General features: G+C 60.3%; 387 protein-coding genes, 2 tRNA genes, 40 pseudogenes and 2 riboswitches (1 of these 431 cut by a window edge). Of the genes and pseudogenes, 267 read left to right on the top strand and 162 right to left on the bottom strand.

The window, feature by feature from the left end:
* Window positions 1-43: 43 nt before the first annotated feature.
* Window positions 44-880, top strand: coding sequence for an enoyl-CoA hydratase-related protein (locus tag ACSKB9_RS18350; RefSeq protein WP_057017942.1), 837 nt, complete (start codon window positions 44-46; stop codon window positions 878-880).
* Between the two features lie 187 nt (window positions 881-1,067).
* On the opposite strand, the gene ACSKB9_RS18345 is transcribed toward ACSKB9_RS18350, so the two are convergent.
* From ACSKB9_RS18345 to hemP, 5 genes are all read right to left on the bottom strand, one after another.
* Entirely contained in the window at window positions 1,068-2,420 is a 1,353-nt protein-coding gene (locus tag ACSKB9_RS18345; protein ID WP_438074714.1) for an esterase-like activity of phytase family protein, read from the bottom strand.
* A gap of 239 nt (window positions 2,421-2,659) precedes the next feature.
* On the bottom strand, window positions 2,660-3,451 hold the full coding sequence (locus tag ACSKB9_RS18340; protein ID WP_438074712.1) for a heme ABC transporter ATP-binding protein: 792 nt from the start codon (window positions 3,449-3,451) through the stop codon (window positions 2,660-2,662).
* The gene (locus tag ACSKB9_RS18335) at window positions 3,448-4,548 is read right to left on the bottom strand and encodes a FecCD family ABC transporter permease (RefSeq protein WP_438074710.1); all 1,101 of its coding nucleotides are present in this window, start codon (window positions 4,546-4,548) and stop codon (window positions 3,448-3,450) included. The genes ACSKB9_RS18340 and ACSKB9_RS18335 overlap by 4 nt, the downstream gene beginning before the upstream one ends.
* Window positions 4,545-5,495, bottom strand: coding sequence for a heme/hemin ABC transporter substrate-binding protein (locus tag ACSKB9_RS18330; protein ID WP_438074708.1), 951 nt, complete (start codon window positions 5,493-5,495; stop codon window positions 4,545-4,547). The genes ACSKB9_RS18335 and ACSKB9_RS18330 overlap by 4 nt, the downstream gene beginning before the upstream one ends.
* A gap of 8 nt (window positions 5,496-5,503) precedes the next feature.
* Window positions 5,504-5,710, bottom strand: coding sequence for a hemin uptake protein HemP (gene hemP, locus ACSKB9_RS18325; RefSeq protein WP_438074706.1), 207 nt, complete (start codon window positions 5,708-5,710; stop codon window positions 5,504-5,506).
* Between hemP and ACSKB9_RS18320 the strand changes: the two genes are divergently transcribed.
* The 7 genes from ACSKB9_RS18320 (at window position 5,628) to ACSKB9_RS18290 (ending at window position 11,544) form a co-directional block, all read left to right on the top strand.
* The gene (locus ACSKB9_RS18320) at window positions 5,628-5,849 is read left to right on the top strand and encodes a hypothetical protein (RefSeq protein WP_438080654.1); all 222 of its coding nucleotides are present in this window, start codon (window positions 5,628-5,630) and stop codon (window positions 5,847-5,849) included. The two genes, hemP and ACSKB9_RS18320, sit on opposite strands and share 83 nt — an antisense overlap.
* A gap of 112 nt (window positions 5,850-5,961) precedes the next feature.
* Window positions 5,962-8,307: a TonB-dependent hemoglobin/transferrin/lactoferrin family receptor gene (locus tag ACSKB9_RS18315; protein WP_438074704.1), complete on the top strand. Its 2,346-nt coding sequence runs from the start codon at window positions 5,962-5,964 to the stop codon at window positions 8,305-8,307.
* Window positions 8,308-8,454: 147 nt separating this feature from the next.
* Window positions 8,455-8,787: an antibiotic biosynthesis monooxygenase family protein gene (locus tag ACSKB9_RS18310; protein WP_021080657.1), complete on the top strand. Its 333-nt coding sequence runs from the start codon at window positions 8,455-8,457 to the stop codon at window positions 8,785-8,787.
* Complete coding sequence (hutX, locus tag ACSKB9_RS18305) at window positions 8,784-9,308, top strand: heme utilization cystosolic carrier protein HutX (RefSeq protein WP_253606893.1); 525 nt, start codon at window positions 8,784-8,786, stop codon at window positions 9,306-9,308. Before ACSKB9_RS18310 ends, hutX begins: the two co-directional genes overlap by 4 nt.
* Before the next feature lie 223 nt (window positions 9,309-9,531).
* Entirely contained in the window at window positions 9,532-10,269 is a 738-nt protein-coding gene (gene exbB / locus ACSKB9_RS18300; RefSeq protein WP_438074701.1) for a tonB-system energizer ExbB, read from the top strand.
* Between the two features lie 3 nt (window positions 10,270-10,272).
* On the top strand, window positions 10,273-10,719 hold the full coding sequence (exbD, locus tag ACSKB9_RS18295; RefSeq protein WP_438074699.1) for a TonB system transport protein ExbD: 447 nt from the start codon (window positions 10,273-10,275) through the stop codon (window positions 10,717-10,719).
* Between the two features lie 3 nt (window positions 10,720-10,722).
* Window positions 10,723-11,544 carry a TonB family protein gene (locus ACSKB9_RS18290; RefSeq protein WP_438074697.1) on the top strand — a complete coding sequence of 274 codons (822 nt, stop codon included), beginning with the start codon at window positions 10,723-10,725 and terminating at the stop codon, window positions 11,542-11,544.
* Between the two features lie 178 nt (window positions 11,545-11,722).
* On the opposite strand, the gene ACSKB9_RS18285 is transcribed toward ACSKB9_RS18290, so the two are convergent.
* The 4 genes from ACSKB9_RS18285 to ACSKB9_RS18270 form a co-directional block, all read right to left on the bottom strand.
* Window positions 11,723-12,565, bottom strand: a complete 843-nt coding sequence (locus ACSKB9_RS18285) for a carbohydrate ABC transporter permease (protein ID WP_016840579.1) — start codon at window positions 12,563-12,565, stop codon at window positions 11,723-11,725.
* Window positions 12,566-12,611: 46 nt separating this feature from the next.
* Window positions 12,612-13,568, bottom strand: a complete 957-nt coding sequence (locus ACSKB9_RS18280; RefSeq protein ID WP_026193343.1) for a carbohydrate ABC transporter permease — start codon at window positions 13,566-13,568, stop codon at window positions 12,612-12,614.
* Between the two features lie 127 nt (window positions 13,569-13,695).
* Window positions 13,696-15,042: an ABC transporter substrate-binding protein gene (locus ACSKB9_RS18275; protein WP_057015596.1), complete on the bottom strand. Its 1,347-nt coding sequence runs from the start codon at window positions 15,040-15,042 to the stop codon at window positions 13,696-13,698.
* Window positions 15,043-15,185: 143 nt separating this feature from the next.
* Window positions 15,186-16,229 carry a C-terminal binding protein gene (locus ACSKB9_RS18270; protein WP_229192585.1) on the bottom strand — a complete coding sequence of 348 codons (1,044 nt, stop codon included), beginning with the start codon at window positions 16,227-16,229 and terminating at the stop codon, window positions 15,186-15,188.
* A 277-nt stretch (window positions 16,230-16,506) separates the two neighbouring features.
* Here ACSKB9_RS18270 and ACSKB9_RS18265 point away from each other — a divergent pair, with 277 nt between their 5' ends.
* Window positions 16,507-18,192: a methyl-accepting chemotaxis protein gene (locus ACSKB9_RS18265; RefSeq protein ID WP_438074694.1), complete on the top strand. Its 1,686-nt coding sequence runs from the start codon at window positions 16,507-16,509 to the stop codon at window positions 18,190-18,192.
* A gap of 112 nt (window positions 18,193-18,304) precedes the next feature.
* On the opposite strand, the gene ACSKB9_RS18260 is transcribed toward ACSKB9_RS18265, so the two are convergent.
* Together ACSKB9_RS18260 and ACSKB9_RS18255 are read right to left on the bottom strand one after the other, a co-directional pair.
* Window positions 18,305-19,282 carry a Bug family tripartite tricarboxylate transporter substrate binding protein gene (locus ACSKB9_RS18260; RefSeq protein WP_438074692.1) on the bottom strand — a complete coding sequence of 326 codons (978 nt, stop codon included), beginning with the start codon at window positions 19,280-19,282 and terminating at the stop codon, window positions 18,305-18,307.
* 260 nt (window positions 19,283-19,542) lie between these two features.
* Entirely contained in the window at window positions 19,543-19,926 is a 384-nt protein-coding gene (locus ACSKB9_RS18255; protein WP_438074690.1) for a nuclear transport factor 2 family protein, read from the bottom strand.
* A 135-nt stretch (window positions 19,927-20,061) separates the two neighbouring features.
* Here ACSKB9_RS18255 and ACSKB9_RS18250 point away from each other — a divergent pair, with 135 nt between their 5' ends.
* Window positions 20,062-21,018, top strand: coding sequence for a LysR family transcriptional regulator (locus ACSKB9_RS18250; protein WP_438074688.1), 957 nt, complete (start codon window positions 20,062-20,064; stop codon window positions 21,016-21,018).
* A gap of 1 nt (window position 21,019) precedes the next feature.
* Here the strand turns inward: ACSKB9_RS18250 and ACSKB9_RS18245 are convergent, their stop codons facing one another.
* Both ACSKB9_RS18245 and ACSKB9_RS18240 read right to left on the bottom strand, forming a co-directional pair.
* Entirely contained in the window at window positions 21,020-21,973 is a 954-nt protein-coding gene (locus ACSKB9_RS18245; RefSeq protein WP_438074686.1) for a DMT family transporter, read from the bottom strand.
* Between the two features lie 319 nt (window positions 21,974-22,292).
* Complete coding sequence (locus ACSKB9_RS18240; RefSeq protein WP_092085207.1) at window positions 22,293-23,138, bottom strand: metal-dependent phosphohydrolase; 846 nt, start codon at window positions 23,136-23,138, stop codon at window positions 22,293-22,295.
* 129 nt (window positions 23,139-23,267) lie between these two features.
* Between ACSKB9_RS18240 and ACSKB9_RS18235 the strand changes: the two genes are divergently transcribed.
* Window positions 23,268-23,669 (top strand): DUF1330 domain-containing protein, encoded by a 402-nt coding sequence (locus tag ACSKB9_RS18235; RefSeq protein ID WP_253625433.1) that lies wholly within the window; start codon window positions 23,268-23,270, stop codon window positions 23,667-23,669.
* Window positions 23,670-23,794: 125 nt separating this feature from the next.
* Here ACSKB9_RS18235 and ACSKB9_RS18230 read toward each other — a convergent pair whose 3' ends face one another.
* Window positions 23,795-24,409 (bottom strand): TetR/AcrR family transcriptional regulator, encoded by a 615-nt coding sequence (locus ACSKB9_RS18230; protein ID WP_076829962.1) that lies wholly within the window; start codon window positions 24,407-24,409, stop codon window positions 23,795-23,797.
* 75 nt (window positions 24,410-24,484) lie between these two features.
* On the opposite strand from ACSKB9_RS18230, the gene ACSKB9_RS18225 reads away from it, so the two are divergent.
* Window positions 24,485-24,781, top strand: a complete 297-nt coding sequence (locus ACSKB9_RS18225) for a hypothetical protein (protein ID WP_438074684.1) — start codon at window positions 24,485-24,487, stop codon at window positions 24,779-24,781.
* Window positions 24,735-24,890 (top strand): hypothetical protein, encoded by a 156-nt coding sequence (locus ACSKB9_RS18220; protein WP_438074682.1) that lies wholly within the window; start codon window positions 24,735-24,737, stop codon window positions 24,888-24,890. The genes ACSKB9_RS18225 and ACSKB9_RS18220 overlap by 47 nt, the downstream gene beginning before the upstream one ends.
* Window positions 24,891-24,994: 104 nt before the next feature.
* Here ACSKB9_RS18220 and ACSKB9_RS18215 read toward each other — a convergent pair.
* From ACSKB9_RS18215 to ACSKB9_RS18195, 5 genes and pseudogenes are all read right to left on the bottom strand, one after another.
* A pseudogene (locus ACSKB9_RS18215) lies at window positions 24,995-26,136 on the bottom strand (alpha-hydroxy acid oxidase).
* A gap of 119 nt (window positions 26,137-26,255) precedes the next feature.
* Window positions 26,256-27,065, bottom strand: coding sequence for an MlaD family protein (locus ACSKB9_RS18210; RefSeq protein ID WP_438074680.1), 810 nt, complete (start codon window positions 27,063-27,065; stop codon window positions 26,256-26,258).
* A 244-nt stretch (window positions 27,066-27,309) separates the two neighbouring features.
* Window positions 27,310-28,242, bottom strand: coding sequence for a DMT family transporter (locus ACSKB9_RS18205; protein ID WP_438074678.1), 933 nt, complete (start codon window positions 28,240-28,242; stop codon window positions 27,310-27,312).
* Between the two features lie 212 nt (window positions 28,243-28,454).
* Window positions 28,455-28,841, bottom strand: coding sequence for a hypothetical protein (locus ACSKB9_RS18200; RefSeq protein WP_253625436.1), 387 nt, complete (start codon window positions 28,839-28,841; stop codon window positions 28,455-28,457).
* A gap of 413 nt (window positions 28,842-29,254) precedes the next feature.
* The gene (locus tag ACSKB9_RS18195; RefSeq protein WP_016842683.1) at window positions 29,255-30,028 is read right to left on the bottom strand and encodes a helix-turn-helix transcriptional regulator; all 774 of its coding nucleotides are present in this window, start codon (window positions 30,026-30,028) and stop codon (window positions 29,255-29,257) included.
* Window positions 30,029-30,110: 82 nt separating this feature from the next.
* Between ACSKB9_RS18195 and ACSKB9_RS18190 the strand changes: the two genes are divergently transcribed.
* Complete coding sequence (locus ACSKB9_RS18190; protein WP_168857556.1) at window positions 30,111-30,767, top strand: acyl-homoserine-lactone synthase; 657 nt, start codon at window positions 30,111-30,113, stop codon at window positions 30,765-30,767.
* The gene (locus ACSKB9_RS18185; RefSeq protein ID WP_438074675.1) at window positions 30,727-32,091 is read left to right on the top strand and encodes a cytochrome P450; all 1,365 of its coding nucleotides are present in this window, start codon (window positions 30,727-30,729) and stop codon (window positions 32,089-32,091) included. Before ACSKB9_RS18190 ends, ACSKB9_RS18185 begins: the two co-directional genes overlap by 41 nt.
* 309 nt (window positions 32,092-32,400) lie before the next feature.
* Here the strand turns inward: ACSKB9_RS18185 and ybaK are convergent, their stop codons facing one another.
* Window positions 32,401-32,883 (bottom strand): Cys-tRNA(Pro) deacylase, encoded by a 483-nt coding sequence (gene ybaK / locus ACSKB9_RS18180; RefSeq protein ID WP_028333475.1) that lies wholly within the window; start codon window positions 32,881-32,883, stop codon window positions 32,401-32,403.
* Between the two features lie 347 nt (window positions 32,884-33,230).
* Here ybaK and ACSKB9_RS18175 point away from each other — a divergent pair, with 347 nt between their 5' ends.
* Together ACSKB9_RS18175 and ACSKB9_RS18170 are read left to right on the top strand one after the other, a co-directional pair.
* Complete coding sequence (locus ACSKB9_RS18175; protein WP_016842678.1) at window positions 33,231-34,523, top strand: adenylosuccinate synthase; 1,293 nt, start codon at window positions 33,231-33,233, stop codon at window positions 34,521-34,523.
* A 35-nt stretch (window positions 34,524-34,558) separates the two neighbouring features.
* On the top strand, window positions 34,559-36,130 hold the full coding sequence (locus ACSKB9_RS18170) for a hypothetical protein (RefSeq protein WP_438074672.1): 1,572 nt from the start codon (window positions 34,559-34,561) through the stop codon (window positions 36,128-36,130).
* On the opposite strand, the gene ACSKB9_RS18165 is transcribed toward ACSKB9_RS18170, so the two are convergent.
* Both ACSKB9_RS18165 and ACSKB9_RS18160 read right to left on the bottom strand, forming a co-directional pair.
* On the bottom strand, window positions 36,099-36,911 hold the full coding sequence (locus tag ACSKB9_RS18165; protein ID WP_438074670.1) for a DUF2290 domain-containing protein: 813 nt from the start codon (window positions 36,909-36,911) through the stop codon (window positions 36,099-36,101). The two genes, ACSKB9_RS18170 and ACSKB9_RS18165, sit on opposite strands and share 32 nt — an antisense overlap.
* Entirely contained in the window at window positions 36,886-38,322 is a 1,437-nt protein-coding gene (locus ACSKB9_RS18160) for a DEAD/DEAH box helicase (protein WP_438080286.1), read from the bottom strand. The genes ACSKB9_RS18165 and ACSKB9_RS18160 overlap by 26 nt, the downstream gene beginning before the upstream one ends.
* A gap of 860 nt (window positions 38,323-39,182) precedes the next feature.
* On the opposite strand from ACSKB9_RS18160, the gene ACSKB9_RS18155 reads away from it, so the two are divergent.
* The 3 genes from ACSKB9_RS18155 (at window position 39,183) to ACSKB9_RS18145 (ending at window position 41,016) form a co-directional block, all read left to right on the top strand.
* Window positions 39,183-39,617 (top strand): DUF5413 family protein, encoded by a 435-nt coding sequence (locus ACSKB9_RS18155; RefSeq protein ID WP_038382276.1) that lies wholly within the window; start codon window positions 39,183-39,185, stop codon window positions 39,615-39,617.
* A gap of 483 nt (window positions 39,618-40,100) precedes the next feature.
* A complete protein-coding gene (locus tag ACSKB9_RS18150; RefSeq protein ID WP_438074668.1) occupies window positions 40,101-40,361 on the top strand; it encodes a Crp/Fnr family transcriptional regulator in 261 nt (86 codons plus the stop codon).
* A 94-nt stretch (window positions 40,362-40,455) separates the two neighbouring features.
* On the top strand, window positions 40,456-41,016 hold the full coding sequence (locus ACSKB9_RS18145) for a DUF4112 domain-containing protein (RefSeq protein WP_438074666.1): 561 nt from the start codon (window positions 40,456-40,458) through the stop codon (window positions 41,014-41,016).
* A gap of 62 nt (window positions 41,017-41,078) precedes the next feature.
* Here ACSKB9_RS18145 and ACSKB9_RS18140 read toward each other — a convergent pair whose 3' ends face one another.
* The 5 genes from ACSKB9_RS18140 to ACSKB9_RS18120 all read right to left on the bottom strand — a co-directional run bounded on the left by ACSKB9_RS18140 (window position 41,079) and on the right by ACSKB9_RS18120 (window position 44,480).
* Window positions 41,079-41,369 carry a hypothetical protein gene (locus ACSKB9_RS18140; RefSeq protein WP_016844322.1) on the bottom strand — a complete coding sequence of 97 codons (291 nt, stop codon included), beginning with the start codon at window positions 41,367-41,369 and terminating at the stop codon, window positions 41,079-41,081.
* Window positions 41,370-41,592: 223 nt separating this feature from the next.
* A complete protein-coding gene (locus ACSKB9_RS18135) occupies window positions 41,593-41,757 on the bottom strand; it encodes a DUF3309 family protein (protein WP_016844323.1) in 165 nt (54 codons plus the stop codon).
* Between the two features lie 196 nt (window positions 41,758-41,953).
* A complete protein-coding gene (gene msrB / locus ACSKB9_RS18130; protein ID WP_028343489.1) occupies window positions 41,954-42,367 on the bottom strand; it encodes a peptide-methionine (R)-S-oxide reductase MsrB in 414 nt (137 codons plus the stop codon).
* A 21-nt stretch (window positions 42,368-42,388) separates the two neighbouring features.
* Entirely contained in the window at window positions 42,389-43,105 is a 717-nt protein-coding gene (msrA, locus tag ACSKB9_RS18125) for a peptide-methionine (S)-S-oxide reductase MsrA (RefSeq protein WP_438074663.1), read from the bottom strand.
* Between the two features lie 265 nt (window positions 43,106-43,370).
* The gene (locus ACSKB9_RS18120) at window positions 43,371-44,480 is read right to left on the bottom strand and encodes an ATP-dependent DNA helicase (RefSeq protein WP_438074661.1); all 1,110 of its coding nucleotides are present in this window, start codon (window positions 44,478-44,480) and stop codon (window positions 43,371-43,373) included.
* Between the two features lie 219 nt (window positions 44,481-44,699).
* Between ACSKB9_RS18120 and ACSKB9_RS18115 the strand changes: the two genes are divergently transcribed.
* The 7 genes and pseudogenes from ACSKB9_RS18115 to ACSKB9_RS18085 all read left to right on the top strand — a co-directional run bounded on the left by ACSKB9_RS18115 (window position 44,700) and on the right by ACSKB9_RS18085 (window position 51,480).
* Window positions 44,700-45,905 (top strand): LLM class flavin-dependent oxidoreductase, encoded by a 1,206-nt coding sequence (locus ACSKB9_RS18115; RefSeq protein WP_438074659.1) that lies wholly within the window; start codon window positions 44,700-44,702, stop codon window positions 45,903-45,905.
* Between the two features lie 217 nt (window positions 45,906-46,122).
* Window positions 46,123-47,073 (top strand): sulfonate ABC transporter substrate-binding protein, encoded by a 951-nt coding sequence (locus ACSKB9_RS18110; protein ID WP_438074657.1) that lies wholly within the window; start codon window positions 46,123-46,125, stop codon window positions 47,071-47,073.
* Between the two features lie 40 nt (window positions 47,074-47,113).
* Window positions 47,114-48,067, top strand: a complete 954-nt coding sequence (locus ACSKB9_RS18105) for a sulfonate ABC transporter substrate-binding protein (protein WP_438074655.1) — start codon at window positions 47,114-47,116, stop codon at window positions 48,065-48,067.
* The gene (gene ssuD / locus ACSKB9_RS18100; RefSeq protein WP_438074653.1) at window positions 48,049-49,230 is read left to right on the top strand and encodes an FMNH2-dependent alkanesulfonate monooxygenase; all 1,182 of its coding nucleotides are present in this window, start codon (window positions 48,049-48,051) and stop codon (window positions 49,228-49,230) included. Before ACSKB9_RS18105 ends, ssuD begins: the two co-directional genes overlap by 19 nt.
* Window positions 49,227-50,034 (top strand): annotated as a pseudogene (locus ACSKB9_RS18095) (ABC transporter permease subunit). Before ssuD ends, ACSKB9_RS18095 begins: the two are co-directional and overlap by 4 nt.
* A gap of 8 nt (window positions 50,035-50,042) precedes the next feature.
* Window positions 50,043-50,882, top strand: a complete 840-nt coding sequence (locus tag ACSKB9_RS18090) for an ATP-binding cassette domain-containing protein (RefSeq protein WP_438080284.1) — start codon at window positions 50,043-50,045, stop codon at window positions 50,880-50,882.
* A 7-nt stretch (window positions 50,883-50,889) separates the two neighbouring features.
* Window positions 50,890-51,480 (top strand): flavin reductase family protein, encoded by a 591-nt coding sequence (locus ACSKB9_RS18085; RefSeq protein ID WP_438074651.1) that lies wholly within the window; start codon window positions 50,890-50,892, stop codon window positions 51,478-51,480.
* A 26-nt stretch (window positions 51,481-51,506) separates the two neighbouring features.
* Here ACSKB9_RS18085 and ACSKB9_RS18080 read toward each other — a convergent pair whose 3' ends face one another.
* Complete coding sequence (locus tag ACSKB9_RS18080) at window positions 51,507-51,884, bottom strand: hypothetical protein (protein WP_253606920.1); 378 nt, start codon at window positions 51,882-51,884, stop codon at window positions 51,507-51,509.
* A 169-nt stretch (window positions 51,885-52,053) separates the two neighbouring features.
* Between ACSKB9_RS18080 and ACSKB9_RS18075 the strand changes: the two genes are divergently transcribed.
* Entirely contained in the window at window positions 52,054-52,209 is a 156-nt protein-coding gene (locus tag ACSKB9_RS18075; RefSeq protein ID WP_016844338.1) for a hypothetical protein, read from the top strand.
* A 41-nt stretch (window positions 52,210-52,250) separates the two neighbouring features.
* On the opposite strand, the gene flbD is transcribed toward ACSKB9_RS18075, so the two are convergent.
* The 7 genes from flbD to ACSKB9_RS18040 all read right to left on the bottom strand — a co-directional run bounded on the left by flbD (window position 52,251) and on the right by ACSKB9_RS18040 (window position 58,881).
* Complete coding sequence (gene flbD, locus ACSKB9_RS18070) at window positions 52,251-53,636, bottom strand: sigma-54-dependent transcriptional regulator FlbD (RefSeq protein ID WP_438074649.1); 1,386 nt, start codon at window positions 53,634-53,636, stop codon at window positions 52,251-52,253.
* A 54-nt stretch (window positions 53,637-53,690) separates the two neighbouring features.
* Window positions 53,691-54,041: a flagellar motor switch protein FliN gene (gene fliN, locus ACSKB9_RS18065; RefSeq protein WP_028333458.1), complete on the bottom strand. Its 351-nt coding sequence runs from the start codon at window positions 54,039-54,041 to the stop codon at window positions 53,691-53,693.
* A gap of 20 nt (window positions 54,042-54,061) precedes the next feature.
* A complete protein-coding gene (locus ACSKB9_RS18060) occupies window positions 54,062-54,685 on the bottom strand; it encodes a FliH/SctL family protein (protein ID WP_438074646.1) in 624 nt (207 codons plus the stop codon).
* The gene (fliG, locus tag ACSKB9_RS18055; protein ID WP_018273552.1) at window positions 54,685-55,770 is read right to left on the bottom strand and encodes a flagellar motor switch protein FliG; all 1,086 of its coding nucleotides are present in this window, start codon (window positions 55,768-55,770) and stop codon (window positions 54,685-54,687) included. Before fliG ends, ACSKB9_RS18060 begins: the two co-directional genes overlap by 1 nt.
* Window position 55,771: 1 nt before the next feature.
* Window positions 55,772-57,400, bottom strand: coding sequence for a flagellar basal-body MS-ring/collar protein FliF (gene fliF / locus ACSKB9_RS18050; RefSeq protein ID WP_438080283.1), 1,629 nt, complete (start codon window positions 57,398-57,400; stop codon window positions 55,772-55,774).
* A 169-nt stretch (window positions 57,401-57,569) separates the two neighbouring features.
* The gene (sciP, locus tag ACSKB9_RS18045; protein WP_002714638.1) at window positions 57,570-57,845 is read right to left on the bottom strand and encodes a CtrA inhibitor SciP; all 276 of its coding nucleotides are present in this window, start codon (window positions 57,843-57,845) and stop codon (window positions 57,570-57,572) included.
* 175 nt (window positions 57,846-58,020) lie between these two features.
* Window positions 58,021-58,881 (bottom strand): LysR substrate-binding domain-containing protein, encoded by an 861-nt coding sequence (locus ACSKB9_RS18040; protein ID WP_057017327.1) that lies wholly within the window; start codon window positions 58,879-58,881, stop codon window positions 58,021-58,023.
* A 78-nt stretch (window positions 58,882-58,959) separates the two neighbouring features.
* On the opposite strand from ACSKB9_RS18040, the gene mdcA reads away from it, so the two are divergent.
* Genes mdcA through ACSKB9_RS18025 form a run of 3 tightly spaced genes read left to right on the top strand, consistent with a single transcriptional unit; the run spans window position 58,960 to window position 62,701 of the window.
* Window positions 58,960-60,615 carry a malonate decarboxylase subunit alpha gene (gene mdcA, locus ACSKB9_RS18035; RefSeq protein WP_438074630.1) on the top strand — a complete coding sequence of 552 codons (1,656 nt, stop codon included), beginning with the start codon at window positions 58,960-58,962 and terminating at the stop codon, window positions 60,613-60,615.
* A gap of 12 nt (window positions 60,616-60,627) precedes the next feature.
* Entirely contained in the window at window positions 60,628-61,887 is a 1,260-nt protein-coding gene (locus tag ACSKB9_RS18030) for a malonyl-CoA decarboxylase (protein ID WP_438074628.1), read from the top strand.
* 34 nt (window positions 61,888-61,921) lie between these two features.
* On the top strand, window positions 61,922-62,701 hold the full coding sequence (locus tag ACSKB9_RS18025) for an alpha/beta fold hydrolase (protein WP_038382286.1): 780 nt from the start codon (window positions 61,922-61,924) through the stop codon (window positions 62,699-62,701).
* 59 nt (window positions 62,702-62,760) lie between these two features.
* Here ACSKB9_RS18025 and ACSKB9_RS18020 read toward each other — a convergent pair whose 3' ends face one another.
* Together ACSKB9_RS18020 and ACSKB9_RS18015 are read right to left on the bottom strand one after the other, a co-directional pair.
* Window positions 62,761-63,981, bottom strand: coding sequence for an OpgC family protein (locus ACSKB9_RS18020; protein ID WP_438074626.1), 1,221 nt, complete (start codon window positions 63,979-63,981; stop codon window positions 62,761-62,763).
* 124 nt (window positions 63,982-64,105) lie between these two features.
* Complete coding sequence (locus tag ACSKB9_RS18015) at window positions 64,106-64,288, bottom strand: hypothetical protein (RefSeq protein WP_438074624.1); 183 nt, start codon at window positions 64,286-64,288, stop codon at window positions 64,106-64,108.
* Between the two features lie 518 nt (window positions 64,289-64,806).
* Between ACSKB9_RS18015 and ACSKB9_RS18010 the strand changes: the two genes are divergently transcribed.
* Window positions 64,807-65,778 carry an AraC family transcriptional regulator gene (locus tag ACSKB9_RS18010; protein WP_438074622.1) on the top strand — a complete coding sequence of 324 codons (972 nt, stop codon included), beginning with the start codon at window positions 64,807-64,809 and terminating at the stop codon, window positions 65,776-65,778.
* A gap of 200 nt (window positions 65,779-65,978) precedes the next feature.
* On the opposite strand, the gene ACSKB9_RS18005 is transcribed toward ACSKB9_RS18010, so the two are convergent.
* The 3 genes from ACSKB9_RS18005 to ACSKB9_RS17995 all read right to left on the bottom strand — a co-directional run bounded on the left by ACSKB9_RS18005 (window position 65,979) and on the right by ACSKB9_RS17995 (window position 66,756).
* The gene (locus ACSKB9_RS18005) at window positions 65,979-66,179 is read right to left on the bottom strand and encodes a hypothetical protein (RefSeq protein ID WP_028333449.1); all 201 of its coding nucleotides are present in this window, start codon (window positions 66,177-66,179) and stop codon (window positions 65,979-65,981) included.
* 196 nt (window positions 66,180-66,375) lie between these two features.
* Window positions 66,376-66,597, bottom strand: coding sequence for a DUF6894 family protein (locus ACSKB9_RS18000; protein ID WP_438074620.1), 222 nt, complete (start codon window positions 66,595-66,597; stop codon window positions 66,376-66,378).
* A complete protein-coding gene (locus ACSKB9_RS17995; protein WP_438074618.1) occupies window positions 66,598-66,756 on the bottom strand; it encodes a hypothetical protein in 159 nt (52 codons plus the stop codon).
* A gap of 180 nt (window positions 66,757-66,936) precedes the next feature.
* Between ACSKB9_RS17995 and ACSKB9_RS17990 the strand changes: the two genes are divergently transcribed.
* From ACSKB9_RS17990 to ACSKB9_RS17980, 3 genes are all read left to right on the top strand, one after another.
* On the top strand, window positions 66,937-67,122 hold the full coding sequence (locus tag ACSKB9_RS17990; RefSeq protein WP_028333447.1) for a DUF3606 domain-containing protein: 186 nt from the start codon (window positions 66,937-66,939) through the stop codon (window positions 67,120-67,122).
* Between the two features lies 1 nt (window position 67,123).
* Entirely contained in the window at window positions 67,124-67,300 is a 177-nt protein-coding gene (locus tag ACSKB9_RS17985; protein WP_152977920.1) for a DUF2934 domain-containing protein, read from the top strand.
* A 115-nt stretch (window positions 67,301-67,415) separates the two neighbouring features.
* On the top strand, window positions 67,416-67,760 hold the full coding sequence (locus ACSKB9_RS17980; RefSeq protein WP_438074615.1) for a DUF1236 domain-containing protein: 345 nt from the start codon (window positions 67,416-67,418) through the stop codon (window positions 67,758-67,760).
* A 101-nt stretch (window positions 67,761-67,861) separates the two neighbouring features.
* On the opposite strand, the gene ACSKB9_RS17975 is transcribed toward ACSKB9_RS17980, so the two are convergent.
* From ACSKB9_RS17975 to ACSKB9_RS17965, 3 genes are all read right to left on the bottom strand, one after another.
* Window positions 67,862-68,080, bottom strand: a complete 219-nt coding sequence (locus tag ACSKB9_RS17975) for a hypothetical protein (RefSeq protein ID WP_438074613.1) — start codon at window positions 68,078-68,080, stop codon at window positions 67,862-67,864.
* A gap of 461 nt (window positions 68,081-68,541) precedes the next feature.
* On the bottom strand, window positions 68,542-69,255 hold the full coding sequence (locus tag ACSKB9_RS17970; RefSeq protein WP_069276532.1) for a flagellar hook assembly protein FlgD: 714 nt from the start codon (window positions 69,253-69,255) through the stop codon (window positions 68,542-68,544).
* A 10-nt stretch (window positions 69,256-69,265) separates the two neighbouring features.
* Window positions 69,266-70,858, bottom strand: a complete 1,593-nt coding sequence (locus ACSKB9_RS17965) for a flagellar hook-length control protein FliK (RefSeq protein ID WP_438074611.1) — start codon at window positions 70,856-70,858, stop codon at window positions 69,266-69,268.
* Window positions 70,859-71,216: 358 nt separating this feature from the next.
* On the opposite strand from ACSKB9_RS17965, the gene mnmA reads away from it, so the two are divergent.
* The 4 genes from mnmA to ACSKB9_RS17945 all read left to right on the top strand — a co-directional run bounded on the left by mnmA (window position 71,217) and on the right by ACSKB9_RS17945 (window position 73,743).
* The gene (gene mnmA, locus ACSKB9_RS17960; protein WP_438074609.1) at window positions 71,217-72,413 is read left to right on the top strand and encodes a tRNA 2-thiouridine(34) synthase MnmA; all 1,197 of its coding nucleotides are present in this window, start codon (window positions 71,217-71,219) and stop codon (window positions 72,411-72,413) included.
* Between the two features lie 75 nt (window positions 72,414-72,488).
* Window positions 72,489-73,127, top strand: coding sequence for a class I SAM-dependent methyltransferase (locus ACSKB9_RS17955; protein ID WP_028333443.1), 639 nt, complete (start codon window positions 72,489-72,491; stop codon window positions 73,125-73,127).
* A gap of 53 nt (window positions 73,128-73,180) precedes the next feature.
* Window positions 73,181-73,549 carry a hypothetical protein gene (locus ACSKB9_RS17950; protein WP_438074607.1) on the top strand — a complete coding sequence of 123 codons (369 nt, stop codon included), beginning with the start codon at window positions 73,181-73,183 and terminating at the stop codon, window positions 73,547-73,549.
* Window positions 73,550-73,665: 116 nt separating this feature from the next.
* A tRNA-Met gene (locus tag ACSKB9_RS17945) sits at window positions 73,666-73,743 on the top strand.
* A gap of 464 nt (window positions 73,744-74,207) precedes the next feature.
* Here the strand turns inward: ACSKB9_RS17945 and ACSKB9_RS17940 are convergent.
* The gene (locus ACSKB9_RS17940; RefSeq protein WP_438080282.1) at window positions 74,208-74,765 is read right to left on the bottom strand and encodes a recombinase family protein; all 558 of its coding nucleotides are present in this window, start codon (window positions 74,763-74,765) and stop codon (window positions 74,208-74,210) included.
* Between the two features lie 191 nt (window positions 74,766-74,956).
* Window positions 74,957-75,331 (bottom strand): annotated as a pseudogene (locus tag ACSKB9_RS17935) (recombinase family protein); the annotation flags it as partial.
* 1 nt (window position 75,332) lies between these two features.
* Here ACSKB9_RS17935 and ACSKB9_RS17930 point away from each other — a divergent pair.
* Together ACSKB9_RS17930 and ACSKB9_RS17925 are read left to right on the top strand one after the other, a co-directional pair.
* Window positions 75,333-75,479: a hypothetical protein gene (locus tag ACSKB9_RS17930; RefSeq protein WP_438074606.1), complete on the top strand. Its 147-nt coding sequence runs from the start codon at window positions 75,333-75,335 to the stop codon at window positions 75,477-75,479.
* Between the two features lie 1,914 nt (window positions 75,480-77,393).
* Window positions 77,394-79,641: pseudogene (locus ACSKB9_RS17925) on the top strand (hypothetical protein).
* A gap of 587 nt (window positions 79,642-80,228) precedes the next feature.
* Here the strand turns inward: ACSKB9_RS17925 and ACSKB9_RS17920 are convergent.
* From ACSKB9_RS17920 to ACSKB9_RS17885, 8 genes and pseudogenes are all read right to left on the bottom strand, one after another.
* Window positions 80,229-80,414: a hypothetical protein gene (locus ACSKB9_RS17920; RefSeq protein WP_438074605.1), complete on the bottom strand. Its 186-nt coding sequence runs from the start codon at window positions 80,412-80,414 to the stop codon at window positions 80,229-80,231.
* Window positions 80,415-80,462: 48 nt separating this feature from the next.
* A complete protein-coding gene (locus ACSKB9_RS17915) occupies window positions 80,463-81,125 on the bottom strand; it encodes a CpaD family pilus assembly lipoprotein (RefSeq protein WP_438074603.1) in 663 nt (220 codons plus the stop codon).
* A gap of 9 nt (window positions 81,126-81,134) precedes the next feature.
* A pseudogene (locus ACSKB9_RS17910) lies at window positions 81,135-82,554 on the bottom strand (type II and III secretion system protein family protein).
* A gap of 73 nt (window positions 82,555-82,627) precedes the next feature.
* Complete coding sequence (locus tag ACSKB9_RS17905; protein WP_438074601.1) at window positions 82,628-83,317, bottom strand: response regulator transcription factor; 690 nt, start codon at window positions 83,315-83,317, stop codon at window positions 82,628-82,630.
* Between the two features lie 939 nt (window positions 83,318-84,256).
* On the bottom strand, window positions 84,257-86,878 hold the full coding sequence (locus tag ACSKB9_RS17900) for a DEAD/DEAH box helicase (protein ID WP_438074599.1): 2,622 nt from the start codon (window positions 86,876-86,878) through the stop codon (window positions 84,257-84,259).
* A 5-nt stretch (window positions 86,879-86,883) separates the two neighbouring features.
* Complete coding sequence (locus ACSKB9_RS17895; protein WP_438074597.1) at window positions 86,884-89,022, bottom strand: hypothetical protein; 2,139 nt, start codon at window positions 89,020-89,022, stop codon at window positions 86,884-86,886.
* Between the two features lie 777 nt (window positions 89,023-89,799).
* Complete coding sequence (locus ACSKB9_RS17890; protein WP_438074595.1) at window positions 89,800-91,074, bottom strand: hypothetical protein; 1,275 nt, start codon at window positions 91,072-91,074, stop codon at window positions 89,800-89,802.
* 155 nt (window positions 91,075-91,229) lie between these two features.
* On the bottom strand, window positions 91,230-94,346 hold the full coding sequence (locus ACSKB9_RS17885; RefSeq protein ID WP_438074594.1) for a sacsin N-terminal ATP-binding-like domain-containing protein: 3,117 nt from the start codon (window positions 94,344-94,346) through the stop codon (window positions 91,230-91,232).
* An 826-nt stretch (window positions 94,347-95,172) separates the two neighbouring features.
* Between ACSKB9_RS17885 and ACSKB9_RS17880 the strand changes: the two genes are divergently transcribed.
* The 9 genes from ACSKB9_RS17880 (at window position 95,173) to ACSKB9_RS17840 (ending at window position 109,827) form a co-directional block, all read left to right on the top strand.
* On the top strand, window positions 95,173-97,281 hold the full coding sequence (locus tag ACSKB9_RS17880; RefSeq protein ID WP_438074593.1) for an HsdM family class I SAM-dependent methyltransferase: 2,109 nt from the start codon (window positions 95,173-95,175) through the stop codon (window positions 97,279-97,281).
* A gap of 71 nt (window positions 97,282-97,352) precedes the next feature.
* Window positions 97,353-98,201 carry a hypothetical protein gene (locus ACSKB9_RS17875; RefSeq protein WP_438074591.1) on the top strand — a complete coding sequence of 283 codons (849 nt, stop codon included), beginning with the start codon at window positions 97,353-97,355 and terminating at the stop codon, window positions 98,199-98,201.
* A 436-nt stretch (window positions 98,202-98,637) separates the two neighbouring features.
* The gene (locus ACSKB9_RS17870) at window positions 98,638-100,044 is read left to right on the top strand and encodes an NERD domain-containing protein kinase family protein (protein WP_438074589.1); all 1,407 of its coding nucleotides are present in this window, start codon (window positions 98,638-98,640) and stop codon (window positions 100,042-100,044) included.
* Window positions 100,028-101,560 (top strand): serine/threonine protein kinase, encoded by a 1,533-nt coding sequence (locus tag ACSKB9_RS17865; RefSeq protein WP_438074587.1) that lies wholly within the window; start codon window positions 100,028-100,030, stop codon window positions 101,558-101,560. The genes ACSKB9_RS17870 and ACSKB9_RS17865 overlap by 17 nt, the downstream gene beginning before the upstream one ends.
* A gap of 247 nt (window positions 101,561-101,807) precedes the next feature.
* Window positions 101,808-102,731 (top strand): hypothetical protein, encoded by a 924-nt coding sequence (locus tag ACSKB9_RS17860; protein ID WP_438074585.1) that lies wholly within the window; start codon window positions 101,808-101,810, stop codon window positions 102,729-102,731.
* A gap of 60 nt (window positions 102,732-102,791) precedes the next feature.
* The gene (gene mads7, locus ACSKB9_RS17855) at window positions 102,792-104,399 is read left to right on the top strand and encodes a methylation-associated defense system protein MAD7 (RefSeq protein WP_438074583.1); all 1,608 of its coding nucleotides are present in this window, start codon (window positions 102,792-102,794) and stop codon (window positions 104,397-104,399) included.
* Window positions 104,396-106,480: a hypothetical protein gene (locus ACSKB9_RS17850; protein WP_438074581.1), complete on the top strand. Its 2,085-nt coding sequence runs from the start codon at window positions 104,396-104,398 to the stop codon at window positions 106,478-106,480. The genes mads7 and ACSKB9_RS17850 overlap by 4 nt, the downstream gene beginning before the upstream one ends.
* A gap of 22 nt (window positions 106,481-106,502) precedes the next feature.
* A complete protein-coding gene (locus ACSKB9_RS17845; RefSeq protein ID WP_438074579.1) occupies window positions 106,503-107,408 on the top strand; it encodes a hypothetical protein in 906 nt (301 codons plus the stop codon).
* Between the two features lie 163 nt (window positions 107,409-107,571).
* Entirely contained in the window at window positions 107,572-109,827 is a 2,256-nt protein-coding gene (locus ACSKB9_RS17840) for an ATP-binding protein (protein ID WP_438074577.1), read from the top strand.
* Window positions 109,828-109,904: 77 nt separating this feature from the next.
* On the opposite strand, the gene ACSKB9_RS17835 is transcribed toward ACSKB9_RS17840, so the two are convergent.
* Window positions 109,905-110,453, bottom strand: coding sequence for a hypothetical protein (locus ACSKB9_RS17835; RefSeq protein WP_438074575.1), 549 nt, complete (start codon window positions 110,451-110,453; stop codon window positions 109,905-109,907).
* Entirely contained in the window at window positions 110,446-110,712 is a 267-nt protein-coding gene (locus ACSKB9_RS17830) for an HGGxSTG domain-containing protein (RefSeq protein WP_438074573.1), read from the bottom strand. The genes ACSKB9_RS17835 and ACSKB9_RS17830 overlap by 8 nt, the downstream gene beginning before the upstream one ends.
* Window positions 110,713-111,432: 720 nt before the next feature.
* Between ACSKB9_RS17830 and ACSKB9_RS17825 the strand changes: the two genes are divergently transcribed.
* Window positions 111,433-111,894, top strand: a complete 462-nt coding sequence (locus ACSKB9_RS17825) for a hypothetical protein (protein WP_438074572.1) — start codon at window positions 111,433-111,435, stop codon at window positions 111,892-111,894.
* Here the strand turns inward: ACSKB9_RS17825 and ACSKB9_RS17820 are convergent.
* Window positions 111,859-112,509, bottom strand: a complete 651-nt coding sequence (locus tag ACSKB9_RS17820) for a phage tail protein (RefSeq protein WP_438074570.1) — start codon at window positions 112,507-112,509, stop codon at window positions 111,859-111,861. The two genes, ACSKB9_RS17825 and ACSKB9_RS17820, sit on opposite strands and share 36 nt — an antisense overlap.
* An 850-nt stretch (window positions 112,510-113,359) precedes the next feature.
* On the opposite strand from ACSKB9_RS17820, the gene ACSKB9_RS17815 reads away from it, so the two are divergent.
* Both ACSKB9_RS17815 and ACSKB9_RS17810 read left to right on the top strand, forming a co-directional pair.
* The gene (locus ACSKB9_RS17815; RefSeq protein ID WP_438074568.1) at window positions 113,360-114,268 is read left to right on the top strand and encodes a hypothetical protein; all 909 of its coding nucleotides are present in this window, start codon (window positions 113,360-113,362) and stop codon (window positions 114,266-114,268) included.
* Between the two features lie 333 nt (window positions 114,269-114,601).
* Window positions 114,602-114,976, top strand: a complete 375-nt coding sequence (locus tag ACSKB9_RS17810) for a hypothetical protein (protein ID WP_438074566.1) — start codon at window positions 114,602-114,604, stop codon at window positions 114,974-114,976.
* A gap of 246 nt (window positions 114,977-115,222) precedes the next feature.
* On the opposite strand, the gene istB (ACSKB9_RS17805) is transcribed toward ACSKB9_RS17810, so the two are convergent.
* Both istB (ACSKB9_RS17805) and istA (ACSKB9_RS17800) read right to left on the bottom strand, forming a co-directional pair.
* A complete protein-coding gene (gene istB / locus ACSKB9_RS17805; protein WP_076828398.1) occupies window positions 115,223-115,966 on the bottom strand; it encodes an IS21-like element helper ATPase IstB in 744 nt (247 codons plus the stop codon).
* A gap of 11 nt (window positions 115,967-115,977) precedes the next feature.
* A complete protein-coding gene (gene istA / locus ACSKB9_RS17800; protein WP_438080202.1) occupies window positions 115,978-117,516 on the bottom strand; it encodes an IS21 family transposase in 1,539 nt (512 codons plus the stop codon).
* A gap of 227 nt (window positions 117,517-117,743) precedes the next feature.
* Here istA (ACSKB9_RS17800) and ACSKB9_RS17795 point away from each other — a divergent pair, with 227 nt between their 5' ends.
* The gene (locus tag ACSKB9_RS17795) at window positions 117,744-118,178 is read left to right on the top strand and encodes a TIR domain-containing protein (RefSeq protein WP_438074564.1); all 435 of its coding nucleotides are present in this window, start codon (window positions 117,744-117,746) and stop codon (window positions 118,176-118,178) included.
* A gap of 1 nt (window position 118,179) precedes the next feature.
* Here the strand turns inward: ACSKB9_RS17795 and ACSKB9_RS17790 are convergent, their stop codons facing one another.
* Window positions 118,180-118,593, bottom strand: coding sequence for a hypothetical protein (locus tag ACSKB9_RS17790; protein ID WP_438074562.1), 414 nt, complete (start codon window positions 118,591-118,593; stop codon window positions 118,180-118,182).
* 352 nt (window positions 118,594-118,945) lie between these two features.
* Window positions 118,946-119,653: a recombinase family protein gene (locus tag ACSKB9_RS17785; RefSeq protein WP_438074560.1), complete on the bottom strand. Its 708-nt coding sequence runs from the start codon at window positions 119,651-119,653 to the stop codon at window positions 118,946-118,948.
* A 119-nt stretch (window positions 119,654-119,772) separates the two neighbouring features.
* Between ACSKB9_RS17785 and ACSKB9_RS17780 the strand changes: the two genes are divergently transcribed.
* From ACSKB9_RS17780 to tnpC (ACSKB9_RS17740), 9 genes are all read left to right on the top strand, one after another.
* Window positions 119,773-121,764 (top strand): ATP-dependent nuclease, encoded by a 1,992-nt coding sequence (locus tag ACSKB9_RS17780; protein ID WP_438074558.1) that lies wholly within the window; start codon window positions 119,773-119,775, stop codon window positions 121,762-121,764.
* A 647-nt stretch (window positions 121,765-122,411) separates the two neighbouring features.
* Window positions 122,412-123,284, top strand: a complete 873-nt coding sequence (locus ACSKB9_RS17775) for an AAA family ATPase (RefSeq protein WP_438074556.1) — start codon at window positions 122,412-122,414, stop codon at window positions 123,282-123,284.
* Entirely contained in the window at window positions 123,268-123,444 is a 177-nt protein-coding gene (locus ACSKB9_RS17770; protein WP_438074554.1) for a hypothetical protein, read from the top strand. The genes ACSKB9_RS17775 and ACSKB9_RS17770 overlap by 17 nt, the downstream gene beginning before the upstream one ends.
* A gap of 31 nt (window positions 123,445-123,475) precedes the next feature.
* The gene (locus ACSKB9_RS17765) at window positions 123,476-123,799 is read left to right on the top strand and encodes a hypothetical protein (protein WP_438074552.1); all 324 of its coding nucleotides are present in this window, start codon (window positions 123,476-123,478) and stop codon (window positions 123,797-123,799) included.
* A 34-nt stretch (window positions 123,800-123,833) separates the two neighbouring features.
* A complete protein-coding gene (locus ACSKB9_RS17760) occupies window positions 123,834-124,190 on the top strand; it encodes a hypothetical protein (RefSeq protein WP_438074550.1) in 357 nt (118 codons plus the stop codon).
* A complete protein-coding gene (locus ACSKB9_RS17755) occupies window positions 124,151-124,702 on the top strand; it encodes a TIR domain-containing protein (protein WP_438080280.1) in 552 nt (183 codons plus the stop codon). The genes ACSKB9_RS17760 and ACSKB9_RS17755 overlap by 40 nt, the downstream gene beginning before the upstream one ends.
* A 129-nt stretch (window positions 124,703-124,831) precedes the next feature.
* Window positions 124,832-125,251 carry an IS66-like element accessory protein TnpA gene (gene tnpA, locus ACSKB9_RS17750; RefSeq protein WP_411780319.1) on the top strand — a complete coding sequence of 140 codons (420 nt, stop codon included), beginning with the start codon at window positions 124,832-124,834 and terminating at the stop codon, window positions 125,249-125,251.
* Window positions 125,248-125,601: an IS66 family insertion sequence element accessory protein TnpB gene (tnpB, locus tag ACSKB9_RS17745; protein ID WP_247383196.1), complete on the top strand. Its 354-nt coding sequence runs from the start codon at window positions 125,248-125,250 to the stop codon at window positions 125,599-125,601. The genes tnpA (ACSKB9_RS17750) and tnpB (ACSKB9_RS17745) overlap by 4 nt, the downstream gene beginning before the upstream one ends.
* A 69-nt stretch (window positions 125,602-125,670) precedes the next feature.
* On the top strand, window positions 125,671-127,272 hold the full coding sequence (gene tnpC, locus ACSKB9_RS17740) for an IS66 family transposase (protein WP_438074547.1): 1,602 nt from the start codon (window positions 125,671-125,673) through the stop codon (window positions 127,270-127,272).
* Between the two features lie 4 nt (window positions 127,273-127,276).
* Here the strand turns inward: tnpC (ACSKB9_RS17740) and ACSKB9_RS17735 are convergent, their stop codons facing one another.
* Entirely contained in the window at window positions 127,277-127,639 is a 363-nt protein-coding gene (locus ACSKB9_RS17735) for a tyrosine-type recombinase/integrase (RefSeq protein ID WP_438074545.1), read from the bottom strand.
* A gap of 102 nt (window positions 127,640-127,741) precedes the next feature.
* Window positions 127,742-127,948: a hypothetical protein gene (locus tag ACSKB9_RS17730; protein ID WP_438074543.1), complete on the bottom strand. Its 207-nt coding sequence runs from the start codon at window positions 127,946-127,948 to the stop codon at window positions 127,742-127,744.
* Between ACSKB9_RS17730 and ACSKB9_RS17725 the strand changes: the two genes are divergently transcribed.
* The 5 genes from ACSKB9_RS17725 to ACSKB9_RS17705 all read left to right on the top strand — a co-directional run bounded on the left by ACSKB9_RS17725 (window position 127,932) and on the right by ACSKB9_RS17705 (window position 129,761).
* Complete coding sequence (locus tag ACSKB9_RS17725; RefSeq protein ID WP_438074541.1) at window positions 127,932-128,132, top strand: hypothetical protein; 201 nt, start codon at window positions 127,932-127,934, stop codon at window positions 128,130-128,132. The genes ACSKB9_RS17730 and ACSKB9_RS17725 overlap by 17 nt on opposite strands.
* A 130-nt stretch (window positions 128,133-128,262) precedes the next feature.
* Window positions 128,263-128,733 carry a hypothetical protein gene (locus tag ACSKB9_RS17720; RefSeq protein ID WP_438074539.1) on the top strand — a complete coding sequence of 157 codons (471 nt, stop codon included), beginning with the start codon at window positions 128,263-128,265 and terminating at the stop codon, window positions 128,731-128,733.
* Between the two features lie 15 nt (window positions 128,734-128,748).
* A complete protein-coding gene (locus ACSKB9_RS17715) occupies window positions 128,749-128,919 on the top strand; it encodes a hypothetical protein (RefSeq protein ID WP_438074537.1) in 171 nt (56 codons plus the stop codon).
* 3 nt (window positions 128,920-128,922) lie between these two features.
* The gene (locus ACSKB9_RS17710; protein ID WP_438074535.1) at window positions 128,923-129,513 is read left to right on the top strand and encodes a hypothetical protein; all 591 of its coding nucleotides are present in this window, start codon (window positions 128,923-128,925) and stop codon (window positions 129,511-129,513) included.
* Between the two features lie 2 nt (window positions 129,514-129,515).
* On the top strand, window positions 129,516-129,761 hold the full coding sequence (locus ACSKB9_RS17705) for a hypothetical protein (RefSeq protein ID WP_438074533.1): 246 nt from the start codon (window positions 129,516-129,518) through the stop codon (window positions 129,759-129,761).
* A gap of 25 nt (window positions 129,762-129,786) precedes the next feature.
* Here ACSKB9_RS17705 and ACSKB9_RS17700 read toward each other — a convergent pair whose 3' ends face one another.
* Together ACSKB9_RS17700 and ACSKB9_RS17695 are read right to left on the bottom strand one after the other, a co-directional pair.
* Window positions 129,787-130,113, bottom strand: a complete 327-nt coding sequence (locus tag ACSKB9_RS17700; RefSeq protein WP_438074531.1) for a terminase gpA endonuclease subunit — start codon at window positions 130,111-130,113, stop codon at window positions 129,787-129,789.
* 204 nt (window positions 130,114-130,317) lie between these two features.
* Window positions 130,318-131,193, bottom strand: coding sequence for a hypothetical protein (locus ACSKB9_RS17695; protein WP_438074529.1), 876 nt, complete (start codon window positions 131,191-131,193; stop codon window positions 130,318-130,320).
* A 325-nt stretch (window positions 131,194-131,518) separates the two neighbouring features.
* Between ACSKB9_RS17695 and ACSKB9_RS17690 the strand changes: the two genes are divergently transcribed.
* From ACSKB9_RS17690 to ACSKB9_RS17680, 3 genes are all read left to right on the top strand, one after another.
* Window positions 131,519-132,406: a hypothetical protein gene (locus ACSKB9_RS17690; protein WP_438074527.1), complete on the top strand. Its 888-nt coding sequence runs from the start codon at window positions 131,519-131,521 to the stop codon at window positions 132,404-132,406.
* A 525-nt stretch (window positions 132,407-132,931) separates the two neighbouring features.
* The gene (locus ACSKB9_RS17685) at window positions 132,932-135,352 is read left to right on the top strand and encodes a hypothetical protein (protein WP_438074525.1); all 2,421 of its coding nucleotides are present in this window, start codon (window positions 132,932-132,934) and stop codon (window positions 135,350-135,352) included.
* 22 nt (window positions 135,353-135,374) lie between these two features.
* Entirely contained in the window at window positions 135,375-136,745 is a 1,371-nt protein-coding gene (locus ACSKB9_RS17680; RefSeq protein ID WP_438074523.1) for a CHAT domain-containing protein, read from the top strand.
* A 291-nt stretch (window positions 136,746-137,036) separates the two neighbouring features.
* On the opposite strand, the pseudogene ACSKB9_RS17675 reads toward ACSKB9_RS17680, so the two are convergent.
* Together ACSKB9_RS17675 and ACSKB9_RS17670 are read right to left on the bottom strand one after the other, a co-directional pair.
* Window positions 137,037-137,324, bottom strand: a pseudogene (locus ACSKB9_RS17675) (hypothetical protein); the annotation flags it as partial.
* 46 nt (window positions 137,325-137,370) lie between these two features.
* Window positions 137,371-137,766, bottom strand: a complete 396-nt coding sequence (locus ACSKB9_RS17670; RefSeq protein ID WP_438074521.1) for a hypothetical protein — start codon at window positions 137,764-137,766, stop codon at window positions 137,371-137,373.
* A 114-nt stretch (window positions 137,767-137,880) separates the two neighbouring features.
* Between ACSKB9_RS17670 and ACSKB9_RS17665 the strand changes: the two genes are divergently transcribed.
* The 3 genes and pseudogenes from ACSKB9_RS17665 to ACSKB9_RS17655 all read left to right on the top strand — a co-directional run bounded on the left by ACSKB9_RS17665 (window position 137,881) and on the right by ACSKB9_RS17655 (window position 140,031).
* Complete coding sequence (locus tag ACSKB9_RS17665; RefSeq protein ID WP_438080279.1) at window positions 137,881-138,843, top strand: Ku protein; 963 nt, start codon at window positions 137,881-137,883, stop codon at window positions 138,841-138,843.
* Window positions 138,844-139,067: 224 nt separating this feature from the next.
* Window positions 139,068-139,570 (top strand): annotated as a pseudogene (locus tag ACSKB9_RS17660) (NUDIX domain-containing protein).
* Window positions 139,567-140,031, top strand: a complete 465-nt coding sequence (locus tag ACSKB9_RS17655) for a metallophosphoesterase family protein (protein WP_438074520.1) — start codon at window positions 139,567-139,569, stop codon at window positions 140,029-140,031. The pseudogene ACSKB9_RS17660 and the gene ACSKB9_RS17655 overlap by 4 nt, the downstream one beginning before the upstream one ends.
* An 82-nt stretch (window positions 140,032-140,113) precedes the next feature.
* Here the strand turns inward: ACSKB9_RS17655 and ligD (ACSKB9_RS17650) are convergent, their stop codons facing one another.
* Window positions 140,114-141,061 carry a non-homologous end-joining DNA ligase gene (gene ligD / locus ACSKB9_RS17650; RefSeq protein ID WP_438074518.1) on the bottom strand — a complete coding sequence of 316 codons (948 nt, stop codon included), beginning with the start codon at window positions 141,059-141,061 and terminating at the stop codon, window positions 140,114-140,116.
* 151 nt (window positions 141,062-141,212) lie between these two features.
* On the opposite strand from ligD (ACSKB9_RS17650), the gene ACSKB9_RS17645 reads away from it, so the two are divergent.
* On the top strand, window positions 141,213-141,824 hold the full coding sequence (locus ACSKB9_RS17645; RefSeq protein ID WP_438074516.1) for a cell envelope biogenesis protein TolA: 612 nt from the start codon (window positions 141,213-141,215) through the stop codon (window positions 141,822-141,824).
* 225 nt (window positions 141,825-142,049) lie between these two features.
* Here ACSKB9_RS17645 and ACSKB9_RS17640 read toward each other — a convergent pair whose 3' ends face one another.
* Together ACSKB9_RS17640 and ligD (ACSKB9_RS17635) are read right to left on the bottom strand one after the other, a co-directional pair.
* The gene (locus ACSKB9_RS17640; protein WP_438074514.1) at window positions 142,050-143,447 is read right to left on the bottom strand and encodes an FAD-binding oxidoreductase; all 1,398 of its coding nucleotides are present in this window, start codon (window positions 143,445-143,447) and stop codon (window positions 142,050-142,052) included.
* A 487-nt stretch (window positions 143,448-143,934) separates the two neighbouring features.
* Window positions 143,935-144,861, bottom strand: coding sequence for a non-homologous end-joining DNA ligase (ligD, locus tag ACSKB9_RS17635; RefSeq protein ID WP_438074512.1), 927 nt, complete (start codon window positions 144,859-144,861; stop codon window positions 143,935-143,937).
* 103 nt (window positions 144,862-144,964) lie between these two features.
* On the opposite strand from ligD (ACSKB9_RS17635), the gene ACSKB9_RS17630 reads away from it, so the two are divergent.
* Window positions 144,965-145,153 (top strand): DUF3606 domain-containing protein, encoded by a 189-nt coding sequence (locus tag ACSKB9_RS17630; RefSeq protein WP_438074510.1) that lies wholly within the window; start codon window positions 144,965-144,967, stop codon window positions 145,151-145,153.
* 43 nt (window positions 145,154-145,196) lie between these two features.
* Here the strand turns inward: ACSKB9_RS17630 and ACSKB9_RS17625 are convergent.
* From ACSKB9_RS17625 to ACSKB9_RS17615, 3 genes and pseudogenes are all read right to left on the bottom strand, one after another.
* Window positions 145,197-145,459 (bottom strand): annotated as a pseudogene (locus tag ACSKB9_RS17625) (hypothetical protein).
* Between the two features lie 718 nt (window positions 145,460-146,177).
* On the bottom strand, window positions 146,178-147,014 hold the full coding sequence (locus tag ACSKB9_RS17620) for an IS5 family transposase (RefSeq protein WP_438074508.1): 837 nt from the start codon (window positions 147,012-147,014) through the stop codon (window positions 146,178-146,180).
* Between the two features lie 691 nt (window positions 147,015-147,705).
* Window positions 147,706-147,897, bottom strand: coding sequence for a hypothetical protein (locus ACSKB9_RS17615; RefSeq protein ID WP_438074506.1), 192 nt, complete (start codon window positions 147,895-147,897; stop codon window positions 147,706-147,708).
* Between the two features lie 162 nt (window positions 147,898-148,059).
* Here ACSKB9_RS17615 and ACSKB9_RS17610 point away from each other — a divergent pair, with 162 nt between their 5' ends.
* The 9 genes from ACSKB9_RS17610 to ACSKB9_RS17570 all read left to right on the top strand — a co-directional run bounded on the left by ACSKB9_RS17610 (window position 148,060) and on the right by ACSKB9_RS17570 (window position 160,325).
* Window positions 148,060-148,248 (top strand): hypothetical protein, encoded by a 189-nt coding sequence (locus ACSKB9_RS17610; protein WP_438074504.1) that lies wholly within the window; start codon window positions 148,060-148,062, stop codon window positions 148,246-148,248.
* Window positions 148,249-148,331: 83 nt separating this feature from the next.
* On the top strand, window positions 148,332-148,853 hold the full coding sequence (locus ACSKB9_RS17605; protein WP_438074502.1) for a thermonuclease family protein: 522 nt from the start codon (window positions 148,332-148,334) through the stop codon (window positions 148,851-148,853).
* Window positions 148,854-148,957: 104 nt separating this feature from the next.
* A complete protein-coding gene (locus tag ACSKB9_RS17600; RefSeq protein ID WP_411781266.1) occupies window positions 148,958-149,149 on the top strand; it encodes a hypothetical protein in 192 nt (63 codons plus the stop codon).
* Window positions 149,150-149,712: 563 nt separating this feature from the next.
* The gene (locus tag ACSKB9_RS17595; RefSeq protein WP_438074500.1) at window positions 149,713-150,771 is read left to right on the top strand and encodes an ArdC family protein; all 1,059 of its coding nucleotides are present in this window, start codon (window positions 149,713-149,715) and stop codon (window positions 150,769-150,771) included.
* The gene (locus tag ACSKB9_RS17590) at window positions 150,768-152,885 is read left to right on the top strand and encodes a ParB/RepB/Spo0J family partition protein (RefSeq protein ID WP_438074498.1); all 2,118 of its coding nucleotides are present in this window, start codon (window positions 150,768-150,770) and stop codon (window positions 152,883-152,885) included. The genes ACSKB9_RS17595 and ACSKB9_RS17590 overlap by 4 nt, the downstream gene beginning before the upstream one ends.
* 226 nt (window positions 152,886-153,111) lie before the next feature.
* The gene (locus ACSKB9_RS17585) at window positions 153,112-157,317 is read left to right on the top strand and encodes a strawberry notch-like NTP hydrolase domain-containing protein (protein WP_438080278.1); all 4,206 of its coding nucleotides are present in this window, start codon (window positions 153,112-153,114) and stop codon (window positions 157,315-157,317) included.
* Window positions 157,318-157,389: 72 nt separating this feature from the next.
* The gene (locus ACSKB9_RS17580) at window positions 157,390-158,451 is read left to right on the top strand and encodes a DUF7146 domain-containing protein (protein WP_438074496.1); all 1,062 of its coding nucleotides are present in this window, start codon (window positions 157,390-157,392) and stop codon (window positions 158,449-158,451) included.
* Window positions 158,452-158,782: 331 nt separating this feature from the next.
* The gene (locus ACSKB9_RS17575) at window positions 158,783-159,706 is read left to right on the top strand and encodes a DUF2493 domain-containing protein (protein WP_438074494.1); all 924 of its coding nucleotides are present in this window, start codon (window positions 158,783-158,785) and stop codon (window positions 159,704-159,706) included.
* 136 nt (window positions 159,707-159,842) lie between these two features.
* The gene (locus ACSKB9_RS17570; RefSeq protein WP_438074492.1) at window positions 159,843-160,325 is read left to right on the top strand and encodes a hypothetical protein; all 483 of its coding nucleotides are present in this window, start codon (window positions 159,843-159,845) and stop codon (window positions 160,323-160,325) included.
* On the opposite strand, the pseudogene ACSKB9_RS17565 reads toward ACSKB9_RS17570, so the two are convergent.
* Window positions 160,317-160,481, bottom strand: a pseudogene (locus ACSKB9_RS17565) (DUF736 domain-containing protein); the annotation flags it as partial. The gene ACSKB9_RS17570 and the pseudogene ACSKB9_RS17565 overlap by 9 nt on opposite strands.
* Window positions 160,482-160,883: 402 nt before the next feature.
* On the opposite strand from ACSKB9_RS17565, the gene ACSKB9_RS17560 reads away from it, so the two are divergent.
* Window positions 160,884-161,204, top strand: a complete 321-nt coding sequence (locus ACSKB9_RS17560; protein WP_018454792.1) for a DUF736 domain-containing protein — start codon at window positions 160,884-160,886, stop codon at window positions 161,202-161,204.
* 174 nt (window positions 161,205-161,378) lie between these two features.
* Here ACSKB9_RS17560 and ACSKB9_RS17555 read toward each other — a convergent pair whose 3' ends face one another.
* Window positions 161,379-162,707, bottom strand: coding sequence for an MFS transporter (locus tag ACSKB9_RS17555; protein ID WP_438074490.1), 1,329 nt, complete (start codon window positions 162,705-162,707; stop codon window positions 161,379-161,381).
* A gap of 70 nt (window positions 162,708-162,777) precedes the next feature.
* On the opposite strand from ACSKB9_RS17555, the gene ACSKB9_RS17550 reads away from it, so the two are divergent.
* Both ACSKB9_RS17550 and ACSKB9_RS17545 read left to right on the top strand, forming a co-directional pair.
* Window positions 162,778-162,990, top strand: coding sequence for a hypothetical protein (locus ACSKB9_RS17550; protein WP_438074488.1), 213 nt, complete (start codon window positions 162,778-162,780; stop codon window positions 162,988-162,990).
* A gap of 412 nt (window positions 162,991-163,402) precedes the next feature.
* A complete protein-coding gene (locus tag ACSKB9_RS17545; RefSeq protein ID WP_438074486.1) occupies window positions 163,403-164,017 on the top strand; it encodes a hypothetical protein in 615 nt (204 codons plus the stop codon).
* Between the two features lie 139 nt (window positions 164,018-164,156).
* Here ACSKB9_RS17545 and ACSKB9_RS17540 read toward each other — a convergent pair whose 3' ends face one another.
* A complete protein-coding gene (locus ACSKB9_RS17540) occupies window positions 164,157-164,384 on the bottom strand; it encodes a hypothetical protein (protein WP_438074484.1) in 228 nt (75 codons plus the stop codon).
* Window positions 164,385-164,841: 457 nt separating this feature from the next.
* On the opposite strand from ACSKB9_RS17540, the gene ACSKB9_RS17535 reads away from it, so the two are divergent.
* The 22 genes and pseudogenes from ACSKB9_RS17535 to ACSKB9_RS17430 all read left to right on the top strand — a co-directional run.
* The gene (locus tag ACSKB9_RS17535) at window positions 164,842-165,216 is read left to right on the top strand and encodes a DNA -binding domain-containing protein (protein ID WP_438074482.1); all 375 of its coding nucleotides are present in this window, start codon (window positions 164,842-164,844) and stop codon (window positions 165,214-165,216) included.
* 78 nt (window positions 165,217-165,294) lie between these two features.
* The gene (locus ACSKB9_RS17530; RefSeq protein WP_074124979.1) at window positions 165,295-165,573 is read left to right on the top strand and encodes a helix-turn-helix transcriptional regulator; all 279 of its coding nucleotides are present in this window, start codon (window positions 165,295-165,297) and stop codon (window positions 165,571-165,573) included.
* Between the two features lie 17 nt (window positions 165,574-165,590).
* Window positions 165,591-166,181: pseudogene (locus ACSKB9_RS17525) on the top strand (replication initiator protein A); the annotation flags it as partial.
* 285 nt (window positions 166,182-166,466) lie between these two features.
* Window positions 166,467-166,931 (top strand): DUF2840 domain-containing protein, encoded by a 465-nt coding sequence (locus ACSKB9_RS17520; protein ID WP_438074480.1) that lies wholly within the window; start codon window positions 166,467-166,469, stop codon window positions 166,929-166,931.
* Entirely contained in the window at window positions 166,928-167,440 is a 513-nt protein-coding gene (locus tag ACSKB9_RS17515) for a S26 family signal peptidase (protein WP_438074478.1), read from the top strand. Before ACSKB9_RS17520 ends, ACSKB9_RS17515 begins: the two co-directional genes overlap by 4 nt.
* Entirely contained in the window at window positions 167,437-168,330 is an 894-nt protein-coding gene (locus ACSKB9_RS17510; RefSeq protein ID WP_438074476.1) for a lytic transglycosylase domain-containing protein, read from the top strand. Before ACSKB9_RS17515 ends, ACSKB9_RS17510 begins: the two co-directional genes overlap by 4 nt.
* A 771-nt stretch (window positions 168,331-169,101) precedes the next feature.
* Window positions 169,102-170,866 (top strand): annotated as a pseudogene (locus tag ACSKB9_RS17505) (relaxase/mobilization nuclease domain-containing protein).
* A 36-nt stretch (window positions 170,867-170,902) separates the two neighbouring features.
* A pseudogene (locus ACSKB9_RS17500) lies at window positions 170,903-172,890 on the top strand (conjugal transfer protein TraG).
* 6 nt (window positions 172,891-172,896) lie between these two features.
* Window positions 172,897-173,324 (top strand): annotated as a pseudogene (locus tag ACSKB9_RS17495) (CopG family transcriptional regulator).
* A 131-nt stretch (window positions 173,325-173,455) separates the two neighbouring features.
* Window positions 173,456-174,775 carry an MFS transporter gene (locus tag ACSKB9_RS17490; protein WP_438074474.1) on the top strand — a complete coding sequence of 440 codons (1,320 nt, stop codon included), beginning with the start codon at window positions 173,456-173,458 and terminating at the stop codon, window positions 174,773-174,775.
* Window positions 174,776-175,023: 248 nt separating this feature from the next.
* Window positions 175,024-175,941 (top strand): annotated as a pseudogene (gene trbB, locus ACSKB9_RS17485) (P-type conjugative transfer ATPase TrbB).
* Window position 175,942: 1 nt separating this feature from the next.
* A complete protein-coding gene (locus ACSKB9_RS17480; protein WP_438074472.1) occupies window positions 175,943-176,269 on the top strand; it encodes a TrbC/VirB2 family protein in 327 nt (108 codons plus the stop codon).
* Complete coding sequence (locus ACSKB9_RS17475) at window positions 176,269-176,532, top strand: VirB3 family type IV secretion system protein (RefSeq protein ID WP_074124995.1); 264 nt, start codon at window positions 176,269-176,271, stop codon at window positions 176,530-176,532. The genes ACSKB9_RS17480 and ACSKB9_RS17475 overlap by 1 nt, the downstream gene beginning before the upstream one ends.
* Window positions 176,533-176,542: 10 nt before the next feature.
* Window positions 176,543-178,985: pseudogene (gene trbE, locus ACSKB9_RS17470) on the top strand (conjugal transfer protein TrbE).
* Window positions 178,982-179,713, top strand: a complete 732-nt coding sequence (gene trbJ / locus ACSKB9_RS17465; protein WP_438074470.1) for a P-type conjugative transfer protein TrbJ — start codon at window positions 178,982-178,984, stop codon at window positions 179,711-179,713. Before trbE ends, trbJ begins: the two are co-directional and overlap by 4 nt.
* Window positions 179,710-180,081, top strand: a complete 372-nt coding sequence (gene trbK-alt, locus ACSKB9_RS17460) for a putative entry exclusion protein TrbK-alt (protein WP_438074468.1) — start codon at window positions 179,710-179,712, stop codon at window positions 180,079-180,081. Before trbJ ends, trbK-alt begins: the two co-directional genes overlap by 4 nt.
* Window positions 180,078-181,314 (top strand): annotated as a pseudogene (trbL, locus tag ACSKB9_RS17455) (P-type conjugative transfer protein TrbL). Before trbK-alt ends, trbL begins: the two are co-directional and overlap by 4 nt.
* Before the next feature lie 98 nt (window positions 181,315-181,412).
* On the top strand, window positions 181,413-182,096 hold the full coding sequence (gene trbF / locus ACSKB9_RS17450; RefSeq protein ID WP_438074466.1) for a conjugal transfer protein TrbF: 684 nt from the start codon (window positions 181,413-181,415) through the stop codon (window positions 182,094-182,096).
* Window positions 182,093-183,127 (top strand): P-type conjugative transfer protein TrbG, encoded by a 1,035-nt coding sequence (trbG, locus tag ACSKB9_RS17445; RefSeq protein WP_438074465.1) that lies wholly within the window; start codon window positions 182,093-182,095, stop codon window positions 183,125-183,127. Before trbF ends, trbG begins: the two co-directional genes overlap by 4 nt.
* Entirely contained in the window at window positions 183,124-184,335 is a 1,212-nt protein-coding gene (locus ACSKB9_RS17440; RefSeq protein ID WP_438074463.1) for a TrbI/VirB10 family protein, read from the top strand. The genes trbG and ACSKB9_RS17440 overlap by 4 nt, the downstream gene beginning before the upstream one ends.
* Before the next feature lie 4 nt (window positions 184,336-184,339).
* On the top strand, window positions 184,340-184,579 hold the full coding sequence (locus tag ACSKB9_RS17435) for a DUF2274 domain-containing protein (protein ID WP_438074461.1): 240 nt from the start codon (window positions 184,340-184,342) through the stop codon (window positions 184,577-184,579).
* A 1,810-nt stretch (window positions 184,580-186,389) separates the two neighbouring features.
* Window positions 186,390-186,623: pseudogene (locus tag ACSKB9_RS17430) on the top strand (transposase); the annotation flags it as partial.
* A 341-nt stretch (window positions 186,624-186,964) separates the two neighbouring features.
* Here ACSKB9_RS17430 and ACSKB9_RS17425 read toward each other — a convergent pair.
* A complete protein-coding gene (locus ACSKB9_RS17425; protein ID WP_438074459.1) occupies window positions 186,965-188,512 on the bottom strand; it encodes an acyl-CoA dehydrogenase family protein in 1,548 nt (515 codons plus the stop codon).
* 793 nt (window positions 188,513-189,305) lie between these two features.
* Between ACSKB9_RS17425 and ACSKB9_RS17420 the strand changes: the two genes are divergently transcribed.
* The gene (locus ACSKB9_RS17420; RefSeq protein ID WP_411784427.1) at window positions 189,306-189,971 is read left to right on the top strand and encodes an FkbM family methyltransferase; all 666 of its coding nucleotides are present in this window, start codon (window positions 189,306-189,308) and stop codon (window positions 189,969-189,971) included.
* A gap of 111 nt (window positions 189,972-190,082) precedes the next feature.
* The gene (locus ACSKB9_RS17415) at window positions 190,083-193,175 is read left to right on the top strand and encodes a multidrug efflux RND transporter permease subunit (RefSeq protein ID WP_411784426.1); all 3,093 of its coding nucleotides are present in this window, start codon (window positions 190,083-190,085) and stop codon (window positions 193,173-193,175) included.
* A gap of 184 nt (window positions 193,176-193,359) precedes the next feature.
* On the opposite strand, the pseudogene ACSKB9_RS17410 reads toward ACSKB9_RS17415, so the two are convergent.
* The 3 genes and pseudogenes from ACSKB9_RS17410 to ACSKB9_RS17400 all read right to left on the bottom strand — a co-directional run bounded on the left by ACSKB9_RS17410 (window position 193,360) and on the right by ACSKB9_RS17400 (window position 195,867).
* Window positions 193,360-194,017 (bottom strand): annotated as a pseudogene (locus tag ACSKB9_RS17410) (anthranilate synthase component II).
* Window positions 194,014-195,408 (bottom strand): aminodeoxychorismate synthase component I, encoded by a 1,395-nt coding sequence (gene pabB, locus ACSKB9_RS17405; RefSeq protein WP_438074457.1) that lies wholly within the window; start codon window positions 195,406-195,408, stop codon window positions 194,014-194,016. The pseudogene ACSKB9_RS17410 and the gene pabB overlap by 4 nt, the downstream one beginning before the upstream one ends.
* A gap of 99 nt (window positions 195,409-195,507) precedes the next feature.
* The gene (locus ACSKB9_RS17400) at window positions 195,508-195,867 is read right to left on the bottom strand and encodes a Dabb family protein (RefSeq protein ID WP_411784423.1); all 360 of its coding nucleotides are present in this window, start codon (window positions 195,865-195,867) and stop codon (window positions 195,508-195,510) included.
* A gap of 959 nt (window positions 195,868-196,826) precedes the next feature.
* Here ACSKB9_RS17400 and bioD point away from each other — a divergent pair.
* Window positions 196,827-197,468: a dethiobiotin synthase gene (gene bioD, locus ACSKB9_RS17395; protein ID WP_438074455.1), complete on the top strand. Its 642-nt coding sequence runs from the start codon at window positions 196,827-196,829 to the stop codon at window positions 197,466-197,468.
* The gene (locus ACSKB9_RS17390) at window positions 197,459-198,724 is read left to right on the top strand and encodes an adenosylmethionine--8-amino-7-oxononanoate transaminase (protein WP_411784421.1); all 1,266 of its coding nucleotides are present in this window, start codon (window positions 197,459-197,461) and stop codon (window positions 198,722-198,724) included. Before bioD ends, ACSKB9_RS17390 begins: the two co-directional genes overlap by 10 nt.
* 280 nt (window positions 198,725-199,004) lie before the next feature.
* On the opposite strand, the gene fcl is transcribed toward ACSKB9_RS17390, so the two are convergent.
* Window positions 199,005-199,946, bottom strand: coding sequence for a GDP-L-fucose synthase (gene fcl, locus ACSKB9_RS17385; RefSeq protein WP_438074453.1), 942 nt, complete (start codon window positions 199,944-199,946; stop codon window positions 199,005-199,007).
* The gene (gene gmd / locus ACSKB9_RS17380) at window positions 199,927-201,012 is read right to left on the bottom strand and encodes a GDP-mannose 4,6-dehydratase (protein WP_438074451.1); all 1,086 of its coding nucleotides are present in this window, start codon (window positions 201,010-201,012) and stop codon (window positions 199,927-199,929) included. The genes fcl and gmd overlap by 20 nt, the downstream gene beginning before the upstream one ends.
* A gap of 1,133 nt (window positions 201,013-202,145) precedes the next feature.
* Between gmd and ACSKB9_RS17375 the strand changes: the two genes are divergently transcribed.
* From ACSKB9_RS17375 to glmS, 3 genes and pseudogenes are all read left to right on the top strand, one after another.
* The gene (locus ACSKB9_RS17375) at window positions 202,146-203,411 is read left to right on the top strand and encodes an MFS transporter (protein ID WP_438074449.1); all 1,266 of its coding nucleotides are present in this window, start codon (window positions 202,146-202,148) and stop codon (window positions 203,409-203,411) included.
* A gap of 192 nt (window positions 203,412-203,603) precedes the next feature.
* Entirely contained in the window at window positions 203,604-203,714 is a 111-nt protein-coding gene (locus tag ACSKB9_RS17370) for an alpha/beta fold hydrolase (RefSeq protein ID WP_411781584.1), read from the top strand.
* A gap of 1,507 nt (window positions 203,715-205,221) precedes the next feature.
* Window positions 205,222-207,050, top strand: a pseudogene (gene glmS, locus ACSKB9_RS17365) (glutamine--fructose-6-phosphate transaminase (isomerizing)).
* Between the two features lie 108 nt (window positions 207,051-207,158).
* Here the strand turns inward: glmS and ACSKB9_RS17360 are convergent.
* The 9 genes and pseudogenes from ACSKB9_RS17360 to ACSKB9_RS17320 all read right to left on the bottom strand — a co-directional run bounded on the left by ACSKB9_RS17360 (window position 207,159) and on the right by ACSKB9_RS17320 (window position 218,930).
* A complete protein-coding gene (locus ACSKB9_RS17360) occupies window positions 207,159-207,545 on the bottom strand; it encodes a response regulator transcription factor (protein ID WP_438074446.1) in 387 nt (128 codons plus the stop codon).
* Between the two features lie 93 nt (window positions 207,546-207,638).
* The gene (locus tag ACSKB9_RS17355) at window positions 207,639-208,316 is read right to left on the bottom strand and encodes a response regulator transcription factor (RefSeq protein ID WP_411781586.1); all 678 of its coding nucleotides are present in this window, start codon (window positions 208,314-208,316) and stop codon (window positions 207,639-207,641) included.
* Window positions 208,313-210,982 carry a PAS domain S-box protein gene (locus ACSKB9_RS17350; protein WP_438074444.1) on the bottom strand — a complete coding sequence of 890 codons (2,670 nt, stop codon included), beginning with the start codon at window positions 210,980-210,982 and terminating at the stop codon, window positions 208,313-208,315. Before ACSKB9_RS17350 ends, ACSKB9_RS17355 begins: the two co-directional genes overlap by 4 nt.
* Before the next feature lie 361 nt (window positions 210,983-211,343).
* On the bottom strand, window positions 211,344-212,456 hold the full coding sequence (gene nolL, locus ACSKB9_RS17345) for a nodulation factor fucose acetyltransferase NolL (RefSeq protein WP_438074442.1): 1,113 nt from the start codon (window positions 212,454-212,456) through the stop codon (window positions 211,344-211,346).
* A 771-nt stretch (window positions 212,457-213,227) separates the two neighbouring features.
* Window positions 213,228-215,109 (bottom strand): annotated as a pseudogene (locus tag ACSKB9_RS17340) (TRAP transporter large permease).
* 5 nt (window positions 215,110-215,114) lie between these two features.
* Window positions 215,115-216,140 (bottom strand): TRAP transporter substrate-binding protein, encoded by a 1,026-nt coding sequence (locus ACSKB9_RS17335; protein ID WP_411781590.1) that lies wholly within the window; start codon window positions 216,138-216,140, stop codon window positions 215,115-215,117.
* Between the two features lie 167 nt (window positions 216,141-216,307).
* A complete protein-coding gene (locus ACSKB9_RS17330) occupies window positions 216,308-217,318 on the bottom strand; it encodes a transketolase family protein (RefSeq protein ID WP_438074439.1) in 1,011 nt (336 codons plus the stop codon).
* Window positions 217,315-218,160 carry a transketolase gene (locus ACSKB9_RS17325; protein ID WP_411781592.1) on the bottom strand — a complete coding sequence of 282 codons (846 nt, stop codon included), beginning with the start codon at window positions 218,158-218,160 and terminating at the stop codon, window positions 217,315-217,317. The genes ACSKB9_RS17330 and ACSKB9_RS17325 overlap by 4 nt, the downstream gene beginning before the upstream one ends.
* A 20-nt stretch (window positions 218,161-218,180) precedes the next feature.
* Window positions 218,181-218,930 (bottom strand): SDR family NAD(P)-dependent oxidoreductase, encoded by a 750-nt coding sequence (locus ACSKB9_RS17320; protein WP_411781593.1) that lies wholly within the window; start codon window positions 218,928-218,930, stop codon window positions 218,181-218,183.
* A gap of 138 nt (window positions 218,931-219,068) precedes the next feature.
* Here ACSKB9_RS17320 and ACSKB9_RS17315 point away from each other — a divergent pair, with 138 nt between their 5' ends.
* From ACSKB9_RS17315 to ACSKB9_RS17305, 3 genes are all read left to right on the top strand, one after another.
* Complete coding sequence (locus tag ACSKB9_RS17315; protein WP_438080277.1) at window positions 219,069-219,959, top strand: LysR substrate-binding domain-containing protein; 891 nt, start codon at window positions 219,069-219,071, stop codon at window positions 219,957-219,959.
* A 606-nt stretch (window positions 219,960-220,565) separates the two neighbouring features.
* Window positions 220,566-220,874: a helix-turn-helix domain-containing protein gene (locus ACSKB9_RS17310; protein ID WP_438074436.1), complete on the top strand. Its 309-nt coding sequence runs from the start codon at window positions 220,566-220,568 to the stop codon at window positions 220,872-220,874.
* Window positions 220,864-222,141: a type II toxin-antitoxin system HipA family toxin gene (locus tag ACSKB9_RS17305; RefSeq protein ID WP_438080275.1), complete on the top strand. Its 1,278-nt coding sequence runs from the start codon at window positions 220,864-220,866 to the stop codon at window positions 222,139-222,141. Before ACSKB9_RS17310 ends, ACSKB9_RS17305 begins: the two co-directional genes overlap by 11 nt.
* A 543-nt stretch (window positions 222,142-222,684) precedes the next feature.
* Here the strand turns inward: ACSKB9_RS17305 and ACSKB9_RS17300 are convergent.
* From ACSKB9_RS17300 to rpoH, 4 genes and pseudogenes are all read right to left on the bottom strand, one after another.
* Window positions 222,685-223,257 carry a hypothetical protein gene (locus ACSKB9_RS17300; protein ID WP_317248413.1) on the bottom strand — a complete coding sequence of 191 codons (573 nt, stop codon included), beginning with the start codon at window positions 223,255-223,257 and terminating at the stop codon, window positions 222,685-222,687.
* Between the two features lie 394 nt (window positions 223,258-223,651).
* Window positions 223,652-223,858, bottom strand: a pseudogene (groEL, locus tag ACSKB9_RS17295) (chaperonin GroEL); the annotation flags it as partial.
* A 177-nt stretch (window positions 223,859-224,035) separates the two neighbouring features.
* Window positions 224,036-225,154: pseudogene (locus ACSKB9_RS17290) on the bottom strand (glycosyltransferase family 4 protein).
* Window positions 225,151-226,069: pseudogene (gene rpoH / locus ACSKB9_RS17285) on the bottom strand (RNA polymerase sigma factor RpoH). Before rpoH ends, ACSKB9_RS17290 begins: the two co-directional pseudogenes overlap by 4 nt.
* Before the next feature lie 671 nt (window positions 226,070-226,740).
* On the opposite strand from rpoH, the pseudogene ACSKB9_RS17280 reads away from it, so the two are divergent.
* From ACSKB9_RS17280 to ACSKB9_RS17260, 5 genes and pseudogenes are all read left to right on the top strand, one after another.
* Window positions 226,741-227,192: pseudogene (locus tag ACSKB9_RS17280) on the top strand (Hsp20 family protein).
* 99 nt (window positions 227,193-227,291) lie between these two features.
* Window positions 227,292-227,777 (top strand): Hsp20/alpha crystallin family protein, encoded by a 486-nt coding sequence (locus tag ACSKB9_RS17275; RefSeq protein ID WP_317248411.1) that lies wholly within the window; start codon window positions 227,292-227,294, stop codon window positions 227,775-227,777.
* 116 nt (window positions 227,778-227,893) lie between these two features.
* Window positions 227,894-228,256: an SPW repeat protein gene (locus tag ACSKB9_RS17270; RefSeq protein WP_411781597.1), complete on the top strand. Its 363-nt coding sequence runs from the start codon at window positions 227,894-227,896 to the stop codon at window positions 228,254-228,256.
* A gap of 774 nt (window positions 228,257-229,030) precedes the next feature.
* The gene (locus ACSKB9_RS17265) at window positions 229,031-229,669 is read left to right on the top strand and encodes a MarC family protein (protein ID WP_411781598.1); all 639 of its coding nucleotides are present in this window, start codon (window positions 229,031-229,033) and stop codon (window positions 229,667-229,669) included.
* A gap of 257 nt (window positions 229,670-229,926) precedes the next feature.
* Window positions 229,927-230,058: a hypothetical protein gene (locus ACSKB9_RS17260; protein ID WP_411781599.1), complete on the top strand. Its 132-nt coding sequence runs from the start codon at window positions 229,927-229,929 to the stop codon at window positions 230,056-230,058.
* A 232-nt stretch (window positions 230,059-230,290) separates the two neighbouring features.
* On the opposite strand, the pseudogene ACSKB9_RS17255 reads toward ACSKB9_RS17260, so the two are convergent.
* Window positions 230,291-230,539 (bottom strand): annotated as a pseudogene (locus ACSKB9_RS17255) (hypothetical protein).
* A 380-nt stretch (window positions 230,540-230,919) separates the two neighbouring features.
* On the opposite strand from ACSKB9_RS17255, the gene ACSKB9_RS17250 reads away from it, so the two are divergent.
* Window positions 230,920-231,849, top strand: a complete 930-nt coding sequence (locus ACSKB9_RS17250) for a Ku protein (RefSeq protein ID WP_438074433.1) — start codon at window positions 230,920-230,922, stop codon at window positions 231,847-231,849.
* Between the two features lie 20 nt (window positions 231,850-231,869).
* On the top strand, window positions 231,870-232,124 hold the full coding sequence (locus tag ACSKB9_RS17245) for a hypothetical protein (protein ID WP_438074431.1): 255 nt from the start codon (window positions 231,870-231,872) through the stop codon (window positions 232,122-232,124).
* Here the strand turns inward: ACSKB9_RS17245 and ACSKB9_RS17240 are convergent.
* Window positions 232,095-232,700: a hypothetical protein gene (locus ACSKB9_RS17240; RefSeq protein WP_438080652.1), complete on the bottom strand. Its 606-nt coding sequence runs from the start codon at window positions 232,698-232,700 to the stop codon at window positions 232,095-232,097. The genes ACSKB9_RS17245 and ACSKB9_RS17240 overlap by 30 nt on opposite strands.
* Between ACSKB9_RS17240 and ACSKB9_RS17235 the strand changes: the two genes are divergently transcribed.
* The gene (locus tag ACSKB9_RS17235) at window positions 232,699-233,133 is read left to right on the top strand and encodes a hypothetical protein (protein ID WP_438074429.1); all 435 of its coding nucleotides are present in this window, start codon (window positions 232,699-232,701) and stop codon (window positions 233,131-233,133) included. The genes ACSKB9_RS17240 and ACSKB9_RS17235 overlap by 2 nt on opposite strands.
* 178 nt (window positions 233,134-233,311) lie before the next feature.
* On the top strand, window positions 233,312-233,674 hold the full coding sequence (locus tag ACSKB9_RS17230; protein ID WP_438074427.1) for a hypothetical protein: 363 nt from the start codon (window positions 233,312-233,314) through the stop codon (window positions 233,672-233,674).
* A 2,852-nt stretch (window positions 233,675-236,526) separates the two neighbouring features.
* Here the strand turns inward: ACSKB9_RS17230 and ACSKB9_RS17225 are convergent.
* The 6 genes from ACSKB9_RS17225 to ACSKB9_RS17200 form a co-directional block, all read right to left on the bottom strand.
* Window positions 236,527-236,769, bottom strand: coding sequence for a hypothetical protein (locus ACSKB9_RS17225; protein ID WP_438074425.1), 243 nt, complete (start codon window positions 236,767-236,769; stop codon window positions 236,527-236,529).
* 585 nt (window positions 236,770-237,354) lie between these two features.
* Window positions 237,355-237,492 (bottom strand): hypothetical protein, encoded by a 138-nt coding sequence (locus ACSKB9_RS17220; protein ID WP_438074423.1) that lies wholly within the window; start codon window positions 237,490-237,492, stop codon window positions 237,355-237,357.
* A 762-nt stretch (window positions 237,493-238,254) separates the two neighbouring features.
* A complete protein-coding gene (locus tag ACSKB9_RS17215) occupies window positions 238,255-238,557 on the bottom strand; it encodes a hypothetical protein (protein WP_438074421.1) in 303 nt (100 codons plus the stop codon).
* Window positions 238,558-239,077: 520 nt separating this feature from the next.
* Window positions 239,078-239,215 carry a hypothetical protein gene (locus ACSKB9_RS17210; RefSeq protein ID WP_438074419.1) on the bottom strand — a complete coding sequence of 46 codons (138 nt, stop codon included), beginning with the start codon at window positions 239,213-239,215 and terminating at the stop codon, window positions 239,078-239,080.
* Between the two features lie 43 nt (window positions 239,216-239,258).
* Window positions 239,259-240,008 (bottom strand): hypothetical protein, encoded by a 750-nt coding sequence (locus tag ACSKB9_RS17205; RefSeq protein ID WP_438074417.1) that lies wholly within the window; start codon window positions 240,006-240,008, stop codon window positions 239,259-239,261.
* Window positions 240,009-240,524: 516 nt separating this feature from the next.
* The gene (locus tag ACSKB9_RS17200) at window positions 240,525-240,860 is read right to left on the bottom strand and encodes a hypothetical protein (protein ID WP_438080273.1); all 336 of its coding nucleotides are present in this window, start codon (window positions 240,858-240,860) and stop codon (window positions 240,525-240,527) included.
* Between the two features lie 133 nt (window positions 240,861-240,993).
* Here ACSKB9_RS17200 and ACSKB9_RS17195 point away from each other — a divergent pair, with 133 nt between their 5' ends.
* The 3 genes from ACSKB9_RS17195 to ACSKB9_RS17185 all read left to right on the top strand — a co-directional run bounded on the left by ACSKB9_RS17195 (window position 240,994) and on the right by ACSKB9_RS17185 (window position 242,714).
* Window positions 240,994-241,686, top strand: a complete 693-nt coding sequence (locus ACSKB9_RS17195) for a hypothetical protein (protein ID WP_438074415.1) — start codon at window positions 240,994-240,996, stop codon at window positions 241,684-241,686.
* On the top strand, window positions 241,646-242,002 hold the full coding sequence (locus ACSKB9_RS17190; protein WP_438074413.1) for a hypothetical protein: 357 nt from the start codon (window positions 241,646-241,648) through the stop codon (window positions 242,000-242,002). Before ACSKB9_RS17195 ends, ACSKB9_RS17190 begins: the two co-directional genes overlap by 41 nt.
* Before the next feature lie 508 nt (window positions 242,003-242,510).
* Window positions 242,511-242,714 (top strand): cold-shock protein, encoded by a 204-nt coding sequence (locus ACSKB9_RS17185; protein ID WP_438074411.1) that lies wholly within the window; start codon window positions 242,511-242,513, stop codon window positions 242,712-242,714.
* Between the two features lie 557 nt (window positions 242,715-243,271).
* On the opposite strand, the gene ACSKB9_RS17180 is transcribed toward ACSKB9_RS17185, so the two are convergent.
* Window positions 243,272-243,856: a hypothetical protein gene (locus ACSKB9_RS17180; protein WP_438074409.1), complete on the bottom strand. Its 585-nt coding sequence runs from the start codon at window positions 243,854-243,856 to the stop codon at window positions 243,272-243,274.
* Window positions 243,857-244,542: 686 nt separating this feature from the next.
* On the opposite strand from ACSKB9_RS17180, the gene ACSKB9_RS17175 reads away from it, so the two are divergent.
* The 5 genes and pseudogenes from ACSKB9_RS17175 to ACSKB9_RS17155 all read left to right on the top strand — a co-directional run.
* Window positions 244,543-245,385, top strand: coding sequence for a GSU2403 family nucleotidyltransferase fold protein (locus ACSKB9_RS17175; protein ID WP_438074407.1), 843 nt, complete (start codon window positions 244,543-244,545; stop codon window positions 245,383-245,385).
* On the top strand, window positions 245,270-245,587 hold the full coding sequence (locus tag ACSKB9_RS17170) for a GSU2403 family nucleotidyltransferase fold protein (protein ID WP_438080271.1): 318 nt from the start codon (window positions 245,270-245,272) through the stop codon (window positions 245,585-245,587). The genes ACSKB9_RS17175 and ACSKB9_RS17170 overlap by 116 nt, the downstream gene beginning before the upstream one ends.
* Entirely contained in the window at window positions 245,568-245,969 is a 402-nt protein-coding gene (locus ACSKB9_RS17165) for a hypothetical protein (protein ID WP_438074405.1), read from the top strand. Before ACSKB9_RS17170 ends, ACSKB9_RS17165 begins: the two co-directional genes overlap by 20 nt.
* A gap of 797 nt (window positions 245,970-246,766) precedes the next feature.
* Window positions 246,767-248,089: a DUF2235 domain-containing protein gene (locus ACSKB9_RS17160; RefSeq protein ID WP_411781605.1), complete on the top strand. Its 1,323-nt coding sequence runs from the start codon at window positions 246,767-246,769 to the stop codon at window positions 248,087-248,089.
* Window positions 248,090-248,324: 235 nt separating this feature from the next.
* Window positions 248,325-248,851, top strand: a pseudogene (locus tag ACSKB9_RS17155) (TenA family protein); the annotation flags it as partial.
* Between the two features lie 225 nt (window positions 248,852-249,076).
* Here ACSKB9_RS17155 and ACSKB9_RS17150 read toward each other — a convergent pair.
* Window positions 249,077-249,152: transfer RNA gene (locus tag ACSKB9_RS17150), tRNA-Ile, on the bottom strand.
* 378 nt (window positions 249,153-249,530) lie between these two features.
* Here ACSKB9_RS17150 and ACSKB9_RS17145 point away from each other — a divergent pair.
* The 18 genes and pseudogenes from ACSKB9_RS17145 to ACSKB9_RS17060 all read left to right on the top strand — a co-directional run bounded on the left by ACSKB9_RS17145 (window position 249,531) and on the right by ACSKB9_RS17060 (window position 268,696).
* Window positions 249,531-249,812 (top strand): helix-turn-helix transcriptional regulator, encoded by a 282-nt coding sequence (locus tag ACSKB9_RS17145; RefSeq protein ID WP_283088427.1) that lies wholly within the window; start codon window positions 249,531-249,533, stop codon window positions 249,810-249,812.
* 584 nt (window positions 249,813-250,396) lie between these two features.
* Complete coding sequence (locus ACSKB9_RS17140) at window positions 250,397-251,446, top strand: aromatic ring-hydroxylating dioxygenase subunit alpha (protein WP_411779411.1); 1,050 nt, start codon at window positions 250,397-250,399, stop codon at window positions 251,444-251,446.
* A gap of 3 nt (window positions 251,447-251,449) precedes the next feature.
* Window positions 251,450-252,202: a GntR family transcriptional regulator gene (locus ACSKB9_RS17135; RefSeq protein WP_411779410.1), complete on the top strand. Its 753-nt coding sequence runs from the start codon at window positions 251,450-251,452 to the stop codon at window positions 252,200-252,202.
* An 11-nt stretch (window positions 252,203-252,213) separates the two neighbouring features.
* Window positions 252,214-253,194, top strand: a complete 981-nt coding sequence (locus ACSKB9_RS17130) for a PDR/VanB family oxidoreductase (protein WP_438074402.1) — start codon at window positions 252,214-252,216, stop codon at window positions 253,192-253,194.
* Between the two features lie 898 nt (window positions 253,195-254,092).
* Window positions 254,093-255,193, top strand: a complete 1,101-nt coding sequence (locus ACSKB9_RS17125; RefSeq protein ID WP_438074400.1) for a hydrogenase small subunit — start codon at window positions 254,093-254,095, stop codon at window positions 255,191-255,193.
* A gap of 8 nt (window positions 255,194-255,201) precedes the next feature.
* Window positions 255,202-256,991: pseudogene (locus ACSKB9_RS17120) on the top strand (nickel-dependent hydrogenase large subunit).
* A 10-nt stretch (window positions 256,992-257,001) separates the two neighbouring features.
* Window positions 257,002-257,733 (top strand): Ni/Fe-hydrogenase, b-type cytochrome subunit, encoded by a 732-nt coding sequence (gene cybH / locus ACSKB9_RS17115; protein WP_438074398.1) that lies wholly within the window; start codon window positions 257,002-257,004, stop codon window positions 257,731-257,733.
* A gap of 12 nt (window positions 257,734-257,745) precedes the next feature.
* Window positions 257,746-258,330, top strand: coding sequence for a HyaD/HybD family hydrogenase maturation endopeptidase (locus ACSKB9_RS17110; RefSeq protein ID WP_438080270.1), 585 nt, complete (start codon window positions 257,746-257,748; stop codon window positions 258,328-258,330).
* Between the two features lie 30 nt (window positions 258,331-258,360).
* Window positions 258,361-258,651: a HypC/HybG/HupF family hydrogenase formation chaperone gene (locus tag ACSKB9_RS17105; RefSeq protein ID WP_438080268.1), complete on the top strand. Its 291-nt coding sequence runs from the start codon at window positions 258,361-258,363 to the stop codon at window positions 258,649-258,651.
* Window positions 258,652-259,057: 406 nt separating this feature from the next.
* Entirely contained in the window at window positions 259,058-259,918 is an 861-nt protein-coding gene (locus tag ACSKB9_RS17100) for a hydrogenase expression/formation C-terminal domain-containing protein (RefSeq protein ID WP_438080266.1), read from the top strand.
* A gap of 106 nt (window positions 259,919-260,024) precedes the next feature.
* Window positions 260,025-261,122, top strand: coding sequence for a nickel-dependent hydrogenase large subunit (locus tag ACSKB9_RS17095; RefSeq protein ID WP_438074396.1), 1,098 nt, complete (start codon window positions 260,025-260,027; stop codon window positions 261,120-261,122).
* Window positions 261,115-261,456: a hydrogenase maturation nickel metallochaperone HypA gene (hypA, locus tag ACSKB9_RS17090; protein WP_411779403.1), complete on the top strand. Its 342-nt coding sequence runs from the start codon at window positions 261,115-261,117 to the stop codon at window positions 261,454-261,456. The genes ACSKB9_RS17095 and hypA overlap by 8 nt, the downstream gene beginning before the upstream one ends.
* Window positions 261,456-262,400 (top strand): hydrogenase nickel incorporation protein HypB, encoded by a 945-nt coding sequence (hypB, locus tag ACSKB9_RS17085; protein WP_438074394.1) that lies wholly within the window; start codon window positions 261,456-261,458, stop codon window positions 262,398-262,400. Before hypA ends, hypB begins: the two co-directional genes overlap by 1 nt.
* A complete protein-coding gene (gene hypF, locus ACSKB9_RS17080; protein ID WP_438074392.1) occupies window positions 262,397-264,676 on the top strand; it encodes a carbamoyltransferase HypF in 2,280 nt (759 codons plus the stop codon). Before hypB ends, hypF begins: the two co-directional genes overlap by 4 nt.
* Before the next feature lies 1 nt (window position 264,677).
* The gene (locus tag ACSKB9_RS17075; RefSeq protein ID WP_411779400.1) at window positions 264,678-264,914 is read left to right on the top strand and encodes a HypC/HybG/HupF family hydrogenase formation chaperone; all 237 of its coding nucleotides are present in this window, start codon (window positions 264,678-264,680) and stop codon (window positions 264,912-264,914) included.
* Window positions 264,911-266,050 carry a hydrogenase formation protein HypD gene (gene hypD / locus ACSKB9_RS17070; RefSeq protein WP_438074390.1) on the top strand — a complete coding sequence of 380 codons (1,140 nt, stop codon included), beginning with the start codon at window positions 264,911-264,913 and terminating at the stop codon, window positions 266,048-266,050. Before ACSKB9_RS17075 ends, hypD begins: the two co-directional genes overlap by 4 nt.
* On the top strand, window positions 266,050-267,096 hold the full coding sequence (hypE, locus tag ACSKB9_RS17065; protein WP_438074388.1) for a hydrogenase expression/formation protein HypE: 1,047 nt from the start codon (window positions 266,050-266,052) through the stop codon (window positions 267,094-267,096). The genes hypD and hypE overlap by 1 nt, the downstream gene beginning before the upstream one ends.
* Window positions 267,097-267,553: 457 nt before the next feature.
* Complete coding sequence (locus tag ACSKB9_RS17060; RefSeq protein WP_438074387.1) at window positions 267,554-268,696, top strand: MFS transporter; 1,143 nt, start codon at window positions 267,554-267,556, stop codon at window positions 268,694-268,696.
* Between the two features lie 180 nt (window positions 268,697-268,876).
* Here the strand turns inward: ACSKB9_RS17060 and ACSKB9_RS17055 are convergent, their stop codons facing one another.
* Complete coding sequence (locus ACSKB9_RS17055; RefSeq protein WP_438074385.1) at window positions 268,877-270,190, bottom strand: DUF2130 domain-containing protein; 1,314 nt, start codon at window positions 270,188-270,190, stop codon at window positions 268,877-268,879.
* 180 nt (window positions 270,191-270,370) lie between these two features.
* On the bottom strand, window positions 270,371-270,553 hold the full coding sequence (locus ACSKB9_RS17050; protein WP_438074383.1) for a hypothetical protein: 183 nt from the start codon (window positions 270,551-270,553) through the stop codon (window positions 270,371-270,373).
* Window positions 270,554-270,767: 214 nt separating this feature from the next.
* Here ACSKB9_RS17050 and ald point away from each other — a divergent pair, with 214 nt between their 5' ends.
* The 18 genes and pseudogenes from ald (at window position 270,768) to ACSKB9_RS16960 (ending at window position 288,719) form a co-directional block, all read left to right on the top strand.
* Complete coding sequence (gene ald / locus ACSKB9_RS17045) at window positions 270,768-271,880, top strand: alanine dehydrogenase (protein WP_438074381.1); 1,113 nt, start codon at window positions 270,768-270,770, stop codon at window positions 271,878-271,880.
* A gap of 344 nt (window positions 271,881-272,224) precedes the next feature.
* On the top strand, window positions 272,225-272,419 hold the full coding sequence (locus tag ACSKB9_RS17040) for a 4Fe-4S dicluster domain-containing protein (RefSeq protein ID WP_438074379.1): 195 nt from the start codon (window positions 272,225-272,227) through the stop codon (window positions 272,417-272,419).
* A 202-nt stretch (window positions 272,420-272,621) separates the two neighbouring features.
* Complete coding sequence (gene sufB, locus ACSKB9_RS17035; RefSeq protein ID WP_438074378.1) at window positions 272,622-274,118, top strand: Fe-S cluster assembly protein SufB; 1,497 nt, start codon at window positions 272,622-272,624, stop codon at window positions 274,116-274,118.
* A 66-nt stretch (window positions 274,119-274,184) separates the two neighbouring features.
* Window positions 274,185-274,937: a Fe-S cluster assembly ATPase SufC gene (gene sufC / locus ACSKB9_RS17030; RefSeq protein ID WP_438074376.1), complete on the top strand. Its 753-nt coding sequence runs from the start codon at window positions 274,185-274,187 to the stop codon at window positions 274,935-274,937.
* A gap of 18 nt (window positions 274,938-274,955) precedes the next feature.
* Entirely contained in the window at window positions 274,956-276,296 is a 1,341-nt protein-coding gene (gene sufD / locus ACSKB9_RS17025) for a Fe-S cluster assembly protein SufD (protein WP_438074374.1), read from the top strand.
* Window positions 276,293-277,540, top strand: coding sequence for a cysteine desulfurase (locus ACSKB9_RS17020; protein WP_438074372.1), 1,248 nt, complete (start codon window positions 276,293-276,295; stop codon window positions 277,538-277,540). The genes sufD and ACSKB9_RS17020 overlap by 4 nt, the downstream gene beginning before the upstream one ends.
* 536 nt (window positions 277,541-278,076) lie before the next feature.
* The gene (gene nifD / locus ACSKB9_RS17015; protein WP_438080264.1) at window positions 278,077-279,522 is read left to right on the top strand and encodes a nitrogenase molybdenum-iron protein alpha chain; all 1,446 of its coding nucleotides are present in this window, start codon (window positions 278,077-278,079) and stop codon (window positions 279,520-279,522) included.
* Between the two features lie 68 nt (window positions 279,523-279,590).
* Window positions 279,591-281,147, top strand: a complete 1,557-nt coding sequence (nifK, locus tag ACSKB9_RS17010) for a nitrogenase molybdenum-iron protein subunit beta (protein ID WP_438074370.1) — start codon at window positions 279,591-279,593, stop codon at window positions 281,145-281,147.
* A gap of 97 nt (window positions 281,148-281,244) precedes the next feature.
* The gene (nifE, locus tag ACSKB9_RS17005) at window positions 281,245-282,918 is read left to right on the top strand and encodes a nitrogenase iron-molybdenum cofactor biosynthesis protein NifE (protein WP_438074368.1); all 1,674 of its coding nucleotides are present in this window, start codon (window positions 281,245-281,247) and stop codon (window positions 282,916-282,918) included.
* Between the two features lie 9 nt (window positions 282,919-282,927).
* Window positions 282,928-284,334 (top strand): nitrogenase iron-molybdenum cofactor biosynthesis protein NifN, encoded by a 1,407-nt coding sequence (gene nifN, locus ACSKB9_RS17000; protein WP_438074366.1) that lies wholly within the window; start codon window positions 282,928-282,930, stop codon window positions 284,332-284,334.
* Window positions 284,331-284,726: a nitrogen fixation protein NifX gene (gene nifX, locus ACSKB9_RS16995; protein WP_438074364.1), complete on the top strand. Its 396-nt coding sequence runs from the start codon at window positions 284,331-284,333 to the stop codon at window positions 284,724-284,726. Before nifN ends, nifX begins: the two co-directional genes overlap by 4 nt.
* Window positions 284,727-284,733: 7 nt before the next feature.
* A complete protein-coding gene (locus ACSKB9_RS16990) occupies window positions 284,734-285,204 on the top strand; it encodes a NifX-associated nitrogen fixation protein (protein WP_438074362.1) in 471 nt (156 codons plus the stop codon).
* A gap of 9 nt (window positions 285,205-285,213) precedes the next feature.
* On the top strand, window positions 285,214-285,414 hold the full coding sequence (locus ACSKB9_RS16985; protein ID WP_317248359.1) for a CCE_0567 family metalloprotein: 201 nt from the start codon (window positions 285,214-285,216) through the stop codon (window positions 285,412-285,414).
* A 15-nt stretch (window positions 285,415-285,429) separates the two neighbouring features.
* On the top strand, window positions 285,430-285,756 hold the full coding sequence (fdxB, locus tag ACSKB9_RS16980; protein WP_438074360.1) for a ferredoxin III, nif-specific: 327 nt from the start codon (window positions 285,430-285,432) through the stop codon (window positions 285,754-285,756).
* Between the two features lie 377 nt (window positions 285,757-286,133).
* A pseudogene (locus ACSKB9_RS16975) lies at window positions 286,134-286,823 on the top strand (carbon-nitrogen hydrolase family protein); the annotation flags it as partial.
* 142 nt (window positions 286,824-286,965) lie between these two features.
* Window positions 286,966-287,457 (top strand): nitrilase-related carbon-nitrogen hydrolase, encoded by a 492-nt coding sequence (locus tag ACSKB9_RS16970; RefSeq protein ID WP_438080262.1) that lies wholly within the window; start codon window positions 286,966-286,968, stop codon window positions 287,455-287,457.
* Window positions 287,444-287,851, top strand: coding sequence for a hypothetical protein (locus ACSKB9_RS16965; RefSeq protein WP_438074358.1), 408 nt, complete (start codon window positions 287,444-287,446; stop codon window positions 287,849-287,851). The genes ACSKB9_RS16970 and ACSKB9_RS16965 overlap by 14 nt, the downstream gene beginning before the upstream one ends.
* Before the next feature lie 451 nt (window positions 287,852-288,302).
* Window positions 288,303-288,719 carry a Rieske (2Fe-2S) protein gene (locus ACSKB9_RS16960; protein ID WP_438074356.1) on the top strand — a complete coding sequence of 139 codons (417 nt, stop codon included), beginning with the start codon at window positions 288,303-288,305 and terminating at the stop codon, window positions 288,717-288,719.
* A gap of 10 nt (window positions 288,720-288,729) precedes the next feature.
* Here ACSKB9_RS16960 and ACSKB9_RS16955 read toward each other — a convergent pair whose 3' ends face one another.
* Window positions 288,730-289,320, bottom strand: coding sequence for a hypothetical protein (locus ACSKB9_RS16955; protein ID WP_438074354.1), 591 nt, complete (start codon window positions 289,318-289,320; stop codon window positions 288,730-288,732).
* 395 nt (window positions 289,321-289,715) lie between these two features.
* Complete coding sequence (locus ACSKB9_RS16950; protein WP_438074352.1) at window positions 289,716-291,446, bottom strand: ATP-dependent Clp protease adaptor ClpS; 1,731 nt, start codon at window positions 291,444-291,446, stop codon at window positions 289,716-289,718.
* A gap of 273 nt (window positions 291,447-291,719) precedes the next feature.
* On the opposite strand from ACSKB9_RS16950, the gene ACSKB9_RS16945 reads away from it, so the two are divergent.
* From ACSKB9_RS16945 to ACSKB9_RS16895, 11 genes and pseudogenes are all read left to right on the top strand, one after another.
* Window positions 291,720-292,040 (top strand): HesB/IscA family protein, encoded by a 321-nt coding sequence (locus ACSKB9_RS16945; RefSeq protein ID WP_438074350.1) that lies wholly within the window; start codon window positions 291,720-291,722, stop codon window positions 292,038-292,040.
* Between the two features lie 315 nt (window positions 292,041-292,355).
* A pseudogene (gene nifS, locus ACSKB9_RS16940) lies at window positions 292,356-293,548 on the top strand (cysteine desulfurase NifS).
* Window positions 293,545-293,769: a putative nitrogen fixation protein NifT gene (gene nifT / locus ACSKB9_RS16935; RefSeq protein WP_411779361.1), complete on the top strand. Its 225-nt coding sequence runs from the start codon at window positions 293,545-293,547 to the stop codon at window positions 293,767-293,769. Before nifS ends, nifT begins: the two are co-directional and overlap by 4 nt.
* On the top strand, window positions 293,766-294,629 hold the full coding sequence (locus ACSKB9_RS16930; protein WP_438074348.1) for an SIR2 family NAD-dependent protein deacylase: 864 nt from the start codon (window positions 293,766-293,768) through the stop codon (window positions 294,627-294,629). The genes nifT and ACSKB9_RS16930 overlap by 4 nt, the downstream gene beginning before the upstream one ends.
* Before the next feature lie 341 nt (window positions 294,630-294,970).
* Window positions 294,971-296,518, top strand: coding sequence for a nitrogenase cofactor biosynthesis protein NifB (nifB, locus tag ACSKB9_RS16925; RefSeq protein ID WP_438074346.1), 1,548 nt, complete (start codon window positions 294,971-294,973; stop codon window positions 296,516-296,518).
* Window positions 296,519-296,529: 11 nt separating this feature from the next.
* Window positions 296,530-296,754 carry a 4Fe-4S binding protein gene (locus ACSKB9_RS16920; RefSeq protein ID WP_074124723.1) on the top strand — a complete coding sequence of 75 codons (225 nt, stop codon included), beginning with the start codon at window positions 296,530-296,532 and terminating at the stop codon, window positions 296,752-296,754.
* 428 nt (window positions 296,755-297,182) lie between these two features.
* The gene (locus ACSKB9_RS16915) at window positions 297,183-297,506 is read left to right on the top strand and encodes a nitrogen fixation protein NifZ (protein ID WP_438074344.1); all 324 of its coding nucleotides are present in this window, start codon (window positions 297,183-297,185) and stop codon (window positions 297,504-297,506) included.
* Complete coding sequence (locus ACSKB9_RS16910; protein ID WP_438074342.1) at window positions 297,503-297,742, top strand: nitrogen fixation protein NifZ; 240 nt, start codon at window positions 297,503-297,505, stop codon at window positions 297,740-297,742. The genes ACSKB9_RS16915 and ACSKB9_RS16910 overlap by 4 nt, the downstream gene beginning before the upstream one ends.
* A 14-nt stretch (window positions 297,743-297,756) precedes the next feature.
* Window positions 297,757-298,116, top strand: a complete 360-nt coding sequence (locus ACSKB9_RS16905; protein WP_438074340.1) for a DUF3024 domain-containing protein — start codon at window positions 297,757-297,759, stop codon at window positions 298,114-298,116.
* A gap of 31 nt (window positions 298,117-298,147) precedes the next feature.
* Window positions 298,148-298,417 carry a DUF6129 family protein gene (locus ACSKB9_RS16900; RefSeq protein WP_438074338.1) on the top strand — a complete coding sequence of 90 codons (270 nt, stop codon included), beginning with the start codon at window positions 298,148-298,150 and terminating at the stop codon, window positions 298,415-298,417.
* Window positions 298,418-298,458: 41 nt separating this feature from the next.
* The gene (locus tag ACSKB9_RS16895; protein WP_438080260.1) at window positions 298,459-299,616 is read left to right on the top strand and encodes a DegT/DnrJ/EryC1/StrS family aminotransferase; all 1,158 of its coding nucleotides are present in this window, start codon (window positions 298,459-298,461) and stop codon (window positions 299,614-299,616) included.
* A gap of 669 nt (window positions 299,617-300,285) precedes the next feature.
* On the opposite strand, the gene ACSKB9_RS16890 is transcribed toward ACSKB9_RS16895, so the two are convergent.
* The 3 genes from ACSKB9_RS16890 to ACSKB9_RS16880 form a co-directional block, all read right to left on the bottom strand.
* Complete coding sequence (locus ACSKB9_RS16890; protein WP_438080258.1) at window positions 300,286-301,038, bottom strand: OmpW/AlkL family protein; 753 nt, start codon at window positions 301,036-301,038, stop codon at window positions 300,286-300,288.
* A 364-nt stretch (window positions 301,039-301,402) separates the two neighbouring features.
* Window positions 301,403-301,816: an ArsC/Spx/MgsR family protein gene (locus tag ACSKB9_RS16885; RefSeq protein WP_438074336.1), complete on the bottom strand. Its 414-nt coding sequence runs from the start codon at window positions 301,814-301,816 to the stop codon at window positions 301,403-301,405.
* Window positions 301,817-301,823: 7 nt separating this feature from the next.
* A complete protein-coding gene (locus tag ACSKB9_RS16880; protein ID WP_438074334.1) occupies window positions 301,824-302,198 on the bottom strand; it encodes a hypothetical protein in 375 nt (124 codons plus the stop codon).
* Window positions 302,199-302,679: 481 nt separating this feature from the next.
* Here ACSKB9_RS16880 and nifH point away from each other — a divergent pair, with 481 nt between their 5' ends.
* From nifH to ACSKB9_RS16845, 7 genes are all read left to right on the top strand, one after another.
* Window positions 302,680-303,564, top strand: a complete 885-nt coding sequence (gene nifH, locus ACSKB9_RS16875; protein ID WP_283088357.1) for a nitrogenase iron protein — start codon at window positions 302,680-302,682, stop codon at window positions 303,562-303,564.
* Window positions 303,565-303,715: 151 nt separating this feature from the next.
* Entirely contained in the window at window positions 303,716-304,432 is a 717-nt protein-coding gene (locus ACSKB9_RS16870) for a nitrogen fixation protein NifQ (RefSeq protein WP_438074332.1), read from the top strand.
* Between the two features lie 382 nt (window positions 304,433-304,814).
* The gene (nifV, locus tag ACSKB9_RS16865; RefSeq protein ID WP_438080256.1) at window positions 304,815-305,987 is read left to right on the top strand and encodes a homocitrate synthase; all 1,173 of its coding nucleotides are present in this window, start codon (window positions 304,815-304,817) and stop codon (window positions 305,985-305,987) included.
* Between the two features lie 239 nt (window positions 305,988-306,226).
* Window positions 306,227-306,583 (top strand): nitrogenase stabilizing/protective protein NifW, encoded by a 357-nt coding sequence (gene nifW / locus ACSKB9_RS16860; protein WP_438074331.1) that lies wholly within the window; start codon window positions 306,227-306,229, stop codon window positions 306,581-306,583.
* 1,044 nt (window positions 306,584-307,627) lie between these two features.
* Window positions 307,628-308,737: an electron transfer flavoprotein subunit alpha/FixB family protein gene (locus tag ACSKB9_RS16855; protein ID WP_438074329.1), complete on the top strand. Its 1,110-nt coding sequence runs from the start codon at window positions 307,628-307,630 to the stop codon at window positions 308,735-308,737.
* Window positions 308,738-308,746: 9 nt separating this feature from the next.
* On the top strand, window positions 308,747-310,054 hold the full coding sequence (locus ACSKB9_RS16850; RefSeq protein WP_438074327.1) for an FAD-dependent oxidoreductase: 1,308 nt from the start codon (window positions 308,747-308,749) through the stop codon (window positions 310,052-310,054).
* A 50-nt stretch (window positions 310,055-310,104) separates the two neighbouring features.
* On the top strand, window positions 310,105-310,404 hold the full coding sequence (locus ACSKB9_RS16845; protein WP_438074325.1) for a ferredoxin family protein: 300 nt from the start codon (window positions 310,105-310,107) through the stop codon (window positions 310,402-310,404).
* Window positions 310,405-311,481: 1,077 nt separating this feature from the next.
* Here the strand turns inward: ACSKB9_RS16845 and ACSKB9_RS16840 are convergent.
* The 13 genes and pseudogenes from ACSKB9_RS16840 to ACSKB9_RS16780 form a co-directional block, all read right to left on the bottom strand.
* A complete protein-coding gene (locus ACSKB9_RS16840; RefSeq protein ID WP_438074323.1) occupies window positions 311,482-312,030 on the bottom strand; it encodes a carboxymuconolactone decarboxylase family protein in 549 nt (182 codons plus the stop codon).
* Window positions 312,031-312,036: 6 nt separating this feature from the next.
* Window positions 312,037-312,591: a peroxiredoxin gene (locus ACSKB9_RS16835; protein ID WP_438080254.1), complete on the bottom strand. Its 555-nt coding sequence runs from the start codon at window positions 312,589-312,591 to the stop codon at window positions 312,037-312,039.
* A 1,202-nt stretch (window positions 312,592-313,793) separates the two neighbouring features.
* On the bottom strand, window positions 313,794-314,696 hold the full coding sequence (locus tag ACSKB9_RS16830) for a terpene synthase family protein (protein WP_411784408.1): 903 nt from the start codon (window positions 314,694-314,696) through the stop codon (window positions 313,794-313,796).
* Window positions 314,693-316,237, bottom strand: coding sequence for a hypothetical protein (locus ACSKB9_RS16825; RefSeq protein WP_438080253.1), 1,545 nt, complete (start codon window positions 316,235-316,237; stop codon window positions 314,693-314,695). Before ACSKB9_RS16825 ends, ACSKB9_RS16830 begins: the two co-directional genes overlap by 4 nt.
* Before the next feature lie 149 nt (window positions 316,238-316,386).
* Window positions 316,387-317,394, bottom strand: coding sequence for a polyprenyl synthetase family protein (locus ACSKB9_RS16820; RefSeq protein WP_438074321.1), 1,008 nt, complete (start codon window positions 317,392-317,394; stop codon window positions 316,387-316,389).
* 88 nt (window positions 317,395-317,482) lie between these two features.
* Window positions 317,483-318,823: pseudogene (locus ACSKB9_RS16815) on the bottom strand (cytochrome P450); the annotation flags it as partial.
* Window positions 318,823-319,668 carry an SDR family oxidoreductase gene (locus tag ACSKB9_RS16810; protein WP_438074319.1) on the bottom strand — a complete coding sequence of 282 codons (846 nt, stop codon included), beginning with the start codon at window positions 319,666-319,668 and terminating at the stop codon, window positions 318,823-318,825. The pseudogene ACSKB9_RS16815 and the gene ACSKB9_RS16810, both read right to left, overlap by 1 nt.
* Window positions 319,655-319,963, bottom strand: a complete 309-nt coding sequence (locus tag ACSKB9_RS16805) for a ferredoxin (RefSeq protein ID WP_411784405.1) — start codon at window positions 319,961-319,963, stop codon at window positions 319,655-319,657. Before ACSKB9_RS16805 ends, ACSKB9_RS16810 begins: the two co-directional genes overlap by 14 nt.
* Before the next feature lies 1 nt (window position 319,964).
* Complete coding sequence (locus tag ACSKB9_RS16800; RefSeq protein ID WP_438074316.1) at window positions 319,965-321,254, bottom strand: cytochrome P450; 1,290 nt, start codon at window positions 321,252-321,254, stop codon at window positions 319,965-319,967.
* Between the two features lie 86 nt (window positions 321,255-321,340).
* The gene (locus tag ACSKB9_RS16795; protein WP_438074315.1) at window positions 321,341-322,543 is read right to left on the bottom strand and encodes a cytochrome P450; all 1,203 of its coding nucleotides are present in this window, start codon (window positions 322,541-322,543) and stop codon (window positions 321,341-321,343) included.
* 568 nt (window positions 322,544-323,111) lie between these two features.
* On the bottom strand, window positions 323,112-323,309 hold the full coding sequence (locus tag ACSKB9_RS16790; protein ID WP_438074314.1) for a hypothetical protein: 198 nt from the start codon (window positions 323,307-323,309) through the stop codon (window positions 323,112-323,114).
* Between the two features lie 17 nt (window positions 323,310-323,326).
* Complete coding sequence (gene metE / locus ACSKB9_RS16785; RefSeq protein ID WP_438074313.1) at window positions 323,327-325,672, bottom strand: 5-methyltetrahydropteroyltriglutamate--homocysteine S-methyltransferase; 2,346 nt, start codon at window positions 325,670-325,672, stop codon at window positions 323,327-323,329.
* 111 nt (window positions 325,673-325,783) lie between these two features.
* Window positions 325,784-326,003: riboswitch (cobalamin riboswitch) on the bottom strand.
* A 532-nt stretch (window positions 326,004-326,535) separates the two neighbouring features.
* Window positions 326,536-327,333 (bottom strand): glycosyl hydrolase, encoded by a 798-nt coding sequence (locus ACSKB9_RS16780; RefSeq protein ID WP_438074312.1) that lies wholly within the window; start codon window positions 327,331-327,333, stop codon window positions 326,536-326,538.
* Between the two features lie 188 nt (window positions 327,334-327,521).
* Between ACSKB9_RS16780 and ACSKB9_RS16775 the strand changes: the two genes are divergently transcribed.
* From ACSKB9_RS16775 to ACSKB9_RS16745, 7 genes and pseudogenes are all read left to right on the top strand, one after another.
* Window positions 327,522-327,791 (top strand): hypothetical protein, encoded by a 270-nt coding sequence (locus ACSKB9_RS16775; RefSeq protein WP_438074311.1) that lies wholly within the window; start codon window positions 327,522-327,524, stop codon window positions 327,789-327,791.
* Window positions 327,792-328,247: 456 nt separating this feature from the next.
* Window positions 328,248-328,469, top strand: a riboswitch (cobalamin riboswitch).
* Between the two features lie 116 nt (window positions 328,470-328,585).
* A pseudogene (locus ACSKB9_RS16770) lies at window positions 328,586-331,463 on the top strand (ribonucleoside-diphosphate reductase subunit alpha).
* A 22-nt stretch (window positions 331,464-331,485) separates the two neighbouring features.
* Window positions 331,486-332,631 carry a ribonucleotide-diphosphate reductase subunit beta gene (locus ACSKB9_RS16765; RefSeq protein WP_438074310.1) on the top strand — a complete coding sequence of 382 codons (1,146 nt, stop codon included), beginning with the start codon at window positions 331,486-331,488 and terminating at the stop codon, window positions 332,629-332,631.
* A 995-nt stretch (window positions 332,632-333,626) separates the two neighbouring features.
* Window positions 333,627-334,160, top strand: coding sequence for a hypothetical protein (locus ACSKB9_RS16760; RefSeq protein ID WP_438074309.1), 534 nt, complete (start codon window positions 333,627-333,629; stop codon window positions 334,158-334,160).
* 67 nt (window positions 334,161-334,227) lie between these two features.
* Entirely contained in the window at window positions 334,228-335,706 is a 1,479-nt protein-coding gene (locus ACSKB9_RS16755; RefSeq protein ID WP_438074308.1) for a hypothetical protein, read from the top strand.
* A 1,349-nt stretch (window positions 335,707-337,055) separates the two neighbouring features.
* On the top strand, window positions 337,056-337,445 hold the full coding sequence (locus ACSKB9_RS16750) for a c-type cytochrome (RefSeq protein ID WP_438074307.1): 390 nt from the start codon (window positions 337,056-337,058) through the stop codon (window positions 337,443-337,445).
* Window positions 337,446-337,843: 398 nt separating this feature from the next.
* A pseudogene (locus ACSKB9_RS16745) lies at window positions 337,844-338,435 on the top strand (inner membrane-spanning protein YciB); the annotation flags it as partial.
* Here the strand turns inward: ACSKB9_RS16745 and ACSKB9_RS16740 are convergent.
* A complete protein-coding gene (locus ACSKB9_RS16740) occupies window positions 338,426-338,740 on the bottom strand; it encodes a hypothetical protein (RefSeq protein ID WP_438080651.1) in 315 nt (104 codons plus the stop codon). The pseudogene ACSKB9_RS16745 and the gene ACSKB9_RS16740 sit on opposite strands and share 10 nt — an antisense overlap.
* A gap of 1,654 nt (window positions 338,741-340,394) precedes the next feature.
* Here ACSKB9_RS16740 and ACSKB9_RS16735 point away from each other — a divergent pair.
* Window positions 340,395-341,408 carry a hypothetical protein gene (locus ACSKB9_RS16735; RefSeq protein WP_438074306.1) on the top strand — a complete coding sequence of 338 codons (1,014 nt, stop codon included), beginning with the start codon at window positions 340,395-340,397 and terminating at the stop codon, window positions 341,406-341,408.
* A 12-nt stretch (window positions 341,409-341,420) separates the two neighbouring features.
* A complete protein-coding gene (locus tag ACSKB9_RS16730) occupies window positions 341,421-341,771 on the top strand; it encodes a hypothetical protein (protein ID WP_438074305.1) in 351 nt (116 codons plus the stop codon).
* A gap of 173 nt (window positions 341,772-341,944) precedes the next feature.
* Here the strand turns inward: ACSKB9_RS16730 and modC are convergent, their stop codons facing one another.
* Complete coding sequence (gene modC / locus ACSKB9_RS16725; RefSeq protein WP_438074304.1) at window positions 341,945-343,111, bottom strand: molybdenum ABC transporter ATP-binding protein; 1,167 nt, start codon at window positions 343,109-343,111, stop codon at window positions 341,945-341,947.
* A gap of 28 nt (window positions 343,112-343,139) precedes the next feature.
* On the bottom strand, window positions 343,140-343,400 hold the full coding sequence (locus ACSKB9_RS16720) for a hypothetical protein (protein ID WP_438074303.1): 261 nt from the start codon (window positions 343,398-343,400) through the stop codon (window positions 343,140-343,142).
* A 2,937-nt stretch (window positions 343,401-346,337) separates the two neighbouring features.
* Here ACSKB9_RS16720 and ACSKB9_RS16715 point away from each other — a divergent pair.
* Both ACSKB9_RS16715 and ACSKB9_RS16710 read left to right on the top strand, forming a co-directional pair.
* The gene (locus ACSKB9_RS16715; protein ID WP_438080251.1) at window positions 346,338-347,489 is read left to right on the top strand and encodes a TlpA disulfide reductase family protein; all 1,152 of its coding nucleotides are present in this window, start codon (window positions 346,338-346,340) and stop codon (window positions 347,487-347,489) included.
* A gap of 53 nt (window positions 347,490-347,542) precedes the next feature.
* A pseudogene (locus ACSKB9_RS16710) lies at window positions 347,543-347,677 on the top strand (IS5/IS1182 family transposase); the annotation flags it as partial.
* Window positions 347,678-347,683: 6 nt separating this feature from the next.
* Here ACSKB9_RS16710 and ACSKB9_RS16705 read toward each other — a convergent pair.
* A pseudogene (locus ACSKB9_RS16705) lies at window positions 347,684-347,827 on the bottom strand (transposase domain-containing protein); the annotation flags it as partial.
* Between the two features lie 114 nt (window positions 347,828-347,941).
* On the bottom strand, window positions 347,942-348,136 hold the full coding sequence (locus tag ACSKB9_RS16700) for a hypothetical protein (RefSeq protein ID WP_438074302.1): 195 nt from the start codon (window positions 348,134-348,136) through the stop codon (window positions 347,942-347,944).
* Window positions 348,137-351,155: 3,019 nt separating this feature from the next.
* Between ACSKB9_RS16700 and ACSKB9_RS16695 the strand changes: the two are divergent.
* Window positions 351,156-352,019, top strand: a pseudogene (locus tag ACSKB9_RS16695) (outer membrane protein); the annotation flags it as partial.
* Complete coding sequence (locus tag ACSKB9_RS16690) at window positions 352,016-352,699, top strand: omptin family outer membrane protease (RefSeq protein ID WP_438074301.1); 684 nt, start codon at window positions 352,016-352,018, stop codon at window positions 352,697-352,699. The pseudogene ACSKB9_RS16695 and the gene ACSKB9_RS16690, both read left to right, overlap by 4 nt.
* Window positions 352,700-354,503: 1,804 nt before the next feature.
* Here ACSKB9_RS16690 and dctA read toward each other — a convergent pair.
* The 4 genes and pseudogenes from dctA to ACSKB9_RS16670 form a co-directional block, all read right to left on the bottom strand.
* Window positions 354,504-355,816, bottom strand: a pseudogene (gene dctA, locus ACSKB9_RS16685) (C4-dicarboxylate transporter DctA).
* Window positions 355,817-357,174: 1,358 nt separating this feature from the next.
* Window positions 357,175-357,615 (bottom strand): VirK family protein, encoded by a 441-nt coding sequence (locus tag ACSKB9_RS16680; RefSeq protein ID WP_438074300.1) that lies wholly within the window; start codon window positions 357,613-357,615, stop codon window positions 357,175-357,177.
* 634 nt (window positions 357,616-358,249) lie between these two features.
* Window positions 358,250-358,921: pseudogene (locus ACSKB9_RS16675) on the bottom strand (hypothetical protein).
* Between the two features lie 56 nt (window positions 358,922-358,977).
* Complete coding sequence (locus ACSKB9_RS16670; RefSeq protein WP_438074299.1) at window positions 358,978-359,727, bottom strand: hypothetical protein; 750 nt, start codon at window positions 359,725-359,727, stop codon at window positions 358,978-358,980.
* 807 nt (window positions 359,728-360,534) lie between these two features.
* Here ACSKB9_RS16670 and istA (ACSKB9_RS16665) point away from each other — a divergent pair.
* The 4 genes from istA (ACSKB9_RS16665) to istB (ACSKB9_RS16650) all read left to right on the top strand — a co-directional run bounded on the left by istA (ACSKB9_RS16665) (window position 360,535) and on the right by istB (ACSKB9_RS16650) (window position 365,331).
* On the top strand, window positions 360,535-361,842 hold the full coding sequence (gene istA, locus ACSKB9_RS16665) for an IS21 family transposase (RefSeq protein ID WP_438074298.1): 1,308 nt from the start codon (window positions 360,535-360,537) through the stop codon (window positions 361,840-361,842).
* Window positions 361,842-362,702, top strand: a complete 861-nt coding sequence (istB, locus tag ACSKB9_RS16660; RefSeq protein ID WP_050382252.1) for an IS21-like element helper ATPase IstB — start codon at window positions 361,842-361,844, stop codon at window positions 362,700-362,702. The genes istA (ACSKB9_RS16665) and istB (ACSKB9_RS16660) overlap by 1 nt, the downstream gene beginning before the upstream one ends.
* Window positions 362,703-363,037: 335 nt before the next feature.
* Window positions 363,038-364,576 (top strand): IS21 family transposase, encoded by a 1,539-nt coding sequence (istA, locus tag ACSKB9_RS16655; RefSeq protein ID WP_438080202.1) that lies wholly within the window; start codon window positions 363,038-363,040, stop codon window positions 364,574-364,576.
* 11 nt (window positions 364,577-364,587) lie between these two features.
* Window positions 364,588-365,331: an IS21-like element helper ATPase IstB gene (gene istB, locus ACSKB9_RS16650; RefSeq protein ID WP_076828398.1), complete on the top strand. Its 744-nt coding sequence runs from the start codon at window positions 364,588-364,590 to the stop codon at window positions 365,329-365,331.
* A 1,287-nt stretch (window positions 365,332-366,618) separates the two neighbouring features.
* Here the strand turns inward: istB (ACSKB9_RS16650) and ACSKB9_RS16645 are convergent.
* The 3 genes from ACSKB9_RS16645 to ACSKB9_RS16635 form a co-directional block, all read right to left on the bottom strand.
* The gene (locus tag ACSKB9_RS16645) at window positions 366,619-368,802 is read right to left on the bottom strand and encodes a hypothetical protein (RefSeq protein ID WP_438074297.1); all 2,184 of its coding nucleotides are present in this window, start codon (window positions 368,800-368,802) and stop codon (window positions 366,619-366,621) included.
* Window positions 368,803-369,114: 312 nt separating this feature from the next.
* Complete coding sequence (locus ACSKB9_RS16640) at window positions 369,115-370,164, bottom strand: hypothetical protein (protein ID WP_438074296.1); 1,050 nt, start codon at window positions 370,162-370,164, stop codon at window positions 369,115-369,117.
* 28 nt (window positions 370,165-370,192) lie between these two features.
* Window positions 370,193-370,630: a hypothetical protein gene (locus ACSKB9_RS16635; RefSeq protein ID WP_438074295.1), complete on the bottom strand. Its 438-nt coding sequence runs from the start codon at window positions 370,628-370,630 to the stop codon at window positions 370,193-370,195.
* 490 nt (window positions 370,631-371,120) lie between these two features.
* On the opposite strand from ACSKB9_RS16635, the gene ACSKB9_RS16630 reads away from it, so the two are divergent.
* Complete coding sequence (locus tag ACSKB9_RS16630; protein WP_438074294.1) at window positions 371,121-371,582, top strand: hypothetical protein; 462 nt, start codon at window positions 371,121-371,123, stop codon at window positions 371,580-371,582.
* Between the two features lie 175 nt (window positions 371,583-371,757).
* Here ACSKB9_RS16630 and ACSKB9_RS16625 read toward each other — a convergent pair whose 3' ends face one another.
* From ACSKB9_RS16625 to ACSKB9_RS16605, 5 genes are all read right to left on the bottom strand, one after another.
* The gene (locus ACSKB9_RS16625) at window positions 371,758-372,750 is read right to left on the bottom strand and encodes a DUF4268 domain-containing protein (protein WP_438074293.1); all 993 of its coding nucleotides are present in this window, start codon (window positions 372,748-372,750) and stop codon (window positions 371,758-371,760) included.
* Window positions 372,751-373,180: 430 nt separating this feature from the next.
* A complete protein-coding gene (locus ACSKB9_RS16620) occupies window positions 373,181-373,762 on the bottom strand; it encodes a hypothetical protein (protein WP_438074292.1) in 582 nt (193 codons plus the stop codon).
* A 62-nt stretch (window positions 373,763-373,824) separates the two neighbouring features.
* Window positions 373,825-374,295, bottom strand: coding sequence for a hypothetical protein (locus tag ACSKB9_RS16615; RefSeq protein ID WP_438074291.1), 471 nt, complete (start codon window positions 374,293-374,295; stop codon window positions 373,825-373,827).
* A gap of 16 nt (window positions 374,296-374,311) precedes the next feature.
* Window positions 374,312-374,974, bottom strand: coding sequence for a hypothetical protein (locus ACSKB9_RS16610; RefSeq protein ID WP_438074290.1), 663 nt, complete (start codon window positions 374,972-374,974; stop codon window positions 374,312-374,314).
* Between the two features lie 1,913 nt (window positions 374,975-376,887).
* A complete protein-coding gene (locus ACSKB9_RS16605) occupies window positions 376,888-377,322 on the bottom strand; it encodes a hypothetical protein (protein ID WP_438074289.1) in 435 nt (144 codons plus the stop codon).
* A gap of 489 nt (window positions 377,323-377,811) precedes the next feature.
* On the opposite strand from ACSKB9_RS16605, the gene ACSKB9_RS16600 reads away from it, so the two are divergent.
* Together ACSKB9_RS16600 and ACSKB9_RS16595 are read left to right on the top strand one after the other, a co-directional pair.
* Window positions 377,812-378,897 carry a hypothetical protein gene (locus ACSKB9_RS16600; RefSeq protein WP_438074288.1) on the top strand — a complete coding sequence of 362 codons (1,086 nt, stop codon included), beginning with the start codon at window positions 377,812-377,814 and terminating at the stop codon, window positions 378,895-378,897.
* A 382-nt stretch (window positions 378,898-379,279) separates the two neighbouring features.
* Window positions 379,280-380,407, top strand: a complete 1,128-nt coding sequence (locus tag ACSKB9_RS16595; RefSeq protein WP_438074287.1) for a hypothetical protein — start codon at window positions 379,280-379,282, stop codon at window positions 380,405-380,407.
* An 11-nt stretch (window positions 380,408-380,418) separates the two neighbouring features.
* On the opposite strand, the gene ACSKB9_RS16590 is transcribed toward ACSKB9_RS16595, so the two are convergent.
* Entirely contained in the window at window positions 380,419-381,000 is a 582-nt protein-coding gene (locus tag ACSKB9_RS16590; protein WP_438074286.1) for an SLATT domain-containing protein, read from the bottom strand.
* A complete protein-coding gene (locus ACSKB9_RS16585) occupies window positions 380,978-381,856 on the bottom strand; it encodes an SMODS domain-containing nucleotidyltransferase (RefSeq protein WP_438074285.1) in 879 nt (292 codons plus the stop codon). Before ACSKB9_RS16585 ends, ACSKB9_RS16590 begins: the two co-directional genes overlap by 23 nt.
* 461 nt (window positions 381,857-382,317) lie before the next feature.
* Between ACSKB9_RS16585 and tnpA (ACSKB9_RS16580) the strand changes: the two genes are divergently transcribed.
* The 9 genes from tnpA (ACSKB9_RS16580) to ACSKB9_RS16540 all read left to right on the top strand — a co-directional run bounded on the left by tnpA (ACSKB9_RS16580) (window position 382,318) and on the right by ACSKB9_RS16540 (window position 390,346).
* Entirely contained in the window at window positions 382,318-382,791 is a 474-nt protein-coding gene (tnpA, locus tag ACSKB9_RS16580; RefSeq protein WP_438073869.1) for an IS66-like element accessory protein TnpA, read from the top strand.
* On the top strand, window positions 382,772-383,125 hold the full coding sequence (tnpB, locus tag ACSKB9_RS16575; protein ID WP_438074153.1) for an IS66 family insertion sequence element accessory protein TnpB: 354 nt from the start codon (window positions 382,772-382,774) through the stop codon (window positions 383,123-383,125). Before tnpA (ACSKB9_RS16580) ends, tnpB (ACSKB9_RS16575) begins: the two co-directional genes overlap by 20 nt.
* A 52-nt stretch (window positions 383,126-383,177) precedes the next feature.
* Window positions 383,178-384,749: an IS66 family transposase gene (tnpC, locus tag ACSKB9_RS16570; RefSeq protein WP_438074284.1), complete on the top strand. Its 1,572-nt coding sequence runs from the start codon at window positions 383,178-383,180 to the stop codon at window positions 384,747-384,749.
* Window positions 384,750-386,233: 1,484 nt separating this feature from the next.
* Window positions 386,234-386,980: a CapA family protein gene (locus tag ACSKB9_RS16565; protein ID WP_438080249.1), complete on the top strand. Its 747-nt coding sequence runs from the start codon at window positions 386,234-386,236 to the stop codon at window positions 386,978-386,980.
* A gap of 84 nt (window positions 386,981-387,064) precedes the next feature.
* Window positions 387,065-387,487, top strand: a complete 423-nt coding sequence (gene tnpA / locus ACSKB9_RS16560) for an IS66-like element accessory protein TnpA (RefSeq protein ID WP_011931030.1) — start codon at window positions 387,065-387,067, stop codon at window positions 387,485-387,487.
* Window positions 387,481-387,834, top strand: a complete 354-nt coding sequence (gene tnpB / locus ACSKB9_RS16555) for an IS66 family insertion sequence element accessory protein TnpB (protein WP_027557044.1) — start codon at window positions 387,481-387,483, stop codon at window positions 387,832-387,834. Before tnpA (ACSKB9_RS16560) ends, tnpB (ACSKB9_RS16555) begins: the two co-directional genes overlap by 7 nt.
* A 51-nt stretch (window positions 387,835-387,885) precedes the next feature.
* Window positions 387,886-389,451 (top strand): IS66 family transposase, encoded by a 1,566-nt coding sequence (tnpC, locus tag ACSKB9_RS16550; RefSeq protein ID WP_438074103.1) that lies wholly within the window; start codon window positions 387,886-387,888, stop codon window positions 389,449-389,451.
* Window positions 389,448-390,050 (top strand): plasmid pRiA4b ORF-3 family protein, encoded by a 603-nt coding sequence (locus ACSKB9_RS16545; protein WP_438074283.1) that lies wholly within the window; start codon window positions 389,448-389,450, stop codon window positions 390,048-390,050. Before tnpC (ACSKB9_RS16550) ends, ACSKB9_RS16545 begins: the two co-directional genes overlap by 4 nt.
* Window positions 390,014-390,346: a hypothetical protein gene (locus ACSKB9_RS16540; RefSeq protein ID WP_438080649.1), complete on the top strand. Its 333-nt coding sequence runs from the start codon at window positions 390,014-390,016 to the stop codon at window positions 390,344-390,346. Before ACSKB9_RS16545 ends, ACSKB9_RS16540 begins: the two co-directional genes overlap by 37 nt.
* A gap of 192 nt (window positions 390,347-390,538) precedes the next feature.
* Here the strand turns inward: ACSKB9_RS16540 and ACSKB9_RS16535 are convergent.
* Window positions 390,539-392,240, bottom strand: a pseudogene (locus ACSKB9_RS16535) (AMP-binding protein).
* A gap of 819 nt (window positions 392,241-393,059) precedes the next feature.
* Here ACSKB9_RS16535 and ACSKB9_RS16530 point away from each other — a divergent pair.
* The 21 genes from ACSKB9_RS16530 (at window position 393,060) to ACSKB9_RS16430 (ending at window position 418,155) form a co-directional block, all read left to right on the top strand.
* Window positions 393,060-393,758 carry an N-formylglutamate amidohydrolase gene (locus ACSKB9_RS16530; protein WP_438074282.1) on the top strand — a complete coding sequence of 233 codons (699 nt, stop codon included), beginning with the start codon at window positions 393,060-393,062 and terminating at the stop codon, window positions 393,756-393,758.
* On the top strand, window positions 393,745-394,422 hold the full coding sequence (locus tag ACSKB9_RS16525; protein WP_438074281.1) for an isochorismatase family cysteine hydrolase: 678 nt from the start codon (window positions 393,745-393,747) through the stop codon (window positions 394,420-394,422). Before ACSKB9_RS16530 ends, ACSKB9_RS16525 begins: the two co-directional genes overlap by 14 nt.
* A gap of 119 nt (window positions 394,423-394,541) precedes the next feature.
* A complete protein-coding gene (locus ACSKB9_RS16520) occupies window positions 394,542-395,408 on the top strand; it encodes an ABC transporter substrate-binding protein (RefSeq protein ID WP_438074280.1) in 867 nt (288 codons plus the stop codon).
* Window positions 395,409-395,424: 16 nt separating this feature from the next.
* Window positions 395,425-395,778, top strand: a complete 354-nt coding sequence (locus ACSKB9_RS16515) for a hypothetical protein (RefSeq protein WP_438074279.1) — start codon at window positions 395,425-395,427, stop codon at window positions 395,776-395,778.
* Between the two features lie 125 nt (window positions 395,779-395,903).
* A complete protein-coding gene (locus ACSKB9_RS16510; protein ID WP_438074278.1) occupies window positions 395,904-397,220 on the top strand; it encodes a M20 family metallopeptidase in 1,317 nt (438 codons plus the stop codon).
* A gap of 47 nt (window positions 397,221-397,267) precedes the next feature.
* Entirely contained in the window at window positions 397,268-398,503 is a 1,236-nt protein-coding gene (locus tag ACSKB9_RS16505; RefSeq protein WP_438074277.1) for an ABC transporter substrate-binding protein, read from the top strand.
* Window positions 398,504-398,528: 25 nt separating this feature from the next.
* Window positions 398,529-399,329, top strand: coding sequence for an ABC transporter ATP-binding protein (locus ACSKB9_RS16500; RefSeq protein ID WP_438074276.1), 801 nt, complete (start codon window positions 398,529-398,531; stop codon window positions 399,327-399,329).
* A complete protein-coding gene (locus ACSKB9_RS16495) occupies window positions 399,326-400,057 on the top strand; it encodes an ABC transporter ATP-binding protein (RefSeq protein ID WP_438074275.1) in 732 nt (243 codons plus the stop codon). The genes ACSKB9_RS16500 and ACSKB9_RS16495 overlap by 4 nt, the downstream gene beginning before the upstream one ends.
* Window positions 400,054-400,938 (top strand): branched-chain amino acid ABC transporter permease, encoded by an 885-nt coding sequence (locus ACSKB9_RS16490; RefSeq protein ID WP_438074274.1) that lies wholly within the window; start codon window positions 400,054-400,056, stop codon window positions 400,936-400,938. The genes ACSKB9_RS16495 and ACSKB9_RS16490 overlap by 4 nt, the downstream gene beginning before the upstream one ends.
* Window positions 400,938-402,020, top strand: coding sequence for a branched-chain amino acid ABC transporter permease (locus ACSKB9_RS16485; protein ID WP_438074273.1), 1,083 nt, complete (start codon window positions 400,938-400,940; stop codon window positions 402,018-402,020). Before ACSKB9_RS16490 ends, ACSKB9_RS16485 begins: the two co-directional genes overlap by 1 nt.
* A gap of 275 nt (window positions 402,021-402,295) precedes the next feature.
* Window positions 402,296-403,603 (top strand): aspartate aminotransferase family protein, encoded by a 1,308-nt coding sequence (locus tag ACSKB9_RS16480; RefSeq protein WP_438074272.1) that lies wholly within the window; start codon window positions 402,296-402,298, stop codon window positions 403,601-403,603.
* 829 nt (window positions 403,604-404,432) lie between these two features.
* A complete protein-coding gene (locus ACSKB9_RS16475; RefSeq protein ID WP_438074271.1) occupies window positions 404,433-405,716 on the top strand; it encodes a hypothetical protein in 1,284 nt (427 codons plus the stop codon).
* Between the two features lie 81 nt (window positions 405,717-405,797).
* On the top strand, window positions 405,798-406,514 hold the full coding sequence (locus ACSKB9_RS16470) for a hypothetical protein (protein WP_438074270.1): 717 nt from the start codon (window positions 405,798-405,800) through the stop codon (window positions 406,512-406,514).
* Between the two features lie 220 nt (window positions 406,515-406,734).
* Window positions 406,735-407,028 carry a hypothetical protein gene (locus ACSKB9_RS16465; protein ID WP_438074269.1) on the top strand — a complete coding sequence of 98 codons (294 nt, stop codon included), beginning with the start codon at window positions 406,735-406,737 and terminating at the stop codon, window positions 407,026-407,028.
* 178 nt (window positions 407,029-407,206) lie between these two features.
* Window positions 407,207-410,044, top strand: coding sequence for an NACHT domain-containing protein (locus ACSKB9_RS16460; RefSeq protein WP_438074268.1), 2,838 nt, complete (start codon window positions 407,207-407,209; stop codon window positions 410,042-410,044).
* Window positions 409,968-410,963, top strand: coding sequence for a hypothetical protein (locus tag ACSKB9_RS16455; protein ID WP_438074267.1), 996 nt, complete (start codon window positions 409,968-409,970; stop codon window positions 410,961-410,963). The genes ACSKB9_RS16460 and ACSKB9_RS16455 overlap by 77 nt, the downstream gene beginning before the upstream one ends.
* 1,326 nt (window positions 410,964-412,289) lie before the next feature.
* Complete coding sequence (locus ACSKB9_RS16450) at window positions 412,290-413,615, top strand: patatin-like phospholipase family protein (RefSeq protein WP_438080247.1); 1,326 nt, start codon at window positions 412,290-412,292, stop codon at window positions 413,613-413,615.
* Window positions 413,616-413,790: 175 nt separating this feature from the next.
* The gene (locus ACSKB9_RS16445) at window positions 413,791-415,293 is read left to right on the top strand and encodes an ankyrin repeat domain-containing protein (RefSeq protein ID WP_438074266.1); all 1,503 of its coding nucleotides are present in this window, start codon (window positions 413,791-413,793) and stop codon (window positions 415,291-415,293) included.
* 632 nt (window positions 415,294-415,925) lie between these two features.
* Complete coding sequence (locus tag ACSKB9_RS16440; protein ID WP_438074265.1) at window positions 415,926-416,552, top strand: acyl-homoserine-lactone synthase; 627 nt, start codon at window positions 415,926-415,928, stop codon at window positions 416,550-416,552.
* Between the two features lie 44 nt (window positions 416,553-416,596).
* Window positions 416,597-416,743 (top strand): hypothetical protein, encoded by a 147-nt coding sequence (locus ACSKB9_RS16435; RefSeq protein ID WP_438074264.1) that lies wholly within the window; start codon window positions 416,597-416,599, stop codon window positions 416,741-416,743.
* A complete protein-coding gene (locus tag ACSKB9_RS16430) occupies window positions 416,740-418,155 on the top strand; it encodes a diaminobutyrate--2-oxoglutarate transaminase (RefSeq protein ID WP_438074263.1) in 1,416 nt (471 codons plus the stop codon). The genes ACSKB9_RS16435 and ACSKB9_RS16430 overlap by 4 nt, the downstream gene beginning before the upstream one ends.
* Here the strand turns inward: ACSKB9_RS16430 and ACSKB9_RS16425 are convergent.
* Both ACSKB9_RS16425 and ACSKB9_RS16420 read right to left on the bottom strand, forming a co-directional pair.
* Window positions 418,036-418,743: a helix-turn-helix transcriptional regulator gene (locus ACSKB9_RS16425; protein WP_438074262.1), complete on the bottom strand. Its 708-nt coding sequence runs from the start codon at window positions 418,741-418,743 to the stop codon at window positions 418,036-418,038. The genes ACSKB9_RS16430 and ACSKB9_RS16425 overlap by 120 nt on opposite strands.
* A 25-nt stretch (window positions 418,744-418,768) precedes the next feature.
* Window positions 418,769-419,581: an alpha/beta fold hydrolase gene (locus tag ACSKB9_RS16420; protein WP_438074261.1), complete on the bottom strand. Its 813-nt coding sequence runs from the start codon at window positions 419,579-419,581 to the stop codon at window positions 418,769-418,771.
* A gap of 425 nt (window positions 419,582-420,006) precedes the next feature.
* Between ACSKB9_RS16420 and ACSKB9_RS16415 the strand changes: the two genes are divergently transcribed.
* The 3 genes from ACSKB9_RS16415 to ACSKB9_RS16405 are packed head-to-tail and all read left to right on the top strand — an operon-like array spanning window position 420,007 to window position 422,678.
* On the top strand, window positions 420,007-421,254 hold the full coding sequence (locus ACSKB9_RS16415; protein WP_438074260.1) for a hypothetical protein: 1,248 nt from the start codon (window positions 420,007-420,009) through the stop codon (window positions 421,252-421,254).
* A gap of 24 nt (window positions 421,255-421,278) precedes the next feature.
* On the top strand, window positions 421,279-422,298 hold the full coding sequence (locus ACSKB9_RS16410; protein WP_438074259.1) for a glycoside hydrolase family 19 protein: 1,020 nt from the start codon (window positions 421,279-421,281) through the stop codon (window positions 422,296-422,298).
* Window positions 422,295-422,678: a DUF2272 domain-containing protein gene (locus tag ACSKB9_RS16405; protein ID WP_438074258.1), complete on the top strand. Its 384-nt coding sequence runs from the start codon at window positions 422,295-422,297 to the stop codon at window positions 422,676-422,678. The genes ACSKB9_RS16410 and ACSKB9_RS16405 overlap by 4 nt, the downstream gene beginning before the upstream one ends.
* A 254-nt stretch (window positions 422,679-422,932) precedes the next feature.
* On the opposite strand, the gene ACSKB9_RS16400 is transcribed toward ACSKB9_RS16405, so the two are convergent.
* The 3 genes from ACSKB9_RS16400 to ACSKB9_RS16390 form a co-directional block, all read right to left on the bottom strand.
* Entirely contained in the window at window positions 422,933-424,048 is a 1,116-nt protein-coding gene (locus tag ACSKB9_RS16400) for a hypothetical protein (RefSeq protein ID WP_438074257.1), read from the bottom strand.
* A complete protein-coding gene (locus tag ACSKB9_RS16395; protein WP_438074256.1) occupies window positions 424,045-424,401 on the bottom strand; it encodes a hypothetical protein in 357 nt (118 codons plus the stop codon). Before ACSKB9_RS16395 ends, ACSKB9_RS16400 begins: the two co-directional genes overlap by 4 nt.
* 316 nt (window positions 424,402-424,717) lie before the next feature.
* The gene (locus tag ACSKB9_RS16390) at window positions 424,718-425,293 is read right to left on the bottom strand and encodes a hypothetical protein (protein WP_438080647.1); all 576 of its coding nucleotides are present in this window, start codon (window positions 425,291-425,293) and stop codon (window positions 424,718-424,720) included.
* Here ACSKB9_RS16390 and ACSKB9_RS16385 point away from each other — a divergent pair.
* Complete coding sequence (locus ACSKB9_RS16385) at window positions 425,239-426,015, top strand: nucleotidyl transferase AbiEii/AbiGii toxin family protein (protein WP_438074255.1); 777 nt, start codon at window positions 425,239-425,241, stop codon at window positions 426,013-426,015. The two genes, ACSKB9_RS16390 and ACSKB9_RS16385, sit on opposite strands and share 55 nt — an antisense overlap.
* Window positions 426,016-426,042: 27 nt before the next feature.
* Here ACSKB9_RS16385 and ACSKB9_RS16380 read toward each other — a convergent pair whose 3' ends face one another.
* Both ACSKB9_RS16380 and ACSKB9_RS16375 read right to left on the bottom strand, forming a co-directional pair.
* A complete protein-coding gene (locus tag ACSKB9_RS16380; protein ID WP_438074254.1) occupies window positions 426,043-426,732 on the bottom strand; it encodes a hypothetical protein in 690 nt (229 codons plus the stop codon).
* Window positions 426,710-427,915, bottom strand: a complete 1,206-nt coding sequence (locus ACSKB9_RS16375) for a hypothetical protein (RefSeq protein ID WP_438074253.1) — start codon at window positions 427,913-427,915, stop codon at window positions 426,710-426,712. Before ACSKB9_RS16375 ends, ACSKB9_RS16380 begins: the two co-directional genes overlap by 23 nt.
* Before the next feature lie 229 nt (window positions 427,916-428,144).
* On the opposite strand from ACSKB9_RS16375, the gene ACSKB9_RS16370 reads away from it, so the two are divergent.
* From ACSKB9_RS16370 to ACSKB9_RS16345, 6 genes and pseudogenes are all read left to right on the top strand, one after another.
* A complete protein-coding gene (locus tag ACSKB9_RS16370; RefSeq protein WP_438074252.1) occupies window positions 428,145-428,642 on the top strand; it encodes a hypothetical protein in 498 nt (165 codons plus the stop codon).
* Between the two features lie 91 nt (window positions 428,643-428,733).
* A complete protein-coding gene (locus ACSKB9_RS16365; protein WP_438074251.1) occupies window positions 428,734-429,255 on the top strand; it encodes a hypothetical protein in 522 nt (173 codons plus the stop codon).
* Window positions 429,256-429,807: 552 nt separating this feature from the next.
* Complete coding sequence (locus ACSKB9_RS16360) at window positions 429,808-430,080, top strand: hypothetical protein (RefSeq protein ID WP_438074250.1); 273 nt, start codon at window positions 429,808-429,810, stop codon at window positions 430,078-430,080.
* Between the two features lie 420 nt (window positions 430,081-430,500).
* On the top strand, window positions 430,501-431,553 hold the full coding sequence (locus ACSKB9_RS16355) for a hypothetical protein (RefSeq protein ID WP_438074249.1): 1,053 nt from the start codon (window positions 430,501-430,503) through the stop codon (window positions 431,551-431,553).
* Window positions 431,448-432,584, top strand: a complete 1,137-nt coding sequence (locus tag ACSKB9_RS16350; RefSeq protein WP_438074248.1) for a Z1 domain-containing protein — start codon at window positions 431,448-431,450, stop codon at window positions 432,582-432,584. Before ACSKB9_RS16355 ends, ACSKB9_RS16350 begins: the two co-directional genes overlap by 106 nt.
* Window positions 432,581-432,730: pseudogene (locus tag ACSKB9_RS16345) on the top strand (hypothetical protein); the annotation flags it as partial. The gene ACSKB9_RS16350 and the pseudogene ACSKB9_RS16345, both read left to right, overlap by 4 nt.
* A 293-nt stretch (window positions 432,731-433,023) precedes the next feature.
* Here ACSKB9_RS16345 and ACSKB9_RS16340 read toward each other — a convergent pair.
* Both ACSKB9_RS16340 and ACSKB9_RS16335 read right to left on the bottom strand, forming a co-directional pair.
* Window positions 433,024-434,067, bottom strand: a complete 1,044-nt coding sequence (locus tag ACSKB9_RS16340) for a DNA cytosine methyltransferase (protein WP_438074247.1) — start codon at window positions 434,065-434,067, stop codon at window positions 433,024-433,026.
* A 20-nt stretch (window positions 434,068-434,087) separates the two neighbouring features.
* Window positions 434,088-434,369, bottom strand: a complete 282-nt coding sequence (locus ACSKB9_RS16335) for a hypothetical protein (RefSeq protein ID WP_438074246.1) — start codon at window positions 434,367-434,369, stop codon at window positions 434,088-434,090.
* A gap of 379 nt (window positions 434,370-434,748) precedes the next feature.
* Between ACSKB9_RS16335 and ACSKB9_RS16330 the strand changes: the two genes are divergently transcribed.
* Together ACSKB9_RS16330 and ACSKB9_RS16325 are read left to right on the top strand one after the other, a co-directional pair.
* Window positions 434,749-435,882 (top strand): hypothetical protein, encoded by a 1,134-nt coding sequence (locus ACSKB9_RS16330; RefSeq protein WP_438074245.1) that lies wholly within the window; start codon window positions 434,749-434,751, stop codon window positions 435,880-435,882.
* Window positions 435,879-436,157 carry a hypothetical protein gene (locus tag ACSKB9_RS16325; RefSeq protein ID WP_438074244.1) on the top strand — a complete coding sequence of 93 codons (279 nt, stop codon included), beginning with the start codon at window positions 435,879-435,881 and terminating at the stop codon, window positions 436,155-436,157. The genes ACSKB9_RS16330 and ACSKB9_RS16325 overlap by 4 nt, the downstream gene beginning before the upstream one ends.
* 690 nt (window positions 436,158-436,847) lie before the next feature.
* On the opposite strand, the gene ACSKB9_RS16320 is transcribed toward ACSKB9_RS16325, so the two are convergent.
* A complete protein-coding gene (locus ACSKB9_RS16320; protein WP_438074243.1) occupies window positions 436,848-437,927 on the bottom strand; it encodes a DUF3616 domain-containing protein in 1,080 nt (359 codons plus the stop codon).
* Window positions 437,928-438,158: 231 nt separating this feature from the next.
* On the opposite strand from ACSKB9_RS16320, the gene ACSKB9_RS16315 reads away from it, so the two are divergent.
* From ACSKB9_RS16315 to ACSKB9_RS16300, 4 genes are all read left to right on the top strand, one after another.
* A complete protein-coding gene (locus ACSKB9_RS16315; RefSeq protein ID WP_438074242.1) occupies window positions 438,159-439,529 on the top strand; it encodes a peptidoglycan recognition protein family protein in 1,371 nt (456 codons plus the stop codon).
* A gap of 969 nt (window positions 439,530-440,498) precedes the next feature.
* Entirely contained in the window at window positions 440,499-440,897 is a 399-nt protein-coding gene (locus ACSKB9_RS16310) for a hypothetical protein (protein WP_438074241.1), read from the top strand.
* Entirely contained in the window at window positions 440,894-442,357 is a 1,464-nt protein-coding gene (locus tag ACSKB9_RS16305; protein ID WP_438074240.1) for an NACHT domain-containing protein, read from the top strand. The genes ACSKB9_RS16310 and ACSKB9_RS16305 overlap by 4 nt, the downstream gene beginning before the upstream one ends.
* Window positions 442,261-443,331 (top strand): hypothetical protein, encoded by a 1,071-nt coding sequence (locus ACSKB9_RS16300; RefSeq protein WP_438074239.1) that lies wholly within the window; start codon window positions 442,261-442,263, stop codon window positions 443,329-443,331. The genes ACSKB9_RS16305 and ACSKB9_RS16300 overlap by 97 nt, the downstream gene beginning before the upstream one ends.
* A gap of 475 nt (window positions 443,332-443,806) precedes the next feature.
* Here ACSKB9_RS16300 and ACSKB9_RS16295 read toward each other — a convergent pair whose 3' ends face one another.
* The 4 genes and pseudogenes from ACSKB9_RS16295 to ACSKB9_RS16280 all read right to left on the bottom strand — a co-directional run bounded on the left by ACSKB9_RS16295 (window position 443,807) and on the right by ACSKB9_RS16280 (window position 446,330).
* On the bottom strand, window positions 443,807-444,112 hold the full coding sequence (locus tag ACSKB9_RS16295) for a hypothetical protein (RefSeq protein ID WP_438074238.1): 306 nt from the start codon (window positions 444,110-444,112) through the stop codon (window positions 443,807-443,809).
* A 314-nt stretch (window positions 444,113-444,426) separates the two neighbouring features.
* Window positions 444,427-444,606: pseudogene (locus ACSKB9_RS16290) on the bottom strand (IS1595 family transposase); the annotation flags it as partial.
* A gap of 225 nt (window positions 444,607-444,831) precedes the next feature.
* Window positions 444,832-446,145, bottom strand: coding sequence for a DUF2130 domain-containing protein (locus ACSKB9_RS16285; protein ID WP_438074237.1), 1,314 nt, complete (start codon window positions 446,143-446,145; stop codon window positions 444,832-444,834).
* On the bottom strand, window positions 446,142-446,330 hold the full coding sequence (locus ACSKB9_RS16280; RefSeq protein ID WP_438074236.1) for an XRE family transcriptional regulator: 189 nt from the start codon (window positions 446,328-446,330) through the stop codon (window positions 446,142-446,144). The genes ACSKB9_RS16285 and ACSKB9_RS16280 overlap by 4 nt, the downstream gene beginning before the upstream one ends.
* Before the next feature lie 541 nt (window positions 446,331-446,871).
* Between ACSKB9_RS16280 and ACSKB9_RS16275 the strand changes: the two genes are divergently transcribed.
* The 10 genes from ACSKB9_RS16275 to ACSKB9_RS16230 all read left to right on the top strand — a co-directional run bounded on the left by ACSKB9_RS16275 (window position 446,872) and on the right by ACSKB9_RS16230 (window position 456,275).
* Window positions 446,872-449,559 (top strand): AAA family ATPase, encoded by a 2,688-nt coding sequence (locus ACSKB9_RS16275; RefSeq protein WP_438074235.1) that lies wholly within the window; start codon window positions 446,872-446,874, stop codon window positions 449,557-449,559.
* A gap of 834 nt (window positions 449,560-450,393) precedes the next feature.
* Window positions 450,394-450,780: a hypothetical protein gene (locus ACSKB9_RS16270; protein WP_438074234.1), complete on the top strand. Its 387-nt coding sequence runs from the start codon at window positions 450,394-450,396 to the stop codon at window positions 450,778-450,780.
* Window positions 450,759-451,322: a hypothetical protein gene (locus ACSKB9_RS16265; protein WP_438074233.1), complete on the top strand. Its 564-nt coding sequence runs from the start codon at window positions 450,759-450,761 to the stop codon at window positions 451,320-451,322. Before ACSKB9_RS16270 ends, ACSKB9_RS16265 begins: the two co-directional genes overlap by 22 nt.
* On the top strand, window positions 451,250-451,600 hold the full coding sequence (locus ACSKB9_RS16260) for an ABC-three component system protein (RefSeq protein WP_438080245.1): 351 nt from the start codon (window positions 451,250-451,252) through the stop codon (window positions 451,598-451,600). Before ACSKB9_RS16265 ends, ACSKB9_RS16260 begins: the two co-directional genes overlap by 73 nt.
* Window position 451,601: 1 nt before the next feature.
* Window positions 451,602-452,117 carry a three component ABC system middle component gene (locus ACSKB9_RS16255; RefSeq protein ID WP_438074232.1) on the top strand — a complete coding sequence of 172 codons (516 nt, stop codon included), beginning with the start codon at window positions 451,602-451,604 and terminating at the stop codon, window positions 452,115-452,117.
* A complete protein-coding gene (locus ACSKB9_RS16250) occupies window positions 452,114-452,944 on the top strand; it encodes a hypothetical protein (RefSeq protein ID WP_438074231.1) in 831 nt (276 codons plus the stop codon). Before ACSKB9_RS16255 ends, ACSKB9_RS16250 begins: the two co-directional genes overlap by 4 nt.
* 52 nt (window positions 452,945-452,996) lie before the next feature.
* Complete coding sequence (locus tag ACSKB9_RS16245) at window positions 452,997-454,031, top strand: DUF3732 domain-containing protein (protein ID WP_438074230.1); 1,035 nt, start codon at window positions 452,997-452,999, stop codon at window positions 454,029-454,031.
* 533 nt (window positions 454,032-454,564) lie between these two features.
* Entirely contained in the window at window positions 454,565-454,867 is a 303-nt protein-coding gene (locus ACSKB9_RS16240; protein WP_438074229.1) for a hypothetical protein, read from the top strand.
* A gap of 140 nt (window positions 454,868-455,007) precedes the next feature.
* Complete coding sequence (locus ACSKB9_RS16235; protein ID WP_438074228.1) at window positions 455,008-455,274, top strand: hypothetical protein; 267 nt, start codon at window positions 455,008-455,010, stop codon at window positions 455,272-455,274.
* Between the two features lie 302 nt (window positions 455,275-455,576).
* Entirely contained in the window at window positions 455,577-456,275 is a 699-nt protein-coding gene (locus ACSKB9_RS16230) for an isochorismatase family cysteine hydrolase (protein WP_438074227.1), read from the top strand.
* A 134-nt stretch (window positions 456,276-456,409) separates the two neighbouring features.
* Here the strand turns inward: ACSKB9_RS16230 and ACSKB9_RS16225 are convergent, their stop codons facing one another.
* The 4 genes from ACSKB9_RS16225 to ACSKB9_RS16210 all read right to left on the bottom strand — a co-directional run.
* On the bottom strand, window positions 456,410-457,405 hold the full coding sequence (locus ACSKB9_RS16225; protein WP_438074226.1) for a hypothetical protein: 996 nt from the start codon (window positions 457,403-457,405) through the stop codon (window positions 456,410-456,412).
* 666 nt (window positions 457,406-458,071) lie between these two features.
* Window positions 458,072-459,100, bottom strand: a complete 1,029-nt coding sequence (locus tag ACSKB9_RS16220; protein ID WP_438074225.1) for a phosphotriesterase family protein — start codon at window positions 459,098-459,100, stop codon at window positions 458,072-458,074.
* A gap of 757 nt (window positions 459,101-459,857) precedes the next feature.
* Entirely contained in the window at window positions 459,858-461,168 is a 1,311-nt protein-coding gene (locus ACSKB9_RS16215; RefSeq protein WP_438074224.1) for a glutamine synthetase, read from the bottom strand.
* Window positions 461,158-461,373: the end of a MurR/RpiR family transcriptional regulator gene (locus ACSKB9_RS16210; RefSeq protein WP_438074223.1), read on the bottom strand. The gene runs 654 nt beyond the window's last position; 216 of the gene's 870 nt are visible here — the last part of the coding sequence; its start codon lies off the right edge, out of view; its stop codon occupies window positions 461,158-461,160. Before ACSKB9_RS16210 ends, ACSKB9_RS16215 begins: the two co-directional genes overlap by 11 nt.

Here is a 461,373-nt window from a genome sequence, read left to right as displayed (position 1 = left end):
ATCACTTTGCCAAAGGCAACAAAGCCTGAGATCGGGAGGATCCATGAGCTACCAGCACATCATCGTCGATGATCCGCGTCCGCGCGTCCGCCGCATCACGCTGAACCGCCCCGAAAAGCGCAACGCGCTGAACAATCGCCTGCGCGGTGAGATCTTCGAGGTGCTGGAGCAGGCCGACCGCGATCCGGAAATTTCGATCTCGATCCTGCGCGGCGCCGGACCCTGCTTCTCGGCGGGCTACGATCTCTCCGCCGACAATCGCGTCGACCAGCCCTATCACTCGGCATCCGGGCCCGGCCAATGGTCGCGCCATGTCGTCGAGGGCTGGTTCTCGATCTGGGATCTCGCAAAGCCCGTGATCGCGCAGGTGCACGGCTATTGCCTCGCCGGCGGCACCGAGCTCGCGACCGCTTGCGACGTGGTCTACGTCGCCGACGACGCCCAGATCGGCTATCCGCCGGTGCGGCTGATGAGCCCGCCCGACATGCAGTATCACCCGTGGCTGGTCGGCATGCGCCGTGCCATGGAATTGATGCTGACGGGCGACGCGATGTCCGGCCGCGAGGCCGCCGAATGGGGCTATGCGACCCGGTCGTTTCCGCTCGCCGAGCTGGAGACGAAGACGCTGGATTTCGCCGAGCGCGCGGCCAAGGTGCCGATCGAGCTGCAGCAGCTCAACAAGCGTAGCGTCCACCGCGCGATGGAAATCATGGGCGCCCGCGCCGCGATGCGCGCCGGCACCGAGATCCAGGCACTGGCCTTCACCACCGAGGCCAGCAAGGCCTACATGGCGGGCTTCCGCCGCGACGGCGGCAGCGTGAAGGCGCAGCTCGACCAGCGCGACACGACGTTCGGAGATTACCGGACGAAGAAGGAGTGACGTGGTTTGCCGCGCGCGCTGACCGGTGCGGCGATAATGGCCGGTTTAAATTCGCTGTCATGCCCCGCCTTGAGCGGGGCATCCAGTACGCCGCGGCCCATCCACTAAGTTCGGACGTCTCTGCAATACTGGGGTCGCCCGGCCGAGCCGGGCGACGACACTGGTGTGATCGGCGAGAGCAGCCCCGTCACTTCGCCTTCAGGAACTCGCCGACTTCGAGCAGCACGAACTCGTCGTCATCGGTCTTGTTCGGGTCGCGGCTCGAGGAGAATGGCAGGTTGTTGTCGTTGCCGACGATGATGTGGGTGTCGTCGACCCGGTCGACGTTCTCGATGGTGAAGAACGGGAAGGTGTAGACGCCGTCGTTGAGCGGCTTGCGCGCCTTCTTGTTCGGATCGCGGATCTTCATCAGGTCGATATAGGCGATCTTGCGCACCGGCTTGCCGACATTGGCATCGGACAGCTCGATCTTGTAGACGCGCTTGAACTTGGCGAGGTCAGGGAAGCAGTTCTCGCCGCGCTGGCCTTGCGGGCAGGCCTTGTCGGCGGTGCCTTCGCCATTGTCGCGCTCGATCACGAGGCCCTGGGCCGAATCGATCATGTTGAAGTCGCCGATCGCATTGCCGTTCTGCTCGAACACATACTGCCAGTAGCGTCCGGTGAACTTCTCCGCCGCGACGTCGAATTCCAGGATGCGCGAGGCTTCCTTGCCGTCGACCTTCTCCCAATCCTTCTTGTCCGCATCCCACAGCGGCCCCTCGAGCAGGCCGTAGAGGAACTTGCCGTCCTTGGAGGACGCAAAACCTTCATAGCCCTTGGAGCGGCGCAGGTTGACGTTGGTGTAGCTGGCGCCGGGCGCGCCGGGCGACTGCACCGCCCAGTGATCCGGCGAGCGCACCGGCTTGCCGTCGGCGACGGTCTCGAACACGGCGAGGATCTTGCCGGTCTTGTCGGCCTTGAGGATGTAGGGCCCGAATTCATCGCCGATCCAGAAAATGTCGTTGATGATCTGGAAGCCTTCGGTGTCGAAATCGGCACCGGTCAAATAGCGCTTGGCGGTGTCCTCGTGGACGATGCGGAACGGCACCTTCCTGTCGGGATCGTGCAGGAACACGGTCTCCTGACGCTCGATCTTGCCGCTCGCCCAATCGATCTTGTGCCGGTTCAGGTACAGCATCGAGTCCGCCGAGTTGTAGCGCGAGCCCATGCCGTTGTCGGTGATCACCCAGAACGAGCTGTCGGACATCACCTTGATGCCGGAATGGCCTTGCAGCGGCTGGCCCTTGAACGGCAGCGACACGCCGGTCGGCCGCTCGTACGATTTGCCCATCACGGTGCCGATGGCGTCGACGCGCTTGCCGGTGGTGTATTTGCCCGAGGTCTTCAGATCATCAGGGGCGTCGGCGGGCGCGTCGATGAAGCTCTCCGCCGGCATCGCGGCGTGTCCCGCCAGCGTCGCCGGGAATTCGCCCTCACCCTGCGCGAACGCCGATGTGGCGAGCAGGATCGAGGCGACGGAGCAGAGCAGGGACAGGCGCATGGTTGATCTCCCAAAGGATAAACGATGCGGTGTTCTCCGAGCCGCCTGTTACAGCCGCCTGACAGTTTTGTGAACCGCGGATGTTGCGGCGGGATAAGGCTTGCGGCGTTACGTCGCCTCTCTCCGTCATGCCCCGGCCTTGTGCCGGGCATCCACGTCTTTGTTGCAGTTAGAGAGGAAAGACGTGGATGGCCGGGACGAGCCCGGCCATGACGAATAACGGGACCATCGTGAGGCGGTTAGATCGGCCGCATCGTTTGCGGCAGCAGGAACGGTACGCCGTCTCCGGTGTAGGCGATCGCAGCGTCGATCTCGAAGATCTCGCGCAGCGTCTCGGTCTTCATCGCCGCCGTACGGTCGCCGTCGACGGCAAGCCGGCCGCGGTGCAGCAGCAGGATGCGGTCGGCGAACCGCATCGCGAGGTTGAGGTCGTGCAGGATCGCGATCACCGCGGTGCCGCGGGCGGCGCGCCGCCGGGCCGTTTCGACCAGGTCGATCTGGTGCCGCAGATCGAGGCTCGAGGTCGGCTCGTCCAGCAGCAACAGTCCCGGTCCATGCAGCGCTTCGCCGCAGGCGAGCTGCACCAGCACGCGGGCGAAATGCGCCCGCTGCTGCTCGCCGCCGGACAGTGTCGGCAATTGCCTGAAACGGAAACGCGCGAGCCCGACCTCGTCGAGTGCCGCCTCGACCAGCGCCCGCGCCACGGCACGCGGGCTTTCGCCTGCGCCCATGCTGACGATTTCCTCGACGGTGAACGGGAAGGTGACGTTGACGTGCTGCGACAGCATCGCGCGGTGCTGCGCCAGCGCGCGCGGGCCGTAAGCTTGCAGGTCGCGCTGCCTCAGCCTGATCGCTCCGCGCGACGGGCGCAGGTCGCCCGACAGCATCCGCAGCAGGGTCGATTTGCCGGCGCCGTTGGGACCGACGATCGCGACCATCTCGCCGGCGCCGATCTGCAGCGACACCGCATCGACCAGATCGGTGCCGCCGACCGTCATCGATACCGACTGTGCTTCGAGCAGGGCCGTCATAGCGACACCAGCCCGCGCTGCCGCAGCAGCATGGCGAGGAAGAACGGCGCGCCGATCGCTGCCGTCAGGATGCCGATCGGCATTTCCGCGGGTGCCACGATGGTGCGCGCCACGGTGTCGGCGCCGACCAGGAGGATGGCACCGAGCAGTGCGGACGCCGGCAGCAGCAGCCGATGCGCGGGCCCGATGACGAGCCGCAGCAGATGCGGCACCACGATGCCGACGAAACCGACCACGCCGCAGACCGAGACCGCGACCCCGGTCATCGCCGACACCAGCACGATCGAGATCCGCTTCAGCCGTTCGACGTCGACGCCGCTGTGGAACGCCTCGGCCTCGCCGAGCACCAGCACGTCGAGCCCGCGCGCGATCGAGAGGCAGGCGACCAGCGCGACCGCCAGCACCGGCGCCAGCGCTGTGAGCTTGCTCCAGGTCGCGCCGCTGAGCGAGCCGAGCAGCCAGAAGGTGATGTCGCGCAGCTGGCGGTCGTCGGCGACGAACACCAGAAGGCCGATGCCGGCATTGGCGATCGCGGCGATCGCAAGCCCGGCCAGCAGGAAGATCGCAATCGATGTCCGGCCGCCGCGGCTGGCGATGCCGTAAAGCACGATGGTCGTGATCAGCGAGCCGGCAAAGGCCGCGATCGGCAGCAGCTGGTGTTGCAGGAAGCGCAGGCTTTCGCCGAGCTGGCTGTCGGTGAACACGATCGCGGCCGCCGCGGCAAACGCGCCGCCGGAGGAGACGCCGACCAGCGCGGGGTCGGCGAGGGGATTGCGGAACAGGCCCTGCATGATCGAGCCTGATACGGCAAGGAGGCCGCCGACCATCGCCGCCGCCGCGATCCGCGGGATGCGGATCGACCACACCACGAGCTGGTCGCGTGCGAGCAGCGGGTTGGCGACACGATCAGCCCATAGCCCAAGCGCTGCCGGAAGCCGCGCCATTGGAATGCCGGCGGCCCCGACCGTCAGAGCGACCAGGACGGTGCCTGCGAGCGCCGCAAGCAGGCAGAGCAGGGTGAGTGTCGCGGCCGGCCGCAGCGACATGCCGGCGCGCCGTTGTTTCGCACGCCCGCGGCGTTCGGCCAGCACGCTCATTGCCGGCAATTCGCGGTCAGCGCGGCCGGCCTGAAGTTGTCGGCCTCCGGCGCCAGCGCCGGATAGAGCTTGACCGAGAGGTCGCGTGCCGCGGCCGCGGTGCGCGGCCCGAAGCCGAGCAGATAAAGGCCTTCCATCGAGATGAAGGCCTTGTTGGCCGCGACCGGCGTCAGCGCGAAGGCCGGATGCGCGAACACGGCATCCGACGTCAGCGAGTCCTTGCCGCGATCGATCGACAGCACGACATCCGGTTTCGCTGCCACGATGGCCTCGTCATTGACCGGCTTGTAGCCGTCGTAACCGTCGATGGCGTTGACGCCGCCGGCTAGCCGGATGATCTCGTCTGCGGCGGTCTTGTGGCCAGCGGCCATCGCCCGGCCATTCAACAGCGACATCACGAACATCACGCGCACCGGCTTGGTCACCTTGGCGCGCAACGTGCGCAATTGCGCGAGATCGCTTTCCACGGCCGCGGTCAGGCAGGCCGCACGCGGATCGGCGCCCATGGCGTGGCCCACCAGTCTGATCTTCTCGACCAGCCCGGCCTCCGAAAACGTCTCGGGCACCAGCACCAGCGGCACCTTGGCCGCCTCGAGCACGTCCATGGTCTCCTTCGGCCCGGAGCCCTGCACCGCGAGCAGCAGCGACGGGTGCAGGCCGAGCACGCCCTCCGGCGACAGCTGGCGCATATAGCCGACGTCGGGCTTCTCGCGCAGCGCAGCCGGCGGATAGAGGCTGGTCGCATCGACGCCGACGATGCGGTCCTCGAAGCCGAGCGCATAGAGGATCTCGGTGATCGCGCCGCCGATCGAGACGATCCGCGTGGGATCGTCGATCACGACGTCACGGTCGCGTGCATCATGCACGGTGATGCCCTCGGCAGTCGCTGCACTGATCGGCAGCAGACAGGAGAGCGCGAGCAAAGCGAGCGTGCGACAAATTGTCATTGGGGCCGTCACTTGGTCAGGATCAGCTTGTTCTGCGAGGTCAGCCGCAGCCGGTAATGCTCCTCGCCGTGCGCGATGATGATCTCGCGCTCGGTCGAGAACAGGTCACGGCTGTCGAGGCGATTCCCGCGCATGACGAGCGTTTTGGTCGCGTCAGACGCTGATACGGCCTGCTTCCCGGCCGCACCGATATTGTCTCCGGAAGTTGCCGACATTCTCGTGGTGCTGCGCCTTCGCAATCTTCAAATGGTGCTTGCTTGTATAAGCGGGCGAAGGCGCATTCCAACGGCCGCACTTTACAATCGATATAAACAGCGCCGCCGCATTCTTGACCGTTTTGTTGCCGGCTCGTAACCAATCCTCACGCGATGCAAGCGGTGGCTTGATCGCGATGTAGCCAGCAAGCCGCTCGTCGGAGAGCGCACGCCAGCCAAACCAGAAAAGCGATGATCAGGCTGGGGCTAGAATGGCTGACGGGGCTAGGGTTTCGCGCGCCTTGATTTTGAGCGCGTCGGTGTTCTCATTTGCGGCAGCACTGCCGGAACGCGGCTTCGCGCAGACCGCCGATCCGTCGGCTGCGCGTCCTTCGACCGAGCGGCCGAAGCAGGCCAAGCGGAAGCCGAAGCCGGCGGCCGAAGCTCAGGCGGCGCCGGCGGCGATGAACGCGCGGGCGCAGATCGGCGCGGTGCCGGTGCAATCGCTCGACACCATCACGGCGGTGGCCTCCAAGACCGAGGAGCGCGCGATCGATGCGCTGGCGCCGGTCAGCTCCGTCACGCTGGAGAAGATCCAGGGCCTGCAGCCGAACCGGCTCTCCGATATTTTCTATAACGTGCCCGGCGTCTCGGTTCAGGAGCGCGGCGACGATCCGGCAACCGTCATCAACATCCGCGGCTTGCAGGATTTCGGCCGTGTCGCTGTTGTCGTTGACGGCGCGCGGCAGAACTATCAGCGCACCGGCCACAACGCCAACGGCTCGTTCTTCCTCGATCCCGAATTGATCGGCGGCGTCGACGTGGTCCGCGGCCCGACCGCGAACATCTACGGCTCCGGCGCGATCGGCGGCGTAGTCTCATTCCGCACCAAGGACATCGACGACGTAGTGCGTCCCGGTGAGCGCTGGGGTGTCGACATGTCGGGCTCCTACGGCACCAACAAGGACCGCGGCATGGGCTCCGTGTTCGGCGGCGTACGCGTCGATCCGAATGTCGATGTGTTCGGCGGCGCGGTCTATCGCACCCAGGGCAATTACAAGGACGGCGCGGGCACCGAGATCGGTAACACCGGCAACGATATCGCGGCCGGCCTGATGAAGGTGACGTTCCGCCCGGCCGAAGGCCACGAGTTCAAGATCGGCGGCATCTTCCAGGACTACCAATACAATATCGGTCAGCCGAACCGCGGCCCGACCACGGCGGCGGCGCCGCTCGCCGCGATCGCGGGCTCCTCGGTCTATGCCTCCGACGCCAAGAACTACACGGGCACCTTGAGCTGGCGATATTCCAAGCCCGACGACATGCTGTTCGACTGGAATATCTCGGTCTACGGCAACCGCACCGACAACGACCAGGTCAAGACCTACAACAACCGCATCACCACCGGCGGCGGGGTCTGCACGCTCGCCAATCCCGGCAACAACATCTCCGGCTGCGTCGGCGACAAGCGCGGCTATTTGCTGGATACGGTTGGTGTCGACGTCAACAACACCTCGCGCTTCAATTTCGGCGACTGGCGCAACGCCGTGACCTACGGTTTCGATGCCTTCCGTGACGATGTCGAGACCTTCGATTCGCGCGGCAATTCCAACATCACGACGCCGGGCGGACAGCGCACGGTGTCCGGCGGCTTCGTGCAGCTGAAGCAGAACTATTCGACCTGGCTCGAGCTGATCAGCGCTGTCCGCTACGACCACTACGAGCTCAATTCGATCAACACCACGACCAGCGGCGACCGGCTGTCGCCGAAGATCACGCTCGGCGTCACGCCGGTCGCCGGCTTCACGCCCTATGTCAGCTATGCCGAAGGCTATCGCGCGCCGTCCATCACCGAGACGCTGATCGCGGGCGGTCACGCCACCGGCGGCGGGCCGGCGCTGTTCAACTGCCCCGACGGCACCAGCGGCCTGTTCTGCTTCCTGCCCAATCCAGCGCTGCGGCCGGAGGTCGGCAAGAACAAGGAAGCCGGCATCAACCTGAAATATGACGGCATCTTCACCGCGAGCAACTCGTTCCGCGGCAAGGTCAACGTGTTCCGCAACGACGTCGACGGCTATATCGATCTCGTCGCCTCGGCGCCGACCCTGACGCCGTTCGGGCGGTTCAGCCAGTTCTACCAGTACCAGAACATCGCGCACGCCCGCATCGAGGGCTTCGAGCTCGAGACGATGTATGACGCGGGCGACTGGTTCGTCGGCGTCGCCGGCCATCTGATGCGCGGCCGGAACACCCAGACCAATGTCGGGCTCGCCACCATCACGCCGCGCAAGGTGACGACCACGGGCGGCGTCCGCCTGCTCGACCGCTCGCTGATCGTTGCCGCGCAATGGTCCTCGTTCGGCGCCAACAACGACCTGCCGGCGGGCTATCTGCCCTCGACCGGCTACGAGCTCGTCAACCTCTATCTGACCTGGAACGCCACCAAGGACATCACCTTCACGGCGTCGGTCGACAACCTCTTGAACCAGTACTACCGGCCTTATGCGATCCCGGGCTCCTCGACCGACGGCACGACGCAGAACGACGTGCTGTTCTCGAGCCCCGGTCCGGGCACCGTTTACAAGGCCGGACTCAGGATTCACCTAGGTGGAGCGTAACGCGAGACGCCGATCATTCCATCCAGGTTGCTCCGGCCGCGCTGGTGCCCCCAGCGCGGCCTTGGCGTATTCCTTGGCGCGTTCATGTTATTAACGAGATCAACCGGCAGGATCCGGGCATCCGCCGTCAAACAGGAGAGAGTTTTCATGTTCATCGCAATGAACCGGTTCCAGGTGATCAAGGGCAAGGAGCAGGCGTTCGAGACGGTCTGGAAGACGCGCGAATCCTATCTCGGCGATCTGCCGGGCTTCATCGAATTTCATCTGGTGAAGGGCCCCGAGGCCGAGGACCACACGCTCTATGCGACCCATACCGTCTGGGCCAGCAAGGCGGCGTTCGAGGACTGGACCAAATCCGATGCGTTCCGCCGCGCCCATTCGCGCGCCGGCAACGAGACCGGCGGCAGCCTCTATCTCGGGCATCCCAAATTCGAGGGTTTTGAGGTGCTGATCACCGAGCGCGCGAAGAGCCCGGCATGACGGAGACGGCCGTGCAGAACGCGGAGCTTGCCGGATTGAAGGCCTATATGGCCGACAATCCCGGCACGGTCATCGAGGACGTCGCGCGCGAGCGCAAGGTGACGCCGCGCGCGGTGCTCGAGGCGCTCCCCGAGAGCATGGTGCGGATCGGTCCCGGCGAGTTTGCCGCCGCGATGCAGGACATCGCGGAGTGGGGCGAGGTGACGCTGATCGTGCATACCGATGACGCGATCTTCGAGTTCACCGGCGCCATTCCGAACGGCGAGGTCGGTCGCGGCTATTTCAACCTGATGCAGCCGAAGGGCCTGCACGGCCATCTGAGGCACGATCGCTGCGCGGCGATCGCGTTCGTCGAGCGGCCCTTCATGGGCAAGGTGTCGGCGTTCATCGCCTTCATCAATCGCGACGGCGGCATCATGTTCAAGGTGTTCGTCGGCCGCGACGAGACGCGCGCGCTGCGTAGCGATCAGCTGGTGCGCTTTCATGCGCTGGCGGACCGCCTCGCACCGAACGCGGGCTGAAGATTTCTTCTCCCTCTCCCCGCTTGCGGGGAGAGGGTCGGGTGAGGGGACCCTCCGGGCACCGTGCTCGTGGAGAGTCCCCTCACCCGGCTCGCATCTTGCGATGCGATCCGACCTCTCCCCGCAGGCGGGGCGAGGTGAGATGCGGTTGGAGGTGAGTATGCTAATTCGCACGTTTGGCAGAAGTAGCCAGCTATCAATCGTCGTCCAGTTGATTGCGGTCGTGACTGCATCTCTCCCAAGCAGTAGCCTTGCCGCATCCGACGCCGCACTGCTGCCGCGCAACCTCTCGCCCTGGGGCATGTTCGAAAGCGCCGACATCGTCGTGAAGGCGGTGATGGTTGGGCTCGCCTTCGCCTCGCTCGTCACCTGGACGATCTGCCTCGCCAAGACCGTCGAGATCCGCCGCAAGACCGCGCTCGCCCGGCAGCGGATCGGCCTCCTTGAGCGCGACACCCAGCTTGCCGAGGTCGAGCAGGCGAGCCGCGACGGCAGCGATGCGGTAGCGCAGATCGTGCAATCGGCCTCGCGCGAGGCTGCGCTGTCCGGCGGGATGTTCGACGACGGCTTCAAGGAGCGCATCGCGCTGCGGCTGGAGCGGGTCGAGGCGGCGATGTCGCGGCAGATCGCGCGCGGCACCGGCGTATTGGCGACGATCGGCGCCACCGCGCCGTTCGTCGGCCTGTTCGGCACGGTGTGGGGCATCATGAATGCCTTTATCGGCATCTCCGAGGCCCACACCACCAATCTCGCGGTGGTCGCGCCCGGCATTGCCGAGGCGCTGCTTGCAACCGCGCTCGGCCTGGTCGCCGCTATTCCGGCGGTCGTGATCTACAATCACCTCACCCGTTCGATCGCGTCCTACCGCGCATTGCTTGGCGACGCCTCCGTCATGGTGATGCTGCTGGTCAGCCGCGAGGGCGATCGCAGCCTGTTCCGGCTGGCGCGCGCTGCGGAGTAGCCGATGGGCGCGAAGCTTGGCACTGGCGGCGCGTTCGGCGGCCGGCGTCGCGGCGATGACGATCTGGTCGAGGCACATGAGATCAACGTCACGCCGTTCATCGATGTGATGCTGGTGCTGCTCATCATCTTCATGGTGGCGGCGCCGCTCGCCACCGTCGATCTCGGCGTCGATCTGCCGACCTCGACCGCCGAGCCGCAGCCGCGGCCGGACAAGCCGGTGTTCGTCACCGTGAAGCCCGATCTCTCCGTCGCGGTCGGCGAGGACGTGATCGCGCGCGAGACGCTGACGTCGACGCTCGATGGCGCCACGCAAGGCAGGAAGGACGAGCGCATCTTCCTGCGCGCCGACAAGGCGGTCAGCTATGGCGATCTGATGGAGGTGATGAACCTGCTGCGCAACGCCGGCTATCTCAAGATTGCGCTGGTTGGCCTCGACGGGCGTAGCTGATCCATGAATGCGTACGCGCTTCATGATGCGGGCGACGAGATCTGGCTGCGGCGCTGGGGCCTGTCGGTGGCTGCGATCCTGGCGGCGCATGCGGCAGTGCTCGCGGTTGGCATGAGCTGGGTCCCGGCGCCGCCGCCCGGCGTTGCGGTGTCGGCGGTGCTGGTCGATCTGACGCCGATCACCTCGGCGCCGGAGATTTCGGAGACCGAGCTGCCGCCGGGGCCGGCGATGCAGGAGGCCGACGCGTCGCCGCCGGAGCCTGCCGCCGCGCAGCCAGTGCCGCAGGAGATCGCGCCGACGCCGATGCAGGAGAAGCCCGACGTCGTCGCGCCGCCGGAACAGAAGCAGCAGATCACGCCGCCGCAACCCGAGCCCGCGAAAGTCGTTCCGGAGACGAAGGTCGAACCGGTCAAGCCGAAAGTGGTTCGTCGGGAAGCAAAGCAGCCGTCCGAGGCAACCCCGGCACCGCGCACCAGCGCGCCGAGCCGCGCCGAACGGCAGGCGCCGGCTGCGTCCGCGATCAGCGCCGGCGCGGCCGCGTCAGCGATCGCCGCTTATAACGCCCGCGTCCGCGCGCATCTGTTGCGCTTCCATTCCTATCCCGCAGGCGGCAACGGCCAGCGCGGCGTCGTCCGCCTGGTGTTCACGCTCGGCCGCGGCGGGCAGGTGCTGTCGAGCCATCTCGGCGGCTCCTCCGGCAATCCGACCTTCGACGCGCGCGCGCTGGCGATGGTGCGCCAGGCCCAGCCGTTTCCGGCGTTTCCGTCCGAGATCACGCAAGGCTCGATGGGTTTTTCCGTGCCGGTCGCGTTTGTGCCGCGGTAGTGTCAGATTCTTGTTGATCCAGGCCGCGCTTCCTTCCCCGTCATCCTGAGGTGCGAGCAGAGCGAGCCTCGAAGGATGAATCGGCCACCGGCGGGGCCGTGCATCCTTCGAGGCTCGCCGAAGAGGCTCGCACCTCAGGATGACGGAGATAGAGCGAATTGCGCGTACCTGTGCCCAGTTACTCCTTCACCGCGCCGGTCAGCGACGACACGTAGTAGTCGACGAACAGCGAGTAGAACAGCGCGACCGGCAGCGAGCCGAGCAGCGAGCCGGCCATCAGCGCGCCCCACTGGTAGACGTCGCCGGTGACGAGCTCGGTCAGGATCGCGACCGGCACCGTCTTGTTGGCGCCGCTCTGGATGAAGGCGAGCGCGTAGATGAACTCGTTCCAGGACAGCGTGAAGGAGAAGATACCGGCCGAGATCAGGCCGGGCACTGCGAGCGGCAGCGTGATTCGCCACAGGATCTGCAACCGCGTCGCACCGTCGACCAGCGCGCATTCCTCGAGCTCGTAGGGGATCGACTTGAAATAGCCGATCAACAGCCAGGTGCAGAACGGCACCAGGAAGGTCGGATAGACCAGGATCAGCGCCAGCGGCGAATCGAACAGGCCGAACTGCACGATCACGGTGGCGAGCGGAATGAACAGGATCGACGGCGGCACCAGATAGGCGAGGTAGATGCCGAGGCCGACATAGGGACTGCCGCGGAAGCGCAGCCGCTCGATCGCGTAAGCGGCGAGCGTCGAGGCGAACAGCGACAGGAAGGTCGAACCGATCGCGACCAGCATAGTGGTCTTCAGCCAGCGCGGATACGCCGTGTCGAACAGCAGATGCTTGATATGCGCCAGCGTCGGCGAGGTGATCCAGAACGGATTGTGCTCCTTGTAGTTCAGCAGCTCCGCGTTCGGTTTGAACGAGGTGACCGCCATCCAGTAGAACGGAAACAGCAGGATCAGGATGAAGCAGGCGAGCGGCAGATAGATCATCACCACGCGCCGGGCGCGGGAGTCCCACGCCATCGTATCGGGCGTGGCGCTGGCGACGTTGGAGGATTGGGCTGCAACGTCAGTCATTGGCTTCTCCCTGCTGCCATTTGCGGCGCGCGAGGCCGAAGTAGCTGAACAATGTTGCGAACACCAGGAACGGGATCATCGAGACGGCGATCGCGGCACCCTCGCCGAGTTCGCCGCCGGCGATGCCGCGCTGGAACGCCAGTGTCGCGAGCAGATGGGTCGAGTTGACCGGGCCGCCGCGGGTGATGGCGTAGACCAGCTGGAAGTCGGTGAAGGTGAAGATGATCGAGAACGTCATCACGATCGCCAGGATCGGCATCATCATCGGGAAGGTGATGTAGCGGAAGCGCTGCCAGGAGGTGGCGCCGTCGAGCATCGCCGCCTCGTAGAGCGAGGGCGAGATGGTCTGCAGCCCCGCCAGCAGCGAGATCGCGACGAACGGGATGCCGCGCCAGATATTGGCGGCGATCAGCGAGAACCGCGCCGGCCAGGGCGAGCCGAGGAAGTCGACATTGCTGTCGCGCCAGTGCAGCACGTCGACCAGGAGATAGGAGATGATCGAGAACTGCGGATCGTAGATCCACCAGAATGCAAGCGCGGAGAGCACCGTCGGCACGATCCACGGCAGCAGCACGATGGCGCGGATCAGGCTCTTGAACGGAAAATGGTTGTTGAGCAGCAGCGCCAACCAGAAGCCGAGCGCGAACTTTCCGAAAGTTGCGATCGCGGTGTAGAAGATCGAATAGAACACCGCGTTCCACCACAACGGATCCTTGAGCAGATACTGGAAGTTCTCAAGTCCGATGTAGATGCCGCGCTGGCCGATCGTGGTGTCGGTGAAGGCGAGCCAGATGCCGAGGCCCAGCGGATAGGTGAGGAACACCAGCAGCAGGCCGATCGCGGGCGCAAGGCACATCACGATCAGGAACGGCTTGTAGTCGAACAGGCGCGCGAGCCAGCCCGGCTGGTGCAGCGCCGCGCCGCGTGAGGGGAGAGTGGTGACAGACATCAGGTTCTTGTCTCGGTCCGACTTCCAGGGTCATTCCGGGATGGTGCGTTAGCACCAGACCCGGAATCTCGAGATTCCGGGTTCGACGCTACGCATCGCCCCGGAATGACAGCGGCTTGAGTCGATCTTACCGGCCCTGCCGCCGGAAGTACCGCTTGGCGCGCTGTTCGGCTTCCGCGGCGGCGGCTTCGGGCGTTGCGGCGTCGGTCGCGACCGAGGCGCACATCTGCACCAGCACATAGTCGGCGTTGACGGCGCCGGTCGCGGTCGAGATCGGCCCCTTGTAGCCGTTGTAGTAGGGGCTCCGCATCGTGTCCTTGAAGATCGCGACCTTGGGGTCGCTCGACCACACCGCGGCGTCGGCATAGGCCGCCAGCGGCTGCGACCAGTAGCCGGAGTTGGCGTTGAGCCACGGCTCGTACTGTTCGTGCTCCAGCATGAACTGCAGGAACGCCTTCGCCGCGTTCGGATACTTGCTGTGCTTGAACACCATTGCGTTCAAGGTCAGGCCGGACATCGGAGAGGTCGGGGCCAGTCCCTTGATCAGGAACTGATGCGCGGTGTCGTCGGCGATCGCCTTGGTCGCGGGATCGTTCTTCAGCGAGAAATACAGCGAGACGCCGTTTGCGGTCAGGCCGATCTCCTGCGACGAGTAGGCGCGGTTGTTGGAAACGTCGTTCCAGGACGGGGTGCCGGCGATGAAGGTCGGATAGAGTTCCTTCAGATATTTCAGCGCCGCGATCGTCTCCTTGCTGTTGATGATGATGTTGCCTTCCTCATCGAGCAGCGCGGCGTTGTGCGACCACAACAGCCAGTTGGCGAAGCCGTTGCCGTCGCCGACCGCGTTGCCGAGTGCGAAGCCCGCGGGCTTGCCGGCCGCCTTCAGCTTCTTGCAGAGGTCGAGGAAGCCGGCGTGGTCCTCCGGCACCTTGTCGAAGCCGGCGGCGTTGACCAGCGACTTGCGGTAGACCAGCGGGCCGCCCGAGGCGCCGAACGGCAGGCCGACCCAGCTCTTCGACTTCGAGCGCATGCCGTACCGGCGCGCCAGCGTGAGCCATCCGCCATAGCGCTTGTCGAGATAGTCGGCGACATCGGTCAGCTCGATCAGCTTGTCGATATAGATGTGCGGCGCGTCGCCGAAGCCGATGATGATGTCGGGCCCGGCGCCGGAGTTCGAGGTCACGGCGGTCTGCTGGTTGATGTCCTCCCAGCCGACGAAGTCGACTTTGATCTCGACGCCGGTCTTGTCGGTGAATTTCTTGGCATTGGCGCGGAACACGTCCTCGTCGGCCTGAACGAAGCGCACCGGCCGCAGCATGCGCAAGGTGGCGTCCTTTTCGATCGGCAGCGACGGCGCCGCGACGTCGGCTGCCTTCACCTTCGACGCCTCCTGCGCCGAAGCGCCGGTGACCGCCAGCGCCGCCGCGGAAGCCCCTAGCACCAGCGCGTCGCGACGCGTGATCTCGTACTTCATGTCGTTCTCACTCCCGTTCTTATTGTTTCGTTGTTGTTTTTCCTTCCCGGCGTTTGGCCGCCGGTGAAGGTGTCTTGGTCTCGGCGCCAGCCGCGCAAAGGGCCCGCAAGAGACGGGCCCCGCACGAGAAGCGCACTCCCGCCCTAGCTGTTCGGACCGCGATCCATGCTGACAGGCTGCCAGCGGCGCAACGCGGTGTTTTGCAGCACCGACGGGTTGACGCAGCTTACCGGCCACATGCCTTGCAGCACTAGTGACAATTCGTAGCCCACCCGGCGCTTGCGCGCCTCGTCAAAACGTGCCGACGCCGAGGCGACATGGGCGGTCAAGGTAACATTGTCCATCCCGAGCATCGGATTGTTGTGCGACGGCGGCTCCTTTTCCAGCACGTCGAGCGCGGCGTGGGCGATCCAGCCCTCTTGCAGCGCCTTGATCAGCGATTCCTCGTCGACCGTGGCGCCGCGGCCGGTGTTGATGAAGATCGCCGACTTTTTCATCTGGCGAAAATGCTTCTCGGTCAGCATGTGGTGCACTTCGGGCCGCGCCGGGGCGTGCATCGAGACGAAATCCGACTGCGACAGCACCTCCGACAGCGTCGAGGGGATCACGCCGTGGTCGTACATCAGGGTTTCCTGGATGAAGGGATCGTAGGCCACCATCCTGAGGCCGAACGGCGCGGCGCGCTTGGCCACCGCACGGGCGACCCGGCCGAACGAGATGAAGCCGAGCGTCTGGCCCATCAGCCGCGGAATCTTCAGAAGCGCCGGACGGCCCTCGGCCCAGCGGCCGGTGCGCACCATCTTGTCCTGCTCGATCAGGCGGCGGAAGCCGGCGAGCAGCAGCATCATGGCGTGGTCGGCGACCTCCTCGATGAAGGTGTCGGGAATGTTGGTGACGGGGATGCCGCGGGCGGTCGCGGCCTTGACGTCGACCGAGTCGACGCCGACGCTGCCGAGCGTGATCACCTTGCAATTCTCGAGCGCGTCGATGACCGCCTTGGTGATCGGCATGCCCTTGGCGTAGATCGCGTCCGCGGTGCGTGCCGCGGCGATGAATTCGGCCTCATTGGCCGGCGCCTCGATGATCTCGGCGCCGATCGGATCGAGCGCCTCGCGCTCATAATCGTAGCCGCCGCCGGCGACCGTGAAGCTCGCGCCCTTCGGCGTGACCACCCTGAATTTCGACATTATCTGCTCCCGATGTGAGTCTGCTGTTCTTGCTTCTTGCTGGTTTGCTTCTTGATCTTGCTTCTTCTTGCTTCTTGGAGCGCGGCTGGGGTCGCCGCCTTCCCATGCTTGTACGCGAGCCGCGCTGTTCTCTCCACAATTGCCGGTTGGTCAGCGGCTTGATTCTCCGGGCTTCTACGGGGAACCTCCGTAACCATCAGGTAAAGGGTCTCACATTACGGTGCGCGGAATCAATCCGCCAATCGCGTCGCGTTCCCCGCCTCTTCTGGAGACCCCCGTGAAGCTGTCAAATCTGAAGATCACCCCCAAGCTCGGCATTCTGGTGGGGGTGACCCTCCTTGGCCTGTGCACGGCCGGCATCCTCGCCGGTCACCTGATGCAGCGGGAGATGCTGAATGCGCGCATCGACCAGGCCAAGGCCATCGTCGAGATGGCGAAGAACATGGCGGCGGGCCTGAAGAAGGATGTCGATGCCGGCAAGCTGACCAAGGAAGCGGCACTCGCCGAGTTCGGCAAGCGTGCCAACACCCTGACCTACGACAACGGCGCCGGCTATCTGTTCGGCACCGACTACAGCGGCATCACGGTGCTGGCGCCCGATCCGAAGCAGGTCGGAACCAATCGCATGGACGTCGTGACCAATGGTCGCAAGCTCTCGCAGGAACTGATGGACGGCGTGAAGGCCAAGGGCGAGATCCTGCTGTTCTATGATTATGTCAAGCCCGGCCAGGAGACGCCGATCCGCAAGCTCGGCTATGCCGTCGCGGTCCCCGGCTTCGATATGTATCTCGGCACCGGCGCCTATCTCGACGATATCGATGCCAAGATGCGGCCGATTGCCTGGCTGCTCGGCCTCGCGATCCTCGGCATCGGCATCGTTTCCGGCTCGGTCGCCTGGTTGATCGGCCGCAGCATCTCCCGTCCGCTCAATTTGCTCGGCGCCCGCATGCGCGACATCGCCGACGGCAAGCTCGACGGTGACATCCCCGGCGTCGGCCGCGGTGACGAGGTCGGCGGAATGGCGGCCACGGTTCAGGTCTTCAAGGACAACGCGGTTCGCATCCGCGGCCTGGAACAGGCCGAGGCCGAGACCAAAGCACGCGCGGAGGCCGAGCGCCGTGGCGCGATGGAGAATATCGCCAACGATTTCGAGCGCAGCGTGAACGGCATCGTCCGCACGGTGGCCTCCGCCGCCGCCGGCATGCAGACCACGGCGCAGTCGATGACCGCGACCGCAAGCGACGCCAGCGCGCGGGCCGCGACCGTCGGCGCCGCGTCCGACAGCGCCTCCAACAATGTCGGCACCGTCGCTGCTGCCGCCGAGGAGCTCTCCAGCTCGGTTGCTGAGATCTCCCGCCAGGTGGCGCGCTCCAGCGAGGTCGCGAGCCAGGCGGTGGCCGACGCCGAGCGCACCAACGCGACCGTGCAGGCGCTCTCCACCGGCGCCGAGAAGATCGGCGAGGTGGTCAAGCTGATCCACTCGATCGCCGCCCAGACCAACCTGCTCGCGCTCAACGCCACCATCGAGGCGGCGCGCGCCGGCGAATCCGGCCGCGGTTTCGCAGTCGTCGCCTCCGAAGTGAAGGCGCTGGCCAACCAGACCGCGAAGGCGACCGAGGAGATCTCGGCGCAGGTCGCGGCGATGCAGGCTTCCACCGGCGAGGCGGTGACCTCGATCGGCGGCATCACAGCGACCATCGCGCAGATGAGCGAGATCACCGCCTCGATCTCGACCGCGATCGACCAGCAGGGCGATGCGACGCGCGAGATCGCGCGCAACATCCAGCAGGTCGCGGCCGGCTCGAGCGAGATTTCCGCCCATATCGGCGGCGTCACGTCGGCGGCCGCCGCCACCGGCACCGCGGCCGGCGACGTGCTGTCGAATGCCCGCGAGCTCGACACGCAATCGGGCATGCTGCGCAACGCGGTCGACGAGTTCCTTCAGAAGGTGCGCGCGGCGTAAGGTTTGTAGGCCTGCCCCATACGTCATTGCGAGGAGCGTAGCGACGAAGCAATCCATCTTTCCGTGCACGCGGATCGATGGATTGCTTCGCTTCGCTCGCAATGACCGGGGCCTACTGCTTCTCGATCCCGGCGTCGGCGATCAGCTTTTCCCACAGCACGAGCTGCTCCTTGAGGAATGCCTCGAACTCCTCGGGCGTGCCGGAGAATGCCTCCATGCCGCGCTCGGCGAGCTGGCTCTTGATATCCGGCCGCTCGATGATCTTGCGGATCTCCGCGTTCAGCCTGACCACGACGTCCCTCGGCATGTTGGCGGGGCCGAGATAGCCCTGCCAGGAGGTGATATCGAAGCCCTTGACGGTGTCGTCCATCGTCGGCAGGTCCGGCAGCAGCGCCGACTTCCGCTTGGTGGTGACGGCGAGCGGCTTCAGCACCTTGGCGTTGACGTGCGGCAGCCCGGTCGGCACGTCGATGAGCATCATCGAGATGCGGCCGGCGATGACGTCGGTCAGTGCCGGCGGTGAGCTCTTGTAGGGCACATGCAGAAGGTCGATGCCGGCGAGCCGCGCGAAGGTCGCGCCGGAGACGCTCGCCGACGACGAGCCGCTGGCGTAGCTGTACTTGCCCGGCTCCTTCCTGGCGAGCGCGATCAGCTCGGCGACCGAGTTCGCCGGGATGTCCGGATGGATCACCAGCATGAAGGGCAGGTCGCCGGTGCGCGCGATCGGCGTGAAATCCTTGATCGGATCGTAGTTCATGGTCTTGAGCAGATACGGATTGGCCGAGTGCGTCGTGTTCGTGGTGACGAACAGCGTGTAGCCGTCGGGCGCGGAGCGGGCGACATAGTTCGCCGCGATCGAGCCGTTGGCGCCGGCCCGGTTGTCGATCACCATGCCGACGCCGAGCGCAACGCCGAGCTCCTTGGAGATCAGCCGCGTCGTGGTGTCGGTGCCGCTGCCGGCGGCAAACGGCAGCACCAGCGTGATGTTGCGGGTGGGATAGGTCTGGGCAAGTGCCGCCCCCGATATCGCCGCAAGCGCGGCGGCGGCTGCGGCCGCCAGGCAGCAGTATCGTCTCAATCCCATGACCATGTCGTCGTCCCCCCGCGCAGGCCCTGAACAGGCCCATTGCGGCCGAAGCTAGCCCGGCCGCCATGGCTGCGGAAGCCGTGTCGGGAGCAGCCTTTCGCCGCATGGCCACGCCCGGGCCGTCGCCGGGGCGCGCTGCCAAAAATATCGAAAACAACCCCATGCAAAGGAGCCGGTGGCGGCCGGCGCTCGACCAGGCAGCTTGACACGTCGGGCAAATCAGGGCCATTATTCCGATAGTCAGAAATCTGACAGTGAGGACGCTACGATCCCGCCGGGAAGACCTGCGCGACGTGAAACGCCTTGGTGGTGATGAGCCACCGGCCGTCGATCCGATGAAACACCAGATGGTCGATGAAGCCGGTCTGGCCGGCCCTGACGCGCACCTTGGCGATGGCCAGGTCGGACGCGGTCTGGTCGATGCTGATGATGGCCTCCTCGCGCGGTGATTTCATCGACGACGGCGAGGGACGGCTGCGGATGAAGTCGCGGAATTCCGCGGCCGACCGCACCGTGTGCTTGCCGTCCCGGATGCCGTGCACGATGCAGGCGTCGGAGAAGACGTCGCGGAATCGGCTATCGTCGACGTCATACATCAGGTTGAAATATCCATCGATCGCGGATGCGATGGCCTGGATGTCGCTCATTGCAATATCTCCTTGGCGGATGATGTGGCGGTGGCCTCACCGGATCGAACCGGTGATCTGCGCCGACAGTGACCGATATGGTGGCGGAGTGCTACGACTGGGCGGTCATCTCTTGGATGACTGAGAGGCATCGGCATGGACGAAGTTGATGGTCGGCTGGTTGGCGGCCTGGTGGTCCTCGCGGCGCTGGCGGATGCGCGCAGTTTTGGCCGGGCCGCCGAACGGCTCGGCATGACGCAATCCGGGGTCAGCAAGGCGATCGCGAAGCTCGAGGCGCGCCTCGATGCCAGGCTGGTTCACCGCACGAGCCGCGCCGTCGAGCTCACCGAGGAAGGACGCGCGCTGTGCGAGCGGGTTGCCGCGCATCTGGCCGGGATCGGCGAGGCGGCGGCGGAGACCTCGAAATCGCGCGATGCGGTTCGCGGCAGGCTGCGGGTCAATGTCGACCCGTTGTTCTCCCGCATGGTGCTGTCGCCGAAGCTGAGCGAGTTCCTGCTGCAGAATCCGGGCATGGAGCTGCGTATCGAGACCCGCGACCGGATCGCGGATCTGGTCAGCGACGGTTTTGATCTGGCGGTGCGTTTCGGCGAGCCGACGCCGTCGGCGCTGATTGCGCGCCGCGTGCTCGATACGCGCGTGCTCACCGTGGCCTCGCCGATCTATCTCGAACGACACGGCCGGCCGCTTGATCCGCGGGAGCTGGCAAGCCGCGACCATCAGTGCATCCATGCAATCGACGCGTCGACCGGGCGTCCCTTCGATTGGGAGTTTCGGCGCGGCAACGAGGTCGTGCCGGTCGCGGTCAACGGGCGGCTCACCGTGACCGATTCAGGAACCAAGCTCGGCGCTTGCCTGGCCGGCTTCGGCATCGCGCAGGTGATCGATCTCGGCCTCGACGATCACCTGAGGAGCGGCGCGCTGATCGAGCTGTTTCCGGACTGGCCCGACGAACGTTTTCCGCTCTACGTCTATTACGCCTCGCGTAACCACGTGCCGGCCAAGGTGAGGCGGTTTATCGACTTCATCACGGAAACCCTGGCGGCAAAGTCGCATTCGCCACGCAAATCCGCCGGCTTGCGCAAGGTAGGCTAGTCTAGTGCTTCGCCGATGCCTTGGCCGATCCTTGCCGCGAGGCGATGATGACGCCGGCGAGCACCAGCGCGTAGCCGATCAGATGGAACGGCGCGAGCGTCTCGCCGAGCAGCAGGATTGCCATCGCCGAGCCGAACACCGGCACCAGATGGAAGAACGGCGCGGCGCGGTTCGGGCCGATCAGCGCGACGCCGCGGTTGAAGAACAGATAGGCGAGCGTGGACGGGAAGATCAGCACATAGGCGAGCGTTGCGCCGGTCAGCAAGTCGAACTTCAGCGTCACGCCGTTGGCGAACTCCCAGGCCGCCACCGGCAGCAGCATCAGCGCACCGCAGCAAGTGGTGAACGAGATCAGCGAGAGCTGATGGATTTTCGGCCGTCGCGGGATCAGCGCCGAATAGAGCCCGAACGACACCAGCGAGGCGCCGAACATGATGTCGCCCCGGTTGAAGCTGATGCTGGCGAGCGCCGAGAAGTCGCCGCGAAGGATGATGGTCAGCACACCGGCCAGCGAGATCGCGATGCCGGCCAGCTGCGCCGGCGTCAGCCGCACGCCGAACAGGATCAGCGACCACAGCGCCACGAACAGCGGCCCCGCCGACTGGATCAGCAGCGCGTTCAGCGCCTCGGTGTACTGCATCGCCCAGTAGGAGATCGCGTTGTTGAAGGCGAAGCCGACCGCGGACAGCAGCAGCAGCAGCGGCAGGGCGCCGCGCAGCTTCGGCCAGTCCTGTTTCAGATGCGGCCAGGCGAACGGCAACAGGATCAGGAAGACGCCGAACCAGCGGATCGTGGTTAGCGTGACCGGCGGCACATGGCTGCCGACATGGCGCGCCAGCACGATGTTGGCGGCCCAGAACAGCGACGTCAGGCTGAGCAGCAGATAGGGCTGGTTATTGAGCCAGTTGAGCGGCGAGCGGCGTGGCGTTGTGGCAGGTGCGGGCAAGGCGGTCATTATTGGGCGGATGTTGTGCCCGAATCCGCCGCCGCGACAAGACGAAAGAGCGGATTGGAGCCATGCGCGGGGGCTCAATCTGACACGGAAGCCACACTGCCGCGGAATAACAGAACCCGTCATCCTGAGAGACCGTGAATGAATGCCTCTCGATGACGCAACATACTCGATGTCGTCCCGGCGAAAGCCGGGACCCATAACCACCGAAGGTCATTGTTGCACGACGCTGGGGCCACAGCCTTCTAACAACTCAAACCTGTGGTTATGGGTCCCGGCTTTCGCCGGGACGACGAGCGGAGAGATTGCGCTGCATCCCTGCCTATTTCTGCGGCCCCGACAGCGAGATGTCGCGCTCGGCGCGAAACACGTTGCTGTAGAGATTGGCGATCCATTGCCGTCCGCTGGAGGTGATGTTGAGGTAGCGGATCGCCTTCTGCACATGCGGCGCGACGCTGTCCCAGTAGAAGCGCGGATAGCGGTCGACGAGATCGGCCGGCGAATCGTAGCCGAGCTGGCGGTTCAGTCCGGCCTCCTCGAATTCGATGTACAGCGCGTTGGCCTTGCGGATGTAGTGGGGATCTCCGAGCTGGCCGATCAAATCGGCGGCCCGCAGCAGGGTGGCCTCTTCGCCGAAATCCTCATCGTCATCAGGGGCGCTCAGCGGAAAGCGGGTGCCTTCGATGGCACGCACAATGCGCTCCTTGTCGAGCAGGGTGACGCCCTTGAGCCGCTCCATCACGAAGATCTTGGAGCGGTCGACGTGGTAGGACATCAGCGCCGCATCCGACGAGCCGCGCGGCAGGATGATCTTGCGGCCGTCGGCATCGACCAGATAGCCGTCCTGGCCGTCGGCCTCGAACAGTCCGCGCACATAGCCGATGTCATGGGTGAGGCAGGCGATGATGACGTGGGCATAGTCCTCGGCGCTCATGTGCGAGTGCAGCGCGCGGCCGCGCAGGATGTCGTGGCCGGCCAGCGTCACCAGCATGGTGTGCTCGACATTGTGATAGAGCGCGTCGCTGTTGCCGATGCATTCGAGCGCGATCCGGGCGATCGAGGGCACCATTTCCACCAGCTGGGTCTGCGAAGAGCCGAACCGGCGCTGCATGTACTCGCCGAGGAATTTGCCGAGCGCGTCGGCCGCTAGTTCTGGAAGGGTCATCACGGCCTTGACCTCCGAGAGCTGGCCTGAGCTTACGGCCCGGCGGTATTTCAGGCTAGTCCCGCGATGTGACATAATCGTTGCGGCCGGACCGATGTGGCGGGAGTGACGGGCTTTGGGCGGGAGCGGGTGATGGGTGTCGATCTCTTGAACGTCAAAGGCCTGAACGAGCTGGACCGCGAGGCGCCGGTCGTGATGGTCAATCTGATGCGGTTTCGCGCGCGGTCGCTCGACGGCGACGGCTCGGGCTGGGATGCCTATTTGCGCTACAGCGCGCTCACCGTCCCGATGATCAAGGCGCGCGGCGGCACGCTGCTGTGGACCGGCAGCGCCGAGACGGTTGCGCTGGGCGAGCCGGCCGGGCAGCGCTGGGACTATCTCGCGCTGGTCTACTACCCGAGCGTCGCCGCCTTCATCGACATGATGACCTCGGCCGACTACGAAGACCGCTGCGACCCGCATCGCCGCAACGGCTGCGAGGAGCACGTCATCATCGCGACGCGCGAGGCCTACAGCAAGTTCAAGATGGGGTAGCCGACGAGCCGGCTCCCATCCCGTCATTGCGAGCGTAGCGAAGCAATCCATTTCACCGCGTAGTGGAACGATGGATTGCTTCGTCGCTAACGCTCCTCGCAATGACGGTTGATGGACAGCGACCCTCAGGATGACGGGTTTGCGAGCGGCTGCAGCGCCGCGTGGCAGGCGCTCTGCACGACACGGCAGACATCATCGCTCGACCGCCCCGCGCTCAGCGAGGCGAAGGTCGGATAGCTCGTCAGCGCGAAGATCAGGTCGACCGCGTCGCTGCGGGCCTGCTGTGACGCGCTCTTGCCCGCGATGCGGTCGATCAATGCGGTGACGCCGCGGCGGCGGCGCTCGTTGCGCTCGCGCACGGCCTCGGCGAATTCGGGATCGGTCGCCATCGCGTCGTGCAGCCGGCCGACCGCGGAATCCCGGCTCCAGAATCCGCAGAAGATCTCGACCATCCGGTCGAGCGCGGCGCGCGGATCGGCCATCGTCATGGCGTCGGCGAGCTGGTGCAGCCCGCCATGGCGCGCGATCTCGTCGAACACCGCCTCGAGCAGCCCGCGCCGCGAGCCGAACTGGTTGTAGACGGTCAGCCGGGTCACGCCGGCCGCCTTGGCCACCGTATCCAGCGAGAAGCGCGCGATGCTCTCGTCGCGCAATGTGCGCGAGGCGGCCTCGATCACGCGCTCGCGGGTCTCGGCGGCGGCGGCGCTGCGCGCCGGGCTCACATAGCTGCGCGGCGGCATCGGTTTGCCTTGCTTTCGTCAGATTGACTATACATTATGTATATCTAATTTTCAATGCCCATCCGGAGCGACATCATGCAGACCGTCCTCATCATAGCGCTGTCCCTTCATGTCCTGTCATCGGTGTTTTGGGCCGGCTCGAGCTTCACCCTGGCGCGCACCGGCGGCCTCGGCGGCGAAAAGCTGCTGTTTCCGCAAATCGGCGCCGCGACGGTCGCGATCGTGACCGGCGCCACGCTGTGGCGCCTGGTCCATGAAGGCTCGTTCGGGCTGTCGGAGCAGATTCTCAGCGGGTGGCGCGATCGCGGCGCTGGCCGCGATTGCCGTGCAGGTCATCGTCGGCGGCGGCGCAGTCCGGCAGCTGCGCAATGATGCCGGCGATAACTCAGCCGCTCGCTCGCGGCTGGCGGTCGCCCAGCGCATCGCCGCCGCCCTGCTCGCGATCACCGCGCTGTGCATGGGCGCGGCGCGCTATGCGTGAGCCTGGAGCCTTTCCCGTTCCGATAGAATCGCAACGGGGCTCCAAACTCTTGTTGTGAGGCGTTTTCTTCACGCGAACCGGTATCCACTTCGCTCGAAAACGCTCTAGAACTTCCGCACCAGGTCCGGAGTGATCTCTTTCAGGCTGCGGATGCCGAGCAGCGCGAGATCGCGGTCGATCTCGGCATGCAACAGCGAGATCGCGCGCGCCACGCCGGCCTCGCCGGCGACGACGGCGGCATAGAGGAACGGCCGGCCGATCCAGACGAAGTCCGCACCGAGCGCCAGCGCCTTGATCACGTCGGTGCCGCGGCGGATGCCGCCATCGACCATCACGGTCATGTCGCCCTTCTGCGCCGCGATCTCCGGCAGCGTGCGCAAGCCGGAGACGGTGTAGTCGAGCTGGCGGCCGCCATGGTTGGAGACCATGACGCCGTCGCAGCCATGCTCGCGCGCCAGCCGGGCGTCTTCCGGCGCGATCAGCCCCTTGACCACGAGCTTGCCGCGCCAGCGCTTGCGGATCAGCTCGACATGCTTCCAGGCCAGCTGGTCGCGGCTGCCGATGTTGCGCATCAGGTTCTTGGACAGCACCGGCGGGCCCTGCTTGGCGTCCATGTTCTCGAAATGCGGCATGCCGTGATTGAACACGGTGCGCGCCCAGGTGTTGGCCACCAGTCGGGATGGGTGATGGTGTCCCAGAACACCCGGGGCGTGATCTCAAGCGGCACCTGGAAGCCGTTGCGGATATTGTTCTCGCGGTTGGGCGGCACCGGCACGTCGGCGGTGACGACGAAGGTGTCGTAGCCGGCGGCGGCGACGCGATCGACCAGCGGCTCGATCCGCTCGGGAAGGCCGGCGAGATAGGCCTGGTACCAGGCCGAAGGATTGGCGGCGCGAACGTCCTCCAGCGTGATCAGCGAAGAGGCCGACAGGATCATCGGGATGTTGGCGGCAGAAGCGGCGCGCGTCAGCACGATGTCGCCGCGATAGGCGCACAGCGCGGACGAGCCCATCGGCGGAATGCCGAACGGCGAGGCGTAGCTCTTGCCGAACAGCGTCGTGGTCTGGTCGCGGCCGGAGACGTCCTGCAGCACCCGCGGCACGAAGCCGTATTCCTCGAACGCCCGGCGATTGTCGGTGCGGGCCATATCGGTCTCGGCGCCGCCGGAGATGTAGCCGTAGAGGAATTTCGGCAGCAGCCGGCGCGCCTGCGGCTCGAAATCGTCGAGCGTGAGATAGCGCCGCAGATGCCGCGGTACGGCGGGTGCTGCGCGATTGACGGTTACGGGAGGCGGAGAGGGGGCTGCGGTCCGGTCGTGCACGTTGAGCGTTTCCGTTGTTCTTGGTTCTTGGTCGGAAGGCCAGACTAGCGCCTGCCGGCGGGCCCGACAAATTTCTCGTTGAACTTGTTGACGGACTGGCTGACGTCGCTGAGCGTCCTGCGGGTCTCGGCGATCATGGCGGTGGATTTCTTGTCGAAGCTCTGGATCAGCTCGCGCAGCGAGATCACGGTCGGCAGCAATTCGCCGCCATATTTGTCGCTGCCGAAGCTTTTCAGGAACTTGTCGGCCGAGTTCATCTTGGCGTCGACCGCGCTGATGCCGTCGTCGGCGGCGTCGATGAAGCCGGCGATCAACTCGCCATTGCCGGACAGCGAATTGGTGAAGTTCTCGAGCCCGAGCAGCGAGTCCTTGATGTCGGCCTCGTTCTCGCTGATGACGCGGTCGACATTGCGCAGCGCGACCCGCAGCTTCTCCTGGATCCCCATCGTGCCTTCGGCGTCGGCCGTCAGTTCGGGAATGCCGTCGGCGCCGAGCGCAGGCGGCGGCGCATCGTCGGTGCCGCCCGTGAAGGAGATCGAGGCGATCCCGGTCAGGCCCTGGAATTCGAGGCCGGCCTGGGTGTCCTTCTTGATCGGGGCGTTGCCTTCGATCCGCGTCATCGCCACGACGCGGTGCCGGTCGAGCCGGATCGAGACCACCTCGCCGATCCGCACGCCGGCGAAATTGACGCTGCCGCCGCGGCGCAGGCCGGAGGCCGAGCCCTCGAAGATGACGCGGAACGGCACCATCCGCTTGATGCCGGCATAGCGCTGATAGCCCAGCCAGCCGCCGAGCGAGCCGGCGATCAGGGCCAGCGTCAGGGTGCCGATCAAGAGATTGCTGGCGCGCGCCATGCGTAAAACCCGTCTGCGAAGCAGACCCTAGGAGATAGCGGATTTGCCGCCGATAGTCACCGCGGGCTTTCCTTACCTCGCCCCGCTTGCGGGGAGAGGTCGGATCGCATCGAAGATGCGATCCGGGTGAGGGGGTGTCTCCGCGAATTCATCTCGCTCCGTCTTTGCTGAGCGAGCCCCTCACCCTGACCCTCTCCCCGTAAGAACGGGGAGAGGGAAGGATGGAGACGTGCTCTTCCGACAGTCACGTCGTCGACTGCTTCCGCGACGCGGCAAAGACGCCGGCCAGCACCAGCGCGAAGCCGATGAAGTGGAAGGCCTGCGGATGCTCGCCGATGAACACGATCGACATGATGGTGCCGAACACCGGAACCATGTGGAAGAACGGTGCCGCGCGGTTGGCGCCGATCAGCTGCACACCGCGGTTGAAGCACAGATAGGCCAGAGTCGAGGGGAACACCGCGACATAGAACAGCGACAGCAGGTTGTTGATCGTGAGCTGCATCACCGGACGCGCGCCGAGTTCCCAGATGTAGAGCGGGATCAGGACCAGCGCGCCGCAGCCGAAGGTGAAGGCGGCGACCGACAGGCCGTGGATTTTCGGCCGCTTCAGGGTCAGCACCGAATACAGCGCGAAGATCACCAATGCGACGATGAAGATCAGATCGCCCTTGTTGAACTCGATCTTCGACAGCGTCGTGAGATCGCCGTGCAGCAGGATCACCAGCACGCCGGCGAGCGACAGCAGCACGCCGAACAATTGCGCCAGCGTCAGCCGTGCGCCGAGCAGGATCAGCGACCACAGCGCGACCACCAGCGGTGCCGCGGATTGCAGCAGCAGCGTGTTGAGCGCCTGGGTGTGCTCGAGCGCCCAGTATTGCAGCGTATTGAAGGCGCTGATGCCGGTGATCGACATCAGCACCATGATGCCGAGATTGTTGCGGATCACGGGCCAGTCGCGGACGAGGTGCTTCCAGGCAAACGGCAGGATGATCAGGAATGCCGCCGACCAGCGCAGGAACGACAGCGTCACAGGCGGAATGTGGCCGGCGGCGAGGCGGCCGACGATCGCATTGCCGGCCCAGCATGTCGCGGTGATGCAGAGCAGCAGATAAGGCTGGTTGGCGATCCAGGAGCCGGCCGCAGGCGTTGATGTGGTGGAATCGGAGGCAGACATAAAGAGGGCCCGGGTTCACGACGCCGCGGCCTGCCCGGCTGGCACCGCCGGGCCGGTATGGATCTCCCCGGCTCGGATCACAGACACGGATTTCGTCATTCCATCAATGGGGATAGACGCATCGCGACCATGCGCGAAGACCCCTTCACCAAGCAGCATGACGGCGCCTGGCCGGGCCAGCCCCGGTCGCGCAGGGGATCGAACGCCTGGTCCTAGCCGGTCTCCGGCGGCGTGGTCTGGCGCTTGACGATCTGCTCGGCGAGCTCGATCAGGATACGCTTGGTGTCGGGGTCCTGCACGTCGCGAAACACCCGCAGCATGCGCAGTTCGAGCAGGGACTGCAGCGATTCCGCCGTCTGGCCGGCTTGCGCCGGTGCTGCCGTGACCGGCCGGCGATTGAGGATGTCGGCGGCGATTCCGAGCATCTCGGCGACCGTCGCCAGGCGACCGGTATCGATCTTCACCGTGCCGTCGACGCCGTTCTTTTGCAGGGAGGCGCCGGCGCACAGGATCTCGGCGAGATCCGCCTGCGACAGCCCGATGGCGCGCCAGCGCGCCTGCACCAATTGGTCGATCTGGTCGTCCTGTGACGTGCTCATGATGCGTTCAGACCATCTCCAGCTAGGTCCGTGGACAGCATTTCCGCTACGAAAGTTGGTAGCAAATGAACCGGCGGTTCGTCGCGATGGGACTTCTACGGATCATGCGGCTGGACAACGGGTCCTGCCGTACCGGGCAACGTGCAGGATGATCCGCGCCTCTACGCCAGCCGGGCAGTCGCGCCGGACGGGCACCGGAGTGCGCACCCTGGTCTGGGATGCTCGCATCAGCGTCATCCGGCCACGGCCCTTATTATCAAGACCGTGCGCGAATGCAATCAGGGGGCGACGGGGGAGATGAACCCAACCCGGATGTGTGACCGCGCCACAGGTCGCGGTGTCTGGTCCTCGCAGGGCGATGCGGTCGGCATGGCGGCAGCCCCGGGAGCACCGCCATGGCTGCGCGGCGCCGCTCACAAATCGATAATTCCGAGCGCGATGCTCTTGGCCACCCCATGGGTCTTGTTGGATGCCTCGAGCTTGCGCAGCGCCTGCTTGATGAAGCCTTCCACGGTCTCCGGTGAAATGCCGAGGATCTGCGCGGTGTCGGCCACGGTCTTGCCGCGCGCCGCCCAGGCGATCACTTCCTTCTCCCGCCCGGTGAGCTTGATGGTCTCGGCGGCGTCCGCGGGCTTGAGGATGGTCGGCGCGTTGCGCTGGTCGCGGTTGACGATGTCCATCGCCCGCTGCACCCAGTAGATCATCAACAGATGCAGTTCATGGCGATGGCAGACGAACAGCTTGTCGAAGTCGCGCGGCTCGTCTTCCCAGAAGAACACCGTCGAGCTCGAATGCACCGCGCCGAGCCGGTCCCGATAGTGGAAGGGAACGACGAAGCCGTCCTTGAACCCGAACTCCCGGGCGGCATCCATCGTCTTGACCTCGGGCGGTCGCTTCCGTCCGCTTCGCTCCGGCAGCTTCAGGCTGCTCCAGCTGAACGGCGTGTTGGTACGTCGTGACCGCGCCAGCGCCGGATCGGCATGAACGAACTCGTTCTGCACATACGCCCGCTTCCAGGCGTCGGGAAATGTGCCGATATGATAGGGCAGATCAAGGTCGGGCCGGCCGGCATCGACAAAGGCAAAGCCCGAGAAGCCGTAATTCTGGACAACGCGATGCAATGACGAGCTGAGCTCGTCGATGGTATCCGACGCCTCGATGGTCGAAATCGCGTCTACCAGGCCCATTGACGAAAACCCCCGGTTTTCAGGGGGTACCACAGTTAACCCCTTTTGTTCCAGATGTTCCCGCATTTGGAGGAAGGGACAAATGCTTCATTCATTGGACGGCTACCACGCCCTCATTACCAGGGAAGAGCTTGATCCGGCGCATGTCGGGGCGATGTTGCGGCTGCGCAAGCGCCTGTTCGTCGACCATTGCGGCTGGCTTCTGACCACGGTCGGGGATGTCGAACGCGATCAGTTCGACTGCTGGTATACCGAGCACTGCCTGTTGTTCTCCGGCGTCGAGCTCGTCGGCGGTTTCCGGGCTATCCGCACCGATTATCCCTACCTCACCAAGTCGGTCTTCCCGCAGCTTGCGCTGCGTCGCTTTCCGACCAGCCGCGACGCCTGGGAGATCAGCCGTTTCGGCGTGCTGCCGAACGTTGCGAGGTCGCAGGCCGCACGCGTGAACTACGCGCTGATGTTCCGCTTCGCCGAGCTGCGCGGAGCGAAGGCGCTCGTCGCGCTGGCTGACCTCTCCTATGAGCGTTTTCTCACCCGCATGGACATCCGCACCCGCCGCTACGGCCCGCCGCAGGTGATCGGCAATGATCGCATGGGCCGCCCGCTGACGGCGCTCGCCGGAGAAATCCCGCTCGGTCTCGCCGCCAATCCCGGCCTGACCAAATTCCTCGACCTTGGACGGCAATTGGAGATCCACGATGCTTCACATGTTCTCGGACGTTCGAGCATTCCAGCGTGATCCGCTGCGTCTGCTGCTGACGCGCGGCAACGAGTCCGCGCTGGGGCTGGTGCCGCTGCAGCTCGGTCCCGCGCCGGTCTTCCTGGTGAACGATCCGGATCTGCTGCGCCCGATTCTCAAGGCGCCGGAGACCGACATCGGAAAGGGCAAGCTGATCAAGAAGCTGACGCCGGTGCTCGGCCGCAGCTCGCTGATGCTGAGCGGCGAGGAGCACAAGCGGCGGCGAGCGGTGCTGCAGAAGCACATGGCCAAGGGCAGCGTCGAGAAATTCCTGCCGCATATGTGCGCCGAGATCCGCGCGGTCGGCGCCAGCCTGGCGCGGCTCGGATCGTTCGATCCGCACCATGTCACCGCGATGCTGGCGCTGCGGACGATCTGCGTCGCGATCTTCGGCTCCCAGGTGATGTCGTCCGGCGACGAGGAAGCCCTGGTTCAGGCCGTGGGCGCGATCGAGGACGATCTGGCGGAAGAGATGTTCCGCGCGTTGCCGTTCGGCCCGGTGGCCTGGTATCGGCGGCGCAAGAACCGGGTCTGTGCCAAGCTCGCGATGTCGACGGTGGTGCAACGCCTGCGCCGCAAGGCCGGCTCGAGCAGCGCGCTGCGCGATCTCGAGGCGCTCGGCCTGACCGATCGCGATCTCGAGGACGAGATCCTGACATTGCTGCTGGCCGGCCATCACACCACGGGTTCGACTGCGGCGTGGATGTTCTACCAGATGGCCGCCGATCCCGCCCTGATGGACGAGATTGCCGACGAGGCGGCGGAGTGCCTCGGCGACGACGGCGAGCTGCGGCTCGAGGCGGTGAAGCGCGCCAATCTGAGCGCGACGCTGGTCAAGGAGGTCTGCCGGCTCTACCCCAGCGCCTGGTGGTTCTCGCGCGAGGTGATGCAGCCGGTGACGATCGGCGGGCGCGATCTCAAGGTCGGCACCTCGCTGTTGATCTGCCCCTGGCAGCTGCAGCGCGATGGCAGGCATTTCGAGGATCCGGACCGCTTCCTGATGACGCGGCGCTACAACACCGATGCCTACATCCCGTTCGGCGCCGGTCCGCGCGCCTGCGCCGGGATGGGGGTTGCGATGCTCGAGCTGCAACTGCTCGCGCTCGAGATCGCCGCGGCCTATCGCTTCACCGGCGTCGCTCCGAATCCGGCGCCATGGCCGAAAGCCTCGGTGACGCTGATTCCCCCGCCGATGACCATCGACATCGAAATCCGCGAGACGCGCTCGCGCATCCCGCTTCTCGGCGACGAAGCCGAGCATCTGCCGTACATCCCACCCGTGGGTGCGGCGTCCATCAGCACACTACAATCGGTATCCCAATGACAACTCAGCTAACAACGGCCAGCGCCGGGCAAAGGGCCATGGATCAAGTGCAAGTGCGCAGTTTGCGCGACGTCATCGCTGTCTTGATCGAGCAGCGCAGCATCGTGAGGGCGGCCGGCGCAAGCTTCGCCGCGCATCTGCTCGACCTCGCGATCATGCAGCTGCGGCTCAACGTCAACGATATTACGGCGGAGGAATTATCCGGTCTGTCCGACTTCGTCGGAGCGGAGTTTATGAGGACAAATCCTCGCATTGATCGCGGCGACCGGTCTTCGGATCGGTCTTGCGTAGGATCGGTCTTGCGCAGGCTCAGTCCTGCGTCGCCACCAGCGCCTTCATCGTGGCGCCGGCGGCAAGCGCGGCATCGTTCGGATCGATCTCGATCTGCAGGCCGCGCTGGCCGCCATTGACGAAGACCGTGACGTGGGTGAGGGCGGTCTCGTCGATCGCGGTCGGCACCTTCTTCTTCTGGCCGAACGGGCTGATGCCGCCGACATGATAGCCGGTCAGCCGCTCGGCATCGGCCGGGCGCATCATCCTGGCCGACTTGCCGCCGAGGGCGGCGGCAAGCTTCTTCATGCTGACCTCGCAGTCGGACGGCACCACGGCGCAGACCGGCTTGCCGTCGACCTCCGCCATCAGCGTCTTGAGCATGCGATTCGGGTCGACGCCGAGCGCCTCGGCCGCCTGCAGCCCGATGCTCTCGGCACTGGAATCGTAGACATAGGTGTGAAGCTTGAAGGCAATGCCGAGCTTGCGCAGCGCCATCGTCGCTTGTGTCGAATTGGGCATGAACCCTGCCGGTTAATCTAGGTGAATGATCGCCGTAATAGGAGCTGCGATCAATCCACAGCAGGTCCGGCGTCACCTTGCCGTAACATTAAATTCCCGCCAGCTCGGCGCGGCCGGGCGCAGCATGGAATTTAATGGGGATATCAAAGGGTTGTAGCTCGTCTAAAAGGCATAAACGAGCCCCTTCTTGCTTGCGCAGCCGAGCCGCTTCCTTTATCCGGTAGGCGCCTTGCGTGCGCGCGGCCGGGCGCCGCGATTTAGGCTGGGCATATCAATGCAGGTCGCTGTGGGCGGACGCGTTTTCGCCGCGATCATGGTCTGAAACACCTGAAGGGAACATCTTCGCAATGGCCAATGTTGTCGTCGTCGGCGCCCAATGGGGTGACGAAGGGAAGGGCAAGATCGTCGACTGGCTGTCGGAACAGGCCGACATCGTCGTGCGCTTCCAGGGCGGCCACAATGCCGGCCATACGCTCGTGATCAATGGCGAGACCTACAAGCTGGCGCTGCTGCCCTCCGGCGTGCTGCGCCCGAACAAGCTCGCGGTGATCGGCAATGGCGTGGTGTTCGATCCGCAGGCCTTCCTCGACGAAGTCGCCAAGCTGAAGGGGCAGGGCGTTGCGGTCGGACCGGACAATCTGCGGATCGCCGAGAACGTCACGCTGATCCTGCCGCTGCATCGCGAGCTCGACGCCTTGCGCGAATCGTCCAACGCCATCACCTCGATCGGCACCACCCGCCGCGGCATCGGCCCGGCCTATGAGGACAAGGTCGGCCGCCGCGCCATCCGCCTGATGGACCTCGCCGACCTCGACACCCTGCCGCACAAGATCGAACGCCTGCTGGCGCATCACAATGCACTGCGCCGCGGCCTCAACCTCGCGGAGATCGACGGCAAGAGCATCCTGAGCGAACTGTCGGCGATGGCGCCGAAGCTGCTGCCCTATGCCGAGACGGTATGGCGGCTGCTGGACCTCAAGCGCCGCGAGGGCAAGCGCATCCTGTTCGAGGGCGCGCAGGGCGCGCTGCTCGACGTCGACCACGGCACCTATCCCTATGTGACGTCGTCCAACACGGTGGCGGCGCAGGCCGCGACCGGCACCGGCCTCGGCCCGGGCGCGGTCGGCTATGTGCTGGGCATCTGCAAGGCCTACACCACCCGGGTCGGCCAGGGTCCGTTCCCGACCGAGCTGAACGACGAGATCGGCGAGGAAATCGGCCGCCGCGGCAAGGAATTCGGCGTCAATACCGGGCGCAAGCGCCGGGTCGGCTGGTTCGATGCCATGCTGGTGCGACAGACTGTCCGCACCTGCGGAATTGCCGGGCTGGCGCTGACCAAGCTCGATATTCTCGACGGGTTCGACAGCATCAAGGTCTGCATCGGCTACAAGCTCGACGGCAAGGAAATTGACCATCTGCCGGCGGGTGAGGGCGCGCAGGCCCGGGTCGAGCCGATCTATGAGATCATCGAGGGCTGGAAACAGCCGACGGCCAATGCGCGGTCCTGGGCGGATCTGCCGGCCCAGGCCATCAAGTACGTTCGCCGGGTCGAGGAATTGGTGGGGTGTCCGATCGCCCTGCTGTCCACCAGCCCGGAGCGTGAAGATACTATTCTGGTACAGAATCCGTTCGAGGCTTAACGGGATATTACCTATATCCCTCCAATTGTGTGGAAATGGCTGACTACTACCCGCTGATCGCCCGCGCCATCGCCGGATTCGACCCCAACGCCCCCGGCGAAGCCCGCCGTGCGCTGTATGCGCGGGCGCGAACGGCGTTGATCCAGCAGCTCCGCGGCGTGCAGCCGCCGCTCTCCGAGTCCGAGATCACCCGCGAACGGCTGTCGCTGGAAGAGGCGGTTCGCAAGGTCGAGTCCGAGGCCGCGCAGCGCGCCCGCGAGGCGTCGCGTCCCGGCGGCGCTGCCACTGCCCGCGGTAGCCGCGCCAATGCAAGACCGCCGGAGGCAAATGCAAGGCCGCCCGAGCCCGGTCCCGCCGACACTGCCGCGCGGCCGCGGCCCCCGGCCGACCCCCGTCCGCCGCGCAATTTGCGCCCCGACACGCCGCCGCCGGCCCCGCCGCGGTCGCAGAACCCGCCGGTCCCGCCCGAGACCCAGGCGCCGCCGGCCCGGCCGGGCCCGCCCCGCCGCGGTCCGGAAGGCGCGCCGCCGCCGGTGCCGCCGGCCGCGCCGGGCGTGCGCGGCTTCCGCGACATCACCGCCGACGCCGACGATCTCGGCCGCGCCGCGGCGCAAGCCAGCCGCAACGCGCGCAAGACCTACGCCAACGTGCCGTCGCCCTCGCCGGAATTCGACCGGCTCGAGCCGAGCCTGGAGAATCGCGGCGGCGATCCCGAGGCGCCGTATTCCTACGACGAGTCGATCGAGGAGGCCGAGCGCTACACCCCGCAGCCGCCGCAGGGTCCGCCGCCGCAGCGGTCGCGGGCCGGCAACGGCGAGCGCGAGCCGAAGAGGCCGCCGCGCGTCGGGTCGATGTTCCCGTTCAAGACCGCGATCGTGATCGGCATCCTGCTGATCCTGGTCGGCACCGGCATCCTGTTCCGGCAGCAGGCCATGACCCTTGTCAGCAGCCTGTTCGAATCCTCGGCCCCGGTCGAGGCGCCGAAGGATGCCGCGTCGACGCCTGCGAGCAAGAAGATCACCGACCGCGTCGGCCAGCCCTCGTCGTCGGGCGAGACGGTCGCCCCGGTGGCGCAGCGCGTGGTGCTGTATGACGAGGACCCGTCGGATCCGAAGGGCAAGCAGTATGTCGGTTCGGTGGTCTGGCGCACCGAGCAGGTCAAGGGATCGGGCAACCAGAAGCCCGACATCGCCGTGCGCGCCGACATCGACATCCCCGATCGCAAGTTCAAGATGACGATGTCGTTCCGCCGCAACACCAATTCATCGCTGCCGGCGAGCCATACCGCGGAATTGACCTTCATCCTGCCGCAGGACTTCGCCAATGGCGGCGTCGGCAACGTGCCGGGCATCCTGATGAAGTCGAACGAGCAGGCGCGCGGAACGCCGCTGGCCGGGCTCGCGGTCAAGGTCACCGACGGCTTTTTCCTGGTCGGCCTCTCCAATGTCGACGCCGACCGCTCGCGCAATCTGCAGCTCTTGAAGGAGCGCTCCTGGTTCGACGTGCCGCTGGTCTACACCAACCAGCGCCGCGCCATCATCGCGATCGAGAAGGGCGCCCCCGGCGAGCGAGCCTTCAACGAGGCGTTCGCCGCGTGGGGTGAGTAGCGGCCGGTCCACCCTTTCTCGAGTTGATTTTGCGCGACGATTGATGCCTTCCTTGAGCGGGAGGCGTCTCTTGCACAGAATATTTACCGAAGTGAAAGCTCAGATTCTCTTTTTCGGAGAATTCGTGGACTGCTCGGACATCTTGCAAGATGAAGAGAAGCTGTTCCTCGAGGCAGTCGGAAACTCCGGCGCCTTCGAAGTTGCTGCACTTTGACCACGCCTCGGGGTAATACAGCTTCGCAATAATTAGCGAGAAAGCCTTCGGCCCGATCGAAATAGAGCTTGGCCACCGGTTTTCGGTGTGTCTTCCAATATGGAAATGGGCCGCTGGATGAGAGAACTCCTTGTATTGCGCGCGCGCGTACTCAAATCTGATGAGGGGAACTGCTCCTTGATATGGCATTTCCGCTATGTAATCGCTCGTTTCCTCGTAGGTTAGATCGCCTAGCGTTTCGAGTTCCTCCCATCGCGCTACCAAATTCTTGGCCGAAGCTACGCCGCTTAGCCAAGGATTGGGGTAGTAGCCAAGGCGCCACGCGTGGTCGTTTTCCCATCTGAATTGGAGATACGCATAGTCAGACAACAAAACGTTGTAGTTGGAACGATGTAAGCCTGTCTTGAAGATTTCCTCGTAAGTCAATTCAGCATCGAGGGCCACATCGCGAAACTGTTCATCCATTTCGAGAGAGCGCGCAGAGATGATGGTTCTTCCAATCTTCAGTGTGTCCCTTAGTAGGGACCAAGCTCCGTTTATCTCACGATCGAAGTCGCGGTCGTCCATTGCGCCCTCGCTCTGCTAAGACCTCCTTCAATTCGTCATCGGTTAGCCCGAGGCTTTCCTTGAGCCTCTCCATTTCTGCACGAGCCCGCTGTATTCTGGCATCCTTCTCCGACAGATCGCGCTGAATCGTCTCGATGGCGGCAGGGTCCGGCATGATGAATTTCATTAAAGGCGCTATTTTCAGCGCGTGCTGGATTTCCTGTTGCAAAGGCTGGAAATTGGCCCCCATGCCGGTGATCCGAAGCCAGCCCTTCGTCCTCGTAAACGCTGTGAAAAGTCGGTTCCGACCCGTGCGCAATTTGAGTGGCACCGCATCGCAGCCAAGCACGGCAACAACAGCCGCTTCGTTACCTTTAGCGCGGTGAACCGTCGTCAGCGTGCACTTACCTTCGATCAGGAAGGCAGGCTCGCTATAACGGTCTGCAATGATATTGTTTGAAAGAATTCCCTTTTCCGCGAGAGCTTCAGCGAGTCTGGAAAGATAGGCCTTCGCCGCCCTATCATCGATGGCAATCGCCATAAGATCCTCAGGCTGAAGTCCCTCTTCTATGAATTTTGAGAACTGTTCGGCGCAGTAGCGAACCTCTGCGAGCATATTGTCAAATAACCTAACCTCAACAAGTGAGACTTGGTTAGGTGTGTCGAGCTTTGTAGGGCTGTTTTGATCGGGACGTCGAATAACAGTATTTTCGCCCGGCATCATGTTGCCGGCTTCTACTTCGTATCCAACGTCTTCCCAATGTCTACGGTTTTGCAGCATTTGGACGGGCTGTCCATAAATTCCGAACCCTATTGCATGCGCTAAGACAAGGACGTCTCGTTGATTCCGATAGCATTTGGGAAGTACAAAGTCGTTCGTCTCTGCATTGAGAGGCAGCGACCGCTGTAGGTCAATTCGAGGTTGACCGTCGTCGTCTGTTCCAAATAGTTCGGTCGGTGTCCTTACCTTCACGTCAAAGATATTCTGCAACTCGTCGTAAGCCCACACGATTTGCTTCTGATCGCGGTCGCCCTTGGCCAGGTGAAAGCACATCTCGTAAAAGCTGCTCGGAAAGTCTTGGCCTTCGTCGATAAGGATGAGATCGTAATGGGGCTTGATCTTCCCGCTATCAACGAGAGTTCTGCACGCGTAATCAAAGGGCTCTTGTCCCGGCGCGGCGGCGCTCTCCGCTAGCCCAAATGTAATTGGCGAAAGCCCGCTTCTAAGGCTGGTTTCGCGATGAACACCCGGCAAATCACGGCGTCCCCAACCGTGTTGGATGTGTATTTTTTTCCAATCAGGATCGCCTTCTCCGAAGTGACGATGGAATTTCGTAATCAAACGTCGCAAATGATCTCTCAAGCTACGAGTATAGTACGTAACTAGGATCAACTCGTTCGGATTGTCCAAATGGGCGAGAGCAGCTTTCATTGCCAAGATTACGGTTTTTCCCGATCCCGCGAGTCCACGGATTCTCTCTGGGCAACCGAGTGTTGTTAGTGCGACGTGACGCTGTCTCTGGTCGAAGCTCGCTATCTCATCTTCCAACTTCGCTAGAGCGACACCTAGTTGTTGGTGTTTGGGATCCTCGAAGCTGCGGCGGACCGGACGTACGAGAGCCTTTGCACCTTCTAGTATGGATCGTGTTTCCAGCAGCTCGGGTTCACTAAGCGGCGGTCCAGCGGCCTCTTGTACGAATCGGAAGAGGGCGGGCTCAGAGTTGATCACATCCAAATGGTCGGGAGATGCTCCCTGGTAGCCCGGAGCGAATAGGACCGGAGTAACCTCAACGGATAGTTGCCGGTTCTTCTTGCGAAGTAGGGGGCTTCGAACCAGCTGGGATACCGCGGTAGCCGCGGCTTGAGAGAGGCTCTCAGCCGTTTCGCTGACCTGTTTGGGCGTAGCGGCAGGTAGTACTCGAATGAGTATGACACCCACTGAGGAGCTAATAATCGCCAAATCAACGTAATGTCTGGTTGCCTCATAGTCTGTAAACTTGGGCCACCCATAGTACATAACGCCGTCATGAAGACCAAACGTGTCGGCCCGCTGTCGTATTTGCAGGATCAACTGATCAAGTACGGGAGGGCGATCGCGCCCTACTCGAGCAGGAATGAACTCGATTGGCATTGTGGTGTCCGTGCGTAGAGCGCTATGTAAGTAGTTTGAAGTATATCAACTACATCTTGTGTGGATTGTATAGACAAAGGGAAGCCGTTGCCACTTTTGTCGGGACTTGCTCCACTTGGACGGCTGTTGCGCCGCCGCGCTGACTAGGCTTAGGGTGGCTCATGAAACGCTATCTGATCTTCGCAGCCATCGGGCCGTTCATCGGCGGCTTCCTGCTGCTGCTCATGACCACCTATCAGTCCGGCTACTGGACCGAGACCAGTGGCGGCGAGGTGACCAAGCTGCTCGTCGTGTTCGTGAAGTCGCTGCAATACAATTATCTGTTCGGCATCGTGCCGTCCCTGATGTTCGGCGCGATCGACGACATCTTGATGCATGTGAAGCGGATCGCGCCGGTGGTGCGGATGCTGCTCGTCGGCGCGGTGGCGTTCGTCGGCGCGGCGCTGACCTACGCCTCGCACGGCTCCGAGAGCGGCGCGGTGCAGTTCATCCTGTACGGGATGGTCGGCTTCATCCCGGGCGTGATCACGTCCTGGCTGGCGCACAAATATGCCGAAGAGCTGCACGCGCCGGCGCAGCCGGCTTCGCAGCACTAGGGCAGGCGCTCATTACCAAGGGAAAAGCAGAAATCGCGATCGGCGACTTCGACCCAACGCCGAAATGAGTACGTCGGCGATCGGACACGGCCGCGCTCAACGCACGGCGCGGAATAGATCACCCATTGCGGCAGTCTTATCAGCGCATGAGGCGCTGGAGGTCCGGCCGCCTTCACACAACTGTCATATCTACGTCATGCAAACGTCAGTCCCAATGTCACATCCGCGCCCGTCCTCGCGACCCGCGGCCGTCCGGGGCAGCGGCGATGCCGATCTCGGGCCTGCTCTATTCTGTGTTCGCATTTATTTCAGCCGTCGCTGCAGACGACCGGGACGTACGGGATCTGCGTTTCGGATTCGGGGAAAGGAATTTCGAGTGCCAGATGCAAGCTTCAGCCTTCTGACGGGCAACAGTATCGAAACGCGCCTGGTCCGAGCCGGCGGCATTATTTTCGCGAGGGCGAACAGGCCAACGAGCTCTTCGTGATCAAGAGCGGCTATGTGCGCATTCAGGTCGGCAACAAGACCATGGCGGATCTGGCGCCCGACACGATCTTTGGCGAGATGGCGTTGATCGACAACGAACCAAGGAGTGCGACCGCCACGGCGCTCACGGATGTCGAGCTCGTCCCGGTCTCGGAAAAGCAGTTTCTCTTCCTCGTGAGCCAGACGCCGCATTTTGCCCTGAAGGTCATGAGGACGCTGGCACAGCGGCTCAGAACCATGAACAAGGGCGTCTACTGAACGCGAGCACGGCGGAGCCTCGATGTATCAGGGCCTTAAGGTGACACAGTGGTAATGTGACGCAACTTGAACCGCCTGCCTGCGTTACCATGTGATGGCCATGACCGAGGACGACATCTTCACGCCCCACGCCGCGCGATCGCGGCCACCCTTTGGCGGCGCGCAGGCGCGCGGCAAGGTCATCGACCAGGACGGGCGCGAACTCGCCGATGGCCCGCTGCATCCGCAGTTCCAAGGTTTTCAGGGAGCCTTTCAGGAAGGCTTCCAGTTCGACTTCCGCAACTCCACCGCCAATCCGTTCGGCAATCTGACGCGCGAGGAGCGGCTCGCGCGGCTGGAGATGATCGCAAGGCTGCTCGACGTCGCCTTCATCGTGCCGGGCACCAAAGTGCGCTACGGCATCGACGGGCTGATCGGCCTGATCCCCGTGGTCGGCGATATCATCACCACCGCGATCTCGCTGTGGCTGGTGCGTGAGGCCCGCTTGCTGGGCGCGCCCTGGCACATCACCGCGCGGATGCTCGCCAACGTCGCCGTCGACGGCGTGATCGGCATGGTGCCGGTGGCGGGCGATGCCTTCGACGTCATGTTCCGCGCCAATATCCGCAATGTGCGGATGCTGCGGCGCTGGCTCGACAAGCAGCCGAGATTTTAACTCTCAAAACAAAAGCCCCCGGATCGATCCGAGGGCTTTTCGTTGAGCGAAGAGCAGAAAGCTTATGCGGCGTCAGCGTCGGTCTGGCTGGCGGCCGGGCGCGGACGACGCGGCAGCGGGAAGGCCTCGCTCTCATAGAGCGAGCGGATGCCGTTCTGGTCGAAACGGGCTTCCTCGACCTGGAGATAGGCGCCGTTCAGCGAGTCCGCCGGCAGCTGCTCCATCGCGAACTGCACGGCCTCGGCAGCGGTGCCGAAACGGCGGTAGGCGAAACCCGCCCGCTTCTTCTTGCGGATCGCGGCGGGGAACAGTTCGGCGGATGTGTTATAGTTGAACGGACGCAGGGGACGCATGGTCGACGACCTCTTGTGTTCTTTTCAGTTGGCGTTGCGAAAGGGATTTTGGGGACGGCGGCCTATTATCGGCGGCGCGCCGTACATGTCATTTCCACCCCTAATATAGGCCTCTTTGACAAAAATGCGACCCCAGAAGAGCCCCTGACAGGGCACATGCTGAATCCGCGCATAGCACGGGGGTCGGTCAGATAAATCATTTTATTTCAATGGCTTATGGTGCTCAAATCTTGTCGAGCCAGGCCAGGATCGCGACCACGATCAAAATCACCCCGAAAAGGCCCATTCCGGAGTGGCCGAGGCCATAGCCATAGCCGCGAATTCGGCCGCTATAGCCGCCCAGCAGGATAATCAGCAAAAGGATGATGAGGATTAGTCCAAGCGACATGGCGCCCTCCTCAGAACAGGCGGCAGCCGCACGGCGAGACGCCTACGGCCCCGCGAAGACCGAGCAAAGCACATTCCGGCCTGCGAGTCGTTAAGGCCGTCAGCCGATCACGAGGATGTTGCCGGGGGCCGGAGCCAAAACAAAGCCCCACGCGAGCGGCCTGTTGGTCGCGTGGGGCGCGGCGTGGTGGGCGCCGTTACTTCTTCTCGTCGAGCTTCAGCGCCGCCGAGTTGATGCAGTAGCGCAGGCCGGTCGGGCCGGGACCGTCGTTGAAGACGTGGCCGAGATGGCCGTCGCATTTCGAGCACAGCACCTCGGTGCGGATCATGCCGTGGCTCATGTCGCGCTCCTCGTCGACATGGCTCTCGACGGAGGGCTTGGAGAAGCTCGGCCAGCCGCAGCCGGAATCGAACTTCTGGTCGGATTCGAACAGCGTCTGCCCGCAGCCGGCGCAGACATAGGTGCCCTTGCGGGGATCATGCTCGTATTCGCCGGTGAAGGGCCGCTCGGTCGCCTTCTCGCGCAGTACGGCGTACTGCATCGGCGTCAATTCCTTGCGCCACTCGGCCTCGCTCTTGCGGACCTTGCCGTCGGTCTTGGTATCGGACATTCAACCTCCTTTGCGAGATGCTCAGTTGGTGACCTTGGTGCTGCCCACCAGCGTCGGCTTCTCGATGTAGTTCTCCGCGAAGATCTTCTTCAGGTTCTCGACCTTCGGGATGTCGTTATAGGCAATATAGGGTTGGTTCGGGTGCAGCGTCAGATAGTCCTGGTGGTAGCCCTCCGCCGGATAGAAAGCCTCGAGCGCGCCGACCTTGGTGACGATCGGCTTCCTGTAGACCTTGGCGGCGTTGAGCTGGGCGATATAGGCGTCCGCCACCTTCTTCTGCTCGTCGCTGGTGGTGAAGATCGCCGAGCGATATTGCGTGCCGGAATCCGGGCCCTGCCGGTTCAGCTGGGTCGGGTCGTGCACGACGGAGAAGAAGATTTGCAGGATCTTGCCGTAGGAGATCTTCTGCGGGTCGTATTTGATCTCGACGGATTCCGCATGGCCGGTCGTGCCGGTCGAGACCTTCTCGTAATCGGCGTTTGCTTTGCTGCCACCGGAGTAGCCGGACACCGCGCTGACGATGCCGGCGGTGTGCTGGAATACGCCCTGCACACCCCAGAAGCAGCCGCCGGCCAGCACCGCGGTCTTGATGCCGGATTCCGGCGCGCTTGCGGCGGGTGCCGGGATGATCACGGCGTCCTCGGCGGCAAGCGAGGGCGCAACGGCAAAAGCTGTGACGGCCAGCGCGCCGATCGCGGCGGCGCAAAGGGAGAGGCGGCTGAGGGAGCTTTTGGGCATGGGTTCCTCGTGGGATCGCAAGTGGGGCCAGTGTAAAGCGGGAGCCGGCATTGGCCAATCAGGCCGGGCGGCTCCGACGCTTCAAAATACGGGCGAGGGGGCGTTTTGTTACGGCGCCGGCCACACGGTTTCGTGAGGGAAATGCGCGTTTGCGAGCGTCATTCCGGGGCGATGCGAAAGCATCGAACCCTCAGGTGCGCAATTGCGCACCGAGAATCTCGAGATTCCGGGTCTGGTGCTTACGCACCATCCCGGAATGACGGTGTCACACCACCACGCTCAGCCGCTTCGCGGCCCGCGTGATCCCCGTGTACAGCCACCGCGCGCGCGAGTCCTGGAACGCAAAGCTCTCGTCGAACAGCACGACGTCGTCCCATTGCGAGCCCTGCGACTTGTGCACGGTCAGCACGTAGCCGTAGTCGAACTCGTCGTAGGGCTTGCGCTGCTCCCACGGCACGCCCTCGACGCCGCCGTCGAAGCATTCGCCGCGCACCGAGACCTTGGTGACCTTGTAGCCGAAATCCTCGTCCGGCATCACGCGCATGGTGATGATCCTGGATTTCGACTGCGCGCGCGCCTTGACCCGCCACAGGCCGCCGTTGAACAGGCCCTTCTTGCGGTTGTTGCGCAGGCAGACCAGCTTGTCGCCGGCAACCGGCAGCGGATCCTCGATGTTCTGCCGTTGCCGCACCCGCATGTTGTAGGCGCGGCGGGTGTTGTTGCGGCCGACCAGCACCTGGTCGGCGCGCATCACGCGGTCCGGATCGAGCTCCTTGCGCGACACCACCTCGCTCTCGCCATGGCGGCCGATCTCGAGCTCGCGGCCCTCGCGGATATCCATCGACATCCGCACGATCGGATCGTCCTGCGCCTGGCGGTGCACCTCGGTCAGCATCGCGTCGGGCTCGGCATCGGTGAAGAAGCCGCCGCCCTGGATCGGCGGCAATTGCGCGGGATCGCCGAGCACCAGCAGTGGGCAGTCGAATGACATCAAATCGCGGCCGAGCTCGGCATCGACCATCGAGCACTCGTCGATCACGATCAGCTTCGCCTTCGATGCCGGCGCATCGTCCCAGAGCTCGAAGCTCGGCTGCTCGACGCCGGACTCGCGTGCGCGGTAGATCAGCGAATGGATCGTGGAGGCGCTGTCGCAGCCCTTGTTGCGCATGACGAGCGCCGCCTTGCCGGTGAAGGCCGCGAACTTCACCTCGCCGTCGACGCCTTCGGCGATGTGGCGGGCGAGCGTGGTCTTGCCGGTTCCGGCATAGCCGAACAGGCGGAACACCGGCGGCGTGCCGTTCTGGCCGGGCTTGGCCTTCAGCCAGTCGGCGACGGCTTTCAGCGCAGTGTCCTGATGCGGCGTGAAGGTGGTCATGGGCTTTCGGAAGCGTGAGCGCGCGACCGATAGCGCCGCGAACTCAGGCCAGCACAAGCTAAACATTCATGCGTTCCGATCAAGCCGTCTCCCGCTGCGCGGAATTGCGGTTTCGCCCCCGAGGCTAGACTTGATCCGGAGCGCCACTAGACTGCCCCAAAACAACAAGCGGTCGAGACCACGATAAGTGGTCGAGCAAGCGACCTTGGGAGTGACTCCATGAAATTCGGCATCTTTTACGAGCTGCAACTGCCGCGCCCCTGGAACGACGGCGACGAGCTCAGGCTCTACCAGAACGCGCTGACGCAATTGGAAACCGCCGACCGGCTGGCTTACGACTACGCCTGGGTCGTGGAGCACCACTTCCTGGAGGAATATTCGCACTCGCCGGCGCCGGAATCCTTCCTTGCCGCCGCGAGCCAGCGCACCAAGAACATCCGGCTCGGCCACGGCATCTTCCAGCTCACCACCAATCATCCCGCCCGCGTCGCCGAGCGGGTCGCGGTGCTCGATCTCTTGAGCAACGGCCGCTGCGAGTTCGGCATGGGCGAGAGCGCCTCGATCACCGAGCTGACGCCGTTCGGCCGCGACATGGAGACCAAGCGCGAGGTGTTCGAGGAAGCCGTGCAAGCGATCTTCCCGATGTTCAGCAAGGTCGGCACCGAGCATCACGGACAATATTTCGATATCCCGCTGCGCAATGTCGTGCCGAAGCCGGTGCAGAAGCCGCATCCGCCGCTCTGGATGGCATGCTCGCAATTGCCGACCATCGAACGCGCCGGGCAGAACGGGTTCGGCGCGCTCGGCTTTCAGTTCGTCAGCGCCGAGGCGGCGCATGCCTGGGTGCACGCCTATTACAACGCGATCACCAAGCGATTGAAGAAGCTCGCCGACTACGAGATCAATCCGAACATGGCGCTGGTCTCGTTCTTCATGTGCGCGAAGACGGACGAGGAAGCGCGCCGGCGTGCCGACGGCGCGACCTTCTTCCAGTTCGCGCTGCGCTACTACGGCCAGGCGCAGAACCGGCAGCGGCCGGCGCCCGGCACCGTCAACATGTGGGACGAGTACAACAAGTGGAAGCGCGACAATCCGGAGGCGCAGGAGGCTGCGCTGCGCGGCGGCCTGATCGGCTCGCCCGAGACCTTGCGCAAGAAGCTGCGGCGCTTCTGCTCATCGCATATCGATCAGGTGATCCTGCTCAACCAGGCCGGCAAGAACACGCATGAGCACATCTGCGAGTCGCTCGAACTGTTCGGCAAGGAGGTGATGCCGGAGTTCCAGCACGATCCCGAGCACGATGCCTGGAAGAAGGGCGTGCTCGACGGCTCGATCCAGCTCGAGGAGATCGACACCCAGGCGTTCACCGACCGCTATGGCAAACTCGCAGTCAGTGTCGGCTCGAAAGCCGCCGCCGCCGGCTGATCGATTGTTGTGCAGCGACCTCGCGTTTCCGTGAGGAAAATAATTCGCTACACCCGATCCGCGCTTTAAAAGAAACGGCACGCGCGATGCCTGCACCGAAGTGCTGGCATCGCTATTTTTGTGCGGTGCTCGACAGCTTCATTCGCGCGCCCCATCATCCTGACATCGCATGATCGTGCAGCGCGATAGCGCGCTTGATCGTCAGGAGAGTCTTGGAATGAAGCGTCGTGAGTTCCTCCAGCTGTCGCTCGTCACAGCCGCCGCCGCTGCGCTGTCACGCGGTGCGCAGGCGCAGGCGGACGCGAAGGAAATTCGTATCGGCTACCAGAAGAACGGCGTGCTCGTTATCACGCGCCAGCGCGAGGCCTTGGAAAATCATTTCAAGCCGCAGGGCATCAGCGTGAAGTGGGTCGAGTTCTCCTCGGGGCCGCCGATGATGGAAGCCATGAATGTCGGCAGCGTCGATTACGGCGCGGTCGGCGATTCCCCGCCGATTTTCGCGCAGGCCGCGGGCGCGGCCATCGTCTATACGGCGGCTCAGCCCATCATCAACGGGTCCGGCATCCTGGTGCCGCAAAATTCGGCAATCACGTCAATCGCCGATCTCAAGGGCAAGCGCGTCGGCTTCACCAAGGGATCGAGCGCGCACAACGTCGTGATCCAGACCCTGGAGAAGGCCGGGCTCACCTATGACGACATCACGCCGGTCTATCTGACGCCACCCGACGCCGGGCCGGCCTTTGCCAATGGCGGCATCGATGCCTGGGCGATCTGGGATCCGTATTTCGCGATCGCCGAGACCAAGCAGAACGGCCGCATTCTGGTCAAGACGCGCGACATCACCAAGACCAACTCGTTCTACATCGCCAACCGCGACTTCGCCCGCAATCGCGGCGCGATCCTGCAGCAGATCGTCGATGTCACGACATCGAGCGCGGCATGGGCGCAGGCGCATCCCGACGAGGTCGCCAAATCGCTGGCCGCCGTCACTGGCGTGCCGCTCGATATCCAGACCATCGCGGCGAAGCGGGCGGGCTTCTCGGTCGGACCTGTGACCGACGACATCATCGCGACCCAGCAGGGCGTCGCCGACCGCTTCTTCAAGCTCGGCCTGATCCCGAAGCAGATCGCGATCCGCGACATCGTCTGGCGCAATCCCCAGACCTGATCGGCGCACGTTTGGTCATTTCAATGCAGAGGATAGTCCCATGACGCGTTTATTTCGACGCTGGATCGCCCGCGCGGTGCTGTCGCTCAGCATCGTCGCCGCAACCGTCAGCGCTTCCTACGGCCAGGAGAAGGTGGTCCGCATCGGTTACCAGAAATACGGCAAGCTGGTGCTGCTCAAGAGCAAGGGCTCGCTCGAGGAAAAGCTGAAGGCGGTCGGCACCAAGGTGGTGTGGACCGAGTTTCCGTCCGGGCCGCCGCTGCTCGAGGCGCTCAACGTCGGCGCGATCGATTTCGGCAACACCGGCGAGGCGCCGCCGATCTTCGCGCAGGCCGCCGGCGCGCCGATCCAGTATGTCGCCTACGAGCCGCCGGCGCCGAAGGGCGAGGCGATCCTGGTGCCGAAGGACAGCGCGATCAAGTCGGTCGCTGACCTGAAGGGCAAGAAGGTCGCGCTGAACAAGGGCTCCAACGTCCACTACCTCTTGGTGAAGGCGCTGGAGAAGGCCGGCGTCAAATATTCCGAGATCGAGCCGGTGTTCCTGGCGCCGGCCGATGCGCGCGCGGCGTTCGAGCGCGGCGCGGTCGATGCCTGGGTGATCTGGGATCCGTTCCAGGCCGCGGCGGAGGCTGCGACCGGCGCCCGCACCGTCGCCGACGGCACCGGCATCGTCGCGAACTATCAGTTCTACTTCGCCTCGAAGAAATTCCTGCAGGCCGATCCGAAGATCGTCGAGCTCGTGCTGGCGCAGCTGAGCGAGGTCGATGACTGGGCCAAGGGTGACATCCATGCCGTTGCCGAGCAGCTGGCGCCGAGCATCGGCCTGTCGGTGCCGGTGGTCGAGGTCGCGCTGAAGCGGCAGGCCTACGGCATCAAGCCGGTCACCGATGCGGTGGTCGCGGACCAGCAGCAGGTCGCCGACACGTTCTTCGCGCTCGGCCTGATCCCGAAACAAATCAAGATTTCCGACGTCGCATGGAGACCGGGCACGTGAGCACCCCAACCAACGCCAACATCCTCTGGTTCCTGCCGACCCACGGCGACAGCCGCTATCTCGGCACGTCGATCGGCGGCCGCGAGGTGAACTTCAATTATCTGCGCCAGATCGCGCAGGCCGCGGATCAGCTCGGCTATTACGGCGTGCTGCTGCCGACCGGGCGGAGCTGCGAGGATTCCTGGGTGGTGGCGTCGGCCGTTGCGCCCTGGACCGAACGCCTGCGCTATCTCGTGGCGGTGAGGCCCGGCCTGCAGTCGCCGAGCGTCGCCGCACGCATGACCGCGACGCTGGACCGGCTGTCGAACGGCCGCCTGCTGATCAACGTCGTCACCGGCGGCGATCCGATCGAGAACAAGGGCGACGGCATCTTCTTGGATCATGACGAGCGCTACGCGGTGACCCGCGAGTTCCTCAACGTCTACAGCGATCTCCTGGCGGGCAAGACCGTCAATGTCGAAGGCAAGCACATAAGGATCGAGGACGGCCGCCTGCTGTTCAATCCGGTGCAGTCGCCGCGGCCGCCGCTGTATTTCGGCGGCTCCTCGGATGCCGGCATCGACGTCGCGGTCGACACCGTCGACAAATATCTGACCTGGGGCGAGCCGCCGGCGCAGGTTGCCGAGAAGATCGCCAAGGTGAAGGCGGTGGCGGCGCAGCGCGGCCGCAAGCTCTCGTTCGGCATCCGCCTGCACGTGATCGTGCGCGAGACCAATGCGGAGGCGTGGCGCGCCGCCGACGAGCTGATCCAGTACGTCACCGACGACACGGTGGCCGCCGCGCAAAAGATCTTCGCGCGGATGGATTCGGTCGGCCAGCAACGCATGGCGCAGCTGCATGGCGGTCGCCGCGACAAGCTCGAGATCAGCCCGAACCTGTGGGCCGGCGTCGGCCTGGTGCGCGGCGGGGCCGGCACCGCGCTGGTCGGCGATCCCGAGACCGTCGCCGCGCGGATCAAGGAGTACCAGGACATCGGCGTCGATACCTTCATCATGTCGGGCTATCCGCATCTCGAGGAAGCCTATCGCTTCGCCGAATTGGTGTTCCCGCTGTTGTCGCTGGCGCAGGGCGGCAACGTGACGCCGATCCGCGTCAACACCGGGCCGTTCGGCGAGACCATCGGCAACGACTACCGTCCGCAGAAGCAGGCATCGCAATCATGAGCTTGATCGACAGTTTACCCCGTGTCGGCGCACCGAAACTTCCGAAGGTCGACGGACTGATCCCCTGGATCGTGCCGCTGGCGATCGTGCTGGTGTGGCAACTCGCCTGCGTCACCGGCTACGTGCCCTCGCGGGTGTTGCCGGCGCCGACTGACGTCGCGTTGGCGGGATGGAAACTGCTGCTGTCCGGCGAACTGGTCCGCAATATCTGGGTCAGCTTCTGGCGCGCCTCGATCGGCTTCTTGATCGGCGGCGGCATCGGCTTTGCCTTCGGCCTCGCCAACGGCCTGTCGCAGCTGTCGGCAAAGCTCACCGACACCACCTTGCAGATGGTGCGTAACATCCCGCACCTGGCGCTGATCCCGCTCGTCATCCTGTGGTTCGGCATCGACGAGTTCGGCAAAGCTGTTCCTGGTCGCGCTCGGCGTGTTCTTCCCGATCTATCTCAACACGCTGCACGGCATCCGCACCGTCGACCCGCAGTTGATCGAGATGGGCCGCATCTACGGCATGACCGACGGCGAGCTGTTCCGCCGGGTGATCTTCCCCGGCGCGCTGCCCTCGATCTTCGTCGGGCTGCGCTTCGCGCTCGGCATCATGTGGCTGACCTTGATCGTCGCCGAGACCATCGCGGCCTCGTCGGGCCTCGGCTACATGGCGATGCAGGCGCGCGAGTTCATGCTGATCGACGTCGTCGTGCTCTCGATCCTGATCTACGCCTTGCTCGGCAAGCTCGCCGACAGCGCCTCGCGGGCGCTGGAGCGGTTGACCCTGTCGTGGCATCCCGCCTTCCAGAAGAAGTGAGAATGAGAATGCAAGAAGCGCTTCGTTTCGAAACCGCTGAAGCCGAGCCGGTCGACCGCACCGAGATCGTCGTGAAGGCGCGGCAGTTGCGGCGCGTGCCGGAAGGCGCGGCCCGCGGCCTGTCGCTGACCATCCGCGGCCTGCGCAAGGCGTTCGGCGACAATGAGGTGCTGCGTGGCATCGACCTGCACATCCCGGCCGGCCAGTTCGTCGCGATCGTCGGTCGCAGCGGCTGCGGCAAGAGCACGTTGCTGCGTCTGATCGCCGGCCTCGACGCGCCGACGGCGGGAACCATCGCCTTCGGCGAACAGCCGCGGGCGCAGGACGTCCGCGTCATGTTCCAGGAGCCGCGGCTGCTGCCCTGGGCGCGGGTGCTGTCCAATGTCGAGGTCGGGCTGGGGCGCGAGCGTGCCTCCGCCGACGCACAGGCGCGCGCCGAACGCGCGCTGGTCGAGGTCGGACTCGGCGACAAGCGCACCCAGTGGCCGTCGGTGCTGTCGGGCGGGCAGAAGCAGCGCGTGGCGCTGGCGCGGGCGCTGGTCAGTCAGCCGCGCGTGCTGGCGTTCGACGAACCGCTCGGCGCACTCGATGCGCTGACGCGGATCTCGATGCAGCAATTGCTGGAACGGGTCTGGCGCGATCAAGGCTTCACCGCGATCCTGGTGACGCACGACGTCGCCGAGGCGGTCGCGCTCGCCGACCGCGTGCTGGTCATCGAGGACGGCCGCATCGCCGAGGACGTCGCGATCGACCTGCCGCGGCCGCGCCGGCGCGGGTCGGCCGAACTCGCTGCGCTGGAGGGCGAGATCCTGAAGCATCTGCTCGAAGGCAGCGAAGACAGTCTGTGAGGTCGCCATGAATTCCGTCGTCCGCAATGTTTCGATCGTATCAGCGGTTGCGGCCGCCGAATTTCGCGGCGCGATGCGTCACCTCACCGGCGGCGTCAGCGTGATCACGGCCGGTCGGGGCAAGGATATCTCGGGAATGACGGTGACCTCGGTGTCGTCGCTCTCGGTCGAGCCGCCGTCCTTGATCGTCAGCATCAACCGCGCGGCCTCGTCATGGCCGCTGATCGCGCGCCATGGCGTGTTCGGCGTCAACATCCTGGCCGCGGATCAGCGCGACATCGCCGAGCGCTTCACCGGCAAGGGCGGCCTGAAGGGCGCGGACCGCTTCACCGGAGCCGAGTGGACGACGCGCGCGTCAGGCGTCCCGCTGCTGGTCGGCGCGCTTGCCGCGGTTGATTGCGAGGTCGAGGAGACCATCGAACGGCATTCGCACGTGATCGTCATCGGCCGCGTGCTCGACGTGATTGCGTCGGAGCGTACCGCCGCGCTGGCATATTGGCACGGCGAGTATGTCGCGATCGACCATGAGGAAGACGCCGCACGGCTGGCTGACGTCAGCCTGCCGTCGCGTCATGTTCATGTGCGAGGGCCGCGTTAGCGCGCCGTGCTTATCCGGATCGGACTTTAGAAAACTGCGCTCAGCGATGCCGGGCTGTCGATGATCACATTGCTGCCGCGGACGCCAGCCCATACAGCCTGGATGGTCTGAGCTGCATTGGCCAGCGGAATGCCAACGACGAGTGTGGTCGGGATACGGCCAAAGCTCGACGGGGTCTCGTTATAGGTGAAGCTTGCGACGACCGGCGAGACCGTGCCATTGACGGTGACGCCGAACACGCCGCCCGGAATATCGTTGCCCGTGGCGTAGGGATTCGGAACGTTAAGAGTGATGATCGCGGTGGTGCCGACGCCCTCCGGAATCGTCAGGCTGAGGCCTTGCATCGGCGTTAGAGTCGCGGAGGTTGTGGACAGGGTGCCGCTGGTCTGCGCATAAAGGGCCATATCACTCTCCAGTTGTCTAAGAATGTAAACGCAATAGGAGATTGAATAAGGCAACCTGCCGCAAGATTCAAGGGATGAACGGCACCGAGGCCGGCGCGGCTTGTCGGCCGTGGCGCTTTCCCAATCGGCGCATTAAATGGCGCGGATGTTTCGGAGAGGTGACGGTTCGATGAAGCGCGTGGGAACCTGGCTGTTCTATCTCGTCGGTGCGATCGCCGTCGCCTATCTCGCGCTCTATGCCTATGTGACGTTCACCGGTCGCGACATCACGCCCGGCGATCCGATCCGGATCTTCCGCAAGCCCGACGCGCCCAGTTATTCGTGAGGCGAGGCAAACGGCGGGACTTATCCCGCCGCTTCCCGTGTTCAGCCGGCGTTCGCCATGCGCTGATAGTCGGGCGCGCCGTTGCCGGCCGGGGTGATCGGAATGCCGCCGTCGGCATATTCGTTCAGCTTGTTGCGCAGCGTGCGGATCGAAATGCCGAGGATGTTGGCGGCATGGGTGCGATTGCCGAGGCAGTGCTTCAGCGTTTCCAGGATCAGGTCGCGCTCGACATCGGCGACGGTGCGGCCGACCAGCGCGCGGGTGACCTGCTCGGCGGCCAGCGTGGCGTGCGCGACCGCGGGCGCGGTCCTGGCAAGGTCGAGGCGGTCGCCGTCGGGGGTCAGGATCGCCTCAGCGCCGATCTCGTCGCCCTGCGCCATCAGGACCGCGCGGTGGATGGTGTTCTCGAGCTCGCGGACGTTGCCCTGCCAGCGGTTCGCGGTCAGGACGCGGCGGGCATCAGTCGAGATCGGACGCACCGGCATGCCGTTGGCCTCGGCATATTTCCTGGCGAAATGCTGCGCCAGCTCGAGGATGTCGGCCGGGCGGTCGCGCAGCGGCGGAATCTTCAGGTTGACGACGTTGAGGCGGAACAGCAGGTCCTCGCGGAAGGTGCCTTCGCGCACCGCCTCCGAGAGGTTGCGGTTCGAGGTCGCGATGATGCGGATGTCGACCGGGACCGGCTTGGTGCCGCCGACGCGGTCGATCACGCGCTCCTGGATCGCGCGCAGCAGCTTGGACTGCAGCCGCACGTCCATCTCGGAGATTTCGTCGAGCAACAGCGTGCCGCCGGTCGCTTCCTCGAACTTGCCGATGCGGCGCGCGACCGCGCCGGTGAAGGCACCCTTCTCATGGCCGAACAGCTCGGATTCCAAGAGGTGCTCGGGGATCGCGGCGCAGTTGATCGAGATGAACGGCCGCTTGGCGCGGGCCGAGCGGGAATGGACGTAGCGCGCCAGCACTTCCTTGCCGGTGCCGGACTCGCCGGTGATCATGACGGAGGCGTCCGAGCCCGCGATCTGCTGCGCCAGCTTGATCACCCGGCCCATCGCCTCGTCGCGGTAGATCAAATCGCGCGCGTCATTGGCGACCGCGGCCAGCACCGCTGCGATCAACTCGGGGTCCGGCGGCAGCGGGATGTATTCCTTGGCGCCGGCATGGATCGCGGCGACCGCAGCGCGGGCGTCGTTGGAGATGCCGCAGGCGACGATCGGCACGTGGATGTGCTCGGCGTCGAGCCGCATCACGAGGTCGCGGATGTCGAGGCCGACATCGACCAGCAGGAGGTCGGCGCCCTTGCCGCCGCGCAGCACGTTCATCGCCTGTTCGGCGGCCTCGGCGTGGGTCACCGAGGCGCCGTTGTCCATCGCGATCTTGGTCGCGGTCGTGAGCTGGCCCTTCAGGGTGCCAACGATGAGAAGCCGCATGATGATCTCCTATTCGTCTGGTCGCGCAGGTCCCGCGCGTGACCGCCTGAGTTGTTAAGAGCGTTCTGCCTTGATGATTTCGGTCATGGTCACGCCGAGCTTGTCTTCCACCAGCACCACTTCGCCACGCGCCACCAGGCGGTTGTTGACGTAGATGTCGATCGCCTCGCCGACGCGGCGGTCGAGTTCGAGCACGGTGCCCGGTCCGAGTTTCAAGAGGTCGCCGACGTCCATCTTGGAGCGGCCGAGCACCGCCGAGACCTGCACCGGCACGTCGAACACGGCCTCGAGATCGGCCGCGATGCGCGCGGCATGCTCATCCTCGTTGTAGCCGATGTCGTCGATGGTGGGCGCGTCGGCGGAATTGAGATCGGGAAGCGGGACTTGGGTGTCGGTGTCGGTCATGGTTCAGCCCTCAATCGCCTTCAGCCGGCCTGGCCGCGGGACGCCAGATAGCGCCCGACGAGTTCGTTGATCTTGCCTTCGATCGCGGCGCGTTCCAGCACGACGCCGCCATCGGCCCATTCGATCCGGCAGTCGCCGGTCGCAATCGTCGGCTCGGCCAGGATCACCAGCCGGCCCTGGAAGCCGGAATGCGCCGCCATCCGCTCGATGTTGTCATGCGCCGCCTCGTAGAGCGCGTCGTTGATGCGGACCACGAGATGCGGCGTCGCCACCAGATGCGAGAAGCAGTCGGAGACCAGCGCCGTGATCTCGCCGAGCGGCTCGCGCGCGATCAGCTCGGTGCAGAGCTTGCGGGCGACCGCCACCGCGACGTCCACCGCCTCGGTCTCCATCCGCGTCTCGATGCCGGCGAAGCGCGCCGCGATGCCCTTGATCGCGGTGCCGATCTCCTCCAGCGCCTGCGCGGCGCGGCGGTCGCTCTCGACCTTGGCCTCGCGCAGCGCGGCCTCGTAGCCGGCGCGATAGGCCCGCGCCTCGGCGTCGGCGACCTTCTGTGCGACCTCGGCCGGCGTCGGCGCGCGTTCGCGCGCGCGGTCCGGCGCCGAGAAATCCGTGTCGAACAGGAATTTTGCGGGCGCGGCCATCAATACACCAGCTCGTCGTCGGCGCGGTTCTTGGTCAGCGTGATCTCGCCGCGGGCGGCGAGGTCCTTGGCGAGGTTGACCAAGAGCGCCTGCGCCTCGTCGACATCGCGCAGCCGCACCGGGCCCATCGCGGCCATGTCGTCCATCAGCATCTTGCCGGCACGCGAGGACATGTTGCCGAGGAAGAAGCTGCGCACCTCCTCGTTGGCGCTCTTCAGCGCGACGCCGAGCTTGTCCTTGTCGATGTTGCGCATCAGCGTCTGGGCCGAGGCGGTATCGAGCTTGATCAGATCGTCGAAGGTGAACATCAGCGCCTTGATGCGCTCGGCGGATTCGCGGTTTTCCTCTTCCAGCGAGGTGATGAAGCGGGTCTCGGTCTGGCGGTCGAAATTGTTGAAGATCTCGGCCATCACCTCATGGGCGTCGCGGCGGCGGGTCTGCGACAGGTTCGACATGAACTCGGTGCGCAGCGTCTGCTCGACGCGCTCGATGACTTCCTTCTGCACCGCCTCCATCCGCAGCATGCGGCCGACCACGTCGAGCGCGATGTCCTCGGGCAGGATCGCGAGCACGCGCGCGGCGTGCTCCGGCTTGAGCTTCGACAGCACCACGGCGATGGTCTGCGGGTATTCGTTCTTGAGGTAGTTGGCGAGCACCTCTTCCTGCACGTTGGAGAGCTTCTCCCACATGTTGCGGCCGGCCGGGCCGCGGATCTCGTCCATGATGCCGGAGACGCGCTCGGCCGGCAGGTATTGCTGCAGCAGCCGTTCGGTGGCGTCGAAATTGCCCATCAGCGCGCCGGAGGCCGACATCCGCGAGACGAATTCCAGCATCAGGTCCTCGACCACGTCGGCCTCGACGGTGCCGAGCGTCGACATGTGGACCGACAGCTCGCGGACTTCCTCGTCGTCGAGCATCGACCAGATCTTGCCGCCATACTGCTCGCCGAGCGCGAGCATCAGGATCGCCGCGCGCTTCGGGCCGGGCAGCGGCTTGCCCTTGGGCCGGGCGCTTTGCCGGTTTGCCAGCGTCGAGAGGACGGTGGCGATGTCGTTGGCGTTGGTGGTCTGGGGTACGGCGGCCATGTCAGTTCTCTACCGGCTCGCTCAGCCATTGACGGACGATGGAGACGGTTTCGTTCGGATTGCGTTCGGCGAGCTCGCCGACCCGGTGCACGGCCTGGGCGTGGACCTGGCCCTGGATCTGGGCGACGTCGATCAATTGCGCCGCGCCGCTGCCGCTCGGGATCAGCGCCTGACCCGGTGTTGCGGCGCTCTCGGCATGGGCTTCCGCCAGCGCGGGCATGCCCGCGCCGGCCAGCGCCGGAATGACGTCGGCCGCCACGATGCGCTTGACCAGCGGGCGGACCACCATGAACAGCACGACGAGGCCGAGCATCATCATGACGCCGAGCTCGATGACGTACATCACGTCATCCTTGGTGAACTGCAGCATGCCGAGCAGGCCGGTCGGCTCGGCGATCGGCTGCGCGGCGGGCGGCTCGGCGAAGCGCAGGTTGACGACCTCGACCTGGTCGCCGCGCTTCTGGTCGAAGCCGATCGCGGAGCGGACCAGAGCGGCGATGCGGTCGAGCTGCTCCTTGGTGCGGTCCTGGTAGACCAGCTCGCCTTTTTCGTTCTTGGAGTAGCTGCCGTCGACCAGCACCGCGACCGAAATTCGGTTGACGCGGCCGGCCTCGGTCACCTCGGTCTTGGTGGTGCGGGAAATCTCGTAATTGTTGGTCTCTTCGCTCTTCTTGCTCTGGTCGCGGGCGCGGGCGGCGTTGTCCTGGTTCTGGCTGCCCGGCAGCTCGTTGGCGACGGTGACCTGGCCGGAATTGTCGGCGGTGAGGCTACTTTCCTCGCGGGTCTGGGTCGAGCGCAGCACGCGACCCTCGGGGTCGAACTTGTCCGAGGTCTGGGTGATCTTGTTGTAGTCGAAGTCGGCGGAGAGCTGGACGCGGGCGCGGCCGGCGCCGACCACCGACGAGACGATGTCCTCGACCTGCTTGCGCATCCGCTTCTCGAAGGCGGCGCGGCGCTCGTCGCCGACCGCGGCATCGGCGTCGGACTGGGCGCCGTCGGCGAGCAGTTGCCCGGCCTCGTCGACGATCGAGACCCGCTGCGGCTTCAGCCCGTTGACCGCGGAGGCGACGACGTGGCGGATCGCCCGGATCTGCTGCGGCTCCAGCGCGCCGCGCACCCTGAGCACGATCGAGGCTGATGGCTCGGGCGTCTCGCGTGAGAACAGCGGCTTCTCCGGCAGCACGAGGTGGACGCGCGCGGCCTGGACGCGGTCGATGGCACGGATGGTGCGGGCGAGCTCGCCCTCCAGCGCCCGCAGATGATTGATGTTCTGGACGAAGCTCGTGGTGCCCAGGGCATCCGACTTGTCGAAGATCTCGTAGCCGACGCCGCCGCCCTTGGGCATGCCGCCCTCGGCGAGCTTCATCCTGAGCCGCGTCACCTTGTCCTTCGGCACCATGATCGCGGCGCCGTCATTGCGCAGCTCGAACGGGATCGCCTGGCGCTCGAGCTCCTTGATGATTCCAGAGGAATCCTCGGTCGACAGGTCGGTGAAGAGGGTGGTCATCTGCGGCGTGGTGACGCGCATGATGACGAAGGCGAAGAAGCCGATCAGGGCCGCGGTGACTGCAATCATGGCCGCGAGGCGGGCCGCACCAAGACCTCTCAGGAAAGCAACCAGACTTTGCACCAACGGCCCAGATCGGCCCGCGCGGGTCCGACTGGGCAAATATTGCCTAGGGTATGGTTTCCATATGGTTAACGACGGTTAAGGACCGCGGCAAAATCGCGGACATGAAAAAAACCGGCTTCGCAAGGCGAGGCCGGTTTTCGTCAAATGCCACTGGATCGGCGTCGAATTACTGCCGATATTGCTGGATGCGGGTGGTGCGCAGCCCGGCCAGACCGTGCTGGTCGATCGAGAACTGCCAGGAAAGGAATTCATCGACGGTCAGCGTGTAGCGGCTGCAGGCCTCCTCGAGGGAGAGCAGGCCGCCGCGGACCGCAGCGACGACTTCGGCCTTGCGGCGGATGACCCACCGTTTGGTACCGGGGGCCGGCAAATCCGCAATCGTTAACGGGCTGCCGTCAGGCCCGATGACGTATTTCACCCTCGGGCGATGGGGTTCTGTCATGGCGTACTCACAAACTCTCAACCACTGAACTCGCAAGGGGTAAGCTACGCCTCCCGGTTTAAAATTTGCCTAAGCCCAAGCGTTCAATACGAATCTCGTTGGAACGGCCGGGAACAGGCGGGTCTGCCCGCCGGCAGGCACACCGGCGCGCGGCGCAATTCGCGGTTCGGCGCGCTCAGATCGTGGGACGCAGGGGACCGCGCGCCAGCGTCAGCAAGGCGTCGGCGAGCGCCTCCGAGGCCTTGTCCGGCCGTCTTTTCTCGTAGATGGCGAATTCCAGATCGGGAAGCGGCGGCAGGCCGTCGCCAATTCCGAGAACGCGCAGGCCGGTGGTGACCGCGCTGAGCGGCAGCGGGGTGACGGCAAGTCCCGCGACGGCGGCGGCACGGACGCCGGTCAGGCTCGGGCTGGTATAGACGATCTCCCAGCCGAGCTCGCCGTCGCGCAGCGCGGAGAGTGCGGCGTCGCGCGACACCGATCGTTCGCGGTACAGCGCCAGCGGCAGCGGCGCGCCGGGAACGAGATCGAACGTTTCCGCCGCGGTCCACACCAGCGGTTCGCGCCACACCAGACGGCCTTTCGACGTTCCGAGCGGCCGCTTGGCGAACACCAGATCGAGCCGGCCCGCATCGAGCTGCTCGATCAGTTCGGCGCTGACACCGATCTGCACCTCGAGCTTGACCCCGCGATGCAGCGCGGCGAAGCGGCCCAGCGCCGACGGCAATGAGCCGCCGGCGACTTCCTCGACCACGCCGAGACGGACCGAGCCGGACAGCCGCGGCGCCACCAGCCGCTGCCGCGCCGCTTCCTCGAGCTGCAGCAAACGCCGCGCATCGCCGAGCAGCATCTCGCCTTCGTCGGTCAGCGCGACGCTGCGCGTCGTGCGCCGGAACAGCGGCCGCCGGGTCTCGAGTTCGAGCCGCTTGATCTGCTGGCTGATGGTCGACTGGGTCAGATGCAATTGCTCGGCGGCGCGGTGGAAGCCGCCGCAATCGGCGACCGCGACGAAGGCCCGCAAAAGTTCGAGGTCGAGCATCGATTAATCCATTTTCGTAATCAATCATATTATAGAATATCGTTTCTATTATCAATGCCGGCCGACTACCTTCGCTTCATGACCAAGCAAGGAGAGGCCATCATGTCGGAGACAACACCACGAACCGATCGCACGGCGCGTCTGGCGCGCGCGCGAGCTGTCTGCGGCACAAACGGAAAGGTCTGCCCGACCGACCGCGCGGTCGAGCTGCTCGAGGCGGTCATCGCATCCGGCGACCGGGTGGCGCTCGAGGGCGACAACCAGAAGCAGGCGGACTTCCTGGCCGCGTGCCTCGCCGGAGTGAACCCGGCGCGGGTGCATGATCTGCACATGGTGCAGTCGGTGCTGGCGCTTCCCGATCATCTCGCGGTGTTCGAGCGCGGCATCGCCAACCGCCTGGACTTCGCCTTTGCCGGCCCGCAGAGCCGCCGCCTTGCCGAGCTCGTCGCCGCCAAGGCGCTGCGGATCGGCGCGATCCATACCTATCTCGAGCTTTACGCGCGGATGCTGGTGGACCTGACGCCGCAGGTTGCGCTCATCGTTGCCGACAAGGCCGATCGCGACGGCAATCTGTACACCGGTCCGAACACCGAGGACACGCCGACCATCGCCGAGGCCGCGGCGTTCCGCGGCGGCGTCGTCGTGGCGCAGGTCAACGAGATCGTCGATCGTCTGCCGCGCGTCGACATCCCCGGCGACTGGGTCGATGTCGTGGTGCCCGGTCCGAAGCCGTATGCGATCGATCCGCTGTTCACGCGCGATCCCGCCAAGGTCAGGGACGAGAATGTCCTGATGGCGATGATGGCGATATCGGCCGTGTATGAGCCTTATCAAGTGACACGGCTCAATCACGGCATCGGCTATGCGACCGCGGCGATCGAGCTGATCCTGCCGACCTTCGCCGCCAGGCGCGGGCTGAAGGGCAAGGTCGCGCGGAATTTCGTGCTCAACCCGCATCCGACGCTGATCCCCGCGATCGAAGCCGGCTTCGTCGACAACGTCTATTGCTTCGGCTCGGAGCTCGGCATGGAACGCTATGTCGCCAGCCGTCCCGACGTGTTTCCGGTCGGCGCCGATGGCAATCTGCGCTCCAACCGCGCGCTGGCGCAGGTCGCCGGACAATATGCCTGCGACCTGTTCGTCGGCGGCACCTTGCAGATCGATCCCGAGGGCAACAGCTCGACCGCCACCAAGGACCGCATCACGGGCTTCGGCGGCGCGCCGAACATGGGTGCCGATCCGCGCGGCCGACGCCACGACAGCGTTGCCTGGCTGCGTGCCGGCGAGGAAGCAGGCGAGCGCCTGCGCGGCCGCAAGCTGGTGGTGCAGATGGTCCAGACCCGGCAGCCGAACGGCGCGCCGAGCTTCGTCGAGCGCCTCGACGCGTTCGACCTCGCGGCCTCGGCCGGCTTCGCGCTGCCGCCGGTCATGATCCATGGCGACGACGTCACCCACGTGATCACCGAGCGCGGCGTCTGCAACCTGTTGCGTTGCCGCTCGCCGCAGGAGCGCGAAGCCGCCCTGCGCGCGGTCGCCGGCGACACCGAGTTCGGCCGGCGGCAGGACGCCGGGACGACCGACGGCCTGCGCCGCCGCGGCATCGTGATGCTGCCGTCCGATCTCGGCCTCGACGTCGAGACGGCGACGCGCGACTGGCTCGCCGCGAAATCGATCGACGACCTCGTCACCGCATCGGGCGGCCTCTACGCGCCGCCCGCCAAATTCCGCCGCTAGAAGGAGGCTCCCATGACCCACGCCGAGCACATCCCAGGCAGTCCACCGGCCTCACTCGACAAAGCGAGACAGCTCGCCGCGGCATTGTTGTCCGAGCGCGGCGAGGCGTCGGGCGCCCTGATCGCGCGCCAATTGCAGCAGACCATGCGCGCGCTCGATGCCGACGGCCGGCACGGCTTTCAACGCTATCTGGCGAGCGCGTTTCAGCCCGACGCGGCGGCGCTGCAGGATGCGGCGAAGCGTTATCTTGCCGACGGCACCGCGGCGGCCGCGGCCGATTTGGCCGACGCCGCGGATCCGCCGCGCCAGGAGGTGTTGCGGCGGATGAACATGGCGCCCGGCGGCACGGCGAGCCTGATCGCGATGCGCAGCGAGATCGCCGGCCGTCTCGGCCCCGAACCGGAGCTGAAGCTGCTCGATGCCGATCTCAAGCATCTGTTCGTCTCATGGTTCAATCGCGGCTTCCTCGAGCTTCGCCGCATCGACTGGCAGTCGCCGGCCGCCGTGCTCGAGAAGCTGATTGCCTATGAGGCGGTGCACGAGATCAAGGGCTGGGACGATCTGCGCCGCCGCCTTGCGCCCGACCGCCGCTGCTTTGCCTTCTTCCATCCCGCGCTGCCCGGCGAGCCGCTGATCTTCGTCGAGGTCGCGCTGGTGCAGGGATTGGCCACCGCCGTGCCACCGCTGCTGGTGCAGGATGCGGATCAAGACAGTGCAGGCCTCAGGGCCGCGCATGCCGACACCGCGATCTTCTATTCGATCTCCAACTGCCAGGATGGACTGCGCGGCGTGTCGTTCGGCAATTTCCTGATCAAGCAGGTGGTCGAGGAGCTGCAAGCGGAATTCCCGCAGCTGAAGCGCTTCTCCACGCTGTCGCCGATCCCGGGCTTCCGGCGCTGGCTCAGCCAGCGGCCACAATCCGGCGGCAACGAGGTCGCGACGCTGCGCGAGCTGGACCGCGAAGGCTGGTGGCACGACGCGGCGACCTGCGAGACCTGGCGTCCGGTCCTGATGAAGCTATGCGTGCAATATCTCACGCGCTCGCCGGCGTCAGGAAATCGCATCGATCCGGTGGCGCGCTTCCATCTCGGCAACGGTGCCCGGCTGGAGCGGATCAATTGGCTCGGCAACACGGCCGACCGCGCGATGGCGGAATCCTTCGGCATCATGGTCAACTATCTTTACGATCACGACAGCATCGAGCGTAACCACGAGGCCTTTGCACGCGTAGGAGAGATTGTCCGTTCACCGCAGGTGGACGCGCTTTTCTGATTTTCAACTCAGCATACGACAACGGAGCAGTAACATGATGATGAACAGACGCGCCTTTTCGACCGCCTTGCTCGCTGGAGCCGCGGCTTCACTGGTGTCCACGCGCGGCATGGCCGCCACCACGCCTCCGGTCAAGGCGCGCAACGTCGTGCTGGTGCACGGCCTGTTCGCCGACGGCTCCTGCTGGTCCGAGGTCATTCCGCGCCTGCAGGCCGCCGGGCTCAACGTGACGTCGGTGCAAAATCCGCTGACCACGCTGCCTGAAGCGGTCGCCTCCGCGCAGCGGGTGCTCGATCGCCAGGATGGTCCGACCGTGCTGGTCGGCCATTCCTTTTCCGGCATGATCGTCACCGAGGCCGGCGTGCATCCGAATGTCTCGGCGCTGGTCTATGTCGCGGCGCGCGCACCCGATGCGGACGAGGATTACACCGCGCTGGCCAAGACCTATCCGACGCCGCCCGCGAGCGCCGGCATCGTGTTCGACGGCGACGAGGGCCGGCTCAGCGAACAAGCGTTCCTGCGCGATTTCGCCGGCGACCTGCCGGAGGCGAAGGCGAAGGTGCTTTATGCCGTGCAGCAGCCGTTCCACAAGCAACTGCTGGCCGGCAAGACCAGCCATGCGGCCTGGCGCAGCAAGCCGAGCTACTACGCCGTCTCGACCGAAGACCGCACCATCAATCCGGATCTCGAGCGCTTCATGGCCAAGCGGATGGGCGCCACCACGATCGAGGTGAAGGCCAGCCATCTCGCGCTGATCTCGCAGCCCGACGCGATCGCCCGGCTGATCCTCGACGCCGCGCGGCAGTCGAGCTGAGCGTCGGCGCCCGCCGTGCGTGGGAGAGCATCCGCTTCTCCCGCGCACGATGGCGCGCTCTAGAGGATATGCGCGCCATGACCGTCAAGAATGCCGCGATCGCCGGCGCGCGGCACAAGGTCATGTCCGGCGGCATTGACATCCCGCGGCCGGGCGCGCTTGGTGCCGAGCGTGTTCAGCAGCGTCGCGACCACGACCATCACAAGGACACCGGCAAGACTGAGTCCGATCTGCATTGAGAGCCGGTTCGAGATGTCGAACAGGTCGCATTGGCTGGCGAGCGCCAGCAGGACGCCGAGACAATAGATCGGCAGCGAGTTCTCGCCACAACGCCTCGCGCTGCGCAGCATCGGCGTCGACAGTCCCTGCCAGCCCGGTGGAACGAGCCATGACACCACGATGGCAAGTGCCAGAAAATGCAGCAGCCGCAACGGGCTCAGATTCGACTTGTCCATCGGAAACAGCAGATCCGTCAGCGCCTGCGGCAGCAGCGGCGGCTTGATGCCGTGGCCCAGCGCAACGACGAGGCCGAACACAAGATAGAGCGCAGACAGAACCAGCGCAGGGCGCGACGTCACCCATCCCTGGATGGTCTTTCCCTCGATGACGTACCAGGCGCCCAGCACGACCGGAAGCTGCCAGGCCAGCGGGTTGAAGAACCAGACGCCGTCGGGCCAGGCAGGAATGCTCCAGCCGAAGACGTGCACCAGCGCATAAAGCGACAGCGAAAGACCGAGCGCCAGGTTCGGCGCCCGCAGCAGCAGCCACAGCAGCGGTGCGAACAACACGTGACAGATCACAAAGACTGGCAGCACGTCGGTATTGACAGGGTGGAATTGCAGGACCGCGGCGTGCGCAAGCGCTGCGCCCGGACGTTCGAACAGAACCCGCGTATTGCTGTCGTCGGCGAGGCGATCGCTGCCCGCGAGGTAGACGACGATCGCGCAGGCGAGCGTCAGCAGCAGAAAGGCGGCATAAATATCCCATCCTCGCCGCAGCGAACGGCCGATCATGCCGCGCCAGCCATCGCGCTGACGCGCCCTGCCGTAGGCCAGTGCGCAGGTGACGCCCGAGATGAACATGAAGATTTCGGCGGCATCGCAGAAGCCGTAGTTGCGCAGGGTCAGCCAGCTTCCGACGTTGTCTGGAATGTGATCGAGAAAGATCCACCACAACGCGATCCCGCGACAGACATCGATGCGCGGGTCGCGGCCGGTCGATCTGAACTCCGGCGGAGTCTCGCCGAGCAATCGCTTCGAGCTGCGGGTTCGATCGTGCATCTGTCGATCTGTCTGGCGGGCGCGCGCGGCCTCATCGGACTCAGGTCCATGAGACGCTCGGGTGCTCCGAGGCGTGCGCGTGCCGGACTAGCCTCCGGCCAACCTGTATGATTGTGCGCTCCAGCTACCCAAGGGTTGGCGGCGCTTCCGCCGGCCAGCCGCAATCACGGGGGCCGGGTGGATCGCTATCCTCCGACGGCGCCGCCTGCGCGACGTCGCCGATGGCCGGCAACAAATGCTGCTTTCGCATTTCGGCGAGGCGGGCGCGACAGTATTCACGATAAAGCATCTCGAAAATGATGGACATGATCGAACGCCTTCTTGATCACTAGGTTGACTTTCCCACGTGACAGATTTCGACCATTTCAACCGGCGGCGATAACCGACAGTGCCGCAGGCAGTCCGACGCAACCAAAATCGATATCAGTCGTTCTACTGAATGACCTGTGCGTGGCGACTTAGCCAGGAGACCGCGTACAGGGGTATGACACTGATTTGCGCTGTACTCTGCCAGGAATGTTTGAAACGGATCCGATGGCAGCAATTATAAATAGAGCGATCGCGACTGCTTCTTCTTAAAAGGGAAATTTGCCGCGATTTTCATGATGTCATTATATACGAAATATTCTGACCACCAAGTGAACCAGTTCACATCAGCATCAATCACAGGCGAACAAGACTAGCAGACCGGTAACGTGGCTTCTTGGACTCATGCGCACGGATCGGGCGAAGGCCGGTGCGTGAATCGCAAAATGCGGATACTGACTGTGGAGTGCCGCAGCATTTCATTCTGATGTTTTGTGAAGGCTGGAGGTCCCCATGCCGATGGACGCAGCCAATTTCGCATCGTATCGATTTTCGACGTGCGAGCTTCCGGAACGCATTCGTATCCCGCTCTGGCGCGAGCACTTTGGCCGATGCATCGTGCACGCCGATATCGAGCCTCTATCGAACGTTTCATTCCAAGCCGATGCGTCGCTGCGAGCGGTTCAGGGTTTGCGCATGCTGGCGCTGAAAGGCACGTCGATGCGGTTCAAGCGTTTGCAGGCGAACCTTGCCGATGGCGATGACTCCATCGGGATCATCTTCTGCTCTCCGGGCAGAGGTCAGCTATCGCAGCGCGGCCGGGACTTCGATTTTCACCTCGGCGATGCAATTGCAATTCTGCATTCCGAGCCCGCCAGCGTCACCTATATGGACGGGTTGCAATTCGGCTTGGCCGTGCCGCGCGAGGCACTTGCGCAGCGCGTGATCGACGTCGAAGGCCTGGTCATGCGGCCGATTTGGCACCGGACAGAAGCATTTCGGCTGTTCATCTCATATCTGAAGTCGGTGCTTAAGACGAAAGCGCTGAGCGCGCCGAAGCTTCGCGATACAGTCGTGACCCATATCCACGATCTCATCGCGCTCGCGATCGGCGAGTGTGCTGCGCTGGGCGAGAGCAGCGCGAGCGCCGTCGTCGCTGCGCGGCATCGTGCCATGCTCGACTACATCGCCGCACACTTTGAGGAGCCCGGGCTCAACGTTCAAACGGTTGCGCGTGGCCAGGGCATCTCGCCGCGCTATCTGCAGCGCCTGATGGCGTCATCAGGACCGTCGTTCACCGAGCGCTTGAATGAATTGCGGCTCCAGCGGGCGCTCAAATTGCTTACCGAGCCTGATGCCGGCCGTCGGCGGATTTCCGATATCGCGCTCGAGGTCGGCTTCTCCGATGTTTCATATTTCAATCGTCTGTTCCGAACCCGCTTCGGCGATTCGCCGCGCGGTGTGCGGCTCGCGCGAAAGGACTCTCACTGAGCCACGCCCCCTGATCGGCATGTGCGCGAGATGCCGCCTTTGGGGGGACCGCTCCGATGCGAAGGGCGAGGCGGGTTGAGGCCGGCTGCAAGTCTGGTTAGGTCAAAACCTGACGTTGGGGCAGGCCCGAGCCGCGAACGTCTCTCGCGGCTGTGCGCATTAGCTTATGTGAATCGAAACAACTTATGTGAATCGAAGCGCTACGGCGGCGGCTCTGCTCCGGGAGTGGCGAGCCATTGTTCGATCTGAACGGCGCGCTCGGCCTCGCGGGCCTTCTTGAGAAGTCGTTCCCGCTCGGTGCCGGGAGGCAGATGCGAAGCCCTCGCGCGGGCTGCTTCCTCAAGCTGAATGAGGCGGTATGCGAGCGTCGTGGTTTGCTTGAAGCGATTGCGGCGTTTCATGTGTGCAATTGGTGTTTCAACCCTGATGTAGGTCCGAACCGCGCTCGTCGTCGTTTGTTCCTATGAACGGCGGGCGTGGCCTGTCCTCGCCGCGTCCTTGAGAGCACCATGCGGCGGGCCGGCCAGGGAAAGCCGGACATCGGCCGTCAGCATCGGTCTGCGGGAAGCGAGCCGGGCTGAGAACGACCGTTCCTCGTCAGACGCTCGTCGAAGCCAGCGGGATGCGGAAGAGCTCGCTATCGCCCTCATCGCGAACCGAAATGAAATTGCCGTCGCGAACCATCTCCGGCTTTTCGGTCCCGATCCGGTGAGCAATGAAGCTGCCGTGATCCTGGGCGTCCTTGTCGTCGGCACAGTCGTGACCGACGACGTCGTGTGCGGGGATGTCGCCCGCGAGATGGAAGAAGTATCTGGGCATCTAGGTCAGCTTGTCCAAATTGCCGAACGGTTTCGCGCGCGGCGCGTTCTCGGCCTTCTTGATCTGCTGCGCGCCTTCCTCGGCTAGCCTGCCATCGTTGATGATCTCGGCGATGAGCTGCTTGACCCGTCCGCCGATCCTGTCTGCAATGCCTGTCATGGCTTACCTTTGTTCGTGCTGCCGCCCGCTCTGCCTCTCACGACTGAAGTATCGCTCGCGGATAATGTTCCTCCGAGGGGTGACGACCGATCCATCCAAGAAAGGAACAAATGGCCGTCCTGAAGATTGGATCGCCAGCAACGGCCGAGGCTCAGGCCGAGCGCTGACGCGAGAAGTTCAGTGACGAAGCGCCTGACCAGGAAAGAGCAGTTCGATCGATCGAAGATCAACATGCACGATCTGCTTCAGGTGAGATGCTGGACACATGCCCTCGGTGTGTCGCGCGAACAGCTGCGTAAAGCCGTCGAGAAGGTCGGTGACTCGGCCGTGACGGTTCGCAAGGAGCTCGGAATTCCCGAGGAATGACATGGCCACCGAACAGCAGATCCGGGACTACGCGCGGCAGCTCTGGGAGAAGGCCGGAAAGCCCGACGGCAGGGACAAGGAATTCCGGCACGCGGCCGAGGTCGAGCTGAATGCGGAGAGCGAAAGTCCGGACGCGCCAACGCTGGACCAGCCGAACAAGACGACCATTCCCGGATGAACGCCTTGGCGCGAGGAGCGCGCCGGCGGCGCGATTGATCGGGATCCCTCCGTTAGGAACATTGCCATTCTGTCGCGGTTCTCGAAACGCCGCATGGAGCGGTGAGGAGGACGTTATGAAAAAGCTGGTTCTGATTTCTGTTGCCGCCGTATTGGCGTCGACGGGCGCTTTTGCCCAGAGCACGATTGTCGGCACGACCGGTGCCGGACATGCCGCCACCGTGCAGATCGAGCCGCAATACCGTACGCGAATCCACAGCTATGTGACCGAACACAGGATCCGTCCCGTCGAGACGCGGGAGAGGATCGTCGTCGGCTCGCCTGTGCCGCGCGAGGTCGAGCTTGAAGCGGTGCCTGCCGATTGGGGCCCGTCGCTCACCAGATATCGCTATGTCTATACCGGCCAACGCGTGATGCTGGTCGATCCCGACACCCGTACGGTCGTGCAGGAAGTCGAGTGAGCCCGCTCTGATGGCGGGCCGCCAGCAACGGCGGCGGCCCGCGCTCAGCCGGAACGTCCGATCCGCGGGGCAAGCGCCGTTCCGTCAGCGGCCGTCGCCCGTCAGAGACCAATGCTGGCCACAGCCGCTTCCGCGACGCCCTTCGCGTCGAGGCCGCCGGTCTTGCCGATCTCGATGACCTTGCGGGCCACGATCTCGCAAAGCGGATCGTTGCGATCGACCAGGCCCATCGAATGCAGCGCCAGGCTGAACGCCCTGTTGAAGAGCTCGATTTGCTCCGGCGTGTATTCGCCCGTCTTCAGCAAGCGATTGATCGGCATTGTCGAGCCCCACAGCAAGCAGCCAAGTGACGTGGCTATAGCATGGAACCGTCGTGATCGGCAGCCGGCTTTCCCTGCTCCCTCTACAACAGAGGCGAGACGAGAAGCAAAGGCTCGGGCAAATCATGTCGCGAGAATGCGATCGTGTGACCCACAAAAACCGTGCCACACACTCAGTGTCGTCCTGGCGAAAGCCAGGACCCATTACCCCAACTCTCAATTGTTGCGCGACGCTGGGGCCACGATCCCGTTCATCACCAAATGCGGTGGTTATGGGCTTTCGCCAGGACGACGATAGAGTGTGGTACCCGCGCTGGGCGATCCAGTACGCCGCGACCTCTCGGTTCAAGCATGGAGACCTCTGGAATACTGGATCATCCGCTTTCGGAGGGATGACATTGGTGATTGTGGTGGTGCGCGGTCGCCCGCTCAACGCGCAGCTACGGATCGTGGCAGTGTGCTCAGCTCGAGCCAGTCGCCCCGCGCACCACGCGCTTGATCTTGTCGGTGGTGTAGGTCTGCCCGCCGATCGAGAGCAGCGGCGGGGAGGCGGTCAGGTCGACGGAGTCGACGACGCCCTGCACCTCGGTCGAGATGGCGATCGGGTTGCCCTTGGAATCCTTGCCGGTGGCGGTCAGCGTGTAGGTGCCGGCCGGCCATTGCGTGCCGTCGTTGCCCTTGCCATCCCAGACGAAGCTGGCGTTGCCCTGCTTCAGGCTGAAATTGCCGGAATAGGCGGTCTGGCCGGTCGAACTGGTGATCGTGATGGTGGCGCTGGTGGCTTGCGGGGACACCAGATTCCAGGTCGCGGATTTGTCGAACTGCGTCTTGCTGCCGTCGACCGCGACCGTGTTGCCGACATAGACCAGCGCCTGGGTCGACTGCGCGCTCTTCTCGATCTCGATCAGCGACTTCAGCTGATCGTTGGATTTCAGCTGCTGCTCGACGCCCGCGAACTGCACCAGCTGCTGGGTGAACTGGTTGGTGTCGAGCGGGTCGAGCGGGTTCTGGTTCTGCAACTGCGTGGTCAGCAGCGTCAGGAAGGTCTGGAAATTGTCGGCGATGCCCTGCGAGGAGGTCGTCAGGCCGCTGCCGCTGCTGCTTCCAGAGTTCGTTCCGTTGCTGGTGCCCGGTGCTGAGACGACGGGCGTCGGCATGGTTGCATCGACTGCCATGGTGAACTCCTTACACTCTGATATCGACGCCGCCGAGGGCGCCGGTTGCACGGCCGTAGGAGCGGCCCGCCGCTGCGGCGGGAACGCTGTCCTCCTCGGTGACGATCAAACGATGGGCGTTCGGATTGGACTGGCCATTGTTGTTCTGGCCCGACTGCGACTGGTCGCGCAGGCTGAACTGCAATCCGCCATTGCCGGTCGAGAGGCCGGCATTGTCGAGCGCGCGCTGCAGCTGGTTGGCGTCCTGGCGCAGCATCGACAGCGTTTCCGGACGTTCGACGGTGAGATGCGAGGTGACCTGGCCGTTGCGATCGACATCGATGCGGACATCGATGCGGCCGAGCTCGGCGGGGTCGAGCCGGATCTCGAAGCGACTCTTGCCGCTCTTGGCGGAGGCGGCGATCTGCATCGCAAGCCCGCTGAGCGGCACGGCGGCGCTTTGCGCGGCGTTGGTCACGGTCAATTGTGCGGTCGCAGACGTCGTCGTCTGGGTGGTCGCGGGTTGCGGCTGCAGTGCATTCGCTGCCTGCGCGCTGGGATCGGGTGTCGTGAGCTGGGTCTGCGCGGCCGCGTGGCCGCCGACCGCCGGCGTCGGCGCGGCATTGCCGTCGCCGTTCGCGTCAGCCTTGATGGCATCGGCGGCACCGTCTGCGGCGGCCTTTGCCTTGCCGGCAACGGCGGCCGGCTGCGCGGCGGCGGGAACGATATTGGTTGGGGCAGCCTGCGCGGTGTTGGCGCTGCCCGCGGCAGCGCCGTCCTGGTCGGCCGGCATCGTTGCTGTCGCGTCCTTCGCGGTGAGCTGTGTCTTGGCCTGCGCCGTCGTCTTGGTGGCGGGCGTTCCGGCGGCAACTGCGGCGGCGAATGTCGCATCGCCGGTCGCTGTCGCGGCGCCCGATGTCGTTGCCGCGTCGCTGGTGGTGATGATCTGCGCGTCGGTTTTGACGCCGGCCGCCTTGGCGACCTTGTCGGTGTTCGCAGTGGTGGCCGCCGCCGTCGCTGTGTCGGCGCCGGCAGGCGCGCCGCTGCCGGTAGCGGCACCAGTGCCGGCGATGACCGAGCTTGCCGCGATGGCCGCCGCCGCGATCGCGAGCGGTGCGGCCGGTTGGTCCGACGGCGCGGTGGCCGCCGGTGTCGGGGCAGTCGCCGGTGTCGCGGCAACGGGAGCAATCACGGCATTCACGGTTGCCGCACCGGGATCCTGCTGCGCAGCGGCCTGCGTCGCGTCCGGCTTGTCACTGGTCGATTTCGCATCGGAGCTCGATTTCGAGTCGTCCGATTTCGATTTCGACTTGGTCTTGGACGGCGCGTCGCTGTCGACCTTGTTGTCGTCGCGCGAACTGCCGGAATCCCGCGACGTCCTGTCGGGGCCCGTGCTGGTGTCGCGGGGGCGTGCGTCGGTCGTCGAGGGCGGATCGTCGGACCGCCGCGAGGGCGCCGGCTGGGAGTTGTAGCGGCTGCTGTCGTTTGCGGACGCAGTGTTGCTGTCGACCAGCGCGGCAAAGCCGTCGTTCCCCGCCTGCGAAGCGGGATCGGGCCGCGACGACCGCTGCGTCGCGCCCTGAAAAGACCGGCCTGCCAATGCTTCCGACGTGACGCTCACCACTGCCAACCCTCGCAAATGAGACTTCCGGCGTTTTGTCAGCAAGGAGTGGGCCAACCATCGGGTGTAGAAAATAATGAGTTATTTCAGTTGGTTATGAATGGCACTCGCAGGCTGGAACGGGTTCCCGACGAGTCTCCTTTTTGCCCGGCGGCAAGATTTGCCGTCCAGGCGCGGCACGGCACGGCTTCCGCGGATTGCCTCACCGGAATACGGCCTATATTAAAGGTGGCCTCCAACGCGTCCGAACCGACCGAACCGGCCTTGGATGTGTTCTAAGGCTCTCTGGACAAAAGGCTTTTTCCAATATCGTCGCGGAGCGTCTAAGCTCGCCGCGACAGTGACCAATGACCGCTTAAAGATGCTCAACAGTCTGGATCTCGAAGGCCGCCCTGAAGACACACGGATCGTCGTTGCCATGTCCGGCGGCGTCGACTCGTCGGCGACGGCTGCGCTGTTGAAGTCGCAGGGTTACGACGTGGTCGGGATCACGCTGCAGCTCTACGACCATGGCGCCGCGACCCATCGCAAGGGCGCCTGCTGCGCCGGCCGCGACATCCACGATGCGCGCAATGTCGCCGAGCGAATCGGCATCCCGCATTACGTGCTCGACTACGAAAGCCGCTTCAAGCAATCGGTGATCGACAATTTCGCCGACAGCTACGCGCTCGGCGAGACGCCGGTGCCGTGCATCGAGTGCAACCGTTCGGTCAAGTTTCGCGATCTGCTCGCGACTGCGCGCGAGCTCGGCGCGCAGGCGCTCGCCACCGGCCACTATGTCGCCTCGCGGCGGCTTGCCGACGGATCGCGCTCGCTGGTCTGTGCCGCGGATGCCGATCGCGACCAGAGCTATTTCCTGTTCGCGACCACGCGCGAGCAGCTCGACTTCCTGCGCTTCCCGCTCGGCGACATGACCAAGCCGCAGACCCGCGAGCTGGCGCGCCGCTTCGATCTCGAGGTCGCCGACAAGCAGGACAGCCAGGACATCTGCTTCGTGCCGACCGGCCGCTACACCGATATCATCGGACGGCTGAAGCCGAATGCGATCGCGCCGGGCGACATCGTCGATCTCGACGGTCATGTGATCGGTCAGCACCAGGGCATCGTTCATTTCACCGTCGGCCAGCGCAAGGGTCTCGGCATTGCCTCCGGCAGCCCGCTCTATGTGGTCAAGCTCGATGCGGCGACGCGGCGTGTCGTGGTCGGGCCGCGCGAGGCACTGCGGATGGATCGTATCGCGCTGCGCGACGTCAACTGGATCGGCGACGGCGCGCTGGATCGCGTGATCGGCGAGGGCATCGAGATCTATGTCCGCGTGCGTTCGACGCGCGCGCCGCAGCCGGCGTGGTTGCGCGCCGTCGATGGCGGCTATGAGGTCGAGCTCGTCGCCGGCGAGGAGGGCGTGTCGCCCGGCCAGGCCTGCGTGTTCTACGACGCGGCCTCCGGGCAGGCGCGTGTGCTCGGCGGCGGCTTCATCAGAAGTGCAAGCGCCAGCCGCGCAATGCGGGCCGCGACGCAGGACGTGTTGGCGCCGCTTGCGGAAGCGGTTCGCGGATAGCGCATGATCCGGAAAAGTGGGAACCGGTTTTTCGAAGCGATCATGCGCAAACAAAGCTGAATTCGGGGCAGGGGAATGGCTGGGGACATCGACCGCGAAGGGGTCGAAAAGGCGTATGGCCGCTGGGCACCGATCTACGATCTGGTGTTCGGCAAGGTGTTCGATCAGGGCCGTCAGTCGACGATCGCGGAAGCCGACCGGATCGGCGGCCGCGTGCTCGACGTCGGCGTCGGCACCGGGCTCTCGCTGTCGGAATACAAGCGCACCACAAAACTATGCGGCGTCGATATTTCCGAGCCGATGCTGCGGCGGGCGCTGAAGCGCGTGCGCACGCAGGGCCTCAGCAATGTCGAGGCGCTGGCGGTGATGGACGCCAAGAATCTCGCATTTCCGGATGCGTTCTTCGACGCGGTGGTCGCGCAATATGTCATCACCGCGGTGCCGGATCCCGAGGCGACGCTCGACGATTTCATCCGCGTGCTGAAGCCCGGCGGCGAGCTGATCCTGGTCAATCACATCGGCGCCGAGAGCGGCCCCCGCCGCGTCTTCGAGCTTGCCTTCGCGCCGCTGGCACGGCGGCTCGGCTGGCGTCCGGAGTTTCCGTGGGAGCGGCTGACCAATTGGGCGGCGAAGCATGGCGGGGTCAGCCTTGCGGAGCGCCGGCCGATGCCGCCGATGGGGCATTTCTCGCTGATCCGCTTCCGCAAATCGTGAAATTACGGCGATTTTGACCGGGAACATCGGTGCACCGTCACGGTTTTCTCGTCATGAGGATCAATCGAACACTCGCTTTTTCCTGTGTGCTGATGCTGGCACCCGCTGTTGCCGCGGCGCAGGCGCCGCCGACATCAGCCACGCCGCCGGCACAGACCGCGCCGCCGGCGCCGCAGCGCGCCGCAGCGAATTGCGCGCCGCAGCAGCAGCCGTCGCATCCCGGCGCGCCGGCTCCCGAGGGAACCACCACCGGGCAGAGCAGCCAGCCGCTGGGCGACAAGCTCGCCAAATCCGACGGGGTGTTGTGCCCGCCGGCCGGGGTCGATCCCGAAATGCGTGCGCCGACCCCACCAGGCGGCAACACGCCGGTGATTCCACCGCCCGGCAGCCCCGGCGGCGACCCATCGGTGAGGCCGAAATAGCCTCTGCCTGCAATAAGTTGCTGCCCCGTCCGGGTTTGCTTGACAGGCGCGCATGCCACTCTTTATATGCCGCGCGTTCGCACCCGCGGCTCACCAGCCGCCGATGGCGAGCCCATGGCGGGGTAGCTCAGCTGGTTAGAGCACGGGAATCATAATCCTGGGGTCGGGGGTTCGAGTTCCCTCCCCCGCTACCATGTATGACCCACTATTGCGGTGAGCCTGCGGAAAGGCGTCCCCGCCGATTAGCGCGGCGAGCTTACCTTTCACCTCGACCTCGAACCCTTCCCGTGGTCCCTTCGGGTGGACCGTGACGCTGTGCACAAGCGCCCGAAAGTCGTCGACCAGGGAACCTCGGTCGTCCTTCGCCTCGGTGTGGCCGGCCATTGTCTCCGCAAGTGCGTTCACCGTGATTATGTAGCGGTCCAGAGTCGCTGGATGGAGCGCGACGGGGACTGGAGCTTCTTCGAGTGCGGCTAGTTCGGCCTCGACGCGCAATCGCTCTTCCTTCAGCTCCCCAATTCTTTGCTTGGCGTCCTCCTCCGAAATTACGTAATTGATCACGAGATCAATGTTGCGCTGGCGCTCCCCTTCGATCCGATCACGTTTTGCTTCCAGTCGCGCGCGCACTGCGACTGCGTCCCCGGCAAGCCGTTCCCGTTCACTGTTGTAGTTGCGGACATAAGTCTCGATCAGCTGCGGGTCTTTCAGTTCTTCCGCCATGCCGCTGAGCACAAGTCTTTCGATGTCGCGCAGGTAGATGATCCTTCGATTCGAACAACTCCCGCTCTCGCGAACCGCCGAACAGCGAATCCTGCGTCTTTCCAGTCTTGTCACGGTCATGAACCGACATCCCCGATCCGCAACAACCGCAGCGAAGGAGACCGGAGAGGAGGTGCGGTGCCCGTCGCTTCACGTGGCTGGCCAAGTGGCTCTTCTCGGTTTTCAGAGCGTGAGCCTGCTCCCAAACGGACTGTTCGACGATGCGCAGCTGAGGCGCCTCAATGCTCTGCCACTCATCACGAGGGTTCGGACGAGACAGCCGCTTGCCGGTGTCAGGATCCTTGACCATCCGGACTTTGTTCCAAACGATCCGCCCGGCATAGAGTTCGTTGAAGATGAGCCCAGCACCACGTTCGGCGTTCCCATTGATCGTCGACGCGTTCCATAGCCGGCCTCGCGGCGGAAGAACGTTTTCTCGGTTGAGATCGTGTGCGATGTCCCGCGGCGTTCGTCCCCGGCATAGGCCGTGAAAATACGCCGGACGATCGCAGCTTCGTCTTCGACGATTTCGAGTTCGCCGGCTTTGCCGGGAATGGCTCGATATCCGTAGGCGCGTCCCCCGGCGTGTCGACCGTCGCGTATCACACCGGCCATGCCGCGACGGACCTTCTTCGCTCCGTCTTCGCGCTGCATCTGTCCAACGAGGCCGCGAATTCCAATCAAGATCGAGTCCGCCGTGCCGTCATGAACGGCTTGGATTTCGATGCCTTGGAACGATAACCTTTTGTGGATGCCGGCTAGGTCTTCCATGTCACGAGAAAGCCGATCCAACGCTTCCACAATGACAACGGTGAAACGTTGTTGGCGCGCCGCATCCATAAGCTGCATCAAGCCATCGCGGCCGAATACAGAGGCTCCAGAACGAGCCTTGTCCTCGAAGGTCGCAACGACGTTGAGTTGATGACGGGCCGCATAGGCCCTACACAGAGCAACCTGATCTTCAGTCGACTTTTCGTTTTGAAGCTCGGTCGAGAACCGAGCATAAACTGCTGCGGACTTCATTTTGAACACCACCACTGATGCGCTTCTCGCTGGCGGCGTCAATATGAGTTTTCATCAGCCGCTCATTCTCGAAGAGATGATCGCGCCTCGCATCGGCGATTGCAAGGGCTTCAACGAATTTGACCAAGGCACGATCTATTCCAGGTGAGTTTACACACCGTGGTGCATGATGAAGAACTTCCTTCGCTTTCGCACGCTTCATAACGCCAGGATGCTGCAAGCGGTTCAAGAAGGGTAGGTTTCTTAGACATCGATCGCAGAATTGGATATGATCGAAAGAAAAATCGATAGATTATCGGGAGCGTAGAGATCTGAGCAGGCGTTATTGCTTTCGCAGATAACAGGTTCAGCAATCCCCGCAACCACACCGTCATGAGCAACGGGTAACGAGCAGCTTCGTTGATTTTGCTGCTTTGTCCTTTGAGTCCGATCGCATTCGTTGCATTTTGGCCGGGTCGTTTCTGGTGCGGTCCGTGGTCATTTGTTGAAACGGTAGGCGTTGCACGCGCGCACCAGCCGAGTGGCCGGGTCTCCTTGAGCCTGACGCGATGTGCTCCGCCGGGCTCACGACCTGGCTATCGGTCTCCGAAGCTGTGTAGCCTTAATGCGCGATGAACCGGTTGAACCGGCCAGGGTCAGGCGCACGTACCAGCGCGGCCTTTTCGCCAGCCATAGCGTTCGCGCGGCACGGCGGCCTAGTTTCGCCCAGGATAGGGAACTAAGCGGCTCGGTGCCGTCCATAACACTTGCCGATGGCCCGCCCGGAGGTGCCGTGCCTTCTGTAGTCATGGCTCTTCGGGCCGACCGGGCCGCATCAGGAGGACCGCGATCAGCGCCAGAGGTGGACTTCTCATCCATACACAGCACGATGCCGTGTCCCCTCGAACGGCCTGCACTCCAAGACTGACTTCAGGCTGATACCAACTAGTAGCTCTGCACAGTGATTATGACTCTTTGGAAGTGTCGAGATTGGCGAGGCCTAAATCGGTGCAGGACTAGTCTGTCATGAACATGCATTGGATGCGGGAGCTTGCTGCATTCGCTCTGGCTTCCAAAGCGGCGATTTCGTGGCGCGGCTGCTTTGGGATTGTCGATCCTGCGATCGAGCCCCTGTCCCCGCAAGACTCGGCCGAGATCGGTTGACGTGCCTCGCCCATGTGTTGCACCGGGTATCTTCGAAGCACACCATCGGACCTTGCGATCAGACCTTGCGATCGGACCTCGTCGTAAAGGCCGAGCAAGTCTTACATGAGGGCGACGTACTCACCATCCACCGGCGGGACCGATGCCTCGACCCGATGGTGGCTAGTTGGTTCAGACACAGGATCTCTTCGCCCACTGATCCCTGTACTCAGCGACATCAACCGCATTGTTATTGCCTACCCGCTACGCGCACCCACTGGCGCCAACTAACTGGCGCCAACTGCTTGAAGCGCGCGCACACATTTTCGCCGATAACTGGTCTCAAAGGTTGAGCCAACGATGGGAGGCAATCAGCATTGGTTCAGACAGAAAGAAGCGTAGTCGAGCACATGCTCGCATCATTGACAATCAGCGCGCTGCGGAATCGGGTCGCCCCCACTCAGGAAGAGGTGATGCATCATTTGAAACTCGCTTACGAAAGAGCGGGCCTCGTCCCCACGCAGGCATCTACGATCCGAATATTGCAGCGTGCCTTACTTCAGATCAATGAGGCTGAGACGATGCTGGAGTTCATAGACCGGGGCGAAGAGCTGCCGCACTGAGTTGACGAATGATGTTCCTTGACGCTCATCGCAATCACTCGATCTGAGGTGACGGAAGGTGTCAACTGGTGGTGTGAGCTCGCGCGGTCTGACGAGCCGATCGCCATGCCAAGGAAACGGTGAGTCTTTACGCCTCGCACCGACCGCTGCGCTATCACTGGTGGTCGGAAGTCTACGGGGACCATTTATCCATGCGGAGTTTCACTTCACCGGGATGTAGATTTTTTGTGCATCCGGTAGTTACTTTTCGTCAGCTAGTTGTCAGCCAGGCAGCCTATCTCGAAAGGCCTCGCACTATCGCCTGTACGGAGGTGGAAATGACTGGCACTGGCCGACTTGGCAAATCGCAGGTTGGCGCTGCTAGAGCCGACAGCACATGGGGATCGAGCAGTTCGCGCTCGGATGCTGGTCTTGCCGCGGGGGAGGGCAGCCAATTATTCGATTCCGTCGTGGAGCGGATGCGCGCTCGGAGTCACGATGGAGCCGTGCCGGTCACTAGCCAGCCGACAACTTCGAGTATGGCAGTCCTCACTGCCTCGACAGGCGACGAGATCGAAGCAGCAAAACGACAAATGGACGGCCTACTTGAGGAACTTGCCACTTGCCGGAATGCGGCCACGCTGCCGAACTCGTCGGAGGCGCAAGAGCTGATCGACCGGCTCGTCGAGGCAGGCTCAAAAGTACTGAACTACTATGCAAGCCTGTCCAAGCATGTGGCGCGTCGCGTTCTGTCCGACGATCGGGCTCGCCGAATCCGCGACGAAGCACTCCATGCGGCGGAGCAATGCAACATATTGGCTACCCCGGCCATCTACGCCTTGGAGCAGAGCAGGAAGAGTGCGGTCACCGTGCTCGACCGGATGCGCCGATCCAACGCTACTTCCGATCAGCTGAGCCGAGCGAGTTCCAGTGTGGCGGACCGCTATGAGGCCTGCATGAAGTGGTGGGAAAAGAAGGCATTGCGCTCGGAACGAATGCAGTCCGTCTGCGCGGCTACTGCGAACCTACCAAGTACAACGGCCGAGATGCGGCAGACTGAGGAGGCCGCACTGCGGCTGCACACAGGCTGGGCACTCTATACGAAATGCATGCATCTGGGATCACGGATCGCTCTCGCCCAGGTCATGATCGAGCCGCAGGCGAGCACGGTCGAACCAGCCATGAGGGAAATCCTCATGGCTGAGGACGGTCACGTGCGGCTGCTGGGAACCTTCAAAGCGGACGTTATTCCGGCATTCCACTCGACGGCCGACGCTGTTCTAAACGGCAAAGGACGCGCACTCGATGCAGAGCACTGCGGCGTTCTCGAAGGAGTCATGGAGCGGCTTTCGGAATTTGCGTCGGCGTTACACGACATCGGTGCCAAGCTAAGTGATGGCGGAACAGGTGCCTGCCTCCCATTGGAAATGTTGGGCCAGATCGTAGAAAGCGCGTGGGTTACCGCGCACGAGGTCATGCGCTTCCTTGCCTTGCAGCCGAAGACGGCGGTCATCAGTGCACCGCCGGCCGACGCTGGGGCTGCGACACCGGCCGACACCAGCGGCGAGGCTGCGCCTGAAAGCGCGACAGTGCGCAGGAAGGGGAAAGGCAAACGCACGCCGGCCGCTAGCGCCGGGATTTCGTCGGCCGAGCGGCCGCAGCCGCAAGTCGCTACGCCTCCGGCAGCCAAGGTTCTCGTGCTTTCGGATCTAGGTACGAAGAAGCTTGTAAGCGCAGAGGAGGCGCATGCGGCAGCCTCATCGTCGGCGACGGCACGCTTGGCGATCTGGCAAGCCCCGCCCTCGATAGAGGGACTAACGCGAACTCCTCAAGCGATTGGACGAACTTTTGCAATTCGATCTGCCCGGTCAGCAAAGGACCGCCGCCCAAGTACGCCAGATGAAACCCGAGGACGCCGACCACGTCGTGGAAACCGTGGTCGCGCGCTTGCGGACGCAGGCTACGGAGATGGAGGCATGTGTGGGCGCGTTGGAGGCGCCTCGTCGGCGCGGCCTGCTCACGCCTGCCCAAGTGCGCGAAGTGCACGACAAGATAGTCCGGCTCAATGTGATGTGCTCCGAAGCGCAGGGGCTGGCCAAGTCTTTGAATGAGCGAAAGGCGACAACTCGGATTGATTGCATGAAGACCTACGCCTTCCCCTCACAGAAGTACCTTGAACACTTGCGGGCGATCGAGGAATTGGCGGTTGCCGATTTACCGCGCCCCTTAAAGGGTGAACCAGGGGCGCTGTTCGAGATCAAGCTGCAGCCCAGCGCGTTCCACAATGGTGCAATGCCGAGTCCGATGTGGGTGCACATTCATACGAAACGGCCGGTACATGCGTGGCAGTTGGCGGTGCTGGATGACGCAGACTTCGCCGCTTGCCACGTCAAGTCCAATGAACAGCGCGGCTACAATCGGCAGTGGCAGAGCGCCCGCGCAGCGACAGGTCACGAGAATGTCGTGATCCACCGGGGCCAGCTAACACCTGCGTTCTGTAAGTCTTTGTTGACCACAGTGCTCCCACGCTATCCCCTTGGTGAGGCGGAGCATCTGGTGGACCAAGCAGCCCGACACTTAACGTAGCTGGGCTTCTCACGTGAGTCGCGATCGCGCTGATATCATCATTCAGACGTTCGAATCTGGAGCCGGCGGTTCGTAATAGGTCGACTTGGCGACCCAAACCGTCGCTACCATAGCCGCGCTCCGATCACCTCGGGCCTATATCCGCGGCCAGGTTCCTGGCACGCGGGTGAAAGCGCGCCAGGAAGGCTCCGCCGCCATCATCCAGACGCATCGCCCGCCAGCGCCTCCTAGGCGACGGCATGGAGATCGAATCCAACACCAAGCGGGCGACTCGGCCGAAACCATCGCCAGCCAAAGCGGCGGTCCGACTTGGGCGACCATTGCCACGCTTCTGCAGACGGCAATAACGAGGGTCGGTTCGCAGGCCCGCGCAATTCCGACGGCGGTACTGGCCAATGGTGGACCGGTCTTCTCCTCTGAGTCGATGACATCGAATTCGAGAACATCGATCGCAAAGGCCTGAAGTGTATCGCTTCTTTGCGTTCTCTCGTCGAACTCGGCAAGACTTTGGTCAAGGTCCTCCGTCTTGTTCGTTGTTGATCGACGGTAAAGGCAGGCTCATCCGCAGGTTTGCGGAATGGCCTGCTTCATTTCCTCTTCATTGAAGTAGAACTGTTGATCGGCCAGTGGTGATTTTCATCGGCCGATTGACCGACATCCCCCGTCCAGTTCTGGTAGTTTTTGCGCGGCATGCCATCACTGAAGCTGAGATCAAAATTCAAAACGCGCTCGGCATTCGAATCTGTGGCAAAACACTTCTTGCCGAGGGCCAAGTCTAATTCCTTGTGGGGGCCTCGCACTGCGGGTGACGGATGTTGGCGCTATCGAGAGGGTTGCACGGCCTGGGTGCCGGCTGACGTGGGATCTGACGACACCTTGTTGTTAGCCGTGTTCAAGTTGCTGTTGTTACCCGTCGAAAAGGTTTTGTATGTGGCAACCGGAATGGCCGCACGATTGCCATCACCGGCGACAACGGCTTGGTTGTCAAGCAAGTCGTGCGGATCGTTGACCATGACGGCCAGGTTGTTGCGGATCGAACAGCCGAGCGTCGGATCGAAAGAATTGTCGTTCACTGAAGGGCCGATGATCGAAATCGACGGACAGACGGGAGGGCGCGCCTCATACGTAATCGCCTCGATTCGCGCGGCAAAACCATCGCGCCTGTCAACGACTGGGCCGTTTAGGCGGATATTGTAAGCGTCGATGCCCATTGCGCGGGCCTCATGGGCTATCTGCGCTCCGAGCCGGGGCGAGGCGGCGATGTCGAGGTGGAGCGCGTCGCGCCGACCGCGACTGGTACGCGCGATGAAATCCCACAGGCGCCGCCGTTCGGTCCCTCGAAGGCTCTGTAGCAGTAAAACATTCCTCTCCTGTTGAATCAGGACCGCCTGCGCGTCCGGCTCGACATAGGTCGGCGCCGTGCTTGTGCAGCCACCTAGACTGGCCGTCAGAGCGATTAGGCTGCCCACAATTCGTGGTATCATTGTCGATCCTCATTCGATGATGTGGCCGGCACCCCGTGCGCGCTTGGTACGCTGGTCGAGGGAGCGCCGTGGCCACGCGGGCGAGTTGCCAACGTGTTCGTCAGACTGCGTCCCAAGTCTGAGGGCGGCGCGATGCGGTCGGTAGGGGCACTCATCTGTCTCGTGTTCGATCCGGGCCGCACGACGTAGGGGGTGACGATAATTACGAGTTCCGTCTCCTCCTTTTGAAAAGAGGATGAGCGAAACAGCGCACCAAGAATCGGCACGTCACCCAGCCAAGGGAAAGTCGTGATATCCGTGTTGAAGTTACGGCGGATTAGCCCGCCGATTGCAAAGCTTTGGCCGCTAGCGAGCTCGACGACCGTGTTGGCACGCCGAGTGGAGAGTGCCGGCACGGAGATGCCGTTGATGGTAACAGCGCCTTGCGCCGATAGTTCGCTGACTTCAGGCTTTACGCGGATGTTAATCTGATTGTTGCTAAGAACGGTCGGCACAAACTCCAGGCTGACGCCGAAGTGGCGGAATTCGACGGAGACCTGGCGATTGTCCTGCAAGACCGGGATAGGAAATTCGCCGCCGGCCAGGAAGCTGGCGGATTCACCGGACATTGCGGTGAGGTTCGGTTCAGCGAGAACTGAGGCAAGGCGCTCGTGGGCCAGCGCATCGAGTACAGCGCTGACGTTGACGCCCCCGGAGTTGATCCGATCTTTGCCGTACCGCCGCCCTGGGCCGCGCCGTTGCCACCACCACTGCCACTGATCAAGCCGAGCGTGAAAGGGCCAGCTTGACCGGAAGCGGAGAGGTTGACGCCGAGCTCTTTCATGGCGCTGCGGGAGACCTCCGCCACGCGCACGCTCAGATTAACCTGCAATGACCCAGCTACCTGGATCTTGTTGACGACGAGGGCGCCTGTACCGAGAAATTGCTCAGTGACTTTCATCGCGCTATCGACGATCTCCGCATTGGGCGCCGTACCGCTCAGGATGGCGCCGCGCGGGCTGTAACTGACCTGGATCGGATAGTCGCCGACCTGGGCTTTTAGCGTGGCACGCAGGTCCTCGATCGGCTGCGTGACAACGACACGCAATTCAGCTAGCGCTTCCCCGCTTTCGTTCAGTGCGAACAAGCTGGTTCGCCCGGATTTTTTGCCAAAAACAAAGATGGTCTTGTTCGAAGGCGCCTGATAGTCCGCGATCGCAGGATCAGCGACAAAGATGCTCGCAGCTGGCGCGGTCAGATGAATTGTCTTACCGAGCGACGAGGAAAGGGTCAGCGTACCGCTGATGCTCTCAGGAGCCGCACGCGGCGGTGCCCCTCCATCATCCCGTTTGATCTGAGCTACGGCAGCAGACGGGTATAGCAGAACGACCACGCACAGGAGCTGCGAAAGACAAGCAAGCAAGCCGGACGAAACGGCTTTGGTGGCGATCGGTCCCCGATTGACGCCAGCATGCTTATCAAGCCCGAGTTTCAAGATGGTCGTTTCTCTCAAGTTCAATCGACTACGCGGCCGACGCCGCACATTTCAATTCAAGGACGTAGCCGATCCCGCGCGTAGTTTTGATCCATAATGTCGCGCCGGACCGACTTAAATGACCGCGTAAACGATAGATTCCGACCTCAAGCGCATTGGTTGAGACTTCGTTGTCAAATGCATAGAGGCTGTCCTCCAACGACGAGCGCGCCACGGTGCGCCCTGCGCGGCTGAGCAGATGTTCAAGAATGCACACCTCGCGGCGCGCGATCCTCAGCGGCCGACCATTAACGTAGGCCTGCCGACCGATCGGATCGAATCTTAGATTGCCAAAAGCAACGACGGGCGCCGTCATTTGCGTTGATCGGCGCAATGTGGCTCGCATCCGCGCGATGAGTTCATCGGGAGACACGGGTTTGGGCAGGAAGTCGTCCGCACCGCCATTGAAGATCGCAATACGCCTGCCGAGCTCGTTACAGCTGCTCATTATCAGGGCAGGCATCGAATGTCCGTCGCGTCTCAACTGTTTCAGCCAATCCAATCCGTTTCCATCCGGAAGAACCAACTCGAGCAGGAGAATGTCATAGCTGGCGCAACCAAAAGCGGCGGCTGCCTCATCGAGAGTGCACGCTACGTCAACGGCAAAACCGCAATCCGAGAGCGCTTCGTGTACAATGCGCACTGGGTCCGTTTCATGATCAACCAGTAGCGTTCGCATTCATCACCTCTTCTCAAGTCGTGCCAATAACACTCAGAAAAAGTCACCCTAGAACATGACCCGAGTGAAATTGAGCGGTCCCCGCTTGCACGTAAATGTTGGCAGCCGGAATGGACTAAGCAGAGCCGTACTGGCCAATCGACACCTGATCCGGCACATTGCGCGCTCAACTCCTATTCCCGATGCCTGTGGCTCGCGTGCAGCGTGATGACGTCCAATCTGGATTGGCTGCAGGGGCATAGGCCGCGATCAATCAAATGTATCGACAAGCTTGGCGGCACCTCGTCCATCGCCACGACAATTTTGGAAGTTGTTATCGACATTGTGAGTTATGTTTGCGAGAAACACATGGGTTGGTGAAATCGATTGTTTGGATGAAATGCATTCACATGGCGGATCGATAACAAGGCGATTCTGTGGTCTGGACTAGATCGACCGATCGCTGATCCCCGACCGTTGTTGCACAGCCTCGGATTTAATGGCTAACGAGCCGATAGGCATTTGCATCACCGCGTTCCCACCGTGAGAGGTTGCGCTGCAGACCGTTCGAACAGGAGGTCGGTGGCGGCGAGCCTTCCGCCTGCTCATGCAGACGAGTCGGGATCGCCCGAGTATAGGCTTCTATCTCCGAAATATTTTCAGGATGATCATCGCGCGGATCGATTTTGGCCCCCTCTCAAGGCTGAAACAGGGGTTCGATTCCCCTAGGGAGCGCCAGCGATTTCAATTGGTTAGATTATCCTTCACGGGATTCTATTCGCGTTTCTCCAACTTTTCTCCAACAACGGCATTTTTAGTGCTCGCCCGATAGAGCAATTGGGTCGAGCTAAGGACGAGCTGCTAACCTGTTTCTCCTATCCCATGAACGATCGAGCATCTAGCTCAATCACCGATTTCAAATTGGCGGCAGATTTTTAGCCAACATCGATCGCGTCGAGACTACGGTTCAAGACCCGGAAGCATTGCTATCATCGGCGTGAATCTGGGACGTCGGAAGGGAAGTGCGAGCTGAGAAGTGGTCTGGAGAAGATTGTCGATGAGGTAACGAATGACGTTAGCCTCTTCGACCGATGGTCTAGATGTCACGTCAGAGGCGGGTTGAAATTCGTTAAGCCGTGATAATAGCTCCCAATCTCGAAGGAAGGAAACGCCAGTTTCGGCTGATCCGTCGATGCTGAAAATCACGCGGTGAACTGTCGCGCCTGTACCTGTAATCTCATCTTCAGCCAAAGCAATGAGGAGTGGCCGTGAAAGGCCTTTGACCCGCGCGAAGAGAGTTTCGCGCTCACTGCTCTCGGCAAGCGCCCGGTCCATGAGCGGGTGCCCGACCCCCAGCAACTTGACCATTGCCTGGTCAGACGACAGAGCGCGCTCGAAGACGAGTCCGTCGTATCTGGCTTGTAGATCGGGGCTTCCGCGCCAGCCTTCCGGTGTGGCGACCGACAATCCCGTCTCAGTCCGCATGACGCGCCGGTTAGCCAGCTGCATCGCATGACGAAAAAAGGGTTCGAGCGCCGGCAGGTCGAGCTTCGGAATATCGGCGCTCGCTGATTGAAAGTCGTAACGTGCGACATTGCCAACGAGGGTACGCACGGCCTCAACGGCATCCGTTCCACCAAACTGGGCCGTTTGGGCATTGAACCAATCGGACAGGCGGTCGGATGGACGCCTTAGCCCTTCGGCGAAAAGCTCCTCAAAGAACCCGCTGCTTGTCATACCGATCACCAATTGGGAAATGTCTTCCGCCTCTTCCATAGACGCAGAGAGGGCGGCCTGGATGCGAATGAGCTTTTCTTGCAGCAGCGCCCAAATCCTCGCTTCAACAGTCTCCGGGTTGCGCAGGAGATACACCTGTACCGGGCGCTTTTGGCCATAACGGTTCAATCGTCCGACGCGTTGGTGCAGGCGCATCGGGTTCCATGGAAGATCGACATGCACGAGCGTTGCGCAGCGCTCCTGCAGGTCGATCCCTTCGCCGCCGGCTTCGGTGGAGATGAGGAACCGGGTCTGGCCAGCGTTGAATTCTGCGGCTGCCCTGTCACGAGGGCACTGCAACACGCGATCCCGGTTCGCGCCGCCGGCCACGACCAGCTTTTCAACGCCGTTGATAAAGCCCGCGCAGCCGGGCCCGAAGCGCTTTTCGAAGGCCGAGAACACGAGGGCCTGCGTCGCCTTGTACTCGGTGAACAGCAGCACGGGCTCGGCTGGGGGAAGACGGGTTTCGATCAGGTCGACCAAGCGCGCGACCTTGGTTTCCTGTTTGACCTTCCGAGCAAGCGCGAGGATTTCGTCGAGGCGCTCGATCTCGTTCTGCATGAGGAGCAGCGTGACCTGATCGGGGCGGCTCTCCTCGTCCTCTGCAGCTTCGTCCAAAGTCTCAGGCTCGCTTTCCTCGGGGACCGCGCCATCCGACAACCGCCGGGCAAGCATCGCCCGGCGGCGTTCGAGGGCAGCGCCGATTGCCGCGATTGAACTAGCGGCCAGCTTTTGAACAGCGATCAGAAGCAGCATCCTTGCCGTTTGCTGCCGCCCGGTGAGGCTCAGTGCATATGCTCGGCCGTCAATGATGAAATCGCTCATCGTCCCATAGAATGCGGCCTCCGCGTCCGAGTATCTGTAATCGACGGTCTCGGTGGCGACGGGACGAAACAGCTTGTTGCCTTGGAGATCTGTCACCAAGGCCTTGTTGTTGCGTATCATGGCCTTGTGAATATCTGGGAGCTGGCCTTCGATGTCGCGCTCCGGATCAAAAAGGTCCGGCCTTACGAGTCGCATAAGGGCCATGAAGCCGTAATCCTTACCGCGATGCGGTGTGCCCGTGAACAGTACGAGAGATTTGAACTTGCCCGCGTCCTCGAGCGCTTGGAGCAAGGAAAAGGCGAGCGTTGTGGTTCTCTCCTGGGCCTGAAAATGGTGCGCTTCATCAACGATGATCAGATCCCACGGTTCGGCCGTGAGGAGCCTCTCCCTTGCCCCCTTCATGCGAAGCGTGTGGAACGAGGCCACCACCTGCTGGGACGTCTCCCAGAAATTAACGCGACCTCGGTCCAGTTCCGCGGCGTATTCCTGTAGCCGGATGTCGAACATGGTCTTAAGCCGCCCGCGCCATTGCCCGACCAGACGCGCCGGCGCCAGGACGAGCAGGCGCCGCACTCGGCCCGACGACAGGAGCGGTTCCACGATCAAACCGGCTTCTATAGTCTTGCCGAGGCCCACATCGTCGGCCACCAGCCACCGCGTGGGCCACGTGCGCGTGACCTGCCGGCAGACCCAAAGCTGATGTGGAAGAAGGTGTACGCGGGAGCGCGAGAATACGCCCCATTGGTCATTTATCGAGTGAATGGCAAGAGCCTGTGCGCGGGTCAGCGTGGCGAGGGCGTCGTCGAACCGTCTGTCTGCAAGTGCGTCCGTTAATGAGCGCATGCGCGACAGTTCGGCGGCTTCCACCTGCTCGATGGCCACGCCGAACCGGACGATCACGGTGGCGCCGAGATCGGTAACGACACGACCTTCGCCATGCTGCGGATGGCGGACGCGCTGATCAGCCGTGAAGATTGGCAAGAGATTCAATCCTCGTAACCGTCGACCGGTGTATTGGTGTCAAGATCGAATGACGTCGGCCCCTCCAGAAGAGATTGAAGTACATCGTCGCGGCGCCCGTGCGCAACGATCTGCAAGGGCAAATCGAGGTCGCCAAGGAAACAGGCGCGGTCACCAATGTGGGCCTCAACACGAGCATGAATGTCCCTGCTGAGGTCCATCTTCGCCTCCGGGCCCAGATCAATACCGAGGTGTCTCGAGAAAAGCGCTCGCAAGCGTGCCGTGCTGGCCCAGCCGTAAGGATGCATCGCGGCGATGTCCTCTCCTGTCCATATGCCGTGGCGCACCGCCTCGCGCACCAACCAGTTTGCCCCAAGTCCGAGGCTTTGGGTCAGAGGCGCGCCTTCGAGTCCACGGCGTTGCCACAATGGCGAGGTGCTCAGCCTCCATGCATCCGAGAGCGCGATAGGACCTTGCTTTCGTACTATGGCTGGGAGGGTCAATACGGCATCGACGTAATCAGGCAACCAGCGCGCGACGACATAGAGATCGACAAGCGCTCGCCGCCATTGGGGGAAGTCTATATGCCATGCATCGGCCCGCGCGAAGTTTTCGAGTTGTCGGATCCAAGGCTCCGGACCGTCAGGCAGCCGTGCCGATGCCATATCACTCCACCAGCCGGCGCGATCGGCGACCGCAATGAAGTTGCGGTGCTGCGTGTCGTCGGATCGACCGATCGTACGGAAGATACCCAAAGCAAAAAATGTGAACCAGCCATCACGGTCGCTATTGCCAGACTGTCCGGTGAGCCGCCCGGGATCGAAGCCTTCCGGGTATGCATTTCGATCCGACCGGACGCGCTCCGCGGAAGCCTCCCTTTCCCACCAATCGTGCAGCCGCTCGAGGAATGTCGTCGGGTCTACTCGTCTGTCCGACGACCGGAGTTCCTCCTGATCGCCGTTCTCATCTACGAAATCGACCGCCCACCGCTGCCGCTGCTCCTCGGGGTAAAGCCGCCCAAGCAGGGCAGGGAGATCGTCGGGTGCAATTCCTGCCACCAGCGGACTAGTGCGCAGCTCGTCCGAGCGCGCCGGCAGCCAGGCCGGACGCGCGTCTGCCAGGGCATCGCCCAGGACCTGCCCTTGGGTGCCCTCAAGAACGTAGCGCAGCACGGCCGCTTGCTTTTCCGGTTCGCCCACGGACAACGCCCATGCAGCATAGGTCGCGGCTGTCTGCTGAAAGCCGCTACGTTCCCGCGCAAGCCGATAGAGGGCCAAAGCCGGGCCGGCATATTCCGGATCTGCAATGGCCCCGCCCGGTGCAAAGGCCAGGATCAGCCTTTCCTCGTCGGATGCATCCGCTGCCGCGCGGGCTGGCAACCGCGCTTCCCGCCAGGATTGGTCCGCCATAAGGAATCGCCCCTTGCTGATGGCGTCCAGTACCTCCTGCTGTTCGCCCCATGGCAGCCGGTTCACCCGCTCGCGTTTCAGGACGCGACCAATCCGCCCAGCCCGCTCGGGTGTGATCCTATTGTCGACGCTCAGCTCGCGCTTCACCAGCGCCGCGAGCGTCAAGGCGGATGGCGCCGCGAAACCAAGGGCTGACAACCGCAAAGCCGCTCCCCGCGAAACCATGTTGTCCGCGATGTCATCGAATGCCGGCCAGTCGTGGAGGTCGGCCAAGATCGCTCCATCCTCCAGCGCACCCGTCGCGACGTGCTTGGCGTCCCTTGCGCGGAGGAAGAGTTGGAAAGGCCGTGGCAGGCCGGTCGGCAGAACTGGACACTCCCCAACCAACCGTCCGAAGCCTCGCTCCGGACCATGGAGATGGCTCGCGATCGGATCGCCGAAATCCACCGCAAACAGGTCGGCCAACCGTCGCCAGAAGGTCGCGGGCCCGGTTTCCGGCGAGGTGTCGGCCAGTCCCGCTGATCGAACGAAGCCCGCCCAGTTACGATCGACCAGATCGTAAAGCTCGCACAGGCGCGCGCCCAGGGCCGCGCCAATTCGTTCGAACGTGGCCTGGGGTTCATTTCCGCTGCGCGCCAGTGAACCGCGGCCCGGATCCACGCGGAAGCGACGACCATTCATCAGCCAACCCGAGGCGAGGCTTTCTGCAAGTGGCGCCAGCAACCAGAGCCTCGGCAGCACGGCGTCGGCCGGCATCGGGCCGTCGGCCGAGAGCGGTACGAAAAGCATTGTCTCGTCGGAGAGGTCGAGCGCCAATCCCCGCCCTGGCTCTGCGCCGCCCAGCACCACGATGCTGATCCCCGGTGCATCTGTCTCCACGAAGCCGGCTGTCCAGACGCGCTGTTCCGCCCCTGCCAGTTCGATCTTCCGAACGTGGCGACGTCATCGCTGGCAGCCAACGCGCGGCCTGCCGGAACGCCGTCATCGCTGTCTCTGCACGCGTTTCGCAGCCCGGCTCGACCGGAATGTCAAAAACCGTCGCCCGTCTGCCCTCTTGAATGAGGTCGAGCGAGACCTGCCGCCCGGCATCCCAGACATCCGGCAGCATCCCGCCTCGTACCCGACAGGCAACAAAGCCGCTTGCGATCCCGACATCGGCCGAGAGCAGGTGCACGCTCTTGAAGCCTAAGCCAAATTGTCCCGTTACCCCTTCGCGCTTATCCGAGAGGTTCATAAGCAGCATGTTGAAGAGATCGTGATGCCAGCCCTCGCGCTGGCCCAGATCGGCGTCGACGCCGAGGTGATTGACCTGCCGGCCCCAATGCAGGACGCGCAGGCCCCCGTCGGACGCCTCCAACCGGAACCGTGCCTTATCCGGCGGCGGATGCTGCACGGCCGCGTCGTCGGCATTCTGGAAGAGTTCGAAGAGGGTCCGGTCGGGGGTGTAGCCGAACTGCTCGATCTTGCCGCGGATGGCGGAAAGAAGCTGACCGACCGCCTCCGGCGATTGGACCGCCCTCCAGAGCTCCCGCTTCAAGTCGGGAAGACGCTTCGTCCGCTCATTTCCGGGAGCGAACTCCCCTCGCTGCGGTCGTATTCGTCCAGCGTCCGGCGCAGCGCAGTGCCGCGTGTCGGCTTCAATTCGGCGAGGATCTGCGGCAGGCGGTCCTCAAGCCGCGCGCGGGCATCCTCCACGGTGGTCTGTTCGACGCGCGTGCATTCCCAGGCCAGTTCATCCAGGATCGCTATGCACTTTGGCTGATATCCGAGACATTCCAGGGCAAGCGTCCGGATCACCCGCCGGATTTGCTCAGCTTCGACGGGTTGGGTAGCGTCGGCGAGCGTCACGGTTCTCAGCCAGTGGTCCTGACCATCCAGATCGATCGGTTTGCGGGGCCGATGCCCGTCGCCGATAATGAGCAGAGGCTCAAGCGCCCCGACCGGCAGTTGAACGCGTTCACCCGCTAGTGAACGCACATCAACATGGTGGGGGCGAGCGAGCTTGAACGTGAATAGCGTTTTTCGGCGTATGTTAGAGAGGCTCTGGCCCGGGAGTTGAGGGATAAACGCCCCCTCGATTTCTTTCCGAATGCGACTCCAAATTCGATCCGTCGCCGCCTCGGGCAACGCGAGCCCCTTGGACACGAGTGATCGGAAGCCTTCCGTCTGTCGGACGATGCCGACGAGCAGAGCCAGCAGCTCAGCCGGGATGTCCGACTGCGCGCGCGACAAGACCGCCTCTAAAGAGGCCGCACAGCTACGCTCTACCTGCGCCAGCGTTCGCGGCTGAACCATCGGATCCGACGCCATTCGCTTGTCCAGCGTCACGTCCAAGTCCCGGTCATCCGAGGAATTGGTCGGCCAGAACGCCTCTAGTTCACGCGCCAGTCGATGCGAGTCAGCGATCCCGCTGACGCGGGCTGCAACTTCACGCGCTGACCGCCAGTTTCCGTTCGACGTAGGCACCCGCACACCGGTCATCACTTGTCGCAGCGCTGTGGACGGCCACGAACAGATCGTGCGAAATGCGCATGTAAAGACGTCGTGAGCGGCGTCGGTGCCTGCTTCGATCAAGTCAGAGAGCGCGTGCAAATGTTGGATCGCCTGCTCGACATCACCGTGGGCCACCGATCCGAAGGCGGTGAGAATTTCTACCAGTGCGGGCGCGGGGGCATCCTTTCCATTTGCCTCACGGCGCAGCAAAGCCGCCAAGAGCGGCCAGCCGGGCAAACCCAGATCGCTCCCCAGTCGCGCCAGGGCTACAAGTGCCTTGGCCGGCGCATCCGCGGGACGCGACATGATGGCCACCGGAGAGGCTTCTCTGACTTGTAGCAGGAGCATCTTGATCGAGGCCGATGCATCGGACAGAATTCCGGCCGAACGCAGGATCTCGAACGCGGCGTTGGCGCGCAGCTCAGACTCTAGTTCGGTGAGAGGCAGAAATGGTAAATCAACTCCTTGTGCTAGGACCTGCCTTGCCGCGTCGAGTATGTCGTTCGGCAGATCGACAATGTCCTCAGGCGCCCACGCGTGCGCTTGGCGGTCCTGTAGCCAACGCTGTTTGCGCAGGCGATCCCGCAGAGGAACCTCCGGTATGCCTTGAGCGCAATCCAACGCTTGAAATATCTCGGCGCAGAGGCGATGCGGTTCCGGCCGATCGAGCGCTGCACGGATCTGCGCGGCGGGCGACCATGGGGCGATGAGTTCTCGGTCCGTGCGACGGCCTTCTGCCCCGATGGCAGCTTCAGGATGGGGACTACGGCAACGAGCGCCGGGGGCACTTTCCAGTTTGACGTTTCTCGATGAACCGCAGCCGCTGGGTAACGGCGGCCGTCGGTCGCGAGGAAAATCGGCAGAGCCTGGAGGTCCTGGTCCGGGATGTCCGAGGTTAGCAGCGCGCTGACTTCTGCATCATGCAGGTTCATGAACCCCAGCGCTGCGGCATGAGCGGCGAGCAGACGGCCAAGCCCATCGCCGTCCATGGCGCTCACAACGAGATGGTTCTGAATTGCTGGCTTCAGTTCCTGCGCGACCACAGTCGGGACTAGGAAGTCGTCGGCAGACCCCTCGATTAACCGCAACGCGAGATCGTCGAGCAGGCCGCCCGTCTGTGGCAACGTGAAGAGCCGCGCCTGTAGATCGCCCGCACGGGCATCGCCGGCGGCCAGCGCTCGAAAGGCAGACCGGGCGTCAGAACTGTCGGTGTAGACGCGATCGAGCAGCTTGGCCCGCGCTTCCGCCGGCCCGAATTCTTGCGCGCCACCGATTAGCCGGGCGAAAACTTCGTTCCGGCCCTCAGCGAAAGTGAAGGGCGCGCCGATATCGGCCAGGAGCTCCGCCGTGGCCCCGGTCACGATCACGGTGCCGAGATTCGGCGTGGCCCGTGCCATCAACCCCACGATGTCGCGCACGCGGGGATTGTCGCGGAACAGCCGTCCGTCCCGCGACGCGCTGACAAGGTCGGGCAAGGTCGAGAGCCGCGCTACGCCGCGTCCGTCGCCGGCGCGAAGCACTGGTAGCTGCGCGTATGCGGGATCGTGGGCCGCCTCATCGAGACCGCGGCCGAGGAGCTTGACCAACGCCACGGCGGCCGCGCCAGCGGCATCGGCGGTCCGTTCGTCACGCAGCAAGGGTTGTAGCGCCGCGAGCAGGGGCGCTGCCTCGGCGGGTGAAAGTGACCGGCGAGCTGCCCCTTCGGCAAGCCATTCCGCCCGGAGGCACAGGGGGGCCCCGGTCGCCGACGCGAGGGCGCCCAAGACTGCGCGCTCTCCAGCGGATGGCGGAAGGGCGATCGCGGCATCGACCGGTAAATGCGCTAGAACCGCAGCGATAGATTCCCCCGGGGCGAGTGCCCGCGTCGAGGCAAGCGCCTGCCGAAGGGCGGCAAGCAATGGTTCTGCAGCCGCCGCTTGCCGGGCTCCATCGCCGGCCACCGCGACATCCACGAACGCGGCCAACACGGCGGTTCGCCCCCCTTGCAGAAATACTTCCGGCGCGAGCCTGGTCAGGAGATCGGCAAGCTCCAAAGGCTCCCAGAGCACTGTGGCCTTCGTCAGTGCCGACTCTGGCTCGGCGATAAGGGTCAAGCCGCGCCGCTCGGCCCAGTCGCAAAGCTCCGGTAAGAGTTCGGCAGCCGCTACGTGGCCACGCGCATCCGGCGCGGGCAACGGCCGGAGCCGGGACTCGGAAGACAGAAGCTCCCATGTCGCCATGCCTCGTGCGTCGGACCGTACCCGGCGCGCAAGCACGTCACACGCCGCGATGGCTGCGCGATGCTCGCGCCCGAAAGGGCTGCGCCGGAGGATCGCCGTCACCTCGGCGAGTTGTGCCGATGTCAACATCTGCTGTTGAAGCGCGTAGTGTAGCACGCCCGGCAGGAGCGGCAGCACCAGATCATCGCGCAGGGTCTCGTTCCACTGCTGGTAGATCGTGCCGGTTCCGGGCGCTCCGAGATAGGAAGCGAACCCCTCGATATACCGTCGGCCGGAATCGACGAAGAAGTAGCCATGCAGCATGATGCGGAGAGCGGGCACGTCTGCCGCAAGGTGCGCGGCTTCGGCGATCGGCAGGAAGACACCCCAGTCGAGCGAAACGCCGCGTGCACCGGCGTCACGGCTTTCCACGACAACGACCGCGCCATGTTCAGCCGCCTTTTCCGGCTGCATCACTTCGCCTTCGGTGGTGAAGACGGGCACTTGCGGCCAGTCGCTGGCTTGCTTCAACTGCTTCAGCCGATCGCTGACGCCGTAGGATTCAAGGCCCGCGTATTGGGTCGACCGGGCGGCATGGCCGTCAATCATGCCGGCCACGGCCCTGCTGCCATGAAAGAGCGGTTCGCGATCTTCCGCGGGTGGTCCGAGCAGGCGCTGCGAATCCTGGTTACGCCGAAGCGCAAGGCAGAGCGTTGAGTCCTCGAAAGCCTCGATGCGGTCGAGGTAGCGCATACTAGCGAGGATCAGGCGAAGATCAGCCTCGTGCCGCGTGAGATCGTCGAGCAGCGCCGCTCCGGTCGGGCGATAGTCTGTGAAAAAAAGCCTCGGCGCAGGCTGAACTGCCTCGCAGCGCAGGGGCAGCCAAAGGGCGAGCCCGCGCTTGATGTCGCCAGTGGCCGTTTCCAGCAGACCAAGGTCATCGGAGTCAATTTCGTCCCACGATCCCGCTCGGGTGCTCTCGATCACGCCGAGGCAAGGATTAACTACCTCCGAAAAGCGAACTGCATGACCCAAGGAATGCACGATGAATGCGTCGCACAGGTGAAACACTGCCTTCTGGCCAAAGCCGAAACGGCCGATGGCCGCAACCTCATCGCCTTTGGCCGTGTCCGCGAACGACAGGATTCCTCGCGCGTCCTTCGCTTCGAAGCGTCCGTCATTGGCCACCGCGAACCCCGGCACGCGCAGAAGTGGGTTCTTGGCAATTGGCCAGCCTGGATGGGCAACGAAGCGGATGACTTTGGCCCCAGCATCTTCGGCGTTCTGGATAAGCTCCTTTAGGACGGGAAAGCCGGAGCTATAACGATCGCTTAGGTTGGCCTGGATTTGGCGGAAGATCGCGCGTGGGGGCGTGGTCAGAGACGACATCGTCTATTCGATCCCCCGTCGAACAATATTCCTTTGCGTCTTTTCAAGCTCAGAATGACGCTCCTACGCTTGATTTCCAGCTCATTGCGTGGGCCAGGCTCACACCCGCACAGCGCGCAATCCACCTCCCTGCCGTCATCGAGTGAATGCCGGAAGCGCATGTTGCGGTGATTGGCAAAACCGCAGCGAAATGAAGTCTTCGCCCCAAGAGACAACAACTTACCACCTGGTCGCGCAACTGCAAGTCGAGTTGGTTGGTCGTCCTGCTATTCACAGCTAGGTAGTTCGTATGACGAAAGATCAGCTGGTGCGGCGCTCCGCATCAGGCTAACCATCCAACACTGGCAGATCGAGACTCTGGACTTCCCGAATTGCCTTGCCGGCAATCGCTTGTAGATCACCCACCATACCGTCCGTGGACTGGATTGCTGAAACGAGCTGGGCTTCGCGCTTTGCCTACTGCCTCCACCCGCTGTGGGACTTGATGCCGGTCAGATCTCGATAAACCTGCTCATCTTGGACTGTTGTCCCTGTTAGGATCAGCGCGATCCACCGGCCTCGATCAGCGCCTAGCGGCGGAACCTGCCGACGGGATAGCTCGTGCGCTGGCTGCCGCCGTGGCCGGCCGCGCGATCGCCGCCACGACAAAGCACGGGGGCTACGTCCATGTGGGCTTCTGGTTGCTTCGCTGCGGTTCATCGCTTACTTCTAGCTATGAATTCGGAGATCCGTCTCCGCGTCTACTCCGCGGATTTGCCTGAAAGCGGGATGGTTTAAGGTCTCGCGACAGAACGAGCGGACCTTGATGATTTGTGTGGGGGGATAGATGGCGCGTCCGCGCAAGCTAAACGATGACGACCTAATCGATACGGCAGCTGATGCAGGTGAAGAAGATCTGAACGTGCTTGACGGCGAAGGTGGCAGTGATGAGCTGATACCTCAAGATACGTTGATTTGTGCTCTAACGGGTCAGCTGAAGATCGACAAGCCCGAAGAGCGCGTGCTGCAGAGCCTAATCGAGCAGTTGCACCGCGAGTACCGTGTCGAACTTTCCGACATGGAACGTGATGTCAGGGTGGCATGCCGAGACGGTGCTGAAAAGAAGAAGACCGTTTCGATTGGGGTCGCTGTTTACGAGGGTGGCAAGTCGCATACGCTAGACAATCTAATTCGCGTCGTGCTCGTTGCGAAGAGCAGTGCCAAAGCCTCGGATGCCGCGATAGGTCAGCTTGAGTTGGTCCTTTCGAATCTGAACGAGGCGCGCAGCGAGGTCTACGGAGTTTGGACCAACGGGAAGGAAATGGCGTTTCGTATGCGAACATACGATATCGCCAATGGCTTCCCATTGATTACTGAGCTCACAGACTTTCCAGCGCCTGATGAAACACTTGCTGACTTAGATGACGCGGACCGCCGCGCGCTTCGCGTGGCCGCAGGCGACTTATTGCTACGCGCTTTCAATCACTGCCATGATTACCTATCCACTCATGGCTTGCGTGATGAAAAGGCGTTCTGGCAGCTTCTCTACTTGATTTTTGCGAAGATCGTTGATGAGCAGCAAAGTAAGCGCCTGTTCTTCGTGGGCGCTACGGAGCGTAACACGCCCGAAGGCCAAGCTCGAATTGCCAAACGCATCCACGCCCTGTTCGACACGGTGAAGGGCCAGGTCAAGGATGTGTTTGATGGCTACGAGCGCTTAGAACCAAATGACCGAAGTCTGGCTTATGTAGCCGCGCAGCTGGCGCGATTTGATCTTCTTTCTGCTGATACTGATGCAAAGGGTATGGCATTCGAGGCCATCACGTCTCATACGCTGAAGCAGAAGAAGGGGCAATTTTTTACTCCGCGCAACGTCATTCAGATGATGGTGGAGATGATCGATCCTCAGCCAGGCAAGCGCGTGCTCGACCCAGCGTGTGGTAGCGGCGGCTTCCTAATTGTGGCGTTGAACCACGCTCGGCGCCGCATTCTCACTGAGATCGGTTGCCCTGCACCAGACGACCCTGTTCCGAGCGAACGCAAGCGAGCTGACCCTCTCGCTAAACGATATGCTCGGGAAAATCTGTATGGCTTTGACGTTGATGGCGATCTCCGCAAAGCCGCTCGTATGAATATGGTAATGAACGGAGATGGTCACGGTCATATATTCAACTTCAATAGTCTCGAATACGGCGTCTATGGCGAGAAGGAAAGCGTAGCCAATACGCGCTACCGCACGCCGGAGATGGCAGTGGTTGAGCGAACTCTCGGCGTCGGTGCGGGCGAAGCGCATGGACAGTTTGACTATGTCTTCACCAATCCGCCTTTTGGAGCAAAGATTCCTGTCGAAGATCCGGAAGTGCTTCGACACTATGAGTTGGGCTACACGTGGCGACGCGACGGTGAGAGATGGGTGCGACACGCATTGCAAAAGAAGGTCGCACCTGAGGTTCTTTTCATAGAGGCGTGCTGGAAATTCCTCAAACCCGGGACCGGGGTAATGGCTCTCATCTTGCCGAATGGAATTCTAGGTAATCCCGGTGAGCAAATGGAGTTTGTTAGACATTGGTTGCTGCAGAATGGTGAACTCCTCGCTAGCGTGGATTTGCCTGCCGAAACCTTCTTGCCCCAGGTATCAGTGCAAGCGAGTTGCTTGTTCGTCCGCCGGCGTGCACTGGATGAAATTCGTATGGTAGGTCGGCGGGGACCTAAACAAAGACCCGTATTCATGGCGATTGCTGAGAATTGTGGTCATGGGCGACGAGGTGAACCCAGATACGTGCGGGAGCCTGATGGATCCGAGAGCTTGTTTGAATTGGAGGTGCCTGATCGGTGGGAGCGCGATGGGCGCATCCATGAACGCATGCGTCTTCGGAAAGGAAAACGCCTCGCTGATGATTTGCCGCTGATTGCGGCGGAGTATCGCCGCATCGTCTCTCGAGGGCGGCTCGCATGAGAGCGTTTCTTGTCGATAGGCCACGCTCCGAATCGGTGCGCGCACTAAATTATGTGCCCGCGATAGAGCGTATGCGGAACGTCGGATCCGACTCAGCATGTTCTCTGAAGAGCATCACAAAAGATTTTGGTTTAGCGTACGGCACCGTGTTTACGCGTCTCGATTGTGACAATGATCGCGGCGTACGTTTGCTATCGCAGACCGACACTTTCGCCGCCGAACCCCTTGGAAGAGTTGTTCGTAAAGACTCGATGCCACATCCCGAACGTCACAAAATCGATCGCTGGCAGATTTTGATTTCGGGTGCGGGACAAATGGGCGAAGGCAATCTCTTCGGACGCTCAATAATTGCTGACTCTCGTCTTGAGGGTGCCTTCGTTGGTCCCGACACCTTTGTAATTTCCTTTGAAGAACCGGGTTCCGACCTAAACCTTTGGACATATGCGGTTCTTAATTCGTCAATCGGTATGCAGGGCATAAAAGCGTCGGCTTACGGTACGTCTATCCCGCACCTCCGTAGTGATCTTCTCGGCTCGCTGCCGATCCCCGTCGCGCCCGTCGGTCTGATGCGCCGTGTCGCGCGATTGATAAAGGATGCGGTTGTTCATCGCGAGGAATACCTCCGGCACCTCCTACATGCTCGAACGATTATTGAGTCACTAGAGGGAATGAAAGCCGCGCAGGAGCTGTGCAGTGTTCGGCGGATGCGAACGACACTTTGGGACAGCCCATTACCCTCCTTAACTGCATGGACGTTCGTTTCCACGGGAGGTGCGTTGAAGCTCCTCAGGGACAAATGGAGCGGCCGTGTTGCCGACGTGGTCAGTCCCGACGGAATTTTTCGCGGAGGAAGGGGGCTCGCATCCCGTGTGAGTATCCATACGGCGTGGACTTTATGTCCCAGCGAGACGCCTTCTTGATCCGCCCTGTTCCGCAACGCGTGCTTCCGCCATCCGCTGGGCTGACCGCTAAAGAGGGCACGATCATGATCGGGGGCCAAGGGACGCTGGGTGAAGGGGAGATTTTCGGGCGAGCCGCTCTAGTATCGAAGGAAGGCTCCGAGTGCGCATGGACAGAACATCTCCTTCGGATCATTCCGCGACCGGGCATGGAGCACCAATTGTATGCCTTTCTCACCACCCTTGTGGGCTTCCGGTTGCTGCGAAGCGCCGCCGTGGGCACAAAGTTACTCTCCCTAAGACCTGATCTAATCCTGGACCTCCCAATCCCCGAATTCACTGAAAAAGAGTCTGATCGACTAGACTGTTCGGTCAGCGCCGCGATGGCTGCCAAATCACTGGCAAACTCTTCCGAGTCAGAAGCAATCCGCATCATCGAGGAGGAGGTCCTTCCCCAATGGCTCGCGTGATTCACACGCCGTCAGGCAGCGATGGCCCAGTGGGGCCTTTCGAGCGGGACGTCCTGGAAGTATTACGGAAGGCCCTGCCTCGGACCTGGGGATTAGCTCCGAATTTTCAAATCAAGCAACGGGGACACGACGCACTTGAGTACGACATAGTACTCTTGGCTGCTCATTCCATTTTTGTGATCGAGGCCAAAGAATGGTATGGCCGCCTCACGGGTGACGATCAGGAGTGGCTACTCAACCAGACGCTAAAGCGCTGCCCAATGTGGACCGTCAACCACAAATGCAAGGTCCTAAAGACAGAGCTCGGCGCGCTTGCGAACAACGCGCAGGTAGCGCCAGTGTTAGTAGTGCCGGATGGTACAGCAATTGTTGTGAGCGGCGCGTGGAAAGCTTCGGTCGTGAACATCAGCGATCTTCCGAAGTGGCTGCAAAATCCAAATAACGTGCCTTCCCATCGGCAGGGCATCGATCTCACGTCATTGTTTCCAGCTATCGAATTTGCGCTTCAAGGGAAATGGGCTTCTCGTCAGAGACAAAAGCGACGCCGGATCGGCAGTTATGAAATAACCGAGACTCTACAGCTGGAAGCAAGCGAGGCAGCATACGTCGCGCGCCGAGCCTACGTTGAGGGTGATCAATCGCGCTATCGAGTTCGAACGTGGAAGATAAATACCTACGGCAGCCATGAGGAAGTTGAACAACGGAAGGCAGTGGTGCGTAGGCCCACCGAGGCGGTAGCTCGCATCGGTCGTCATCCATACTTGCTTCCCGTACTCCAGTTCGACTACCTGGACGAGGATCACGAGTTCTTCGAGGTTACCGAGTGGTCCGAATATGGAACGCTTCATGGCTTTTTTACCAATGCAGAGCGAGATCGTCTCACTATCCGCGAACGTCTCGAGATTGCGGAAGGTGTTTCGGCGGCGCTCGAAGCCGTGCATGGCGCGGGTATCGTCCATCGAAACGTCTGTCCCTCCACCGTGCTAATAGGCTTCGATCGTAAGCCGCGGTTGACTGATTTCGATCGTGCCTGGATGGATGCTAAACGCACGGTATTTCCTGATACAGAACGCTTGGCCAATAGAGCCTATCTCTCGCCTGAGCTGTCGAATGTGTCGGACTACGACTTTGATGCCGCCTCCGATATGTATTCGTTCGGAGTTTTGCTCTACCAACTTCTGACCGATGAGCTGCCGTTCGATGGCCCTGAGGCGGCATTGGCATCCGGTGGTTGCCCGGCGAAACTGCCCTCTGAGGTTCGGGCGGGGATCGACACAAGTATCGACGAGCTTGTACTCGATCTGCTTCGAACCGATGATTCCAAGAGTTCGACCTACTGCGGCAGATGCGTTAGCGAGCTTGCAAAGTGTGCTCGGAATGACCACCGGTCATGATCGAAAGGGAGCATCTCAACCATCTGCGATAGCGCCTGCGAAACTCGAAGTAGGAGCTGTCCTCGATGGGGTTTGGCGTCTCGACGAGGAAATAGGCAACGGCACCTTCGCCAGGGTGTATCGGGTGTTTAACCTTGATCATCAACGAACCTACGCAATGAAGGTCTTGGTGGATGTTGAAAATGCCGATTTGGCGGTGCACGAATTCACTAAGATTCAGCCGCACTTGCCAACGCACCCAAACATCGTTCGTATCGTGTGGATGGCTCGTCTCGGTGTGCCACTCGAGTATCCCTACATTGTTTCGGAGTTCGTGCAGGGGGAAACCCTTGAGCCTTACTGCGCCGATCAACGCCGGCTAGCTTGGTCAGACATAAAATCCATCGGAATGTCGGTGCTGGATGCTCTGGAAGCATTGCATAGTAACGGTGTCTATCATCGCGATATCAAGCCACCCAACGTGATGTTGGAGCTTCCATCGTACGAACCAAAGCTCATCGACTTCAACATCGCCGCACCGGCAAATGAAGCTAAAGGCAAGGCTGGGACGCGTCGTTATTGGGCGCCGGACGTTGCGAGTGCAGGATGGGGCGCGCATGCTGATCTTTTCTCTTTTGGAGTGGTTCTCTACGAGTTGATCGTTCACAGACACCCTTTTCTTCAGGATCGACCAGAAAATGGGCTACCTTACGATCCACGTCAGATCTCAGTTGGCGTTCATGTCTCTGATGAGCTCGCCGAGTTCTTGATGAAGGCCGTACAGCCTCGGGCCATCGACCGCTTTCAGTCCGCGTCCGAAATGCGGGCGGCGCTTGGCGCTGTGCCATCGATGCTGGCTCCGGCTAAGCAAGTCGCCTCGGCGGATCCGTTCGATGGCTTACAGCTTGAACCCGATGAAATTAGGCGGGCTGACTATAATCCCTACGTCACGCGTATGCTAACGCTGTACAGCCAGGCGCGGAGAACGAACACCGGGACGCGTGGGCTCGACGAGATTGCGCGGCTTACGTACGTCCGCACCGGACTTGATGAGAAGTTGGCTCCAGCCATCACTACTGGCTGCTATCGGTTGGTCATCGTTACCGGTAATGCTGGAGATGGAAAGACGGCCTTTCTTCAGCAAGTAGAGCATCTGTTTGATCAGAACGGCGCAAATGTGGTGCGACTGCCGAGTAAAAATGGCTCAACATGGACGTGGGAGGGAAAGGCTTACGAGACAAACTATGATGGCTCTCAAGACGAGGAAGATCGCTCGAACGACGCAGTGTTGGATTCATTTCTAAAGCCCTTCGAGGGTGAGGAAGTCGCTGGTCTCGCTGGTTCGCACGTGCGCCTAATTGCGATCAATGAAGGTAGGTTGCTGGATTTTCTAGCCCATGGTCCGCGCGCTAGCGCCTACACGGGTCTGCGGCGCTTTGTGAACGATGCGTTGGCGGGTGGCGCTCCTCCAGAGGGGGGCTCTCGTCAACCTCAATATGCGCGCGGTGACGGCCGGTGGCTCAAAGTCCCTGGTTGAACGACAACTGATGCAACTCTTGAAGCGAGAGCTGTGGGCGCCCTGCGATGGATGCTCCATTCGGGAGTCATGTCCGTTGCTCCACAACGCGAGTACGTTGCGCGATCTAAATTCCGGTCCTGCGGTGCGGGAGCGCGTTCTTAGGCTGTTTGAGGTCGTTCATCTGCGCCGCCGCGCACATATCACGATGCGAGATCTTCGGTCGGCGCTTTCCTGGTTGTTACTCCGGGACCATGGGTGCGCTGATGTGAAAGGCTTGCTCGCACAGTTGGATCAACTTGGACCGGAGCGTTTGGTCGCGCTCTACTATACCGAAGCATTTGCCGATCAAGATTTCGCTCTGCCGATCAGTGCATCTGGACCCGATCGTGCGGTTGATCGTCTCGTGCGTCAATTGCGTGAAACTGATGTGGGGCGGGTGAATCACCCTGTGTTGGATAGACAGCTTGACTATGACGTCGATAGTGCTGTCCCATGGATGACTTTCGATGGCCGATCGAAGGTTGCTGCGGCCCAGCTGCGACGTTACGCGGCTGGCGTACCGCGGCCGAGCGACAGCATTCCTCCTGATGCAGTGGCCGAAGCGAGGCGAAAACTCACGGCGGTACTCCGTCGGTGGGCATTCTACGAGCGACGTGACAACAGTTGGCGCGACATGCTGCCTTACACGTCCGTTGGGCTTCTCGAGTCGGTAATCAGCGCAAAAACGTCCCAGGATCGCGCCAGCGCGCGGACCACTCTACGAGACCGAGTGGTCGAAGCCGTCAGCGTGGCCGAAGGTGTTCGAAACCCGCTTCTTCGTCAGAATTACCTGGCGCTTCGGGTCTCGAGGGTAGCACAAGCTGCGATCCGCTCTTATCGCCTGTTCCCCAAGGATGATTTCATCATTGAGGTTTCAGTACCGTCATACGGCGATTTTCTCGAGTTTGCTCCCGATGCAGTCGAACTAATTTCGGTCCGTGGACCCGCGCGATTGCGAATCTCACTCGACCTACTGGAAATGATGGAATTAATTCGGAATGGCTACAGACCCACTGCAGCTGATCTGCAGGGCCTATTTGTAAATCTACTCATCTTCCGTAATGAGCTCGCCTCTACGACCTTTGACCGTGTGCTGTTGTCGTCAGATGATGAGCAGTTTTACGATGTATCCGCAGAGAGTTCGACCTGAAGGCATCAGACTGGTGTTGGCTCGTCAAAGCATTGCAGCAATAGCGCGTCAGAAGGGTGCATGAAGCTCCGCAAGCAGGATCAGGAGTTCCGTAACCCTCGGATATTCTACCCCGATCCAAAGAACGCCGATCTAGATCGCGTGCTAGTCGTGCTCTTCCTTTGGTTAAAGACGGGCGGCATGCGACCGGCCACGACCGGCCGACAAAAGACTGAGTTCGAAAAGGTGGACGTTCACTTCAAGCGGTTAGCTGGACTGCCCGGCGTCACAGGGTTTGCTGAAAACGGGGAGATTGCGCGGCAATGGCTGGAGACCGACGTATTCGATTTAGTGAACCGCGGGCGTCCCACTGAGGCGATTGCATCGCTGCGGCCCCTCCACTTGGATGCCCACAAAATCCGAGTGGCGAAATACTGCCGCGACTATAATTTTGCGGATGCCCTCTACGCCATGCTCGAGTACGGCGAAGGGAATGCGCATAAGGAATTGAAGGCATATCTTGAGCGCGGTCGGCATTTCCAGACCGGCGCAAAGCTTGATCTGGAAACGTTGGCGGTCCTCAAATTAGTTGAGGGTGTCGCCGACATGCATCCGTCGGGCGAGAAGATTACTCCGTATCCGCCCCTATGCATCGGCCAATCTCGTGTCCTCTGCGACGACATCGAACGCATCCTATCTTATCAAGACGTTCCACGACCGGTAATGATCGAGTATCTCCGGACAATCCTCGGCTTGCACCTGGGCATCTATACGCTCCGGCTTGGTCGTCAGCTTTCCGGTTGGATTCGAGACTGTGGTTCCCACGAGAAATGTCGTTCCTGCCCTGTATACGGCAATAGTGAAGCTCCTTTCTCGGACTGCCCTTATCCTGTGACTTTCACTACGGACATGGGCGGTGATTATCGTAGTCGTATGGCTCAGCTGTCTCAGGAGAGTGCTGCCTCCGCGTATTCGACGCTCGGCGACTTTATAAAGTCAGTATTCGCGATGAATCAGCTTCTCAGGTACGCGCACGAAGAAAAGATTTCGGACGACCCACTCGAGGTGCCGGCATTGTTGGCCAATCCGACTCCGGAGTTTGAATCGGATTTCAAGGCGGTACTGAAGCAAATTCGTAGCTTAAATGATGATGACGAAAGTTTAGCTCCAGAGATCAATGCCATTCTCGATGCGGGGCTGTCGTCTTTCGATACCCTCATCGAGCTTGTCACGCACGTTCGCCAAGCGCATCACATTAAGTATCTTGTGCAGATGCTTGATAAATTGTTTCAGAAGAATTCGCCATTTGGGACCCTGGTACAGGGAAAGTCAAAGGCCAATCCTCGTCGCTGGCACTTGGGCGGCCGAGCGCTTGAAGTCCTCGTTCAGCTTGCTGTTTTGAAAGTGAGGGATACCGCCACCGGTCGGCGTTTCGAAACGGAGCCTATTCTTGTCGAGGATTTTCTAACATGGGTAGAGAAGCGTTACGGCTTCGTTATAGCACCGGCGGTAACTGATACGGGGCGTAAGCCCATTTCGTTGGACGAGCACAGGGCGTTTCGTGAAAACGTGCGTGCTCTGAAGGATCAACTCCGAGAGATCGGATTTTATGATGACCTCTCGGATGCGTACAACGCGCAGACAATTCGTCCTCGCTATCGCCTCCGAGCTGAGGAATCCGCGCCGTGATAGACTTGCCTCTAATCATTCCGGCGTCTCCTGACGACCACTTTGACGCGCTCTCCGACGAGCTCGCGCCCAAGCTTCGTAAGGTGTTGGAGTCGGCCGGTCTTGGTCACCGACTACGGGTAACCACGTTGCCTGAAGCAGTCATGGGACGACTTGCGGTTGTGCTCGATGACACGCGATGGATCGTTCGCGTGCTGAACGAACGACCTGAGAAGCCCTACGAAGCTACTGCGGCTTCAATAATTCGACTTCGGGATCACGCCGACGCTCCGCTTCTGGTCTTCTTTCCTCCGGGCCCCCGTACTGCGTCGGAAGATTCCCTTGATATTGCGACTTTTACTGAGCTGTCGCTGGAGTCCATGGCGCAAAATCTCTCAGACGCTTTAGTCGAGCGCCTGGAGAGCTCGTTTAGACCGGATGTGCGAGAAGTCCTAAAGCATCTCGGCGAGGTTCGCCAAATCCGGAACGTAGATGAGCAGGTTAATTACCTGCTCACAGTAATTAAGAACGGCGGCACGCGTGAAGCTGCGGGTGGATCAGTTTATCTTTTCGGCCTGGTTCCAGACTTCGATTTGTTTAATCGAGGCTCGACCAACATACTAAACTGGATCAGTCGCAATCGCCAGAAGTGCGACAAGCTCTCGGATGTAAACCAGCCACTTCAGAAGCGCCTTAGAGCGGTGGGTTTGCAGAGCGAGGACTTTCAGAAGTCCCTGTTCAATTTTCTTCGGTTGCGCCATACGGAAGGACCACGCACCTGGGCACAAGTCATCGCATGTGAATCAGTGGGCCGTCAGCTCTCTTTCGATCGCTGGCAGTTTGCCGAGTCCGAGGATGAAAATGAACTGCGGATCATCCTGGATCCGCTCAGTCTGCCCCGCCAGATCGCGGACCAGGTAGCTGGTGCTGATAGGATGCAAGTCCTGAACGTCACCGGCCGCGAACCACTCAAGCTTGTGTTTCGCTCCGTTCCAAATCCATCGCAAGCTAGCTCGTGGAAGCATTGGCGGGTTCAGCTGCTCTCCATGAGTGAGGATGGCGCTACGGTTGCTTGGGAAAGCAATAGTTACCCCAAGCCAGCGGCTGGCCGGCTGGCGAAGATCCGTCGGTCTATTAAAGTCACTGATTTGGCGAGTCTCGACGAGGGGACATACTTTCTTCGAGTCGATGCCTACGATGCGGAGGGGACGCTTCTTACGACGCCTCGTCGCATAGACCCGAAAGACGAGTCTTCCCGTGCTGAGAACGAATCCGAACCGTTTCTAGTCATTCGTGACGAAGTTATCATTGACGAGCCGGATGTACGGGCGACCTTCGTGCCCTCTCTAATGGGCGCGTGGCTGCGGGGCGCGCTCAAAGCACTCGACGGTAAGGTGCGTGAAGAGGTTCCGGTCCGTGCCGGCCTCACCGGGTCGTGGAACCACCCGGTGGGCGCGTCAGTCAAAGGCGACCTGCGCTTCAATATCGAGACGGACGGATTTCACGGCTTTGCGGTCGTAGTTCCAGCTCTACTGCGAAAGATCGAGGTGACGTTTCTGGATAACCCTCGCGACCTTGGTGTTTATTCCATGGCTCTCGGTGGTGCGCGGACGCCCGGGGACGTCGAGTTGGTACGGAAAGAGACGGCAGATCTAAGCAATATTCCCGCGGTAAAGCCGTTCCTGTCCGCTCGAGAGGACGTATTTCGTCGGATCCGGGAGCAGCATTTCCCGCCTGGCGCGATGCCCGAGGAGCGTGTCGCACGGCTAGGCATCATCGAAGTTGTGGATCTTAGCATCCATGCCGAAGCTATTTGCGCGTACGCACAGTCTTTCTCCAATCTGGTCCGAGAGGCGATGCATCTTGAGGCGGCGGACCGAGCGGCTCTTGTGAGGAGCATCGCTTGGCTCGACGCAGTCGAATTGCGTTGGCCTAATCAGTCAGGGGATCCGGGGCGTGGTATTCTCCTTCGCCTCTCATCCGCTACGACTGATGTGGCATCTCAAACACACGCTAGAGTGTGCTCATGCGGTGAATGCGTGGGAGCAACGTACGCATCAGGTTCCAAACTGGCGTCAATATGTCGAACAGCTCAGAGATGAGCTGCTTCCGCTGAACCTCCCGATGGCCCTATTCGATAGGCGCGGGCGCGCGTATGTCGAGACACTGCCAATCACGCCTTTCTGGGGGCTGTACCTGCCCGATAGGGATCAAGGCCAGCACGTCGATTCTACCGTTGCAAGGGATCGTATATTAACGAGCTTAGGTGTGCAGGCGCGGTCAGTTTCGGTCACAACTGCAAATCCAGACGAGATTGCGTCGCGGCTGTTCGAGTTCGTATTGCAACATCCCTATATCGACCAATTGCATCTGAACGTGTTTAATCCCGGGAACGGTGAGCTTATCTCAGATGTGCTGCGGAGAATTGAGGTGTTGCGTCGAGCGCAACCGCTGCCACTGCCTTTACGATATGTTGTGCATTTATTTGCGAGTTCAAATCAACTCGAGACGGTGGGAGAAGCAGTAGAGAGCTTGCTTGATCCTGAACGTCAGGTGAGCGAAGACGACGAGTTCACTCTATATAGTGGAAATCATCTGCATCCGAAGCTTCTCGTCGCTCGGAACGACGTGGCAGAGTTCGTGTCTAACCACACGCGTTTTCCGGCCCACTTATCAATTCTTATCGAGCAATTCACTGCATCGGGACGCTTGGGGCCGTTGAATCAGTATCGGCGAGGTTCTTTCGTCGGTGGACTCGTTCTAGATCCGGAGACCATCGCTGCGGAGCGATTGGACCCACAGGCGAAAATGACCACGGGGTGGTCAAGGGGAGTGCGTCCGATATCCCGCCGGGGGCCGACCAAACAGAGAACCTCATTGTCGACACGCTTGGCGCAATGCATGTGCTGCAGGCAGCAGTCGCGCTCGGTCAGCCGCCAGATCCGCAAGTGGGACCAATTCTTGCCCTGCAGCTTGATACCGAAGCGCAGGCTTTATTGCGGCAGGTTCATGATGTCAGCGATCGCGTAATCACAATCGATCGTCACCTTGGCATCGAATTTTTTGATGCGCCGGCTGTTGGTGAGGAAGTGGGGTACTTACTAGACTTTGCCCAGAGTTCCTACAGGAGGACCGACAACGGATCGTCGTCACGACTAGGAATGTCAAGGAAATTGAGGGCGTCCTCTCGCCGATGCTCACGCAATACGGCATTCAGTTGCGGTCGGGCGATGAACTGATGGTGCTCGATGGCCTACGGTCTCTCTCTGGTCGGCTCGCGCTCCGACTCGAAGGTTCGACTACGCGGGCGAAGGAAGTTGTTGGTTTGCTCTTCGCTCGCTGGCTGATGGAGGAGCTCGACGTTCTCGAGAATCGAATAGTAATTCCGCTTGATGCCCATCGTTCGTGGTTCACGGCGGACGCTCCGCAACGTAGAGCGGACCTGCTGCTTGTCGGTTTCCCCGGAAATGGTGTCCTTCGCATGGACATAATAGAGGTCAAGTTGCGCGATGATTTACCAGCGTCGGCGCGACCGCCTTTGTACCGGTCAATGCGAGAGCAAACTGAAAATACTGAGGAGCGGTTGCGCGACCTGTTTGATCCAAATCGCTACGCTCAACCTCGAGCCGACCTCCCGCTGCGCGCAAAGGAACTTGCGGGCGTGCTATCATTCTATATCCGTCGCGCTGTTCGATACGGCCTGCTCACGCCGCGGGACGGAGATGCCGCACTTGCCATCGCGGAACGACTCGACGACGGCTATCGTCTTGAAGTCCAGAGCCTCGGGATGGTGTTTGAGCGTCTAGGCGCGGGTCATCATATTGACGAAGATGAGCCAGGCTTTCCCGTCCACCGCTTCGGTGCGAACAAGGCACGAAAGCTGTTTCAAGCCGCAATGGGCCGTTATAGTGAGCGAAGTTCTGTGCGATGGGAACGAGAATCGATAACGCGGTCGACTGCTGAAAGAGGAATCTCTGCATTGATCGATGGGGCGGCTGAGGAGCGCCTATTAAACGAGCTTCGCCACTCTTTGTCGGTACGTTCCGAAGGCAGTGGTATCGGCCTTGGAAGAACCGAACTGTACGCCTCAGAAGAGGCGGTCGTCACACCGACAAGCGGACTTCACGAGGCGCCCTTGCAGAGCCCAACTGGGTCGATCGCTTCGACTGTGTCCGATGCCTCTCTCGACAGACCAATCGACGCTTCTACACCCCAACAGCTCCCCCAAGCCAAAGAAAGCACCGCTGTACCCGTCCCGGATGTCGTCCTGGGCGCAACGGCTCTACCACCGCAGTACGGCCTGTTGGGGCGGTCAGGATCTCAGACTGTTGCGATAGACTTAAACGGTTGCAATACAATCTCGTTGTTTGGCGTACAAGGCTTTGGCAAGAGCTATACTCTGGGGGCTATTGCTGAGATGGCCTCCAAACAGAACCCTGGCGTTAACGTACTCCAATCGCCGCTTGCGACGGTGATCTTCCATTTTCATAAGAGTGACGCGTACGAACCAGAGTACGTAGCTGCTATCGAGCCGAACAAGAGAAAATCAGAGGTTGATAGGCTTCTCGCGGATTACGGCGCAAGCGCATTGGGACTCGATGATGTGATTTTGCTGGCTCCCGAAGCGAAGGTCGAACAGCGACGGCGCGAAATCCCCGGCGTTACTGTTGAGCCGATCAAATTCAGCGCAGCGGAGCTCGGAGCGGAGAGCTGGAAGTTTCTGCTCGGAGCTTATGGTAACGATTCGCTGTACATTCGGCAGCTTGTTTCAATCATGAGGAGGCACCGGGATGGGCTCTCAATTGAGACGTTCCGTCACGAGATCGAGAACGCGGATCTGCCGCCAGCTTCGCGGCGCCTCGCCGAGGATCGTCTGAGGATTGCGGAGCCTTACATCGACGATGAGCGGCGCCTGAGGGACCTTCTGCGTCCAGGTCGGACAGTAATTGTCGACCTTCGTGACGAATGGGTCGAAAAGGATGAGGCGCTCGGACTCTTTGTCGTGATGCTTCGTATCTTTGCGGCGAGTCGGCATCATGGGCGTGAGTTCAACAAATTGGTGGTCTTCGATGAAGCGCACAAATATATCTCAGAATCTTCGCTGATCGGGCAGGTGGTAGAAACGATCAGGGAGATGCGGCATCAGGCGACAAACGTCATTATCGCGAGCCAAGATCCTCTTTCTGTTCCACGAGCGATCATAGAGCTGAGTTCGATACTAATCTTGCATCGAATAACGTCTCCCCAATGGTTAAAGCATCTACGTACGGCGATCGTTGCTCTCGAAGATATGCAAGATGCTGCAGTCACATCTCTCCAGCCAGGAGAGGCCCTGGTTTGGGCGCAGCGCAGCACTGATCGACGCTTCAGTCTTCGTCCACAAAAGATAGAAATCAGACCTCGATTTTCACAGCACGGTGGCGGAACGAAGACGGCAGTCGACGTGTAGCTGTGATCAGCAATATGAGATAGTCGTTGTCGGGCAGCCCGGAGATCCTTGACCGAGATTGAAGGCACTTTCTAAGATTATCTCGCTGGACCGAAATTTCCAATTACTGCGTGGGCGTTAGACTCAACGTGTACATGCTCGATCCGCATGTATTGCGATCCTCCCGCCCTCATGCGACGGAATGCCTCCACTTGAACTGCAAAGGACTTGAGCATTTTGCTTGCGGCTCCTGCCATCATAGCCACGTGGCGATCACCCCCATGGGCGCCGCCAAGCCGGGACAAAATGGCCATTGCCGCTGTATGTGTACAGGCCATCTGGATGACCAAAGCTGCCTCTAGCTCATCCTTGGGCTTCGCCGATTCTATCATGCCCTGTGCGGCATTTACGGCGATTTCCGATATACCGCTACTGGGCAATCGTGCTGCCGTCTGAAGTTGGAAAAGCGTTTGGTTGACGAATTCGCTCGAGGCCGTTCCTAACGCCGCTTTGAGCCTAGACCACCACACTTTGGCATCTTCAGCTGGGGGATACGCCTTTTCAATATCTGCGTTGATGCGTCGAAGCTTGACTCTCACGGGCTTCGAACGGGGAACGACAGATGTGGTAATCGTGACCTCAGACATCAGAGTTTCCTAACCCCAAGCTAACGAGCACGGACTTTACCCACCGGCGTTCGTCGACCACCTCGGCGGTGAAATACCCATCCTTGTACTTGCCGTTGGCTCGCCCCTTCGGGGCTCCGGGGCTGAGCCCGCCGTGTAGTCGGCATCGCATGCGACCACGCACAGCTGGACACCGGCAAGGCTGACCTGCGCGGTTTTGCGCCCCGCATTTCTTCGCAGATCTCAGCTTCACAAGCCGGTTCACGACCTTCTGGTTCATGGGGTTGTCCTCGCGGTTGCCGCACCCCCCACATACTTGAGCAGAGCTTTTTCTCCCACCCCACCTAAAGCTCCTAAAGTACCTGAAGTTTTCCCTCTTTAGGTACTTTAGCTACTTTCAGGCGGGGTCGTTCCGCGCTAAGCATCTCGCACGATGCGCCAGACTTCTCGCCTGCGTTCGCCGGCGACTACAGCGCCGTCTGGGACCTTCTGCAGCCAACCATGCGCTTCAAGAATACTCACGAGCTCGAGTGACGCCCGACGGCTCTGCACAGCGTAACGCGGGTGAGCCCATAGAGACGCCTGCGCTCACAATTGGACCCGTAGGAGCGCTTGCCATTGGCGGAACCCTCGGCAGCGCCGTGGAGGGCTGGGAGAAAGAGCGGGCAAGGCCTTCCGGCACGGTGCACGAATATAAGCGCGCTGTAGAGATGTTCGTACAGCTACACGGAGATTTGCAGGTAGCGGATATCAAGAAGAGCCACGCGCGGGCGTTCCGCGAGGCGCTTCAAGCGGTACCGAGCGTCCGACGTGGTGCAATGCGGACAGCCACGCTCCCAGAGCTAAGTGAGTGGGGACGAAAGCATCCCGAGGCTCCCAAGGTCTCCGCAGGGACCGTGAACAAGCAATTAGGAGCCGTGCAGGCAATCGCAGGATGGGCGCACCACAATGGCGTGATCCCTGATGATGTCCTTGGTCCGATCCTTTCCACAAGATGCGCGTGGAGGAAGATCAGTCCGGGCGTGGTCCGTTCGCCGTTCGAGAGCTGCAAGCGGTATTCGATGCACCGCTGTTCACGGATCATGAGAGGCCTACGGGAGCGAAGGGGGCCGCTGGTGTCTGGCTTCCCTTGCTGGCGTTGTTCAATGGAGCAAGGCAGGGCGAGCTAGCCGGCCTGAAGGCGTCGAACATCCGGCAGGAAGCGAATACACCGCTTCTCTTCATTGTCGCCGAGCGGAGGGCAGGCAAACGGGTCAAGACGAAGGTCTCCGAGCGCGTCATTCCCGTGCATCCTCAACTCGTGCAGCTCGGGTTTCTCAAATACGTCGACGAGCGCAGAAGAGAGGGTGAACACGCTTGGCTATTCCCCGCTATGCCCTACAGGCAGCAACTAATTTCAACAGCAATTGTAGGACGCGGCGACCGATCAGAAAACGCGAATGCACGTCAGCACGGTCGCTGACATAGGCCGCGTCTCAGAGCCGCCATAGGAGCCTGAAGCGAAGCTGACGAAGTGCGCGTGGTTGGCGCTCTCGGTCGCAGTCGTGCCACTGAAGGCGTGCTGGCGATCGGTGTTGGTCGACGAAGTTCTGAACAAGCCGTCGTCGCCGTTCTGGACCTGAATGCCAATGATGGCACCACCTGAGGTGATGCTCTGAAAGTTGCCATAGATGCGTGCTGGCACCGTAAAGCCGTGCGAGTGCGAAGCGTTCTGGTTCATCGAGCCCGTGGTGCCCGAGAAGCTGTGCGAGTGGTTCGCGTTCTCGTTCGACGTGGTGCCCGCAACTAAGTGCGTGTGCGGGGCCGTGTCGGCCGCCTGCAGCGTACCAACGGAGCCTGAGATGCTGCCGTTGTCACGATGACGACGAAAGCGGCCCATGAGGCTCGGCAGGTTGAACGTGGTGGTGCCGTCACCGGCTCCCCAGGTCGTACCGACGCGAGAGAACAGCACGGGATAGTTGGCACGCAGGATCGCTTGGCCGTCGCAGGTTGCGCAGCCGGGCGGCGGGGTCGCACCCGCGTAGTCGAAGATTTCACCGACTTCCTTGCCACCGATCAGAGAGCCGCCATAGGCCATGACGCCAGCGGAGGATCGGTAGAAGCCGAGGGTACTCCGAAGGCCACGGCAGTCCGCGCTTTACGGATTCTCGATTTCTCCAGAGGCGGCCCATCTCCTCAATGTCGGCGCGTAGCTCTGGCGTGTGCTCGGGGTTTTCCGGAGCGTCCCATTCGTATTGCTTCGGCACCGGCCGGCTGAACGGCGGCATGATGAAGCCGTGTGCACGCAGAGAGGCCAACGTCTCCCCGGCGTACGGGTGGTCGGCGCCTTTCTCTACGGCCTCCTGATAGGAGATGGCGGTAGGATAGGTCCTTCCTGGGGTGAGATAGACATCCCGGGCAAACTCGGCGAGTTCGCTTGGCGACCACCCGGCCTTGATGAAGCCGCCGAGAGCTTCCCGTTGCTGGATGGTGCGGAGGTACGAGCGGACCTTCCTGAAGTCCGGGGCCTGCGACGGCCCTGCGTGCGTTGATGATGGTTCAGTCATTCGTGGTGTTGAGATTGATGATGGTGACGAGCGGAGAGCGGCCTGATGGTCCATCGGTGGGACCTGCGTACTCGGCGTGATGGCTGCGGAGGCGAAGCGCCGCCCGATTGGCCGAGCGAAGGGCTCCCAGTGCGGACAGGGTGCCCTTTTGGTCTACAAGTGGGTGTGATCGCGCGCTAACTTATTGATGTCTTCTAGAATCACTAAGGATTTCAAGGGGTGGAATCGGCGTTTGGGCCACCTCCAAGCGCACCAAAACTGCGCGTAAAAGTCTATATGGGTGCTTCGGTGCGCCCGTAGTCTCACGGGAATGACAAGGCTTTCCGTCTTGAGCCAATCGTCTGCAAAATCCAATCTTCGTCACGATGAGAGTATCAGCTAATGCGCTACGTCATACGCAGGATGGTTCTTGCGCGCGTGCCTACGGTTGAGATCACCAAGGCCGAATACGACGCGGTGAAGCCTGCTCGGGGTGTTATAAACGAGTTGATCGCGGTCGAAGAAAAGTACGACGCGGTGATGGAAAATTACGTCGAGCTTGAAGAGACGGTCCATAATCTCGGGATCAGAGTACTCGCGTTCGTGCACCGACAATACGAGGAGATGGCAGCCCCGCTAAACCTGGTGAGCCGCCGAGTGTCCAATCTTCTCTCGTCCACACGGCTCTATCGTGATGCACTGCCACAACACGCTGTGCGACTGCTCGGACGAAAGCATCCAGCGATACAGCCGCTCCTAGATTTGAAACGCGACAATCCACTTCATCCGTTGCCATATCGTCAAATGGAGGCGGTACGAAACTACGCGCAACATGTGGGGCCGCCGCTTAATGGCATTACATTCGACCGCCACAGGGACGTCAACGAGAGAGACGAGACTACGGGTTTCTCGTTTTCCATCGTTCCCCATATGGACGCTGAAGCTATTTCGCAGCTTCGCGACATGGCCCCGGACCTTCGCACTTCCTTCCGTGACCTTGGCAATCAACCCAACCCGGTGCCGCTCATTCGCAAGTACGTCGAGCACATTGGCGCCATCCACGCGGGCTTTCGCGACACCGTTAGACGGCTTGAGACAGAAAACGAGGCCGTGCTGCGGAGTTTGCTAGACCGCTACGCGAAGGTCGCACCGATGCGAGAGCAGTTTGCTGTTGCTGTGGGTGTCGAAAATGCCGATGGAGCGATCCTAAATCCTGAATACCTTGTCGAGCATCGCCTCGAATATTTTAAGTATTTGCGCTTGAAGCACGTGAGCATCAAAAATCTCGCAAAGAGCTACGTTCCATGGTGACGCTTCAGGCGGCACATCGGAGGTGCCTTCTGGTCTATAAGTGGTCCCGGTCCACCTGTAACCCATTGGAATCCTCCCACATGAGGCTCGCTTGAGGGTCCCAGCGGTACCTGGGGATTCCTAGGTCGAGCGCGGCGAGAGATGGGACCCGCCAATGGGACCCGAGATTTCCTCGTGTTCGCCTGCTGCTGCCGTAAGTCTGGCGGCGGCCGCCCCTTTAAGCTCGCCGAGTGAAGTCGGGGCTGGGCAGGGCGGGGAAATAGGGTCCGGTGTCGACTATGGGACCCGTGCCTTGGCCTCCCGCCATTGCGCCGTGTATGTTGGAGCGATGATTTGGAACAGGTGGACGAACGTATGACGGCGGATGAATTGTTATCTGTGCTTCGTGCTTACTCGGAGGAGTTGGACGGGATCGTCAGAAGGTTCGTCCGCAAGCCAAACAGTGTTCACATTCACAGGGACGATGAGGCGCGTTTCAGAAAGCTGGCGGGTGAGGTGATTGACCTCTTCAATGATTTTCTGCCCCGACTGAGATACGCGCCGCAGCTAGCTCATGATCTTCAAGAGGGTACCGTCTATGGATCGCCTTCGTTACACTGCGTGTCGCAGTTCAGCACTGTAGTTAGCAATGCGGTTGTGCGGCTTCAGCGTTCGCCCGATGAGCTCATGGAAAAAGGGAGACGGCAGGTATCATGCGGATTCCGATGATCTCGCCCGGGTGTACCGATTTGATCTCGCCCAGGATTCCGAGATGATCTCGCCCACCATTCCGATTTGATGTCGCCCGGGGCGCGAGGCGTTCTGGCTGTTTGGTTTCTGGCATCGGTGAAGCCGCGGGGTCAACTTGAATCGCGGCTTGAGGCCCTTCTTCGTCTGCTGTTGGTCTGCTGTGGGCATGTGGGCAACGCTCTTTGCGTTGTCCAAGCGCAGCGGCATGTCCACAGCGCCACTGGCTCAGGCCTTTCGATCGGGTTTGCGGGTTCGCCGCAGGCTCTCGCCGTTGAGATCGATCCGGTGAGCGTTGTGGACCAGGCGGTCGAGGACGGCATCGGCGTAGGTGGGATCGCCGATCAGCGCGTGCCATTGATCGACGGGCAGCTGGCTGGTGACGGTGGTGGAGCGGCGGCCGTAGCGGTCCTCGAGGATCTCGAGGAGGTCGTGGCGGGCTGCGGCGTCGAGCGGCTCGAGGCCCCAGTCGTCGAGGATGAGCAGATCGATGCGGCCGAGCGCCCGCAGGAGCCGCGGGTGGCGGCCGTCGCCGCGCGCCAAAGCGAGATCGGTGAACAGCCGCGGGACACGCTGATAGAGCACGGAGCGATTGTCGCGGCAGGCCTTGTTGCCGAGCGCCGAGGCGAGCCAGCTCTTGCCGACGCCGGAAGGTCCGCAGATCAGCAGGTTGGCGTGGTCGTCGATCCATTGGCCTTCGACCAGCATCGTCAGGAGACTGCGGTCGAGGCCGCGCGGGGTGCGATAGTCGATGTCCTCGACGCAAGCCTGCTGGCGCAGCTTGGCGTATTGCAGCCGCTTCGATAGCCGCTTGTCGCGTCGCAGCGAGGCTTCGCGTTCGAGCAGCAGCGCGAGCCATTCGGCATGGCCGAGGCTTGCGGCATCGCCGCCGGCTTCGATGTCGGCAAAGGCCTTGGCCATGCCATGAAGGCCGAGCGCGTGGAGTTGATCGAGGGTCGGATGCGTGAGCAAGGCGTGATCTCCTAATTGTAGTAGCGCGGCCCGCGGATGTTGGGATGAAGGACCGGCGCGTTGTCCGCGGGGCGCTTGGGTGAAGGACGCCGGTCGAGATTGTTGGCAAGGATCGATTTGACCGAACTGTAGGTGCGGGCGCCGATGTCGATCGCCCGCATGGCGGCAGCATCGAGCCGCTCTTGCCCGTAGGATTGGCCGAGCCGGATGATGCCGAGGCAAGCGCGGAAGCCCTGCTCGGGGTGCGCCCGCTCATCGAGGATCAGGTCGCACAGCGCCGCGGTGGCCGGCCCGATCGTGGCGGCCTCCTTGCGAATGCGCTCGATGGTCCAGCCGGCGTAGCGCCGATGACTGGACGCCATGTGTTCCGGCACGGTGGTGTGCTTGTGGTTGCCGCTCATGCGCTGATGCGCGGCGATCCGCTCGCCCTTGTGGAAAATCTCGACGGTGCGGGCGGTGAAGCGCACCTCGACTTCGGCGCGGACGAAGCGATGCGGGACGCTGTAGTAATGCGCCTCGACCTCGACGTGATAGTCGATGCTGACCCGGCAGATCCGCCACTCGGCGAACACGTAGGGGCTCTCCGGCAAGTCCTTGAGCGCCGGCCGGTCGATCTCCTCCAATAGCTTGCGGCGGGTCACGCCGAGCCGCCGGATCGGCCGCTCCTCGTTGAGCCGGGTCATTAGCTCGGTGATCGCCGCGTTGACCTCGGCGAGGCTGTGGAAGGTGCGGTGGCGCAGCCGCCCGAGCAGCCAGCGCTCGACCATGAGGACCGCCTGTTCGACCTTCGCCTTGTCCCGTGGCCGTCGCGGCCTCGCCGGCAGAATGGCGGTGCCGTAATGCGCCGCCATGTCGGCGTAGCTGCGGTTGATCTGCGGATCGTAGCGGCAGGCCTTGATCACTGCGACCTTGGTATTGTCCGGCACCAGCAGCGCCGGCACGCCGCCGATCGCCTCGAAGGCGCCGACGTGGCCGCTGATCCAGTCGGCGAGCCCCTGCGTCCAGGTCGCCTGCGCGTAGGTGAAGCTCGATGCGCCGAGCACCGCGACGAAGATCTGCGCGGCGCGTCGCTCGCCGGTGAACCGGTCGATTACCACCGGCACGCCGTCGCCGGCATAGTCGACGAACAGCTTGTCGCCGGCCGTATGCGACTGGCGCATCGTCACCGACAGGCGGCCTTCCCAGGCGCGATAGAGCTCGCAGAACCGCGAATAACGATACCCGCCGGGTTCGCCCGCGATGTACTCGTCCCACAGGATCGACAGCGTCACATGCTTGCGCCGGAGTTCGCGGTGTACCGCCGCCCAGTCCGGCTCGGCCTGCCGGCGATGGCCCCGCCGGGCGCCGGGACCGGCTCCCGCGCTGGCGAACAGCCGGGCTTCCAGCGCAGCGTCGGTGATGTCGTCGGGCAATGGCCAGGTCAGCCCCGCCGCCTCGAACCGGTGGATCGTCAACCGCACCGTCGAAGGGGCTGTCCCCACCCGCCGCGCAATCTCGCGGGTCGGCATCCCGGCCGACTTCAATCTGATCACATCGCGCACATGGCGCATCGCAAACCTCTCCGTCGGCATCCAGGTCCCCCTTCGCAAAGCCGAAAGGCGGGACCGTATCGGAGCCAGAAGAGGCCTCGTCACCCCGGGCGACATCATCCCGGAATGGTGGGCGAGATCATCTCGGAATGGCGGGCGACATCAAATCGGAACGGTGGGCGAGATCATTCCGGAATCGTGGGCGACATCGAGCGGAATCAGCAGTATCACCCAGTTCTACGCGGGGCGTGGATGCTAAGAAGGTTTTCATCATACATGGCCACGACGAGGCAAAGCGGAGGGAATTGGAAAGCCTCCTCTCGAATGAGTTCAATCTGACACCGATTGTGTTGGCGCTTCAGCCCAATACAGGTGCAAACACCATAATCGAAAAATTTGAGGAGCACGCTTCTCAATGTTCATTTGCTTTCGCTCTCTTTACTCCAGATGATCAAGTGACAGTCGCGGGTGAAACCCTCGTCCAAGCGAGACCAAATGTGATTTGGGAGTTGGGGTGGTTTTGTGGTCGCCTAGGCAGGCGTAGCGTCATGCTCATTCTCAAGGAAGGCACCAATGTCTTTTCAGACTTCAGTGGCATCCTCCAACACCGCTTCCGCAACGACGTCGCTGAACGATTTGTAGACATTCAACGGGACCTAAGGGCCGCTGGAGTAATCGCCTAGGTCATTTTGATTGGGGTGTTATGTCGACCGGCGGACTAGAATATTTGCGCGGTGCAGGTGGTGGCCTGTCGGCAGGCTTAGCAAATGTCTTCAAGTAGGCTTCAATAGCACCTTCGCGGAGCTTCTGCGGGGATGCGATCATATGCACGGTAATGATTGCTGCAAGCTCAGCAGTGAGCGTCTGTCCAACATGAGCGACAATGAAGTCCGCGAATTGCTCGGTCTCTTGTTCCTCTAGTTTGCCGCATTTCTGCTGAATCACCTCCCTTATCATTTGAGGTGGGTCGTATTTGAAGCGCATCTGCGTTCCTATGCAGGCACCGTAGGCTTTTCCTGTGAGAAGATATGGCTCTTCGGCCTCAGCCGTCGCGGCGGCGGCAAAGCACAAAAGGGTTGCGGTCAAAATGCTGCGCATGGCTCCTCCCTGTGTCACCAAGGTAGGGCATTGCCGACAAGGCGTACAGGAGGTTGAGCGGAACGCGACGGGCCGCTTGGGGTATGGCGCTAAGCGCTGCAGTTCTGACCTTGGCGGCGGCCGCCCCTTTAAGGCGAGCTGAGTGAAGCCGAGCCGGGCAGGGTGGGTAAAATAGGGTCCGGTAGCGAATAAGGGACCCGTAGCTTTGTTACTGCCGCGCTTACACGCCGTGCCCGACGAGGTACAGCGCCGCCGCCCCGAGAACCGTAGCGGTCACCCACGTTTCGAAAGCTACCGCGACGCATGCGGCGAGGGCGAACAGAGATACGAGGGTCATGGTTTTGGTCTCCGTTCACTTGGTTGCAACGTTGAGCCGGGTCAGCAGTCTCGACACGGCAGTCGGGTGCCATGTGTCTCCACGAGGAGCCCTGATGTCTCTCGCGTTTAGCTCCTCAGCAATCCCGCGCACCGTGGTGTTCCCTGCGCTCTGAATGTCGTTCACAATACCCTTGAGGTCCGCTGCGCGCTGAGCAGCGTTTTGTTTGATCCTCGCCACTGCCTCAGCGTTGCCAGTCTGCTTACCTCGGAGCGCACGGGCACCATTGGGATTGCCGAGCTTCACCCCTCGGGCCTTGGCGGCTGCTAAGGCCTTCTTCGTGCGCTCTCCAATCAGGCCCGCTTCCAGCTCCGCCACTGAGGCCATCTGTGTCAGCAAGAATTTGCCCATGGGGCCTGGAGGAACGTTCGGCAAATCGCAGAAGACGAGATCAACATCGCTGGCCACGAGAGAGCGCAGGAGGTCCACATTGCGCGTCAGCCGGTCGAGCTTGGCAAACACGAGCTTGGCGCCGATGGCCTTGGCGTGGGAGAGCGCAGCGGCGAGCTTGGGCCTGTCCGACTTCCTGCCGCTCTCCGTCTCTACGTACTCGGCCACCAGGGTCCACCGACCACCATTGAGGTAGCTCGTGACGGCTTCACGTTGGGCTTCGATGCCCAAGCCACTGCGGCCCTGCTTATCTGTCGAGACCCGCAGGTATGAGACGAATTTTCCCTGAGCCATTGCCATGCCCTATGAACACAAACTGATGTAACGAGCGTTAGATCAATTTGTAACAGGGTAGACGAACTGTTGTAAGCGGCGTTTTGGAATCCCTGGGATTCCGTTTTGCATACCAAGGGTTGAAGAAGCTAGAATTCTCGCGAGCGGATTTCCCGAATCAGCATCCGATTGATTTCGCCAAGGCAATCATTGGCGGAAGCGATGTCGGTTCGGCGCCGTTGGGCGAACACGGGAACACTAGCCACATGCTTGATCTGGTCGCTTTTCGCATCACGAATTTTAGATCGATTGTGGACACGGGGTGGTGCGCCTTCTCCAAAGATGGCGCGACGGTAATCGTGGGACAAAATGAGAGCGGTAAATCATCGATCCTTGAAGCATTGTCGAAGACGCTTGGGCCGAGCAACATAACGGATGATGATTGTCGTATCGACGCTGAGCTTCCGGCTGTCCTCCTGAAGGTCAGGGTGGCACCGAAGGAACTACTGGACAAGTTGGCGGACTACCCAGAAGAACAAGTGTTGGTGTTAGTAAAGTATCTGGCACACACCAAGAACATCCTGACGTTAAGCTATCGCTGGGTGCAAGTCCCAACGGCCGAGAAATACGAATGCATATTGGGTTGCGAAGACCAGGATTTGGCAAACGTTCTCGAAAGCATGCAGCCTCAGCCCGCGCCTGAACCTCCGGCGCCGGAGGCGAAACAGGAGAGCGAGGAGGAGGAACAGGAAGATGAGGACGAAGAAGAGGAGGAGGAGGATGAAGCAGAGGAAGACGATGGGATAAATCTGACCGTCGGTAACCTGGCACAAGAAATCTATACTGAGGGCCCAACCATGGTCCTCTTTGATCAAGCGTCGGGCTTGTTGCCAGACCGTGTCGATATTCAGAAGAAGGACGGGCATTGGTCTCTGGCGGGAGCCGGCGCAATAGCTGCGCACAACTTCCTCAAGATAGCGAACGTGGGTTTGGCGGCGCTCGTCGAAGGTAGTCCCAGGAGCCGCCAAACGATGCTGGCGCGCGCCAACGCGATTGTAACAGAGGATTTCAGCCGCTTTTGGAGCCAAACAATCGGAAAGAGAGAGAAGCTCCAACTAAAGTGCGAATACGCCAACCATGGCCCTACTTCTCCGACACCGGGCGCCCCGCACTTGGAGTTCTGGATCGTTGATGGACTAAATCAGCTCTTTCCAAAACAACGCAGTCTCGGTGTCCGTTGGTTTGTGTCATTTTACCTTCAGCTAAAGGCTTCGGAGAAGGATGCTGACGGTGCAGTGTTTTTGTTGGACGAGCCGGGTGCAAATCTGCACTCGAAGGCTCAGGCTGACGTTCTGAAACTGATCAATCAGCTCGGATCATCGAGCAAGCGCCAGATTGTGTACACAACGCACAGTCCACATATGATTGAGTACGACAAACTCTACCGCGTCCTGGCCGCGCAGAGGGATGGCGACGCAGATAACACGCCAACGCGTGTCATCCACGCGCATGAACTTGGTGCGGCTTCAAGAGACACGTTATCGCCCGTGCTGACGTCAATGGGGGTTGATCTTTCACACCAGCAGGTAGTGCAGAAGAGAAACAATGTCATTTTGGAAGAAATTAGTGGGTTCTACTATCTTACGGCGTTCTGGAAGTTGGTAGGCGAAAAGCAGGAGGCCTATTTCATTGCGGCCACGGGAGTAAGCAACGTTGAAGCGTTAGCAAACATGTTTCTGGGCTGGGGCTTGGAGTTCGTCGTCGCGGTCGATGACGATACTGCGGGACGACAGGCGTACAATGGCCTCAAGCGGCACATGTTCGGCGATGATGATAGTACGGCAAGCGCGCGCATGTTCAAAATACCCGGCGACGGAATCGAGGACACTTTTGAAAGGAATGATTTCAAGAGCCACGTTCTTGGTGAACCCGACGCACCTGTCGAAGGCAAGAACTCACAGTACGTCAAGGCCGGAGCCAGAGCGAAAGCAATTCTAGCATATCAATTCTTGAACAAGGTCACGGCGGGGGAGATCAAATTTGCGGACCTTAGTACAGATACCAAAACGAGTATGAAAAATGTTGTTCGTGGAATAGTTTCGCGACTGCAACAGAAACCTGCCTCCTCCTAGAAGGGGGCCATGTCAGGTACAGAGGCGCCTGTTCTGCGGAGCGTGCTTGCCTAGTATCGCACGTGAGTATTAGACGCAGCTGTAACATTTGAACCGTCCAGAGCTGAGACCATGAACCGCATTTCACTTCTCGTGCTGCTGCTTGTGAGTTGGTGTTCGTCATCGGCGCACGCTCAAGCGCGGAGAAACTGCATTCAAGGTTCAATCGGTCCCGGTGGGTGTGATTCGATTGGTCGCTGGTGGTGGCAGGTCCATTGGTCCCGGAGGTGGCCTGTCAATTGGTCCGGGTGGTGGACTATCGATTGGTCTGGAAGGCGGACAATCAATTGGCCCCGACGGTGGCTTGTCCATCGCCCCCGGCGGAGGACTAGGACCGGACCGAGATTGGAGCCGTGGATTAGACCCAAGGACAATCGGTCGCGACAACGACGACGACGACAATTAGACACTCAGCCTTTGTGCCGTGCTGTTTACCCCACACGTTGCCGCGCGCTGGGCTCCTTGTCTCAGGCCCGTCCAAAGATGTTTGCGACGCTCAGGGCATACTACTGCCCACCACGTGCGGTAGGGATACCTCGCGAATCCCTGCAATTCGGAATTGCATGGCTAAGGCGGTACACTTAGTGGGTGATTCGAAAGGCTGCCCGATGTCCGTTCTGAAAGAAGCCTTTGCTCTCCCGCTAGAAGAATTTGGTGAGCGGCTCAATGCCGTCCTATCGCCAGCACACGCCATTAAGTCTCCGGAGTTCCTTCTAGGGCGTGACGCGCAGCTTACTGAGGTTAGGCAATCGCTAGCCATGAAGGGCAGGCACGTGTTCATTCACGGCTTTCGGGGTGTTGGTAAAACATCCTTGGCATACACTGCTGCCAACCTCATCCAATCACCGGACAAGCCGCCAATCTACGTGCAGTGCAGCCCTGACGGGACGCTTGCGAGCCTTGTCTACGACATCCTCAAGCAAGCGCTGCCATCTGACCCCTTGCAGGGGAAGACGGTGACTGAGACAAGCAAAAGCGGAGGGGTTGGGCTTTGGAAGTTCAATCTTTCGGCTGGTATGCGAAGCACGGTTGAGCAGGGGAAGCTGCCCAAACCTAAATCCATTAATGATGCTGTCGAACTGCTGTGCTTTGCGATGGAGCGCCACAGCAAACGCCCGGTGATCATCATTGATGAATTCGATCATATGCCCAAGAGCGAGCATATTCACGTAGACCTCCTGATTAAGAAGCTCGCGGAGGTGGATAACCTTCCTTTGAAGATCATTATGTGTGGGATAGGCGAAACTCTTGAGAGCCTGTTTGCTGCGCACATGTCCACCTACCGCTATTTCCATACAATAAAGCTAGATAGGCTCGACCTTGGCTCCTGTGGCCTGATTGTACTGAAGGCACTCGACGCACTTGACGTCAAAATCGATCCCCACCTCGGGCTGGCGCATTACACGGATCAGCGACGGCTTTCCTCACTTCGTGCACTTGCTCTGCGAAAAGATACTTTGGGCCATGTACAACGATCCTAACAAGGATTGGCTGGAGGACGGCTTCGTGAAGCTGGAGCACTATCGCACAGGAACTGGCGTGGCGGTGCAATCCGCGAGCGAAGAGCTCCGGAAGGGTTACGATGATGCGGTCCGAAAGTATTCGAAGAATGCCGAAGTGATCCTTTCGGGCCGCCGCTGATGGGCACGAGCTACGACGGAAGTCGGGAGACATGTACGATTCCTATCGCCGCATCATGCAAGCTAATAGTCGCGAGCCGGGCGCGGCCAATCTGTCCGCAAGTGATTGGCGCTGCCGCACTCTGACCGAAGCTCAATTTAGGGCTCGCGTTTACAATCTCTGCAAAGACAAGTACGGCCAGATTCTCTCGGGCAATGGTCGGGGCTGGTACGAGTACACAGAAAAGATGATGCGTGGTTATGCACGCCTCAAAGCAGAAGCGGAGGGTATCGAGTTGTATCCTGATCATCCTTTGATGCCAAAGCGTGTGAACGCGCTTGTCGAGTACATGCAGAGAGAGCGCTTCGCCGGCTAGAGGCGGCGCTAGTTCGAAGAAGGTTTGAAATCAAATGCCAAAACGGCCCACGCCCGAACCGTATCGTCAGTCCGCCGAGCTAAGCCTTGAGCAAATCGAGCGTGCCATTCCGCGCCTACAAAAGCGAATCGAGGACCTCAAGAACTTGGACACCTCTGGAATGCACGAGCGGGGAGGGCCTGCAATCCAAGCGATCAAGGCGTCGATTGAGCAGACCTTGGAGGATGTCTTTGGCGCTTCCTCATCAGAGTTCAAAAGGTATCATCCGGCAGCAACATTGTCTGGTGGCCCAATTCTGGTCGGTCGGGCAACGTCCGTTGACCACCGTCCGTACTACGACAGGGGCCGTCTATCTTCGATTGCTCTGCTGGAGCAGGCGGTGCAAAGCTAATTGAACGTGGAGAGGACCTTAAGCGTAGTTCTGGGACTGCATCGGGCGACGACTATGCAGAAGAGGCCGCTGAGCTTTCTAACAGGATATTCGTTGTCCACGGTCGCGATGGTGAGCACCGAGAAACGGTGGCTCGTTTTCTCGGGTTATTGGGGCTGGAGGCCGTCATTCTCCACGAGCAGCCGAACAAGGGCCGAGCGCTCATAACTAAATTCCGAGAGGTTGCGTCTGATATCGGTTTTGCAATCGTACTCATGACCCCAGACGATGTCGGAGGCATCCGTGATGGCGAGCAGCATCTCCGCGCCAGGCAGAATGTCATATTTGAACTTGGTTTCTTTATCGGTGCCCTAGGACCAGACCGCGTAGCGGCATTGGTAAGCCAAGATGTCGAAAGGCCGTCTGACTTCGACGGTGTTGTTTACATCCCGCTGGAGGGTGAATGGCGGCTACCATTGTGCAGAGAGTTGAGGGCGGCCGGTTACGATGTTGATCTCAATAAGGTGCTCTAAAGTGGCGCCCAGAAGCTTTACGAAATACGAGCCCCGGACCGCCCTAAAGGTAAGCGCTTAGCCGTAACCCTTGCTTCGGGATCTGGATAGCTATGCGAAGAAGCCTCCGGCTTTGGACGGAGGTTTTGGATGGGATTGGACAGCAAAAAGGACGTCCATTTGGACGGCCCATCGGGGTCGGTTAGCCGGCTGGAAGTTCTTGAAGGACCGTCGGGGCGCCGCGTGCGTTCGGAAGCTGAGAGAGCTCGGATTGTCGCCGAGAGTCTGTTGCCCGGTGCCCAGGTGTCCGAGGTCGCGCGCAAGCACGGAGCGACGCGCTGGCAGATCTACGATTGGCGACGGCGGTTTCGCCAGCGAGGCATGTTGCCGCCGTGCGAGGCATCCCCGCCGACATTCGCTCCGCTGGTCGTGGAACGTGCTTTGGAGGAGCTTCCTGCTCCGGCGATCAAGCTTGAGATCGCGATCGGTGATGTCGTGCTGCGGACGGATACGGCCATTGATGGTGAGCAGCTGTCCCGGGTGATCCGTGCGGTGCGAGCGTCACGATGATCGCGGCCGGTGCTGATCTGAAGATTTACATCGCGACGCGGCCGATCGACTTCCGCTGTGGCCACGATGGGCTTGCGGCGAAGGTGCAGGAGATGCTTCGTCTCGACCCGTTCAGCGGCGCAGCCTTCGTGTTCCGATCGAAACGAGCGGACCGGATCAAGATTTTGGTCTGGGATCGAACGGGCCTGGTGTTGGTGCACAAGCGCCTCGAAGGTTGCAAGTTTGTTTGGCCAACGATCGCGGACGGCGTGATGCGCATGTCGCCGGCGATGTTTGCGGCCTTGTTCGAAGGGCTGGATTGGAGATTGGTCCGCCCGGAAGAAGCACGGCGCCCGCAGGCGGCGGGATAACTGCGGCAGAATGACTCGGCAGCTATTTTGAACGTGGTACACGCGGCGGCGATGTGCTCGAAATAGCGCATGAGCATCGCGGCGCTGCGCGACGAAAACGAACACCTTAAGGCGCCATTGGCGCAAACGCAGGCGGCCTTGAGCGAGCATCAGGGGGCACTGGCGGCGTCGGAGGAAGCGCGACGTCGGCTGGAGATCATTCTCGGCGAATTGCGACGCGAGAAGTTCGGCGCGAAGTCCGAGAAGCTGCGGCCAGATCAGTATCACTTACCGCTGGAAGACGTGGAGATCGCGCAAGGCATCCTGGACGCGGCGCAAGAGAGAGCCGAGGCTGTGATCAATGGCCGATCGCGGAACGTGCCGGATCAAGGTCCTCATCGCAATCGCGGCTGCTTGCCTGCCCATTTGCCGCGGATGGAGCGGATCATCGAGCCTGCGAGCACGCTTTGCCCGTGCGGTTGCGGCGCCATGACGAAGATCGGCGAGGACGTCAGCCAGCGCCTCGACGTGATCCCGGCGCAATGGCGCGTGCTGGTCACACGCCGCCCAAAATACATCTGTCGCCGCTGCGCGGGCCCCGTCGTGCAGGCGCACGCACCGGAGCACGTCGTGCCCGGCGGGCTGCCGACCGAAGCGGCCATCGCGCACGTGATCGTCTCCAAATTTGGCGACCATACGCCTTTTTACCGTCAGGCCGAGATCTATGCGCGCCAGGGCATCCGGCTTGATCGGGCGACACTGGGCAACTGGTCGGGCCGCGCCTGCTTCCATCTTCAGCCCATCGCGGACCACATGCGCCACCACTTGGCCATGGCGGATCGGCTGTTCATGGACGAGACCAAGGCGCCAGTACTCGATCCGGGGCGCGGCCAAACGAAGAAAGGCTACTTCTGGGCGATCGCCTCAGATGACCGCGGCCACAGCGGTCCAAGTCCGCCGATCGTGCTGTTCCGATATGCCCCCGGTCGCAGCGGTGCCTTTGCTGAGCAGTTCCTGAACGGCTTTGGCGGACACCACCTGCAATGCGACGCCTATGACGGGTATGACCGGTTGAACGAAGTCGTTCGACCGCAAGGGCCGTGGACGCTCGTGCATTGCTGGAGCCATTTGCGCCGGCGCTTCGTCAAATTGGCCCGTAACAGCAAATCGCCGATCGCCGAGGCCGCCGTTCGGCACATCGCCCAGCTTTACGCCATCGAAGCCATGGTACGCGGCTCATCGCCGGACATCCGGCTGGCCGCGCGCAAGGAGCACTCGCTGCCCATGGTAGCCGCGGTGAAGTCGTGGTTCGAGAAACAGTTGTCGATGATCTCCAGCGGATCGACGCTCGCCGAGGATATCCGCTATGCGCTCAATCATTGGGAGGGGCTGACGCGCTTCCTCGAAGACGGATGTCTCGAGCTCGACACCAACCCGGTCGAGAACGCCATCCGGCCAATCTGCTTGACCAGGAAAAACGCTCTCTTCGCCGGACATGAAATCGGGGCCGAAAACTGGGCCTTGCTGGCATCGATCGTCGCCACCTGCAAACTCAACGACGTCAATCCGGCCAGCTACATCGCCGAAACACTCGAGGCGATCATCGAAGGCCATCCCCATAGCAGAATCGAAGACCTCATGCCGTGGCGATTCCGCAAGGCGTCAAGCCAGCCTCAACAGGGCCCCGGCTGAGCGCTTACGGCAGTTTCCCCAAACTGCCCGAAGAGGTTTGGGGAGTTCTGTTCGCCTTGTGATCTTCAAGCGCGATGATCGCGCGGCGCCCGCCGCGCCGACGATCGGCTTCGCGCGTGTAGCGTTCCGCTTCGGCAAGCGTGAGGTGGCCCATCGCGGCCATGATGTCGTGTGCGCTCGCGCCGTCATCGGCAAGAAGGCGTCCAAACGTCTTGCGCAGGCCATGCGGTCTGCAATCGAGCGGAAGCCCTTCGGTCATGGCGTCGCGCATCCATCCGCTGTAGCCATCGACCGTGAAGGGCTTCCCGTATTCGGTGGTGATGATGCAGACGTGCTTGCGTGGCAATGCTTCTGCACGGGCATCCATCGCACCGGCGCAGCACGTTTTCCCATTCGCCGGGCGAGTACGATCGACGGGTGAACCCGTCGATCGTCCATGATGCAATCAGGACCTTTTCGCCTTCAAATTTTACGACCAACGTTCCAGGCCGGTCGTCGAGTCGATGCGACGACGGAACGACAGCAACAGACCGTTGTGACGGAACTTCCAGTCGCGAATTCGGCTTCCGTCGGCGAGGGTCAGGTTGCAGCGATCGGTCCGGCGAAGGATGCTCAGAGCAACCTTCACCAGTGCTTTGATCCGCTCGGACCGATCTTCCTTGGTCATCGTCGGCATTGGGACCAGCCATCCCGAAGTAAAAGCGCGGCGGCCGAAGCCGCCGCTTCTTGGATCAAGCCTTCAGGCGGACGATTTCAGCGGACGGGTGAATGATGGCGCATCGAGTGACCAACCTTCCATCGGCCCGGCGATCTTCGCCGACGACCCGAAGAACAGTCATGAGCGGCTCTATCGGTCTTGATCTGCGACTGGGGTCAAAAACGGTGATATTATCGGCAACGGCTTTCGGCATGGGTCAACTCCATGTTGGAAGTTAGGGCTGCGCGGGAGGGCCAACTCCCGCGCAGTCCGTCCTGACCTAGCGAAAATCTGTGCAAAATCAACCGGGAATAGAGCCGGGGATTGCATCTGATACCGGGCGAATTCCCGGCTTTGTGGTAGAACCGCGCGGCTTCCTCAACTCGGTGCGGTGGGTGGATTACCTCGATATCGTAGCGCGCTACGTCGTGCCTCCTATCTTGGGAGGCATCGCTGGCCTTTTCAGCCCTTGGGCAAATTGGGGCATTGAAAAACGTCGTCAGAAACTTGCCCGGCGGCGCGAACTTGTCACTGGCTGGCGCTTGGAACTGATCCCGATGCTTTCCGACCGCAACAAGGATTGGTCGGACGTGAAGCCGTTGATAATGGCGTCGCCGTACTTCGCCAGTCTGAAGCCGCACTTGTCGCCGAAGGCACTTGGAATGATCCAAGCGGAGCGGACGGTCTACGTCGGCGAAGATGTTTTTTTGAAGCTGCTGACCAACGAAATCGGGCGCATCGAGCGTCAATGGAAGCTGGTTTGAAGAGGAATGAAGATAATGCCCGAGCAGGTCCTGACCGTTGGCGATCTCAAGCGTGAACTGGCGAAGTGGAGCGACGAGACCGAAATTGACTTCGGCGCAACGGAGGCTAGAACGCCGTTGGTCTTCTATCGCTTCAAGAAGAGAGGCGACAAGCTACTTCAGATCGAACTGAACGAAGAACATTAGAAGGTGGCGGTCATGAAATGCAATCAATGCGATCGGCCGGCGATCTACCGGGTCGGTGACGCCGACGTGCCTCTTTGCCTTGACTGCTGGAACAAGTTTCAAAGCGCTAACTACATGCAGTTTCTGATCAATGCCGCGAGCGCAAACCAAGCGCTCGACGACATGGATTTCATCAGCGGGTTTCATACCAGCGGCGGCCGAATTCCGGTTGCCGAATTAGCGAGGGCGATCGTGAAGGGGCCTGTCCACAACAGCTTCAACATCAACAATTCGAGCGTCGGGGTCATCAACACCGGCGACCTTGCGCGAATTCAAGCGGTCGTCGACTTCACCAAGACCACCGATATCGAGACCCTCGGTGAGGGTATTCGAAACCTCACACAGGCGGTGGTCGATGCGAAGGATATTGCTGCGCAGGATAAGCGCGCGATCATCGAACTAATCGAAGCCTTCGGCGAGCAGGCCGTGCGAACCAAAAAGCCGTCGGCGATGGCCCTTTTGAAGGCGATCGAAGCGCGTGCGAAGGGGATCGCCTCCATCTATGGGGCCGCGGAAACCCTGATCAAGATCGCGCATTCGATTTTTGGTGTTTAGCAATGGCAGTTTCCGACGACGAACGACGCAATATCGAGCGTTCGGCTATTGCCGGCGTTTCGGTTGCCTTCATCGAGCTACTGAATGTTCTGGTTGAACGCGGCGCGATCCAGATATCCGATTGGGATCGAATTGTAGAAACCCTCACGGACCTTAGCGGCGCTTACGAAATGAACGCTTGGCAGCGATCATCTGTTGAGCACTATGCAGAGACGCTACGCAGGTTTCGACCGAAGCCGAAAACATGATCCGCTACCGCGATCTGCCGCCGTCCTAGCGGTTCATCCATTTCGACCGAATGACCCGCGGCGTCGCCGGTGTCGGCCGGTCTGCGATGACGGCTTGCCGGTCAGCTTCCCGGGTTAAATCGAGGCCATACGATCGCAGTCCGTGGAACGCTGCAAGTGCATAGACGCGGCAATCCAACGCTTCGTTGCGGTCGAACGCCGCCTTCTTCCACTCGCGGATCGCGACGCCCTTGACGAACCGGCGGATTGGCCGTTCGGCGGTCAGCATTTTGAAGTAATCAAGGTCGCGATCGGCAGGGAAATGGCTGAAACCCGGTCCGGCTTCTTCAAGACGTGCGACGTAAGGGACCAACCACATTTTCGTCCGCCCACCACTTCATCATCCGTACGGCGCTCCTGCCAGAATTCGACGGCATGGGTAAAGGCGCCACGGATTTCATTCGCCTCCTGATGCGTAAGTTGACGTTCAATCGCATCCGCTTGTCACCTGCCGCTTTCGTTCGAGAGCGCTGACGGGGTGGATCGCAGGCCATGAATGGTCAATTTGATCGCTTTCTCAGTTGCACATGAACGGCGTCACGCCAAACACGCCGAGTCTAGCGCCCCGTGCGTCCTGGGCATCGTCTTCCTGTTGCTGAACCCAGCCCCAGAAGGTCTCATGAGCGTCGTCCACCGCCTCGGTCAGATATGACATCTCGCCACGCAAATCTGTGAACTTGCGGACGGCCGAGAGCGCATCAGCGCAGCTTGCGACGGCGTTGGCCCTGGTCCGCCATTTGGCAAAAGGCCGTGAACGATAGCGAGGCTTCCAGTCCGGCATGAGCTTTTCCGCAAGCTCCCTCAACGCGGGATGGCCGAATGGGACAAAATCATCCTCCCTGCCAGCCTGGCGCATCCGCTCCCGCACGATGATCTGGAAGTCCATATCGTGTTGAAGCTGCCGGAACGTATCATCCGGATCGTTCTTTCGATCGAGACCGAGCTTGATGCTTTCAAACATGGCTTCCAATCGATCGACAGCGGCCATGCTGTGTTGGCTGAGCGCCGCCGGAAGCGCCGGTGCATCCGTCGGGACACGGCCGACAAGCTCTTTCGCAACATGCCCCGTGTCGAAGCCAGGGAAGCGGAGCCCCTTGGCCGCCTCGGGGAAATACTGATGAAGGCAAGCGGCGATGACCAAATTTTTGGGCCAACCGAGGGTCCTGTTGTCAAGCCGGACCAGCAAGTCGCAGGTTAACCGGAAATAGGCGGTAGCCAAGGCGCGGATGATATCATCATTCTCCAGGCCGACATGATACAGCGTGTTGCGATGGTTGTGCAGTTCGCCAATGAAATGCCGCTCCTTAGCCGACAGGGCCGAAGCTTTTTCGAGAAACTTGATCTTCTCCGCAAAATAATGCCCAAGGATGGATCGGCGCTTTGCGGCGGTCAATGTTGGAGTGCCACGTCTCTGATCCTCCCGCACGAGGTACTCGCATCGCCGATGGATGATTAGCTCGGCTGCGTCTCCGTCGCTGCGCGATCAAGCTGTTCGACGATCAGTGTTGCAAAGCGCATCGTCTCAACCAATCCCTCGTCCGTTCCCAGGCACTCACTATAAGGCAGCCATACTTCGCTGCGCTGACCGATACACTCCAGCCCAAGCGGGCAATGTCAGAGACTTGCCCAGAAGAGCAGCGTCCTGACCGCATTTCGCTCGCTATTGTAATCACCTATGCTTGCACCTTGCTACTCCATCAACTCGGGCAATTGAGCTCATGCACAAGCTGCGCTTCACCGATCCTCTTGGTTCAACCCTTCCAGTCCTTGAGCAAAACATCCTGAAATATCGGGCCATGCAGATGCTGCTTGTCATGTTCTATGCCGAGGAATTGAAGCGAGAAATCCTAGACCGCATCCAGGCCACCGACGGATGGCTGGTGCGTGTGAAGGGACAGGTCGAGCGTGTCCCGAAAGGTATCAAGAACCCGGTCGACAAGGCGCTGAACGCCCTTATTGCCGATGGCGCAATCAAGCCTAGCGAGAAGAAAGAAATCGTTGAACTCATCGACTACCGCAACATGGTCGCGCATCAAATGCACAACATGCTGGGCGATCTCAGCCCGACACGATATGCGCGCGACCTCGCCATGTTCGGGTCAAACGTTCCGAAATATAACTATGAGGCCGTCAAGCGGCTGCAGCATTATCACAAGCACTTCGATGAGATGTACCGGACGCACCACTACATCACGACCGTGAATTTCAACTCCATGCTGTTCCGTGCGGCCGAAAAGACTTTTCTCTCGGAGATCGAGCAGCTCGACGGCAAGATCACGCGGCAGCTCAAGGAGCGGAACGCCGCCATAAAAAAGATCAATGCGGAGATGTCTCTAACGGGGACCGGCCTTGAACACGAATATGCTCCCGGTCATCCCCGGAACCATCACAAGGATAGACGCCTCACCAAGCGCGGCGCTGAAATCTGCTACCGACTCTTCGATCTTGGAAAATCCGAGATGGCCATTGCGCATCTGATGCGCATTTCCCTGCTGGCCGTGAAGAAGCGGAAGAAAACGTGGGTGACGCTCGGTGGGAAAAGACGCGGGAAGGCGGATATCGATACGCTTCCCGGCCGAAAATACGCACGGCGGCAGGGCGGGTGAAACGAGATCGCCCCCTCATGCCAAACATCATTTTCCGCGCTGCTAGGCCAAAAGATGAGCTCGGCGCTTGACCCGCTCCATCGCATTATTGGCACCAAAAGAAACGGCTCCGTCAGGACCGCGGCTTGAGAGACAGGAACGACGGCGAGACAACGTTGATCGCATGAGTCTGCGTTGCCGCCTTCGCCTTGGAAATGCGAATAATAAGGTGTCGCTTGCCGGAGGCACTCGCACGAAGGGCTGCCGCTTTGCGGCACCGCTATCACTCCCGTCGCGCGGGTGCCTTGTTAACCGCTCTCGCGACGGCACTCGGTCCCGGGTCCCGCCGTTCCGGCGGCGCTATGCTGACCCTCCTGCGGGTGCCTTCTTCTTTTTTAACCCGGCCAAGAGGCCAGCATTCTCGCCGGTCTCGATGGACATCGCTGCTATTCTACTACATATCGGCAGCGCGTTGCCTGAGCCAGGTTCCAATACCGCCTGGCAGCTGACAAGAGTGATCTTCAGGACGCGGGAAGGGTGAACGGCTTGAGTGAGAAGAAATCGTCGATCGATGGATCTTCAGGTGTCGATTTCCATGCATGGTATGAAAAAAATGGGCTCGCCTGGGGAGCCGGAGACATGTTCGTGGTGGCCGGCGGGAATCCGTCCACTCGCATCGCCGAGATTTTAGCCATCCTAGCATCTTCGTTCACTGAGGACGGCAAGCCTGTATTTTCCGAGATCATCGTCGTTCAGCCGCCCGGAAGCGCCGGTCCCGACGAGCGAAAGAGTGCCTTGTTTCGCCACCTTGTTGAGGCCGTGGTTCGATCCCGGGGCAGGGCGCTGGAGACCGCGGAACTCGACGTCCTGTCGCGGCGCATTAGCATCGCCGTCTCGCCGGACCTTCAGGCAGCGTCGGTTTGTTCGATTGTTGGAGCTGCCAAGCAGCATGCCGCTGTGGTTGTAGAACAGGGAGCTCTTTATCGCGGCGTGGAGCCTAGCCCGTATGGAGCCCGGCCTGCTCTTGGAATGGTCGAAGATTCATGGGTCCCGCATTTTGCGACGTTGTGCGAGGGGGCAATCCTGGCCGCGAGAGCCTCGACGAGCTACGTTGCCATTGACGCGAATAAGGACTGGCCGCTCAAGGAGGTGAACCAGGAGCGGCTTCTTGCGATTGACGGAATGGCCGTGCTCGCTGGTGGCGATCCGGACGCCCCGGATGCAATCCTCGCGCAGCATCTGGCAAAATGGTCCACAGCGATCGCGCGCGGTGTCATCGGACCGATCCTCACTGAGATCGATACGCTTCCAAGCTCTCTGGACGGAATAAAACCGCTTCTCAAAGTGCAGATGATGCACAAGGCGGGCCTCCAGCCCATGGTGGAGCAAGCGCTTCGAGCCGAACCGGGGTCGACCGAAAATCTTGCGCCTGTGCCTGCCCTGCAGGTAGCGGAAATGGCCGCGGAAGCCGGCGCGACGGACATTGCGCGCGCCTTGATGCAGGAGATCGACTTTGATCGATTGCCACTGGAGTCCATCGAAGCTGCCTTGGCACTCTCTAAACGCATTGGCGAGCCGGGGGCGATCCAAAAATGCGAGGATATTCTGCAGGAAAGACACCCGACGTCACTGGCGCTCATGCACCATCGTGGCGATGCGATGCTCGAGGCCGGCGAATTCATTCAGATTGCCCGGCTCCTGGCAACTTCGCCAGTCGAGGATGACCGTCGGATGGTCGGCTTCTACGAAACGTTGGCCGCGGGCCTCTCCTCTTCCGAGTTGGACTATCAGGTCCTGACAAGAGCGGTGATTGCTGCTCATCCGCAACAGACGGTCCGTGCCAGGGTATTCATCGCGAGGGAGGCCATTCGCGCGCAGCGCTATGCCGATGCGCTGTCGGTCGTAACGGAGGATACGGAGACCGATGTGACGGTGAGCATGGTCACTGCCATGCTCACGGCACTGGAGGGAGCTGTTCTTGGAGGTGACAAGGCTGCCGACCTCGAGCCTGAGCTTTTGCAAGCCGCTGTCTTGCTTGGCCTTCGATACCTCACAAGCCATCCTGCCGACGCCCGGGTGCGTGTGCGTCTGGTCGATGCGCTATCGGCCCAGTCGATGGGATTGTTCGGGATAGCTCTCCTGGTCGATACGGCCTTGAAGCTATCCAGCGCGCCCCTTGCCCTGCGCGAGATCGAAGCGCTCGATGCATGGACGACCGCGCCGCCTGCGGACGATATCGCTGCCTTCTTGCGGGTGGCCTTGCCTTGGCTTCAGTCCGCGAGCCCCATGTTTGTCGGCCGGATCGACATCCCCAAGGAGCTTTTGACGCAAGATCCGGACAAGCTCGTCGCTGGCATACAAAGGTTGTTGGAGCATTACGAACCGCTCGACACGCCCATCGATATCGAGAGTGTCAGAAACATCCTTGCGATAGGCATGGCGGTCGCTCGACATGGTTCGGTGCCGGATGCGGATTTGTCGCTGGTGCGCGTGCTGGCGGTACGTTTAGCCTTGGCTAGCCGTTTCCAGGCGGCCCGGGATTACGCGGAACATGCGCTTCAGGTCGCAGGCGAGTCCAAAGCGCGTTCGCGCCTCGCGTGGCTCTGTTATGGCGACGTCTACCAACGTACCGGCAATACAATCGACGGCATGGTCGGCGCCCTTTGCTGCCTCGCAGCGGACGACAGCGCTTCGCCGGATCAGGTCTTCTACGAAAGCATCTTGCTCTATCGGCTCATGCGCGAACTTCGCATGATTGATGCCGGACTGTCATTCCTTGATGCGGCGCGGAAGGCCCTGCAAAGCTTCGGTGCACATGATCAATACGTTCACCGGATTCAGACACTTGAATTGCAGGCCCGGTCTATCCAGGCACGTCAGGATCCCGCGCACGCGCGCGCGCGACTGGAAGCGCTGCTTCCCGACTCTGATCCACAACGCCCGCACGGTACTGGCGCAGGGAGATGAGCCTGCTCCTGCAGCCGCGAGCATGGCCGAAGCTCTCCGGGCAGCCGAACTTGCGGGCGTCACGCCGCCCCCCGATGCGATCGAAGCCTTCGAACTTCTTCTCGACGAAGCACATGCGCCTCTGCGAGAGATCATCGCGGCCAGCCGGCTGCCACACCCAACCGCGGCACAGGTCCTCGAAGTCCTGAAGCAGATAGAACAAGCGAGAGATGCGGACGACGTCGGTTACGATGTCCGGCAGATCTCCGTGCTGGCGCAGCGGTTGCTCGGTAGCGCGGAAGCGCAAGCGAATTCGAGTGTTGCCGCTTTCGCCATCGACATCCTGGCGGACCACGCAATCGCATCGCCCGGCGCGGCGCCCGATCAGGGCTGGATACCTCCGACCATCGAGTTCTCCGGCAAACGCGCCGTCGAATTGTCGCAGTCGATGCAACTGCCTGTCGTGTTGATGGGGGTCGATGCCGAAGGACACCTCGTTCGCTGTGTCGCCGAAAATGGAAAGCTCGGTCCAGCTTTGAAAGAAAGCGCCGAGGTGTTCTCGGAGGAGAACCTCACGCGCTGGTCGAAGGAGTTTCCTTTTCGGTATGGCGTTGACGAAGATACGCTCAACCTGTTTCACACCAGCACCGAAGGCCTTGGTGTCGAAGCGGTGCCCCCGCGAGCGATCCTGGTAGCGGCCGCGAATATTCAGCATTGGCCGCCCAACCTCATACGGCTTGGGGATGGGTTTGCGGGTCAAACGTGCAAGCTAGCCGCAGCTCCATCGCTCGCCTGGTTGAGTGAGGCGAGACATCGTAAATCGACCGATCGACGGGCCACTGCCTGGATTCCGAAGGAGGCTTCTGAGGAAGGTGAACAAACACTTCAGACCGTCGTGGATCGAGTGTCCGAGCCGCTCGCCGCTCATAACATCAGCCTCGACACGGCGTCAGTCGTGCCGTCCAATCTTGACGGAGCCGAATTAGTCATTGCCACCGCCCACGGCGGCTTGGTGCCCGGCAACCGGTATTTTCAAATGGTCCGAGACGATGCCGAGCTAAGGATGGCGGGCGCAGACCTTGGCTCCGCGTTGAAAAACGTCGGTGTCGCCGTTCTATTCATTTGCAGTGGTGGCCGGCTCGATCCGCATCCCATGGCCAACACGACGCTCGGTCTCGCACGGCAGGCTCTCGGCAATGGGTGCACGACCGTCATCGCCTCACCTTGGCCCATCGATTCCCGAATCCCGTCCTACTGGCTCCCAACCTTCCTCAAGGCCTGGGATGCGGGCATGCCAGTGATCGATGCTACGTTCGATGCCAACGCTCGCGTCCGAGACGCGTTCAGCTCGGAGCTTCGTGATTGCATGGCCATGTGCGTCTATGGTGATCCTCTGCGCACAAAGGAACGGTGACAGTCCGGCGATCGAAGCTTTTGGTGCCAAACCCAAGCAAGGAGAACCAGAGCTGCAGCGCCTAAAATGTGTATCGTGAGCTCGCGAACCAAAGCGACATCACGCTCGGCTTAGGCCCGCCCTCATCTCCGCCGTCTTCCACCCAAACAATCCACGGACGGAGGGCTCCGCGTATGCTCGTTCGCGGCTTTCAATTCGGATTGAGCTTGGCCGCTATACGCTTCGAAGTTGGCGCATTGTTCGCGATGTCCATGGCGACTTCCATCACTTCCTTGGCCACAATGGGAGTATCGGCGTCTTGCAGCGCCTGCACCTGATCTCGAGCCAAGGGAAGCCTCCATTCACAGCCTGATCGATGGTGGGCGAAGGATCGATTGGTTCGCCGTCGCTCCACATGCGCTCGTTCCAGCTTTCGCAAAGCAATCTGTCAGCTTGCTGGATCATGGCCTCACCCTTGGCCCGCATCTCCAACGATTGAGCGGCGAGGATGTTGGCCATTGCGCGTGCCTTGCCGAGCTCCTTTGCCAGAGCCTTGCGATCGCCGCCCGACAGGGGCGTGGGGTGATACTTCGGGGCCATCCGGACATCCAGGTGCTAACAGATCGGATCGGCAATCCGGAGTGGCTTACGGTATCTCGAACGCCGGCCAGCACCCGTCTTCTTCATGCCTGCCCGTGCGCTGCTGGCAGGTGTTATCGAGCAACCGCTGCGCCACGTCCTTCCAAAGCGCGTTGCGGCCATACAATCGGACGGCATCTGCGGTCTGGATTTCCACGGTCCGTTCGCACCGGCGGCATGAGATGCGCAGCACGTGGCGCTGAATCTCGCAAAGACGTCGCTGCCGCCTCTCAGCTCCGGTCTCGTCGGCGCGAGGGTCTTTCAGGACCGATTCCCAATATTCCGCCGGGAGCGGCGCATCCGGAGCCGCGGCGGAGGGGCCCCGTCTACGGGCAGCTTCAGCGGCCAGCTTTTCCATCTGCTTTGGGGTCGGCATGCGCCAGCTCGCGGGTCGATCGGTCATTCCGAATTAGAACATAACAAGAACAAATGTCGAGTTCGCGCCGAGCCTCATCCTGAAAAAATCATCCTGTTGGGAGGGCGCGGTGTCGGAACCAAGCCGGGTCGTTCGTCTTGAATCCGGCACCAGTACTGGAGTTCCCCGCGATGGCCCCCCCGCGCTAACTGGAAAGGCTTCCTGCGTCTTTCCCTCGTCACCTGTCCGGTAGCGCTCTATCCGGCCACGTCGGAATTCGAAAAGGTCTCGTTCAACCAGCTCAACCGGAAGACCGGCCACCGCATCAAGTACGCCAAGGTGGACGCTGATACCGGTGAGGAGGTCGACAACGAAGACATCGTCAAGGGCTACAAGGTCGACACCGACACATTCATAGAGGTGACGAAGGAGGAACTCGAGAACGTCGCGCTGGAATCGACGCGAACGATCGAAATCGACGAGTTCGTCGACCGCAGCGAGATTGATCCCCGCTACCTGATCCGCCCTTACTACCTGACTCCGGATGGCAAAGTCGGGCACGACGCCTTCGCCGTCATCCGCGAAACCATCCGCGAAATGAACAAGGTCGCGATCGGTCGCGTGGTGCTGACAAATCGCGAGCACATCATCGCGCTGGAGCCGCTCGACAAAGGGCTAATGGGAACGCTGCTGCGCTATCCTTACGAAGTCCGCTCCTCGGAGGAATATTTCGACGATATCCAGGATGTCAAAGTCACCAAGGACATGCTTGACCTCGCCAAGCACATCGTCAATCAGAAGGCGGGCCACTTCGAGCCGGACAAGTTCGAAGACCAGTACGAAACCGCGCTCATCGATCTCATCAACCAGAAGCGCGCCGGCAAACCCATCACTGCGAAAGCGCGCCCTCGAGGCGAGAACGTCGTCGACCTGATGGACGCGCTGCGCAAGAGCATTGGAAGAGACGCGGCGGTCTCGACAGAGGCTCCCAAGAAGCCAGGCAAAAAGCCGCGCAAGGCGGCGGCCGGGCAGAAGGAAATGCTGATGCCGATCGCGGGCAAGAAGCCGGCGAAAGAGGCCGCGGCGAAGAAGCCGGCGGCCAAACCCCAGCGGAAGTCGGCTTAGATTGTGTGGCGGTGACGCCGGACGGCTTCTGCTTCGTTGTCCGCGGGCGGGTTTGGCGGATGGCAAGACCCGATCTCGTCGAGGTTTTACGAAGGGCGGTACAACGGGGGCCCGCTGTGCTACTGGCCTGTTTCGAACGATCTTTGCTGTGCAATTAGCCGGTCATCGCGCCTCAGTGCTCCTCGCCCGCTCTGCTTTGGATTGCTCTGCAAAATAGGAGCGATATGGCCGCGGTGAAAAAGGCTTCCAGGAGATCGACCTTGAGCGCGGGCATTCTCGCATACCGCAAGGGCGCCAGTGGGCTCCAGGTTCTGCTCGTTCATCCCGGCGGACCGTTCTGGCGTAAGAAGGATGATGGCGCTTGGTCCATTCCAAAGGGCGAAATCGATGCCAATGATGCTCCGGAGAGCGTCGCACGACGCGAGTTTGCCGAAGAACTCGGCCCGAGCGCTTCGATTGGTCCGCTCCAGGTGCTGGGGAAGTCCGACAGCGAGGAGGCAAGCGCGTCATCGCATTCGCGGGCGAGGGCCACTTTGAGCCGGTGGCGCTGACCAGCAATACTTTCGATATCGAATGGCCGCCTCGAAGCGGTCGACGGCAGAGCTTTCCCGAAGTCGACCGCGCCGAATGGTTTGATATCGAGCTTGCGCGGACCAAGATGTTGTCCGCTCAAGTTGAGTTTCTTGATCGTCTTTTGGCGATCGCGGTTGAGAGCGCTGGCAAATGATGTTCAGGATCGGAGTCATTTCGGACACGCACGGTCTGTTGAGGCCCGAGGCGGAACGGGGCCTGACGGGCGTCGATCACATCATCCATGCCGGCGACATCGGGCGTCCGGAGATCGTCGACGCGCTTCGCCGCATCGCGCCCGTCACCGCCATTCGCGGAAACGTGGACAGTGGCGAGTGGGTCCGCGACCACCCCGACACGAAGCTTGTGCGCCTGGCGGGAAAGTCGATCTACGTTCTGCACGACTTGAAGACGCTGAAGGCCGATCTAGGCGCTGGCATCGACGTCATCGTCTCCGGGCATTCTCACGTGTCGAAGATCGACACGGTCGGTGGCGTTCTCTATCTGAATCCCGGCAGCGCGGGGCCCCGGCGTTTCAAGCTGCCGATCACGCTTGCGACGCTCGAAGTCACGCCTGACGGCATGCGACCGGAAATCCACGACCTTGGAGGCGACTGAGTGCACCACTGCGCAGGAATTCGCAGCGAAGAAGGCAAGTGCGTTAATTCGTTCCGTTTGCCGGTTGCGCTTGAAGGGAAGCTTATTTGCGCGGACGTTCTCGCTCGCGCACGACATCCTTCGCCCGCTTGTCGGACCTGAGTCCGAGATAGACGGGCTGGCGCAGTTCGCCCTTACTCGTCCACTCCGCGAATTTGACCTCGGCAACCAGCGAGGGCTTCACCCAGGTCGTGGCGGCCTCGTCCTTCACTTTGGCCGGGAAGGATGATTTAGGCGTTTTCAGCTTCACGAGCTTGGCATGGAGGTCTTCCAGGACCTTGTGGCTGAAGCCAGTGCCAACATGTCCGATGTAGCGCCATGTGTTGTCTTCCCGCACAGCGAGGACCAGGGCGCCGAAGAACGGCCTCGTGCGCCTCGGCGCCGTGAAGCCCGCGATCACCACCTCCTGCCGCTTTGCCGTCTTGATCTTCAGCCAATCCGCCGTCCGGCTTCCGGACGCATACGCGCTGTCGGCGCGCTTCGCCATGATGCCTTCCAGGCCCTTCCGCTCGGCCTCGGCGAAGAATTTCGTGCCGTTCGCTTTGCGGTGAGGGCTGAAGGCGATCAGGTGGTGGCTCGGCAGGATCGCTTTCAGCCGCTTCTTACGTTCGAGAAGAGGCTGTTTGCGCAAGTCAACTCCGTCCTCAAACATGAGATCGAAGGCGCAATACAGGAGCTTCGCTTCATGGCGCAGCGCGTTTTGCAGTAGCTGGAAATGCGAGACGCCGTCCTTTCCGATCGCGACGAGCTCGCCGTCGATCACGGCGTCGCCCTTCACGCCCTCCAGCGCTTTGGCGACCTCGATATAGCTGCGGCTGATGATCTTGCCGTTACGGCTGTAGAGCGCAACCTTGCCCCGCCGGATTTCCGCGATCATCCTGAAGCCATCGTACTTGTCCTCGAAAACCCAGCCGGGGTCGTCGAACGGCGCGTTGGTGAGCGTAGCGAGCATCGGCTGCAAGCGCTTGGGCAGGGTCGACGCCCGGCTCATTTAAGGGCCAATCCTTCAGAGTGTGTTGCGTAATGCACGGACGTCCATAAAGAATGAGGAACGCTTAGAGCCATGGCATGTTCCGTCAGACGCCGCGGCAAGTCCCAGGGTACGCTACGTTGACTATCGACCAGAAGGTCTGCTCGGAACCATGGCTAGAAAGCTGAAAACCTACCGGACTTCGCTGGGCTTCTTCGATCTGGCGATAGCAGCTCCTTCCATGAAAGCGGCTCTGGAAGCGTGGGGCGCAGACAGCAACTTTCATCAGGGCGCGGCGAAGGAAAGCGATGATCCGGACGTCATCGCTGCGACCATGGCAAAGCCTGGCGTCGTGCTCAGGCGTCCGGTCGGATCCGACGGATCTTTCAAAGAGCATGCCGAGCTGCCCACCGATCTTGGCAACGCCCGACCAACGAAAGCCGCCCGCAAGTCGAAAGGCTCCAAGGCAAAGAAGCCTTCCTCTCGCCCCGTCGACAAGGCCGCGGAGCGAAAGGCCGCTGTTGACTACGCCCGGGAAGAGAGGCGTCGCGAGCTTGAACGAGCGAGAGAGGAGGCCGCCAGGCAGAAGGAACGCGAACGCCGTCAGCAGGCGGTCGACAAGGCACAGGCTGCGTTTGATAAGGCCGAACAGGAGCACGCGAAACGGGCCGCGGCCATCCAGGCCGAGGTCGAGGCTCTCGAGAAGAGGTCGCAAGCCGAAGAAACCCGCTGGGATAAAGAGAAGGCGCGATTGGAAGCTGCGCTGCGGCGCGCGCGGGGCTAGTTAGCGGTTCTTGGTCGGCGGCACGAGCGATCAGCGCCATGAACTCGCAGTGGCTTATGACGGGGTGGCTTATACTATCCGCTTTCGGCGGTATAGCTGACGCGGCCGGACTTACCACTCCGTCGCTCATGTAGCGATTGACCCCAAGCCGACATCCGCGCAATTAAGTCCGGCTGACTCGACCACCTAAGCGGGATGGTTGCCCTCCACCGCGTCTACGTGTGCCTATCGTGGCGGGATGTTCTGTGCGCCGTGGAATAGATTTCCTGGATCGAATTTGGCCTTGATCTCGGCGAGCTGCTCGTAGAGCCGATTGCCATAGGCGTCGCGCACGCGGGCGTCGCCCTCGTCTTCGGTCATGAAATTGATGTAAGCGGCGCCGGTCGAAAACGGATGGATAGCCGCCCAGTATTCGCGCGCCCATTCGATATGACGGCGATCCTCCTGCGGATTTTCCCAAGCCGCCTGCACGTTCAGCACGTATTGGGCCGTCCTGAAGCCTACGGCGTTGAGCCCGCGATCGAGTCGGGCGGGAGCGCCGCCCATGTGCATGAAGAGAGCGGCGGAATGCGGAGAGGTAATACGTTCGGCATGCTCGACCATCGCATCGATCAAGCGCTCGCTCATATCGGCGAAAAAATCCGACTTCCAGTAATAGCGGCGGCCGAACGGCTGGCCGGAATCGAGCATGGTCTGATGCGCAACGAACGGCTTCACGGTGATCGTATCGGCAGCCGGCTTGCCAAAGCTCTTGAGCGCACGCATCGCATCCTGTCCGGCGATGGGATCGCCGGTCCAGCACGCTGCAATCGCCGCGATTGGCGTGCCGTGCAGCGCCTCGGGCAGGAACGGCGCAGGGGGAGCGATGCGCAAGATGAGCAAGCAGCACAGTTCGTCCGGCGCCGTGGCGGCGATCCGACAAAATTGGTGCGCAACGTCGCGCGCTTGTGTCATCGGGTACACCACCATCCCGCACAGAGCCTGCGGTCCGTGTGGATGTGCCCGGAACTCAAAGGACGTGACCGCGCAAAAATTGCCGCTGCCACCCGCCAACGCCCAGAACAGATCGGCGTTCTCGGTCTTGCTGGCGTGCCGACGCTCGCCGTCCGCAGTGACGATGTCAACCGAGACAAGATTGTCGGCGGCGTAGCAGCACTTGCGCGACGTCCAACCGAAGCCGCCGCCCAGAGTGAACCCCGCAACCCCTGTATTCGACACGATGCCGCCCGGGACAACCAGCCCGAGGGGTTGCGCTTCGTGGTCGACATCGCCCCAGGTGGTGCCAGGCTCGGCCCGAATTATCCGACGGTCAGGGTCGACGCGCACGCCGCGCCGCAAGCTCATGTCGATCATCAGCCCGCGGTCGCAGAGCGCGGCGCCAGCTATGTTGTGCCCGCCGCCGCGAATCGACAGCGGCAGTCCGTTCTCGCGGGCGAAACTCACGCAGGTGACAATGTCCGACGCGCCGCTTACCCGGGCGATGAGCGCAGGCTCTTTGATGATCATGCCGTTCCAGATCGAGCGCGCTTCGCGATATCCGGCATCAGCGGGCTGCAGGAGGGCGCCACGAAGCGCTTTACGAAGGTCCGCAACTGCCGCTTGACTCGCGGGAGCATTTGCCATGGCAACTCTCCATTTCCACGCGATTGCGGAGGGAGCACCTTGAGTTGTAGTTTCCATGCTCCTCGTCGTCTTATCCAGTCCAAAATCTATGCTCATCGGACCGGCTGGCAGTGACGAACCCTGTTGTCGCCGTTCGGCAGAACGAACGGCAAATTTCCGCCTAGACGTTAGTTCGATCGGCGACAAAATGGTTCAGTCACCGAAGTCTCATTTTCAACAATTTGCCCGCTTGGAACCTTCAGCTTTTGGCCCTTAGCTTCAGATTTTTGCGAAGAGAATTTGGTCGTCTATGGGGCCACAGCGGACTTTAGGAACGAGCCGCCCGCTTGATAGACTAGGGGTTCACGCCTAGTACGCGCTCCGGCTTGGTTCACCGCGGCCCGGTCCCGCCGGTTCGCAGGAGCGAGCTCCATAACGATGTAGTTCGGCCGGAATCGTCAGCGAACTTTCCAACGGCTTGTTCGTCCATTGCCAGAAGCGATCGAAGTCATCCATCACAGGTCCTCCGCAGGCCCCGGAAGAACGGGTGCCTGACCTTTCCCTCGGCCGACTTCGCGCGATACTCGATCTCGGCCAGAAGCCTGGGTTCAACCCAGATGCCCTTGTGGTTGATGCGCTTGGCATAGGGCTGGGTTCTTCGGATGAGGGGTTTAAGTCGCTTCTGCAGATCGGCGGCCGAGACCTTGTCGAAGCCGTGGTCGACTTTGCCGGCGTAGATGAGATCGTCGCCCTTGCGCCGGCCGACATAGAGGCCATCCCATTTCGTGCCATCGAGCGCGAAGCCGGCAATGGTCAGCGTCTCCCGCTGCACGCAGGTCTTCTTGACCCAATCGTTCGTGCGTCCCCTCGGATAGGCACTGTCCCGTACCTTCGAGACGACGCCTTCGAGGCCGAGCTTGCAGGCGTGCGCGAACATCTCGCGGCCGTCGATCTCGAAGCTCTCGCTGAACTGGATGTCGGTGCCGTTCACGATCTTCTTGAGTTCGGCCTTGCGCTGAAAGAGCGGTAACTTCCGGATATCGCGGCCGTTCAGATAGAGCAGATCGAACGCGACCAGCACGATGCTCGTCGACTTGCCCTTGAGCTCGTTCTGCAGGACCGAGAAATCGGTCGTGCCGTCGGCGGCCGGTACCACGATCTCGCCATCCACCACGGCCGAGTTCGCCTTGATCCGCCAGGCGTCATGGGCGACCTTCTTGAAGCGATGGGTCCAATCGTGACCGCGGCGGGTGAAGATCGTCGCCGTCTCGTTGGCCAGATGGACCTGAACACGGTAGCCGTCGAATTTGATTTCGTGAATCCAGCGGGCCCCTGACGGCACCTTGTCGATCGAAGACGCCAGGGCCGGCTCGACGAAGTCGGGCAGGGGCGCCTTGAGGCCGATCGCCTCGGGTTTTCGACGCTGAAACGCCACTGAGTACTCCACGCTACAGCCGATTCAAATTGGCACAGTTCGAATTGTTCCGGAACCTGCGAATCCCTGTCGCGTTGCTTCGATGTCACAACAGGAGGCACCGATGGCAGCAGCGAAGAAAACGAAGACGGCGCGTGGCCGAAAACAGGACCGGGCGCGGGTAGCCGGCGGGCAGGACTACGAAGTGCAGTACGAGGCGAAGCAGACTGGAAAGTCGGCGCCGGCGGTGAAAAAGGCCGTCAAAAAGGTCGGCAATGCGCGCAAGCGCGTGGAGAAGAAGCTGGGCCGTTGAAATGGGAAGGCCGGGCTGGCGTCGAGGCTCGGCACCAGCCCTTCTAGTCTGGGGCGCATTCCGGGCAGGTATCGCCGATCGAGTTCAGCACCTCGCGAACCTTGGCCGCAGCCTCGTCAGGGGGACGCCTGCCGGCGGGTCTTCACGGGCGATATCAAGGGCCCGTTCCCTTGCATGCGGATCGGCGCGATCTTGCATCCAGCCGTGGTACTCACACTCGTGGATGGCACCCGCCTCCTGCAGCACCGCTAGCGCCCATCCGCGCAGCGTCCGTATCGCGGGCCGCTTCTCCCTGGTCATCAGCATCGAAATCGCTCCTCGACGAGGGGCGAATCCTTGCAGCCCTCGAGTCGTTCCGGCTGCTAACACAGGTCAGGGATTCCAAATCGTCGGGGCGGGTTGTTTTTCCACTTGTTCCGCCGTCCTGTGCAAAAGCCGCCTACGCAGCGTCCATGCCACTTCCAACCACGTAGCCGAAATATGTACTCAAGAGTTCGTCTGGGAATCGCTTGGCCCAAGCAGCGAGTTCATGCCGCAGACGCGATCAAGCATTTCTTGAAGTGCTTCACGGTCGCGAGAAGCCTTGGAACCGGTATCCCGAGGAGCCGTGCTCCACACCATTCATGTGACGAACTCATAGATGCTGCGAGTTTGCGGCGAGGTAACCATTTCCCGCACTAGGCATGGCAGAGTGTCATGAGAAACGGCCCCAGCACCCTTGGAGGGTAATGCTGAGGCCGTTCTCATTCCCATGCTTGCCGAACCGCCGATGCCGATAATAGGGCGGCCCTCTGGGCCTTGAAAAATTGTCCTTAATGAAACAGCCCTGCCCAGTCCCAGATCATCGAATTAAAGTCTGAGCCAGTCAACTAATGTATGTGAATCAAAGGTAAACATGTTGCCACTTTTTCCCACATGCTTAACGGGTGTCCTGATTCCCCGGATCGGGTGTCCTAGCTAGGACAGCACCGGGGTTTTGCGGGTCACAAGCTCCTTGCAACCGCCTCAGAGTTTGACTCATAAATCACCCAACCTTAGCTGCAGCCGCGAGTCTGCGGGTCAGGAGCCTGATGTGTGCAATCAGCAGCCAGGCAGCTTCGGTTGCCACCGTCGCCTCGAAGTCCTTGGCGAGGCGGCGGCATCTTCCGAACCAAGCGAATGTGCGTTCAACCACCCACCGCCTCGGCAGAAGCTGGAAGCCTTTGACGCCTTGAGGCCGCTCGACGATCTCGACAGTCCATGGACCGCAGTCTGAGAGCGCGTCGAGGAGTTGATTTCCGCGGTAGATCCGGTCGGCAAAGACGTGGCGCAGCCGGGGGAAGTTCATCCGCACGTTCTTCAGCAGCGGTACGGCGCCATGGCAGTCCTGAACGTTGGCCGGATGAACATGAACCCCAAGGAGGAGGCCATTGGTATCCGTCACGATATGCCGCTTGCGGCCGTAGATGCGCTTGCCTGCATCGTAGCCGCGCGGTCCGCCAGCTTGCGTGGTTGGCGCACTTTGACTGTCGATCACGGCTGCCGTCGGCTTCGGTGTCCGTCCAAGCTTTTTTCGCGCCCGTCGGACAAGCACGCTGACAATCCTCTGCCACCGGCCTGTATCCCGCCATCTATAAAAATAGCCCTGCACCGTCGAATAGGGCGGGAACTCCTGCGGCAACGCCCGCCACTGGCAGCCGGTCGAAACGATATAGAGGATCGCTTCGATCACACGACGCAGCTCCGTCTTACGCGGCCGGCCGCGCCGGTTCGCTCGCGGCAACAGGCGTCTGATCACCGCCCACTCCGCATTGGTCATATCGCTTGCATAACGCAGATCGTCCCGCCGATATTGCTCCCGAGTGATCTTGGTCCAGGGCATCGTGTTCTCCCTCGAATCTTTGCAAATCCGATGGAATCACACCCCACTGAGATCACTCACCCATTTTTCAGTCAGGCTCTCAGGACGGGATCATCGTTCCAACATCACCGGCCAAGGGTTGCCTGTAGGCGTCGGTGGCTGAGAGACCGATAGTGCTCCCGCCTGCATAACAGGGAGGGGAGCGCATGACCGGGCTCCATCTTTCCAAGCAAGTTGACCTTCTCGACAAGACCGCCTGTGTGGAAGCGGAACGCTTGCGCAAAGAGGCCCGTGGCACCCCACCAGGAATTGAGCGCGACCGGCTTATTCGCCGCGCACGGCAGGCTGAGGCAGCCTGCCGGATGACCCAGTGGATGGCCTCACGGGAACTAGGACCGCCAAGATAACGGGTGTTCTAATCGGGCCTCGGTTTGAAATTTGAAAAGAATCGAGGCGTATGCTCGTGGGATGCCTCACTTAGACGCTTGCTTAGGAATTCTTCGTCGGTTGATCGCCAAGGGTGACGCGAACGGCATTCCACTGGCTGAGCGAGCTATAACCGAATATCTGGAAGCAACGCCGGTAGCCGCCCGCAGGAGCGGGCTTCGCCTACTTCAGGACGACGTTCTGAAACAGCGCATGCCGTGATTGGAGATCGGCGCGACTTCGCCGAAACCGTCAACGCGTACATTGAGAAGATGCTAGCTCCGCCCTAGTCCGCGTCTCGCGGGTTTTGCATCACCAGCAACCCGGCCACCGCTGCAATTGATGCGAGAAGTGAACCGACCTGTATAGCGAACAGCAGATCTTCATCTTGACCGAAGCGGACACCCAACCCCGTGTCAGCCAAAAGCGTCGCGATCGCGAAGATGATGAGAGTGCCAATCAGCACCCAGAAGAACATTTCCTTCACGTTTGTGCCCGCGCTGGACTAATATCCGACTCATTGGGAACTGAGGGGAAGCAGCATGCGCCCGCAATCCGTTCTCGCAATAGCCGTCTTGGTTGCCATGATCGGACTCGGGCCGCTTGTCGTCTACGAGTACGTGCCTCATTAGGACCGGCCATGGCCAAGATGATTAAGTCCCTCCGCAAGCAGGCCGACGAGGCAGAGCGCGCCGCGCTCTCGGTTCTCGACCGCGACTTAGCGGAGGGATTGCAGGCACTGGCACGGGCCTACCGGGCGCAAGCTGATGTCATCAAATCCAAAAAGAAGAAGACACGGAAGGGCCAAGCAACGCGACCTTCAACCTAATGTACCCACGCGAATTGGCGTCTTGGAATTGCTCTTGTGCAGAATGGCTCAATGATGCCGCAGTAGTTGCAAGGTCACTAGTCATGCGTCGAATCCCCCTGGCACTGCTGCTCGCCCTTCTGTCGAGCATGGCATTGGCCGATCAGTTTGTCGGGCAGGCCAGCGTTATTGACGGCGACACCTTGGAAATCCATGGAACGCGCATCCGGCTTTGGGGCATCGATGCCCCGGAGAGCAGTCAGGTGTGTCGCGGTGAAGACAGTTTGCAATATCGTTGCGGTGCGCAGGCCGCAAACGACCTCGACGCCTTCATTGCTCGCCGGACTGTCAATTGTGTTCCGGTCAGCCTCGATCAATATGGCCGCACGGTCGCGACCTGCTCGGTCGGTGGCGCTGATCTCGGTGAATGGCTTGTGCTTCACGGACTTGCGCTGGATTGGCCCCAATACTCGAAAGGAAGATATGGCGTGGCTCAACACAATGCCGAGCGCGCTGGTCGAGGGATCTGGAAGGGCAGTTATGTCGAACCGTGGCTCTACCGCGCCTGTGGCCGTGCGAACGGCAAGCCGGCCGCCTGCTCAGATGATGCAAGCTCCCATCCGTGATCAGTTGAGGACGGCGAGCCGGGCTTGCAGGTGAGGCTGGCCTGGTCTGGGCGACTCACGCTAACCAATCGTCGTCGATTGGCTCACTGCATGATAGGGACGACATGGTTGCAGCCACCCGTGAACTGCCATCTTCTGGTTACGCGCTCGAAGTGGATGGCCGACTGAAGACCGAATTTGCCACCCGGGACGGCGCCAGGGCAGGTGGAGAAGAGCTGAAGAAGCGTTTCCCAAGGCTTCAGATCAAGATCTATGACGCAGAAACAAAAGTGCGGGAGGAGATTCAGCTTCGCTGAATTTCTGTCTTCGCGCTGAATTTTTGATTGGGCGCGCGCGGCTGGCGCCGCACCGGGCTCGCGTGAACCGAGCCGCGTAGCCGCTCGGCCTTCCGGCTTTGATCCCTCGCGCAGAGACTGCGGAGCGCCTCGCCGGGGGCACTCGGGAAAGGGTCCCGCCGTCATGAAGTATGCCGGCGTCGCTATCACTGCCCCGTTCCCGGGTGCCCTCTTAACCGGTCTCGTCGCTGCACTCGGCCCCGCGTGCCGCCTTCGGCGTCGCTATGCTCACGCTCTCCGGGTGCCATTTCAGTGGGGCGATGCGCAATTGGCGCACGCCTGATCAGGACCTGCGGCCCTAAGCAGTCAATGCGAAGTCCCATGAAGAAATGAGACGGACGGCGGGGCCCCTCGCAGATTCCTCGTCCTCACCGTTGTGCGTGCGGCGAGGGCAACGGATTCGTTAGTCACGCGGCGACGTTTCCTCGCGGACAGAGCCGGAGAGTAAGAGTGCCGGCCGGGTTTTGCCGTGACGGGTCACAGGCTGCGAGAGAGGCTCGCGGCGCCCGTCGCGGAGACCCGCGATGTCCAGCCACTATCCTCGGGCGCGTGCCGGTGAGGACCGAGCAAGCCTTTATGACGAAATCACCAACAAGATCATCGGCGAACTTGAGGCCGGCCGAGTGCCATGGGTGCAGCCTTGGGGCACCGAGGCGAAGGCGTCTTTGGCCATGCCGAAAAGCGCCGCGACCGGCCGTCAATACAGCGGCATCAATATTCTGATCCTCTGGGGGGCCGCTACCGAGCGAGCATTCACAGGTCAGAGCTGGCTTACCTTCCGCCAGGCTCTGTCGCTCGGTGGTCACGTCCGCAAGGGCGAGCGCGGGACGACCGTAGTCTATGCCGATCGGTTTGTACCGGTCGACGAAAAGCGGCGCGCGAGCGAAACGGGCGACGAAGCGCAGGCCATCCCGTTCCTCAAGCGCTTCACGGTCTTCAATACTGATCAATGCGAAGACCTGCCTTCAGAGATCGCGACGACGGCGCCGCCTCCGCCGCCAGGCTTGATCGAGCCGCGGGTCGAAAAGCTCATCAAGGCGACCGGCATCAACTTCCGCATCGGCGGTAACCGCGCATTCTATGCGCCGGCAGAAGACTATGTGCAGGTGCCTCCGCCGCAGGCCTATTTTGAGCCGATCAACTGGCATCGAACCGCCTTGCATGAGCTGGCGCATGCCAGCGGCCATCCGTCACGGCTCAACCGCGACTTGTCAGGCGGTTACGGTACCAAGAAGTATGCTTTTGAAGAGTTGATCGCGGAGATATCGGCTGCGTTCAGTTGCGCGTCGCTCGGTATCGTGCCGACGGTGCGACATGCCGACTATATCGGCTCCTGGCTCGAGGTGCTGCGCGAGGACAATCGCGCGATCGTGCGAGCTGCCTCACAAGCCAGCAAGGTTGCGGATTATCTGCTTGGCTTTCTGCCGGAGTCCGTTGTTGATGTGACGACCGAGAGAGCGAGGCAGCGTGAAGATCTCGCCAGTCGCTTCAGCCACGAGAGTGAGAGGGGAGATGCGGTTTTCGCGACGGGTTGGAAGCCGAGAGAGAGGCTCCCGGCCGCCCGTCGTGGAGATCAGACATGACGAAGGCTATCCAAAAGATCACGCTGTCGCCGTCACGCGACATTCCGTTCAACAAACTGGTGCTCAGCCAGTCGAACGTGCGGCGCGTGAAAGCGGGCATTTCGATCGAGCAGCTCGCGGAAAGCATCGCCCACCGGACGCTCCTGCAAAGTCTCAACGTGCGGGCGGTTGTAGATGCGGAAGGCAATGAGACCGGTATGTTCGAGGTGCCGGCGGGCGGCCGGCGCTATCGCGCACTGGAACTACTCGTCAAGCAAAAGCGCATGGCGAAGACGCAGGCCGTTCCATGCGTGGTGCGCGAGGGGGGCGTTGCCGAAGACGATTCGCTTGCCGAGAACGACGAGCGCGTAGGCCTTCATCCGCTTGATCAGTTCCGGGCTTTCCAAACCTTGAGCGGCGCCGGCATGTCCGAAGAGGAGATCGCGGCCCGGCACTTCGTGACACCGGCTGTCGTGAAGCAACGCCTCAGGTTGGCGTCCGTATCGCCAAAGCTGCACGAGGTCTATGCCGAAGACGGCATGACGCTCGAGCAGCTCATGGCCTTTTCGGTCACCGCGGATCAGACGCGGCAGGAACAGGTCTGGGAGAACGTCAGCCGATCCGGGTATGATGAGCCATATCAGATCCGCCGATTGCTGACGGAAAATACCGTGGGGGCGTCCGATCGCCGCGTGCAGTACGTTGGGCTCGATGCTTACGAGCACGCAGGTGGCGGCGTTTTGCGTGACCTGTTCGAGCACGATGATGGCGGCTGGCTTCAAGACGTGGTTTTGCTCGACCGCCTCGTGACGGAAAAACTCAAGGTCGAAGCCGAGACGATCGCGGCCGAGGGATGGAAATGGATCTCAGTGGCGGTCGATTTCCCCTATGGCCACACCAACGGCTTGCGCGAACTCGACGGCAAGCCGGCCGACCTTACCGTCGACGAGCAGGCCGCCATCGACGCTCTCAACGCCGAGCAGGCGAAGCTCGAAACCGAATATCAGGAAGCGGATGAACTGCCCGAAGAGGTCGACCAGTGTCTCGGCGCGATCGAGGCGGCGCTGCTGGCGCTCGAAGACCGACCGCAAACTTACGATCCGGCCGAGATTGCCCGGGCCGGTGTCTTCGTCAGCATCGATTCCGAAGGACGGCTTTCCGTCGATCGGGGCTATGTTAGACCTGAGGATGAGGTGCCTGCGGCCGATTTTGACGTCGATCCGGGCACCGATGCGCCGTCGGCTGAAGGGCAGGAGACTGGCGCTTCCGCAACGCGCACGACGATCTCGGTCGCCGGAGCATCGACTGAACCGGAGGAGGATGATGAAGACCCGGCAAGGCCATTGCCGGATCGGCTCATCATCGAGCTGACGGCGCACCGTACGCTGGCATTGCGGGATGCGCTGGCGGAAAATCCTGCGATCGCCTTCCAGGCGGTGCTGCACAACTTCGTGCTGACGGCCTTTTACCAGTTCGCGTCGTCTGGGAGCTGCCTTGAGATCGGGCTGCGCACGCCAACCTTTCCCGCTCAAGCTCCGGGGCTGAGGGAAAGCGTCTCGGCTAAGGCGGTGGAGGTGCGGCACGAGGCCTGGAAGGCGCGGTTGCCGAAGAGCGAGAACGATCTCTGGGATGCGCTGACAGCTCTCGCTGGTGGTGCACAGGCATCGCTGTTCGCTCACTGTGCGTCCTTTGCGGTCAACGCCGTCCATGAGCCGGCCAATCGTTACAATCAGGGTCGCGTCTCAGCCCACGGCGTCCGCACGCGTCTTGACCAGGCCGACGTGCTGGCGCGCGCCGCCGGACTCGACATGGTGCAGGCCGGCTGGAGACCGACCGTCGACAACTATCTCGGCCGAGTCACCAAGCCTCGCATTCTGGAGGCGGTGCGGGAAGCCAAGGGCGATTCGTCGGCGCAACTGATCGATCATCTGAAGAAGGCCGACATGGCCAAGGAGGCCGAGCGCCTCCTGGATGGCTCGGGCTGGTTGCCGGAGCCGCTGCGTCTCGTCGATTCCAGCCCGTCTTCGGCGGAGCCGGAAGGTGAAGCGGGCCCGCTGCCAGAATTCCTCGCCAGCGAGGAGGATCCGGAGAACGCCGGCGAAGATGATCCGCAGCAGCTCGACGCGGCTGAGTAGCATCGTGGAGCGGGTGGCTCCTCCCATCCCGCAGTTTGCTTGGGGGCCGGTGCGCAGCATCGGTCCCCATTTTATTAGAAGCGCTGAGAGGGAGAGTGGGGCCGGGAAGGGTTTGTATCGCCGTGGTCTTGAGGAGAGCGCCGGGCGGTTCAACCCGTTCCTGCTCTCCGAAAGAAATCCCATGACCGAATCTCTCGCCGGCGGCGCTGCCGCTGTGCCGCTCTCGATGCGTGCCGCTGCAACTCTCACCTCCGCTGCGGTCAGGGCCGCGCGACAGCTCCTGACCGATCTCGAACGCGGTCGGCGCATCGATGCCGCTGCCTTGCGTGGCGCCATGGAGGCTGCCTTCGGCGCCTCGGACAGTGCCGGTGCCTGGAATTGGAAAACCGCCTATGACACCTGCGAGGCGGCCACCGTTCTATTCCTTCGCAAGTTCGGTCCGGCCATCCGGACCAAGGCTGGCTCCTCGGCCGCGATGCTGCCGATGCTCGCGAGAGTCGCCAGTCTCCTGCCGACCCATACGCGGCGTTCCGAGGACAGCCAGGCGCTTCAACAATTCTCGACGCCGATCCCGCTGGGGCTGGCCGCATGTACCGCAGCCGCGATTACACCCGCCGATCGGGTTCTGGAGCCCTCCGCGGGGACAGGCTTGCTCGCGATCTTTGCCGAACTCTCGGGCGGCAGCCTGATGTTGAACGAGTTGGCCGAACCCCGTGCGGAGTTGCTCGATCACCTGTTCGACGGCGTTGAGGTCACCCGGTTCGACGCCGCCCAGATCGATGATCACCTCGAAGCCAATTTCGTACCTAGCGTCGTCTTGATAAATCCGCCGTTCTCGGCGCTGGCGAATGTCGATCGACGAATGGCGGACGCGGCGCTCCGGCACATCGCTTCGGCCTTAGCGCGCCTTTGCGACGGTGGGCGTCTGGTCGCCATCACCGGTGCAAGCTTCGGGCCGGACAATCCGGTATGGCGAGATGCCTTCGTTCGCCTTCAGGAATGCGGGCGTGTTGTTTTCTCTGCCGCGGTCGACGGTGCCGTTTACGCGAAACACGGAACTCAGATCGACACAAGGCTGCTTGTGATCGACAAGCAGCCCGCGGCGGACCGGAATGTCCTGCCGGCCTCGCTCGGTATGGCGGGCGATGTCGCTACCTTGCTCGGCTGGGTGACCCAGCATGTGCCTCCGAGGTTGCCTGTTGCCGCCCCCGTCGTGATCGACGTCGCCAGGCGCCGTGCGATGTCAGGATCCTTTGGCGCCTCTGCACCATGCCCGAAATCTACTTCGGGCGGCGTCGCGCCAGAAGGAGGCGAACTTTCATACGAGACGGTCGAGTGGTCGCCGCAGGAAGGCGCCCGGCTCACCGATGCGCTCTATGAGGAATATGGATTGCAGTCGATCCGTATTGCCGGCGCGCACGCGCATCCGACCAAACTCGTGCAGTCGGCTGCAATGGCATCTGTCGCGCCGCCAAGGCCTTCCTATCGGCCGCACCTGCCGGCCAGTCTCGTGGCGAATGGCATCCTGTCGGACGCCCAGCTTGAGAGCGTCATCTATGCTGGCGAAGCGCATTCCGAGTTTCTCGCGGGCTCCTGGACGGTCGATGCGACCTTTGATGTCGTGGCGGCCGCGCGCGAGGACGCAGAGAACGCCATCCGCTTTCGCCGCGGCTGGTTTTTGGGCGATGGCACTGGCGCGGGCAAGGGGCGGCAGGTCGCCGGGATCCTGATCGACAACTGGCTCAAGGGCCGCCGGCGCGCGGTCTGGATCAGCAAATCCGACAAGCTGATCGAGGACGCGCAGCGCGATTGGTCGTCGCTGGGCATGGAGCGGCTGCTTGTGACGCCGCTTTCTCGTTTCCGGCAGGGCACGCCGATCAGGTTGGCGGAAGGCATCCTATTTACCACCTACGCTACGCTGCGCACCGATGAGCGCGGTGAAAAGCTTTCGCGCGTGCGGCAGATCGTCGAATGGTTGGGCTCGGACTTCGACGGAGTGATCGTCTTCGACGAGAGCCACGCGATGCAGAATGCGGTCGGGGGCAAGGGCGAGCGCGGCGAACAGGCGGCCTCTCAGCAGGGGCGCGCGGGCCTGCGGCTCCAGCACGCCCTACCGAATGCACGCGTGGTCTATGTGTCTGCAACCGGCGCCACCACGGTGCACAATCTTGCTTATGCTCAGCGGCTGGGATTGTGGGGCGGTGATGATTTCCCGTTCGCCACCAGGGCGGAATTCGTCGAGGCGATCGAGGAGGGCGGCGTCGCGGCGATGGAAGTGCTGGCACGCGACCTGAAGGCGCTCGGTCTCTACGCGGCCCGCTCGCTCTCCTACGAAGGCGTCGCGTATGAGCTCGTCGAGCACCAGCTCACGCCGGAGCAGGTTCGCATCTACGACGCCTACGCCGATGCGTTCAGCATCATCCACAACAACCTCGACGCCGCGATGCGGGCCGCCAACATCACCGACGAGACCGGAACGCTGAACGGGCAGGCCAAGTCTGCAGCACGATCCGCCTTTGAAAGCGCCAAGCAGCGGTTCTTCGGGCACTTGCTGACCTCGATGAAGACACCATCGCTGGTCCGCTCGATCGAGCGCGACCTTGAGGCTGGCCACGCCGCTGTCATCCAGATCGTCTCGACGGGAGAGGCGCTGATGGAGCGCCGGCTTGCGGAGATCCCGACCGGGGAGTGGGGCGACGTCCGGGTCGATATTACGCCCCGCGAATATGTACTCGACTATCTAGCTCATTCCTTCCCGGTCCAGCTCTATGAGCCCTTCACCGATTCGGAAGGCAATCTCTGCTCCCGGCCTGTCTATCGTGACGGACAACCGGTCGAGAGCCGGGAAGCCGTCGCCCGCCGCGACCGCTTGATCGAGAAGCTCGCGTCGCTCCCTCCGGTACCCGGCGCGCTGGATCAGGTCGTCCAGCGCTTCGGTACCGACATGGTCGCGGAAGTGACCGGCCGCTCGCGCCGCATCGTTCGCAAGGGCGACCGGCTGGTGGTCGAAAATCGCGCCGGCTCGGCCAACCTCGCAGAGACCTCGGCCTTCATGGACGACCTCAAGCGGATCCTCGTGTTCTCCGACGCCGGCGGCACGGGGAGGAGCTACCATGCCGAACTGTCCGCCCGAAATCGTCGACTGCGGGTCCACTATCTGCTCGAGCCCGGCTGGAAGGCCGATGCCGCGATCCAGGGCCTCGGTCGGACCAACCGGACCAATCAGGCGCAGCCGCCGCTGTTTCGTCCCATCGCGACCAACGTGAAGGCTGAAAAGCGCTTCTTGAGTACGATCGCCCGTCGGCTCGATACGTTGGGAGCCATCACGCGCGGTCAGCGCCAGACCGGAGGGCAGGGCCTGTTCCGCCCCGAGGACAACCTCGAAAGCCAGTATGGCCGTGATTCGTTGCGTCAACTCTACACGCTGCTCGCGCGAGGCAAGGTCGACGGATGCTCGCTCGCGAGGTTCGAGGATTCGACCGGCCTGAAGCTGACCGATACCAACGGTCTCAGGGATGACCTGCCGCCGATCACGACCTTCCTGAACAGGCTATTGGCGCTCACCATCGAGCTACAGAATGTCCTCTTCACGGCCTTCGAGCAGCTCTTGACCGCTCGGATCGAGGGCGCCGTCGCGTCGGGTATCTATGACGTCGGACTGGAAACGCTCCGTGCCGAGAGCTTTGTCGTCACCGACCGGCGGACGATTTATTCGCATCCCGGTACTGGCGCCGAGACCCGGCTTCTCACGATTGCCCAGCGCCTGCGCAACCATCCTGTGGGTCTGGACGACGCCCTCGCTCGTCTTTCCGATCGTCATGCCGTCCTGCTGATCAATGAGCGATCGGGACGAGCCGCCGTGCAGGTGGCAGCCCCGAGCTTCATGCTCGACGATGGCGAGATCGAGCGGCGCGTTCGCATGATCCGGCCGATGGAGCAGCACAGCGTCTCGCTGAACATGATGTCGGAAACCCATTGGATCGAAGCTGATCGTGAACGCTTTGCCGCCGCCTGGCTGGCGGAGCTCGCGGAGGTGCCCGAGTTCACGGAAAGCACGATCCATGTCGTGGCGGGCTTGCTGCTGCCAATCTGGAAGCGGCTGCCGAACGAGTTCGACTCGGGTCTATCGGCTTCAGACCGACACAAGCGAGCGGATCATCGGCCGAAAGGTCTCGGCGACCTGGGTCGCGAACGTCCTTGCGGCGGACGCGCCGGCGCTGACGCCGGACGCTGCCTTTGTCGCGCTGATGGAAGGACGGACCGTCCTCGATCTTACCGAGGAGCTCCAGCTTCGTCGTGTCCGCGCGATGGGCGCATACCGCATCGAACTATCGGGATTCAACGACACGATGCGCGATCGCCTGCGAGCTTACGGCCTTTTTGGGGAGATCATCTCCTGGAAATTGCGCATGTTCGTACCCACGGACGCTAGCGGAATCGAGATACTCTCAAAGGTGCTCGACCAATATCCGGTGATGCGCATCAGCGGGCGGGAGGCCGCCTGATGCCCCGCGATGCGTCCGAGCTGGCACGCCGCCTCGCGCGCGAGGCCGAGGCGGTGTGCCGACACTATCTCTCCAATGGCAAGCGGGAGGGCCGATACTGGCTGGTCGGCGACGTCCACAATACCCCGGGCCGCTCGATGTTCGTGCGGCTCCAGGAATCGCGGAAGGGTCCCGCCGGCAAGTGGACCGATGCTGCAACTGGCGAGCATGGCGATCTCCTGGACGTCATTCGCGAAAGCCTTGGTTTGCACGACTTTCGCAAGGTGTCCAAGGAGGCGAGGCGTTTTCTGGGACTGCCTCGTACTGACCCGGAATTCGTCCCGAAACCCGATCGTCTGGCGGCGCCAGCCGGATCGCAGGAAGCCGCCCGGCGGCTCTTTGCGATATCCGGCCCGATCGAGGGGACCGTGGTCGAGACCTATCTGCGGCGTCGCGGAATCGCGCATATCCGCCATTGTGACAGCCTGCGCTTTCACCCACGCTGCTACTATCGACCGGACGAGAACTTGCCGACTGAGACCTGGCCCGCAATGATAGCTTGCGTCACGAATCTCGATGGCAGGATCACTGGCGTACACCGCACCTGGCTCGATCCAGAAGGCTTTGATCGGATTCGTCTCGGCAAGGCTCCGATCGAAACGCCACGACGCGCGATGGGTGATCTCCTCGGCAACGCGGTTCACTTCGGCGTGGCGGACGACGTGCTCGCGGCTGGCGAAGGTATCGAGACCATGCTGTCGCTACGCTGCGCGCTACCGACCATGCCGATGGCTGCGGCGCTTTCGGCCAATCACCTCTCAGCCATGTTGCTCCCGTCTGGCCTCCGCCGGCTCTACATCGCCCGCGATGCCGATGCCGCCGGGGATGCGGTGCACGCGGTTCTGACCCAACGCGCAGCAGACGCCGGCATTGAAGCGATCGCGCTGTCGCCCAGGCTGGGCGACTTCAACGAAGATCTGCACGTATTCGGTCTCGAGGTCCTCCGGGCAGCCTTAGGCATTCAGCTCGTACCGGAGGATGTCGCCCGTTTCTTGCATACGTCAACGGTCGCCGCGGAATAAGCCGTCGCCGTTCGATCGATCGTGAAAGCTCGGTCATTCACGAGGCCAATGCCGGAAAAGGACGCGACCACGGCCTTCTAGAGGGCGATCGGACGGCAAGCGGCCCGGGCCGGCAATGGCTGCGGCCGGCTATTTTCCGCCGCGCGCCAGCGATGCGAATACACATCACATCTGGACGGCGCGCTTTGCATCGCGAGGCAAAATAGCCGGCCTCCGCCATCCTCCGCTGTCACTTCGGCCCTTTCGGGTTCTGGCCCGTTCCGCCCGCCGTCTGAGTGATCGCCACGAAGGCCGCGATGGACGCGGCCGATCCGGCAAAGGACCTTCTCCCATGACCGATCATGACGACATCGAACTGCCGCACGCTTCATCTCCAACCGATCACGTCCTCACCGAATTGCAGCTCTTCGGCTACCGTCCGTTCGACGATCAGCCAGATCCAAGACCGCTTCCCGAGGGCAAGATGATCACCGGTGCGGTTGCCGATGTCTTCGACGCCCTGGTTGCGACCTTGAGCGACACGCGGCTTGAGCCGGATCTCAACGAGCTCCTTTGGTCGACCGTCAACCTGTTTCACCGTGCCGTCGATCGCATCGAACGCCAGCTCGACGACAACGAACAGATGCAGAAGAAGAGCCAGCGCGAGCAGAATGGCTCCGAGGTGCGATCGGTCGAACTCGAGCGTCTGACGGCCGAAGGCATCACGTTCATGGAGCGCCGCAATTGCCTGGAACTCTTCCGCGACCAGGCGGTCGAACGTTTTGAGGCCCACACCGGTTCGTCCTGGCGTCCTCGGTCAGGATCTCTGGTCAACCATCGCACGCTCACGGCAGCGATGATCGACTCCCGCGACTTCATCGCGGCCAAGCGTCGTTCAGAGACCGAGGTCATGTTGCCGCCAGGGCCGAAGATCGCACTGACCGGTGGGCTCGACTTCAATGATCACCACCTCATCTGGGATCGTCTCGACAAGGTTCATGCCAAGCATCCCGACATGGTCCTGTTCCATGGCGGCTCGCCCAAGGGCGCCGAACTGATCGCGTCCAAATGGGCGACCGCTCGGAAGGTGCCACAGATTGCCTTCAAGCCGGACTGGACCAAGCACGCCAAGGCGGCGCCATTCAAGCGCAACGACGTCATGCTCGAATTCCTGCCGATCGGTGTGATGCACTTCCCGGGCACGGGAATCCAGGACAACCTCGCCGACAAGGCGAAGCGCCTCGGTATTCCCGTTTGGAAGTTCGGCGGCGCGTGAGCGCCGTCTTGCTCGCGCAACCGAGGCGGAGTTGCAGGCGCCGCAACTCCGCCTCGTTTCGCCAATATATCAACGGTTGCGCCGTGGTGGTGGTGGAAGGCGCGACCATTACACCTTTGTACATGGAGCCACCACCATGCTTGCCCTTGGGCTTCTCCTCAACACCGTTGGCATCGGCTTGTTCTGCTGGCTGGTCTTTGCGCTGGCCGTATATGCCTTGCCGTTTTTCGTCGCACTGAATATCGGAATGATGGCGTTTCATGGCGGCGCCGGCGTCGTCGGCGCGCTGCTCATCGGAATTGCCGGTGGCGCACTGACACTTGCCTTTGGTCAAACCGCCCTCGCTGTTGCTCGATCAGTGGCCTTGCGCGTTGCGATCGCAGCCGCATTTGCTGTTCCAGCTGCCGTCGCCGGCTACAATGTGGTGCTTGCGCTTTCGCAGTTCGGCGAGCCTTCGTCCGCTTGGCGAGAGGTCTTGGCTTGCGTGGGCGCGATTTGCGTCGGCGGCACGGCGTGGACGCGCCTGACCGTGTTTGCGGAGACCCGCTCGTTCGAGCCGGCCAGGCTGATGAAGCAACCGTCTCACCCCATTCTCACGACCGCCACGCGCGAGGGATGATCCTTCGTCGCCTTCGTCGTCAAACAGGTTCGCGTAGATCGGCATGTTGAACGAGGGGTCGTCGAGCTTGAGCGAGAGGTAATCGCGGCCCATTTCGGTCTGCTTTGGCCAAGCCGCGCCCATTCCCGTCCGGCCCACATAGCCGCGGTGGCGCGGTGAGCTTCGCTCTCGTTCGTTCCTTTGCCGACGATACCGCCCTTTGCGGTAGATTGTTTCCCTTTCTACGCCTGATCGTTTCGACCTCTTGTGCAGCTCGACCGAGATTCGCCAAGTCTTCTCCCGAGATTGCGGTTCAGCTCGCGGACGCACGTGGCCTCTTTGATGGCTCGATCTGGCCGAAGACCGGCTTCGCCTCGATCGTCTGAGCCGCAACGCCGTTGATGGGACTTTCTTCCCCTGGGCTTGCGCCCATTCCTCGCGAGGCAAGAAAGTCGCAACAACGGCGTCCTCCGCTGCGCTCCGGCCCTTGGAGCGGGTGCGTCGCCGATCGTCCTCGGCCTTTAGATCGCCATCGAGGCCGCGGTGGTCGCGGGCTCGAAACACAACAGGAGAAGTGACATGGCTAACATCGGTTCGTTCAAGAAGGTGGGCAACGATTTCCAGGGCGAGATCGTCACCCTGAGCCTGCAAGCCAAGGGCGTACGCATCGTCGCCGAGACCAACCGCTCCAACGACAACGCTCCCAGCCACCGCATCTACGTGGGCCGGGCCGAGATCGGCGCAGCCTGGTCGAAGCGCTCCGAAGAGGGCCGCGATTACCTCTCGCTCAAGCTCGACGACCCCTCGTTCAACGCACCGATCTACGCGAACCTGTTCGACGACGAAGGCGGCGAGGGCTACACGCTCCTCTGGTCGCGCCCGCGCAAGAACGGCGAATAAGATCGCTGCACTACACCCCGCCCGGTCCGCCGGGCGGGACCAGGTTCGGCAGGTATCCTCCGCATCGTCGATTGGCCCTCGTCTGGCAGGCTCCGCAAAAGCGGAATCCGATGCACGCATCGTGAGGTTGGCAACCTGGCTGGGCCGTACCCCTTATCGCATTGTCCAAAGCTGCTACGGGCCCCGCGTCTTCGCGGCGGCCCGAGCTTTGGGCGGTGCCGTCTCGGGCATCATCAGCATAGCGCAGAGCCCGGCCGCGGTAGCGAAAAGCATGTACCAAGCGGGCGCCAATGCGTTCCCAGTAACGTGGGTCAGCCAAGCGACGACGAGTTGAGCTGTGCCCCCGAAGATCGCTATCGCAATAGCGTAGATCGTCGCGAAGCCGCCGCCGCGCATGCTCTTGGGCAACCCTTCGGCCATACCGACATAGAAGGCGCTATACGGAATCGTTCCGACGAGGGTGAGCGCACCGAGACCTGCGAGAAGCGCCATGGGACTGCGACTCTCTACGATCCACAAGAACACCGGATAGGTCATCAGCAGCGCGGCGATCTGCGGCCATATCATGATGGGCCGCCGTCCTGCCCGATCTGCGAGCCAGCCGCCCAGGAGTGCCGCAGCAATGCCTACCGCATTACTGACGACAGTGGTCGCAAAGGCGAGAGGCGCAGCAACTTGCAGGGTGTTCAGCGCATAAGTCGTCATATATTCCGTGATATAGGTGAAAATCGTGCAGCTGGCCAAAATGACCAATCCCAAGCTCATCATGCGGCGGCTGGCACGCAATTTCCTTGCGGGCTCGACGGCGAGAGCCGGCGCATCAGGTCGGTGCAGCGTTTCGGGCAGGGCCCTGCGCAACCAAAGTCCGAACGGCAGCGTACAGGCACCGAGCAGAAACGCGATCCGCCATCCGTACGCATCCAGCGACTCGCTTGTCATGGTGAGGGAGAGTACTTCTCCGACCAGCGCGCCGGCCGTTGCAGCTATTTGTTGGCTGGCAGGCTGAAACGAGACGGCAAGGCCCCGGCGTCCGGCCGGGGCCGCTTCCATCAGGTAAGCGGTCGTCGGACCGACTTCGCCTCCCAGGGCGAAGCCCTGCACCAAACGCGCGAAAATAACCAATATCGGAGCAGCGATCCCTATCGTGTCATACGAGGGCGTCACAGCCAACACGAGTATCGCGGCGCTCATCATGACAAAGCTGGCGGTCATTGCGGGCCGGCGTCCGACTCGATCCGAGTACGAGCCGATCACAATGGCCCCGATGGGTCTGGTCACGAAACCCGCTCCGAAGGTCGCGAGCGACAGCATAAGGCTGGCGAACTGATCCTTCGCCGGGAAGAACGTGTGACCGATCTGGATGGCGAAAAAGCTATACGTCCCGAAATCGTAAAATTCGAGCATATTACCGATCGTCGCGCCCAATACTGCATGGCTGGTCAAGCCTTCATCTGCCGCAATGAGCGTCGGCTTCGAGTTTCGCCGAGTGAATTGTTTAGCCATGCGCTTGGATCCGTCTCGAATTCGATCCTAAAACATTTCAACAGACTATGTGGAGCACCTTGCGCTCTGCATGAACCAGGAACGGGTTCGCGCGACTCGCAATCTCGAAAAGCTGAATCACTACGGCGCAGCCGTGAGCCTGTACGTGGCCCATTACAATCTTTGCCGCGTCCATGAAAGCCTGCGGACAACGCCAGCGATCGCGCTCGGCGTCGCGGGATCCGGTCTGGGCGACGGTAATCTGTGTGGGCGCAGCGCGACCAGATGGCTGCGCTTGGGATAGCCTTGTAGCTCAGAGAATTCCGGCAACACTGTACCGATCCAGCTCGTAAATCGTAGTTCGAATATGCATTAGTGTTGAAATGGCTTGAACCGCACGTGGCGTAAGGTTGTAGAGTTGAAAAAAGCGGCCGCAGGAGAATGGCGCGTTGGCGCAAATGACCAACAGGCAAGTCAGGAGAGGTCCTGCTGATAGCGATTGAGTTGGGACAATCACCTTGACGATGAGAATCGTCTCGGTGCAAGGGCCCGCCGTATTCTCTTGATGTGAGATGTGATGATGTGAAATGGCGGGATGAATGGTGACGGAGTTGGAATAGCGTTTGCTCTGTCGAAGCCGCACTGGAGCCAGGTAACAAGAGGCTGGCAAACACCAGAAACCTCCAACCACTGCTCTCGCGCTGTGGAGGCAACTAATGTCTAGCTTGGTGCCGGATGGCGATGACGACCCTGCGGAGCCGCGCAACGCGCCGGCGGCGCACCTCAGAACGGATCGTACGTTGCTTAATGCCGCCCTAAACGAGATTGAGCGCACGAGCCACATCAGCGACTTCTCGACCACAGTGGTCAAGCACGGCAAGAAGTTGCAGATAGTAGCGGATCGCGCAATGTTCCTGCAGAGGGCTGCCGCGGATTTCCAGCTTAGATTTGTGGCAAGCTTCGAGGATAACATCCGGGCGGGCAAATCGTGGGGGTACGCCACGACATGCAACGTGGTGAGCCGGGAGGCTGCGGGTCAACCTGGCATCGAAGTCTGTAAAGCAATAGCGGACCGGGTATCGAGGCTTGATGATGATCTGATCGGAAAGGTCCAATGCAACACCCTTTCGCTGTTGGCGTCATCGTTCGGACGCTACTCCGCGATGGCCGACTGTCGCAATGGAACGATCAGAATCGCCGCGTTTTGTCTGGGCAAGAGCGGAGTAGTTCAGCGGTTGAACAGTCAACATGTGTCATTGCTGGTAAACGCTTTCGGCAAGTGGCCAGAAGAGCCGAACGTTCGCCAGTGCCGCGGCCGCAATCGCGGATGAAGTCGTTCGCCGCGGGGATCGCCGCGCGCGGCTCTCTGAGTTTCTCCGCAAGGACTATCGACGCTGGTGAATTGTTTTAGCAAATGGCTCGAAGAGGAGAGCGCTTGCAAGGCATAACCGCGATTGCCGGTGAAGTTCGTCAGCGCGCCGGCGCGCCGACATCGGGCTCTCTGAATTTGTTCCGCAAGGACTGGCGATCCTCGTGAACGAGTTCAGCATCCTGGAAATGAGAGACTGTCGTCAAGCCGCAGTCGCGATTGCCGGTGGGGTCTTGAGCCGCGGCGGCCAACTCTCTCGTTTTGTGCCGATAGAACTCGCGAATTTGCTGAATGGTTTCAGCAAATGGCCAGAAGAGGCGCTTTGCCATAAAGTGACGATCGCAATCCTCCTTCGCACATCAGTTCGGCATCAGCGATGTGGAGCTCGTTGCTTCTGCAAAAGCGTTTTCCAGCTATTCCGGTGAGCATTACCCGCTTGTAGCGTGATAGCCGATAAAACCAGTTCGGATCGGACGCAGCTATTTCGGATACCCACCGCATGGACGCTTCGCTCGAGTGCACTGCTATGGGCGCGGTCAATCTCGCTCGGTGAGCCGATTCTTTCTGCGATAATTGCGGGTCTGCCGCGGCGCAGAGTTTCTGGCGGCGGTCGTTCCGGTCGCGGCAGTCGCCTCAGCTGCTTCTCGCAAGGCAGCGTGTCAGCCACTGTCAGGTGTGTTGCTCGCCCGGGCTGGCATGCCGCTCCGCATCGGTTCGGTGGAGCACGATCTGGTCCAAGAGTCGCCGAGATAGCACGCGCATCATACGCAGCCGAATTGCTGTTTGATGGCGGTTTCGACGCTCGCCCATATGCATCACGTTGGCTGCGGCGCGATGATCGGACGCGCCGCCTGGTCCCGCCTTTCACATTTATCCAAACAGCGGCGCGTATGCCTGAGCGCCGCTATGCGGGTGCTCGACGCGCATATCGCCAGTAGCAGCTATTGCATCATCGCCGAAGCGCTGTTCGCCCAGAGGCGCATCCCCGATCGCGCCTGGAAGATGCACGATCTGCGCAATCGAACGATCCGACTGGTGCAGAGCGACCTCGCGCTGATGCGGACGCTAGCGCAAGCCGCCGCAGCCCAAGCGCAAGGGCTAACTCAGCTCCTCCGTAGGGGGTATCGGAAAATCGTCCCGGCATCTTCGGCATCCCCATAAGCAGTTCTACTACGCGATCGTGACCGTCGACGCGCGGCGACGCACGCCTGTACTCAAGACGATCACGGAGCTTTTCAAATGTCCGACCGGAGCGCGGATCAGCCGCAGCGATACCTGCGCACACCCGAAGCAGCGCGCTTTCTGAGCTTGTCCGGCCGCACGCTGGAGAAACACCGAACGTACGGAACCGGTCCGGAATATCACAAGATCGGCGGGCGCGTAGTCTATTCAGTAGCTGACCTGACAGCATGGGCCAAACTAGGCAAGAAGAAATCGACCTCGGACCCGGGAGCCGGCACCGTACTGCCCGCAAAGCGGCATGCGCCTATTCCCTATGCGGGAAAAGAGCGGCGTTAAGCCATGTCCGCAAACAAATTCTAGCGCACCACCGCCTCTCCGAACGCGAGCAGCTTGATCTGTTTCGTGCAGTTCCTGGTGATTTCGCGCCGCGCAATGCTCAGAATCTCATTGCCTATCCGCTCGCGAAAACGAAGCGGATTGTGCCGATCGATTTCCGTGCCGTTGCAATCTCAATTCATGCCGAAGCCGTGCCGAAACACGGCATGGCGACCATTTGGGATGCGGACGTTCTGATCTGGGCGCCGTGCCAGATCGTCGAATCCGGTGGCGCCGTATCGAATACGTCGCGCCTGATGGCTGCGAGGGTTGACGAGAGTCTAATCTATGTCGGGCGTGGTACCAGGACGCGGGACTATGATCAGCTGAAGGCGGGTCTCGACAGGCTGCAGTCAATGACAGTGCAGACCTCGATCATCCTCTCGCCGCTCAAGCATTTTGCATGCGACGTACGACAAGTCGTCCAGTGCCTGACATTGCCCAGCTATCAGCTCGAGCTAATGCGCGATCCGAACGATACCGAGCGCCAGAACTTCGCACCAACGTCTCTTGTTCCCTTAGCGGCACGCCTGCGTGGGCGCGGTCTCATTCCACATTCGGAGGGAAATTCTGTGAATTCAGCTCGTGCTATCGGGGACCGCAACGCTCGTGCTGTCGGGAACTCGAGTTTCGCGCTATCGGGGACCGAAATCGGACCTAAGCGATTGTTCCTTGGCGTTTGCCGGCCACCACAATTTTATTGATCAGAAGTCCTTCGGGCACCAGATCACAAGCCGCATTGGAGGTGACTGCCAAAGGCAGGCCGCCTGTCCTGCTTGCCCTCAGAAGCCACACACGCTCTTCACCGAACTCCGAGCTTACGGGTCCCAGCCCCAGCCTCAGGGAACGGCAGCATGAGCGACCTTACCGAAGTAGAAGTGTTGTGGCTCGAGAAGCGTATCGAAAACCGCATTCGGTTTGGTCGCATCGTCGAGAAACGGAAGATCGATCGTCATCGGCGCGTCCTATCATTTGCACCCGGCAGCATTTTTGCTTTCGTTCGCTGGACATCTAATGACTTTGGAACTGTCATTTCGCGGATTGACATCTTGCGCGCAGTTGCACCGGGGCAGCGCTGCTCGACCGTGCCGTATGTGAAGCCCGGCGGAGAGATTTTGCTGCGACTCTCTGGCTGGCCGAAGGTCGAACGAGTGTTGCAGATGACCGATGCCATTGAGGCGATCGGCATCAATCCCGCCGATGTCGCGCCTGATCATTGGCGTCACGTTCATAACCGCCTGTCCGTCAACGAAAACCCGCGTTCCTACACGAAAGCGCGCCATCAGGCTTGGCTCCATCGTCAGAGAGTGATGCGATGAAAGGACGCCTGAAGACGCTGACTACAACGTTTGGGGCCGTTGCTGCGTTGCTCACGACAATCGCAATGGAGCCGCTTCCGCTCTACATCTGGAATGCATCGACGAGCGTGCCAATCGGTCTCTATCGCTTACGACCATCGAAAGGCTTCCATGTCACCGAGCTGGTCGCTGTTCGGCCGCCGGAGCCGCTCGCAACCTTCCTTGACCTCAACGGATATCTGCCCATTGGGGTCCCCATGCTCAAGCGCGTGCTGGCCCTCCCAGGGCAGAGCGTTTGCAGAAGTGGAATCACGATTTCGGTCGATGAAATTGCGGTCGGCGAGGCGAGGGATCGCGACGCACGCGGCCGGCCGCTGCCGAAATGGCAGGGCTGCAGCGTCGTCGGCGACGGCGAGCTCTTTCTCATGAACTGGCAGTCGGACGATTCCCTTGACGGGCGGTACTTTGGATTTCTTCCGGCATCGGCCGTGATCGGACGTGCGTTCCCAGTGTGGACATGGGAGGAATGATCGTGCGTGTTCCACGTGTCTATCCCGCAATTCCTCTGTTTAATCGATTGCGGGACCATTCCTCCGTCCCGGCCAATGTTTGCAAGGCTGACGCGCGCAGCGGCAATCCAGGGCGGCCGAATGGCCGGCGCGAAGCAGCTTTACCCTGGACGGTCGTGAGCACGACAGCGTGCTCAGCTCGGTCGGGCGTGCGTGTTTGGGCTGTCGTGCCACTTCTGCTTATTTTAACCGCGTCGCATAGTGGTGCTTTGGCTGAGAACGGGCCGGCGGCTCAAGCGATCCATCAAGTAGAGAGCCCGTTCGTCGCTTTTATGGAAGAAGCGTCACGACGCTTTGCAATCCCGGTGGCCTGGATCAGATTTGTGCTGGACAGCGAAAGTTCTGGGCAAGTGCACGCCAGATCGCCGAAAGGTGCGATGGGCCTTATGCAAGTCATGCCCGCGACTTGGGCAGAACTGCGCCTGCGCTATGACCTAGGCAACGATCCGTTCGATCCGCGCGACAACATTCTGGCCGGCACTGCATATCTGCGTGAATTGCTCAGCCGCTATGGCTCGCCTGGCGTATTTGCCGCGTACAACGCGGGACCAACTCGCTACGAGGAGTTTCTCACAGGCCATTCCCTACCTGGTGAAACGCGAGCCTACGTGATCAAGCTTGCAAGCCGCCTGGGCATCAAACTGCCTCCGACGTGGATCGCCGACCGACGGTCGCCGGCAGCGGCAATGTCGTTCATTGCACGATCCGATCTCATGCATAGGGACGATCCGCCAGCGTTCGTACCTTCGAGCGACACAACGACTGCGTTTTCGTCGCGAGATATTTTGCAGATGGGCCGCACGTCCATCGGGGTGTTTGTCGCCCGATCAGGTTCGGGAGCATCGCGGTGATCAGTCGCAGGTTGGCAAGCGGTGGCGAGCTTCAACGAACGATTGGCGAAACGGCAAGACCAGTGCGCAAACGCGACGTATGTGTCCGAGGCCTGCATATGAGGTCGGATATCGACGATCCTGATGCTCTCGCGCTGGGTATCTGCTGGCAATGCGCTACCGCACGAGCTCCTATTTCGTATGGGGAACAGCTTTGGAAGCTTTCGCGATCACTGCTTCGGCACATTCGATCACGGCACTGAACTCTGCGCTCTTCCACGTATCGACCGAATGGCCGTCATCGAACGCACTCGTCGGTAGCTTCCCGCGCTCGTGCGACCAACTCACGGAGCGCGGCAAGGGTTTCCGAGAGCAGTTTGGCATCCGCACCGTTTTGGGAAGATTGCGTCACCTCTCTATCTCCATCACATCGCGATTACGGACCGTCAGGCAGTTTCGCTACACTAGATCATCGTCACTATTGCGCCGGGTCTGATCTTGTGTGCTTCGCAAACCTCTGCTCAGGCGGCGGTAGCGCCAGGTTCTGCGCATATTCAGTTCCACGGCAGCAGTTGCTCAATTCGGCTTACGGGATGCCGGAAAGGCGGAGAGCGATCACGAACGGTCGTCGGCGAGATAAAAGGGGCTCGCCGGTCGAACCGCAAGCCATTGACATGACTTGGGTTCCGCCGTGCCGGCCGGTCGGGCGCGTGCCGCGCCTTGCATTTTGACGAATGCAATCAAAGGGTTTTTCGGCACGGCATGCGCTCTTAATTGCTGGGAGGTCCGGTCATGACCGCAGGCGACAGCGATCTGCGTGTTCGGCCCGGGCGCATCCGCAGTACGCGCGCGCCGAAGCAAAAGAGCTTCATCAACCAGGTGTTGCGCGCAGCAAAGAAAGCCGGACACACCTCGGGACAGGCCGCGGCTGGTAGGCGTTCTGTGGCCTATGGGCGCTCGACGTTTGGCCGCGGCCGGCTCGCCTTTAGTCGCTGCCGGTTGTTCAGCCCGACACGGCGCGTCGTGGTGAAAGCGCGCGTTGTTCGCCACAAGGGGCGAGCCTTCCGCTCAGCGCCACTGACCGCCCATCTCTCATATCTGAAACGCGATGGCGTGACTCGAAGCGGCGGGAGGGCCGAGATGTTCGATGCCCGCAGCGACCGTGCTGACGGCGCGGCGTTCGCGGAACGCTGCAAGGACGACCGCCATCATTTCCGTTTCATTGTCTCGCCCGAAGACGCCGGTGATATGACCGATCTCAAGGCCTTCACCCGCGATCTTGCCAAGCAGATGGAGACCGATCTCGGCACGCGGCTCGATTGGGTGGCTATCGATCATTGGAATACGGACAACCCTCATGTCCATCTTCTTGTTCGGGGCGTAGATGAGGAGGGAGCCGATCTCGTGATCTCCCGCGACTACATCAGCCGGGGTCTGCGCTCACGCGCCGAGGAACTTGCCGCCATTGAACTAGGTCCGAAACCGGAACATGAAATCCGCATTTCGCTGGAGAGGGAAGTTACGGCAGAGCGATGGACGCGGCTCGATCAGGAGATTTCGGCTGGCGGCCGACGAAACCGGCTATATCGATCTGCGTCCTGAGAATCCCGGCAGCTCCGATCCCGAGATCCGCCGCCTGATGGTCGGCCGCCTTCAGCATCTGGAGAAGACCGGCCTCGCTGCACCCGCGGCACCAGGGGAATGGATGGTCGGGCTTGAGGCTGAGCGCAGTCTGCGCGACCTCGGCATGCGCGGCGACATCATCAAGACCATGCACCGCGCCTTTACCGAGCGTGGGGAACCGCGCGGTATTGCCGACTTCGTCATCGAAAGTGGACAGCCGACGTCCCAGATCGTCGGACGGCTGGTCGATCGGGGATTGCATGACGAACTGACTGGCGAGGCCTTCGCCCTGATCGACGGAACGGATGGACGTGCACACTACGTGCGCTTCCGTGGAATTGACTCCTTCGAATATGCACCACCGACCGGTGGTATCGTCGAAGTCCGGCGCTTCGGTCCTGCTGGCGATCCGCGCCCCACCTTGGTCCTCGCGAGCCGTTCCGATCTCGATCTTGCTGAGCAGGTCGTCGCGAAAGGCGCGACCTGGCTCGACCACCGCTTGGTCGAACGCGAGCCCATGCCGCTCGCCATGGGTGGTTTTGGCCGCGAGACCCGCGACGCCATGGAAGCCCGTACCGAGCATCTGATTCAGGATGGGCTGGCACGGCGACAGGGTCAGGGCATCATCTTGCAGCGCGACCTGCTGAATACGCTCCGTCGACGCGAACTGGACGAGCTGGCAGCAAACCTCTCGGCCGACACCGGCCTGCCTCATATAAAGGCTACCTCCGGAGAGCATGTGGCGGGCGTCTATCGCCAACGCATCACGCTCGCCTCGGGTCGCTTCGCCATGGTCGATAACGGACTTGGCTTTCAGCTCGTGCCCTGGTCTCGCGAACTTGAAAAGAGGCTGGGCAAGGACGTCGCCGGCGTCGTGAAGGACGGTGGCGGTATCGAATGGAGTTTTGGTCGGAAGCGCGACCTCGGCCTCTAGCTATCTCAGCATTTTAGTTGCGGAAAGGCGTTCGGGATGTCCGGAACCAAAATCCTTTGGGGACAGGTGATCGTTGTTGGCCTGATCGTTTTGCTCGCCATCTGGGGAGCAACCGAGTGGGCGGCTTGGCGGCTCGCCTACCAACCCGAACTTGGGCGGCCCTGGTTCGAGCTATCAGGCTTCAAAGTTTATTACCCGCCCATCTTTTTCTGGTGGTGGTTCGTCTGACGATGCCTGATGCACCACAGGTCTTTGTCGAGGGTGCCTTCATCGCAGCCTCGGGAACCTTCATTTCGATCGCGGTGGCGATCGGCATGTCGGTTTGGCGAGCGCGCGAAGCCAAGAACGTCGAGACCTACGGTTCGGCGCGCTGGGCCGAACTGCGGGAGATGAGAGCGGCCGGACTTCTCGGTCCGGATGGCGTGGTGCTGGGCAAGCTCGACCGCGACTACCTCCGCCATGACGGACCAGAACACGTGTTGTGTTTTGCACCCACACGGTCGGGTAAAGGTGTCGGCCTCGTCGTTCCATCGTTGCTGGCTTGGCCTGGCTCGGCCATCGTCCACGACATCAAGGGCGAGAACTGGCAGCTGACCGCGGGCTTTCGTTCGCGGCATGGCCGCGTCCTCCTATTCGATCCCACCAACCCAAAATCTTCGGCCTATAACCCGCTGCTCGAGGTCCGGCGCGGCGAGTGGGAGGTTCGTGACGTGCAGAACGTCGCTGACGTCCTGGTCGACCCCGAAGGCTCCCTCGATAAGCGGAACCATTGGGAGAAGACCAGCCATTCGCTGACTGGTCGGCGCCATCCTCCACGTCCTCTATGCCGAGGCGGACAAGACTTTGGCAGGTGTGGCCGCCTTTCTGTCCGACCCGAAGCGGCCGATCGAGGCGACGTTGAAGGCGATGATGACCACGCTGCACCTCGGTGAGCAGGGGTCTCACCCTGTGGTCGCCTCGACTGCGCGCGAACTCCTCAATAAATCCGAGAACGAACGCTCAGGGGTCCTGTCCACGGCGATGTCGTTCCTCGGGCTCTACCGCGATCCCATTGTGGCTCGGGTGACCCGTGCTTGCGATTGGCGAATCGCGGATTTGATTGCCGACGCCAGTCCCACGACGCTTTACCTCGTAGTGCCGCCCTCCGATATCTCACGGACCAAACCATTGATCCGTCTGGTGCTGAACCAGATTGGCCGGCGCCTGACCGAGGACCTGCATGCCCGCGACCGGCGGCATCGCATCCTGATGATGCTCGACGAGTTCCCGGCGCTGGGGCGGCTTGATTTCTTCGAGTCCGCACTCGCCTTCATGGCGGGGTATGGCATCAAGAGCTTCTTGATCGCGCAATCGCTCAATCAGATCGAAAAGGCCTACGGGCCCAATAATGCGATCCTCGACAACTGCCACGTGCGCGTCAGCTTCGCGACCAATGACGAGCGGACCGCCAAGCGGGTATCCGACGCGCTGGGCACGGCGACGGAGATGCGTGCGATGAAAAACTATGCCGGTCACAGGTTGAACCCCTGGCTGGGGCACCTCATGGTCTCGCGGCAGGAGACGGCGCGGCCGCTCTGACGCCTGGCGAGGTCATGCAGCTTCCGCCGATGGACGAGATCGTCATGGTGGCGGGCACGCCACCGATGCGGGCAAAGAAGGTCCGCTACTATGAGGACCGGCGGTTCACCGAGCGTGTCTTGCCGCCGCCCGATCCGGCGGCATCCGGGCGATCATCGCGAACGGACGGATGGTCAACGCTTGGAACGCTGAAGCCGGCGCCGCTTCCAGGGGACAGGGGGCAGGGAGAGGAAGACACGGCGAACAGCGGTCTCCGTCGTGAGCCCGAACTCCCCGATCACGTCGCGATCGTCAAGGAGAAAACCGAACCGACGCCGGCAGAAGAATTTGCCGTCGTTCTTGACGATGATGAGGATGCGATTCGTCAGTCCCGGCTCATACGCCAACAGATGCGCGGTGTTGCGCGTCAGGTCGCCATGGACCCGAATGACGGTATGGAGCTCTGAGGCAGTATGCGCGACCGGATGAACGTATATTTCCCGCCAGAGCTTCTGAAACAGATCTCGGATCTGGCCGACCGCAAGAACCTTTCCAGGTCTTCGATCGTGGAAGCGGCAGTCGCTTGCTTTCTGTCGCCGGACGGCGCGGACAGGCGGGAGGCAGCCTTCACTCGGCGTCTGGACCGGCTGTCACGTCAGATGCAGAGGCTGGAGCGTGACGTCGGTCTGACGGCCGAGACTTTGGCCCTCTTCATTCGCTTCTGGTTGACGATCACGCCACCGTTACCCAATGACGCGCAGGCGGCCGCGCAGCTTAAGGGCAGGGAACGTTTTGAAGGATTTGTTGAGGCGCTCGGCCGCCGTTTGCAAAAGGGCAGAGCTTCCTGCGTGAGATTCCAGAAGAGATCGTCCGTCAGGAACCGGTCGGTGAAGCTGACTGAGGTCCTCGGCACGTTATCGCACCCGCCCCTCCCTTTCTTACGCCAGCCTACGACCGCAGCAATTTAGCCGAGCTGACGAAAAGCCGGACGCGCTATCGGCTCGCACGAGCTGAGAGCAAAAAGGGGCCAGCATGCAAATCTCAATAGCATGGCGTCGAACTGCGCGCGTTTTTCTCCCTTTTGCTGCTGGATACTATCTTTCGTACCTGTTTCGAACGATCAACGCTTTGATCGTCGGCCATCTCAGCTCGGACACCGGGCTTGGGACTGCTGACCTCGGGTTGCTGACGTCAGTCCATTTCCTCATTTTCGCGGCGGCTCAGATCCCCATCGGCATATTGTTAGACCGCTTTGGTCCGCGTCGCGTCCAGAGTGCTCTTCTTTTGCTGGCCGCGGTGGGAACCGGACTTTTTGCGGTATCGACCGGTTTCCTGTCACTTTTGATCGCGCGTGCAATGATCGGGCTTGGCGTGGCGGCATCGCTCGCAGCAGGGCTGAAGTCCATCGTTCTTTGGTTTCCCAGGGAGCGAATTGCCTTGCTTAACGGCTACATGATCATGCTGGGATCGCTAGGAGCGGTGACCGCTACGGCTCCAGTCGAACACCTACTCGCTTGGATGGGTTGGCGGCAGCTCTTTGAGATCCTGGCGGCCGCGACCGGCGCGACCGCCATCCTCATCTATGTCGTGGTTCCTGAACGAGCCATTGTCCCATCGACAGCGTCAATTCCCATCACCCTTAGCTCCGTTTTCGCCGATGGGCGTTTCTGGCGTATTGCACCGTTGTCGGCGACTTGCATTGGATCGGCTTGGTCTCTCCAGGGATTGTGGGCATCGCCGTGGCTGACAGACGTAGAGGGGCTCGATCGCGCAAATCTCGTCAGAGAGCTCTTCATAATGTCGATCGGACTTTGCGGCGGTGCCTGGCTGTTCGGCACGACGGTCCATCACATCAAACGGAGAGAAATCGGGGCGGAGACGATATTAGCGATGGTTGGAGTGCCGCTTATCGCAGCCGAGTTGGCCTTGATCCTGCGAGCGCCTCTGCCGTCCGTCCTGCCCTGGTCCGTTGTCGCAATTGTCGGAACAGCAACCGTGGTCAGCTTCGCGGTGATAGCGGATTACTTTCCGCTAGAGTTTGCCGGCCGTGCCAACGGCGCCTTGAACGTTCTGCATTTCGGTTGGGCATTTCTTGCACAATACGCAACGGGCCTTATCCTGGAGCAATGGTTCATGATCGACGGACATAGGCCCATCATCGCCTATCAAGTCGCGTTCGGTCTCAACGTGGCAGTGCAGGTCGCGGCATTGCTCTGGTTCGCGCTTCCTTGGCTCCGATGCTCCGCTTCGTGGATGAGTTCGTTTTCCTTCTTCGTGCCGGCTAACATTTCCGACGCCGTCGAGTCAGTCGGTTCGTGTGACGACTTTCGTCGTACTAATTCCTGCGGATGACGATGGGGAGTGGTGAGCCGCGACTTACGGCGAGCTATCCGATCGAGTAGGTCTCAAGTTTCAGCTCGCAAATTTTCTTTTTCTACGCCGGTCTACTGATCGCCGAAAGCGCTCGTTGCGCCAAGTCCACTGGCGCCCTTTGGAATCGTCCCCATCTGAAGGCGCTCAATCTATGGGGCCCTCGTTCGGTGGGGACAGCGGTGGCAGTTCATTCCTTTCAATCGGAAGCGAATTCGCGCGGTGCGAGAATGCTGCGTAGCGCACTTGGCGCGGCGATTGCCGGCTACCTCGAAGATGAGACGATTATCGAGGTCATGCTCAATCCAGATGGGCGGTTGTGGATTGACCGGTTGTCAAATGGCCTGATCGACACCGGCGAAACTCTGTCCGCAGCGGATGGCGAGCGCATTGTTCGCCTGGTGGCGCATCATGTCGGGGCCGAGGTGCATGCCGGCGCGCCACGGGTTTCGGCCGAATTGCCTGGCACCGGGGAGCGCTTTGAAGGTCTCTTGCCTCCGGTCGTTGCTGCACCGGCTTTTGCTATCCGCAAGCCCGCTGTCGCCGTGTTTACGCTCGACGATTATGTCGCCAAGGAGATCATGACTTCGGAGCAGGCCAAGATCCTCAAGAGCGCGGTCGCCGCACGCAAGAACATCCTCGTCGCCGGGGGGACATCGACGGGCAAGACAACGTTGACGAAACGCGCTCTCGGCCGAGGTCGCGAAGACTTCCGATCGGGTCGTGCTGATCGAAGATACTCGAGAACTCCAGTGCAAAGCGCTAAATCTCGTAGCTTTGCGAACAAAAGATGGTGTCGCCACACTATCAGGATCTCGTTCGGTCCTCGCTGCGACTACGTCCGGATCGTATCCCGATCGGCGAGGTCCGCGGCGCCGAAGCACTCGATCTGCTCAAGGCCTGGGGCACTCGGTCATCCCGGCGGCATCGGTACCATCCATGCCGGCACCGCCATCGGCGCACTGCGGCGGCTCGAGCAACTCATCCAGGAAGCCGTCATCACGGTTCCGCGTGCCCTTATCGCCGAGACCATCAACCTCGTTGCTGTGCTTGCGGGGCGCGGTGCTGACCGTCGCCTCGCTGAACTCGCCCTCGTCAAGGGACTTAGTGCTGCCGGCGACTACAGCCTTTCATCAGCAGGAGACTGACATGCGTCAGCAATTTCGAGTTCTTCAAGATACGGCTTCAGTTGCCGCGTTCGGCACGATTCTCTTGGCCGCGGCACCGGCATGGGCGGCTGGCTCGAACATGCCGTGGGAGCAGCCGCTCAATCAGATCCTGCAATCGGTAGAAGGCCCTGTCGCCAAGATCATCGCCGTCATCATCATCGTCGTGACCGGACTGACGCTCGCGTTCGGAGATTCGTCGGGTGGTTTCCGCAGACTGATCCAGATCGTGTTCGGTCTGTCGATTGCGTTCGCTGCCTCGAGCTTCTTCCTATCGTTCTTCTCCTTCGGTGGCGGCGTGGTGATTTGATGGATGAACCTGTGGTCGGCTTCGTTGTGCCCGTTCACCGTGCTCTGACCGAACCAATCCTGATGGGTGGAGCACCCCGGGCGGTCGCGATCGTCAACGGTACGCTTGCCGCGGCCCTTGGTCTTGGATTGCGGCTTTGGATCGCGGGCCTCGTCCTCTGGTTCCTCGGCCATATGGCCGCCGTCTGGGCCGCCAAGCGCGATTCAGCCTTTGTCGATGTGGTGCGCCGACATCTGCGCATTCCCGGTCATCTCAACGCCTGAGCCCTTGGTCATGATGAATCTCGCCGAATATCGCCATTCCAATGCCCGGCTCGCCGACTTCCTACCTTGGGCAGCCCTCGTCGACGAGGGAATTATCTTGAACAAGGATGGCTCGTTCCAGCGGACAGCAAAGTTCCGTGGGCCTGACCTCGACAGCGCCGTGCCGGCTGAACTCGTCGCCGTCGCCGGCCGTTTGAACAATGCTTTGCGGCGGCTAGGCTCAGGCTGGGCGGTGTTCGTTGAGGCGCAGCGCCACTTTGCGGGTGCGTACCCGCCGAACACCTTTCCGGATGTCGCCTCAGCGCTGGTCGATGCCGAACGCAAAGCTCAGTTCGAAGAGGCGGGCGCCCACCATGAGTCCAGCTATTTCCTGACCTTCCTCTATCGACCGCCTGAGGAGGGGGCCGCGAGAGCAGAAAGATTGCTTTATGAGGGCGGCGATCGCGCCGTTGGAGCCGACGCGCGCGAGCTGCTTCGTGGATTTGTCGATCAGACCGAATCGTGTGCTGCAGCTCGTTGAAGGGTTCATGCCCGAATGCGCATGGCTTGATGACCAGGACACGTCGACCTACCTGCACTCAACGATTTCGACCAAGCGTCATCGCGTTCGAGTGCCGGAAATCCCCATGTACATCGATGCGGTGTTGGCCGATCAGCCGCTGACCGGCGGGCTCGAGCCGATGCTGGGGTCAGCCAACGTCCGGGTTCTGACGATCGTTGGCTTTCCGGGCGCGACGACGCCGGGGATTCTGGACGACCTGAATCGCCTCGCATTCTCGTATCGCTGGTCGACCCGCGCGATCATGCTCGACAAGACTGATGCCACGAAGCTGCTGACCAAGATTCGCCGCCAATGGTTCGCCAAGAGAAAGTCGATCGGTGCCATTCTCAAGGAGGTCATGACCAACGAGGCGTCGACGCTGCTTGATACCGACGCTCACAACAAGGCGCTGGACGCCGATGCGGCGTTGCAGGAACTCGGTTCGGATCAGATTGGGCAAGCCTTCGTCACAGCGACCATCACCGTGTGGGACGGCAATCCCCATGCTGCCGATGAAAAGCTCCGCCTGGTCGAGAAGGTCATTCAGGGCCGCGATTTTACCTGCATGATCGAGACGGTGAACGCCGTGGAAGCCTGGCTCGGCAGTCTACCCGGCCATGTCTACGCCAATGTGCGGCAGCCGCCGATTTCGACCCTCAACCTCGCCCATATGATTCCGATGTCGGCCGTATGGGCGGGCGAGACGAGGGATTTGCACTTCAAGGGGCCGCCCCTCCTGTTCGGCAAGACCGAGGGATCGACCCCGTTCCGATTCTCCCTCCACGTCGGCGATGTCGGCCATACCCTCGTGGTGGGACCGACGGGCGCTGGTAAATCCGTGTTGCTGGCGCTGATGGCGCTCCAGTTCCGCCGCTACCCGGATGCTCAGGTCTTTGCGTTCGATTTTGGCGGCTCGATCCGGGCGGCCGCGCTCGCCATGGGCGGCGACTGGCATGATCTCGGCGGTGCATTGTCCGATGGCGGCGACCAACCCGTTGCGTTGCAGCCGCTGGCCTGGATCGACGACCCTTCCGAGCGGGGATGGGCCACGGAATGGATCGGCGCGATCCTTGCACGCGAAAAGATCGAGATCACCCCGGAGGTCAAGGATCATCTGTGGTCGGCTCTGACGTCGCTCGCCTCGGCGCCCATGCAGGAGCGCACCCTGACGGGCCTGTCGGTCCTGCTGCAATCGAACTCCCTGAAACGTGCGCTGCAACCCTATTGCCTGGGCGGTCCGTCCGGACACCTGCTTGATGCCGAACACGAGCGCCTCGGCGAGGCCTCGGTCCAGGCGTTTGAAACTGAAGGGTTGATCGGAACGAGCGCGGCCCCGGCCGTGCTGGCTTACTTGTTCCATCGTATTGGGGACCGCCTCGACGGCCGGCCGACCCTCTTGATTGTCGATGAAGGCTGGCTTGCGCTCGACGACGAGGATTTTGCGGGCCAACTCCGCGAATGGTTGAAGACCCTTCGGAAGAAGAACGCATCCGTCATTTTCGCCACCCAGTCGCTTTCGGACATTGACGGCTCGGCGATCGCGCCGGCGATCATCGAAAGCTGTCCGACGCGCCTGTTGCTGCCGAACGAACGGGCGATCGAGCCGCAGATTACCGCCATCTATCGCCGCTTTCGGCCTCAACGACCGGCAGATCGAGCTTCTGAGCCGGGCAACCCCGAAGCGCGACTACTACTGTCAATCGCGCCGCGGCAACCGCCTGTTCGAACTTGGCCTTGGTGATGTCGCGCTCGCATTCACGGCCGCCTCTTCCAAGACAGACCAGGCTGCAATCGCGCAGCTTCTCGCCGAACATGGACCTGACGGGTTCGTGCCGGCCTGGCTCCAGCACCGGGCGTCGCCTGGGCCGTAGACTTGATCCCCAATCTTGCAAATCTGGAGAAATCGCTATGAGACGTCTTGGCCTATTGGCAGCCGCTGGCACCATTGCGCTGGTGCTTGGCGTCTCGGTGCCCGCACAGGCGCTCATCGTCTTTGATCCCAACAACTTCGTTCAGAATGTCCTGACCGCCGCGCGGGAGCTCCAGCAGATCAACAACCAGGTCACCTCGTTGCAGAACGAGACGCAGATGTTGATCAACCAGGCAAGGAATCTGGCAAACCTACCGTATTCATCGCTGCAGCAACTGCAATCGTCGATCCAGCGGACCCAGCAATTGCTGAGTCAAGCCCAGCGGATCGCCTACGACGTTCAGCAGATCGATCGCGCGTTCTCGACAAGCTACGCGCCGGTTACCGGAAGCCAGTCCAGCCAATTGCTGATCACAAACGCTCAATCGCGGTGGCAAAATACTTACGCAGCAACGCAAGACGCGCTCCGGGTCCAGGCTGGCATCGTTGGCAACCTCGATACCAATCGCATCCAAACCTCCGCGCTCGTCAGCTCAAGCCAAGGCGCCAGCGGTGCCTTGCAGGCAACGCAGGCCGGCAATCAAATTCTCGCGCTGAGCGCGCAGCAGCTCGCCGACCTCACCGCAGTCATAACCGCACAAAGTCGGGCGCAGAGCTCTGAAGCGGCGCAACGCGCCGCGGCCCAAGACCAGGGCCGAGAGCAGCTCCGACGGTTCTTGATGCCGGGCCAGGGCTATCAATCGCAAGACGTGCGGATGTTCCATCAATGACCGACGTAAACGCATTCAAGGCCTTGTCGCTGCTTACGACAATCGGCGTATTGGTCGTCGCTGCCTGCACGATTCAGCTTCGCGGTGGCGACGATTCTCCGCCACTGCCGGAGATAGCGCAGACGACAGGTGCAACCAGTTCCGACCTGGTACGCTGCCGCGGTGTCACCTCCGAGGAAACGTCGGGTTACCGGCATTGTAAGCAGGTTTGGGACGAAAACCGGCGTCGTTTCTTTGGCAGGAGGGATGGCGCCGCAGTTGCTGGCCAGGATGATTCCGCCGCGAATTTAGCGCCCGCCCCAAAGGATCAGAGCCGCTTCGTGCATGGATATCCGCCCCTGGCAACACCTGAGGCGAGCAAGCCATGACTGGTACCGGGATTATCGACCAGTTCCTGGAAACGTTTACGCGCTATATCGATAACGGCTTCGGGCTGCTGGGTAGCGATGTCGGATATCTCGCGACGACCCTTGCCGCAATCGACATTACGCTCGCCGCATTGTTCTGGAGTTGGGGAACGGACGAAGACATTATCGCGCGCCTCGTCAAGAAGACGCTCTTCGTCGGCGTCTTTGCCTACCTCATCGGCAATTGGAATAGCCTAGCACGCATCGTCTTCGAAAGCTTTGCCGGTCTTGGGCTGAAAGCGTCCGGCTCGAGCTTATCTGCGTCGGATTTTCTGCGACCAGGGAAGATCGCTCAAGTCGGCCTCGACGCCGGCCGACCGTTGCTCGATTTCGATCTCGAACCTGATGGGTTACATCAGTTTCTTCGAGAATTTCGTCCAGATCGTCGTTCTCCTGTTCGCCTGGGTCGTGGTGCTGCTCGCCTTCTTCATTCTGGCGGTCCAGCTCTTCGTGACCCTGATAGAGTTCAAACTGACGACGCTGGCGGGCTTCGTGCTCATTCCTTTCGGCTTGTTTGGCAAGACCGCGTTCGCGGCGGAGCGGGTGCTGGGCAATGTCATGTCATCTGGAATCAAGGTCCTGGTTCTGGCCGTCATCCTCGGCATTGGTTCTACCCTGTTCTCTCAGTTCACCTCTGGCTTTGCTGGCGGCCAGCCGACGATCGAAGACGCGATGACGCTGGTCCTTGCGGCGCTCTCATTGCTCGGCCTCGGTATCTTCGGTCCGGGAATCGCAAACGGCCTGGTCTCTGGCGGACCGCAACTCGGCGCCGGTGCCGCGGCCGGTACGGGACTTGCCGCTGGCGGTGTCGTTGCTGCGGGTGGAGGCCTCGCCGCGGGCGGTGCTAGTCTCGCTGGCGGCGCGATTGCAGGCGCCGCGCGCGGTGGCGGTGCCGTCTTGAGTGGAGCATCCGCGGCCTATCGAAGTGGCGGCCTTGCTGGCGTCGCGGAGGCGGGCGCTTCGGCGGCCATGGGCCCGTTGCGTCGTGCAGCGGCAACGCTCGGCGGCGGTGGCCAAGCGGGCGAGCAAGCAGCAAGCACTTCGGCAGAAGGGAAAGCGCAGCCCGATTGGGCGCGGCGCATGAAAAGTGCCCATACCATTCGGCATAGTGCGTCGACAGCCGGCCGCGCGGTCCGCTCTGGCGACCACGCTGGCAGCGGCTCCTCCGTGGACTTGTCCGAAGGAGAGCGCTGACACGCGGTATGCGCCTTACCACACACCGCGGGCCGATGCCTCAATCCGGACACCGCACGACCCGTAACCGATCACTTGATCTCAAGGGGCAGTTATCGATGTTCAAACGACCATCCGTTCACTACGGGCGCATGCCCACGCCGATCACGCCTTACCAAAAGGCTGCGCAGGTTTGGGACGAACGCATTGGGTCTGCCCGCGTGCAGGCCAAAAACTGGCGCTTGATGGCGTTCGGCTGTTTGATGCTGTCCGCCGGCCTTGCCGGAGGCCTAGTCTGGCATTCCAGCCGAGGATCGATCACGCCTTGGGTGGTTGAAGTCGATCATCTTGGTCAGGCCCAGAGGGTTGCGCCCGCCAACATTGACTATCAGCCCACCGACGCGCAGATCGCCTATCACCTCGCGCGGTTTATCGAGGATGTCAGAGGCCTGCCCTCGGACGGTATTGTTCTGCGCCAGAACTGGCTTCGGGCCTACGATTTTACGACCGATCGTGGGGCGGCAGCGCTCAATGACTATGCGCGCAACAATGACCCCTTTGCCAAGTTGGGCAAGGTGCAGATCTCCGTGGACGTCTCAAGCGTCATTCGCGCGTCGTCTGAAAGCTTTCGGATCGCATGGATCCAACGCATCTACGACAACGGCTCGTTGAGTTCGACCGAGCGCTGGACTGCAATTCTCACGATCGTGATCGAGACGCCGCGCGACGCCGAGCGCCTGCGCAAGAATCCGCTCGGCATCTACGTCCACGCCATTAACTGGTCAAAGGAGTTGAGTCAGTGACCAAGACGCCGTCCACCGCTCATTCGAAGCGTCCTATCCTGCTCAGCAGGCCCAATTCGCCTTGGTCCGAATTCGTGACCTCGAATCGCGCAATTCTGTCCACGCTCCTGCTTTGTTCATCAGCGCTCGGCGGGTGTGCAACCTACATTCCGCCGCAGATCGGTTATGACGCGGAAGTCCCTCCGTTGCCTGCGTCTCCAGCGCCTCTCGATGAGACATCGCGACCGCTTCACGTTCCACCGCTCTGGAAGCCGGCGCTCGGCGGCAAGTCGGGAGAAAAAGAAGAGCCCGAAGCTGTGAGCCGGGTTGAGACGGCAAACAGCGCGGCCCGCGTCGAACCGCGCAGGCGGGGGTATTTCAATGCAGCGCAAATCTACGCTTACAGTCCCGGGGCACTTTATCAGATTTACGCCGCACCGGGGCAGATCACGGATATTGCGCTCGAGGAAGGAGAGCAGTTGACCGGATCCGGACCGATCGCGGCTGGCGACACCGTCCGCTGGGTCGTGGGCGATACTGAGAGCGGGAATGGCGATACACGGCGGGTCCATATCCTGGTCAAGCCGACCCGCGCATCGATCGAAACCAATCTTGTCATCAATACCGACCGGCGCACCTACCTGATAGAGCTTCGCTCCCGTGAGCGACCATACATGCCATCCGTCGCCTGGTACTATCCGGAAACCGTGCGCGAACGATCGCGTTCAGTTGCCCTGAGACCCGTTCTTCCGGATCAGGCGCACCGCATCACCCGCTACGCGATTGAAGGGGATAGCGCGCCCTGGCGACCGGTCGCTGCATATGACGATGGCCGCAAGGTCTATGTCGAATTCCCGCAGGGAATCGTGCAAGGCGAGATGCCGCCGCTCTTCGTCATCGGACCTGACGGCAAGACCGAACTCGTCAATTATCGCGCCTACGGCAACGTGTTGATTGTCGACCGGCTGTTTGCAGCGGCCGAACTCCGGCTCGGCGGCGAGCATCCGCAGAAGGTCAGAATTGTTAGGACTGACGGGAGGCCGTCGTCATGAATACCTCGAATGGAAACGAACACGAACGAGCCATTCCGCCGCAGGCACAAGACCAGCAATCCAGCAGCTTTCGGTTGAGGGCAGAGCGTCCGCGTGTGACGCGGTTGTCCCGGAAAGTCCTGGCGGGAGGGAGTGCTATTGCATTGCTTGTTATCGGCGGAGCCGTCTTGTGGTCACTGCAGAATAATCGTCCTCGAAACCAAGCGGCCGATGAGCTCTACAGCACCGATCATCACAACGTTGCCGACGGCATTACCACGCTGCCGAAGGACTACACCGGCGTTCCACATCAACCGATACCGCAGCTTGGTCCGCCGCTTCCTGGCGACCTCGGTCGACCGATCCTCGCGGCTCAGGGTCAGTCGCCGACGATCGGCGGTGATCCGGACCAACAGCGCCGGGACCAGGAGACCGAAGCAGCCCGTATCAGCCATTTATTTGCTTCGAGCAGCGGGAGAGAAATGCGGCCGACCTCAGCCACGGCTCCGGGAAGCGACCGTGTCCTGCCCCCGAGCTCAACCAGCTCCAGCGGCGACGGATCTGCGCAGAACGGTCAAGATACGAAACTCGCTTTCGTGAACGCATCCGTAGATCGTCGCACAGTGAGTCCTGACCGCATCACTAAGCCAGCTTCGCCGTATCTGTTGCAGGCCGGCACTGTGATTCCCGGTGCACTGATCACGGGAATCAGATCGGACCTTCCAGGTCAGGTCACGGCGCAGGTGACAGAGAATCTCTACGATACTCCCACCGGACGGTTCTTGCTTGTGCCCCAGGGGGCCCGCTTGATCGGCATCTATGACAGCCAGGTCACCTTCGGCCAGTCCCGCGTGCTACTGGTTTGGACCCGTCTGATCATGCCCAACGGTCGCTCGACCGTACTAGAGCGACAGCCTGGTGCGGACAACGCGGGTTATGCAGGTCTAGAAGACCAAGTCGACAATCATTGGGGCGAGTTGTTTAAGGCAGCCGCCCTATCGACCTTTCTTGCTGTCGGAACAGAGCTTGGCTCCGGCTCCGACACGAACAGCAACGACAGCGCAATTATCCAGGCGCTGCGGCACGGTGCAGGGGATTCGTTGAACCAAACTGGCCAGCAAGTCGTGCGGCGCAGTCTCAACATCCAGCCGACATTGACCATCCGTCCAGGTTTTCCGGTTCGGGTGATTGTCAACCGCGATCTTCAGCTCGAACCATACAAAGGATGATGCCGTGCCAAAGCTTAGAATCTCGGGAGTTCCCAGTGACAGGGCAGTCAGAGTAACTGCCGAACTGCCGGCGGCGGTTCATCGCGATCTTCTCGCGTACGCGGAAGCGCTTGCGCATGAGACCGGTCAGGCGATTGATCCACTTAAACTGATTGCGCCGATGCTGGGGCGTTTTATGGCCACTGATCGTGGCTTCACGAAACTGAGACGTCTATCTCAGGCACGCGATACGGGCGTTGGATAGCGTTCGGTTAGCAAGTCAATAAAATCGAGCATCGTCCTCGTTCTCTGCTCTCCAGCAAGCGAACTAGTTATTCGACTGGAGCCTGTCTCATCGGCAGCTCACGATAGACAAGTCCGGTGAAACTCGCTTCGGTGTCTAATCATAATCAAGCCGACCTCGAATCCTTGCTGTCGAGCCCTTTGATGGTGTCGCAGTTGATATCATGCCGTTAGAGCCGTCGACGGTCTCCTGGAAGCGACGTCAAGAGATACTCAAGCGACGATTTGTCACCAATTCGGGGTACCCTTGAAGACCCTCTTGATGCATATCGCGCGAAGTCGATAGTCGGATCGGCAAAGGCACTGGCGCGTGCGGGAAAGATCGTATTGCGTTGGAGATCGGGAGATGGAGAGGGCCGGAGTAGGCGGCGCCATGATCGTGGCCAATGAGGACGTTGCCAAGATCGAGAAATAGCCCGCCGATCGTCCCTCTCCGAACTTGAAAAGCATGCAGTCTCCACCCTGCACGTATCGCAATGTATCGCTCAGGGAGCGAGAACGCTGGGCGTCCGATTGCGAGCATGGCAGGCGCGATGTCGTTCTCGCGCGAACCCGCCGAGAGCGCGACACGTTTTATTGTTCCTCCCCCCGTCGCGTTTCCTAGAAGCTTATCTGCCAAGCGCGGGTCTTGCGATGATCCGAGGACACATCAAAGACATTTATGGGGTCATCAGTCGAGCGAGAGCGAATACGAACGAGGGTTCGTCGACTGCCATGGACCTATAGATAATCGGGCGAAGCCCTCCGGACGGCACCCGGTTTCACGCCGCGGGCGGCGTCCATTGCATTGACACCGACAATTTTGGTCGGCTCCGCCATCGCCGCGCACCGCATTCCGTTTCTCTGGCTCCTACGAACGATTAGCTCCGCATTTTGCGTGAGTCTCGATCGGTCCACGAAACCTTCAGAGAAGAAGTGTAGAAGGCTCGCTATGACCAACGTTGAGGGATCACGGGATGTATTTCGTTGCACTTGCTTCGGTTACGGCAGCCGGCGTTATGCTGTCTTATGGTGAATTGTCGCAAGAGATATCGAGAGGGCAATTTTCTGCCGTCTGACTGTTCGTACACCGCGCGGAGCCCGAGGCCTCCGCAGGGAGGGCAGCGGTAGCGCTTAGCTCTTCGAGGGTGAACTCCTCCCTCAAATCGAAAAAGTCATCGAACGGAAACGTTCTTACGAATAGTGCTGAAGCCGGGGACGTGTATGGTATTCAACCCAAACGCTAAAATTGTTTACATGGTCACGTGCATATATTGGCTCGGCGTTCACCCAACCAGATTCTGTCCCGCCAGCACAGGCAGATGATTAGAGTTGTGAGATTGAGGGGCACTCAAATGGTCGACTCCGAATTGGCTGCCGTATTGCGTGCGGTCCTGGATGAGGTTTGTGAAGGTGTATCCCGTCACGAAATCGGCATCCGAACCCACGTCGCGTGTAAACTCCTCGAAGCAGGCGCGCGTGGAGAGACATCGGTCGATGTCCTCAGGCAAATCGGCCAAGCGGCGTTGACCGGAGCGCCCACGATGTGGCGGTAGCAAGTGGTTCTGATCGACCCGTCTTCCGAGACGTGGGTACAACGGCGTGTGGGCAACAAGGTGCTTTTGTACATTCTGTACAGAACGTTCGCCGCAAATCAGATCTCAATTCGGCCAGCTGGGCGCTTTCCTCGCCGAGATGAGAGGGACCGTGAAACAGTGTGGATCTTAAGGAGTCCTTTTAGGCGCAAATTAGATTCAAGACGCTTCCTTTTTGATGAGACGGCCTCGGGTGTGATGGACCGTTTGGTGTTGAGCGACGCGGCTTGGAAGCGAATGGCGCCGCTGATCATACGCCGGCCGGACCAGAACGGATCGACCGATCGGGATACGAATGTTCGTGGAAGGCGTTCTTTTGATCGCGCGTACCGCTTTCCTTGACCCGATCTTCCTGATGCCTTCTGAGACCGGAACACCGTGTTCCGGCGCTTGAGCCAATGGAGCATCAGGTCGTTTGATGCGGACACAGACGCTCGCAGAAAGAACCATGACCCGGCAGTGGTCACTTTTGTCTATCGGGGTTCTGGCCGTGCCGGCGATTGAAGGGTGGTCGACTAGATCGTCGTTGGCTGGCTCATATTCACTAGAGCAATCACTCCATCGACAACCGCTCTTGATCACATGGAAGTTGCCGCTAATCACACGCACTTCCTTGCCGGACGTCGATCGGCAAATAGGACTTGATCCGCCGCTACTGATCGTCGTTCAGCCTGAACGGGTGTATTGTATCGCCGTTGCCCGAAGCGCACCGCAGAGGAATCAGCAAGCGATCAGCCGTCAATGATCTTTCTGCGTATCGACCTAGCAAGATGTTATACATACTGCACCAATTTGAGGTGATCGTCTGTGAGGACAGGTGCACCGATGGAAGAAACTGCATCTTGGAGGAAGGCATTCAGAACCCGGCTGGCGCGAATGCGGCCCTCGAAAGATTGCCGTGTCGGCGCGCGAGTGCGGAGAGTTGCTAACTCGGAACTGACTAGGTCAGCTGCTGCTGTGGCACAATCTGAAGGGAAGAAGCCATCAGCTGACATGATAGCTTGTGCCAGTCCTAGCGTGGTGAGCCAACCCGCATAGATTAGCACGGCGCCGTCTGTCTCGTTCAGTCCGGAAAGTTCCTCCATCATAGCGGCATGGATTTGCGCCGCACCAAGAGACAGAAAAAGATCGGCTATCTCGTCACGTGTGGCTCTAGAGAGAAGGCAGCGGCCGAGATGCGACAGAAGCGCCTCGGTCGGACCTTCGAAGATGCGTAGAATGCGAGCGTCTCGATAGATTTTAGCCACCGGTGTTCCCTCATCGTAACCACGGCCGCCTAACAGTTGGACGCACTGATCTGCGACGACGCCGCACCATTCCGACGACAAAACCTTCGTTGCCGAAGCAAGGTGGACGTTGGGTGCGCCCTGCGCTGAGACAATTCGGCAGGATGCACCCAGCATTGCCTTCACGACTTCCCGCCGGAGTACCATCTGCTCCAATAGCTGCGCGATATAGCTGTTCTCAATCATGCGCAGCTTGCCTAATCGACGATGGTTTGCATATGAGGCTGCGACCTGGAGAGCGCGCTCAAGGGCTCCAAGGCCCATGGCAGCCACACCGATACGCCCGCGGTTCATACTCAGATGTTGCTGCCCCCAGCCGTCTTGATCGCGAGATAGCACGTAAGCACTCGGCACCTCGACATCCTGAAACTCCAGGGTATTTTGAATGATGCCGCGTAGACCGAGGGTGCGATGCTCGTGTGTGACCTTTAGGCCCGGAGCCTGTCTATCAACTAGTACGGCAACGAGCCGACCTTTCGCATCGGGACCAGAGGCTCGCGCAAAGCAAACGATCCAACGAGCCCAATCGGCGAGGCCGATCCAAATTTTGCGACCAGAGATGCGAACTCTATCTTCGTGCATGAAAGCCGAGGCCTCGATATGCCGCGGGGCAGAACCAGCTTGAGGCTCTGTCAACGCGAATGCGCAAAGGTCGCCGCGTGTTGCACAGGACATGACGTGCCTCTGTTCAGGGATGTGCGGCGCCGCCTCGATGCAGGGCAATGCCAAGAAGTTATGAATGACGAGGGTAGAGGCAGCCGAGACGTCGAAGGATGCAGTAGCGGAGATGAGGTCGATGGCCTCTTGCAAGGGAAGAGCTATTCCGCCGTGCTCTGCTGGTGTAGTGAGCCCGAACAGTCCATGCCTTGCGAACATGCTGTGTAGTGTCGGAGGGAATGCTCGACGGTCATCCGCGTCTGCGAAATTCAACTGACTCAAATCATCGATCAAACTGGAATATAGACTAGGTGCGCGACGACCGTGCGGTGCGCGTTCCTTTGCTTCCCCGAATAGGCAGTGAACTTGAGTGGACATGGCCTCCCTCGACTATCTAGATAGTATAAGGCCATATGATTGCGCCCGCGATCGTGCCAGTCATCCTCGGGGATAACTCGATTACACACCGGTATAGCTCGATTGCGAGCGCAGCGTAAGGTGCCCGTCCGAGGTTAGCCGCACAACGGTTCCGGGCGCATGAGCGAGGGACTATGGTCGCTGAGACGTTCAGGCGGCTGCGACGGGCTTCTTATCGGAGGGGTTTCAACCGCACGCAGGCGTTTTCCATTCCTGGCGAGGCTACTCTGCAGGCGGAACGCAGGCAGATCGGCGATGGGCGAGGCATCGGTGGCCCTGGCTTGCGGGTCAACGTCGTTCAAGTGTGCGGTGGTGAGACGCGTCAGCAATAGCAGTGCGCTCCGCCGCGCTGAGGCAAAAGTTCAGTTGTGTCTTCCAACAGCGATGCCGCGGATGTTCGTTCCCCAGCGTTTATCGTTGCTGGTCAGGCAGAGTCTGCCGTCTTCAAGGAGGTTGGCGAAGTCCCGGCCCGGTGGTTGACATCTAGTCGAACAGCTCGCGAACCTCAGAGGACCGCGAGAGCGCGGCGCGTCGAATGCCGGACCATTCGTGCAACTTCCTTTCATCTGCAAACCTTAGTATAGGTTTTGCAACCCGTTCTATATCGCCTGCTTACCTCTGTAGAGTTGAGCCACCCGTCTGGTTTTTGTACTTTCAGAGTCGAGGCTAGATCTCCGAAGGTCGTCAGTGATCGGCAAAAGCCTAAGCTAACTTGATTTTGTTGCGAGCCATTGAGGCGTGAGGACAGAGTTAAATGGAAACACGTGAGCCCGGGTCCGCATTGGAGGTCCATCAGCGTATTGTTTCGTTCCTTCAGAAGCCAGATCCCGTGATCTTGGACATAGGCAGCTACGACGGAACTGACTCGTTACGTTTTCTTCAGCTTTGCCCAGAAGCTCATATCTACTGCTTCGAACCGGATCCCCGGGCGATTGCTCGGTTCAAGAAAAACATTGGTCTCTATCTCGAGAAGATTCGTCTATCGGAGATCGCGATTAGCGACAAGAATGGTAGCGTCGACTTCCATCCAAGCAACGGAGATAGAGAGGCAAAGGATTGGGCTCTTTCTGGATCGATACGGCGACCAAAGAATCATCTTACCGAGTATGAATGGGTTCGGTTCGATAGCCCGATATCGGTTGAAACCCGACGCCTGGATGACTGGTGCGCCGAGGCCAATCTGAACAAAATTGATTTGATCTGGATGGATGTGCAAGGAGCGGAGGCTGATGTCTTCGCTGGCGGCAGGCAGACCTTAAACAATACGCGCTTCATCTACACCGAATACAGCGACAAGGAGCTTTACGAAGGTCAGCTGACCCTTCAGGCCATGCTGAAGCTTCTACCTTCATTCGAAATGGTCGCCCAATATCCTCGCGAAGTAGAGGGCGATGTGTTGCTCAGGAACAAGAGCCTTTAGAGCAACCGATTCCGCTTCCCTCACGCCACAGACCTTAGCCGCAGTCTCCGCATCGATGATAGGGCGGTGACTTGCCGAATTTGCGTCGGTCTATTGAATGCGAGCGCCGCGATGGCATTTACCGAGCTTTTCATCAAACGTCCGGTACTGTCGATCGTTGTCAGTCTGCTGATCCTGCTGATTGGCCTTCGCGCGGCCGCCGTTCTGCCGATTCGGCAGTATCCCAAGCTGTCGAATACGCTCGTCACTATCACGACGTCTTATCCTGGTGCCTCCGCGGACATGATCCAGGGGTTCATCACCACCCCGCTGGAGCAGGCGGTCGCTTCGGCCGAGGGTGTCGACTACATTACGTCCTCCTCGGTTCTCGGCACCTCGACGATCCAAGTCTACATCAAGCTCAATTTCGATTCCAACGAGGCGCTCACTGAAGTGCTTTCTAAGGTCAACTCGGTCAAATATCTGATCCCGAAGGAATCGAACGATCCTGTCGTCACGAAGTCTACCGGTCAGACCACCGCTGTCATGTATATCGCCTTCTCCAGCGAAGAACTGACGGCCAGCGCGATATCCGACTATCTCTCGCGGGTGGTGCAGCCGATTATGTCAACTGTAGAGGGTGTCGCAGCGGCAGATATCCTGGGCGGCCAGACTTTTGCGATGCGACTTTGGCTCGATCCAGTAAGAATGGCGGGGCACGGAGTGTCGCCGGCTGAGGTTTCAGCTGCAATCGCCGCCAACAACTTCCAGGCCGCGGCTGGTCAGGCCAAGGGCTATTTCATCCTTTCTGATATCACGGTCGACACTGATCTGCGGAGTGTCGAGGACTTCAAGCGCATGATCGTCAAAGCCAATGACAGCGGCTTTGTGCGCATGGAGGACATTGCGACCGTCGAGCTTGCCGCGCAGACCACAGACGTCAGCGTCGCCATGAATGGTGAGCACGCGATCTTCATCGGCGTGCAGCCGAGCCCGCAAGGAAATCCCCTGAACATCGTGCGAGGTGTTCGAGCGTTGTTTCCGGAACTGGAGCGCAATCTGCCGCCGTCGCTGAAGATGAAAGTGGCCTACGACTCCACAAGGTTCATTCAATCATCGATCGATGAAGTGAAGAACACGCTCATTGAGGCCGTCGTGATTGTGGTGCTGGTCATCTTCCTCTTCCTGGCCTCGTTGCGCTCGGTCATCATTCCCGTCGTCACCATTCCGCTGTCGCTGGTTGGCGTCTGCAGCATGATGCTGGCGCTGGGATTTTCATTGAATCTCCTGACCCTCCTCGCGATGGTGCTTGCGATCGGTCTCGTGGTGGACGATGCGATTGTCGTCGTTGAAAACATTCATCGCCATCTGGAAAAAGGCGCGCCGCCCATACAGGCCGCCAAGATCGGCGCGCGCGAGATTGTTGGCCCCGTCGTCTCCATGACGATTACGTTGGCCGCCGTGTATGCGCCCATCGGCTTTCTCGGCGGCCTCACCGGTGCGCTGTTCCGCGAATTCGCGCTTACGTTGGCTGGTTCGGTGATCGTGTCTGGCGTGATCGCGTTGACGCTGTCGCCGATGATGTGCTCGGTCTTCCTGAAACGCACCGAGGAGGGGCGCTTTGCGGCATTTGTGAACCGCGTGTTCGGCGACATGACACGCTGGTACGGCCGCAAGCTCGACCGCTCGCTCGACTATCGCCCGATTACCGGGCTGTTCGCGCTGACCATGCTGGGCCTCGTCGGCTTTCTCTATATGCATATTTCCAGGGAACTTGCACCTGAGGAAGACCAAGGCATCGTATTCGCAATATCCAAGGCGCCGAAATACGCCAACATCGACTACCTGGACTACTACGGCACCAAGGTTGACAACGCGTTCCAGAAATTTCCCGAGACCGATCTGCGCTTCGTTCTGAATGGCGTTAGCGGTCCGCAAGGCGGCATGGCAGGCATGTTGCTCAAGCCATGGGACGAGCGCAAGCGGTCGTCGATCGAGCTAAAGCCGTTGGTCCAGGCTGAGCTGTCAAAGATCGAAGGCATCAACTCATTTGCCTTCAGCTTGCCGCCGCTTCCGGGTGGATCGGGTGGTCTGCCAGTGCAGATGGTAATCAACTCGACGCGTGGCTTCCAGTCTGTCTATGAGCAGATGTCGAAGCTGAAGGATGCCGCGCGCAACAGCGGTCTGTTCATGGTCAGCGACTCCGACCTTGAATTCAACCAGCCGGTGCTACGAATCAAAGTCGATCGCTCCAAGGCTAACAACCTTGGCGTCACCATGCAGAACGTTGGTAGCGCGCTCGCCACCCTACTTGGCGGAAACTACGTCAATCGCTTCAATCTGCAGGGCCGCTCTTACCAGGTGATCCCGCAGGTGACGCGCGAGAAGCGCCTGACGCCGGAATCACTGGGCAGCTATTTTCTGAAGACTGCGGCAGGTTCGATGCTGCCGCTGTCAACCGTGGTTTCCATCGAGACGGCAACTGATCCGAACGTGCTCACCCATTACAACCAACTCAATTCCGCGACCTTCCAGGCCGTACCGATGCCCGGCGTCACGATCGGGCAGGCTGTGGACTTCCTGGACGGGGAGGCAAAGAAGCTACCCTCAGGCTTCAGCCACGACTTCCTTGCCGACGCCCGCCAATATGTGCAGGAGGGCAATCAACTGGCCATCACCTTTGCATTTGCACTCATCATCATTTTCCTGGTGCTTGCGGCGCAGTTCGAAAGTTTGCGAGATCCGCTCATCATCATGATCAGCGTACCGATGGCGATCGTCGGCGCGTTGATCCCACTATTCTTTGGTGCGGCGACCATGAACATTTACACCCAGGTCGGACTGTTGACATTGGTCGGGTTGATTGCCAAGCACGGTATCCTGATGGTCGAGTTCGCGAATGAGCTGCAGCTCAAGGAGAGACTCGATCGCCGCTCGGCCATCGAGATGGCGGCGCGCGTCCGACTCCGTCCAATCTTGATGACCACGGCGGCGATGGTCATGGGCCTCTTACCCTTGTTGACCGCAACGGGGGCGGGCGCCGCGAGCCGCTTCTCGATCGGGCTCGTGCTCGTCGCGGGCATGTCGATCGGCACGCTGTTCACGCTCTTCGTGCTGCCCGCGGTCTATGTCGCGATCGCGTCCGATCACCGCGCTGACGCAAGCGCTGACCAAGCCGAGCTCGACCTCACCGGGGCAGCTGATGCCCATCTGGCCAATCGATGACGCTGAACGCTCCCAGGCGCAGGAGCCGCGAATTACGCTTCCGGGGTTCGCCCGCGCCACGAATTGCTGCCGTCGGTCGACCGAGGGGCGCTCGATCGCGCCTCTAGAGCGATCAAGTCACTGAGGTCGCGAGCAGAACTCCTGCTAGCCGGCCAGACTGAACCAGCGGCTGCAGTGCGCGCGATCATATCCTGGATGGTGGCTCGGATGCGTCCTTTGAAAGAGGCGTTGCCAACGGTTCGTGGGCGTCGATTCTCCTGCTCGCGAAGGCGTTTGCAATTTGCAAGAAGCTCATCAGCAGCATGGACCCATATTGGGTCAATATCGATTCCGGATGAAACTGTACGCCATAGGTTGGGTGATAGCGATGGGCGAGGGCCATGATCTCGGTTTCGTCGGAGTGCGCCGTTACCTTAAGATGTTGCCTGGATGCTTCATCCAGCTCGACAACGAGCGAATGGTAGCGACCGACGCAAAGTGGGGACGGAAGTTCGCTGAACAGCCCACGACCGTCATGCGTTACGCAGGAGGACCGACCATGCATAGGGCGACGAGCGCGCACGACGCGTCCGCCGAAGACGCTGCCTATACACTGGTGTCCGAGACAAATACCGAGAATTGGGACGCGACCTGAAAGTTCGCGCACCACGGCGGTCGATATCCCCAGCCTCCATTGGCGTGCAGGGACCGGGCGAAATGACCACTGCGCGCGGTCTGAGGCCGACAATGTCGGTAAGGCTGAGCGCATCGTTGCGGATTACTTCCGTTGCTTCACCTAGTTTACGGAAATGGCGCGCAATATTGAAGACGAACGAATCGTAATTGTCGATAATGACAATCAAGGTGCACCAGGTGTTGTGGCCTGAAAGGCCTCAAAGATTCGCTGTGCCTTGGCGAGCGTCTCCTCGTATTCGGCCTCTGGATCCGACATCACCGTTATCCCGCCACCTGCATGAAACGCAGCCAGATCATTATCGATCGTCACGGTGCGGATCGCGATGTTTGTATCCATGTGCCCGTTGAAGCCGATGAAGCCGATCGCCCCGCAATAGACCTCTCGTGCTACTTGCTCGATGTTCGCGATGATTTTCATCGCCTGCACCTTTGGAGCGCCGGTCACGGATCCTCCTGGAAAACAGGCGCGAAGCAGACTAACCGCGTCTTTGCCTGTCGCAAGTTCGCCCCTCACGATCGAGACGAGATGGTGCACTGAAGCGAAGGACTCGAGGTCGCACAGCGCTGGAACGTCGACCGAATCCGCAGTGCAAACGCGCGACAGATCATTGCGCAGAAGGTTGACGATCATGATGTTCTCGGCACGGTCTTTTTCGGATGCAAGCAGGATTTCACCGCGGCGCTGATCTTCTTTCGGGTCGGCGGAACGCGCGATCGTGCCCTTGATGGGGCGCGTTTCGACCTGCCGTCCATCAAATTTCAGGAAACGCTCCGGGGAGCTCGACGCAATGGTCAGCTCGCCATAGCGCAGGAGGGCTGCAAACGGCGCCGGGTTTAATGAGCGCAGTTGGCAGTAAAAGGAGAGCGGATCGAACAGGGGCGACACCCTGGCATTGAACCGTTGGGCAATGTTTGCCTGGAATACGTCCCCTGCTAGAATCAGATCGACGACGCGCTGGACCGCCGCGATGTAGCCTTCACGGCTGAAGTTCGAATGCCATGCGCCCGCCGTGGCAGGGATTATAATCCGCGGAACCTTTGGATTGGCAAGCAGCGCCGAAAACTCGTCGGCGCGACGACGCGCGCGCTCGGTTCGTCGAGCGGGGTCTTGCTCCGGCCATCCGGTGGAGACGATCCAGCACCTGTTGTGGTGGTGGTCGAAGCTGACGACCACGTCGTAGAAATGCAGAATCGAGTGGGGCAAGCACTGACCGGGATTTGCCGGCGCCGGCAATCGTTCCAACGTCCTATTCAGATCGTAAGCAAAAAAGCCGGCCGCGCCTCCCTGGAAGGGCGGAAGATCAGGGCGATGCTCTTCCCGATATCTGGCGAGAAGCGTGCGAAGCACTACCCAAGGATCGCCCTGAATAGTCTCGCCATTCCAACTTGCATGTCCATCGGTAATCAAATAGGTGCTGAACGGTTCGCACGATAGATATGAATACCGCCCAAGCGTTTCATGCCGCGCTGCGCTATCAAGAAAGGCAAGGTGTGGCCGGCGCGCAAGGCATCGCAGTGCCTTGACGGGCTCGATCCACTGCAATTCACGGACGTCCATAGTGCTAGCGATCACCGATGGTTGGCGGGGTTCGAACCGATCGTCCAGAGAAAGGCCACGTTTCGTCCGAAACGGACGAACCCTGGGCTGATCATCAAATTAGCCTGTGTCAGCCGGCCGGCTGCGCCGAGCAATTTGGCTTAACTCCGCCGCTCCAGCGAAATGGACGTCTGTTGATAGTTCATAATCGGCGGCAAAGCGCAGCTCCCGGAGTGGTCGTACGCGCCGGATCGCCTCCAGATACAGATTGTGCGTTTTGTACGCTGCAAGATCTCTCTCGCTATCGAACTCACCATAGACAACGACATCGATATCGTTGCCGAGTTGATCGCTCTTGCGGTTACGTGCAATTTCGAGTCGGCGTGCATGTGGGATTGTAGTGAGAACCGATAGACCGTCGATGATTTGGTCGATATCGGCCTTATCCTTGGCCGTGAAGAACACGATGTGACGGATCATGGTGACCGCAAAGATGACGCTGCAACTCGGCCGCATCCTTAGCCCGGGATCAGGCTCAGCGCAATGCTGGCGCCGCCGCCTTACGGCAGAAGCAAGGGTTGCCGCTCGTCCGGCAGTTGGAGCCTGCGGCAGAAGCTCGCAAGAACCATCTCTTTGATCAAAGCATTTGGACTACCAGGGGGCCAATGGTCTGAATGTGGCGCGCGAGCAGGTGGCACGGCTTGATCGACGTTGCGCGCTCGCAGCACGCGTTTAGCATCAGGCGGCGACCTTGATTGAGCTGCGATAGCAAGCCGCTAGGGCGCTCGACTGCGAGTACAAATGGAAGAATTTGCAAGCTCCGCCGAGGTTTGCGAGTAATCACGGCATCACGGTGGGGGCACCAGGTGGATAAGGTGCAACTGCTGCTGGACACCGCAGCATGACAACGGACGCGTCGGAATCTTCAACGTCGAACCCGAGCGCGGTTTGCCGCCTATGTGATTGCGCACCATGGGACCGGCACGATAGGTCGGCCTCACCGTTTCACTTTAGCATTGTGACGAACCGCGGGACGTGGCGGCTCGCGAAGAGACGATTTGCAAAGGCAGCAAATCGTTTGCGCCGGCCGCTGCGACCCGCAAAGCATCAGGTCGGGCTGAACATTCTCCCGGGCCCCGATTCATTCAGCATCTTTCGATAGGTGGTTCGCGGACCACCTCGAGTACGTAGCGTACTGTTCTGAGACAATTAGGATACATCTTTCGGCTCCAAGCGCAGGTCGGTCCGGTTCGTACAGCGATCGCACGCCTACGGCGAGCGCGATCTGGCAGACAACTGGTACGATCGACGAATAGTCGGTCGCAAGTAGCGTTCAACGTTAGATTTTAGCCGGTCTGCGGATTTCAATGACGCTCAATGTCGTCGAGGATGACGTCCATGCTCGACGTTCTGTTTGAGGAGATATGAGGTGAAGCTCGATGAGGCTGCAGCAGATCGTGGTGATTGGCACGGATACCGGAATTGGAACGACGATCTTCTGCGCGGGGCTGACCAATCTCCTCGGCGCGAGCTATTGGAAACCAATTCAGGCGGGTCTTGCGGGAGAGACCGATACAGAGCTGGTCGCAAGGCTCGGCAGTCTCACATCCGATCGCATCGTGCCGGAGCTTTACCGCCTGCGAACTCCCACTTCGCCCCATCAATCCGCCGAAGCCGACGAAGTTCGCATCGACACGGATTCGCTCAATGTGCCCGATACCGGGGAGCGGCAACTTGTGATCGAGGGGACCGGCGGGCTGATGGTACCGCTGAGTGGCAGCACACTTTACATCGACATCTTTGAGCGATGGCGGCTTCCAGTCGTGCTTTGCGCGAGCACTGCGTTGGGAGCGATTAACCAGTCGCTGCTCTCAATAGAGGCTCTCCGAAAGCGTCACATCGACATTCTCGGAATAGCTTTCGTTGGTGAGAAGAACCCGGAAGCTGTGAGGGCGATTTGCGAGATGGGCCGGGTCCGTTGGTTAGGGCGCTTGCCCTGGATTGCTCCTTTGTCGGCAGACACGCTGCAGGCCGCGTTCAACGCTTCATTCCGTCGAGATGATTTCAAGCCATGGCGCTAAAGAAGAGGTCGCCGATCTGGCATCCGTTCACACAACACGCGCTGCAAGACGAACTGATCAAGATCGTGCGCGGAGATGGAGCTTATCTCTACACGTCAGAGGAGCACCGCATCGTAGATGCAATCTCCTCCTGGTGGGTTGTAACCCATGGCCATTGCCATCCAAATATTGTCAGAGCAATCCAGGAGCAAGCTGGCAAGCTTAACCAGATCATCTTTGCCGGATATTCCCATGAGCCGGCCGAGGAGCTTGCGGCGCTGCTATTGAAAGTCGTGCCGCGTGGTCTCGACCATGTCTTTTTCTCCGATGGTGGTTCAGGCAGCGTGGAAGTCGCCTTAAAAATGGCGCTCGGCTATTGGCATAATATTGGCGAGCAACGCATACGCATTGTCGTGATGCAACATTCCTATCACGGCGACACGGTTGGGGCGATGTCGGTTGGTGCCCGCGGCGTATTCAACGTGGCCTACGGGCCGCTGCTGTTCGACGTGACCTCGGTTCCGTTCCCAGCAAGCGGCCGTGAACAGGTGACTCTTGATGCGCTCGAGGCCGTATGTCGAAACGAAATTCCAGCGGCGTTTATCGTCGAGCCTCTCGTGTTGGGGGCTGGCGGGATGCTAATGTACCCCGCCTGGGTGCTCAAGGAGATGAAACGGATCTGCGAAGTATCTGAGGTTCTGTTCATCGCCGATGAGGTCATGACCGGTTGGGGTCGTACCGGATCTTTATTCGCCTGCGAGCAAGCCAACATCACACCAGATATCGTCTGCTATTCGAAGGGCATCACGGGAGGTGCGCTTCCCCTCGCGGTGACGCTTTGCCGCGGTGATATTTTTGATGCGCACTATTCGAAAGATCGCACGCGTACGTTCTTTCACTCGGGTTCATATGCTGCGAATCCGGTGGCCTGCGCCGCAGCGAAGGCCAACCTCGATCTTTGGCAAGACAGCGCGTCTCGTGATCGCCTGGCATCGGTCGCCACTATGCAGGAGCGGGCGATCGAGCCATTCCGTAGGGATCCGCGCTTTGCAAACGTCCGCCGCACCGGAACCATCGCAGCGCTCGATCTCGAGGTGAGGGATACGGGCTATCTTGCGACCGTCGGTCCGAAGCTTCAGGCTTTCTTCAAGGCGCGAAATCTGCTGCTGCGCCCGCTTGGTAACACCATCTACGTGATGCCGCCGTACTGCATTACGGCTCCAGATCTCGACGACATTTACACGGGCATTCGCGAAGCAGCCGATGCGTTGATTTGAAGGCGCCATGCGCATCCAACGTGGTCTCTCGCAATTCCAGCGATCGCACGATGATGACGTTTTCGAATCTCATCTCGGCACTCGTTGCGGCAAATGCTCTGCGCGTCTGGACGGCGACGATCTCCAAGTGTGCCAATGCAGTCATGAGACGATTATGCTGGGCGGCGGATCCACAGCGCCTTTGCTGCGCAATTCTTTGATGGCGCAGGATTTGTCAAGTCAATCTCGCCGCTAGCTACTTATTTTGTTCCGGACGAGCAGATCGATTTTGGCGGCATCTCTATTTCTCATCGAGAAACGTCCGGTAGGCGAGGGCGATGCCATCCTCGAGCGAGGTGGTGGCGCGCCAGCCGAGCCTGGCCAGCCGGCCGACGTCGAGCAGCTTGCGCGGCGTGCCGTCCGGCCGCGACGTATCGAAGCTGATCTCACCGCGGTAGCCGACAGCAGCGGCAACCACGAGGGCGAACTCGGCGATGGTGATGTCCTCGCCGGTGCCGATATTGACCAGCTCGGGCGAGGAATAGGTCTTCATCAGATGGACGCAGGCGTCGGCGAGATCGTCGACATAGAGGAATTCGCGGCGCGGCGTGCCGGTGCCCCACACCGCGACGTGGCCGGCGCCCGAAACCTTGGCCTCGTGGAAGCGACGGATCAGCGCGGCAGCGACGTGGCTGTATTCGGGGTGATAGTTGTCGCCAGGGCCGTAGAGATTGGTCGGCATCACGCTGATGAAATCGGCGCCGTACTGGCTGCGATAGGCCTCGGCCATCTTGATGCCGGCGATCTTGGCGATAGCGTAGGGCTCGTTGGTCGGCTCCAGCGTGCCGGTCAGCATCGAATCCTCGCGCAGCGGTTGCGGCGCCAGGCGCGGATAGATGCAGGACGAGCCGAAGAACATCAGCTTCTGGCAGCCATTGGCGTGCGCCGCCTGGATCACGTTGCTCGAGATCGCCAGATTGTCGTAGAGGAATTCCGCCCGCAGCGTGTTGTTGGCGACGATGCCGCCGACCTTGGCGGCGGCGAGGAATACGGCCTGCGGCCGCTTCGCGGCAAACCAGGCGTTGACCGCGGCTTGGTCGCGCAAATCGACCTCGCTGCGCGACACCGTCAGGAGATCGGCCTCCTCGCGCGCCAGCCGGCGCATCAGCGCCGAGCCGACCATGCCGCGATGGCCGGCGACGAAGACCGACTTGCCCTTCAGCTCAAACACCGTGCTTGCCATTGGCCGCGTCCTGCCTGGCCTCGACGAGATCGCTGGCGACCATTTCCTTCACCAGCTGCGCGAACGGCGTCTTCGGCGCCCAGCCGAGCTTGGCGCGCGCCTTGCTGGCGTCGCCGATCAGAAGATCGACCTCGGTCGGGCGGAAATAGGTCGGATCGATCTGTACCAGGGTGTTGCCGGACGCCTTGTCGACACCGACCTCCTCGACGCCCTTGCCGCGCCATTCGATGCTGCGGCCGACCTCGGCAAACGCCAGCTCGACGAACTCGCGGACCGACCGCGTCTCTCCGGTCGCGAGCACGAAGTCGCCGGGCTCGTCCACCTGCAGGATCCTGTGCATGCCCTCGACATAGTCGCGGGCGTGGCCCCAGTCGCGCTTGGCGTCGAGATTGCCGAGATAGAGCTTGTTCTCGAGGCCGACCTCGATGCGGGCAACGGCGCGGGTGATCTTGCGCGTCACGAAGGTCTCGCCGCGGATCGGGCTCTCATGGTTGAACAGGATGCCGTTGCTGGCGAACATGCCATAGGCCTCACGGTAGTTCACCGTGATCCAGTAGCCGTAGAGCTTGGCGACGCCATAGGGCGAGCGCGGATAGAACGGCGTGGTCTCCTTCTGCGGCACCTCCTGCACGAGCCCGTAAAGCTCCGAGGTCGAAGCCTGGTAGAACCGCGTTTCCTTTTCCATGCCGAGGATGCGAATCGCCTCCAAGAGCCGCAGCACGCCGATCGCATCGGCGTTCGCGGTGTATTCCGGGCTCTCGAAACTGACCTGGACGTGGCTCTGGGCGGCGAGGTTATAGATCTCGGTCGGCCGGATCTGCTGCACCAGGCGGATCAGATTGGTCGAATCCGTCATGTCGCCATAGTGCATCAGGAACGGCACGTTGCCGGCATGCGGATCCTGGTAGAGATGATCGACGCGCGCGGTGTTGAACGAGGACGACCGGCGCTTGATCCCGTGCACGGTATAGCCGAGACCGAGCAGATATTCGGCGAGATACGCGCCGTCCTGCCCGGTCACGCCGGTGATCAGCGCAACGCGCCGCTTTGAATCGTGAGCCGTCATTGCCTTTCCAGTTGCGCGAACAGGCATCCTGGCAACGTCATTTGGAATTAACTTTCGAGAAGGTCCAGATAGGGCCTGCTATCACATTGAGGGGAGCGATATTCCACTCTAACCATACACATCATATCGGCAAGCACATCATATACATTGATTTATATGGCATTGCAGAGCCGGAACATTTGTTCAGGCGTTAGGAGCTAGGACATCGCGGTTAGGGCGCCACAGGCAAGCATGCAAACAAACGTATCTCAGTGCACATGCGTTTGAGGCTGTATCGAACCGTGATCATGGCGGAGAAAGCCCCTAATACGAAGTCGGGTGTGCGTTGTGTTCCGCCGCGGCTACTGTCACCAGCATGCCGTCATCGGCAGGATACGCTGCGGGTTGCAGCTCGATGCATGCGGACGTGCTGCTCTTCGATACATGCGATAGCCATGGACCCAAGTCATTTCCAGTCACAGGCTATCATATGCCATAGAGTGTGGTCAGGGAGTTATCTGACGCCGCCGTATCCGTCGTAGCGGCAATCGCGCGCCCAAATCCGCAGCAAAATATTCTTCAGAATCGGGCGCGCGGCGGATTGTTTCCGCATTTGCGACCTGCGTCTGCATTCGGCGAGTAGTGCCGTCCTGAGAATCGGGGTTGGGAGTAGTGGCGCTTCACTCCGGCAGTATGAAATGAAGTCTGCGAGACCATCAAAAAACAGCTTGAATCTCACGCAGCGTTAGGTTGTAGGCTTGAAACCATGCCTAAAGCGACGCGCCGGCGTCAACAGTTCGTGGCGGGTCAACGGTCGAACGGCACGCCTCACTTGCGATTTGTACCTCGATCGCGGCAAGCGACGGCGTCGTAGCCAAGTGAAGGGGGGAGTTGCTTTCGAGCGGTTGTTGCCTGCGCCAGATGGGTCGGAAGCGGATTCGGATTTAAAACGCGAGAAGATCTCACTAGCGAAAGAAAGCTAACGTGTTTCGTTATGTCGGGCCTCTGCTCGATATGCCGAATTGGTCAGAATCATGGAAGACGTCTTGGCTGGCGGGGCACGAAGGTAACAATTCCCCGATCAGTGAGGCAGACCGCAATGAATGCACCGTCTGTCGCGGATCAACATCTCGAAACTGTGCTGCGCTAGCTCGATGCCCATCAAGAGAAAACCGCCCGTGCTCATTCATCGCGATTCGTTCTCATGCACCTTGTTGCTGGCTCTTATGGCGTCATTGTCTGCGTTCGGCGTTGACATGATTGCCCTAAGTCTGCCGGCAACAGGAATCGACCTCGGAGCGACGGCGGGCGACGTCGTTGTGGCGATGAGCGCCTATGTCATGAGTTTTGGAATGACGCTTCTCGTTTGCGGGCCGATATCGGATTGTTTCGGCCGTAAGCCAATCGTTCTAGGCGGTTGCGTACTCGTGGTAGTTGCAGGCGTAGGGTGCGCTCTCTCCTACTCCCTGTCACTGTTCCTGTTCTTTCGCACGCTCCAGGGTATCGGTGCTTCTGTCATCGGGATTGCTGCGGTCGCAATTGTGAGGGACCTCTTCAACAGCGAGACCGGAAGGGTACAGATGACCAACGTCGTTCTGGCAATCTCCGTTGTTCCGATGGTTGCACCAATGGTTGACATTGTCATTCCAGCGCACGGTTTACGGACCCTCTACGTCGTACCTATCGCAGGAGGATTGATTCTGCTTACGGCGATGTCGTGCTTCAGAGAAAGTGCCACAGTCCATCAAAGCGTTGGATTCGATCCTACAACGATCGTCCGAAACTATCGTCGCGTGCTGCGTCACCCGGTCTGCGTCGGAAACATCCTTTGCAATGCGGCGGCGGCCGGAGCCGTATTCGCCTCCGTCACTGGATCATCGCTGTTCTTCTCCAACGTTCTCGGTCCCAACGCTTATGGTACGATCGTTGGAGCAAGCTCGCTGTCGATCGTGACAGGTGCCTGGCTCAACAGGAGTTTCTGTGGCCGCGGTGCATCGTCCGCGCAGCTGCTTGCGGTCGGCCTCACACTCTCGACCATCATGGGTGTATCTTTGCTTCTCATGGCATTGGTGGGGGACAAATCGGCTGTTGTGGTGTTGTTGATTTTGGCGGGCGTCGGGTCGTCGTTCGGCTTGATTTCGCCGTACGTTATCAGCGAGGCAATGCGGCCTATGCCAGAAATCGCGGGAACTACGAGCGCGGCACGAGCATTCGCACAGATGGCAGGCGCCGCGTTGTCCAGCGCCTTAGTCGTCGGGCTCTCTGACGGGCATTCGCTGCTTTCGATGGCAGTGGTAATGCTTGCTTTTTCGTTATTGGCGGTAGCCGCCTACGTCGGTGTCGTTCTTCCCGCCAATGCGTCGCCGTGGTCGGCCCAAATGCAAGCTCGAGCCAAGAGGAGAAACCGTGATCTCCCATAAGTTCAAACTGGTCTTGTTGGACCGCTACGGGTGTACGTTTGTGGCACGTTGAGGTCTGATCGGCCGCCGCGCAGACCCGGCGCTCCTCCTGATCAATGGTTCGGCATCTTCTCGCCACAGCTCATCCATTTCGCGCAGAGGCGGTGGACCGTGGCGGTCAATCTTCGGAAATGGCTTCAGTGACGCCCCGAGGTGTATACCGTCGCAGGGTTTGCCGACGATATCGCTTGGCAATGCGCTGAACTTGAGCTGTTCAAGGCGGTCGTGATCGGCCACAGCATGGGAGGTCGGATCGCGTTCTAATTGTGCGGCCACTATCCGCAAGCTGGCCGCGGGTTTGTTATGATTGATACAATTGTCAGGCCATCGCTGATCTTACGCAAATCTCGCCAGGTTAAGCCGCCCCTGGACGGTGAAGGGGATTTGTCTATCTAAGCGATCTTGAAGGCGAATGCGTGAAACCGGGCTGTGATTTCGACGGACCCGATCAGCGAAAGACGGTCTATGAGACCCATGTGCTTCCGCCTTGCGAGAAACGCCGTCGCATGCGGTCTATCGATGATACGGAACGCCATTTTGAACTATGACCCGATGCTGGCGGAGAAAGCCTGCGGGGTTCCCCCTGGCCTATATTGATCGCTGATGTTCCGCTAGTGAACATGGCGTGCGGCCTCGATCAGGGAGATCTGTCCAGAGCTGGTTACAGCGATGACGATGCTCGACGGACGTTTCACCACGATCGAAGTTGCGGATTAGGTGCATGCCATGCTCGATCGCTTCTTTGCTGTCGATCCCCGCAGACACAGAGGTCGATTTAGAAGCCTCAGATCCGATCTGGAAAAGCTACGCGGTGAGGAAGCCGTGACCGTATGCCTTTAATCTCACGTCACTAGGTGAGATCGGATTTGGCAGCGTTTTGCGTGTGTCTGCGAGAAGTACACGGCCGGCGCCTTTTGCGCTAGCAACGAGAAAGGGTCCTTAGGACGTGGCCCGTTTGCGCGGTAGCGTTGGCGTCGGTGGAAGCGGTTACAAACGCTCGTATAGTTCTTCAAACGTTTCGATATCGGGGCATTACCTCCGTACAATTGAGCTATCGTTCTCTCTTGACCTAGTCTTGCTCCTATCGAATTAACGCAGCTTGCATCAATCTTGGCATCACCCTCCTTAAGGGCTGGATCCTGCCAAAAGCGATTCACGATACGCGTGACGAGACGCATAGCAGGTTGAGCCACGTCATTCAGCCGCAGAACATATCCGGAGAGAAGATGAGAAGCGGATTGTTCTTGTGAGATTTGACGAGAGGACAATGAATGCGCTTGATGGGGCACGGGGCAAGATGAGGGGCCTGCGATTATGAAGTTCTACCGCAGGGTAAGCGGTTCGTCGCCCTCGATCGAACCCCGTCTATCTCAAGGGCCAGCCGGCTTGCAAGACGTATCCACGCAGCCTGTTCAATGCGACCCTGATCACCATCTTCCGTATCGCGCGAAGGGGCTGCTTACGCGCGAACTGGCTGTCACGCGCGTTCGTCAAGACTTGCCTGAACGTTCGGCTCATCTGGGACCCGCTTTCGTCTGCTGTCGTATTTCCGGTTAGCCAGCGGTGGGTCGCCAAGCAGCGGTGAAGCTGATTGAGCTTAGATGGCTAAAAGTTCGATCTAGCTCGCACTTTGCGTGACGCTGATGGATGGACGGAGAACATCCAGCCCTGGTCCATCCGCGCCAGGCCTCCACAGCGAATCCGCCATCAATTTATTGTTCTGTGGTTCTGAAATCATCGTCGTTGTTTGACGTGGGGCGCATTGATCGGCATGTGTGGAGTTATTGGCATCCTGAGGTCGTGGTCCGGTCGTCGGACATTTGGTCGAGTCACTCCAGCGACTAGAATATCGCGGATATGACTCGGCAGGCATCGCCACACTCGAGAACGGCTACCTCGAGCGCAGGCGTGTCGAGGGCAAGCTGAAACGCCTTTCAGAGAGGTTGCATCGCGATCCACTGTCGGGTCACGCTGGCATTGGCCACACGCGCTGGGCCACCCATGGCAAGCCCACCGAGCGCAACGCACATCCACATATGGCGGACCACGTTGCAGTCGTTCATAATGGAATCATTGAGAATTTCCGTGTGCTACGTGCCGAACTGGAACAGAATGGCGCGGACTTCGCCTCCGAGACCGATACCGAGGTGGTGGCACATCTCGTCGAATCCTGACTTGAAGAATGGCTACTCGCCGCAGGACGCGGTGAAGGCTTCGTTGCCGCGGCTGCGCGGTTCCTTCGCACTGGCGTTTCTGTTCAAAGGCCACGAGGACCTCATGATCGGCGCGCGCAAGGGATCGCCGCTTGCGATTGGGTATGGTGATGGCGAAGTGTATCTAGGGTCGGATGCTATTGCGCTTGCGCCATTCACCGACAGCATCATCTACCTTGAAGACGGCGATTGGGCCGTGCTTACCCGTGCGAACGGCGTCATTTATGACTCGAGCGGCAGCATCGTCCACCGCGAAGCGTCAAGCCATGGCACGTCGTCGCTCTTGGTCAATAAGGCAAATTATCGTCACTTCATGGCCAAGGAAATACACGAACAGCCGGAAGTGGTTGGGCAGACCCTGGCGCACTATGTCGATATGGCTCGCAGGCGCATAGAACTGCCATCCGAAGGGCCGTTCGACTTTAAGGCCATACAGCGCATTTGGATCACGGCTTGCGGTACGGCGAGCTATGCCGGCCAAATTGCCAAATACTGGTTCGAGCGACTGGCGCGCGTGCCGGTCGAGATCGATGTGGCCTCGGAGTTCCGCTATCGCGAAGCGCCGTTACGCAAGGGGGATCTTGCGATCTTCATCTCGCAGTCCGGGGAGACCGCCGACACGCTAGCCGCGTTGCGCTACGCCAAGGCACAGGGGCTGCACACGATCTCTGTGGTCAACGTCCCGACGTCAACGATCGCGCGCGAGAGCGAAGTTGTGCTGCCGACCTTGGCGGGGCCGGAGATCGGCGTTGCTTCGACCAAAGCCTTTACCTGCCAGCTGATGGTGATCGCGGCGATTGCGGTCGCCGCAGGTAGAGAACGAGGCGAACTGTCCGAAATCGATGAAATCAAGCTAGTCAACGAACTGATCGAAGTTCCGCCGCTGATTGCGGCAACGCTGGCTATCGAGCCGCAGATCGAGAAGCTCGCGCATGAGATCGCCAAATCGCGTGATGTGGTCTATCTCGGCCGCGGCACGTCATCTCCCCTAGCGATGGAGGGCGCTCTCAAACTGAAGGAAATCTCTTACATTCATGCAGAGGGCTATGCCGCCGGAGAGCTCAAGCACGGTCCGATCGCGCTGATTGACGAGGCCGTGCCGGTGGTGGCGATCGCGCCGTACGATCGGCTCTTCGAAAAAACGGTCTCGAACATGCAAGAAGTTGCGGCTCGCGGTGGTAACATCATCCTGATTACCGATGCAAAGGGGGCTTCGGAAGCCGCAATAGGATCTATCGCAACCATTGTTCTGCCCGACATGGCTGCAACCTTTACGCCGATGGTCTATGCTATTCCGCTGCAGCTTTTGGCCTACCACACGGCCATCCTGATGGGCTTGGACGTCGATCAGCCACGCAATCTCGCGAAATCGGTAACGGTCGAATAAGCCGATAGTCGCCGGAAGTGCTCCTCGCGGTTTGTGCATGTCGTTCGGCGTGCACGCCGGCAAAGCGGCGCTCGATCAGATGCAGGATAGAGCGGACGGTTTGTTGGCTCAGCCGCCGCCGCCGCCGCGGCGCTTCTGCAGTGCGGTATCAAGGCACTTGATCAACATATGTGCGGTGAAGGGCTTCGCCAAAAACCCAACGGCTCCGGCACCCAGCGCAGCGGCACGAACCCGGTCATTGGGAAATGCCGTGATGAGGATGAAGGGCGCGTCGTAATTTTGAGCTCGCATCTCCGCGACCAGATCCAAGCCGTTCATCACCGACATCTGCACATCCGTAATTACACAGGACGTTTCGTCCAGCTGAGGCGACTCCAGGAACTCCTTGGCCGACGCAAATGTATGGACGATGTAGCCGCGCGACTTGAGCTGGTTCTCTATCGCAGCCCGGACTGAGGCGTCATCATCGACAACGGAAATCAAAGGCGTGGACAAGACCAGCCCTCCTGACCCTGGAAAGCGCTTGCCGACGGCATCAGCACCTTGGAAGATAAAGTGGGCATGAGGAGCGAGCTTGTAAAATCATACTTAGGTTTGTTCGCCGCGGTTGGCGTGAAGTCCGAGCTTCTCAGCCATTCTGATCAAATCGGCGAGCGAGCGCGCACGCATTTTTCTCATCACGTGCCCCCGATAGATCTTGACGGTAATCTCGGCGAGCCCGAGCTCAGCAGCTATTTGCTTGTTCATCAGGCCAGTAGCGACCAGCTTCAATACCGCTTGCTCGCGTGGGCTTAAGGTCTCGAACAAAGATCGCAGATTCGCAACTGTCTGCTCGGCCTCACGTCTCTTGCGATCCCGTTCGGTCGCCGCCGCCACCGCATCAAGAAGTTCCTGCTCGCGAAACGGCTTGGTGAGAAAATCGACCGCTCCTCCCTTCATGGCCCTGACGCTCATTGGAATGTCGCCGTGGCCGGTGATGAAAATAATCGGAATGCGAATATTCGACTTTGCCAGCTCAGCCTGAAACTCGAGCCCGCTCTGTCCCGGTAGTCGGATGTCCAGAACCAGACAGCTGACAACGTCCGGAACGTTGCTCTGCAGCATTTCGTGGGCTGATCCGAAAGTCACCACGTCCAGTCCAACTTGTTGAAAAAGGTTTGTGAGCGACCGACGCATCGAGGCGTCATCTTCGACAACGAACACGGTCGCACTTGTCGGCTCCGTTGCCGTTCTGCTTTCTCGCGGCGTATCAAAGCGCCCAATCACGATACAATCTCCTTATGCAAGGGCAGAACAAACTGGAAGGTCGCGCCCGGCCCTTGTTTGCGGACGATTGACAGGCGCCCTCCATGGGCCTCCACAATGGAACGGCAGATCGACAGGCCCATTCCAAGACCGCTCGCTTTGGTGGTGAAGAACGGATCCAAGATGCGGTTCGCATCATCCTCGGCGATCCCGATGCCGCAATCAGTCACCGAGAGTTGCACCCGGCCCATATCATCTAGGGATGACTGAATCACGAGTTCGCGCGTGCGGTCGTGAATCGTTTGCATGGCTTCGATCCCGTTCATCACGAGATTGATGATCACCTGCTGCAGTTGAACACGGTCGGCCAGAATCGCGGGAAGCGTCGGCGCCAACTTAGTCCGCAGGGTGACTTGGTGATTGGCCAACTCGCGTATCACCAGCGCGATGGCGTCCTTGACGACATCGTTGATATCGATTGTGACCATTTCGATCTCGCCTTTCTTCGCAAGTGCCCGGATGCGGCGGATCACTTCGCTTGCCCGGATCGCGTCTTCGATGATCCACTCCACCGAGCTGCGCGCAGCAGGAAGATCAGGTGTCTTTCGACCCAGCCAACCGAGGCACGCATCGGCGTTGCTGATGATGGCGGCGAGCGGTTGGTTTACTTCGTGGGCGATGGAGGCTGTCAGCTCGCCAAGCGTCGTTACGCGCGTCACATGCGCTAACTCAGCTTGGGCCTTCCTCAGCTCTTGTTCGGCCTGATCTGCCCGAATCATCGCGGTGATGTCGGTGCTGACACCTCTGTAGCCAAGAAAGTTGCCGCTTCCGTCAAAAAAGGGCTTGCCGCTGGTCCGGACGTAGGTCGGACAGCCGTGCCGGTTGACGGTTCGGTAGATCAGATCTCGAAATGGGAGACGTGCGTCTAGCGTCGCCTGATGTTGTCGCCACTTGTCGGGTTCTTGTTCGACGTCGCGCGCAATTTCCCGGCGGGGCAGACCGATGACCCCTTTCGCCACGACGCCCGCGGCGCTGGCGTGCTCCAAGAATTGGGTAAGCAGGTGGTCTGGTCCGGTTTCCCATAACCAGTCGGACGCCGTTTCGGCGTAGTCGCGAAAGCGCTGCTCGCTTTCGCGCAGCGCAGCAAGGGTGTTTTCTAGACGTTCCCTGGCTGCGTGATGCTCGGTGACATCCATATGCGTTCCGATGAGCTCGACGGTGGAACCATCGCTTCCAACCACGGCGTGCGCAATGGCGTGTATGTACCTTATCGCGCCATCTGGAAGGCAGATTCGGAAGTCATATTCGAAGTTCCCTGTCCTCTGCTCGATGGCCTGACGCTGCACTTCCTGCTGCAGGGCCAAGTCGTCTGGATGGATGCGCGACCTGATGGCATCAAGCGATATAGGCTCTTCCGGGTCGAAGCCAAACAGGCGGCTGACTTCGGCGGAGCGATACGCAAAGCAGCGACGGTTGCAGTCCCAGGACCAGGTGCCCGTATGGCTAAGCTGCTGCGCGTCAGCCAGATAGGCTTCGCTCCGGCGCAGCTGCTGTTCCGCCTGCTTTCTTGCTGTGATGTCCGTCGCCGCCCCGACAAACTCGATATCGCCAGACGCGGTTCTCGTGGCCTGTGCCAGCGCGTGAATGTACTTTACCGACCCATCGGGCATCAGCAGTCGGTACTCGTGCTCGAAATCCTGGCCTTGAAACGCTCGATTTATAACGTCTTGGACGGAAGCCTTATCTTCGAGGTGGGTGCGGTCAAGGACGAGCTGCGGTGTCGGTTTGATCTCAGGATCGTATTCAAAAATACGATAATTCTCCCTGGACCAAAAAACCTCGCCGGTGGCGATGTTCCAGCCGAAGCTGCCGGTGTGGCTCAATTCCTGCGCCTGGGCCAGATGGGCTTCGCTCCGCTTCAGAGCAAGTACAGTCCGTCTTCGCTCAGTGATATCTTCGCAAGCGATAAGGACGATGGGCCTGTCATCAGCCCACAGCATGGCTTTGGCGTTTTCGCGCACCCACAGCACTGAGCCGTCCTTTCTCACCTTCTCGATATCCCAGGTGTGCGATTGGCCGATATTTGTAAGACACTCTCCTATGCATTTGCGGACAACTTCGCGATCTTCGTCCCGAAAGATCTTCAGCACAGATAGGCCGACTAATTCCTCGGGCGCATAGCCGAGTTGTGTCGCGCCGAAGGTGTTGACGTTAAGGACCGTTCCGGCTTCATCGACCATGAAGTACATGACCGGATTGTGCTCAAAGATCGCGCGCCATCGTTTCTCGCGGTCACGCAAATCGGCCTCGCTGTTCCGTAGCTTGGCTGCGATCTCACGCGCAGTCTCCCTCTCGTGGCGAACGTTTCTGATTAGCTGCGTTCCGACAATTGATGCGGAAAGGAAAGCGACAAGCACAAGAAGGTCTTGGGGGTCGTCAATCTGGAGACTGAATGTTGGTGGCGTAAACAAGTAGGCCAAAGCCGCGACGGAGAGGATAGAGAGCGCAGATGATGCGATGAAGCTACCCATCAGCGAAAACAGCAATATCACCACCAGATAGGCAAACGCTGTCGCCGCGAAGTGGCTGTTAACGTATCCGGAAGTTAGCGTCACCGCCGCCAGCGTAATGCTACCGAAAGCAAGCTGCCCTACTGAATGTCCGAACTTGGTGAGCTGATTATACATGCCTGCAGCCGTCCGCCATTCTCTGGCGGAAGAGGTTAACATATTGGGCAAAAATGCGGCAATTCCTTTCGCCCCGAACAGCACTTTGGGGGCGGTGCCGAAAACGGTCGGCGGTCACTAAACTCAGCATGAGCCGAAGCAAGGCGCATTACAAACGTTCGTATAGTTCTTTTAAACCTTTCAATATCGAAGCTGCCAACCGTGCCCGAGCTACCTTAAGCATTTTTGGCCCGCATCTCCACCCCACTGCGATCGATTGCTGAAGCGGATCGTCGTGGACTGGTCTGCTGTAAACGCGTGTTGTACAGGCGCCTAGGGCGTCTCGCAGATTGACGCTTTTGCCACAGCCGAGAGGAGTTGATCAGTTGGTCGCCGACTGGGCTTTGAGTGCTTCCGAGCGCGGCGAGGTTCCGACTACAATCCGAGACAACCATCCGAAGTCTCGCACAATGAAGCGAACGGTCATTGCGATGACAACGATTGACACTCCAAGCATGCCGGCGACGGAGAGTTTGGTCGAGATATCCCATAATTCTCCGAACTGAACGAAGTCCATGAGGCGAAAAACGGTGCCCTGGAGCAGATAAAGAAGGAGCGTGCTCTGGCCAAGCTCCACCGCGATAAAACGAGCTATCCGATTTGAGGAACTGAGTTTCCAGAGCTGAGCGATTATTTCAAACGCGATCCAAGAGGCCGCTGCAGAGCCGGCGAACATCAGCGACACTTGCTCAGCCGAGGCAGTGTCGTGAATCAGGGCGAGATTGTTGTAGACGTAAGTCTCTTTGCTCCAAGCAAGAAAGCACGCGCAAGCAATTGCAGCGGGAGCGAACATCAGGAGGATTTTGTTGTGTGGAAGAAGGCGTGTCTGACGTTCGGTCGACTGGGAGAGCAAGAATCCGAGGCAGAAGAATGGGTAAGTGTATCTAAGCAAGGGCGCTATGGAAAAGGTGACGGGCATGACTGCGACAGCAAATGCAGACATGCCTACAATCCACATCGATAGGCGACGGAAGATCGTCAGAAGACCCTTTACGACAAGGAAAGAAGCAAATGTTGTCCATATAAACCAGTAAGAACCGACTAAATCGTTCAAAAGATCTCCGCCAACTATACTGCCCGAGGGCAAAAACACCGCAACTTTAACCGCCTCCAAAATGGCCCACCAAAACAGCGTTGGCAGCAACAATTGGGTTGCACGCTCTTTGACGCTACGAGCGAATGATTTTCCAAGGAGGGCTCTCGAAGACAGATATCCGCTTATCGCCATAAAGAGAGGCATATGAAACATGTAGATCGACTTGAAATACGGCGAATCCCAGTAGCCATTGTCTCGGTAGATGACGTATTGAAGCAAATGTCCAATGATCACCAAGATGATGAGCATGCCTTTGGCAAAGTCAAAGCTTAGATCTCGCTTGTCTGCTCCGGCCGCGTGTGAGCCGTGGCCAGTCGATGGAGTTGCGCGATAAAGCATAAAACCTCTAGCTTGGTCGTGCCGCAGCACCGTTCCGGGACATCCGTTCCTTAAAGATAGTTGTGCGGCCTCTAGGCAGACGACTTGCATCAAGGGTTTACTCAGGCCGTGTAGTGGTGTCCACGGCCTTGTAGGCCCGCGGCAAGCCAACGAAATTCTGGTGTGTCGTCCAAAACGTCAAGTCCGGCCGGCGCTGCGTCACGCTGCATCGTTTCAGATGAGTGCGCTGGCGAGTAGATGCGTCGCTCGCGTCGAACAGGCGAGGTCCGTGTCCTGGTCGTCCAAGCGCGGATTGCGCTTTCTTTCGTCTGCAGATTGTCACCCGATCCGATTGAACTAAGTTGAGCATTCCGCCATGAGACTGAATCGTTTCTTCCTGCCTGAATGTGCGTTCAAGAGTTCCGGCTTGCGCCGAGTAGGCCAATCACATTTCTCGGGAGCAAGCCACAGGGCTCGGCATCCACCGTGCATGAAGACAACCGCGGCTCCACGACAGGGCTGAGGCGACCAGGCCGAGCCGTTCCGAAATCAATTTTGGTCGTGCTTCAGGAGCCGCGTGGCGATTTGATCGATGCGTGATCCATAGTCACGGATGTCCCTAAACGCGCTGCGTCGCTCCGTGCCCGGAGGAAGGCGAACCGTTGCCTCGACTAGGGTAAAGAACTGCTCTAACAGGCTGTCTAGCTCGCGAAAGTTCACCTTCCATCCTTCTAAAGCTGCGGGGAACACAGAGAGGTGCGGACGACCTCCGCACCTCATGCTTTCGTGGATTTACAAGAACCCGATGGAAATCCATGGCAATGCAGCCACCACGATCGTGCCGAGGAGCAAGGCCAATATGTATGCAACGATCGGGCCAATGCCTTCGTCGGGATGAATCCGACTGATGGCGCACGCCGCGTAGTATCCGACCCCAAATGGCGGCGCGAAAAGCCCAATTCCCATCGCCAGAACGACAACCATCGCGTAGTGGACCTCATGCACGCCGACTTGACGTGCAATGGGAAAAAGCAGCGGGCCAAAGAGCACGATGGCAGGAATGCCTTCGAGTACGCTCCCTAGGATAACGAACGCAATGATAGTGACGATCAGAAAGACCGGCACACCACCCGGCAAGGAGGTCATGAACTTCGCAAGCGATGCCGAGAAGCCCGACTGGGTTAAAGCCCAGGCCATTCCTGTTGCCGCGCCGATGATGAAGAGGATCGCGCCGGAGAGAGCCGCGGTCTCAACCAACATCGGATAGAGGCGACGCCAGTCAAACTGGCGATAAATGAGAAGCCCAGCCAATATGGAATAGACGATGCCTATCGTCGAGACCTCGGTGGCGGTCGCGACCCCTTCGACAACCGCGGCGCGGATCAAAAAGGGAGCGCGATAGCGGGAATCGCGATCAGGAAGGCACGGCCAATTTCTCGGCTCGTCGCTCGCTGAACATGGGACAAGTCCTCCCCACGGTATCGCCACCACACGACCGCACACAGCCCGATTGCGAGCACGATTGCTGGTAGTAACCCGCCGGTGAACAGAGCCGCAATCGACACGCCGGTCACCGATCCGATCGTGATCAACACCAAGGACGGCGGGATCGTCTCGGTTTGAGCGCCGGTGGCCGCCAGGAGCGCGACGAGGTCGCCACGCTTTGCGCCGCGCTTGGTCATTTCGGGAAAAGCACGGGCGCTACTGCCGCCATGTCGGCTGCCTTGGATCCCGAGATACCTGAGACCAAGTACATCGCACCGACCAGCACATACTGGAGGCCACCGCGAACGTGCCCGAGCAGGCTGGCAAGGAACCCGACCATGGCGCGGGCCATGCCGGTCATTTCGATCAACAAGCCGAGGAACACGAACAGCGGGACCGCGAGCAGAATGAGGTGGCTCATGCCTTCGTCCATGCGACCGATCACGACCACGTCGGGCGTGCTCGTGGTAAGTGTTATGTATCCGATGGTCGCCAAGCCGAACGCGAAGGCGATCGGCACCGCCGCGAAAACCATAGCGCCGACGATGAACACGAAGAAGATCAGCAAGTTGAGATTGCCGAGCGGCTTAAAAGCCGGCGCCATGAACGCGAGAATCCCGATCAGCGCCGCGACGGCGGCGACGGCCGCCACGAGATGCTTGACATTGGCCGTGGCCACCAATCTCAGACTCGCGACGATCAGCATTAGCCCAATTCCGACGGGAAGGGCGGCGGCGCGCCAAGTGTTGACGATTCCCAAAGCGGGAGTAGTCACATACACCTCGTCGGCCGCGAACTCGTATGCCGGGTGAACGACCAGCAGCAGGAATGCCAACGATGCGGCCGTCGCGAAGACGTCCAGGAATAGCCTCGCTTCCGGGCGGATCATGCCGATGATCGCTGTCATCCGCATATGTTCGGCTCGTTGGAAAGCAACGACCGATCCCAGCATCGCGAGCCATAGGAACAGGATGCCGGCAAGTTCGTCCGACCAGACGATCGGCGCGTGGAGCACGTAGCGGGAGATGATGCCGACAAAGAGGACGATCACCTCCGCAACGACGAGGAGTGCGGCAGGGATGGCGACGACAGGCTTGAGCGCCCGGTTCACGCTCACGACAACTTTTCGCCATCCGGAGGGCGGTTCGGGCAGGGCGAGGGTCGCCCCTTCTATGTGTCCGTGTTCCATGGCGCTCACCCAAGCTTGCCAGCGGCTTTCTCGAGTTGCGCCCACGCTTCTTCACCGAACTTGGCTTTCCAGTCGGCATAGAAGCTCGTTTTAGCCAGCGCCTCGCGGAAGACTGATCGGTCGACTTCTAGGAATTGCATCCCCTTTGCGGTCAGATCGGTGCGCAGCGACTCACTGAGCTTTGCGATGTCAGCTCGCTCATCTTCGGCCGAGCGGTCGAACTCGCGCGTCACGATTGCCTGCATGTCCTTTGGAAGCTTCTCGAAGGCGCGTTTGTTGCCGAGGATCCAGTAGTTGTCCCAAACATGACCCGTCAGACTGCAGGTTTTCTGTACCTCGTACAGCCGCGCTGTTGCGATGATGGGAAGTGGATTCTCCTGACCGTCGACGACCTTGGTCTGCAACGCGGAATAGACCTCATTGAAGTTAATTGGCGCCGGTCCTGCCCTGAGCGCAAGGAACAGCGAGGTCAGGTTGGGTGCGGCGGGTACCCTCAGCTTGAAACCCTTGAGGTCCTCCGGCGTCTTGATCTCGCGACCCGACGACGTGATGTGGCGGAACCCGTTGTCCCAAGGTTTGGAGACCGTCATGATCGGTGTCTTGGCGATCTGCGCCCGGATGTAAGCACCGAGCTCACCATCCATGGCTTTCCAGACCGCATCGTAGTTCGGAAAGAGGAAGCCCAGATTCACGATCCCGGCGGCCGGCACCAGGGTGGCGAGGATTAGGGAAGACAGGTTGAAGAACTCGACGCTACCGTTGCGGACCTGTGTCAGAAGATCCGTATCCGAGCCGAGCTGATTGGCCGGAAAGAGATTGATTTCCAGGCGGCCGCTTGTCGCTTCCTTGATGCGATCGGCAGCCTCCTTGGCTCGAACATTCACCGGATGCGTCGGATCCTGTCCGGTCGCTAGCTTGTAGGTAAACTCCGCCGCCGCAGCAGGGCGGCTGAGTACGGCGCATAACGGAACGGCCGCGCCGGCCAGGAGCAGCTTGCGACGAGTTATGGCAATCGGTTTGCGTTGGGTCATTGCTTCCTCCTTGTTGATATGAATCGGTGTGCTCGTCGGCGGCGGCACTTGTCTGCAGCTTTGGACTGTTCTCGGGCACCAGCCGTCAGGCATTAGCCATCGTTCTCCGCAGCGATGCCGCGTAGGCGATGTTTCCTCAGGCGAACTTGACGAATGGCGCTGCGCGCTTAGCGCAGCCAGCCCTTGATCTGCCTTGCAACTTCGGCAGTGGAAATGCCGTAGCGATCATGCAGCGTGGGAAGCGCCCCAGCGGCAAGAAACTCGTCGGGCAACGCGATCTGGCGGAAGGCCGGATGAATGCCGGAACGCATCAACAATGCCGCAACCGCCTCTCCGAGGCCCCCGATGATGGTGTGGTTCTCTGCGACGACGACGAGGCGGCCGGGCTTGCCGGCTTCGCGCAAGATTGCTTCGTGATCGAGAGGCTTGATCGTCGGTACGTGCAGCACGGCCGCATTCACGCCGTCGCTGGCGAGCTCCTTTGCGGCTTCCAGCGCCCTCATGGTCATGATCCCCGAGGAGATGATCAGGACTTCCCCACCATCGCGAATGAGGGATGCCTTGCCGAGTTTGAATTGATAGTTGTACTCGTCGAGCACAAGCGGCACCTGACCGCGCAGCAGTCGCATGTACACCGGCCCATGATGCGCCGCGATAGCGGGAACAATCTGTTCGATTTCATGCGCATCGCAGGGATCGATCACGGTCATGTTCGGCATGGCGCGAAACAGGGCGAGATCTTCCGCCGCCTGGTGGCTCGGGCCGTAACCTGAAGTGAGGCCGGGTAACGCGCATACGATTTTCACGTTGCGGTCTTCTTCCGCGATAGTCTGATGGATGAAATCGTACGCGCGACGCGAAGCGAACACCGCATAGGTCGTGGCAAAGGGCATGAATCCTTCAGCCGCCATTCCCGAAGCTGCACCGTAAAGCAGCTGTTCTGCCATACCCATCTGATAGTACCGATCGGGGAACTGCTTCGCAAAAATGTGCAGATCAGTGTACTTGCCGAGGTCGGCGGTGAGTCCCACGACCTCGGGGCGGCTTCGTGCCAGTTCGACGAGTGCATGACCGAACGGTGCCGGCTTCGTCTTTTGGCCCTCGGCCGCGATCGACGCGATCATCGCAGAGGTGGTGAGCCGCGGTTTCCCGGGCGAGGCTGAGATTGTCGACTTCATGACCTGTCTCTCGCATCAAGTTCTGCCAACGCCAGTTTCCATTCGTGCGCCTCGACTCGAATGAAATGGTTCTTTTCGCGCTGCTCTAAGAACGGAACTCCCTTTCCCATCAGGGTGTCAGCGACGATCACGCGCGGTTGCGGTTCGGTGTGCGAACTCGCCGCGTCAAAGGCCGCCACAACGGCGTCGAGGTCATTGCCGTCGACCCGGCGCACAAACCAGCCGAAAGCCTCTAGCTTTTCGACCAACGGCTCGAATCCCATCATCTGCTTCGAGGGACCGTCGGCCTGCTGGTTGTTGACGTCGATGATCGCGATCAGATTGTCGAGCTTGTGGTGTGCAGCCGACATCATCGCCTCCCACTTTGAACCCTCGTCGAGCTCTCCGTCCGAGAATAGCGTGAAGACGCGGCTTTTGGAGCCCTTCCGCTTCAACCCGAGGCCCATGCCGACCGCAATACTCAGTCCGAGCCCCAGGGAGCCGCCGGACATTTCCATGCCGGGCGTGTAGGAGGCCATGCCGGACATCGGAAGGCGGCTTTCGTCGAAGCCATACGTCTCTAGTTCGGCTTCGGGGATAATGCCGGCCTCGATCAGTGCGGCATACAGGGCGATGGCGTAGTGACCGTTGGAAAGAAGAAAGCGATCGCGATCTTCCCAGGTGGGTTCCTCCGGCCGGTAGCGCATCGCGTGAAAGTATGCGACCGCCAGCACGTCGGCGATGTCGAGCGCCTGCGCGATGTAACCCTGGCCTTGAACCTCGCCCATGCGCAGGGCATTGCGGCGAATGTTACGCGCGCGCTGCGAAAGGGTAGGTGCGTTAATAAGCGTAGTCGTGGTCATCCTTCTCTCCGTCGCCGCCCTCAGTGAATGAGCATCCCGCCATTGACATCGATCACGGCACCGGTGACGTAAGCGGAAAGATCCGAAGCGAGAAACGTGTAGATTCCCGCGACATCCTTCGCTTCCCCCAGCCTTCCGAGCGGAATGCCTTCCAAAACCTTCGCTTTCATTTCGTCTGTGAGCTTTCCGGACGTGATGTCGGTGCCAATCAACCCCGGTGTAACGCAGTTGACGCGAATTCCATCGGCGCCAAATTCCCGCGCCATGGCCTTGGCAAGCCCAAGGACTCCGGCCTTTGCCGCCGAGTAGTGTGGACCGCCGAAAATGCCGCCACCGCGCTGGGCTGATACTGATGACATGCACGCAATCGATCCGGCCTTGCGCTTCTGCATGTGCGGAATCACGGCCTGAGAAAGGAACAGTATGCCCTTGAGGTTGACGTCCTGGATTCGGTCCCAGTCGCCCGGCTTGATGTCCAGGAATTTCACCGGCTGGGTAATGCCGGCGTTGTTGATCAAGATGTCGATCTGACCGAAGTCGCCGGCGACGATTTCGACTGCCTTCAAGCAAGAGGTCTGGTCGGCGACGTTGCAAGCCACTCCAATATGGGCGTCGCCAAGGCCTTGCGCGGCGGCTTGTGCGGCGGGCCCGTCGATATCGAGGATGGCGACCCGAGCGCCCTCTTCGGCAAACCGTCTGGCGGTCGCAAGGCCAATCCCGCGGGGCGAAGCCGCCCCTGTAATAATAGCTGTTTTGCCGCGAAGCAGCATTCGATCCTCCCTGTATCTATTCTTCCAGGCGCCGCGATAGGCAGCCGGTCCTCTTGACCAAATTCCTAGGTCGGAGGCGCTTCCGAGACAAACGCGCTGTTGTCTTGGATATGTGAATCTGGTTCACTTATGGGCATGCTGTTGTCGAGTATCCCGATCTCGGCTATCCGAGCCTTCGAAGCGGCTGCGCGCACCGGCTCCTTCAGCAACGCGGCTGACGAATTGCATTTGACACCGAGTGCAGTCAGCCATGCGATCCGTAAGCTGGAAAGCACGATGAGCACTACGCTCTTCGAGCGAAGTGCACGTTCTGTTCGGCTAACGCCCGCAGGCAAGAACCTGATGCGTCATGCGGGAGCGGCTTTTGACAATCTGCGGCGTGGGATCGAAGAGGTTGCCGGCCGGGGACCGCAGCTTTTGAGGGTGCATTGTGCTCCAAGTTTTGCAGCACAATGGCTAGCCCCACGCCTGACGAAGTTTCTCGCCGCCGAACCGCAGCTTGAAGTGCGGCTCGCCGCCAATACCGAATATGCTCGTTTCACCAACGACGACTTCGATCTCGACATCGTCTACGGACCGCCTCGTAGCGAGGGTGTCGATGTGATCCCGCTCGGCGAAGAGACTGTCACCCCGCTTTGCGCCCCTGAGGTTGCCAAGAAGATCCGCAAGCCAAAGGATCTATTGAGCCAGGTGCTCATCCGCTCTGACGTGAAGCAAGTGCAGTGGCATCAATGGTTCACTGCGAATGGGCTCGAGCCGCCTGCCATTCACGGGATGCGCTTTGATCGTAGTTTCCTGGCAATAGCTATGGCATGTGGCGGAGTCGGCGTAACCTTGGAATCAACTCGTTTGGCCGAACGTGAAATAGAAGCTCGTCGCTTGGTGGCGCCGCTGGTCGGTCGTTCAACTGATATCCGCTATGTCGGCCACCATCTCGTCTTTCCTCGCGCCGGGCGTCAACGTCGGGCCCTTCGCGCCTTCGTGGATTGGATCACGTCAGAGCTCGCGCAGGCGGACAACAAGGGTTAATTCGAATTGAGCTCCCGATACCGCCAGCATGCTGCGTTCGCGTTGTCCAATCCGGCGATTTCGCTTCTGGCCCGTTCGAACCAATAGGCGAACTTTCAGAGCTCTCACGTCGAAATGAAGGGGCTGAGCGGGCGACCGCTAGTAAAGCTGTCGGCCTTTATTCCGAGTCCGTATTTGTCGATGGAATGAAAATGCTTGAGGGGAAAGGTCTGTTGAGTTCCTTGAGAGCAGCTACACCTCGACATATGGCTTTGATCCGGCTCATTCAGCCTAACTAGTTCGGATCCGGGTCCTTTTTCTATGAGTGCGTCTTCTCGGTCGAGTTGCCGCGCTACGTAGATCACCATCCGTCGGCGGCGACTATTAAAGGCCAACTAGTTCCGCACAGGCCTGTCGACGTACTCAGTCGTGTCAGCTGGAGATACCTCGGGATGGGTTCCCTGATGCCGTCTTCTGGCTGCTTAGGCGAGTTTCACACATAAAAGATACGTTTGGAGATCGTTTTGCGTCAAAATGATACGTAAACGGATCTTTCCCTTTGACATATTGAATGAATAATGATATCTTTAGGTATCTTTCAAGTGCTGGAAGATACGAAAACAGATCATGAAGCGGAACTCGGAAGCAACCCAACAGCTAGGACGGCTCCTCCGCGACGCAAGAAAACAAGCGGGGCTAACTCAACAGCAGGTGGCCGAACGCGCGGGCATTTCTCGGCCCCGCTACCGGGATATAGAGCAAGGCGACGCCGCTGCACGTGCGACCACGCTGATCAACGTCGCGCGTGCGCTCGGCATGGAACTGATGTTGATCCCACAGGCAATGGTACCCGGCGTCAACGCACTACTTCGCCCATCCGCAGGCGAAGACCGGCCGGCGTTTACTACCGATATGGATGATAATGATGAGCACTAGGGTCCGCGTCCCTAATACCATCCAGTCGCTGGATGTGTTCCTTCAAGACCTCAAGGTCGGAATGGTCGTGCGTACGCCGGGCGATTTCAACGCCTTCAGTCTCGACCCGGTCTATCGAGCCATGGCGAGACCCCCAATATTGAGTTTTTCGTTTCGCTCGGCCGATGGTGGCCTTCGCAAGGACCCGAAGCCGGCAGCGCACATGCTGCCGGCGTTCTTCGCGAACATGTTGCCCGAGGACAAGCTCCGCGAGGCAATGGAAAAGCACCACGCGGGAGCGGTGAGGCAAGGAAACGATTTCGACCTCTTGGCTGCGCTTGGCGCAGACCTGCCGGGAGCTGTGCGCGTCTTACCGAGCGACGGCAGCACCACGATTGCGGCTCAAGAAAATCCACGTGAGATCAAAGCGCGCTTTTCTTTGGCGGGAGTTCAGATGAAGCTCTCCGTAGTGAAAAACACCGGCAAGGGCGGTGGATTGACCTTGCCCATTGGCGACGAGGAAGGTCAGTACATCGCAAAATTCCCTTCAACCAATCTTGTTGGAATGTCTGAAAACGAGTTTGCCATTCTGGCACTGTCCGAAATCCTCGGAATGGACGTGCCGGAACGCGAGCTTGTCGAGAAATCTGATTTCGAGGGCATCCCCGAAGAATTTAATACCCTTTCGACTGGCAAGGTCCTGCTCGTGAAGCGCTTCGATCGGGGCCCGCAAGGCGCCCGAATTCATATCGAAGACTTCGCTCAGATCTTTGGCCGGCAGCCATCCAAAAAATACGATGACGCATCGTACCACGACATTGCATCCGCGCTGAACATGGCGGTGTCGACCGACGCCGCACTCGAATTCATTCGCCGGCTGGCGCTTGCCGCGCTTGTCGGCAACGGCGATATGCACTTGAAGAATTGGTCTACGATATACCCAGGCGATGGTTGTATTCCAGCCATCGCCCCCGTTTACGATGTCCTATCGACCACCGCTTATTTTCCAAAAGACGATTTAGCCCTCTCATTGGGTGGCGAGAAGTCCTTCAAGGCGCTCACTCCGGATCGCTGGCGAAAGCTCGCCAACCGCGCACGGCTACCCGAACCCGCTGTCATCTCGACCGTCGAGGAAGTCGTTTCGTCAGTGAACGATCATTGGTGGCATCTCCCAGAAAGGGATGTCGTTCCCGCCGCCGTCCTCGAAAAGATCGATGCCAAAATCGAAGAAATGAGCTTGGTTCTAGATCCGAGTCACATTCCGAAATCTTCGGTGCCTAAACCCTAGGGTTGGCGCGTTCGGAACTAAATTCCCGCCGGCGCGTTGGTTGTCGACGCTGGCCTACCTATAAAACCGCTGCTGGCGTCGTCGCGCGCACGCTTGATGGCCAGTGGTCGTTAGAATCGACCACCTGTCGCTTGGCGCGGAAGTACCGCGCCGCATTCAATTCATGACCGATTTTAATCCGTCGCATCGCTGAGCGGGTGCGCTTTAACCTTTGCTCCGTCGAACTCGGAGAACTCGGACGATGGCTAAGTCGCCGCAACGAAAAGAGTATCCGAGAGGTCAGCCCGGAATTTGCTGCTTTTGCTGATAAAATTGGCTAAGCTGCACCGGCCTCGGCATGCCGTTCATGCCGACATCCAGCGACTCAACCTGTCGAGCGCGTTTCAGCAACGCTTCCTTTTATGTATCTGTGGGCAGGCCTTTGGCCTCGGCACGAAGGCGGATTGCTTCGTCGGCAACCCGAATGGGCTTTTTCGACTTGGCGTCCTTGAGTTCATGCTTATTGCCACACAGGTGCCCATGACCTACTACCTCTTATGTTTGTCATGCTGCGCTCTTTTCTTCCGCTTTGGCGGCTGTATTCTCGAGAACGAAGGGCGCGCGCACGCCCGCGCTGAATGCTTCTGCACATTCGAGCGCCTCTTTCACGCGCGCGGACGGGTCAGTCCATTCGCGAGTTGAGCGAAGCGAGCCGAGCGCGATCAGGTCGCCGCAGCCGCAGGCGTCAAAGCCGTGTGACGACTCCCCGACTTGAAAGTCATCAGAAATATGGAAAAGGCGGCCAGAATACCCCACCAGAAAGCTGCCGCCTTTCTCTGCCCCCTCTCTAATGCGCGCAAATCCGCCCTCTTTCATCCGCGCGCGGGCGGCGTCGATAAAGTCAGTGACCATATAGGTCATCACGTCGATACCGACGCGCCGTGCGGGCGGATGAAATTTGAATGCGAGAAGTTGGCCCATGCGGAACGACGACGTGAATCCCATCACGAAATCGCCATTGCGAAAAACCTTGCGGTCATTGCGGACCACAAGCGCAAGACGCTCCGCGCTGACGCCAGCGCTATCCCCGCCGATGAAGACTTGGCCTTTGTCAACAAGGCCGACGATGCAGGTCATTCAAAGCCCCCAGCTAGGTGTAGTGGGTGCGAGCGCTAAACGGATAAGCATGCTTGAGTTTGAGGGCTTCTTCAACCGTTTCGCTCCAATAAGCTGATCGGTCTTCGCCCGTGTACTGGACTTGAACGATCTTCCCATTCTGATTTTGTGAGCCGAAGCTCCGCGCTATCCTGTGCCACATGGTTTGGGGCTCGCCTCCCCCTTGAAATGGTAGTAGCGCGGTTCGCGTGATTGAGTATCCTGGCGTGGCGATACAACAGCGCGAGCCGTCGCCACGCCAGGCGGTTGGTAGCAAGCCACAAACGGCACAGCGCCGCCCGCTTAAAATACATACGAACGGCGCTGGCATCGCGCACCAGGAGGGAGAGCAAAATCCTGGCCCATTTGATGGGCTCAAATCACGGAAAGGATCGGAAACGCTACTCCGTTCAGCGACCGTGACACCGTCCTTGGGGATGCGCGGCGCGCCGAAGGATTTGTCCAGCACGACGTTGCGGCCTTTCGGCCCGAGTGTCACCTTGACGCCGTTTGCCAGCGTATCGACGCCGCGCAGCATGCGGTCGCGAGCTTCCGCAGAGAATTTTACCTCCTTGGCAGCCATGACGTTCTCTCCTTTTCCCTTCAATGACTGTCAGCTCGACAGCGCCGGCAGAAGTTTCCGCGATGACGTTGGCGCGACAACGCGGAGCCGTCGCCTGGGTGATCTCAGGCGGGACGGCGCAGCTCTCCTTGCCGATTTTCCGCAGTGCTGTAGGTCCGTCCCTTCAAGTTACTCGGCTTACGCGGCCGTGGGCGATTCCGAGGCCGTGTCCGTGGAAGCCGGCCGAACACGCAGCGAGTGCCGATAGCCGGAGCTGGGCGTCGGAAGCCTGCGAACCATCCTCTGGTAAATTCGGCCGTACTCCGCCGCCATGCGGGCGGAGGAGAAACGTTCCTCGAACCGGGCGCGGACGGCCTTGCGGTCGAGCTGCAGCAACCCGGGAACGGCGCGCACCGCCTCGTTGACGTCGGACACGACGCGTCCGGTCAGTCCGTCCTCGACGATTTCCGGGACCGACCCGCAACGGAAGGCGAGCACCGGCGTGCCGCAGGCCATGGCTTCAATCATGACCAGGCCGAATGGCTCCGGCCAGTCGATTGGGAAGAGCAGCGCGGCCGCTTCGCCGAGAAATTCGCTTTTGGCTTTCTCATTGATCTCGCCGATGAACTCAATTCCTGGCTCGTTCAGCATCGGGGCGATGACGCCGCGGAAGTAGGCGTCGTCGGCCTTGTCGACCTTCGCTGCTATCTTGAGCGGAAGGCCGGCTGCCCGCGCAATCGCGATGGCACGGTCGGGACGTTTCTCCGGTGAGATCCGGCCGAGAAACGCCAGATAGCCGCCTTTCGGATTGTAGCTCGGAATGTGCAGATCGAGCGGAAGGCCATGATAGACCGTCGCTACGAAGTTCGCGCCTGGAAGCGGCGACCGTTGCGCGTCCGAGATCGAAACCAGCGGCATGTCCGCAAACCGGCGGTAGAACGGCATATGATCAGGAAGATCCTGCCTGCCGTGCAGCGTGGTCAGCGTCCTGCCGCGTTCAGATCGGAACAGCGGAAAATGCAGATGAGTTCGGTGTGGAAGTGGAGAATGTCGAACTCGTCGGCGCGCTCGCGCACCTTGTCGAGCATGATCATCTGGTGGGGAAGAGCGTCGCGGACGTCGGGGTCGAGGCGCAGCGCGCGAGACGTGCAGGGGTCGAGCTCGGCGGAGGTGATGGAGTCCTCGCTCGCGAACAGCGTCACTTGGTGGCCTTGTCGGACCAACTCCTCGGTCAGCCAGGAAACGACCCGCTCCGTTCCTCCATACAGCCGGGGCGGGACGCTTCTCGAATAGCGGGGCTATCTGTGCAATCCTCATTTCTGTCTCTCCGCAGAAGCCGCTGCGCCAGACGGGGGCCTCCATCCGCCGGGAAAGCCAGGAGGCAATCCATCCAAGTGAGCCCCGAGCGCGTCCCTGATCTTTTGTAGTGCGCGAACCTCGATCTGGCGGATGCGCTCGCGTGACACGCCGAAAGTGGCGGCGAGCTCCTCCAGGGTCTTCGGCTGTTCGGCCAGGAATTGCTCGCCCACAATATGGCGCTCGCGGGGGTCGAGGAGCGCGAGCGCGTCGTTCAGTGCGCTCCATGTCCGGTTGCGATCCTCCGTTTCCGATAGCAGGATTCCGGGTCCGGGGCCGGATCAATCAGCCAGTCCTGGATTTCCTCGGACCCATCCTCCCGCGTGATGGGCAAGTTGAGCGAAGTATCACCCAAATCCGCCCGTTCATCTCGACGACCTCACGCGGAGCTACTTTCAGTTCGCCCGCGATATATTCGGCCTGCTGCGGCGATAGGTCGACTTCCTCGCTTGCAGAAATCCGATTTTTGAGTTTTCGCAGGTTGAAGAACAGCTTCTTCTGGGCTGCAGTGGTGCCTATTTTCACCAGCGACCAGGACCTGAGAATGTATTCGTGGACCGTCGTCTTGATCCACCACATCGCATACGTCGCGAGCCGAACGCCTTTCTCGGGCTGGAAGCGCTTCACCGCCAGCATCAGGCCGACATTCGCCTCAGAGATCAGGTCAGCGACGGGAAGGCCATAGCCGCGATACCGCAGCGCCAGCTTGGCGGCCAACCGGAGGTGACTTGTGACCAGGCGATACGCCGCATCGCGATCGCCGTGTTCGTGCCAGCGGCGAGCGTGCATGGCCTCGTCCGCCGCACTCAGCAGCGGAAATTTGCGAATGGTGGCGAGGTAACGGGAAAGCCCGCCGTCCGAATGGATCGCGGGCAGATTCGGATAGAACCGACAGGGTGCTCATTTCCAATTCCTCCTCAGAGCGAAGTGGGTTGAGCTACCGAGCATGGCTTGGGCCCGGAAACGGCGCCCGTCATGCCGGCGGCGTCCACAGAATGTCGAAGCCGGCGGTTTGTTCCTTCGAGATTTGAAAGTCGACGAACCAGATTGCCGGGAGCACGGGCCCTGCCGATAGGGGCGTGGACGAAGCAACTGGAGCCGCTCGGTATCGTGCGATGTTCGGCTTGGTGGCTATTGGACCGGGCGTCAGAGCGGCATCGCGGCACGACGCCCGAAGTTGTCACGGCATGACGGTTAAAGCTTGTGCTGGCGAAGTCGTGCAGCTGTCCGCCGTAGGGAAGCCCCGCGCGGCGTCAAGAGGCGTCAAGAGGTGAGAGCTCGGAATGGCGGATCGCGCGGGTTAGTTGCGCAGCGCCGAACGTGGCCACCCGCGGCCGGCGCTGATGCGGTGCGCGCGGTTCTCTCGAGGTCGGGCCAGGGCAGAGGAAAAATGCAATTCGTGCGCGGGTGCCGCCCTTGAAATCACCCGAGACCCTTCTAGTTCTTGTGGTGCCACAGGTGTGGCGCCGGATGCCGTCAGGGTCCGGCCGAGACCGCCGGAAATCCCGGCGTTGCCTCTATCCATGTTGCTCAAGGAGGATGTGGTTATGAGAACCTACGAAATGTCCCCGTTCTGGCGTTCGAGCATCGGATTCGATCGCCTCTTCGACCTCGTCAACAACGCGACGAACGACAGCGACAATTATCCGTTGTACGATATCGCGCGTACCGGCGAGAACCAGTACCAGATCACGCTGACGCTGGCGGGCTTCAGCCCGGAGGAGATCACCATCACCGCCGAGCCATCGACGCTGATCGTCCAGGGCCGCGAGCCCAACAAGGGTAATCGCGACTACCGTACCAGGGAGTCTCCCTGCGGCCGTTCAGGCGCGTTTTTAACCTGGCGGACTATGTCCAGGTCAAGGATGCGACTTTCGAAAACGGCATGCTGACGATCACTCTGGTTCGGGAACTGCCGGAGGCGATGAAACCGCGTCGCATCGCGATCAAAACCGCCGGCAACAACAACCTGCAAATCGAGCAGAAGCAGACGGCCTAACGGAGTTCCGTTCGAGGTTGTCGGACCGCTTGTGCGCGGCTTGGCCGCGCGCGGCGGAGCTCTGTCCAGTGAACATGAAGAACAGAGAGGAGGACAACTATGGCACTACGCGATCTCATTCCGTGGAACGACGGCTCTCGTGATCTGAGCTTGCAGCGCAACGAGCCCAATCCGTTCCTCGCGCTTCACCGCGAGATGAACCGGCTTTTCGACGACGCGTTCCGCTCGTTCGACATCACTGCGTTCAGCTCCCAGGCGATGGGCTGGCCGAAGCTCGAGGTCAAGGAGACCGCAAAGGAAGTCAAGGTTATCGCTGAACTTCCCGGTCTCGAAGAGAAGGACGTCAACGTCGAACTGAGGAACGGCATGTTGACGATCAGCGGTGAGAGGAAGAGCGAGACCGAAGACAAGGAGCGCCGCTTCAGCGAGCGCTACTATGGGCGCTTCGAGCGTTCGATCCCGGTTGACGATATCGACCAGGATAAGGTCGGAGCGTCGTTCAAAAACGGCGTTCTCAGCGTAACGCTGCCGAAGCTACCTACCGCGCAGCCGAATGTGAAACGGATCGCCATCAACGGCAAGTAACCGCGGGGCGGGCGGGAGTCTTGTGCTCTCGCCCGCGTCGAGCCCATTGCCAATCAACAATGACAAGTCAATCGAACTCGAATGAATGAGAGGAGCCAATGTAAGGAGTTGCAACCATGAACACCGCCTGGAAAAAGGACATAATCGCTAATGTGGTCAACCTTGCAATCGGCCTGGGCTTGTTCGTATCGCCATGGGCCATCGGATTCGCCGCTGAAAGTCCCACGAACTGGAATGCCTGGCTGAGCGGCATCCTGATCGCTGCGCTGGCTGTAGCAGCGCTGGCGCTCTTCGCCGAATGGCAGGAGTGGATGGCACTTGCCGCCGGCGCTTGGGTCGCCGTGTCGCCCTGGGTGCTGCTCTTCTCGGCCAAGGCAACGGTGACACCGCTCCATGTCATCGCCGGAATCCTGGTGGCGGCTGTTGCTGCCCTGCGAATCTGGCAACTGCACCAGAGCCATCCGCGTGTGATGGCCTGATGCTCGGCGAGGGAGGTCGCTGCCAGCCTCCCTTCGCATTTTATCTGCGAGACTGCGCCAATTTGCTGGCCAAGCTTGTTGCCCGCGAGATCAACCATGATGGGTGCTGCAGTGAAAGGGAACATGCCAATAGCTTCTCAGTCGGCCCTTGCGCCAAGCAGAGAAGCCGTGCCGCTGACTTCGTGCTTGTACACGCTTGATAAGAAGCGTCGCCGAGTGCTTGTGGGCCTTACTCCCGAGGAGACGACCGAATTCGAACTGTTGGATACTCAGCTTCCGCTCGATGGCAAGCCGGCTTGGAGGCCTTCCGTTCTACCGCTCTCTCCAAAAGAGCAGCGGTGGCTGGAGCTATTCCGAAGAATGGAGGCCGCGCGGAAGCAGACCGCTGCCTGAAATCGATTGCGCGTGGTGAGTATGGAGGGTTGGCCGAAATTAGCGTCCTTCGCAAGAATGGGATCTTGGGCAAGGAGCCTGTTCGCCGGCATGAGCGAGAAATGCCGCGCACCCAGCACAGTGAACGACGGTGCGCAGCGGCAACCAGGTCCGCAGATCCTCGCGCGAAAGGCACCGCCCGGGCCCTCAAGCGACGACGGCCGGGTGGATGATTTTTCTCTTCCGGAAGGATTGAGAAGACCGCGCATGGGACCCCTCAACAAACATACTGGCCGCAGGCCCAATCGGCGATCCGAACTTCGCCGTTGAGCACGGAAACATGGCGCTCGCCGGCTTCCCAAAAGCAGGCTGCTTTGGGGGAGGATTCAGGGTAAGCCCGTCATGCTCACTGATTTCACCATCACCGCCTTTGCAACCCTGTTTGTGGCGATCGGACCCATCGATACCGCGATCGTGTTCGGCGGCCTGACGGCGGGCGTTCACCGGCCCGAGCGGTTTCGTCTGGCCTGGCAGGCCGTCCTGATCGCCGGAATTGTCCTGCTCGGGTTTGCACTGTTCGGCAATCGGGTGCTGGCCGCGCTTCGGGTTTCTCTGGATGCCTTTCGAGTTGCGGGCGGCATCCTGCTGCTGTTGCAGGCCATCCAGATGATCTTCGCCCATCCCTCAGGCCTGTCTTCGCTCACCGCGCTCGAGCGGCGTGAGGCGATGGCGCCCGGCGACATCGCGATTTTCCCCCTGGCATTTCCGGTGATCGCGGGACCGGCCGGCCTCACGGCGGTCGTTCTGCTGATGGGGCAGGCCGCCGGTGACCCCCTCGGCTCGATGATCGTACTGGTGGCCATGCTGCTGTGCCTTCTACTGACCTATCTCGGTATGATCTTCACGGACGTCTTGCACCGGGTGTTGAGGGCCACCGGCGCCAACGTGCTGGCGAGGCTCGCCGGCATCCTGCTGGCGACCCTCGCGGTCCAATTCATTTTCGACGGTATTCGAGGCGCTCGGCTCCTCGCAGCCGAGTGAAAACCTGATGCGCCCCTCGCTTTTGACTTATCTCAACGTTTGACGGCTTCCTGGTCGCACCCTCGGGGGCGGGTCGACCACCCGCAACGTCAGCGAAACCCGGATTTCAGTATCTGGCGGGTCCGACGTCAAGCACCCGGAAAACTTCCCATGACGCGCTTGTGCCCGTCCGGCAAACGGCACTACGCAGGCCGCGGCGGGGAAGTCATGTTGCTGCTGCAGCGGTCCGGAAGCCGTGCCCTCATTCCGGGCGGCCCATGAAGCTTGTCCGCGACGAAACGGCAACGAGCCCGCAGCGCTATGTCTGCCCCGATTGCGAGGACGATCCGCTGCACGATCCTGTCGCCCGGAAGTGGATCGAGAGCTCGCTGAAGCCGCCGGCGAAATAGCTGGCCCGGAATATTCGGTGCTAATCCGGATCCCGATCAATTCTCAGGGGCTCGATGGCCACTTCCGTTTCGGATGCTTCGTGCGGTCCGTTCCACCACTCGCCGTTGGCATCCAGCTTGAGCGGCCGCTCTCTCACTCCTGAAATGTCGGCTGTTCGTACCCTCGCAGCACGACTCTCCGTTCGAACGGCTGATCCTTCAACAGTTCGATCAGTTCACACTTCCGCGAGGCTCACAGCGCGCTCAGATCACCCGGCACGTCGCCGAATTTCCGGATCACCTTGGCATCGCCGAATTCGCCGGTGGCGGGATTTCCGCTGCGGGCTGAACGTGACCGCGCCGGCGCAGCCGGGCTTTTACGAGAGCGCCTCGGCTCGCATCACCGCGGTGTTGGCGCTCAGGCACTCCACTGCTTCGCCGGCCGCGACCCGTCGTCGGCGGCCACGAAGGGTAGGGCGACGTAGTAGGTCACCTCGGACATCTCAGTCGTCCTCTACGATCGCGCGAGAGGTCGAACCGGCCGCGCGAGTAGCCGGCAGAAACCGAAGCGCGGGGCTCCTCGACCTGCGCTTCGAGAAAACCGTTGGCCACTATCAGCGTCCGCCTCGCGGGGATCGCCGCCGCAGGCCGCAATGGCCGGGTCGGCAGCGAGCTCCAGATCTTCGGCGGGGAGGGCGCGGAAGGTTCGGGCGCAGCGGGTATACCCAATGTTCCCTTTTTGTTCGCGTGGAGTCAAGCACCCGAACGCGGATTCGGCCGCTTCGACGCCCGGTTGACGATGAATTCGCGAGGAAGGCTGGCGGGATGTCGGAACTGCCGGCGGCCAATCGTCTTGAATCAAATCGTAACGGAGTTCTGCGTATGGCCCCGCGCGCCAATTGGAAAGGCTTCCTTCGGCTGTCGCTCGTCACCTGTCCGGTCGCGCTCTATCCGGCCACCTCGGAGTCCGAGAAGATTTCGTTCAACCAGCTCAATCGGAAGACCGGCCACCGGATCAAATACGCCAAGGTTGACGCAGACACCGGCGAGGAGGTCGAGAACGAAGACATCGTCAAGGGCTTCAAGGTCGACACCGACACCTACATCGAGGTCTCCAAGGAAGAACTCGAGAACGTCGCGCTGGAGTCCACCCGCACCATCGAGATCGACGAGTTCGTCGACCGCAGCGAGATCGACCCCCGTTACCTGATCCGACCCTACTACCTGCGTCCGGACGGCAAGGTCGGGCACGACGCCTTCGCGGTGATCCGCGAGACCATCCGCGAGATGGACAAGGTCGCGATCGGCCGCGTGGTGCTGACCAACCGCGAGCACATCATCGCGCTCGAGCCGCTCGACAAGGGTCTCATGGGCACGCTGTTGCGCTACCCGTACGAAGTCCGGGATCCGCAGGAATATTTTGACGAGATCCAGGACGTCAAAATCACCAAGGACATGCTCGACCTGGCGAAGCACATCGTGAACCAGAAGTCCGGGCAGTTCGAGCCCGAGAAGTTCGAGGACCAGTACGAAACTGCGCTGATCGACCTCATCAACCAGAAGCGCGCCGGCAAGCCGATCACGCCGAAGGAGAAGCCGGCCGCCGGCAACGTCGTCGATCTGATGGAGGCGCTGCGCCGGAGCGTCGGCGGAGCGACGGCCAAGGCCGAGGCGCCGAAGAAGCCGGCCAAGAAGCCACGCAAGGCGGCCAGCGGGCAGAAGGAGATGCTGATGGCGATCGAGGGCAAGAAGCCGGCCAAGGAGGCGACGGCGAAGAAGCCTGCGGCCAAGCCGCAGCGCAAGTCCGCCTGAAGGCAGAGCAGGAGAGCCGCATGGATATGAAAGAAGCCTCGGCGATGACGGAAGCCTCTGGGCTTGTGGACGATCAGGATGGCAGCGGGCCCGCTGCCGGCGCGATGCCGGGCGCCTCGGCGCAAGTGGGAGGAAGCCCTCGGCCATTCCAGTCTCCCGCGCCGGAGGCCGCGATGCGATGGGCCGACCAGTTGCGCAAGGTGACCGCTAAGGCTCCATTGCAGTCGTTGTTCGTCGCGTTCCTGCTAGGTGTTTGGGTCGCGCGCCGGCGCTAATGGCGTCGACTCATAACGCGCGGCCGGCCATAGCCGGATAGATGTGAATGGACAAAGGCGAGGTAGTTGGTGGCGAACCTGTCGCAGCGCGTCGCCACCCGACGACATTGTTTGATCTGGTTGAGAACCGTTCGACTTGCTCCCTCTCATCCTACGCAGATTTATTAGCTCTCTTTTGAGTTTTTTATTCATGACTAGGTGCCGACAAAAGCGAAGACGAAGCAATTGCCATCGCCCAGACTTGCAGCTTGTTTCAAGGAGCCGGGCCTCATCATGCCCGGTCGAGCGAAAGCGCTCGGCCTTGTCCGCGATCATCTGCGTGCCCTCAGAGCGCCAAAGCGCCTGGACCCCGGAGGCTCCCGAGGGCGTGGTCTCGTCCTTTGCGATCGCGATCGAGTTGCCCTGGGTCGGCTCCAGGTTGCAGAAACCGAGCAGGTTCTGGTCGTCGAAAACGAGCGCCCAGATCTGCTCGCGATACTCGGTCGGCACCAGGAAGCCCTCGCCGCTGCCGCCCTGGTTCTGCTGGAAATTGGTCGGCGCTGCGCCGAGGCGCGGATCGAGGCCGCAGCCCGTCATGGCGGTCCGAACCAACCGCCAATTCCGCGACGCTGCGGAAACCGCCGGTCCGCTCCGGATTGATATCGTTGACGACGGTCGCCAGCGGCGGACCGCCGAGCGCGGTCGAAAAGCCGAACAGGGCCGTGCGGCGCAACTTCTTTTCATCGGCCGCGATCTGCTTGTCGAGCTCGGCGACCTCGGCCTCGAGCGCGTCGACTTTGGTCTCGAGCTCGCCGACCTGCGAAGTCTTGGCGTCGGTCAGGGTTGCCTTGCCCCGCAGCGTATTGAGCTGCTCGAGCGCGGTTTTGCCTCCTTTGCCTTATTGGCGCGGGCGGAGAAAGAGCCCGCGTTCCCGCTGTCCAGGCGACGGCGCGGGTCGAGCAACTCAGGAACTGAAGAAAGAGGCGTTACACACCCCGCGCGCTTTGCGCGGTACCGGCGGTGGTTCTAGCCGGAACGATTCATGATGCTGCCGCTTCTGGAAGCGGCTGGACTTGATCCGGTAGTGTGGAAACGAAGCGACCTCGGCCTCGGCGACGCCCCCTCGCGCTGAGGCCTTTTTTGGCTCGGGCGGCCGTGGTCGGGAAAAAACAGAAGAGATTCACTTTTGCTAAAGACCTGACGAGCGAATGGTCCGAACCATTGTGCCTGCTGCTGTCAGCGATGTGCTCGTCAGCGCCGTGATTAAAAGCCGCCATCTCGGCTCGAGCCCGGCTCTGGGAAGATACCGAATCTGCCTCGCTGCAACATTAGGAGCGTCGCGCAAAATGAACGAGTTTTATGACTGCTGCAAACACGCTCTCAACATTCTGTCCGAACTTCACGCTTCCGAGAAAGAATTGGTTGGCAAGGGCGTCATCTTGTCCGATGGCAAGGCCGGTACAATTGATCACGTCTTTGTAGACGACATTCACGGGCTTCGGATTGGGACTGGGGGACATGAAGGCCGATGGCCAATCGCAACGATCAAACAACTCGAAGAGGAGCGCTGAGGGAGCGGTCAGAAATTTCTCCGGGCTGTAACCGATGCTAATGACACCGACCTGGTCGGCTGCGAAAACCGGCTTCTATCGGGAGGATAGAGCAGTGGAACAAATGAATGGAGTGGAGCGGACTTTCGCGTCGGTCACAGCGCTGAGCTTTTTGATTCTGGTCGCGAGCATGACCGCTTACGCGCTAACCTAGTGAATGCATCGAGAACCATTGGAGGTTCTTTCTGAATCATAACAATTGTAATTCTCGGAACTGGGCGTTTCACTGATTATCAGAGTTACTGGGCGGGATACCTTTTCATTGCACGGTTTATTCAGACCCAGTGGGGCGTCACTTATTTCGGGAAGGCGGCGCAAATGCATAGTGAAGCAGGCCCCAGCGAATGCGCTCGCTGAGGTCTTTCCTGCATTGGGCACGATAGCGTGCATAAGTCCGTGGGCTCATTCAAATGCTGGTGCCGACCTGCGGCGCGAGCTCGGCCGCGTCGAGCGCTGCTGCAACATGCCGCCGACGACCTCGTCGAGCGTTGCGATCCTGTCGGCCGTCGGTGGCGAGCATATCGCCACGGGATGCTTTGCAGTCAAGATCGAGAGCGCAAGAACGCCTAGCTGCCTACATCGCTGAGAAGTACAGCCCGGCGCGTCGTATCTCGCGCTGACCAAGAATGAACTGGAACTCAACGCAGTTCGATCAGGCATCGCCCATTCCGATTCGCGCTGCGCGCCAAGTCGGAAGGGTGCTGAAATATGTTCCATTCGGACAGATCGAACAGCCCGACTACCGCTTCTACAGCTGAGAGACGAACGGTGGCCACCACGTGCTCAGTATGAGGAACGTGTGAGGCTGATCGAGCCTATGGGCGCTCCGTGAAGGGTAATGAATTACTATGCGATCTGAGATTGTTGAAATTTGGCCCGACGAGGTGACGGTTCGTTCCATCGATGCGCTTCTGAGAGAGAATTGGCTCTTGGATTTCCAGCCTGATGTTGCGCGGATCGGCGCAAGATATCCTGAGATCGAGACGCTTCTCCGACGTTATGACGAAGCTCATGAGCGGGCCGCACAAAAGGCGGGGGAGCGGTAAGGTAGCGCGATAAACGAATCGCTCAACGCCAGCGACGACAAAACTGCATCGTTCCTGACATCGCGCCTCGGTGTTTCCGAAGCGGTTGCTCGCGGCTGGATGATCGCAAACAGAAAATGGTCTGCGGCAGAAGCACTCTAAACGGTTTTGTGTCGGAGGTGGCATCATGAGCGTGCGCGACGGCGAAATCTATATGGTGGAGATCACTGCGGAATCGTTGCTTATATGCGAGGTGAAATCGCTGACGACTACGCCACCGCCGCCTCCGCCGCCACCAGCGGGCGGTTTCGATGGCCCTTCGCTGAACGTCACGCTATCTAACGGGAATCTGTGGGCTGACCACATCGATGTCCTCCCAAAGAGAGCTATCCTTCAGGAACCAGAGGGAGTGCGCAAGGGGCGGCCTAATTGCCCATGGATCGCATCGCGTTATCAGTCATCTGCCGACGATAAGATGCGCGCTCGTTGAAACGGGGCGGCAGCGAACGCCCCAATCGCAATGCCGACCAATACCAGAAAAGTCACAGCGCCAATGGTTGCCACTGCCGTCTAGCTCCGGTGATCCTTCGGCGATTCGGAATCGACCGAGGGATGTTAGCAAGGGCGAATTTTACTCGCCTCGGCGATTGCGTCTGCTGAACATGTTTCGAAACCCTCGTGGCAGCCTCGGGATGCCGTCTTCCGGCTTCGGTCTGTTGCACTTCGGGCAGGGCGCACCAGCGCCGCCACACCGGCACGCGTGGTTGCCGGTCCAGGGTTGATCGGGGTGTCGTTCACACACCCAGCCGGTATCGTCGCAAAGGATGCATGCTGGTTCGGTCATCGCATCAGTTCGAACAGTTCGAGGACATCGGCAAGTCGAAGCTTCGCGCCCTTTTCGGCATGTGCCCTAGGAGCAGGTGCCTGGTATCCGCGGCGATTTCGTCCCGCTTGAGCGGGTCGGTACTCGGCGTGGAATGCCCGCAATCTTCTCGGCGAGTTGCCGGGCGACCTCGGGCGAGATTTCCAGCGGCCTTCGAGTGATCGGCATGCCCGGAAGATAGATATCAGTGGCAGGTTTTGCGAGTTCAGCCCACCCACACCGGGGAACGTTTCCGCTCTTTCGGTCATTTTGCATTTTTGGGGCAGCAACGTCAGCTTTGGAGAGAGGAGCCATGAAGCGACGGCGCAGAGTAAAGCAGATGTACCCCCTTGAAGAACGCCTTACCGAGGAAGCCAGAGAGCTACGCAGACGGGCTGAGGCACTCCCCCCAGGTCGAGAGCGCGAGTCGCTACTAAGACGAGCGAGGCACGACGAAACCACTGCCCATTTGGCGGAGTGGCTTCTGTCCGCAAGCCCGCGCGCGCCGATCTAAGGAGGCCACACCATGCCGATGGATCACCATCATTTCGACGGCGTGGAAGTCGCCTTCGTGTGCGCTGCGGCGGTGTCGTTTGCGGCCCTCGTCGCCAGCATGACTTGGCTTTTCATGCGATGAGATTGTGAACGCCGGCGCTGAGGAACGACGCTTTCGAACCGTCGTTAATTGTGCGTCGCTCGCGGCAGAGCGGCATTGGACGAATGAACGTGCCCCGGCTCTTGCCCCCGAAGATTCTGGGCACATTCATAACCCGTTATGCCGGTGGTCCCGGCTGGCACCTCGCCAGGGCCGTCGACTCGGCCTCAGCGTTTCGCTGGGGCCGTTTCTGTTGCGGGAACGAGCTGTACGATGTAGTGGGACCACTGCCGTGGGCTCAGCACTCTACCCCAGGGCGTTGGGGGCCTTCTTATGAGCGATCAGAGGTCACCGGTTTGCGTGTCGCCAGGCGCCCCGCGAGAACCTCAGCCTGTTCTTTTGTGAGCTTCTCGGCGAATGCCCCGTTCTTTTCTATCTGAGCTGGTCCTTTGAGCTCGCTGTCGTCGACCATCCAACCATTGCCACCTTGCCGAACGAGGAAACGGCCTCGCATCGGGCGTCCAACAAATTCCATTGCAACCACCACCTGTGAAAATAGCTCCGCAAATAACATGTACGATGCCAGCGACAGTCATATCACGACTTCGCTGGAAGCGGCCCCAACCGGGGGCCGCCAACCCGAATCTGACACGGGTTTTCTTCTGGCAGTCGGGGGGCGGTTGGCTGACCAGAAGCGCCAAATTATACGCTTTGCCTTCTCCATGGTTCCTAGCCTGCCGGCCCCCAAAGGTGCTGGCGCCTTTTCTATGGCTGCTCAGGAACGAACGTGGCTGAAACTTGTTCGTCCGACGAATGCGGCACATTAGCCCGACCAAGCCGCATTTGGACAGTGTGAGTGGAAAGCCTATGGCCCCAGCGTGCTCCCAAGCGCTGGGGCCGTTTCCGTTCGGGAACAACTTGCAATTAACGTGGTTTAAGATCGGTACGACGAGGAGTGGGACTAACCTACCGGCCTCAGTGCTCTCCCCAGGGCGCTGGGGCCGGTTTTTCGGACGCAGGTGAAGTCCATGCTGCTCAAGCCGGATCATTTGGTCGCGTCGGACTATGGCTTCCTCGGCTTAGCCGGAGCGTCGTTTATTGCATTCGCTTTCGCCATTGGATGGTTGCTGATCGGCTGAACTGCCGGGGCCGTTTCTTGTCAGCCGAACAGGTCTTTCCCGGCCTGCGTCATCCGCACGTAGGTCCCGCTCTCGTGGTGCTCGAGCCAGCACTGATCCTTGGCGTACTCCAAGCTGGCCCAGTACTCAGCCGGCGTCGCCTTGTCCCGGTAGAGCATCGGATAGTTGATCTTCTCGATGTAGATCCGGCCATCCTGGATCGCCTGGAACGCTCGCGCGTGCTCCGTGAGCCTGCGGGCTGCTTTCTCGGGGCCGAATAGGGGCGGTCACCGACGTCTTTCATTTCTCATCTTAGGTTGCTTTGTGGGCAGAGCATCGATTCTCCATTCGTTATAGTCGTAGAGCCCAGCCCAGTGGTGAACAAGCTCTCCGCATTGCCGACAATCGAACGTGCCGGAACTATTCGTATGGGTTGCACTGCGTTCCTGGATCGCCGAATAGACGATGCCGCAGCCGGGACAGGTAAAATGAACAGTGACGGTTGGCGCCATAATGGCTGCTCAACAATCGAGGCCAGTGAGCGTTCCTCAGATCGGCCAAACCGCCCCTTAGCCACGTCCTGGGTATGGTGCCGGAATTCGATGCTTTTCGGACTCAGGTCGGAATAGAACGCTCCCAAGCTGCCTGGAAAGCAGCCTGGGCGCCCCTCCAGATCGGGCCCGCTGCCGTCGGTATAGGGCGGCATCGGCAGGGTTATCGCCTACGAGGCGCGTCTGTCTCCGGGGTGCTCGTCAATGGTCCTCTTTGCTGCGGCAATCGCTTCTCGCGAACTTTGATAGGTCATGGTCCTAATGATTTGGCCGCTGCGGTCGAGAGGCGCGATCTCAACCAGGGATCCGCCGCCGGGTTGCTCGACGACCACTAGCCGGTGACCCGAATATTCAAGTTCGTCTGCCACTTCCGCGGCCTCCGCCGGTGCATCAAGACAACAATTGTTCTTGTGACAGGGTTCCAACGATGCGCTTGGACTTTCTTGCGGCGGGGTCAACGCGGAGATATTCGTTCCCATGCCACAAGGTGGCCGCGCTTGAACGGGTATAAGAGAGGTCTTTTCCCTGGGCTGCGCGATCTTGACCGACGCCTTGCGTTGGAGTGAGCGCTAATACGCAATTTGTCGTGCTATTGCGGCCTGCACCAGCAGCGCGCTGTAATTCAGCCCATGCGAGACTATCCCACCAAATCACGTTCGGCGAGATGCGTGAAACCGGCGCGACGCGCATCATCGTGTTCTGCAAAGACTACCGCTGTTCTCACAACGTTACGATGGATGCGGCGAGGTGGCCGGACGAAATGCGTCTGTCTGATCTCGAGCCGCGCTTTACATGCACGGTGTGCGGCCAACGAGGCTCGAGCATTCGATCGGTTGACGTACCGCCAAGGATGGGGACTGGCTAATAGAAGCCGCTAGCGAACCGCGTCCTTGCACGTCGGGTTATTGTTGCCTGGTTGCTGTTTGCACAGGCGCGCTACCTCTGCCTTGAGGTCATCTACCTTCGCCTGTCTGCACAACTGATCGATGGAGGAAGCCTCATCCGGAGTTGCTTGCGACCCAGACGAACCGGGTTCGCTGTACGTAAACGAATGCAGCCCGTCCAGTGTAGCCGCCAAAGCCATTTTCGCGTTTACGTTGCCGCAGACAGTTCTCTTAGTCGGAGGGCCCAGGACCGCCTCATCGTAAAATTGCGCGGAGCCGGGTCTCGAAGGTTCGCCTGTATCGCTGCACGGGCCTCCGCGATGGCTCCCTTATCTGATATTCGGCACCGATACTTCCGCAGACGCAGGTTTCATCCTCAGAAGGTTGATCGACTGTTCGGCCACGACAACAGTCAGCACGCCAGCAACGTAGAACAGGGCGGCAATTGCCCAGACTGTGCGGTTCATTTGAGAATGCCTCAAAAAAGCGGGCGGGTTCTCGCCCCCGATCTCAGAAGATCAATCCGCGGCGATCTGAGCCGCGTTCAGGGACGAGGTAAGATGGGTTCTTCGGGCTATTTACCAGCCGTTCAGACATATCGCACTCGCCGATAGGGCGGCAGGTATGAAGTACCTCCACTTTGTCGTCTTGGCAGTCCGGACAAGGGTCCTTCATTGAAGGCATGGAAACTTCCGCCGAATGTTGAACGAGACTGTCCGGATCTTGCTCGGCGCGCTCTCTCAGTTGCGTGAAAGCGTGCTCGCGGTCGCTCTCGTCATCCGAGATCAGGAGTGGGTAAATCGTCGTATAGGTATCCAGCGGGACAATTACCTCGCCGAGATCGGGCACGTCGACGATCGCGGGGGCGGTTAGTCCTGCAAGGGGCGGGACACCGATCGTGCGGCCGTGAAATGTCACGAACCGCTCGGGAGCTCGGCGCACCGGATTGGCGTAGATCGGGTTACGCGACACATAGCTTGGCCGATAGAACGTCGACCTACTGTAGATGGGTGGGACGTACCTTGGGCGAACATATTGCTGCCTGGGTACATAGACTTGCTGCCTGGGCACATAAAACCGCCCGGTCGGCGCCGGCCGATAGGCGGGCGCGGATCGCATAACGGGAGCCGCGCGGAACGACCCGCCGGATCTTACGGCACCATTGTAGGAATGGCCGCCGCCTCCAGCCCGCGCTAAACATGGTGACGAAGTTACGACCATCGCGGCCAGCGCCGCCGCCGCCAGCAAAAGCTTGTTCATACCAATCGCCCTGAAAAATAAACGTTCTCAAAGAGAGGCAGTGTTCCGCAACCTGCGGGCGAGTGCAAGGGCTGCCGGCCTTCTTTCTTGACGGGCGTCCTATCGCGCCGGTGCCACCCGTGATTTTACGGTGGAGAACACCGGATGAGCGTCCCCCCTGCTGCGCTCGGTTGAGGTTGCGTTTCTCTTGGGCGTTGTTGGTGAAGAGGTCATCCCTCAATAATGAGGGACCCAGGAAAGCATTGCAGGCCGTTCGGCTTCAGCGAACGTGCTGAAGGGCGATCCGGACACTTGAGCCGCAGGCATATTCAGAAAGTCGGGGGCGGATATGACGCAACAAAGCCCGGTTCTCCATGCAGCCCGGGTCTACTTCGGCTCTCGTTGCAAATAACGAATGAGTAGTCGTCGCTGCTTGCGATCCACAATCTCCAGATCGCCGGTCTCAACGCGGCTGAAGTGCAGGGCCATTTCACCCTCCACATTGGCCAAGCTACGCTACGGATCAACTCGATCGGTTCATTTCCCGTTCCTGTCGCGTCGCACCTTCTGGAATTCCTCGGGTCCCTTGACGAGCCGGCGCTTGCGGCTGGCCCGCTCATCTGAGCTGGCTGCTTTGTCGGCCATTTTGTCGATTGCTTCGCCGGCCATGTCGCGAGCGTGCTGGCGCTGGCTCTCAGTTTTGGAGCGCACTTCGGTTGATAGGGTCAATGCGAGGAGGCGACGGATGGCCTCGGGCCGTGATGGCTTGTCCTCCTGCTTCGCGATCCAGCTATCAACGGCGGCCAATTCGGCGGGCGGCAGGCGAAGCCCAATCTGTGGGGCTCCTTTGCCCTCGCTGCCCTCATAAAGCATGGGCAAGGCGGCTACCTTGCTCCCGGCTCTAACCCGACCATTAGGAGGCTAATCGAAATGGCCAAGTCTGACCGCGTGTATAGCACGCCCCCCACAAGCTCGTCCGCAATTTTGGAGGAGGGCGTTGGCGCCCATGACCGCCGTTAAATTGTCCACGGTGTCTCTGATTCCGACCAGCCTTGGCGGCGCATGCCAGCGCGGCGCTGTGGAAGCCGAACCAAGTGCTGCGGAACCGATTTCTACGGTGCGGGCGGGGCGCACCGTGAATCGGAGATCGTTTATGAACATGATTACATCCACCGCAGCAGTGGTCGCCGTGCCGACAGCGGCACCCGCGATGCCGGCGACATCTGACATCCGCGCCGCTCACGCTTACGCGGCTTGGCTGCATATGGAGCGGCGCATCCTCTGCAATGAGCTTTGGCCCGACATGGGCAGCATGGCTGAAAAAATCGTGTTCTCCGACAATGCTGGCGCCAACTGGCATCTGCGCAACGATGATTGGAAAAGCGATCCGCAGCCATCGTCCCGCGCGGCTGCGGTTCTGGATCTCGTTGGCGTCGATTGGCGCAGCGGCGACCACGATTGTGCCTTGAACCACCGGGACAGCGGACGCCGGCCGCAGTTGCCGAGCGGCTGGCCTCGGGTCGATTCTGAACTGATCGCTCTTGCCGCGCAATTCGAGCCATTGCTGGACAAATACATTGTTCAGTACGCCGCGTGGGGACGGCAATATGCAAAGGCGGAGGCCGACGAACGATTCGGGGAACACCCCGCAGCAAAACATGGATGCGACGCCGACAGACAAGGGAAGATTTTTCGATGAGGCCCGCGATAGGTTAGGGGCCGACGACGAGGCTGAGAAACTAACCGCCCTTCTGACGGAGATGCGACCGATAGCGAATGCGATCGACGCGTTGCCTGTGACCTCGCTCGAGGGCCTGAGGGCTAAGGCCATGGTCGCTTTCTGGAACGTACTCCCGTGCTCCGCGACCGACAGCGAGTATTTCTTCCAGGACGAGGTCGCCTTTCAGAGGCTGTTCGTTGCGGTAGCGCAATTTTGCGGCTTGGCCGGTAGCGTCGCTGCGACGGGCTACACCATGCCGGAATGGCCGATCATTGAGGAAGAGGCCGAGGCCTGACTGCTGCCGATCCTCGTGACACCAAGCCCCATCCCGAGAAAAGACGCCGCAGGTCTCGAAAATACACGCCCGGCGGCGTTTCCTTCCTACGCCCGGGCGCTGAAATCCCCAGGCACTCGGGAAACGGCAGAGCCGCCGCCGCGGATCAAAAACCTGGCAAGCACTTCTTGTTACGCCTCATTGATTTCCTGGAGGAAAGAGGGGCGGGAACAAGTGGCAATCGCCGGAGTGGTCATACTCCCGCTGTTAGGTGGTGTTGGAGACGTCATTAGGTGACCCGAAAAGTACGCGGGGCACAAGGTAGAGAGGAGCTGGCAGGCGGGGCGGCGCGCCAGCTCCTCCCGAAACGCGACCGTGCGAGATCCCCAATCGGTCCCGTCCCCTCTAAGAGGCATGCGCCAATCTGGTTGCTGATTTGCTAACGGGCTGCCCTGTTGTGGGTTTGTGCTTGAGGGGCGCGGCGCTGTCAATTTAGGCTGTCGCCCATTAGCTCAAAGGAGATTTGTCTGTGGCGACTGGTACAGTGAAGTGGTTCAACCCGACCAAGGGTTATGGATTCATCCATCCCGACGATGGGAGTAAGGATGTGTTCGTACACATTTCTGCCGTTGAAAGGGCAGGCCTGAGCAGCCTCAATGAGGGTGCTAAAGTAAGCTACGAAGCGAAGGACAATCGCGGCAAAACATCCGCGGAAAACCTTAGAGTGGGCTGACGGGCCCGGGAACAAGTGGCAATGTCGGGAGTCATCATGCGCTCCCGCGATCTGGTTGCCCCCCGACCGGGAGTTTAGAGCGGCCTTGGCGTTCCCCGCGCCAGGGCCGCTACGTTTATTGTGCGCGGCATCGCAGCATGAAAAAGCGCGAGATAGCGAAGGGCACTGACTTTTTTATCATTTTCGGCGAGCCGAGGGCGGGGGTAATCCCTAATGGCGCTGCTTAGGCGCGGAACGGGGGACAATGCTGGAAGTCATCATTCTTGCTTCCGTTGTCAGCGTGCCCGACGGCGGGAGCCTGGAATGCGGCCCCGACGCGCCCGATGACCGTGTCGGGGTGCGTCTGCTGGCGGCGCATCGCGGCGTCAGATTGGCGGCCATAAGTGATCTGCCAATCCCAGGAAAAGCGTCGCCAGCCGCAAGTGTGCGGCGCGACCAGTGCCATAGGCCGATAACAATCAAGTACGCGTGATATGTGACCGTCGAGACCAGCTCGCTGCACTCGATCGGGGCCGCTTTCCCGACCTCGGATCCGGCCGCCTACACCGTGGACTGGCTCAAGAACGTGGATGGTTGGTTTCATTGGCCGCACATGATCGACCGCAAAAAGGCAGACGACCGAGACCCGCTCGATCGGGCTGGAGGCCGACCGGCTCACCGTCGTCGACGATCAGATCGAGGAAGGTGGCAGCGCCACATGCGTCAAGGTCCGCGTCGGCGATCTCGACGCGTATCTCTGCGCGAACTGGATCGAGCCGGGCGATCGTCTCCGCAAGCCGGGCAGCCTGATCTATCGCGGAACTCCCGACGAAGAGACGCTGAAGCGCGGGCGGAACGTGCTTTCCTTCTGGCTCGGCATGTATCTCGTGTCTTTGGGGCATACGGTCTATTCCGCCGAGTGGCGGATGGTCTCGTTCAAGGCGATCAGTCAGTACAGCATCGACGGCCGGGTGTTCGATCTGCCCGTCATGCCGCCGGCGCCGCGCAGTCGCGCAACGAGATCGAACCGGCGCGTTTATCCACATCGCTTCGGCGCTGTACGCGGCATACGACGAAGTCGGATTCGGCGACCTCAATTGGGGTTTCTGGCACGCCCGCTGCGCGACGCCGCACATCGCGCCGGTGCACTTCGGTGCCGTCATCGAGGCCCTCAGGAAGGTGTGCACGAAGCGCTATTCGGGACAGATTCCGACGAAGATCGTTGACGCCCCGATGTCTGGGCGGCCTTTTCCGAGGCGGCGAAGGCGCCGGTCGACGGTCGGCGGATTCTGGCAGACCGGAAACTCCTGCTGGTCGACGCCGTCGGGCGCACCAACAGCATGCCACACAAGGCGTTGATGGAGAGCATCCTCGACCGGATCGGGCTCCGGATCGGCGACGCTGAAAGCGCGGCCTGGCGTCGAGTATTTTCAGGAACTCCTGCGGAGCCGCTCCGTCCGCGGACGGTACGACGCTGATCTTCGGGTCGACTTCGCCAATTACGAACGGTGGCTACCGAAGCATCTGAGAGAGACTTTCAAGCACTACGAAGAAGGCGTCCCGCTCCGCATAATCGAAAACGAAGCAGTCGATCTGGTGCCCTCTTTGGGCGACCGGGAGTTGGCGGACCTGATCTACCAGTTGGACCGTGATGTTGCATTGGCGGAGGAAGAAACCGATCGGCGTGCGCTTGATCGGTGGTTCGATGGAGGCGAGTAGCGAGGTGACTGCGAGTTCCCGGTTTCAACAGTTCGGTGTTATTTTCGCTGGAACTGTTGAAACTATTGATTTGAAATGATAAATATCGTTTCAACACCAGGATGCAAAATCAGGCCGGATTGTTGAAACCATGTATTTTCAAGAGCTTAACAACGACCAACGTCGCGAGGTGGTCAATAGCCAGCAACGCTTCCAAGCCTTGAGGGACGCCAAGGAGGCCTACGATGCCCATCGGGGTTCCCTGACCTGGATGGAGTCGAAAGGCCGCGAATACCTCGTCCGGAGCTACTACGACAAGGCCCGCCTCAGGAAGCAAGCCTCGCTCGGCGCGCGTTCGCCCGAAACTGAAAAGATGAAGGCGGACTTCGAAGCTAAACGTGCTGCTGCAGAAGACCGTGTGAAGAACTTGCGCGATACCATGGATCGACAAGCCGCGGTAAATCGTGCGCTCGGCTTGGGCCGCGTTCCGTTGATAGGAGCCCGGATCATGCGCGCTCTCGACGGCTTCGGAATGTTGGGTTCTGGGATTCGGATTCTCGGGACCAACGCGATCTACGGTTATGAGGCCTCTTCGGGCGTCAAACTCGATCCGGGCTTGGCCACGACGGAAGACATCGATCTGCTGTTCGACGCGCGCGGCGGGCTTACGTTCGTCGCAGACGACGACGTCTCTGAGTCATCGCTCATGAAGATACTCAAGCGAGTGGACACCAGCTTCGAACGCGCCAAGCAGACGTTCCGCGCTGTAAACCGGGACGGCTATCTCGTCGATTTGATTAAGCCGATGCAGAGCCCACCCTGGAAGAAGGCTCCAGAGAAGATCTGGCTCGGATCCGGAAGATTTGACCGCCGTGCAAATCGAAGGACTCGATTGGCTGCAGAATGCTCCCGCGTTCGAGGCGGTCGCTATCGACGAAAAGGGCGAACCGGTACGCATCGTAGCTCCGGATCCGCGGGTTTGGGCCGCCCATAAGCTTTGGCTGTCCCGTCGGGCGGACAGGGAGGCGCTCAAACGCCAACGAGATGCAGCGCAGGCTGAAGCCGTAGGCGCTCTGGTGGCGAACTATCTCACTCACCTCCCGTTCGATGCAGAGCAATTGAGGATGCTTCCGAAAGAGGTGGTGGACAGCGCGGCGCCTCTTTTCGCCAAGAAAGATGGTGCTGCGCGAGCCTAGCGGCCAGGTCGGCCACAACGGCTCCGGCATATCCGGCGCCGCCGATCATCAGCGGCACCATGATGATGATCAGCATGCTGCTGCTCATCGATATGCCGATGATGATGCCGGCATCATCAGGGGCCGCCACCTTTGTCAATCGCTCCGCGAGTGTCGTTTCTCGCCACAGGAGACCTATGCCTATGCGAAAGAGTTTGGTTCACGTTCGCCGTTTTGTCGCCCGCAACTGGAAGTTCTTGGTGCAGACTGGAGTGACTATCCTGACCATCCTGCACAAATAACCGCCTCTCAAGCAGTCGCATTGATCGGTATGCGCTTCACAATCAGCTTGAAAGGCTTGCCGTCTCGAAGGGCTCTCCACGTTGACGGCCGTTGTCGTTGAGATATTTGCGGACAGTACTTTGGTCGATGCTGCGGCTTGTAGAACTCCCGCGGCGCGAGAGCTTTGTCGATATCGAGGGCTGGCGGGTTACGGTCGATGCCGATGCCCAGAAGGGAGGCGTTGCCTAATGAGCCATCATGCGCTCATTCAACGCGGCGGCGCGTGCGCAATCCAAGAACGCCCGTGGGCAAGCATTCTTGCTGTTGGGTAAGCCGAACGTAGGGCGCATCGATCCGCCGAAGAACCGATCACCATGGACGATGTCGGCCGATCGCTTCGCGAGCTTCCCGAGATGGCCAGGAGCTTAGCGGAGGGATCGGGCCATCACATCAATGGCATGTTTTTTCCGTGAGGTCGCGGCAGCCTTCGTGCCTTGTCCGAGGCAGTAGCAGGCAATGTGAAGTGCGAATCAGTGTTCTACTTCAGCGCGAATTATGATGTGGATATCCCGCCAAAGCTGCCCAGCTCTCGCTGGAATCGCTGCGCTTCCCTTACGATCCCCTTGCTTTCATTCGCAGTCGACGTGGCGTTTGCTCCCGTTATGTTCGATGGGAAGTTTCACCTCAAGGCTACTGCCCATGACTACACCGTTTGTGATCCCTTGAAGCATACCGATGAGGTCGCTGGCTCGCTATTAATCTTGACGCCGCCGTAGAAATTAGCGCGCGAAAAGTAAACGCTGGCCGATCTATTTCGATGCGATTGGCTGTCACAGCTGGCGTTCGGGAACGTTACCTAAGTACAAAGTATAAAATCTGACCGCATGATGCGCGCTGAATGAAGCTCGGAGTTACGTCGTGTCTATTCGCTCTGCGATTGTCGGGATATTTCACTCCAGAGTCTGGCGCTGGATAGAGAAAGCAGCCCACTGGCTCGCCGTCCTGCTTGCTATCGCCGCCATCGGCTGGATCTGGGTGCGTCCTGCGGAGAAAAGTGGCGGTCAGCCAAACTTTGCAGGCGCAGAACAGCAACAAAAGCGCCTCGTGATCTTCCTCGACGGCACATGGAATAGCATAGACAGTAACACGAACGTTTGGCGCATGCGGGCCCTATGCGCAGCCAAAAGCAAAGATGGCAAACCCCAGATGGTCTACTACGAGATCGGGGTGAATGGCTTTCTGGGCGGCGTGTTCGGCCAGGGGCTCGATGAAAATATCCGCCTTGCTTACGAGTGGCTTGTCGAAAACTATAATGACGGCGACGAAATCTTCATTTTCGGATTCAGTCGCGGCGCCTTTACCGCCAGAAGTCTGTCCGGGCTTGTCGCGCTCGAAGGTGTTCTGAAAGCGGGCTCACCCGTCGGCCTTGGTCAACTGTTTGCTCGCTACCAGAAGGGCAACGAAGAGAGCATCTGGACCCTGAAGGACAAAGAGGCATCGGGAGACACAAGTAAGCTAACACCCGAGGAACATTCCCTACTTAAATATTCACAACCCGCCAAAGTTAAGGTGGTCGGCGTCTGGGATACGGTCGGATCGGTTGGTTTGGCCGCGGGGAATATTCCGCACATTAGCCGCTCACAATTTGACTATTTGCAAACAGGATTGTTCCTGCCAATCCAAAACGGGTACCACGCACTCGCTATCGATGAGCACCGCAATGACTTCGCTCCCACACTGTGGACTATTCATCACACCAAAGACGGTAAAGGCCCGTCCATGCGGCCGCTTGCGTCCGTTGAACAACGATGGTTCGTGGGTGCGCATGCCAATGTTGGAGGCGGTTATGAAGACGATCTCCTCAATCAGGCTCCGCTGCGCTGGTTGATGCAAAAGGCAGAATCGCACGGGCTTACGTTCCGTTCAGAAGTCACGCTCGATGGAGATGCCCTGAAAGCGCCGATCATGGATTCGTACCACTCATTCGGCGAGGGGTTCTACGCGCTCGTCACGCCTGCCCTTTACAGGCCTATCGGCCCAGAGCCCGAGGTCCGCAATAACGGCACTCACATCAATGTCAACGAGACGATCGACGTCAGTGTCTTTCAACGTTGGCGCGCCGACCCAAAATACCGTCCACGGAACCTCGTCGAATGGTCACAGCGCAGAAACGTTGACCCTACTCAGCTGCGGACTTCTGTACGGGCCGATGATCCTCGCATATCGGTGCCCGACAACTAGGGTTCGCCCAATCTGACCCCAAAACTAGTTTACTTCTCGCGCAAGGCCGACTTTACGGGCTGAGCGCACCAACGGCAGCCTTCAGCTATAGAGCGGAGGTGGTCGCCGCCTCGGCCGAGATCCAACGTCGTAGCCAAGAGCTAGTCTAATGGTCGCCGAAAATTTCGGGTACCAACTCTGTCAAAGTAGTCGTAGGCACAAAATTGGCACAAAAGTTCGCCGGCGCCGTTGATCTTTTGCTCGCGCTTACGCGCTCTTGGTCTACAAGTCGCCCAAACTTGCCGACACATGCGCGAGGCGGCGGCTGGCCTCTCGGCTGTTCTTGACGTCGAGATGAACCTGCATGTGAAGCTCTGTGCCGGTTGGGGTCTTTCCGCGAGCGACCTTGAGCAAACCTCTCCCGCCATCGAGATGCTGGCCTACACACGCTACGTGCTCGACGCGGGAATGCGCGGCGATCTGCTCGCACTCAAGGTGGCACTTGCCCCCTGCGTGATCGGCTACGCGGAGATCGTAACACGGCTCGCCTCGCGCCCCGATGCGAACGCTGCGAAAAACCCCTATCGCGTTTGGATCGCCGAGTACGCCGGCGTGCCATACCAAGAGGTCGCGATGAAAGCACGGGCGCACCTGGAGCATCTTGCCAATCTCTACGCCACGCCGGCCCGCGAGGCAGAGCTGATTGCGATCTTCAAGGAAGCCACCCGACTCGAGGCGGACTTCTGGGAAATGGGCTGGCGCGCGGGCCAGCCTGTTGAATAGCCCTCGGCAATTATCAGGCTCTTAATCTGCGGCTCTGTCGGAGCGTCTCCAACCGATGGGTGGGCGACTATTACATTCACCGCCGCCAAAGTCGATCTGGCTGCATCGAGCGGATTTGCGGCGCACGAAACGAAAAGAGCACGTATCTGGTGCGGTTGCTGGTGCGGCCGCGGCGCTACGGGCAACGAGGACCCAGTAAGATATTATTATTATTATTGATCCTCTTGGTGGGCCCGGCAGGACTCGAACCTGCAACCAGACCGTTATGAGCGGCCGGCTCTAACCATTGAGCTACAGGCCCCGCCGCCTTCCGGGCCGCGTGGCGCGGCTGGCAACGGTGGCGGGCACCGTTTACACGGTGCGCGGGGTTCCGGCAATCTCCGACCCACGGTTCAGCAACGCGGTATCACGATTTCACAAATCCTCGTTGGTAATTCGAACACCAGGCCGCGGAAGCGTCTTCCGCCAAATCGACAGTTGATGCCGCCTCCAAGTTCGCATGCCGTTTGGACCCCTCTGGCGTGGGCGGCGCCGAGACAAATAGCCCTTCCTGTTTAGGGATGTCGAAAATTGCCTCCTCAATGTTCGCTATCCCCCTCCGAGAGCGCGCTTCTCTATGATGACCGCATGCACGCTAGCGCCGTCTTTCGCAGCGCGCTGGTCACCTTGGAGGTTTCAAATGCCTAATACGATGGGCGGCCTATCCCCGCGCTTCCTGCGTACACCGGAGGCCGCGCGTTATCTTGGCCTTTCCGGCCGTACGCTCGAGAAGCATCGCACGTACGGCACAGGGCCCACGTATCGAAAGATCGGTGGTCGTGTTGTCTACGCGCAGGATGATCTGAAAGCCTGGGCCGATCTCGGCGCCAAGACGTCGACGTCGGATCCCGGCAAAGGGACGGTGCTACCAGCCAAGACGCTCCCAATACTGCGCCCTTACGCGGGCCAGGAACGTCGCTGACCGCGGCGCGCAGACGATGACATCTGGCGCGAGATGAGCTCGATGCGACGCGAAACCCGTACGCGCGGGCTGTAACGCAAGTGAAGCGATTCAACCTCAAAGATAAGAATCCGCAGGCCTAGTCGTAAGTGACCGGAAGGCAAAGAGTAGGTCACAGTCACAGGTGAGGTGGCCGGTAGGCGGAGCGCGCGGTGCGTTCGGAAATGCGCCGATCGCAATCGAAGCGCTCGAACGGATCGCCACGCTCTACGTGATCAAAACGACGGTCGGCGAGCTGAACTGCGAGCCAGTCCCCGGCCCGCAAGGGACCCAGCGCCCGGGTGGCGTTGTTTACCGGCTAGCGGCTCGACGAGCGGTTTGCGCGTCTTCGCGAGAGCAAAGATCGCAAAAGGGGTGGGCCAGCTTCCCGCTTCCTGAATACGCTCGATTGCATCTTCCGGATCTATGTATACAGCTTCTTCATCCGAACTATCAATATGACCGCTAAAATTATCAATTTCAAGGCACATTATCCTCATGCTCGCTGCACACTTTCGCCAATGTATACTGTGAGTATCCACGGAGAGTAAGGAAGGAGCGAGCGAATGGGTCACTGTTTTCCGATGAATGCTTGGTACGCCGCCGCTTGGGACGCCGACGTGAAACAGGCGCTATTGCCGCGCACGATTTGCGGCAAGCACATCGTGATGTACCGCCGCAGCAACGGGGAGGTGGCCGCGCTGGAGGATGCTTGTTGGCATCGACTGGTGCCGCTCTCAAAAGGTCGGCTTGAGGGCGACACTGTCGTCTGCGGCTATCATGGGCTGAAGTTCAACGCGCAGGGCCGCTGCACCTTCATGCCCTCGCAAGAGACGATCAACCCTTCCGCCTGCGTGCGTGCCTATCCTGTCGTCGAGCGCCATCGCTTCATCTGGCTGTGGATGGGCGATCCGGCGCTGGCTGACCCAGCGCTGGTGCCCGACATGCACTGGAACGACGATCCCGCTTGGGCTGGCGACGGCAAGACCCTTCACCTCAAATGCGACTACCGTTTGGTCGTAGACAATCTTATGGACCTGACGCACGAAACCTTCGTGCACGGCGCCAGCATCGGCAATGCCGCCATCGCTGAAGCGCCGTTCGACGTCACTCATGGCGAGATGACCGCCACCGTGACACGCTGGATGAAGGGGATTGCTCCGCCGCCATTCTGGGCGAAGCAACTGCAAAAGGCGGGCCCGGTGGACCGCTGGCAAATCATTCGTTTCGCGGCGCCGTGCACCATCAATATCGACGTCGGTGTCGCGCCGGCCGGCACCGGCGCGCCCGAAGGCGATCGCTCGGCCGGCGTCAACGGGATTGTTCTCAACACCATCACACCTGAGACGGATACGAGCTGCCACTATTTCTGGGCATTCGTGCGCAATTATCGGTTGGGCGAACAGCGTCTGACCACCGAACTCCGCGAAGGCGTTTCCAGCATCTTCCGCGAGGACGAGCTCATTCTCGAGGCGCAGCAGCGCGCGATCGACGAAAACCCCGATCGGATCTTCTACAACCTCAATATCGATGCAGGAGCGATGTGGGCGCGCCGCCTGATTGATCGCATGATCGAGGCAGAGAGTCCGCCGCAACATCGGCAGGCTGCGGAGTAGGGCATGGCCGAGCGAGACAGTGATCGCTCCGTCTCACAGACCGTGCGCGCGCAGCTCTGCCTGCGCGATCTGATCCTGTCGGGCGATTTGCGGCCTGGTGAACGGATTTCCGAATTGCAGGCGGTAGAGACGACCGGCGCCTCTCGCACCCCCGTGCGAATGGCGCTGGTTCGGCTGGAGGAGGAAGGGCTTCTGGAAGCGATCCCTTCCGGCGGCTTCACGGTGAAGGCGTTCTCCGAGCGAGATGTCCTGGACTCGATCGAACTGCGCGGCACGCTGGAGGGATTAGCCGCGCGCTTTGCCGCCGAGCGCGGGGTCTCGTCGCGCGATCTCGAGCCACTGAAAGGATGTCTCGACGAAATCGACGGCCTGGTGCAGCAGGATCGGATCTCGATCGAGGCCTTCTCCTCCTACGTCACGCTGAATGCGCACTTTCATGCGCTGTTGACCGAATTGTCGCGCAGCCCGCCCCTGATCCGGCAGGTCGATCGCGCGTCCGCGCTGCCGTTTGCCTCGCCGAGCGGTTTTGTGATGACCCAATCGGAACTGCCGCAGGCGCACCAGACGCTCTTGATTGCGCAAGATCAACACCGTGTCGTGATCGACGCTATCGAAAACCGCGAGGGTGCGCGGGCTGAGGCGATCATGCGCGAGCACGCGCGGCTGGCCTCGCGCAATTTGCGGCTGGTGCTCAAGAATAAAACGCATTTTGACCTGCTGCCGGGGCTGGCACTCATCAGGACTGCAGGCGATTAAAGGAGGAGCGCATGCGTTTCATCGAGACCTGGACTTCCGCAACCCTGATTGCGACCCGCGATCTGACTTCCTCGATCCGCGAGTTCCTGATCAGGCCGGAAATTTTCGACGGTGCGGCCTACCCGGTCGGCAGTCATATTGATGTCGCCGTCACCGTCGATGGCCGCCCCGAGACGCGGTCCTACTCGCTGATCGGCGAAGCCGACCGCGCCGGCTACCGCATCGCGGTGCGGCGCGCGGAGGATTCCCACGGCGGCTCACGCTATATGTGGTCCCTCGCGCCCGGGGCGCGGCTGACCATCACATTGCCGAGCTCGCTGCTGCCGATCGACTGGGCGCGCCGGCATTATTGCCTGATCGCCGGCGGCATCGGCATCACGCCGTTGATTGGGGCAGCACATGCGCTCGCCCGCCGCAACGCCGAATTCACCTTGCATTATGCGGTGCGTTCGCGTGAGGATGCCGTCTATCTGGATGTTCTGGCCACCTTGCTGAACGAGCGCCTCGTCGTCCATGCAGGCAACGAAGGGCGCCGGCTCGATCTCGACACCTTGTTCGCCTCGCTGCAGCCTGATGCCATGACGCTGTTTTGCGGCCCGATGCAGATGCTCGATGCCGCGCGCCGGGCCTGGACCAGCGCGGGGCGTGCGTTGGCCGACCTGCGATACGAGACCTTCGGTTCGAGCGGCCTGCTGCCGACCGAAGATTTCCGGGTGCGCCTCGCGGACCGGGGTATTGAGATCGAGATTCCGCGCGATCGCTCGATGCTGGATACGCTCAAAGCGGCTGGTTATGAGGTAATCTCGGATTGCCGGCGCGGCGAGTGTGGCGTCTGCGCCGTCGACCTCGTCCATATCGACGGCGAGGTTGACCATCGTGATGTCTTCTTCAGCGAGAATCAGAAGCGCGCTAACGAGAAGATCTGCACATGTGTCTCGCGCGCCCGCGGCACCATCACGGTCGATATGCTGCATCGCCCGGACGCGGTCTAGGCTCGTCACAATTGCCTTCTACGACAATAGTCGTGGTTTCGTCTGGACCGACGCGGCCGGAAGCAGAGCGGGGCTTATGCTCCTGGCAGTGTTCGCCTCACAGTCGCCTGGTCTACTCCTGGCCATTGCTGTAGTTCAGGGTGTCTGCAGCCTGTCGAGGAAGCGTGCATACTCCTGGGCGCCCGGCTTATCAGTGAAGGTCTGCCAGGCGGCCACACCTCCACCTCGCCGTCGAACCAGTCCGCGACTGCCTCGGGCAGAGGCCGCGCCGGAGCGACGCTTCTCGAGGCCGCATTCTGCAATTTTGCCTGGCTCCAACGTCGATTGGTCAAGATCAACCGAGCAAGGCTCATTGTGAGCGCCCTGAACAGGTGAGGTGTGCGGCGTCTTCAGCTGCAGCTTCTTGTTTCAGCAATCGGCGTGCCGCACGTGAAAGCATTGCTGGCCGCACCGAACGATCGACAAGTCAACCCTGCGCCCACGGGAGGCGGGATGATCATGTTGGTTGGTGCGGTTTCGCACATCGCGTTTCAAATCAGACACGAATGGCGGGAGGGATTGGACGGTCAATGGCGTCGTACAGGCCTTGAACATCTGCTCGAGCATGACGTGCCTTCCCGCGAGCTCACGACCGAGTGTCCGCCATGGATGCATTACCGGGGCATTCGTGCGTTTTGTGAGATCAATCCTTCGTGCAGGCGCTGGCGCAGGCGGCCAGCGCTGTCACCCGAATGCGAGGTTCAACGGTTTGCCGGCTCACGCTGGGCTCAGCAATCTCAACTTTGCAGCGGAACGGCTTCTATCTGTCAGACGGCCAGTGCGATTGGCCTGCTTCTTGCTATCCGAACGGGAGAAATTTGTCATAGCCGTCAACTGATCACGGATCACTGGAGGGCAGATGGGCACGGCACGCGAAACGTTCTACAATGTGATCAGACGTCAGGGTATCACGCGTCGCAGTTTCCTCAAATTCTGCAGTTTGACGGCCGTGAGCCTCGGGCTCGGCCCGCTCGCGGCGAGCGATATTGCCAACGCGCTCGAGACCAAGCCGCGTATGCCCGTGATCTGGATGCATGGGCTCGAATGCACCTGCTGCTCTGAAAGCTTTATCCGCTCGGCCCATCCGTTGGTCAAAGACGCGGTCCTGTCGATGATTTCGCTTGATTATGACGATACCATCATGGCGGCGGCAGGACACCAGGCCGAAGCTATTCTGGACGAGACCCGCGTCAAGTACAAAGGCCAGTATGTGCTTGCCGTCGAGGGGAATGCACCGTTGAACGAAGGCGGAATGTTTTGCATTGATGGCGGCAAGCCGTTCGTCGAAAAGCTCAGGTCGATGGCGGACGATTGCATGGCGATCATCGCTTGGGGCACTTGTGCGTCCTGGGGCTGCGTGCAGGCAGCCAAGCCCAACCCGACGAGGGCTGTGCCAATCGATAAGGTGATCACGAACAAGCCGATCATCAAAGTGCCCGGCTGCCCGCCGATCGCTGAGGTCATGACGGGCGTCGTGACCTTCATCACCACGTTTGGAAAACTTCCCGAGCTCGACCGCCAGGGGCGGCCAAAGATGTTCTATTCCCAGCGCATCCACGACAAGTGCTATCGGCGTGCCCATTTCGATGCCGGCCAATTCGTCGAGGAGTGGGACGACGAGGGTGCGCGTAAGGGCTATTGCCTCTACAAGATGGGCTGCAAGGGACCGACCAGCTACAACGCCTGCTCGACCGTTCGCTGGAACGGCGGCATTTCCTTCCCGATCCAGTCCGGTCACGGCTGCTTCGCCTGCGCCGAAGACGGCTTTTGGGACAGGGGCTCGACTTATGGCCACCTCACGACCATCAAGCAATTCGGCATCGAGAAGAACGCCGATCAAATCGGCATGGCGGCTGCCGGCGCGGTCGGTCTTACCGTCGCCGCGCATGCGGCGGTGACGGCCGCGAAGCGGCTCACCCGTAAAGGGGATGGTGCAGCTCAGGACAATCATCGGGGCTAGGGGGACAGGTGGGCGTGAAGACCCCCAATGGGTTCAAGCTCGATGGGTCCGGCAAGCGCGTTGTCGTCGATCCGCTAACTCGAATCGAGGGTCATCTGCGTGTCGAGGTCAACCTCGATTCGGACAATGTGATCCGCAATGCCGTCTCGAGCGGAACGATGTGGCGTGGCATCGAGACCATCCTGCGCGGCCGCGATCCACGCGACGCTTGGGCGTTTACCGAGCGGATTTGCGGGGTCTGCACCGGCACCCATGCGCTGACCTCCGTGCGCGCGGTCGAGAATGCGCTCGGCATCCCGATTCCGGAGAATGCCAACTCGATACGCAACATCATGCAGCTCTGCCTGCAGGTTCATGACCATCTCGTGCATTTTTATCACCTGCACGCGCTCGACTGGGTCGACGTGGTCTCAGCACTCAAGGCCGATCCCAAGGCGACCTCGAGATTGGCGCAGTCGGTCTCGTCCTGGCCGCTTTCATCACCCGGCTATTTCAAGGATCTGCAGATCAGGCTCACAAAGTTCTTCGATTCAGGGCAGCTCGGCCCGTTCAAGAATGCCTATTGGGGGCATCCGGCCTACAAGCTTACGCCGGAAGCGAACCTCATGGCTGTGGCGCATTATCTGGAAGCGCTCGATTTCCAGAAGGAAATCGTCAAGATCCACGCCGTCTATGGGGAAAGAACCCGCATCCGAACTGGCTGGTTGGCGGCGTGCCCTGCGCGATCAATGTCGATGGCACCGGTGCGGTGGGTGCGATCAACATGGAGCGGCTCAACCTGGTGTCCTCGATCATTGACCGTTCGATCGAGTTCGTCGAAAAGGTATATCTGCCCGATGTCGCGGCGATCGGCGCAGTCTACAAAGATTGGCTCTATGGCGGCGGTTTGTCGGCCAGGAGCGTGATGTCCTATGGCGACATCCCCGAAAACGCCAACGATTATTCCGCGACAAGTCTCAAACTGCCACGCGGCGTCATCCTCGATGGCAATCTTAAGGAGGTCTTGCCGATCGATCACGGTGATCCCGAGCAGATCCAGGAATTCGTTGCGCACTCCTGGTACAAATACGCCGACGATTCCAGCGGGCTGCATCCCTGGGATGGCGTCACCGAGCCGAATTTCCAGCTTGGACCCAACTTCAAGGGCACTAGGACCGACATCAGGCAGCTCGACGAGGGCGCCAAGTATTCCTGGATCAAGGCGCCGCGCTGGCGCGGAAACGCCGTCGAGGTAGGACCGCTGGCGCGATACATCATAGGTTATGCGCAAGGCAAGGCTGAATTCAGGGATCCGACCAACAGGCTGCTCAAGACACTCGATCTTCCTGTGACGGCGCTTTTCTCGACGCTCGGCCGCACCGCAGCGCGTGCGCTCGAATGTCAGTGGGCGGCGCATCAACTGCGCTATTTCCAGGACAAGCTGGTGGCTCACATCAAGGCGGGAGACACCTCAACGGCCAATACCAGCAAGTGGAAGCCGGAAAGCTGGCCGAGGATGGCCAAGGGATACGGCTTCACCGAGGCGCCGCGTGGCGCGCTCGGTCACTGGATCAAGATCAAGGACACCAAGATCGAGAACTACCAGTGCGTCGTGCCGACGACGTGGAACGGTTCGCCGCGCGATCCCAAGGGCAATATCGGCGCATTTGAAGCCGCGCTGATCGATACGCCGATGGCCGATCCAGAGCAGCCGCTGGAGATTTTGCGCACGATCCATTCCTTTGATCCGTGCTTGGCGTGCTCAACCCACGTGATGAGCTCCGACGGCCAGGAAATGGCTTCGGTCAAGGTTCGATAAGGAGGCCGCCATGCTGGACAAGATGCCGCAAACCGCTACCACCCGTATTGGCAACGATGCGGCAAGACGTGATCGCAGTGTCGAGCGTGATGTCGTCTACCTCTATGAAGAGCCGCTGCGGCTGTGGCATTGGGTCAATGCGGCAGCCATTCTGGTCTTGGGCATAACGGGCTACGTCATCGGAACCGGGATACCGTCAATGCCGGGAGAGGCAAGCGACAATTTCCTGTTCGGCTATCTCCGCTTTGCGCATTTTTCCGCAGGCTATGTCCTCGCAATCGGCTTCCTGCTGCGCATCTATTTGGCCTTGGTGGGAAACTCCCATGCGAGGCAGATCTTCTACGTCCCGATTTGGCGCAGGTGCTTTTGGAGCACGCTCTGGCACGCGGTGCGCTGGTACGCTTTCCTCGCGGCCGAGCCGAAGAAATATGTCGGGCACAATCCGGTAGCTCAGCTAGCAATGTTCTTCATGTTTACGCTGACGACCGTGTTCATGATCGTCACAGGCTTTGCACTTTATGCGCAGGGCTCTGGCAACGACAGCTGGCAGGACAAGCTGTTCGGCTGGGTGTTTGCGATCTGGCCGAACAGTCATGACGTCCATACCTGGCACCGTCTTGGCATGTGGGTCATCGTGTGCTTTGCGCTCCTCCACATCTACGCGGCGGTCTGGGAAGATATCATGTCACGCCGGAGCACCATCTCTCCAATCATTTCGGGCGAGCGCGAATTCCGCGATTGATTGAGGATGCCGATGCTGACCCCGCAGAACGCAAAACGTATCCTGGTGCTCGGCATCGGCAACATCCTGTGGGCCGACGAGGCATTCGGCGTGCGGGCGGTGGAAGAGTTCCACCGCCGCTACGCCGTCCCTGACAACGTCACCGTCCTCGATGGCGGTACGCAAGGGCTCTATTTGGTCAATTTTCTCGAGGAAGCCGATTGCCTGATCGTGTTCGATGCCATCGACTATGGACTTGCGCCCGGCCAGTTGAAGCTCGTGCGCGACGACGAGGTGCCGAGGTTCACCGCCGCCAAGAAAATCAGCCTGCATCAGACCGGCTTTCAGGACGTCTTAAGTGCGGCCGACCTGCTTGGCCGCTGCCCGCGAGAGCTTGCTCTCATTGGCTGTCAGCCGATGGATCTGGAGAATTGGGGTGGTCCGCTGACCGCTCCGGTGCGCACCCAGATTGCGCCTGCGATCGAATTGGCTTGCGAACTGTTGATCCAGTGGAGGGCGCCGGCAAGACTTCGAACCGCGCCGTTGCCTCCCTCGGAACGTTTGCTCGCGAACGATATCGACCATGCAAACTATGAGATGAGGGCGCGGCCGATCTAGCGGCTCGCAGGTTACGATGTGTTGGTTATGATGTGCCTTGGCCTGCCAATGACGATTATTGAGACCGACGGCATCTCGGCGCTGTGCGAGTATGGCAATGAAAAGCGGTTCGTCTCGGTCATGCTGCTCTCCAAGCCGCCGGTCGGCGCCAAGGTGCTGGTCCATATCGATACCGCGGTGCGGCTCCTGGAGGACGATGAGGCACAGCTGATCGCAGAGGCCCTCGACGGCCTCGATGCGGCCATCAATGGCCACGACTGCGACCGGTTCTTTGCGGATTTGATCGGTCACGAGCCGCAGCTGCCCGGGCACCTCCGCTAGCAGGCGTCGCTTGCCGTCCGGCCCACTTGCCATTGTTCGACTCGCCATTCATGGATAACAAGTCTCGCGCCGAAACAAGCTCGACGCCGAGGATCCCAAGCGGGGTTCTGCACTGCTGATCGGAGCAGAACGCAAAACTACGACAAAACCGTGATTGGCACACACCTTGCTAACACTCACCCGTGGACCACGACGATAGAAAGGAGCCTGATGAGCTTTCAGTCGGGAAAGCATGATTTGACACGGCGCGGTCCGTCCGAGGGTCGTGACCGCAAGCAACGACGCACGGGCCGGGATATGGAGAATTTGTACCGACCACATGTTCAGAATCATCGATCACCTGCGCGCCGGCGCGTCTGTCGTCAAGAATGCTCACTCCTCAGCCCGCACGAGCGAACGTCGCGTCATGAAAGCAGGCATTTCCCTTGCGCAAGGCGCCGAGCATCCGCTGAGCGTGTTCCCGACCGGCGCGGAAAGCCTCGAGGCAGGCCATAGCGGGCCGACGGTTGCTGCCGCGCCCGCCAAGCTCGCTTCGCTCGATGGCGTAGAGCTGGCAAGGAATTGTCCGAATGCCGTCGCACTGTTGTCAAACCTCGCCGCTGCCGTTGCCGGCCAGAAGAGCGCTGCACAAACGCAGCTGTTCAAGCTCGCGACTCTCAGCGATCTTGAGCGCAAGCTGATTGCCGACATACTTGGGACAGGCGAAATCGCCGGCGTCGCTGCGCTGCCAGATGGCTCTGTGGCACGGATCGAAGAATTGGTGCTTGCAGGAATTTGGCGCGTATGCATCGGCAGCGACCCGGCACAAGAATATATCGAAGTCGGCCGGGTACCGCAGATCGTGCGGCGCGCGGCAAGCGACCTGACCTCGACTAATCTTACGATCAATGCGGCCCCGGAAGGCGCGATGAACGTGCTACCGGTGCTCGCGGAAATCCGAGAACGGGCGCTGGCCTGGCGGCCCGGCATGTGCGCACATGTGATCAATTTCACGCTCCTGCCGATGAACCCGGTCGATCAGGCGTTTCTGCAGCAAAGCGTCGGCAACGGACCGATCCTGCTCACTTCGCGTGGCTACGGCACGTGCCGCGTGCATGCGACCGGCATCCGGAACGTCTGGTCGGTGCAGTTCTTCAATTCCACCGATAGCGTCATCCTGGATACGCTTGAGGTTGGCGGCGTGCCTATCGTTGCGCTGGCAGCCGATGAGGACTTCGAGGATTCCGCCGAACGCATGCAGGAAATCATCGAGGCTTACTTCGAATGACGAGCTTCGAGACTTTGTCCGCCCGGCAGAATCTCGGGCGACGCGCGCATGGGATGCGCATCAACTGGATCGTCTACGATCTGGCAGAGGGCACGAGGGGGCGCTCATGAGCCTCGCCGTTGGTAACAGAATAGAGGTCACCGTATCGCTCGCTGACGACACGATTGCAGCAGTCGAAATCCTGCCGCCCGTCCGGCCGCCACTGGCGCGGCTGTTCGCCGGAAGACGGGCCAGTTCGTTGCTCAATGCGCTGCCTCGGCTGTTTTCGTTGTGTGCTGCCGCGCATCAGGTGGCATTCCTGTCCGCGATCGAGGCGGCGCGCGGCGTAGGCGTCAACCTTGCGACGAGGCAGCATCGTACGACCAGGGTCGTTGCCGAGCGACTGGCGGAACTGCTCCGGGGCCTGTTTGTCGCCCATCTCGCGAAGGATGCCGCCAGTGCCGGCGCGATCCGCGCCCTGATGCAGGACGTATCAGCGCTTGTCGGCAGCGCAGAGGCCAGCTGCGGTCCCGTTCCACGCGAGGCATCGGCGCGTGTCGCGGCCGCGCTGACGGCTCTCGGCATATCAAATGAAGGTGGCGCGCCGACCTGCGGCAGCCCGCTCGCGCTTCGCATCGCCGCGCTCGACGAAGTCGTGTTGAAGCCCGTGCCGATGCAGCACTCGTTCCTGTCCGCTGCCGACGACCACGACATCATTGAACGGCTGCTCTCGAACGACGTGAGGGTTTGCCATTGCACCGACCTCGGACGCCCTATTCCCGAGACGGGTCCATGGGCGCGCCAAATGATGCGTGGCCGGCTTTCGCCGGGCCGGTCGGCCCCGGCTGAGCGGCTGAAGGCGAGAATCGCCGAAATCGTCGCTCTCTGCGCCTGGCTCAAAGCCGGTGCTCATATCGAGACAGCCAAGGATGGGATCGCCGAAAGCTACGGACTAGGACCGCGCCGTGGTGCGGCCGCGATCGAATGCGCCAGGGGACGTCTTTATCACGCGGTTGAGCTCGACCGTCAGGGGCAGATATCGCGCTTCGAATGTCTTACGCCGACCGAATGGAATTTTCACGCGCGCGGACCGCTGGTTCGCAGCCTGCAGGGCGCGGTGCTGATGGCCAGGCCGCAGGCACAGGTCGCCATCCGCAGGATGGTTGAATTGTTCAACCCTTGCGCCGGGTTCACCCTCAATTGTCGCGAAATCTGCGATGCATGAAATGGCGCTTTGCGAAGGCATCATCGAGATTGTTGAGGAGGAGGCGCGCCGGCGATCGTTCTCGAAGGTGAAGACCGTGTGTCTGGAGGTCGGAGCGCTGAGTTATGTTGCTCCGGAAGCGATGAAGCTCAGCTTTGCGGTCGTGGCTGCACGGACCATTGCCGAGGGCGCGGTTCTTAAGATCGTCGAGCAGCCTGGCCTCGCCTGGTGCATGGCCTGTTCGACAAGCGTCGAGATTGCCCGGCGCTGTGAGCCATGCCCCCGCTGCGGCAGCTACCAGCTGCAGGTGACTGCGGGTGAAGAGATGCGGGTCAAAGAGCTGGAGATCGACTGATGTGTAGCATATGCGGCTGTAGCGAAGGAGTGCCCTCCACCGAACGCACCCACGCGCAAGGTGCGCATGCCAATGGTCGTCGCCATGCAAATGGTCACGGTCACGACCTTGATCATGTGCATACCGGCCAGGACGTGCATCATTCTCACCGCCGTCATCATCGCCGCCATCATGATCACAACCACCAGCGGGCTCATGGCGGACGGGCGCTTTTGGATTGCGCGGCTGACCCGGCCGGCTTGACGGTTGCGGGCATGAGCAGCGAGCGGGTCATTCAGATCGGGCGCGACATCCTCGGCAGGAACGACGGGATCGCGGCCGACAACCGCGCCCGATTCCTGGCCGATGACATGCTTGTGTTCAATCTTGTTTCAAGTCCTGGCGCGGGAAAAACCTCGCTCCTCGTCCGCGCCGTCAGCGAGCTCAAGCGGAGCTGGCAGCTTGGGGTCATCGAGGGCGACCAGCAGACCTCAAACGATGCCGAGCGCATTCGCGCGACCGGCGTGCCTGCAATTCAGATCAATACCGGCAAGGGATGCCATCTCGATGCTGCGATGATCAGGGAGGCTTATCGCCGCTTGCCGCCACTCAGGCGCGGCATTCTCTTCATCGAGAATGTCGGCAATCTGGTTCGTCCCGCGGCGTTCGATCTCGGCGAAGTCTGCAAGATCGTGGTGCTCTCGACCACCGAGGGTGAAGACAAGCCACTCAAATATCCTGAAATGTTTGCAGCATCGTCGCTCATGCTGATCAACAAGATTGATCTGGCGCTCCTGGTCGACTTCGATTTGGGCCAGACCGTCGAGTATGCAAGACGCGTCAATCCAGCGATTGAAGTGCTGACGGTTTCAGCGCGCACCGGCGCCGGCTTTGCCGCGCTCTACGCCTGGATTGGGAAGCAAGCGGCAGATCAGACCCGTCCTGTCGCGGGCGCCACGCGATGAACGAGGCAATCGCCGGCTCGGGAACGCGTCTGCGCCTGCGCGTCAGCGGAGCCGTTCAAGGCGTCGGCTTTCGTCCGTATGTATATGGTCTCGCTGCTCGTTATGGGCTCGCCGGTTTTGTCGCCAACGATCCCGACGGCGTCATCATCGAGATCGAGGGTGCGGGACGTCCGAGTTCGTGGCCGCCTTGCAGCTCGAAAGGCCAGTATTGGCGCGCATCGACCAAATCTCGGTTCAGGAGATCGGCGCGCTTGGAGCCAAAGACTTTTCGATCCGCCGCAGCGAACAGGGCAGGTCGTTCGACGCGGATCATCGCCGATGCCGCGACATGCCAGCAATGTCTGGATGAGTTGTTCGATCCAACAAGCCGCTATTACCTCTATCCCTTCATCAACTGCTCCCATTGCGGCCCGCGCTACACCATTGTCGGACAGCTCCCGTATGATCGCGGCAACACTGCGATGAAGGCCTTCGCGATGTGTGCCGCCTGTGTGGCCGAATATGCCGATCCATTGAGCCGTCGTTTTCACGCGGAGGCAATCGCGTGCCCGATATGCGGCCCTCAGCTCAGCCATGGGATCGATGATATTGCCGCGGCGATCGCCGGCGGCCGGATCGTGGCGATCAAGGGGCTTGGAGGGTATCAGCTGCTTTGCGATGCAGCCAATCATGACGCGGTGCGGCGTTTGCGTAAGCGGAAGCAGCGCGACCAGAAGCCGTTCGCGGTCATGATCGGCTCCATAGAGCAGGCCAACGAGATTGCGGAGACCAACGCCGCCGAGCTCGCATTGCTGGAAACCGTAGCTCGCCCGATCGTTCTGCTGCGGTCGCGCAACCATCTTGCGCCCGCGATAGCCCCCGGCCTGTCGCGCCTCGGCGTCATGCTGCCCGTGGCGCCGCTGCATCACCTTATCTTCCATGCGCTCGGCTCGATTGGCGCAATGCGGAGGGATGGCGGTCCGGCCGTTGAGAGTGGTGGTCCGGTCATCGTCGCAACCAGCGCCAATCTCGCAGGCGAACCGCTTCCGATCAACAACGGCCAGGCGTTGCGGCGGCTTGCCGGCATCGCCGATCTTATTGTGACTCATGATCGCGATATCCTGACGCGTGCTGATGATTCCGTGGTGTCGGTCGTGGCCGGACGGCGCCAATTCATTCGCCGCGCCCGCGGCTATGTTCCCGAGCCGATCCGGCTTGCGAGGTCCGTGCCGCCCCTGCTCGCCGTCGGCGGCGCGCTGAAGTCGACTGTCACCGTTACGCGGGGTAACGAAGCATTTGTCTCCCAGCACATCGGCGATCTCGATACGGCTGAAGGTATTCGCGTTTTCGGGGAGACGGTCCGCCATCTCACCTCGACCCTCGACGTCATGCCTGTCGTCATGGCCCATGATCTACATCCCGACATGGCATCTACCCGCTTTGCCGAAGCAAGCGGCTGCGCTCTGATCGCTGTCCAGCACCATCACGCGCACGCCGCTGCCGTCATCGCAGAGCATTGTCTCACCGCGCCTACGCTCGCCCTTCTGCTCGACGGCCATGGCTATGGCTACGACGGCGGCAACTGGGGTGGCGAGCTCTTGTTGTGCGAGGGCGCCCGGTTTCGACGCATCGGGCACCTCGCACCCTTGCAAGTGCCTGGCGGGGATCGCGCGGCCCGCGAGCCCTGGCGGATGGCGAGCGCGATGCTTCAGATTTTGGGCCGGGGACATGAAATTGCGCGTCGCTTTGCGTCGCAGCCGCAGGCTGAGCATCTGCGGGCATTGCTCGATCGGCCTTGCGGGGCCACCACGACCAGCGCGGGCCGGCTGTTCGATGCAGCAGCGGCACTGCTCGGGGTTGCGACCCTGCAGAGCTATGAGGGTGAAGCCGCGATGAAGCTGGAGGCGCGGGTGCGGGAGACTGCGGTGCAAGAAGCGGGCTGGATGATCGATGATGGCGTTCTGTCATTTCGTCCGCTGTTTGCGCGCTTGGTTGCAAACGATATCGGCGCCACTGAGGGAGCCGAGCTGTTTCATGGCACGTTCGCCGCCGGCTGCGTTGATTGGGTCGCACGCTCTGCGCAGACAACTGGCGTCACAACCATCGTTCTGAGCGGTGGTTGCTTCCTGAACGCGGTGCTCGCAGACGAAATCCAGGGCGGCTGCATTGCGGCCGGCCTCACTGCGCTGTTGCCACGGCAGGTTCCACCTAACGATGGCGGCTTGAGCCTCGGCCAAGCGTGGATCGCCGCTCTTCAGACTGCTGAGCAGCCGCAAGCTCTGGAAGGAATAGTCTGATATGTGTCTATCGGTACCGGCTGAGGTCGCCGAACTCCTTCCCGGTGACATGGCCATCGTGTCCATCGATGGCGTCAGCTTGGAAATATCGATTGCGCTGATCGATGATCTCGCCGTGGGGGATTACGTCCTTGTCCATGTCGGCTACGCCCTGGCCAAAATCGACCCCGCGGAAGCCGAGCGTACGCTGGAGCTCCTGCAGGAACTTGGTAGCGTCGGGCAGGAGCTCGGGTCATGAAATATGCCGACGAATTTCGCGATAAGACCATTGCCCCGCGTCTCGCGCAGACGATCGGCATTGAGGCCAATCCACAACGGGCCTACCGGTTCATGGAGTTTTGCGGCGGCCACACGCATGCGATCGCCCGCTATGGCTTGGAGGACCTGCTCCCGGCGAATGTCCGCTTGATCCACGGCCCGGGCTGTCCGGTCTGTGTTCTGCCCACCAGCCGGATCGACATGGCGATCCGGTTAGTCGCCCGGCCGCAGGTCACTCTCTGTGTCTACGGCGACCTGATGCGAGTGCCCGGCACGCAAGGACAATCCCTGTTACGAGCCAGGGCGCTCGGCGCTGACGTTCGAATGGTCTATTCGACGCTCGATGCGATCCGGATCGCCGAGCGCGCGCCGGATCAGGAGGTGGTCTTTTTTGCCATTGGATTTGAGACCACGGCGCCTGCGACGGCAGTGATGACCCGGCTTGCGAAGAAGAAGCGGCTGAAGAATCTTAGCGTGTTCTGCAACCACGTGCTGACTTCCCCGGCGATGCAAAGCATTCTCGATAGTCCCGATATCCAGACTATCGGCCAGGCCGAAATCGACGGCTTTATCGGGCCTGCGCATGTCAGCACCATCATCGGTACGGAGCCTTACGGGCGTTTAGCCGACGCATTTGGCGAGCCGATCGTGATCGCGGGATTTGAGCCACTCGACGTGATGCAGGCCATCCTGATGCTGGTGCGGCAGGTGAATGACGGCCGATCCGAGGTGCAGAACCAATATAGCCGCGCGGTGAAGCGTGAAGGCAACCACCGCGCCATCGAAGAGATGTCTAACGTTTTCGAGCTCCGCGACCAGTTCGAATGGCGTGGGCTCGGGCTCATACCCGATAGTGGGCTGAAGCTGAAGCGAGCTTACGCCAAATTCGATGCCGAGAAGCGTTTCGTGATGCACGAACTGCCCGTTGCCGACAATCCGGCGTGTGAGTGCGGGGCCATCCTGCGCGGCGTGAAGAGGCCTGTCGACTGCACGCTATTTGGAACGGGTTGCACGCCGGAAACCCCCATAGGATCCTGCATGGTCTCATCGGAAGGCGCCTGCGCCGCGCACTGGACGTATGGCCGGGGCCGCGACCATCAGCTGCGGCGGGCGTGATGCGCGTGAGGTCCTATCAGCGCAAGCTCGATATCAAGAACGGATGCATCGACCTCTCCCACGGTTCCGGGGGTCGCGCCACGACGCAGCTGGTCCTCGGCCTGTTTCACGAAGCGTTCGGCAATGAATGGCTCGCCCGTTGCAACGATCAGTCGGCCTTCGGTGTCCGCTCGGGCAGGATGGTGATGACGACTGACAGCTATGTGGTTTCACCGCTGTTCTTTCCCGGCGGCAATATTGGGTCACTTGCGGTGCACGGCACAATCAACGATGTCGCAATGGCCGGTGCGCGCCCACTCTACCTAGCGGCAAGTTTCATCCTTGAAGAGGGCTTCCGACTCTTGGATCTGAAGGCGATTGCGGATTCGATGGGCGCAGCGGCGCGTGCCGCCGGCGTTCACATCATCACGGGTGACACCAAGGTCGTCGAGCGGGGCAAGGCGGATGGTCTGTTCATCTCGACGACGGGGGTTGGCGTTCTGGCCAACGGGCTCGAGCTGTCCGCCGAGAACGCACGGATCGGCGACCGGGTACTGGTTTCCGGCTGCCTCGGCGACCATGGGGTTGCGATCATGTCGCGACGCCATAACCTCGCTTTTCAGGTCGACATTGTCTCGGATTCCGCAGCTCTGCATGATCTCGTCGCCGTAATGGTTGCGGCCGGCGGCGCCAGCATCCGAGTGATGCGTGACCCCACGCGCGGCGGTCTTGCCGCAACGCTCAACGAGATTGCGCACCAATCGAGCCTTGGATTCCGCCTGCAGGAAGAGGCGATCCCGGTAAAGCCGGCCGTTACGGCTGCCTGCGAACTCCTTGGGCTTGATCCGCTCCATGTTGCCAACGAGGGCAAACTCGTTGCAATCGTGGCGGCAGATATGGCGGATGCCGTGCTTGCCGCCATGAAGGCCCATCCGCTCGGGTCCGATGCAGCTGATATCGGCGAAGCGGTCGCTGATCGTCATCATTTGGTGCAGATGTCGACCAGCTTTGGCGGCGGACGAATTGTCGACTGGTTGTCGGGCGAACAACTGCCCCGGATTTGTTGAAGGCGCCAGCGCCGGCACGAACGACTGGTTCGACTTCCGGGAAGTCTCAATTGCTCCCGCCTCTGGAGCAGGCGCAGGCGTGTCATCTTGAAATACCTAGTGTGCACGCCGCATCGCGCGACTTCGACCTGGCAACTGCGGCATGGTCCTTGTCCGCTTTGCGACATGGCCGACCAGCGTTGTTGTGCCTGCGACAGTGATGAAATGATGTGCAAACGCAGCAAGGTCAATTGGGCCGCACGGACCGATCCGACATGCAAGCGGCAATGGACTATCGAGGCCTCAGCGCCGCTCTGAGGCTCACACCACGGGACGTCGCGCGTCATCTTTGGCATCACACTTGCTACGAGTGGAGCGTTCAGCCCGACGTATGATCGTCTAGCCGCGCATCGCTCATAGGCGAGCGCCCAAAGGTGGTCGGCGCCACGCTTGCGGGCTTTTTTCGCCGGAGTGCCCTGTGTTTTCGTCTACCGATCGGCCAGCCGGCTCGCTCGCGACCCGATTAGCATTTTTCGTTGCCGGATCTGGCTTTGCTTCATGGGCACCTCTGGTGCCGCTCGCCAAGGAGCGGCTTGCGATCGATGATGGCGTGCTTGGTGTGGTGTTGCTCTGGCTTGGCGTTGGATCCGCCGTTGCTATGCTCGTCACCGGCGCGGCGAATGCGCGTTACGGCAGCCAGACCATCATTCTTGGTGGTGGTCTTGGCCTTGCGCTCATCCTGCCGTGGCTTGCTGTGGCCAGCACACCTCTTTGGCTCGGCGCCGTGCTGTTTGCTTTCGGGGTTTCGCTTGGCTCGATCGATATAGCCATGAACGTTCACGCAACCGAAGTAGAGCGCGCCGCCGGCCGTCCGTTGATGTCCGGCTTCCACGCCCAGTTCTGCATTGGCGAAGTTGCCGGCTGCGCTATTATGACCGCCTCCCTCTCGCTCGGGACTGTCGCCCTTGTTCCAACATTGATCTGTTCGGCGCTGATGACGGTTGCACTTGTATTGGCATGGCCGCGGTTTCTCGCAACGGGTCGGACCGAGCAACGGCTAGGGTTCGTCCTGCCCGATCGCGGCGTGTTGCTCATAGCAACGCTTGCGGCCATGACCTTTCTTGTCGAAGGCGCAATGCTCGACTGGAGCGCCTTGTTTCTCGTTGATCAAGGTCTTGCCTCGAAGGCGCATGGCGGCTTCGGTTACATGTTGTTTTCCATTGCCATGACAGCAGGCCGCCTCGGCGGAGATGCTGTCGTGACGCGGCTCGGCGATCGCACCACATTGATGCTCGGAACTCTGCCGATCATGGCGGGTTTTGCGGCGCTGCTAGCGGCGCCTGTTGGGGCGATTGCCATGGCGGGATGCCTGCTTATCGGATTGGGTGCTGCGAATATCGTGCCGGTGCTGTGCCGCCGGGCCGGCAAACAGAAAACCATGCCGGCCCGCCTTGCAATCGCAGTCACCACGACGGCCGGCTACACTGGTCTCTTCGTCGGTCCTGCTATCGTCGGCCTTATCTCAAACATGGCTAGCCTTCCATGGGCATTCGCAATGCTGGGCGTGCTCCTGTGCTCCGTCACGCTCGTGGCGCCGATCGTGATGGCGGACCGGCACTGAGTTGTGGTGTGGCTGCCCTTGCAAATTCGGTTTTTGATAGGTTCATCCGCGGTCTGCGCAAGCTGCCATCTTTCCAAGAGGCGACATTCCACAAGGCCGCGGCGTGACTGGCCGTTCAGGCGGCATGGGGGCGGTCTGCCGCCGCAGGTTCGAATATGCGTCCGGCTTGCCGACAATCATTCATCCTGCCTTTCGCTCCGGTTCGACGCCATTCTCCAGCAGCTGGATGTCCAAACTTGAGATCTCCGGCATGGCCTTGCCCGCGATGGCTTGAAGATCTCCGACCATCCCGACCGTCGAGTCGACGACGGCCAAAATTTGCGTTTCCCGCTTGGCCCACTGCCGCCCCATGAATTTTCGTTCCTTGTCGAGGTCATCACGCATGTCGTTGAACTTCTCAACTACGGCTTCCACCCGCTGCCGGAACTTAGTCCCCGTCAGGTAATGGTAGACCTGCTCCATCTTCGTTTGCTGGCCTTGCTGCACAAGGCGCGAGCCGGTGACGTCAATAAGTGCCTGACGGAGGGCCACCGCGACCGGCAGAGCGCATCGGGGGTGCGTCACCCATATTCCGTCAATCAGGTCGAAATGTTCGACATGTTTTGGAAGCGCCTGTGATACGATGAGCGCAACGTCGGCTCCGCAGCGGCGCTGATCATCCCGGAGCTTGCCAAGCCACCCGTCGCTCCAAGCCTTGGTGCGCTTGGATTCCCAGAGGATAATGCCCGCGGCCTGTCCGATAGAGCCATTGACCTGCTGCACGACGTCTGCGCCAAGTTCGCCTTTGCCCACCGGCTCAATCAGGTCAGTTGGAAAGCGGCCGCGAAGAGCACCTTCCAGCTCAAGCTCCAGGACCTCGCCCTGCGATTGTTGTGACCCTTGCTCAGCCTTACGCTTGAGCTCCTCGATTGTGCGGGCCATCGACTCGATTGTCTGGTCTTTTTCCGCGACTCGCAGTCGAGCGGCTTCGTCAGCTTCCTGCCTTGCCTTTGCCTGGATCTGTTCAGCTGAAGCCTGGACACGTTTCTCAACGGTCAGATCAAGTTCGCGCTTCTCCTCATCGAGTGCTCGTTGCTTGCGGATAAGTGCGGCCTGGGCCTGCTGCGCCTCCGCCAGCTTGGTGTTGTTCGCCTCGAGAATCTGCCGGAGCTCGGCCAATTCGGTTGTACGTGCCTCCAGTTCGGCTGCGGCCGCATCGCGCGCTTTCTTAGCCTCCATCGCGACAAGTTGGTCGCGCTCGGCCGCCAAGCGTCGAGCCACCTGGTCTTCGATCAGCTCGCGATCCTTTTGCAGCTGTTCGCGCTCCTGCCGGAGTGCTTCGGTCTTGCGCGCGAGCTCCACGTCCTTCCTGGCGAGCTGTTCTTGGAAGCGCTGGCGGGTTTCCGCGAGGAGCGGGGCGGCGAGCGATTCAGTCAGCCGGATCTCGTGGTTGCAATTCGGACAATGAAGGGTGGGCTCGTGGGCGCTGGTGGCTGCGGTCGCACTAAATGTCATGAACCCTCCCGGTCTGCGGCTAGGGCGGGATAAACCTGATCGCCCGGCTTCGCCCCGCTTCAGGTATGGCTTTATCGCTATTTCAACGTTCCGGTCGAATGCCGTAATCCCTCGCAGTGGCTTTTCCACTAAAACCAGCTGAAATGCCAACGAAACAGGCTTGGACGGGCCGGGTCGACTTCATGCCGACCAGCCCAGCGGGTTCAATCTGGTCTTCTTCTCCGCTATCAGCCGCTTCACTTCAGTTGAGCAAGCGACAGCGACTTTGAGATGGTCCCCTGGCATCATTCGGCACAGCGAGATCAGCGAAATCTTGCCGAACTCCCAAGATAAGATTGGCAAGGTCCTCTTTGCGCTCATCATCGGATCTCTTCGTTGCTTTATGGATCGTTCTCGACAGTTGCTCGACGTGGCAAGCTCCGCAAGGATGTCATATCGATCCGTCCGGGGCCCGCTTGTCCGAAATCCTGCGTAACAGCTTGGATGTTGCATAATTTCTGCGCCATCTGGCCACCTCCTCATCAGTATTGCAGCGTCCTTCCGACTAAAAGGAACGCTGAGGCAGGGAGGATTGCAAATGAAGCTCGGTGTTCCCAAGGAAATCAAAGCGCACGAATATCGCGTGGGCCTGACCCCGGGAGCCGTCCGCGAATATGTGGCAGCCGGCCACAGCGTGATGGTCGAGACCAACGCCGGCGCGGGGATTGGCGCAACCGACGACAATTATCGCAACGCTGGCGCAACTATTCTGGGGTCCGCGCGTGAGGTATTTGCCTCGAGCGAGATGATCGTAAAGGTCAAGGAACCCCAGCCATCCGAATGGGTTCAGCTGCGAGAGGGCCAGATCCTCTTCACCTATCTGCATCTGGCTCCCGATCCCGAGCAGGCCAAGGGACTACTCAAATCCGGCTGCACCGCAATCGCCTACGAAACCGTGACTGACCCGCATGGCGGCCTCCCACTGCTGGCGCCAATGAGCGAGGTCGCGGGCAGGCTGGCGATCGAAGCGGCAGGTAGCGCCCTGAAGCGGTCTGCCGGCGGCCGGGGGCTGTTGATCGGTGGCGTGCCCGGTGTTCCGCCGGCTCGCATCGTGGTGATCGGCGGAGGCGTCGTCGGGACGCATGCGGCACGCATGGCGGTGGGTTTGGGTGCTGAGGTTACGATCATCGACCGCTCGATACCGCGGCTTCGTGAGCTGGATGAACTCTTCGAGGGGCGCGTACGTACCAGGTTCTCGACAATCGACGCCGTGGAGCAGGAGGTCTTTGCGGCGGACGTCGTCATTGGCGCGGTGCTTGTTCCGGGCGCCAGCGCACCAAAACTCGTTAGCCGCGGCATGTTGAGCTCGATGCGGAAGGGTGCGGTGATCGTGGATGTCGCTATCGATCAGGGCGGCTGTTTTGAAACGTCACAGCCGACAACCCACGATGATCCAACTTACGAGGTGGACGGCATCATTCATTATTGCGTGGCCAATATGCCTGGAGCTGTCCCACTGACATCGAGCCAGGCCTTGAACAACGCCACGCTGCCATTCGGCTTGGCGCTCGCGAAAAAGGGATTTGCTGCAGTGCTCGAAAATCCGCACCTGCGCGCGGGCCTCAACGTCCATCGGGGCCGGCTGACTTACAAGGCTGTGGCCGAGAGCCTCGGCCTGCCATTTTCACCGATCGAACAGGCTGCGGCCTGATCCCAGAGGCCCTTAAGGGCGTTTCCTCCCTGACTTGGGCCACTCATTTGGAGTGGCCCTTTTTTTTGACCCCATCGACCTCTTGAGCGCGGATTGAATTGCTCTGGAACGTCGAGCCAATTCGGTCAGCAATGATAGCTGCGCGGTGCGGGCGGCGGACCGGCTACGAGCTGAAACAAGGACAGCATCGAAATCAAGCCTTGGGATTGCGTACTGTAGGGTTTGCGACAAGCTGTCCAAGCTGCAACATGCGACGGAAAATAGCCGAGACAAATCAAGGCTCGGTGTTTGGCATGAGGCTTGAAGGGATGGAGCCGTCCCGCATCTCCTGTCCAAGGAACCGCATGGCTTACAAGATAATCGCGTCCCAGTGCACCGTCTGTGGCGCTTGTGAGTTCGAATGCCCCAAGGCCGCAATTAGTCTCAAGAACGACATCTATGTGGTCAATCCGGCGAAGTGTACCCAATGCGATGGGCATTTCGACGCGCCACAATGCGCGGCTGTCTGCCCGGTGCCCGACACCTGTGTGCCGGCCTAGAGGAGTGGTCGATGAGTGGGTCCTCGGCGCGCATCAATGTCAAGACGCTATTGGAGTTAGCGAACTATGTGATCGGTCGCTTCGTTCGGCCGGTCTTGAGCCCCGAACTGGCGACTTACGCGATCGCGTTTGCGGCTAGCAGAGCACGCCGCAGCTGGCGCTGGAAATTGTCGGAATCGTCCCAGGGCGAGCGGAGCGGGCAGTGGTAGCGGCACAAGAGACGGCTGAGCGCGTCGCTCGCATCGGCGTCGATCAGTATCGATATGGTTTTGAGACGCTGATCGAATCCGACAAGGCCCCGAAGGGGCTGTCGGAGGACACCGTCCGCTTCATCTCCGCAAAGAAGAGCGAGCCGGCCTGGATGCTGGAATGGCGCCTTCAGGCGTATCGCTGCTGGCTGACGATGACTGAACCGACCTGGGCCCGCGTCCACTATCCGCAGATCGATTACCAGAACATCTACTATTACGCGGCGCCGAAGCCGAAGAAACAGCTCGCCTCGATCGACGAGATCGATCCGGAGATCCTCAAGACCTACGAGAAGCTCGGCATCCCCTTGCGCGAGGTCGCGATCCTCGAGGGCGTCGAGCCGCCGCCCGGCGGCGAGCAGACGGCGAACCGCAAGGTTGCGGTCGACGCGGTGTTCGATTCGGTCTCGGTTGCGACCACCTTCAAGGCGGAACTGAAGAAGGCCGGCGTGATCTTCATGCCGATCTCGGAGGCGATCCGCGAGCATCCCGAGCTGGTGCAGAAGTATCTTGGAACGGTGGTGCCGATTTCCGACAATTTTTTCGCGAGGCTGAACTCGGCGGTGTTCTCCGATGGCTCATTCGTCTACGTGCCGCCGGGCGTGCGCTGCCCGATGGAGCTGTCGACCTATTTCCGTATCAACGAGCGCAACACCGGCCAGTTCGAGCGTACACTGATCATCGCCGACAAGGGCTCCCACGTCTCCTATCTCGAGGGCTGCACCGCGCCGCAGCGCGACGAGAACCAGCTGCACGCCGCCGTGGTCGAGCTCGTGGCGCTCGACGACTCCGAGATCAAGTATTCGACGGTGCAGAACTGGTACCCCGGCAACTCGGAAGGCAAGGGCGGCATCTACAATTTCGTCACCAAGCGTGGCGACTGCCGTGGTCGCAATTCGAAGATCTCCTGGACCCAGGTCGAGACCGGTTCGGCGATCACCTGGAAATATCCGAGCTGCATCCTGCGCGGCGATTATTCGCGCGGCGAGTTCTACTCGATTGCGATCTCAAACGGTTTCCAGCAGGTCGATTCTGGCACCAAGATGTTCCATCTCGGCAAGAACACGTCGAGCTGGGTCATCTCCAAAGGCATCGCCGCCGGAAAATCGCGGAACACTTATCGCGGTCTTGTCAGCGCAAATCGGAACGCCGCTGGCGCGCGCAACCACACCACCTGCGACTCGCTTCTGATCGGGGACAAATGCGGCGCGCTTACCGTGCCCTATGTCGAAGCCAAGAATTCCTCGGCGACGTTCGAGCATGAGGCGACGACGTCGAAGATTTCCGAGGACGTGCTGTTCTACTGCATCCAGCGGGGAATGTCGCAGGAGGAAGCTGTCAGTCTCGTCGTGAATGGCTTCATCAAAGAGGTGCTGCAGAAACTGCCGATGGAGTTCGCAGTCGAGGCGCAGAAGCTGATCTCGATCTCGCTCGAGGGATCGGTCGGATAATTACAGCTTTAGCGAGCCCACCAAAGTGGCTCGCCGGTCCGATGATGCACGTGAGGGAAAGCTTGAATGGTGTTACTCGAAGTCAGAAATTTGCACGTTTGTGTCGAGGGGCGCGAGATCCTCCACGGGCTCGACCTCACGGTCAATGCGGGCGAGGTGCATGCCATCATGGGACCAAACGGCTCGGGAAAATCAACGCTCGGCCACGTCATCACAGGCAAGCCCGGCTATCAGGTCACCGCAGGTCAGATCCTGTTCAAGGGCGAAGATCTGCTCGCGCTGGCGCCGGACCAGCGCGCCGCCAAGGGTATCTTCCTTGCCTTCCAATATCCGGTAGAGATTCCAGGCGTGACCACCATGAACTTCCTGCGTACCGCGCTCAACGCGCAGTGCAAGGCGCGCGGACAAAGCGGATATTCGACGCCGCATTTCCTGAAGAAGGCTCGCACGGTCGCCAAGCAACTCAACATTCCGCAGAGCATGCTGAAGCGGGGCGTCAATGTCGGCTTTTCCGGCGGCGAGAAGAAGCGCAACGAGATTTTGCAGATGGCGCTGTTCGAACCCAGTCTGTGCATTCTGGACGAGATAGATTCTGGTCTCGATATCGATGCGCTGCGGATCGTGGCCGAGGGCATCAACGCAATGCGCTCGCATGACCGATCGATAATTATGATCACGCATTATCAGCGGCTTTTGAATTATGTCGTGCCCGACGTTGTGAACGTGATGTCGAAAGGGCGGGTCGTAAAGCGCGGCGACAAGCAGCTCGCGCTGGAGCTCGAGGCCTCCGGCTACGCCCAATTCGACGACGCGGCCTGACGCGCAGGGGATTTTCGGATGGATCTGGTTCTGGCTAAGGCTATGCCGGAGGATAAAGCCAATGCGGAGCGGGCGGCGAGCAATGTCTTCGCGGCTGCGCGCGGGCGCTTGCCCGGCGTGGGTCGTATCGCCGACATTCGCGCGAGAGCATTTGAGGCTTACGAGCGGGTCGGCCTGCCACACCGGCGCGTCGAAGAATGGAAGTACACAGATCTGCGCGTATTGATGCGCGATGTGCTGCTGCTCGCTGACACGCCAGATGCGTCCGCGCTAAGGAGGGCGCAGGCTGCGGTCGAGCAAGCGGCATTCAAAGGCGCAATCAAGCTGGTGCTGGTTGATGGTGTGTTCGTACCCAGTCTGTCTGATGTCGCCAAGCTCGGAAAAGGCGTCATCGTACGGACGCTGCGCGAGGTTCTGGAAAGTTCGGCGAGCGACGCAATGGCCGGCTTGGTGCTGTCGACGACCGCTGATGCGATGATCTCGCTCAATACTGCGATGGCAACTGATGGCGTCGTGGTGACGATCACGGAAGGCACGGCGCTGAGGCGTCCTCTTCATGTCATTCACGTTGCAACCGCCTCCGCCGCATCTCACTTTACACGCTCGTATCTGCACCTCGATGATCGCGCGCAGGGAACCGTACTGGAAAGCTTTGTCGCGGCCGAAAGCGCATGCGGCTATCAGGCCAACAATGTCAAAATCGTGCTGGTTGGCAATCAGGCTGGCCTCTCGCATCTTCGCGTGAGGGCAGATGCGCCCGACGCAGCGAATATCTCCTCGCAGATCATCGCAGTTGGTTCCAGGGCCAAGCTCAATCTGTTCGACATGGCCCGCGGCGGCGCCGTCAGCCGCTATCAGGATTTCATCACGCTGGCGGGCAAGGAGGCCGAGTTGTCCGTGAACGGCGTCAACTTGCTCATGGAGAAGCAGCACGCCGACACGACACTCGTGGTCGATCACGCCGCGCCGCATTGCGTTAGCCGTCAGAATTTTCGTGCGGTTGCTGATGGGGCCGGCCGCTCGGTGTTCCAGGGGCGAATCATCGCTCGTCCCGACGCGCAGAAGACCGACGCCAAAATGACGATGCGGGTGCTGCTGCTGTCAGACCAGGCCGAGGCCGACAATAAGCCAGAGCTCGAAATCTTTGCCGACGACGTGAATTGCAGCCACGGAGCGACATCAGGCGGGTTAGATGAGAGTCTCCGGTTTTATTTGGGCGCTCGCGGTCTGTCCGAGAACGATGCTCAAGCGCTGCTGATTCGGGCGTTCCTTGGTGAGGCGATTGAGGGGATCGCCAACGATAATTTGCGCGATTTTGCGACCGCGCAAACCGACTGCTGGCTCAAGGCGCGGCGATGAACACGCATCCTGCGGTTAGCAATGATGGCTACGACGTCGATCGTCTGCGCAAGGAGTTTCCCGCGCTTTCCACGACGGTCCATGGCCAGCCGCTGGTTTATCTCGACAATGCCGCATCCGCGCAAAAGCCGAGGGCCGTACTCGACCGTATGATGCAGGCATACTGCAGCGAATATGCAAATGTGCATCGCGGGCTGCATTACCTCGCCAACGCCGCGACCGAGGCCTATGAGGGCGCGCGGGCCAAGGTAGCGCAGTTTGTGAACGCACATCGAACCGAAGAAATCATCTTTACCCGCAGCGCTACCGAGGCGATTAATCTGGTTGCTCAAACGTTTGGCCGTGAGCGCATCATGCCAGGTGACGAGATCGTTCTCTCGATCATGGAGCACCACTCGAACATCGTACCGTGGCACTTCCTGAAAGAGCGCCATGGTGCCGTGATCAAGTGGGCGCCGATCGACGACGAGGGCAACTTCCTGATCGAGGAGTTCGAAAAGCTCCTTAACTCGCGCACCAGAATCGTCGCGATCACCCAGATGTCGAACGCGCTCGGCACGCTGGTTCCGGTAAAGGATGTGGTCCGCCTCGCGCATGCCCGCCGCATTCCGGTGCTGGTCGACGGCTCACAAGGGGGCGTCCATCTGGATGTCGATGTCCGCGACATCGATTGCGATTTCTACGTCATGACGGGCCACAAATTGTATGGGCCAACCGGCATAGGCGTGCTTTACGGCAAATATGCCAATCTGGCGACGATGCCACCGTTCAATGGGGGCGGTGAGATGATCCGCCAAGTTTCGCGCGAGGGCGTGATCTATGGTGATCCACCGCACCGGTTCGAGGCAGGCACACCGCCGATCGTCCAGGCGATCGGTTTGGGCGCGGCTATAGATTTCATTAATTCGATCGGCAAGGCCCGGATCCGCAAGCACGAGAGCGCGCTGCTGGCTTACGCGCAGGAAAAGCTGCAGAGCATCGAGTCCCTGCGCCTCATCGGAACGGCGGCAGAGAAGGGCGCGATCATGTCCTTTGATATGAAGGTCGCGCATCCGCACGATATCGCGACCGTCATTGACCGCTCCGGGGTCGCGGTGCGCGCCGGGACTCATTGCGCGATGCCGTTGCTCGCGCGCTTTGGCTTGCCTGCGACGTGCCGCGCTTCCTTTGCTCTTTATAACACATATGAAGAGATCGATACGCTCGCGCGCGCGCTGATCAAGGCGGAGCGCCTGTTCTCCTGAGCGGCTGAGCTTGCCGCGATCTGGCTCGCTGTGCGGCCCGATGAGATTGCGCGGCGAGCGGTATGACCATGCAGGATGTGCGCAGCTCCGCGACCGACGAAGCTGATCACTTACCGGCTTTGTGGCGCCTTGGTCCTGGCGAGCTCAATGGGCTGAGCTGCCGTGCGGTTTGCTCGACGCGCGGTGGCTTCGCTCAAATCATGCCGGACCACATCCCGCATCCCGCTAGTCATCGGCGTTTTTCGTGGCCCATTCACGGCCGAGCTCGCCTTGTTTTGTTTCGAACACGGCCGAACGGACACCTGATCTGGACGAAGTGCGATGTCGGGTTCTCAACAACCGTTCCTCGCTGCGCATGGTCCATGCTAAGTGATTGGAAATAAGACGATTTTTGCGTCAACGCTCCGCTGGCACGCACGTTGCAAAAGTGGTGGCCAAGAGCCGCCGTTGCAACAGGAAATCTTAAAAGGACATCAGCATGAGTTCTCGCCACGACCTATAGCACCGCTCAGATCAGGGCGCGCAACAAAGAGCTGATCGAGGAAGTGCTGAAGGTCTACCCGGAGAAGACCGCAAAACGACGCGCCAAGCACCTCAACATTCACGAGGCCGGCCGGTCGGACTGCGGGGTCAAGTCCAACATTAAATCCATCCCCGGCGTGATGACAATTCGCGGGTGCGCCTACGCGGGTTCCAAGGGGGTGGTCTGGGGGCCGATCAAGGACATGGTTCATATCAGCCACGGCCCGGTTGGCTGCGGCCAATATTCGTGGGGTTCGCGCCGTAACTATTACGTGGGTACGACGGGCATCGATAGCTTCGTGACCTTGCAGTTCACCTCCGACTTCCAGGAAAAGGATATCGTGTTCGGCGGCGACAAAAAGCTCATCAAAGTCATGGATGAGATCCAGGAGCTGTTCCCGCTCAATAACGGCATCACCGTCCAGTCGGAATGTCCGATCGGCCTGATCGGCGATGACATCGAGGCGGTCTCCAGAGCGAAGTCCAAGGAATTCGGCGGCAAAACCATCGTGCCGGTCCGCTGCGAAGGCTTTCGTGGCGTATCGCAGTCGCTAGGCCATCATATTGCAAATGACGCGGTGCGCGACTGGATCTTCGACAAGGGGGGCCCACAGGGCAAGCCGAGCTTCGAGCCGAGCCCCTACGATGTCGCAATCATCGGCGATTACAATATTGGCGGCGACGCCTGGTCGTCTCGAATCCTGCTCGAGGAAATCGGCCTGCGCGTGATTGCCCAGTGGTCCGGCGACGGCTCGCTGGCCGAGCTCGAGGCAACCCCGAAGGCAAAGCTGAACATTCTGCATTGCTACCGCTCGATGAACTATATCTCGCGCCACATGGAAGAGAAGTTCGGTATTCCCTGGTGCGAATATAACTTCTTCGGGCCTGCCAAGATCGCAGAATCACTGCGCAAGATCGCGGGCTATTTCGACGACAAGATCAAGGAGGGCGCCGAGCGGGTGATCGAAAAGTACCAGCCGCTTGTGAACGCCGTGATCGCAAAATATCGCCCGCGCCTTGAGGGCAAGACGGTGATGCTGTTCGTCGGCGGATTGCGTCCGCGTCACGTGATCGGCGCATACGAAGACCTCGGCATGGAAGTCGTCGGCACCGGATATGAGTTCGGACACAACGATGACTACCAGCGCACCGCCCAGCACTATGTGAAAGACAGCACGCTGATCTACGACGACGTCAACGGCTACGAGTTCGAGCGCTTCGTCGAGAAGATCCAGCCCGACCTGGTCGGCTCGGGGATCAAGGAAAAATACGTGTTCCAGAAGATGGGTGTGCCGTTCCGGCAGATGCACTCCTGGGACTATTCGGGCCCATATCACGGCTATGACGGGTTTGCGATCTTCGCGCGCGACATGGACATGGCGGTCAATTCGCCCATCTGGAAGAAATTGAAGGCGCCCTGGAAGGATGTGCCAAGGCCGAAGCTCTTGGCCGCAGAATGACGCGAAGCAACCCTGCTCTCTGTCAAGAGACAGGACGACGTTAATCACGATACCTGAAAGGCTTTACCATGGCGCAGAGTGCAGACCATGTGCTCGATCACTTCGACCTGTTTCGCGGGCCGGAATACCAGCAGATGCTGGACAACAAGAAGACGTTTGAGAATCCGCGCGATCCTGCCGAGGTCGAACGCATCAAGGAGTGGACGAAGACATCTGAATATCGCGAAAAGAACTTCGCGCGGGAGGCTCTGACGATAAACCCGGCCAAGGCGTGTCAGCCGCTCGGCGCGGTGTTCGCCTCCGTCGGTTTCCAGGGTACGCTTCCTTTCGTACATGGCTCTCAAGGCTGCGTGGCCTATTACCGCAGCCATCTGTCGCGGCACTTCAAGGAGCCGAGCTCCTGCGTGTCCTCGTCAATGACGGAAGATGCTGCGGTATTCGGCGGCCTGAACAATATGATCGATGGGCTCGCCAACAGCTATAATATGTACAAGCCCAAGATGATTGCGGTCTCCACCACCTGCATGGCGGAGGTGATCGGTGACGACCTCAACGCCTTCATCAAAACGTCGAAGGAAAAAGGCTCGGTACCAGCGGATTTCGACGTTCCGTTCGCGCACACCCCCGCGTTCGTCGGCAGTCATGTCACCGGCTATGACAATGCACTCAAGGGAATCCTGGAGCATTTTTGGGACGGCAAGGCCGGAACAGCAGACAAGCTTGAGCGCAAGCCGAACCGCAAGATCAATCTCATTGGAGGCTTCGACGGCTACACTGTCGGCAACCTTCGCGAGATCAAGCGCATCTTCGAGCTGATGGGGATTGAATACACCATCCTCGCCGACAATTCCGACGTTTTCGATACACCAACAGACGGCGAGTTCCGGATGTATGACGGCGGTACCTCGCTCGAAGACGCCGCGAGTGCCCTTCACGCCAAGGCAACGATCTCCATGCAGCAGTGGTGCACGGAAAAGACGCTGCCGTTCATTGCCGACCATGGCCAGGAGGTCCTGGCTTTCAACTATCCAGTGGGCGTATCCGCAACCGATGAATTCCTCATGGCGTTGTCGCGCATCAGCGGCAACGAGATTCCGGAGGAGCTCGCTCGAGAGCGCGGTCGCCTCGTCGATGCTATGGCTGATTCCAGCGCGCATATCCATGGCAAAAAGTTCGCGATCTATGGCGATCCGGACCTCTGCCACGGGTTAGCTACTTTCCTGCTCGAACTCGGCGCCGAACCAACGCATGTGCTGTCCACCAACGGCAACAAGGCTTGGGTCGAGAAAATGCAGGCGCTATTTGCGAGCTCGCCTTACGGGAAAAACTGCCATGCCTATCCGGGTCGAGACCTCTGGCACATGCGCTCGCTGCTATTCACCGAACCGGTCGATCTTTTAATCGGGAACACCTATGGCAAGTATCTGGAACGCGACACCGGCGTTCCGTTGATCCGGATCGGCTTCCCGATCTTTGACCGCCATCACCATCACCGCTCGCCGGTGTGGGGCTATCAGGGCGGCATGAACGTGCTGGTGAAGATCCTCGACAAGATCTTCGATGAGATCGACAAGAAGACGAATGTCCTAGGCAAGACCGACTTTAGCTTCGACATCATTCGTTGATGAGGATCAACGCGCGCGCGCCATCGCCGGACAATATCGCCGGTGGCAGAAGCGCAGCATGGGCAAGCCTTCCAGATAGCGTGAGAGGAAAAGCCGGATGAGTTCGCTACCAGCCACGGTCCAAGACGTCTTCAACGAGCCGGGCTGCGCTAAGAATGCCAACAAGTCGCTAGCCGAGCGGAACAAGGGCTGCACCAAACAGCTGCAGCCCGGCGGCGCCGCCGGCGGCTGCGCGTTCGACGGCGCCAAGGTCGCACTGCAACCTTTTACCGACGTTGCCCATCTGGTGCATGGCCCGATCGCGTGCGAAGGCAATTCGTGGGACAATCGCGGCTCGGCATCATCGGGACCGAACTTGTGGCGCACTGGATTCACGACCGATCTGGTCGAGACCGATATTGTGTTTGGAGGCGAGAAGCGGCTCTACAAGGCGATCAAGCAGATTATCGACAAGTGCGACCCGCCGGCCATCTTCGTCTATCAGACCTGCGTTCCCGCCATGATAGGCGACGACATCAACGCTGTCTGTAAAGCCGCTTCGAAAAAATTCGGCAAGCCGGTTATCCCCGTCAATTCGCCGGGCTTCGTCGGTTCCAAGAATCTCGGCAACAAGCTGGCCGGCGAAGCCTTGCTCGAGCATGTCATCGGAACGCAAGAGCCAGACTACACCACACCTTACGACATCAACCTGATCGGGGAATACAATCTGTCCGGCGAGCTTTGGCAGGTCAAGCCGCTGTTTGACGAGCTCGGTATCCGCATCCTGTGCTGTATCGCGGGTGATGGCAAATACCACGAAGTCGCCTCATCGCATCGGGCGCGCGCTGCGATGATGGTGTGCTCAAGGGCGATGATCAATGTCGCGCGCAAGATGGAGGAGCGTTACGGCATCCCGTTCTTCGAGGGCTCGTTCGATGGCATCCAGGACTCCAACGACGCACTGCGCCAGATTGCGCAGCTCCTGGTCAAGCGCGGCGCGCCGGAAGATCTGATCGGACGCACCGAGGCGGTGATCGTGCGCGAGGAAGCGCGGGCCAGGGCCGCAATCGAACCGTACAGGCCACGCTTCAAAGACAAAAAGGTCTTGCTGATGACCGGCGGCGTCAAGTCCTGGTCGGTCGTTGCCGCGCTGCAAGAAGCCGGGCTCGAACTGGTCGGAACCAGCGTGAAGAAATCCACAAAGGAGGACAGGGAGCGCATCAAGCATTTGATGGGACAGGACGCCCATTTGATCGAGGACATGACCCCGCGCGAAATGTACAAGATGCTGAAGGACGCGAAAGCGGACATCATGCTCTCGGGCGGCAAATCGCAGTTCGTCGCGCTGAAAGCGGCGATGCCATGGCTCGATATCAACCAGGAGCGCTGCCACGCCTATATGGGCTATGTCGGCATCGTCAAGCTGGTCGAGGAGATCGACAAAGCGCTGTTCAACCCGATGTGGGAGCAATTGCGTCGACCGGCGCCGTGGGACCGTGTGGCCGATGATAGGCAGACCCGAGCGATGGCGCAGCTCGACGTGCAGCCGATTGAGATTGTCGCCGACCGGGCACTGACGCAGAAGACCCCGCGCGCGAGAAGGATTTGCTTCTGCAATACGGTCGACCTCGGCACGATCGAAGATGCGATTCGCTCGCATAGCCTGACCAGTGTCGAAGCGGTCACACAGCATACCCAAGCGGTCGGTGGCTGTTGCAGACGGCGGATCGAGGACATCCTGGCGGGCAGGCCGATCTCCTGGTGGCCAGCCACGCTGCAGGCCACGGGATAGGGTGGCGTCATGGTCCTTGTCACCGCGTCAAAGAAGGCCTGTGCGGTCAACCCACTCAAGATGAGCCAGCCGATCGGCGCAGCATTCGCCTTTATGGGGCTTCGCGGAGCGATGCCGCTTCTGCACGGCCCACAGGGATGCACGTCCTTTGGGCTCACACTGTTTGTGCGGCATTTCAAGGAGCCGGTTCCGCTGCAGACCACAGCGATGAGCGAGGTGACGACGGTGCTCGGCGGCTATGAAAATGTCGAGCAGGCGATACTCAATATTCACAAGCGCGCCGAGCCGGAGATCATCGGGATCTGTTCGACCGGCGTGACCGAAACCAATGGCGACGATGTCGACGCCTATATCAAGCTGATCCGGGAGAAGCACCCGCAGCTCGACAAGCTTCCTCTGGTCTATGTCTCGACGCCCGATTTCAAGGATGCATTTCAGGACGGCTGGGGTAAAGCGGTCGCGCGTCTGGTCGAGGTGCTGGTCGAGGCGCCCGCGAGGGGGGCCGAGCGCGATCCTGCGCAGGTAAATGTGCTTCCTGGATGTCACCTCACGCCAGGTGATCTCGACGAACTGAGGATCATCTTTGAGGATTTCGGCCTGCAGCCATCGTTCCTGCCCGACCTAGCGGGTTCGCTGGATGGGCATATTCCCGATCGCTTCACGCCGACGACGACCGGCGGCATTGGGATCGATGAAGTCGCGCGCATGGGCCGAGCCGGCTGGACAATTGCGATCGGTGCGCAGATGCGGCGGGCGGCAGTGGCCATGCAAGAGAAGACCGGGGTGCCTTTTCGGCTGTTTGAGCGGCTGTGCGGCCTGGTTCCCAATGATGACTTCATCGCTTTTTTGAGCGAGATCAGCGGCCGCCCTGTTCCAGCAAGGTATCGGCGCCAGCGCGGGCAACTCGTCGATGCGATGCTAGACGCGCATTTCCAGATCGGCGGCCGCAGACTTGCGATCGGTGCGGAACCTGACCTGTTGCTTGACCTGTCCAGCATGCTGCACGAGATGGGCGCACGTGTAACGGCGGCCGTGACGACCACGCAGTCGGCGGTGCTGGAGAAGATCAAGACCAAAGAGGTGCAGATCGGCGATCTGGAGGACCTGGAAGAGCTTGCCAGGACCAGGAATTGCGATCTGCTGATCACGCATTCGCACGGTCGGCAGGCCGCGACACGCCTTAAGATTCCGTTCCATCGGGCGGGCTTTCCGATGTTTGACCGGCTCGGGGCAGGACACCAGCTATCCGTCGGCTATCGGGGCGCGCGCGATCTGATCTTCGACATCGCCAATCTGCTGATCGCCGACCGCGAGGAAAATCATACTCCGACGCCCGATAGCTGGCGGAGCTCGACGCTGCCGCTGCGACCCGGCCGACGAAGTCCTATCGACTCAACAGAGAGGTCGATTGCATGAAGGTTGCGTTCGCTACCCAAGATCTCAGGCGCGTCGATGCGCATTTTGGCTGGGCGAAGAATATCGCCGTCTACGATGTCGGGCCAGGCGGGCACGTATTTCTGAAAGCGGTTCAGTTCGACGGCGAACTGAAGGAAGACGGCGACGAGGACAAGCTGGCGCCCAAGATCGAAGCGATCAAGGATTGCGCCATCCTCTATGTCGGTGCCATCGGCGGCTCCGGCGCTGCGCGAGTGGTGGCCAGAAACATCCATCCCATCAGGGTCAACAAGCCAGAGAGTATCGAGGTGCTGCTCGAAAAGCTCGAGCGCGTGCTGAAGGGCAGGCCCCCGCCATGGCTACGAAAAGCCTTGGCCAAGGACAAGAAGCGTACATTCGATTTAGACGAATGAGGATCACATGACCGAGGCTGCAGACGTAATGCAACCCGCTGGCGGGTTCGACGCACCGTTCGTCAAAGAGCTGGTCAGGATTTGGAGGGCTGAGGACATGAGCGGGGCCTGGGCCGGCAAGAGCGATCTCGAGCTCCTCGAGCCTTATATTCTGGACAAGGAGAAGCGACGCGCACTGCCGGTCATCGGCGATCCCGATCCGGATACGGTCTGGCGGCTCGAGCTGTTCTTCAACGCCGTCGCCCTTTCGATCGAGAAGGCGACCGACGTGATGATCCAGCCGATGCTGAAGATGCACCATGAGGGCTTTGGTCGCATGGTGCTGATCGCGGGGCGCCTGATCGCGGTGAACAAGCAGCTTCGGGATGTGCATCGCTTCGGATTCGAAAGTCTCGCAAAGCTTGCCAGCGAAGGTAACAAGTATGTCCGGGATGGAATCAAGATGATCAGGAAATTCCCCGAAGTTGCGAACTATTGAGGGCCGCGCATGAGCGATCGCGAGATATTAATAGCAGAATTGAAGAAGTTGTCGTCCAAAGCGCTGCAGGCCAAAATGGATCTGCACGATCTTTCGGAAGAATTGCCCGTCAACTGGACTTCGATCATGGCGGTGGCCCAGAAGGCGCACGATGCCTATGCCGAACTCGAGCGCCGGAGCCAGGACCTGAAGGCGTTAGAAAAGGCTTAGAAAGGGATCCCCATCATGTCATTTGCAACGCGCGACGGGCGCGACTGGACGCCGGACTACCTGAGCGCGATCGATGCAAAGAAGTGCATCGGCTGTGGCCGCTGCTTTAAAGTCTGCGGTCGTGACGTCATGACATTGAAGGGCATCAACGAAGACGGCGAACTTGTTGAACTCGACGACGATGATGAGGTCGAGAAGAAAATCATGGTCATGAACGACCAGGGCGCCTGCATCGGCTGCGGCGCCTGTGCCAGGGTTTGTCCGACCAATTGTCAGGCCCACGTTTCCGCAACCGCGCCTGGAGCCAATATGTCCGCCTCTCCATTCTTAGGCCCATCGTGAACCAGATGAATGGACTACGCAACTTTGGAGCCGGAGTGATTAGCGCAGATTAGGCCAGCGCATTCGATTGGAGCTCACCTATTTGCCGAATAACGGAGCAAGCCGATGGAGCGTTTGCCCGTCAACTCGCTCTATCGGCAAGAGCCACCCTTAACAATTGCAATGGGGCGCCTCGCGAAGATTGCAACATGACAAACGGCCTGGATGCTGCCCTGGGTTGGCTGTCCAATCGAGCCATCTATCTGTTCGCGCCGCGCCCTCAAGTACGTACCTAAAGACAGCGAGCCAAATTAGGTGGGGGCTGACTTACGTTCTCCGGTACCGGAAGAATACAACATGTAGGCGACCGCCGGTTTAACGGTCGTTGTCGATGCACGATGGAGCGTCGTATGAAATCTTATCAGTATCGCGCCGCCGCCGTGCAGACCCTCGCGGTGCTTGGAAATGTGGAAGCGAATCTCGAGATTTGCGCCCACTACATCAAAATGGCGGCACTTCGGGGGACGCGATTGATCGTGTTTCCCGAGTGCATGAATGTTGGATACCTGTACAACTCGATCCCTCATGCGCGGCAAGTGGCCGAGGCGGCTAATGGACGGTTCGTGAATGCTCTCGCAAAGCTTGCGCGTGAGTATGACATCTATATCGCCAGCGGCATGACGGAGTGGGATCCAACGGCGGAGAAAGTCTTCAACGCAGGCGTCCTTCTCGACAGGAAGGGAGACCTCGTCGTCCACTATCATAAGCAGTTTCTTACGACGCACGATCAGAGCTGGTTCGCATTTGGCGAACGTGGCTTTCCCGTCGCGGAGACCGAACTTGGTCGCATCGGCCTGATGATTTGTTTCGATGGACGCATTCCCGAGATACCACGTTGCACGGCGCTCGGTGGGGCGCAAGTGATTGTGGATATGGCCAACTTCTTCCTGATCGATCAAGCCGACATGTGGCGCCCGGCCCGGGCGTTTGAGAACGGCGTCTGGATTTGTGCGGCCACCAAGTCCGGCCAGGAACGCTCGATCTACTATCCAGGCGGAAGCATGATTGTCGACCCTGCCGGAAATCTCCGGGCGAAGGTTGCCTACGATACTCATGGCATGGCCGTCAGCGACATTGATCCGACCCTTGCCGACAACAAGCGGCACCCGCTCGGTTCGGACAAATTCGCAGATCGCCGTCCTGACACCTATCAGGTTTTGACGTTACCGTATGACGAGACCGCAGTCGCCGAAGTCAGCAAACGACCGATCATTCCTGGCGAGATGGCATTCAACATGGCGGCCGTGCAGAGCCACGTCTCCGAGGCGCATGTCACTTCGCTCAACCGGGTCATTGAGCAGGTCGGCCATGCTGCGCGTTTCGGAATTCAGCTTATGGTGTTGCCGGAATACTTCGCTTCACCGAACTGGCGGGTCGATGCCGCTGAGGCTAAACGTCTGTCTGCTCAAAATGGAGAGCTTCTCGAGAGATTTGGCTCGCTGTGCCAGGCCAACGGGTGCGCGATATTGGTGCCTGAATGTCGAGGAGGTGGATGGTCGTCTTTATCCAACGTCATTTCTTGTCGGCCCCGAAGGCAAGGTGCTGCTCTCCTATCGCAAGGTCCACCTTTTTGCCGACGAACGTTCTTGGGCCTCTGCTGGCTTCGACTATCCAGTCAGCGATACTCCGTTCGGGCGAATCGGAAATCATGATGGGTTATGACGGAATGTTTCCCGAAGCAGCGCGTTGCCTCGGGACCAATGGTGCCGATGTGATCTTGTGGCCGGCCCGACTACAGGATCGTAAGGAGCGTACATTGCTCGCAGTGCCGCGGGCCGTGGATAACCGGTGCGCCCTCATCATGGCCAATCGCGTCGACGCGCCGTTCGGCGGCGGCAGCTTGGTCGTTCCTCCTGCTCAGTTCCCAGTTTGGAATGTCGACGTCGCTACACCGAACTATCCTGACATGCACAAGGTCGTTTTCGACTTCGTGGAGATCAGCAGTGCACGGCAAAAGAACCTTATGGCAAACGTGCACATGTTCGCGAACCGCCGCCCCTGGACATACAGCGCGTTGGTCAACAAGCCGTTTCGGACAAACCTCGATGCTCAATAGAGGGCGTTGATTGCATGAAAGGGCCGTCGCGTACATCCTTGCCATCGAGCCGCCCATTGTTGGTCGGCGACAATACGGATCATTCCTGATTTCCCAACCCTTCCATGAGTTGAAAGACATTCTTGCAGGAGAGAAATGACAGTCACGCGCCTCTGGTTTGCATAACATTGAAGGCCGTATCTGGATGCCGAAGTGCTGATTTAGCTGCTCGTCCAGCACGGACTTGGAAAAGTCGGCAGGCCAAAAGGAAAGCTATTTCAGTAACCGCGGAGATGGGTCTGCGGCGCGCTACAGAGCCGAATGCTCGCGCAGATTCGTCGATCGTTGTCCGTCCCCAATTGGTCGCGGACGTCGCTTGCGGCGCCGTGAGTTGGGTTCCTCAGAAAGGCGGGCGATCCGGTACCGCCATGACTTTTGCAGGCCTGACGCAGGGTGATCAATGAAAGGGCGGATGATTATGAACAAGCAAGAGGTCCAGCCCAATACCGTTTATGCGATTTGCGGCTTCAATGACATTCCAAGCCGCCGCGCCATGGGCTTCCATCTCATGATCGTCGGCGAAGACGGCAAGCACAGGCCGTGGTCCATCATTGTGGTGCGTTGGGGCAAAAAGGTGCTCGGCTATCTCAACAAATGCCCACACAACGACGTCAATCTGGACTGGGAGCGCAACGAATTCCTCGATCCGTCCGCAATCCGGCTGATGTGCGGCAAGCATGGCTCAACCTTCGAGCTTGGCACTGGCCGCTGTGTCGACGGCCCTTGTAAGGGCAGAGAGCTCACGCCGGTCGCGTTGACGGTTCTGGACGGCGATATATGCGTCATCGGCGTGCGACTTGTCGAGGAGGATCGCGCCGGCGAGAGCTGAAGGGGCGCGCTCAGACCGGCCGGTTCTCGTTGCGGTTCTTCGCAGGCGCCATTCTCTTCAGTGCGTCTTCGTAAGAAATCTCATCATAGGACGCATCGAGCTCCTTTGCCGCGTCGAGCAGGTAGTCGAGCTTGCCGCCCGCGTCCAGCTTTTTGATGTCATCCTTGTTGACCCCGACCAGGTCCATCATCTCCTTCCAGACTGTGGATTCATCGCATGGCAGCACGTGGAAGGTGACATTGCCCAGCTTGATTCGGTATTTCGCCAACAGGTCAATGTTGTTGCAGAATATAAAATAGCGACCCTCCGGGCCGAGCACGCCGTCCAGCACGTTTGCGACGTCAGCAAGATAAGCGAGGGAATGCAGATAGCCGGCCAGCACCGGAATAGTGCGTTCCCCTTCCTGGGCGACCGTCAGAACCTGCTCGATCGAATAATCCGGCGGCCGCTTCTCGTCCGCGACCTGCACCTGGAACTTCAGTGCGATATCGCCGCGGAAGCCAAACCGGCCCGGCCTGGTGGTCCCGCCTTTGAGTACGGCGTTGAGCAGGCGCCCCTCCTTCTCCAGGCGGCCGAGCGGGGTGTTCTCGATTGCAGTCATGAAGATCGTCCTCAATCTGAGCTGATTGCCGGACACGTTTTGGCCGGCGAGACCATCAATGCAAAGGTCTTGCCGTTGCAAGCGCAGCGGTTCATCGGGGTATTCCTGGAGAAATGCGCAAGGAGACTGCGGTCGCCGAACAAGCGCGTCAGAAACGCGACGCGCGTTGCCGCATCAGTGCTTCAAAATGTAAGCATTGTCGGACCGCGTGGGCTACGGCGCAAATGAATCTGCATTTTTTGTTCGGTTCGGTCGTAACTCTGGTCGTTTTTAATTGCCACGCTTTGTGGTGTGGTCCGCCAGCGCCCTCCGGGGCACGGGCCCTATCCATTCCTGGCGGCAGCGTTCGGCGTGCTCCTCTTGCGACTTTGCGGACGTACAAATAGGCACTGGCCTTAATGCCGCGCTCTCCTTGACTTTCGAGGGGATTTGATTGCGCCAGTTGCTCCGCTTCGTGCCCCCGCGGCTATCGCCTGGGATCCGCCGAGCAGCTTCGCGTTGAGCCGACCGCTGGCGAACAACATATCATCGAGCGCTTCGTGGACATCGGCTGTGATCACAGAATGCCCGCCGTCACGCGTAATACTTGATTGTGTGACGCGCCGCATCAGCTCCTTGATGAACGAGGCGCTGACCCCTTCGGTACTGCGGACGGCTTCGGCAATGATCTCCCCCTCAAGTGGCAAGCCTCCGCTGTAGAGCCTGATCAGCTTGCCGCGGCTGGCGGCGTCCGGCAGCGGTATTTCGATCGCTTGGTCGATGCGGCCGTGGCAATCGGCCAGGGTGACCTCGAATTGGTCGGGGCGGTTGGTGGTGAGCACGAAGAGGATATCGGCATCCTCCTTCAAGCCGTCTATTTCACTCAGCAGCTTGCTCAGCAAGGACACCTCGCATGCTGTCAAAATGCTGCTGTTGCTGGCGGTCCGATCGACATCGTCGATCACGACCATTGTTGGTTGCAGCAGGCGTGCCAGTGCCATATAGCTGCCGAGCAGCTCGAGCTGTTCGGCGGTGATGATCAGCGTGGTGTATCCCGGCAGGTTAGTGGCGAGATAATGGACCGTGTGGGTCTTGCCAGTGCCGGGCGCGCCATAGAGCAGAATGCCCTTGCGGGTCGACTGGCGGAGCCGGCGGAGTTCATCGCGGGCATCGACGAAGCCCAACACGCTGCGATCGAGCAACTTGAGTGCCCGTTCGGGCAAAATGACGTCCTCGCGTTTGACCTTCGGCAGCCGATGTAGCGTCACACCGCTGATGCCGCCGGCGCGATCCGCACCTTCGTCGAGCGAGATAATCTTGCCACGATATGAGCATGCAGAGCGGATGGTCTTTTCCAGTTCATCAAAGCAGCATTGCACGAAGCTGTCGCCGGTATCGCGCGCAGGAACGATGATTTCAATGCGGATCCGGGTCTCGCGGCCAAATTCGCGATCATGCGAGAGCACGACGGCGTATGGGAATTCGTTCGCTTGGCAAAGCCACAAGCCGTTACGCAAACATTTGGCTGGCGCCAGCTCGCCCGTATCGATCTCATCAAATTGCGGCGGCACCAGTGAAATCGCATCAGATCCACGGCGTTTCATTCGAGCGAATGAAAGCGCCTCGTCCCAATGCCGTTCATACGCGCCGAAGAAGCGGATTGGGTCAGCAAACAGCTTGTCGATCGCGACCTGAACATCGGCGCGCATGTAGGCCGGCAAATGCCGCGCCGTGGTGGCGAGTTCTCCCGGCAAGAAATTTGCAAAGTGCCAGTCCAGCGCATCACAGGCATATTCGAACTGCACATCGGACAGGTCGGCTGTATCCGCCTTGCTAGCGGCTTCACTCGTGATGAGCAAGGGAAATCCTGCGGCGCGAATGCGCTTCTGTGCTTCCTCGAGCAGCGCTTTCGCAACTGAGGGTGGGTAGGGGCCGCAGACGGCCTTGCCCTGCTGCCAGACGAACTCGGCAAGTGCAACAGCATCCCGCTGCTGCTTTCCGAATACCTCGTGCAGCAGGCGCACGACGAAACCGACAGGCGTGTCGTCGTCATTATGTAAAACGAGCTGAATGAATTCAGCGTCTATGCAGACCGGGTCCATCAAAGCCCGCGGTGAGCATTCTGGTTCTTCGGGCATATGTTGCATGCTAGTCGTCCTCGTCGAACGGGTCGCCGGGCGGGGCCGCCGGCACAAGGCGTGATGCAAATTCGTTGCCGCGACGCGCCTCATGCGGGAGCAGCGCAATACATCAGGAATCAGCCGGCTCGTCGCCGCGCCGTCCATGCCCTTTGTCTGGAAGCCGACATGTGATGCAAAGCAAACAGCGCGGTCCGAAAAGGCCAACATTGTCAAAGGCGGGTGTCGCTGGCATGCGAATTGCCATTCGCAAGCTCAGCTCAGTTAAGTGGAGGGTGAGTGATGATCAATCTGACAGACAGCGCGTTGAATGCGGTCAAGAGCGTACTCGGAAAGTCGGCGCAGCCGGCGCGCGGCCTGCGGATCATGGTTGAAACCGGTGGATGTGCCGGGTTCAAATATGCAATGGACCTGGCTGAGCAGGCGAACCCCAACGAGACCGTGATCGAGCGCGACGGTATCAAGGTCTTTGTCGACGACATGAGTCGTGATCATCTCGCCGGCACGACGATCGACTTCGTGGTGAAGCTGGAGGGCTCGGGATTTATCTTCGATAATCCGAATGCCAGCTCGATTTGTTCCTGCGGCAAATCGTTCGGCTGATGACAAGGAACCAAAGCGTGCTTGTCCCGAGCCATTGAAGTACCCGCTGTTTACCGAAAAGGATCGGGAGCAACTCATTCGCGCCGTGATCGAGAAGACCAGGCCCATCTGCGATGCGATGGCACCAATGGCCGCTTCGTCGAGACTGGCCGCGGAAGGAGCATCGTCGAGCCGACTGGCGCCTCCGTGCTCCGCAAGCTGTCCGGTCGGACGTTCGAACGCGTTCAGGCGCGGCTGATCGAAAGGATCAGCAAATTCGTCGGCCTGATCCCACTTGCCGCCGCGGCCAAGGCACGGGTTTAAGCGAGGCCCTGAATGCCGATTTATCTCGATAACAATGCCACCACGCGAGCGGATCCCGCCGTCGTGCAAGCCATGTTGCCGTTCTTGACCGAGCAATTCGGTAATGCCTCATCTGCTCACGCGTTTGGCAGTGAGGTCGCGAAGGCCGTGAAACAGGCGCGCCGCAGCTTGCAGGGATTGTTAGGCAGTGCCTACGATCACGAGATCGTTTTCACCTCCGGGGGAACCGAGGCAAATAACGCTGCCATCCTCTCTGCGCTTGCAACGCAGGACGGGCGCGACGAGATCGTCACGACCTCCGTCGAGCATTCGGCTATTCTTGCCCTGGTCGAGCAATTGGCGACAAAGGGCGTCACGACGCATGTGATCGGCGTGGATTCGCGGGCCGGCTCGACATCGAGGCGTTCCGCAGGGCCCTTGGACCACGCACGGCGATTGCGTCGGTCATGTGGGCCAACAACGAGACCGGCACGATTTTCCCGGTCGAGTTCCTGGCCGGGTTGACGCGCGCGGCGGGCGCCCTGTTTCACACCGATGCGGTGCAGGCCATAGGCAAGCTGGCCATCGACCTGAGTGACAGTGCTATCGACATGATGTCGCTGTCCGCTCACAAGCTGCACGGCCCCAAAGGCGTCGGTGCGCTCTATTTGCGCAAAGACACAAAATTCAGACCGCTGATCTGGGGCGGATCTCAGGAGCGAGGGCGCCGTGCGGGAACTGAGAATATCCCCGGCATCGTCGGTCTCGGCAAAGCTGCAGAACTTGCGGCGGAACGGCTCGAGCCGGAGCGCGCTCGCATTGGTTCCTTGCGCGATCGCCTGGAACAGGCCATCTTGCATAATGGCGGTTGCTCGGTGCTCGGCGATCTCAGTAGCCGGCTGCCGAACACGACAAACGTCGCCTTCGACCATCTCGAGGGCGAAGCCATTGTGCATCATCTCAATCGTGCCGGCATTGCCGCTTCCGTCGCTTCGGCCTGTAGCTCCGGCTCATTGGAGCCATCTCATGTTCTGCGCGCCATGGACGTGCCGGCAAACAGCATGCGCGGGGCGGTGCGATTCTCTCTGTCGCGTGAAACCACGGTCGAAGAGGTCGCTCGGGTCGCGCACGTACTGTCTGGCATCGTGGCTCAGCTGCGCGCCATGTCGCGGGAGTATTCCAGTTCACCCCGCGACGCGTCGCAGTCCAGGGAGTTGACGTCATGAAAATCATGATACGCCGCTCTCCGGACGCGGGTTTGTCGATTTACGTGCCGAAGAAGGATCTCGAAGAGCCGATCGTGGAGTCCGAGTATGAGACGCTTTGGGGCGGTTGGATCAGGATCGCCAATGGCTGGGTACTCGACCTGCCCGAGATGGCAAGCGACACTCCCTTGCCAATCACGATCAACGCCAGGAAGCGCGGCGAAGGCGGCGGCGAGCGATGAAGGCGCCTCCGCGCATCGATTTTGCCAGTGCAGCCGATACGGAGGCGATTCTCACTGAACTCGCGGCCAGACTGAGTGCGGGCAGCGTTATTCCCTACCTCGGACCTGGCCTTGCCGAATTGTCCCGGCCGGATGTGCCGACGACGCCTGAGACATTGGCCGCCTTCTTTGCCACCAAGGTTGCACTGCCGCGACGGGCCAAGGGCAATGCGTGGGCGTCGGCGCAGTATATCGAGAGTAACAAACATCGTCTCACCCTGACGAGGTTAATGGCTCAGGCCTTTGCTGTACCGGTCGAGCCGACGGCGCTGCATCATCATCTTGCGTCTCTATCGCCACCGATGATCGTCGACACCTGGTACGATAGTGCTATGCGTGCGGCGCTCGGCGAGCGCGATGGATGGGGCGAGGTGCAGGGTGTCAGCCGCGCCGGCCTCTATACTGACCACTTTTATCGCTTCTATGATTCGGCAGGCCAAGAGGTCAACGGCGCCGCGGCTCGCAATTGGGCGACGGTGCTGTACAAGCCGCATGGCAGCGTAGAACCGGCAAAGAACTTTTTGATCTCTGATGCCGATTATGTCGAGGTGCTGACGGAAATCGACATCCAAACGCCGATTCCCGACATTATCAAGGAAAGACGGACCCGGCGGAGCTTTTTGTTCATCGGCTGTCGCTTCAATGACCAACTGCTGCGCACCTATGCGCGGCAGATCACTAAGCGCTCGTCCGAGGTCCATTACGTGATTGTCGATCCGCAAGTGCTTTCGCGAAACGAACTATGCTTTCTCGTCGAGCAAGGCTTGATGCCGCTCGCAATTGAGCTCCCGCGCGCGGTGGAGCTATTGCTCGCCAACTAGTGGCGCTGCCAAATTCAAGCGGACGGCGCCGACTGGTTAGTGAGCAAAGATGGTCAGCAAATGCGGCCGCGGGTGAGAGTGGTTTCTGCGCGCCGTCAGGCCGTGAATGAATAGGTGCGCGTCAATGGCATCTCTCGCGGCCAGTGATATGTGTCGCTTTTCCTACATGTGGCAACTTCATTGCGTACCCGCAACAATGCGGATCGCGTGCGCCAAGCCATTGGCGCTGTTCAGAAATGGCATCGTCCGCCGCGATGGCACGGAGGTTGCTAACTCCTTTCCTTGTGGTTCGCTCAGGGCTCGTCCTGAGAAGCTTATTTGTCGTACAGGGAGAACTGATTATGGACGTGGTCGCGGGGTGCGGCAGACGTAGCGGAATTGCGGAATATATCGGTGAGATCGCCGAGCATAAGGGTTGCCGCACCTCGCATGGCGGCACCAGCACGAACTGCGGATCGCAGGCGGGCCAAGGTGATCTACCGCAGACAATCTGGGAAAAGGTGAAGAACCATCCCTGCTACAGCGAGGAGGCGCATCATCACTACGCGCGCATGCATGTCGCCGTGGCGCCGGCCTGCAACGTCCAGTGCAATTACTGCAACCGCAAATACGACTGTGCCAATGAATCGCGTCCGGGCGTGGTGAGCGAGAAGCTCACTCCCGAACAGGCCGTGAGGAAAGTGCTTGCGGTCGCCACCAGCATTCCGCAGCTGACCGTGCTCGGAATCGCCAGCCCAGGCGATCCCCTGGCCAACCCGGAAAAGACCTTCAAGACGTTCGAACTGGTCGCCAAGGCGGCGCCGGACCTCAAGCTCTGTCTATCGACCAACGGACTGGCACTTCCAGACTACGTCGATAGCATCGCTCGCGCCAATGTCGATCATGTCACCATCACCATTAATACGATCGATCCCGAAATCGGCGCCAAGATCTATCCGTGGATATTCTTCAACCACAAGCGGCACATCGGAATCGAAGCCGCCAGCATACTCATTGATCGCCAGTTGCAAGGCCTTCAGATGCTCACAGAGCGGGGCATCCTGTGCAAGGTCAATTCGGTGATGATTCCTGAAATCAACGACCTGCACCTGGTCGAGGTCAACAAAGCGGTGAAGTCACGGGGGGCCTTCCTGCACAACATCATGCCGCTGATCTCCGCGTCCGAGCATGGCACGGTATTCGGCCTGAGCGGTCAGCGGGGTCCGACGGCGCAGGAATTGAAAGCGCTGCAAGATGCTTGTGAAGGCGAGACGAGGGTGATGCGGCATTGCCGCCAGTGTCGCGCCGACGCGGTCGGCCTGCTTGGAGAGGATCGCCGCGCGGACTTCACTACCGAAAGGATCATGGCCATGGACGTCAATTATGACGCTGAAATGCGCCGGGCCTATCAGGCCAAGGTCGAGGATGAGCGCGCGGCCAAGATCGCGGCCAGGCGGGAGGAGCTTGCGGAACTCGCTGGCCAGAAGAGCGAGATCACGCTTCTGGTTGCGGTCGCGACCAAGGGCTCGGGCCTGATCAATGAGCACTTTGGCCATGCCAAGGAGTTCCAAGTCTACGAACTCTCGACCTTCGGCGCAAAATTCGTCGGCCACCGCAGAGCCGAGGTCTACTGCCAGGGCGGACACGGCGAGGAGGACAGGCTTTCAAACATCATCGGCGCCATCAAGGATTGCCATGCTGTGTTCGTCGCCAAGATCGGCGACTGCCCGAAGAAAAATCTGCTTAAGGCCGGCATCGAGCCGGTCGACCGATACGCGCATGAGTTCATCGAGAAGTCGGCGATTGCCTGGTTCCGCTGCTATCTCAACAAGCTGCAAAGCGGTGAGATCTTGCACGTCAAGCGCGATGATGCGGCAATCTGCCGGAAAGCACTGACCTCGGCGGCGTGAGGAGATAGCGAATGCCGTTCAAGATCATCGCTTCGCAATGTACGGGCTGCTCAGCCTGCGAGCCCTTATGTCCGAATGTTGCAATCTCTGAGAAGGGCGGGACGTTTTCGATCGATCCGAAAAAATGTACCGAATGCGTCGGCTATTTCGACGAGCCGCAATGTGTTGCGGTTTGTCCGGTCGACGACACCTGCGTCGTCGACACCTCTTGGCCGCGCCGCCAGGCGTCGGCCTAAATGGGAGAGCCCCATGAACGTCCCGTTTGGATCTGGCGCCGAAAAGCTTACGAGTTGGCTGCTGCGCCTCGCTGGCACCCAAATTCCAAATTTCGTTCGCCGTCATAGAAGGCGCTCGCTCCGGATTGTTCGCCGATATCGATGTTACGCAGGTACCCCAAGCCCGGCGAGCAAGTCGCCGAGCGCAATGGCCGAACGTTACTTCTCAATGCTGAACGCTGCTTGCTGCGCGGCGGTGTCCCCATGGATTTGGCCGGCGCTGCTCCCCGTAATCGACCTGCCTTTCCCTGAACCAGGCATTGCGTCCGACAATCGCACAAGTCGCCCATTAGAAAAGGAAAGCTGCCGATGAAGCTCGCGCAGCGGGCAATCGCTTGGCTTGCGCTCGCCTGGCAGCTCGTCCTTAGAAGTCCGCAAGGGATGGCTGCATGAGCAACATCGTCCGCGACGGTGACGTGGTCGAGCTAAGCGGGCCTCCTTGCTTCAGCTTTGGTGAAAAGGTGCGCGCCAACCGCTCGATCCGCAATGATGGTACCTATCCCGGCAAGGAGATCGGCGAGATCCTGGTCAGAAAAGGCGAGGTTGGCTACGTCGTCTCGATCGGCACCTTCCTGCAGCAATTCTATATCTACGGCGTAGCATTTCTGGAAAGCGGCTATCGCGTCGGCATGAAGCGCAAGGAACTCGATACGCTTGACCCAGGCGAAGAAGTTGATGATCCGCCGTTTCCGGAGGAAGAGGCCGTGTCATGATTGAGCCGGGCGTTCCGAACTATCGATCAGGCCAGCGCATCAAAACCGCGGTCGACGTCATCAATGACAACTCGTTTCCCACCGTTCCGCCAGGTGGGGTCCTAGTCCGCGCCGGACGGATCGGGGAGATCATCCGGGTCCGCATGCATACGGAAGCGAACGTGCCGATCTACCTCGTGGATTTTGGTGAGCAGCTGATTATCGGCTGTTTTGAGGACGAAATCAAAGCGCTTTGAAGGAGGCGTTGGCGATGAATGCCGCGGTAATGAGGAAGGTAGTGACCGGGCCGATTCCACACCCGAACGAGCTCGATCGCAAGCGGATCGAGCGCGCCCTGAGCTCGCGCACGCGCTATCATTTTGTCTCGCCGAATGTGACGCCGGTAAGAGGGGGTTATCTCATCGAGAGTCCCTGCTGCTCGGGCAATATCGATAGGGACGGTGGCCTGATCGATGTCGCGCTGATCCTTTACGATGTCGCGAGCGGGGCTTGGAAGACTTTCTTCAAAAATCATGCGCAGGGAATCTGGGAATTTTACAGCATTTACCACCGGCTGTCCTCAGCACTCGACGAATTGAACGCGGATCCTGAGCGGCTGTTCTGGCAATGATGCCCGTTTCGGACCTGTTATAGGAGCCATAATGGCGCTCGGCCCCGACGAACTGATCGAAATCGAACGGCTAATTGCGGCGGCTGAGGCCGATACAGGCCCGGTCGTTGAACTGCGGCGCCGCTTTCCGCAGCTCGCCTGCGTACGCTGTGATGCGTCCGACGTGACGGAGCAGCCGTTCCGCCGTTTTCCGAGTTTTGACCTGCATCTGGTCGATGGATCCGACCACTGCATGCAGATTACGGCCGACCCGGCGCGGGCAATCGGCATAGTGCTGGCTAAAAGGAATGCTGGGCAGTGACGGGCGTTGGACGAGCAAGGGATCACGACGCCGCCACCAGCCTGGAGGAGGCGGATCAATCCTTCATCTCGCTCTCCGACCCCGATATCACCTTCGCGGAACTCTCTGCGGTGGAAACGCTTTTGTGTTCGCCGCGAATTTCCAATGGGCCGGTCACCGAGGCATTCGAGCAGGCTTTCGCCAGCTATCTTGGCCGCAAATATGCCGTTGCCGTCCCGAGCGGCACGCTGGGGCTTCTGCTTGCCTTGAAGGCGCTGGGGATCGAGCCCGGACAGGAGGTGATCGCATCGTCCTATTCGATGCGTGAAACAGTCCACGCCATCCGTCTTGCGGGTGCACGGACGGTATTTGCCGACGTCGACTATTGGTCCGGCGCCTTGGCTCCGGCGAAGGTGGAAGAGCGTATCACCTCCAGCACAGGAGCGATTATCGCCGGAAATCCCAACGGCCACCCGGCGCCATGGTCGGAACTGCGCGCGATCGCACAGCGCCATCAGCTGCCGCTCTTGGAGGATTCCACCGAGGCGATCGGATCGAGATACAAGGGCGAACTCGTCGGCCGCTTTGGCGATATCGCGGTGTTCGACTTTGCCCAGCCGCTGGCCTTAAGTTGTGGCGAAGGCGGCATGGTGGTGAGCGACGATATCGAGGTGGTCGTTGGCTTGCGTCGGCATCGCGCGCACCGGCTGGATGAGCGCTCGTCCGTTGTCGTCGGCAGCGCAGCACCTTACCAAGCCGGCATGAGCGATCTCACGGCAGCGTTGGGACTTGCGCAGCTAAAGCGCCTCGATGACATCCTGGAGCGACGCCGGCTGATCGAGCAGCTGTACAATGGGCATATGCAATCATTTGAGGGCATCAAGCCGCCCTATATCGGCCCCGATGTGACCGAGGTGAACTGGTTCCTCTATCTCGTCCATCTCGGGACCCGCTTCACGCGATCCAGCCGTGACGCCATTGTCGATGATCTGCGCGTCGAGCAGATCGAAGCCGCCGCTTATTGTCATCCATTGCATTTGCAGCGCCACTATTTTGATCTCGGCTATCGGCGTGGCGAATTCTTGGTCACGGAGAAGATCGCCGATCGCGCCGTGGCGCTGCCGTTTCACGCCCATCTCACGAGCAGCCAGATCGAGTTCATCGTGGAGACGATAAAGGATGCGTCGATCAACGTTGGCGCTGGTGCCGCGATCTATTGAACATTCAGCGTCCCATGCACCCAAAGGGAAGATTGAATGGCCATAGTGACTGCCTGCTGTTGCGCAAGACGATTGCGGTCACCAGGTGGCACATCGCTTGTGGCGGTGCTGTGGCGAGAAGAGCACTGTTTTGAACGCGAGGACAGACCCTAAAAAGCGTCTGCCTGCTATTCGTCTTGGGAAGCCGCAAACGACTATCGTAAGTCGCCAGCGGAGAAAATCAAACGCGCGACCAGGGTAGACGGCCGCGCCTCGTCGCGGCTTGACGGCAAAAGCTCCTCGGCCTCGGGCGCGGATCCTGCAACTAAAAAAAGGGAAACTGAATGAACTCGCCAGCAGGTCATCATCCACGTCCGCTTCGCTCCTAACGGGACCGTGGTCCAGATCAGCGGGCGGCCGGCGAAGCTCACGCCGCACCAGTGGTTTGATGTCCTCAATGCGCGTGCCGGCCATGCCTATCGTCCGCTGGCCGGTGGCCGTGGCGTATTTCGGCTGACTCGGGCAGCGGTTAATGCCTTCAGGCAGGAGGCGGTGACGGCACGATAGTCAAGGGATGCGGCCGGGCCCGGCTCCCGGCACTGGGTGTGATGACCTTTACCCGAGGTGTCACCTCGCTCGACCCCTCGCCTTGGCAAGCCGGCCTTTACACTTTCGGGGCGTGCTCGTTCGTCAGAACTTATACGTGACGCCGCCGCTGACCAGCCATGGGTCGATATTGGCGCGACCCGTGACGGGGATCGCGCCGTTTGCGGTCGCCGAATAATCCGGCCGCAGCCACAGCTTCTTCACGTCAAAGTTCAGGCCCCAATGACGATCGAGCATGTAGTCGAAGCCGAATTGAACCGCGGGGCTAACTGTGTTGTTGACATGCAAATCCGTCACCACCAGGCCGGTAAACGGCGTCTTGGCCGCGGATTGGTGGAAGAACGCGGTGTAGTTGATGCCGACGCCGATATATGGCTTGAACGGGCCGAAGTCGGTGAAGTGGTATTGAAAGGTCAGCGTCGGCGGCAACAGCGAGGTTTTGCCGATATCAAGCCCACTCAGCGTCCCAGTGCCGCTGATCTGATGTCTGGTCACGGCGAGAATGAGTTCAGCGGAGATATTGGGAGTGAAAAAATAGGTGATGTCGAGCTCCGGTACGACCCGATCGCTGATCGAGAGGCCGGAATTCGGTGATGACAGAGGCGGTACGGCGCCGACATTGACCGAGCTGCCTTCGGAATCCGGCAATACGCCGAGCACGCGCAGGCGGATCATCCAGGGACTGAAGGGTTCGACCAGTGGAGGTCTAGCGTAGACCCGCGCCGGTGCGAGGTCCGCAGCCTGTACCGACGTCATGGCAGCTCCGTCGAACATTGCCGCAAGCACGAGCAGGGATGCGTTCATCAGAATTGTTCTTGCTCTCATCAAAGTCTCCATTCCAAAGTTCGCGTGGATAGTCACGCGAACCCTCTGTCACATGATTGGGATGGCGATGGATTTGATGCGGATCAAATCGGGTTGGTCATCGACGTAATTAAGTCGCTAAGTCACATCGGTAATGCGCGGTTGAAGTTTCTCAAGATTGCATCGCTCCTGCCATGTCCTGCCACATGCGCGGAAAGTGCGCTTTTGCGCGACGGAAAGAGCCCACTCCGAGCGACCTCTAAGACCTGGAGCGGTTGATAGACCTCTCATCTTCCAAGCTTCTCAGCGCGAGCGTTGTTCGTCGCGCGCGCCAGAAAAGAACGAAGACAGGGAGCGTCGTCTTGTCTCTCAGCATGGCCGGAGCTTGTGCAACCTCTCACTCGGACGAACAGGCCATCACCGTTCCCTCGCGCGAGCATCCGACGAGATCATCTTGTGCGATCCGACCAAGGAGCGACATCGCGAGCTCACGATCAAATCCCGCGCATCTTGCGCCGTCGGCGTCGATCAGGGGGCGTCGGATCAAAAGTGGATCGCCGAGCATCAGCGCAAGTGCGCCCGCCGCATCGATCGCGCCGGGATTGACTTCGCCCGACCTGACGCGTGGCGCGGAGGGGTTGAACCAGGACACGACAGGTGTATGTCCGAAGAACGAGCGCAGTTCGTCCGTGCGCCACGGCTCTTTCAAGATGTCCTTGGCAATCACGTGATGTCCCGCGGCCGTCAGTGCGTTGATTTGCCGGGCGTTGGTGGCGCAACCGGGCTTTTGATAGAAGATGATCGTTGCCATGGTGCACCTATTCGAGCGCGCCTGGCTGAACGATCGATGCGGCGCCGGCGCAGTCGAGAACGGCATCGAGCTTGTTGCGGACTGCTGCCAAGATCGGTGGCCTGCTGTGCACACCGGGCGCGCCGGCCGTGATGCGGCCGACCGTGGTGGCCCTGTCTGATGCGTCGCAGACGATGGGGATTCCAGCGCCAGGACATTGGGCCGCCATTTCGCTGATCAGCGCCGGCTGTTCCGAGCGGCCGAACGGCACCACATCCCCTATCGGCCAATCGACGCTCGCGGCAACAACCTTTTCCCGCGTTGCAAGCTGGTGCGTCTCGATCCCATCATGGGAGATGCGTCGCAAGGCCGCGTGGGCGATGTTGTCATCGATCAGGCACATCGGCCGCTCGGCCATTCCCTTCGACGTTTCACTCCCGACCTGCATTGTCGCGTTCCTCCGCCAACGGTCCACCGCAAAGGTCGATTGGCAATTCCCGTTCCACGCTTGAACGCATCGAAAGAGCCCGCGGCAAGCACGGCCTTGACCCATCTGACATTTGCGAGGCTTGTTCGGTTTCCGACAGGCGGGCTCAAGTCTTGTCAGGTAGAAAACAGCACGAATCTGCAGCCCGACAAGCAGGGATCCTCCGTGGGTGCGTGAGTTTGCAAAACCTATTCAGACGCTTAAGCGAGCGCGGACAAGTGCTGGCACGGCTGTTGCTATAGGGGTGACACAACACTGAGTGAGGGCTGAGTGCACGCAGACGCACAAGACGAGCGATGCGCTCCTTCCCTTGAACCCGTGGACCCCGTTTCTGAGAAGAAACGATCGCGCGCAGAGTAGCGCGCAATGTTTGGCAAATCGGTTGATGGAGAGCAACATGTCTTCACTGAGGCAAATCGCATTTTACGGCAAGGGTGGCATCGGCAAATCGACCACCTCGCAGAACACGCTGGCAGCGCTCGCCGAGATGGGTCAAAAGATCCTGATTGTGGGCTGTGATCCAAAGGCGGACTCGACCCGCCTGATCCTGCATGCCAAGGCGCAGGACACGATCCTAAGTCTGGCGGCGAACGCCGGCAGCGTCGAGGACCTCGAACTCGAGGACGTGATGAAGATCGGCTACAAGGACATCCGCTGCGTGGAATCGGGCGGGCCCGAGCCGGGTGTCGGCTGTGCAGGGCGCGGCGTCATCACCTCGATCAATTTCCTGGAGGAGAATGGCGCTTACGAGGGCATTGACTATGTCTCTTATGACGTGCTCGGCGACGTTGTCTGTGGCGGCTTTGCGATGCCAATCCGCGAGAACAAGGCGCAGGAGATCTATATCGTGATGTCCGGCGAGATGATGGCGATGTACGCCGCCAACAACATCTCCAAGGGCATTCTGAAATACGCCAACTCCGGCGGCGTGCGGCTGGGCGGCCTGGTCTGCAACGAGCGACAGACCGATAAGGAGCTGGAACTGGCCGAGGCGCTGGCGAAGAAGCTCGGAACCACGCTGATCTATTTCGTGCCGCGCGACAACATCGTCCAGCATGCGGAATTGCGCCGGATGACGGTGCTGGAGTATGCGCCGGACTCTCAGCAGGCCGATCACTATCGCAATCTCGCGACCAAGGTCCACAACAACGGCGGCAAAGGCGTCATCCCGACGCCGATCTCCATGGACGAACTCGAGGACATGCTGATGGAGCACGGCATCATGAAGGCGGTTGACGAATCCATTGTCGGCAAGACCGCCGCCGAGCTCGCTGCCTCGTAAAGGTGGCGACTCGTGGCCTCGTAAGGGCGCGCGAGCGGGTGCCGGTCTCCCCAATTTCCCCCCATCCCGGGAGACCGGCATTCCGACGAAAGACACCTCACCAGGATGGGATGCGGCGCAGCATACTTGGACCCGCGGTGGAAAGGACCACATGTTTGAAGCGAAGTTGCTTCCGCCATTAATTGGTGGTGCGACCGCCGCGCGCGAAAACGTGCACAAAGGTATTGCAACCTACCACCTGCTCACTGGAGCGTCCCCCGCAGACGCCGAGATAGTTGCCGACAGCGACTTCGATCGCCACGTGCTGGCAGCTATTCTGGCAGCGTCCTCGATGGACGGTGGTCCACTTCCCGAGAAAGCCGGCCTGGCAGCCCATGAACTGGCGGCGCTGTTGGAACAGTACTTCCCGTCGATTGAGATCAAAACCGAACAGTCGGCCGCGTGTTTTGAGTCCAATGTGTCCGACGAGGTCGCAATGGTGCGTGATCTCTTGCTCTCGCGACGATCGACGGAAGGGGATATTGGCCGCTGGCTGGCTGCAATGATCGCGCGACGCGCCATCGAGCCGGATCACCTATGGGAAGACCTCGGATTGCGTAACCGAGACGAACTCTCTCGGCTTCTAAGTCGCCATTTCGCGCCGCTCGCGGCGTGCAATATCAACAATATGCGATGGAAGCGGTTCTTCTATCGCACGCTATGCGAGGACGAGGGCCTCGTGATGTGTACGACGCCGGTGTGCACCCAATGTAACGATTTCGACGTCTGCTTTGGCGATGAAAGCGGCGAGAGCCGGATGGCCGAGCGCCGGCGCGACGTTCTGTTGCAGGCGGAGAGCCAGATCGTCGCCGGTGACTGGCCAATCTGACGCGGGCGCCGGACGTCTGTCGGCTAGCTTTCCAGAGGCTTCACGATGAGCGGGCGAGCCGGCCGAATTCGTCTTAATTCTGATGGGCTTTGTCCTGACGGGCTTTGTCGCAGATAGGCTGCAAGGTTGTTACGCGAGCGCAGGCTGGCAAGCCACCATGTGTTCCGCGGAGATATCGCTGTCCATTTGTAATGCAAGCCGAGATGAACGAGAGCTCGGCGAGGCGGAATTCAAGTTGACGCGTCCGCTCTGCACCCTCGTCGCGTTTGCGACAATCCAATCCGGACAAAGACATATCTACCAATCGGCTGGTGTCATTGCCGGCGTGGCATGCCGGTTGCTGGAGCACTCCGTGGTCAAACCCAGCAAGGAGATTCGCGTGATCGCTGCCGCCGCAACCGTCGCCAAACCGTCGTGGTCCGAATTGGCAACGGCCAAACCGATCGTGCTCAACGACACGACATTGCGCGACGGCGAGCAGGCGCCTGGCGTTGCGTTCACCGCCGACGAAAAGCTGGCGATAGCACGGGCGCTGGCGAGGGCGGGGGTCACCGAAGTCGAGGCCGGGACGCCGGCCATGGGCAGTGAGGAGATCGCTGCCATCCGCGGCATCGTCGAAGCGGGTCTCCCGCTCACCACCATTGGCTGGTGCCGGATGCGAGAGGCCGATGTCGATGCGGCGATCGAGGCCAAGGTATCCATGGTCAACATGTCGATCCCCGCCTCCGACGTGCAAATCGCGGCCAAGATTGGCGGCAACCGCGAATTGGCGCTGGAGCGAATGAAGCGAGTGGTTGGCTACGCCTGTGAGCGAGGGCTCAAGGTCGCTGTCGGCGGCGAGGACTTTTCCCGCGCCGATATCGAGTTTCTCATCACCCTGGTCGCAACTGCAAAAGAGGCAGGTGCGCGGCGCTTTCGCATTGCCGATACGCTCAGCGTGCTTGATCCAGATTCAACTCGCGCGCTGGTCGGACATTTGCGAGCGGCCACTGATCTCGAGCTCGAGTTTCACGGCCATGACGATCTCGGGCTCGCGACTGCCAACACGCTCGCTGCCATCAAAGCCGGTGCGAGCCATGCCTCGGTGACGGTCATTGGGCTCGGCGAGCGTGCAGGAAACGCGCCGCTGGAGGAGGTCGCAGTCGCGCTAAAACAGCTCTACGGACGGCAGACCAGCATCATACTGCCGGAGCTCGAGAACGTCGCTGCGGTGGTCGCGACCGCGGCAGCCCGTGCGATCCCTCTGAACAAGGCGATTGTCGGCGAGCATGTATTCACCCACGAATCCGGGATTCATGTCGACGGTCTGTTGAAGGATCAACGCACCTATCAGTGGCTTGACCCGCATTTGCTAGGCAGATCCAACCGTTTTGTGATCGGCAAACATTCTGGACTTTCGGCGATCACAACGCTGCTCGACGAATTTCAGCTTGCCGCCAGCGCCGATGAGGCAAGACAGATTCTGTCGAGGGTGCGGAAATATGCCGTTGAGAACAAACTGCCGGTTGGGCGTGAGACATTGGTTGCGATTTGGCGCGACGTCTGTGAACGCTGATTGAGCCATCGCGCGTGAGGTCATGTTCAGTATTGTCCCCGCCGGCCATTGCCAGCGTCCAAGTGGCCGACCGCGCGCGGCGCCTCGAGGAGGCGATGCGGTGCTGCTTGACCGCCCCGCGTTTTCTGAAGCCTTGGCTGGGCGATACGTCGGGTTCTGCGCGGCAAAGGTGCTGCAGGATTGTGCGGCTGTACCAGTTCCCGGCTGCACGCCAGGGGTTAAACGAAGGGAGAGTTTCGATGAGCGACACACCGGCGACAGGCATCTTGGAGCGGCTCAACGCGGCCGCCTCAGCAGAGGAGTTTTTTTCGCTTCTTGGCGTCGACTACGACTCCAAGATTCTCCACGTCGCACGCCTGCATATCTTGGGGCGCATGGGGCAACACCTCGCCAAGGAACAATTCGTCGGCGTTTCGGAACCAGAGGTTAAGGCACGGTGCAAGGCAATTCTGGAGCAGGCCTATGCCGATTTTGTGGTGTCGTCTCCAATCGACCAGAGAGTATTCAAGGTTTTGAAGGATGCGGTCGCAGAGCCCAAGAACACGGAGCCCAGGAGACCCGCCGCCTTCGTGCCATTGACTGTCCTGATGAAGTAGCCGCGTCGCCGCCTCGGTGCGGCTTGTTCCGCGCCACATTGTTATTACGGCGCCAGGCGCGGTCTTCGTCTTCATTAAGCTCAACTCGCTGCGCTCATTGCGCAAAGCGGCATTGTTGGATTCGCGACCATGTCAGGAGTCGTCGTGTGTTGAAACGTATCTCCACCAAATCACACCAAGCCATTGCTTTGACATCCGAATTTCGGTGACACCGGGACTGGTACGACACTTGCTGTTCTGCTGCCACGTCTGTCATTGACGACGTCCCTGCCGGCCCTTGTTCCAGATGAGATTTGGAGGAAGAACAATGACGTTGCCTTTGCTGCTCATTCCCAGTGCCGCGATCATTTCATGGCTCATGCTTACGCGGGCTACGTTCGGAAATCGCGTTCGTTGCAATTGAGGTCAGGGATTGACCGGAGATGGCGATCCGAAGCTAACCCAAGCATCCACGCGAGCATCTGGAGAAGGCATGCATACTGACGTCTGCATCAAGCAGGTCAACGAGTTCGCGCTGATCTTCCAACACCCCATGACCGGCGGCCTCATGTGTCAGGAGGACATATCATCATGCTGGTGTCGGATTTCTTTGCGCTGGAAGACGCGTACGAATTACATGACGGGTTCAGCGACAAGATTACCGCGCTCGCCACAATCAGCGCCTAGCGCCACGTCGAAGGCCGCGCGCGAGTGTTGCGCACAAATCGGAGCTGCCTGGTCAACGGTGCCGGAAGCGATAAGCCGGGCTGGCTGCGCCGGTACGGCCTACGCGGTGAGGCTGCCGCGGGCGCCGGCCGCGATATGGGGCGCGGAGAATGCTGGAGCCAAGGACATCTTCAAACCAGACCTGTCGAAACGTGACCTGTGCGGCAACCGGCCATCGCCGAGCGCTCATTTTTGCGCTGGGGCCGCGCCGGGAAGGCGAAGCCGGCGGCGGCAGCCGCGAAGCCGCTCCGGCACTGATCAGTCCATCTTCAAGGGGCAATCGAAGCTAGAGCGCGATCCTGTGGCGCGGGCGCGCTGGTTCTGAGGGGATTCATAGGTATGAGCAACGTCACCAAAGCTGCCACGCCGGCCGTGGGCGGCCGTGCCGCAGCCAAAAGAGAATTGCCGGAGCACTTCAAGGCCTACAAGCACGTCTGGGTCTTCGTCGAGCAGGAGCGCGGGCAGGTACATCCCGTTTCCTGGGAGCTGATGGGCGCGGGCCGCAGGCTTGCCGACAAGCTGAAGGTTGATCTCGCCGCAATCGTAATCGGTCCGGAGGGGGAGGCTACGCGCAATGCCGCGCTTGAATCGTTCTGCTATGGCGCTGATCTGAGCTATCTCGTGCCCGACAACATTCTGTCGGAGTATCGCAATGAATCATATACCAAGGCCCTGACGGAGCTTGTCAATGCCTACAAGCCAGAGATCCTGCTGCTCGGCGCCACCACGCTCGGTCGCGACCTGGCCGGATCCGTCGCGACGACGCTTCTGACAGGTCTGACGGCCGACTGCACTGAGCTCGATGTCGACGCTGATGGTTCGCTTGCGGCCACACGTCCGACCTTTGGCGGCTCGCTGCTCTGCACGATCTACACCTTGAATTACCGGCCGCAGATGGCAACCGTCCGCCCGCGCGTCATGCCGATGCCCGAGCGTGTCGAGCGCGATGCGTCCCGGATCATTATCCACCCGCTTGGTCTCGTTGAGGACGATATCGTCACCAAGGTGCTGTCGTTCATTCCGGACCGCGATTCCGAAACGTCCAATCTTGCCTATGCCGATGTCGTGGTCGCCGGCGGCTTGGGGCTGGGATCGCAGGACAACTTCCACCTGGTGCGCGAGCTCGCAACGGCCCTCGGCGCCGAATATGGTTGCTCGCGTCCTCTGGTGCAGAAGGGCTGGGTTTCGACTGACCGGCAAATTGGCCAGACCGGCAAGACCATTCGGCCAAAGCTTTATATTGCAGCTGGCATATCCGGCGCGATTCAGCACCGGGTTGGCGTGGAAGGTGCCGATCTGATTGTCGCAATCAATACCGACAAGAATGCGCCGATATTCGATTTCGCTCATATCGCCATTGTCAACGACGCCCTGCAGTTGTTGCCGGCGTTGACGGCCGCATTTCGAGCGCGGCTTTTGCCGCATTCGCGCGCCCGGGTCGCGAGCTAGGAGATTGTCATGATCGATGAGAGGTTCGACGCAATCGTCGTCGGCGCCGGGATGGCAGGCAACGCGGCGGCACTGACCATGGCCAAGCGCGGTTTGAAAGTCCTGCAGCTCGAGCGCGGCGAATATGCCGGCTCGAAGAATGTGCAGGGTGCGATCCTCTATGCCGACATGATGGAAAAGCTGATACCGGACTTCCGCGAGGAGGCACCGCTCGAACGTCATCTGGTCGAGCAGCGGTTCTGGATAATGGACGATCGTTCCCATCTTGGCGTGCAGTATCGCTCCGACGACTTCAACGAGGAGCGGCCGAACCGTTATACCATCATTCGCGCGCAGTTCGATAAATGGTTCTCGTCAAAAGTGCGGGAGGCTGGCGCGACCGTATTATGCGAGACGACAGTCACCGATCTGGCACGAGACGACCATGGAAGAGTGATCGGCGTTCGTACAGATCGGCGCGACGGCGAGATACACGCTGACGTCGTGGTGCTGGCCGAAGGGGTTATTGGCCTGCTTGGGACGCGTGCCGGTCTGCGCCCGCGGCCCGAGCCCGACAAGGTGGCATTGGCGGTGAAGGAAATGCACTTCTTGCCGCGCGAGACGATCGAGGCTCGCTTCAATCTCGAGGGCGACGAGGGTCTCGTGATTGAAGCCGCAGGTACCATATCCCGCGGCATGACGGGAATGGGTTTCATCTATGCCAACAAGGAGTGCATTTCGCTCGGTATCGGTTGCCTTGTTGCCGATTTCCAGCGCACCGGCGAGACGCCTTACGGGTTGCTCGATCACTTCAAGAGGCATCCATCCGTGGCGCCACTGATCGCAGGCTCCGAGGTCAAGGAATACTCCGCACATCTCATTCCCGAGGGCGGCTACAAGGCGATCCCGCAGCTCTATGGCGAGGGCTGGGTGGTGGCAGGCGACGCGGCGCAGCTCAACAACGCCGTCCATCGCGAAGGTTCTAATCTAGCGATGACCTCAGGCCGCATCGCCGCCGAAGCAATCTTCCAGGTGAAATCGCGCGGCGATCGCATGACCGCGAAAAATCTATCGCTCTACAAGAAGATGCTGGACGGTTCCTTCGTCATCAAGGATCTGAAGAAATACAAGGATTTGCCAACGCTGATGCACACCAATTCGCAAAACTATTTCCTCACCTATCCGCAACTGCTCTCAAGGGCGATGCAAAACTTCGTGCGTGTCGATGGTATGCCGAAGGCCGAGAAGGAAAAGATGACATTGAAATCCTTTGTAAAAGCGCGGTCGTGGACAGGTCTGTTCGGTGATGCATTCCGCTTCGCTCGCGCATGGCGCTGACCAAAGTCAGTCGAACAAACAAAGTCGATCCGAACAAAGGAGGCTAACACATGAATGCCGAGTTGCCCTCAATGCGCGTCGAGGACAAACTGTACTACAATCGCTATCTTGTCGACGTCGGCCGGCCCCACGTCAAGGTTCGCGCGCACGCGACGCCTTCGCCGCAGCTCCTTGCACTTCTGAAAGCCTGCCCCGCTCGCTGCTATGAGTTGAACGAGAAGGGGCAGGTCGAGGTCACCGTCGACGGTTGTATAGAGTGTGGCACATGCCGCATCATTTCCGGGCCAACCGGCGACATCGAGTGGACCTATCCGCGAGGTGGATATGGCGTGTTGTTCAAGTTTGGGTGAGGCTGAATGATCGCGGGTGACGCCAATGAGCGAGACGGTCCCGCCACGGTTCCAACACGGTTCTCCCTGGCTTGAGGCCGGTACCGGGCATAGTTTCTCCAGGTCGAAATCTGCAAGATCAGGCACGGCAAAAGCGTGGCAGCGCCATTTTCTCAGCGCGAGCTTGCGCGCTCATCTGCTCGGACCTGCAATGGCCACAGACGAGCTGGACAGAACAATGTTTCCGCGGGCCGTACGAAAGTCCCCTAAACCTAGCGGTTACCAACGAACTGTCATTCTTGATCAATATCCCAAGACATAAAAAGTTGTCGGGTGCGCAGAGCGGCGAACAACCTCGTGATCTGTCATATCCATCTGTGGTCATCGCGGTTTCGATAGTCCACCTTCTCAACACGATTCTAAAGAAGCGCTACACGCCGGAAAATGGAGAGATGCGCGGCTTACCCTGCAGCGGCTAGAGTTTCGGTCAATCGTCATGGCCGTAAAGCTATCGGAGGCAGAGCCCAATGAGCGATCGGACGTCTCGCGCTGAGAGTTATCGATCCGCAATCCTGACGTAGCGTGAGATTTGCATTTCGCATTGGTTCTGTTAGATGGGACAGGTCTGAGGGCCACCTAAGGGAATCATGATCAATGAAAAAATTGGTGTTTGTGACCGCCGTCGTGCTCGCAGCGGCGGTGCCGACTTTCGTCGCTGAGGCCGCCGGACCGGCGGACATCAATGAGCAGGTCGTGAATGACTCAGATATTTGCAGCGCTAGCCCGGAGATGGCTTGGGTCTGCCGAATCTTTAATTGCTTAGCCACCCCCGGGTGCAGATTGAACTAACAATAAACAGAAAATGAGGTCAATTTCCTAGTACGCTGCTTGAGGGCCACAGCAGTCCCATTCTCTTCGCGTGGAGATACACTGTCAGATGACGCGGGCGCGCCATTTTCAGTGTCCGCTCATCGTCGGTTCCGCTCGAGCGATTCAGGGCGTCGCTGACGAAGGGCCGGAGGGTAGATTTTGGGCAAGCATCAAGTTCCGAATGCTGCCCTCACCCCATCTGGTAAGAGAGCGGGCAGTGAGGTTAGATCACCCTGTCGTCGGGGCAGCGGGGTGCCCCGCCGCTTCGATCGCAACTGCAACCGACTGCACGATGGCGGCAAAACGCGCCGCAGTCTGGATCGTCTCAGTACTGACGCCTGCCGCACGCAGTACCTTCTCATGAGCGTCAATACAGGCGCCGCAGCCGTTTATGGCAGAGACCGCCAAGGACCAGAGTTCGAAATCGGACTTGTCCACGCCGCGATTACTAATCACGTTCATGCGCAGCCGCGCTGGCATCATCTTGTACTCGGGATTGGTGGCGAGGTGGACGAAGCGGTAATAGACGTTGTTCATCGCCATCACGGAAGCTGCAGATCTCGCAGCCGCGATCGCAACTGGGGTCATCACGGCGGCAGCAGCCAATTCCATCGCGGCGATCACGGCCGGATTACGGGTGGCTATCGCGCTCGCCAACAATAGCCCATACTGGCGCTGCGGCGACAGCGTCTCATCGGCGACCATCGACATCAGGTTGAGCCTGATGTCCTTTGCGAAGTCGGGGATCTGTTCCTTCAACTGCTCGATTGACGACATGCTACCTCAAGCAACGTTCAGCGTTTCGCCGCCGATCTCGCGGTTGCACGGGCAGAGTTCGTCGGTCTGGAGTGCGTCCAAGACGCGAAGCGTGTCCTTGGGGCTGCGGCCGACATTGAGATTGGTCGCATAGACGTGTTGGATGGTGTTGTCAGGATCAGCGATAAAGGTATATCGGTAAGCGACGCCCTCTGGCGAACGCACGCCAAGGCCATCGACCAGCGCTCCTGTGGTATCGGCAAATTGCCAGATCTGCAGATTTTGCAGGTCCTCATGTGAGCGTCGCCAAGCGAGCTTGCAGAATTCGTTGTCGGTCGAACCACCCAATACGACCGCATCGCGGTCGGCAAAATCCTTGGATAGCCGGGCAAACTCGGCGATTTCGGTCGGGCAGACAAACGTGAAATCCTTCGGGTAGAAGAAGATAATCTTCCATTTCCCGGAAAAGCTGTCTTCAGTCAAAGTTTCGAATGCGCTCTGTCCGTCTTCCTGTGGCGCGTGAAATCCAGGCTTTACGCCTGTGATTTCGAACGACGGCAACTTACTTCCAATTCCAAGCATATCGTCCTCCCGAGATTCCGTGCTTCCGCTATAAGCGAAGCAAGGCGTGTGCCACGTGATCTCGCGATGGAGTTGGTCGAGCAGCAAGCGGGATGGTTGCTGTTGGGGCATCTGATGCCATTGGTATGTTGGTTGGTTACTCGAGCATCGCCGTCCCGGCGTATTCGCCAGCATCTGCTTCATGCCGCTCGGCTATTGACCGGGGAGCTCATGCACCGTCAGTCGAAGCCGACGCGACGGGCGCCCTCAAATTCTGTTGAGTGGCGGCGGTCGAGATTGCGGGCAGAGGAGCCGCTCCTGGTGTTGGTTTCGGTGCAAGCTGATGCACCGCTGACCTCGCGCGCTTGGTCGGGCCGCACGAGGCATACGTTTGGACAGCCTAGCATTGACCGCTTTGGCGGCGAGGCTTTAGCGTGGCATGCCGAACGCGATACATTCAAAGCATTTGGTAGAGACTTCCATATATATATTGTTTCCAGGCTCGATGCTCATTTTTGACTTCGCTCGGTCGAGCCTTGCGTTGCGACCGACGACGAGCATGAAGCGCACGACGAGAGTGCCCACTATTGTCGAAAAGTTCACAACGCGCACCCCTCCGAATTCGCAATGATGCTTGCCGGTTGGCCAAAGCAAAATGGAAGGGCGAGGCGCATGCTTCCATTCTCCAACTTAGAGCCGACAAGCGGAAAAAAATGCAGCGCATTTGGTTTTGCCCGACGCAGACAGTGGACTGGCCGCAAGCAATGATAGGCGGCGAGGGTCGTTCGCCGCTAGGCGCAAATAGAATCACGTCCTCCCGCGCGTGTAGCGCTCAGCCTGGCGAGCACGACCAGCTAGTTCCTTGGCGTGGAGAAACGGTTGTACTCACGTTTTGGACGATTGACGGTTATTTCATGGTTGAGCAGAGCAGCAGTTGCTGCGAAGACGACGATCGCAGAGCGGTGGCGAAGAAACAGCAGCAAAAGAGCAGCTGATGGGCAACCGACTGATGGAAAGACCGATTAGAACACGACGGCAGGGAGGAAGCCGACCGAGAAGACGTCGGATATTCAAATCACGGAGGAAGCAGCACTGATGTCGTCCTAATTACTTTGAGTTCCTCAAGGGTCGGTGTCGGTCATGCTCGCTCCATCGGTCGCTTCGGGCGACGGCGTTGCGTTGGACCCGACGGCAGCGCGCGTACGCCGCGGTCTCCCGCGAGTTCAGACAGGCGTACGCTGGCCTCTCCTCGCAGCGTCGTTACGGTAGCGGCCGGTCGAGGTCTGGTAGTACTGCGCGCGGATGGCCGCCATGGCCTCGATCAATGGTCCCCACGGCGCGGGAAAGCGTTCTTCCGCCATTACGCGGTGCAGCATGCGAGTATAGCCGGCCAGCTCGTCGTTGAGGAATTCTACCACAGGCATATCCGGATAGCGCTGCAGCAGCAGAATCGCCGCATTGTCGACCTCGCCGGCCAACCTGTCCTTGTCGCGTCCAATAAGATCGTTCTGCAGGCGCCCTATCGCGGAGATGAGCCGCATGACCTGGCGAAACGCCGGACGCGCACGCAAGATCGCCATGTCTAGCCCCCACAGCAACGACAGGCAACAGAACACGTTCGCGTAGCCGATCGAATCGATGCCGTTGTGCAGGTACTCGGCGTAGGACCAGCGTTCCGCCCCTGCCGCCTGCGCGTGTCCGGCGCGCAGCGCCGCGCAATAGCACCTGGTATCGTCGAGAAGCTGAGCATAGTCGCGACGATCGTAGGCGAGCGCGGCCATTGAAGCGCGCAGCACGGCGCATCCCTCGAATCCGGGGAGCGCGCACGGCATGCCCTGCGCCAGCGCCTGCTCCGCCGCGGCGAGCTGCTCCGGCGCGATCAGGCCAAGGTCGTTGCAATCGTCGAGCCAGAACAGCAGCGCCAATTCGCGATAGAACGCCACGATCAGCGTTTCGTCCTGCGGATCGCGGCCGGTGCGGGCGCTGTTGTCGCGCAGGCTCGGCTGGATGCGCTGCAGGATGTACTGGCCGCCCCTAACCGCTTCCACGGCATGCTCATCGGCGAACCCCGTTAGGGAGCGCCCCCACTCCAGCACCTGCTGCAGCGCGCTTTCGGTCTGGCTCATGGCGCCGGTCCCTCGGCGTCGACGCGCCGTCCCCAATGAAGTGCCAGCCACAACCCGGCGAGTTCGGCCACACGCACGACCCGGGTGGGGCAATACAGTTCCTTGCCGATCCACAACGGCGTCTGCGGCAATGCATGCGCCGCATGGCGGGCGAGCATCCACTCCCGTGCGCCCGCCACCGCCTGCGCGATGCGCCAGCGCGCTGTCGGCTCTTCGCTCCCGTCCATCACGTGCAACGCGAACAGCGCATAGGCGGTTTCCTCGAATGTGGACGCGCGACCGGCGCCCCAGCTGCCGTCGTCGCGCTGGGCCTGAAGTAGCGCCGCCAGCGCATACTCGTCGCGCCACTGGGGCTTACCTTGCGCCAGCGCAGCGACGGCATGGGCGGTGGGATACAGCCACGAGACGTGCCATTTTTCGTTGTCCCATAGACCGTGCGAGTTGCGATTGGCCTCGACGTAGGCGCTAGTGCCAGCGGCGGGTTTTCCCAGTAGTCGCAACGCATGCAGGGCATGGATGTTGGTCGACACCGAGGCATTGCGCTCGCCGGGGAAGGTGACGAACAGCTCGCCGATTTCGAAATGGCGCAACGCACTGATCGCCGGGTCGCGGCCTGCAAGGCGCAGGACGCACAACGCAACGGCGGTGTCGTCCGCGTCGGCGGCGAAGTGCAAGGCCGGGCCCAGACCGCGCACGCTCAGGCGGGTGTCGAGCTGCGCGACGATCACGCGCACCGCATCGGCGAGCGCGGGATGCGCGAACAGCCTGGCCAGATGCAGGGTGTATAGCGACCAGCTTGGCTCGAACACATTGATCGGCCAGACGTTGGGAACGACACCTTCGATGCCGCTGCGCGTCGCCCGAGAAGCCGCCTGCAGATACGCGTCGGCGCGCCCGACCTGCGGCGTGCTCCCTTGTATCGCGGCGTGCGCACGCCACGCGGCGGTGGCCGCCGGACTGATGCCGATGCTGCCGTCGTCATCCGGGCATGCGGAGGTCGGCGACGTCCCCCAGGCTTCCCAGGAGTGCAGCAACGGATGGCCGCTCGGCAACATCGCCACCGCCCCCAGCTTGACCAGGCACGCTTGCTGCAGCGGCAACAGCGCCGGGTGGCGCGGAAACGCCACGCCGCCTAGCAAGGATGCGGCCTCGCCGCAAAGCTGCGGCAGGATCAGCTCCACGCCGATCGGCGCGTCTTCCGGCACCGCATGCGCGTAGGGGTCGGACTGGCGCCAGAGGAACTGGGTTGCAGCTTGGACTGCGTTCGCAGCGCCGAAAAGAGGATCGGCACGCTGTAATGCCAGCAACGCCGCCCATGTGGGCGTATGGCGGAACAGCGGGAAGTCCGCGCTTCCCCATCCGCCATCGGCCTGTTGCTGCGCGATGAGCCACGCGTATGCATCCTGCCGACCGGTGATGTTGCCGTGGAACTGCAGAGTTCGCGCCGTGTCGTAGACCGAGGGACCGACACTGCCCCCATCGCTCATCTCGCGCAGCAGGTGGCGCAATTCGGAAAGGATCTGTTCGGACAGCGCGTTCAGCGGGAAGTTCCTTCTGCAAACGGTTGTCGAGGCAGACACGGCGGCCGTGCAGGGCAACCGCTGCGATCGGCGCCGTGGACTCGGTCGTAGTGCAGCAGGCACCGCTGCCGATCGCAGCGGTATTGGGGCGCCTCCATGCGGACGGGCGCTCATGCGCATGGCGCGTGCTCAAACAGAAACGCGTTGGCCCGCTGCAGGATCTGCGCCAACCGTTCCGCACGCAGCCCCAGCGGGACGATGGCCTCCCCGGCGTCACGCAACAGATCCGACGCGAACTGGCGCGCCGCCTGCAGCCCCATGATCGACGCACAGGTCGGCTTCTGCGCCGCCGCGTCCTTGCCGGGAGTTTTGCCCAGCGTCGCGGTATCCGCTGTCGCGTCGAGAATGTCGTCGATCACCTGCAACGCTAGGCCGAAACAGGCGCCGTAGCGATCGAGCGCACAGTACAGCGCTGCGTGCGCGGCATCATCCGAGATGGCGCATAGCGCGCCCATGCGAACGGACGCGCGCACTAGCGCTCCGCACTTCATCCGGTGCATCGCCACGATCTTGTCCAGCTCGACGTGCTTTCCAACCAGCGACAAATCCATGGCCTGCCCGCCTGCGGCACCCTCGGCTGACACCGCCTGCGCTAGTTCGCGTACGAGCGCGATACGGTGGTCGCCCGGCGTTTCCAGGCTCGCCAGGATCATGAAGGCATGCGCCTGCAGCGCATCGCCGACCAAGATCGCAGTGGCTTCGCCGAACTTGACGTGCACGGTCGGAAGGCCGCGGCGAAGCACGTCGTCGTCCATTGCGGGCAGGTCGTCGTGAACCAGGGTACAGGCGTGCATCATCTCGATGGCGGCGCCGACTTCGTCGAGCACGTGTGCTGACGTGTCGGCCAGCGCGCCTGCAGCCATGCAGAGCAACGCGCGGGTGCGCTTCCCGCCTTGCAGGGTGGCGTAGCGCATCGCCGCCATCAGCTCGGTCTCACCGTCGTATTCGGCGCAGAGACGACGCGCCAGCGCCTGTTCGACGCGCTTTGCGCCGTCCTGCATCCAGATCTCCGGCGGCAGCCTGCCGATTTCGCCGTGCACCCGTGCGCCCAATCCGCCAAGCGCGCAAACGCCAATCCGCTGCTCAAGTAGCCTGGAACCGGTCTGCATGTTGTTCATGTCCTTGTACCCGACAGGAGACGGCCACGGCGAGCCGCGAGCCGCCGACGCCTCGCCACACGGGGCACGTGATACGATGCCAGCTCATGGAGAATCCGATGCGGATTGTCATGGACGGACGTGCGATCGGGTAGTAGCGCCGGCCTTTTTCGACGCCATTCAGCAACCGCGGGCGTACCCCTGCCTTGTGCATGGTCAGCGCCAAGGCAATGCAGAACTGCACTAACTCCAGCCATACCAAGTGGTAGCCGATGCAGACGTGTGGGCCGGTACCGAACTGCAGCATGTCCACCGGTCGGATCGGCTCCGTGCGTTGCAACCAGCGCGCCAGGCGGAATTGATCAGGCGCCTCGTGCAGCTGCGCCGAGGTCGAGAAATGCAGCAGCGGGATGCACAGATCGGTGCTCGCGGGAATGCGCCGTTGGCCAAGTTGCAAATCCTGTAGCGCACGGCGCACCAGGAGCGTGGTAGCCGGATGCACGCGCAATGTCTCGCGGAACAGCGCCTCGGCGACCGGATACTGCGCCAGGTCCGCGTGCCGGGTCGGCACCGCGCCCACACATTGCGCCTCCTCGACCAGGGCGTCCCACAGCTCAGGCTGTCGCGCCAGCTCGATCACCATCCAGGCCATCGTCGAGGCGGCGGTGTCGTGACCGCCAAGCAGCAGCAAGCGGATATTCGCGACTAGGACGTCATCGGAGAGCGCATCGTCGCTGCGATCGAAGGCACTGACCATGTCGTTGATCAACCCGGTGCGCGGGGCATGCAGGCGCGCATCGCGGACGAACTGCCGCAACTGCGCGTCGATCCAGTCCCGGGCGGCGCGGCCGCGCCGCAAGGGTAGTCCGGGCAGGTCGACCGGGGGCGCCACGATCAACTGCAGCAGTTGCTGGTACTTGCGATGCCATTCCGGCAGGTCGTGCGCGGGGATTCCCATCAGGCTGAAGATGAGCTTGAGCATCAAGCCGCCCGTTTCGCGCAGGATAGTTACGTTGCCGCGATCCCGCCACGCCTGCACCCGCTCCCATATGATGGGCGCGAACAGCTCCCCGATGCCGGCCTCGGCAAGCCCATTGGGTAGGAACGCCGCCTTAATGGGATCGCGCGCCTGCCGGTGAGCGCCGCCGTCCTGGGCAACCAACGTTCCGCCAAACAATTCGGGCGCGATGTCTTCGATCACCGCCGAGGACACGTCCTTGTGCCGGAGCAGTGCGAACGCATCCAGATCCACACAGGTCATCAGCTGTCCGGCAGGGCCGAAATCCAACCAGAAGTGGCTGCCCAGCGTCCGTTCGGCGCGCCGTAGCAGGCGCGGCAGGTCGCAGACGATGGCGGGAAGATGTCCAATCAGAGGGAAAGCGCCGGGCACGACCGGGATGTCGTGCCGAAGCCGGTGCCGACGGTTCAGCGGGTTGAGCAGCATGTCTATCAGCCGCGCGGCACCGTGACCGCATCGGCGGTGTGGCCGGCAGGCCGCGCTGCGCCGCTGTTGCCACCGTCGGCGTACGTCGGCACATGCGCCAGCATGCCGCCATCGATGCACACGACCTGGCCGGTGATGAACGCAGCATCGTCGGAGAGCAGGAACGCCACCAGCGCCGCTACGTCCTCGGGGCGGCCGACCCGCGGCAGGAGCTGATGCCGGCGCAGATGCCGTTGCATGCGCTCGTCCAGCTTGGCGAGGAGACGCTCGGTCATAATGAGACCTGGCGCAACCGCGTTGCAGCGGATCTGCACATGACCGTACTGAGTGGCGAGCGAGCCCGATAGCATGTTCATCGCCGCCTTCGAGGCGGCGTAGGACGTCTGCGCGGTGTCACCGCTGAGCCCCTGGCACGAAGACATGTTGACGATCGCTCCACCGCCGCGGGCGATCATCCGTGGGATGGCCTCCCGACAGCAGAGCAGCGTGCCGCGCAGATTGGTCGCCATGGTCTGATCCCAGACCGTCAGGTCCAGGTCGAGGATCGCGCGGTCGCGCGGTGTCAGATGCATGGCGCTCGCGTTGTTCACCAGCAGGTCGACCCCACCGAATTGCCGCTCCGCCGTCTCGAACAGCGCTGCCACCGCCTGCGCATCGGCGATGTCCATGGCCAGGGCCAGCGCGTGGCCAGCTTCGGACGCGATCTGCGCGGTGCAAGCGATGGCCGCCGAACCATCAATGTCGGCCACCACCACTCTGCAGCCCTCGCGCGCGATGGCGAGGGCGCATGCCTTGCCGATGCCGGCGCCGGCGCCAGTCACCACGGCCACCTTTCCTTCAAATCGTCCCATCGTGTCGTCCTGGATTGCGTTGGCCTCTCGCGGCATGCCGCTCCGCCTCGGCCGGAAAAGGCGCGGGGTCGGCGCTGGCGCGTTCCTCATCGCCGACGTCGCTTTCGATGACCCGAATGGCGGCGACCGGACACTGGCTGGCTGCGAGCCGCACGTCGGCGTGCAGTGCCTGCGGGATCGTCGCCACGCACACTTCGGCTACGCCGTCCGGTTTGCGCTGGCGAAAGGCGCCCGGCAACGTCAGCACGCACTGCCCGGTGGTTCCGCACAGATCCTGGTCGACCACGACGCGCATCTCAGCCCCCCTGCGCATGCAGCCGCACCGGCAGCGCGCGGAACGTTCGAAGGAACGCGGAGGGCGCCCGGATCGGCTGCTCGGCCAAAGCCAGCGTGGGAAAACGCGCCTGGATCGGCGGCAGGCTCTCGGCCAACTGCACCCGGGCCAGTTGCGCACCGAGGCAGAAGTGGATGCCGTGGCCGAAGCTGAGCATGATCTTCCCGTCGGTCGACATGCCTGGACTGGTGCCGTAGAACCGCGCGGGATCGAAGCGGTCGGGATCGGCGAAGGCGTTCGGGTCGCGATTGCCGGCCGCGAGTAGCAAGCGCACGTCCGCGTTCTTCGGGATCACCACGCCGCCCAGTTCGATGTCGCGCTGGGCAATGCGCGGAATGGAGCTGAACATGGCGGGCGCGTCGCAGCGCAGGACTTCTTCGACGAATGCCTTCACCCCCACGGCGTCTCCGTGCAGCCAGTGTCGCTGTTCGGGATACGCCAGCATCGCGAGGACCGCATTGTCGATGGTCGCGGCAGTGGTGACAAAGCCGCCCAGCAGCATGCCCCACAGCATGCTGATCAACTCCGCATCCGACAGCGTGTCGGCATCGTCGTCGTGGGTACCGACCAGCATCGATACGATGTCGTCGTGGGGATCGGTGCGCTTGCGCTGTACGAGGTCGCCGAAGTAGGCCTGCACCCTGGCGCTGGCCGCGTCCGCCGCGGCGAGCTGGTGATCGCTGGCATGCGGGCTCAGGCCTTCCAAAATCGCGCCGACGCCGGCGGCGAGCCCGAACATGTCGTCCTGCGGCATGCCAAACAGTTCGGCGAAGACCAGCACCGGCAAGGTCAGCGCGAATTCCCGATGCAGGTCCACTGCCTCCCCACGCTCCAGCGCGGGAGTCATGCCGTCCAGGCGCGCTGCGACGATGCGCGCGATGCTGGGCCGCAGGTTGTTGATCTGACGCATGGTGAAATCGCGCGAGATCAGCCGGCGCAGACGCGTATGCGTCGGCGGGTCCTTCATCGCTAGCGTGGACGCCAGTAGATTGAGCGACAGGCTGGTGGCCGCACGCGGAAAATAGCGCGCCAGTTCGCCCGGCGCCGGTCCCCGAAACGCATCGCCCGTGGCCGTGAGGGCCCAGTAGATGTCGGCGTGGCGGCTCAAGAGAAACAGGCCAGACGCTGAGCGATGCACCGGATCGTGCTCGCGCAACCACCGCATGAACGGATACGGGTCGTGGAGGCACCCTGGCGACGCCAGTTCGGCGAAGGCATCCCGACATGCTGCCGTGGCATCTTGCACGTCCATTTTGGTACCCTATTGGCTGGCTGTTCTGACGGGAGCGCGTGCCGGCAAATTGCAGAGAAGGTTGCGATCCCCAGCGGGTCCGCGCATCACCAGAGCACCGGAAACGCCTCGAACCCGCCAGTGATGATCTTCTTGCGCAACTTCAGTTCTTCGGGCGCCACGGCCAGGCGCAGTGCAGGAAAACGCCGGAAGATCGAACCGAACACTACCTTGAGTTCGAGTCTCGCCAGCGCTGCGCCGATGCAGTGGTGCGGTCCGTAAGAGAACGCCAGGTGCGGATTTTCCTCGCGTCCGATGTCGAAGTTTTCCGGGGCGTCGAAATGGCGTGGATCAAACGACGTCACCGGCAGGCCGACCAGCACCTTGCTCTCCGCGGCAATATGCGCGCCCGCGATGGTCACATCGGTCCTCGGATAGCGCATGATGCCGTCCCAGCCGGCGCCCGGCGGGTACATGCGCAGGATTTCCTCCACCGCCTTGTCCACCAGGGATGGATCGCCGACCAGGCGTTTGCGCTGTTGCGGATGGCGGAACATAGCCAGCAGGCCGAATTCGATTTGCGCGACGGTGCTCTCGTGCCCTGCCACCAGCATGCCCGCAGCCAAGCCGATCGCCTCTTCCTCGGTTGCCTTGCCCTGGTCTACCGCCGTGAGCAGATCCGTCAGCAGGTTGTCGCCCGGATCCTGGCGCTTGTCCCGCATCTTGCCGCGAATGTAGGCGCGCAGTTCTTCCCAGGCCTGGCGCGACGCGCTGCGCGGGCCGCTTTCATGCTGGTGCGTCATCACTTCGTCGGACAGCTCGGCGAAAAAGGCGTGATCCTCGTAGAGCACGCCCATCAGCGCGCTGATGACCATGGTCGGAAGCGGAAAGGAGAGGTGGCGCCGCAGATCGGCGGGCTGGGACTGGGCCGCCAGCGTCTCGAACAGCTGCGCGGCGATCGCCTCAACCTGCTGTTCAAGCAGCTTCACCCTGCCGTCACTGAAGGCCGGCGCCACGATCGTGCGTAACCGGGCATGCTCGCCTCCCTCGTGCGAGACCAGCCACCCCTGCGAACCGAGAATCACCGAATCCGGGGTGAATGCCGCCGGCGGCATTCCCGCGGGCCGGAACTCCGCGTCCGACAGCACCGCCTTGGCCTCGTCGTAGCCTGTCACCCACCAGCCTTCGTGCCCCGATGGGAAGCGCACGCGGTGGATCGGCCCCTTGGCGCGTAGCGCCAACATCTCGGGCGACGGCTCGATGTGATCGACGCGCCACATCGGCAGCGTCGGCATGGGTTGTTCGGACATGATGTTACCCCACGAAGCGATGGAAGGGCGGAAGGTGACAGGCAGGCGCTGCGGGCCGCCGCTTCACGTGCGCTTGCGTTCACTTCCGTTCGTCGATGATATGATGACAGGCGGGGAACGCGGCCGGACCCTAGGGCCTCAATTCGGCTTTAGCCATCTACCGATTCTTGTAGTAGGCGAGCCAAAAGCCTGGTGGCGCGAAAATATGCGGAAAACTCTTCGCCATGCGCTGCCAAACGGAAACCTATTTCCGATGGGTATCCGCCTATGTTGGTTGGCCGCATGCGGCGTATCGCCGGACTCCGACCGCCGGACCACGGACTTGAAGGCGCGATGCTCGCCGCCGGCGTTGATTGGCGTCAGCTGTTCGAGGATCACGCATGCGGCGCGAAGGACCACCGCACTGGCTTGGCGCGTGCAAAACGCCCCTCTCGTGGAAATGGAGCGAATAGGCGTGCCCCACGGGATGCTGGGCCTCCAACCCGGTCAGCACCTTGAATCAGAACTCACCTAATTCGGGAATAACAAATCGAATCAGCCTCAGACGACCATGCTCCAACCTTGCGAGTCAGATGCGTTGTCCGGCAGACGTACCGAGGTGAAGCGCCAGAATCTCTTCTGGCGTTTCGTTCACCTCGATGGTTTGAGCGCCGACGAATTCGAGGATCGTCTTGTCGCGCTCGCGCGACATGCCGCTAACGAGCGAGACGTTGACATAGTCGGGTTCCGCTTTGCCGTAGCGGTTGCATTTGATCCAGAATTGCATCGGCAGCCTCCCTGGCATCAGCCTGCTGCCCGCAGCTCGCGCGCGGCCGCAACCATATTGACGAGCGCCGGCCGGACCTCATCCCATTTACGGGTTTTCAGGCCGCAATCCGGGTTGACCCAGAGCTGGTCGTCGGACAGGCGCTGCCGCGCCAGCTTGAGCAGCCCGGTCATGTCGGTCACCTCAGGCACACGCGGCGAGTGGATGTCGTAGACGCCGGGTCCGATCTCGTTCGGATAGCGGTAGTTCCGGAATGCGTCCAGCAGCTCCATCTTCGATCGCGATGTCTCGATCGAGATCACGTCCGCATCCATCGTGCCGATCGCGTCGATGATGTCGTTGAATTCCGAGTAGCACATATGGGTGTGGATCTGGGTCTCGTCCCCGACGCCGGACGAGCAGATGCGGAAGCATTCTACCGCCCAGTCGAGATAGGTTGCCCACTCTGAGCGCCGTAGCGGCAGGCCTTCGCGCAAGGCTGCCTCGTCGATCTGGATCATGCCAGCGCCGGCGCCTTCCAGGTCGATGACCTCGTCGCGGATCGCGAGCGCGATCTGGCGGCAGGCTTGGCTGCGCGGAATGTCGTCGCGGACGAACGACCAGTTCAGGATGGTGACCGGGCCGGTCAGCATCGCCTTCACCGGCTTTGTGGTGAGCGACTGCGAATACTGCCACCATTCGACCGTCATCGGCTTCGGGCGTGACACGTCACCGAACAGGATCGGCGGCCTGACATAGCGCGAGCCGTAGGACTGCACCCAGGCGTTCTCGGTGAAGACGAATCCTAAGAGCTGTTCACCGAAGTACTGCACCATGTCGTTGCGCTCGAACTCGCCATGGACGAGCACGTCGAGACCGATGCTTTCCTGCCAGCGCACGGTGCGTGCCGTCTGGTTCTGCAGGAAAGTCTTGTAGGCGGTATCGCTCAGGTCTCCCTTGGCATGCGAGGCGCGCGCTTTCCTGATTTCCTGGGTCTGCGGGAAAGAGCCGATCGTCGTCGTGGGGAAAGCTGGCAGGTTGAAGCGCGCGTGCTGCATCTCGGCTCGCTCCTCGAACCGACTGGCGCGCCGGCGCATTGCCTCGTCGATCCCGGCGATACGGCTTGCCACCTTCGCGTCGTGAATGCGCGGCGAGGTCTTGCGCGCTAGCGCGGCGGCGTCGGATGCCTCCAAGTCCTTTGTGATCGACCTGCGTCCGCTTGCAAATACCGTGCTGAGCGCAGCCAGCTCCTCGATCTTTTGCACGGAGAAGGCCAGCCAGCTCTTCACCTCGGCGTCGAGCTTGGCTTCCAGGGCGAGATCGATCGGCACATGCAGCAGCGAGCAGGAGGGTGCGATCTGCACACGGTCGTTGCCGAGCTTTGCGACGACTGGCTCAAGCCGGTCGAGGATTCTGCTCAGATCCGCACGCCAGATATTGCGGCCGTCGAGCACACCGAGCGAGACGACGCGGTCGGCGGGCAGGCGGGCGAGGTCGTCGAGCTGCTCGGGCGCGCGCACCAGGTCGAAATGCAGTCCCGTCACAGGAAGCGCGAACGCCGTGTCGCGGTTCTGGCCGAGGCCGCCGAAATAGCTCGCCAGCATGATCTTGATCTTCGGCACTGCCCTGGCGATTTCGGCGTAGGCACGCCGCAGCGCGTCATGAGCCGCCTCGTCGAGATCCAGCACCAGACAAGGCTCATCGATTTGCACCCATTCCGCGCCGCGGCTGGCAAGCTCCCGCAGCACCTCGACATAGACCGGCAGCAGCCGGTCCAGCAGCGACAGCGGCTCGAAGCCGGCATCCTTGCTCTTGGCGAGCTTGAGGAAGGTGACCGGACCGACCAGCACGGGTCGGGTCTGGTAGCCCAGCGCCTTGGCTTCCTCATATTCCTCGATCGGCTTGCGCGAGACGAGGCGGAATTGCTGATCCTTCGCGAGTTCCGGAACCATATAGTGGTAGTTGGTGTCGAACCACTTGGTCATTTCTTGCGCCGGCAGGCTTTGGCTATGATGGGCGTTGCCGCGGGGCGCATCGTGCGAGTTGTCTTGGACATCACCCTGGCTGCCGCGCGCCATCGCAAAATAGGTCGCAAGCGGTATTGGGCCGCTGGTCCAGCCATAGATAGCGGGGATCGCGCCAACCATCACCGAGGTGTCGAGCACCTGGTCGTAGAACGAGAAATCGTTCGACGGAATTACCGATACACCGAGCTTTTTCTGCCGCGCCCAGTTGGCGGTACGCAATCCGATCCCGGCTTCGATCAATGCCTTCTCGTCCGATGTGCCGGACCAGAAGCTTTCGAGCGCAAGCTTGAGCTCGCGGCGTGGACCGATGCGCGGCGTACCAAGAGTTGCGACCGCAAGTGAGGAGATAGAGGACATTGGCTTAACCCCAAAGTTGGGGGCAAAGGCCGTAGTGACACGTCTGGACTCCGCAAGGCGCGTTGAGGGGCGAGCGGGTCGCAACCGCACCACCGGGACACCCCGCCCGTGGACGTTTATGATGCCGAGGCAGGTCTCCTGGCTCGCGGGTCCTAGCTATCGTCCGGCCTTCCCGAAGCTCGCGCTTCAGTGGCTGAAATGGACGATGGCTCGCCGCTTACAGTTGCGGGGGCAGCGCCGGCATTGCATCGTTCCGAAGAACCTGCGCACCGGCTTCCCTCTTAGCTCCAGGTCAATCGGGATCTGGAGAACCTCAACGGTTTCGATTACCTGCAAGGGAGGGACTGCGTCAACCCTCAGAAATTATGGTCGCTGCGGCATCCCGAAGGGAATGATGCTCTGTACGGACGAGAATAGAGTGACTTGTAGTGGCAACTCAATGATTGCGTAGAATTCTGCGCCCATCTGGATGCTTTCGACAACCATGTGCGCGTTGTCATCCGCGAAATGGCGGAATAACGTCTGATTGCGCCTTGCTGGCAACCCAACGCGGACGCTGGCCAATGACCATCGCGCAGCCGCGCAGCCGATGGCCTCAAACTCAGCGGCCGTGAAGAAAGGGCCCTATCCTGCCGATGTCGGAGGCCGTGATGGAGTGGCTACCGGCGCCGGCGGCCCTCTCGCTCTTCAGTGTGACAGCCGGAGCAGCTTATTCCGAGCGGAACTAGAAATTCGGGTCGAAGTGCTCGGAGACGCTGTCGACCATGAGGCAGAGCATCCGCGCAGGCTTATGTTCCACGAAATGGCGTTCGAGCCGTTTGCGGCTGGTGCCCTTCAGATCTCACGTCCCAGGAGGCAGATATTCACTTCGAGGTCACGGTCCAGTTGTTGAAATTGAAATTCATCCCCCCGGGAGAGGAGGTGATCTCGACGCCGTATTGCACGCTACCGACGTTTATGTCGCCGAAATAGCCCGTCGACTTGATCCACTGCAGGATACTCTTGATGTCCACTGTCCCGCTGTTGGTCTTCGAAGTGCACAGGAGTGAGATGACTTTGTGACCATTGAAGCCTTCAAACACGTTCCAAGTCGCCCCGCCTGCATGGATATTGCGATAAGCCGGGATCGCCGCCCCGGAAGAGTCATAGTGATATGAAATCGGCTTTACGTTGCCGCTGCCGTCTGGGTTTCCGGTGTAGTTTGTCCAGAGCATAATCTCCTGCTGTTTTGAGCTGTCCCAGATATCGTAGGCGACGTCCCAAGCGCCACCAGCAGGAACAACCTGGTTGAAGCTCGAGCTTAGAGTGTTGATTGAACTGAGCGGTTTGCCGATATTGAATGACTCGTGCGGATAGCTCTTGATGCCTTTCGAATTAGGCTGGTTCGACCACACGCCCCACCGGTTGGCTTCATACACCGAAATCGTCTGAGGCCCAGCGCCAGCGCCCCATATGTCGTTGTTCCAGGAGTATCCATTGCGTGAGAAGTTCCCGTACGGAGCACTCGAACTCCAAATCGGAGTCTTTGCCGATACAGGCGCGGCGGACGATGACCTGACTTGATTCACAGTCTGGCTAAATAATTCATAATTCTCCCGTGTGCTGACGTCCCAAGTTTGGGACCCGCGCGAGAGGGCACCGTTTATCCGATTGGAATCCATAGGGCTCTCCTTGCTCTCATAAGCGACAAGGCATCGTTCCGATCGGCCTAGCGCCTACCCTAGGTTCGTGACCAAGCTCAGGCGTGGGCGGCAAGGGCATCTACAGACCAAGTCCGATGCTAGGAAGGTCAGCTTTCGAGAAGCTGACTAAGGCCTCGACACTGAGGTTTTGGGTCGTTGAAATTGACTTGATCTGGCTGAAGGGCTTGGACGGCGCACGCCATTTTGCGCGAGCCTTTTCGGTTGTGAGCATCCAATTGACGCAGGCGTGGTTGACATTGCAACGTTTTGACGAGGTGTGGGAAACTGTCGATGCGTCTATCGAGGCATTGGCGGGCGAGAATGCCGATCTCGATCTCAACAATGTTCAGCCCCCAGGGCGCGCTCTGGGACATAGTGGAACTCCAATCGGGCGCAGTTTCCGCCACGCCAAGTCGGCCGAAAAACGCCTTATGTAGGACGCCGACCGGAAACTAAAGTTGGGTGGTTTCAGCGGGTTGTGACTTTTCCAGGTGTGCGATGCCATCGGAGAAGTAGATGACCTCGACCGAATTCATCCCCTGTCAGCATGACAGACGAGAGCACCGCTATGAAAGCGATGTACGATTCTGGAAGGGGATTGATCGCGCTGTTGATGCCAAGGCCGAACAACGTCGGGCGACCGCACTAGACCCGCATACGATCGGTAAGGGCGCCTTTCGTAATCAAAGACCACCATTGCTCGAAAGAGCTGGCTACCCGTGCCCGATACGCAAGTTCGAGGCAAAGCGTCCGCATCACCCGGTCGAGGTTTGGGCTGGACGAGAAGGCGAGCGCCTTAAAGCTTCCCGCCAGTCGCTCACGGGCCTTGGGATAAGCTTGCAGAAATTTTGGAAAGGCCATCTTGCGGTCGTTGACATTCCCTTCCAAATCGCACCAGATATAGCTGTCGACGGTCCATCGTATCGCAAGATTTGGTGGCTAAGAGGGAAGCCGGTGAAGTACGGATCGATCCGTAAAATCCGGCGCTGCCCCCGCAACTGTAAGCAGTGAGTTGCTCTCGCCCTGTTAAGTCACTGATGCCGCGAGGCATTGGGAAGACAAGGGAGCAACGGCGACCTGCGAGCCAGGAGACCTGCCGCGACACCAAACACGTCCACGGGCGGGGTGTCCCGGCGGTCGCTTGCACAGCCATGCCGGCGACGCTTGTCCGCCGGAATGACGCAGCGTCCTCTCGACATCCGGCCCCAACAAGCATCACGGGGTCTGCACGATGTCACTCTCTCTCGATCGCGAAACAAAGCCAGCGCCACTCATCCAGTTGCGTCCAGAACCGCTCGCCGCGCCGGAAGCGTCGCCTCCGATGCAGGTGATCCGCCGTAACGGCACGGTGTCGAAATTCGACGCCAGCAAGATTTCGGTGGCGATGACCAAGGCGTTTCTGGCGGTCGAGGGACATGCCGCGGCCGCCTCGCGCCGGGTGCATGAGATCGTAGAGCAACTCACTGCTGAGGTCGTCACCGCGCTGTCGCGGCGGATGAGCGAGGGCCGCACCTTCCACATCGAAGACGTGCAGGATCAGGTCGAGCTGGCGCTGATGCGCAGCGAGCACCACAAGGTTGCGCGCGCCTATGTGCTGTACCGAGAGGAGCGCACGAGGCAGCGCGACGAGCAGGGGGCGGCGAAGACGGCAAAGCCCCCGGCGGGACCAGCGATTCAGGTCACGCTACGCGGCGGCACCAAGGTGCCGCTCGACCACGCGCGGCTGGCGCTGATCATCAACGAGGCCTGTGCCGGCCTTGACGGCGTCGACGCTGCGCCCGTCATCGCCGAGACGGAGCGCAACATCTATGACGGCATCGGCCAGGACGAGCTGGCGCTCGCCTCGGTGATGGCAGCCCGCACCCTCGTGGAACAGGAGCCGAACTACAGCTACGTCAGTGCCCGCCTGTTGCTCGACAAGCTGCGCACCGAGGTGCTGACCAATGTGCTCGATGCGCCGACCAGCGCGTCGCAGGCCGACATGGCCACGCGCTATGCAGAGTACTTCCCGGCCTATATCAAGACCGGCATCACGTCCGAACTGCTTGACGCCGAGCTCGGCCGTTTTGACCTCGCGCGTCTTGCCGCGGCGCTGAAACCGGAACGCGATCTGTCCTTCCAGTTCCTAGGCCTGCAGACGCTGTACGACCGCTATTTCCTGCATGTCCGCGGCAACCGCATCGAGCTGCCGCAGGCCTTCTTCATGCGCGTCGCCATGGGGCTCGCGCTGCGCGAGATCGACCGCGAGGCCCGCGCGATCGAGTTCTACGATTTGCTGTCGTCGTTCGACTTCATGGCCTCGACGCCGACGCTGTTCAACTCCGGCACGCTGCGGCCGCAGCTCTCGTCGTGTTTCCTGACCACCGTGGCCGATGACCTCGACGGCATCTTCAAGTCGATCAAGGACAACGCGCTGCTTGCCAAATATTCCGGCGGGCTCGGCAATGACTGGACCCGCGTCCGCGGGCTCGGCGCCCATATCAAGGGCACCAACGGCGAAAGCCAGGGCGTGGTTCCGTTCCTGAAAGTAGCCAATGACACCGCGATCGCCGTCAACCAGGGTGGCAAACGCAAAGGCGCGGTCTGCGCCTATCTTGAGACCTGGCACGTCGACATCGAGGAATTCCTCGATTTGCGCAAGAATACCGGCGACGACCGCCGCCGCACCCATGACATGAATACCGCCAACTGGGTGCCCGATCTGTTCATGCAGCGCGTTCGAGGCTGACGGCGAATGGACGCTGTTCTCGCCGGACGAGACGCAGGATCTGCACCATCTCTATGGTAAGCCATTTGCCGAGCGTTACGCCTATTACGAGGCCAAGGCCGCGGGCGGCGAAATGCGCCTGTTCAAGCAGATCCGCGCCGTCGACCTCTGGCGCAAGATGCTGACCATGCTGTTCGAGACCGGCCATCCCTGGATCACCTTCAAGGATCCGTGCAATTTGCGCTCGCCGCAGCGCCATGTCGGCGTGATCCACTCCTCGAATCTCTGCACCGAGATCACGCTAAACACGTCCGACGACGAGACCGCCGTGTGCAATCTCGGTTCGATCAACCTCGCCAACCACGTCCAGGACGGTCGGCTCGACGATGTCAGGCTGAAAAAGACGGTGACGACGGCGATGCGGATGCTCGACAACGTTATCGACATCAACTTCTACACCATCCCCGAAGCGCGCTGCTCCAATCTGCGGCATCGCCCGGTCGGGCTCGGCCTGATGGGGTTCCAGGACGCGCTACATATGCTGCGCGTCGCGGTAGCGTCTGATGCCGCCGTCGCCATCGCCGACACGAGCATGGAGGCGATCTCGTATCATGCGATTTCGGCGTCTTGCGATCTCGCCGCCGAGCGCGGGCGCTATCCGTCGTTCGAGGGCTCTCTGTGGAGCCAGGGCGTCCTGCCGATCGATTCGATCGACTATGTTGCCGATGCCCGCGGCGGGGTCACGATGGACCGTACGAGCACGCTTGACTGGGCAGCCCTGCGCGGCCGCGTCACCTCGGTCGGCATGCGCAACTCGAATGTGATGGCGATCGCGCCGACGGCGACGATCTCCAACATCTGCGGCGTCGTGCAGTCGATCGAGCCGGCCTACCAGAACCTTTATGTCAAATCCAACATGTCCGGCGATTTCACGGTGGTGAACGACCATCTGGTGCGCGACCTCAAGGCGCGCGGGCTGTGGGACGAGGTGATGGTCAACGACCTCAAATATTTTGACGGCAGCGTCGGTGCGATCGACCGCATCCCCGACGATCTCAAGGCGCTTTATGCGACCGCCTTCGAGATCGATTCGCGCTGGCTGGTGGAGGCCGCGGCGAGGCGGCAGAAATGGATCGACCAGGCGCAGTCTCTCAATCTCTATATCGCCAATCCCTCCGGCAAGAAGCTCGACGCGCTCTACCGTCAAGCCTGGTCGCTGGGCCTGAAGACGACCTATTACTTGCGCTCGCGCAGCGCGACCCATGTCGAGAAGTCAACGCTGAAGGGCACCGACGGCAAGCTCAACGCTGTCTCGCCAGTGGCGCTGACCGCGCCGGCCCCCGATCTGCCGAGCGCCATTGCCTGCTCGATCGATGATCCCGACTGCGAAGCCTGCCAGTAAGAAAACCAAAGGAACCAACATTATGCTCGACTTTTCAGAAACAGCGACCACGACCCGCCAGGTGCGCACGCCCTTCATGCCGCAGTCCTTCGCGGCGGCGCCAACCGCTCTGAGCGAGGCAACCGGCCTCGGCACGATCGACCGTCATGGCGGCCGCGTCTCGGTCGACGAGAAGCGGATGATCAACTGCCGCGCCGACGTCAACCAGCTGCTGCCGCTGAAATACAAATGGGCATGGGAGAAGTACCTTGCCGCCTGCAACAATCACTGGATGCCGACCGAAGTCTCGATGCAGGCCGACATCGCACTGTGGAAGTCGCGCGACGGCCTCTCGGAGGATGAGCGCCGCGCCATCAAGCGCAATCTTGGCTTCTTTGCGGCCTCCGAAAGCCTCGTTGCCAACAATATCGTGCTGGCGATCTATCGTCACCTCACCAACCCGGAGTGCCGGCAATATCTCCTGCGCCAGGCCTTCGAGGAGGCCGTGCATACCCACACCTTCCAGTACATCGTCGAAAGCCTCGGCCTCGACGAGGGCGAGCTGTTCAACATGTACCGCGAGGTGCCCTCGATCACCGACAAGGCGGCGTGGGCGATCAAGCATACCCAGCATCTCGACGATCCCGATTTCAGGATCGGCACGCCGCAGGCCGGTCAGGCGTTCCTGCGCGATCTCGTTGCCTTCTACGTGATCTTCGAGGGCATGTGGTTCTACACTGGCTTCGCGCAGATCCTCTCGTTCGGCCGCCGCAACAAGATGGTTGGCATCGCCGAGCAGTATCAATACATCCTGCGCGACGAGAGCATCCATCTGAACTTCGGCATCGACGTGATCAACCAGATCAAGATCGAGAACCCGGATCTGTGGACATCGGCTTTCCAGGAGGAAGTCCAAAACATGATCCGCGCGGCCGCCGAACTCGAGGCTGCCTATGGCCGCGATACGATGCCACGGGGCTTCCTCGGGCTGAACGCCGCACTGTGCGAGCAGTACATGCACTTTATTGCCAACCGTCGCTGCGCCCAGATCGGCCTCACGGCCGTGTTCGCGGAGGCGGAGAATCCGTTCCCATGGATGTCGGAGGCAATGGACCTGAAGAAGGAGAAGAATTTCTTCGAAACCCGCGTCATCGAGTATCAGAACGGCGGTGCGCTCGATTGGGGCTGAACTGATTGTGCGATAACCGACGCCTATTCTTTATGAGCGGTACGCGCCGGGCCGTCGTAGTGCCGCATATGGCCTATTTGTACCGTCCTGCGCCGTCTGACCAGTTCGGCTGCTTTTGCGAGCGCAGCCGACATGGAATTGTCGCATCACGCCACCAATTAACTTGGACGCGCCGGCCGGCGGGCGCGTCCCTCAGCAATAATGCGCTGCGCCGATGCGCGCCCAAAGCGACGATGCGTCAGATGGTTGCCCGACCGCGCGTGCATGAAAGGCGCGGCGGGTAAATTTGCGCCTGTGCCGATAAGTCTTGGATTTCACTCGTACGTTGGCGGGTGACTAGGACCACTAACCCAAAAGCCTCTCAAATCTTGCGACGTCGCCTATGCCTCGCGTTCGTGCCACTGGCCGAACCAGCCACAATCGGCAGAACACTGAGTGGGCGCTTGCGTTGAACGAGACGCTTGCTATGCAATCTCCGACAAAACAAATAGCGGCATAGCCGTTTCCAGCATCCTGGTGCGCCGAGTTGCAAGACAAGTCCGATTTCTTTGTTGGCATGAGCCGATCGCTGAGATGATGTCATCTAGATGGCTGACCGTTCCTAAAAAGGTAAACCAACATATGACTTGAACCCCACGTAGCGTCAGGTTGTAGGCTCGGAAAATCATAAGTCACGCTCGCGGGAGCGCATCATGTCAGCAAGCATATGTGAGCGGCCATGGCGTAGATCTCGGTGCTTCCGGACAATGATCAGATCATTGGGGTAGGCGTGCCAAGAGATCGGCGGATGATGTGAAGGGGAGAATGCTCGGCAACCTAACTCGCAGTCTCATTGTGTACCTTCTTGGTGTCGCAGCCACAAACAACGCGAACTGCAAATAAATGCAGCTCCGGCGGCGCAGGAGTTTACATGCCCTGATGCTGGACCGTGCGGACCAGCACTCCTCTCCATAAACGCAGGGCGCCTGCGGCGGGCCCCAGAAATGATTATGCAGATGTCGGCACTTGAGGCAGCACTAACCGAGATCGATCGTTCGCATCAGATACGTGAATTCTCAATCGCCGTGCTCAAGCACGCAAAGCAGCTTCGGCAGGCGGATCAAGCAGCGTTCCTGCAAAAGGCTGCTTCGCATTTCCAACTTAGATTTGTAGAATGCTTCGAGGAAAACATCCTCGCTGGGAAATCGTGGGACTACGCCACCACCTGCAATGCGATAAGCCGGGCGGGTGGAGGTGAGGCCGGTATAAGAGCGTGCGAGCGCATTGCTGCTCGCGTGTCGCAGCTTGATAATGCGTTGATCAAGAAAGTCGGATTCAGAGCCATTTCACTCCTCGCATCGTCTTTCAGTCGGCACTGCAGGATGACGGAATGCTGTAATGGAACAGTCCGGTTGGCCGAATTTTGCGCCGATCAAAGGGGGGCGTTCCAGGAGTTGAACAGTCAAAGTCTGGCGTCGCTGGTTAACGGTTTCAGCAAGTCGGCCGAAACAAGTAGCTTGCCATCGAGCTGCGATCGCAATCGCAGGTGAGGTGATCCGCCGAGCGGATCGCCCCGGTCGCCTCTCGGATTTTGCTCCGCAGGGACTCGCAAACCTGGTGAACGGTTTCAGCAAATGGGAGAAAGAGGCGGCCGCGCGGGAAGCCACAGGGATGATCGCGGCTGAGATTCTCCATGGTTCCATCGAACTCTCTGAATATTCCCAACAGCATTTGGCGAACCTGGTGAATGGTTTCAGCAAGTGGTTAGAAGACGAAAGCTCTCGGCAAGCCACAATCGCGATTGCGGGCGAGATCGATCGTAGAGCCACCCGGATCACCAATTTCAATCAGCTGGACCTCGCGAGCCTCGTGAATGGTTTTAGCAAGTGGCCAGAAGAGGCTGCCTGTCGGCAGGCCGCGGTCGCACTTGGCGGGCAAGTCCTTCACTCCCATGACGCCAGACGCTCACAATACACTCCGCAGGCACTGACCAACCTGGTGCACGGTTTCAGCAAGTGGTGGAAAGAGGCAGCTTGTCGCCAAGCCGCAATCGCACTTGCCGGTGAAATCATAACGGCTCGAATGTCCCACTATACTGAGCAGGCATTGGCCAACTTGGTGAATGGTCTTAGTAAGTGGCCGCAAGAGCCGGCCGCTCGGGAAGCAACAATCGAGATTGCGCGCGAGGTCATTCGCCGTCCCCGTCTCTCTCAATTTGGTAAACAGGCGCTAACAAACCTGCTGAATGGCTTCAGCAAGTGGCCCGAAGAGGTCGAGCTTCGGAAAGCCGCGGTCGCGATCGCGAGCGATCTCGTTCGCCATGACGCCTGGCCTTCCAATTTCAATCAGAAAGAGCTGGCCAAATTGGTCAACGGCTTCAGCAAGTGGCCGGAAGAGGCAGTCTTTCGGGAAGCGACAATTGCGATTGCGAGTATAGTCCTCTGCCGTACCGAGTGGCTGTCCAATCTAGCGCCTCAGGACCTTTCGAACCTGGTCAACGGTTTGAGCAAATGGCCCGACGAGGTGGCTTCCCGCCAAGGCACGATTGCGATCGCTGAGGAGGTCCTTCGCCGCTCGACCAAGCTGTCGGATTGTACCCAGCAAGGATTGGCAAATCTGGCGAACGGCTTCAGCAAATGGCCGGACGAGCAAGCCTGTCGCAAAGCGGCCGTCGGACTCGCGCACGTAGTCCTTCGCTCTGATGTCGTTCAGTTCTTTGACTATACTGAGCAGGCGCTGGCTAATCTGGTAAATGCGTTCAGCAAGTGGCCTGAAGAGGAGACCTTATGCCAAGCGGTAGTCGAGCTCGCTCGTGAAGTCCTTCGTCGCGCTGACCGTCTCTCTGATTTCATTCCGCAGGATCTTGCTAACCTGGTGAACGGTTTCAGCAAATGGCCTGAAGAGGCGACCATTTGCCAGGCCGCGCTCGCACTTGCTGGAGAGGTCACGCGTCGTGCCGCTCGTCTCTCTGATTTTACCGAGCAGGGATTGGAGAATTTGGTGATCGGCTTCTGCAAGTGGTCGAGAGAGCCGGTATGTCGCCAAGCTGCGGTCGCGATTGCGACGGAAGTCGTTCGCCGCGCCCATCGCAAATAGTGGCTCTCCGAGTGTACTCGCCAAGGGCTTGAAGGAATTCGTGTGCGCTTTCAGAATCTGTCTAGACGAGCAAGCGAGTTGCGATGAGATAGCGAAAATCGCTCAAAACTGTACACTAAGCAACTCTATTTGCGTCGGGTCAATGTGGAGCTCAACTGTATTCAGATCGCAAGATCCAAGAGACAGTGATGATCCCTTAGTCGCTAATGTCGATTGGATGGCGAGCCGCCGGTGTTAGGGGGCGGAGCCGTTTGGCGACGGGCAGCACCGATTGATGCGCGTGGCCCGCCGAAGTCCTGCGCGGGCGCGGTGTCCATTGATATTCAGGAGTGTTTGCCAGTTGAGAGATGCATGGGAAGTTTTGTGGGCGAGATGGATGTTTCAGAAGTTCTCTGTGCGTTCCGAAACGGCCGCAGGGGCCTTCGTCGACGAGTGGAACTACATCTGCAGGAAGGGAGAGCTCCCACACGCGGTCGAACCCGGGTCGATCGACGAGTTTGATCGGCTCTAGCTGAGCGGTCTTTGTTCGCAGCCGCTTCCTGAGCTTGAGGCAACTGCGCTCCTAACTAAGGCTGCACCCGTCTTTCCCCGGAGGCGCAACGGCGTAGGTGCTCATATTCTTTTGGCCCGGCGCAGCAGCAGCAAGTCGTGGCGCTCAGGACATCCACGTCCAGCTGAGCTCGAGCCATTTATCACGCAGTATTGTCATAGCCTGCCGGTTCTCACCTCGCTTGCGCAGGCTCAAACAACTCGTCCTCTGCCTTCTCTAAGGTAGTCGCGCTGCGTCTCATAGGTGCGACGACTCGTGCAACGCCGCCCCGACGGGCTCTCCAAGCAATGCAGATCTGGCCACGCCGCCCGGATGCAGTAGGAAGTGCCTTTGCCTGACGCACGACGTCATGCATATGGAGCAAGCTCGAATTGCTCGCACTCATGGTCCATGGATTTGACCAGGTTAGAAACCTCCGCGTCATGCATGCTATTGGCCTGCAACTGTCGTGGATTTGATGTGATGCGTGCTGCGCTCACTTCGACGCCATTCTACGAGATAGCCATGCTGCAGTGTGCTGCGCATTTACTAGGTTCGAGGGCCAACTCGTTGAAAATCGCGTGTGGTCAGCTGCCAATAGAAGTTGACCAGGCTGCCGCAGCTGCCCTCTTCCTCGCCTTTGGCGCTTGCGTCGTTGTCGAAAACCAGCTCGGGCCACAAAGAGATGTAGTTCGCTCGGGCAGAATGGAAATCGACTCGTGAACGATTAGAGCAGTCTTGAATCATACCTTGCGTCAGGTTGTAGGTTTGGCGACAAACCAGCCCTCTCCATGCAGGCTGGTGAAGAAAGGATAAGTTGATGAAAGTGATCGTTCTCGCAACTCTGCTCGTCGCCGCCGGAATTGGGCAGGCGACCGCCCAGATTGTGGCGCGGGGAGAAGTGAAGTTCAATGCCTGCAAGGCCTGCCACCAGGTGGGCGACAACGCTAGGAACGCCATCGGCCCAACCCTTAACGGGCTGATCGGACGTAAGGCGGGATCGGTCGAGGGCTACGGCTATTCAGAAGCCATGAAGAACTCTGGGATCACTTGGACCGAGGCAGACCTCGCCCAATATATCTACGATCCGAAGGCGAAAGTTCCTGGCAATAAGATGGCTTTCGGTGGACTGAAGGATAAACAGGCAGTTTCTGATATAATCGACTACTTACACAATTTCGACAAAGCGCCTGTTAAGCTTCATCAGTGAAGCGGCCGCGTGGTCGTGAGAACAGATCTGAGCCAGCGGTAAGTCGTCAAGTTCGCTCTTGGCAGAGCGAGACAACCATGATCATGCCTGCGCTGTTGCCGATATCGCGATCGGTATGGGTCATCCGCGAGCGGTCGAATGCGCGGCGGCTTAGCGGATGGCAGCATGCTGTGCTCTGACGATCGAGCGCATCGACGCCGAACGCGCCGAATAGACCTCTATATCATCGGGCGACTTGGTGATGCTGTCTTGAACGAAGCAAGCCCCGCCCTGAACCAAGGCTACGGCTACCGCAAGCATGCCATGAGAGGGGCAGCTTAAGGGGTTTGACCATCACGCAGCGTCAGATTGTACATCCTCAACCTTGGCGTTCGAGAAAGTGAATAGAAGTTCAGAGAATGTCAGCCAGCGCAGGTGATGGACAAAACGAACCGCATACGATGCTCGACTTCGCCACCGAGCTCGGTCCGCTGATCGTCCTCCATGTTGTGAACGTCAAATTCCGACTTTTTGCAGCTACTGCCGCATTCATGGTGGCAGCTGTCTTGGCAGGGATCGCATCCCTCGTGGTCAAGGGCCACATGCCGATCACATCGCTGATCACCAGCGTCACCGTGTTGGCGTTCGGTATTCTGACGCTGGCGTTGCATGACGATACGTTCGTCAAGGTCGAGGCAACCATCGTAAGCGCACTGCTTTCGACGCTTCTCGGTGGCGGACTTTTGTTTGGGCGCTCCTTCATCGTGGTGACATTGGATCGCATCTTCAATCTGACAACGGAGGGCTGGCCGATCCTCACCTTCTGCTGGGCAATGTTCTACGCAGGCATGGCGATCTTGAACGAGGTCATCTGGCGAACCCAGACCCGGATACCTGGGTGAGTTTCAGGACGTTGGCGTGACGATGTTGAGTCTGTTCTTCGGTTCCGTTCTGATGCCGCTGACCAGGCGCTACTATGCCGGGGCTGCGTCACCTTCCGCTCAATCATCTGTTGTCCAAGTCGACCAGCGACCACCCGAGTCGGAATTCAAGAGAGATTTCGAGGGCGGGCCGGTCGAACAAGAGCCGATTAACCGACGCGGCGAACGTAGCAATTGAGCGGCACGCGTTTCGGCTTGATCCAGAGAGCTGATCGGATCCAAATCGAACAAAGAGATGCGCAGGTCGACAAACCGCAAGCATCGGCATTCCTTCCCGGCAAAGTTCTCGCCTGCGCGTTCCCGCAACTCGAAATCCGTGACGTCGAAAGCACGTCGGTCAGGCAAAGCCCTCGCAAGCGCCACGAACAGCGGCATCGCCAATTCGACAGGCAGTCAACTGATTCACGACGCAGCGATCTGATGGTCTGACGCATTCACGCCCAGTCCTAGGACAACCTTGTCATTTTGGCCGGGCGGACAGGATCGTGCCGATCGGAAGAGGCCAACTGCATGCCCCGCACCTGACATCCTTCGATCATCGTCAGAGGCGAACCCGTGAAATACGTGGAATGTCAGGTCAAGCCAGAATCGAGGTACGTCCCGCGCCTTCGAATATAAGGCCGGTGGAAGAATAGATAGAATGAAGACGGCAGGGAAATTTGTAGGCAGTCAGGTTATTGCGTGCATTCTCGAAGATCGAGAGCGAAGACAAGTGAATAGCCGTGCTTTAAACAAGTCGAGGCCGAAGCCAAGCCTGAGAAGAATCCTGAAAAGGAGTAGGAGCGGGACCGGATTATTTAGCGCACGCTCCTAGCAATCGTCCCCGTGGTCGAGATGCTTCTCGACGTTTATCGAGGGGAGCACCAGCGGCTTGGTCTTCCGGGGGCTGCTCGTACCGGGACGCAAGATCCAGGAGCCGCCGCTTGATAAACGGGTCGGCCCGATCGGCAAGCTCGCGAACCAGACGAGCCCGCTGCCTGTTAAATTCATCGTCCAGCATGGGATCACCAAATAATCCCGTTTGTACTGCGGATCGTTCAAGATAGCTAGCTGTTGAATGTGTGGTTAAGCGAGGTGAGGCCTCGACGGATCGGTTGCGGCTTGGAGTGAGACGTCCAGCAGCCGGCTGACCATCGTACGTTTCGGACCGTGTGTCTGATTGCACCGTCAACGTTCGATTGTTATCAACCATTACTCAATCGTCGCTATTAGAGGACGCTAAATGTCAAAAGTAGCTCCCTAGCACACTGACTCGCTCGAATATCCGACCGGCCCACCGTAACGTCTATCACGACCACGACAATTGTCCCGCCGGGAAGAAGATCAAGCAAGCTCACCGCAAGGCAGGTTCGGCTGGACGGCCGCGTTGCGATGACTGCAAGGATCTCGGCTAATCCAAGGCCGCTGTCCACTTTCGACGCCTACCGACGGACTGCAGCGCGCGCCGACAGGCCTAACGCGTAACAATTAGCAATAGGCGAATCTCTCCGCCTTTTTGACGGTGAAGGGGCAATACATGGACTGGATAATCCGCGCCTCGTCGCGAGGAGAACGCGAGGCAAGTTGATCTGCCCGGCACCACAGCAAGGGAGCGCGCCGGCTGGAGCATCGTGGCCGCAAATGAGCAATTTCAAAAAGAGCTGTGCATTGTGAAGTCTGTCGGCGAGTGGAGGCATTGGAGAGAAAATGCTGGCGCCGCCTCGGAGCGAGCCAAGTCCGCCGGGGCGGTTGTCCTTGCTCCGAAGTGGGAGCTCTAGTCTATGGTGAGACCTCGGCTTGTCGCAAAGAACAGGTCGGATCGGTCTGCCGCATCGCACGTTTTGCTTACCGTTCGCAGGAGAAGGCTCACGGCTTTTCGGAGCACGGGACTTAATCCGCTAGCGTGGCCCGCTCGCAGCAACCGCGCGCGCCTGCGTTTTTTAAGGCTCGATCGATAACCTGCGAGATCGAATTTCTCTATCTTCATTTCTAAGCTGATTTTTGGCTTCAATATTCTCGGATGTTTTCAATGATTTGTGGCGGGGGCGCGATGCGATTCTGGACGAAGGGCAGTCGCCCATTCTTGTTTAGTGCATTGTTTCTACTGAGCGGATGCACCATTGCGCCGGTCACGGATGACGTCGCGCATGTTTCAGCCTCCAATATTGCGAGGCAGATTCGCTGTGAAGCACGGCAGGCTGTGATTGACGCGTTGCTCGGCTATCTCACGAGCGCCGACAACAACGTGAACAAGAAGAAACTCGACGATTACTCCTTTGCCATCGGCAACGAGCTGAAGCGGGCCTACAACGAGAATCCCGAGGCGATCAGAGCCTTCGATCCCTCTCAGGTGACTGGTTTCGCCCATACGGTGACAAAGCTGCTCTACAGCACGGGCATCGCCTATTATTACGATTTGACGGGCTTGGAGACCAACAACATAGATCCGTCGGCGAACCTCATTCGGCCGACGCCCATGACTTCACTGGTGACCCTCGGCCTCACTGGCAGCTTCGACAGGCAGAGACAGAACGAATGGTCGTTTACGATCACGGACAACTTTGGAAACCTCGTTCAAAAGACGAGTGGGAGCTATTGCGCCAACCATCTGGTGAGAACTGAGGATTACGTCTACCCGATCGCGGGAAAGGTGGGGCTCGCCAAGTTGATCAAGGAATTTACCCTGATGAGCCTGTTTGAGAATCTCGATGAGCTCAACAAGGACGTTGCGACGGTGAAAAAAGGGCCGCCGAGCATGGTCCAGCAGCTTCAGTTCACCACGGCCATCGGTGGCGGGGCATCGCCCAAGATCGTCTTCGCGCCCTCAGGGCCCCAGCTGCAAGTCACTGACGTGAGCTTTCCCGTCTCCGTGTCGCGCAAGGATACGCACCAGCTGACGGTGGGTTTGTATTTGGACAAGGGCGAGGCAAAGATCCTCGATGCGGTCCGGGGTCCGATTTATGAAGGTTCGCTCATCACCGCTTCAGGTGGAAGAGCTGAACTAGGCGCCGCGCGGGCAGTTCAGCAATTTCTAGCACTGAAAATTTTCAAGCCAGCACTATAAGGGAGTCCTGACATGGCAAAAGTCAAAAAGGCGAAGACCCGCAAACCATCGCGGGCCAAGAAGGCGGGGAAAGCGAGCAAGACGGCCGCTGCGCCAAAGCCCGCCCGTTCGGGAGGAACCCACGTCGACTTCGGAGTGCACGGCTTGGGAAAAATCATGACTGCCATACATAACGCCGGCCTGGGTGATGAGCTCAATGCGCATCTTGCCGGTTCCGGACAGTTCGTCAAAGTGCGCCGCAACAGCTTGACGGCGATCAAGGGCTTCGTGGAAGAGAGACCGCAACTCTCTAATTTAGCTCAGACCATCGGCGATTGTGACTGCCCACCCGACGATCCGGGATGCGTTTACATTCCGGGGTGAATGGGCAGGGCGCTGACGACACTGAAGGTGCGTGATCGTGTCCGCCGTCTCGTCAGTACGTTCGCCGAATTTCTAGTCCTGATCTCCCGTCAAAGGACATGCCGGGTCGAGGCGCTGCGGCAGCTGTCTTGGGCGGGGCCGGCAGTCGCCGGCTTCGTCCTATTGTCATGGCGTCACCTCACGGTGCGTGCCCCTGCAACATCTGTCGATAAGCTCGAGGTCGAAACGGCGTGCAGCGGCCGTTCAGAGGCTGAGACCAGAGAGATGCGTGCGATCTCGGCGAATATGTCCACTCCCTCGCTGAGACCTAGTGCATGAAAGGCGCGGCGCGTGATGCGCGCCAGGATCTGTGCGCCTATATCTGAAGTCTCGAGGGCAAGCACCAATGTGACCTCCGCCGCGCTGAATGGCAAAGAGGCTTTAATGCGCGCTGGAAAGACGTTGAGGGTGGAGCTTGCGCGCGGTGCCTCGCGAGCGATGCCGACGTCGCAGGCTGCGATGCGGAGCCTTTGGCGTGCGCCGGGTTTGAGCGGTGGTCCCGGCACCAACAGGCGCGCGCCTTTGAGGCGGAGTATGATGAGCCCATAACGCCCGTCATAGCCGCCGACCACGGCATCGAGGCTGATGGCGGCTTCGCTACGTGCCGCAAGCCACAGCGCTGGATCGCTCTGCAATACATGCAATGGCCCTGCCGCAGTCACCCTGCCGTGTTTCATCATGACAAGATGATCGGCAAAGTGTTCGACTTCGGCCAGGTCGCGGCTGACATAGATCATCGGCAGCGTGAGCGTGTCATGCATGCGTTCGAGAAACGGTAGAATCTCGCGCTTGCCGGAGCGATCGAGCAAGGCCAGTGGCTCATCCATCACAAGCAATCGCGGCTGAAACATTAGCGCGCGGGCCATGGCAACGCGCTGCCGCTCGCCGGCGGAGAGATGTGAGGGAGACCGGTCAAGGAACGATGCCAAGCCGAGCAGTTCGACCACGTCCTCAAAGCCGATCAGAGTTGGTCCCGATTTAGGCGCCGCATAAAGCAGGTGGGACCTGACAGACAAATGAGGAAAGGTGGTCGGATGCCGAAACACATAACTGACGGGACGCAGATGCGCCGGCCGAAACGTGGTCGCATCCTGCCACACCTCGCCGTCGATCTTGCAGAAACCGGCCGGCAGATGCTGGAAGCCTGCGATGCAACGCGCCACCGTGGTCTTGCCGCAGCCTGGTGGGCCGAAAATAGCCGTCATGCCGCTTGCTGGTACGTCAAATTGCGCATCGAGCGGAATGTTCGCGAGAGAGCCGCTGAAGGCGACTTCGATGCGGCCCGGTTTTGCTGTCTTCACGTGCGCGTGCCCGGGCCGTATCGTTCGATCAAGGCAACGAGCAAACGACGGCAAGCCCGAGCGTCACGATGATGCCAGTAAGGCAGCTTGTTTCGCTGGAAGGCGATCCCTCCGCCGCGGCGACGCCAACAAGTGCGCCGGCGCGATTGCAGATCGACAGCCTTTCGATGTGCGGCATTTTGAGCTTGTCCGTGCCATTCGCTTGACGTCCGCAACCGCGGCGGTTCGAACCCGTTGATACGGCCTCCGTAAACGGCCACACCGAAATTGTCGCGGTCTTGTTGGCCAATGCCGCGGCTCTCGACCGCACGCGACAAAAATGGTGATCCAGCCATGAATTGTAAACTCGCAATGGTCACACTGTGATCCTTAAACTGATCAAGGCGAACAGCAACAAGCCTCCACTGAACTATGATGGCCCTCCACCTAGATGGAGAGGCTATTTGTTGTCACTAGAAAAGCCTCGTGTTGATGTCCGACTATCCCGGCTCCACGCATACCGTTTCTCACTTTGCAGGCGCCGATGCGACAGCGCGTCGGCAGGTTCGTTGTTTCCACAGCCACAAATCGCTTCGCCGCTTGACGAACTGGAAGCAGATGAACCAGCTCAGGAAGCTAATTTGCGTAGCGGCTCGCTGAATCGTCGGGGACTGGCGCGGTCTAACTATCGCGGTCAAACTGAAAGAATGCCAGCCCGCTTCGCAGGTTGGACGTGAGTACGGCGAACAACTCCGCTTCGGCCAGGGCCCAGTCGCTGTTCAAATCTGCGGTTCAACCTTTGCGAAGGCGTTTGCGGTTTCGATCGAATAGATCTGATCTTGCGCGTTCCGGTGCGTGACGCCTTTGATCCAAGCGTGAAGAAGGCCGATCTGATCGGCAGCTGAAGTTGTGGAGAAAACACTTTTGAATAGCTCCGTCAGTTGCGTCGCTTCGGATTGGATTCGTTCTTGCCAATGCCAGAATGTCTCGAAGGATCTCTTCGGGAGCTCCGTTTGCGTTGCGAGTGCTCGCTTAGTGAGGTCCTGGAGCGCGTCGGCTGCGATGCTCGTGCAGTGTTGGTTCCGGTTCCGTTTGTTATCACGATCTCCTTGCTAACGTTGGGTGTGCTCGATGTGCCGGCAGACCTTGTCGTCGAGATAACTTTCGATGCGGCGGTTCGGCTGACCGCAAAAATTGGATGCCTTGCCGTTTCAGCAAGCGGCGTGCCATCGGGGGATGATGCGAGAGTGAACTCGAGCGCAAGGGAAACCAGTTGCTTAGCACCGTGCTCAAAAAGCTCGTGCCTCTCTAGTCGGACTGGGGACATCGAAGTATCAAACCGAACACGACAGGTTGCGACAGAAGCTGAGCGCGATGGCAGTTACTGTGCAGAGTTGGTTACGGGGCGCCTGAAGGCAAGATCGCCAGGGTCAGATCTGCAGAAGGAAGCAGGAGCGGATAGCGCGACAGTGATGCTGGTGTCCGGCGAGGCGTTCTTCATGTCCGCACCCAATTGCCCGATGGTTCATCAGGCGATACCAGGCTCTATTTGACTAAGGCGCAAGACGTTTGGGGATCGGCAGCTTGCCGGCGAGCAGGGCCACCAATTCCGGTAGGAGCCTCGCGGTCTGCTTTTGACCATACTAGGCTGACATCGACATACCGAATTGGGCAACACGAGTAGCAAGATGAAAATGGTTGTTTGGAGTGCGCTTGGCGTGTTTGCGGGTAGCGTTTTTGCGTTTGGTGCCTTCGGCTGGTCGGCAGTTTGGTTACGTAGCGGTGACTGTGAAAAGGAATGCTGGCGAGCCTCCCGTGTATGTTCACGAATGAGAAGACTATTCCGCTCGCGCTCCGTGTTCTTAGCTCGAAACAACGCTGGAACAGAAGGAGGTATTGCGTCGCAAATTAGTAAGGCATCGCCAAAATCAGGGGCGCGTGCCATCCCTGAGATCAATCCGCGAGGCGCCTGTATTACTGCGCGGATGGCGATCGGCGTTTAGGGGACGCGATCTGGATATAAGGCTCTTGTAGAGAACTGCAGGAACCAGTCGTTGCTATGCCAAGGGAGAATTTCAAGCGGCGCACACCGCGAGACGAGAGTACCGAAGCACAATACTGGGGCGGATCGGCTCGTAGCAGTGATGAAGACGCTGTAATGGGGCTGGCGCGAAGGGGCCAAAAAAGGGCGTTGCTCCCATATGCAACTGTGGAGGACCGTGAGTGTACGCACCACAGCCTTGATGAAGTGAGGGCTGAGCCGGGCTCTGCGGCAGCTGCAGCCGCCGACCGTTCCATGAAACGGTATTGTTGTTGGCGACGGTTCTTATCGAAACCGACAATGTCGTGTTCATTTCGATCACATACTATACTAGCTCTCGATCAGCGACTATTGGCGGTGCAATTGTAGCGTCCGATTGTGTTAGCAAGGGTAACCCCGCTCATCCCTCAACCGAAAGCGGAACATACAGTCGCGAGAAAATGGCTTCGTCACTTGGCGATGCTTTCGCGGATAGGTTCTTCGCCTGGTATGTACAACTTGACGCTACATGCGAGTCGGTCCCTTCGAAGGCCCTGTTGCGTGAGTGCTTCCCATAGCGAGGACGGTTGGTCTCAAGTTGCAATCATTGGAGGAAGGGGACCGGCATCATGCTAAGGCTGATTTTCTCGTCTCATCCATGTCAGGTGCAAGGACGGCCAATGTCGGAAACGTGACAAGACGGCCCGCCATTTTCAGAAGGTACGCGGATTTCACTCTCCTGAACCAAGACGGCATCAGATTCGAGAGTGGCACGCGGATTGCTGGTATGAGCAACAGAGAGTCGCGCGGCCAAAACGGTGCGGCGAGTCCGGAGGTGCGCGATGAGACGCCTGATTAATCCTGATCAACGCAACTCTTATGCCGCTTATACTCGGAAATGCGGGAGCGGCGAACGACAATGTGGCCGTGACCACGCCCCCGCACCGAGCCGGCGGATTGCAGCGGTAAAGCTGTTAGCGTCGACGCTTCCGGTACGACGGTGTTTAACTTTACGGCGGAGCGTTCTTCTGAATCGATCCAAAGGAGGAATTGGCGGTCATTTTCATGGCGCAGATTCCCCAAGGATCTACTCGCGCCGACTACTACTGCATGATCAAGGCGCTGGTCGCGCAGGCGCCGATCCCGAAACAGTGTTGTCGCCTTCGTCGAGAGCTGAACGAGTTTGAGAGCGTCGGGCAACCTTTAGCAATAGCTTTGGAGAGCAACATGGTACTCCGCATGGAATCCCCGGCTCCTCCTATCAAAGTGCAGAGTTGGCTGCGTGGCCAACACCTGAAGAAATTTCAGCCTGGGAGAATGTACATCGTCGAATTTTGGGCGACTTGGTGCGGGCCATGTGTGGAGGCGATGCCCCATCTGGTGCAGCTGCAAGAGCAATACAGAGACAGGGGGCTTGAGGTCATCGGAGTCGCAGCTAGCGAAAGCGCTCCAACGGCGGACGAGGCCCGAACCAAGTTGGAGGCGTGGTTGACCGAAAAGTTTCCGAAGCTGAACTATCGGATCGCGTTCGACTACTCAGGCGAAATGAACAAGCTCTGGATGGAGCCAAGTTTTTCTGTCGGAATTCCAACCTCCTTCGTGGTCGACCGTGACGGCCAGATCGCCTTTATCGGACACCCGACGCGACTCGATGACGTTTTGCCGAAAGTTCTCGACGGCATCTGGCGAACGAGTGATGAAGCCAAAGCTGCCGATACGAACCGGATCGACGAAGGGCAACGTATTGCCAGCGAAATAGCGGTGATCAAGCCAATCTACGCCAAACTTCAGCCGGCAATGAAGGCGAAGGATTGGAAAGCCGCGTTCTCGGCCGTTGAAGAGGGCCTCGGCTTGATGCCCAATCAACTCGAATTCCGCAGGCTTCATGTCCATCTATTGCTTCACAAAATGCGCGACATTCGGGCGGGCCTGCCGGCCATGGGCCAATTGATTCGCGACGCGATCGACCAAAGATCCCAGGAGTGGATGACTATAGCTATAAGCGAACTCTTCGATCCGGCGATTGACACATCCCATCTCCCGCGAGCCGAGCGCTTTGCGATGGGTAGGGATCTCTCCGAACACATCTTGGCGCTAAATTTCCCGCAAGACGGCTACTACAAGTTCCAGGCATATGAGGCAGTCGCTCAGTATTTTTACGAGAGCGGCAACAAGGAACGCGCGATCGAGTTGGTGGAGCTGGCACTGAAATCGGTGGATGATCCGAAGCCTATGCAGAACGACAGGAAACAGCTCTACGTACCTCGGTTGCTCCAGGCCCTAGCCAACTACAAGGGTGAAAAGGCTTGTTACGGAGAGCTTTGTTCGGCTCCGCAAGCAAAAGCAAGCAGAGAGCCTGACCGAAAGATAAGTGAGTGATTTCGATCCGGCTGTGATTCATTCGGATTTGCGAGGATTCGAGGGAAGGCACGATGCCGTGGACCAAAATCACTCGGGTTAAGTATCCGCGCAACAGACTGCGCTACGCAACCGATCTGACCGATGCGGAATGGGCGCTGATTGGTACGCATCCGGTCAGCACCCCGGGCAGGCGCGCCGGTCAGCCGTAGCTCTCAGGCGGCAGCGGCCTTGGACCGTCGGGTCGCCTTCCAATTCCACGGGAGTAGGTCGGCGACACTGTTGACGGGGTGATCTGGGAGCCTGGCCAGCACGTCAGCGAGCCAGGCTCGCGGATCAACGTTGTTCAGCTTGCAGGTTTATGCCGACTGCCGAACTATGCCGAATGGTTTTGGGAGGAACCCGTCATTTGTGCGCACTTGCAGCTGATCGAGCAGTCGTGGCCCCGGTCCCATTCGGCATAGTCTGGCGTCTTACAGCGCCTCAAGGAGGGCGAGCAGGCGATCACTTGGCTGGCAGCGGATTCGCTTGCTGTGCTCGTACGGATTGAGCTTTGCGAGAGCTGCTTCCTTGAGTGCGAGATGGGCATGCAGGTAGGTCTGCGTTGTTTCGATCAACTCAAGACCGAGCCACAGCGCAATTACCGAGCAATCGACGCCGGCGTGCATCGTTCCTTTCGAGCTTTTCCGACGCACCGCATTTGCGCGCCGGCGCCGAGGTGGACGGCACCCCTGTCGAGGTTGATCAGCTCGACAGGCGCAAGCCGGTCTGGGCCGCGAGCAGCAGCATTAATCGCGACGTCCGAGCACGTCGAGCGATCTGAGGCGGCGAGAATCGCTTCGATCTCGGACCGTGTCAGGAATGCACCTGACGCTTGTCGTGACGCTTGCTTGGTATCGCCAAGACGCGCTGGATCTGGGCGCTGTGAGCCGGCTCCTCGAAAGACACGACCCGGAAGAAGGAGCGAATGGCTGTTAGGCGCAAGTTGCGCGTCCCAGGTAACGTTGCAGGTGGCAAATGATCAGCTCGAGACCAGAATGCAGGAACGACCCGCCGAATTGCGTGCGGCCCAGGATGAACTGGTCCATGCCGGCCGGCGAGCCAGCTTGTCTCGCTCGAGCACGACGTCGCCCCGCGGCTATGCCGTAAGGAGCGGGGGCAGGATTGCGGACAATCGGTTTTGCGGATGCGCGGCATTTTGAGCGCGTCCGTGTCATTCGTCAGCGCCGCAGCCGATTTGCGCGCCGTGCGGCCGGCGATCGGACAGGTGAAGTTGCTTAGCGACGGCAGGCTCGCAACATCTGAAATGGAACGGTTTGGATACTCTGGCTGTGGAACAGTCGGCTGGCGCCGTGGCTCACCAGGGCCTCACGTTGGATCTTCGGTCTAAATGGCGCTGCAATTCTCCCGGGCGGGTAGCGTAAGCCGCGCTATGATCGGTCCGTTAGTGTTCAGCGCTCCAGGGCTTCCGAGCGTGAGCAGCATCAGAGCTGCAACGATCAGAATCAACTGGGCTAGTCTCAGCTTCATCGGGAACCCCAAACGCGAGCTATCGCGCCGCTTTCCTTGTGACGGCTCTTGGCTCCTCATCCCAGCAATTTGCGTGCCGCTGGAGGAATGTGCGCGTGTTGCTTGATCGTGGTGAAGTTTGTACGTCCCGCCCAGCGCAGTGTCCCGCAATGGCCGGTATCCGTCTGGCTTGCGATGTTGGTATCTTCAATCGGACACGGACAGCCGACGCGAGGCGGATTCGATGGCGACCCCTTTGGAGGCGTCTGCATCGATGCGAGGATCGGTTCGACGGGCTAATGCCACCGTCAACGAACCTCAACGCGGACGAGGTCGTCCACCTCCCCTTTGGATCGCTAGAAGTGGCCGCCTGGCCTCGATCGCTGTTGAGATTGGCACGGATCATTGGTCGGATAATGGCGCCGGACAACTGACGATCAGCCAGTGGCAGGCAAGGGAGGAGACGGTCACGATTTTTAAGTCTCTCCGTACCGTCGGTTTGAACGGTGACGCGGAACTTGACGCCCTCGCCGGTGAGCAGACCGACGTCGCCGACCGTGGGCCGCCCAACTGCTTCGAGGCTACGAGGAAAGAATATCGTCGCGGCGGCACGCAATAAGGCTTGAACCGCACGTAGCGTCAGGTTGTATGGGATAAGGCTGTCGGCTGTCGTCTCTCGAAGCCTCACATCGGGCAGTAAAGAATTCGAATGTCACCTGGAAAGCGTAATTGGCAAGGTCCTTGGTCGTGAATAGTCCAGCATGCGAAGTGTTACTGCTCGGCATAGCTGGTGCGGGTCAAGCTGCGCCGAAGCGGGACGCGCAATGCGAGATCAGAGCGGAACGTCTTAGCGTTGGCGCTGCTGAATTGAAGAGCGGACGCCGGCGCGAAGTGCGGTCTTCGATGTCCGCGCGCCGCTCTTCCGCAGATAGTTGAATTTGGCATGACAGCACGCGTCATAGACGCCTGGTCCCGACTGGGTGAGCGGCTTGCGGCTTACTCCCTTTCAAACGGTTATGGCATCATTGCGCGGTGGATTTGCTTGACGCGGGATTAGCCGGCATCGGGGGCAGATTCGATTCGTTTTCCGGAATGTCGTTGTCCAAATCCACCGCAGCAAAGATGGTTAGGGTCTGCCGTGAGCCAACCCGGCCATCGCGTGATGGCCAGATTGTCAACAGGCGCCGGTGGCGCTCACGGACTGATCGTGAGCTCAGACCAGCCACGAGAGCTTCGTATGCCAGGTTCTCGCCCGCTGCTCGGCCGCAAATAAGTAGGTCTTGGTTGCGAATATGGGTGGCGTGAACCACCCGAGAGCGCTGCTCGGATCGGGGAGATAAGAGAGCGCGTCCTGCCGTCTATGCTTGAAAAGCTTCGGCTTGTTCTGTCTGGCGGGCCATGTTGCTCATTTCGCAAGGCGATAGAAGGACGTCTAGCTTAAGAGAAATGTGGTGAACCAAAAGCGACGCACTTATTGGATCTGCATGGCATATCGCGTTGTAGCGGCCATCGCTGTTCTTGCGACAACTACTGTACATACAAAACACGCTCAAGCGCGAGATCTGAGGCCAAAAGCGACGGCGGCGTCTTGCAGGCCGGACTTGATGCGCTTCTGCAGCCACTTTACTGGTCGTGATGACCCAGACGCCGCTATGTTTTGTTCAGAGAGAACTTCAATACGTTGCGCGACGAATGTCGTCGCGTGGTTCCATGCGCGATCGAGAGAAGGGCAGGTGTGCGACGAACTGGCATCAACAAACGACAACGTTCGAGCGTCTTCGCCCGGAAAAGAGCGTCCGAGCTGCAAGATCGCAACAGTATCGCGACAAGCCGTCGAACTGATGCGAATCAGGCTGTCATTGCGCCGAGGAAATCGAAGCAAGCAGTAGGGAGGAAAGAGATCTACCCCCACCAAGATTGGTAGCTGGTCCACCGACGGGCACGTGGCTACGAGCGTAGCTAATTGTCATCCGGCCATCGATAGATGGCGCACGTCGCGACAGTGGAGTTACGATGCGATCTGGAGTACGTACTTGGGTAGCCGCCACAGTTGCGATCCTTGGAGGCGGTGCAGCCAACTCCGCGGACCTTGAGCCAACAGTAAAGCTACCATCGGCGCTGTGGAGCTGGTCAGGAGGATATGTTGGCGCGCATGTCGGCGGTGGTTACGGCCGCACGTCCTTCAGTAATCCTTACGGTCCCTCAATCTATGGCGACGTCGTCGATACCCCTGCCTTCCTGGCAGGTGGCCAAATCGGCTACAATTGGCAGAACAGCAGCTGGGTTTTCGGTGTCGAGCTTGACGCTAGCCGGGCTATTTCCGACGGCACAAACAGCTGCCTCGCAGCCTCCGGCATTGTTGTGAGTGCAAACTGCAAGGCAAGCCCAGCCGTCTTTGTCGCCGGGACCGGCCGTGTAGGTTACGCGTTTGGCGCGCAGGGTCGCACCCTAGCTTACTTCAAGGGAGGCGTGGCTTGGCAGAACAATCGCGGGGACGTCGTCAACAATAATGAATATTTTGGCTTCATGTCTCAGGAGACGACCCACTTCGACTATGGTCGTGTCGGAGGCATCGTCGGCGTCGGCGTCGAGCAGGCGCTGACGCCGGCATGGTCCGTCAAATTCGAGTATGACTATTTGCAATTTGGCGGGCCGAGCGTGGCGACACCTCCGACCGTGCAGTTTCCACCGCCTGCAATTCTTCCAGCGAACACAACCAGCCTGTCCAGCAGCTATCAGATCGGAAAGCTCGCTCTCAACTACCATTTTGGCGCCGACCCTCGGGCGACGCAATGGTTCGACCCGCCGCTGTACGCACAAGCTACCGACACCGTACGGCCAATTGCCTACACGGCCGGTTGGTCGTTCGAGGCCGGCTCAAGGCTGTGGCTCAGCCGGGGACGATTCCAATGGGACAACAGCGCCGTGCCGGTAATCCCTGGAGATCCAAGCATTCTTGAGTCGAGGCTCACCTATCACGAACTGGACGGGCTTTCCGGGAATTATTTGGCCGTCTTGACAGTCCGTGGGGGATATTTTTGAAGGGTTATGTTGGCACCGGGCGTTTCAACAGCGGAAAGATGAACGATGAAGACTGGGGGATCGAAAGAAGACTATCCTATAGCGACACGATCTCAGGTCAGGCGAATGGCAGGTTCACATACTACACGGCTGACGCTGGCTATGATCTCCTGCGCGGCACCGACTACAAGGTCGGTGGATTCATCGGTTGGACATATTACGGCCAGAACTCGGACACGCCAGGCTGCGTGCAGCTCGCCAACTTCTCATCTCCATGTCTGGCGCCCGGCGACCACCGGATCATCGGAAGCCAGGATACCCATTGGAATGCTCCGCGTATCGGCTTGAGCGGAGAGACCATGTTTGCAGAGCGCTGGAGCGTCAGCGCCGACATTGCGTACCTGCCCTGGACCGATTTCAGTGGTCGTGACAACCATCTCTTGCGACCGACGACCACCTTTTTTGATCAACGCGGCAATGGGGGCGGCGGAGTGCAAGTTCAAGGAGTGTTGTCTTACTTCCTCACCAACAATTTCAGCGTGGGCATCGGTGGCCGCTATTGGGCTATGTGGACCAAAAAGGACAGCGATTTCACGTGCAGCGGCTGCGGTGACCCGGGCACGATCGCTGGACCTGAATTTGCGAAGTACAGCATGGAGCGTTGGGGCATATTCTTCCAAGTCGCTTATAAGCTCGACTGAAGATAGCCCGGATAGTTGGGGAGTCTTACGTTCCGGTAGCGATCAGACGACTGCGGAAAGGAGGAGCCATTTGTTTGTCGATTTGGGGGAGGCCGGGAATGAAATCGCAAACGCTATCGGTTTGCGAAAGACCGATAGTCTTTATCGATGTCAGCGAGCGTGAATGCCAAGCATCACGGAAGCTGTACAGCTTCGGCAGAGAGATCTGCCAGGTCGGAGCGGCTCCTTTATTCCCTCGACTGAGACATGCCGGACGATAGCACTAGCGGACCGTCTTCCAGACGGATCAAACCCTTGGTGAATCCGCGTTTCGAGCGATGACGTCGGATTGTGTAGTTGGCTACGCATGTCAAAGCTCCGCTACACCATAAGTCCGGTCACAACAGGTCCTGTTTGCAATGTGCGATCGCGGCTCGTCCTCAAGCTAGGGTAGCGGCCTACCGGACGCGGCAAAGCCCAAGTGTCCGCAAAGGAGCAGTCCAATTCGTGAAAGAGACCCTCTCCGAAACAGGCGCGGGGTCAAAACGCTTGATCTCGAACCTGCCGGATGAACTTGAATCTCGTGACCTCCGTCGATCAGTATGGCTAGATCGGCGTGGACGAAGTGCCTGTTCCAACTTTATCGAGTGGCGACGATCTGGTTGGTGTTCTGCCGCACGCCGCAGCGTTCACGGTGATCGCGAAGACGGGGAAGGCGGTGCCTTTGTTGCGGAATTTTGACGGGGGACCGGTTCGCTCTGACGTCGAAGATCGGTCATCGGATCGAGAAAGGCAGTCTACGTCAGCTTCCGGCGATATTCCTCGAATTGGCAATTGAGCCCCTTACGGCTTTATCTAATGAATTTGTACTGTGATGGGCTAAGAGGGGCGCTTAGGCAACTCTCTGTGCCCATGTCCAGAAAGCATCCGCGGCACCGGCGGCAAACTTACTTCAGAGCCGGAACGTCAAAGGAAATGTTTTCGCTAAAAGCTTCTCAAAGGCAGAATGCTGTTCAAGAAGGCTGTTCTCAATGAGCTTCCGCTCCGCATCAGGTAATTCTGTCTGAAGCAACTCACGACAACGCCAAATGTGGTTGCGTACCGACCTGATCTCACTGAGCTTATCATCAACCGAGCTCATCGCGCGCGCCGACTAACTTCCAAATAGCTCTTGAAATGACCAATCGTGCCGCTACGCGGCAAGCCGCTCCATTACGCCGCGTCATGCCCGCTGGTTTCGTGTCTACGCTTTTGCAAGGCGCAGGCCATTTTGCTTGGGGGCATTGCGAATGTTCGATATACGCTGAGCTTTCGATCGATATCACTCTGTCCCCGCGCATTTGATAGTCATTTGCGGTAGATCACGACTTTTATCCGCATTGTCGGCGTGCCCGTTGAGGAATTCCTGCGCCGCCCTGAGGAGGTCGGGTTACACACCTCATAGCAGCAAAGACCTTAAGCCGAGGCTAGGTCGCGGCGAGCCGCATGCCCTGGGGTAGGCCATCGTCGCGCCGTGGGTTTGGAGTGTCCGCTCCGCGAGCTTGATATTGAGGCCGATGACGTGGCGGGTCTCGCGGAGGTCCGAGAACGTGCATCTACTTCTCTGGTGCGCGGAGTTCGAGCTTACGGCAAGATCAAGGATTGGTGTTCTCACAGAGCAATCGCCATCCGAAGGGGCTCCGCTGCTGCGACCGTCTGAGCGCTATTGTCAGTACGTGATCGATCAACGCATTCAGCCGACCGCGACTTCGTTGACGGCAAATCGAAGGCTCATGAGCGGCGCCAGATTCTTTCGCCGGCCGCTGAACACTGCCACTTACCCGTCTTATTCGAATGTCCCGACATTGGTGGGCCGGTCCTTCTGGTTCAGGCGCTTGCGTACGCTCGCTTGGTCGAGCTCGCCTTCCCACCAGGACACAAACATAGCAGCAACACCATTCCCCGTGACGTTTGTCAGTGCACGCACCTCACTCATAAATTTATCGATCGAGAAGACGATCGCAATTCCTGGTACCAGCGCGGGACTGACAACCGTCAGGGTCGCTGCGAGCGTGACGAAACCGGCGCCAGTGACACCGCTTGCGCCTTTAGACGTGAGCATCGCTACAATGATGATTGTGAACTGCTGGCCCAAGGTCAGGTTAACGTCGAGCGCCTGCGCGATGAACAACGTCGCCAACGTCATGTAAATGTTGGTACCGTCGAGATTGAATGAGTATCCGGTTGGCACCACGAGGCCCACCAGCGGCTTCGAGCAACCCAGCCGTTCCAGCTTTTTCATCAACTGCGGCAGCACGCTTTCCGAGGACGAGGTACCCAGGACGATCAATAGCTCATCCTTGATATAGGCAATGAACTTGAATATGGAAAAGCCGATCAAGCGTGCAATCAGACCGAGCACAAGCACAACGAAAAGCGCGGCCGTGGCATAGAACAGGATGACCAATCCGACGAGATTGCCGAGCGCAGCTGGTCCGAATTTGCCGATCGTGAAGGCCATAGCGCCAAAGGCGCCGATGGGAGCCGCCTTCATCACGATGGCGATGACGCCAAATACAGCGTGTGCGGCATCGTCAATGATCCCACGCAACCGCTCACCCTTCTCGCCCAGGGCCATCAGTGAAAAGCCGAGCAGAATGGCAAACAGCAGCACTTGCAGGATGTCGCCCGCGCCAGCGCGCCGACCACGCTGTCCGGAATGATGTTGAGGACGAAATCGACCCCTTTCTGCGCCTCGGATTTGTTGACCAGGCTGGCCACAGCCGCGGCATCGGCCTTGACCGCGAGTCCATGGCCGATCGGGAACAGATTGCCTATGACCAGACCAAGTAGCAGTGCGAAAGTGGAAACGACCTCGAAATAAACCAGCGCCTTGATGCCAACCCGGCCGACCTTTCCGGCATCTTGAATGTGTGAAATGCCGGATACCACGGTGCAAAAGATGATCGGCGCGACGAGCATTTTGATCAGCTTGATGAATCCGTCGCCGAGCGCCTTGATCCAGTCATTTGTCGCGACAGAAGGCCACAAATAGCCGACCATAACGCCGATCAGGATTGCGATGAGTACCTGGACATAGGGGATTTTGTACCAGGCGCGCGAGGGCGCCGCCGGCGGAGCGGCTGCGATGATTACCATGATGGGCCCTTCCCAAGCGAACGAGGACACGCGCCGCAGCCCCACGCGGTAGGTTTTCCCCTCTGGGTGAGATTACGCGAAGCTTGCCTTTTCAATCCGGCCAATGCTGTTCGTGGTCTTATGTGACCGAGCGAGCCGGGAGTGTCGGGTCGCGTCTTACCCGGCCAAGATGCGATTGGCGCCCTGAGCAGTAGTTTTACAAAGTCAAACAAAGCTCGAACGCGACGCCGGTGGCGCCGGTATGAAGTCAGAAGGTAGCCAGGGCAGGCGTGATTTTGGAGCACGACCCGCAGGATGCGAATGATTTTCGGATCGTTGCACTTGACCGCCGCTATTTCGTCGCCGTCGAAGGTCGCCGCGCGAGCAGCGACAGATCTTACACAAAGCTGGCCGGATTTTGCGGCTGTCGTTCGATAGTTCGCGCCACTCCGGGTCTGTCCGTAGAGGGCGATCGGAAAGCGGATGACATTTCGATTGTAGACCGGATCGAGGTTGCGCGCCGGTGCCACCACATGCAAGTAGCAATGACAGGATCCTGCGCACGGCCAACGACTGCCGGGACGCCTTCGCGGGATCAAGATCCGTCGTGTCTTCCTTAGCAACCCATCTTCGACGAATCTCTTCGCCACGTCCGACCTCCCTGACTGGCGACCGCAAGGCTTCACTGGTCGCCGCTTATCTTGTTCTCTACCCATCCAGCAAATGGCATGCCGCCCAAGAAGCGTCCGAGCATTGCTCAAACGGACGAAATGCCACGGGCTTTGCGACCTTCGCGCGGATGCTTGCACCTTGGTCGGACTTGCGACATTGATGCCTTCAGCGGGTCATTGCAGAAACGCGACAAAACGTTGACGGGCCGACATGCTTTTCGTACCGGCTCGACCCACTGGATAAGCATGTCCTCCTACGGTCTCACTCGTGGGGCTTGTCTAGCGATTTCCGCGACCGAGCCCGGTCAGAGAGTTTTTCAGCACCTCGAATCTGATTCAACCAGCGACAAAGCATTACCGGAATGGTCGCGGCCGGGTCGAACTGGGTGTTCCAAGTCTGCCGACAAGTGTTCGATGTCGGGCAGGCCGCTGCCTCGGCTCACCTTGATTGCCACTTCACCTTGAATCTCACGTTGCCTCTGGCGCCGATGGCAGAGGCACATCGGGCGCCGAGAACTCGTGGAGAGCGCTCTCCGACTTATAATTGATGTTGCCGCCATGGCATCGGCGGAGTTCATGACCTGATCGTGTGGGCGCCGATGGATCGGCTATCGCCTGGCAAAGGTCACCAGGGACAGCGCAGAAATCGCGCCAGCCATCAGCAGGCTGCGCGAAGCTGCAACCGGCCGATGGCTATGCTTTGCCCGATTACCAGACGAACTTCGCGCCGTCAGGCAGTTCGCAGACGAATTCGCCTTGGTTCACGGCTTCCGCGGCTCCGGCAGCCACCTTGGACGCCCGCACGGTGAGCTTGCCGTCGCGGCCGAGGCTGTGGCGAATATATTCGGTCACCGGATGTCCCGAGCTGTCCAGGGTTTGATGCGCATCGGCGAAGCTGATGCCGTTCTGGGCGGACACTCTGAAGGCACGGATCGCCAGCCCGCCCTGCACGGCCGGTCCGGGCTTGCCACCGTCGGCGGTGGTGCACCGATTCAGGTCCAGTATGACCTTCACATTCTTGCCGTCCTGCAGGGCGCTGAGCACCTCGGCGTATTTCGGCGAGGGCTCATCCGCCCTAGCGCTCGCACTCACGCCTGCAGCTGACAGTAAGGTCAACAGGATCGACAGGCATCTGCCACTGAACTGCATACCGTATTCTCCTCGATAGAAATCAAAGTCCGCGCAAGCACCAGCTTGCCGGCGTCGTGTCCCCAACCAGCTTGGCGGAATCCGGACATCTGGCGCGTTTGCCTCCCGACAACACCACGCGCTGCAACCGCAAGCTAGCCTTTGCGAATGCTAATCGAACGTCACAATCTCGTACGTGAGGTTTTGAAATGACGCGACGATTTGCGCGTCAATCGCTCAGAACCGAGCCTCGCATGCCGATTCGGTCGTAACCAGGCGCCGGCATATCGCGAGCGCATTGGTCAGGCGGTAGGCGGATCTCCGCGCTGTGCAATCGAATCCACACCTATGCCCATCAAGATCTGGGCGCAGTAAGACCAGGCAGTCCAAAGTTTGATAGGAAGACCCATCGGCTGGACTATGTAGCTCGGAGCGAGATCAGTTTCATTGAGCCATACTCCACGCCCGGCATGTTCGACAGTCATCGCGCGGCCCGCGCGATCGCCTATTGCAGGTCGCGCGGTGAACCACATCGCGGAAAGTCTTGGCCGATGGCCAACGGCTACGCTCATGACCGGACAATTGGCGCAGTCAACCCGATTGAGCCTAAACTCGCAATGGTGCGACTTGGACCAGCGACATTGAACCCGCGAGCTTAGTATGATCTCTGTATCTGAGCACTCAGTTCCAAGTCGCGAAGCAGGGTATAATTCCCTCGAATCCATTGATGCAGCTCGGTCGACCAATCCTTCTCGTTGCGCAGGTATCCGGTGAAGGAAAAATTTAGTCGGTCTATGTAGGCCTTTAGAAATTTCGGCAGCGCGGGGATCCGGAGCACACGCCCGTCATCCATGATGTCAGGCAGCGGGCCACGGAGCACGAACTCATTGTGGACGGTGATCAGCGCCCCTGGCGGGGTCTGTCGCCGTAGCATCTCATAACTGCGCCAGGACATACGATCAGCGCCTGCGACGAACAGGATGATCGGGACGACATAGCGGCACACCGTCTCCTTCATGAAGCGGATATCTTCGCACGTTTTGAAGAATTCGTCGAAGGCGTGAAAGCCGAGGTCAATCACTTTGGCCACCCGATCATGGACGATAAGCGGGTCGATCAGCTAAATCTTGCCGTAGGTATCTGTCACATCTGCGGTCTCCGTGATGTGAGGAAGGTAATCGAGCAATGACGGCTCCCTCAGATTGACATCGAAGGAGAGAGCCGTGCCGTTCTTCAGCACCAGGAACTCGCTTACGAGGCGAGCGATCAGGGTCTTACCGACCTGCGGGCTAGGAGAGCAGATGATGTAAACGGGCGTTGCTAACATAGCCGGCAGAATCAATCGAATTTCGTACGTGGGCCCGTCGCTCGCCGAATACGCGGCTATTTCTCGCCGCCGCGGGCCGCCGATTTGGCGCCGGTCAATTCGGTCAAGTTGATGCGGTCATACTCGCTCCAGACATTTGCGAGCCAGTGACGGACATAGCCGCGCAGCACGAAGGAGTAGTTCGCCGGCTCGTCGCGCCGCCCCTTGTTCGCGATGAAGTCAACGAAGGGCACGGAAGCGACCTCGACCTGCTCATAGGCCATCGCGTCGAGCTTGGGTATGGTAAGCTCGGTAGCATATTTGATGCGATGGAAATAGGAATTGTAGGTCGACTGGTCCCACTGGAAGAATTGGGTGTCGTTGATGAAATTCTTCACCAGGAAGTATTTCGCGCCGCTCATAAAATCGGCGGTTTCGGCGATCTCGTCCAGCGAGGCGATGGAAGGGCCCAGTATATGGAAGACGGCAAATGTGATTTGGCCGGACCGCGCGGCATCCAAAAAGCCGATGTCGCGCAAAGAGCCCAACGCCGAGGACAATAGGCCAGCGCGCGCATCGATCACCGTGACGGATAGTCCGGAGTTTAAGGTATCAAAGATCCTCATCTGATCCGCGGTCGTCGTCATATCGACGATCTCGGTGACGTCAGGGTGAAAGCGCTTCAACGTTCCCCGCGGTGATTCCGTATCGAAAGCGCGTGTCTGCACTTCATTGTTGCTGAAGTAGTCGAGAAGCGTTCGCGACACTGTCGTCTTTCCAACGCCGCCCTTGTCCGCGCCGACCACAATCACAACTGGTTTCACCATAGAATTCCCCTGAGGCACTCGCTCTCGCGCCGGCGCGACATGCGCCAGCGGTCGGGCCTCTGCTTTGGGTGGGAAAATGGCAGAACGAGGGACAATCGAGTTTTTACGACGTCAACAGAATGTTTGGTCGACAGCTTCCATTGCCAAGGACGTGGAAAGCAATGACGATTAAAGAGCGCAGAGGGCGCCAGTGCTGATGTTGGTTCCAACGGATTTCCATCATTCGATCGAGCCGTCTAGCAAAGGGCCGGTCAGTTGGATGTTTGCGCTCGGATAACTGCCTCGTCGTTCGAACATGCAGCGGTACTAAAATGGCTTGAACCGCACGTAGCGTCAGGTTGTAGAACTGGAAAAAGTGCGACGTAAGATATGGCGCGCGTGCGTCGATAACTAAGGGGAAAATCGAGAGAGATCCTGGGCCAGTGAGTGAAGTCGGGATGCAATCATCTCGAAGAGATGAGGCATGCTCCCGCTGCAAGGCCAACTCGCATTCTCTTGATGCGGAGGTGTGATGACGTAGAATGCGCAACCGTGGTGACGGGAGTTGGAGTCGAAGTTGCTTGCGTCGGACCTCCGCTGGAGTCGAGCAATAGGGGGGCGCAAACATCAAGACCGGTCAACCATTGCTCTCGCGCTGTCCGGTCGTGATCCGCGCATGGTTGGATTTTAAGAGCGCTTCGGTCGAAGACTCGCATCTCCCTCTAATGAGACATGCACGGCAGCCGCACTCTGTCGCGCGCCATGGAAAACTACCCCCTCGGCGTCATGAGGAATTGCCCCCTCCTCGGATAGCTGAGGAGAGAGCGAATGAACGAGGAACGAATCGCTAGAGGCTCGCCGTGGAGTGATCCACGGGGGCAGGTGATGAAGACGCCGGATGACGTGGCGGAGATGTTGCGCCTGAGGGCGTGCGGGTGGGGTCTGAAGCGGATTGGGCGCCAGCTAGGCTGCAGCCATCACACGGTGAAGGACTACGTGGCGGCGGGCGGGGTGAAGCCGTTCAAGTCGCCTGAGCGGCCGAAGCGGCTCGACGGCCTTGAGGGTTGGCTGCGCGAGAGGTTCATTCGCCATCGCGGTAATGCTGACGTGGTTCGCCAGGATCTGTTGGCCGAGAAAGGCGTGGAGGTAAGCCGGCGAACGCTGCAACGCGCCGTGCAGCCCTATCGCCAGGCGCTGAAGGCGGAGGCGCTGGCGACGACGAGGTTCGAGACGCCCCCTGGCCGACAGCTGCAGATCGACTTCGGGGAGCGTCTGGTCGAGATCGGCAGGGTGAAGGTCAAAGCATTCGTGTTCGTGGCAACGCTCGGGCATTCGCGACGGCTGCATGTGCGTGCGTTCCGGGCGGAGAAGCAAGAGCACTGGTTCGCCGGGCTCGAGAGCGCATTTACGACCTTCGGCGGCGTGCCGGAGGAAGTGCTGATGGACAATCCACGCGCGCTCGTCGTGCGTCACGACGCGGTGAGCCGGTCGGTTCAGTTCAACGACAAACTCATCGCGTTTGCGAAGCATTGGGGCTTCCGTCCACGCGCCTGCGCGCCATATCGGGCACGCACGAAGGGCAAGACGGAGAATGGCGTCGGCTACGTGAAGAAGAACGCGATCGCGGGGCATTCCTTCGTAAGTTGGGAGGCATTCGAGGCGCATCTCGCCAAGTGGGAGCGTGAGGTGGCGAACGTGCGTATCCACGGCACGACCGGCGAGGCGCCGATGGTTCGCTTCATACGCGACGAGGCACACCGGTTGAAACCGCTCGGCGGGCAGCCCTCGTTCGGATCATTGCGCGAACTAACCCGGGTCGTCGGTAACGATTGCGCCATCGAGATCGACACGAACAGTTACTCGGTGCCGTGGCGCCTAATTGGTGAGCGCGTGGCGGTAACGGTCGCGGCCGGCGAGGTGCGGATCCGCCATGGATTGCACCAGGTGGCGGTCCACAAGCAATCGGAGGGGCGCCGGCTGCGGATCGTCGATCCCGCCCATCTCGATGGTGTTGCCGGGCGGAATGGCGCGGTCCGCCGGCCGGAGATTGCGGCGGCGGTGCCGGGGTCGTCTCCACCGCCTTCGTTGTTGCGTCCTCTTGCCGAATATGAAGCCGTGATCGGGGGAAGCTTCTGATGACGCGCGCAAAGAAGGCAACCGAAGTACCGACTGATCCCCTTGATGCCATGCTGGCGCGATTGCAGCTCTCCGGCATCCGCGATCAGCTCGATAGCTTGCTCGACGAGGCGGCGCGCGCAAACCTGTCGGCGCGTGAGACGCTGATCCTGCTGTGCGAACGTGAGATCGCGCGCAAGGATCATCGCCGCATCGACATGGCGCTGAAGCTTGCACACTTCCCGGCCGTGAAGGAGCTTGCGGGCTTCGACTTCGAGGCGCAGCCGTCGATCGATCCGAAGCAGATCCGCGACCTGGCCGCGTCACGTTGGATCGCCAACGGAGAGAACGTGCTGCTGCTCGGCCCGCCGGGCGTCGGTAAGACGCACTTGTCGATCGCGCTCGGGCGAGAGGCAATCCTGGCCGGGTATACGGTGCAGTTCACCACGGCGACGACGCTGGTCGCTGGCCTTGCCAAGGCGCATGGCGATCGGCGCCTGGACGAGAAACTACTCGCGCTGTCGAAGCCAAAGCTACTGATCGTCGACGAGCTCGGCTATCTGCCGCTGGAACCCGACGCGGCCCATCTGTTCTTCCAACTGGTCAGCCGGCGCTACGAAACTGGTGCCATGCTGATCACGTCGAACCGCAGCGTTGCCGAATGGGGCACCGTGTTCGCCGATCCGGTGGTCGCCACCGCGATCCTCGACCGTCTCCTGCACCACAGCTACGTGTTGACTATCCGCGGCGACAGCTACCGGCTCCGCGCCAAACGGAAGAGCGGCCTCATCAAGCCGCCGCCCGCCGGTGATGGCCCTCCGGTCGGCTCCGCCTCCCTCCGTCCCGTCACCGGCGGAAGCAACCTTCAACCAAGATCATAACCCGATGGCGGGGGCAGTTCTTCATGACGCAAAGGGGGCAGTTCCGGATGGCGTTTGACACACTCTACCGGAGGCGTCAGTCAACGCTCCGTCTGGCCAGCTGAGCCGTTTGGTTTCCAGCGTGGCAAAACATGCTGATTCCGCTCGATGTCGCCCACGATTCCGGAATGATCTCGCCCACCGTTCCGATTTGATGTCGCCCGCCATTCCGAGATGATCTCGCCCACCATTCCGGGATGATGTCGCCCGGGGTGACGAGGCCTCTTCTGGCTCCGATACGGTCCCGCCTTTCGGCTTTGCGAAGGGGGACCTGGATGCCGACGGAGAGGTTTGCGATGCGCCATGTGCGCGATGTGATCAGATTGAAGTCGGCCGGGATGCCGACCCGCGAGATTGCGCGGCGGGTGGGGACAGCCCCTTCGACGGTGCGGTTGACGATCCACCGGTTCGAGGCGGCGGGGCTGACCTGGCCATTGCCCGACGACATCACCGACGCTGCGCTGGAAGCCCGGCTGTTCGCCAGCGCGGGAGCCGGTCCCGGCGCCCGGCGGGGCCATCGCCGGCAGGCCGAGCCGGACTGGGCGGCGGTACACCGCGAACTCCGGCGCAAGCATGTGACGCTGTCGATCCTGTGGGACGAGTACATCGCGGGCGAACCCGGCGGGTATCGTTATTCGCGGTTCTGCGAGCTCTATCGCGCCTGGGAAGGCCGCCTGTCGGTGACGATGCGCCAGTCGCATACGGCCGGCGACAAGCTGTTCGTCGACTATGCCGGCGACGGCGTGCCGGTGGTAATCGACCGGTTCACCGGCGAGCGACGCGCCGCGCAGATCTTCGTCGCGGTGCTCGGCGCATCGAGCTTCACCTACGCGCAGGCGACCTGGACGCAGGGGCTCGCCGACTGGATCAGCGGCCACGTCGGCGCCTTCGAGGCGATCGGCGGCGTGCCGGCGCTGCTGGTGCCGGACAATACCAAGGTCGCAGTGATCAAGGCCTGCCGCTACGATCCGCAGATCAACCGCAGCTACGCCGACATGGCGGCGCATTACGGCACCGCCATTCTGCCGGCGAGGCCGCGACGGCCACGGGACAAGGCGAAGGTCGAACAGGCGGTCCTCATGGTCGAGCGCTGGCTGCTCGGGCGGCTGCGCCACCGCACCTTCCACAGCCTCGCCGAGGTCAACGCGGCGATCACCGAGCTAATGACCCGGCTCAACGAGGAGCGGCCGATCCGGCGGCTCGGCGTGACCCGCCGCAAGCTATTGGAGGAGATCGACCGGCCGGCGCTCAAGGACTTGCCGGAGAGCCCCTACGTGTTCGCCGAGTGGCGGATCTGCCGGGTCAGCATCGACTATCACGTCGAGGTCGAGGCGCATTACTACAGCGTCCCGCATCGCTTCGTCCGCGCCGAAGTCGAGGTGCGCTTCACCGCCCGCACCGTCGAGATTTTCCACAAGGGCGAGCGGATCGCCGCGCATCAGCGCATGAGCGGCAACCACAAGCACACCACCGTGCCGGAACACATGGCGTCCAGTCATCGGCGCTACGCCGGCTGGACCATCGAGCGCATTCGCAAGGAGGCCGCCACGATCGGGCCGGCCACCGCGGCGCTGTGCGACCTGATCCTCGATGAGCGGGCGCACCCCGAGCAGGGCTTCCGCGCTTGCCTCGGCATCATCCGGCTCGGCCAATCCTACGGGCAAGAGCGGCTCGATGCTGCCGCCATGCGGGCGATCGACATCGGCGCCCGCACCTACAGTTCGGTCAAATCGATCCTTGCCAACAATCTCGACCGGCGTCCTTCACCCAAGCGCCCCGCGGACAACGCGCCGGTCCTTCATCCCAACATCCGCGGGCCGCGCTACTACAATTAGGAGATCACGCCTTGCTCACGCATCCGACCCTCGATCAACTCCACGCGCTCGGCCTTCATGGCATGGCCAAGGCCTTTGCCGACATCGAAGCCGGCGGCGATGCCGCAAGCCTCGGCCATGCCGAATGGCTCGCGCTGCTGCTCGAACGCGAAGCCTCGCTGCGACGCGACAAGCGGCTATCGAAGCGGCTGCAATACGCCAAGCTGCGCCAGCAGGCTTGCGTCGAGGACATCGACTATCGCACCCCGCGCGGCCTCGACCGCAGTCTCCTGACGATGCTGGTCGAAGGCCAATGGATCGACGACCACGCCAACCTGCTGATCTGCGGACCTTCCGGCGTCGGCAAGAGCTGGCTCGCCTCGGCGCTCGGCAACAAGGCCTGCCGCGACAATCGCTCCGTGCTCTATCAGCGTGTCCCGCGGCTGTTCACCGATCTCGCTTTGGCGCGCGGCGACGGCCGCCACCCGCGGCTCCTGCGGGCGCTCGGCCGCATCGATCTGCTCATCCTCGACGACTGGGGCCTCGAGCCGCTCGACGCCGCAGCCCGCCACGACCTCCTCGAGATCCTCGAGGACCGCTACGGCCGCCGCTCCACCACCGTCACCAGCCAGCTGCCCGTCGATCAATGGCACGCGCTGATCGGCGATCCCACCTACGCCGATGCCGTCCTCGACCGCCTGGTCCACAACGCTCACCGGATCGATCTCAACGGCGAGAGCCTGCGGCGAACCCGCAAACCCGATCGAAAGGCCTGAGCCAGCTGGCGCTGTGGACATGCCGCTGCGCTTGGACAACGCAAAGAGCGTTGCCCACATGCCCACAGCAGACCAACAGCAGACGAAGAAGGGCCTCAAGCCGCGATTCGAGTTGACCCCGCGGCTTCACCGATGCCAGAAACCAAACAGCCAGAACGCCTCGCGCCCCGGGCGACATCAAATCGGAATGGTGGGCGAGATCATCTCGGAATCCTGGGCGAGATCAAATCGGTACACCCGGGCGAGATCATCGGAATCCGCAAAAACACTATTTGGCCCGGATGGAACACCGTCCGGTTCGGCACGCGGGCGGTAGATCCGAAGGAACGCCCGAGCTGCCAAGAGGCGAATATCGTGATCTACCGCGGCAAGCTCACGCCTACCTTTGGACCGTCTCTAGTTTCTGCCCACCCTATCAATTGTAGAAGGGGGAGTACGTGTCGACGCAGTCACGCGACGCGCGATGGAGTTGCGGGTGTCTTGCGGTAGACTGCCGCTCGTGGTGACACCCTCAGTCATGCCTCCAGAACCTGGATTCCGCGGGTCGCTGAATCGCATACCGGTCCCCCCTCCGGAGGCTGCAGCTCCTGAGGATGGGCCCCGGAACGCTTTATATCCACTAGAGGCTCGCGAGCGGGCGACCCACATCACGCTCGGTCACAGGGCGGGCCGACGTCCCGCCATGAGGCGATTCGGTCGATGGCAACTTGATCGCACGAGCGAGAAGCTGTGTGAAAGGCCCGCATGTCCGCTGCGAACTGGTGGGCAACCTCCGGCGGGAGCTGTTTTTGGACCCGGTAGATAAGTGTCCCGAGCCGGTTTGACGAATCGAATCGGTGATGCACAATGAGTCTGCCTGTCCGTTTGCCACCTGTGGATTAGGCTACGACGGCCCCAGCACTCCGGCCCCCACGGCCCCAGAAGGGTGCTGGGGCTTTTCTTCTTCAACAGGTTAATAGCTCATTCCCCAGCCAAGCGATCAGGAGATGCCCTGACCGGTGACCAATAGCGCCCGCGCCGATTCCAGCACCGGATCAAGACGAACCGTGGCCGGGAGAGCGATAGCGGGCAAGCATAAATTGAAAGAGGACCGAGCGCTCGGCGAACCTGAAAAAGGCCACGCGCACACCCAGGGAACACGCTCCTTCGAGATAGTTCAGGATGGCCGGATCTATATCAAGAAGATCAACAGGCCTATGCTCTACCTGTGCAATGTTCCTTGGCGCGCCTGCTCGTGTTCGCCACCAGGTATCGTGGCATTCGCAAATCCGCGGCGTCGGTCTACCGTCACGCAGCGGAGTTGTGTACCACCTTCAAACCGAGCGAAAGCGAAGCAAACGTCGCAAACTCTGGCTCAACCTCGCTTAGCTGGCGGACATACGTCGGATAGTCCTCGGAGTCTTGGTGCACAAATCCCATTTGCGGAATCGTTTCGCTCAGCCGCCGCAAGACGACCGGAGCGCTAGCCGGAATGAAGTGAGTACCCCCAGGGTTCGAGAGCGTAAGGATCAAGCCACGAGCGACCCCGTCATGGTCCGGACGGGTAACCATGATAATGCGGACCGCTCCTTTGTCGGCCGTGACCAAGCTCATGAAGGGCTTGCCGTCTGGGATGTAACCTTGTCCAACCTGAGAATGGCTGCTGTCCGGCCGATTGCGTTCCTCGAACACAAGGCTTGCGCGTTTGTCATCCCAATGGATGCTGACTTCGTAAGCGTTGACGACAGCAGAATTGCTGAATGTCGGCCGGAAGCAAACGTATCGTCCCTGCAACTCGTCCACGCTGTTTCGGTTATACGCTCCAAGTTCCTTTGATGCGGCACGTGGACCTATCCGCTCAGAGGCCTCGCTGATCGTATCATTTGATTGATCTCCGCAAGCGGCTGAACCCGCATCTGCGCCTATCGAGAGCGGCCGCAACGGAGCAAAAATGGTCGGCAGCTTGTTCGAACGAATGGACCTGGGGAAGATCGCAAGCACGATAGCACCCAGCACAAAACCGGCGACGCTTAGCGGTACAAGCAGCTTGATGATGCCTGGGCTGTTGCCCTGGATCTTTTGCAAGAATTCGACGCTCAAGAGTTGTGTGATCAAAATCGTCGCAATTGCGAACGTTCCTGCGTTGAGCAGCCCTCCCAGGAGTGCGAACCGTATCCACCCCCACGTCCGCGTACCAAGGTGAGCGCACATCAATCCGATAGAGAAAGTACAAAGGAAAGGCAAAAGGACGAATGGCCAGCGGTCGGCGAATTCGGTGAGCGACTGCGTGAGTGAAATACTTCCGGTGTTGAGCAGATCCGGCACCAACGGCCACCCGATCCGCAAGACGATGCACAAGCCAACTACGACGAGAGCGGAAATCGTGAGCTCTGCGAGAGGCGGAAATTTCCAAACATTCTCTTCCTGTCGACGAATGAACCGTTGAGCTACAGCCGTGCCCGCTATGACAGCCATTCCTAGCTGGATTGCCATCAGCACGGAGTACATGAATGTCTGACTAAACGGTTGCTGTCCGGGTATCGCGATCGACATGAACAGGAACAAGACAATTATGACCAGAATCGAGGCAACCCATTGGTCGCGTCCAAAAGCTGGAGAGTGATCTCGCGGATTGAGACCCATGTTTGAAAGACGCTTGCGCCGCTGGTTCTCCGTCACCTCGAGATAGAGTACCCACCTGGCGATAAGCCTGCAGATCGTCAATGAGAGGTCCTGAATATTCTTCTTGAGGGCCTCCTCCATTGCTCGCGTTGGCTTTGACGACGTGAAGCACGCTAGAGCGTTCTCCATGAGGCTGTCGTACAGAGCAATGGATTGCTCCACGGCTTTCTCATTGAGTCGCATTATTCGTGTATACGTAGATCGCCCGCTGACGTTCGTGGGAAAAGGAAGCGGGATGCCGGCATTGTCGGGCATGATGAACAGCCAATAGAGCGACACCGCTCGCGTAAAGCGTGACTCCAACGCCCCATCATTGGCGAAGAGAAGGGCGTTCGCGCCAATGTTCTTGGTGATCTCTCGGGAAACAGTTTCGATGAGAGGTCGATCGGAGAGCAGCAATTGGCCATGCGCCAATTCGACGGCGAGTTGCTCAGCTTCGGCCGGGATTGCAGCGAGCTGGATACAAAACTGCCGCGCAGCCGTATCCATTTTGCTGACGAACTTGAACTGTGAAGCCACCGTAATGAGAAGAAAGCCTACGACGGGAAGAGAAGGGCTTAGCCACTCATTTGCCTTTAGTGATTGGGCGATTGGAATGCCATCAATTCCATACCCTCCGGCGCTGACGAGAATGATGACCAGGAGCCAGAGCCCGATCAAGAGGGCATAGTAGAATAGCACTCCCGTGTAGAACAGGAGGAAAGTCGTTCCTGTGCGGTTTGTCGGTGGTCTACTGAAGCGTATCAGCGCAACCACAAATAACAAGAGACCGGATACGATCCATAACCCATGATTTACGACCGTGTGCATGGCCAACTCCCTGGGTATGCGTTACCGACGAATTGTTTTGTGATCCCTTTATTCGGCTTGCTGAACTCCAATGTGGACATACAGCTGGATGCTAGTCCAGCGCTAGCTCTAGGCAAGGATCATACCGATGCGGGGCGTCGAGAAATGTAAGCCAGTTCACATTTAACTGCTGGTTGTATCGAAATATCGTGCCTTTCATTCCAGGCACTAAGAGGTGCGGCGATTTCGCAGCTTGCGCGATTACCTACCCGCGTGGTTGCTGCGGTGAAGGATGCGAAGGCGGTGGATGTTGGCATGAACGAGCGCGGGGCGTTAAAATCTATATCCTGCCGTCATATTTACTGATGGGGTGTAGTACGCACCAGCTTGGTCCAAGTGCGCGACAAACTCTGCTTCGCCACGGGCAAAATATGCCCCAAAATTACGCTCAAACCCAACACCGAATATTGCAAGCGGATTAATGTTGCGAGACGCAACTGAAGTGACCGGCCCCGGAGACGTGCTACCGCACCCAACAACTGCGATTGCTACGGAGCTATAGTCCGGTCGCGTCCGTTGCGCGATCGGTGAATTGCAGACAACAGATGCCGAATTGTCGGTCGTCGGAACGCTGACAACTTCTTCGGCCCCCAATCCAATCTTGGAGAAAAGCAACCAATCTTCGTGGGTGATTCCAGCGCGAAAAGAGACGTCGGCCTGTTGTGGCCGAGATAGTTCAATCTTGCTGGTAGTGATCGATCGAAGATTGAATTGGGAAATGTTGTTGATCGGGTAGTTGTCCAAGAAACTCTGATCGCAAGCGTAACACGTCAAACTCAATGTCGTGAAGGGTAGGCTTGTGCGGCCGTGATCATTCGTGGCGCTGGCTGATGTCCGGTTGAAATTGTATTGATACCGAGCTTCAAAGCCGATCAAGAGCGGCCCGGAAGTCGCATTATAACCAGCAAGCAGTCCCAATTTTGATCCGTGCACAGAATCGGAGGGAACGTTGGGATATGAATTTAGGAAGTACGGATACGGGTAAGCGTTTGAGACTGCGTCCGCGCTAGTCAGATTGATGTCATAGCCGATTGTCCCACCAATGTAGCCGCCGTCAAACCTGCCGACCGGTCGCGATGCTGTAGGAATGGCGCGCTTCGGATTGATAGCAGAGGAGGGTGGGATCGCAGCATGCTGCTGCACGGCATTTGATCGTTCCTCAATTCGGGCCGCGGCATCATAGCAGGCGAGACGTTCTTTGCCGCTCGCTAGTCCGGCGCAGAACTTCAAATCATTTGAGATATCGGCGTGCGCCGGGCATGAGCTAACGATACAACCAACCAACAACAATGCCGCGCCATTCGGCACGAATGAAAGCGTCATAATCTTCTCTTCTTCGCGACCAGGGAGATCATCTCAGACAATTGATGGTATTTTTCTTGACTTGCCCTTGCCAGTCCGGTCCCAAGGTTTCGCGCGCGGGTAGAGCATTCGCCGATGCGGGATCTCCGTCTTTGAACATTTTAATGACCAGACCTTGGTTGGGCGCGAACATTGGAGTTCCGCCACTGGCCATTGCTACTCCGCCTCCGAGATTCTGAACGACAACCGGCGTGCTCCCCGCGTATGAAGCGCCGGCCTGAGCATTCATGACGATGAAACGGTCATAACCTCTGCGAATGGTCTCGATCGCGGCCTGCCGGACAGCAATCTTCTCCGCGCCTGCGGCGCCACAGATCGGAGCGGCTCGCGCTGTTATTTGAACGTTGTCCTGCGCCAATGGAATTGCCGAGGCGCCGGCACAGCCGCCCAACGCGGCGCTAAGTGCCACGACTCCTAAATTACGCATTCGTGAAATCCCCCAAAGCCGGCGCCACCATAGATCGAATGAAGTGGCGGGGACAACTAGCCTTTCGGATGGACCCTTGCTGCCAGGATCGCTGCGCTAGTCTTTCCATCCGCTCGTTTCGCAAAACCTAGGAGCGTGCGCCAAAAGGCGCGCGATCACTCCAGCGATTAACGAAGCCGCAACCCAGACGTTCGATTGATCCATCGTCATCTCTCCAAGGGATTTCGAAATGGACATGGTCGTGATCTCACAGAGTAATTGCGGAACATTCGCAGGGACTTTGTAAGACAGCGCGAACGAACATCGCTTGTCGGCGCGGCGTTCCCAGAGGCCGAGCTAGGAATAGCGGCGGCTGCGGAGTGTACTTTCCTGGATGGTGCTATCGCCGGCGTTGATGCAGCGATCAAGAACTGACCAGTCGTCCTCGACGCCGCCCCCGATCGAGTGGCAACCTTCGCCCAGTTTGATTCTATCGTAAGGACTTAAGAGTATGCACTCAGTTGCAAGGATTTTCCTTTGGGTAGGACTCGCATTCTCTGGTCTGACGGAACCGGCGCGCGCGGACTACTGCCACGATTGGTTGGCGACGCTCTCGCGCACGATCGACATGAACCTGGACACGAACGTCGGGACCGGGTCAGGTTTACATGTGGCGATGCACACGCAGGCTAAGGGCTACGAGGTAATCCTGCACTGCAAGTCGGAAGTATTGCCAAAATGGATCACGATTTCGACGCCAGCGATGTCACCGCCTGATGATTGGTTCTACACGATCGCACGAATCGGCGTGGCGCTGCAGGGATGGAAGGCCGAAGAGTTGGACAAGGCACTCCGCAAATGCCACCATGACGCGGCGATCAAGAGCGATGGTTATCGATCACCGCCGGGCCTTGAGTGTTGGGTATCAGATAAGAAGTCGATGGTCGCAGTGTGGCCGCCCGGTGCGAAGTAGGCATAGTTCGGCGACCGAGCGTCCATTAAATTCACGCGCCCAAACTATCGGGTACGCCAAGGGAGGAAACGGCCCTGTACAACCTCCAGCTTTTGGGTTCCAATCAGCGCGAGTGCCGGGGGTGTAGTGCGCCAGGTGCTGATCAACGGCCCCAGCGGCCTGAGCTCCGGCCGTTTCATGTCCGGGAGTTGCAACAGGCCGTCAGAATGTGAGGTCTCTCACGCGAGGGGGCGAAAACCCGGTGCATTTCGTTCAGCCGCTGGGCCAACCATATGAGTTGACGCGACCAATCCGATTCGTTGGCCGGGTCGGCTTGATCGAGAAAGACGGCGATGCGGGAGTCCTGCCCATCGGGGAGCTCTTGCCATTCCAGCGCGTAGCCGAGTTCACGCTCGATCTCGGCTTTCTGATCCCTCAGGAGCCCGAAGATCGTCTTTGCCGGTGATCCGGTCAGATAGAGTTCAGCCCGGATTTGCTTCTTCTGAGTGTTCATCGCTCCGCCGATGCCCATGTGGCTTCGGCCTATCCGGTAATGAATCCAAGATTGAGGCTGCGCCTTGCGCTTTCCCGAGATCGGACCGCCGATCTCGTCGAGCTTCGCATTCAGCGCCGCCCAATATCGCGCCTGCATGAGCTTGGTCTCGGACTGCTCGCCATCATCGATCACGCGCGCGGCTTTCGCTACCGAGGTTGACCACTCGTTTGGCTTGGAAACGATGTTGAATTTCGGAGCGGCCGGTGAAGTGCCAATTCGCCACAACTCCACTTCCAAACCAAAGAAGCGGAAGCTCTCGTTGGTGATCTTGTTCAGCCAATCGAGCGTTGAGCGGTGCTCCTCCGTAAAGCGCGCGGCAATCCACACGATGGTGACAGCCTCTAAACCCGACGCGTAAGTCAAGAGCTGCCCGAGATGAGTGTGGTCGGTGCGCTCAAGTTGATTTTCGATCAGCACCCAGCGGTCGGTGTCGATGTCCTTACACAGAAGGTCCGCCCGGAATGGACCGACTGCCCGTTCCTGCGCCTCCAATTCGAGGTCGATGTTCAAGGTCTCACCAAGAATGGTGATATTTTCCGGCCGCGCGAGCAACGGCGTGAAGCTGGTGGCCTCGCTGGTCCAGATGTCGCGAAGCTCAACTCGCTCAAGACGCCCTAACAGTTGATTGGTCATGTGCCTCGCGCCCTCGGAAATTGGGGAACCGAAAAAGATGTTTTCCCGCTGAAATCCTGACAGGCGTTTAACGGCCCAAGGCAGGGCCACCGGCGGAGCGGGACGATATAGATCCCCCCGTGCGCGGCGCGCCGCAAGCTCCTGCAGCCTAACCCCCGGGACCTGCGATCGGGTATCGAAATCGTCTTACGCGCCCGCCTCCAAGAGCGTCTTCCCGGACTTTCTCTCTGTCAGGGCAGGGTACGCCGCCATCACCTCAGTGATCACCTCCTCAAAATACGGCGGGTCCCTTTCCGACCTCGTCGTCGCCGCCGCCTTCTGGTCTCGATCTTGGTCTGACGTCATGGGCTCGGTATTGTCTGTCCGAGGTGGTGGCTTGGCAAGCTTCCTATCGGGCGCACCGTCGCGTCCCGGAACCGTTGAACCCCGATCATTTGCAGGCGATCTCCAGGTCATCCAGGTCACGAGGTGCGTGGCTTTCGTTGGCACCTGCGCCAATGAACTTCATGCTGATTTTGGGCGGCACGGCGAAGTCGATATCAAGGTAGGCGGTTCCCATCTTCATCGTGCTTTGAATGCGCTGTGCCATCGCGGCGCTGCTGATTACAGTGGACACCAAGAGACCGCCGCCGGTCGCTTTAGCGGCGATGGCATTCACCTTCTGAACATCCGCGTTTCCGCTCGACTTCAAGCGCAGCCGAGCTTTTGGCGGCAGACCCCACGTCACCCGAAACGTCGTGACCTCGTAACCCATCTGTTCGAGAATCGGCAGGGCCTCACCGAGTTGCTGCATAAAGGCACTGAATTCACCGGTAAATTTTCCCGTCGCATCCGAAAAATCGGGCAGCGATAGATCAGGCATTGATGGCAGCGAGACGGCTGGCATCGAAGGCATCAAATCGCGAGCGGACTTTGTGATGCTCTCAAGTCGGCTGGGTGGCGCTTTGTCCTCAGCATGAGCGATGCCGATGCCCGACGAGAACAGCACGACCAGCAGAGCAAACCTGTGCATTCGATACTCCCAGCGTCCCAATCGACGAGTTACGGCCTTAGCGCGAGGGTCCCGCGTCGCCCTCAGTTGGGCGCTGCAGGCAAACACTTGTTGATTCGGGCGTCCTGTTTCGTCCTTACGAAGCGGCACACCCCGAGGAGTGCCTCCTCGAAGACCTGATCCACCGACGGTGTGAGGCCCGCAGCGTCATACATCAAGCCGAGAGGAATACCTCGGCTGCATTCATTCGCGTTTCGCATTCGATAGACAAGATCGTTGCATCGCTGTTGGCGCTGCCCAATTTCCTGCCAAGCTTTATCTCGCATTACCTTGTCGGAGCGTTTGAGGTTGGCCTCTTCGGTCACTGCATCCGCTCGCAACTGACGAATTTGCTCGTCTGACATGAGCGAGACACGGTAGGCTCGCATTGCCGATAGCTCGGGTATCGACCAATCGTCTTGCTTGGCTTGATAGAGCAGGTCGCCGCCTATCAAGCCAGCCAGCCCGACCGCAAGAGCAACTCCTAGAGCAGGCCAACTGAACAAACGAGCCATTGGTGGATTTCCCAGACTACGGCGCAAAGGAGCCGACCAACGCCTTTGCAAATCCCGCGAGGGATGTTCGTGCAAGAGTGAGCGCTAGAAGCCCGATGGCAACTGGCACGCAAACCTCCAGACTCTTGCGCACGTGCCTGAGCACGCGAGGAAGCCGCCTGATCCCGATGCGGCCCTCCGCCTTTCTGACAGCAGCATTGGCGGCATCTTCTACCTTGCCATACGCATCCCACCAAGGCTCGGGTTCCGGAGTATAGTCGCCCTCGCGCATCTCGCGTTCCTGCTGAACCATATAATCGTCGGCTGACCTCGCCGAGGCGAGAGCGGCCTTTGTGCGCTCTCCCTCGATGTATCGGGTCACCAGCACGCCGGTCTCACGATCACGCAATAGATCGGTCGATGCGCGGAGGAGAAAGGTCACCAGTAGCAACAAGACTCCAAGCGCAAGCAGCATAGACAGCACATCTGAGCGCCCTCCGAAATCCAAGGGAACGAGGCTCGTGGCTTGGAGACGGACGTTGAAGAGCACAGCCGTCATGCAGATCGCCGATGTCACGATAAGATGTCGCGCCGTGCGCATGGTTTCTTCGCCGAGCGGGTCTCCATAGAGACTCTCCAGGAAAGTACCAGCGGACATCGCGTCACCGTTCGCATCGTTGTTGTTTTTCTCGTCGGTCACTTGCGATGGAGTCCAGAAAGAGGCATGATCGCTGCCGTTGGGATTAAAGTCGTATCAAATCATCTCGAAGCCACGCGCTGACGATAGGCGTCGATCATCGCGCTCGTCACGTCATGCGGATAGCAGATTGGGGCAGCACCGCCGGGCCGCGAGTAGGCGCTCCTCGCACCGCAAGATCGACCGTTGCGCATTATGTCATCCGGACACGCGCAGGGCTTACCAGTCGCGTGATATTGATCCCGGCTCGCCTTGATCAGGATAGCGACGATGGCGGCGGCGGTCAGAGCGGCCTCGACCTTGCGCTTGGGCTCGGGCACCTTGTCAGGTGGATTGCTTTTGGCCGGTGCGGAACTTGGGATGGATGATGGCGGCCACGCGGCGATTGTCGGCTTTGGCGGCGCGACAACGACCGGTGGAACTGTGAAGGCGAGGGGCTCCGCTATGGCGGCGGATTGCTGCGCAACAGGCGGTGTTGGCACGCTTGTCGGCGCACCGTGACGACCAATTGAATAGGCTCCGAGGGCGGTAACGCCCAAGAGCAAAATAACAACCCCGCCTCGCATAATCTAAAAAATAGAGCGCAACCAGCAGGCGAGATCAATAGGGCGTGGCACGTCATCGCACTAGACGTTAGTTGTGTGTGCGCGAAAGATATTCATCTTGTGATTGAATTGCGCTTCTTGGATTTAGAGCCCGTCTCGAATTTGGGGCATTCAAGGACAACTGCATTGAAGAAAATCGTGATTGTCGCAGTCGCACTGCTTTGCTCAACGGCGTTCGCACAAGCCAGAGGCGGCGGACACGGCGGAGGCCGGGTTTCCTACGGTGGAGGTCATCACACCTCTAGCCAGCGGTTAGTCGCCTTTCTTGCTACCGGTTCATGCAGGCCTCGGACGCGTTGTCGGATGTACACATCGCGTCTGGGGAATGTTGACTGACGGACGCCTCGTCCGCTCTTTTAGTTGAAATCGCTCGCTAATTGTTGCCGTTCGCAAAAGCGATTGACCATCTCCATATTTTCAGGCGCTGCTTCTGAACAATGGACGGGGCAAGGGTCTCCTATTGAACTCAAGCCGGACGGGCTACAGCGATAGTAGTGGCATCATCTGCCGACCCGCTGCGGTCATTTGGAGGTTTGTGGTAGGAAGCCCTGTTGGCCACCACGACGGTGGAGCTGCTGCGGCTGCGGATAAAAGTGCTATTCGCGGGGGAGCGCTCATTCCAACCGCTGATGCCATAGGCTACGCTCGGCCTGCCGACAGGAGTGGTCGAATGGCCTCAGATAGAAACGCAAAAATCTGGATACCGCTGGCGCTCGGCGCGGCTGGCGTGCTCATGGGTCTTGTGCTCGCGAAAACGTGGGCCCAACTTCCCGACTGGGCATCAGTTATTGGGGCGCTAGTCGCGGCAGCGCTCGTCGCTGGGGCTGTTTACCTTGCTCTTCAAGACGAGCGGCCAGATTGGCTTCGAGGCGGCGCAGGTGGTCGCGCCGTCGCGTCCGGCGAGGACAGCCGGGCCATTGGCGGGCGGGGCGGTAATGCCGGAGGGGGCGTCGGCGGTGATGGAGGTGCAGCAACGGCGAAGGGGCGACGATCCGTCGCCAAAGGGGAAAAGGCGGCCAAGGCTAGAGCTCTGCGCTGGATTGGCTACGCTCAGTCTCCGGTTGCGCAAAGAATTTGAGCAACATACCAGCCAAGTCTACAGCAACCTCCGGCGTGAGCCTCACGGCGTGAGTGTACACCGGCTCTCGCGACCCCTTCGGACCGATCCGCGGGCCGCTGTTTCCAAAGGCAATTCGGACAAGGTCTTTTGCTTCTCTTGTAAAGCAAAACGATGTAGCCGCAAATTCGGCCATGCCAGGCCTGAAGATCGCTCTCCACGCTTTGAGCGACAGGCCATCTACGATCTGATCTTCATCCATAGTCAGGACCTTTTATAGCAAGGAGCGCGTGGTGATACGAAAGGGTTCCGGTGGGCGCGGCGGCGATGCCAGGGCGGATGGAGAGAACAGTACAGCAGAAGGCGGCCCAGGTGGAGACGCCGTCGTCGGTGATGGTGGCGATGGTGGCCGCGCGACAGGAACCGGAGATCGAAGTCACGCGATCGGAGGGCCTGGCGGGCGCGGAGGTACCGGCCCAGGTGGAAGAGGTGGAGACGCTCACATACTTGCTGATGGTGCTTCGCTGGAAGATCACCTGGAGGGAGCCCCGGTAGGACCGGGCGACACCTACATCGCTATCGATGGGAAGATCATCTCGTTGGCGCGAGGCGGCCAAAATGGCGATGAGGGCGGCCGGGGCGGAGATGGCTATGTCGTTGGTCGTGATTCGTTTGCGGCCGGCGGTCAAGGGGGAGAGGCCACCCAACCCGCCGGCCGCGGCGGGAGAGGAGGGCGCGCCTTCATGCCTGATGAGCTAGCGAAATCCATCGGCTCCCCAAGGCGAGCCCATATGCGCTGGCCCTATTTTGAGCCGGTAACTGAGCCGGGACGCGGCGGTGACGCTCCAGACACTCCACAATATAAGGCGCGGCGGTTGATCGTGGAGTGGATCAAGACGCGGCACTTTGCTCGGAAGGGCCTGCCCTTGGACGAAGTCTGGTGTGATCGCGAGATTGTGCCTCTCGCATGGCTCAATGATGAGCTCCAGGCTCATGGCCATCTTTGGCGCGTGAGCATCGTTGATGACGAGTATGAGTTCTCCGAAGTGACGCGACCGACAACATCATCACAACGCACGTTCCGCCACCGACGATGTTGACATTGTTCCCTGTAGCGCTCCAATAAAACGCAATTTTGCTCAACGCGTTTCCATTGCTCGTTCTTTTCGTGTGCCATAATGGTCACCAAGATTGGGGAAAAAGACCAGTTCGGCTATGATGATATTGGGCGACCAGTGGTCGCCCAAATTGCCGACGGCACGACGATCTGGGGATACGGCATAGCATCCCGTATCAAATCCGCGCTGAGCGGTGGGTTTGAGATCGGGTGCCATCCGCAGCAGGGCGGAGGAGCCATAGTCTATCTGTTCAGTCCGTCTGACAAAGCCACGGAACTTTGGGGTGGTCGATGGCGGAACGATCCTCATGGCATGTCTGTGATTAACGTCGGATACCTTGGGGTAATTGCCCCATTCCGGGATTTCGCAGAAGCAAGGGCGTTCCTACAGTCAGGTGGGCCGATCCACCTTCGGGCAGAATACCTGACAGTCCCTGGTGGTGGCACTCAGTATCATCCTGATATCGTCGCAGACCGCGAATTAGCGCTTGGTCTAGTCAAAACACCGCAGCGCTTTCCCAGTTCTTCCGAGAAGGTTAATCGCGATCTCGTTCCGGCCCCCGAGCGAGAGGCGGCAGATGACATCGATTTTCTGGTACACAATTTATTTGATTATGTGTTTCGCTTCGATGCGGCGTCGAAATTGATGGCATACGCTAGCACCTTACATTTTTCGCGGCCACAGTTCTTGCCGCATTCACAGGCAAAGTACTTCATCACCATAGAATGGCAGCAAATGGCCGCTAGAGATGCCGTTTTCAGCCTGTTTCACTTTTGGCGAACGTTCGAAATCTTGCGGAAGGACGTACTTAAACATAGCCCGGCGGTCCGCGATCTAGCTGATGCAAAGCAGTTGCGCCTTGCTTGGAAATTAATGGCTTCACAGTTTCCGAACGCCATCCGAATGCGTAACGCAATTGGTCACGCGGGTGAATTCTTTAGCACAACCAAGCAGCGCGAGAGGCACAGCGGACAAAAGAATATGTTTGTGGAATACGTGATGATGGGAAATGAATTCATCATTAGGACCTTTGGTCAAAACATCTCTTTGGATGTCTCATCGAAATCCGTCGAAAGATTGGAGCGTATCAAGGGGATGATCGTCGGCGCGCTTTCGGCCGCTTTGGCGCAGGCGCGGAAGCGCTGACGAGAGCCCTAAGCGGCCATCAATTGCAAGAATAGATCGATGCCTCCCGGATCGAGGAGTTCTCGCGGCACGCCTCGAACGGTGGCTAGTTAAGAAATGACGCATCGCAATACGCTCTATGCCACCGGACGTTGCGCAATTCCCGTTCTGCGATAACAATCGATTCGCAATGATGGTTCGAGGGGCGCACGCAATGGATAGTGATCAATCTCAGCAAATAGCAACACCAAGAGCGACAACTAACGACAATCAGCAAAGCTCAACGAGCAATGACGGTAGAGCATCGCGCAATACCGGAAAGCTATTCGCCGCAATCAATCGAGCATTCGTCAGCGGCTAGCTGGCATTGCGCTCATAACAGATTTTTGGGGACGCGCTATAAATGGCAAAGCATCTAGCCGGAAAAGTTGCTCGGCTTATCTCGGACTTCCTAACCATCGGCGAACTGATAAGGCTCATCGACCACGAAATGGAGAAACGCGTTGTCGCGCGCCACGGGCTCGTTAAGCTCGACTCTCTCCTGAACCTAGTTGCACGTCTCAAAAATGAAATTCGCGACGCTTTGCCTCCACGTGATAAGAAGGAGGTCGATGTATTGGAGGGGCTCATCAAGCGCCTGCGGAAGGATCTCGAAAACAGCGATATGGAGATAGGGCGAGATGCAATGGCAGCGCATGCCTTGCAGTTGGACTTGATGAGGATCGTTGACACATGGAAATGCATGGGGGAGACGACTTTTGGGGTACTTGAGGCAGATCTCAAGGAAATCGACAACGAGTTAACGCGCCTCACGACCGACTATCCAAGGGTTCTTTCTTATCCGGGTGCGTCCGCCTCGATGATGGATCCTAGTTGGCAGGCATTCTGGCGGGAAGAGACCAATCTCGGAGACCCGAGCCGACCTCGGCTTGCAAACGTTTACCCAGGACTTGCAACTGCAAACGTGGTGGCTCCTCTACCGGGCGGCCATCCGGCCCAGGATGTGACGATACGTGCGACGGGGCTCGCGATCTTTCTGCGGCAAATCAGAATCATGCTCCAAGCCGTTAGCCGTGGCAGTGAGGTCGAGCGACTATTTGCCGAGATGATTGTGAACGACTACTGCGCTTTTTGGGAGTTGCTTTTTGTTTCTGGCGTCCAGAATGAGCACGGGCAAGTTGACCTCTGCGTACTCGATCATTGGAGCAATGCGAATTTCAACGGGGTGGCCTGCTTGGCGTCGCTTAAGAGTGCTCCGCATCCTCGCCTCGACCAATTACGGCAAGATGTACGAAACAAGTGCACCGCTCATGTTGATGCAGACGTGGACATCTGGGCTGCCGACCTGCAGCACTGGCCGATGACAATAGATGAATTAATCGACGAAGCGCTTAGAGTGATCGAGGCGGTGGGAAGATGCGCTCGCCTAGATATGCGCTCCCGCATGTTCTTCATTCCACCGACGTATCTCGGAGGAGAGGAAGTTGTGGGCCTTGCGGGGCAGGAGGGGCGATATTGGAAGGACGGCTGATGCGGAGTTTCTCAGACACGCTTACGCTTTAGCGGTCCCGGTAAGAAAGCGTCGATCTCCGCGTCAGTGAAGGTAAGGTCCTCTCTCCTTTGCAAGGCACCTTGCGCTTCGGCATAAGCTTTAGAATTTGTGTGCGGCGCCGCCTTGTAGATCGCGTGCAACTGAATCTGAAGTTCGTCCCGCCGGGCCCGAAGGTCATTGAGATTGAACGCCGGGTCCCGGATATCCGTTAGTAGGCTCAAATATGCCTCGCGAACATTCCAAATGTCTGAAGCCGCGTCTCGATGAATTTGGGCGTCTTGCCCTGGATCGATATCTTTGACGTAGCTGTTCACGATGACCATTGAGATTGACAGAGCGGCAGTGGCCAGTGGGAAAATCGCTGAGCTTTTGTCGAACAGTACGCCGATAGCCCCACCCGTTGTCAGCGCTGACAGAATGATCTGAGCCCACTTGACGCGCCATAGATAAGTGCTGGCTCGCTCGGCCATCTTCTCATGCGCTTTATGAGTGTAAGCACAGCGCCCATACAGTTCGCGTATTTGGCTTTCGAGCACATAGCGCTCGTCTTCAGCCGGGGTAGAGGCTGCCAAAGACTTCTCTCCATTTCTGTCGTCGCGACCATTCTTTGTCGCCTAGGGCGATTGCTTCACACGCACGCAAATATGCACTTCGAGCCTTGAACTCAAAAGCACCCTTTCTCGTGACAGATGAGCCGCTACCCGGTGCGCGCCAATAGTTTTGCTTCGGATCTTGTCCGGCAAGGTAATTGAAAAAATCGCGCATCATGAAGTCGTGATACAAGAACGACTTGTCGCGATACTCATAGTTCTCGATGAACTGATAACCCAGCGTGTCAACCAGCATGCCGCTCATTGGGACGGAGCAATGATCGCACCAAACGCGGCTCATCCGCGCTAGGTACTTCATATTCTTATTTGTCGCGTCGCTCCTTTTGGAAACCGCTGCAATCTCAGCTCTCGGATTGCAGGTTTTCCAACTACCTCCGCCGTTAGCGTTCGGGTAGGTGAAGCTCTCGCCGTCCTTGTTTTCGAAGACGGGCAGGACTTCGAAAGTAATGCCATCCGTGAACGAAATGACGACAACCTGGCCGTCCCCGAAGCTGTCTGAGGTCTTGTACGTCTTGCGGATCGAGGTCTTCACAGCCTGCAGAAGCGCTGATTGACCGTTGCTTTGGTATGCATTGTATTTGGCGTACTCGGCATACGGTAGCGTGAACGCGATATCGAGATCGCTCAACCCTTTTGCTGCGGTGTCGCGGCCATAGGACCCCACATATAGACTGTGAGCAGTCTCGGAATTTGTGTTCCAAAAATCTGTGTTCAACTGTCGCGTGATGCGCTTGTAGCGATAAGAAATATCGGTGATTGATTGCGCCGAGATTTGATAATTGTCTTTGAACGTCGAAAAATCTTCCCCGACCCCCATCTGGTCCTCCGAACCGGTTTCGAAACCAACATGGTGTTTTCGCGATCGGATACAATCAGGCCGAGTAAATTAGCAGTGGATTGAGGGGCCACAATTCGTCTAGCGAGATTCGGCCCCGAACCATTTACTGGCCGAGGGTAAATCCGGGGGGCATTCCAACGATATCGGAAATAGTCTATGTTTTTCATTATGATATGGCGGAAGTAGTGGGATTCGAGCCGCCACATCCTTCGTTGAGCGGATTCGCGTTTCGTCCAGAGGAGTTCACACCAATATCAAATTTCACTTTCCGCGTTGCGATTCAGTTCACGATTAATCCGATCCTTGACCCGACGGACCGCAAGAAGCTGCAATCTCGTTTGGGTCTTGCCACTGATCGGTAAGCGCGAATTTCGTCGCACCTTTTGCTTTTGAGTGCTCTGATGCATGAGGTGTCCACTTAAATAGGTGGACACCTTGTGATGGCAGACGACGATCAGAAACTGCGGGTCAGGCTTGTTGGCCGAAACGGTCGCCGGCGTTACGAGACGACATCGAAGGAGCGTCTTGTGGCGGCCTGCCTTGAGCCTGGCGTTTCGGTCTCGAGACTTGCGCTCGAACACGGGGTCAACGCGAACCTCCTTCGGAAGTGGATCAAGAAGCACACCGCGGCCAGGTCGCTGCCGCCGCCGTCATGCCCGGCGTTCATCCCGGTTCAGCTTGAGGGGACCTCCGAGCGGGCTCTGTCGCGGCAAGGCGGCGTTGCGGCGGTGGATTTTCCGGCGACTTGCGATGAAGTGCGTGGGTCGGAACCCAGGAGATCTCCAGCTTTTTGTTCTCCGGCTAAAGTGAGCGTGTCCTTGCCGAACGGCGTGAAGGTCGCGCTGGAATGCGGCGATGTGGGTGCATTGACGGCGATCATCGGAGCCCTGGGCCATGTTCAGACTGGGCGGTGACCTGCAGGTCTATCTGCACCGTGAGCCGATCGACTTCCGGGTCGGCATCAACAGCCTTGCGGTCCTGGTCCAGGAGACGATGGCGCTCGATCCGTTCGCTCCGGCGGTTTTTGCGTTCTGCAATCGCCGTTGCGACCGGATGAAGCTGCTGTTCTTCGATCGGTCCGGCTTTGTGCTGGTCCTGAAGCGGCTGACCGAGGACAAGTTCCGATGGCCGCGCCGCGAGGCAGCGGTTGTCCGACTTACGACCGAGCAATTGCACTGGATTCTTGACGGCATCGATATTGATGCGATGGTCCGCCATCCGGTGCGGCAATACAAGGTTGCCGGCTGAGCTCTTGAGTTGAGCGGTTGACGCGTCGGTACGGTTCAGATTCAAGAATCCGATGAATCGAACCGGCGATCCGAGTGTTGAGATGCTGTTGGCGCGCATTGCCGCGCTGGAGGCGGAGAATCGTCAGCTCACGGAGCGCGTCGTCAAGCTCGAGGAAGAACTGGCGCTGGCAAGCCTGCATCGTTTTGCGCCGCGCAGCGAAAAGCACGTCGATCGTCTCTTCAATGAAGCCGAGCAGGCCACCGATGAGGATGACGCCGGCAGTGAAACGAACGATATTGCCGAACTTCCGGACACGGGCTTGCCACCCGTCGAAAGCGCGCCGGGAAAGAAGCGCGGCCGCAGGCCGCTGCCGGCCAATCTGCCGCGCGAGCGCGTCGAGTATGACCTGCCCGACGATCAGAAGGCGTGCCCTTGTTGCCGTGGCCAGATGCATCGCATGGGCGAGGCTGTCACCGAGCAACTTCATATCGAGGTGAAGGCGAAGGTTTTACAGAATGTGCGCTTCAAATATGCGTGCCGCCATTGCGATCGCACCGGGATCAACGCCCCTGTCGTGACCGCGCCGATGCCGACGCAGCCGTTGCCGGGCAGCGTTGCCACGGCCTCGACGCTGGCGTTCGCGCTGGTTCACAAATATGTCGATGGCACGCCGCTCTACCGCCTGGCGCAGGCCTTTGAACGCGCAGGTGTTCCTGTCAGCCGCGGCGCTTTGGGCCACTGGGTGATCGGCTCGAGCGAGAAGCATCTGCATCGCATTTATGACGCCCTGAAGCTGCGGCTCAGATCACAACCTCTCATCCATGGCGACGAGACGACGGTTCAGGTCCTCAAGGAGAAGGGCCGGGAGGCCACCAGCACCTCGTACATGTGGGCCTATCGCAGCGGCAAGGGCAGTCACGAGCCGATCGTTCTTCTGGATTATCAGCCAGGCCGCGGCCAACTCCACCCGCAAGCCTTCCTCGGCGATTACCGCGGCATTGTGATGAGCGACGGCTATACCGCATGGCGCACGCTGGAAGGGGCTACCCACATTGGATGCATGGCCCACTCCCGGCGGCGCTTTGTCGATGCACTCAAAGCAAGAAAGAAGGGTGGCGGGCCGCCAGAACAAGCGCTGCGGTTCTTCGAACAGCTCTACCGGGTTGAAAGGCAGGAGCAGGACGAGAAACCGGAGAAGGGTGAAACACAGGCCGACTGCATTCGCCGCTTCCGCCAGCAACACAGCATTCCCGTCCTGAACGCCCTCAAGGGATGGCTCGATGACATGGCCCCGAAGGTCTTGCCTGACAGCAAGCTCGGCGACGCCGTGTCCTACACCCGCAACCAATGGGACTATCTGACGCGTTACACCGAAGATGGCAGGATGCCGATCGACAATAATCTTCTGGAGCGCGACATCAGGGTTTTTGCAACTGGCCGAAAGTGCTGGCTGTTCAGCGACACCGTCGACGGAGCCAGGGCCAGTGCCGTTGTCTACAGTCTGATGCTGACCTGCCGCGCCTCACGCGTCGAGCCGTTAGCATGGCTGCGCCACGTGCTCACCGAGTTGCCTCAGCGCGCGGTCGATGCAGATATCGACGACCTGATGCCCTTCAACTTCGCAAAATCTGCCACGGCCTGAAATCGCCAGGCACCGTCTTCGATACCGAAGGCGAGCCGTCAACACCGCCGGCCTCAGCGTGCCGCGAAACTCGCGCTTACACTGATCGTCTTGTCATCGATCTCAAAACGGTAGTGCCATTCGCCTGGCAACGCTTCTCGAATGCTGAATTGCACGCCTCTGTGCTGCATAAATTCAACCCCAAGCACACACGGTGCCTCTGTCCGGGCACCGCGTCGGTCGAGTGCAGATTGATCCATGATTTCTCAATCATGAGAACGTTGACCTAACACCGAACAGAGCCGCCGATCCTAAGGGACCGGCGGCCAAGTCAAGGGAGGAAACGCCCGTTAGGGCAGCGGTAGCGAGACTACCGCATGGCACCGCCAATCTCTCGGCGGATCTCGAGTATACATTCTTGCGACTAGGCTAGAGAATCATTGCCTACATCGAATGGAGGTGATGCGAAGTCTCGTCTACGCATCGCTAGCTTCAAGTAATTCAATCGAGACCGCACCGAAAGAAAAAGTTGCGTACGCAGCGTACACAATTGAGCTCTTTCGTGCTTTCTCGCTGTATCTTCAACAAGTCAGTGCTGTTTCGCGCGACGGTGTCCCGAGCCATCCATGGAGTGCAAAGCGTGCCGTTCCCTCCTTCGGAGCACGCAAGAGGGACCAAGAGCAGCCGCCATGGCTCGCCCGGCAGGCTGAAAAGTCGGTGGCAGATCACGGACGTACAACTATCAACTATCGATGTTGGTAGTTTCGAGGCGCGACCCTCGATATACTCTGAGCGCACTAAAATCTATCTAGATCTGCGGGAAATACTTCCGAGATAAGGAAGGAGTTCAAATGTCTGCTGCCAGCCAAAGAGGAAACCACAAACAATGGATTTAACCTCAACTGGCGTCGTCCGATCGATATACTGATGTCCTGGTCAGTTTTGGAGCATATCCATTGCTCGGTGCGACGCTATCGGACCTCAACCTGCGCGCCGATTGACGAGTGCGTCAGAACAATTCGGGTAAATCCCTATGCAGAGGCGGCCATCGGATTGAATTCCGTCGAGGGTGACGTCGCGAGCGAATAGTTGAGCGCACCGACGACAGCTATTGATCCGCCGGGCATCACAAAGCCCCGTCCACTTCCCAGTCGAAAGACATCTGTTTATGCCGCGTCATCTTCCCGCAAGTCCTGCCGAGGTTTTCCGTGCCTCTGCGGGACTTCGCGCGGCCGTACGATGTGCCACATGGTTGCGTCTCTGGGATCGTCCGCTTCAGAACGTCGCGACCGATTTAGACGAGATGAGATTTACGGATATGGCGTACTGGTTCTACAAAAGCGCCAGGCCGATCATAAGATCAGAAAATAAGGTACCTGGGACCTTGTTTCTATACGACAACTCAGTTGTGAAGTTGCCGGATGAGTTCAGGAGCGATAGTTCGGTGACGCTGAGCGCATCTGGTGATTTAATTCAGGCAGACGGTCTCTGAATCCTCCAAGGACATCCTTTTTGAAAATGTCGCTTCTGCCCTCTTTGATGCTGACATTTCATTCGCAAATTATGAATTGCCTGTAGCAGAAGAGGAGGTTGCAAGAAGAGCCATAGGCGACGGACGCACGGCGATGATGTGTTGTTCATTCGCTCAATATGCTGCGTTGACCGAACATCGGGGCAAGCATTTTACTGTTCTTAACCTCGCCAATAATCATATACTGGACTTGGGAATAGAGGGTGTTGAAGCTACCCGGGGAGCAATGACCCAAACCGGGATCGTTGACATTGGTGCTCCCCGTCGCCCCGAGGAATACGGGCGAGCAAACATCCTTGCGAAGAATCAAATTAAGATCGGATTTGTATCGGCGACGTTTGGACTTAATGCGCATCAGTTGCCAGAGAACGAAACGTTTCGTGTGCACGCGGCTAGACTTTTGTCCAAGCACGTCCCAACGGATTTGGCGTTGCTCAAAAAGCAAATCCAGGATTGCAAGAAGCAAGGTTGTGATTTCATTATGGCATCAATTCATTGGGGCTACGAATTTGAGTTTTTTCCACGTTACAGACAAATCGCGGCCGCTCATTCATTGATTGAGGAGGGGGTAGACCTGATTCTGGGTCATCACCCTCACGTTATTCAGCCGCTTGAATATTACCGGACAAAGAGAGATCCAGATCGTATTGGTGTTATCGCCTACTCTTTGGGCAGCTTGACGTGGGGATGGTATACCGCGCCGCACCTCGTCTTAAGGTAAGCGTGGCGCCGAGGCCCTTTGGATTTTTTGTGCGGAGTCTTGAGAGCACCGTTAGAAGAGTCATCTTCTGCAAGGGTGCTCATAATGGACGACCATTCTGACGACATAAGACGACCGTTGTCACCGCGTATTGAAGTGTTCGCAGGCGCAGGTCGCAAGCGCTGGCCGGATGATTTGAAGGCGCAGATTGCTGCGGAAAGCCTCGAGCCGGGGGCGGTTGTCACGGACGTCGCCCGTCGCCATGGTTGCCGGCCCCAGCAGGTGCATGACTGGCGGCGCCGGGCGCGTTTGGGCCAGTTGGTATTGCCGGCGTCGGCGGACACGCTGTCGTTCGTGCCGGTGATGTCGGAATCGGCGTTGCCTGCGGCCGCAGACCCCTCCGGGTCGCCTGAAGCCGCCGTTGTGACGGTTGAGTTCCAGGGCGCGCGCGTGGAGGTGCGCGGGGCGCCTGGCCTTGCTGTATTGAGCGATGTGTTCATTGCGCTCCGACGGACACGTTCATGCTGACGCCACCCGCGAGCCTCATGATCTACGTGGCGACGCAACCTGTCGACTTCAGGAAGGGAGCGGAAGGCTTGGCGCTGCTGGCGAAGGAGACGCTGGGCCATGACCCGATGAAGGGCGTGGCGGTGGTGTTCCGTGCGAAGCGCGCCGATCGGGTGAAGATCGTCGTCTGGGACGGCAGCGGCCTTGTGATGTATTGGAAGCGGCTCGATGGCAGCGGCTTCAAATGGCCACCCATCGTGGCCGGTGTGATGCGGATGAATGCGGCCCAGCTGTCAGCACTGGTAGCCGGCATGGATTGGACGCGCATGCACGCGCCTCGAATCCCGCAGCCGAAAGCGCTTGCGTAAAAATGCAAATCATCGCTGCATCGTGACGCGAAGCATGGCAAGCTCGGGCCAATGAGTGATTTGCCCGATGAGCTGCCGAGCGATCCAGCCGAGTTGCGTGTCTTTGCCGCGGCTCTGCTGGATCGCTGCGCCCGGCTCGAGCGGTTGCTCAAGCTTGCAAAAGATGCGCAGTTCGGTCGGTCCTCGGAAAAGCTGGATGCTGATCAGCTACAGCTTGTTCTGGAGGACATCGAAGAGGCGGTCGCAGCTCTCGAAGCAGCCGAGGATCGCGTCAATCCCAGAACCTCCGAGAAGAGAGCGGCCGAGCGTAGAGCCAACCGTGGTCAGCTTCCGGAGCATTTGCCGCGCATCGTCGAGACCCTGATGCCCGCTGCAACCTGCTGTCCGTCCTGCAAAGGCCATCTCTTTGAGATCGGCCACGATGAGAGCCAGAGGCTGGACGTCGTGCCGGCGCAGTATCGCGTCATCGTCACCCGCCGGCCCAAGCTGGCCTGCCGCGCCTGTCATGGCGTCGTCCTCCAGCACGCCGCGCCCGAGCGACTGATCAGGGGAGGATTGCCTACAGAGCGACTGGTCGCGCATGTCATCGATGCCAAGTATCATTGGCATTTGCCGCTTTACCGCCAGGCGCAGATGCTGGCGACGCACGGTATCGCCATCGACCGTTCCACGCTCGCCTTCTGGGTCGGCTATGCCGCCCAGGAATTGAAGCCCTTGTGGCATCGTCTGCGCCAGCTTCTGCTGGCCTCCTCGAAGCTCTGTGTCGATGAGACCCCGGCGCCGGTGCTGGATCCGGGGCGCGGCAGAACAAAAACCGGCTACTTCTGGGCGCTGTCACGCGATGACAGGCCTTGGGCCGGACCTGATCCGCCTGGGGTGGTCTATGCCTATGCACCGGGCCGCGGCGCCGTTCATGGCTTGCGGCTGCTTGAGGGCTATCGCGGCATCATCCACTGCGACGGCTATCAGGCTTACAAGACCATGACCCGAGAGACGCGTGCGGACGCCCTGTCCGGGACGCTCGCCTTCTGCTGGTCGCATCTGCGGCGCCAGTTTGTGAAGATCGAGCGGGGGGCTGCGCCGGCGCCAGCTCCGGTTGCCCGCGAGGCCCTCGAGCGCATCGCCCAGCTTTACGCGGTCGAGAAGGCATTCCGCGGCCGATCTGCGGACGAGCGCCGCGCGGGGCGACAAGCGCATGCCCGGCCTCTGGCTACAGCCCTGAAGCAGTGGTTTGAGGCCAAGCTTGCTCACCTTGCGCAGAAGAGCGACACGGCGAAGGCCCTGCGTTACGCGCTGCGTCATTGGGACGGCCTAACCTTCTACCTTGATGACGGGCGCATCGAGATGGACACAAATGCGGTCGAGCGAGCGATGCGACCGATCAAGCTCAATGCCAAGAACTCCCTTTTTGCCGGTTGCGACGAAGGTGCCGAGAATTGGGCATTGCTGGCTACGCTCATTGAGACCTGTAAGCTCAATGGCGTCAGTGCCGAGCACTGGCTCGCTGACGTTCTCGCCAAGCTCGTCAATGGTTGGCCTGCGGCGCAACTGGACGAACTGCTTCCCTGGGCGTCGACCTATACGATGCATACACACGATCCGAGGCTGGCGGCATGAGCCTGAACACGACCGCGGTCCGGATCAAGGTGACCCTCAAGGATGTGAAGCCGGAGGTGATGCGTCGCCTTGTCGTACCCGTCACCCTGCGCCTTGATCGGTTGCATCTGACGCTTCAGGAGGCATTCGGCTGGACGAACAGTCACCTCTTCGAGTTCTTCGCTGATGAGGTCCGTTGTGGGATTCCTGATCCCCACAACGATTACGGCCACCAGCCCATGGACGCCCGCAAAGCGCGGCTTTGCGATATCGTTCGAGAGACCGGCGCCAAGACGATCCACTATCTCTATGACTTCGGCGACAGCTGGGACCATGTGATCAAGCTCGAAAAATGGTTCGAGAACACCACGACGGAGGGGCTTCCCTTCCTGCTCGAGGCCGCCGGTCGTTGTCCTCCGGAAGACGTTGGCGGTGCGCCAGGCTATGCCGAATACCTCGCCGCCATCAGCGACCCCGGCCATCCCGAGCACGAACACATGCGCCTCTGGGGCCCCGAGCGGTTCGATCCCAACGTCGTCGACCGGAAGGCGCTCGAAGCCGCCGTCAACGCGTTGTCCGACACATGGATATCGCGGCGACGCGCCACGCGAACAAAATAGGCGTCAAGCGCCATTCAAAAGGGCCGCAGAGCTACGCTTACGTCTTAAGTATGATCTTGAACGTTCGATTGTCGAAGGGCGGCAGAAATGGCGCTCACCGCACTTACATCGAAAGCGTCAAGCCCGTTCCGGTATTTCGTAGCATCTCTTGTCAGGGCACAAAAACACTGATGCGCATTGAAAAGCTGGAGGACCATTTGGATGAATGTACATCTTCTCCTCCAGCGGAGCGTATTGGGCGAATGAAAGAGTATGTTGATCTGGTTTTTGGAAGCTGGACAAAGAAGTCTCTCTGATAGACTTTTCGTTGCAATCCAGTTCGCATCCGATACTCTGACGATCGGCGCTTCGACGAAGGCGAGCGCGCAGACGAGCAGCCAGCCGTTTCGATTCTCACGGGATCGTTGAGAGGCACGATTAGGCCCACCCGCTCATTCCGGGCTCGTTTGCGAAAATAATTCCCTCAATTGCAACAGTCGCCGACCACTTCAACGAATGTCTCTGCGAAACCATCCTTTCGCTGCGACCTGCTCTGCTGCAGCCTCATCCTGCGCCATCTTGCGTAGAGCGCCACGAATTATCTTGCCCGTGGTTGTTAGGGGAATCTCATCAGTGAAGCGTACGACGCGCGGATACTCGTGCGCCGCTAGGCGTGACTTGACGAAATTTGCAATGTCGTCAGCCAATGCATCTGATCCAACATGTCCATCCTTGAGCACGACATATGCGGCAACAACCGCCCCCCGCAGCGGATCCGGTTTAGCGACGACGCCGGCAAGACGGACAGCTTGGTGCGCAAGCAGGCAATCCTCGACTTCTGCAGGGCCAATTCTATAGCCGGCGGAGCCAATGACATCGCTATTGCGCCCCACAAAGTGAAGCCGGCCCTCAGCATCGCGTACCCCCTGGTCACCCGTGAGAAGCCATTTCCCATCCGGCCCTTCTACGAACTTCTCACGGGTCCCTTCGGGATTTTGCCAATAGCCGATGAACATCACGGGGTCGGGAGATAAAACCGCAAGGGCGCCTTCCATCTCGTTGGGTTGGCGAATGCCGGTCGCAGCATCGATTACATCAACGACGTGACCAGGCACAGACCGGCCCATTTTGCCCGGAATGGGGGCTCTAGCGCTGCACAGGAAGAAACCACCATGTTGCACTCGGTCTGGCCGTAAAACTCGTTGATCGTGACCCCAAGCGTCGCACGCCCCCATTCGATCAATTCTGCACCAAGCGGTTCGCCGCCGCTTGCCACCGAGCGAAGGCGCACCTCAGGCATCTGGGTCTCAGACAGGAGCTTCATCATCTTCAAAGCGGTGGGAGGCAGAAAGGCGTTGCGTATTCCGCAGGTCTTGATCAGGTCGAACGCTGCCTCTGCGGTGAATTTCGTAAACCGACAGGCGACAACTGGAATGCCATGATGAAGCGCCGGCATGAGCACATCGAGCAGACCGCCAATCCATGCCCAGTCAGCAGGAGTCCAGAAACGATCTCCGTCGTGAGGGAGAAACTCGTGGCTCATTTCAACCCCCGGAAGATGTCCCAACAGAACCCTGTGGGCATGAAGGGCACCTTTAGGGTTTCCTGTGGTACCTGACGTGTAAATTAGAATTGCTGGATCATCCGCGCGTGTCGACACAGGTTCGAAGACATCTGATTTTGCCGCGCAAAGTGCAGCGAAGCTCTGGCCGGTCCAATCGCGCCATCGACGCAGACGATCAACTCCAATGCGGGGAGTTGCAGAAGAAGAGGTTTTATTCGCTCGACGCCCGAGGCGTCGGTTACGATTGCTCTTGCGCCAGAATTTGCCAGGCGATGTAGAAGGGCATCGGGTCCAAACAGTGTAAATAGCGGGATCGAGATGCATGCGAGTTTTGCGAGCGCAACATGCATCACTGCTGTCTCGAAGCGCTGAGGAAGCATAACCCCAACCCGATCGCCCATCTCTCCGGCACGTCGGCCAATGCCGCGCGCGCTCAAGGCGTTAGCCAGCCGGTTGGAGATCGCCTTCAAGTCGCTGAAGCTGTATTCGCGAGTGGGTTTTCCAGGCTCCACATCGATGATCGCCAATCGACCGGGTTCCTTATCGGCCCACCTGTCGCATATATCCGCACCGATATTGTAGTAATCAGGGATATTCCACCGGAACCCATTTCGAACCTCATCGAACGTTTCTCTTTTTTTCAGCATCACTGACCCTTTGTCCTGCGTTTGAGAGGGCGCCGTCCTTGACCTGAGCTCCGGGCGATACGCGCCCTTCGGCTATTGTGCTCCTCGTCGTGTTTCCTGCGTCTGCTCCGATGTCATGGCGTCTGTTACGATCAGCAGTCCTCCCCGACCGATTGAGGGGTACTCGCTGCGCCTTTTGCGCATCCGGTCGTATCTGAAGCGAGAGCCTCGCCGATTCCAGGAAACCGGCGGTATCGGCGATAGGCGCAAAAGCGAAGTGCGAACGCTGACCGCGCGCCTCGCGGCTGCTTCGTGTGGGTACGCTGATGCACTCTCGCGCAGTCGGGCGAGCAAAGATAAAGCACTTGCGAGCCTCGTGTGAGCGCTTGCTTTCAGTGAAGTCTTCCTGACGCTGGCAGCGTCCAACCAGCCGGTCTGTGCTGAGGCGCTGCTCGCGATATTCTTCCCGATTTGATCGAAAGTTCGGAAGCGCCCATACGGAAGCGTGACCAGCTCCGCGCCCCGTTGCCGAGCTCGTTGGCGTAGCGCGCCCTGTCGTCCATTGCTGTGTCACGCAACCTAGCCTGAGAAATTCCGGGTCGGAAAAAGCCGAGTTCCGGCAATAGGCTTATGAAAATAGTATGTCAAATGAAAGAAAATGTTTGACTTTGATCGATGAATTTCGTTCTGTTGGGTAATTCAGTATGGCGCTGGGTGCCATGCACCAACTTCAGGTGACGTGTTGCCGTACACAGAAACCTTGCCGAGTGTGCTCTCGCCGTCGGACCCGCGCCCGGTTCAGCTGGTCAATGCCAACGGACGTGCTGACTTCGTGCTGGTTTGCGAGCACGCGGGACCGCTGTTCCACGGCGGCTCAAGAGCCTTGGTCTGCCCGCGGCCGAAACCCTTGGGCATATTGCCTATGATATCGGCGCCGAAGGTGTGGCTCGTTGCCTTGCGGATCAGCTCGATGCTCCGCTTTTTCTGCAGCGCTATAGCCGGCTTGTTATCGACTGCAATCGTCCCTTTAACGCGCCCGATTGCGTTCCGGAGGTGAGCGATGGGACAGTCGTGCCGGGGAATTTGCAGCTCGCGGAGTATCACCGCCGGCAGCGCTATGCGGAGATCCACGAGCCATTCCATCGGGAGGTGGCGCTCTTTCTAGATCGTCGCGCGACGGCAGGTTCGCCGGCGGTCCTGGTCGCCGTGCACAGCTTTACGCCGCGGCTGGCAGGCGGACCCAAGCGACCCTGGCAACTCGGTGTGCTCTCTAATCGTGACCGCAGCTTTGCCGAGCGTTTCCTTGGCTGCTTTCAGGAGCGGAATCCAACGACGATCTGCGCGCATAACGAGCCGTATGTCGTTGACGATCAGGGCGACTATACGATCCCGGTGCACGGGGAGGCGCGCGGCCTGCTGCACCTGTTGCTTGAAATTCGTAACGATTTGATCGGCGATCCCGAGGGACAGCACCGATGGGCGAGCTTGATCGTCGATGGGCTGATCGATGCGCGAGAGAAAAAGCATGTCAACGATTGATTTCCCCACGACACGCGAGGTGCCGCTGAATCCGAAGCAGTCGGCGCTGTTGTTCATCGACGTGCAGAACTTTTGCGTGCGACGCGATGGCGGCGAGTTCAAGGATGTGTCGGACGTCGAGATTGCCGGCAAGTACGGCTACTATTTCGATCGTTTGAAGAACCTTGCCATCCCCAACATGCAGCGGTTGCAGGGGGCGTTTCGTGCCGCAGGCATAGAGGTACTCTACACGACGATCGAGAGTCTCACCAAAGATGGTCGCGATCGCAGTCTCGATTACAAGATCACGGGCTTCAACGTCCCAAAGGGCTCGTGGGACGGGAAGGTTATCGACGAGATTGCGCCCGGCGGCGACGAAATCGTTCTGCCGAAATCGTCCTCGAGCGTCTTTGTGTCCACCCACGTCGATTACCTGCTGCGCAATCTCGGGGTTAAGCAGCTGGTGTTGGCCGGGCTGGTTACCGACCAGTGCGTGGAATCTGCGGTGCGTGACGCCTGCGATCTCGGCTACCTCGTGACGCTCGTGCCAGATGCCTGCGCCACCTATACCCAGGACCGTCACGACAACACTCTGCGAGCGATCAAGGGGTATTGTCGCCAAGTTGATACAGACGCGCTGCTCGACGAGATCGGAAGGTACTCGGGATATAACGAGAGCGAGTGAAGCGTCAATCTTCGCGGCTCGGGGGCGGCCGCCTGAACCAAAAGGCGACGGCCGCACTCATCGATTGCTCCCGTTCAAAGATGTTCAGCACGTGCCATCAAGCAGAGGGGAATATAACGATGACCGTAAAATTTTCTAGTCTTTGGGTGAGCCTCGCGTTTGCCGGCCTCATCGCGACCAACCTTGCCCATGCTGCCGAGAAGATCAGCAAGATCGGCGTGATTGCGCCGCTCGCTGGCGGCAGCGCCGCCGACGCCAGCGAAATGGTGGACGGCGCCAAGCTCGCCGTTGACGAAATCAATGCGGCGGGGGGCGTGGCCGGCTACAAGCTTCAGGTCGTCGTTGGCGACACGCAGAACATGTCAGTGGAGTCGGTCACCAGCGCCGTCCAGCGCCTGACGAATGACCCAGACCTGAATGCCGTCGTCACCGGCTATGCGGACTATAGCAATTTTGAGATCGAGTTGATGGCCGAGCAGGATATGCCGTACCTGCTCTACGCCAGCACCGACTCGACGCGCGCGATCATTGCACCCCATCCGGACAAATTCCCGACTGTCTGGTCGTTGAACGCGTCCTACGACGCATACAAAACGGCAATGATTCCGGTGCTGCACAGCCTTGAAAAGAGCGGCAAGTTGAAGCTGCAAAATAAGAAGGTGGCCCTGATCTCCACCGACAATCCTTACTCGAAGTCAATCATGAATGGATTGAAAAAGAGCTTCGAGGAAGACGGTTGGACGGTCACATCTGCTGACCTTCTGCCGACGGGGGAAATCAGCGACTGGCGAACGTTCTTCGTCAAGGTCCGCCAGCGACAACCCGGCAGTCGTCATCAATACCGACCCGAGGGCCGACAACGCGGCAAAGTTTCTGACCCAGTTTCTCGAGCAGCCGACCAACAGTCTGGTCTTTATCCAGTATGCACCGCACATTCCGGAATTCCTAAAGCTGACCGGCGAGAAGGCAACGGGCGTCATCTATAATCTCATCGGCGGAACGTTGCCGAAAAACCCGCGCACGACTGAGATCAATACCAAGTTTCAAGCCAAGTTCGGCTACGAGCCGGGCTCAAGCGGACCGGCGGTCTACGAGGAGGTTATGCTTTACGCCGACGCACTGAAGAAGGTTGGCGACCCGAAGAAGCGGCTCGCGATCGGAAAAGCCATCGGTGAGATCAACAAGCTGACAGCGCAGGGTAGACTTTCCTTCGATCCGAAGACACATCTTGCCGTCCAAAGCGACGACGGCTTTCCGATCCAATTCTACCAGGTTTGGGACGGCAAGCGGGTCCTGTTTTCTCCGCAGCAGCACGCGGATGGCGAATTCCGCATGCCGCCCTGGATGAAGCAATAGGCACTTGCGGCGACGCGGCGTAATCGCGTCGTACGCCCAGACATGCTGATCCATGAGACTGGCGGCCGCACATTGGCTGCCATGGCCAAGCGATATCTATGCTGGAAATAAGGGAGGGGTTCCAAATGGGTAATCTAGACGCTGCAGTAAAGGCCGCCTGGAACGCGATCGACCGCGAGCGGAGTTACACGACTGAGCTCACCCAAAGGCTTGTCCGAATACCCTCGGTCAATCCGAAGTTCGTCAATGATCCGGACCAGAACCGCGAGAGTGCGGTCCAAGACCTGGTCGAATTGGAACTCACGTCACTTGGTATGTCGATTGACCGGTGGGACGTCTTTCCGGACCGGCCGAACGTCATCGGTCAGCTCACTGGCTTGGAAGAGCGTAGCCTGCTGTTGTGCGGTCATATCGATGTGGTGCCGGTTGGCGAGGCCGGCACCTGGACGGTCGACCCCTTCGGGGGTGAGATCAAGGATGGTAAGCTTTACGGGCGTGGTGCCATCGACATGAAGAGCGGCGTCGCAGCCGCCATTGCCGCCATCCGGGGTATCAGGGCGGCAGGTATCGAACTTGAAGGACGTGTTGCCCTCCATTCGGTGGTCGATGAAGAAGCTGGCGGCTTTGGTGCGATAGACGCCGTCAAGCGCGGCTATCTCGCCAAGGCGGCGATCATCACCGAACTAACGATGGGTGATATCCAGGTCTGCGAAGGCGGTCTGGAATGGATACGCATCACCATCACCGGTCGGCAAGGCCATTCGGCGTGGCGCTACAACGAGATTTGGCCGCAACGTGATGCACCTGATCGGCTGCGGCCAGCCGTCAATGCGATCGACATTGCAACCCGTTTTCTGGAAGCGCTCAGGAATTTCGAATATTCGAGGTGCCGCATGCGTCAACATCCGCTGCTGCCGCCCGGTATGAATACGATCAATGTCGGGGCAATGCGCGCTGGCGCGGGGCTTGGGCCGGACGGATTGCCGCTCATCATGACCAATCCCGCCATCATTCCGGACGTGGCGGTTATCGACCTCGACTACAAGTTCCTGCCCCACCAGACCAAGGAAGAGATCCGGTCTGAGTTCGAAGCCTTCGTCCACCACTTCTGCCAGCAGGATCTTTGGTTGCAGAAGAATCCGATCAAGGTGCAATGGGAGCTCGGTGGCCTCCATTTCCCGCCTATGGATACCGCGCCAGATCATCCGCTTGTGCAGTCGCTTTTGCAGCGTCGAACCCAGTTGGGCGGCAAGCCGAAGATCTCTGGAATGATTGCCGTCGTCGACGCGGCGCACTACGCCGGCGCGGGAGTTGATGCCGTGATCTGCGGCGCAACCGGCGATGGTTTCCACGGCGCTGACGAGTACGTGGATATCGCCTCGTTGGAGGAAACAACTAAAACCCTGGCCGCCGGAATCATCGATTGGTGCGGAATCAAATGATTGCTCGCAAATGAGTAAACAAATGCAGTGAAAGAGGGATTGCTACAATGAAGCTTTCTAGTCTTTTGGCCTGTCTGGTTGTTGCAGCGCTCGCCGCGGCAGCGCCTGCCCATTCTGCTGATAGAATTGCCAAGATCGGTATCCTCGCGCCGCTGACCGGAAACTCGGCTGCGGATGGAAACGAAATGATCGACGGCGCCAAGCTCGCCGTTGACGAAATCAATGCGGCCGGCGGGGTGGCTGGCTACAAGCTGCAGGTAGTTGTAGGCGACACCCAGAACCAGTCCGCCGATGCCGTGACCAGCGCGATCGAACGCTTGGCGGGTGACCGTGACCTGAACGCCATCCTCACCGGCTATGCCAGCGGCAGCAATTTTGAAATCGAGATCATGGCCGAGCAGGATATGCCGTACCTGATCTGGGCGAATTCGGCTCAGACACGGGACATCATCGCGCCTCATCCGGACAAGTTCCCGACTGTCTGGTCAATGGCTCCGTCCCTGGACGAGTACAATACGGCCATGGTCCCGGTTGTTAAGGGCCTTCTTGCAGATGGCAAGCTCAGGCTGCGGAATACGAAGGTGGCCCTGATCTCTTCGGACAATCCCTATTCGAAGACCATCATGAACGGGCTCAAGAAGAGCTTCGAAGGCGCGGGCTGGACCGTGACATCGGCAGACCTTCTGCCGTTCGGTGAGATCGACAACTGGCGAACATTCCTGGCCAAGGTCCGCCAGGATAATCCAGCCGTCATCATCAATACCGACTATCAGCCGGGCAACGCGGGGAAATTCCTGACCCAGTTCCTCGAGCAGCCGACGGACAGCCTGGTCTTCATCCAGTATGCGCCTTCGGTCCCCGAATTTTTGAAGTTGACGGGCAAGCAGGCCACGGGCGTCGTCTATAACCTGCTGGGCGGCACGCTCAACACGCCTGCGAACCCGCGGGCTGTCGAGGTGATCAAGAAATATCTGGACAAATACGGCCACGAACCGGGCACGTACGGGCCGGCGCTCTATGAGGAAGTCATGGTCTATGCCGATGCTCTGGCGAAAGTGGGGGATCCGACCAAGCGGCTCGCTATCGGCAAGGCTATTGGCGAGGGCCGGAAGCAGATCGTGAGCGGGAAGCTCTCCTTCGATGCGAAAACGCATCTCGCCAACCAAGGTGATGACTCAATTCCCATCCAGTTCTTCCAGATCTGGGACGGCAAGCGGGTTCTGTTTTACCCGAAACAGTATGCGGACGGAGAGTTCCGCATGCCTCCGTGGATGCAGCAATAGCGCTTCGGCGCGCGGCCACGCGGCAATGGCACGTGGCCGCTTCTTCCACTGCGAGCCGGAAGATGAGACGATGGTAGAACCAAATGACGATAAGCCGCTGCTCGAGATGCGCCAGGTAACCCGGCGCTTCGGTGCACTGCTCGCGCTTGATAATGTGTCGTTCTCGGTTCGAAAGAGCGAGATCTTCGGCATCGCCGGTCCGAACGGTAGCGGCAAGAGCACGCTCTTCAATGTCATCACCGGGATTCCGTTTCCGCCGAGCGAGGGTGAGATACTGCTTGCTGGCAAGCCGATCCATCGGCTGCCCCCGCATCAGATCAGCCGGGCGGGTGTCCTTCGAACATTCCAAAAGGACGCGGAGTTTGCGACGCTGAGCGCGCGCGAGAACGTTTATGCAAGCGCCGTCTATTGCGGGAGGATGACATCGACCGAGGCGAAAGAAGCCGCCGATCAGGCACTCGATGACGTGTCACTCACGGCCGAACGCCGGGCCAAAGCTGCCTCGGACCTTTCAGTCTTTGAGCGCAAGCAGTTGATGATAGCTTCCGCAATCGCAGGCCGGCCCCAGGTGCTTCTCCTCGATGAGCCTGCCGCCGGCCTCACCAAGCCGGAAGTCACCGGGCTCTCCGATCTCATATTTGCTGTTCACCGACGCGGCATAACGGTTGTTCTCATCGAGCACGTCCTGCCGCTTCTCTTGAACGTGTCCGAACGTCTGATGATTCTCAATCACGGTGCCATCATCGCCTCAGGAAGTCCGGCAGAGGTGGTGCGTAACCCGGAGGTCGTCGAAGCCTATCTCGGCAAACGGGAGGCCAGGCTTTGAGCAACAATACGAACGCCCTCGAAATCGCCGGCTTGCGCGCCGGTTATGATGCTTCCGATGTGCTACTAGGCATGAGCTTTCACGTCGGACCGACGGAGCGCGTCGGGCTCTTTGGACCCAACGGGCACGGCAAGACGACGCTTCTCAACACGATTTCGCAGGTGATCCGCCCGCGAGCGGGAGATGTCCGCTTCATGGGCGAGCCGATCGATCGGCTCGCCCCCCAGAAGATCGTGGCACGCGGCTTGATTCACGTGCCTCAGGCCAATCGCCTCTTTCCCGACATGCAGATCATGGAGACGCTCGAGCTTGCGGCGTTCACGCCGCGCGCGCGGAACGATCTGAAGACAAATCTCGATTATGTGCTCAACCTGTTTCCCCGGCTTGCCGAGCGTCGTCGGCAGCAATGCAAGACACTGTCAGGGGGCGAGCGTCAGATGCTGTCAATCGGCGCAGGGCTCATGTGCGCGCCTCGCATGCTGATGCTGGATGAGCCAACGCTTGGGCTGTCTCCGAAGCTCAAGGACGAGCTTGCTGAGGCAATCTCGGAAATCTCGTCGCGCGGCATTCCGCTTCTTCTCGTCGAGCAGGATATCGCATTCATCCTGTCCTTGGTCGACCGCATGTACCTTGTCGACCACGGAGAGATCCGCCGGGAAATCAACCGGAGCGGAGAACTCGACCATCAGGAAATCATGGACATGTATTTCGGGTCGGAGAACGCATGATCACGAGTGACATCCTTAGCGCCATTCTCGTCAGCGGCATCGTGCTCGGCTCCGGCTATGCCTTGATGGCGAGCGGACTTTCCCTGGTATGGACGACACTTGGCATCTTCAATTTCGCGCACGGGGTGCTGATGACGCTCGGCGCCTATATCGCATGGACCGTGTCGGATGCGGCCGGGCTCAACTTCGGGCTGGGTCTGGCAATCGCCGTTTCAGCAGCGATCATGATCGGAGTGGGCATTCTGATCGAGCGGGTCATTGTTCGGCCGTTCTACGACAATCGCGATATCCTGCTCGTCACCGTCATGACGACCCTTGCCGCCATGATATTCATGCAGAAGGGGATCCAGCTTATCTGGGGGGCAAGGCTCAAGCAATTGGCTCCGATCGCGACGGGCAACGTTCAAATCTGGCAAACGACGATTTCCGCGCAGGAGGCGCTCATCATTGTCGTGGCGCCCTTGTTGCTTGGAGCGCTTTGGCTTTTCCTCGATCGTTCGCGGATAGGACGCGGAATACGGGCAGTTGGCCAGAACCCGGATGCCGCCAGGCTGATCGGCATCGACGTCTCCAGGCTTTTTATCATTACGTTCGCCCTCTCGGCTGTCCTTGCCGGGCTCACGGGCGTTCTTCTCGGCTCGATTCGTCTGCTCACTCCGGAATTCGGCTCCGAGCCGCTCGTCAAGGCATTGATCATCGTGATCTTCGGCGGGCTCGGCTCGTTGGGAGGGACAGTTGTCGCCGCCTATCTGATGGGCCTCCTTGAGGCGGCCCTCGTGTTCTTCGTAGGCATCTACTGGGCCCCCTCAATGATCTTTCTCCTGCTCATCCTCGTGCTGCTCGTCCGGCCCCAGGGGCTGCTCGGAAAGGTGGTGCGTTGATGATGGCCCGCCACGACGACAAGCTCCGCAACGGCAAGGTATGGCTGATTGGCGTCCTGCTTATCGCTGGGCTCCTTGTGCCGATCTTCGTCCAGGACAGCTATCTGCGGCATCTTTTCATCATCTCCTTTGTCTACGGGATTGTCGCAGCGAGCTGGGACCTCAGTCTTGGCTATGCCGGCATCTTCAATTTTGCCCATGTCGCCTTTTTTGGCGTGGGTGTTTACGCGACAGGACTGACCGCAAAGCTTCTCGGGATTGATCCCTGGGTTGCGATGCTCATCGGCGGGGTCGCCGCTTCTGCTGCTGCTGTCATCGTCGCTCTACCCGTCGTACGCCTTCAGGGCGTCTATGTGGTGCTGGTGACGTTTGCATTCAGCCAGCTCGTGATGCAACTTGTGATCAATCAGTCAAATCTCACCGGCGGAACGCAAGGCATGGTGCGCGTGCCGACGATATGGTTGCCGGGCTATAATTTCCTGCGCGACTACAAGCTCGGCTACTACTATGTCGCCTTTGGGCTGCTTGTCACCACGACCGTTTGTCTGCGCTGGCTGGTGCGTTCCGATTTCGGCCTCTCGATCAAAGCTCTGCGCGACAACGAGGATTACGCCGTCTCGCGCGGCATTCCGATTGCGTTGCAACGCCTGAAGGCGCTTGTGGCAAGTGCGTTCTTCACGGGAATTGCGGGCGGCTTCTACGTCATCTATCTGCGCGTTGCCTCGCCGGAGGTCTTCGACTTCTCGACCGTATCGCTCATCTTGAGCATGGTGCTTGTCGGGGGCACGTCCAGCATCTATGGGCCGCTGTTTGCTGCGCTGTTCCTGACTTTCATCTCGGAAGGGCTTGCAAGCATTAACAACTTCGCCGAAGGCCGCTTCATGCTGGTCGCGCTGGCGATGATCGTCGTCCTCCTGTTCTTTCCAAAGGGGCTAGCCTCCGCACTGCCCGCAATCCCTGCAAAGAATGCGAACCAAAAGCGATCGGGACAGTCCGTGACGGCTTCGGCAGATCAGGCGCTGATGACTTCGACCGACAAGGAGAACGAGGCTGAAGCTGCCAGTCACTCTGGGGTCCGTTGAACGACTGCAGTCGCATTCGGTGCAGGGCGAGGGGGGATTGAAGCCTTGGATCAGGCGATACGATTCGAATCGCGTGGTTGTCCGGGCATTGATCGAGGCAGCTTGAAGAGAATTGGCTGACCTCGTTGCCCTGATGACCTCGTGGGGCATGACGACGGTGAGACGACCGCGGTGCAGACTGTCGCAAGCCATCATCAACACGCTCGGTTTCGCGCGCCAGTCGTAGCGGCCAAAATGAGTGGGCAATGCCCAGTATCTCAGCTCAGGAACGAGACATGACCCGGTTGTATGAACGTGAAGCCCAATCGATTTCAAAGCTGGCTCATTTGCGCTTCTATCCGCTGGCCGTGAAAGGTGGCGCCCGCGCGACACTGATTGCGGATGACAGCAGACAGCTTCTGGATTTTGCGGCCTCCTGGGGCGCTGCGAGCCTGGGTCATTCCGATCCTCGTATCAGGGCGGCGGTTGACCGCGCTCTGTCCAACCAGGCCGGAGCAAGCTATCTTTCGAGCGCCAACCTGGCGACAGTGCAGTTGGCCGAAGAGCTCCTCTCGCTCGTGCCCTCCCGCGCAGCGGGCAGGATCTGGTTTGGCCATTCCGGTTCGGACGCCAATGAAACCGTCGCACGCATTGTCGTTGCGGCGACAGGCCGGCCGCGGATCATCTCCTTCGCAGGCGCCTACCACGGTGGCACTGCCGGCTCTGCCGCAGTCTCCGGTCACCCGTCGCAAGCTCTACCGAAGGCGCCGGGCTTGACGCTTGTGCCTTATCCCAACAGCTATGCCGACGGGCAAGAAGCTGCGGAAAAAGCCCTCGCTCAGCTCGATCGGCTTTTTGCGGGCGCTGTCCCTCCGCAAGAGGTGGCCGCTTTCTTCATCGAGCCAATCCAGTCCGACGGCGGAATGCTGGTTCCTCCAGTCGGCTTCTTTGCAGAAGTTGAACAGCGATGCCGCAAGCACGGAATTCTCCTCGTCAGTGACGAAGTGAAAGTTGGATTGGGCAGAACCGGGCGGCTGCATGCCTTTGCGCATCATGGAATCGAGCCCGACATCGTGGTGTTCGGGAAGGGGCTTGGCGGCGGATTGCCGATCTCGGCAGTCGCAGGACCGGAAGCCATCATGAATTTTGCGCCAGCATTCTCCTTCCAGACGTTGCATGGTAATCCGGTTTGCGCCGCTGCAGCGTTGGCTGTGCTTGAGGCCATCAAAACCGATCGTTTGGCTGAAAATGCTGCCAAGGTGGGGGCCCATTTGCTCATGCGTCTTAAGGCCTTGAAGCAGAGGCACGTGCTGATTGGCGACGTCCGCGGCCAAGGCCTTGCGATCGGAATAGAGCTGGTCACCGACCGGGCCACAAGGGCGCCGGCAAAACGGCAGACCGCAATGACCGTTTATCGCGCCTTCGAATATGGATTGGTGATGTTCTATGTTGGCGTCAGCTCGAATGTACTCGAGCTCACCCCGCCGTTGACGTTGACGCAGGAGGAAGCCGACCGCGGCGTCGAGATGCTTGATATGGCTCTGACAGACGTCGAGGCGGGCAAGGTGGATCCGGCGCTCGCGGGAGCCTTCGCTGGCTGGTAGTCGAAGCCCGGGGACTGGAGCTGGCGGCGAGTTCATCAGCATGTCGGCCAGAATCTGCGCGCGCTCGTCAAAGACTGATCTCGTTTCGCCCTGTCGGCCGGCCGTGACGACCGAGCCGGCGGCCTTTGGCTGAAGTCACTCGGCGGCAGTCGTCATTTCACTCTAGCGACTGCCCGGATGCGACCACGTCGTCGGCGGACATGCGGCCCTCGAGGGCCCCGGCCACTGCCTGAGTCAGACGGGTAGTTCGAGCGTACATCTGTACGGACGTGGCCTGCTCCCGGCTGGGCCGGCAAACTCCGGCTTGAACAGAAAGTCCACGTTCACGGCGCGCAAAGTCCGTTCGAAACGCACGAAAGTGAGACGGCTATGATGCGGGAAATATCGGGATCATTTGACCGGTCTCTTACGCTATTGACGCACCAACGTGTCTTCCTCGAACTGCTTTGACGAATTGCCGCGCCACGAAAGCTTTCCATCAGGTTGATGCACTGGCGAAAGGCTTGAGGAGCCTCAATCCTCGGCGGCTGCAAGATGCATCTGAACGACTGAAAAAGCGTCAAGGTCAAACGACGTTCTTCTGGTTCGCGGGGCGGCATCAGCACGCCTGGCTCTCTAACAGATCGAGAAGCCGAAAGTCAGTCCCGGCGCGGGAAAGCGCATGGGCCATGAAGCTCCTGTCGGAAAATCATGTAGATCGTCCGCTGCACGGCGTCTCACGAGACGACGGGCGACCCAGGGAAACCACTAGGCGACCAGGCATCGAAACCGGCTTGCGCGACGCGTGGGCTGCCATCATTGTCGAACGGCAGAAACAACTGAATCAAACATGAATTTCAAGGATTGGACGGACAAGGCGAGGAGCCTCGAAAGTGAGCTCGCTTCCACGTCATCGATAGAGAGGAAGCCGCTGACAACGGCCTTGTCCCGCCTCCATCTGCTTGCTTGCGAAGCGCCAATCGCCGTTCTGTCGGCTTATGAAAGAATCCAGGAAGCGCCGCTAAGGAGACTTGTCGCTGCCCGGATGGAATGGATTGTCCGGGGGGATCACCGGTGGACGCCAGATTCCGACGCCGCCGCGGTCTGGATGATGGCCCTGGCCGTGCAGATCCGGGCGGTCGATGACCTGCTCTATACTACAGCACCTACGGACTTCGGCGATCCGGATTCCGGACTCGATGATTGGCGTTGTCCGGTAACCGGCATGATCGTCGTACCCCGACCCAGGAACCTGCCGCCGTCGCGGCTCGACGGGCGCCCCTATCTCAAACGAGGGACGCTGAGGCACCGCCTGCTGCCCCGCGAGGTGGGAGGGCTCGATGTGCTTCCCCTCCGGGTGGATCTGCGCGCGTCCGGAGAAAAGAACGGGCTCGCGGCGTCGCTGTTTTCCAATCTGCGGCTGACGACCCGCCAGACGCGCGAGGGGAATTTCATCGCTGAGAGCGTCAGCTTTGACGATATCGAAGCGACCCTTGATGTCCAGATTGACCAATCCATGCAGCACGGTTGCGCGGGTGTTGTCTGGCCGGAATTGACGATCGACCCTGCGATACGAAGCAGGATTTGCGGGATGCTGAAGGAAAGGACCATCGTCAAGGAAGACGAATTCCCGCTGCACTGGCTGGTGGCCGGAAGCTGGCACGAGCTGACAGACAGGGGATTCGCCAATCGCGCGACGGTGCTGGATGGTTATGGACGGGTGCTGCACCGCTTCGACAAAGTCATTGCGGCCCGGGACGAGGACGGCCGTCTCGAGGATATCGTCCCGGGAGAATACATTCCTGTGTTGATCACCGAGACGAAACTGATCGGCTTGGCGATCTGTCGCGATTTTTGCGATCGGGCGTCCCAGACCTCACCCTATCTTGCCCTGCCGGTTGACCTGTTCGTTGTGCCCTCCATGGGCGAGGCTTCCACGATGACTGCACACCTGAATGTGGCCGCCGAGGTTCAGGCAAAAACCGGGGCGCTGGCGTTCGTGGTGCAGCAAACGGACACCCGGCAAGCCACAGAAAGGGAGCTGGGTTTTGTGCTGCCGATGCCGCCCTCGCCGAGTTATGTTGCCTCCAACTCACTGAAAGTAAAGAATAAATGGATATTTATCCCTGATTGAACCTTGGGGTTACGTTGGGACCAAATCAGGTGTAAAACGTTGTAAAACGATATCTTAATCCCTGGACAGGATAACGGTTCCATGGTGGCTTTTGACGACATCGCCCTTGGCGAAGCATCCCCGGCGGAAGCGCGGCACGTCATTCGCGACGCTTTGGCCGACGGAAGCACGCGTGCGGCCGAGAGTGTCTACCGCGCTCTGCGCGCGTGGACCTGGAAATGCCTGAGCGACGGCAGGCGTGACGAGGAACTCCGGATCTGGCACGAGATCATGTCGCGTACAGGAGCATACCTCGAAGTCGATCACAGGACCTTGGCGGACAAGATCGGCGTCCTGAAGGAGCTCATCTCGGAATCGATTACCGCAAGCGAACGCCTGTCGGTGCAGGAAGTACTGCAGCGCGGACACGTGCGCGACATTCTCATGGAGATATTCCGGGAGCCGAACCGCCGTGCCTACCGGGCAGCGCTCTTGCGAAACTTTGGGCTTGGCCAGGCCAATCTGTCACGGGTGCTGAATCTGATGACGGTAGCTGGTTTGATCCGGCGTACCAGTTTCGGCAAGCACGCAACCTTCAGTCTGACGGCTGTGGGGCTGCGCGCCGCCAAGCTCATCGCCGAAGCAGAGACGCCGGCTCCTGGTCCTCGGCGGGCAGGGCTCACGACAACGTACCACATGCCTGATCCGGTAAAACATCAGGGTGCGCAGCAGGTTCGACACTCCAAGGACCTTCTCCACCCCACCAGAAGCGCGAGTCGGTACGAGCCCGCGGCTTTCAGCAAAGCCGTTGCGGGCTGAGCCGGACGAGCGGTCCGGACCGGAGGGTCATGAAATGGTAGATGATCGATCCGTTGGCAGTCCCCGGGACCGAAGAACGCAGTCCCGATGCCGTCCGGATGTATGGTGACTTCCTCGACAACGTGACCGTCGTCAGGAATTCGCTGATGTCTCTGCTGCTTGCGGTCGGAAGCATCGAAGGCACAACTGATCGATCCGACAAGGGGCCAGGCCGGGACCGGTGCCCGGCCAGCCGGTACTTGTCCCGTTCGTCGAGATGAAGCTCGAAGGCGAGCAGGAACCGTATTTTGCCAACGTACTTACACTCGATAACGTAGCCTATCTGATCTACGACCTGACCCAGGACTTCAAGGTAGTCTGCGAACAGCTTCTCTCCGTGACCAGGGGCGGTATGCCTCCTGAAGCAGGGCGCATCGAATTATCGAAAGAATGGATGAAGCTCGCGAGCGAACAAGCCGCTGACGCCTTCAGGGATCTGGAGGCAATTTCGTCCAGCCTGGAGCGCTCTCGGTAGAGACGAGTATACGACCTGCCACCGCGCAAACTTGCGGACGAAGCCGGGTTTCAAGCTCGAATCCGATCGTGCGGGTATCGCGAAACGGCAGTTCATCGCCGATCAGCGAGATCGCACGCCGTCGTCGGCGCGACAGGGGCTCGCGAGCTGATGGTGGTCAAAGCTGCTGACACGGGACGTGGTCGAGCCGGTGGTCCGCAAGGTCAACCAGAAGCGGATCACCAACTCGAAAGAGTTGCGCAAGCTTCGTTCGGCGCCGTCTTTGCGCCGGGCTGCTCGTCGACGCAGCGCATATCACGATCTTGTTGCTCGCACCTCCGGGTCTGGTTACCAATCGTCGATCGAACGGAATTCCGGGACTGGCTGTTTGAGCAGCAGCCAAAGCTCAATACGTTGCAGTTTTCAGACATTCCGGTTCAACGAAAGTAATCCAATGGCCGAGTCGGCGGGTCCCTCCAACCAGGAGGGCATCTTCTATCAGAACAGCGTCGCCGCGCAGTATCTGGCCGAGTTGTTGAGCCTGCAGCCGATCCCGCCCGGAGAGCGCGTCGTGGAGGTCAGGGTGGAGGCTCCTGTGCACGTCGACGACATGGTCGTGCGATACGCGGATGGACATCGCGACTGGATACAAGCGAAGTCCAGTCTGCGCCAGTCTGGCGAGCCCTGGGGCGATCTCTGGAAATCTTTCGCCGCCCAGGCGGCGAACCGGACATTTGATCCGGATGATCGGCTCGTCATCGCAATCGGACGGCGGACCGGCCTTTCGGATCGGTTGCAGGCGCTCATAGATCGCGCATCGACTTCCGGGAGCGCAAGCGAATTGCTGGCTCGTGCGGGTTCGGATTCCGCCCGGACGTATCGAGCGATCGAAGAGGTCTTGCCCGACCCCGTTTCTCCGTTCCGTCTTTTGAGATGCACGCAGTTGCGCGTTCTACCGCTCGAAGACATTGAGGCCTGGTTCGCCCGGCTCGATCTGGGCACGGCCTCAGCCGTCCCGAGACCGCTACTCTCCAATCTTCGCGATATGGTCGGCGGCGCGGCCAGGCTCAGAGGCACTTTCAGGGCCTTGCCGTTGCGGATCAGACTGTCGCAAGGCTTCGGTACGGACTTGTTCGAGCCGAGAGAATGGGGGCTGGCGGCCTATCGCGGCACCCTGCAGCGTTCGGCGCGCGTGGAGGTGCCCGGCAAAGGCATCAGCGCGCCTGTTCGAGACCTTGTTGTCTGGCCGCGAGCGCGACGCCGCAATGCCGGACCGGCACAGGACTTCGAAGATGAAATCCCGCGTTGGGAGAGCGAACGGGGGTCCGGCGACGTCAACCTTTCCCGCTTTCCGCAATCCGACCTCGCTCGATGCATTCTGGTCGCGGGACCGGGTATGGGCAAATCGACCCTGATCTCTGCGTTGGTGGCCGGTCTCGTGAATACGCCGATCATTCCCGTCGAAATTGCTCTTGGCGCCTTCGCTGCGCACGGCGAGAGTGTGATGGAATTCTTGCAAGGGCCGATCAATCGGGAATATTCGGTACGCGTCGACTGGCAACGGCTTGCCGATCAGGGGCTGATCTGCGTTTTTTTTGATGGTCTCGACGAGGTGGCCACCTCCAGGCGCGGGCCATTGCTGCGCAGGATCAGCCTGTTCTCATCGCGTTTTCCCGACGTGCCATGGCTGCTGACCGTCCGCGATCCGGCCGCATTGAACGGTCCGCTGGATGGTGAACTGCTGGAGCTCCAGCCATTCGACAATCCAGAGATTTCCAGCCTGGTCGATAAATTCAAGATCTGGTCACCCGGCCTGGACCGCTGGAATTTTACCGACGATCTGAAGGCTTATCCCGACCTGGCGCGGCTTGCGCGGATACCGCTGTTCCTGTCGATCATGCTTGCGAGCTGGTCGCCGAACACTCTCCTGCCTCGAAAGCGGGCGGATGTAATCGAGACCTATTTGGGGACGCTCTTCGACCCCGATCGTCAAAACCATCTCCTGCCGACGTTGACAGGGACCCGGTTGCGGCAGGTTGCGCAAGCTCTTGCCTTCAACAGTCTCGAGCGGGAGGAAATAGGATTGTCGAGGCGCCAGGCGTTGCAGGCCATCGCCTTGCACGCCGACGGTCCGGCTGATGCAGTGCTGGGCCAGCTGGTGGCCGCAGGGGTGTTGCGTTCAGCAAGCGACGGCCGGCTTCAATTCCCCTATCCTGTCGTCCAGGAATATCTGGCGGCGGCGCACCTCGTCGACAGGGAAGCCGACCAGATCGCGGTGCGCATCGGTGATGTCGTAAAGAGACCCTGGGCACAGGTCCTTCAATTCGCGCTCGAACTGCTTGCTGACCCGACGCCGCATGTGAGGGCCATGCTGGATGCGCAGGACGATGTATTCTCGACAGGGCTACGTCTGATCGGCCGTTGTGTCGCCAACGGAGCAGCGGTAGATCCCGAATTGCGCAACGACATCGGTTCACGGCTCGCCAGGCTTTGGGGGGAATCGAGCTACCATATTCGCGAACGGGTGGGCCGGATGATAGTCGATGCCTACGCAGATCCCCTTCATCCCGAAGTCCGCAAGCGACTTGGCTGGCGTTGGCTGTTGAACAGCGGCGCAGGCGAAATCATAAGCCGTGCGGCGGATCCTGCTCTTACCCGCGCAGTCGTGCAGCAGCTGTTCGATCGCAAGCTCGAGCGATTCATGAATCTGCACGATTTCAAGAACGCTCTTCAGGCCATCGGGTCCGAGATTGCGGCCAGGATCGCTACGTCAGCGCGGGATCCCGATATCACGGAGAACGTTGTTGAAGGCCTCGTGGAATTTCTGGATCAGATAAGCCTGTCTGGCAGAAGACGCGCTACCGCTTGCAGCCATCGCCCACGACGTCGATCTTCCGTTGTATCTGCGACTCGCTGCCCGGGGTGCGATTGCCGACCCGCCGGACGAGAGCAGTCTTTCGATGGCCAGAGACGGGCTCGAGGACAGCGAATGGAAAGTCCAGCGGGCGGCGCTGAGAGTCCTCGCTCGGTGCCTTGATCCGGCCGAAGCATTCGGCGGCATCCTGACCGATGGCGACGTCACCGACGAAGCGAAGGCATATCTCGTCGAGCACATGGGCATGGCGTTGCGCGATCCGGCGGCGAGGGGGCAGATCGCCGGCAAAATCCTCGAGCTTCCGGATCTCGACGCGCGGCATGCCGACATCCTGCGGATATATCGTCTCCGGGCGGGTGACCGACAGGCGATGATAGACATGGTTGAGCGCCTGGATACGCTATCGAGCGAAATGACACAGGCCGTGCTGATATCGCTCAACCAGTTCCCCGAAGAAGCGATTGGTCTGCGAGCACTTGAGAAGGTACAAGGCCGCCTCGACAGGCCTTCCGAGGTCCCTGGACTATCCAGAGCGGCTCTTACTGGCCTGACGGAGAGGATCAGCCATGATGGCTGGTCCTCCTATGCAATTGACCCTGCGGGGCCGCACCCTTCGCTCGAGGCCTGGTCTATCATGTTCGACCGATGGATCGCCACGAACGGTCTCACGAAAATCGAGCGACTGAGGACGCTGAGCGGTTTGTTGAAGCATCGCCCGGAACTCATCGAGGCGATCAGGGACATCATATTCAGCGCCGTCGATCCCGATGCTCCCGAATGGGATGAGGACCAGGATGGACACCAACTTCGGCACGGTCTCGATGAGCTCAGGCGTATGCGCGTGCACGTGCCAATAGATCTGGCTGAAGCATTCATCAGGGCACGGCGGTCGAATCTGCATTACGCGGGCGTGAACGTGCTCGAAGCGCTGGCGACCGAAGCGGCACTGGATCGTTTGCTGGCACTTTACAAACATATGGAACCTGATCGTCAGTCCTATATGCTTGGCGCGATCGAGGTTGTCGCAAGCCGTCTCAATATCACGATCACCGAAGAACATCTCGAGCGTGGCTCTTTATAAGCCTTCGTCCCGCTTCAACGGCTCCTCTCCAACTGTTCGCGGCTGCCGTGTGCACATAACAGGGTTTCCTCATTTCGTCGTCCGGTTCTCCGCATGCAGCACGCTTGCGCGAGGTTTGTTTGCGGTGTGAGGATCACAGTCCGGCGACCGACCATTCGGCAACAGCAGTCCGGAACCAGGGCCGCGACGCCTGCCGAAGGTGGACGGATCTCTCATCCAGCTTAGTCAAGAGATTGCCAGACCAGGCTCGGCCTTCTTCGGATTCATCGTCATTTTACCGCAACGCGGATTTCGACAGGATCCGGTTGTTGAATCCCATGCTTTTCCCAGGGATGCCCCTGGGCGGACCAATGTCCCGCATGTGACAGGATCGGTCAGGCTGGAGCGGCGGCAAACCCGGGATTGTCGTCGTTTCCCCGGCAAGCTACCGATCCGGACGGCGGCGCGCCGCGTGGCAAAGGAGGAGATGGTGAAGCAGAGCCAGTTCTCACTGATGGCAATTGCGTGCGGCTTCATCCTGGCCTTTCCTCCCCAGGTTCATGAAATCTATCGGGCAATGGCCGAGGCGATCGCCATCGGTGTTCCCGGCGCATGGATAGAGCCAACTCTGTCTGCTGTCTTCCTGGTGCTGCTTTGCTGGGGCTTGCTCGTCCTGGATCTCACCTATGGTCCGCGTGCCGCAGAGGGCGGATCCCGGAATCTTTGCATCACGGCGCCGGTTGTCACTCAATTGCCGATACTTGGCGCGGCCCTCGGAGTTTATTGGTCCAGAGTCGACAGCAAGGCGCTGGAGCCGGTCCGTTCGGCTCTCATGCAGGCGAGACTGGACTATCTCGTCCTCGATGGAGCCGGCACGGCTGAGCAGGTCGCTCCGATCGCAGACCGGTTCTCGTCGAACATCATGCGGTTCAACGATCATCTGCTTTACGCGTCGATCGCTTGCGGGGCGGCGGCGCTTGTTTCCGCCATGCTGTCGTTCGCGATAGTCGCAAGGCGGTCCCGCCGTTCGGCCGGCTGCGGCCCTGCATGCCTTGCCGTCGCTGCGATCGTCGCTTCGGCAGGTTTGATTGCCTTGTTCGCCATATCAGGGACGAGGGTATCCGTAGCAAGAGCTTTGATGCCCGTTCCGTTGCTGGCGACGGCTCTGTTTCTTGCCGGTTTCTGGCTTTCGTGGCTGGGGGCGCTGGGGCGCGAACGAGCATTTCCCGTCATAACCGGCATTGTTCTGGCGGCGATCTTGTTCTCGGCGCTCGATCTGAACGACGATCATCGCGTACGCACGGTTTCCAAACCTGGCTTGCCTGCGGAAAAGGCAGTCGGCGATGAATTCCGGGTCTGGCTCAGAGCTCGAATCGACCCACACGTCGATCCGGCAAGAAATTCCCGATCTATCTGGTCGCGGCGCAAGGAGGCGGCATCTACGCCGCCTATCACGCCGCCAGCTTCCTCGCGAGCGTACAGGATGACTGTCCGCGGTTCGGCCGACATATCTTCGCGATCAGCGGTGTCTCCGGGGGCAGCGTCGGCAGTTCGGTGTTCGCGTCATTGCTGTACCAGGCCAACGAGGCGAAAGCGCTCGACCTTATCGCGGACCGCCCCTGTCGCAAGACCAACGACACGGCGCCACCCGTCTTCCAGGATGCGGTCGATGAGTTGTTGAGCGAGGATTATCTTGCCCCGCTTCTGGGCGGCTTCCTTTTCACGGATGCTTTCCAGCAGATCCTTCCACGACCTGTTCGTCCATTCGATCGAGCGCGTTCGCTGGAGCTGGGAGTGGAGCAGTCATGGCAGAGTATAATGGGATCGAAGCAATTCAGGATACTGCGCGGAGAGGACAACAAGCTCAGCTTCCCGCTGTCATCACGATTCATCAGCCTGTGGAAGCCCGACAGCTCTCCGGTTCCAGCCCTTGTGCTGAACACGACCGAAGTCAATACCGGGCGTCGGCGCATTGTCGCGCCATTCCGGTTCGACGGTATCGACGTCTCGTTTCTCCCGGTATGGAACGATACGGATCTGGCAAAACGCTTTCCCGAATCGGTACCGGATATTCCGGTGAGCACCGCCGCGTTCCTGAGCTCACGATTTCCGTGGGTTACGCCGGCCGGATTCTTTGAAGACTCTGATCCCAACGACAAGGAGCCAACGAAGGTAAGGGTGGTTGACGGCGGGTACTTCGAGAATTCCGGACTGGCCACTACCCTGGATCTGCTTGGCTCTCTCGAGACCGCCCTGGAGCTCGATCCCGCTCTGCAGCCATTTCGGGACAAGATCGAGATCAACATCGTCACACTTAACTCCAGGCGTTTCGATTTAGGTTCATTCGCTGGATTTGGAGAGTGGGTCTCCCCTATTTCCACCATGATGAGCACGAGAAGCGCGCGTGCGCCGCTGGAGACGTCCCGGGCCGAACTGCTCGTGGAACGATCGACCAGATCGTCGACGGGCATTCCAAAGAAGCTCTTCCGCTTCGATCTTGATGGTCTGGGTTACCCATTGCCGCTCGGCTGGCGCCTGTCCGCTGTCACGCGGCTCCTCATCGCCAACCAGATCGGCACTCGATCGCGTTGCCGGGCTGTCCCTGCCGCGGGTGGCGAGATTTCGCCGGACTGCCTGAAGAGAATCATTGCCGATCAATTGGGCACCGAATGAATGCGGAGGCAATTCAATGCGACGTGTCGTTACAACGTTAGTCCTGGTCCTTTGCGTCTCACTGTCGCTGGCGCAAAACAGAAGCCCCAGAGTCGCTGAAGTGCGCCGAGCAACTGGCCGAGCTCGGCAAGCAGTACAACGCGGAATGCGCGCCCAAATTCGGCCGGCCGCCCTCATGCGACAGATGTCCGCCGGATTCGACGAGCTGTGTTCCCAAATGCAACGAATGCAAAATCATCGACCAGGAGATGAAAAAGAAGGAAGGCCTGTGCGGGGAGTAGCCTCACTTCTGCGTCGTTCGTCTGCCGCGGCGATGCTGGTGGCCGCTGTCTCCTACCCGGTTGGCAGCACCGTGGCCGCGGAGCGACCGGTCCCGCCGAAAGAGACAGCCCGAAATGCGGCTCAGGATCAACAAAGCATCGAGCTTGCCAAAGCGATAATGGCTGCCGATCCCGGGCTTCGAGACTTGATACCGGGTGCCGATCCGAACGCCGCGATCTTCATAAACTATCAAAGCCGGAGGTACGATCTCTCCCTGCTGACGATCGCGACGCTCCTTGGAGACGAAGATGCAATTGCGGCGCTGATCGATGCGGGGGCGCGACGTGGAGAGTCCTGCGACGTCGGGTACCTCGTCTCGGTCAGTCTGCCTCTCAACTCCATCCTTCCTGAGTTCACGACCCGAAGGGCCGGCCTTCCCCGCATCATGACTGGCCAGGCCGCGATGTCCTGCTTCCTCGCCTCTCCCTACCGTCGGGCCTCCAGACCGTCAGATCAGCCGTTGCTGGATGCGGTGGTCGCCGGAAGCCTCGAAGCAGCAAGGCGTGCCATCTCGCATGGGGCGAACCGGAACGCCAGAGAGCAAAGGCTGCCCGGCAACGTCGTATGGCCCGGACGTACGGCGCTTATGATCGCATTGATCGAGCGTCGGCCCGAAATCGCGAAATTTCTGGCGAATGGCGGCACAGACGTAAACGCAAAAGCCGCGATAGCCTCCCGATGGGGTGGTGTGGACGGCCTCGACGCGCTGAAGATCGCGATACACCTCAAGCAGCGGGATATGTTCAAGTCCCTCCTCGAACACGGCGCGGATGCGACTGCAGTCGACGAAGACGGAAACTGGGCCATTCATGAAGCGGCTTCGGGCGGTGATACGGCCGCCATCAAGGCTCTGCTCACGGATGATCCTCGCCTCAAGGCCAGGGCTGCGATCGTTGCGCGAAACAAATCCGGTGAAACATCCCTCGTGCTGGCGGTCAGGTCTCACCGGCCTGATGCCGTTCTTTATCTCGTCGAGCGGGGCAGGGCGCTGTATGGAAACGACTTTCTCGAGTACTATGGGAATGGCGCCCTCGACGAGGTCCTGACCCTTCGTTTCGCTGGCAGTCAGGAGGCAGCCGGCATCGACCGGGCCAGACGCAAGGCTGGCGAAATCCTGACCATCCTTCTCCGCAACGGGGCGGATCAATCGTTCAGGGATGAGGAGGGCAGGACGATCCTGATGAGATCCATCCAGGCCGGCCTGGACCTGGACGCGATCCAGTCGGTACTTGACGGCGCCCCTCAACTGGATGCCGTCGAGCGCAACGGGAAGGACGCCTATGCTTTCATCCAGGGCCGCGGCGATGCGAAAGAGCTGGAAATCCTGCTCGATCGATCACGCGGGAAGGCTCGCTGAAAGCTCAACAGGCTGAACAATAGTTTTGTCCGTTGATATTCATCCAGCAGCCCGAGCGCCCATTGGTGTCGGTACATTGACCGCAGCATCGGGGGGCGCGGCTTTGAGCGAACCGCCAGACGTTTGCGGATGAGCTCGGGATATTCTTGCACATTGCCGGTGGGGACTTCGTCGAGGTTTCGACAGCCTTTGCCGAAGTCGTCGAGAGTAGCGCGATGAGAATCAGTGACGCGTACTTCATATTGCGCTCCTGCCGAAGGTGAAGAGAACGGGCACCGTCGCACACTGGGCCGTAGATATGCGCAGCGCAACCAGGGGATACCCTTGGCCGGACCGGGCTGCTTTCCTTCGCGTGTCGCCACACCATCTTGCGCCGGCCGCGACGGCATCCGCCGGACTGACCATGCAACGTTTGGCGCTTCGCCGACGCGGGGTGCCCATGATCGGCTCAGGATCAAGGGAGAGGCCAAAACCCTCGACAGAGTTACCAGGGAACATCCGGAAGAGACCGAACACATCCTGTCTTCCGAAGGATCGGATGCGATTACGGGCGGCGCCTTAGGGACTCTCCCAGTACACCTCAATGGCGCAATTTGATCCGATCGATGCGTTATTCATCGGAGCGACATCGCATGATCGAAGCGTTTTCCGTAGCGACAGCGCATCATTTTCAGGATGCCATGGCCTCCCAGGCCCGGCTGAGACACGAGGTCTTCATCAGAAGAAGGAAACTGGATCACTCGTCCTGGCGAGGGCTTGAGTTCGACGAATTCGACACCCCGGCCGCGACCTACCTGGTCTGGCGAGACCGGGAACGGGTGGTACGGGGATTGGCACGGCTTCTGCGCACGACGGGACCGTACATGCTCCGCAGCTACTGGCCGCAGCTGGTCGAAAATCGTGACCTTCCGGCATCCTCAAAAATCTTCGAGGTTACTCGCGTGTGCGTCGACAAGCGCGTCGAGCCGGTGATCCGGCAGACCATCTTTCCCGAGCTTCTGTGCGCCATTCAGGAGTTCCTGTTGCTGGATCGCGGTATAGGCATGATCGGGGTGACCCGCGAACATTTGCTCGCGCACTTCATCCGGTCGGGAGTCCAGTGGCTGGGTCCAACCCGGCTGATCGAAGGTGAGATGGAGCGCGCCTTTTTTGTCCCGACCCAGAGTATACGACCGACGTGGCACTGCGAAAAGCTTGGCATCGGCAGCAACGTTCTGGCCTTTGGGCCCGAAACGGCTTCCGAAAGGAATGCAGCATGACCGCAACGTGCCGCGAGCCATGCAGCGAGGATACGGCAAGTAACATGGCGGACGCGCTGACCTATCTTGGACGAGTGGCACGCGATGCCGGCTATCACGCGCTTGTCGGTGATATTCTGGCGATCCGCGACAAGTTGAACTGCATTGCAAGAGCGGAAGAGGCGGCACGGGCCAGGAGGGCAAACGCATGAAGCCGAAAGCGACTTTTTCCGATTCCGACCATGTTGGCTTCTTCGCGGATCACGAATTGAAAGTGCGCTCATATTGCAGACGCTTGCCGGCTCTCCTCGCCTCCGCCCGGGGCGCCGTTATCCGGGACTCCAGCGGCAACGACTATGTCGATCTTCTGTCCGCCTGTGGCTCGCTGAACTACGGGCACAATCACCCGCAACTCCGGTCCGCGGCCGTGAATTATCTTTTGTCAGACGGGCTTGCCGCGGGCCTCGATTTCCATACCGAAGCCAAGCTCGACTTCATGTCGAAGTTCGAAGAGCGGATCCTCGCTCCTCGCCGGCTGCGTTACGTCATGCAGTTTCCTGGCCCGACCGGCACCAATTGCGTCGAGGCGGCCATAAAACTTGCTCGCAAAACCACCGGCAAGTCGAACATCGTGGCGTTCACCAACGCATTTCACGGAGTCTCGATGGGATCACTGGCCGCGACCGGCTCGTCCTCGTGCCGGGCGGCCGCACGAGGACTTCTGGGCGGCGTGACCAGATTGCCCTACGACGGCTACTGCGGTGCAGGTCTCGATGACATCACGCGCTTCGAGCGGATGGCTGCCGATCCGTCGGGCGGAGTGGAGCCCGTCGCAGCCATAGTGGTCGAAACTGTGCAGGGGGAAGGCGGGCTGAACGTTGCATCGATCGAATGGCTCGGCGGCCTCGCCACCGTGGCGAAGCGGCTCGGGGCTCTTCTGATCGTGGACGAGATACAGACGGGATGCGGTCGCACCGGCCCGTTCTTCAGCTTCGAGCGCGCCGGCATTCAGCCTGACATCGTATGTCTTGCGAAGTCGATCGCGGGCTATGGCTTCCCCATGTCTCTGCTCCTGCTGCGGCCGGAGCATGACGTGTGGTCGCCTGGCGAGCACAATGGAACGTTTCGTGGTAACTCGCTCGCATTCGTGACCGCCGCGGCCGCCCTGGATCTCTGGACCGGAGAGTTCATCGACGGCATCGAGGCGCGCTCCCGGCTGTTGGCGGACTGGTGTCGTCCGATGGTCGCCCGCTATTGCGGCCGTGTTTCCGCAAAGGGAATCGGCATGATGCGGGGATTGCGGTTTTCGGACTGTTCCGACGCCGTCCGGGTGGCCGAACACGCAGCACGTGAGCGTATCGTCATCGAGTGTTGCGGACCTCGCGACGAAGTTCTCAAGATCATGGCTCCTCTCAATATCGAGATCGATCTGTTTTCCTCGACACTGGAGCGGCTCGCGCGGATCATCGATTTGGTACTGGGATCGAACGAAGCTGTTCTCCGCCTAGAGCGAAATGATGCCGTTTCTGATCCCCATGATCACTGCGGTGATGCGATTGCCGGCCCCGAGCTTCCTCATGCTGTTGCCAACGTGGAACTCCACAGTCTTCTGGGAGATGCCTAGGATCTCGCCGATCTCCCAGTTGGTCTTGCCTTCCTTGCACCACTTGAGGCATTCGATTTCCTGGCTGGTCAGGACTACCGCTTCAGGCTTTCGTCTGTCGATCAGTTCGCAGTATCGGAGCCAGTACTGGATGCTGACCATGTATATGTAGGCCGACCTGTCGGCATCCGGCACTCCCTTATCGCGAAAACTGAGACTGATCAGATCGGTTTCGCGAGCCGGTCCCCGTATGGGAATTGTTATTCCGGAATGGACGCCCAATTCCCGACACTCCTCGAAGAAGCTTCGCTGGGCTCTGCTGATTTGATCTGGATTGCAGGTGTCGGACCACCGGAACGGAGCGCGCGCACTTTGCACGCGCTGGACTACGGGGTCGATCTTGTCCCACTCCATCGACCGGTAGGTGTCGAGATAGCCGGACGGAAATTCGCTCCATGGAATTGAAATGAGGCGGTTCTGACGGGCTCTCGCGAACACTGCGTTCTCGTAGCCAACCTTGCGCATCGTCGCGAGGAACAGATTCTTCAGCTCGACGTCGTTGTTCGCTTCCCGGGTTCTCTCGATGAATTCCTCTACAGTCGTAATCATGGTGCCTCCCCCGGCTCCATCGGATCTAGCCGGCGTGCTTCAAAAACTCCCTCATGTGCCTGTTGAACGTAGCCGGTACCTGCCAGTGAGGCGCGTGGCCGGCGTCTAACAACACGGGTCCTCCCCTCCAGATATTCCGGTACCTCAGCCCCTGCACGTAATCGATCTTCAGGAACGGATCCCGGGCTCCCTGAAGGATCGCCAGCGGACGTTCGTCGGTGCCAACGGTCTGGACCTCGTCCGCGCCCACGCCGGCCATGCCGTTTCGGACCATCCAGTACCGGGCGTTACCGTCAGTCACAGTGGCAGCGCGCAAGTGAACTGGCGAAGCGCGGTTTGTTCCCATCATCGCCCGAACATATCGTTGGCAGTCGTCGGGTGAGAACCTCTGGCGGCCAGCCAGAGCGGTTGACGGCGTCCATCGGAATCCGGCTCCCACGCCCTCAGGATTTAGCCGGACGGGAGGCGTACCCGTGAGCGCAAGCGACCTCACCTCGCGATACCGCGCGAGCATCTCGAGCCCGATATGGCCGCCCAGCGACCATCCGATGACATGGTACGATCGATAACCAAGTCTGGTCATGAGGCCGTGAAGCAAGGCCGCATAGCCCGGGAAACTGTAGGTCTTTCGTGGCGTGCACGACCAGTCGGATGCTCCGTGTCCGGGAAGATCGGGGGCCACGACGGCGAAGCCGTCATTCTCCAGCGCAAGGAACTGACCCGCAAAGACTTCCTTCGAGGAAGAATTGCCGTGGATCAAAAGAACTCCGATAGTGCCTGGAGCACTTTCCAGGACACCCAGACGCAGCCCCTCGATCGCGCGCTTACGCGAGCGCATGGATGGCCGCCAGACGGAATGAGGCCTGCGCCTGCGCAGGAGCGACAATATTTCTCAAAATACGAACTCACACAACCTTCGGAAACATCGAACCTAATATTCCCGTATTGATGCACCAACAACTTTGCCGGTCAACAGATTTCATGCGTGCATCGCAGCGGACGGCCGACTGATTTGGTGCGTTCTGTACAGGGCATGGATCGCTCCCTGCCTGGCGGATCAGAATCCAGGCTGTCTGAAAGAGCGACTGCTGCGAGCTTCAATCCGGCCGGGTCGCAATCTTCGCGCCATGAGCCGCCGGCCTCGAATACAGTTTAAGAGCACGGATTGCGGCGCGGTCCTGTGCCGGGCGAGCAGCAACCGGACGGCGCGGTGTGCCTCTTCGAGTTCGGCGCCGGGCACGATCCTGACCCGGGAGCAGTCCGTTGCGAACTATCGCGCACGGCAGCCTAGTGAACCTCCTGGGCCTAGTGAAATACCTGGGCTTCCGCCGCTGCGGAGTGGAGCAGGGTGATCTCGTCGAGACCGCGATCCTGCAGGTCTCCGCGTGTCGGTCGCATCTCATGAGTTTCTGGCCTGCCAGGACGACAGCCACGAAGCAGGATCCACTGGAGGCGGCTCGCGCATCGCTGCGAGAGCTTTCGGAGCCCGGCATCGAGATTCCTTCTCACATCGCGGGACCGATCCTGGAGGCGCTGCGGCTGGGTGACCTGACGAACGCGACGCCCGGGCTCCAGCAGCAGTTCTGGACTGCGTACGGGACGCTCAATTCGAGGATAAAATCACCGGAAGAGGCGAAGCGCTACTATCGGAGATTCTTCTACGGCATTCTTTCCGCGCTGCTGCTTCTGCAGCTCTATTATTCCTCATTCATTACCGTTCAAAAGGGACTGCTCAAGGTCGGCAGCATGATCGAGGCCGCCGAGGCCGCGCCGCTGGTGGATGGTACGGCCGGAAACGCCGACCCCAAAACGAACGATCTCTACGAAAAGCGGAAGACATACCTCAACGCCACAGAATACCTGATGGGAATTCCGCGGAAGTTCGGAGGGCTGTTGACGGTGATCGGACTTGGGACAGAACCCCAGGCGGCCAACAGACCCGAAATCGTCGCACAGGTCGAACTCGAACTGGCTACTTCCTTCGCAGGCGGCTTCCTGCTGCCGCTGCTCTACGGAATGCTCGGAGCGATCGCCTTCGTTTTGGGGCGTCTGTCCGACGAGAGCTTGTCCGGAGAAGCCCGCACCCTGAAGAGACGGTACTCGCTGCGCGTTCCGATCGGGGCGCTTTCGGGCCTTGCGGCCGGGTGGCTGCTGCAGCCAGCCACCGGCTCGATGACGGCTTCTCTGTCGCCCTTCGCGCTGGCCTTTGTCGCGGGCTACAGCGCCGATCTCGTCTTTGCCGCCATGGATCGAATTGTCGCGGCTTTCTCTGCAGCTCCGCCGGCTCCGGCTCCGCCCGAGACAGCAGCAGCCCGGCCTGATCCGCTGCCCGATCGAGCGAGAGCGCGCGCAGCTGATGCGGCCGCCAGCCAGTCAGGGCCACCTCGAGGTCGGGGCGACGGTCCTCCGGCCGAACAGGATACGCCGCCGGCGGGCGGCAACGGGCGGGAGCAGCCACCGGAGCCGGGCGAGGCGCCGATGCCGAGTTCGCGAGCGCAAGCAAATCTTTGATGCATATTGTGAGGATCAATTGCCATGGACGTAACGTTTGCACAGGTTCATTCGCTGGCTCCCGGAATGAACGACGAATACGCCGCCGGTTTCGGCGCGGCCGACGTCAACGACATTCTTTCCAGATACCGGATTTCGGACAACGGCCTGAGGCTGGCGCACTTCTTCGCCCAGATGCTTGAGGAGACGGGCGGCTTCCACGTGCAGATCGAAAGCCTGCGGTATTCACCTTCGCGCCTGATGGAGGTCTGGCCTCACCGCTTTCCGACCATCGATATCGCCGGGCAGTACGCCTACAACGAGGAGAAGCTCGGAAACTACGTCTACGGCGGACGGCTTGGAAACACGAACCCCGGAGACGGATTCCGCTACCGTGGGCGAGGATTGCTTCAGATCACCGGCAGAGCCTCGTACGCCAGGTACGGACAGCAACTGGGGATCGACCTCGAGGGCAATCCTGAGCTGGCATTCCATCGCGATCATTGCCTTGAGATAGCCGCGGCGGAGTGGGCCGCGAGCGGGTACGGCGGGAAGACCTGCAACCAGCTCGCCGATCGCGACGACATCGTCGGCGTCACCTACGCGATCAACGGCGGCCAGACCGGCATAAGGGATCGCCGCCTCTGGCTGGCGAAGACAAAGCCCGTCTGGGTCAGGCCCGCGTCAGCGGTCGCATCGGATACGATGACAAGTCGTGCCAACGCCAATCTCGAGGCGGCCATGGTCGCTGCGCCCGATGTTGCGGCTGCCCTCGCGGTGGCACCGGCTCCCGCTGCTGCCGCCGCGTCGGTTGCTGCGGCTGTTCCTGCCACCCCGGGCGGCTTCGGCGCGCGTGCGGCCAGCGTCGCTCTCGGGAATGGCGCAGGTTCGGCGAGCAGACCTATGATATCTCCGGACACGCCACCCATATCGGACACAAGGAAGGAGAGGATCCGTACTACCGGTATGTGGGCGAATACTGGAAGGACGGGGTTGGCGACGGTACTCTCACCGGGCGGGATCGCAGCGTTCCATGGTCCGCGGCATTCATTTCCTGGGTCATGAAGACGGCCGGGGCGGGGGACCGCTTCAATTATTATCCGCAGCATTCGTTCTACATCTTCCGCGCGATCAGGGACCTGCTGCAGGGCAACTCCGAGGCAGGCTATCACTGCTATCAACTGAACGAATGGAAGCCCCAGGCGGGAGATATCGTCTGCTGGGCGCGACAGGCGGGCATCGACTACCAGCACCAGAACGGTGGTCACTATGCGGGCCATTGCGACGTCGTGGTGGAGGTCGCCGCCGGTCAGGTGCAGGTGGTGGGTGGCAACGTTGGCGACTCGGTCACGAAGCGTCCGCTGGGATTGAATGGAGGGGGCTATTTGCAGCCCGCGACCGAGGGGGGCGAGAACCTCTTCGGGATCATGCGTTGCAGACTGTGAAACGATATCCGACGATATGTCGCTGCGAATCTCGAATCTCCGCGCGACATATCGAAATGTCGATCACAAGCCCGTAGACATATATCCGGGAGAAAGCTGTCAGTCATCTTTCGGGCGTTTCCGGGTACGCAGCCTCCGGCCGAATTTGCGCGTTGAACGAAACGGCCGGAGGGAGGACGCATGACCGAAGATATCGCGTCAGAACCGGCGCGATCCCGCGCCGTCCCCGGGCTCGTTGTCAGTCACGGCCCAGCTCACTGCGCACAGAGAAGTTTGACCAGGTACTTCCGGGAGTAGGTGAGCGTGTCCTTGTCAGTGCCGTTCGTGTACTCGAACCCGATCGAGGAATAGGGATTGAGTTTGTATTTCAGCAGGGCCTGGTACAGACTGACGTCCATTCCGGAATTGAAGTCGTGGAAGTATTTCGCGGTGGCGACGAAGCTGAACCTGTTCTGCAGCCAGTCCGGGACGTCCGCGAACGGCAGGAAGACCATCGTCAGCCTCGCGGTCGCTCCCGCCCACTCGTAGCTCGATCTCGTCAGCCCGGTCACGCCCGGAATATCGACCTGCCGGATGTCGGTTTCTCCGCGCAGCTGAACGAACCATCCGAGGTAGGGATCGGTCTTGAGATAGCCACCCAGATGGTACCGCAGGTCATACGCGTCCCAATAGCCGTTGAAGCCCCAGGCGCGTGCCTCGCCGCGGAAATCCGTCTGGTAGTAGGGGGAGAATGTGAACACCTGGCGCAGCGGGAAGTCGCCGAAGATGCCGAAACTTCGCGCCAGCTCGAACTGGGTATCGACGCCGATCTTGGTCGAGCTTTCTTCGCTCCTGGCGCGCGGCGAGGTCAGGTTTCCGGCGGCGGAGACGAAGGGCACGACGGCCCAGCCCGATACGAAGGGAATGTACTTTTTCGGAGTGTCCGGACACAGGTCGCGGAAGAGTACGTAGGATACCTGCCCGTCGACCGCGAGCGTGCCGGTCCTGGCGACCGTGTCGCCGGTGTAGCTGACGGAAGCGCCGGTCGCGTTCTCGACCGACGGTGCCATGTAGAGAAAATTGTCGAGGCTGTCGGCTCTGACGAACAGACGCTGGTCCTGATTGCAGAATGAGGTCTTCTCCGGATCCGCGGCCGGACTGTCCGGCGGATTGGGAAGGAGCTTTGCGGCGCCACGCTCGAAAGCGCCTCCCTGCTTGTGGGAGAGCTCCCTGAGACGCTTCTGGATGGCCGCCTTCTCCTTTTCGAGAGCAGCATCCCGCTTCTTCAATTCGTCGATGCTGGCGTGCTCGATATCGGGAGTTGCGGCCCGGGCGAGCGATATCGGTGTGGTCGCAAGCAGCAAAAGCGCGATCGCGGCACGGTTTCTCATGTCTGGATCGTCCAGCCATCGGAGGCATACCATGCGAATACCAGATCCCCCATATCGCCGAGCGTATCCGCGTTCATCGCGTCGCCCTTCTGAAGGACGAGACCATCGTGTTTGAACGACGGGTACGCCATCAGCATCAGCGCGATATCCCAGTTGTTTGCATCACCGCCGAGAAGCCTGGACAGAGGCGCGGCCGGCTTGATCGGCGGTCTCAGCCCGAGAGCCGTGACGATCCGCGAGACGATCTGGACATCCCTTATCGTCCTGGCCTGCAGAGCCTGCGCGTGCTGAACCGTCGCCTGCGCGAACGGCGTCGCTGCTGCCTTTGGCTTATTCCCCGGTTTCGTGTCCATCCCTGGTCCTCCCCGAACCAAGTGTGACACCCGACCGACGAGGCGAAAACCAGGGAGATCCCGAGCATGATCTCCATCGGGCCCTGATCACCGGCAGGAAAAATTTCGGCATGAGGTCCGGGTGGAAGAGCCCGTCTCCCAATCGCGAGGGATCGCGACGGTGTTCCCGTCGGCCACGAGGCAATCATCTCCACTCCGCTCGCAGATTGGCAAAGTCGGGCGCCGGACCTTGTATAATGCCCCGGGTAAACCGGGTTGGCAGAATTCGGAACGCCTCCTGCCGCATGCGGTATTTGGAAGCTGCGCCAGCTCCGGGTCACGCCCGATTCCATGAGGCTGTGCCTGACCGGGCGTTGGTCTGTGCTCCTGTTCGAAGAACAATTCCGGTTTCCAGGCAAATCTGCCCGCGTAAACAGTCGACGCCACACCAGAACGCGGCAGCGAGCACTAACCAGGATCGTCGGCCTGCGCCTCCATTGGCAACGATCGCCTGATAGACGAGGCGCCGCATTTCCTGAATGAATTCGGCTGCGACCGAATTTATCACGGTAGGCGCGATCGGCGCGCCCGCTTCAAAGATTGCATTTATTTCCTGAGCGCGGCCGAACGTGGAGTTCTGGCCGCGCAGATCGTACGCCGCGCGCCAATCGTCGTGGTCCTGCACCGACCTGCGTTCGACGATCCGGTGAAGATCGGTGTAGACCTGCTGTCTGATCGACGAAAGCGCGACTTCGGTCGTCACGGACGCCATGACGTGTGCTCGCTTTTCGGCGAAGCCCGGAAGGTTGACGCCCTTGACCTGATCGAAGTGCGTGAAGGCGATGGCCAGCTTCTGCTGTGGATGACCGCCTATCGCCGCGGCCCGTATCACCGAGAGGGACGCGGCCTGCATCGGTTGTTGAGCGTTGTCGACGAGCAGAATTACGTCCGCGAGAGCGTCTTCCCGTCTGGGTTCGAGACCAGGCGCTGCCCGTCACTAACCAGCGCCTGAAGGATGACAAGCTTAACGCAAAGGCTGAAGCCAAGGACGACAAGATCTTCGTCACATACGATCCTTTGGAGACCGGCAGCGGTTATGTAAGTCCTGCGGTGATGCTCGAATTCGGCGCACGATCGACGGGCGAGCCGAGCGAGATACACGAGGTCGTTTGCGACGCCGCCCAATATCTCGAGACGCTCGAATTTCCCACGGCCAAGCCGAAGACCATGAAAGCAGAGCGTACCTTCTGGGAAAAGGCTACCGCGATCCATGTCTTTTGCGTTCAAGGCAAATTGAAAGGCGAGCGTTTCGCTCGCCACTGGTACGATCTTGTTCGATTGGACGATTCCGGAATTGCAGAGAAGGCACTGAAAGACCGGAAGCTTGCTGGGGTTGTCGCGGAGCACAAATCCTGGTTCTTCTCGGAAAAGGATGCTGCAGGCTCGATCATCGACTATCGCGCAGCTGTCGGTGGTGCATTGAGGCTCGTCCCTGAGGGAGAGACGCGAGACGTCCTGGAGCAAGATTACAAGCACATGGTGGACGACGGTCTTTTGCTCGATACGCCAGACAAGTTCGATGAGTTGATGCGGCGCTGTGCGGACATTGAAACGCGAGCCAACAAGCCGTCCTGAACCGCCACCCAGCATCGGCAGGATACGCTAAGGCGAATCCCGATCGGTGGACGAAACCACGTTAACAACTTCGAATTCATATCTGCGGTAGGAAGTTCTGACCTCTTGTGTCGGTCTGCGGTCGATAGCCCGGATTTTGAGGCGCTTTGCGAATTCCCGTCGTCTGAGGGGCTCGTTCAGATACGTTTCGAGATCGACGGCCGCGGACTGGCGACTCTGGAAGGTTTTCTGGAAGGCCCCGCCGGACATACTGCCACCCTTGCCCAGGCTCACATTGAACAGGATCCGGCCGTCAAAAAAGTCCTCGAAATCCCTGAGAGCAACGATGGGGATACCTCGGAACGAAAAGCCATTCAGAAAAGTCTTTTCAGTCAGGGCAAACGGAATCACCCTTTCGACGTCGGCCGGCCAACCCAGGTCAGAACTGAGTATCGACCAATTGGCCTTGACGAAGTCGGCCTTTTTTGCCGCCTGTCTGCACGCGCCCGCCATCTTCTCCACATGCTGAAAAATCGTGAGCGGTTCGGCCGAGAACGCATCGTATTTCACTTCCCCGACATAGATCGCCTTATCGGCTAGGATCAGGAGATCGATCTCTTCGAAAGTCGTCGCGTTCGCCCAAAGCTTTCCGCGTCCATGGACCGAGAAAGGCAGCGACGCCCGTCTAATGGCACGTGCCGTCAGGTCGGCGACGTCAGGATTCGAAGCGCCTGCCAAGGTCGATGCCGTCGGCGCGCGAAATCATATGTTCGACGAAACGCTCGAAGTTCGCATGAGCGCACATTGGCGAGAGGAGCGCGTAGTTCGTCCCGAGAGGAACGAGTGGCGTGAACCATATGTCGTGCTTTTGACCTGGTACGAACTCAAATCGCGCCAGCTGCTCAACGGCGAACTTCTCGTCGATGCCGAGAATGGCCGCGACGAACCTCCGGAACGAGGCCGTATCGAACAAATACGAGCCGCTCTCGGCCTTGAGGCCGTACCGAGTGAGGTTTCCGAGTGAAATGAAACTGAGAAGAAGATATATATCGAGGGTACACGATGCCGGACTATCCGCGCTGATATCCCGAATGACGTGGCGCAGGAACGGGTAGGCGATGTGATCGTGCATGCTCGCGCGGAATTTCGCGAAATCCCGCCGATTTTTCCGCCCCACGCGTAACTGACCGTCGACAAACCGGTGTTGCGCGGCCGCGAACCCTTTGAATGCACCGAAGGAGACGTGCTGCATTCTCAGCGAGCTCTCGCGCGCCAGACCAATTCGTTGGGCGATCTCAATAGCATTATCCGCGAGCGCTTCCGGCTCGACGTCCACCTCATTGCCGAGACAAAGGCATTCAAACCAGTCGTTCTTGTAAACCCGGAACTGATTGAACACTCTGAATAACAAGCGAAGATCCGGCCTTGCACTATCGCCTCGATCTGCTTGCGTCTTGAGGAATGCGCAATAATCCAGAGTACCCTTGAGGGCATCGAAAATGCCCTCCAGGAGATCGTCGGCTGAATAGTTGTTGCCGTCGGCTGTCCGGAAGGCGCGAAGGTTCATCAGGTCGGATTCGGGGATCGTGTCGGAATCCGATGGTCGAATGAATGGTTGGTCGAATATGTGGAAACCGTCTAGCAGGGACAACAGAACCGCAGACCGGCGTATCGGCTCCGCGTGTTGCGCGGACAGGCGATAGGACGCGAGTGCGCTTCGCAAATCATCGAAGATGGCAATGAAGGTGTCATATGTCCGGCAGAAGTCGGGCGCGCTGGCGCGAAATTGCTCAATGAGCGCGTTCGCTTGATCCTTGTCAAACTTGAAATGGTCTGGCTGAAGCCTCGTATCGCTGATGATCAGCGATCGCATCTCGCGGCGATCGAGAAACGTATCCAATGCGAAATTGTAAGGAGTCATCGACCTTCCTGCGGAATCGCGCACGACGCCTCACACATCGAGTTGATTTTGAGTCACAAGCGCCGCCATTGCTCAGCTTAACAACAATATCACATCTCTAGATTGTAGGCTGTCCATGCCTGGATAATCAAAAAGTTTTCTGTTGCTTCTTTAGGTACATGATATTGCGTCTAACGCGGTCGGCGATCGCCTTGGTCTTGCGAAATGGTTGTTGAATTGAGGAATTCGCATGGTTTCGCCTTTTGAACTATTGCGCGAGGCCAATCGAGAGTATCCCGCCACGCGGATTGTATGGCCCGCGATCGCCATCGTCGCAGTGCTGGCAATCATCGAGTCATTCCGTATCAGTTGGAATGTTGCCGCCCTTGGCGCAATCGTCATTCTCGTATTGCTCATCCTGTTCTTCATCGTTTCTGCCATAGCGCGGATCCTCGGTCGCGAGCGCCAGGGCTTCGTCATCCTGCGCCTGCCGGTTCGTAATCGTATGGGCCTTCACCCTCAGCATTTGCGTGGTGTTGGCGCTTTTGCGTTAGTTGTTTCTTTTTCCGATGGCCGGGTTCATTTGCAGAACTCGTCACGTTCGGTCAATCGGTCGCTGTCTCCAAATCCGAGAAGCCGACCCAGTCGCCACCGGTCATCCAGCCGGTACCACGCTCGGAAACGCCTGCTGCTTCGCCTTCCGGGCAGGGGCCGCAGGTCGATGTGGCGCGTGTCAACGCCTGCCTGAACGCGATCGACAAGGAAAAATTGTCCGTGGCGGAGGTGACGGTCCAATCACGTCAGCGCCTGCAAGCCGGCAGGTGAAGGGAGCACTCAATATGCCGAGGTCAGTGCGTCGCCGCGCGGCGACAGTTGCAGCCTTGTTGCTCGTCATGGCGCATTCCACGCGCGCTGCCTGGTCAGACGAGATCGATCAATGCATGGCCGATCGGCAAGCCGCATACGAAAGCCCGCAACAGTTCACCCAGGAAGGGGAAATCAACTTGCCCGGCCGGGGATGTCGTGGGCTTTCCGCCAGCATTCGCCGGGACGACAGGAGTGGGGCAGTAACCTACACCGCACCAGCAGGAACGATCATTCAAAACCGCTCGCTCGATGCGATCACCGTCGAGAATATAAGTCAGAACAACGGCAGGTATGGTCAACCGAAAGTATCGGCGGACAATCGGACGGTTACCGTGCCCGTTGCATGTGATGGCAAAGGACCTGGAGAGGGGCGGGCGTGGCAAAACATTCGCATTCGGGGAGTGATCATCCGCCAACCCACAGCCGAGAACTTGAAGACCTGGGCGATCCAGTGCGTCAGATGCGTCGCTGAAAAGAACTGCCCCAGACATTGATATCCCCGTGCGCCCCCGATCCAGGCATGGCCGTGGGCTCGCGAGTGTGCGGAGCAGGTCGAGTGCGGCACCTGGCCGCGCATGGCGGAAACAAGCGTTCGCCGCGATCGTTAAGGCTCGGTGGCCTTCGAAGGCAACAAGGGGGACGGGCCGCGAAACGACCGCGTCGTATCGTTGCTTCACCAAACCCAGTGTTTCAGGCTGTGGGTAGATGTAGAGGGTGCCTTCCGTATCGCTTCAAAAGTGATCTCACTGATCTGCTCGGGGGGGGCGTGCGCGCGGCGGAGATCGTGTTCTGCGTCATCGCTCGCCCTGCGATCTGCGATCTTGTCGGCGGCATACTGCCGGGAAGATGCTGGGGTCGATTGCGATCGGATTGCGATGTCTATGGAGACATAGGAAGGACCGAATCGGTAGATCTTCAAAATTTCAACGTCAAACAAAAGCTCCCCGGACTGGCGGCGGACCATGTGACGAAGTGCGAGAGTTGCGTACTACCTTGGCATGTGATCCACATCGACCATGTTGATGCGGACATTCACCCGATATCTGATGATCCGCGCTGCTGGCAGCTTCCCTGTTGTTCGGCCGGCTGCCCGCGCTGATGGCACCGTACGTTGCAACCTCGACGGCGCCACTCTCTACACGACGCGTCGTAACGCGATGATCGCGGAGTACGCGGCGATGAACACCGGCAGCGGCACGGTCTCGCGGCCTCAGGCAGGGCACCGCTATCTCGCGCAGAAGATGCCCGGCAAGAGCCGGCCGGAATATCTCAACCTGTGCGACGAAATGGCCTCGATGCTTCCACGATACCGTTTCTGATTGCTGATACCGGCTGATCGCGCCAATCTAAGCCACGATGATCACCGGGGGCACGGCCTCAGATGTCTAGACGGGCACTGAGGCTCTTCATTTTCGACCAGTCCAGCCTAGCTTCCGCCACGTCCGCACGACGGATGGTCATCTTGCCGGCCAAGAAAAGGCGCTCCACGGGTCACGATGCCTCCGGGCGCCAACCGTCCGGTGGTTGAACTTGAAGATTGCTTCCGTGTCATCCGGCCGGATCACTTCCACGTCCGAATTCTATCAAAAAGTCAATATTAACAACGAGCTAAGTTACAGAAAATAGGATTATTGCGAATAAATCCCTAGGTGCTAAGCGTCACCCTAAGTTGAAACCGACGGGGGGAGACACGCGTGCCTATTCGTACTGGCCAAGTTACATACGGAACGCGACAAAACTTGATCGACGGGTTGCGCAATCGTCCGATGGCTCCGGCCGCGGTGGATCGAGCGCTCGCGCAAGCGAATAGTTTCGCCCAGCGCCTTGTCGACACGTACGAGGTTTCTGTTGCTCGCGGTGAAGTTGGCGAGAACGGGTCGGCGCAGGCAAGTAGCGAGCCTATCCTCGCTAACCGCTCGCCGAATGTGCTTCTCTACGGCCGCGTGCAGAGCGGCAAAACAGCCGCAATGGTTTTGAGCGCAGCTCTTTGTCTCGACAATGGGTTCCGCGTGATCGTGGTTCTGACATCGGACAATCTTGCGCTGGTCGAGCAAACAGCAAGCAGGTTCCGAGCGCTGAGCGGTCCCCGGGTATTTTCTACTCGCCGGCTTTCCGATCGCTACGAATGGGAGGGATTGGAAGACGACATTCGTGACGAGATCGCCCGGGACGGAATCGTTCTTGTCTCAGCAAAAAACGACATTCATCTGGGTCGCATAATGGCGTTTCTGCAAGGAATCGATGCGCCATCGTATCCTGCTCTCATATTCGATGACGAGGCTGATGCTGCGACGCCGGATACCACTGTGAAGGCTCGAGAGGAGGAGCGCCCTAATGCTCCTCCTTATGGCAGTGCAATCAATCGCCGCGTATTCGAAAACCCGAAGCCCGGGCAAGAGGGTAAATCTCTCGGCGAGATATTTCCGCACAGCGTCTACGTGCCCGTGACTGCGACGCCGTTCATACTGTTCCTGCAGCGGCCGAATTCTCCGACACGTCCCGGAGAGACGATGCTTCTTGAACCCGGCGAAGGATATTGTGGCGGAGAGCTTTTTTCGACGCGTTCGATCCGACCGATCCTGCCGAGCCGGCCGCGCCACTCGTCTTCGTGCCAAGCACCGAGCTGCAATCTATCGGCAGGCGTGCAATTCCGACCGGACTTGCAAACTCGATTGATTATTTTCTCTTGGCCGCCACAGCCAGAGCGTTTGCCGATGGCCAGTGGCCGACCGAGGGATTCAAACATCTATCCCACAGTAGCCCCAGCATTGGAGAGCATGGGGTCGTGGTAAACTATATTGGCCGCCATCTCGCCGAGATCCGCCGAACGGTTCGAGGTGATATCGATGCGGCGATGCGATATTTCGACACGGCATATGCGGAATTGAGCCGGACGATAACTGATCCGCCCGCGCTGGGCGATCTCGTCACAAGTCTGCGAAGTGCTGTCGAGCAGCAATCGATCATCGTTTACAATTCGGCAGCGGAGCTGCCTCAAGCGCCTGGGCCGAGAGTGAACTTCTTGGTAGGTGGGAATATCCTCGGTCGGGGCCTCACGATCGACGATCTTCTGGTGACCTACTACGTCAGAGAAGCCAAGATCTCGCAGATGGATACGGTTTGGCAGCATGCGCGAATGTACGGTTATCGGGTGGATCTGATGCCCTATACTCGCGTCTATGTGCCACGAAGGGTCGCCGCCAATTTCCGACGGATTCACGATGCTGAAGGGCGCCTGAGAGATCAGCTGCGTCGGGATCCTCAGGGTCAGAATCCTGTTATCTGGGTCCCACGGGGAACGAGGGCTACTCGACCAAATGCGCTTCCCAGTGGCTATTTGGAAGTCGTGCCGAGTGGCACGGCGCAGATTCATCCAGCACGGTGGTGCGATGCGCCTGCAGTCGCGCTGGACATCCTGCAGATACTTCGTCGCGAAGAAGTACCCGTCGGTGAGAATGACCGTCAGGCGCGCCTCGCGAACGTTCCATTCAACGTTACAATGGAGCTGGTTTCCATGGTGCCACTTGTCGACAACGACCCGGGGGATTGGAATCCTGATGCCGTCGCGGAGATCCTGCTCAAGTATCGAGAAGATGCTGGAGAGTTCGGTAATATCTATGTCCGCCGCCTCAACGGAAATCCAGACCGTTCCCGCGCGCGACTGTCCGGCAACGAAGTTACATTGATCCGCGAAAGTGCAAATGGAACGCCCACCCTAGTGCTTCTGTATCGAGGCGATGCCAATGCTCCGGATGGCTGGTATCCGACGCTCGTGATGCCGGAGAACAGTCCAGGCTTCATCTTCGGTCCGGCAGACGAATGAGCGCCGTGATCGATGAGCGAGTCTCAGCTCGGATGCGATTGGTCCGGAGGAAGAACACAGGCTGCGAGCAACTCTTGGCCACGGCCTTGCGACAAAGCGGAAAGCGGTTTGCGCAGCATGCCCGGCTTCGGGACTGTTGGCCCGATTTCGTTTTTCTCGACGAGCGCTTGGCAGTGTTCGTCGACGGAGACTTTTGGCACGGTCGCCTGTTGCGCGAGCACGGCAAGAGAGCTCTGCGGCGATCTTTCAAGACTAACCACACGTTCTGGCTCGAGAAGATCACCAGAAATGTTGAACGAGATTTGGCGCAGACCGCCAAACTCCGTGAGAAGTGGCTGGAGCGTCCTGAGATTTTGGGAGAGGGAGGTAATGCGGGATGCACCGCACGTGCTCCAGAAAATAGAATGCAAACTTGCGTCACGCCGCCGAGAACTGATCCTCAGGCAGCGAGGTGCTCCTTTATTGCTCGTGCAATCGCCCGGCCTAGCCTGACTGGCACAGCGTTGCCAATTTGGCGCGCTAGACGAACTCCATTGATCGGCTCGCCAGGTTCAACAAACTTGAACTTCTTAGGAAATGACTGGAGAAGGGCAGCCTCTCTAATCGAGATTCCACGATCTTGCGAGGGGTGTCCGAATCGACCGTTGCCGATGCCCAAGCACTGAGTGGTTATCACAGGCGACGGCTCATCCCAGCGCATCCGACCATAGACGCTTCTGAAGGACTTTCCCTTCGCCTTTTTATGGCACCGAAGCTGCAACTCAGGGTCCCAGTCCTTCCAGCTGCCTCCTTCCTTTGTGGCTTTAATCCTTTTCAGGTTTTGGGGAGTTAGGTTTCGTCCGACGTGGATGCGATCTCGGGCGCTGCCTTCGCCTGCACGTATGGTCGGAAGTGACCCGATCGCATCACGTACCGTCCTCGGGCGGTCCTTGTGCGTTTCTCTTGGTAGCTGGATCCTTCCGAAAAGCGAGGCGAACAAGACTAGGCGCGTTCTCCATTGAGGCACACCGAAGCGTTCAGCGCGCAGCTTGCCATAGCTTACATGGTAACCCAATTCCTCAAGATTGCGGACAAACTGCCCGAAGACCTTATGAGAAACCAAGCGCGGTACGTTCTCCATCGACACAACGTGAGGTCGAGTCTCTCGAACGAGCCGGGAGAACTCGTTTAGCAGTTGCCATCGACCGTCCGATGAATTCGCCTTCTTTCGATATCGCTTTGTGTATGTAGAGAATGGCTGACAGGGAGCACATCCGATCAGCACTCGATAGCGATCGCCTTTAGGACCGAACAATTTCTTCAGGCTACCGCCTTCGAGCTTCGAAACGTCAACACTGTGAAAGTCGGCTTCGACGTTAGTCTCGAATGCAAATCTGCAGGAAGGATCCGAATCGAAGCCGGCGAGGATTTCGATACCTTCCTGCTTGAACCCGTAACTGAGGCCGCCGATACCGCAGAAGACATCAATTGCTGAAATTTTCATGGTGCCCGTGGTTACCAAATCTAAGCGACCGCGTCGACCTCGACCGGATCGGATGTCAATAATTTTTTTCCGCCGAGAAGACAAGGTTCGCGTGTCTGGCCGCGAGACATCTTCCTAAGCCGCAGCCTCAGTAGCGTGGTGCGCTCTAGTGCCAGAGGAGCGGCGGGGTCATCGAGAACGGGGTCGACGCAGAGGTCGTCGGGCTTGTCAGGAATCCTGGTGGCCGTTCTCTCCAGATCGACGACCCCGTCGATCACGACGAGAGCGACCTCGATGCCGGACAGCCGGAGAGTTCGCGCCATTCTCTCCGCCAGGCCGCACCGGGCGCCTTTGCCAGGCGAAGCAGCCATGATGGCCCCCGCGAGATGCCGCCGCGCCGATACACACGACATCGAATGCCCTTCGCCAGCATCGCGAAAATGACCTCATGCGAGCAAAGGAACGAGCCGAATGCGTTCGCCTTCCAGACCTGCTCGGTCGCCAGGCCCGCAATTTGCTGAGGTCGTTTTTCCACACCGCGTTTCTGCCGACAGGGCCTTCTTCCGCTTCCTTATCGACCATGTCGCAGTGTTGGCGGCCAAGGCGCAAAGGTGCAGGTGAAGGCCACCCCGGTGATCTCCCTGGTTCAGAAACTCTCCGGCATCGGACATGCTGCCCGCTGCGATGTGGAGGATCTGACGGATGAGCGTCACAGACGGCAGGCCGTCCCCGGCGAACGGGCATCTCTTTCTGAAGCGAACAGCGATCGGAGTGGTCGCGCTGGGAGCTCTTGGCGCCGCGGCGTATTTCTCTTTCAGATGGGTCGAACCTGTCCCGGCAGAGATGTCCGTCGCACAGCAATGGAACGAAGCGATCGCACGTCTTGGTATCGAGCCGGTCTATCCTCCTCAGGAAGACATCGCGGTGGGGGACGTGTTCGTCCTGATCACCGACGATGCCCTGAAGAACCTGGAAAAGGAGCCGATCGCAGTCAAGGCGCTCAAACTGTGGCACCTTGATCTGTCCGCGCAGCTCGAGCAGACCTATGCCGAAATGTACAAATTTCCGGAGACACCCGACCCGCCAGGAGATGGAAAGCCCTGGAAATTCACTTCTTCCCAAAACTCGATCTTTGGAACGCAGACGACCCGGGGTGACCTGCCGCTCGTTCTTTTTCCCGGATTCACGATCGCAAGCACCCGGGCGGCCAATATACGCGCGAACTCGCCCCGCTGGTTTGGCGGAGCGTTCGGCGGCTCTGCAGCTTCCGACGTCACGACGGAAGTCAGGATCTCGGCCGCCGAATCCTACGGCCTGCCAGGTCTCATCGCCGAGCACGAGCTGACGAAATTTTGCAGGGATCCGGTGATGAAACTGCAGTGCACCGATGCGGAGGCCCGCAAGCAAATGTCGATAGTGGTCGGCAGCAAGATCTTCGACCAGGTTGAGGATCCCGGGACGAAAAAGAAGCGGCCTCGCTACGCCCTGGAAATCGCGCTGGTCTCACGTGTGTTTCTGACGCGTTCAATGCACACCACCATCAGAAGGGCCGGGAGAGGAAGTGCCTTGGCCTCGGGTGGCGCCGAGATGCCGCCGGTTCCGCTGCCGCCCGCCAGGCTGGAAGACAACAGCGCTTCGGCAGGCACCCCGGTTGCATCCGGCAAGCCGGAAGGTGACGTCACGGGCGAGACGGCGAAGCCGGCACCCACTTCACCAGGAGTGACGACTTCCTTGCAGTTCGGCAACTCGTCCGTGATCTCGACCGTAGACATTCTTCAGAGGCCGGTGGCGTTCGGGTATCGAAGCGTAAGGTGGATTCCGGGAGATGGCTCATGATGAGGACGTCATTCATCGGTGCGGGGCTTATTTCACTGCTTTGCTCGCTCTCCGCACAGGCGCAGACACCCGGTCCAGGCGGTATCTGCGACCGCAATCCCGACGTGTGCAGCGGACTTCGCGGCTCCGGGGCCGACGATTCCGGCGGCATTGGTTCGAGGAAGGGCACTGGCGGCGAGGGCACGAACGCCCTTCGACCTGCGGATGGCCTGAATGTTCCCAAGACGCCCAATATCACCGTTCCTCGATTGCCCAACGTGCCGCGTCGTTTCTAGGGCTCAAGGAGCATTGCGTTGTCACCGCGGTCTCGGGCAAGGCGGTTGCTCCTTCGCTGCCGTTGCGGCTGCCCGCCGGCGGGTCAGGCGTCGCAGCGGAAGGCTGGCGGTGCTGCGCCGCCGCGAACGAGCCCGAGAGGGCGGAAGCTTGGTCGTTCAGGGCCGCGAGCAGTGGAGGGCGTTCGAGCACGGGCCTGATGGAATCGACGGGAATTTCGATGGCCTCGAGGCGGCGTTGAGATTCGTTTCCGAATGAAGCGCATCCGCAGTCGGCGCGACTGGAGGCGCAGACCCATGCTCGCGGCGGTCGATCTGCCCCGGCCGCACCGAAAGCCGTCCAGGACCTTTCGGCCTCATCGCGGTCCCGGCAACCTTGCAGTCTTCGCAGCAGATTCCGCCGGGCGCCTCGAGCCGGTTTGAGGTCGACGCCCACACGTTGATCGCGACGCCCCGTTCGAGCGCCGGATGGGCCGACGCGCCGTTTTCGTCCGGCCACACCTGAACTGCCGTGCCGGCCAACGACCTGTTGGCCGCATCGAGGTCCGACCTCCTGAAGCGGCCAGTCGATCCCGGCGGCGAGTAGCGTCCGTTCGGACCAGAAATCTGCGGACCGGCCTGCCGGAAGGATGCTGTTCCAGATCCTGGCGGCCGATCGGCGAGCAGCCGAGAACCCGTCGCGCGAGACGCGTTCTAGCGTTTCCGGGGAATGGCAAACCTGAGCGGGCCCCCGTCGCACATGCCGTCCGACAGGACGACGATATCGAACGCCTCCGGTCTGTCGCCAATGACCGCCAGGGCTTCCGGCTTCAGATCCTTGTCACAATCCCGCAGTTTCACGCTCTCGAGCGCCAGGTAGGCGGGCTCCTTCAGCTCCGCCCGGGCTGCCGGTACTCCGTCCCACAGACCGACGATCCAGCCGGCCTTTGCGTTTTTCTTGTCATCGTCGGGGCCTGCGAGCACGAGGATTCCGTCCTTTACAGGCGCCAGATCCCTGATGCCGCGTCCCTCTCCGACCCGCAGCATCGTCACCCTGCCGTCAGGACCGGAGCTTTCGAACAGGTCCTGAGAGCCGGTGGTGAAGATTGGTGCGTGGCCATCCTTCGCGGGGCCCCTCAATCCGAAGTGCAGCTGTCCATCCCGCGCTGCGATTCCCTCGATGTTGACGCCCCGCTTTCCCGTCAGATCGGATCGATCGCGTGGAGATTCGGTACCGAGGCATTTTCGCTTGCCGACACTATCCTTGAGCAGGGGATGACGAGCCATCATCTCCCACAGCGCACCGGTTGCCTTGTACCCTGAAAGCCCGGACGGGCCATCCATGCGTGCCTTTCCGGACGCGGGATCGAGCGCGAACCTGAGGACATATCGACTGTCAGGATTGTCGTCGCAGGAATTGCGGTTCACGGAGTGAGAGCCGGTGACGAAAAAGTACTTCCCGTCCGTCGTCGCACCTTCCGCATCGAGCTCCTTGCCTGGCGAGGAAGGCACCAGCTCCACAAACGCATTGTCGATCGAATATCCATCGCCCGAGATCGTGACGTAATGGGCCGTCGTGCCCTCATCGAAGACCACAAGACAGCTCGATCCGACAACCGGACAAGCGATTCCGCTGAGCGACCTGCGCGTCTTGTCCTCGTGCGAGGAAAAAGTGAACTGGCCGTCCCACGGTCCGGAGAGCGGCTTCACTTCGGGATCCGCCCGGCAAGGCAGCGCTACGCCGATCGCCAGCAAAGATGAGAGCACCGCGACTGCCGACGAATGAATGGTCATGAGATCCACCGTTCAGGAGCAAGAGATCACGGGTAGCGCTGCACCCTTCCGATCATCATGCGTCAGGATACGGGCTGCGCCGACGGGCCGAACTTCCTTGCGACACTGGCGCCCTCACCGCGGATAGTCGAGCGATTTCCGTGCGCACCGCCCCAGGCGAATCCCTGGTGCGCCGATCCGACGAAATGGCTCAATCTTGTCCGGTGACGGCACGGCCGGCGAAGGGCTACCATGAAGCGAACCGAAGGACGCAACCTCTTCATCACCAGCCTGGCGCAGGTTCTGCGGAGCGCCGACCCGGCGGAATTTGCGGAGAGATGTGCTCTTGCGCATTTCGACGGGGTCTGGATCCGCATCGGTCGGGGCGCAGACCGGGACGGCAACCTGCGGCATGCGAAGCTGGCGGCACTTTCGGATGAACTGTCAAGACGCGGCCTGCAGCTGTGGGGATGGCACGTTCCGTTCTGTGCTGACCGCAGTGCCGCCGTTCGCGAAGCATCGAACGTACTGGGCTGGACGGACGAAGCAGACCTCGCGGGCGTAGTGGTGGACGCCGAGCGGACGCCCCAAAGTCCGAGATTCCGCGGGACCGAAGCCGAGGCTGTCGCCTATCTCGATCCGCTCCGGCGGGGGCTCGAATCCGCGGGACGCGGCATCGCCTTCTCCAGCCACGACCAGCCGTCGTTGCATGCTGACATGCCTTTCGCACCCTTCCTGGATCACATCGAGGACGTCTGTCCTCAAGTCTATTATACCACGGCGGATCCCGGAACGCGTCTGCGCAAGTCCATCCGCGACTACAAGGCGATTATTCCTGCCGCCGATTTCGCTACCCGCTACAAGCCGACCGGCAACATCACGATGACGGAGGACGTCCGTTTCCCCGACGTCGCCACCTGCCTTTCGGCCACCTCGAAATTTCTCGAACTGGTCGCAAACCAGGGACTCCGATCCTGCAGCTTCTGGTGTGCCGATACGGCGCCGGACGAGATCTGGGAATTGCTGGCGGATCACCCTGGAGGGAAGTCCGCACGCATCACCTCGCAGACGGGAGAAACCATGAACCTCGATACGGCGCAGCTCAAGCTGAACATCGTCCAGGACTACGTGCCGGTCGGCAACAGCAACCGCCCGGGCACGCAAATGGCCGCGACGTCGATCACCATCCACAACACCGACAACGACTCTCCCGGTGCAAACGCAGCGGCGCATGCCCGCTACATGAAGGGGCCGGATGCGCAGATGCGCAAGGTCTCCTGGCATTTCACGGTAGACGACAGGTTCGTCTATCAAAGCCTGCCGACGAACGAGGTGGCCTGGCACACGGCGACCAGGGAAGGTAACGCGACCAGCATCGGAATCGAGATCTGCATGAATGCGGATCTCGGCAACGTCGACGCCTGCTATGACCGGGCCGCCTTGTTGACAGCCTGGCTGGCGTATCGACTGGGGATTCACGTCCCGAGCGGCGTCTACCAGCACCACGACTGGTCCGGAAAGGACTGCCCCGGGTCCTGCGGCACAAGGAAAACGGCTGGAGCGACTTCCTTGCCAGGGTGCAGCGCCATTACAGAAATCTCAGACCTGTCGATGCACCCTTGATCGCGCGACCGGCCGACGACCATCATCACGTCGGAGACGGTGTGGCTTGAGCGCTCAATTCCGGAAAGAACAGGTCTTGTCGCATTCACGGGTCTTCGCTCGAAATGCGACGGGCGGCAAGAATCCGCAATACGTCGTCGATTCCCTCGATGCGCGCTTTATGGTGAGGCCGAAAGCGGAACTCGTACAGCGATCCCCGCACAAGCGGCTCCTCCTGGTCCGGCGAGCATTCTGTCCGGCGTGATCGAGCCTCCTGAACCGCTGGCACTGGACGCGACGCATGGATCCGGACCGGGAACGAGCAAGCAGGCCTAGCGGGCGAATGCGAAAACCTGTCACCTCACCGCGTCAACGCAGGTCTTCGGCTGCCTCACGGCGGTTCAGCTCCGCCGGCTCGCCTCCACGCTGGCTTCGAACCCCGATCGGTCGATCTTCATGAAAGTCACCATCTCCTGACGGAGCCGGGTGTGCCGGGTCATCGATCACACGAGCAGGCCGGAAAGTTCCGGGGACGGGCGCTGTCCCGCAAACCCAGGGAAAGCACTAGGTTGGCAGCTGTCAGGTGCACCTTGCACGAACGATATCTTTTGCGATCATGTCATACGCATGACAACGCTTCGGACCGGTAGATGACCAAATCCAACGGAGCTCACGCGGCAACCGGTTACGCGAGGCGGGCGACCCGCGTCTGGCCGACATTGCTGTCAGCTGCGGCGCAGGCCGCGGTCCGTGCCCGCTCCAGGACGCTGGCGCGCACCGCGGAGGTGCACACGGCACTCATCATGGCGAGGACGGCGCTGGACGCCTATCTTCACGAGCTCTTCGCCTTGCGCGGCCTTCCCCATATGGTGAAGTTCGCGGAAGGTCCTCCTCCGCCCGCGGCTCTCGAAGCAGCGCTGGCGTCTGGTCGCCGAAGCACGCGTCTCGCTCACCGGCTTCAGCAAGGAAGAGAAGACGAGATATCAGGACGTGCGCGAGATGAGCATTGGCGAAAAGCTGCAGGCGCTGCTTCTGATCGTGTGTCCCGAGCAAACCCACAAGCTGATCATTGATTTTGAGTCCGAGTTCTCGACCGTCTTCGTCCTGAACACCCTTCGAAATGCGATCGTTCACCACGACTTCGACAAGCCTTCCGAATTTCTCCTGAGCGCCTGCGACGCGGTCAGAGCTGCCGCGGGTCTGTCCGCCTCATCCCGGCACGGGCCGTGGGAAGAAATCCTCTCACAGCCTCCCGTGGCGGAATGGGCCTGCAAGTCGGCTGCACTTGCCGTCCTCCAGATCGAATCGATCGAGAAGCAGCGCAAGATCCACCCTCTGGCCACGCGAGACGCGGTCGTTTCGGCCATTTCACCATTGAAGCTGTCATGACCCAGCCCCTCGACGCTCCCGGTATCCTGATGGACATCGGGATTACGAATGTCCAGTCCATACAGAAGCCTCCGCACCTCGTGCGATGCGAGCTCTGGCTGGGCGAGGATGATTCCTACGTCTCGCATAGCCAGGCGGTCCGTACGCTCATCCTTCACTCGCAGTTCGCGGAAGAGCACCTCGCGCTGGCCAGGCAGAAGCTCATTTCCCTCGGATCGGCGGCCCCTCATCTCGTCCTTTTCGAAGACAGCACTCCCGCGTTCGCGCTCATTTCCAGGGTGCAGTCGACCTTCTCCGAAGCCCGCGTGATGACAGTCGGGGCGAGACTGCGTCAATCGATCTTCAGAGGCCAGAAGCCCGGCGACCCTTCTCCGATCAATTTCTATGTCCCGCCGACGATCATGACGGCGTCCGGGCAGACGCCAAAAGGGGGGGCCATCTTCACGCTGCTCCGCTGGATGCGGGGTGGAATCGGGGGCAATGCCGCACCGAGCCGGGTCGGCGTCCTGCTGGCGCCCGCCGGAACGGGCAAGACGGCTCTCGCGAGGGAACTGTTCAATCACTTCCTGCAGAACAAGCCCGAAGATCCGAGAACGCTCCGTACGACCGAACCGCCGTACCCTCTGCTGATCGACCGCTTCGCATGGATCAACCATGAGTTTCGCGATGCCTCCGACAACCTGGCGGATCTGGTCGGCCACGCCATCTACAAGCAATCCGGCTTTCAGCCGTCGATCGAGCGCATTCAACGATGTCTTCGCTACGGAGCGATCTGTCCCATTCTCGACGGTTTTGACGAGCTTTGTGCGACCAGACCAGCGGACTTCAACGCCGACGATACGATCGCCGGCCTCATCACCGCGCTGGAGGGTGTCGAAGGCAGTCGAATTCTTCTCACCTGCCGGGAAAGCTTCTGGCACGACAACGTCGACGTCCGATTGCAGTCCCAGGTGACGGCATTCCGTCTCAGTCCGTTTTCCGAGGATCAGCGCGACGAATATCTCTCGAAACGTTTCCACCAGCCGGAGACCAGGTCCGCCAGGGACAAGACCATCTCTCTCCTGCAAAAAATCGCGAGCATCCGTCGGGCGCCCACCCGCGGGCAGGGCGACGAGCTTCACAATCTGTCCTTTCTTCCCTGGGTGGTTCAGTTTGCGGCGGAGGCGATCAGCGACGCCGGCATGTCCCGTTCGGCCTTTGATTCCATGGGAGCTCCGCCGGAAGCCGATCCGCTTGGACATGTGTTGTGGCAGTTCTGCCGCCGCGAGCAGCAGCGGATCGGAATCTCGATGTCTTCCGAGGGGCAGATCAAATTCTTCAGCACGCTGGCTGCTCTCTGCGACGAGTTTTCTCGATCGACCAGGTGGATTCGATCCACGAGCTCCTCTCGGAACAGCCCGACTATCCCAACCGCAAGGAACACGTTGAATTCCTGCGCAAACACGGCTTTCTTCGGATAGTTGGCAACGAGACGCCCTACAATTGCCGGTTCGAATATCCCGAGGTGCAGGATTATCTACGCGCCCGCCTGGCCGTCGAGTTGATCGGCGGCGCACCCGTCGCGATCGGCGACGACGACGTGTTCAGGAAGTGCGCCGTGGAGCAGACCCGCCTCGTGGACTTCATCTCGCTTCTTTTGAGATGGCGGATGTCTTCCGAAGAGATATTGCTTGCGCTTTCCAGGCAGCGCGAGAGATATGTCGGAGTGACCGGCCGCGACGTCCAGCCGGAACGGGCTGGTCTCGTGCAGATCCTGTTCCGGGTGCTGCGGGACGCCAGTCTGGGTTCCGCCCAGATCACCAGTGAGATATGTGTATATTTCGGGGATCCTTCCGGCAGATCCATCAGGGACGCCTTCTTTTCAGGTCTTATCTCCAGGCTGGACCTCAGAGGCGTCAGCATCACCGACTCGTGTTTCAAGGATGTCCACCTCGAGCATTGCACCTTCGATGCGGCGACCCGCTTCGACAACTGCGTGTTCGAAGGAGAATTCGGAGCAACCTCGAGCAACCGCCACCTGGGAGACGTGGTGGTGGAGAACTGCACGCTGTCGGAGGCTGCGAAGGCGACTTTCCGCCAGCACAAGAACCAGGTCGGACGAATTCCGATCGACAGGTCGCACATCGAGGACGCCTGCCATTACACGCTCAAGCCATTCCACATCGGGCAGATGCGCTTCAGGGACCGAAACTACGACGACATCCGCAACCAGGCCGCCAAGGCCTCGCTCGTGGGCCACGATCTTCTGGACGAACTGATCAGGACCGGCGTGCTGGAGGAGCGGAAGTTCGGAAATCGTCACAGGCTTCAGGTTGCGGACAAGGCGGCCGTCGCGTCCTTCATCCAGCAGTCGACGCCAACTGGGCCGGTGGGGCAGGCGATCAACCGCATCGCGGCGAGCCACATCAAGTCGAAGCGCCAGGGTGGGACGTAGGATGCCAAAGCGTGTGTCGGGCTTCGGAGAGATCACTAGTTGACCACATTCGCATGCGATGGACGTCCGAACCGCCCGCCGGCCGGCGGACGAGTGTCGATTTAGGGGCTGGCGCGCCCGACGATATGACTACGGTTTCCCGCCCGGCTCTTTTTGAGGGCCCGAAGGCGGAGCTTTTGGAATTTTTTGCGAGACGCCTTCAGGCGCTCAAATCCTGCGCGAATCTGAAGTGCATTGGATCCTTGCGGGAGGAATTCAGTGCGCTCCCTCTCGGGAACAAGGTCAGAGATTGACGTGATAAAGGAAGTGAGATGACGGCTTGCCCATCTCATCCGGTTAGCTAGTTGCTTCAGATAATTCCCGGTTATCACGAAAATCTTTTCCGGGTCGCCAACTTCGACGGAGGATAGGCTTTGGATCGTGCGACGAGTTGCCTCGTTTTCAAAGTGCCAATCAATATTTCCCAGCGTTACATTCAGGAGCGCTTGGCCATCAGCTTTTGGAAGTCATTATCGTGAATGACGCCCAGGGCCCTGTGGCCCTTTGTCACTGAAAGGTTGATCACAACAAGCAAATCCCTGGCTGGTGCCAGCTTTGAGTTGTTGTTGATTGAATCAGCGACCTCGGCGGATGTCTTGCCGGACTCAATGAGTGCAAAAGACGTGGGCTCTTCCCAATACTCTGACGTGGTCTCCTGTCGAATTGCTTCAACAACGGAAGACCATCTGGCGTGGTAGGTTTCGTCATCATGTATGCGAAACGTGATAGCAAAGATGGCCATTCTGGCCCCTTTCAGAAATACGGGGCCGAACTTGACCTGCAAGAAGATTCTGGATTCTATCCCGAAGTGAATATCTTCTACGTCCGCCGTTCAGCCCCTTGCTGAGTGACGCGGAAACCAGGGGCCGCCTGTCACCAGCAGGCGGCTGTCTGATTCGTCATAGGGTGAATTGGACACGGAAGCACAACCAAGAGTCAATGTTGCTCCGCCTTTGTGCACCCCGTGTACAACCACAGCTATTTGGTGCGCCCAATTACTTGACGAGCTTTGGCATCGATTGCTTGCGTTTCCAGCGTAGGAAGCGTCCTGCCTTGATACGCAATGTCTTTTGGGTTAGGCCGTCGGTAGGTCAGTCGCTTGCCGACGATACCATTGGCGAGTTCGTTGGCGCGGTCCTTCTCGTCGACGCCAGCCGCCACGCGGTTGTTGTAGCTGAAATCGAACTCCGCCAGGTAGCGGTGCAGGTGCTTCGCGGCAGGATCGCAGTGCAGATAGAGACTGCCGTTGGGCTTCAGGATGCGGTACCCTCGCGTGGGACCGAACGAGCGGCAACCTCCGCGAGCCCGCTATCGCGGCGGTATCGACCCCGATCAGCAGACAGAACCACCAGCGCTTCAAAAAATTCTAGTGGTGTTTGTTGACCCGGGCTTTGGAGAAGGTGCCAGTACGATATGAGATAGCCCCTCAGGCAGATAACGCTCCGGGGTGGCGGCGGGCGTTCATCCCAGCTTTCGCTCTGGTTCGGCGCCATTCTCCAGCAGTGGCATGTCCAAACTCGGAATCTCTGGCATGGCTTTGCCCGCGATGGCCTGAAGATCTCCCACCATGCCTACCGTCGAATCGATTACGGCCAGTATCTGCGTATCGCGCTTTGCCCACTGGCGTCCCATAAATTTGCGTTCCTTATCGAGATCTTCACGCATGTCATTGAATTTCTCGACAACGGCTTCAACGCGCTGGCGGAATTTCGTGCCCGTCAGATAGTGATAGACCTGCTCCATTTTCGTTTGCTGACCTTGCTGGACCAGCCGTGAACTGCTGACGTCAACCAGACCCTGACGTAGCGCGACTGCGACAGGCAGCGCGCATCGCGGATGAGCCACCCAGACGCCGTCCACCAGGTCGAACTGCTCAATATATTTGGGCAGGGCATGGGAGATGATCAAAGCGACGTCCGCGCCGGAGCGGCGCTGGTCGTCGCGCAACTTGGCAAGCCAACCGTCGCTCCAGGCCTTGGTTCGCTTGGTTTCCCAAAGGATGACGCCGGCAGGCTGGCCAATCGATCCGTTTACCTGCTGGATAACGTCGGCGCCGAGCTCACCTTTGCCGACCGGCTCGATCAAATCGGCTGGAAAACGGCCGCGCAGCAGCTCTTCAAGTTCCAGTTCGAGTACCTCGCCCTGCGACTGCTGCGAGCCTTGCTCGGCCTTTCGCTTCAACTCCTCGATCGTGCGCGACATCGATTCGATGGTTTGGTCTTTTTCTGCAACGCGCAGCCGTGCCCCTTCGTCGGCCTCCTGCCTGGCCTTGACCTTGATCGGGTCAACCAGCGCCTGAATCCGTTTCTCGATCGTCAAGTCGAGCTCGCGCTTCTCATCGTCGAGGGCGCGTTGCTTGCGGATGAGTTCGGCCTGCGCCTGCTGCGCTGCCGCCAATTTGGCGTTGTTCGCTTCGAGCATCTGCCGAAGCTCGGCCGCCTCGTTCATCCTGGCCTGAATCTCGGCGGCGGCCATTTCGCGCGCCTTCTTCGCTTCCGTAGCGACGAGCTGGCTGCGCTCGGCTGCCAGTCGGCTGGCGACCTGGTCTTCGACCTGTTCACGGTCCTTCTGGAGCTTCTCCCGCTCGTGCAGGAGCGCTTCAGTCTTTCGTGCGACCTCGGCGTCCTTGCTCGCGAGTTGTTCCTGGAAGCGCTGGCGGGTCTCCGCGAGAAGGGGGGCGGCAAGCGATTCAGTCAGCCGGATCTCGTGGCTGCAATTGGGGCAGTGAAGGATCGGTTCATGCGCGCTACTGGTCGCTGTCGTGTTAAATTTCATGACCCCTCCTGTTCAGCAGTCCTGGGCCGGAATGAACGTGATCCGGCCAGCTTCCCCGCGCTTCCGATATGGCTTACCGTTATTTCAACGTCCTGGTCGAACGCCGTCAGCATCCGCAGAAGCTTTTCCACTGAAACCAGCTTGAAATGACCCCGAAACAGCTTGGACAGATCGGGCTGCTTCATGTCGACCAGCTTAGCGGCTTCTCACGGAAATGTTGCCGGCAGCCCGGCTATCGGCGGGCAGCTTCTTCTTCGTGCTCATCATCGGTCCCTGTGTTGACTTGTGGATAGCATCAGTGTCGCGCAGGCGCTGCGGGACCAGGTCAATGTGTCCCCGGCTTGGCAATGCCGCTGGTGGAATTTTCTAGAATGCGTACGGAACGTACAGGACGGCCTCTAAACGCGTTGTGGAGACGGTGCGGCAGGTATTACCGTCAAAATTGTCGCGAATCTGCAAAACACAGCTAAAGCCCTTCAGGTGCTTTGCATTGCGCGGGTGTTCACCGAGCTACGTTTCAAAAAAGGGGCCGGCCGATCTCGCTTCCGACAGCTGCGGGAAAGGCCCGCAGGTCTTTCCCCGAACGCTGTGGGTTTGACCGCGCGCATGTCAACGCCTTCCCACGAAGGTAGCGCCAAGGATGTCTTGACCACCGAAACCGGGCACCACTATTGCTGCAATCAATGACTTTGCATTGACCGATTTACAATTGCCTCTGGAGTGATCATGGCGAGCGACAGTGATTTGTTTGAATGGTGCGCTGCACGTCCGCGCTGGCAACAGGAAGCCGTACGGCTCCTGATCGCCAAACCAGGTCTGGATACTGAAGAACTCAATCAACTTGAGGAGGCCGTCAAAATAGATGCGGGAATTTCGGTTGGGGAGCCACCCGCCTGGCCTGCGCTTACGAAGACCCATCTGAAGACAGGCAATCGATTTGCGCCAGTAACTGTTCTCGGAGCCATCGGGCCGCTGCGCAATATCGACCGTCTGGCTGCAGAGCAGCCGCCTCTCAGGTTTGCAATTAACGGTGTAACACTCATCTTCGGTCCAAACGGTTCAGGCAAGAGCGGCTATTGCCGTATCGCCAAGAAGATCTGTCATTGCCTGCACGACGTCACCCTGCGGGGCAACGTGTTCGAGCCGGCTTCGTCTGATCCCCGCGAGGTTACGCTGACTTTCCGCGTCGACGGCGAGGAAAAGCGCAGGGTCGTTTGGGATGACCGGAGTGCTCCGCCGCCTGAACTGGGCAGAATCTCTGTCTTCGACAGCGATGCGGCTGGCCTGTATGTCGATGCCGAGCGCAACATCGAGTTCCTGCCGTTCGAGCTTGCGCTGCTGACCAATCTCGCTGAGGCTCTGCGCACGCTGGACGGCCGCTTCAGGACTGAAGAAGCACGTTTGAACAAGGCGCACCAGGCGCCACTCCCGCTTGGATACGAGAAGCGTACCAAAGTAGCGGTGATGCTTGCAGATATGAAGGCGGATCAGCATCTCCCTGCCGAGGAGGTGATGCGGGCGCTGGCAGCCTGGACTGAGCAGGACGAGGCCGATTTGCAGGCGCTCACACTCGAGCTGAGCAAGGATCCGGTCCTTCTGTCGAAGGTGAAGGAGGCGACCAAATCAGCAATCGAGACGTTGGTTACCGATGCAAACGCGGTCTTCGATGCGATCGGCAATGCCGGCCTCGCGAGACTGAAGGAAGCGCAGCAGAAGGCTGCGGCAACACGCGATGCGGCCAAGGCCGCAGCTTCGGCCCTGGCGGCGGATTCGGCAGTGCCACAACTTGGCAGCGAGAGCTGGCGGCAGATGCTGATGTATGCGCGCGACTTCGCAGCCGAAGCATACCCGGCCCTTGAACCACCCCAGCTGGCCACAGCCGATACTTGCGTGCTCTGCCATCAGCCTCTCAATGCGCAGGCGCGCATGCGACTGGCCGCTTTCGATGCGTATGTTGAAGGCCGCGCCAATGCGGACGCCGAAAATGCAAGGAAGCATTTCGCAGAAACCGCGCGAGCGATCCGCGATCTCAAGATCTCCAGCGCTCAGGACATCAAGAACAGGCTCGTCAATTTCGTGGAGGGTTCGCCATCGCGTCAGGCACTGGCAGACCGGATTGAGAAACTTTACGCTGCCAGCCAGGAGAGTCATGCCCTGGTCCTGACGGCCATCAAGGCTGTCGACTATGCAAGTCTGGACAGCATCGCGGACCTCGACCGGTCAGTCGTTGACGATCTGTCGGATGAAGTGACCCTGCTTGCGAAGGAGATCGATGACCTGAAGCCAACGGCGGACGAGACCGCCAGGCGACTGGGGCGCCAGCAAGAGTTCGATGAACTGGAAGCGCGCAAGAAATTCTCGGCCGACATCGAGATCTTCGTGGCACGGCGGAATTCCCTCGATCTGCTTCTGAAAACGAAGGCGTGCATCACGGCCTGTTCCGTCTCCGGTATCACGTCCTATATCACCCGCCTGAGACGGAAGGTTCTGACGGCCTCCCTGCAGGCCAGCCTTGAAGCCGAAATTGTTGCCCTTGACCTTCAGCACCTGCCCTTGAAGCTTGCCGACCGCGGGGAGGTTGGCAAAAGCAAGGTCCATATCGGACTGGAGGCGCAACAGAAGGTTGGCAAGAACAGCGAGATCCTGAGCGAGGGAGAGAAGCGCGCACTCGCCCTGGCCGGGTTCCTTGCCGAGTTGAAGGAAGTGGGGGCAAGGCACGGCATCGTGGTCGATGATCCGGTATCATCGCTGGATCATGCCCGGATGGAGGCGGTCGCGAAGCGCCTTGTGAAGGAGGCAGCCGCGGGAAGGCAGGTCATAATCTTCACGCATAACCTGTTCTTTCACTACGCCGTGATTGAGGCGGCGAAGGACATGAGGGTCCGGGTACGGGAGGAATGGATCGCCAAACACGGTGACGGACGATTCGGCATCATCGACAACAACCAGCAGCCGTGGATTTCCATGGGTGTCACAAAGCGGCTGGCGATAATCGAGGGCCTGCTCCAGAAGAAAAAGGCGACATATTCTGAAACCGATGAGGCCGAGCGCTCGTTTGTGACGGAGGTGTACACCAGAATGCGCGAAACGTGGGAGCATGCTGTCGAGGAAATTCTCTTCGCCGGAGTTGTCGGCCGCTTGCGGCCAAATGTTGCAACCATGAGACTGAGAGCTGCCCATGTCGACAAAGCAGACTATGAAGCGGTGTACGGCGGAATGACGCGATGTTCGAAGTTCTCCGGCCATGATCAATCAGCGGGCGTCCCGCCCGATCTTCCAAAGTTTACAGATATCAAGACCGATCTCGACAAGCTGACCGCCTTTGTTACAACTGCAAACGCCCGTCGCAAGGCGCTTGAAAAAGAGGGGCAGCTCTACGAGGATGGCCCTATGGTGGCCGAGGTCCTCGACTAGTCTCATGATTTCTGCAATGCGATGCGTGACCGGTCGGGTGTGCCCGACGGATGTAGTTTCATGGCCAATCGGTTAATCAAAACGGCAATCAATCAGCCGGTATGTTCCATTTGTGATGAGGCCGGTTGCTCTGGCAAAAGCGTCAATGGCGCGGGTTTGGCAGCTGGTCGCCGCTTTCGGGGCCGCGGTATCACAAATGGAGCATTGCTCGCGGCCATTTCGTGTACATGTCGACTTGAGAGTACTTGATGAGGCAAATCCTCTCTCAAGTGAGAAGTAGAAATTCAATTGGATTTGATGGTGTCATTCCGCCCCGTCCAAAGCACTTTCTGGACGAAGAGCGCGTCGCCCCATGACCTGCCGGTAGCTTTATCGTACGAAACGCCTCAATCTGAGGCCGGGACGACACAGTCAGGCAAGAAGCGAGGTTGTCTGTTCGTAACGTACGGTGATTGCCGGAGAGAAGGCGGCCCGAATGTGCCATCGCCTCCCTGCGAGGACGACACGTTTTCGTCCATGACCATTCAACCTGATCACGCCGCTGCTGGTCCGCACCATGTTCCAACCTTCGCGAGAGCAGCGAGATGAGCAATTTCAAAGAGGAAGGCGCGCTCAGGGGCTTCGAGAAACAGCGTCGCACAAACAGCGATTTACGGGACAGTTTGGGGAATGTCTGCGGCCGGCTCTCGACCATCCGCTCAGTGCAGAACTCAAGGAAGCCCAGCTGTGGCGCGCTCAGAAAGGGGCGAACCGGATACAATTGCTCGCCAGGATAGTGCGGCTCCTTGTTTCTGAATTGCCATAGCGATCAAACTGACCCCATAGGGGGGTGAATTGGGCGACCGGCGAAATCACTTCACGGCCGCGGCATCAGCCGTCGGTTACCTTTATCAGGCTCGACTGGCGTTGCTGTTGTGTATTCCACATTTGAACAATGGTGCGGAAGTCGAGGTTTCGATCGAGCGCCTCGACGACATTTCGTTCGAGAAGGACGGCACTCCCTTCGAGCTTCTTCAAACGAAGCATCACATTGACCGCGTCGCCAGCCTTGGCAATGCGAGTCCCGATCTCTGGAAAACCCTCCGGACCTGGGCCGAGGCGGCCAAGGATGATCCATCGCTGCCTCGCGCGCGAAGCTGGTCCTGGTTACCACCGCCGCTGCCCCCGCCGGATCGGCGGCCGCTTTGCTTCGGTCACCTGTGGCCGACCCGGTTGGGATAAAGCGCAATCCGAAATCCGCAAACGAAATCCTGACCCTGGTCGCGCAGACATCAGCAAACGTGGCGCTGGCGCCGGCGTTCGGAGCTTTCCTCGCGCTGGCCGAGCCGATGCGGTCCGCGCTCCTGAGTGCGGTGGAGGTCCTCGACACACAGCCTTTGATAACAGACCTTGATTACAAACTGGAGCATGCTCTCAGGCTGGTTGTCCCCGCCGGCAAGGCGGCTGCCGCACGTGAAGCACTCGAGGGGTGGTGGTGGCCCAAGGTCTGCGCCGCGCTGATGAAGAGCCCTTCTGAGCCCATTCCGGTTGGCCTCCTGGAATCGAAGCTCGACGACATACGGGACGCGTTGAAGCGGGATGCCCTGGTCGCAGATTTCGAACATGCCGAGCCTGGTGAGGCGGAGTATGCGGAGTATGACGGCTTTCGCTTCGTACATCAGTTGCAGCTCATCGGACTTGGGGGAACCGTCTGCGCTTTGCGAAGCGCGATTTCTATCGGGCCTTTGCGCAGCGTTCCAAATGGACACGTGAGCATGTCGTGATCGACGACGAGGTTGGGCGGTTCGAGCAGCGGCTGGTCGAGGAATGGCAGCCGCGATTTGAGGCTATGTGCGAGGGACACAATGATACGCCCCCGGAAGGTCCGGCTCTCAGGCAGGATGGGCAGGCATTATACCAATGGGTCGAGAATGAAGCCCGGTTTCCTTTCCGTTCCCTGACTGCCCGCTTCCTGAACGTAGGGTCCTACCACATCCTGGCGAATGATCTCCGGGTGGGCTGGCACCGGGACTACGTCTTGCTTTGCGCGGAGAACAAGTGAGATGGCTGGGCTCACGTGCTTCGAACTCGCCTGGCGGGACAGACCGCAAGAGGAAGCGACTCACTTCAATCCGGCATTCTGCGGCGAATTGCTGGTCAGGGCGATCAACGAGTTTCGCAAACAGGCGGGCAATGCGATGCCACTTGCCTACGCGTTTGTTGTCTTGCCGCTGGTTCTCCATCCCGGAGCCCGAAAGGCACTCCCCGGCAGGGCCAACACTGCATTCGCTTCCTGGGCTGGCGAAAACGCTGCCACGCTCGGCATTCTTCCCGATCGAACTCTGCGGCTCAGGCCTGTGACGCGGGAAGCACTCCTGTTTCTCGCGCAGCTCGATGCCATCAAGATCAGTCCGGATGGCGTGATGGCCGGGAAGCGACTCATCAAGCTGGGTACCAGACCTTCGGTGACAACGGACGAGGTTGACGCGATGCGGCGAGCCGCCGGCTTGCTGGGACGATGGCTTGGCAACCAGTCGGATTCCGCCGCTGTCCTGCAAACCCTGGGAGTGCGAGTTTGACCGTTCAGATCAGAGCCATCGCGATTTATTCGCACGACGGTGAGCGCCGGGATATCCGCTTCAATCTTGGCGCGCTGAATATCGTCACCGGTTCGTCCAAAACGGGGAAGTCAGCCCTTCTGGACATCGTCGACTATTGCTGGGGCCGTTCAGAGTGCACGATCGCCGAGGGTGAAATCCGGCGGGGCGTGTCCTGGTTTGCAGTGCTCTTTGACCGCGATGGCGAGGGTATCCTGATCGCAAGGCGGAATCCCGGCCCGGCAGGCAGGGCCAGCGACGAAATTTACTTCGAGCGCAATGCCCGTGACTTTCCGGAAACGGCCGCAACGCTTGTGAAAAATTCCACCGTCGACGGGTTGCGGCAAAGGCTTTCGGCTATCCTTGGTGTGGCGGAAAACCTTTACGTGCCAGAGCCTGGCGCGACGCGTCGTCCGCTTGAGGCGTCGGCCAGCCAGGCGATCTTCTTCTGCCTTCAAAACCAGGACGAAATCGCCAACCGCCGCCTGCTCTTCCACCGGCAAGGCGAAGAGCGGATTCCGCAGGCCATCAAGGACACGCTTCCGTACTTCGTCGGCGCCATGGGCGAAGACCATTACCTGAAGCAAAAACGGTACGAGGACGCTCGCCGCCGGCTGAGGAGTCTGGAGCGTGACTATGCCGACGCCCGGGTGCTGGCCGACGAAGCATCCGGGACGGCCCGCAACCTCCTTCAGGAGGCCAGGCGCGTCGGCCTGCTACCGCTCGACCTCACGGCAAACTCCCTCGCGGGGGTCCGCGGCCGCGCCACGGTCTCTGGAATATGCGAAGACGGACGATCCGGCGGCTGACCTGACTGATCTGGAGGACCGTCGCGGCCGTATTCGTGCTGAGCTTCAGGAGTTGCGGGACGAAATCAAGGATCTGCAACGATTGACGCGCGAGGCATCTGACTTCGAGGCCGAGGCTCGCGAGCAGCAGGCCCGACTGGCATCGATCGGCCTGGTTGGACATGGCGCGGACGGGCATGAGACCTGTCCACTCTGCGACAGCCAGTTGGCGGTGGCCGTGCCCTCGGTGGAGGAGATCCGGCGTTCGCTCGATCGACTGAACCGTCAGCTCAGCACCGTACGACGGGACAATCCGCGTCTGCAGGGCCAGATCGCAGAGCTCGAAACCAGGCGGACAACTCTGGAAGAAGAGCTGACGGTCATCCAGCGGGACATCACGATGCGGATCGCTGACAACGAGCGGCTTCGCATCGAACAAGACCAGTTCACCGAGCAGGCCCGTGTGTCGGGCCGCATCGGCTACTACCTCGAGAATGCACGCACGCTCTCGGACGGGGAGGGGCTTCGCCTGCAGATCGCCAGGGTGCGAGCCGAAGTGGTCGAGCTGGAAGCGGTCCTGGACCGGGAAGCGATGGAGGAGCGCTTGACGACCGCCCTCGGCCTGGTCGGTCGCGACATCACCGTTTACGCCAGCCAGCTTCAGCTGGAGCATGGTGACAACAGCCTCCGCCTGGACCGGAAGAACCTCACTGTCGTTGCGGACACCGTGCACGGGCCGCTGTCTCTGCCCCAGATCGGCAGCGGTGAGAACTGGGTCGGTTATCATGTCGCCGCGCACCTGGCTCTGCACAAGCTCTTCCGCACACTTGATCGGCCGGTACCGGCATTCCTGATGCTCGACCAGCCTTCCCAGGCTCACTATCCAAAGGACAAGGACGTCGGTGAGATTTCCGGCGCCGAAGACGAGGATCAGGCGGCGGTTGCCCGCTTGTACGGGCTGCTGTTCGAATATTGTACGACGTTGACCCCAAACATGCAGCTCATCGTGGCTGACCACGTCGATCTTCTCCAGGAGTGGTTCCGGACTTCAACGGTTCAACGTTGGCGCGACGGCATAAAGCTCGTGCCGATGACGTGGCTTCGCTAGTGCCTTGTCTCGAACTCGCGGTCACTCGCCCGCGTGCGGCTATCGGGACACGTCCTTCCCGCAGTCACTTCGAGCTTGTCACTGTCGGCGGCGAACCGACGGTGACGCGCCTGTTCTGCCGTCCGAGCGAGCCAGCTGACCACCACGTCAGCAGTTGAATTGAAATCAGAGCGCGCTGGCTCAAGATCCAAGTTTCCCGAGGTAATCCTGGCAAGATAGCGCAGCATCATGCGCCTTGCGCGTTTGACGCAGGGCAGGTTTAAATTCCACCTGGAGCAAGCCCGTCCGCATCAACGCCTTGATTGCGACTTCTGCGAGCTTGCCCGGATGGAAGGAATATCTGCGATGCGACCCTTCGGCGATCGTTATCTTGCTCCTTGATTGTCGGGGACCGCGATGTCGCCGCCGGCCGCTGAAGACCGCTTCATCAGATGCCGGATCGAATCTTCCCTGTCAGAATTGGTAGTATCTCGATCCGCATCACTGCTGTAGCAACTGGAGCCCGGCGTATCGCAACGGGAGAACGTGCAGCAATGATGAGCGTAGTGGACCTGCTGAACGTATCGCGCTTCATCCAGGGCTACGTCGCTGCTGCCGCCCAAAAAGGCATAATGCTTTCGTTGGGAGGCGACTTTCATGAGTATGTCTCGATCACGCGGGCGACTCCCACGAAGGGGCCTACATATCCGAATTTCCGGCCGGACCGGTCGCCAATTGGACCAAGTGAGGGATTCTGGATGGTCGGCGTCGACAGGAACAACGAAGTTGCGGTCCTGCAGGCTGTTCGGCTTTATGATCTTTCGCGCAGCAACTTTGCAGAGCATCTTAATCCCTGAAAGCGTTCTACGCCGATCCGGCAAGGCACGCCCATCCTGACGACGCGTGCACCTGCAGGGCGCCGATTGCGAGGAAGATGTCCGGGAAGGTTGCGTATCACGGCGATGGTTGGGTGCGCAGGGACTTCAGGGGGACGGGCATGCCCAGGATCATGGCAGGAATAGCATTTGGCGTGTCCTTTGCCATGTGGGCTCCTGACTTCGTATGTGGACTGGTGGCGCACTGGTTGATCGACAAAGGCGTTGTTTCGCAGTACGGCTATGCTCACCACGAGAGAGCCGGCTCGGTGTTGCGGTTGGTCCAAGAGGACATTGTTGATGATGACTGGCTGATCTGGCTGACTGGCGAAGAGTTGAGGAGCCGTGTTGTTCGTCAGGAGATAGCCGGGCTGATGTTGGCCTCGTGACGTTCGTCGGCGTATCGGGATGTGTAAAGCCTGGTACGAACTCGGATCCGGCCGATCCCGGCCGGCCGCAAGGGCAGGCTAGTAAGGTGCTGTTCCGGTTGCTCGCCTCACATGCGAGAACTCGCAAGTCCAGTCATCTGAAGTCCTTCTGAACATAGTGAGGGGCGCTCCGCTAGCTGCGTCTGAACTCGTAGATTGTCTCGTTGGCTCTTCCGGCCGGCGACGCAGATCGGGACTTGGCAAATCGGGACTTGGCAAATCGGGACTGAATGGGATGGGTTGGATCGCTGCGAGAACAAAGGATGTCAAAAGCTGAACTCCCGGTGACACGCGAGATGCCGCTCAATCCGGACGAGTCGGCGCTATTGTTCGTTGACGTGCAGAATTTTTGCGTTCGACGTGGTGGCGGCGAATTCAAGGATGTGCCGGGGGCCGAGATTGCCGGCAAGTACGGCTATTATTTTGACCGCTTGAAAAGCGTTGCCATACCCAACATGCAGCGCTTGCAGGCGGCGTTCCGCGTGGCGGGCATAGAAGTACTTTATACGACGATCGAAAGCCTCACAAAGGATGGTCGTGATCGTGGTCTGAATTACAAGATCGTTGGCTTCAAAGTCCCGAGCGGTTCATGGGATGGTAAGGTCATTGACGAGATTGCGCCTGGCGATGATGAAATCGTACTGCCGAAATCATCTTCGAGTGTCTTTGCGTCCACCAACATCGATTACCTGCTGCGCAATCTTGGCGTCAGACAACTGGTGCTGGCCGGCGTGGTGACCGACGAGTGCGTGGAATCTGCTGTGCGTGACGCTTGTGACCTCGGTTACCTCGTGACGCTCGTGCCGGATGCCTGCGCCACCTACAGCCAGGAGCGCCACGACAGCAGTTTGCGGGTGACCGCGGGGTATTGCCGCCAGGTCTGTACAAATCCGCTGATTGAGGAGATCGCTGCTGCTGCAGCTTGCCTGCCTGCCGCGCCCGGCAAGAGGCCCTCGCGGTGATGAACAAATGCGCCAGCGAGGCTTACGGTTGGTGCGTTCCGTGATGATGATTTCGGGCCGCGCCTGGCCAGGATCGATGCCATCAAGGCGGTATTTCGCGGGTTTGCGTAACCAGGTGCGCATCGACCGCGTTATCACTCGTCGTCGCTTGTTCTGTCCAGAATTCGTATTCTTCTGGAGGTCAGCCCGCACGGACAGCATCCCTCGGGATCAGCCCATACAGCGTAGTCGCCGGTCCGGAGCCGGACAACGGGCATGCGGGAGCGGTGCAGGTTCGAAATAACGAGCTCTGTCGCGCTGTCATCGTCCCTCGGACAGAGCTCGGCATAGATCAGGCCCTCATGAAGGTGGTACTCGCCAGGGCCGCACGAGGGGCACTGGAAGCCGACCGCGCCGTGATCCGGCGTCTGAAAGACCGAGTGGAAGGATAAGTCTGCCCCGAACCTCTGCACGAGTCTCCATCGAAGCTGCCGGGACAAGAACTCCCGGCCTTGAACAATGTGCGTAATCCCGGGATAAGTCAGATCGCGAAGTTCCAGGTAAGTCAGGAGGGGAAGGAGAGCGCCCAGAGATCCGAGGATTGCGGTTGCCCGCAGCGCCCGCATGATTTCAGCAATCTCTCCGCCTCTCCTGTAATCCCTGACCGGTATGATCGTGCAGGCTGTTCGTGACAAAGCATAGAAATTACAATCATCCACCAGCCAGGTCCCGCTGCCGCCCAGCACGAGCACCCTGTCTCCACTGGTGATGCCCGAAAGGCAGTATGCCTTTCCATCGAAGCATGCGTTGTACAGAATCTCTTCATGCGTTCCGATGAGGATCCTTGTCGTCCTCGCCGTCCCCTCTGCGGAAAGGATAACGTCAGAGCCGGGGCATGATCGGCCGGCCTCCGGGAGAGCAGACGAATTCAGATGCTCGAGGTGATCGTAGACATCCCTCACGCCCACCGTTCCCCAGGCTGACGGGATGTCGGCCAGCGTCGGTTGTGCAGCCCCGGCCGGAAACTGATGCCGCGTGGCAGGATGCCGGACTGCCTTGCGCCACAGACCGAGCAGGGATCGCCGATGATAGTCAGCGCGGCTTTGAGCGGAAATGAAGTCGGCGTCGATCGGGTTGACCTTCAGGTCCATGCGCGTCCTCGTGAGGGGCATTGCTTCATTGTGGTTTTCAGGAGGCGCAAGCAGCCGCGATCGCTCTGTATCGACGTGCGGACGGGACGACTTGCGGTGTTCGCCAACGGGCTAAGCCTGGCCGGCCATGACACTGCTCCGCCCTGCTGTTCGAAGGCGCCGGTTCCTGGGGGCAAACTCCTCGCCGGGCTGGCCGGGAATGGACATCTGCCAGCCGCTGCGACTTTATCGCCACCTTGCACACTTTCGGCGGGTACCATGCCTTCGAAGGATCACGTGCAGCAGCATTTCCAGGTCAGGTGACATCTCCGCCGCCAGCTTCTCCAGCCTGTATTTTCCTCTCCGGCGGTCTCGACGGCAGCATCTCTGTCGGCACTTGCCCATCGTGCCTCCTCTTGCCCCAGGCTGGCTGATCCCGACCTGCAGTGGAACTCTGCTACAGGTCCATCATTGCGGTGCTCCAGGATGAATACTTCCAGTCAAGTCGTCATCCTCTTGGGCCTTCGAAGAGAGTTCGGTGGCAAAAAGTCCAGCCAAAGCGATTCAATTTGCCGACGTCAGATCAACTCACCGACCAGTTGGCCCTGGACCGACGGCTTGACCGCGCTGCATTGGTGCAGCTGCAATCATTCAGCCGAAGTGCAGCGAAACGGCTTCGCCCGCGCCTCATGCAGTGTGGCGCGCGCGCTCTAGTTTGCCGGGTTTTCCCGGCGGAACCGCACCGGCAAAGAAACGTCGGGGATTGTCTTCCAGGATTGCGGTGATGTCGGTTTCGCTCACGCCGCGGGCGCGCAGCATCGGGATAAAGTCGGTGAACATGTAGGTATGCTCTTGCCAAAGCCTTCGCGACTTCTGCTCTTCGATCCTGGCGATCTCCTCGGAAGTCATCCGGCGCGCACTGGGCTTGCCGAGGTGGCCGCAGAGGCGATCCATGCTCATCATGACCTGCGCGCGAAAGCCATCGCGCACGAGCTTCGCCACATTGCTGGCGCGAACATCGTCAGGCTGGAAGTGGTTGGCTCCGATCTGATCGAACCCGATGTAGGAACCGCCATCCACGATCCGCCGATGGTAAAGGTGATCGGCGTTGCCACAGCAATGGCCGATCAGGCATCGATGGGCGGCAACGCCGCCGACTGCGAACAGCTGCTGCTGTTCAGGGCCGCCGCAGCCATCTGTCGTGTGGGTAATAATCGGCACTCCCGTCGCCTTCTGTGCAATGCACGCAGCGGCGAGAAATTTCTTTTCCTGACCGGTGATGGCCGGCGCGCTCGTCGAGACCTTGAGAGCGCCCGCCTTCACGCCGCTTTCGCCGATCCCATGGGTAATCTCGCGGATGTAAAGCTCCGCGATCTCGTTTTCGGTGCGGGCGCGCCAGTAGAACGGCAGCCCGCGTTCCTCGTAATAGAATCCCGTCGTGCAGATGATCTGCATGCCGGCCTTTTCAGAAACCTCTTTCATCAGGGTGACGTCGCGCCCGAGTTCGATTGGACAGGGGTCGACGAACGTGCGCACCTGATGTTCAGTACGCAGTTGCACCAGTCGCCGGACGGCCTCCGCGATCAATTCCGTGCGGCTGTATCTGGCAAGCGGATCGAACCAGGCGCCCGGGAAAGCAATGAACAGATGCTCATGCATCAGGGTGCGTCCGAGGCTCTCGACCGGGATCGCCCCCGTAACGGTCTCGATCATCATGGCGCCACCTCTCCTTGCGTGCCCTGTCCGGGCGCATATCCGCTCGCCTTCCGGGCGGAGGCATCTGCCCAGGTGCGGCGCAAGGCGCAGCGCGGCTCCGGCTGGCGGATTGAACTGCTTCGTTCTGGTGCACGAGTTGGGCCAGGTATGTCGACAGAGACTGCTGCGGAATTTCGGGGTAATTGTCGCGTTTGCAACACATGGACAGATTCCCGATCGTCAAAGGTCTTCTTCCGGACAAAAAGGACCTAGCGTGCCGCGCGGGCCGACAACTCGATATCAAAAACGTGGTCGGCCGGCCCCGTCATGGCTGCGTCCTGCCAGCCGTTGGCACGAACTGCTTTCTTCAGCTGGGGCAGCGCTACCCGTTCGGGATCATGGCCATGCATGGCCTTGTCAGGAAGGCTTTCGGGCCCAGGCCCCTAGATGGCCTGTTCGACCGCAAGGCGCAGGTGAAGGAGTGACAAAGCATCCCGGCATCACCGGAGAGGCGCCCGCATGTCGCAATGGCAAGGGGGTAGACAGGTGTTGCGTGACCCTCAATGATCGTTTGCCGTCACGTCGATCGGGGCGGCGATCCCTGTTCCGGCGGGCAACTTTGACTCGTCGCCAAATATCATGCGCAATTGATGCTAATTTCTCATGTGCAGACCCGGCCGGCATGCAGTCCACGCTTCACGGATGCAGGGTAGGAAGAGCAGTTTCCTGAAGCGTCTTCGGCCGTCACGCGCCGTAGAGCTACGGAGCTTTCCGTCCTTCAGTAGACCTGCTCATACAGGCTGCAGATTTCCTGTTGGGTTTTCCCCTCAACGAACGCCATCTCTCCCTTCTTGTGCTTTGCGTATGTCTCGGTGAACCCGGCGGGAAACCAGCCGGTTACCGCGGGATTCGCCAGCAAGCGATCAAGTGCTTCGGGCAGGGATGTTGGCAGGCGAACATATCCACGCGCCGCCAAAGCCGACGGATCAAGAAGCGAGAGGTCCTCGGTGGTTGCGTCCGGTGTCGGCAGTTCTTCTTCAATGCCCTGGACGCCGGCGTGTACGATGGCGGCCAGTTGCAGGTGCGGGCTTGCCGTGGCATCGGCAGCGCGAAATTCGAAATTGAACTGAGCTGCCCTGGAAATATCGCTCAGATCAGAAACGGGACAGATCCGTACGGCGGCCTCGCGGTCGCGGAAGCCGAGGTTATTGAAGGCCGCACTCCAGCGATGTGGTGTAAGCCGCAGGTAGGATATGACGCTCGGCGCCGTGATCGCGACAATCGCGGGAAGATATTTGAGGATGCCGGCAACAAACTGGCCTGCGATCCTGGAAAGCTCATGTTTGCCGTTCGGATCCCAGGTTGCGGGCTCGCCGCCATTGAGGAAGCTGAGGTGAATGTGGACGCCGTTGCCTACGCCGGCCGGATCCCTGATGGGAGTGAACGTAACGTCCTTCCCGAAAACGTTGGCAACGAGGCGGACGAGCTCGCGCAGGATCGCAGACTGATCCGCAATGGCGATCCCACGCGAGGGTCCCATCGTGACTTCATACTGCCCCGCGCCAAACTCTTTCATAAATGTGTCCGGCTCCAGACCTGCGGCGCGCATGGCTGCAACGAGTGCTTCCGCCAGGCGCCGCTCGATGCGGAAGCCGTGAACGCTGTATGCGTCTCCCATGCGGCCGGCGTCGTTGCGGAACTGGAATTCGTGCTCGAAAGCCCCCTGCAATGTCAGCCCGGTAACCCGATCAAGGCGCTCGAGAGCACTTCTGAGGATCGAACGGGTGCAGAATTCCCAAGGCCGACCGTCAGTGTGGCGGATGTCACCGAGCGCGAAATGCTCCACCGGCAAATCCTCGCTCAATTGTACGCGCACCCTTGCAGCTTCATCGGGAATGAGGACGAGGTCGCCCAGTGAGCCGAACGGGCTTTCGGCAATGGTGTCGAAACACGTGATCTGGGCGTTGGTCGGCGTCCAGCCAATGCCCCGCTTTGCGCGCTTGTCGAACTGCGCAGCGGGAAACGCCTTGCCACGAACCTTGCCGGCGAGATCCGTGCAGCATGCAATCAGCATTTCCTCAGCGATCATCTTTTTCCTCCGAAGGCTGATCCGGTGGCACAAGACGAAGTCTGTCCCAGGCCTCCAGCCGTTTTTTCGTCGTCGACCAGTTCGATTCCGATGCCTTGACGATCAAGGCCTCGACAAGGGTGAGTGCGCAGACGAGAGTGTCCCACGCTGTTTCAATTTCGATTGGCAGGGCAACGACATGGTCGCTGTGACGGGCGATCGGCGA

Origin of the sequence: Bradyrhizobium sp. BR 1433 (assembly GCF_051547665.1) — a bacterium.
In the GTDB taxonomy this organism is placed as follows: Bacteria; Pseudomonadota; Alphaproteobacteria; order Rhizobiales; family Xanthobacteraceae; genus Bradyrhizobium; species Bradyrhizobium australafricanum.
The sequence above is the reverse complement of the archived record's forward strand: the minus strand, read 5'-3'. Positions and strand labels throughout refer to the sequence as shown.

What these genes read in the sequence shown, in the direction of transcription:
- ACSKB9_RS16970 (WP_438080262.1), top strand. Translation starts at nt 286,966, where the DNA reads ATGACGAGACCGCAGTCGCCGAAGTCAGCAAACGACCGATCATTCCTG.
- ACSKB9_RS16620 (WP_438074292.1), bottom strand. Translation starts at nt 373,762, where the DNA reads ATGCACAGGTTTGCTCTGCTGGTCGTGCTGTTCTCGTCGGGCATCGGC.
- ACSKB9_RS17100 (WP_438080266.1), top strand. Translation starts at nt 259,058, where the DNA reads ATGAAAGCAGGCATTTCCCTTGCGCAAGGCGCCGAGCATCCGCTGAGC.
- ACSKB9_RS17130 (WP_438074402.1), top strand. Translation starts at nt 252,214, where the DNA reads ATGCGTTTCATCGAGACCTGGACTTCCGCAACCCTGATTGCGACCCGC.
- ACSKB9_RS16640 (WP_438074296.1), bottom strand. Translation starts at nt 370,164, where the DNA reads ATGACGCTTTCATTCGTGCCGAATGGCGCGGCATTGTTGTTGGTTGGT.
- ACSKB9_RS17475 (WP_074124995.1), top strand. Translation starts at nt 176,269, where the DNA reads ATGGATGAACCTGTGGTCGGCTTCGTTGTGCCCGTTCACCGTGCTCTG.
- hypF (WP_438074392.1), top strand. Translation starts at nt 262,397, where the DNA reads ATGAACGAGGCAATCGCCGGCTCGGGAACGCGTCTGCGCCTGCGCGTC.
- sufC (WP_438074376.1), top strand. Translation starts at nt 274,185, where the DNA reads ATGGTGTTACTCGAAGTCAGAAATTTGCACGTTTGTGTCGAGGGGCGC.
- ACSKB9_RS17515 (WP_438074478.1), top strand. Translation starts at nt 166,928, where the DNA reads ATGAAAGGACGCCTGAAGACGCTGACTACAACGTTTGGGGCCGTTGCT.
- sciP (WP_002714638.1), bottom strand. Translation starts at nt 57,845, where the DNA reads ATGACAGAACCCCATCGCCCGAGGGTGAAATACGTCATCGGGCCTGAC.
- ACSKB9_RS17400 (WP_411784423.1), bottom strand. Translation starts at nt 195,867, where the DNA reads ATGATCCGTCACATCGTGTTCTTCACGGCCAAGGATAAGGCCGATATC.
- nifH (WP_283088357.1), top strand. Translation starts at nt 302,680, where the DNA reads ATGTCTTCACTGAGGCAAATCGCATTTTACGGCAAGGGTGGCATCGGC.
- ACSKB9_RS17690 (WP_438074527.1), top strand. Translation starts at nt 131,519, where the DNA reads ATGCACAAGCTGCGCTTCACCGATCCTCTTGGTTCAACCCTTCCAGTC.
- ACSKB9_RS17885 (WP_438074594.1), bottom strand. Translation starts at nt 94,346, where the DNA reads ATGTCGTCTCTGACCACGCCCCCACGCGCGATCTTCCGCCAAATCCAG.
- ACSKB9_RS17820 (WP_438074570.1), bottom strand. Translation starts at nt 112,509, where the DNA reads ATGGCCTATGGCGGCTCTCTGATCGGTGGCAAGGAAGTCGGTGAAATC.
- ACSKB9_RS18245 (WP_438074686.1), bottom strand. Translation starts at nt 21,973, where the DNA reads ATGACCGCCTTGCCCGCACCTGCCACAACGCCACGCCGCTCGCCGCTC.
- ACSKB9_RS17095 (WP_438074396.1), top strand. Translation starts at nt 260,025, where the DNA reads ATGAGCCTCGCCGTTGGTAACAGAATAGAGGTCACCGTATCGCTCGCT.
- ACSKB9_RS16840 (WP_438074323.1), bottom strand. Translation starts at nt 312,030, where the DNA reads ATGTCGTCAATCGAGCAGTTGAAGGAACAGATCCCCGACTTCGCAAAG.
- ACSKB9_RS16790 (WP_438074314.1), bottom strand. Translation starts at nt 323,309, where the DNA reads ATGCAATTCTGGATCAAATGCAACCGCTACGGCAAAGCGGAACCCGAC.
- ACSKB9_RS16595 (WP_438074287.1), top strand. Translation starts at nt 379,280, where the DNA reads ATGGCAAAGCATCTAGCCGGAAAAGTTGCTCGGCTTATCTCGGACTTC.
- ACSKB9_RS18185 (WP_438074675.1), top strand. Translation starts at nt 30,727, where the DNA reads ATGCTTCACATGTTCTCGGACGTTCGAGCATTCCAGCGTGATCCGCTG.
- ACSKB9_RS17325 (WP_411781592.1), bottom strand. Translation starts at nt 218,160, where the DNA reads ATGACCACGACTACGCTTATTAACGCACCTACCCTTTCGCAGCGCGCG.
- ACSKB9_RS16335 (WP_438074246.1), bottom strand. Translation starts at nt 434,369, where the DNA reads ATGGCGCGAACTCTCCGGCTGTCCGGCATCGAGGTCGCTCTCGTCGTG.
- ACSKB9_RS18160 (WP_438080286.1), bottom strand. Translation starts at nt 38,322, where the DNA reads ATGAAAGCTGCTCTCGCCCATTTGGACAATCCGAACGAGTTGATCCTA.
- ACSKB9_RS18005 (WP_028333449.1), bottom strand. Translation starts at nt 66,179, where the DNA reads ATGAAACGCCGCAATCGCTTCAAGCAAACCACGACGCTCGCATACCGC.
- ACSKB9_RS16525 (WP_438074281.1), top strand. Translation starts at nt 393,745, where the DNA reads ATGTCAACGATTGATTTCCCCACGACACGCGAGGTGCCGCTGAATCCG.
- ssuD (WP_438074653.1), top strand. Translation starts at nt 48,049, where the DNA reads ATGGAGACCGGGCACGTGAGCACCCCAACCAACGCCAACATCCTCTGG.
- ACSKB9_RS18250 (WP_438074688.1), top strand. Translation starts at nt 20,062, where the DNA reads ATGGACGAAGTTGATGGTCGGCTGGTTGGCGGCCTGGTGGTCCTCGCG.
- ACSKB9_RS16395 (WP_438074256.1), bottom strand. Translation starts at nt 424,401, where the DNA reads ATGGACACGAAACCGGGGAATAAGCCAAAGGCAGCAGCGACGCCGTTC.
- ACSKB9_RS18135 (WP_016844323.1), bottom strand. Translation starts at nt 41,757, where the DNA reads ATGTCGCTTGGACTAATCCTCATCATCCTTTTGCTGATTATCCTGCTG.
- ACSKB9_RS18275 (WP_057015596.1), bottom strand. Translation starts at nt 15,042, where the DNA reads ATGAAGTACGAGATCACGCGTCGCGACGCGCTGGTGCTAGGGGCTTCC.
- ACSKB9_RS17520 (WP_438074480.1), top strand. Translation starts at nt 166,467, where the DNA reads ATGAGCGACCTTACCGAAGTAGAAGTGTTGTGGCTCGAGAAGCGTATC.
- ACSKB9_RS18060 (WP_438074646.1), bottom strand. Translation starts at nt 54,685, where the DNA reads ATGGCCGCGCCCGCAAAATTCCTGTTCGACACGGATTTCTCGGCGCCG.
- ACSKB9_RS17320 (WP_411781593.1), bottom strand. Translation starts at nt 218,930, where the DNA reads ATGCTGCTTCGCGGCAAAACAGCTATTATTACAGGGGCGGCTTCGCCC.
- ACSKB9_RS18225 (WP_438074684.1), top strand. Translation starts at nt 24,485, where the DNA reads ATGCAGACCGTCCTCATCATAGCGCTGTCCCTTCATGTCCTGTCATCG.
- ACSKB9_RS16480 (WP_438074272.1), top strand. Translation starts at nt 402,296, where the DNA reads ATGACCCGGTTGTATGAACGTGAAGCCCAATCGATTTCAAAGCTGGCT.
- ACSKB9_RS16340 (WP_438074247.1), bottom strand. Translation starts at nt 434,067, where the DNA reads ATGAAAATTTCAGCAATTGATGTCTTCTGCGGTATCGGCGGCCTCAGT.
- ACSKB9_RS17425 (WP_438074459.1), bottom strand. Translation starts at nt 188,512, where the DNA reads ATGTCCACTCAAGTTCACTGCCTATTCGGGGAAGCAAAGGAACGCGCA.
- ACSKB9_RS16645 (WP_438074297.1), bottom strand. Translation starts at nt 368,802, where the DNA reads ATGCACACGGTCGTAAATCATGGGTTATGGATCGTATCCGGTCTCTTG.
- ACSKB9_RS18115 (WP_438074659.1), top strand. Translation starts at nt 44,700, where the DNA reads ATGAAATTCGGCATCTTTTACGAGCTGCAACTGCCGCGCCCCTGGAAC.
- hypD (WP_438074390.1), top strand. Translation starts at nt 264,911, where the DNA reads ATGAAATATGCCGACGAATTTCGCGATAAGACCATTGCCCCGCGTCTC.
- ACSKB9_RS17205 (WP_438074417.1), bottom strand. Translation starts at nt 240,008, where the DNA reads ATGAACAAGCTTTTGCTGGCGGCGGCGGCGCTGGCCGCGATGGTCGTA.
- ACSKB9_RS17230 (WP_438074427.1), top strand. Translation starts at nt 233,312, where the DNA reads ATGGTCCGAACCATTGTGCCTGCTGCTGTCAGCGATGTGCTCGTCAGC.
- ACSKB9_RS18145 (WP_438074666.1), top strand. Translation starts at nt 40,456, where the DNA reads ATGGCCATGACCGAGGACGACATCTTCACGCCCCACGCCGCGCGATCG.
- ACSKB9_RS16800 (WP_438074316.1), bottom strand. Translation starts at nt 321,254, where the DNA reads ATGGACGTGCAAGATGCCACGGCAGCATGTCGGGATGCCTTCGCCGAA.
- ACSKB9_RS18105 (WP_438074655.1), top strand. Translation starts at nt 47,114, where the DNA reads ATGACGCGTTTATTTCGACGCTGGATCGCCCGCGCGGTGCTGTCGCTC.
- ACSKB9_RS18155 (WP_038382276.1), top strand. Translation starts at nt 39,183, where the DNA reads ATGAAACGCTATCTGATCTTCGCAGCCATCGGGCCGTTCATCGGCGGC.
- ACSKB9_RS16405 (WP_438074258.1), top strand. Translation starts at nt 422,295, where the DNA reads ATGAAGACGGCCGGGGCGGGGGACCGCTTCAATTATTATCCGCAGCAT.
- ACSKB9_RS18175 (WP_016842678.1), top strand. Translation starts at nt 33,231, where the DNA reads ATGGCCAATGTTGTCGTCGTCGGCGCCCAATGGGGTGACGAAGGGAAG.
- ACSKB9_RS17845 (WP_438074579.1), top strand. Translation starts at nt 106,503, where the DNA reads ATGGCCCTATTCGATAGGCGCGGGCGCGCGTATGTCGAGACACTGCCA.
- ACSKB9_RS18015 (WP_438074624.1), bottom strand. Translation starts at nt 64,288, where the DNA reads ATGTCCATCATTTTCGAGATGCTTTATCGTGAATACTGTCGCGCCCGC.
- tnpC (WP_438074547.1), top strand. Translation starts at nt 125,671, where the DNA reads ATGAGCATCGCGGCGCTGCGCGACGAAAACGAACACCTTAAGGCGCCA.
- nolL (WP_438074442.1), bottom strand. Translation starts at nt 212,456, where the DNA reads ATGCTTTATCGCGCAACTCCATCGACTGGCCACGGCTCACACGCGGCC.
- ACSKB9_RS17215 (WP_438074421.1), bottom strand. Translation starts at nt 238,557, where the DNA reads ATGATGCGCGTCGCGCCGGTTTCACGCATCTCGCCGAACGTGATTTGG.
- pabB (WP_438074457.1), bottom strand. Translation starts at nt 195,408, where the DNA reads ATGGACGTCCGTGAATTGCAGTGGATCGAGCCCGTCAAGGCACTGCGA.
- ACSKB9_RS17135 (WP_411779410.1), top strand. Translation starts at nt 251,450, where the DNA reads ATGGCCGAGCGAGACAGTGATCGCTCCGTCTCACAGACCGTGCGCGCG.
- ACSKB9_RS18090 (WP_438080284.1), top strand. Translation starts at nt 50,043, where the DNA reads ATGCAAGAAGCGCTTCGTTTCGAAACCGCTGAAGCCGAGCCGGTCGAC.
- ACSKB9_RS17640 (WP_438074514.1), bottom strand. Translation starts at nt 143,447, where the DNA reads ATGGCAAATGCTCCCGCGAGTCAAGCGGCAGTTGCGGACCTTCGTAAA.
- ACSKB9_RS17760 (WP_438074550.1), top strand. Translation starts at nt 123,834, where the DNA reads ATGCCAAAACGGCCCACGCCCGAACCGTATCGTCAGTCCGCCGAGCTA.
- ACSKB9_RS17350 (WP_438074444.1), bottom strand. Translation starts at nt 210,982, where the DNA reads ATGTATAATCAGCTCACCAAGTTCGGACATTCAGTAGGGCAGCTTGCT.
- istB (WP_050382252.1), top strand. Translation starts at nt 361,842, where the DNA reads ATGACGCGCGCAAAGAAGGCAACCGAAGTACCGACTGATCCCCTTGAT.
- tnpC (WP_438074103.1), top strand. Translation starts at nt 387,886, where the DNA reads ATGAGTGATTTGCCCGATGAGCTGCCGAGCGATCCAGCCGAGTTGCGT.
- ACSKB9_RS17765 (WP_438074552.1), top strand. Translation starts at nt 123,476, where the DNA reads ATGTACGATTCCTATCGCCGCATCATGCAAGCTAATAGTCGCGAGCCG.
- tnpB (WP_438074153.1), top strand. Translation starts at nt 382,772, where the DNA reads ATGTTCAGACTGGGCGGTGACCTGCAGGTCTATCTGCACCGTGAGCCG.
- ACSKB9_RS18120 (WP_438074661.1), bottom strand. Translation starts at nt 44,480, where the DNA reads ATGACCACCTTCACGCCGCATCAGGACACTGCGCTGAAAGCCGTCGCC.
- ACSKB9_RS16730 (WP_438074305.1), top strand. Translation starts at nt 341,421, where the DNA reads ATGGCAAAAGTCAAAAAGGCGAAGACCCGCAAACCATCGCGGGCCAAG.
- ACSKB9_RS17775 (WP_438074556.1), top strand. Translation starts at nt 122,412, where the DNA reads ATGTCCGTTCTGAAAGAAGCCTTTGCTCTCCCGCTAGAAGAATTTGGT.
- istA (WP_438074298.1), top strand. Translation starts at nt 360,535, where the DNA reads ATGAACGAGGAACGAATCGCTAGAGGCTCGCCGTGGAGTGATCCACGG.
- ACSKB9_RS17180 (WP_438074409.1), bottom strand. Translation starts at nt 243,856, where the DNA reads ATGACGGCACCGAAGTGCACCGGCGCGATGTGCGGCGTCGCGCAGCGG.
- nifW (WP_438074331.1), top strand. Translation starts at nt 306,227, where the DNA reads ATGAGCGACACACCGGCGACAGGCATCTTGGAGCGGCTCAACGCGGCC.
- ACSKB9_RS17600 (WP_411781266.1), top strand. Translation starts at nt 148,958, where the DNA reads ATGGTTGCAGCCACCCGTGAACTGCCATCTTCTGGTTACGCGCTCGAA.
- ACSKB9_RS16285 (WP_438074237.1), bottom strand. Translation starts at nt 446,145, where the DNA reads ATGAAATTTAACACGACAGCGACCAGTAGCGCGCATGAACCGATCCTT.
- ACSKB9_RS17540 (WP_438074484.1), bottom strand. Translation starts at nt 164,384, where the DNA reads ATGGCAAAGCGCCTCTTCTGGCCATTTGCTGAAACCATTCAGCAAATT.
- ACSKB9_RS17970 (WP_069276532.1), bottom strand. Translation starts at nt 69,255, where the DNA reads ATGGCAGTCGATGCAACCATGCCGACGCCCGTCGTCTCAGCACCGGGC.
- ACSKB9_RS16715 (WP_438080251.1), top strand. Translation starts at nt 346,338, where the DNA reads ATGGTACTCCGCATGGAATCCCCGGCTCCTCCTATCAAAGTGCAGAGT.
- ACSKB9_RS18040 (WP_057017327.1), bottom strand. Translation starts at nt 58,881, where the DNA reads ATGCTCGACCTCGAACTTTTGCGGGCCTTCGTCGCGGTCGCCGATTGC.
- ACSKB9_RS16215 (WP_438074224.1), bottom strand. Translation starts at nt 461,168, where the DNA reads ATGATCGCTGAGGAAATGCTGATTGCATGCTGCACGGATCTCGCCGGC.
- ACSKB9_RS16585 (WP_438074285.1), bottom strand. Translation starts at nt 381,856, where the DNA reads ATGGGGGTCGGGGAAGATTTTTCGACGTTCAAAGACAATTATCAAATC.
- ACSKB9_RS16765 (WP_438074310.1), top strand. Translation starts at nt 331,486, where the DNA reads ATGCTCGACTTTTCAGAAACAGCGACCACGACCCGCCAGGTGCGCACG.
- ACSKB9_RS16780 (WP_438074312.1), bottom strand. Translation starts at nt 327,333, where the DNA reads ATGGATTCCAATCGGATAAACGGTGCCCTCTCGCGCGGGTCCCAAACT.
- ACSKB9_RS17645 (WP_438074516.1), top strand. Translation starts at nt 141,213, where the DNA reads ATGGCTAGAAAGCTGAAAACCTACCGGACTTCGCTGGGCTTCTTCGAT.
- tnpA (WP_011931030.1), top strand. Translation starts at nt 387,065, where the DNA reads ATGGACGACCATTCTGACGACATAAGACGACCGTTGTCACCGCGTATT.
- ACSKB9_RS17105 (WP_438080268.1), top strand. Translation starts at nt 258,361, where the DNA reads ATGTGCCTTGGCCTGCCAATGACGATTATTGAGACCGACGGCATCTCG.
- ACSKB9_RS16325 (WP_438074244.1), top strand. Translation starts at nt 435,879, where the DNA reads ATGATGAGGACGTCATTCATCGGTGCGGGGCTTATTTCACTGCTTTGC.
- ACSKB9_RS16885 (WP_438074336.1), bottom strand. Translation starts at nt 301,816, where the DNA reads ATGGCAACGATCATCTTCTATCAAAAGCCCGGTTGCGCCACCAACGCC.
- ACSKB9_RS16905 (WP_438074340.1), top strand. Translation starts at nt 297,757, where the DNA reads ATGAATGCCGCGGTAATGAGGAAGGTAGTGACCGGGCCGATTCCACAC.
- hemP (WP_438074706.1), bottom strand. Translation starts at nt 5,710, where the DNA reads ATGTCGGCAACTTCCGGAGACAATATCGGTGCGGCCGGGAAGCAGGCC.
- ACSKB9_RS16455 (WP_438074267.1), top strand. Translation starts at nt 409,968, where the DNA reads ATGGCCAGAGACGGGCTCGAGGACAGCGAATGGAAAGTCCAGCGGGCG.
- ACSKB9_RS16965 (WP_438074358.1), top strand. Translation starts at nt 287,444, where the DNA reads ATGATGGGTTATGACGGAATGTTTCCCGAAGCAGCGCGTTGCCTCGGG.
- ACSKB9_RS16615 (WP_438074291.1), bottom strand. Translation starts at nt 374,295, where the DNA reads ATGGCTCGTTTGTTCAGTTGGCCTGCTCTAGGAGTTGCTCTTGCGGTC.
- ACSKB9_RS16830 (WP_411784408.1), bottom strand. Translation starts at nt 314,696, where the DNA reads ATGAGCCAGACCGAAAGCGCGCTGCAGCAGGTGCTGGAGTGGGGGCGC.
- ACSKB9_RS16820 (WP_438074321.1), bottom strand. Translation starts at nt 317,394, where the DNA reads ATGAACAACATGCAGACCGGTTCCAGGCTACTTGAGCAGCGGATTGGC.
- ACSKB9_RS16890 (WP_438080258.1), bottom strand. Translation starts at nt 301,038, where the DNA reads ATGGAGACTTTGATGAGAGCAAGAACAATTCTGATGAACGCATCCCTG.
- ACSKB9_RS17895 (WP_438074597.1), bottom strand. Translation starts at nt 89,022, where the DNA reads ATGCCGGCCGACGCCGTGCTGCCGAGGCTCTGGTTGCTGGCGCCACTT.
- ACSKB9_RS17735 (WP_438074545.1), bottom strand. Translation starts at nt 127,639, where the DNA reads ATGGATGCCCGTGCAGAAGCATTGCCACGCAAGCACGTCTGCATCATC.
- ACSKB9_RS17545 (WP_438074486.1), top strand. Translation starts at nt 163,403, where the DNA reads ATGTCTAGCTTGGTGCCGGATGGCGATGACGACCCTGCGGAGCCGCGC.
- ACSKB9_RS17995 (WP_438074618.1), bottom strand. Translation starts at nt 66,756, where the DNA reads ATGACAGGCATTGCAGACAGGATCGGCGGACGGGTCAAGCAGCTCATC.
- ACSKB9_RS17985 (WP_152977920.1), top strand. Translation starts at nt 67,124, where the DNA reads ATGGCCACCGAACAGCAGATCCGGGACTACGCGCGGCAGCTCTGGGAG.
- ACSKB9_RS16545 (WP_438074283.1), top strand. Translation starts at nt 389,448, where the DNA reads ATGAGCCTGAACACGACCGCGGTCCGGATCAAGGTGACCCTCAAGGAT.
- ACSKB9_RS17195 (WP_438074415.1), top strand. Translation starts at nt 240,994, where the DNA reads ATGACCGCCGTTAAATTGTCCACGGTGTCTCTGATTCCGACCAGCCTT.
- ACSKB9_RS16805 (WP_411784405.1), bottom strand. Translation starts at nt 319,963, where the DNA reads ATGCGCGTCGTGGTCGACCAGGATCTGTGCGGAACCACCGGGCAGTGC.
- ACSKB9_RS18335 (WP_438074710.1), bottom strand. Translation starts at nt 4,548, where the DNA reads ATGAGCGTGCTGGCCGAACGCCGCGGGCGTGCGAAACAACGGCGCGCC.
- ACSKB9_RS16295 (WP_438074238.1), bottom strand. Translation starts at nt 444,112, where the DNA reads ATGGCCATCTTTGCTATCACGTTTCGCATACATGATGACGAAACCTAC.
- ACSKB9_RS16915 (WP_438074344.1), top strand. Translation starts at nt 297,183, where the DNA reads ATGAGCAACATCGTCCGCGACGGTGACGTGGTCGAGCTAAGCGGGCCT.
- ACSKB9_RS17145 (WP_283088427.1), top strand. Translation starts at nt 249,531, where the DNA reads ATGCCTAATACGATGGGCGGCCTATCCCCGCGCTTCCTGCGTACACCG.
- ACSKB9_RS17310 (WP_438074436.1), top strand. Translation starts at nt 220,566, where the DNA reads ATGAAGCGGAACTCGGAAGCAACCCAACAGCTAGGACGGCTCCTCCGC.
- ACSKB9_RS16280 (WP_438074236.1), bottom strand. Translation starts at nt 446,330, where the DNA reads ATGAAGCAGCCCGATCTGTCCAAGCTGTTTCGGGGTCATTTCAAGCTG.
- ACSKB9_RS16470 (WP_438074270.1), top strand. Translation starts at nt 405,798, where the DNA reads ATGGTGGCTTTTGACGACATCGCCCTTGGCGAAGCATCCCCGGCGGAA.
- ACSKB9_RS18255 (WP_438074690.1), bottom strand. Translation starts at nt 19,926, where the DNA reads ATGAGCGACATCCAGGCCATCGCATCCGCGATCGATGGATATTTCAAC.
- ACSKB9_RS16425 (WP_438074262.1), bottom strand. Translation starts at nt 418,743, where the DNA reads ATGATTACGACTGTAGAGGAATTCATCGAGAGAACCCGGGAAGCGAAC.
- ACSKB9_RS16950 (WP_438074352.1), bottom strand. Translation starts at nt 291,446, where the DNA reads ATGCAACATATGCCCGAAGAACCAGAATGCTCACCGCGGGCTTTGATG.
- hutX (WP_253606893.1), top strand. Translation starts at nt 8,784, where the DNA reads ATGACGGAGACGGCCGTGCAGAACGCGGAGCTTGCCGGATTGAAGGCC.
- ACSKB9_RS17055 (WP_438074385.1), bottom strand. Translation starts at nt 270,190, where the DNA reads ATGACATTTAGTGCGACCGCAGCCACCAGCGCCCACGAGCCCACCCTT.
- ACSKB9_RS17305 (WP_438080275.1), top strand. Translation starts at nt 220,864, where the DNA reads ATGAGCACTAGGGTCCGCGTCCCTAATACCATCCAGTCGCTGGATGTG.
- ACSKB9_RS17125 (WP_438074400.1), top strand. Translation starts at nt 254,093, where the DNA reads ATGGGCACGGCACGCGAAACGTTCTACAATGTGATCAGACGTCAGGGT.
- ACSKB9_RS18315 (WP_438074704.1), top strand. Translation starts at nt 5,962, where the DNA reads ATGGCTGACGGGGCTAGGGTTTCGCGCGCCTTGATTTTGAGCGCGTCG.
- ACSKB9_RS17165 (WP_438074405.1), top strand. Translation starts at nt 245,568, where the DNA reads ATGGTGCTGCGCGAGCCTAGCGGCCAGGTCGGCCACAACGGCTCCGGC.
- ACSKB9_RS16680 (WP_438074300.1), bottom strand. Translation starts at nt 357,615, where the DNA reads ATGCAGTTCAGTGGCAGATGCCTGTCGATCCTGTTGACCTTACTGTCA.
- fdxB (WP_438074360.1), top strand. Translation starts at nt 285,430, where the DNA reads ATGTCATTTGCAACGCGCGACGGGCGCGACTGGACGCCGGACTACCTG.
- ACSKB9_RS16235 (WP_438074228.1), top strand. Translation starts at nt 455,008, where the DNA reads ATGCCCAGGATCATGGCAGGAATAGCATTTGGCGTGTCCTTTGCCATG.
- ACSKB9_RS18020 (WP_438074626.1), bottom strand. Translation starts at nt 63,981, where the DNA reads ATGCACGATCGAACCCGCAGCTCGAAGCGATTGCTCGGCGAGACTCCG.
- nifN (WP_438074366.1), top strand. Translation starts at nt 282,928, where the DNA reads ATGGTCCTTGTCACCGCGTCAAAGAAGGCCTGTGCGGTCAACCCACTC.
- ACSKB9_RS16880 (WP_438074334.1), bottom strand. Translation starts at nt 302,198, where the DNA reads ATGTGCCTGATCGATGACAACATCGCCCACGCGGCCTTGCGACGCATC.
- ACSKB9_RS17200 (WP_438080273.1), bottom strand. Translation starts at nt 240,860, where the DNA reads ATGCTTTATGAGGGCAGCGAGGGCAAAGGAGCCCCACAGATTGGGCTT.
- ACSKB9_RS17705 (WP_438074533.1), top strand. Translation starts at nt 129,516, where the DNA reads ATGGCAGTTTCCGACGACGAACGACGCAATATCGAGCGTTCGGCTATT.
- nifT (WP_411779361.1), top strand. Translation starts at nt 293,545, where the DNA reads ATGAAAATCATGATACGCCGCTCTCCGGACGCGGGTTTGTCGATTTAC.
- ACSKB9_RS16475 (WP_438074271.1), top strand. Translation starts at nt 404,433, where the DNA reads ATGAATTTCAAGGATTGGACGGACAAGGCGAGGAGCCTCGAAAGTGAG.
- ACSKB9_RS17620 (WP_438074508.1), bottom strand. Translation starts at nt 147,014, where the DNA reads ATGCCCTGGACCAAGATCACTCGGGAGCAATATCGGCGGGACGATCTG.
- ACSKB9_RS16845 (WP_438074325.1), top strand. Translation starts at nt 310,105, where the DNA reads ATGAATGCCGAGTTGCCCTCAATGCGCGTCGAGGACAAACTGTACTAC.
- ACSKB9_RS17260 (WP_411781599.1), top strand. Translation starts at nt 229,927, where the DNA reads ATGAAGCTTGTCCGCGACGAAACGGCAACGAGCCCGCAGCGCTATGTC.
- ACSKB9_RS17835 (WP_438074575.1), bottom strand. Translation starts at nt 110,453, where the DNA reads ATGTCTGAGGTCACGATTACCACATCTGTCGTTCCCCGTTCGAAGCCC.
- msrB (WP_028343489.1), bottom strand. Translation starts at nt 42,367, where the DNA reads ATGTCCGATACCAAGACCGACGGCAAGGTCCGCAAGAGCGAGGCCGAG.
- ACSKB9_RS16990 (WP_438074362.1), top strand. Translation starts at nt 284,734, where the DNA reads ATGACCGAGGCTGCAGACGTAATGCAACCCGCTGGCGGGTTCGACGCA.
- ACSKB9_RS16240 (WP_438074229.1), top strand. Translation starts at nt 454,565, where the DNA reads ATGATGAGCGTAGTGGACCTGCTGAACGTATCGCGCTTCATCCAGGGC.
- ACSKB9_RS17615 (WP_438074506.1), bottom strand. Translation starts at nt 147,897, where the DNA reads ATGTTCTTCTGGGTGCTGATTGGCACTCTCATCATCTTCGCGATCGCG.
- ACSKB9_RS17580 (WP_438074496.1), top strand. Translation starts at nt 157,390, where the DNA reads ATGCCCCGCGATGCGTCCGAGCTGGCACGCCGCCTCGCGCGCGAGGCC.
- ACSKB9_RS18205 (WP_438074678.1), bottom strand. Translation starts at nt 28,242, where the DNA reads ATGTCTGCCTCCGATTCCACCACATCAACGCCTGCGGCCGGCTCCTGG.
- ACSKB9_RS17210 (WP_438074419.1), bottom strand. Translation starts at nt 239,215, where the DNA reads ATGAACCGCACAGTCTGGGCAATTGCCGCCCTGTTCTACGTTGCTGGC.
- ACSKB9_RS18010 (WP_438074622.1), top strand. Translation starts at nt 64,807, where the DNA reads ATGGACGCAGCCAATTTCGCATCGTATCGATTTTCGACGTGCGAGCTT.
- ACSKB9_RS17420 (WP_411784427.1), top strand. Translation starts at nt 189,306, where the DNA reads ATGGAAACACGTGAGCCCGGGTCCGCATTGGAGGTCCATCAGCGTATT.
- ACSKB9_RS16700 (WP_438074302.1), bottom strand. Translation starts at nt 348,136, where the DNA reads ATGCACGCCGGCGTCGATTGCTCGGTAATTGCGCTGTGGCTCGGTCTT.
- ACSKB9_RS16600 (WP_438074288.1), top strand. Translation starts at nt 377,812, where the DNA reads ATGGTCACCAAGATTGGGGAAAAAGACCAGTTCGGCTATGATGATATT.
- mdcA (WP_438074630.1), top strand. Translation starts at nt 58,960, where the DNA reads ATGACCAAGCAAGGAGAGGCCATCATGTCGGAGACAACACCACGAACC.
- ACSKB9_RS17605 (WP_438074502.1), top strand. Translation starts at nt 148,332, where the DNA reads ATGCGTCGAATCCCCCTGGCACTGCTGCTCGCCCTTCTGTCGAGCATG.
- ACSKB9_RS16795 (WP_438074315.1), bottom strand. Translation starts at nt 322,543, where the DNA reads ATGTCCGAACAACCCATGCCGACGCTGCCGATGTGGCGCGTCGATCAC.
- ACSKB9_RS16440 (WP_438074265.1), top strand. Translation starts at nt 415,926, where the DNA reads ATGATCGAAGCGTTTTCCGTAGCGACAGCGCATCATTTTCAGGATGCC.
- nifE (WP_438074368.1), top strand. Translation starts at nt 281,245, where the DNA reads ATGAGTTCGCTACCAGCCACGGTCCAAGACGTCTTCAACGAGCCGGGC.
- trbJ (WP_438074470.1), top strand. Translation starts at nt 178,982, where the DNA reads ATGAGACGTCTTGGCCTATTGGCAGCCGCTGGCACCATTGCGCTGGTG.
- tnpA (WP_411780319.1), top strand. Translation starts at nt 124,832, where the DNA reads ATGGGATTGGACAGCAAAAAGGACGTCCATTTGGACGGCCCATCGGGG.
- ACSKB9_RS17570 (WP_438074492.1), top strand. Translation starts at nt 159,843, where the DNA reads ATGCTTGCCCTTGGGCTTCTCCTCAACACCGTTGGCATCGGCTTGTTC.
- ACSKB9_RS17270 (WP_411781597.1), top strand. Translation starts at nt 227,894, where the DNA reads ATGAACACCGCCTGGAAAAAGGACATAATCGCTAATGTGGTCAACCTT.
- ACSKB9_RS17870 (WP_438074589.1), top strand. Translation starts at nt 98,638, where the DNA reads ATGGCTCGCGTGATTCACACGCCGTCAGGCAGCGATGGCCCAGTGGGG.
- ACSKB9_RS17050 (WP_438074383.1), bottom strand. Translation starts at nt 270,553, where the DNA reads ATGATGAGCGCAAAGAGGACCTTGCCAATCTTATCTTGGGAGTTCGGC.
- ACSKB9_RS17300 (WP_317248413.1), bottom strand. Translation starts at nt 223,257, where the DNA reads ATGACCTGCATCGTCGGCCTTGTTGACAAAGGCCAAGTCTTCATCGGC.
- ACSKB9_RS17670 (WP_438074521.1), bottom strand. Translation starts at nt 137,766, where the DNA reads ATGACCGATCGACCCGCGAGCTGGCGCATGCCGACCCCAAAGCAGATG.
- ACSKB9_RS18235 (WP_253625433.1), top strand. Translation starts at nt 23,268, where the DNA reads ATGGGTGTCGATCTCTTGAACGTCAAAGGCCTGAACGAGCTGGACCGC.
- ACSKB9_RS17175 (WP_438074407.1), top strand. Translation starts at nt 244,543, where the DNA reads ATGTATTTTCAAGAGCTTAACAACGACCAACGTCGCGAGGTGGTCAAT.
- ACSKB9_RS18290 (WP_438074697.1), top strand. Translation starts at nt 10,723, where the DNA reads ATGAATGCGTACGCGCTTCATGATGCGGGCGACGAGATCTGGCTGCGG.
- ACSKB9_RS16305 (WP_438074240.1), top strand. Translation starts at nt 440,894, where the DNA reads ATGACCCAGCCCCTCGACGCTCCCGGTATCCTGATGGACATCGGGATT.
- ACSKB9_RS18075 (WP_016844338.1), top strand. Translation starts at nt 52,054, where the DNA reads ATGAAGCGCGTGGGAACCTGGCTGTTCTATCTCGTCGGTGCGATCGCC.
- ACSKB9_RS16540 (WP_438080649.1), top strand. Translation starts at nt 390,014, where the DNA reads ATGGATATCGCGGCGACGCGCCACGCGAACAAAATAGGCGTCAAGCGC.
- tnpA (WP_438073869.1), top strand. Translation starts at nt 382,318, where the DNA reads ATGGCAGACGACGATCAGAAACTGCGGGTCAGGCTTGTTGGCCGAAAC.
- ACSKB9_RS17830 (WP_438074573.1), bottom strand. Translation starts at nt 110,712, where the DNA reads ATGAACCAGAAGGTCGTGAACCGGCTTGTGAAGCTGAGATCTGCGAAG.
- mads7 (WP_438074583.1), top strand. Translation starts at nt 102,792, where the DNA reads ATGAAGCTCCGCAAGCAGGATCAGGAGTTCCGTAACCCTCGGATATTC.
- ACSKB9_RS16625 (WP_438074293.1), bottom strand. Translation starts at nt 372,750, where the DNA reads ATGACCAATCAACTGTTAGGGCGTCTTGAGCGAGTTGAGCTTCGCGAC.
- ACSKB9_RS18080 (WP_253606920.1), bottom strand. Translation starts at nt 51,884, where the DNA reads ATGGCCCTTTATGCGCAGACCAGCGGCACCCTGTCCACAACCTCCGCG.
- ACSKB9_RS17490 (WP_438074474.1), top strand. Translation starts at nt 173,456, where the DNA reads ATGCAAATCTCAATAGCATGGCGTCGAACTGCGCGCGTTTTTCTCCCT.
- ACSKB9_RS16505 (WP_438074277.1), top strand. Translation starts at nt 397,268, where the DNA reads ATGAAGCTTTCTAGTCTTTTGGCCTGTCTGGTTGTTGCAGCGCTCGCC.
- ACSKB9_RS17040 (WP_438074379.1), top strand. Translation starts at nt 272,225, where the DNA reads ATGGCTTACAAGATAATCGCGTCCCAGTGCACCGTCTGTGGCGCTTGT.
- istA (WP_438080202.1), top strand. Translation starts at nt 363,038, where the DNA reads ATGCGCCATGTGCGCGATGTGATCAGATTGAAGTCGGCCGGGATGCCG.
- trbF (WP_438074466.1), top strand. Translation starts at nt 181,413, where the DNA reads ATGTTCAAACGACCATCCGTTCACTACGGGCGCATGCCCACGCCGATC.
- ACSKB9_RS18285 (WP_016840579.1), bottom strand. Translation starts at nt 12,565, where the DNA reads ATGGCGTGGGACTCCCGCGCCCGGCGCGTGGTGATGATCTATCTGCCG.
- ACSKB9_RS17575 (WP_438074494.1), top strand. Translation starts at nt 158,783, where the DNA reads ATGACCGATCATGACGACATCGAACTGCCGCACGCTTCATCTCCAACC.
- ACSKB9_RS18230 (WP_076829962.1), bottom strand. Translation starts at nt 24,409, where the DNA reads ATGCCGCCGCGCAGCTATGTGAGCCCGGCGCGCAGCGCCGCCGCCGCC.
- fliN (WP_028333458.1), bottom strand. Translation starts at nt 54,041, where the DNA reads ATGACCGACACCGACACCCAAGTCCCGCTTCCCGATCTCAATTCCGCC.
- ACSKB9_RS17330 (WP_438074439.1), bottom strand. Translation starts at nt 217,318, where the DNA reads ATGAAGTCGACAATCTCAGCCTCGCCCGGGAAACCGCGGCTCACCACC.
- ACSKB9_RS18330 (WP_438074708.1), bottom strand. Translation starts at nt 5,495, where the DNA reads ATGACAATTTGTCGCACGCTCGCTTTGCTCGCGCTCTCCTGTCTGCTG.
- ACSKB9_RS17560 (WP_018454792.1), top strand. Translation starts at nt 160,884, where the DNA reads ATGGCTAACATCGGTTCGTTCAAGAAGGTGGGCAACGATTTCCAGGGC.
- ACSKB9_RS16520 (WP_438074280.1), top strand. Translation starts at nt 394,542, where the DNA reads ATGACCGTAAAATTTTCTAGTCTTTGGGTGAGCCTCGCGTTTGCCGGC.
- nifK (WP_438074370.1), top strand. Translation starts at nt 279,591, where the DNA reads ATGGCGCAGAGTGCAGACCATGTGCTCGATCACTTCGACCTGTTTCGC.
- ACSKB9_RS17250 (WP_438074433.1), top strand. Translation starts at nt 230,920, where the DNA reads ATGGCCCCGCGCGCCAATTGGAAAGGCTTCCTTCGGCTGTCGCTCGTC.
- ACSKB9_RS18190 (WP_168857556.1), top strand. Translation starts at nt 30,111, where the DNA reads ATGCTTCATTCATTGGACGGCTACCACGCCCTCATTACCAGGGAAGAG.
- ACSKB9_RS16485 (WP_438074273.1), top strand. Translation starts at nt 400,938, where the DNA reads ATGATGGCCCGCCACGACGACAAGCTCCGCAACGGCAAGGTATGGCTG.
- metE (WP_438074313.1), bottom strand. Translation starts at nt 325,672, where the DNA reads ATGTCCTCTATCTCCTCACTTGCGGTCGCAACTCTTGGTACGCCGCGC.
- cybH (WP_438074398.1), top strand. Translation starts at nt 257,002, where the DNA reads ATGCTGGACAAGATGCCGCAAACCGCTACCACCCGTATTGGCAACGAT.
- ACSKB9_RS17535 (WP_438074482.1), top strand. Translation starts at nt 164,842, where the DNA reads ATGGCGGTTTCGACGCTCGCCCATATGCATCACGTTGGCTGCGGCGCG.
- ybaK (WP_028333475.1), bottom strand. Translation starts at nt 32,883, where the DNA reads ATGCCCAATTCGACACAAGCGACGATGGCGCTGCGCAAGCTCGGCATT.
- ACSKB9_RS18085 (WP_438074651.1), top strand. Translation starts at nt 50,890, where the DNA reads ATGAATTCCGTCGTCCGCAATGTTTCGATCGTATCAGCGGTTGCGGCC.
- ACSKB9_RS17905 (WP_438074601.1), bottom strand. Translation starts at nt 83,317, where the DNA reads ATGCGAACGCTACTGGTTGATCATGAAACGGACCCAGTGCGCATTGTA.
- ACSKB9_RS16360 (WP_438074250.1), top strand. Translation starts at nt 429,808, where the DNA reads ATGATCCGCGCTGCTGGCAGCTTCCCTGTTGTTCGGCCGGCTGCCCGC.
- ACSKB9_RS16945 (WP_438074350.1), top strand. Translation starts at nt 291,720, where the DNA reads ATGATCAATCTGACAGACAGCGCGTTGAATGCGGTCAAGAGCGTACTC.
- ACSKB9_RS17610 (WP_438074504.1), top strand. Translation starts at nt 148,060, where the DNA reads ATGGCCAAGATGATTAAGTCCCTCCGCAAGCAGGCCGACGAGGCAGAG.
- ACSKB9_RS18195 (WP_016842683.1), bottom strand. Translation starts at nt 30,028, where the DNA reads ATGGGCCTGGTAGACGCGATTTCGACCATCGAGGCGTCGGATACCATC.
- ACSKB9_RS16670 (WP_438074299.1), bottom strand. Translation starts at nt 359,727, where the DNA reads ATGGTGAAACCAGTTGTGATTGTGGTCGGCGCGGACAAGGGCGGCGTT.
- ACSKB9_RS16900 (WP_438074338.1), top strand. Translation starts at nt 298,148, where the DNA reads ATGGCGCTCGGCCCCGACGAACTGATCGAAATCGAACGGCTAATTGCG.
- ACSKB9_RS16390 (WP_438080647.1), bottom strand. Translation starts at nt 425,293, where the DNA reads ATGCAGGCCGCGTCCCTCTCGGTGATACGGGCCGCGGCGATAGGCGGT.
- ACSKB9_RS17415 (WP_411784426.1), top strand. Translation starts at nt 190,083, where the DNA reads ATGGCATTTACCGAGCTTTTCATCAAACGTCCGGTACTGTCGATCGTT.
- hypB (WP_438074394.1), top strand. Translation starts at nt 261,456, where the DNA reads ATGTGTAGCATATGCGGCTGTAGCGAAGGAGTGCCCTCCACCGAACGC.
- gmd (WP_438074451.1), bottom strand. Translation starts at nt 201,012, where the DNA reads ATGACGGCTCACGATTCAAAGCGGCGCGTTGCGCTGATCACCGGCGTG.
- ACSKB9_RS17240 (WP_438080652.1), bottom strand. Translation starts at nt 232,700, where the DNA reads ATGACGGGCTGCGGCCTCGATCCGCGCCTCGGCGCAGCGCCGACCAAT.
- bioD (WP_438074455.1), top strand. Translation starts at nt 196,827, where the DNA reads ATGAGGCTGCAGCAGATCGTGGTGATTGGCACGGATACCGGAATTGGA.
- tnpB (WP_027557044.1), top strand. Translation starts at nt 387,481, where the DNA reads ATGCTGACGCCACCCGCGAGCCTCATGATCTACGTGGCGACGCAACCT.
- ACSKB9_RS18280 (WP_026193343.1), bottom strand. Translation starts at nt 13,568, where the DNA reads ATGTCTGTCACCACTCTCCCCTCACGCGGCGCGGCGCTGCACCAGCCG.
- ACSKB9_RS17190 (WP_438074413.1), top strand. Translation starts at nt 241,646, where the DNA reads ATGGATGCGACGCCGACAGACAAGGGAAGATTTTTCGATGAGGCCCGC.
- ACSKB9_RS17140 (WP_411779411.1), top strand. Translation starts at nt 250,397, where the DNA reads ATGGGTCACTGTTTTCCGATGAATGCTTGGTACGCCGCCGCTTGGGAC.
- ACSKB9_RS16740 (WP_438080651.1), bottom strand. Translation starts at nt 338,740, where the DNA reads ATGCCGCTGTTCGTGGCGCTTGCGAGGGCTTTGCCTGACCGACGTGCT.
- ACSKB9_RS18210 (WP_438074680.1), bottom strand. Translation starts at nt 27,065, where the DNA reads ATGGCGCGCGCCAGCAATCTCTTGATCGGCACCCTGACGCTGGCCCTG.
- ACSKB9_RS17390 (WP_411784421.1), top strand. Translation starts at nt 197,459, where the DNA reads ATGGCGCTAAAGAAGAGGTCGCCGATCTGGCATCCGTTCACACAACAC.
- msrA (WP_438074663.1), bottom strand. Translation starts at nt 43,105, where the DNA reads ATGCCCAAAAGCTCCCTCAGCCGCCTCTCCCTTTGCGCCGCCGCGATC.
- ACSKB9_RS16735 (WP_438074306.1), top strand. Translation starts at nt 340,395, where the DNA reads ATGCGATTCTGGACGAAGGGCAGTCGCCCATTCTTGTTTAGTGCATTG.
- ACSKB9_RS18140 (WP_016844322.1), bottom strand. Translation starts at nt 41,369, where the DNA reads ATGCGTCCCCTGCGTCCGTTCAACTATAACACATCCGCCGAACTGTTC.
- ACSKB9_RS18340 (WP_438074712.1), bottom strand. Translation starts at nt 3,451, where the DNA reads ATGACGGCCCTGCTCGAAGCACAGTCGGTATCGATGACGGTCGGCGGC.
- sufD (WP_438074374.1), top strand. Translation starts at nt 274,956, where the DNA reads ATGGATCTGGTTCTGGCTAAGGCTATGCCGGAGGATAAAGCCAATGCG.
- ACSKB9_RS16870 (WP_438074332.1), top strand. Translation starts at nt 303,716, where the DNA reads ATGTTTGAAGCGAAGTTGCTTCCGCCATTAATTGGTGGTGCGACCGCC.
- ACSKB9_RS17440 (WP_438074463.1), top strand. Translation starts at nt 183,124, where the DNA reads ATGAATACCTCGAATGGAAACGAACACGAACGAGCCATTCCGCCGCAG.
- ACSKB9_RS16420 (WP_438074261.1), bottom strand. Translation starts at nt 419,581, where the DNA reads ATGCGCTCGCGTAAGCGCGCGATCGAGGGGCTGCGTCTGGGTGTCCTG.
- exbD (WP_438074699.1), top strand. Translation starts at nt 10,273, where the DNA reads ATGGGCGCGAAGCTTGGCACTGGCGGCGCGTTCGGCGGCCGGCGTCGC.
- ACSKB9_RS16365 (WP_438074251.1), top strand. Translation starts at nt 428,734, where the DNA reads ATGCCGAGGTCAGTGCGTCGCCGCGCGGCGACAGTTGCAGCCTTGTTG.
- ACSKB9_RS18270 (WP_229192585.1), bottom strand. Translation starts at nt 16,229, where the DNA reads ATGTCGAAATTCAGGGTGGTCACGCCGAAGGGCGCGAGCTTCACGGTC.
- hypE (WP_438074388.1), top strand. Translation starts at nt 266,050, where the DNA reads ATGCGCGTGAGGTCCTATCAGCGCAAGCTCGATATCAAGAACGGATGC.
- ACSKB9_RS17865 (WP_438074587.1), top strand. Translation starts at nt 100,028, where the DNA reads ATGACCACCGGTCATGATCGAAAGGGAGCATCTCAACCATCTGCGATA.
- ACSKB9_RS17950 (WP_438074607.1), top strand. Translation starts at nt 73,181, where the DNA reads ATGAGGATCAATCGAACACTCGCTTTTTCCTGTGTGCTGATGCTGGCA.
- ACSKB9_RS17630 (WP_438074510.1), top strand. Translation starts at nt 144,965, where the DNA reads ATGGCAGCAGCGAAGAAAACGAAGACGGCGCGTGGCCGAAAACAGGAC.
- ACSKB9_RS16370 (WP_438074252.1), top strand. Translation starts at nt 428,145, where the DNA reads ATGGTTTCGCCTTTTGAACTATTGCGCGAGGCCAATCGAGAGTATCCC.
- ACSKB9_RS17680 (WP_438074523.1), top strand. Translation starts at nt 135,375, where the DNA reads ATGGCCGAAGCTCTCCGGGCAGCCGAACTTGCGGGCGTCACGCCGCCC.
- ACSKB9_RS16930 (WP_438074348.1), top strand. Translation starts at nt 293,766, where the DNA reads ATGAAGGCGCCTCCGCGCATCGATTTTGCCAGTGCAGCCGATACGGAG.
- ACSKB9_RS17730 (WP_438074543.1), bottom strand. Translation starts at nt 127,948, where the DNA reads ATGCCGACGATGACCAAGGAAGATCGGTCCGAGCGGATCAAAGCACTG.
- ACSKB9_RS18000 (WP_438074620.1), bottom strand. Translation starts at nt 66,597, where the DNA reads ATGCCCAGATACTTCTTCCATCTCGCGGGCGACATCCCCGCACACGAC.
- fcl (WP_438074453.1), bottom strand. Translation starts at nt 199,946, where the DNA reads ATGGCAAGCACGGTGTTTGAGCTGAAGGGCAAGTCGGTCTTCGTCGCC.
- ACSKB9_RS17785 (WP_438074560.1), bottom strand. Translation starts at nt 119,653, where the DNA reads ATGGCTCAGGGAAAATTCGTCTCATACCTGCGGGTCTCGACAGATAAG.
- nifX (WP_438074364.1), top strand. Translation starts at nt 284,331, where the DNA reads ATGAAGGTTGCGTTCGCTACCCAAGATCTCAGGCGCGTCGATGCGCAT.
- ACSKB9_RS16410 (WP_438074259.1), top strand. Translation starts at nt 421,279, where the DNA reads ATGGACGTAACGTTTGCACAGGTTCATTCGCTGGCTCCCGGAATGAAC.
- ACSKB9_RS16910 (WP_438074342.1), top strand. Translation starts at nt 297,503, where the DNA reads ATGATTGAGCCGGGCGTTCCGAACTATCGATCAGGCCAGCGCATCAAA.
- ACSKB9_RS17335 (WP_411781590.1), bottom strand. Translation starts at nt 216,140, where the DNA reads ATGACCCAACGCAAACCGATTGCCATAACTCGTCGCAAGCTGCTCCTG.
- flbD (WP_438074649.1), bottom strand. Translation starts at nt 53,636, where the DNA reads ATGCGGCTTCTCATCGTTGGCACCCTGAAGGGCCAGCTCACGACCGCG.
- ACSKB9_RS16225 (WP_438074226.1), bottom strand. Translation starts at nt 457,405, where the DNA reads ATGGACCTGAAGGTCAACCCGATCGACGCCGACTTCATTTCCGCTCAA.
- ACSKB9_RS16750 (WP_438074307.1), top strand. Translation starts at nt 337,056, where the DNA reads ATGAAAGTGATCGTTCTCGCAACTCTGCTCGTCGCCGCCGGAATTGGG.
- ACSKB9_RS17595 (WP_438074500.1), top strand. Translation starts at nt 149,713, where the DNA reads ATGTCCAGCCACTATCCTCGGGCGCGTGCCGGTGAGGACCGAGCAAGC.
- ACSKB9_RS17075 (WP_411779400.1), top strand. Translation starts at nt 264,678, where the DNA reads ATGTGTCTATCGGTACCGGCTGAGGTCGCCGAACTCCTTCCCGGTGAC.
- ACSKB9_RS16635 (WP_438074295.1), bottom strand. Translation starts at nt 370,630, where the DNA reads ATGCGTAATTTAGGAGTCGTGGCACTTAGCGCCGCGTTGGGCGGCTGT.
- ACSKB9_RS16255 (WP_438074232.1), top strand. Translation starts at nt 451,602, where the DNA reads ATGGCTGGGCTCACGTGCTTCGAACTCGCCTGGCGGGACAGACCGCAA.
- ACSKB9_RS17955 (WP_028333443.1), top strand. Translation starts at nt 72,489, where the DNA reads ATGGCTGGGGACATCGACCGCGAAGGGGTCGAAAAGGCGTATGGCCGC.
- ACSKB9_RS16400 (WP_438074257.1), bottom strand. Translation starts at nt 424,048, where the DNA reads ATGAGAAACCGTGCCGCGATCGCGCTTTTGCTGCTTGCGACCACACCG.
- ACSKB9_RS17555 (WP_438074490.1), bottom strand. Translation starts at nt 162,707, where the DNA reads ATGGCTAAACAATTCACTCGGCGAAACTCGAAGCCGACGCTCATTGCG.
- ACSKB9_RS16920 (WP_074124723.1), top strand. Translation starts at nt 296,530, where the DNA reads ATGCCGTTCAAGATCATCGCTTCGCAATGTACGGGCTGCTCAGCCTGC.
- ACSKB9_RS17235 (WP_438074429.1), top strand. Translation starts at nt 232,699, where the DNA reads ATGGCGGTCCGAACCAACCGCCAATTCCGCGACGCTGCGGAAACCGCC.
- tnpC (WP_438074284.1), top strand. Translation starts at nt 383,178, where the DNA reads ATGAATCGAACCGGCGATCCGAGTGTTGAGATGCTGTTGGCGCGCATT.
- ACSKB9_RS16835 (WP_438080254.1), bottom strand. Translation starts at nt 312,591, where the DNA reads ATGCTTGGAATTGGAAGTAAGTTGCCGTCGTTCGAAATCACAGGCGTA.
- ACSKB9_RS16375 (WP_438074253.1), bottom strand. Translation starts at nt 427,915, where the DNA reads ATGACTCCTTACAATTTCGCATTGGATACGTTTCTCGATCGCCGCGAG.
- ACSKB9_RS17480 (WP_438074472.1), top strand. Translation starts at nt 175,943, where the DNA reads ATGCGTCAGCAATTTCGAGTTCTTCAAGATACGGCTTCAGTTGCCGCG.
- ACSKB9_RS17020 (WP_438074372.1), top strand. Translation starts at nt 276,293, where the DNA reads ATGAACACGCATCCTGCGGTTAGCAATGATGGCTACGACGTCGATCGT.
- ACSKB9_RS16630 (WP_438074294.1), top strand. Translation starts at nt 371,121, where the DNA reads ATGCACTCAGTTGCAAGGATTTTCCTTTGGGTAGGACTCGCATTCTCT.
- ACSKB9_RS17875 (WP_438074591.1), top strand. Translation starts at nt 97,353, where the DNA reads ATGCGGAACGTCGGATCCGACTCAGCATGTTCTCTGAAGAGCATCACA.
- ACSKB9_RS18165 (WP_438074670.1), bottom strand. Translation starts at nt 36,911, where the DNA reads ATGGACGACCGCGACTTCGATCGTGAGATAAACGGAGCTTGGTCCCTA.
- ACSKB9_RS16275 (WP_438074235.1), top strand. Translation starts at nt 446,872, where the DNA reads ATGGCGAGCGACAGTGATTTGTTTGAATGGTGCGCTGCACGTCCGCGC.
- ACSKB9_RS17220 (WP_438074423.1), bottom strand. Translation starts at nt 237,492, where the DNA reads ATGCTCTACCGGGACAAGGCGACGCCGGCTGAGTACTGGGCCAGCTTG.
- ACSKB9_RS18260 (WP_438074692.1), bottom strand. Translation starts at nt 19,282, where the DNA reads ATGGTCATGGGATTGAGACGATACTGCTGCCTGGCGGCCGCAGCCGCC.
- ACSKB9_RS16760 (WP_438074309.1), top strand. Translation starts at nt 333,627, where the DNA reads ATGTCGGCACTTGAGGCAGCACTAACCGAGATCGATCGTTCGCATCAG.
- ACSKB9_RS16490 (WP_438074274.1), top strand. Translation starts at nt 400,054, where the DNA reads ATGATCACGAGTGACATCCTTAGCGCCATTCTCGTCAGCGGCATCGTG.
- hypA (WP_411779403.1), top strand. Translation starts at nt 261,115, where the DNA reads ATGCATGAAATGGCGCTTTGCGAAGGCATCATCGAGATTGTTGAGGAG.
- ligD (WP_438074518.1), bottom strand. Translation starts at nt 141,061, where the DNA reads ATGAGCCGGGCGTCGACCCTGCCCAAGCGCTTGCAGCCGATGCTCGCT.
- ACSKB9_RS18200 (WP_253625436.1), bottom strand. Translation starts at nt 28,841, where the DNA reads ATGAGCACGTCACAGGACGACCAGATCGACCAATTGGTGCAGGCGCGC.
- ACSKB9_RS18310 (WP_021080657.1), top strand. Translation starts at nt 8,455, where the DNA reads ATGTTCATCGCAATGAACCGGTTCCAGGTGATCAAGGGCAAGGAGCAG.
- ACSKB9_RS17550 (WP_438074488.1), top strand. Translation starts at nt 162,778, where the DNA reads ATGAACCAGGAACGGGTTCGCGCGACTCGCAATCTCGAAAAGCTGAAT.
- trbK-alt (WP_438074468.1), top strand. Translation starts at nt 179,710, where the DNA reads ATGACCGACGTAAACGCATTCAAGGCCTTGTCGCTGCTTACGACAATC.
- ACSKB9_RS16960 (WP_438074356.1), top strand. Translation starts at nt 288,303, where the DNA reads ATGATTATGAACAAGCAAGAGGTCCAGCCCAATACCGTTTATGCGATT.
- ACSKB9_RS17975 (WP_438074613.1), bottom strand. Translation starts at nt 68,080, where the DNA reads ATGCCGATCAATCGCTTGCTGAAGACGGGCGAATACACGCCGGAGCAA.
- ACSKB9_RS17265 (WP_411781598.1), top strand. Translation starts at nt 229,031, where the DNA reads ATGCTCACTGATTTCACCATCACCGCCTTTGCAACCCTGTTTGTGGCG.
- ACSKB9_RS16500 (WP_438074276.1), top strand. Translation starts at nt 398,529, where the DNA reads ATGGCACGTGGCCGCTTCTTCCACTGCGAGCCGGAAGATGAGACGATG.
- ACSKB9_RS16320 (WP_438074243.1), bottom strand. Translation starts at nt 437,927, where the DNA reads ATGACCATTCATTCGTCGGCAGTCGCGGTGCTCTCATCTTTGCTGGCG.
- ACSKB9_RS16810 (WP_438074319.1), bottom strand. Translation starts at nt 319,668, where the DNA reads ATGGGACGATTTGAAGGAAAGGTGGCCGTGGTGACTGGCGCCGGCGCC.
- ACSKB9_RS17790 (WP_438074562.1), bottom strand. Translation starts at nt 118,593, where the DNA reads ATGCGCAGCATTTTGACCGCAACCCTTTTGTGCTTTGCCGCCGCCGCG.
- ACSKB9_RS16955 (WP_438074354.1), bottom strand. Translation starts at nt 289,320, where the DNA reads ATGACTGCAATCGAGAACACCCCGCTCGGCCGCCTGGAGAAGGAGGGG.
- tnpB (WP_247383196.1), top strand. Translation starts at nt 125,248, where the DNA reads ATGATCGCGGCCGGTGCTGATCTGAAGATTTACATCGCGACGCGGCCG.
- ACSKB9_RS18320 (WP_438080654.1), top strand. Translation starts at nt 5,628, where the DNA reads ATGACGAGCGTTTTGGTCGCGTCAGACGCTGATACGGCCTGCTTCCCG.
- ACSKB9_RS16330 (WP_438074245.1), top strand. Translation starts at nt 434,749, where the DNA reads ATGAGCGTCACAGACGGCAGGCCGTCCCCGGCGAACGGGCATCTCTTT.
- ACSKB9_RS17590 (WP_438074498.1), top strand. Translation starts at nt 150,768, where the DNA reads ATGACGAAGGCTATCCAAAAGATCACGCTGTCGCCGTCACGCGACATT.
- ACSKB9_RS17815 (WP_438074568.1), top strand. Translation starts at nt 113,360, where the DNA reads ATGCGCTACGTCATACGCAGGATGGTTCTTGCGCGCGTGCCTACGGTT.
- ACSKB9_RS17840 (WP_438074577.1), top strand. Translation starts at nt 107,572, where the DNA reads ATGCTCACGCAATACGGCATTCAGTTGCGGTCGGGCGATGAACTGATG.
- ACSKB9_RS17510 (WP_438074476.1), top strand. Translation starts at nt 167,437, where the DNA reads ATGATCGTGCGTGTTCCACGTGTCTATCCCGCAATTCCTCTGTTTAAT.
- ACSKB9_RS18170 (WP_438074672.1), top strand. Translation starts at nt 34,559, where the DNA reads ATGGCTGACTACTACCCGCTGATCGCCCGCGCCATCGCCGGATTCGAC.
- ACSKB9_RS16445 (WP_438074266.1), top strand. Translation starts at nt 413,791, where the DNA reads ATGCGACAGATGTCCGCCGGATTCGACGAGCTGTGTTCCCAAATGCAA.
- ACSKB9_RS17715 (WP_438074537.1), top strand. Translation starts at nt 128,749, where the DNA reads ATGCCCGAGCAGGTCCTGACCGTTGGCGATCTCAAGCGTGAACTGGCG.
- ACSKB9_RS17655 (WP_438074520.1), top strand. Translation starts at nt 139,567, where the DNA reads ATGATGTTCAGGATCGGAGTCATTTCGGACACGCACGGTCTGTTGAGG.
- ACSKB9_RS17770 (WP_438074554.1), top strand. Translation starts at nt 123,268, where the DNA reads ATGTACAACGATCCTAACAAGGATTGGCTGGAGGACGGCTTCGTGAAG.
- ACSKB9_RS17225 (WP_438074425.1), bottom strand. Translation starts at nt 236,769, where the DNA reads ATGTTATTTGCGGAGCTATTTTCACAGGTGGTGGTTGCAATGGAATTT.
- ACSKB9_RS18025 (WP_038382286.1), top strand. Translation starts at nt 61,922, where the DNA reads ATGATGATGAACAGACGCGCCTTTTCGACCGCCTTGCTCGCTGGAGCC.
- ACSKB9_RS18110 (WP_438074657.1), top strand. Translation starts at nt 46,123, where the DNA reads ATGAAGCGTCGTGAGTTCCTCCAGCTGTCGCTCGTCACAGCCGCCGCC.
- istA (WP_438080202.1), bottom strand. Translation starts at nt 117,516, where the DNA reads ATGCGCCATGTGCGCGATGTGATCAGATTGAAGTCGGCCGGGATGCCG.
- ACSKB9_RS16850 (WP_438074327.1), top strand. Translation starts at nt 308,747, where the DNA reads ATGATCGATGAGAGGTTCGACGCAATCGTCGTCGGCGCCGGGATGGCA.
- mnmA (WP_438074609.1), top strand. Translation starts at nt 71,217, where the DNA reads ATGCTCAACAGTCTGGATCTCGAAGGCCGCCCTGAAGACACACGGATC.
- ACSKB9_RS18030 (WP_438074628.1), top strand. Translation starts at nt 60,628, where the DNA reads ATGACCCACGCCGAGCACATCCCAGGCAGTCCACCGGCCTCACTCGAC.
- ACSKB9_RS17915 (WP_438074603.1), bottom strand. Translation starts at nt 81,125, where the DNA reads ATGATACCACGAATTGTGGGCAGCCTAATCGCTCTGACGGCCAGTCTA.
- ACSKB9_RS17980 (WP_438074615.1), top strand. Translation starts at nt 67,416, where the DNA reads ATGAAAAAGCTGGTTCTGATTTCTGTTGCCGCCGTATTGGCGTCGACG.
- fliG (WP_018273552.1), bottom strand. Translation starts at nt 55,770, where the DNA reads ATGGCCGCCGTACCCCAGACCACCAACGCCAACGACATCGCCACCGTC.
- ACSKB9_RS17530 (WP_074124979.1), top strand. Translation starts at nt 165,295, where the DNA reads ATGTCCGACCGGAGCGCGGATCAGCCGCAGCGATACCTGCGCACACCC.
- ACSKB9_RS17880 (WP_438074593.1), top strand. Translation starts at nt 95,173, where the DNA reads ATGGCGCGTCCGCGCAAGCTAAACGATGACGACCTAATCGATACGGCA.
- ACSKB9_RS17275 (WP_317248411.1), top strand. Translation starts at nt 227,292, where the DNA reads ATGGCACTACGCGATCTCATTCCGTGGAACGACGGCTCTCGTGATCTG.
- nifB (WP_438074346.1), top strand. Translation starts at nt 294,971, where the DNA reads ATGGACGTGGTCGCGGGGTGCGGCAGACGTAGCGGAATTGCGGAATAT.
- ACSKB9_RS16220 (WP_438074225.1), bottom strand. Translation starts at nt 459,100, where the DNA reads ATGATGATCGAGACCGTTACGGGGGCGATCCCGGTCGAGAGCCTCGGA.
- ACSKB9_RS18350 (WP_057017942.1), top strand. Translation starts at nt 44, where the DNA reads ATGAGCTACCAGCACATCATCGTCGATGATCCGCGTCCGCGCGTCCGC.
- ACSKB9_RS16985 (WP_317248359.1), top strand. Translation starts at nt 285,214, where the DNA reads ATGAGCGATCGCGAGATATTAATAGCAGAATTGAAGAAGTTGTCGTCC.
- ACSKB9_RS17585 (WP_438080278.1), top strand. Translation starts at nt 153,112, where the DNA reads ATGCGTGCCGCTGCAACTCTCACCTCCGCTGCGGTCAGGGCCGCGCGA.
- ACSKB9_RS16315 (WP_438074242.1), top strand. Translation starts at nt 438,159, where the DNA reads ATGAAGCGAACCGAAGGACGCAACCTCTTCATCACCAGCCTGGCGCAG.
- ACSKB9_RS16230 (WP_438074227.1), top strand. Translation starts at nt 455,577, where the DNA reads ATGTCAAAAGCTGAACTCCCGGTGACACGCGAGATGCCGCTCAATCCG.
- ACSKB9_RS16510 (WP_438074278.1), top strand. Translation starts at nt 395,904, where the DNA reads ATGGGTAATCTAGACGCTGCAGTAAAGGCCGCCTGGAACGCGATCGAC.
- ACSKB9_RS16855 (WP_438074329.1), top strand. Translation starts at nt 307,628, where the DNA reads ATGAGCAACGTCACCAAAGCTGCCACGCCGGCCGTGGGCGGCCGTGCC.
- ACSKB9_RS18345 (WP_438074714.1), bottom strand. Translation starts at nt 2,420, where the DNA reads ATGCGCCTGTCCCTGCTCTGCTCCGTCGCCTCGATCCTGCTCGCCACA.
- ACSKB9_RS16435 (WP_438074264.1), top strand. Translation starts at nt 416,597, where the DNA reads ATGGCGGACGCGCTGACCTATCTTGGACGAGTGGCACGCGATGCCGGC.
- ald (WP_438074381.1), top strand. Translation starts at nt 270,768, where the DNA reads ATGAAGCTCGGTGTTCCCAAGGAAATCAAAGCGCACGAATATCGCGTG.
- ACSKB9_RS17110 (WP_438080270.1), top strand. Translation starts at nt 257,746, where the DNA reads ATGCTGACCCCGCAGAACGCAAAACGTATCCTGGTGCTCGGCATCGGC.
- ACSKB9_RS17245 (WP_438074431.1), top strand. Translation starts at nt 231,870, where the DNA reads ATGGATATGAAAGAAGCCTCGGCGATGACGGAAGCCTCTGGGCTTGTG.
- ACSKB9_RS16430 (WP_438074263.1), top strand. Translation starts at nt 416,740, where the DNA reads ATGAAGCCGAAAGCGACTTTTTCCGATTCCGACCATGTTGGCTTCTTC.
- ACSKB9_RS17375 (WP_438074449.1), top strand. Translation starts at nt 202,146, where the DNA reads ATGCCCATCAAGAGAAAACCGCCCGTGCTCATTCATCGCGATTCGTTC.